General features: G+C 53.8%; 348 protein-coding genes, 15 tRNA genes, 3 other RNA genes, 9 pseudogenes and 1 riboswitch. Of the genes and pseudogenes, 153 read left to right on the plus strand and 222 right to left on the minus strand.

Annotation, left to right across the window (positions count from 1 at the left end; genetic code table 11):
* Positions 1-262: 262 nt before the first annotated feature.
* The 8 genes from RAC60_RS06130 to uvrY form a co-directional block, all read right to left on the minus strand.
* Positions 263-502: a YrhK family protein gene (locus RAC60_RS06130; RefSeq protein ID WP_237166121.1), complete on the minus strand. Its 240-nt coding sequence runs from the start codon at positions 500-502 to the stop codon at positions 263-265.
* A gap of 634 nt (positions 503-1,136) precedes the next feature.
* The gene (locus RAC60_RS06135; RefSeq protein WP_058702700.1) at positions 1,137-1,457 is read right to left on the minus strand and encodes a hypothetical protein; all 321 of its coding nucleotides are present in this window, start codon (positions 1,455-1,457) and stop codon (positions 1,137-1,139) included.
* A gap of 324 nt (positions 1,458-1,781) precedes the next feature.
* Positions 1,782-1,868 (minus strand) — tRNA-Leu (locus tag RAC60_RS06140).
* A 10-nt stretch (positions 1,869-1,878) separates the two neighbouring features.
* Positions 1,879-1,952: transfer RNA gene (locus RAC60_RS06145), tRNA-Cys, on the minus strand.
* Between the two features lie 40 nt (positions 1,953-1,992).
* Positions 1,993-2,068 (minus strand) — tRNA-Gly (locus tag RAC60_RS06150).
* Positions 2,069-2,258: 190 nt separating this feature from the next.
* Positions 2,259-2,807 (minus strand): CDP-diacylglycerol--glycerol-3-phosphate 3-phosphatidyltransferase, encoded by a 549-nt coding sequence (gene pgsA, locus RAC60_RS06155; RefSeq protein WP_006118776.1) that lies wholly within the window; start codon positions 2,805-2,807, stop codon positions 2,259-2,261.
* A 68-nt stretch (positions 2,808-2,875) separates the two neighbouring features.
* On the minus strand, positions 2,876-4,708 hold the full coding sequence (gene uvrC / locus RAC60_RS06160) for an excinuclease ABC subunit UvrC (protein ID WP_058702701.1): 1,833 nt from the start codon (positions 4,706-4,708) through the stop codon (positions 2,876-2,878).
* Positions 4,701-5,360 (minus strand): UvrY/SirA/GacA family response regulator transcription factor, encoded by a 660-nt coding sequence (gene uvrY / locus RAC60_RS06165; RefSeq protein WP_006118774.1) that lies wholly within the window; start codon positions 5,358-5,360, stop codon positions 4,701-4,703. The genes uvrC and uvrY overlap by 8 nt, the downstream gene beginning before the upstream one ends.
* 431 nt (positions 5,361-5,791) lie before the next feature.
* On the opposite strand from uvrY, the gene RAC60_RS06170 reads away from it, so the two are divergent.
* On the plus strand, positions 5,792-6,016 hold the full coding sequence (locus RAC60_RS06170) for a DUF2594 family protein (protein ID WP_006118773.1): 225 nt from the start codon (positions 5,792-5,794) through the stop codon (positions 6,014-6,016).
* A 33-nt stretch (positions 6,017-6,049) separates the two neighbouring features.
* Here the strand turns inward: RAC60_RS06170 and RAC60_RS06175 are convergent, their stop codons facing one another.
* The 3 genes from RAC60_RS06175 to RAC60_RS06185 form a co-directional block, all read right to left on the minus strand.
* On the minus strand, positions 6,050-6,661 hold the full coding sequence (locus RAC60_RS06175) for an acyl-homoserine-lactone synthase (protein WP_006118772.1): 612 nt from the start codon (positions 6,659-6,661) through the stop codon (positions 6,050-6,052).
* Between the two features lie 121 nt (positions 6,662-6,782).
* The gene (gene sdiA / locus RAC60_RS06180; protein ID WP_033737592.1) at positions 6,783-7,505 is read right to left on the minus strand and encodes a transcriptional regulator SdiA; all 723 of its coding nucleotides are present in this window, start codon (positions 7,503-7,505) and stop codon (positions 6,783-6,785) included.
* Between the two features lie 908 nt (positions 7,506-8,413).
* Positions 8,414-9,109 (minus strand): extensin family protein, encoded by a 696-nt coding sequence (locus tag RAC60_RS06185; protein ID WP_006118770.1) that lies wholly within the window; start codon positions 9,107-9,109, stop codon positions 8,414-8,416.
* Positions 9,110-9,394: 285 nt separating this feature from the next.
* Here RAC60_RS06185 and cycA point away from each other — a divergent pair, with 285 nt between their 5' ends.
* The gene (gene cycA, locus RAC60_RS06190) at positions 9,395-10,789 is read left to right on the plus strand and encodes a D-serine/D-alanine/glycine transporter (RefSeq protein WP_039341206.1); all 1,395 of its coding nucleotides are present in this window, start codon (positions 9,395-9,397) and stop codon (positions 10,787-10,789) included.
* A gap of 39 nt (positions 10,790-10,828) precedes the next feature.
* On the opposite strand, the gene RAC60_RS06195 is transcribed toward cycA, so the two are convergent.
* From RAC60_RS06195 to RAC60_RS06205, 3 genes are all read right to left on the minus strand, one after another.
* On the minus strand, positions 10,829-11,803 hold the full coding sequence (locus tag RAC60_RS06195; protein ID WP_039341209.1) for a metal-dependent hydrolase: 975 nt from the start codon (positions 11,801-11,803) through the stop codon (positions 10,829-10,831).
* A 47-nt stretch (positions 11,804-11,850) separates the two neighbouring features.
* Positions 11,851-12,486 carry an HTH-type transcriptional regulator RutR gene (gene rutR / locus RAC60_RS06200; protein WP_033737596.1) on the minus strand — a complete coding sequence of 212 codons (636 nt, stop codon included), beginning with the start codon at positions 12,484-12,486 and terminating at the stop codon, positions 11,851-11,853.
* A 134-nt stretch (positions 12,487-12,620) separates the two neighbouring features.
* Positions 12,621-13,526 carry a DMT family transporter gene (locus RAC60_RS06205; protein ID WP_058702702.1) on the minus strand — a complete coding sequence of 302 codons (906 nt, stop codon included), beginning with the start codon at positions 13,524-13,526 and terminating at the stop codon, positions 12,621-12,623.
* Between the two features lie 469 nt (positions 13,527-13,995).
* Here RAC60_RS06205 and wrbA point away from each other — a divergent pair, with 469 nt between their 5' ends.
* The 3 genes from wrbA to RAC60_RS06220 are packed head-to-tail and all read left to right on the plus strand — an operon-like array spanning position 13,996 to position 16,275.
* Complete coding sequence (wrbA, locus tag RAC60_RS06210) at positions 13,996-14,595, plus strand: NAD(P)H:quinone oxidoreductase (RefSeq protein ID WP_006118683.1); 600 nt, start codon at positions 13,996-13,998, stop codon at positions 14,593-14,595.
* 20 nt (positions 14,596-14,615) lie between these two features.
* Positions 14,616-14,846: a YccJ family protein gene (locus RAC60_RS06215; RefSeq protein ID WP_006118682.1), complete on the plus strand. Its 231-nt coding sequence runs from the start codon at positions 14,616-14,618 to the stop codon at positions 14,844-14,846.
* Between the two features lie 55 nt (positions 14,847-14,901).
* Complete coding sequence (locus tag RAC60_RS06220) at positions 14,902-16,275, plus strand: NAD-dependent succinate-semialdehyde dehydrogenase (protein ID WP_375093023.1); 1,374 nt, start codon at positions 14,902-14,904, stop codon at positions 16,273-16,275.
* Positions 16,276-16,342: 67 nt separating this feature from the next.
* Here RAC60_RS06220 and agp read toward each other — a convergent pair whose 3' ends face one another.
* From agp to RAC60_RS06235, 3 genes are all read right to left on the minus strand, one after another.
* Positions 16,343-17,950, minus strand: coding sequence for a bifunctional glucose-1-phosphatase/inositol phosphatase (gene agp, locus RAC60_RS06225; protein ID WP_375093025.1), 1,608 nt, complete (start codon positions 17,948-17,950; stop codon positions 16,343-16,345).
* A 261-nt stretch (positions 17,951-18,211) separates the two neighbouring features.
* Positions 18,212-18,299, minus strand: a tRNA-Ser gene (locus RAC60_RS06230).
* 71 nt (positions 18,300-18,370) lie between these two features.
* Positions 18,371-18,458, minus strand: a tRNA-Ser gene (locus RAC60_RS06235).
* Between the two features lie 222 nt (positions 18,459-18,680).
* On the opposite strand from RAC60_RS06235, the gene yccA reads away from it, so the two are divergent.
* Positions 18,681-19,337 carry an FtsH protease modulator YccA gene (gene yccA / locus RAC60_RS06240; RefSeq protein WP_006118679.1) on the plus strand — a complete coding sequence of 219 codons (657 nt, stop codon included), beginning with the start codon at positions 18,681-18,683 and terminating at the stop codon, positions 19,335-19,337.
* Positions 19,338-19,439: 102 nt separating this feature from the next.
* A complete protein-coding gene (gene tusE / locus RAC60_RS06245) occupies positions 19,440-19,766 on the plus strand; it encodes a sulfurtransferase TusE (RefSeq protein WP_006118678.1) in 327 nt (108 codons plus the stop codon).
* On the opposite strand, the gene yccX is transcribed toward tusE, so the two are convergent.
* Positions 19,767-20,045 carry an acylphosphatase gene (yccX, locus tag RAC60_RS06250; protein ID WP_375093027.1) on the minus strand — a complete coding sequence of 93 codons (279 nt, stop codon included), beginning with the start codon at positions 20,043-20,045 and terminating at the stop codon, positions 19,767-19,769.
* 81 nt (positions 20,046-20,126) lie between these two features.
* On the opposite strand from yccX, the gene rlmI reads away from it, so the two are divergent.
* Both rlmI and hspQ read left to right on the plus strand, forming a co-directional pair.
* Entirely contained in the window at positions 20,127-21,317 is a 1,191-nt protein-coding gene (rlmI, locus tag RAC60_RS06255) for a 23S rRNA (cytosine(1962)-C(5))-methyltransferase RlmI (RefSeq protein WP_033737601.1), read from the plus strand.
* Positions 21,318-21,377: 60 nt separating this feature from the next.
* Entirely contained in the window at positions 21,378-21,695 is a 318-nt protein-coding gene (hspQ, locus tag RAC60_RS06260; protein ID WP_006118675.1) for a heat shock protein HspQ, read from the plus strand.
* A gap of 33 nt (positions 21,696-21,728) precedes the next feature.
* On the opposite strand, the gene RAC60_RS06265 is transcribed toward hspQ, so the two are convergent.
* Entirely contained in the window at positions 21,729-22,142 is a 414-nt protein-coding gene (locus RAC60_RS06265) for a CoA-binding protein (RefSeq protein ID WP_033737602.1), read from the minus strand.
* A 167-nt stretch (positions 22,143-22,309) separates the two neighbouring features.
* Between RAC60_RS06265 and RAC60_RS06270 the strand changes: the two genes are divergently transcribed.
* Positions 22,310-22,948 (plus strand): DUF2057 family protein, encoded by a 639-nt coding sequence (locus RAC60_RS06270; RefSeq protein ID WP_006118673.1) that lies wholly within the window; start codon positions 22,310-22,312, stop codon positions 22,946-22,948.
* Between the two features lie 68 nt (positions 22,949-23,016).
* Complete coding sequence (gene mgsA / locus RAC60_RS06275; protein WP_039341234.1) at positions 23,017-23,475, plus strand: methylglyoxal synthase; 459 nt, start codon at positions 23,017-23,019, stop codon at positions 23,473-23,475.
* 1 nt (position 23,476) lies between these two features.
* Here mgsA and helD read toward each other — a convergent pair whose 3' ends face one another.
* Positions 23,477-25,531 (minus strand): DNA helicase IV, encoded by a 2,055-nt coding sequence (gene helD, locus RAC60_RS06280; RefSeq protein WP_039341237.1) that lies wholly within the window; start codon positions 25,529-25,531, stop codon positions 23,477-23,479.
* Between the two features lie 123 nt (positions 25,532-25,654).
* On the opposite strand from helD, the gene RAC60_RS06285 reads away from it, so the two are divergent.
* Both RAC60_RS06285 and yccS read left to right on the plus strand, forming a co-directional pair.
* A complete protein-coding gene (locus RAC60_RS06285; protein ID WP_033737606.1) occupies positions 25,655-26,098 on the plus strand; it encodes a YccF domain-containing protein in 444 nt (147 codons plus the stop codon).
* Positions 26,079-28,226, plus strand: a complete 2,148-nt coding sequence (gene yccS, locus RAC60_RS06290) for a YccS family putative transporter (protein WP_110267708.1) — start codon at positions 26,079-26,081, stop codon at positions 28,224-28,226. The genes RAC60_RS06285 and yccS overlap by 20 nt, the downstream gene beginning before the upstream one ends.
* Here yccS and RAC60_RS06295 read toward each other — a convergent pair.
* Positions 28,223-28,838: pseudogene (locus tag RAC60_RS06295) on the minus strand (TfoX/Sxy family DNA transformation protein). The gene yccS and the pseudogene RAC60_RS06295 overlap by 4 nt on opposite strands.
* Before the next feature lie 210 nt (positions 28,839-29,048).
* Between RAC60_RS06295 and sulA the strand changes: the two are divergent.
* Positions 29,049-29,540 carry an SOS-induced cell division inhibitor SulA gene (gene sulA, locus RAC60_RS06300; RefSeq protein WP_039341244.1) on the plus strand — a complete coding sequence of 164 codons (492 nt, stop codon included), beginning with the start codon at positions 29,049-29,051 and terminating at the stop codon, positions 29,538-29,540.
* A 351-nt stretch (positions 29,541-29,891) separates the two neighbouring features.
* Entirely contained in the window at positions 29,892-30,962 is a 1,071-nt protein-coding gene (gene ompA / locus RAC60_RS06305; protein WP_033737609.1) for a porin OmpA, read from the plus strand.
* A gap of 81 nt (positions 30,963-31,043) precedes the next feature.
* Here ompA and matP read toward each other — a convergent pair whose 3' ends face one another.
* Entirely contained in the window at positions 31,044-31,511 is a 468-nt protein-coding gene (gene matP / locus RAC60_RS06310; RefSeq protein ID WP_146212551.1) for a macrodomain Ter protein MatP, read from the minus strand.
* Positions 31,512-31,606: 95 nt separating this feature from the next.
* Here matP and RAC60_RS06315 point away from each other — a divergent pair, with 95 nt between their 5' ends.
* Both RAC60_RS06315 and fabA read left to right on the plus strand, forming a co-directional pair.
* A complete protein-coding gene (locus RAC60_RS06315) occupies positions 31,607-33,433 on the plus strand; it encodes an AAA family ATPase (protein ID WP_375093031.1) in 1,827 nt (608 codons plus the stop codon).
* A gap of 68 nt (positions 33,434-33,501) precedes the next feature.
* Positions 33,502-34,020, plus strand: coding sequence for a bifunctional 3-hydroxydecanoyl-ACP dehydratase/trans-2-decenoyl-ACP isomerase (fabA, locus tag RAC60_RS06320; RefSeq protein WP_006118663.1), 519 nt, complete (start codon positions 33,502-33,504; stop codon positions 34,018-34,020).
* Between the two features lie 69 nt (positions 34,021-34,089).
* On the opposite strand, the gene rmf is transcribed toward fabA, so the two are convergent.
* From rmf to rlmKL, 6 genes are all read right to left on the minus strand, one after another.
* Positions 34,090-34,257 (minus strand): ribosome modulation factor, encoded by a 168-nt coding sequence (gene rmf / locus RAC60_RS06325; protein WP_006118662.1) that lies wholly within the window; start codon positions 34,255-34,257, stop codon positions 34,090-34,092.
* A 258-nt stretch (positions 34,258-34,515) separates the two neighbouring features.
* Positions 34,516-35,100 (minus strand): membrane integrity-associated transporter subunit PqiC, encoded by a 585-nt coding sequence (pqiC, locus tag RAC60_RS06330; RefSeq protein ID WP_033737612.1) that lies wholly within the window; start codon positions 35,098-35,100, stop codon positions 34,516-34,518.
* Complete coding sequence (gene pqiB, locus RAC60_RS06335) at positions 35,097-36,740, minus strand: intermembrane transport protein PqiB (RefSeq protein ID WP_375093034.1); 1,644 nt, start codon at positions 36,738-36,740, stop codon at positions 35,097-35,099. Before pqiB ends, pqiC begins: the two co-directional genes overlap by 4 nt.
* The gene (gene pqiA, locus RAC60_RS06340; protein ID WP_006118659.1) at positions 36,727-37,995 is read right to left on the minus strand and encodes a membrane integrity-associated transporter subunit PqiA; all 1,269 of its coding nucleotides are present in this window, start codon (positions 37,993-37,995) and stop codon (positions 36,727-36,729) included. Before pqiA ends, pqiB begins: the two co-directional genes overlap by 14 nt.
* Positions 37,996-38,011: 16 nt before the next feature.
* The gene (locus tag RAC60_RS06345) at positions 38,012-39,937 is read right to left on the minus strand and encodes an ABC transporter ATP-binding protein (RefSeq protein ID WP_172912324.1); all 1,926 of its coding nucleotides are present in this window, start codon (positions 39,935-39,937) and stop codon (positions 38,012-38,014) included.
* Positions 39,938-39,942: 5 nt separating this feature from the next.
* Positions 39,943-42,057 carry a bifunctional 23S rRNA (guanine(2069)-N(7))-methyltransferase RlmK/23S rRNA (guanine(2445)-N(2))-methyltransferase RlmL gene (rlmKL, locus tag RAC60_RS06350; protein WP_375093036.1) on the minus strand — a complete coding sequence of 705 codons (2,115 nt, stop codon included), beginning with the start codon at positions 42,055-42,057 and terminating at the stop codon, positions 39,943-39,945.
* Positions 42,058-42,165: 108 nt separating this feature from the next.
* Between rlmKL and RAC60_RS06355 the strand changes: the two genes are divergently transcribed.
* Complete coding sequence (locus tag RAC60_RS06355; protein WP_375093037.1) at positions 42,166-43,275, plus strand: YcbX family protein; 1,110 nt, start codon at positions 42,166-42,168, stop codon at positions 43,273-43,275.
* Position 43,276: 1 nt separating this feature from the next.
* On the opposite strand, the gene RAC60_RS06360 is transcribed toward RAC60_RS06355, so the two are convergent.
* The 4 genes from RAC60_RS06360 to RAC60_RS06375 form a co-directional block, all read right to left on the minus strand.
* Positions 43,277-43,819, minus strand: a complete 543-nt coding sequence (locus RAC60_RS06360; protein ID WP_006118654.1) for a cell division protein ZapC — start codon at positions 43,817-43,819, stop codon at positions 43,277-43,279.
* Between the two features lie 142 nt (positions 43,820-43,961).
* Positions 43,962-44,972, minus strand: coding sequence for a quinone-dependent dihydroorotate dehydrogenase (gene pyrD, locus RAC60_RS06365; RefSeq protein ID WP_375093039.1), 1,011 nt, complete (start codon positions 44,970-44,972; stop codon positions 43,962-43,964).
* Between the two features lie 134 nt (positions 44,973-45,106).
* The gene (locus tag RAC60_RS06370) at positions 45,107-46,408 is read right to left on the minus strand and encodes a flippase (protein WP_039341264.1); all 1,302 of its coding nucleotides are present in this window, start codon (positions 46,406-46,408) and stop codon (positions 45,107-45,109) included.
* An 83-nt stretch (positions 46,409-46,491) separates the two neighbouring features.
* A complete protein-coding gene (locus RAC60_RS06375) occupies positions 46,492-47,472 on the minus strand; it encodes a glycosyltransferase family 2 protein (protein WP_205952852.1) in 981 nt (326 codons plus the stop codon).
* A gap of 755 nt (positions 47,473-48,227) precedes the next feature.
* Here RAC60_RS06375 and ssuE point away from each other — a divergent pair.
* From ssuE to ssuB, 5 genes are read left to right on the plus strand one after another with little or no spacing between them, the layout of a single operon-like run.
* Positions 48,228-48,779 (plus strand): NADPH-dependent FMN reductase, encoded by a 552-nt coding sequence (ssuE, locus tag RAC60_RS06380; protein ID WP_039341268.1) that lies wholly within the window; start codon positions 48,228-48,230, stop codon positions 48,777-48,779.
* 9 nt (positions 48,780-48,788) lie between these two features.
* Positions 48,789-49,742, plus strand: coding sequence for a sulfonate ABC transporter substrate-binding protein (locus RAC60_RS06385; protein WP_006118649.1), 954 nt, complete (start codon positions 48,789-48,791; stop codon positions 49,740-49,742).
* 10 nt (positions 49,743-49,752) lie between these two features.
* Positions 49,753-50,901, plus strand: coding sequence for an FMNH2-dependent alkanesulfonate monooxygenase (gene ssuD / locus RAC60_RS06390; protein ID WP_058702715.1), 1,149 nt, complete (start codon positions 49,753-49,755; stop codon positions 50,899-50,901).
* A 10-nt stretch (positions 50,902-50,911) separates the two neighbouring features.
* On the plus strand, positions 50,912-51,703 hold the full coding sequence (ssuC, locus tag RAC60_RS06395) for an aliphatic sulfonate ABC transporter permease SsuC (protein WP_033737624.1): 792 nt from the start codon (positions 50,912-50,914) through the stop codon (positions 51,701-51,703).
* Positions 51,700-52,488: an aliphatic sulfonates ABC transporter ATP-binding protein gene (gene ssuB, locus RAC60_RS06400; protein WP_033737625.1), complete on the plus strand. Its 789-nt coding sequence runs from the start codon at positions 51,700-51,702 to the stop codon at positions 52,486-52,488. The genes ssuC and ssuB overlap by 4 nt, the downstream gene beginning before the upstream one ends.
* 32 nt (positions 52,489-52,520) lie before the next feature.
* On the opposite strand, the gene pepN is transcribed toward ssuB, so the two are convergent.
* Positions 52,521-55,136 carry an aminopeptidase N gene (gene pepN, locus RAC60_RS06405; protein ID WP_039341279.1) on the minus strand — a complete coding sequence of 872 codons (2,616 nt, stop codon included), beginning with the start codon at positions 55,134-55,136 and terminating at the stop codon, positions 52,521-52,523.
* 241 nt (positions 55,137-55,377) lie between these two features.
* On the opposite strand from pepN, the gene pncB reads away from it, so the two are divergent.
* The 4 genes from pncB to RAC60_RS06425 all read left to right on the plus strand — a co-directional run bounded on the left by pncB (position 55,378) and on the right by RAC60_RS06425 (position 60,975).
* Complete coding sequence (gene pncB, locus RAC60_RS06410) at positions 55,378-56,583, plus strand: nicotinate phosphoribosyltransferase (RefSeq protein ID WP_039341282.1); 1,206 nt, start codon at positions 55,378-55,380, stop codon at positions 56,581-56,583.
* A 157-nt stretch (positions 56,584-56,740) separates the two neighbouring features.
* The gene (gene asnS, locus RAC60_RS06415; RefSeq protein ID WP_039341285.1) at positions 56,741-58,141 is read left to right on the plus strand and encodes an asparagine--tRNA ligase; all 1,401 of its coding nucleotides are present in this window, start codon (positions 56,741-56,743) and stop codon (positions 58,139-58,141) included.
* Between the two features lie 300 nt (positions 58,142-58,441).
* Positions 58,442-59,575 carry a porin OmpF gene (gene ompF / locus RAC60_RS06420; protein ID WP_058701020.1) on the plus strand — a complete coding sequence of 378 codons (1,134 nt, stop codon included), beginning with the start codon at positions 58,442-58,444 and terminating at the stop codon, positions 59,573-59,575.
* Between the two features lie 209 nt (positions 59,576-59,784).
* The gene (locus tag RAC60_RS06425) at positions 59,785-60,975 is read left to right on the plus strand and encodes an amino acid aminotransferase (RefSeq protein ID WP_375093043.1); all 1,191 of its coding nucleotides are present in this window, start codon (positions 59,785-59,787) and stop codon (positions 60,973-60,975) included.
* A 41-nt stretch (positions 60,976-61,016) separates the two neighbouring features.
* Here the strand turns inward: RAC60_RS06425 and RAC60_RS06430 are convergent, their stop codons facing one another.
* From RAC60_RS06430 to cmoM, 7 genes are all read right to left on the minus strand, one after another.
* Positions 61,017-61,646, minus strand: coding sequence for an MBL fold metallo-hydrolase (locus tag RAC60_RS06430; RefSeq protein WP_058701021.1), 630 nt, complete (start codon positions 61,644-61,646; stop codon positions 61,017-61,019).
* A 36-nt stretch (positions 61,647-61,682) separates the two neighbouring features.
* The gene (locus RAC60_RS06435; protein ID WP_033737630.1) at positions 61,683-62,234 is read right to left on the minus strand and encodes a YcbK family protein; all 552 of its coding nucleotides are present in this window, start codon (positions 62,232-62,234) and stop codon (positions 61,683-61,685) included.
* Between the two features lie 187 nt (positions 62,235-62,421).
* Entirely contained in the window at positions 62,422-64,236 is a 1,815-nt protein-coding gene (ldtD, locus tag RAC60_RS06440; RefSeq protein WP_058701022.1) for a L,D-transpeptidase, read from the minus strand.
* Between the two features lie 169 nt (positions 64,237-64,405).
* The gene (mukB, locus tag RAC60_RS06445; protein WP_375093045.1) at positions 64,406-68,872 is read right to left on the minus strand and encodes a chromosome partition protein MukB; all 4,467 of its coding nucleotides are present in this window, start codon (positions 68,870-68,872) and stop codon (positions 64,406-64,408) included.
* Positions 68,869-69,594, minus strand: a complete 726-nt coding sequence (gene mukE / locus RAC60_RS06450) for a chromosome partition protein MukE (protein ID WP_006118636.1) — start codon at positions 69,592-69,594, stop codon at positions 68,869-68,871. The genes mukB and mukE overlap by 4 nt, the downstream gene beginning before the upstream one ends.
* A complete protein-coding gene (gene mukF / locus RAC60_RS06455) occupies positions 69,575-70,897 on the minus strand; it encodes a chromosome partition protein MukF (RefSeq protein WP_033737632.1) in 1,323 nt (440 codons plus the stop codon). Before mukF ends, mukE begins: the two co-directional genes overlap by 20 nt.
* Positions 70,894-71,685: a tRNA uridine 5-oxyacetic acid(34) methyltransferase CmoM gene (gene cmoM / locus RAC60_RS06460; protein ID WP_375093048.1), complete on the minus strand. Its 792-nt coding sequence runs from the start codon at positions 71,683-71,685 to the stop codon at positions 70,894-70,896. The genes mukF and cmoM overlap by 4 nt, the downstream gene beginning before the upstream one ends.
* Positions 71,686-71,810: 125 nt before the next feature.
* On the opposite strand from cmoM, the gene elyC reads away from it, so the two are divergent.
* Positions 71,811-72,596 carry an envelope biogenesis factor ElyC gene (gene elyC / locus RAC60_RS06465; RefSeq protein WP_058701024.1) on the plus strand — a complete coding sequence of 262 codons (786 nt, stop codon included), beginning with the start codon at positions 71,811-71,813 and terminating at the stop codon, positions 72,594-72,596.
* A 99-nt stretch (positions 72,597-72,695) separates the two neighbouring features.
* Here elyC and kdsB read toward each other — a convergent pair whose 3' ends face one another.
* The 11 genes from kdsB to serC form a co-directional block, all read right to left on the minus strand.
* Positions 72,696-73,445, minus strand: a complete 750-nt coding sequence (gene kdsB / locus RAC60_RS06470; RefSeq protein ID WP_039341301.1) for a 3-deoxy-manno-octulosonate cytidylyltransferase — start codon at positions 73,443-73,445, stop codon at positions 72,696-72,698.
* On the minus strand, positions 73,442-73,624 hold the full coding sequence (locus RAC60_RS06475) for a Trm112 family protein (RefSeq protein ID WP_006118631.1): 183 nt from the start codon (positions 73,622-73,624) through the stop codon (positions 73,442-73,444). Before RAC60_RS06475 ends, kdsB begins: the two co-directional genes overlap by 4 nt.
* A gap of 84 nt (positions 73,625-73,708) precedes the next feature.
* A complete protein-coding gene (locus RAC60_RS06480) occupies positions 73,709-74,926 on the minus strand; it encodes a winged helix-turn-helix domain-containing protein (protein ID WP_033737636.1) in 1,218 nt (405 codons plus the stop codon).
* A gap of 21 nt (positions 74,927-74,947) precedes the next feature.
* On the minus strand, positions 74,948-75,949 hold the full coding sequence (gene lpxK, locus RAC60_RS06485; RefSeq protein WP_033737637.1) for a tetraacyldisaccharide 4'-kinase: 1,002 nt from the start codon (positions 75,947-75,949) through the stop codon (positions 74,948-74,950).
* The gene (gene msbA, locus RAC60_RS06490) at positions 75,946-77,694 is read right to left on the minus strand and encodes a lipid A ABC transporter ATP-binding protein/permease MsbA (protein WP_033737638.1); all 1,749 of its coding nucleotides are present in this window, start codon (positions 77,692-77,694) and stop codon (positions 75,946-75,948) included. The genes lpxK and msbA overlap by 4 nt, the downstream gene beginning before the upstream one ends.
* A gap of 34 nt (positions 77,695-77,728) precedes the next feature.
* Complete coding sequence (locus RAC60_RS06495; protein ID WP_058701025.1) at positions 77,729-79,984, minus strand: DNA internalization-related competence protein ComEC/Rec2; 2,256 nt, start codon at positions 79,982-79,984, stop codon at positions 77,729-77,731.
* Positions 79,985-80,185: 201 nt separating this feature from the next.
* Positions 80,186-80,470 (minus strand): integration host factor subunit beta, encoded by a 285-nt coding sequence (gene ihfB / locus RAC60_RS06500; protein WP_003849360.1) that lies wholly within the window; start codon positions 80,468-80,470, stop codon positions 80,186-80,188.
* Positions 80,471-80,552: 82 nt separating this feature from the next.
* Complete coding sequence (gene rpsA / locus RAC60_RS06505) at positions 80,553-82,226, minus strand: 30S ribosomal protein S1 (protein ID WP_033737767.1); 1,674 nt, start codon at positions 82,224-82,226, stop codon at positions 80,553-80,555.
* Between the two features lie 121 nt (positions 82,227-82,347).
* Complete coding sequence (gene cmk, locus RAC60_RS06510; protein ID WP_033737640.1) at positions 82,348-83,028, minus strand: (d)CMP kinase; 681 nt, start codon at positions 83,026-83,028, stop codon at positions 82,348-82,350.
* Between the two features lie 189 nt (positions 83,029-83,217).
* Complete coding sequence (gene aroA, locus RAC60_RS06515; protein WP_039341315.1) at positions 83,218-84,504, minus strand: 3-phosphoshikimate 1-carboxyvinyltransferase; 1,287 nt, start codon at positions 84,502-84,504, stop codon at positions 83,218-83,220.
* A gap of 80 nt (positions 84,505-84,584) precedes the next feature.
* On the minus strand, positions 84,585-85,670 hold the full coding sequence (serC, locus tag RAC60_RS06520) for a 3-phosphoserine/phosphohydroxythreonine transaminase (protein ID WP_006118621.1): 1,086 nt from the start codon (positions 85,668-85,670) through the stop codon (positions 84,585-84,587).
* A gap of 310 nt (positions 85,671-85,980) precedes the next feature.
* On the opposite strand from serC, the gene ycaO reads away from it, so the two are divergent.
* The 4 genes from ycaO to pflA all read left to right on the plus strand — a co-directional run bounded on the left by ycaO (position 85,981) and on the right by pflA (position 92,232).
* Entirely contained in the window at positions 85,981-87,744 is a 1,764-nt protein-coding gene (gene ycaO / locus RAC60_RS06525) for a 30S ribosomal protein S12 methylthiotransferase accessory factor YcaO (RefSeq protein WP_058701027.1), read from the plus strand.
* A 378-nt stretch (positions 87,745-88,122) separates the two neighbouring features.
* Positions 88,123-88,983, plus strand: coding sequence for a formate transporter FocA (gene focA, locus RAC60_RS06530; protein WP_033737642.1), 861 nt, complete (start codon positions 88,123-88,125; stop codon positions 88,981-88,983).
* Between the two features lie 72 nt (positions 88,984-89,055).
* Positions 89,056-91,338, plus strand: a complete 2,283-nt coding sequence (pflB, locus tag RAC60_RS06535; protein WP_006118617.1) for a formate C-acetyltransferase — start codon at positions 89,056-89,058, stop codon at positions 91,336-91,338.
* Positions 91,339-91,491: 153 nt separating this feature from the next.
* On the plus strand, positions 91,492-92,232 hold the full coding sequence (gene pflA, locus RAC60_RS06540) for a pyruvate formate lyase 1-activating protein (RefSeq protein WP_039341323.1): 741 nt from the start codon (positions 91,492-91,494) through the stop codon (positions 92,230-92,232).
* A 96-nt stretch (positions 92,233-92,328) separates the two neighbouring features.
* Here pflA and RAC60_RS06545 read toward each other — a convergent pair whose 3' ends face one another.
* From RAC60_RS06545 to lrp, 7 genes and pseudogenes are all read right to left on the minus strand, one after another.
* Positions 92,329-93,483, minus strand: coding sequence for an MFS transporter (locus RAC60_RS06545; RefSeq protein WP_006118615.1), 1,155 nt, complete (start codon positions 93,481-93,483; stop codon positions 92,329-92,331).
* Between the two features lie 316 nt (positions 93,484-93,799).
* Positions 93,800-95,092: a serine--tRNA ligase gene (serS, locus tag RAC60_RS06550; RefSeq protein ID WP_058701029.1), complete on the minus strand. Its 1,293-nt coding sequence runs from the start codon at positions 95,090-95,092 to the stop codon at positions 93,800-93,802.
* A 91-nt stretch (positions 95,093-95,183) separates the two neighbouring features.
* On the minus strand, positions 95,184-96,527 hold the full coding sequence (locus RAC60_RS06555) for a replication-associated recombination protein A (protein WP_058701171.1): 1,344 nt from the start codon (positions 96,525-96,527) through the stop codon (positions 95,184-95,186).
* 7 nt (positions 96,528-96,534) lie between these two features.
* Positions 96,535-97,146: an outer membrane lipoprotein chaperone LolA gene (lolA, locus tag RAC60_RS06560; protein ID WP_006118612.1), complete on the minus strand. Its 612-nt coding sequence runs from the start codon at positions 97,144-97,146 to the stop codon at positions 96,535-96,537.
* Positions 97,147-97,328: 182 nt separating this feature from the next.
* Positions 97,329-99,743 (minus strand): annotated as a pseudogene (locus RAC60_RS06565) (DNA translocase FtsK); the annotation flags it as partial.
* Between the two features lie 534 nt (positions 99,744-100,277).
* Positions 100,278-100,679: pseudogene (locus RAC60_RS06570) on the minus strand (DNA translocase FtsK 4TM domain-containing protein); the annotation flags it as partial.
* A gap of 229 nt (positions 100,680-100,908) precedes the next feature.
* A complete protein-coding gene (lrp, locus tag RAC60_RS06575) occupies positions 100,909-101,403 on the minus strand; it encodes a leucine-responsive transcriptional regulator Lrp (protein ID WP_006118610.1) in 495 nt (164 codons plus the stop codon).
* Between the two features lie 524 nt (positions 101,404-101,927).
* Between lrp and trxB the strand changes: the two genes are divergently transcribed.
* The 5 genes from trxB (at position 101,928) to infA (ending at position 107,817) form a co-directional block, all read left to right on the plus strand.
* Positions 101,928-102,896 (plus strand): thioredoxin-disulfide reductase, encoded by a 969-nt coding sequence (gene trxB / locus RAC60_RS06580; protein ID WP_033737645.1) that lies wholly within the window; start codon positions 101,928-101,930, stop codon positions 102,894-102,896.
* A gap of 135 nt (positions 102,897-103,031) precedes the next feature.
* Positions 103,032-104,798, plus strand: a complete 1,767-nt coding sequence (gene cydD / locus RAC60_RS06585; RefSeq protein WP_058701031.1) for a cysteine/glutathione ABC transporter permease/ATP-binding protein CydD — start codon at positions 103,032-103,034, stop codon at positions 104,796-104,798.
* Entirely contained in the window at positions 104,798-106,528 is a 1,731-nt protein-coding gene (gene cydC / locus RAC60_RS06590; RefSeq protein ID WP_375093058.1) for a cysteine/glutathione ABC transporter ATP-binding protein/permease CydC, read from the plus strand. Before cydD ends, cydC begins: the two co-directional genes overlap by 1 nt.
* Positions 106,529-106,561: 33 nt before the next feature.
* A complete protein-coding gene (aat, locus tag RAC60_RS06595; RefSeq protein ID WP_375093060.1) occupies positions 106,562-107,254 on the plus strand; it encodes a leucyl/phenylalanyl-tRNA--protein transferase in 693 nt (230 codons plus the stop codon).
* Between the two features lie 344 nt (positions 107,255-107,598).
* Complete coding sequence (gene infA / locus RAC60_RS06600) at positions 107,599-107,817, plus strand: translation initiation factor IF-1 (protein WP_002211347.1); 219 nt, start codon at positions 107,599-107,601, stop codon at positions 107,815-107,817.
* Positions 107,818-107,906: 89 nt separating this feature from the next.
* Here infA and clpA read toward each other — a convergent pair whose 3' ends face one another.
* Positions 107,907-110,183, minus strand: coding sequence for an ATP-dependent Clp protease ATP-binding subunit ClpA (clpA, locus tag RAC60_RS06605; RefSeq protein WP_006118605.1), 2,277 nt, complete (start codon positions 110,181-110,183; stop codon positions 107,907-107,909).
* Between the two features lie 53 nt (positions 110,184-110,236).
* The gene (clpS, locus tag RAC60_RS06610; RefSeq protein ID WP_006118604.1) at positions 110,237-110,557 is read right to left on the minus strand and encodes an ATP-dependent Clp protease adapter ClpS; all 321 of its coding nucleotides are present in this window, start codon (positions 110,555-110,557) and stop codon (positions 110,237-110,239) included.
* 318 nt (positions 110,558-110,875) lie between these two features.
* Here clpS and cspD point away from each other — a divergent pair, with 318 nt between their 5' ends.
* Positions 110,876-111,100 carry a cold shock-like protein CspD gene (gene cspD, locus RAC60_RS06615; protein WP_006118603.1) on the plus strand — a complete coding sequence of 75 codons (225 nt, stop codon included), beginning with the start codon at positions 110,876-110,878 and terminating at the stop codon, positions 111,098-111,100.
* A 67-nt stretch (positions 111,101-111,167) separates the two neighbouring features.
* Here cspD and RAC60_RS06620 read toward each other — a convergent pair.
* Positions 111,168-112,824: pseudogene (locus tag RAC60_RS06620) on the minus strand (DUF2813 domain-containing protein).
* 135 nt (positions 112,825-112,959) lie between these two features.
* Between RAC60_RS06620 and RAC60_RS06625 the strand changes: the two are divergent.
* The 3 genes and pseudogenes from RAC60_RS06625 to ltaE form a co-directional block, all read left to right on the plus strand.
* Positions 112,960-113,859, plus strand: coding sequence for a lysine exporter LysO family protein (locus RAC60_RS06625; RefSeq protein WP_039341349.1), 900 nt, complete (start codon positions 112,960-112,962; stop codon positions 113,857-113,859).
* 123 nt (positions 113,860-113,982) lie between these two features.
* Positions 113,983-115,704, plus strand: coding sequence for a ubiquinone-dependent pyruvate dehydrogenase (gene poxB, locus RAC60_RS06630; RefSeq protein WP_375093110.1), 1,722 nt, complete (start codon positions 113,983-113,985; stop codon positions 115,702-115,704).
* Positions 115,705-115,766: 62 nt separating this feature from the next.
* Positions 115,767-116,765, plus strand: a pseudogene (gene ltaE / locus RAC60_RS06635) (low-specificity L-threonine aldolase); the annotation flags it as partial.
* 90 nt (positions 116,766-116,855) lie between these two features.
* Here the strand turns inward: ltaE and RAC60_RS06640 are convergent.
* Both RAC60_RS06640 and RAC60_RS06645 read right to left on the minus strand, forming a co-directional pair.
* Entirely contained in the window at positions 116,856-117,656 is an 801-nt protein-coding gene (locus RAC60_RS06640; RefSeq protein WP_172912617.1) for an N-acetylmuramoyl-L-alanine amidase, read from the minus strand.
* 20 nt (positions 117,657-117,676) lie between these two features.
* Positions 117,677-117,997 (minus strand): heavy metal-binding domain-containing protein, encoded by a 321-nt coding sequence (locus RAC60_RS06645; protein ID WP_039341355.1) that lies wholly within the window; start codon positions 117,995-117,997, stop codon positions 117,677-117,679.
* 105 nt (positions 117,998-118,102) lie between these two features.
* Here RAC60_RS06645 and RAC60_RS06650 point away from each other — a divergent pair, with 105 nt between their 5' ends.
* The 6 genes from RAC60_RS06650 (at position 118,103) to RAC60_RS06675 (ending at position 122,579) form a co-directional block, all read left to right on the plus strand.
* A complete protein-coding gene (locus tag RAC60_RS06650; protein WP_289366422.1) occupies positions 118,103-118,642 on the plus strand; it encodes a lipoprotein in 540 nt (179 codons plus the stop codon).
* A 222-nt stretch (positions 118,643-118,864) separates the two neighbouring features.
* A complete protein-coding gene (gene artP / locus RAC60_RS06655) occupies positions 118,865-119,593 on the plus strand; it encodes an arginine ABC transporter ATP-binding protein ArtP (protein ID WP_110267732.1) in 729 nt (242 codons plus the stop codon).
* Between the two features lie 15 nt (positions 119,594-119,608).
* Positions 119,609-120,340: an arginine ABC transporter substrate-binding protein gene (artJ, locus tag RAC60_RS06660; protein WP_039341362.1), complete on the plus strand. Its 732-nt coding sequence runs from the start codon at positions 119,609-119,611 to the stop codon at positions 120,338-120,340.
* 6 nt (positions 120,341-120,346) lie between these two features.
* Positions 120,347-121,063, plus strand: coding sequence for an arginine ABC transporter permease ArtQ (gene artQ, locus RAC60_RS06665; RefSeq protein ID WP_033737656.1), 717 nt, complete (start codon positions 120,347-120,349; stop codon positions 121,061-121,063).
* Positions 121,063-121,731: an arginine ABC transporter permease ArtM gene (artM, locus tag RAC60_RS06670; protein ID WP_058707612.1), complete on the plus strand. Its 669-nt coding sequence runs from the start codon at positions 121,063-121,065 to the stop codon at positions 121,729-121,731. Before artQ ends, artM begins: the two co-directional genes overlap by 1 nt.
* A 116-nt stretch (positions 121,732-121,847) precedes the next feature.
* On the plus strand, positions 121,848-122,579 hold the full coding sequence (locus RAC60_RS06675; protein ID WP_082999204.1) for an arginine ABC transporter substrate-binding protein: 732 nt from the start codon (positions 121,848-121,850) through the stop codon (positions 122,577-122,579).
* Between the two features lie 60 nt (positions 122,580-122,639).
* On the opposite strand, the gene rlmC is transcribed toward RAC60_RS06675, so the two are convergent.
* The 10 genes from rlmC to RAC60_RS06725 all read right to left on the minus strand — a co-directional run bounded on the left by rlmC (position 122,640) and on the right by RAC60_RS06725 (position 131,505).
* Entirely contained in the window at positions 122,640-123,785 is a 1,146-nt protein-coding gene (gene rlmC / locus RAC60_RS06680) for a 23S rRNA (uracil(747)-C(5))-methyltransferase RlmC (RefSeq protein WP_375093114.1), read from the minus strand.
* Positions 123,786-123,833: 48 nt separating this feature from the next.
* Entirely contained in the window at positions 123,834-124,301 is a 468-nt protein-coding gene (locus RAC60_RS06685) for a YbjO family protein (RefSeq protein ID WP_033737659.1), read from the minus strand.
* A 73-nt stretch (positions 124,302-124,374) separates the two neighbouring features.
* A complete protein-coding gene (potI, locus tag RAC60_RS06690) occupies positions 124,375-125,220 on the minus strand; it encodes a putrescine ABC transporter permease PotI (protein WP_033737660.1) in 846 nt (281 codons plus the stop codon).
* Entirely contained in the window at positions 125,217-126,179 is a 963-nt protein-coding gene (gene potH / locus RAC60_RS06695) for a putrescine ABC transporter permease PotH (RefSeq protein WP_039341374.1), read from the minus strand. Before potH ends, potI begins: the two co-directional genes overlap by 4 nt.
* A gap of 9 nt (positions 126,180-126,188) precedes the next feature.
* Positions 126,189-127,322, minus strand: a complete 1,134-nt coding sequence (potG, locus tag RAC60_RS06700; RefSeq protein WP_033737661.1) for a putrescine ABC transporter ATP-binding subunit PotG — start codon at positions 127,320-127,322, stop codon at positions 126,189-126,191.
* 110 nt (positions 127,323-127,432) lie between these two features.
* Positions 127,433-128,542 (minus strand): spermidine/putrescine ABC transporter substrate-binding protein PotF, encoded by a 1,110-nt coding sequence (potF, locus tag RAC60_RS06705; protein WP_033737662.1) that lies wholly within the window; start codon positions 128,540-128,542, stop codon positions 127,433-127,435.
* A 478-nt stretch (positions 128,543-129,020) separates the two neighbouring features.
* Positions 129,021-129,500 carry a YbjN domain-containing protein gene (locus tag RAC60_RS06710; RefSeq protein WP_033737663.1) on the minus strand — a complete coding sequence of 160 codons (480 nt, stop codon included), beginning with the start codon at positions 129,498-129,500 and terminating at the stop codon, positions 129,021-129,023.
* Positions 129,501-129,586: 86 nt separating this feature from the next.
* Entirely contained in the window at positions 129,587-130,489 is a 903-nt protein-coding gene (gene rimK, locus RAC60_RS06715; RefSeq protein WP_375093117.1) for a 30S ribosomal protein S6--L-glutamate ligase, read from the minus strand.
* Between the two features lie 22 nt (positions 130,490-130,511).
* Positions 130,512-131,234, minus strand: coding sequence for an oxygen-insensitive NADPH nitroreductase (nfsA, locus tag RAC60_RS06720; RefSeq protein WP_033737665.1), 723 nt, complete (start codon positions 131,232-131,234; stop codon positions 130,512-130,514).
* 16 nt (positions 131,235-131,250) lie between these two features.
* Complete coding sequence (locus RAC60_RS06725; protein WP_205955043.1) at positions 131,251-131,505, minus strand: DUF1418 family protein; 255 nt, start codon at positions 131,503-131,505, stop codon at positions 131,251-131,253.
* A 236-nt stretch (positions 131,506-131,741) separates the two neighbouring features.
* Between RAC60_RS06725 and RAC60_RS06730 the strand changes: the two genes are divergently transcribed.
* Positions 131,742-132,005, plus strand: a complete 264-nt coding sequence (locus tag RAC60_RS06730; protein ID WP_205957398.1) for a GrxA family glutaredoxin — start codon at positions 131,742-131,744, stop codon at positions 132,003-132,005.
* 105 nt (positions 132,006-132,110) lie between these two features.
* Here the strand turns inward: RAC60_RS06730 and ybjM are convergent, their stop codons facing one another.
* On the minus strand, positions 132,111-132,476 hold the full coding sequence (ybjM, locus tag RAC60_RS06735; protein ID WP_039341385.1) for an inner membrane protein YbjM: 366 nt from the start codon (positions 132,474-132,476) through the stop codon (positions 132,111-132,113).
* Positions 132,477-132,730: 254 nt separating this feature from the next.
* Here ybjM and RAC60_RS06740 point away from each other — a divergent pair, with 254 nt between their 5' ends.
* Complete coding sequence (locus tag RAC60_RS06740; RefSeq protein ID WP_033737775.1) at positions 132,731-134,419, plus strand: aspartate:alanine antiporter; 1,689 nt, start codon at positions 132,731-132,733, stop codon at positions 134,417-134,419.
* Positions 134,420-134,786: 367 nt separating this feature from the next.
* The gene (ybjG, locus tag RAC60_RS06745) at positions 134,787-135,392 is read left to right on the plus strand and encodes an undecaprenyl-diphosphate phosphatase (RefSeq protein WP_033737669.1); all 606 of its coding nucleotides are present in this window, start codon (positions 134,787-134,789) and stop codon (positions 135,390-135,392) included.
* Positions 135,393-135,483: 91 nt separating this feature from the next.
* On the opposite strand, the gene RAC60_RS06750 is transcribed toward ybjG, so the two are convergent.
* On the minus strand, positions 135,484-136,686 hold the full coding sequence (locus RAC60_RS06750; RefSeq protein WP_058701041.1) for a serine hydrolase: 1,203 nt from the start codon (positions 136,684-136,686) through the stop codon (positions 135,484-135,486).
* A 273-nt stretch (positions 136,687-136,959) separates the two neighbouring features.
* Here RAC60_RS06750 and RAC60_RS06755 point away from each other — a divergent pair, with 273 nt between their 5' ends.
* A complete protein-coding gene (locus tag RAC60_RS06755) occupies positions 136,960-137,616 on the plus strand; it encodes an HAD family phosphatase (protein WP_039341391.1) in 657 nt (218 codons plus the stop codon).
* A gap of 1 nt (position 137,617) precedes the next feature.
* Here RAC60_RS06755 and RAC60_RS06760 read toward each other — a convergent pair whose 3' ends face one another.
* Together RAC60_RS06760 and RAC60_RS06765 are read right to left on the minus strand one after the other, a co-directional pair.
* Positions 137,618-138,754 (minus strand): PQQ-dependent sugar dehydrogenase, encoded by a 1,137-nt coding sequence (locus tag RAC60_RS06760; RefSeq protein WP_375093121.1) that lies wholly within the window; start codon positions 138,752-138,754, stop codon positions 137,618-137,620.
* A gap of 159 nt (positions 138,755-138,913) precedes the next feature.
* Entirely contained in the window at positions 138,914-139,549 is a 636-nt protein-coding gene (locus tag RAC60_RS06765) for a carbonic anhydrase (RefSeq protein WP_033737671.1), read from the minus strand.
* Between the two features lie 375 nt (positions 139,550-139,924).
* Here RAC60_RS06765 and rimO point away from each other — a divergent pair, with 375 nt between their 5' ends.
* On the plus strand, positions 139,925-141,253 hold the full coding sequence (gene rimO, locus RAC60_RS06770; protein WP_039341398.1) for a 30S ribosomal protein S12 methylthiotransferase RimO: 1,329 nt from the start codon (positions 139,925-139,927) through the stop codon (positions 141,251-141,253).
* On the opposite strand, the gene RAC60_RS06775 is transcribed toward rimO, so the two are convergent.
* The 6 genes from RAC60_RS06775 to RAC60_RS06800 form a co-directional block, all read right to left on the minus strand.
* The gene (locus tag RAC60_RS06775) at positions 141,250-141,699 is read right to left on the minus strand and encodes a DUF4385 domain-containing protein (protein ID WP_033737673.1); all 450 of its coding nucleotides are present in this window, start codon (positions 141,697-141,699) and stop codon (positions 141,250-141,252) included. The genes rimO and RAC60_RS06775 overlap by 4 nt on opposite strands.
* Positions 141,696-142,601 (minus strand): glutathione ABC transporter permease GsiD, encoded by a 906-nt coding sequence (gene gsiD, locus RAC60_RS06780; RefSeq protein ID WP_039341402.1) that lies wholly within the window; start codon positions 142,599-142,601, stop codon positions 141,696-141,698. Before gsiD ends, RAC60_RS06775 begins: the two co-directional genes overlap by 4 nt.
* On the minus strand, positions 142,601-143,527 hold the full coding sequence (gsiC, locus tag RAC60_RS06785) for a glutathione ABC transporter permease GsiC (RefSeq protein WP_058701044.1): 927 nt from the start codon (positions 143,525-143,527) through the stop codon (positions 142,601-142,603). Before gsiC ends, gsiD begins: the two co-directional genes overlap by 1 nt.
* 109 nt (positions 143,528-143,636) lie before the next feature.
* The gene (gene gsiB, locus RAC60_RS06790) at positions 143,637-145,172 is read right to left on the minus strand and encodes a glutathione ABC transporter substrate-binding protein GsiB (RefSeq protein WP_082999195.1); all 1,536 of its coding nucleotides are present in this window, start codon (positions 145,170-145,172) and stop codon (positions 143,637-143,639) included.
* 54 nt (positions 145,173-145,226) lie between these two features.
* Positions 145,227-147,116 (minus strand): dipeptide ABC transporter ATP-binding protein, encoded by a 1,890-nt coding sequence (locus tag RAC60_RS06795; protein ID WP_324028683.1) that lies wholly within the window; start codon positions 147,114-147,116, stop codon positions 145,227-145,229.
* Positions 147,079-148,038: an isoaspartyl peptidase/L-asparaginase family protein gene (locus RAC60_RS06800; RefSeq protein ID WP_033737675.1), complete on the minus strand. Its 960-nt coding sequence runs from the start codon at positions 148,036-148,038 to the stop codon at positions 147,079-147,081. Before RAC60_RS06800 ends, RAC60_RS06795 begins: the two co-directional genes overlap by 38 nt.
* Before the next feature lie 218 nt (positions 148,039-148,256).
* Between RAC60_RS06800 and moeA the strand changes: the two genes are divergently transcribed.
* Both moeA and moeB read left to right on the plus strand, forming a co-directional pair.
* Entirely contained in the window at positions 148,257-149,492 is a 1,236-nt protein-coding gene (moeA, locus tag RAC60_RS06805) for a molybdopterin molybdotransferase MoeA (RefSeq protein ID WP_375093125.1), read from the plus strand.
* Positions 149,493-150,260 carry a molybdopterin-synthase adenylyltransferase MoeB gene (gene moeB, locus RAC60_RS06810; protein ID WP_033737677.1) on the plus strand — a complete coding sequence of 256 codons (768 nt, stop codon included), beginning with the start codon at positions 149,493-149,495 and terminating at the stop codon, positions 150,258-150,260.
* Positions 150,261-150,353: 93 nt separating this feature from the next.
* On the opposite strand, the gene RAC60_RS06815 is transcribed toward moeB, so the two are convergent.
* From RAC60_RS06815 to mntR, 7 genes are all read right to left on the minus strand, one after another.
* Complete coding sequence (locus RAC60_RS06815) at positions 150,354-151,946, minus strand: ABC-F family ATPase (protein ID WP_039341417.1); 1,593 nt, start codon at positions 151,944-151,946, stop codon at positions 150,354-150,356.
* Positions 151,947-152,267: 321 nt separating this feature from the next.
* Positions 152,268-152,669 (minus strand): H-NS family nucleoid-associated regulatory protein, encoded by a 402-nt coding sequence (locus tag RAC60_RS06820; RefSeq protein ID WP_014606234.1) that lies wholly within the window; start codon positions 152,667-152,669, stop codon positions 152,268-152,270.
* A gap of 702 nt (positions 152,670-153,371) precedes the next feature.
* Positions 153,372-154,901, minus strand: coding sequence for an efflux transporter outer membrane subunit (locus RAC60_RS06825; protein ID WP_375093128.1), 1,530 nt, complete (start codon positions 154,899-154,901; stop codon positions 153,372-153,374).
* A gap of 1 nt (position 154,902) precedes the next feature.
* On the minus strand, positions 154,903-156,471 hold the full coding sequence (locus RAC60_RS06830; protein WP_033737679.1) for a DHA2 family efflux MFS transporter permease subunit: 1,569 nt from the start codon (positions 156,469-156,471) through the stop codon (positions 154,903-154,905).
* Positions 156,468-157,616 carry an HlyD family secretion protein gene (locus RAC60_RS06835; protein ID WP_324028687.1) on the minus strand — a complete coding sequence of 383 codons (1,149 nt, stop codon included), beginning with the start codon at positions 157,614-157,616 and terminating at the stop codon, positions 156,468-156,470. The genes RAC60_RS06830 and RAC60_RS06835 overlap by 4 nt, the downstream gene beginning before the upstream one ends.
* 143 nt (positions 157,617-157,759) lie before the next feature.
* Positions 157,760-158,869: an SLC13 family permease gene (locus tag RAC60_RS06840; protein WP_054634256.1), complete on the minus strand. Its 1,110-nt coding sequence runs from the start codon at positions 158,867-158,869 to the stop codon at positions 157,760-157,762.
* A gap of 24 nt (positions 158,870-158,893) precedes the next feature.
* Positions 158,894-159,352, minus strand: coding sequence for a manganese-binding transcriptional regulator MntR (mntR, locus tag RAC60_RS06845; RefSeq protein WP_033737682.1), 459 nt, complete (start codon positions 159,350-159,352; stop codon positions 158,894-158,896).
* 212 nt (positions 159,353-159,564) lie between these two features.
* Between mntR and RAC60_RS06850 the strand changes: the two genes are divergently transcribed.
* A complete protein-coding gene (locus RAC60_RS06850; protein WP_033737683.1) occupies positions 159,565-159,750 on the plus strand; it encodes a hypothetical protein in 186 nt (61 codons plus the stop codon).
* Between the two features lie 401 nt (positions 159,751-160,151).
* Here RAC60_RS06850 and ompX read toward each other — a convergent pair whose 3' ends face one another.
* Positions 160,152-160,664, minus strand: a complete 513-nt coding sequence (gene ompX, locus RAC60_RS06855) for an outer membrane protein OmpX (RefSeq protein WP_033737684.1) — start codon at positions 160,662-160,664, stop codon at positions 160,152-160,154.
* Positions 160,665-161,033: 369 nt separating this feature from the next.
* On the opposite strand from ompX, the gene rhtA reads away from it, so the two are divergent.
* The 5 genes from rhtA (at position 161,034) to glnQ (ending at position 165,306) form a co-directional block, all read left to right on the plus strand.
* Positions 161,034-161,945, plus strand: a complete 912-nt coding sequence (rhtA, locus tag RAC60_RS06860; RefSeq protein WP_205954363.1) for a threonine/homoserine exporter RhtA — start codon at positions 161,034-161,036, stop codon at positions 161,943-161,945.
* A 321-nt stretch (positions 161,946-162,266) separates the two neighbouring features.
* Positions 162,267-162,770: a DNA starvation/stationary phase protection protein Dps gene (gene dps, locus RAC60_RS06865; RefSeq protein ID WP_033737686.1), complete on the plus strand. Its 504-nt coding sequence runs from the start codon at positions 162,267-162,269 to the stop codon at positions 162,768-162,770.
* 331 nt (positions 162,771-163,101) lie between these two features.
* Positions 163,102-163,848: a glutamine ABC transporter substrate-binding protein GlnH gene (gene glnH, locus RAC60_RS06870; RefSeq protein WP_205952901.1), complete on the plus strand. Its 747-nt coding sequence runs from the start codon at positions 163,102-163,104 to the stop codon at positions 163,846-163,848.
* Positions 163,849-163,927: 79 nt separating this feature from the next.
* Positions 163,928-164,587, plus strand: a complete 660-nt coding sequence (glnP, locus tag RAC60_RS06875; RefSeq protein ID WP_375093132.1) for a glutamine ABC transporter permease GlnP — start codon at positions 163,928-163,930, stop codon at positions 164,585-164,587.
* Positions 164,584-165,306 (plus strand): glutamine ABC transporter ATP-binding protein GlnQ, encoded by a 723-nt coding sequence (glnQ, locus tag RAC60_RS06880; RefSeq protein ID WP_039341430.1) that lies wholly within the window; start codon positions 164,584-164,586, stop codon positions 165,304-165,306. The genes glnP and glnQ overlap by 4 nt, the downstream gene beginning before the upstream one ends.
* 80 nt (positions 165,307-165,386) lie before the next feature.
* Here the strand turns inward: glnQ and rlmF are convergent, their stop codons facing one another.
* Positions 165,387-166,310: a 23S rRNA (adenine(1618)-N(6))-methyltransferase RlmF gene (rlmF, locus tag RAC60_RS06885; RefSeq protein WP_324028691.1), complete on the minus strand. Its 924-nt coding sequence runs from the start codon at positions 166,308-166,310 to the stop codon at positions 165,387-165,389.
* Positions 166,311-166,516: 206 nt separating this feature from the next.
* Positions 166,517-167,623, minus strand: coding sequence for an SDR family oxidoreductase (locus tag RAC60_RS06890; protein WP_033737689.1), 1,107 nt, complete (start codon positions 167,621-167,623; stop codon positions 166,517-166,519).
* A 325-nt stretch (positions 167,624-167,948) separates the two neighbouring features.
* Here RAC60_RS06890 and RAC60_RS06895 point away from each other — a divergent pair, with 325 nt between their 5' ends.
* Complete coding sequence (locus tag RAC60_RS06895; protein WP_375093134.1) at positions 167,949-168,578, plus strand: flavin reductase family protein; 630 nt, start codon at positions 167,949-167,951, stop codon at positions 168,576-168,578.
* A 191-nt stretch (positions 168,579-168,769) separates the two neighbouring features.
* Here the strand turns inward: RAC60_RS06895 and hutG are convergent, their stop codons facing one another.
* Positions 168,770-169,558, minus strand: coding sequence for an N-formylglutamate deformylase (gene hutG / locus RAC60_RS06900; protein WP_375093136.1), 789 nt, complete (start codon positions 169,556-169,558; stop codon positions 168,770-168,772).
* Complete coding sequence (gene hutI, locus RAC60_RS06905) at positions 169,555-170,772, minus strand: imidazolonepropionase (RefSeq protein ID WP_375093137.1); 1,218 nt, start codon at positions 170,770-170,772, stop codon at positions 169,555-169,557. The genes hutG and hutI overlap by 4 nt, the downstream gene beginning before the upstream one ends.
* A gap of 84 nt (positions 170,773-170,856) precedes the next feature.
* Between hutI and RAC60_RS06910 the strand changes: the two genes are divergently transcribed.
* Both RAC60_RS06910 and RAC60_RS06915 read left to right on the plus strand, forming a co-directional pair.
* Positions 170,857-172,212: a formimidoylglutamate deiminase gene (locus RAC60_RS06910; RefSeq protein ID WP_058701054.1), complete on the plus strand. Its 1,356-nt coding sequence runs from the start codon at positions 170,857-170,859 to the stop codon at positions 172,210-172,212.
* Positions 172,209-172,754: a HutD family protein gene (locus RAC60_RS06915; RefSeq protein WP_263758833.1), complete on the plus strand. Its 546-nt coding sequence runs from the start codon at positions 172,209-172,211 to the stop codon at positions 172,752-172,754. Before RAC60_RS06910 ends, RAC60_RS06915 begins: the two co-directional genes overlap by 4 nt.
* Here the strand turns inward: RAC60_RS06915 and hutC are convergent.
* A complete protein-coding gene (gene hutC / locus RAC60_RS06920; RefSeq protein ID WP_039341448.1) occupies positions 172,738-173,493 on the minus strand; it encodes a histidine utilization repressor in 756 nt (251 codons plus the stop codon). The two genes, RAC60_RS06915 and hutC, sit on opposite strands and share 17 nt — an antisense overlap.
* Positions 173,494-173,796: 303 nt before the next feature.
* Between hutC and hutH the strand changes: the two genes are divergently transcribed.
* The 3 genes from hutH (at position 173,797) to RAC60_RS06935 (ending at position 178,620) form a co-directional block, all read left to right on the plus strand.
* A complete protein-coding gene (gene hutH / locus RAC60_RS06925; protein WP_375093140.1) occupies positions 173,797-175,449 on the plus strand; it encodes a histidine ammonia-lyase in 1,653 nt (550 codons plus the stop codon).
* Positions 175,364-177,046 carry a urocanate hydratase gene (gene hutU / locus RAC60_RS06930; RefSeq protein WP_375093142.1) on the plus strand — a complete coding sequence of 561 codons (1,683 nt, stop codon included), beginning with the start codon at positions 175,364-175,366 and terminating at the stop codon, positions 177,044-177,046. Before hutH ends, hutU begins: the two co-directional genes overlap by 86 nt.
* A gap of 410 nt (positions 177,047-177,456) precedes the next feature.
* Positions 177,457-178,620, plus strand: a complete 1,164-nt coding sequence (locus tag RAC60_RS06935) for a M20 aminoacylase family protein (protein ID WP_375093144.1) — start codon at positions 177,457-177,459, stop codon at positions 178,618-178,620.
* On the opposite strand, the gene ybiB is transcribed toward RAC60_RS06935, so the two are convergent.
* The 4 genes from ybiB to RAC60_RS06955 form a co-directional block, all read right to left on the minus strand.
* Positions 178,617-179,585: a DNA-binding protein YbiB gene (gene ybiB, locus RAC60_RS06940; protein ID WP_375093145.1), complete on the minus strand. Its 969-nt coding sequence runs from the start codon at positions 179,583-179,585 to the stop codon at positions 178,617-178,619. The genes RAC60_RS06935 and ybiB overlap by 4 nt on opposite strands.
* A 27-nt stretch (positions 179,586-179,612) precedes the next feature.
* Positions 179,613-181,775, minus strand: a complete 2,163-nt coding sequence (gene dinG / locus RAC60_RS06945) for an ATP-dependent DNA helicase DinG (protein ID WP_058707633.1) — start codon at positions 181,773-181,775, stop codon at positions 179,613-179,615.
* Between the two features lie 197 nt (positions 181,776-181,972).
* Entirely contained in the window at positions 181,973-182,491 is a 519-nt protein-coding gene (locus RAC60_RS06950) for a GNAT family N-acetyltransferase (RefSeq protein ID WP_039341460.1), read from the minus strand.
* A complete protein-coding gene (locus RAC60_RS06955; protein ID WP_058701062.1) occupies positions 182,488-183,051 on the minus strand; it encodes a helix-turn-helix domain-containing protein in 564 nt (187 codons plus the stop codon). Before RAC60_RS06955 ends, RAC60_RS06950 begins: the two co-directional genes overlap by 4 nt.
* Before the next feature lie 147 nt (positions 183,052-183,198).
* Between RAC60_RS06955 and RAC60_RS06960 the strand changes: the two genes are divergently transcribed.
* A complete protein-coding gene (locus RAC60_RS06960) occupies positions 183,199-183,933 on the plus strand; it encodes a MerR family transcriptional regulator (RefSeq protein WP_006118575.1) in 735 nt (244 codons plus the stop codon).
* Between the two features lie 172 nt (positions 183,934-184,105).
* Here the strand turns inward: RAC60_RS06960 and RAC60_RS06965 are convergent, their stop codons facing one another.
* The 8 genes from RAC60_RS06965 to bglX form a co-directional block, all read right to left on the minus strand.
* Positions 184,106-184,837 (minus strand): ABC transporter permease, encoded by a 732-nt coding sequence (locus RAC60_RS06965; protein WP_033737703.1) that lies wholly within the window; start codon positions 184,835-184,837, stop codon positions 184,106-184,108.
* Complete coding sequence (locus tag RAC60_RS06970; protein WP_375093148.1) at positions 184,825-185,772, minus strand: ABC transporter ATP-binding protein; 948 nt, start codon at positions 185,770-185,772, stop codon at positions 184,825-184,827. The genes RAC60_RS06965 and RAC60_RS06970 overlap by 13 nt, the downstream gene beginning before the upstream one ends.
* A complete protein-coding gene (locus RAC60_RS06975; protein ID WP_375093257.1) occupies positions 185,765-186,940 on the minus strand; it encodes an ABC transporter permease in 1,176 nt (391 codons plus the stop codon). The genes RAC60_RS06970 and RAC60_RS06975 overlap by 8 nt, the downstream gene beginning before the upstream one ends.
* 2 nt (positions 186,941-186,942) lie before the next feature.
* Positions 186,943-187,800: an ABC transporter substrate-binding protein gene (locus tag RAC60_RS06980; protein ID WP_050504735.1), complete on the minus strand. Its 858-nt coding sequence runs from the start codon at positions 187,798-187,800 to the stop codon at positions 186,943-186,945.
* 231 nt (positions 187,801-188,031) lie between these two features.
* Entirely contained in the window at positions 188,032-188,565 is a 534-nt protein-coding gene (gene idi / locus RAC60_RS06985; protein ID WP_006118580.1) for an isopentenyl-diphosphate Delta-isomerase, read from the minus strand.
* 147 nt (positions 188,566-188,712) lie between these two features.
* Positions 188,713-190,608: a methyl-accepting chemotaxis protein gene (locus RAC60_RS06990; protein ID WP_375093259.1), complete on the minus strand. Its 1,896-nt coding sequence runs from the start codon at positions 190,606-190,608 to the stop codon at positions 188,713-188,715.
* A gap of 177 nt (positions 190,609-190,785) precedes the next feature.
* A complete protein-coding gene (locus tag RAC60_RS06995; RefSeq protein ID WP_039341470.1) occupies positions 190,786-191,892 on the minus strand; it encodes a suppressor of fused domain protein in 1,107 nt (368 codons plus the stop codon).
* A 196-nt stretch (positions 191,893-192,088) separates the two neighbouring features.
* Complete coding sequence (bglX, locus tag RAC60_RS07000; protein WP_375093150.1) at positions 192,089-194,386, minus strand: beta-glucosidase BglX; 2,298 nt, start codon at positions 194,384-194,386, stop codon at positions 192,089-192,091.
* A gap of 151 nt (positions 194,387-194,537) precedes the next feature.
* Here bglX and dld point away from each other — a divergent pair, with 151 nt between their 5' ends.
* Positions 194,538-196,241 (plus strand): D-lactate dehydrogenase, encoded by a 1,704-nt coding sequence (gene dld / locus RAC60_RS07005; RefSeq protein WP_039341475.1) that lies wholly within the window; start codon positions 194,538-194,540, stop codon positions 196,239-196,241.
* 50 nt (positions 196,242-196,291) lie between these two features.
* On the opposite strand, the gene RAC60_RS07010 is transcribed toward dld, so the two are convergent.
* The 3 genes from RAC60_RS07010 to RAC60_RS07020 form a co-directional block, all read right to left on the minus strand.
* Positions 196,292-198,745 carry a DUF3772 domain-containing protein gene (locus tag RAC60_RS07010; RefSeq protein ID WP_375093151.1) on the minus strand — a complete coding sequence of 818 codons (2,454 nt, stop codon included), beginning with the start codon at positions 198,743-198,745 and terminating at the stop codon, positions 196,292-196,294.
* Positions 198,746-198,879: 134 nt separating this feature from the next.
* The gene (gene pbpG, locus RAC60_RS07015; RefSeq protein ID WP_263758862.1) at positions 198,880-199,827 is read right to left on the minus strand and encodes a D-alanyl-D-alanine endopeptidase; all 948 of its coding nucleotides are present in this window, start codon (positions 199,825-199,827) and stop codon (positions 198,880-198,882) included.
* A 175-nt stretch (positions 199,828-200,002) separates the two neighbouring features.
* The gene (locus RAC60_RS07020; RefSeq protein ID WP_033737713.1) at positions 200,003-200,590 is read right to left on the minus strand and encodes a Yip1 family protein; all 588 of its coding nucleotides are present in this window, start codon (positions 200,588-200,590) and stop codon (positions 200,003-200,005) included.
* A 206-nt stretch (positions 200,591-200,796) separates the two neighbouring features.
* Between RAC60_RS07020 and RAC60_RS07025 the strand changes: the two genes are divergently transcribed.
* Entirely contained in the window at positions 200,797-201,375 is a 579-nt protein-coding gene (locus RAC60_RS07025; RefSeq protein ID WP_033737714.1) for a DedA family protein, read from the plus strand.
* Here the strand turns inward: RAC60_RS07025 and RAC60_RS07030 are convergent.
* On the minus strand, positions 201,369-202,142 hold the full coding sequence (locus RAC60_RS07030) for an SDR family oxidoreductase (protein ID WP_033737715.1): 774 nt from the start codon (positions 202,140-202,142) through the stop codon (positions 201,369-201,371). The two genes, RAC60_RS07025 and RAC60_RS07030, sit on opposite strands and share 7 nt — an antisense overlap.
* Positions 202,143-202,298: 156 nt before the next feature.
* Here RAC60_RS07030 and RAC60_RS07035 point away from each other — a divergent pair, with 156 nt between their 5' ends.
* Complete coding sequence (locus tag RAC60_RS07035) at positions 202,299-204,113, plus strand: glycoside hydrolase family 15 protein (protein WP_039341485.1); 1,815 nt, start codon at positions 202,299-202,301, stop codon at positions 204,111-204,113.
* Positions 204,114-204,308: 195 nt separating this feature from the next.
* A complete protein-coding gene (locus tag RAC60_RS07040; protein ID WP_033737717.1) occupies positions 204,309-205,448 on the plus strand; it encodes a L,D-transpeptidase family protein in 1,140 nt (379 codons plus the stop codon).
* 115 nt (positions 205,449-205,563) lie between these two features.
* Here RAC60_RS07040 and RAC60_RS07045 read toward each other — a convergent pair whose 3' ends face one another.
* A complete protein-coding gene (locus tag RAC60_RS07045) occupies positions 205,564-206,586 on the minus strand; it encodes a transporter (protein WP_033737718.1) in 1,023 nt (340 codons plus the stop codon).
* 162 nt (positions 206,587-206,748) lie between these two features.
* Between RAC60_RS07045 and RAC60_RS07050 the strand changes: the two genes are divergently transcribed.
* On the plus strand, positions 206,749-208,353 hold the full coding sequence (locus RAC60_RS07050; RefSeq protein ID WP_133745095.1) for an inorganic phosphate transporter: 1,605 nt from the start codon (positions 206,749-206,751) through the stop codon (positions 208,351-208,353).
* A gap of 14 nt (positions 208,354-208,367) precedes the next feature.
* Positions 208,368-209,285 (plus strand): polyphosphate kinase 2, encoded by a 918-nt coding sequence (gene ppk2, locus RAC60_RS07055; protein ID WP_039341492.1) that lies wholly within the window; start codon positions 208,368-208,370, stop codon positions 209,283-209,285.
* Positions 209,286-209,312: 27 nt separating this feature from the next.
* Here ppk2 and dusC read toward each other — a convergent pair whose 3' ends face one another.
* The 3 genes from dusC to RAC60_RS07070 form a co-directional block, all read right to left on the minus strand.
* Entirely contained in the window at positions 209,313-210,302 is a 990-nt protein-coding gene (dusC, locus tag RAC60_RS07060; protein ID WP_006118522.1) for a tRNA dihydrouridine(16) synthase DusC, read from the minus strand.
* A gap of 2 nt (positions 210,303-210,304) precedes the next feature.
* Positions 210,305-211,654, minus strand: a complete 1,350-nt coding sequence (rhlE, locus tag RAC60_RS07065; protein WP_006118521.1) for an ATP-dependent RNA helicase RhlE — start codon at positions 211,652-211,654, stop codon at positions 210,305-210,307.
* A 224-nt stretch (positions 211,655-211,878) separates the two neighbouring features.
* Positions 211,879-212,271: a YbhQ family protein gene (locus RAC60_RS07070; RefSeq protein ID WP_033737724.1), complete on the minus strand. Its 393-nt coding sequence runs from the start codon at positions 212,269-212,271 to the stop codon at positions 211,879-211,881.
* A gap of 177 nt (positions 212,272-212,448) precedes the next feature.
* Between RAC60_RS07070 and RAC60_RS07075 the strand changes: the two genes are divergently transcribed.
* The 3 genes from RAC60_RS07075 to RAC60_RS07085 are packed head-to-tail and all read left to right on the plus strand — an operon-like array spanning position 212,449 to position 215,416.
* Entirely contained in the window at positions 212,449-213,210 is a 762-nt protein-coding gene (locus RAC60_RS07075; protein ID WP_006118519.1) for an endonuclease/exonuclease/phosphatase family protein, read from the plus strand.
* Entirely contained in the window at positions 213,207-214,451 is a 1,245-nt protein-coding gene (gene clsB / locus RAC60_RS07080) for a cardiolipin synthase ClsB (protein ID WP_033737726.1), read from the plus strand. Before RAC60_RS07075 ends, clsB begins: the two co-directional genes overlap by 4 nt.
* Positions 214,451-215,416 (plus strand): lysylphosphatidylglycerol synthase domain-containing protein, encoded by a 966-nt coding sequence (locus RAC60_RS07085; RefSeq protein ID WP_033737727.1) that lies wholly within the window; start codon positions 214,451-214,453, stop codon positions 215,414-215,416. Before clsB ends, RAC60_RS07085 begins: the two co-directional genes overlap by 1 nt.
* Positions 215,417-215,453: 37 nt before the next feature.
* Here the strand turns inward: RAC60_RS07085 and RAC60_RS07090 are convergent, their stop codons facing one another.
* The gene (locus tag RAC60_RS07090) at positions 215,454-216,161 is read right to left on the minus strand and encodes a Bax inhibitor-1/YccA family protein (RefSeq protein WP_033737729.1); all 708 of its coding nucleotides are present in this window, start codon (positions 216,159-216,161) and stop codon (positions 215,454-215,456) included.
* Between the two features lie 95 nt (positions 216,162-216,256).
* Positions 216,257-217,351, minus strand: a complete 1,095-nt coding sequence (locus RAC60_RS07095; RefSeq protein ID WP_058701073.1) for a DUF1615 domain-containing protein — start codon at positions 217,349-217,351, stop codon at positions 216,257-216,259.
* A 106-nt stretch (positions 217,352-217,457) separates the two neighbouring features.
* On the opposite strand from RAC60_RS07095, the gene RAC60_RS07100 reads away from it, so the two are divergent.
* The gene (locus RAC60_RS07100) at positions 217,458-218,243 is read left to right on the plus strand and encodes an OBAP family protein (protein WP_039341505.1); all 786 of its coding nucleotides are present in this window, start codon (positions 217,458-217,460) and stop codon (positions 218,241-218,243) included.
* Here RAC60_RS07100 and moaE read toward each other — a convergent pair.
* The 5 genes from moaE to moaA form a co-directional block, all read right to left on the minus strand.
* On the minus strand, positions 218,240-218,692 hold the full coding sequence (gene moaE, locus RAC60_RS07105) for a molybdopterin synthase catalytic subunit MoaE (protein ID WP_205955017.1): 453 nt from the start codon (positions 218,690-218,692) through the stop codon (positions 218,240-218,242). The genes RAC60_RS07100 and moaE overlap by 4 nt on opposite strands.
* On the minus strand, positions 218,693-218,938 hold the full coding sequence (gene moaD, locus RAC60_RS07110; protein ID WP_006118512.1) for a molybdopterin synthase sulfur carrier subunit: 246 nt from the start codon (positions 218,936-218,938) through the stop codon (positions 218,693-218,695).
* Entirely contained in the window at positions 218,931-219,416 is a 486-nt protein-coding gene (moaC, locus tag RAC60_RS07115) for a cyclic pyranopterin monophosphate synthase MoaC (protein WP_375093158.1), read from the minus strand. Before moaC ends, moaD begins: the two co-directional genes overlap by 8 nt.
* A 2-nt stretch (positions 219,417-219,418) precedes the next feature.
* A complete protein-coding gene (moaB, locus tag RAC60_RS07120) occupies positions 219,419-219,934 on the minus strand; it encodes a molybdenum cofactor biosynthesis protein B (protein ID WP_006118510.1) in 516 nt (171 codons plus the stop codon).
* A 14-nt stretch (positions 219,935-219,948) separates the two neighbouring features.
* Positions 219,949-220,938: a GTP 3',8-cyclase MoaA gene (moaA, locus tag RAC60_RS07125; protein ID WP_172912616.1), complete on the minus strand. Its 990-nt coding sequence runs from the start codon at positions 220,936-220,938 to the stop codon at positions 219,949-219,951.
* Positions 220,927-221,060: riboswitch (molybdenum cofactor riboswitch) on the minus strand. (Overlaps the previous gene by 12 nt.)
* Positions 221,061-221,261: 201 nt before the next feature.
* On the opposite strand from moaA, the gene yvcK reads away from it, so the two are divergent.
* Positions 221,262-222,167 (plus strand): uridine diphosphate-N-acetylglucosamine-binding protein YvcK, encoded by a 906-nt coding sequence (gene yvcK / locus RAC60_RS07130; protein ID WP_006118508.1) that lies wholly within the window; start codon positions 221,262-221,264, stop codon positions 222,165-222,167.
* Position 222,168: 1 nt separating this feature from the next.
* On the opposite strand, the gene uvrB is transcribed toward yvcK, so the two are convergent.
* The gene (uvrB, locus tag RAC60_RS07135) at positions 222,169-224,190 is read right to left on the minus strand and encodes an excinuclease ABC subunit UvrB (RefSeq protein WP_033737734.1); all 2,022 of its coding nucleotides are present in this window, start codon (positions 224,188-224,190) and stop codon (positions 222,169-222,171) included.
* 882 nt (positions 224,191-225,072) lie between these two features.
* On the opposite strand from uvrB, the gene RAC60_RS07140 reads away from it, so the two are divergent.
* A complete protein-coding gene (locus tag RAC60_RS07140) occupies positions 225,073-225,795 on the plus strand; it encodes an ABC transporter ATP-binding protein (RefSeq protein WP_033737785.1) in 723 nt (240 codons plus the stop codon).
* Here the strand turns inward: RAC60_RS07140 and bioD are convergent, their stop codons facing one another.
* The 4 genes from bioD to bioB are packed head-to-tail and all read right to left on the minus strand — an operon-like array spanning position 225,796 to position 229,385.
* Positions 225,796-226,467 (minus strand): dethiobiotin synthase, encoded by a 672-nt coding sequence (bioD, locus tag RAC60_RS07145; protein WP_325991269.1) that lies wholly within the window; start codon positions 226,465-226,467, stop codon positions 225,796-225,798.
* Complete coding sequence (bioC, locus tag RAC60_RS07150) at positions 226,464-227,219, minus strand: malonyl-ACP O-methyltransferase BioC (protein WP_058701078.1); 756 nt, start codon at positions 227,217-227,219, stop codon at positions 226,464-226,466. The genes bioD and bioC overlap by 4 nt, the downstream gene beginning before the upstream one ends.
* Positions 227,203-228,354: an 8-amino-7-oxononanoate synthase gene (gene bioF / locus RAC60_RS07155; RefSeq protein ID WP_033737737.1), complete on the minus strand. Its 1,152-nt coding sequence runs from the start codon at positions 228,352-228,354 to the stop codon at positions 227,203-227,205. The genes bioC and bioF overlap by 17 nt, the downstream gene beginning before the upstream one ends.
* Complete coding sequence (gene bioB, locus RAC60_RS07160) at positions 228,354-229,385, minus strand: biotin synthase BioB (protein WP_006118502.1); 1,032 nt, start codon at positions 229,383-229,385, stop codon at positions 228,354-228,356. Before bioB ends, bioF begins: the two co-directional genes overlap by 1 nt.
* Positions 229,386-229,470: 85 nt before the next feature.
* Between bioB and bioA the strand changes: the two genes are divergently transcribed.
* Positions 229,471-230,763 (plus strand): adenosylmethionine--8-amino-7-oxononanoate transaminase, encoded by a 1,293-nt coding sequence (gene bioA / locus RAC60_RS07165; protein WP_375093161.1) that lies wholly within the window; start codon positions 229,471-229,473, stop codon positions 230,761-230,763.
* 73 nt (positions 230,764-230,836) lie between these two features.
* Positions 230,837-231,313, plus strand: a complete 477-nt coding sequence (locus RAC60_RS07170) for a kinase inhibitor (RefSeq protein WP_033737738.1) — start codon at positions 230,837-230,839, stop codon at positions 231,311-231,313.
* Between the two features lie 49 nt (positions 231,314-231,362).
* On the opposite strand, the gene pgl is transcribed toward RAC60_RS07170, so the two are convergent.
* On the minus strand, positions 231,363-232,361 hold the full coding sequence (pgl, locus tag RAC60_RS07175; protein ID WP_006118499.1) for a 6-phosphogluconolactonase: 999 nt from the start codon (positions 232,359-232,361) through the stop codon (positions 231,363-231,365).
* 155 nt (positions 232,362-232,516) lie between these two features.
* On the opposite strand from pgl, the gene RAC60_RS07180 reads away from it, so the two are divergent.
* The gene (locus RAC60_RS07180) at positions 232,517-233,335 is read left to right on the plus strand and encodes a pyridoxal phosphatase (protein ID WP_054687981.1); all 819 of its coding nucleotides are present in this window, start codon (positions 232,517-232,519) and stop codon (positions 233,333-233,335) included.
* A 34-nt stretch (positions 233,336-233,369) separates the two neighbouring features.
* On the opposite strand, the gene modC is transcribed toward RAC60_RS07180, so the two are convergent.
* The 4 genes from modC to RAC60_RS07200 all read right to left on the minus strand — a co-directional run bounded on the left by modC (position 233,370) and on the right by RAC60_RS07200 (position 236,181).
* Entirely contained in the window at positions 233,370-234,431 is a 1,062-nt protein-coding gene (modC, locus tag RAC60_RS07185) for a molybdenum ABC transporter ATP-binding protein ModC (RefSeq protein ID WP_006118497.1), read from the minus strand.
* Positions 234,425-235,120, minus strand: coding sequence for a molybdate ABC transporter permease subunit (gene modB / locus RAC60_RS07190; RefSeq protein WP_006118496.1), 696 nt, complete (start codon positions 235,118-235,120; stop codon positions 234,425-234,427). Before modB ends, modC begins: the two co-directional genes overlap by 7 nt.
* A complete protein-coding gene (gene modA, locus RAC60_RS07195; protein ID WP_375093162.1) occupies positions 235,117-235,890 on the minus strand; it encodes a molybdate ABC transporter substrate-binding protein in 774 nt (257 codons plus the stop codon). The genes modB and modA overlap by 4 nt, the downstream gene beginning before the upstream one ends.
* A 135-nt stretch (positions 235,891-236,025) precedes the next feature.
* Complete coding sequence (locus tag RAC60_RS07200) at positions 236,026-236,181, minus strand: AcrZ family multidrug efflux pump-associated protein (RefSeq protein WP_006118494.1); 156 nt, start codon at positions 236,179-236,181, stop codon at positions 236,026-236,028.
* Between the two features lie 141 nt (positions 236,182-236,322).
* Here RAC60_RS07200 and modE point away from each other — a divergent pair, with 141 nt between their 5' ends.
* The 6 genes from modE to gpmA all read left to right on the plus strand — a co-directional run bounded on the left by modE (position 236,323) and on the right by gpmA (position 242,994).
* Positions 236,323-237,105: a molybdenum-dependent transcriptional regulator gene (modE, locus tag RAC60_RS07205; RefSeq protein ID WP_006118493.1), complete on the plus strand. Its 783-nt coding sequence runs from the start codon at positions 236,323-236,325 to the stop codon at positions 237,103-237,105.
* A gap of 76 nt (positions 237,106-237,181) precedes the next feature.
* Positions 237,182-238,654, plus strand: coding sequence for a molybdate ABC transporter ATP-binding protein ModF (modF, locus tag RAC60_RS07210; RefSeq protein WP_033737742.1), 1,473 nt, complete (start codon positions 237,182-237,184; stop codon positions 238,652-238,654).
* 219 nt (positions 238,655-238,873) lie between these two features.
* Complete coding sequence (gene galT, locus RAC60_RS07215; protein ID WP_039341534.1) at positions 238,874-239,920, plus strand: galactose-1-phosphate uridylyltransferase; 1,047 nt, start codon at positions 238,874-238,876, stop codon at positions 239,918-239,920.
* The gene (gene galK, locus RAC60_RS07220; protein ID WP_006118490.1) at positions 239,917-241,065 is read left to right on the plus strand and encodes a galactokinase; all 1,149 of its coding nucleotides are present in this window, start codon (positions 239,917-239,919) and stop codon (positions 241,063-241,065) included. Before galT ends, galK begins: the two co-directional genes overlap by 4 nt.
* Positions 241,059-242,093, plus strand: coding sequence for a galactose-1-epimerase (gene galM, locus RAC60_RS07225; RefSeq protein ID WP_054687986.1), 1,035 nt, complete (start codon positions 241,059-241,061; stop codon positions 242,091-242,093). Before galK ends, galM begins: the two co-directional genes overlap by 7 nt.
* Before the next feature lie 148 nt (positions 242,094-242,241).
* Positions 242,242-242,994 (plus strand): 2,3-diphosphoglycerate-dependent phosphoglycerate mutase, encoded by a 753-nt coding sequence (gpmA, locus tag RAC60_RS07230; protein ID WP_006118488.1) that lies wholly within the window; start codon positions 242,242-242,244, stop codon positions 242,992-242,994.
* 60 nt (positions 242,995-243,054) lie between these two features.
* Here the strand turns inward: gpmA and aroG are convergent, their stop codons facing one another.
* Positions 243,055-244,107, minus strand: coding sequence for a 3-deoxy-7-phosphoheptulonate synthase AroG (aroG, locus tag RAC60_RS07235; protein ID WP_006118487.1), 1,053 nt, complete (start codon positions 244,105-244,107; stop codon positions 243,055-243,057).
* A gap of 290 nt (positions 244,108-244,397) precedes the next feature.
* Between aroG and RAC60_RS07240 the strand changes: the two genes are divergently transcribed.
* The 4 genes from RAC60_RS07240 (at position 244,398) to zitB (ending at position 249,490) form a co-directional block, all read left to right on the plus strand.
* A complete protein-coding gene (locus RAC60_RS07240) occupies positions 244,398-244,751 on the plus strand; it encodes a YbgS-like family protein (RefSeq protein ID WP_006118479.1) in 354 nt (117 codons plus the stop codon).
* 101 nt (positions 244,752-244,852) lie between these two features.
* Positions 244,853-245,437, plus strand: a complete 585-nt coding sequence (locus RAC60_RS07245; RefSeq protein WP_006118477.1) for a response regulator transcription factor — start codon at positions 244,853-244,855, stop codon at positions 245,435-245,437.
* On the plus strand, positions 245,419-248,490 hold the full coding sequence (locus tag RAC60_RS07250; RefSeq protein ID WP_375093166.1) for an ATP-binding protein: 3,072 nt from the start codon (positions 245,419-245,421) through the stop codon (positions 248,488-248,490). Before RAC60_RS07245 ends, RAC60_RS07250 begins: the two co-directional genes overlap by 19 nt.
* Positions 248,468-249,490 carry a CDF family zinc transporter ZitB gene (gene zitB / locus RAC60_RS07255; protein WP_033737748.1) on the plus strand — a complete coding sequence of 341 codons (1,023 nt, stop codon included), beginning with the start codon at positions 248,468-248,470 and terminating at the stop codon, positions 249,488-249,490. Before RAC60_RS07250 ends, zitB begins: the two co-directional genes overlap by 23 nt.
* Here zitB and pnuC read toward each other — a convergent pair.
* The 3 genes from pnuC to RAC60_RS07270 all read right to left on the minus strand — a co-directional run bounded on the left by pnuC (position 249,484) and on the right by RAC60_RS07270 (position 251,933).
* On the minus strand, positions 249,484-250,206 hold the full coding sequence (gene pnuC, locus RAC60_RS07260) for a nicotinamide riboside transporter PnuC (protein ID WP_205955006.1): 723 nt from the start codon (positions 250,204-250,206) through the stop codon (positions 249,484-249,486). The two genes, zitB and pnuC, sit on opposite strands and share 7 nt — an antisense overlap.
* Positions 250,207-250,231: 25 nt before the next feature.
* Complete coding sequence (gene nadA / locus RAC60_RS07265) at positions 250,232-251,293, minus strand: quinolinate synthase NadA (RefSeq protein WP_375093168.1); 1,062 nt, start codon at positions 251,291-251,293, stop codon at positions 250,232-250,234.
* Between the two features lie 130 nt (positions 251,294-251,423).
* Entirely contained in the window at positions 251,424-251,933 is a 510-nt protein-coding gene (locus tag RAC60_RS07270; RefSeq protein WP_375093170.1) for a methylated-DNA--[protein]-cysteine S-methyltransferase, read from the minus strand.
* A 158-nt stretch (positions 251,934-252,091) separates the two neighbouring features.
* Here RAC60_RS07270 and RAC60_RS07275 point away from each other — a divergent pair, with 158 nt between their 5' ends.
* Together RAC60_RS07275 and RAC60_RS07280 are read left to right on the plus strand one after the other, a co-directional pair.
* Entirely contained in the window at positions 252,092-253,552 is a 1,461-nt protein-coding gene (locus tag RAC60_RS07275; RefSeq protein ID WP_110267770.1) for an AlkA N-terminal domain-containing protein, read from the plus strand.
* Between the two features lie 111 nt (positions 253,553-253,663).
* Positions 253,664-255,499 (plus strand): methyl-accepting chemotaxis protein, encoded by a 1,836-nt coding sequence (locus tag RAC60_RS07280; protein ID WP_375093172.1) that lies wholly within the window; start codon positions 253,664-253,666, stop codon positions 255,497-255,499.
* 310 nt (positions 255,500-255,809) lie between these two features.
* Here the strand turns inward: RAC60_RS07280 and RAC60_RS07285 are convergent.
* From RAC60_RS07285 to sdhC, 25 genes are all read right to left on the minus strand, one after another.
* A non-coding RNA gene (locus RAC60_RS07285) (RtT sRNA) lies at positions 255,810-255,942 on the minus strand.
* A gap of 44 nt (positions 255,943-255,986) precedes the next feature.
* Positions 255,987-256,120, minus strand: a non-coding RNA gene (locus RAC60_RS07290) — RtT sRNA.
* A 43-nt stretch (positions 256,121-256,163) separates the two neighbouring features.
* A non-coding RNA gene (locus RAC60_RS07295) (RtT sRNA) lies at positions 256,164-256,297 on the minus strand.
* A gap of 43 nt (positions 256,298-256,340) precedes the next feature.
* A tRNA-Lys gene (locus RAC60_RS07300) sits at positions 256,341-256,416 on the minus strand.
* 54 nt (positions 256,417-256,470) lie between these two features.
* Positions 256,471-256,546 (minus strand) — tRNA-Lys (locus RAC60_RS07305).
* Positions 256,547-256,606: 60 nt separating this feature from the next.
* A tRNA-Lys gene (locus RAC60_RS07310) sits at positions 256,607-256,682 on the minus strand.
* A 166-nt stretch (positions 256,683-256,848) separates the two neighbouring features.
* On the minus strand, positions 256,849-257,655 hold the full coding sequence (gene cpoB, locus RAC60_RS07315) for a cell division protein CpoB (protein ID WP_033739354.1): 807 nt from the start codon (positions 257,653-257,655) through the stop codon (positions 256,849-256,851).
* Positions 257,656-257,664: 9 nt separating this feature from the next.
* Positions 257,665-258,186 carry a peptidoglycan-associated lipoprotein Pal gene (gene pal, locus RAC60_RS07320; protein WP_006118469.1) on the minus strand — a complete coding sequence of 174 codons (522 nt, stop codon included), beginning with the start codon at positions 258,184-258,186 and terminating at the stop codon, positions 257,665-257,667.
* Positions 258,187-258,238: 52 nt separating this feature from the next.
* Positions 258,239-259,534, minus strand: a complete 1,296-nt coding sequence (gene tolB, locus RAC60_RS07325) for a Tol-Pal system beta propeller repeat protein TolB (RefSeq protein WP_375093175.1) — start codon at positions 259,532-259,534, stop codon at positions 258,239-258,241.
* Between the two features lie 115 nt (positions 259,535-259,649).
* On the minus strand, positions 259,650-260,945 hold the full coding sequence (gene tolA, locus RAC60_RS07330) for a cell envelope integrity protein TolA (protein WP_375093177.1): 1,296 nt from the start codon (positions 260,943-260,945) through the stop codon (positions 259,650-259,652).
* Positions 260,946-260,971: 26 nt separating this feature from the next.
* On the minus strand, positions 260,972-261,400 hold the full coding sequence (gene tolR, locus RAC60_RS07335; protein WP_006118466.1) for a colicin uptake protein TolR: 429 nt from the start codon (positions 261,398-261,400) through the stop codon (positions 260,972-260,974).
* Between the two features lie 13 nt (positions 261,401-261,413).
* Complete coding sequence (gene tolQ / locus RAC60_RS07340; protein ID WP_033739349.1) at positions 261,414-262,100, minus strand: Tol-Pal system protein TolQ; 687 nt, start codon at positions 262,098-262,100, stop codon at positions 261,414-261,416.
* Complete coding sequence (ybgC, locus tag RAC60_RS07345) at positions 262,097-262,501, minus strand: tol-pal system-associated acyl-CoA thioesterase (RefSeq protein ID WP_006118464.1); 405 nt, start codon at positions 262,499-262,501, stop codon at positions 262,097-262,099. The genes tolQ and ybgC overlap by 4 nt, the downstream gene beginning before the upstream one ends.
* Positions 262,502-262,682: 181 nt before the next feature.
* The gene (gene ybgE / locus RAC60_RS07350; protein WP_006118463.1) at positions 262,683-262,976 is read right to left on the minus strand and encodes a cyd operon protein YbgE; all 294 of its coding nucleotides are present in this window, start codon (positions 262,974-262,976) and stop codon (positions 262,683-262,685) included.
* Positions 262,976-263,089 (minus strand): cytochrome bd-I oxidase subunit CydX, encoded by a 114-nt coding sequence (gene cydX / locus RAC60_RS07355; protein ID WP_006118462.1) that lies wholly within the window; start codon positions 263,087-263,089, stop codon positions 262,976-262,978. The genes ybgE and cydX overlap by 1 nt, the downstream gene beginning before the upstream one ends.
* Positions 263,090-263,104: 15 nt before the next feature.
* The gene (gene cydB / locus RAC60_RS07360) at positions 263,105-264,244 is read right to left on the minus strand and encodes a cytochrome d ubiquinol oxidase subunit II (RefSeq protein WP_039337989.1); all 1,140 of its coding nucleotides are present in this window, start codon (positions 264,242-264,244) and stop codon (positions 263,105-263,107) included.
* An 11-nt stretch (positions 264,245-264,255) separates the two neighbouring features.
* A complete protein-coding gene (gene cydA / locus RAC60_RS07365; RefSeq protein ID WP_375093179.1) occupies positions 264,256-265,827 on the minus strand; it encodes a cytochrome ubiquinol oxidase subunit I in 1,572 nt (523 codons plus the stop codon).
* A gap of 743 nt (positions 265,828-266,570) precedes the next feature.
* Positions 266,571-267,446: a succinate--CoA ligase subunit alpha gene (gene sucD, locus RAC60_RS07370; protein WP_006118459.1), complete on the minus strand. Its 876-nt coding sequence runs from the start codon at positions 267,444-267,446 to the stop codon at positions 266,571-266,573.
* Positions 267,446-268,612 carry an ADP-forming succinate--CoA ligase subunit beta gene (gene sucC / locus RAC60_RS07375; RefSeq protein WP_006118458.1) on the minus strand — a complete coding sequence of 389 codons (1,167 nt, stop codon included), beginning with the start codon at positions 268,610-268,612 and terminating at the stop codon, positions 267,446-267,448. Before sucC ends, sucD begins: the two co-directional genes overlap by 1 nt.
* Before the next feature lie 68 nt (positions 268,613-268,680).
* Positions 268,681-269,904: a 2-oxoglutarate dehydrogenase complex dihydrolipoyllysine-residue succinyltransferase gene (gene odhB, locus RAC60_RS07380; protein WP_006118457.1), complete on the minus strand. Its 1,224-nt coding sequence runs from the start codon at positions 269,902-269,904 to the stop codon at positions 268,681-268,683.
* Between the two features lie 15 nt (positions 269,905-269,919).
* The gene (gene sucA / locus RAC60_RS07385; protein WP_006118456.1) at positions 269,920-272,727 is read right to left on the minus strand and encodes a 2-oxoglutarate dehydrogenase E1 component; all 2,808 of its coding nucleotides are present in this window, start codon (positions 272,725-272,727) and stop codon (positions 269,920-269,922) included.
* Positions 272,728-272,927: 200 nt separating this feature from the next.
* Entirely contained in the window at positions 272,928-273,644 is a 717-nt protein-coding gene (locus RAC60_RS07390; protein WP_058701095.1) for a succinate dehydrogenase iron-sulfur subunit, read from the minus strand.
* Positions 273,645-273,658: 14 nt separating this feature from the next.
* Entirely contained in the window at positions 273,659-275,425 is a 1,767-nt protein-coding gene (sdhA, locus tag RAC60_RS07395) for a succinate dehydrogenase flavoprotein subunit (RefSeq protein ID WP_006118454.1), read from the minus strand.
* Positions 275,426-275,773: a succinate dehydrogenase membrane anchor subunit gene (gene sdhD, locus RAC60_RS07400; RefSeq protein ID WP_375093183.1), complete on the minus strand. Its 348-nt coding sequence runs from the start codon at positions 275,771-275,773 to the stop codon at positions 275,426-275,428.
* Positions 275,767-276,156 (minus strand): succinate dehydrogenase cytochrome b556 subunit, encoded by a 390-nt coding sequence (sdhC, locus tag RAC60_RS07405; protein ID WP_033739345.1) that lies wholly within the window; start codon positions 276,154-276,156, stop codon positions 275,767-275,769. The genes sdhD and sdhC overlap by 7 nt, the downstream gene beginning before the upstream one ends.
* Before the next feature lie 625 nt (positions 276,157-276,781).
* On the opposite strand from sdhC, the gene RAC60_RS07410 reads away from it, so the two are divergent.
* The gene (locus RAC60_RS07410; protein ID WP_006118451.1) at positions 276,782-278,065 is read left to right on the plus strand and encodes a citrate synthase; all 1,284 of its coding nucleotides are present in this window, start codon (positions 276,782-276,784) and stop codon (positions 278,063-278,065) included.
* Positions 278,066-278,145: 80 nt separating this feature from the next.
* Here RAC60_RS07410 and RAC60_RS07415 read toward each other — a convergent pair whose 3' ends face one another.
* The 12 genes from RAC60_RS07415 to RAC60_RS07470 all read right to left on the minus strand — a co-directional run bounded on the left by RAC60_RS07415 (position 278,146) and on the right by RAC60_RS07470 (position 288,313).
* A complete protein-coding gene (locus RAC60_RS07415) occupies positions 278,146-278,733 on the minus strand; it encodes a GNAT family N-acetyltransferase (RefSeq protein ID WP_033739342.1) in 588 nt (195 codons plus the stop codon).
* Between the two features lie 94 nt (positions 278,734-278,827).
* Positions 278,828-279,616 (minus strand): endonuclease VIII, encoded by a 789-nt coding sequence (gene nei / locus RAC60_RS07420; RefSeq protein ID WP_039337980.1) that lies wholly within the window; start codon positions 279,614-279,616, stop codon positions 278,828-278,830.
* A gap of 11 nt (positions 279,617-279,627) precedes the next feature.
* A complete protein-coding gene (gene pcp / locus RAC60_RS07425) occupies positions 279,628-280,275 on the minus strand; it encodes a pyroglutamyl-peptidase I (protein ID WP_033739338.1) in 648 nt (215 codons plus the stop codon).
* A gap of 6 nt (positions 280,276-280,281) precedes the next feature.
* Positions 280,282-281,298 (minus strand): DUF979 domain-containing protein, encoded by a 1,017-nt coding sequence (locus RAC60_RS07430; RefSeq protein WP_375093187.1) that lies wholly within the window; start codon positions 281,296-281,298, stop codon positions 280,282-280,284.
* The gene (locus RAC60_RS07435; protein WP_133745083.1) at positions 281,295-282,026 is read right to left on the minus strand and encodes a DUF969 domain-containing protein; all 732 of its coding nucleotides are present in this window, start codon (positions 282,024-282,026) and stop codon (positions 281,295-281,297) included. The genes RAC60_RS07430 and RAC60_RS07435 overlap by 4 nt, the downstream gene beginning before the upstream one ends.
* 57 nt (positions 282,027-282,083) lie before the next feature.
* On the minus strand, positions 282,084-282,821 hold the full coding sequence (pxpA, locus tag RAC60_RS07440; protein ID WP_375093189.1) for a 5-oxoprolinase subunit PxpA: 738 nt from the start codon (positions 282,819-282,821) through the stop codon (positions 282,084-282,086).
* Positions 282,811-283,743 carry a 5-oxoprolinase subunit PxpC gene (gene pxpC / locus RAC60_RS07445; protein WP_375093191.1) on the minus strand — a complete coding sequence of 311 codons (933 nt, stop codon included), beginning with the start codon at positions 283,741-283,743 and terminating at the stop codon, positions 282,811-282,813. Before pxpC ends, pxpA begins: the two co-directional genes overlap by 11 nt.
* Positions 283,737-284,393, minus strand: coding sequence for a 5-oxoprolinase subunit PxpB (gene pxpB / locus RAC60_RS07450; protein WP_324028718.1), 657 nt, complete (start codon positions 284,391-284,393; stop codon positions 283,737-283,739). Before pxpB ends, pxpC begins: the two co-directional genes overlap by 7 nt.
* Before the next feature lie 155 nt (positions 284,394-284,548).
* The gene (locus RAC60_RS07455) at positions 284,549-285,292 is read right to left on the minus strand and encodes a type 2 GTP cyclohydrolase I (protein WP_033739329.1); all 744 of its coding nucleotides are present in this window, start codon (positions 285,290-285,292) and stop codon (positions 284,549-284,551) included.
* 17 nt (positions 285,293-285,309) lie between these two features.
* Positions 285,310-286,737 carry a deoxyribodipyrimidine photo-lyase gene (gene phrB / locus RAC60_RS07460; protein WP_375093261.1) on the minus strand — a complete coding sequence of 476 codons (1,428 nt, stop codon included), beginning with the start codon at positions 286,735-286,737 and terminating at the stop codon, positions 285,310-285,312.
* Positions 286,738-286,749: 12 nt separating this feature from the next.
* Positions 286,750-287,709 (minus strand): 2-thiouracil desulfurase family protein, encoded by a 960-nt coding sequence (locus RAC60_RS07465; protein WP_006118440.1) that lies wholly within the window; start codon positions 287,707-287,709, stop codon positions 286,750-286,752.
* A 133-nt stretch (positions 287,710-287,842) separates the two neighbouring features.
* A complete protein-coding gene (locus RAC60_RS07470) occupies positions 287,843-288,313 on the minus strand; it encodes a MarR family winged helix-turn-helix transcriptional regulator (RefSeq protein WP_375093193.1) in 471 nt (156 codons plus the stop codon).
* Positions 288,314-288,370: 57 nt separating this feature from the next.
* Between RAC60_RS07470 and RAC60_RS07475 the strand changes: the two genes are divergently transcribed.
* Positions 288,371-288,841 (plus strand): carboxymuconolactone decarboxylase family protein, encoded by a 471-nt coding sequence (locus RAC60_RS07475; RefSeq protein ID WP_277281665.1) that lies wholly within the window; start codon positions 288,371-288,373, stop codon positions 288,839-288,841.
* A gap of 370 nt (positions 288,842-289,211) precedes the next feature.
* Here RAC60_RS07475 and RAC60_RS07480 read toward each other — a convergent pair whose 3' ends face one another.
* Positions 289,212-289,412 (minus strand): YbfA family protein, encoded by a 201-nt coding sequence (locus tag RAC60_RS07480; RefSeq protein WP_054634317.1) that lies wholly within the window; start codon positions 289,410-289,412, stop codon positions 289,212-289,214.
* 256 nt (positions 289,413-289,668) lie between these two features.
* Between RAC60_RS07480 and kdpE the strand changes: the two genes are divergently transcribed.
* Positions 289,669-290,343 carry a two-component system response regulator KdpE gene (gene kdpE / locus RAC60_RS07485; RefSeq protein ID WP_006118436.1) on the plus strand — a complete coding sequence of 225 codons (675 nt, stop codon included), beginning with the start codon at positions 289,669-289,671 and terminating at the stop codon, positions 290,341-290,343.
* A gap of 39 nt (positions 290,344-290,382) precedes the next feature.
* Here kdpE and pgm read toward each other — a convergent pair whose 3' ends face one another.
* The gene (gene pgm / locus RAC60_RS07490) at positions 290,383-292,023 is read right to left on the minus strand and encodes a phosphoglucomutase (alpha-D-glucose-1,6-bisphosphate-dependent) (RefSeq protein ID WP_375093195.1); all 1,641 of its coding nucleotides are present in this window, start codon (positions 292,021-292,023) and stop codon (positions 290,383-290,385) included.
* Between the two features lie 25 nt (positions 292,024-292,048).
* The gene (seqA, locus tag RAC60_RS07495) at positions 292,049-292,600 is read right to left on the minus strand and encodes a replication initiation negative regulator SeqA (RefSeq protein ID WP_006118434.1); all 552 of its coding nucleotides are present in this window, start codon (positions 292,598-292,600) and stop codon (positions 292,049-292,051) included.
* 250 nt (positions 292,601-292,850) lie between these two features.
* Here seqA and ybfF point away from each other — a divergent pair, with 250 nt between their 5' ends.
* The 4 genes from ybfF (at position 292,851) to fur (ending at position 295,497) form a co-directional block, all read left to right on the plus strand.
* Positions 292,851-293,615, plus strand: a complete 765-nt coding sequence (gene ybfF / locus RAC60_RS07500) for an esterase (RefSeq protein WP_375093197.1) — start codon at positions 292,851-292,853, stop codon at positions 293,613-293,615.
* Positions 293,616-293,778: 163 nt separating this feature from the next.
* Complete coding sequence (ybfE, locus tag RAC60_RS07505; protein WP_006118432.1) at positions 293,779-294,054, plus strand: LexA regulated protein; 276 nt, start codon at positions 293,779-293,781, stop codon at positions 294,052-294,054.
* A 131-nt stretch (positions 294,055-294,185) separates the two neighbouring features.
* Entirely contained in the window at positions 294,186-294,716 is a 531-nt protein-coding gene (fldA, locus tag RAC60_RS07510) for a flavodoxin FldA (RefSeq protein ID WP_006118431.1), read from the plus strand.
* Positions 294,717-295,053: 337 nt separating this feature from the next.
* Complete coding sequence (fur, locus tag RAC60_RS07515) at positions 295,054-295,497, plus strand: ferric iron uptake transcriptional regulator (RefSeq protein WP_375093199.1); 444 nt, start codon at positions 295,054-295,056, stop codon at positions 295,495-295,497.
* Between the two features lie 59 nt (positions 295,498-295,556).
* Here fur and RAC60_RS07520 read toward each other — a convergent pair whose 3' ends face one another.
* The 3 genes from RAC60_RS07520 to nagE form a co-directional block, all read right to left on the minus strand.
* Positions 295,557-295,952 (minus strand): hypothetical protein, encoded by a 396-nt coding sequence (locus RAC60_RS07520; RefSeq protein WP_033739315.1) that lies wholly within the window; start codon positions 295,950-295,952, stop codon positions 295,557-295,559.
* A 232-nt stretch (positions 295,953-296,184) separates the two neighbouring features.
* Positions 296,185-297,852, minus strand: coding sequence for a glutamine--tRNA ligase (gene glnS / locus RAC60_RS07525; RefSeq protein ID WP_006118428.1), 1,668 nt, complete (start codon positions 297,850-297,852; stop codon positions 296,185-296,187).
* A 151-nt stretch (positions 297,853-298,003) separates the two neighbouring features.
* Positions 298,004-300,037, minus strand: coding sequence for an N-acetylglucosamine-specific PTS transporter subunit IIBC (gene nagE, locus RAC60_RS07530; protein ID WP_375093201.1), 2,034 nt, complete (start codon positions 300,035-300,037; stop codon positions 298,004-298,006).
* 318 nt (positions 300,038-300,355) lie between these two features.
* Here nagE and nagB point away from each other — a divergent pair, with 318 nt between their 5' ends.
* The 12 genes from nagB to RAC60_RS07590 all read left to right on the plus strand — a co-directional run bounded on the left by nagB (position 300,356) and on the right by RAC60_RS07590 (position 307,224).
* Positions 300,356-301,156, plus strand: coding sequence for a glucosamine-6-phosphate deaminase (gene nagB / locus RAC60_RS07535; RefSeq protein WP_006118426.1), 801 nt, complete (start codon positions 300,356-300,358; stop codon positions 301,154-301,156).
* Between the two features lie 60 nt (positions 301,157-301,216).
* A complete protein-coding gene (nagA, locus tag RAC60_RS07540) occupies positions 301,217-302,365 on the plus strand; it encodes an N-acetylglucosamine-6-phosphate deacetylase (RefSeq protein WP_033739310.1) in 1,149 nt (382 codons plus the stop codon).
* A gap of 7 nt (positions 302,366-302,372) precedes the next feature.
* On the plus strand, positions 302,373-303,593 hold the full coding sequence (locus tag RAC60_RS07545) for an N-acetylglucosamine repressor (RefSeq protein ID WP_033739308.1): 1,221 nt from the start codon (positions 302,373-302,375) through the stop codon (positions 303,591-303,593).
* A gap of 40 nt (positions 303,594-303,633) precedes the next feature.
* Positions 303,634-304,386, plus strand: coding sequence for an HAD-IIA family hydrolase (locus tag RAC60_RS07550; protein WP_033739305.1), 753 nt, complete (start codon positions 303,634-303,636; stop codon positions 304,384-304,386).
* A 304-nt stretch (positions 304,387-304,690) separates the two neighbouring features.
* Positions 304,691-306,358, plus strand: coding sequence for an asparagine synthase B (gene asnB, locus RAC60_RS07555; protein WP_006118422.1), 1,668 nt, complete (start codon positions 304,691-304,693; stop codon positions 306,356-306,358).
* Between the two features lie 207 nt (positions 306,359-306,565).
* Positions 306,566-306,642, plus strand: a tRNA-Met gene (locus RAC60_RS07560).
* 10 nt (positions 306,643-306,652) lie between these two features.
* A tRNA-Leu gene (locus tag RAC60_RS07565) sits at positions 306,653-306,737 on the plus strand.
* A gap of 22 nt (positions 306,738-306,759) precedes the next feature.
* Positions 306,760-306,834 (plus strand) — tRNA-Gln (locus RAC60_RS07570).
* Positions 306,835-306,868: 34 nt separating this feature from the next.
* A tRNA-Gln gene (locus RAC60_RS07575) sits at positions 306,869-306,943 on the plus strand.
* A 22-nt stretch (positions 306,944-306,965) separates the two neighbouring features.
* Positions 306,966-307,042 (plus strand) — tRNA-Met (locus RAC60_RS07580).
* Positions 307,043-307,048: 6 nt separating this feature from the next.
* Positions 307,049-307,123, plus strand: a tRNA-Gln gene (locus RAC60_RS07585).
* Positions 307,124-307,149: 26 nt separating this feature from the next.
* A tRNA-Gln gene (locus RAC60_RS07590) sits at positions 307,150-307,224 on the plus strand.
* A gap of 93 nt (positions 307,225-307,317) precedes the next feature.
* Here the strand turns inward: RAC60_RS07590 and ubiF are convergent.
* Complete coding sequence (ubiF, locus tag RAC60_RS07595; protein ID WP_162286331.1) at positions 307,318-308,490, minus strand: 3-demethoxyubiquinol 3-hydroxylase; 1,173 nt, start codon at positions 308,488-308,490, stop codon at positions 307,318-307,320.
* Positions 308,491-308,658: 168 nt separating this feature from the next.
* Between ubiF and miaB the strand changes: the two genes are divergently transcribed.
* From miaB to RAC60_RS07640, 9 genes are all read left to right on the plus strand, one after another.
* Positions 308,659-310,083: a tRNA (N6-isopentenyl adenosine(37)-C2)-methylthiotransferase MiaB gene (gene miaB / locus RAC60_RS07600; RefSeq protein ID WP_033739300.1), complete on the plus strand. Its 1,425-nt coding sequence runs from the start codon at positions 308,659-308,661 to the stop codon at positions 310,081-310,083.
* 207 nt (positions 310,084-310,290) lie between these two features.
* Positions 310,291-311,352, plus strand: a complete 1,062-nt coding sequence (locus RAC60_RS07605) for a PhoH family protein (RefSeq protein WP_033739297.1) — start codon at positions 310,291-310,293, stop codon at positions 311,350-311,352.
* Positions 311,349-311,822 (plus strand): rRNA maturation RNase YbeY, encoded by a 474-nt coding sequence (gene ybeY / locus RAC60_RS07610; protein WP_033739295.1) that lies wholly within the window; start codon positions 311,349-311,351, stop codon positions 311,820-311,822. The genes RAC60_RS07605 and ybeY overlap by 4 nt, the downstream gene beginning before the upstream one ends.
* An 81-nt stretch (positions 311,823-311,903) precedes the next feature.
* Positions 311,904-312,785, plus strand: a complete 882-nt coding sequence (gene corC, locus RAC60_RS07615) for a CNNM family magnesium/cobalt transport protein CorC (RefSeq protein WP_033739293.1) — start codon at positions 311,904-311,906, stop codon at positions 312,783-312,785.
* Between the two features lie 4 nt (positions 312,786-312,789).
* Positions 312,790-314,313 carry an apolipoprotein N-acyltransferase gene (gene lnt / locus RAC60_RS07620; RefSeq protein ID WP_375093203.1) on the plus strand — a complete coding sequence of 508 codons (1,524 nt, stop codon included), beginning with the start codon at positions 312,790-312,792 and terminating at the stop codon, positions 314,311-314,313.
* A 510-nt stretch (positions 314,314-314,823) separates the two neighbouring features.
* Positions 314,824-315,720, plus strand: coding sequence for an amino acid ABC transporter substrate-binding protein (locus RAC60_RS07625; protein WP_033739290.1), 897 nt, complete (start codon positions 314,824-314,826; stop codon positions 315,718-315,720).
* Between the two features lie 153 nt (positions 315,721-315,873).
* Entirely contained in the window at positions 315,874-316,614 is a 741-nt protein-coding gene (locus RAC60_RS07630) for an amino acid ABC transporter permease (protein ID WP_006118418.1), read from the plus strand.
* Positions 316,614-317,291 (plus strand): glutamate/aspartate ABC transporter permease GltK, encoded by a 678-nt coding sequence (gltK, locus tag RAC60_RS07635; protein WP_006118417.1) that lies wholly within the window; start codon positions 316,614-316,616, stop codon positions 317,289-317,291. Before RAC60_RS07630 ends, gltK begins: the two co-directional genes overlap by 1 nt.
* On the plus strand, positions 317,292-318,017 hold the full coding sequence (locus RAC60_RS07640) for an amino acid ABC transporter ATP-binding protein (protein ID WP_039342886.1): 726 nt from the start codon (positions 317,292-317,294) through the stop codon (positions 318,015-318,017).
* 33 nt (positions 318,018-318,050) lie between these two features.
* Here RAC60_RS07640 and RAC60_RS07645 read toward each other — a convergent pair whose 3' ends face one another.
* Positions 318,051-318,533: a zinc ribbon-containing protein gene (locus RAC60_RS07645; RefSeq protein ID WP_006118415.1), complete on the minus strand. Its 483-nt coding sequence runs from the start codon at positions 318,531-318,533 to the stop codon at positions 318,051-318,053.
* Positions 318,534-318,755: 222 nt separating this feature from the next.
* On the opposite strand from RAC60_RS07645, the gene leuS reads away from it, so the two are divergent.
* The 13 genes from leuS (at position 318,756) to lipA (ending at position 332,379) form a co-directional block, all read left to right on the plus strand.
* Positions 318,756-321,338, plus strand: a complete 2,583-nt coding sequence (gene leuS, locus RAC60_RS07650) for a leucine--tRNA ligase (RefSeq protein ID WP_039342889.1) — start codon at positions 318,756-318,758, stop codon at positions 321,336-321,338.
* A 14-nt stretch (positions 321,339-321,352) separates the two neighbouring features.
* Positions 321,353-321,952, plus strand: a complete 600-nt coding sequence (gene lptE / locus RAC60_RS07655) for an LPS assembly lipoprotein LptE (RefSeq protein WP_006118413.1) — start codon at positions 321,353-321,355, stop codon at positions 321,950-321,952.
* Positions 321,949-322,980: a DNA polymerase III subunit delta gene (holA, locus tag RAC60_RS07660; protein WP_039342893.1), complete on the plus strand. Its 1,032-nt coding sequence runs from the start codon at positions 321,949-321,951 to the stop codon at positions 322,978-322,980. Before lptE ends, holA begins: the two co-directional genes overlap by 4 nt.
* Positions 322,973-323,614 carry a nicotinate-nucleotide adenylyltransferase gene (gene nadD, locus RAC60_RS07665; protein ID WP_006118411.1) on the plus strand — a complete coding sequence of 214 codons (642 nt, stop codon included), beginning with the start codon at positions 322,973-322,975 and terminating at the stop codon, positions 323,612-323,614. Before holA ends, nadD begins: the two co-directional genes overlap by 8 nt.
* A 90-nt stretch (positions 323,615-323,704) precedes the next feature.
* Complete coding sequence (rsfS, locus tag RAC60_RS07670; RefSeq protein ID WP_006118410.1) at positions 323,705-324,022, plus strand: ribosome silencing factor; 318 nt, start codon at positions 323,705-323,707, stop codon at positions 324,020-324,022.
* Between the two features lie 3 nt (positions 324,023-324,025).
* Positions 324,026-324,496: a 23S rRNA (pseudouridine(1915)-N(3))-methyltransferase RlmH gene (gene rlmH / locus RAC60_RS07675; RefSeq protein ID WP_006118409.1), complete on the plus strand. Its 471-nt coding sequence runs from the start codon at positions 324,026-324,028 to the stop codon at positions 324,494-324,496.
* A 34-nt stretch (positions 324,497-324,530) separates the two neighbouring features.
* Positions 324,531-326,435 carry a peptidoglycan DD-transpeptidase MrdA gene (gene mrdA / locus RAC60_RS07680; protein WP_033737455.1) on the plus strand — a complete coding sequence of 635 codons (1,905 nt, stop codon included), beginning with the start codon at positions 324,531-324,533 and terminating at the stop codon, positions 326,433-326,435.
* A gap of 8 nt (positions 326,436-326,443) precedes the next feature.
* The gene (gene mrdB / locus RAC60_RS07685) at positions 326,444-327,556 is read left to right on the plus strand and encodes a peptidoglycan glycosyltransferase MrdB (RefSeq protein ID WP_006118407.1); all 1,113 of its coding nucleotides are present in this window, start codon (positions 326,444-326,446) and stop codon (positions 327,554-327,556) included.
* A gap of 10 nt (positions 327,557-327,566) precedes the next feature.
* Positions 327,567-328,703 (plus strand): endolytic peptidoglycan transglycosylase RlpA, encoded by a 1,137-nt coding sequence (rlpA, locus tag RAC60_RS07690; RefSeq protein WP_058708330.1) that lies wholly within the window; start codon positions 327,567-327,569, stop codon positions 328,701-328,703.
* A gap of 132 nt (positions 328,704-328,835) precedes the next feature.
* Positions 328,836-330,047, plus strand: coding sequence for a D-alanyl-D-alanine carboxypeptidase DacA (gene dacA, locus RAC60_RS07695; RefSeq protein WP_006118405.1), 1,212 nt, complete (start codon positions 328,836-328,838; stop codon positions 330,045-330,047).
* Between the two features lie 103 nt (positions 330,048-330,150).
* Entirely contained in the window at positions 330,151-330,414 is a 264-nt protein-coding gene (gene ybeD / locus RAC60_RS07700) for a DUF493 family protein YbeD (RefSeq protein WP_006118404.1), read from the plus strand.
* A 173-nt stretch (positions 330,415-330,587) separates the two neighbouring features.
* Complete coding sequence (lipB, locus tag RAC60_RS07705) at positions 330,588-331,244, plus strand: lipoyl(octanoyl) transferase LipB (RefSeq protein ID WP_006118403.1); 657 nt, start codon at positions 330,588-330,590, stop codon at positions 331,242-331,244.
* A 169-nt stretch (positions 331,245-331,413) separates the two neighbouring features.
* Complete coding sequence (lipA, locus tag RAC60_RS07710) at positions 331,414-332,379, plus strand: lipoyl synthase (RefSeq protein ID WP_006118402.1); 966 nt, start codon at positions 331,414-331,416, stop codon at positions 332,377-332,379.
* Positions 332,380-332,490: 111 nt separating this feature from the next.
* Here the strand turns inward: lipA and tatE are convergent, their stop codons facing one another.
* The 5 genes from tatE to pagP form a co-directional block, all read right to left on the minus strand.
* Positions 332,491-332,694, minus strand: coding sequence for a twin-arginine translocase subunit TatE (gene tatE / locus RAC60_RS07715; protein ID WP_006118401.1), 204 nt, complete (start codon positions 332,692-332,694; stop codon positions 332,491-332,493).
* A gap of 145 nt (positions 332,695-332,839) precedes the next feature.
* On the minus strand, positions 332,840-333,637 hold the full coding sequence (locus RAC60_RS07720; protein WP_375093210.1) for a deaminated glutathione amidase: 798 nt from the start codon (positions 333,635-333,637) through the stop codon (positions 332,840-332,842).
* A 39-nt stretch (positions 333,638-333,676) separates the two neighbouring features.
* Positions 333,677-334,108: a GNAT family N-acetyltransferase gene (locus RAC60_RS07725; protein ID WP_033737452.1), complete on the minus strand. Its 432-nt coding sequence runs from the start codon at positions 334,106-334,108 to the stop codon at positions 333,677-333,679.
* Positions 334,109-334,419: 311 nt separating this feature from the next.
* Positions 334,420-334,629: a transcription antiterminator/RNA stability regulator CspE gene (gene cspE, locus RAC60_RS07730; RefSeq protein WP_006118399.1), complete on the minus strand. Its 210-nt coding sequence runs from the start codon at positions 334,627-334,629 to the stop codon at positions 334,420-334,422.
* Between the two features lie 150 nt (positions 334,630-334,779).
* Positions 334,780-335,343 carry a lipid IV(A) palmitoyltransferase PagP gene (pagP, locus tag RAC60_RS07735; protein WP_033737450.1) on the minus strand — a complete coding sequence of 188 codons (564 nt, stop codon included), beginning with the start codon at positions 335,341-335,343 and terminating at the stop codon, positions 334,780-334,782.
* A gap of 841 nt (positions 335,344-336,184) precedes the next feature.
* Between pagP and RAC60_RS07740 the strand changes: the two genes are divergently transcribed.
* A complete protein-coding gene (locus RAC60_RS07740; RefSeq protein ID WP_006118397.1) occupies positions 336,185-336,430 on the plus strand; it encodes a hypothetical protein in 246 nt (81 codons plus the stop codon).
* Positions 336,431-336,482: 52 nt separating this feature from the next.
* On the opposite strand, the gene gntT is transcribed toward RAC60_RS07740, so the two are convergent.
* Complete coding sequence (gene gntT, locus RAC60_RS07745; RefSeq protein ID WP_110267785.1) at positions 336,483-337,799, minus strand: gluconate transporter; 1,317 nt, start codon at positions 337,797-337,799, stop codon at positions 336,483-336,485.
* Positions 337,800-338,089: 290 nt separating this feature from the next.
* Between gntT and RAC60_RS07750 the strand changes: the two genes are divergently transcribed.
* Complete coding sequence (locus tag RAC60_RS07750) at positions 338,090-339,238, plus strand: iron-containing alcohol dehydrogenase (protein WP_375093215.1); 1,149 nt, start codon at positions 338,090-338,092, stop codon at positions 339,236-339,238.
* A 37-nt stretch (positions 339,239-339,275) separates the two neighbouring features.
* On the opposite strand, the gene RAC60_RS07755 is transcribed toward RAC60_RS07750, so the two are convergent.
* From RAC60_RS07755 to RAC60_RS07770, 4 genes are all read right to left on the minus strand, one after another.
* Entirely contained in the window at positions 339,276-340,121 is an 846-nt protein-coding gene (locus tag RAC60_RS07755) for a Cof-type HAD-IIB family hydrolase (protein WP_039342908.1), read from the minus strand.
* A gap of 107 nt (positions 340,122-340,228) precedes the next feature.
* A complete protein-coding gene (locus RAC60_RS07760; RefSeq protein ID WP_033737446.1) occupies positions 340,229-340,660 on the minus strand; it encodes an RcnB family protein in 432 nt (143 codons plus the stop codon).
* 380 nt (positions 340,661-341,040) lie between these two features.
* Entirely contained in the window at positions 341,041-342,135 is a 1,095-nt protein-coding gene (locus RAC60_RS07765; protein WP_375093218.1) for an ABC transporter substrate-binding protein, read from the minus strand.
* A 159-nt stretch (positions 342,136-342,294) separates the two neighbouring features.
* Positions 342,295-343,578: an HAAAP family serine/threonine permease gene (locus tag RAC60_RS07770; RefSeq protein WP_054634333.1), complete on the minus strand. Its 1,284-nt coding sequence runs from the start codon at positions 343,576-343,578 to the stop codon at positions 342,295-342,297.
* A 394-nt stretch (positions 343,579-343,972) separates the two neighbouring features.
* Between RAC60_RS07770 and RAC60_RS07775 the strand changes: the two genes are divergently transcribed.
* On the plus strand, positions 343,973-345,166 hold the full coding sequence (locus RAC60_RS07775; RefSeq protein WP_054634334.1) for a zinc-dependent alcohol dehydrogenase: 1,194 nt from the start codon (positions 343,973-343,975) through the stop codon (positions 345,164-345,166).
* A 33-nt stretch (positions 345,167-345,199) separates the two neighbouring features.
* Here RAC60_RS07775 and RAC60_RS07780 read toward each other — a convergent pair whose 3' ends face one another.
* The gene (locus RAC60_RS07780) at positions 345,200-346,462 is read right to left on the minus strand and encodes a phosphatase PAP2 family protein (RefSeq protein WP_375093220.1); all 1,263 of its coding nucleotides are present in this window, start codon (positions 346,460-346,462) and stop codon (positions 345,200-345,202) included.
* A gap of 376 nt (positions 346,463-346,838) precedes the next feature.
* Between RAC60_RS07780 and RAC60_RS07785 the strand changes: the two genes are divergently transcribed.
* Positions 346,839-348,032, plus strand: coding sequence for an AI-2E family transporter (locus RAC60_RS07785; protein WP_033737441.1), 1,194 nt, complete (start codon positions 346,839-346,841; stop codon positions 348,030-348,032).
* A gap of 48 nt (positions 348,033-348,080) precedes the next feature.
* Here RAC60_RS07785 and RAC60_RS07790 read toward each other — a convergent pair whose 3' ends face one another.
* From RAC60_RS07790 to RAC60_RS07800, 3 genes are all read right to left on the minus strand, one after another.
* Entirely contained in the window at positions 348,081-348,398 is a 318-nt protein-coding gene (locus RAC60_RS07790) for a hypothetical protein (RefSeq protein WP_033737439.1), read from the minus strand.
* 140 nt (positions 348,399-348,538) lie between these two features.
* The gene (locus RAC60_RS07795) at positions 348,539-348,958 is read right to left on the minus strand and encodes a DUF4186 domain-containing protein (protein ID WP_375093223.1); all 420 of its coding nucleotides are present in this window, start codon (positions 348,956-348,958) and stop codon (positions 348,539-348,541) included.
* Positions 348,959-348,979: 21 nt separating this feature from the next.
* Positions 348,980-349,252, minus strand: coding sequence for a cupin domain-containing protein (locus tag RAC60_RS07800; RefSeq protein ID WP_033737438.1), 273 nt, complete (start codon positions 349,250-349,252; stop codon positions 348,980-348,982).
* A gap of 160 nt (positions 349,253-349,412) precedes the next feature.
* On the opposite strand from RAC60_RS07800, the gene RAC60_RS07805 reads away from it, so the two are divergent.
* Complete coding sequence (locus RAC60_RS07805) at positions 349,413-350,315, plus strand: lipid kinase (RefSeq protein ID WP_172912267.1); 903 nt, start codon at positions 349,413-349,415, stop codon at positions 350,313-350,315.
* On the opposite strand, the gene RAC60_RS07810 is transcribed toward RAC60_RS07805, so the two are convergent.
* Positions 350,312-351,037 (minus strand): YoaK family protein, encoded by a 726-nt coding sequence (locus RAC60_RS07810; protein WP_054688006.1) that lies wholly within the window; start codon positions 351,035-351,037, stop codon positions 350,312-350,314. The genes RAC60_RS07805 and RAC60_RS07810 overlap by 4 nt on opposite strands.
* Positions 351,038-351,532: 495 nt before the next feature.
* Here RAC60_RS07810 and RAC60_RS07815 point away from each other — a divergent pair, with 495 nt between their 5' ends.
* Entirely contained in the window at positions 351,533-352,042 is a 510-nt protein-coding gene (locus tag RAC60_RS07815; protein WP_050504693.1) for a hypothetical protein, read from the plus strand.
* Between the two features lie 17 nt (positions 352,043-352,059).
* Here RAC60_RS07815 and RAC60_RS07820 read toward each other — a convergent pair whose 3' ends face one another.
* Positions 352,060-353,355 (minus strand): glycoside hydrolase family 28 protein, encoded by a 1,296-nt coding sequence (locus RAC60_RS07820; RefSeq protein WP_375093264.1) that lies wholly within the window; start codon positions 353,353-353,355, stop codon positions 352,060-352,062.
* Positions 353,356-353,646: 291 nt separating this feature from the next.
* Between RAC60_RS07820 and RAC60_RS07825 the strand changes: the two genes are divergently transcribed.
* The 3 genes from RAC60_RS07825 (at position 353,647) to RAC60_RS07835 (ending at position 355,415) form a co-directional block, all read left to right on the plus strand.
* Complete coding sequence (locus tag RAC60_RS07825) at positions 353,647-354,141, plus strand: hypothetical protein (RefSeq protein ID WP_262959951.1); 495 nt, start codon at positions 353,647-353,649, stop codon at positions 354,139-354,141.
* A gap of 9 nt (positions 354,142-354,150) precedes the next feature.
* The gene (locus RAC60_RS07830; protein ID WP_033737433.1) at positions 354,151-354,597 is read left to right on the plus strand and encodes a DUF421 domain-containing protein; all 447 of its coding nucleotides are present in this window, start codon (positions 354,151-354,153) and stop codon (positions 354,595-354,597) included.
* 146 nt (positions 354,598-354,743) lie between these two features.
* On the plus strand, positions 354,744-355,415 hold the full coding sequence (locus RAC60_RS07835) for a class I SAM-dependent methyltransferase (RefSeq protein WP_375093226.1): 672 nt from the start codon (positions 354,744-354,746) through the stop codon (positions 355,413-355,415).
* 225 nt (positions 355,416-355,640) lie between these two features.
* On the opposite strand, the gene RAC60_RS07840 is transcribed toward RAC60_RS07835, so the two are convergent.
* From RAC60_RS07840 to RAC60_RS07915, 16 genes and pseudogenes are all read right to left on the minus strand, one after another.
* Positions 355,641-355,973: a DUF6694 family lipoprotein gene (locus RAC60_RS07840; protein ID WP_367143234.1), complete on the minus strand. Its 333-nt coding sequence runs from the start codon at positions 355,971-355,973 to the stop codon at positions 355,641-355,643.
* A gap of 345 nt (positions 355,974-356,318) precedes the next feature.
* Positions 356,319-356,975, minus strand: a complete 657-nt coding sequence (locus RAC60_RS07845) for an EAL domain-containing protein (RefSeq protein ID WP_033737426.1) — start codon at positions 356,973-356,975, stop codon at positions 356,319-356,321.
* Between the two features lie 45 nt (positions 356,976-357,020).
* Positions 357,021-357,365 carry a hypothetical protein gene (locus RAC60_RS07850; protein ID WP_375093228.1) on the minus strand — a complete coding sequence of 115 codons (345 nt, stop codon included), beginning with the start codon at positions 357,363-357,365 and terminating at the stop codon, positions 357,021-357,023.
* Positions 357,352-358,734: an O-antigen ligase family protein gene (locus RAC60_RS07855; RefSeq protein WP_375093229.1), complete on the minus strand. Its 1,383-nt coding sequence runs from the start codon at positions 358,732-358,734 to the stop codon at positions 357,352-357,354. The genes RAC60_RS07850 and RAC60_RS07855 overlap by 14 nt, the downstream gene beginning before the upstream one ends.
* Positions 358,735-358,782: 48 nt before the next feature.
* Positions 358,783-359,766: a hypothetical protein gene (locus RAC60_RS07860; RefSeq protein ID WP_375093231.1), complete on the minus strand. Its 984-nt coding sequence runs from the start codon at positions 359,764-359,766 to the stop codon at positions 358,783-358,785.
* Positions 359,759-360,112: a hypothetical protein gene (locus tag RAC60_RS07865; RefSeq protein ID WP_375093233.1), complete on the minus strand. Its 354-nt coding sequence runs from the start codon at positions 360,110-360,112 to the stop codon at positions 359,759-359,761. The genes RAC60_RS07860 and RAC60_RS07865 overlap by 8 nt, the downstream gene beginning before the upstream one ends.
* A 230-nt stretch (positions 360,113-360,342) precedes the next feature.
* Positions 360,343-360,972: a hypothetical protein gene (locus RAC60_RS07870; protein WP_226374642.1), complete on the minus strand. Its 630-nt coding sequence runs from the start codon at positions 360,970-360,972 to the stop codon at positions 360,343-360,345.
* Complete coding sequence (locus RAC60_RS07875; RefSeq protein ID WP_050504786.1) at positions 360,969-361,538, minus strand: fimbrial protein; 570 nt, start codon at positions 361,536-361,538, stop codon at positions 360,969-360,971. Before RAC60_RS07875 ends, RAC60_RS07870 begins: the two co-directional genes overlap by 4 nt.
* The gene (locus RAC60_RS07880) at positions 361,531-362,151 is read right to left on the minus strand and encodes a fimbrial protein (protein ID WP_375093236.1); all 621 of its coding nucleotides are present in this window, start codon (positions 362,149-362,151) and stop codon (positions 361,531-361,533) included. The genes RAC60_RS07875 and RAC60_RS07880 overlap by 8 nt, the downstream gene beginning before the upstream one ends.
* Before the next feature lie 5 nt (positions 362,152-362,156).
* Positions 362,157-362,897, minus strand: a complete 741-nt coding sequence (locus RAC60_RS07885) for a fimbria/pilus periplasmic chaperone (protein ID WP_033738770.1) — start codon at positions 362,895-362,897, stop codon at positions 362,157-362,159.
* A 90-nt stretch (positions 362,898-362,987) separates the two neighbouring features.
* Positions 362,988-365,501, minus strand: a pseudogene (locus tag RAC60_RS07890) (outer membrane usher protein).
* A 23-nt stretch (positions 365,502-365,524) separates the two neighbouring features.
* Positions 365,525-366,070 carry a fimbrial protein gene (locus RAC60_RS07895; RefSeq protein ID WP_158281340.1) on the minus strand — a complete coding sequence of 182 codons (546 nt, stop codon included), beginning with the start codon at positions 366,068-366,070 and terminating at the stop codon, positions 365,525-365,527.
* Between the two features lie 89 nt (positions 366,071-366,159).
* Positions 366,160-366,687, minus strand: coding sequence for a fimbrial protein (locus tag RAC60_RS07900; protein WP_375093239.1), 528 nt, complete (start codon positions 366,685-366,687; stop codon positions 366,160-366,162).
* Between the two features lie 687 nt (positions 366,688-367,374).
* Positions 367,375-368,793: a sugar porter family MFS transporter gene (locus RAC60_RS07905; protein WP_263756867.1), complete on the minus strand. Its 1,419-nt coding sequence runs from the start codon at positions 368,791-368,793 to the stop codon at positions 367,375-367,377.
* An 867-nt stretch (positions 368,794-369,660) separates the two neighbouring features.
* On the minus strand, positions 369,661-370,353 hold the full coding sequence (locus RAC60_RS07910; protein ID WP_375093241.1) for a hypothetical protein: 693 nt from the start codon (positions 370,351-370,353) through the stop codon (positions 369,661-369,663).
* Positions 370,354-370,471: 118 nt separating this feature from the next.
* Positions 370,472-370,606: a hypothetical protein gene (locus RAC60_RS07915; protein ID WP_255421286.1), complete on the minus strand. Its 135-nt coding sequence runs from the start codon at positions 370,604-370,606 to the stop codon at positions 370,472-370,474.
* 216 nt (positions 370,607-370,822) lie between these two features.
* Between RAC60_RS07915 and RAC60_RS07920 the strand changes: the two genes are divergently transcribed.
* On the plus strand, positions 370,823-370,993 hold the full coding sequence (locus tag RAC60_RS07920; protein ID WP_033738761.1) for a hypothetical protein: 171 nt from the start codon (positions 370,823-370,825) through the stop codon (positions 370,991-370,993).
* Between the two features lie 356 nt (positions 370,994-371,349).
* Here RAC60_RS07920 and RAC60_RS07925 read toward each other — a convergent pair whose 3' ends face one another.
* The gene (locus tag RAC60_RS07925; RefSeq protein ID WP_262959944.1) at positions 371,350-372,057 is read right to left on the minus strand and encodes a DUF1868 domain-containing protein; all 708 of its coding nucleotides are present in this window, start codon (positions 372,055-372,057) and stop codon (positions 371,350-371,352) included.
* 138 nt (positions 372,058-372,195) lie between these two features.
* Between RAC60_RS07925 and RAC60_RS07930 the strand changes: the two genes are divergently transcribed.
* Entirely contained in the window at positions 372,196-372,465 is a 270-nt protein-coding gene (locus RAC60_RS07930; RefSeq protein WP_262959943.1) for a hypothetical protein, read from the plus strand.
* A 12-nt stretch (positions 372,466-372,477) separates the two neighbouring features.
* A complete protein-coding gene (locus RAC60_RS07935) occupies positions 372,478-374,022 on the plus strand; it encodes a methyl-accepting chemotaxis protein (protein WP_033738753.1) in 1,545 nt (514 codons plus the stop codon).
* A gap of 278 nt (positions 374,023-374,300) precedes the next feature.
* Here RAC60_RS07935 and RAC60_RS07940 read toward each other — a convergent pair whose 3' ends face one another.
* Positions 374,301-375,929, minus strand: a complete 1,629-nt coding sequence (locus tag RAC60_RS07940; protein ID WP_375093244.1) for an ABC transporter substrate-binding protein — start codon at positions 375,927-375,929, stop codon at positions 374,301-374,303.
* A 282-nt stretch (positions 375,930-376,211) separates the two neighbouring features.
* On the opposite strand from RAC60_RS07940, the gene RAC60_RS07945 reads away from it, so the two are divergent.
* On the plus strand, positions 376,212-376,367 hold the full coding sequence (locus RAC60_RS07945; protein ID WP_164483040.1) for a hypothetical protein: 156 nt from the start codon (positions 376,212-376,214) through the stop codon (positions 376,365-376,367).
* Positions 376,368-376,622: 255 nt separating this feature from the next.
* Here the strand turns inward: RAC60_RS07945 and RAC60_RS07950 are convergent, their stop codons facing one another.
* Positions 376,623-376,814, minus strand: coding sequence for a hypothetical protein (locus tag RAC60_RS07950; RefSeq protein ID WP_375093246.1), 192 nt, complete (start codon positions 376,812-376,814; stop codon positions 376,623-376,625).
* Between the two features lie 946 nt (positions 376,815-377,760).
* Between RAC60_RS07950 and RAC60_RS07955 the strand changes: the two genes are divergently transcribed.
* Positions 377,761-378,204, plus strand: coding sequence for a hypothetical protein (locus tag RAC60_RS07955; protein WP_039342951.1), 444 nt, complete (start codon positions 377,761-377,763; stop codon positions 378,202-378,204).
* A gap of 30 nt (positions 378,205-378,234) precedes the next feature.
* Here RAC60_RS07955 and RAC60_RS07960 read toward each other — a convergent pair whose 3' ends face one another.
* On the minus strand, positions 378,235-379,836 hold the full coding sequence (locus RAC60_RS07960; RefSeq protein ID WP_253274989.1) for a glycosyltransferase family 39 protein: 1,602 nt from the start codon (positions 379,834-379,836) through the stop codon (positions 378,235-378,237).
* Between the two features lie 1,532 nt (positions 379,837-381,368).
* Between RAC60_RS07960 and RAC60_RS07965 the strand changes: the two genes are divergently transcribed.
* On the plus strand, positions 381,369-381,578 hold the full coding sequence (locus RAC60_RS07965; RefSeq protein WP_033738740.1) for a hypothetical protein: 210 nt from the start codon (positions 381,369-381,371) through the stop codon (positions 381,576-381,578).
* Positions 381,579-382,909: 1,331 nt separating this feature from the next.
* Here the strand turns inward: RAC60_RS07965 and RAC60_RS07970 are convergent.
* A complete protein-coding gene (locus RAC60_RS07970; protein ID WP_375093249.1) occupies positions 382,910-383,296 on the minus strand; it encodes a hypothetical protein in 387 nt (128 codons plus the stop codon).
* 233 nt (positions 383,297-383,529) lie between these two features.
* Here RAC60_RS07970 and RAC60_RS07975 point away from each other — a divergent pair.
* Positions 383,530-384,688, plus strand: a pseudogene (locus RAC60_RS07975) (IS3 family transposase).
* 23 nt (positions 384,689-384,711) lie between these two features.
* Here RAC60_RS07975 and RAC60_RS07980 read toward each other — a convergent pair.
* Positions 384,712-384,894 (minus strand): hypothetical protein, encoded by a 183-nt coding sequence (locus RAC60_RS07980; RefSeq protein WP_375093251.1) that lies wholly within the window; start codon positions 384,892-384,894, stop codon positions 384,712-384,714.
* 98 nt (positions 384,895-384,992) lie between these two features.
* Here RAC60_RS07980 and RAC60_RS07985 point away from each other — a divergent pair, with 98 nt between their 5' ends.
* Positions 384,993-385,361, plus strand: a complete 369-nt coding sequence (locus RAC60_RS07985) for a hypothetical protein (RefSeq protein WP_375093253.1) — start codon at positions 384,993-384,995, stop codon at positions 385,359-385,361.
* 82 nt (positions 385,362-385,443) lie between these two features.
* Here the strand turns inward: RAC60_RS07985 and RAC60_RS07990 are convergent, their stop codons facing one another.
* Together RAC60_RS07990 and RAC60_RS07995 are read right to left on the minus strand one after the other, a co-directional pair.
* Positions 385,444-385,938, minus strand: a complete 495-nt coding sequence (locus RAC60_RS07990; protein WP_375093254.1) for a hypothetical protein — start codon at positions 385,936-385,938, stop codon at positions 385,444-385,446.
* 98 nt (positions 385,939-386,036) lie between these two features.
* Positions 386,037-386,210: pseudogene (locus tag RAC60_RS07995) on the minus strand (Rha family transcriptional regulator); the annotation flags it as partial.
* 31 nt (positions 386,211-386,241) lie between these two features.
* Between RAC60_RS07995 and RAC60_RS08000 the strand changes: the two are divergent.
* A pseudogene (locus RAC60_RS08000) lies at positions 386,242-386,688 on the plus strand (site-specific integrase); the annotation flags it as partial.
* Between the last annotated feature and the right edge of the window lie 677 nt (positions 386,689-387,365).

Below are 387,365 nucleotides of genomic sequence, written 5' to 3' on the forward strand. Positions count from 1 at the left end.
CGGCCCCTAGTGGCAAAAGACACAGCCACACGTCCATCCCCCGCCGCGGCCTCCGCCCCACCCCCCGGGTCAGCCACTGGCCCCACCACCGGCAGGCACCGTTGCACCACCGCCGCCTGCATCCGGGCAGCAACCGCCACCACCGCCCGCCCGCACCTGGTGATCTCCTGAAATCGCCTCACCTTTCATTTAGCCTGCCTGAGTCGTTCATATATCAGGCAGGCTGAATGCGTTTATCTGTCGGTGATACAGGGGTAAAGGACTACTGAGGTTTTTGTGGATGTTGATCGATGCGCTTTACGTGTACCAGTTCTGCCAGGGTGATTGCCGGGCGAAGTAATAACTGAAGGCTCCCCACGACAAATAACCATGTTCCACCTGTCATCAGCGAGTCGAAGAAAAACAGGATGCTGCCCGTCAGGAACCATACTGCGATAAAGAGATCGTTGAGCGCGCCAAGAGCGCGGTAACGTCGAGCGATGATGATATGATCTGAACCCACAGTGATTTCTGCTTTGTTTCCCGGCACGGCTTGCCCTTCTCTGAATAATGAAATGACTGCAGACAAGATTAGTACACAGAGAAGAAAGGTAACCTGCTGGCCTCAGCCTGTCCGCCACAGTAACCTCGCCGCGCGGGAAAAAAGTCGTATCCGACCGTAAGAACATATCGTTTAACGCCTGCCAAAACATCTCCACGCCATTTTTATGTTGATTGTCAGGGAACACACTGCCATTGCTCAAACGACGGATAAGCGCTTAACGGCACCATTAAGTCTTAGGGACACCTGGTCTGAATCTGACTCTGCCGCTTCTGCCAGCACGATCAATCTTGCAAAACCGAATAGCGACATGTTGTAAAAGTCAGTCAACGGGATAAGAACAGAGCACGTTGCCCGCCTTTCGCACCGAAGGCTGTCGGCAATATGAAAGGTTTATTTTTTACGGCGGCTAAAGCCTGGCGCGGGATTGCCGATAGTTAGGAGGTAATTGTTAGAACCTTACATTAATAGCCAATTTTGCTATGCCCACATCCGAGTGGGCTTTTTTATGCCTGCAACATACACATCGTGCCTTTTACTGATCAAAAGTTATTCACTTGTATCTAAAAACCCCATTCACTGTATGCTTGCCGGGTCAGCGCATGCTGACAACTGGATTTTCCCTTGTAACGATTTCTGCCTGTGTAACGCAGGTTTTTTTAATGAACGGATTGAGCCGCTTAAAATCCGCAGCCTTCTCAATCTGCCCCTTTTCCTCGCGTTTATTTTGGCCCTGAATGTATTGGTCAAAGGTAATCCATTCCGTTTTGATTGAGAAACGGCAATGATGCGTGACAGGACCGCCCGTAGCCAAAGGCGAAAATACCAGATAATGCCGTCTGTCACCGTCATGTCTGTCAAAACGGGGATTGAGAGCATAGTCAAAACTGTTACTGGTTTTGATACTGTCACCCACATTCAGGACGAGCGTTTTCGGTAATCGATATCATGCTGCCTGTACCCGTAAAGCCTCTCTTTCTCAGTCTACCGGGCTTGTTTCCACTCATCGTGCAGACGTCATCTTGATGCCTTTGCTGGATTGCCAGACGTGGCATGTTATAAAAAACAGCGTCAGGTCAGCACAGAAGGAGACAAACGGCAAAGGGAGAAACGGGTTTAACAGGAGCCTGAGACCAGAATCAGAAATGACATAGCAGGAAGGGCTTATAAAAACAAAAAACCGCCCAAAGAGGCGGCTTAAACGACATTGCTACGACTTGATTTTATGGGTGTTTCAATATGGTGCCCGGGGCGGGACTTGAACCCGCACGACCTTACGATCGAGGGATTTTAAATCCCTTGTGTCTACCGATTTCACCACCCGGGCGAGGTATAACTGGAGGCGCGTCCCGGAGTCGAACCGAGGTACACGGATTTGCAATCCGCTGCATAGCCACTCTGCCAACGCGCCTAAAACCGATTTGCCGCCAGGATTGCCTGGCCAGCGAATTTGGAGCGGGAAACGAGACTCGAACTCGCGACCCCGACCTTGGCAAGGTCGTGCTCTACCAACTGAGCTATTCCCGCATCATCCTACCGTTCAGATAACTCGCTGCTGAAGGGTCAGACTTTACTACGCTTTATCGAACTTACTGATTTTTCTTAGCTTCTGCAGCTGTGCTGCCGTTCGATGCGATGCATTCTACTGAGATGACGCGGTGAGTCAATAAAATTATCCCCACATTGCGTCCGTTTGCTGCTTTTTGAATCGCATCGATCACGGTTCGAGCAAATCGCCTCTGGCAGCGCTTAAATACTGGAACATGGACCAGAACGTCAGCACCGCAGCAATGTACAGCGCGACCACGCCAACACCGACCACCATACTGTCCGGACGCCACAGCAGAGCAAAAAGCGAAAACATCTGCGCGGTGGTTTTCACTTTACCGATCCAGGAAACCGCAACGCTGCTCCGTTTACCTATCTCTGCCATCCACTCGCGCAGGGCTGAAATAATAATTTCACGGGCGATCATCGTGGCAGCGGGCAGCGTGATCCACCAGGCATGGAAATATTCCGCAACCAGTACCAAAGCAATGGCCACCATCACCTTATCCGCCACCGGATCGAGAAACGCACCAAAGCGGGTTGTCTGCTTCCAGCGGCGAGCCAGGAAGCCATCGAACCAGTCGGTCACGGCGGCAACAACGAAAATCAACGCGGTAACAAAGGGCGCCCAGTGGAAAGGCAGATAGAAAGCCAGCACAAAGAACGGAATAAGAACGACGCGAAACAGGGTAAGACAGGTCGGAATGTTAAATTGCATATGCTGGTAACTGTCTGGATTGGGTGGTGTTTAACGTATGTTCCTACATTGCCCCCCCTGTTTCAATGCTAGTGTTTCAACGAGTAGTAGATTTTTTCCGCCAGCGCATGCGATATACCGGGCACATTGGCGATCTCCTCGACCGACGCATTCATCAACGGTTGCAGGCCGCCCATGTACTTGAGCAACTGCTGTCGCCGTTTTGGTCCCACGCCCTCGATACTTTCCAGTGCGCTGGTGTTTTTGACTTTGGCCCGTTTTTTACGGTGCCCTGAAATTGCATGATTGTGAGCGTCATCACGAATATGCTGAATGACATGAAGCGCTGGCGCATCGGGTGACAGAGAAACGCCCTCGCCTTCTGGCTCGAAAAATAAGGTTTCCAGACCGGCTTTACGATCAGTGCCCTTTGCAACGCCCAGCAAAATGGGGCGGGATTTATCCCAGGGCACGTCCAGCTCTGCAAACACCTGTTTTGCCTGTGCCAGCTGACCTTTGCCCCCATCTATCAGGATCACATCGGGAATTTTTTCTTCCTCAATCGCTTTGCCATAACGGCGGCGTAGCACCTGATTCATGGCCGCATAGTCATCGCCAGGTGTGATGCCGGTGATGTTATAACGACGGTAGTCAGCACGAAGCGGGCCGTTTTGATCAAACACGACGCAGGAAGCGATGGTTTGTTCACCCATGGTATGACTGATGTCAAAACACTCCATGCGGCCAATCTTCTCCAGTTTGAGAAATTCGGCCAACGCGGTGAGGCGCTGATGAATCGTGGAATGCTGCGAAAGACGCGTTTTTAATGCCGAACCGGCATTGGTCCGAGCCAGCTTGAGGTAACGCGCGCGATCGCCGCGGGGTTTACTTTGAATGTTTACCCGTCGACCGGCTAATTCTGTCAATGAGTCTGCTAGCAACTCACGTTCGGGCAAAGTGAAATCGAGTAAAATCTCGCTGGGCAAGGTGCGCATTTCGCTGCCCTGCAAATAGAACTGCCCGACGAAGGTCTGGACGACTTCAGCCAGGTCCGTATCCGCGGGCACTTTGGGAAAATAGCTTCGGCTTCCCAGTACTTTCCCCTGGCGGATAAACAGGACGTGCAAACACGCCATTCCGGCGTCATAGGCAACGCCAATCACATCCAGATCGTCGCCCTGATTAGAGACAAACTGCTTCTCGGTAATGCGTCTGACGGCCTGAATCTGATCGCGCAGCCGGGCCGCGTCTTCGAAGCGCAGCGACTGACTGGCCTCTTCCATGCGCGTCACCAGCAGATTCAGCACCTGATCGTCTTTGCCCGCTAAAAACAGTCTGACGTAATCTGTCTGCTGGGCGTATTCCTCCTCACTGACCAACCCTGTCACGCAAGGGCCAAGACAGCGGCCAATCTGGTACTGCAAACAGGGGCGCGTGCGGTTGCGGTAAACGCTGTTTTCACACTGCCGTATCGGAAAGACCTTTTGCAGCAACGCCAGCGTTTCTCTTACCGCATAACCATTAGGAAACGGACCGAAATACTCCCCTTTGGCGTGCTTAGCGCCCCGGTGCATTGCCAGACGCGGGTGTGTGTCGCCACTCAGAAAAATGTAGGGGTAGGATTTATCGTCACGCAACAGAACGTTATAGCGCGGTTGATAAAGCTTGATGTAATTATGCTCAAGCAACAACGCTTCGGTTTCAGTGTGGGTTACGGTGACATCAATGTGATGGATGTTACTTACCAGCGCTTCGGTTTTTCGGCTACCCACCTGGGTGCGAAAGTAGCTTGTCAGTCGCTTTTTCAGATCTTTCGCTTTGCCGACATAGATAACCGTTCCGGACAGATCGTACATCCGGTAAACACCTGGCTCGCTGGTGACCGTACTGAGAAAATTTTTTGGATTAAAGAGGTCACTCACTACTGATTAATGGCTCCGCATTGAACAGGCCATGTCTGATGGCCAGATGCGTTAACTCTACGTCGCCACTGATATTCAGCTTACTGAACATTCTGTAGCGGTAGCTGTTAACGGTTTTAGGACTGAGATTCAGCTGCTCGGAAATTTCCGTCACCTTTTGTCCTTTGGTGATCATCAGCATAATCTGCAATTCCCTTTCCGACAAACAGCTGAAGGGAGATTCGGCTTTTTGCGGCTCAATCTGGCTTAACGCCATTTGCTGAGCAATGTCCGAGGCAATGTAGCGTTGGCCGGCCTTAACCGAACGAATCGCGTTCACCACTTCCTGCGGCGCGGCACCTTTACTCAGATAACCTGCCGCACCGGCCTGCATCACTTTGGCAGGCAGCGGGTTTTCAGTGTGAATCGTCAGCATAATAATTTTGATATCCGGGTTGTAGCGCACAATTTTGCGCGTGGCTTCCAGCCCACCGATACCCGGCATATTCATGTCCATTAAGATGACGTCAACCTGATTAGCCCGACACCACTTAACTGCATCTTCGCCACAACACGCTTCGCCAGCGATCACCAGACCTTTGATATCTTCAAGAATACGGCGGATGCCGGCACGTACCAGCTCATGGTCATCGACAAGAAGGACAGTGATCAACGCGAAGCACTCCGCAGCTAATAAAGAGGTAGCATTTAACGATTGCAAGCGGCAATCATACCTGTTTTTGCATTAAAAGCACAGATACAAAGTGGCAGGTCAGATCGCGTCAGTGTTTTATCTTCATGCAACCTGGCTCTGTTCTTGTTTACGCCTGCACGAACAGACATGACAGCCTGCATAATGTAAAAAAAAATGTTTTATCAATCAGTTACAACAATCAGACGATATTGTATTTATGAGATTTTTACCGAACTGCGACGCTCTCCTCAGCTACTATTCACATCCGTGATTAATTAATATGACTGAACTGACATAGTTAAACAGCCTGCGTTGCCCACGCTAACAGCAAGTGGTCTTTCGTGTGATATACTCACCGATTGCTGCGCGTAAAGATTGTAGAGACGATGTTAATCACCAAGGAGAAATTCATGAGCGATGAAGATTTCGCTACCTCGCAGGAAACGCAAAAATTATCTGATGAAGTGGCTTGCCTTAAGATGATGATTACTTTGATCCTGAAAGGGATGGGCCAGGCTGATGCTGGAAAAGTAATCATTAATATGGAACGTTATGTGAAAACACTGGGCGAAAAGCCGCAGGCAGACGTGTTCAGTAACACCATTAAACAAATCAAAGCGGCTTATCGCCAGTAATGGCTTGTGCTGCCCCCGCCCGGGGGCAGCGCGCTAACCGTTCGAATGCCAGTTAACGGACACGCCGAGTGAAGGCAGCACCTCTTCCGGGCTGAAACGCCGCGTACCACGGTATTTCTCTGCCAGCGCAGGTTGACTGACGGGGATACGGATGGCAAAGAGATTATCCTCTGACAGAATTAAACCCGGCGTCAGAGGTTCATAGACGACCTGATGTTCTTCAAACATTTTTTCCAGCATCGGCGTAGCCGAACTGATAATGCATTCAATGCCGTTCAGCTCCGCCAGCTGTACCGCATGCCACAGAATATTGAGCGGTAGCTCAGGATCCACTTCCAGTCGTGCAGAGAAGCGGGACATTTCCCAGACCTTTTCATGATCGAACGGCAAAACAATGCCTTCCGTTTGCTCGGGTTCCGTCCAGGGCATCAGGCGGGCGCAGCCGCTAATGCCGCTTCGCACGCTCCAGGCGATTAACCAGGTCACATCAGAGCGGTCATACCGGTCATATTCTTGCCCTGGTGTACTCAGACGCGGTGGAATCGACCAGCCTTCACCCCGCGCAAACACGCTGTAACGGTAGCTGCCAAGTTCGGCAAGCAAAGAGGATGGCATATCCTTTAACTGCGTTTGAACTATTTTCATCATGCGCCTCTGACATCCCCATGTTTGCAATGATTTCTATGCGCCTGCCAAAAGCGCACCCGCGCAGGGTAGAGAAGTCCCTTTAGGTAAGGAACTACTAAAGTTGGCAGTTGCTTTTCTTTTAAATCACACCAATTGCTGCGGCATAGCAGGCAATCTGCGTTTTATTGGAAACATTAAAACGTTTTTTCATATTTTTTTGGTAAAAATTTACGGTGTGTTCAGAAATCGACAAAATAAGTGAAATTTCCTGAGAGGTTTTTCCCTCTGCGGTCCATTTCAAAATTTCCAGCTCACGCTGGCTGAAATCATTTCCCTGAACCATCAGCGCTTCATCATTGAGGCGTTCAAGTAAGCACAAGCTTTGCTCGGCGAGGAAGTGCAACTTTACCTCCAGCTCCACTTGCCGACAGTCAGTAATAAAGGGACGATGCGAACCTATAGATAATATACCAACGGCTCGATTTGACGCCATTGCAGAACAAGAAAATCCGCTCAGCAGCCCAAAATTACCCGCTTCTTGCCACATTTCCTTCGCCGAGCAAAAGAGTTCAGGTGTCCATTCCACCCCTTTTCCAGCACGCAGGCAGCGCTGCAACACGGGGTCAATGGCATAATAATTCCGTTCCTTATAACGTTTAATCCACGCTTCGGGGTAAGTATCATGCAAATAAACTCGCGGACGCGTAAAAGGAACGCGATGCTGGATAAAAAAAGCGAAAAAATCGAAGCCCAGTGACTGGATATAATCCTGTAAAAGCCCCTTTAATTGCGGAGCTGCCGTTAATACCTGAAAGTGCTGTTCGACATTTTCGCGCCAGGAAAAATAATCTTCACCTATCATATTGCCTCAAATTCAACAACTTGCCGGGTATTTCTGATTAACACGTTATGTAATTAATTTACTCTTTGTTGCGACGTCATAAAAAGCATTATTTTCATTCTGGCGACAACGACCTGCAGAGAAAAGGATAAAAATACAGGGTAAGCAAACGCTTCGGGATAACTCAGGCGAGTGCAACAGAGGAAATAATAAGATTTTTCTTATATTTTTTCAATCATTTAACATAGCCATGATCAACAAATCTCACTCGATAAGTTGCGCCCGGCAACCTATTATGCTGAAAAAAAACGCAGATCATATCTTGTAAAACACGATGTCTTTTTCAGGCAATCACCGCCGCATGTTTTCTGCAGTCAGGCAGGGAAAGCACCCCTTTTCTGGTACGCGTTTTACCCGGATCTTTTGGTCCTACAAAAGATGGCTTATTGCTCTGCGTCGTAGGGCAGACGGCCTTACAAGGCCTGTTGAACGGCCTGCATAACGGCACTGCCCGTCTTTACAGGCAAGACGCCTGGCGGATGGCGCAGACCTGTGACCGCTGTCATTTTGGCCTGGTGCGGGCTTGTACAGATAACTTATTTAATAAATAACGCATCTGAAAAGAGAAAAATAATTATTTAACGACACTGTCATCCTCCTTTATTTATGTACAGATAACTCAAATTTATCGCCCTGTTAAAACGGCATCATTCACCCAGTCAGGTAATAATAATGCAGTATATTCTCTCAATTTGGTCATTTAGCAGGCAATGAACGGTGATAACACCGGGTGAATGATTTAAATAACACTGACGCCATGAGAAAAAATAAGCAGATGTGACACCCTTTTTAAAACAGTAAAAAAGCAGAACAGAAGAAAATAATATTAAACCCACGACACAGTTTTACGGTGAAAGTAAAGGTTAATCTCACCTGCAATAACCCGCCCCCCGCATGCCCAGATGAAAATGTGTAGCATGCGCGCGATTATAATCAGGCCCAAGCGCATTACCAAAAAAGTTACAACCCGATCGCCATAATGCATGAAGTAATAGTGATTTCTGGCCAGGTTGTTGCCAGTTTTTTCCTGGCACCAACCGCTCGCCGTTAGCAAGCTGGTAGGCGGTAATATCCCAGGCATCCGCGCTGGCATGTTCACTCAGCCGTCCGGTGGCCTGATGGTAGATGTTGCGGCAGGCATAACTTCCGACATGTTCAATTCGGGTCAGATCACTGCCAGACAGAAGTAACATTTGCTCGCGGCTGTAAGCCACGTACATTGTAGCCGCAACGGCCATTGGGCAACTGGCGAGGAAACTGCTGCTGAGCGAGACGGGCCCAAAATTTTGCAGCCTGAGGGGGCCGGACAACGGACAGGCCCCTGTCACCGCCGGCCGTTGACTGAAACGTACAACGCCGGCCTGCTGTGCACGCTGCATCACGTCAAGACAGGCGGCGGGATCAGTTTGCAGTCTTTTGAGTTTTAATCGCGTCATCCAGCCCGGCGGATCCGTTACAGAGAGTGGCGTAAAGGGATTAAATTGCGCAGGAAGGTGCTGTTTTAACCATGGCAAACTCATCCACCCCACTCCGGTCATGATGATAAGCAGAACAAGTGTGCGCATAGAACCTCTGTAGCTGAAAGAAGCTGTACGGAGGTAGTGTAGAAGCACACGGCAGGATACGCTTAAAAGATGACACAGGGTGATGAAATATTACCTAATCTGACGTAAAAATCGCCAACGTTAAGTGAAAGCGCCGTTTTAATGCCAGCGTTGTCCGATATTGTTAAAAAACAATTACCGTTTTCATTAACACTTCCACTATCTTATGCCAAATTGCTCCCGGCAATCCGGTATTCTCAACAGCCACCAGAGCTGACACAACATCAAGACAGGAAAGACACTTTCATGGTTGATCAATCTACTCAAACGCAGGCGAGCTCACAGGGCGATGACACGCTGCGACGTAATCTTCATAACCGACACATCCAGCTCATCGCTATTGGCGGTGCGATTGGCACCGGTTTGTTCATGGGCTCGGGTAAAACAATTAGTCTGGCAGGGCCTTCGATCATTTTCGTTTACATGATCATCGGCTTCATGCTGTTTTTTGTCATGCGGGCAATGGGCGAATTACTGCTGTCGAATCTTGAGTATAAATCCTTTAGCGACTTTGCGGCTGACTTACTGGGTCCCTGGGCCGGCTACTTCACCGGCTGGACATACTGGTTCTGTTGGGTTGTTACCGGCATTGCCGACGTGGTGGCTATAAGCGCCTACTTCCAGCTCTGGTTTCCCGGCTTTTCGATCTGGATGAGCGCACTGCTATGTGTTTTTGTTTTCCTGGCCTTAAACATTGCCACGGTGAAATTATTTGGCGAGATGGAGTTCTGGTTTGCCATCATCAAGATCGTGGCGATTGTCGCGCTGATCATTACCGGCATTGTGTTGGTGTCCATTCATTACCCGTCGCCGGGTGGTGGCACCGCTGCACTGAGTAATATCTGGGATCACGGGGGGCTTTTCCCGAAAGGACTGAGCGGATTTTTTGCCGGATTCCAGATCGCCGTCTTTGCGTTTGTCGGTATCGAGCTGGTGGGAACAGCGGCGGCCGAAACGCATGACCCGCACAGGGTTTTACCGCGGGCCATTAATGCCATTCCGCTGCGCGTCATTATGTTCTATGTTCTGGCGCTGCTGGTGATTATGTCCGTTACCCCGTGGACCGAAGTGATGGCCGATCGCAGTCCGTTTGTGGAAATGTTCGTGCTCATTGGCCTGCCAGCTGCGGCCAGCATTGTTAACTTCGTGGTCCTGACGTCGGCGGCATCCTCAGCCAACAGCGGTATTTTCTCCACCAGCCGCATGCTGTATGGTCTGTCGCAGCAGGGCGTTGCCAGCCGTGCTTTTGGTCGTTTATCGTCACGCGCGGTGCCCACGACCGGCTTGTTCTTTTCCTGCTTCTGCCTGCTGTGTGGTGTGGCTCTGATTTACCTGATCCCGAATGTGATGACGGTCTTTACGCTGGTGACCACCGTGTCTGCCATTCTGTTTATGTTTGTGTGGACAATTATCCTGTGCAGTTACCTTGCATATCGCAAAAAATTTCCGGAACGTCATGCCGCCTCGACATTTAAAATGCCTTTAGGCAAATTCATGTGCTGGGCATGTATGGCGTTTTTTGTCTTTATACTGGTGCTGCTAACACTGCAGGAAGACACGCGACAGGCACTCATGGTCACGCCGTTGTGGTTTATCCTGCTCGCCGCAGGCTGGCAACTGCGTCGACGCACGCGTCGTTGATATAGAGACTGAAAAAAGCCCGACGCACGTCGGGCTTTTTTATAACCGCTCAAGTATACGATTGACGCCGCGGCGCAGGGCCCGTTCACCAGACGGCAGGCGCTGTGGCTGCAAATCAGGGCTTTCCGCCGTGCCCAAACCAAACGTAAACGTGTAATGGCTCCCTTCTCCCATACGCAAATCTGCAATGGTGACCTGCCCGTCACGCTCATCCATGGCATAAAAGCCATGGCTGAACCAGGCAACACGTTCTGCCAGCCAGTTTCCTTTAAACGGGACGAATAGCTCAGGATGACGCGGCCGCCACGTTACCGTGACAGGACGAGCAGGCGACAGCAAAGACCAGTAAGCCTCGCCATAGCGGTCAGGCGTGATGATGACGCTGCGCCAGACCAGCGTATTGAATGCCGTTGGGGTGACCAACACCTTGTCAGTCGCCACCCCCTGCTGTTCGAGTGAGTGTTTAATGTGTTCATCAGCCACCTGCTGAATGACCATACTCCAGGCAAGGTAGCCGGTACTGAGTGCCAGCCCCGCGTGATTCCAGCGTAATCCCCGTCTGTTACGCCGCCACAAAGCGACACAGAGCCCGATGATAAGCGGCAACGTATAAAGCGGATCGACGATGTACATGCTGCCAATCGCATAAGGATGATCGGTGAGAGGCAGCCCAAGCTGAGTGCCATAGACTGTCATCAAATCAAGAAGGGGATGCGTGATCAGCGCCAGCCAAATAGCAGGCCACCAGGCGATCCATGTCACGCCGGATTTGAACAGCCGCGCGACCAGCGCGGCGAGCAACGGTGAACACAACGTCAGATAGAGTAAGGCATGGCTTTCAGTCCGGTGCAGCGTCATGTTGCGGATAGCATCACCGTGGTCGATAAACACATCCAGATCGGGCAATGTGCCACTGATTGCGCCTACCGCCGCGGCTTGCCAGGCAGGTACGCGCCGCCCCATCACAGCCAGCGCCACGGATGCGCCCAGAACACATTGTGAAACAGAATCCATCACGCCACTCCCTTGTCTGTTACAGGGCTGAGTTTGATCGCGTTTTATTAACGAACGCGAATGCCTTCAATAATAATGCGCTGAACGTTCTCCACTGTTTCCTCGAAGAAAACAGGATTGCTGAGCTGATTCCCCGTGATCGCTTCGACCTGGCTGGCAAAGTCAGCATAATGCTGTGTCGTCGCCCACAGCATAAAGATCAGATGCTGAGGCGCAATCGCCGCCAGCCGTCCTTCAGCTATCCAGCGCTCAATTATCGCTGTTTTGTCGTCCATCAACGTCTTCAGATCGCCGGCCAGTTCACCTTTCAGCAAGGGCGCACCCTGCAGCATTTCCAGGCAAAACAACTTTGATGCCTGTGGATAATCGCGAGAAACCTCCAGCTTAAGGCGAATATACTGACGCACGGCGCGCAACGGCTCCTGCTCGTAAGTCAGGGCACGTAGCGGTGCCAGCCAGACATCCAGGATCTCTTTTAATACGGCAATATAAAGCGCTTCTTTAGAGGGATAGTAGTACAGCAAATTGGTTTTGGAGACGCCAGCCTGCTCCGCGACTTTCTCCAGCCGCGTCCCGTGAATACCAAACTGGGAAAAACAGGTCAGGGCAGCCTGCAAAATTGCCGCACGTTTCGCTGCAACGGCGACCGCACGACGCGTTGGCCCGGGCGTAGCCTTTTTCATACGTTTCTCCTTCACGTTACCGTTACGCATCACGGCAACAGACTGTTTTCAGGCCGTACCGTGCCGACAGCTGTGATATACGGCGCAGGGAAAGGGCTACACTGACTGGGCCATAAGCACTTATTCTCGCGCCACTATTCATCGGAAGAGGCCGATGGCATGCTACGTTTCCAGCGCAACTCACTGACAATGACCCCGCAGACAATCAGGATACCGCCAAGAATGGCAGCGGCCGGCAGACGCTCGCCTGCTAAACGCCCCACCACACCCGCCCAGACCGGTTCACCGGCATAAATGACCGTGGCGCGTGTCGGTGATACGCTGCGTTGAGCCCAGTTCATTGTTACCTGTATCAGCGCACTGGCTGCGCCGAGCCCGACCGCGCTGACTAACAGCGGGGTCGATAACGCAGGCACGGATTCACCATTCGGGATCATAAAGCAGAAGGCACACAGTGAAGCGACAGTCAGTTGAATGAAGGTCACCCGACGCACATCAACCTGACCGGCAAAACGACTGATAAGAATGATTTCTCCGGCAATAGCCAGCGTGCTGAGTAACGTCGCGGCTTCCCCTTGATTCAGCGCAATTCGGCCATCCTGCGGCCCCGCGACCAGAATCAATCCGCAGAACGCCAGTGAAATACCCAACCACGCCATCAGTTTTGGCGGACGGCGCAGAAACAGCCACTGCAACAGCGGCACCACGGGAACATAAAGCGCGGTGAGAAACGCTGACTGACTGCTGGATATCGTCTGCATGCCCCAGGTTTGTAAGCCGTAGCCCCCCGCAATCGTGAGGCCGATCATCGTGCCCGCTTTGACTTCGCGCCAACAGACAGCAGCAAGATAGCGGCGGAAAAAAAACGCCAGTAACAGCGCAGCGGTAGCAAAGCGTAAACCGACAAAGAAGAACGGACCTGAATAATGCATCGCCTGATGCACGATCAGAAACGTTCCCCCCCAGATTACCGTAATAAAAATAAGGACCAGTTCCTGACGCGTAATACCGACGGTCAGTTTGCGAGTCGTATCCGACATAATTCACCTGTATCTGTTTTCAGGCGCTATTGTGATCAGTGATTCGGGCGAATGCAATTCCGTTTCCTGCCGCGTGACTGTCGCCTCGCATCAGGCGGCACCCCGTCACCTGACACGGTCTGGGCTGGAGCGATAACAGGTGAACATACCTGCACCGGTTTGCGATCTTCTGATGCATGAACGTTCAGTGCCACATCGCTTCACGTGAGGCGGCTTGATGTTCATCGAAGGACATGTGCGTGAAAGCCTGTGTGACATTCCACCTTTTAGGTCTCTGGATCGCTGAAAATTACATTTAGAAACAGACTCTACGCTAAGAATTGACTTAAAAGACGACGATTAATCCTTAAAAAAATCCATTCTCAGCATTTTCAGTGTCGTTACGCTGACTGTCTGACCGGTGATTTCTCACAGTCAGGTAAAGCTCTTCTATACTTTTCGATGTGTTGACTAACTCCCGGAGAGATCAATGGCTAAGATTCTGGTGCTTTACTATTCAATGTATGGACACGTTGAAACCATGGCGAACGCTGTCGCAGAAGGCGCACGCAAGGTGCCTGGCGCCCAGGTAGATGTGATGCGCGTCCCTGAAACCATGGATGCACAACGCTTTGCGGAAGTTGGCGGTAAAACTCAGCAATCCGCGCCTGAAGCGACGCCAGAGATACTGCCTGACTACGATGCCATCATCGTGGGCACCCCTACCCGTTTCGGCAACATGTCAGGGCAGATGCGAACATTCTGGGACCGGACAGGCGGCCTGTGGGCCTCTGGCGCGCTCTACGGCAAAATTGCCAGCGTCTTTACCTCCACCGGTACCGGAGGAGGACAGGAACAAACCATTACGTCTGTCTGGACCACCCTCGCCCACCACGGCATGGTCATCGTGCCTATCGGCTATGGCACCAAAGAGATGTTTGACATTTCTGAGGTCCGCGGCGGTACGCCTTATGGTGCCACTACGCTGGCCGGTGGTGACGGTTCACGTCAGCCAACCCAGGAAGAATTGATTATTGCCCGTTTCCAGGGCGAACACGTTGCCGGGCTGGCAGCAAAACTTAAGGACTAACCTTCCAGAAGGAGATCAGTATGTCGACGAATCAGTCAAAAGCACATCACGTAGGTGAATGGGCCAGTTTGCGTCACACCTCGCCCGAAATTGCCGAGGCCATTTTTGAAGTCGCAAACTATGACGAGCGCCTGGCGGAAGAGATCTGGCGTCAACAGGGAAGCGATGACGTATTAATCCGCGCGTTTGAAAAAACCGATCAGGACGTCCTCACGTGGGACGACAAAACGGTTGAGCGAAAGAACGTCTGACGGCATGGCGGGCCTGGCCCCGCCCTTTTTTTTATCGTTGACCACGGAGAATTCTATGTCTTCCTATCAAAGCATCAACCCGGCAAACAATCAGTTAATGAAAAGCTGGCCTTCCCATGACAGCGCGGCCGTGACGCAAGCGCTGGAAACGGCGGATCGGCTGTTCCACTCTGACTGGAGTAAAGGCGCTATTCAGCCACGACTTCAGGTATTGAAAAAACTGGCTGATCTGATTGATGACCGTGCGGAAGAACTGGCGACTATTGCCAGTAAAGAGATGGGCAAGCTGATTGGCCAAAGCCGTGGCGAAGTCAAAATCTGCGCGCAAATCGCCCGCTATTACGCTGAGCATGCAGAACGCATCCTGAAGCCACAACCTTATGAAAGTGAGTTGGGCGACGCCTGGGTTGAGTATCATCCCATTGGTGTGCTGGTTGCGGTCGAACCGTGGAACTTCCCCTACTACCAACTGATGCGCGTGCTGGCACCAAATCTGGCACTGGGTAATCCGGTACTGGCTAAACACGCCAACATCGTGCCGCATTGTGCCGATGTCTTCGAAAAGCTGGTGAAGGAAGCGGGCGCGCCTGAGGGTGCCTGGACCAACCTGTTTATCTCTACCGATCAGGTTGCGGAACTGATTGCCGATGACCGGGTACAGGGCGTGGCTCTGACAGGATCCGAACGGGCGGGAAGCGCCGTTGCTGAACAGGCCGGTAAGCATTTAAAAAAATCCACGCTGGAGTTGGGCGGCAATGACGTCTTTGTGGTCACGGAGGATGCCGATCTGGATGAAGCCGTTCGTCAGGGCGTGCAGGCGCGACTGAGCAACTGCGGTCAGGTCTGTACAGCAGCCAAGCGTTTTATTCTGAACGAGAAGATTGCGGATACCTTTATCGATAAATTCAGTGCGGCGCTTAACGCAGCGGTGTTGGGCGATCCGCTGGATGAGAAAACCACTCTGGGACCGCTTTCGTCGGCTGATGCGCGCGATCGTCTGGTTAAACAGGTTGATGAAGCCGTCGCAAACGGCGCTAAGCTGATCACAGGTGGTAAAGCGGTGGCGGGCGTAGGGTGCTATTACCAGCCCACGCTGCTTACCCATATCACCCGCGATAACCCTGCCTATTTTCAGGAGTTTTTTGGCCCGGTGGCGCAGGTTTATGTGGTCGCCAGTGATGACGAGGCGGTGGCCCTGGCCAATGATTCACACTATGGGCTGGGCGGTTCCGTGTGGACACGCGATATTGCGCGTGGCCGTAAACTGGCCTCCGCCATTGAAACGGGCATGGTGTTCATCAACTCGCAGAGCGACACCTCTGCGGAGCTGCCTTTCGGCGGTGTGAAGCGTTCTGGCTACGGACGCGAACTTTCCGATCTGGGTATCAAAGAGTTTGCGAACCAGAAACTGGTGGTTGTGGCCGGATAAGCGCAGCCTGAAGCGTAAAAAAAACCCCGTCTTAACGGGGTTTTTTGTTTTCAGTGACCGAAAGATATTAGTTGGCTGCAGCGGGCTGCTTCGCAGGACTGCTATCTGTTTTATTTTGCGCGTTGGCGGCGTTTTCCGCTTTGGCTTTGTCATCCGCCGCTTTCTGAGCAGCAGCCTTATCAGCGCTGGCCTTCTCATCCGCCGCTTTTTGCGCAGCGGCTTTATCCGCGGCGGCTTTATCAGCTTTCGCTTTCTCGTCAGCCGCTTTGTCCGCCTTTACCTTATCGTCAGCCGCTTTCTGGGCAGCAGCGCTATCAGCCGTCGCCTTATCGGCGCTGGCTTTATCGTCAGCTTTTGACGCCGCAGGATTCGCCGCGCCCGCGTTGGCACTGGCCGCTGGCTGCTCTGCCGCCGCCGGTTGCAACGCGGTCCCCTGCAGCGCGCTGTTCAGCACCTGGGTAAACTGCTCCCAGCTGCAGTAACCGTTCGCGTCAGTCGGACAACCCGCCAGTTGCAGGGTGACGCGCTTCGGTGGCGTTTTCAGACTTAACACTTGGGCATCGCGCAACTGATCGGCGGTCTGATACACGTATTCCATCTTCAGCAGGTCTTTGTTGTTTTTGGCATCATGCCAGCGTTCAAACACCACCTGTCCACCAATGGGCGTTTTCTCATAAGTCTCTGGCAGATCATAAGGTTTGACCTGTAAGGCGCTCAATAATGACGCTATGTTGGAGTCATGCCCTACCATCAGGGTCACTTTGGGTGAGTCAGCTTTATCCTGATCGATGAGCTGGCTGCGGATATAGTCCACCAGCGGAGCCGCGACGTTGCGTGCCACATCTGGTGTGGTAAACAGCGTGTCCTGATAACCGTTTTTAATCGCTGACAGTGACTGCCACTGCTCAGGGGTTTTAATTTGCCCCCAGGCAACCTGATCCAGCGGAAAGCCTTCGTAATATTGCAGCGTAAAGGCATCCATGAGGGAATTCCCCACTTTCAGCGGTCCGTTCACGCCAGGCTCTTTGCCGTTTTCAACAATAAAGGTATTTTGCCCACTGCTCAGATCGCACTGCTTTTTGTTATTACAGGCCGGAGAAGACTTGTAGTCGACAATTTTGTCCAGACGCTGATACGCTGGCTTCAGGGCCAGCTTCTCATTAGCGGCAGTCATGTCCGCCAGCGCTTTTTTGATGAATTCTTCATTGCCGTCGGTGATCACGGGATTAAATACCGGATCCATGCTGCCCATTTCATCCTGATGGGTCACCGCAATATCACAGCCCGGGAAGGCACCATTTACAAAAAACTGGGCCGTAGCTACGGTACGTTGCAGGCTGTTTGCGTAGACAAACACACTGTTGCTGTCCGGACAGGCGCCGTTCTTCACCAGGCCCTGCTGCGCAAGCCACTGGCGCGTGTAGTTACCCATATAGACTTCCAGCACGCCACCTTTGGTGGTCAGTTGCCCGCCGGGCACCTCCCACTCTGGCCAGCTTTTTTTGGTGGACTGTGCCAGTACGCTACCGTTATCCGCAAGCGGCGCACGCAGATTATGGCGGCTAAACATCAGTACCTGCTGGAGCTGCATCTCGTTATCCGCGGCGTGGGCCAGCGTCCCGATCGGTAATGCAGCGAGTACCGACAATGCGCAAAGACTCAGTTTCTTGATCATTGTGCCTATTCCATTCATTCAGTAAAAAAACACTCTGGCTATCAACCGATTAGCTCGCCATAGAGCGACGTGACGGATAGTGTAACTCAGCTTGCCCCTGAAAAGCGCCAGGTGACAGTAAAAACAATTACTGGACTATAGCAGAGATACCGGACGCGGGTAAAAACAGTCCAGTTTACTGAAAAGGCAGGGATAATAATGAAGAAATGTGTCAGGCACGTAAAACGAAACAGGCCAGCACGCTGTGCTGGCCTGTGAATGTGGCGGAGGAAGAGAGATTCGAACTCTCGGATGGTTTCCCATCGGCGGTTTTCAAGACCGCTGCCTTAAGCCGCTCGGCCATCCCTCCGGGTTGTCATACTACTGCAAAGGCAAGATGCGATAACGCTGTCTTGCCACTTCACTCTTAAAGAGGTGAAGTGGCGGAGGAGGAGAGATTCGAACTCTCGGATGGTTTCCCATCGGCGGTTTTCAAGACCGCTGCCTTAAGCCGCTCGGCCACCCCTCCGCAATGACGCGCACTATAAACATCCCCTATGGAGATGTAAAGCCTGTGATAATCCGTTCGCCTGAAAAACAGTCAAAAAAGCGTTATTCGTTGTCAAAATCGCCAGTGTGCTCAAAGAATTAGCGTTTTTTTCGCGTAAAGAAGGGTAAAACCTCTTTTCCCGCTTTATCGCGCTGCGTATTCTCAACGCATATTTGGTGTTCTGCCTTACAGGAGCGCAACATGGACAGAATAGTTTCATCATCATCGCGACAGTCATTACTGAGTACGCACAAGGTCCTGCGTAACACCTATTTTCTGCTGGGCCTGACCCTCGCCTTTTCCGCGCTGACCGCAACAGCGAGTACACTGCTGGCCCTGCCCGCCCCGGGTTTGATCCTGATGCTGGTGGGCTTCTATGGTCTGATGTTCCTGACCTACCGTCTGGCTGACAGCCCGACGGGAATTTTAGCTGCTTTCGCATTTACGGGCTTCCTGGGCTACTGTCTGGGTCCTATCCTGAGCACCTATCTGGCCGCAGGGATGGGTGACGTGATCGCCCTGGCGCTCGGCGGAACGGCACTGGTGTTTTTCTGCTGCTCTGCCTATGTGCTGACGACAGGACGGGATATGTCCTTCCTTGGCGGCATGATGATGGCGGGCTTTGTCGTGTTACTGGTCGCCGTTGTGGCGAACCTGTTCCTGCACTTGCCAGCGCTGCAACTGGCGATTAGCGCCCTGTTCATTCTGTTCTCGGCGGGGGCTATTTTGTGGGAAACCAGCAACATCATTCATGGCGGCGAAACCAACTATATTCGTGCAACGGTCAGCCTGTATGTTTCCCTCTATAACATCTTCGTGAGCCTGTTAAGCATTTTAGGTTTCTCACGCAGTAACTAACGCACTGCAGGTAAACTGAAAAACCCCGCTCAGGCGGGGTTTTTGCTTTTTCTGTGGGGCCAGTTTGGTAAACTGCAGCCCGAACGAATCTGAGGATGCACTATGAATTACAACGGTGACGAAATTGCTGTCGATGCCGAAGGTTATCTGAAAAACCATCAGGACTGGAGCGAAGGCCTGGCGCTGCAGATTGCGGCAGAAGAAGCCATCACCATGACAGATGCCCATTGGGAAGTCGTGCGCTTCGTACGCGACTTTTATCTGGAATTTAATACTTCCCCCGCCGTAAGAATGCTGGTGAAGGCGATGGCAAAAAAGTATGGCGAAGAAAAAGGAAACAGCCGTTACCTGTTTCGCCTTTTCCCCGAGGGCCCTGCTAAGCAGGCAACAAAAATTGCCGGTCTGCCAAAACCGGCAAAATGCCTGTAATCAACCCGTGGTGAAGCCGTGCGGCATGTCAGCGACATGATGCGGCTCCACCAGGACCTTTTCTACACGGGCTGTGCGCGGCCCGCCCGCTTTTAACCAGTCGAGTAATGCATTGACCTGTTCGGTATCGCCGGAGGCCAGGACTTCCACACGACCATCTTCAAGGTTCCGTGCGTAACCCTGCACGTTAAGTGTGTTTGCTTTCGCCTGGGTGCTGTAACGGAAACCCACGCCCTGCACCGTGCCCTGTACCCAGACTTTGTAACAGACCTTCGCCATGGCCTTCTCCTGCCTTTCGTTGCAATTTGCCGTTATCCACTGGACAATAGCGCCTCATTTTTTCAGGTAAGCATAGCAAATATGACCGTTCGATTGATTCTCGCGAAGGGACGTGAAAAGTCCCTGCTCCGTCGCCATCCCTGGGTTTTCTCTGGGGCCGTTGCTCGTCTGGAAGGCAAAGCGCAACAAGGTGAAACCATTGATGTCTGTGACAGTAATGGCAAATGGCTGGCTCGCGCCGCCTATTCACCGCAGTCACAGATTCGCGCCCGCGTCTGGAGCTGGCAGCAGGACGAATCCATCGATATCGCCTTTTTCGTGCGGCGTTTTCAGCACGCGCTGGTCTGGCGTGAATGGCTGGCTGAGCGCGATGGGCTGGACAGCTATCGCCTGATCGCTGGCGAGTCGGATGGTCTGCCTGGCGTGACTATTGACCGTTTCGGACGCTTTCTGGTGCTGCAGTTATTATCCGCCGGCGCAGAATACCAACGCCCGGCTATCATTTCAGCGCTGCAGCAGTGCTTTCCGGATTGTGCTATCTACGATCGATCTGATGTCGCTGTCCGTAAAAAAGAAGGGCTGGAACTGGCGCAGGGCACCGTTACCGGTGAGTATCCTCCCGCACTCTTGCCGATCACCGAACACGATATGAAACTGCTGGTGGATATTCAGGGTGGGCATAAAACAGGCTATTACCTTGACCAGCGCGACAGCCGTTATGCCACACGGCGCTATGCCAAAGATGCTCGCGTGCTTAACTGTTTCTCCTACACCGGTGGCTTTGCCGTATCAGCGCTAATCGGCGGTTGTCAGGAAGTTATCAGCGTAGATACGTCTCAGGACGCGCTGGATGTTGCACGACAAAACGTTGAGCTGAATAAGCTGGATCTCGCGCGTGCTAAATTTCAGCGCGATGATGTCTTTAAACTGCTGCGCCGCTACCGTGATGAGGGTGAAAAATTTGATCTCATCATTATGGATCCGCCTAAGTTCGTGGAGAATAAAAGCCAGCTCATGGGAGCCTGCCGTGGCTATAAAGACATTAACATGCTGGCCATTCAGTTACTGAATCCCGGTGGAATATTGATGACCTTCTCCTGTTCGGGCTTAATGGCTACCGACCTTTTCCAGAAAATCATCGCAGATGCCGCACTGGATGCCGGCCGTGACGTGCAGTTTGTTGAACAGTTCCGCCAGGCGGCCGATCATCCCGTGATTGCAACCTACCCTGAAGGACTTTACCTGAAAGGCTTCGCCTGCCGCGTCATGTGACTTGAAATGACTGTCCCTGCCCCCATATAACAGGCAGGACAGTTTTTTTCGGAGGTCATCATGATTGCCAGTAAATTTGGTATTGGTCAGCAGGTTCGTCATCGCCTCTCCGGCGTGCTGGGTGTCATTGTCGATGTCGATCCTGAATACGCGTTAGATGAGCCGCACCTGGATGAAATTGGTGCCGCCGATACCATGCGCAGTGCGCCCTGGTATCATGTGGTGATGGAAGATGAACAAGGCAGTCAGGTTCATACCTATGTGGCCGAAATTCAGTTGGCCGGTGAAACCAGCCCGGAACATCCTGAACAGCCCTCAATGGATGAACTGGCCGCCTCGGTACGTAAACAGCTTCAGGCTCCTCATCTGCGCCATTAACAGCGGGCGGCAACGGTGTTGCCGCGCCTGATATTAGTGTCCCAGCCCCAGTCTCGGGATCTCGATTTTGGGGCAACGATCCATAATCACCGTCATTCCCGCATCCTGGGCCAGCACGGCGGCCTGCTCATTGATTACCCCAATTTGTAACCAGAGCGAATCGGCTCCGGCAGCGATGGCTTCCTGAGCCACTTCCCATGCCGCCTCTGAATTGCGGAACACATCCACCATATCGATTTTTCCCGGCACCTCTGCCAGCGATCCATAGGCTGTCTGCCCTAACAGGGTTTTGCCTGCCAGCTTCGGACTCACCGGAATAACCTCATAGCCTTGATCAAGCAGATACTTCATTACGCCATAACTGGGGCGTTCCGGACGATCACTCGCCCCCACCAACGCGATGCGTTTTGTCCGGGTCAGTACGTCACGAATAGTCTGATCATTCATGTCCATCTCCTTTCACTTTAATCTTTAGTGTAGATGAGGCGTTACAGAGTTCGCACCTAGCGTAAAGACATATTGTGCCGCTTCGCTCGAATATATATGTATAATTGTAAACTTAATGCCATAATGTAAAAAATTGCTACATCCACCCACTTTTGACCGGAGTCGAAATGAAGCTGTCAATGGCTGTAACGGGGTTTATTGCCCTCCTCGTTTCGGCGTCCTGTTCTGCAATTACGTTAAAACTTGATCCGCAGATTACGCTAATGGTACTGGACGGGCGTAAGATTTCAGGCTCTCTCTTGAAAGGGGCCGACAGCCTGGAGCTTGAACGGGGTCAACATCAATTTTTATTTCGGGTAGAACAACCGGCAGATCCGCGTAAGACGGCGCTACCGGGCTACCAGTCCGTGCCCATGATCGTGGCATTCACTGCGGCGGCAAAAACCATCACGATTCGCCTGCCACCGCTGACCAGTGCGCGCGAGCGACATAACTTCGACCGAACGCTGGCCTTCAGGCTGGTGGACGAGAAGGGCAAAGAAATATTCAGCGTGCGCGATCGTCTGCCCACCAGCCCGGGCGTGGACATCGAAAAAGCCATGGTTAAGTATAATCGCATGGGCCTGGCGGCCTCTGTGCCGCAATTTGCGAATCTTACCGCGCCCTCTCCTTCTGCCCAACTGACGGCGGACCTCGCCTGGTCCGTTCAGAGCACAACGCCTTCAATTCAGCGCTGGTTTGAACGTTTTGATGAAGCAACCCGCCAGCAATTTATCAATCTGGTCAAAATGCTGCGGGCAAGTTGATAGACAGAAAGCGTACAAGGTAAACTGCGGCAACGGGCTGTTGGGCTCACTGGCATCAGGATGCTGTTATGGACTACACCGTACGAACGCTTGGTCAACAAAAACATATCGCGCTGGTCGCCCATGACCATTGCAAAGCTTCTCTGCTGGACTGGGTTACACGAAACCAATCCGCACTTGAACCCCATATTCTTTACGCAACCGGGACGACCGGTAATCTCATCAACCGTCACACCGGTCTGAACGTGAACGCGATGCTCAGTGGCCCGATGGGCGGCGATCAACAGGTCGGTGCGCTCATTGCCGAAGGCAAAATAGATGCGCTGATGTTTTTCTGGGATCCGCTTAATGCCGTGCCCCACGATCCTGATGTTAAGGCCCTGCTTCGTCTGGCGACAGTGTGGAATATTCCGGTCGCCACTAATCGGGCAACGGCCGATTTTATTATTCAGTCACCGCTTTTTTCGCAGACAGTGGACGTGCGAATCCCGGATTACGCACGCTACCTTGCCGAACGCCTGAACTGATTCAGGCTTTACGTAATACGGGTACATCCAGTGCCCGGAACGCATCGACGAAGACTGAGGGTTGTTGTTTATCGAACAGCAACCAGACCTGTTGCCGCGCGCGCGTCAGGGCAACATACGCCAGCCGGCGCTCCTCTGCATCGGGGAAGTCTTCGGGCTGCGGCAGCAGCCCCTGCTCCATAATGGACTCACGCTGCGGCGCGGGAAACCCTTCTTTGCCTTGCTGCAGACCCAGCACAATGACGTAATCGGCCTGCTGACCTTTACTGGCATGAATGGTCATAAAATCGATACGCATTTTTGGCCAGCGGGTTTTTGCCTTATCCAGCAGTTCAGGACGCAAATAGTGATAGCGAGCCAACAACAGTACGCGCTCATCCGCTTTAACATAACCGCTTAGCTTGTTAAGAAGTGCCTCAAGCTGATCGTGCGGGAGCAAAGCAATCGACTTTTTATTCCCTTTCGTCAGACTGTTTAAGGGCTTACGCAGTTGATGCGGATTTTGCTGGATAAACCGATTCGCCACTTCACCAATACGATCATTGAAACGATAGGTCGTATCCAGCACACAACGATCGCCCTCACCAAAATAGTGATGGAATGCCGTTGTCAGACTCATCTCTGCGCCGCTGAACCGGTAAATTGCCTGCCAGTCATCGCCCACCGCAAACAATGTCGTGCGTGTGTTTTGCTGCCGCAGCGCGCTGAGTAAAGCCGCGCGTTGTGGCGAGATATCCTGAAATTCGTCAACCAGAATATGCTTCCAGGGGCTGACAAAGCGGCCCTTTTCGAGGATCGCGATGGCCTGATGAATCAGCCCGGAGAAGTCGACTGCGCCCTCGTCCTTAAGCGCACTTTTCCAGGCCTTCAGAAGGGGTGCCATCAATTTAATCCGCTTACTGAATACGTCGCGCAGCGCGTCAGGTACATCCTCAATCATGGCGGCCTGTGCGCCGCCATGCATCCGCATCAGGCCAAGCCAGCGTTCAAGACGAGACGCCAGGCGCTGTGCTAAACGATCATCCTGCCAGAAAGGGCCTTCGCTGACCTCCCACTCCAGTTCATCACGCAACCATTGCCGCCAGCCATTCGCCTGAGCTTTTTTTTCATTACACTGCTGGCGCCAGTGGTCGATCAGCCATGTCCGACGCGCGTCGGCATCGCTTTCGAGTTTACTGATGACCGGCTGTTTATGACTTCCTTCCCGAATGATATGCAGGGCCAGCGCATGAAACGTACGCGCCTGGATATCCCCGGCCCCTAAGCGGCTTTGAATACGGTCATTCATCTCTTCCGCCGCATGACGACCAAATGCCAGCAACAAAATCTGATCGGCAGCGGCCAGTCTGCGCTGTAACAGCCACCCCGCGCGGGCCACTAATACTGACGTTTTGCCGCTGCCAGCGCCCGCCAGCACCAGCACAGCGTCTTCGCCGTTAACCACCGCTTCTGCCTGTGACTCGTTCAGCGGGGTGGATTCCACCGTGGCGAAAAAATCCCGGTAGCGGGTCAACATGGCGGCCGTCCAGTCACGATTGCGCTGCGTCATCGCCGTCTCGCCCTGCTGCAGCCAGTATTGGCAAAATGCCCAGTTTTCACGGCAGGAATCAAACTGCTCAATGCGGGAAAGCGGCAAAGGTAACGCGTCAAACTGTTTGCGGATCTTATCTTTGATCGCCTGAAGTTCGCTGCGCTTCAGCCAACGCTCCTGTTCGCTGAATCCCTGAATGTCGTCGCGCAGCGCCTGTAAAACCGCCGCGCATACTTCACTCATTTCCTGACTCCAGCTTTGCCACGACTGCATGAGATAGTGGAAAAAACGCTGCGTCTCCTGCCATTCCGTACCGTGCAAACGCACAACCTTGTTGTCCGCCAGTAAGAATTCCAGTTCACCCCACACCATTCCCCGTTTACAGGTGATGTCGGACAACTGATTGAAGGGGATCAAATATTCGTGTTTGTCGCCGCTGACCTCAACGCCCGCGGATAACAGGCGAACACGATGATAAGGATGCTGGGCAAGCCGTTTGCCCATGGATGTTGCTTTAAGTTCCACGCCGACACCAACGACCGAGATAGAGAGTAATCGGAGTTTACCTGTCAGACTCTTGACGCTCCAGCCTTAAAACACGCTAAACTTGGCGGCACAGATTGCGGAGTGCAAAAGGAAAAGCCTGTTATGCGTACTGTTTTAAATATTCTTAATTTTGTCCTGGGTGGATTTTTCACCACGCTGAGTTGGTTATTCGCCACGCTCATCAGTATCGTCCTGATCTTTACCCTGCCCTTAACGCGCTCCTGCTGGGAGATCACTAAGCTGTCATTTCTGCCGTTTGGCAATGAAGCGGTCCATGTTGACGTTCTGCGCCCGGAGAATAAAAGCTCTATCATGAACACCGGCGGCACGTTTCTGAACATTTTCTGGTTTATCTTTTTCGGTTGGTGGTTATGCCTGTCGCACATTTCTGTCGGCATCGTGCAGTGCATCAGCATTATTGGTATTCCGGTGGGCCTCGCCAATTTCAAGATTGCCGCCATTGCACTCTGGCCGGTAGGACGTCGGGTCGTCTCTGTGGAAGAGGCGCGTGCCGCGCGTGATGCCAATGCCCGCCGCCGCTATTAGTATGCTGTCCGGGTGGCGAAAGTATCTTTTTAACAGCACCTGGCGTTATCTGCTGCGCATTCTGTTTGCCTTATCAGGATGTGCGGCTGTGCCCTGGATACTGCAGCAAATTGAGTGGACGATTCCGTTAACCCTCGGCGTGGTTGCCGCCGCGCTGGCCGATCTGGATGACAGGCTGGCCGGGCGGCTTAAAAACCTGCTGATTACCTTACTTTGTTTTTGCATCGCTTCGGTTTCAGTAGAGCTGCTGTTCCCGCATCCGTTGGTATTTATTATCGGCCTGGCAGGTTCAACATGGGGATTCATTCTGTTAGGCGCGCTGGGACAGCGCTATGCCACCATTGCATTTGGCGCCTTACTGATTGCCGTTTACACCATGCTGGGCATTGGGTTGTTCTCACAATGGTATATGCAGCCCATGCTGCTGTTGGTTGGGGCTCTGTGGTATAACCTGCTGACGCTGCTGGGCCATTTAATGTTTCCGGTTCGTCCGGTGCAGGAACAACTGGCAGCCAGTTTTTCACAGCTGGCCCACTATCTGGATGCCAAAGCCAATCTGTTTGATCCTGACGCGGGTGAACAGGATGATGCTGCATTTGTTAAAGCCGCGATGGTAAACAGCCAGCTTGTTGCACAGCTCAATCTGACCAAGACCACCTTGCAAAGCCGTTTACGAGGTGACAGAGGCTCACGCGGTACCCGACGCAGCCTGCACTATTACTTCGTGGCTCAGGATATCCATGAGCGCGCCAGCTCTTCGCATCTGCAGTACCATCTTCTGCGTGGCGACTGGCGTTACAACGAGATCCTGTTTCGCTTTCAGCGTTTACTGAATATGCAGGCACAGGCCTGTCGCCAGCTTGCCCGGGCGATTCTGCTGCGCGAACGCTGGGAACATGATGGCCGCTTTGAGCGTGTTTTTGAACGTCTGGAAAATGCGATTCACCGGCTGGCGCAGAGCGAGCCGGATGCCGCCCATACCGGTGCACTGCTTTGGCTGCTTCGCAACCTGCAGGCCATCGATGCACAGCTGGCCTCAATCGAAACCGAGCAGGCGCAGGCAGTTGATCCGCAGCACAGCGACAACCTGCTGTCACGCGAAGAACTGAGTGGCTGGAGTGATATTAAACTGCGCCTCAGCCTTCACCTGAGTCCGGCCTCTGCCCTGTTTCGCCACGCCGTACGCATGTCGGTTGTGATGTGTGTGGGATACGGATTTATTCAGATTACCGGGCTGGAGCGCGGCTACTGGATCCTGCTGACCAGTCTGTTTGTTTGCCAGCCTAACTATAGCGCAACCCAACGCCGACTGGCGCTACGCATTGGCGGCACGCTCGCGGGCATTGCGCTTGGACTGCCCCTGCTCTGGCTGGTCCCTTCCATTGAAGGCCAACTGGTCTTGATTGTGGTCACGGGCGTCATGTTCTTTGCGTTTCGTCAGGTGCAGTATGCTCATGCAACCTTGTTCATTACTCTGCTGGTGTTGTTCTGTTTTAATTTGTTAGGCGAAGGCTTTGAGGTGGCCCTGCCCCGGGTAGTGGACACGTTACTGGGCTGTGCGCTGGCCTGGCTGGCCGTCACCTTTATCTGGCCAGACTGGCGTTTTCGCCAGCTTCCGGCGGTGGCGACGCGCACACTCAATGCCAATTGCCGTTATCTGGATGCCATTATGGAACAATACCATCAGGGCAAAGATAATCGCCTCGCTTACCGTATTGCCCGCCGCGATGCACACAATGCTGACGCGGAACTGGCCTCCGTCGTGTCGAATATGAGCAGTGAAACCCGTACCAACCCTAAGCTGCGGGAATCGGCCTTTCAGCTACTTTGCCTGAACCACTCGTTGCTCAGCTATATCTCCGCGCTGGGGGCGCACCGCGATAAAGTCACTGATCCAGCGCTGCTGGCACTTCTCGACGACACGGTGTGCTATGTCGAAGATGTGCTGCAAACCGACATCGTCAGTGACAGCCGGGCTGAGGAAATGCGTCGGGAACTGGAACAACGCCTTACCCGGTTTACCGCCGGGTCTGATTCGCCTACGCCGCTGGTACTGCAGCAACTGGGGTTACTGGTTGCCTTGCTGCCGGAAATCGCTCGCCTGCGGCGTGCTTTAGGTTCTCACTAAGGCCCTTTCTTCGCCTCTTCCACTGTTTTGAGCGCAGCCTGGTACCATTCACCCAGCTCCGCTTTAACCGTTGGCGGGAGAGCGGCTTCATGATGGCCTGAAATAGCACCCTGAAGCGCCAGCAAGGTTTTGAAACCGAGATGCTGGTTATAACGTTTTAGTTTTAACCAGCACGCCCTGGCTCCGACCTCGTGCAGGTGTTTAACGCTGCAAATGCCTATCTCATGCAACATCATTTCCAGCCGTAAGCTGACATTAGGCAGATCTTTTAAACGCACCCGGCCTTGTCGGTCATCCTGTTCCCGACGGGCGGTCTGTAGTGAAGCCGCTGAGAGCGCAACCAGATGCTCCGGGTCACACCATAAATTTTCATCAACCCTGAATGACCGGCATACCGCGTTTGCGAAAAATAAGCGGCTCCAGGGGCCGTTTAGCCACATATTCCCGCAGGGCTTCGCTGGCGCGCAGATAAAGCTGATCGTCTTTTATCAAGGCAAACACGACGCGCTCAACAGCTAAGGCGTAACCGCCAAACTGAGTACGGGATTCGACATTACCTAAAGGCGCCAGTTGTTGTTTTGATCGCAAAACGACCCGCTGTTCTTTCTTCATATCATCACCTCCTTGTAACAAAAACCTGTTAAAAACGTTACTATTCAGTCGGTTAGAAGATAAGAAAATTCAGTTGCAGGTTCAATGAATAAATCACTTTGGCGTCAACATTATGCGAATTTTGCGAGGCATTTTCAGAAATTCAGGTTGATCTTTATCCAGGATGTCATTACTGTATATCCATACAGTCAACTGCTGAGTGATTAATTTATGCGCACCCAACATCCCCGTAATGTATGCCCGACTCACCGTTACGCTTCGCCTTCTGACCCCGCTTCTCAGAGCGGCTGGATTACTGAATTGCGCTATAGCGAAAAACCGGGAATGATGCAGATGCTGCTGTTACCGTTGCTTCAGCAACTGAGCCAGCAATCCCGCTGGCAGCTTTGGTTAACACCTGCGCATAAGTTGAGTCGGGTCTGGATGCAGGAAGCAGGCTTGCCCCTGGAGAAAAGTATGCATATCGCCGACGCTGAACGTTACAACGCCGTCGAGGCCATGATTAAGGCCCTGCGTACGGGAAATTACAGTGTCGTTTTAGCCTGGATTCCCTACGATCTGGATGAAGATGAGCGTCGGGAACTAGAGCTCGCTGCGGCTGAAGGTGAAGCGTTAGGACTCATCCTGCGCTCGGGTGAGTCCTCTAAAACGCCAGTCAGACCAGAAAGTCGGCTAAAAATTCAGTCTGATTTGTTTCATTAAGTAAAAAATGAGATTTATCTCAAGAAATTTTTTCTCTCGCGTTGGGCTAAGACACTGATTCTGCTCCTGCCAGTAATGACAATGGCTTAGCCCCCATTTTGCGGGTTACCCCCATCACAGAAGTTCACCCTAAATTGTTAGAATTTATGTATAAAACACTGTTTTTTTACATAAGTGCCTCACATCACACTTGTAAGTTTCCAATCTCGTTGTAGACTTTATCTCGCCAGGGTGCTCAATAACCTCCGTTTTTTGCGGTAGAGTCATAAGCGAGCGTTTTGACCCGGCGAAGGATTAAACCAAGAGCAACCTTTATGCTCATTGCCTATTTGGATGATAACGAGGCGCAAAATGAAAAAGACAGCTATCGCAATTGCAGTGGCACTGGCTGGCTTCGCTACCGTAGCGCAGGCCGCCCCTAAAGATAACACCTGGTACACCGGTGCTAAACTGGGCTGGTCTCAGTATCACGACACTGGCTACTACGGTCACGGTTACCAAAATAACGACGGCCCAACTCACGAAAGCCAACTGGGTGCTGGCGCATTCGCCGGTTACCAGGCTAACCCATACCTGGGTTTCGAGCTGGGTTATGACTGGTTAGGCCGTATGCCTAACAAAGGCAACCAGGTTAACGGCGCTTTCAAAGCACAGGGCATCCAACTGGCTGCTAAACTGAGCTACCCAATCGCTGACGATCTCGACGTTTATACCCGCCTGGGTGGTATGGTATGGCGTGCAGATTCTACCCAGCAAGTAGTTGGCGGCAACCGCATCAGCGACCACGACACCGGTGTTTCTCCACTGGCAGCGGTTGGTGTTGAGTATGCTCTGACCAAAAACTGGGCAACCCGTCTGGATTACCAGTGGGTGAACAACATCGGTGACGCACAGACCGTTGGTGCTCGTCCAGACAACGGCATGCTGAGCCTGGGTGTTTCTTACCGTTTCGGTCAGGATGATGTTGCTGCGCCAGCTCCGGCTCCAGCACCAGCACCAGCACCAGTTGTTCAGACTAAGCGCTTTACTCTGAAATCAGACGTTCTGTTCACCTTCAACAAGTCAACTCTGAAGCCAGAAGGTCAGCAGGCTCTGGATCAGCTGTACAGCCAGCTGAGCTCAATGGATCCTAAAGACGGTTCAGTCGTTGTTCTGGGCTTCACCGATCGCATCGGTTCAGAGCAGTACAACCAGAAACTGTCTGAGAAACGTGCTCAGTCTGTAGTAGATTACCTGGTATCTAAAGGTATCCCTGCTAACAAGATCTCTGCTCGCGGCATGGGTGAATCTAACCCAGTGACTGGCAACACCTGTGACAGCGTGAAAGGCCGTAAAGCCCTGATCGACTGCCTGGCGCCAGACCGTCGTGTAGAAATCGACGTTAAAGGTATCAAAGACGTGGTAACTCAGCCTCAGGCTTAAGTTATACGTGATAAAAAACCCCGCGCATGCGGGGTTTTTTTGTCCTTTAATCCGGAGCAGGCCTGAATATTGCTCCGTAAACTACCCGTTGTCAGTATCCGACTTGCCCAGTATAGCCTGCAAATCCTGCTTCAGCGTCGACATCTGGCTGGCGTACTTTTCTTTGCGTTCGGCATCTTCAATTAGCTGCACAATCGTTTCAGACAGGGTGCAGTTGCGCCGTTGCGCCAGGCCGGCCAGCCGCTGCCAGACCAGATATTCCAGATCGATGGATTTTTTTCGTGTGTGCTGATGCTCGGCATTGAAATGCCGTTTTCGCCGCGCACGGATCGTTTGTTTAAGCCGGTTGTCCAGTTCGGGATGAATGTGTTGGCTAATCCAGTCGTTAACATCGACGGGATTATTCTCCATCATTAACAGCTTATCGACTGCCGCCTGTGCCGCGCTGAGTTCAAGGTGACGCGTGATCAGTTCACCTTCCCGATGTTTTTTCACCAGGTATTTCCACTTCCATCCACATTCAAGATTTTCGAGCTGCTGGTATTTCATCGGAATCTCATCGTGATCACGTAACGAACTAAGAATAACAGCTTTTTTACTGGATGCAGCAACGAAAAACATGTCGTCAGTGTCACAACTTCTGATTGAACTCCGCAGTGCTTAAGCACAGTGAATCCTGTATAATCTCGCTTTTCTCAAAACAGACAAATGCGATTATTTTGACCAGCACTCAACTCACGTGGCAAACCTTACAGCCGGATAGCGCGCAATATCAATCCGTTTTCTCCCGAATTGCTGATGAAGAAACCGATGCTTTAGCAACGGTGCAGCCCCGATTGCTGAATGCGCTGGCCCACTTGCACCATCAGAGTCAGGGTTTTCCTTTGCTGCTGGTTCGCAGCCAGGAAAACCGCGATTATCTCTCGCTGATCGCCAGTGCGGCACAGCGCGTAATGGGCACCGCTTCGTCCCTGGAGGGCGGGGATTATCATATCCTGGCCGACAACGTCACGTTGCAGCCGCCCACTGACAGTCAGCGTCCTTTTACCAGCCAGGGTGGTGTGCATTTTGCCGACTGGATTGAGCAGGAGCAGCTGTTTGGCTGTGTCCGGGTACATAAAGATCGTATTCAGCTGGAACCTGGTCTGATCCATCGTGCCAATGGCGGAACGCTGGTGCTTTCACTCCGTGCGCTCCTCGCTCAGCCCCTGCTCTGGCTGCGGCTGAAAAGAAGCATTGAGCAAGGCTACCTCGAATGGCTGTCGCAGGATGAGCGCCGCCCTTTGCCTGTCTCTGTCCCGCCGCTTCCGCTGAAGTTAAATCTGGTGCTCTGTGGCGAACGCGATACGCTCGCTGATTTTCAGGAGCTGGATGCCGAAGCGCATGAGATGGCGATTTACACTGAATTTGAAGAAAACCTTCAAATTGTGGATGAAGATGATGTGCTGGCATGGTGCCGCTGGACAGTAGATTTGGCCGCACAGGCAGATATCGCTGCGCCAGATGAGGACTTTTGGCCTGAGCTCATCAAAGAAGGCGTTCGCTATAGTGGCGATCAGGAAACCTATCCCCTTTGTCCACGTTGGCTGCTGCGTCAGCTGCGTGAGACCGCGTTGATGGGTGAAACACTAAACGCTGAAGCCTTGCGTGACGCGCTGGAAGCACGTCTGTGGCGCGAAAATTATCTGAATGAACGCATGCGTGATGAGATTTTGCTGCGCCAGATTTTGGTCGAAACGGAAGGCGAAGTGGTGGGCCAGATCAACGGTCTTTCCGTCGTGGAATATCCCGGTCACCCGCGGGCCTGGGGCGATCCCTGCCGTATCACCTGCGTGGTTCATCCTGGCGACGGAGAATTTACCGACGTCGAACGCAAAGCGGAGCTGGGCGGCAATATTCATGCTAAAGGCATGATGATTATGCAGGCCTATCTTATTGCGGAGCTGGAGTTAGATCAGCAACTGCCTTTTTCTGCTTCGCTGGTGTTTGAACAATCCTATTCGGAAGTTGACGGCGACAGCGCGTCGCTGGCAGAACTGTGTGCTCTGATCAGTGCCCTTGCCGATACACCGCTAAATCAGCAAATTGCGGTCACGGGCTCGGTCGATCAGTTTGGTAATGTCCAGCCGGTCGGTGGCCTGAATGAGAAAATTGAAGGCTTCTTCGACATCTGCCATCAGCGTGAGCTCACGGGTCAGCAAGGTGTGATTATTCCTGCCTGCAATGTGCGCCACCTGAGTCTGAATCAGCAGGTTGTGAGTGCGGTCGAAGCCGGTCGTTTCCATATCTGGGCAATCGATACGGCTGATGAAGCGTTGCCCTTATTGACCGGAAAAGTCTGGAACACGGAAGACGGCGAAGGCGAATGCCTGCTGCGTACGATTCAGGAGCGCATCAGTCAGATGAATCAGCCTGAGCCCACCCCTCGGGCATGGCCGTTGAGATGGCTTAACTGGTTCAACCACCGTTAATCTCATTTGCTCAGTGTACAACTGTTCGCTAATATTCGTGATTCACTAAAAGAAGGCTTAATAAGAACATGGTAGATAAACGCGAATCCTATACCAAAGAAGACCTGATCCTGTCTGGTCGCGGTGAACTGTTCGGCGAAAATGGTCCGCCACTCCCTTCCGGCAATATGCTGATGATGGACCGCGTGGTCAAAATGACCGAGGACGGCGGGAAATATGATAAAGGCTTCGTGGAAGCTGAACTGGATATCAATCCAGATCTGTGGTTCTTTGGCTGCCATTTCATTGGTGATCCGGTGATGCCTGGCTGTCTGGGCCTGGATGCGATGTGGCAACTGGTTGGCTTCTATCTCGGCTGGCTGGGTGGCGAAGGAAAAGGCCGCGCGCTGGGCGTGGGTGAAGTTAAATTCACCGGTCAGGTTCTGCCAGACGCGAAAAAAGTCACCTACCGCATTCACTTTAAACGCGTGATTAACCGTAAACTGGTTATGGGCGTGGCAGATGGTGAAGTGTTTGTTGACGGGAATTTGATCTATACAGCCAGCGATCTGAAAGTTGGCCTGTTCAAAGATACTGCTGCATTCTGACGTTTCATTCCACAGAAACGAAAACCTCCGCACAGTGCGGAGGTTATATCCCTTTTCAGTGACATCCGGCTAAGCCGCAGCCGACCTGTCCTCCATGGCTTGTCGCCAACCTCCCAACCAGTGAGACTTAGCGTCTATCATTTGATACGGACACATCTCTTTAGAGCGTCCTGTAATGCCAGCTTGATAACCACGTGAATGGGCGCGCTCAAGGCGGTCTCGTTTCTGTCTCTTCATACTCCGTGTCCCTCATGTAAGGTCTGTGGAATCTGGTGGAAAGAAAAAGGTGGCGAATTAATGTTCAGCCACCCTTTTGTTTTACTCGCTATGTATGAAAAGATCAATGCGCAATATTCACGCCAGTGTCACAAATATGACCTGCTCCAGACATATACTTTCTGTTTCACCCTATGAAACTGTGACGATATCCGTATGATTTATAAAGAAAGCCTGGAAAACGTCAGAAAAATTATATGTGCTGAAACAACACGTTAACTAAAGCCCTGTTGCGGTTGACTCTGCCGTGGTTGCACCGCGTGCAATCTGCTGTGCGATTTGCTGCCAGCCCTGTGCCAGCGTTTTAACCAGCGAATCATAGCCATCTTCCCGCTGCGGTAGCACCAGATTAAAAGCCTGCTTTGTGAAGCGCCCCTGATGTTCCAGTGTCCACTGACCGCTGATTACCGCTTTGCCATCATAACGGCCCTGGAAATCATTCACCGTTACGCTCAGCGTATCGTGCTCCTGACCGATAAGCGTCTGGGTAACCAGACGGCCGGGTAACGCTTTCGTCAGATTAGTGATCAACGTTTGTTGCAATTGCTGATCGAGCGGGCTGGCCCACAGATTATTAGCGGCAATGACATATTTTACGTCGCTGGTCTGATAGACCAGCCCATTGCCCGCCAGATAGTCGGGGACCGTAATTTGCTGCACCCATAATGTCGGCTGCGCATTCGCCTCGCTGCTTATCACCTGCATTGAGGCTGCCCCCGAGGGCAGCTGATAATAGGTAGTATTGACCGTACTGCTACAGGCACTCAGTGCGAGAGCGGCAAAAAGCATTAATCCTTTTTTCATTGTTTCGCCCTCTTTGGCTGGGGATCCTGTCCCGGTTTGGCCTCAAACACTAACGCATTACTTTTCGCATTTAACGTTTTTAACACGGGCTGAAGTTCACGCAGCACCTGATCAAGCCGTTGCATATCGCCCACCAGCTTGCTGTAAGCCGGGGAGCCTGGCTGTAACCCTTTCATGCTACGGTTCAGCTCACGAAGCGTCTGCTGCGTTTCTTCTGGCAAGGTCTTCATCGCCGGACTGCTGGTCACCACATTGATGTTATCAATAGTACGCTGCAGATCCCTGAGCGTCTTCTGGCTCTCTTTCAGTGTGCCCGTGGCTTCCGTCACCATGTTGTTCAGCGGTAAACTGTTAATCTTATCCAGCGCCGCCATCAGTTTTTGCTGGATCTGACTGAGGCCGCCGCTTACTGTTGGAATCACTTCGTATCCCGCGACTTTATCCGGACCGGTATACGGCGGTGCGTTATTATAGAAGTCGATATCCACATACAGCGCACCGGACAGCAAATTGCCCGTTTTCAACGTTGCGCGCAGGCCACGTTTCTTACCATCCTGCAAATGCTGCTCAAGATCGAAGTTTTGCCCTAAACGGTTAATAAAGCGATCGGGTTCAATACGAATCAACACCGGCACGCGATAATCATTATTTAACGCCTGAGCGGTGCCCGCATTCATGAACGGCACTTCGGCAACGGTACCCAGACGAATGCCGCGGAATTCAACCGGCGCGCCCACCTGCAAGCCACGAATCGAATCCGAGAAGAACATCAGATAGTCGATATGATTGGTATACAGCGAATCCTGAATACTGCGTTGATCGTCGAACAAATGATATTCAGCCTGATTCTGCGCCGCTTTGCCTAAATCCCACCCGTCCGGGACGTCAAAACTCACTCCGCCGCTAAACAGCGTGGTCAGGGATCCCATTTCGACACGCATCCCTGAGGCCGACATATCGACCGCGATGCCGCTGTCTTTCCAGAAGCGCACATTGGTCGTCACCAGGCGATCGTAAGGCGCGGCGATAAACAGCTGATAGGTCATCAGGCGTTTATCCGTGTCGAACGTGCTGGTTTCAACGGTGCCGACACGGAAACCGCGGAACAGAACCGGATCGCCCGGATTCAGTTGACCTGCTTTATTACTGTCGAGCGTAATCCGGATACCTTTGGCATCCGGCGGGGCAAGCGGCGGTGAATCCATCAGGGTGTACTGCTCCAGAGGCGCTTTTTTGGTGCCGGGCTGCAGCTCAATATAGGCCCCGGAAAGTAACGTGCCCAGACCGGTGATCCCTTCACGGCCCACCTGCGGTTTAACTACCCAGAAGACGCTGTCGCTGTGCAACAGTTTTTCCATACCGGCATTCAGTCGGGCTTTAATTTCCACATGATGAAGATCGTCTGTCAGCACCGCACTTTCCACCACGCCAACGTTCACGCTGCGACTTTTAATCGTGGTTTTGCCCGCTTCGATCCCTTCTGCACTCTCGGTGATCAGGATCACTTCGGGCCCCTGATGGCTGAAGTGATAAAACAGAATCCAGCCGCCTATTAATAACGTGACAATAGGGACGATCCATACCGGTGACCAGCGCTTGATCTGGTCCACTTTGGCATAACCGTGATTATTTTCCGTCAAGATGCGGCTCCTTCATGTTTTTCTCACCAGCACGATCCCAGGTTAAGCGCGGGTCAAACGTCATTGCCGCAATCATGGTCAGAATCACCACCAACGCAAACAACACCGCTCCCCATGCCGGATAAATTTTCATTAATTGCCCCATGCGCACCAGCGCAGAGAGCACGGCAATCACAAAGACGTCAATCATTGACCAGCGCCCCACAAACTCAACGACTTCATAAATCCGGTGCATTTTGTGGCTGTCGCGCTGCCCTCGCCCACTGGCATCCCAGCACAGCCAGCCAATCGCCAGCATTTTCAGAGACGGCACCATAATACTGGCGATGAAAATCACCAGCGCGACCGGATAAGAGCCATCGCCCCACAGCAAAATGACGCCAGCCATGATGTTGGACGGCATCGCGGAGCCCAGGGTTTCCGTAATCATGATGGGCAGCAGATTGGCCGGCACGTAGAGCATAACGGAGGTGATCAGCAGTGCCATGGTCCACTGCAGGCTGTGCTTACGTCGGGCATGGGCAACTACGCCACAACGGGGGCATTCCTGCTGCGCCACGGGCAAGATCGCCGTACAGCAAGGACAGGAGCGCAGCCCCTGCCTGAGTCCGCTAATGCCGGGCTGTGGCGCATGCGGCAAAGGCGGCGGTGCCTCAATTTGCAGCCAGAGCCAGCGACGGTCCAGGCACTGAAACGCCCGCAGTTGTAAAAGACAAAACAGACACCAGGGCCAGAAACTGGTTTCAAGGCTGATTTCGCCATAGGCCATGAGCTTCACAAAACTTACCAGCACACCGGCCATAAAAATTTCGGCCATGCCCCAGCTCCGCATATGAAACAGAATACGCGCCAGCCCCAGTTTCAGGCTAAGGGGCATCTTGACCTGGTTGACCAGCAGGACCAGCGTGACCATGCAAAACGCCGGAATCGCCTGAACAAACAGCAGAAACAGGGTGGCCAGGCTGGCATAGTCATCGGCCACCATGACACCAGGAATTTGCATCAGGCTAATCTGGCTGGAGAGCCCAGCCACTTTCATGGTGATAAACGGGAACAGATTGGCCAGGACTAACATAAACAGTGCCGCCAGCGCATAGCCGGTGGGACGTTTGCGTGGCTCTGACCAGTTGACTGTCAGGGACGTGTGGCAGCGCGGGCATGACGCGCGGCTGCCAACAGGGATATCCGGCAGTTTGACCATCAGGTCGCATTGTGGACAAAGCATCCACGCACTGGTTTTGTCTGCAGAACACATTCCCTGACCCTTATCGCTAGCCGCCGTTTTTCATTGATTCCAGTTCTTCCCAACGCGCAAACGCGGTTTCCAGCTGCGCTTCCACCTGAGCCAGTTCATCCAGCACCGGCTGCGTTTTATCGTGCGGCTGGCTGAAGAAATCCGGGTGGCTCATGCTTGCCTGCAGTTCGCCGATACGCGCCTCTAACTGTTCCAGTTTTTGCGGTAACTGCTCCAGCTCACGCGTCAGGTTATAGCTTAGTTTGTTCGCGCTGCGTTTGGCAGATTCATTTTTCGGTTCAGCAGACTGAGCGGCACGATTTGCCTCTTTCGCTTTCGCGGTCACCTGCGTTTTTTGCTGCTTATAGGCCGCACGCTGCTGTTGGGCATCGTGATAACCCCCGACGAAGGTGCCAATCTCACCATTGCCTTCAAAGATCCAGCACTCCGTCACGGTGTTATCCACAAACTGGCGATCGTGGCTGACCAGCAGCACGGTGCCCTGATAGCCGTCGATAAGCTCTTCCAACAGTTCCAGTGTTTCCACATCAAGGTCGTTGGTCGGTTCATCGAGAATCATCAGGTTACTTGGGCGCAGAAACAAACGCGCCAGCAGCAGGCGGTTACGTTCTCCACCGGACAGCGCTCTGACAGGTGTCATCGCCCGCTTGGGATGGAACAGGAAGTCCTGCAGATAACCCAGCACATGGCGGGGCTTACCGTTCACCAGTACTTCCTGCTTCCCTTCGGCGAGGTTATCCATCACCGTTTTGTCGGGATCGAGTTCTGCACGATGCTGATCGAAATAGGCCACTTCAAGCTTGGTGCCGGAATGCACGCGGCCATGGTCGGCCTTAAGCTGTTGCAGCATCAGGCGCAGTAAGGTGGTTTTGCCACAGCCATTTGGGCCAATCAGGGCAATCTTGTCGCCGCGCTGAACCTGCGCCGAGAAATCGTTAACCAGTTGCTTGCCGTCTACCGCGTAATCGACATTCTCCAGCTCAAAGACAATTTTGCCGGAACGGGACGCTTCGCCGACCTGCATATTGGCTTTACCCATCACCTCACGGCGCTCTGAGCGCTCGCGACGCAGGGCTTTTAACGCGCGGACGCGGCCTTCATTACGGGTACGGCGCGCCTTAATCCCCTGACGTATCCACACTTCTTCCTGTGCCAGCTTGCGATCAAACTCGGCGTTTTGCATTTCTTCAACGCGCAAGGCTTCTTCTTTGCCTTCCAGATAGGCGTCGTAGTTACCCGGCCACGAAACCAGTTTGCCACGATCCAGATCCACGATACGGGTGGCCATATTGCGAATAAACGAACGGTCATGAGAGATAAACACGATGCTGCCGCTGAAACTTTTCAGGAAGGTTTCCAGCCAGTCAATCGTTTCAATATCCAGGTGGTTCGTTGGCTCATCCAGCATCAGTACGCGTGGATTACTGACCAGCGCGCGTCCGAGCGCGGCTTTACGTAACCAGCCGCCCGATAACGACGACAGCTCCGTATCCGGCGACAGGCCAATCTGCTGCAACACGTCATTGATGCGACTTTCCAGTTGCCACAGATTGTGGTGATCCAGAATGCCCTGCAAGCGTGCCATTTCATTGAGGTTCTTGTCGCTCGGATCCTCCATGACCTGATGGGAAATCGCGTGGTAAGCTTTCAGATGCTCCGCCTGTTCCTGCACGCCTTCTGCCACAAAGTCGTAAACCGAGCCGGTAATATTTCGCGGCGGATCCTGTTGCAGACGTGCGACGACCAGATCGGTCTCATAAATGATGCGGCCATCATCCAGCGGTTGCTCGCCGTTGATGATTTTCATCAATGTGGATTTACCCGCACCGTTACGACCAACCAGACACACGCGCTCATTCTCTTCGATGTGCAGCTCGGTGTTATCTAACAGCGGCGCATCGCTGAAGGAGAGATAAGCGCCGTGGATACTAATTAATGACATGTAGCTTATTCCTTACCGGCATGTGTAATCAGCCAGCAGTTGTGAATTTGGCGATTACGCGCAAAATCCTGTGACAGGGTTTTCTGTGTGATGTCCTGCGCCTGGAGGCCTAATGCCTTAAGGCCGTCCAGATCCATTTTGAAACCACGTTTGTTATTCGAGAACATGATGGTGCCGCCTTTGCGCAGCAGACGCTTCAGATTGCGCATCAGCATCATATGGTCGCGTTGCACATCGAAACTCTCTTCCATACGTTTAGAGTTTGAGAACGTAGGCGGATCGATAAAGATCAGATCGAAATTTTCATCAGTTTCATTCAGCCAGCGCAGGCAGTCCGCATGCAATAAGCGATGCTGACGGCCTGTCAGGCCATTCAGCCGCAGGTTCCGTTCCGCCCATTCCAGATAGGTGCGCGACATATCCACTGTGGTCGTAGAACGCGCGCCGCCCAGGCCCGCATGGACGCTGGCGGTGCCGGTGTAGGCAAACAAATTCAGGAAATCTTTGCCCTGGCTCATCTGGCCCAGCATTTTGCGCGCAATACGGTGATCGAGGAACAACCCGGTGTCCAGGTAATCGGTCAGATTCACCAGGAAGCGGGCATTGAATTCCTGCACCTCGAAATAATCGCCCTTCTCGCTCAGTTTCTGATACTGCGCTTTGCCCTTTTGGCGTTCGCGGGTTTTCAGGATGAGGCGGCTGGACGGCAGCTCCAGCACGCTGAGCGTCGCGCTGATAACATCGAACAGGCGCTGACGGGCTTTATTTGCGTCGATAGTTTTCGGTGGCGCATATTCCTGTACCACTACCCAGTCCGCATAGCGATCCACCGCCACGTTGTAGTCAGGCAGATCGGCATCATAAATGCGATAGCACTCAATCCCTTCCTGGCGCGCCCATTTATCGAGCTTCTTCAGGTTTTTACGCAAGCGGTTAGCATAATCTTCGGCAATCTGGCTGGCGCGCTCACCACTGGCGGCAGATAACTGATAATTTTTCTGTACGCAGTCCAGTGGTCCGTTTTTCGCCTTGAACTGTCGATCGGCGCGCAGTTGCAGGCAACTGAGCAGCTCGGGTGAGGCGCTGAACAGCGATAAGTTCCAGCCCGCAAAATGCTGCTTCATCAGCCGCCCCAACTGACTGTGCAGGGCAATAAGCGCAGGCTCGCTTTCCAGACGCTCACCGTACGGTGGGTTACTCAGTACCGTGCCCGTTACGCCGTTCTCAAGCGGATTGTTCAGCTTCAGCAGGTCCTGTTGCCCAAAGGTGAACAACTCGAAAACGCCTGCGCGGCGGGCGTTGGCTTTCGCCCATTCCAGCACACGGCCATTATTATCGAAACCATAAAAACGTGCCTGACAGGCCGCCGTGCCCGCACGGGCCCGCGCCTGCGCATCGCGTTTAACGTCCAGCCACAGGCTTTCGTTAAAGCCGGCCCAGGCCGTAAAGCCCCACTGGCTCCGGAGTAAACCTGGCGCACGATCGCAGGCCATCAGTGCCGCTTCAATCAGCAGCGTACCGGAACCACACATCGGGTCGATGAGCGGCGTAGTCGTTTGCCAGCCTGAACGCATCACAATGGCTGCGGCCAGGTTCTCTTTCAACGGCGCCTGACCGGTTTGCTGGCGATAACCACGCTGGTGTAACGCGCTGCCGCTGAGGTCCAGTGCAATGCTGGCGCGATCGTCGTCGAGCCAGACGTTAATGCGGATATCCGCCTGTTCACGATCCACATCAGGCCGTGGCAGATTGCGGCGGGTAAAGCTGTCAACAATCGCGTCTTTGACACGCAACGCGCCAAACTGACTGTTACGGATTGCCTCGTTAGTCCCGTTAAAATGCACCACAAAGGTTTTATCGCTGCCAAAGGTAGCAGGCCAGTCAATGCCCTGCACACCAAGATAAAGATCGAGATCGCTGTACACGCCCACCTCCGTCAGCGGAAGCAGAATGCGCGACGCCAGACGGCTCCACATCAGGCTTTGATACATGACGCGATCGTCAGCTTTGAAGTGAACGCCTCCCTGTACCACTTGCAGGTCCTGCGCGCCCAGCGCGTCCAGCTCATTTTTTAACAGCTCTTCGAGCCCACGCGCCGTGCTGGCAAACAGAGAATTCATATCGTCACTTTTTACTCTTGAGAAAATTGTTGCGCATTATAGCGAATCGCAGACCTATGTCATAAAGTTAGCTTCTTTTGTCTTGCGCGCCTGCTTCAGGAGACTGTCATGATTACGCTTTCCCGCTTGTTTATTCATCCTGTTAAATCAATGCGGGGGTTGCAGGTTTCCCATGCCTGGGCTGCCAACAGCGGATTGACCTTCGATCGCATTTTTATGGTGACCGAACCCGATGGCACTTTTATTACTGCGCGCCAGTTCCCGGAAATGGTGCAGTTTATGCCCGCCGTCACCCCTGAGGGATTATTTTTACAGGCGCCCGACGGCAGTCAGTCGCTGATTCGCTTCGCCGATTTTACGCAAACGGAAGCGCCAACAGAGGTATGGGGAAACACCTTTACCGCCCGTATCGCGCCCGAGGCGATCAACCAGTGGCTGAGTGCCTTTTTCCCAAGACCGGTCCAACTGCGCTGGACTGGACCACAGCCGTCACGCCGCGTGAAGCGCTTCACCGAGGTGCCGCTGGGGTTTGCCGATGGCTATCCTTATCTGTTAGTGAATAATGCCTCTCTGCGGGATCTGCAGCAGCGCTGTCCGGCCAGCGTGCGCGTTGAGCAATTTCGTCCTAACCTGGTGGTCAGCGGTGCGCCTGCCTGGGATGAAGACAACTGGGCGGAGATTACGGTAGGTCAGGTACATTTTGCCGTCCCTAAGCCCTGCGGTCGTTGCGTGTTCACTACGGTTAGCGTTGAAAATGGCCAGAAACATCCTGACGGACAACCTCTCGCCACACTTCAGGGCTTTCGCACCGCACAGGACGGCAGTGGTGACATTGATTTTGGCCTGAACCTTATTGCGCTAAACAGCGGGATTATTCGTGTCGGTGATGACGTCAAGGTCGTCAAACGCCAGCCGCCACGCGCCTATGGTGCGGGAGAGGTTGTGGAAACCCTCAAGCCGCAGCAGCAATCCCCCAATGCGGTGACGATTTCGTATCAGGGCCAGACATTCAGCGGCGATAACCAGCAAATTTTGCTTGAGCAGCTCGAAGCCCAGGGGTTCCGCATTCCCTACTCGTGTCGGGCAGGTTTGTGTGGCAGTTGCAAAATCACCCTGGTGGCGGGAAAAGTGAAGCCCTTAAAACAGAGTGCCATCCGTGAGGATGGCACAATATTGAGTTGCAGTTGTATTCCTGCCGGGGATATTGATGTGAAGTAAGTTACACCGCGCGTGCATAACGCGTGGTTTTTTCCTGCTGATGCGGTTGAAGACGGTCGTTCATCACTTTAATCGCATCCCCTAACACCATTCCTTTGCCCGCCAGCGTTAACGCGGGCTGCGCCAGCAGGCAGAGCGCGGCGTTATCGCCATTTTCAACCACCAGCAAACGTGCCTGCTCGCCATTCTCGGCCAGCGTGACCTCAACCATCTCGCCGACCGCAGGTTGCATTGGCTGGCGATGTGCGGAGAAATGCCAGCTTTTGGGCATCAGGGGTTTTAGAAAGCGGGCGGCCACCAGCGCATTTAACACCAGTTCGGCGCGCTGATTACTGCTTAACGGGCTCTGGCGGCACTTCTCTTCAAAGGTGAAATAGAGCGCGGCGTCATCAACACAAAATCCGGATTCCGTGAAAGCATCCGGTGTCAGCATTTTGCGTGCATAGCGGGAACGAAAAAGCATACCGTCAGCCAGATCGAGCATCATCCGGTCGTGCTCGGCGTCATAATACCAACGCCAGTTGTCATCGGGTTTAATTTTCATCGTGTGCCCTGTATTTACCGCTGTGCTAAAGGCAAAATATCTGTCGAAGAATAATGAATGCTGAAAAATCGTGCAACAGGACAAAATATAAACGAGCCGGAGAGAGAAATAAACCCCCCGGCGCATTAATAGAGCGATTCTCTTAGATGTGGGTCACGATATCTTTAATTAAGCCCGGACCTTTATAAATAAAACCAGAATAAATTTGAACGAGCGTGGCGCCGGCAGCGATTTTTTCTCGTGCCGCGGTCAGCGAATCAATTCCGCCCACGCCAATAATGGGCAAACGCCCCTGCAGCTCTTGTGACAGACGCTGAATGACGGCGGTGCTGCGCGACTGAACCGGACGTCCACTTAATCCCCCGGCTTCCTCGCTATATTTCAGTCCATTCACCAGGGTACGATCCAGTGTGGTATTTGTGGCAATGACGCCATCAATTTGGTGGCGAACTAAACTGTCAGCCACCTGGATCAACTCGTCTTCAGAAAGATCCGGCGCGATCTTTACAGCGACAGGCACATATTTGAGATGCCGCTTTTCCAGTTCTTTTTGTTTTGCTTTGATGGAACTGAGCAGATCGTCAAGCGCCTCACCATATTGCAGAGAACGTAAACCTGGCGTATTCGGTGACGAAATATTGATGGCAATATAACCGGCATGGGCATAAATTTTCTCCATGCACAGCAGATAATCGTCTTTGCCCTGCTCCACTGGCGTATCTTTATTTTTGCCAATATTGATGCCCAGCACGCCCTTGAATCGGGATTTTTTGACATTTTCCACCAGATTATCCACGCCGAGATTATTGAATCCCATGCGGTTAATAATCCCTTCGGCTTCAACTAAGCGAAACATGCGCGGCTTATCGTTACCTGGCTGAGCCCGTGGCGTGACCGTTCCCACTTCAACAAAACCAAATCCCATTGCGCCAAACGCATCAATGCACTCGGCATTTTTATCCAGCCCGGCCGCAAGGCCCAGCGCATTATCAAACGTCAGCCCCATACAGGTCACGGGGCGCGAGGGTAAACGCTGGCGGATAAGGGCTTCCAGCGACGTGCCGCTCATAAAGCGTAACTGCTGAAAGGTGAGATGGTGCGCGCGCTCAGGATCGAGCCTGAATAACGCCGGTCGGACGATTGAGTAAAACATGCACTCTCCTGGAAGACGGAAGCGACGGTGGAAATCAGTGCACAGGAAATTGTGCGCCAGAATGGTAAGGTGCTCTGGCGCAAAAGTAAATCGTGGGGCGTTAAGCGAGGAAACTGTTTGACGCAGATTTGATCTTACACAACGGAATCGTTTGCCGTGCGCGAATTCATCCTGTCCGGAAACGCATAGTCACGCCAGATATTGTGGCGAACCATAATGCCAAAAATACCGATACAGACCAGCACTTCCGCCAGCACCATTGACCATGCTGCGCCGATCGCGCCAAATTTCCACGCCAGCAAACAGCAAACAGGTACGTTGACGACGCCCGCGACCATCATCACCATCATGCGCTGACGCGCCAGCCCGTGCGGAATCAGAATCTGCAGTCCGGCGGGATAGGCGATATTACCGAACAGGAAGCACAGCACAAAGACGCGGAGAACATCGGCTGACGGCAGGAAGTCTTTGCCTAACAGCAATGACACCACCTGATCGGCAAACAGCCAGGTAAAGATCACAATAGACAGACTGAGGCCAAAAGACAGCATCAGGCTTTTACGTGTGGCAGCAACCGCAGCCGCTTTATCGCGACCAAACAGATGGCTGACGCGCGGGAAAAACGCGCTGCCAATCTGCTCCGGTACAGAATTCGCGGCTTTGCGCAGCCTGTCCGCACCGTTGTAGATCCCCACCATGTAGTGGGAGGTAAAGCTGGCGAGAATCACGACGTTTACGCTGTTAAACAGGTTAGCACCGGCAATGGCGATAAACACATCTGCACTGTCGGTAATGCGCTGTTTGATCTCTTTCGGTTCGAAGCGATACGCGCCAATCACCTTCATTTCCAGCACAAACTTCAGCGTAATAATGGCGTTAATAATGGATACCGCGCCCGGTATCAGCGCCGCCAGCCAGGTATCGTCCGGTGTTTTCACCAGTAAAAACGTCAGCGGGATGGCACAAAAGTTGCCAAAGGTGGCGATCATCGCCGTTTTACCCAGCTTCTCAAAACCCTGCATCAGCCAGCCAAAGGAAAACAGTGAACCGACTAATGTGGTGCAGTTAGCCAGAATAATAAAAAACAATGAATGCCAGGACGGATTAAACCAGGTCGCCGTGAGCAATGTGCCGCTGGTCAGCAGCAGCAGCATCAGTTTGGCATTGAATGTTGACCAGAAGAGTTGCGTCACGCGCGCCTTGTCATCACGGTGGTGGGCAATGTCTTTAGTCGTAAAAACATTGAACCCCCAGTCAGAAATCGTACTGCAGTAAAGTACGCAGGCGATGGCCAACGCCAGAATCCCCATATGATCGACACCCAGCACGCGCGCCAGGTAGGGTAAGGTTGCCAGCGGAAACAGGAAAGAAGCTCCCCGGTACGCCAGCAAAGATAAGATATTGACTACTAAACTTTTATCGAGCACTTTTGCCATGTCGCAACAACCTTATACACATTGCATGCCTCACCTTCTCATTTCGCTCAGGTGCAAACAATATCACTTGCCATTTTTCGGAATTACGGAACGCGTTTGAGTTCTTTTTTCACTTTATGGCTTTGCAATAAAATGAAGGTTTCCGGACTGTTGAACAGCAGCCACTCTTTCAGACTGCTGGCTTTAACTCTGCGCCCGAAATAACGAATCGCATTAAGCACATAGTCAGGAACGGGCGTCTGGTTGTAGAGCGACAAATAAATCATCAACCGGAAGGAATGAAACAGGTAGGCTTTTTCTAAATCCTTTTTCAATTCACTTTTATGCAGTGAACGGCACAATGTGTTGAAGGTTGTAATAAATGCATTGTAGCGTTGAATAAAAAAGGTCGGGTTTTTGCTACTGTTGGTCAGTGAGCCGCCACGGATGCGCTGTTTGTAATAGGTTTGACGGCTTACCCAGACCTGATTGCATTTCATAAACACCGATAACGTAAAATTATGGTCTTCATGAACACGATCGATAAAACGTAACTGATGCTGCTGGATGACGCTTTTTTTCACGACATAATTCCAGGCGGCGGAAGTATACGAACCGTTTTGTAACAATCCCAACAGGACATCCTGCGGGCGCTGAATGCCAAACAGGCCGTGCCTGACTTTCGGCCACGTAATTTCCGGTTTGTCTTCACGGTAAGCACTGGAATTAAAACAAAACAAATCCGTATCCGGATAATGCTCAATGACCTGAGCCAGTTCGCTGACAAGGCCGTCCACCACCACATCATCAGGATCGCAGAAAAAAACAAAGTGTCCTTTAGCGGTCTCTACGCCTTTGTCGCGCGCATTGCCTGCTCCTCCATTCGGAATCGTGATCACCTTGACCTGGGGCAGGTGCGCATAATGCTGTTCAATTAACGCCACTGTCCCGTCAGTCGAACTGTCGTTAACAATGATAATTTCATTCGGCGCGCGAATTTGACTTACCAGGGAGTCAACGCATTCAACAATATATTTCTCAACGTTGTACGTTGGAATAATGACCGATAACAGGATGTCAGACATACATGATTTCTCTGCTGTTAGAAAATGAAAAATAAAATCCACCAGCCTGAGACAGGCACTGACTAAGGGCGAATAGTTATATTTAAAATAACAGGCGCTTACATTGAGCAGCGTTATTTTAATGCCTGGTGCCGCAAAATGCCTGCCTCAATATCGTGCGGAGGCAGCACAGGCAAAAACCATCGTAAGAAAAACTAAAGTTTAATCACTTACCTTTCGTCACTTTGTTGAGAAATCATTTAATAAATACATCAGTCCCCTTTTCACTTTCGCCCTGCCGCCTGTAACCAGTTGTGAAATTCCATTAAAATTTTTATAAATGCTGGCCCTGTTTATTGATACTTTTGTGGACCCTGTCTTAAACTCAGGCTTACGGCATCACAAAATCCCGTTGAAACATCGAATCTTTTTCGCTTTTTCCATTTTGATAACCCACAGTCAGAGAAGACCATTCTTTTCTTTCATGGATTTATTTCAATATTGCGATATTCAAGTAACCAAATGTACGAAATCCATCCGCCACAGAGAATTCATTCATCCTGATTAATGTATCCCGTTGCGTACCAGGCCGTTTTTAAGATTTGTCGTAGCGGTTTTCTCCTGGATTCCAGATGCCACGCCTTATCTTCCTTTTGCGGTTTTCACCTTTAGATTGTCAGAAAAATCATTTAAGCCCTGCCGTGGCCTCTGCCAGGATGAAAGCCTGAGTTCTCAACAACAGATAATCAATAACTTTCAGTTATAAGGAGTAGTGAATGCGAGTGCTTACCCTGGCAGGCAGTCCACGGTTCCCTTCACGGTCCACCTCGTTACTGGCGCTGTGCCAGCACAAACTGGAAGCGCGCGGCGTGGAAGTTATTCCGTGGAATATTCATAACTTTCAGCCGGAAGACCTTATTAACGCCCGCTTTGATTCCCCGGCGATTCTGGCGCTGAGTGAGGATTTGTCTGCCGCCGATGGTCTGGTGATTGCTACGCCCGTTTACAAGGCGTCTTTCTCGGGTGCGCTGAAAACGGTGCTGGATCTGTTGCCCGAACGCGCACTGGCCCACAAAGTCGTGCTGCCGCTTGCCAGTGGTGGCAGCGCAGGCCACATGCTGGCGCTGGATTACGCGCTCAAGCCCGTTTTAAACGCGCTGAAAGCGGAAGAAGTGCTTCATGGGGTTTATGCCGAAGATAAACAGATCACGCATTACGATCGTCAGCCAGAACTGGATCCCCTTCTGGCCACCCGCCTGGATGAGGCGGTGGATTCTTTCTCACTGGCATTGTCACGCCGTCATCAACCGGTTGCCTGGGCAGTATAAGGATTAAGCATGAAACGGATAGTAAGCGCGTGGTTACTGGCAGGGATGTTGATAACGGGAACTCAGGTTTATGCTGCTGAGCCAGCCCCCGAACAGGTGCGTATCGGCTACCAGAAAGGATCGGTCAGTATGGTGCTGGCAAAAGCTCACCGGTTACTGGAAACGCGTTTCCCTCAGACCAAAATACAGTGGGTTGAATTTCCAGCCGGGCCGCAAATGCTGGAAGCCCTGAACGTTAACAGTATTGATATTGCCAGTACCGGCGATATTCCGCCCATTTTTGCCCAGGCGGCGGGGGCAGATTTACTCTATATCGGCTCGGAGCCGCCTAAGCCCAAAGCCGAGGTGATTCTGGTCAGCCAGGACAGCCCGCTGAAATCGGTGGCCGACCTGAAGGGCAAAAAAGTGGCCTTTCAGAAAGGCTCCAGCTCGCACAACCTGTTACTGCGCGCACTGGAGGAGGCCGGCCTGTCAATCAAAGATATACAGCCGGTTTATCTTACGCCTGCCGATGCCCGCGCTGCCTTCCAGCAGGGTAACGTTGATGCCTGGGCGATATGGGATCCCTATTATTCCGCAGTGCTGCTTCAGGGGCACGTTCGCGTTTTAAAAGACGGTACCACACTCAATCAGACCGGTCCGTTCTACCTTGCGACGCGCGCATTCGCCCAGAACCATAATGACTTTGTCTTAGCAACGCTCAAAACCTTTAGCGATGCGGAAGCGCTGACGCGCAGCGAACGTGACCAGAGCATTCATCTGCTTGCCACCTCCATTGGCCTGCCTGAGGCGGTCATTGCCAGTAATCTGGATCATCGTCCCCCTAGCCCGGTCAGTCCGGTCAGCGCGCACACTGTTGCGTTACAACAGAAAACCGCCGATCTGTTTTATGCCAATCACCTGATTCCCGTGAAAGTATCAATTGCCGATCGCATCTGGCATCCCCGTAGCGTGACGCAATAAGGAGAGAAAAATGAGTGTTTCCGTATTCTGGTTCCTGCCCACCCATGGTGACGGTCACTACCTTGGCACGGCCGAAGGTGCGCGCCCGGTCGATCATGCGTATCTGCAGCAGGTCGCGCAGGCAGCCGATCGCCTGGGTTTTGGTGGCGTGCTAATCCCGACCGGCCGCTCGTGTGAAGATGCCTGGCTGGTGGCCGCCTCATTAATTCCGGTCACTCAGCGCCTGCGTTTTCTGGTTGCCCTGCGCCCTGGCGTGATTTCACCGACTCAGGCCGCCCGCCAGGCCGCGACGCTCGATCGTCTGTCTAACGGACGTGCACTGTTTAATCTGGTAACGGGCGGCGATCCCGAAGAGCTGGCAGGTGATGGCGTTTTCCTCGACCATCGTGAACGCTATGCCGAATCGGCCGAGTTCACCCGCGTCTGGCGCCGGGTGCTGGAAGGTGAAACAGTGGACTACGAGGGCAAGCATGTGCATGTGCGCGGGGCGCGCCTGATGTTTAAGCCGGTGCAGCAGCCTCGTCCACCGCTGTGGTTTGGCGGGTCATCAGAGCCCGCTCAGGATCTGGCCGCTGAACAGGTTGATGTGTACCTCACCTGGGGCGAGCCGCCTGAACTGGTAAAAGAAAAAATTGAACAGGTACGCGCTAAAGCCGCTGCTCAGGGCCGCCAGGTTCGTTTTGGTATCCGCCTGCATGTCATCGTCCGTGAAACCAATGAAGAAGCCTGGCAGGCCGCCGACAAACTGATTGCTAACGTCGATGACGCCACTATTGCCAGAGCGCAAAGCGCTTTCCAGCGTACCGATTCCGTTGGGCAGCAACGCATGGCCGCCCTGCACGGAGGTCGCCGTGACAAACTGGAGATTAGCCCCAATCTCTGGGCTGGCGTTGGGCTGGTTCGCAGCGGTGCCGGTACCGCGCTGGTGGGCGATGCCCCAACCGTAGCGGCGCGAATGAAAGAGTACGAAGCGCTGGGCATTGAAACCTTTATTCTTTCCGGCTATCCGCACCTGGAAGAAGCCTATCGCGTGGGCGAGCTGCTGTTTTCCCATCTGGATCTGAAGATACCTGAAGTGCCTCAACCTCGGGTCGTTCAGGCGCACGGTGAAGCAGTTGCGAACGATTTTACCCCCGAGAAAAAAGCCGCACGGGCCTGAGGAGATCGCCATGATCCGATTACGTCAATCCTTCTCAGCGGCGCTTGTGCCCTGGCTGTTACCGGTGTTACTGGTCGTGGTCTGGCAGATTGCGTCGCAGACCGGCTGGCTCTCCAGCCGTATCCTGCCGGCACCGGAGAAGATCGTCACCACCTTCTGGCAACTGGCCGCCAGCGGCGAGCTGTGGCGGAATCTGGCTATCAGCAGCTGGCGCGCGCTGCTGGGCTTTAGCATCGGCGGTTCGATCGGGTTAGTGCTGGGATTGATTACCGGCACCTCACGTCTGGGCGAGCGCCTGCTGGATACCTCGGTACAAATGTTACGTAACGTGCCTCATCTGGCGCTTATCCCGCTGGTCATCCTGTGGTTTGGTATCGATGAAACCGCCAAAATTTTTCTGGTGGCGCTGGGCACACTGTTCCCGATTTATCTGAATACGTATCACGGCATTCGCAACGTGGATCGGGGGCTGGTTGAAATGGCACGCAGCTATGGCTTATCGGGCTGGAGCCTGTTTGTGCAGGTGATATTGCCGGGTGCGTTACCGAGCATCATGGTCGGCGTGCGTTTTGGTCTGGGATTAATGTGGCTCACGCTGATTGTGGCTGAAACCATTTCCGCTAACGCCGGGATTGGCTACCTGGCCATGAATGCCCGTGAATTTCTACAAACCGATGTGGTGATGGTCGCCATTATTCTTTATGCCCTGCTGGGGAAACTGGCCGATGTCAGTGCGCTACTGCTGGAACGTGTCTGGTTACGCTGGCATCCGGCTTATCAACATAAGGAGGAAGCAGCATGATTAACTCCGCTATCCCGGCGCGTCTGACGGCCGGTACGCCGGTTGGTGTAAAGGGCGTCAGCAAAAAATATGGCGAGCGTACGATTCTTAATAACATTGACCTGCACATACCGTCTGGACAATTTGTGGCCGTCGTGGGCCGCAGCGGCTGCGGCAAAAGTACCCTGCTGCGTTTGCTGGCCGGGCTGGAAAACAGCACTGAGGGTCAGCTACTGGCCGGCACTGCGCCATTGCACACGGCGCGCGACGAAACCCGTCTGATGTTCCAGGATGCGCGACTGCTGCCCTGGAAAAAAGTGATTGATAACGTGGCACTTGGTCTGCGGGGCAATGCCTGGCGGGAAGCCGCACACGAGGCGCTGGCGGCCGTTGGGCTGGCCGATCGCGCCAGTGACTGGCCTGCCGCCCTGTCTGGCGGTCAGAAACAGCGCGTGGCACTGGCTCGCGCCCTGATTCATCGCCCCGGTCTGCTCCTTCTGGATGAGCCACTCGGCGCGCTCGATGCGTTAACCCGAATTGAGATGCAGGAGCTGATTGAATCACTGTGGCAGCAACACAATTTTACGGTGCTGTTGGTCACTCATGATGTCAGTGAGGCGGTTGCAATGGCGGATCGGGTTCTGCTGATTGAGGAAGGTCGGATTGGGCTGGATTTGCAGGTTGATTTGCCGCGTCCCCGGCGGCGGGGTTCCGCCCGTCTGGCCGAGCTGGAAGCGGAGGTGCTGGATCGGGTGATGCGTCGCAGTGCGGCAGATAAACCGCCGCGCTATGCGCAACAGCGCTGATGAAACGGCGGGCCATGGCCCGCCGTTTTTTATCAGGCGTTAAGCGCCTTGGTAATTTTCTCGTACAGATCGCCCGACAGTTTCTCCAGACCCTGTAGCTGCTCCAGCGCCTGGCGCATCAGCGCCTGACGGCGAGTATCGTAACGTTTCAGACGAATCAATGGCTCAATCATGCGCGACGCAACCTGCGGATTTCGGGTATTTAAATCCGTCAACATCTCGACCAGGAAGCGATAGCCGCTGCCATCTTCGGCATGGAAGGCCGAGGGGTTCCCCGATGCGAAGGCACCGATCAATGAACGAATACGGTTGGGGTTCCCCATGCTGAACGAACGGTGCGACAGCAACCGGCGCACGTTAAGTAACGCATTCTGCGCCGGGCTGGTGGCCTGCAACATAAACCATTTGTCCATCACCAGGCCATCGCGATGCCAGCGATCGTCATAGTCAGCCAGTAAAGCGTCACGGCACGGCAACTGCGCCGCCACGGCGGCCGAGAGTGCCGCCAGGGAATCGGTCATATTATTCGCGCGCTGATACTGTGCCTGAACCAGTTTATCGGCCAGATCCATGTCACCAAACGCCAGATAGTACAGGCAGATGTTTTTCAGTGACCGTTTGCCTGTTTCCGCATGATCAACGTGATAGTCCGCCTGCTGATTGGCGTTATACACGGCAAAGAATTCATCCGCCAGTTCACGCGCCAGCGTACGGACCAACGCTTCGCGCACCAGCGCAATGGCCTGCGGATCGATAATCTCAAACAGCTCGGCAATTTCGTTCTCACTCGGCAACGTCAAAATCAGCGCCGTCAATGCCGGGTCGCTGTCTGCGTCAAGCAGCACGGTGCGGAAAGCATCGGCAACGTGCAGCGGCAGTGACAAATGCTGCCCCTGCTGATGACGCGCAACATTGAGACGTAAATAGGTTGCCAGCAGACTTTGCGCCGCATCCCAGCGGGAAAAATCGTTACTGGCATGGCGCATCAGGAAGGTGAGCTGGGCATCGCTCCACTTATAATCAAGTTTCACAGGTGCGGAGAATTCACGCAGCAGTGACGGCACCGGCTGGAAATAGACGTTATCAAACGTAAACGTCTGGAACTCTTCCGTCACGTTCAGGACGTGATGCACAGGATGGCCATCGCGCTGCAACGGAATCACCTTGCCCTGGCCGTCATACAGTTCGATATCCAGCGGGATGTGTAGCGGCAGCTTTTCTTTCTGATCGGCTGTCGGTGGCGTGTGTTGCGTAACGTGCAACGTGTACTGCTCCAGTTCCGGATTGTAGTCGTCGCGTACCGTGACGGTTGGTGTACCTGACTGGCTGTACCAGCGGCGGAACTGAGACAGATCAACGCCAGACGCGTCTTCCATCGCCTGAACAAAATCATCGCAGGTGGCGGCGCTGCCGTCATGCCGTTTGAAGTACAGTTGCATCCCTTTCTGAAAGTTCTCCTCTCCCAGCAAGGTATGCATCATGCGGATCACTTCCGATCCTTTTTCATACACGGTTAAGGTGTAGAAATTATTCATTTCGATCACCTGATCCGGCCGGATCGGGTGCGCCATCGGACTGGCATCCTCAGCAAACTGCGCGCCGCGCATGATACGGACATTATCGATACGATTAACGGCGCGCGATCCCAGGTCTGAACTGAACTCCTGATCGCGGAAGACGGTCAGGCCCTCTTTGAGGCTCAACTGGAACCAGTCACGACAGGTGACGCGGTTGCCGGTCCAGTTGTGGAAATATTCATGGCCTATCACGGCCTCAATCCCCAGGTAATCCTTATCGGTTGCGGTTTCGGCTTTTGCCAGCACATATTTGGAGTTAAAGATGTTAAGCCCTTTATTCTCCATCGCGCCCATATTAAAGAAGTCCACCGCGACAATCATAAAGATGTCGAGGTCATACTCCAGGCCAAAGCGCTCTTCATCCCACTTCATGCTGTTTTTCAGCGAGGTCATTGCCCAGTCGGCGCGGTCCAGATTGCCTCTGTCAACAAAGATCTCCAGTGCGACATCACGCCCCGAACGCGTGGTAAAGCTGTCGCGCAGCACGTCAAAATCACCTGCCACCAGCGCAAACAGATAGCAGGGCTTCGGGAACGGATCCTGCCATTTAACCCAGTGACGTCCCTGCTCGTCATGACCACTGTCGATACGGTTGCCGTTCGACAACAGGAAAGGATAGCGGTTGCCATCGGCAATGATGGTGGTCGTGAAACGCGCCAGCACATCCGGCCGATCCAGATACCAGGTAATATGGCGGAAGCCTTCGGCTTCACATTGCGTACAAAGTGCCTCACCGGACTTGTACAATCCTTCAAGCGCGCTGTTGCGGTCAGGATGGATGTCATTCACGATTTTCAGCGTGAAACTGTCTGGCAACTGGCTGAGTACCAGTGCGCCTTCTTCCTCTTTATAAGCCGTCCAGGCCTGGCCATTAACTTCCAGCGAGATCAGGGTCAGATCTTCACCGTCCAGACGCAATTCAGCCCCGTTATCACCCTGGCGTTTAACCTGACTGATGGCCGTGACGCGCGTGGTCGACTCATCCAGTTCAAAGGTTAAATCAATATCGGTGATGGTATAATCGGGAGCCCGGTAATCGTGGCGATATTTTATTTTTGGCTGCTGCGTCATATTTCGTCTCGCAATGAATAGTTTACCCGTCAAAGTCTAAGCCTGATGCGTTAAGCTTGCCATGCGTAATGCATGTCGTGGGCAAAATGGCTACACTTTCTTAACAATGACACAATTCGGCCTCGACTCGCTATCCTGAAATATGCTGTGATCGCCGTCTGTTAGTGATTTATACTTTTGCGTCTTTGTGACGTTTAATACACCGGGCTCTGCGCCACCGAACAGGATGCCGAAACGCGCCATGACAGGACATGCTTCCCCGATACTGACTTCGCTGCTGGATACTGACGCGTATAAGCTTCATATGCAGCAAGCCGTCTTCCACCGCTACTATGATGTTACGGTAGCGGCGGAGTTTCGCTGCCGCAGCGATGAGTTACTGGGTTTTTATGCTGACGAAATCCGTGCAGCGATCAGTGCCATGCAGACGCTGGCGCTGACCGACGCCGAATATGCCTGGTTATCTGACCTCCCCTTCTTTGCTGACGACTACCTTAACTGGCTGCGCAATTTTCGCTATGACCCCCAGCAGGTCGACGTGCAAAATCACAACGGCAAGCTGGCCATCCGAATTCAGGGGCCCTGGCGTGAGGTCATCATGTGGGAAGTTCCCCTGTTGGCTTTGATCAGCGAAGTGGTGCATCGCCATCGTACACCACACACCGGCAGTCAGCAGGCCGTGGACTTTCTGCACCAGAAACTGGCGACGTTTAAAACGCAAATTGCGGATACCGATATGTCACGTTTTCGGTTGATGGATTTTGGTACCCGTCGCCGCTATTCCCGGTCGGTGCAGGAAGCCATTGTCAGTACGCTGAAGCAGGACTTTCCCTGGCTGATGGGCACCAGCAACTATGATCTGGCCCGCCGTCTTGAACTGACGCCTGTCGGCACGCAGGCGCACGAATGGTTTCAGGCTTTTCAGCAAATCAGTCCGGTGCTGGCGAACAGCCAGCGGGCCGCGTTACAGGCCTGGCTGGATGAATATGATGACAAACTGGGTATTGCGTTAACGGACTGCATCGCTATGGACGCCTTCCTGCGCGACTTCGGCCCGGTCTTCGCCCGCCGTTACCAGGGTTTACGCCATGATTCGGGCGATCCGGTTGAATGGGGTGAAAAAGCCCTGGCGCATTATCAGCAACTGGGCATAGATCCACAGAGTAAAACCCTGGTGTTCTCCGACAACCTGAATCTGGATAAAGCGCTGGCGCTCTATCGCCACTTTGGTCAGCGTACTCACGTGGTGTTTGGCATTGGCACCCGACTGACCTGCGATATTCCCGGCGTGACGCCACTCAATATTGTCATTAAGCTGGTGCAGTGTAACGGGAAGCCGGTTGCCAAGCTGTCAGACAGTCCGGGCAAAACCATTTGTCAGGATAAAGCCTTCGTCAGAGCCTTGAGAAAAGCCTTTGACCTGCCGCTGGTAAAAAAAGCCAGCTAAGCGCTATGTGACTGGGGCGCTCTGCGCCCCGCTTTCCTGGCAATAAATCTGCCCTTCCCCCTGAATTTTGCTTGTTTCCTGTTGACTCGCAAGTAACATAGCAACACCCCAGTCTGGGGAATTCATTCACACACTTCTTCTATATAGAGAGATATTTATGAGCGTAGTGCCTGTAGCGGATGTACTGCACGGTCGCGTCGCGGTTGACAGTGAAGTCACCGTACGTGGTTGGGTACGTACCCGAAGAGATTCAAAAGCCGGTCTGTCCTTTATCGCCGTGTATGACGGCTCCTGCTTTAATCCCGTTCAGGCCGTCGTCAATAATTCTCTGAATAATTACCAGGACGAAGTGCTGCGCCTGACTACCGGCTGCTCCGTCATTGTCACCGGTACCGTTGTGGCATCTCCGGGGCAGGGGCAGGCGTTTGAAATCCAGGCGACAAAGCTGGAGGTGGTAGGCTGGGTGGAAGATCCCGACAGCTATCCTATGGCGGCCAAACGTCACAGCATTGAGTATTTGCGTGAAGTCGCCCACCTGCGTCCACGCACGAACCTGATTGGTGCCGTAGCCCGTGTTCGTCACACGCTGGCGCAGGCGCTGCACCGTTTCTTCCATGAGAACGGCTATTTCTGGGTTTCTACGCCGCTGATTACCGCTTCCGATACCGAAGGTGCGGGTGAAATGTTCCGCGTATCAACGCTGGATCTGGAAAACCTGCCGCGTGACGATCAGGGCAAAGTCGACTTTTCAGAAGACTTCTTTGGTAAGGAAGCTTTCCTTACGGTATCCGGCCAGCTCAACGGCGAAACCTACGCCAGTGCGCTGTCAAAAATTTATACCTTTGGCCCCACCTTCCGGGCCGAAAACTCCAACACCAGCCGTCATCTCGCCGAATTCTGGATGCTGGAGCCGGAAATAGCCTTCGCCTCCCTGGATGATGCGGCCGATCTGGCGGAAGCCATGCTGAAGTATGTATTTAAAGCCGTCCTGGAAGAACGTGCAGACGACATGGCGTTCTTTGCCGAGCGCGTTGATAACGACGCCATCGCTCGTCTGGAGCGCTTTGTTACCACAGACTTTGCGCAGGTCGACTATACCGATGCCGTCGAGATTCTGATGAACTGCGGCCAGACGTTTGAGAACCCTGTCTCCTGGGGCATTGATTTGTCTTCTGAGCATGAGCGTTACCTGGCGGAGAAACACTTTAAAGCGCCTGTCGTTGTGAAAAACTACCCGAAAGACATCAAAGCGTTCTACATGCGCCTTAACGAAGACGGTAAAACCGTGGCCGCGATGGATGTGTTAGCGCCTGGCATTGGTGAAATTATCGGCGGTTCACAGCGTGAAGAGCGTCTGGATGTACTGGATGCGCGTCTGGAAGAGATGGGGCTGAAAAAAGAGGATTACTGGTGGTATCGTGATCTGCGTCGCTATGGCACCGTTCCCCATTCCGGATTCGGATTAGGTTTCGAACGTTTAATCGCCTATGTCACAGGCGTACAAAATGTAAGAGATGTTATTCCATTCCCACGTACGCCACGTAATGCGAGCTTCTGATTTTCAGCATTTAATATAAGAAATTCATATATATAAAGAGGTCGGCTTCGCCGGCCTTTTTTTATTTTTGTAAATTTTGATATGACTCACAAAGTTCCGTTATTTTTACATTTAGAAATACATTTTTTATCTTTGAAACAAGATTACGACTTTTGTAGCATTTTCGCAGTAGAATTACCCGATGGGGGATGGAAAGATGCGTGCAGACACAGGAGACACCAAACTTCTTTCAAGGTTCATGTAAAGATTTCTTGACGGCAGTGGCAGGTGTCCAAATAACTCCAATGAGGGTAATAAATAATGATGAAGCGCAACATTCTGGCAGTGGTTATCCCTGCTCTGCTCGCCGCTGGCGCAGCCAATGCAGCAGAAGTTTATAACAAAGACGGCAATAAGCTGGACCTGTACGGTAAAGTGGATGCACGTCACCAGTTCTCTGATAACTCAGGTGATGACGGCGATCAGACTTATATTCGCTTCGGCTTCAAAGGCGAAACCAAGATCAATGACCAGATGACTGGTTACGGTCAGTGGGAATACAACATCCAGGGTAATAACTCTGAAGGTTCTGACGCGCAGAGCGGTAACAAAACCCGTCTGGGCTTTGCGGGTCTGAAATTCGGCGATGCCGGCTCAATCGACTACGGCCGTAATTACGGTGTGGTTTATGATGCAATCGGCTGGACCGATATGCTGCCAGTATTTGGTGGCGACTCAGGCTACACAGATAATTTCATGAACGGTCGTAACGGCGGTCTGCTGACCTACCGCAACACCAATTTCTTTGGTCTGGTAGATGGCTGGAATTTTGCGCTTCAGTATCAAGGCAAAAACGATCGTACCGATCCTCGTCGTGCTAATGGCGACGGCTACGGTATTTCAACCTCGTACACCTCTCCGATCGGCGTGGGTATCGTAGGTGCCTATAGCAGCAGCGATCGTACCAATACCCAGTCTGACGGTTCCGTAAGTAACAACAACGCAGTAACCGCTCGTGGCGCTGGCGTTGGTGCTGGTAAGCATGCAGAAAACTGGGCAACTGCGCTGAAATATGACGCTAACAATGTATACCTGGCAGCGATGTACGGTGAAACCCGCAACTCTACACCAATCAGCGGTGTGTTCAACGTAAACGGCCAGACATTTAGCGGTGATGCATTCGCTAACAAAACTCAAGAAATCGAGCTGGTTGCACAGTACCAGTTTGACTTCGGTCTGCGTCCTTCACTGGCTTACGTTCAGTCTAAAGGCAAAGACATTGAAGGTATCGGCGATGCGGATATCTACAAATACTTCGATGTGGGCGCAACCTACTACTTCAACAAAAACATGGCCACCTACGTTGATTATAAAATCAACCAGCTGGACAAAAACAACCCACTGGGCATTCCTAACGACGACGTAGTCGGCCTGGGTGTGGTTTACCAGTTCTAAGTTTGTTGATGCAGTACAAAAAACGGAGCTTCGGCTCCGTTTTTTATTGCCTTTATTCAGCGCAGCCGATACGTGGCCCCCTTCTCCCTATAAGTACCGGTAATTCTGCCGACCGGACAATGAATTTTATCGCAAACGGTTGGCATTTCGCCGTGCTGACGTTAACCTGATGCTTCATTTGCTAAAGTTCACGCTACTGGACCCGACTCATGTTTGAATCGATCTCTGCTGCACCTGCCGATCCTATCCTTGGCCTGGCCGATCTGTTTCGTGCCGATGACCGCCCGAATAAAATTAATCTCGGTATTGGCGTTTATAAAGATGAAACCGGGAAAACCCCGGTGCTCACCAGCGTTAAAAAAGCAGAGCAATATCTGCTGGAAAACGAGACCAGCAAAAATTACCTGAGCATTGACGGTCTGCCGGATTTCGCACACTGCACTCAGGAATTGTTATTTGGTAAAGGCAACGCCCTGATTTCGGCGGGCCGCGTACGTTCCGCGCAGACGCCAGGCGGGACAGGTGCACTGCGTGTCGCTGCGGATTTTCTGGCCACGCAGACGTCGGTGAAGCGCGTATGGGTCAGCAACCCGAGCTGGCCGAACCATAAAAACGTGTTTAACGCCGCGGGTCTCGAGGTGTGTGAATACTCGTATTATGATGCGGTCAACCATACGCTGGACTTTGACAGCATGCTGGCCTCGCTGAAAGAGGTTAAAGCCGGTGATGTGGTGCTGTTCCACGGCTGCTGCCATAACCCAACCGGTATCGATCCGACAGCAGAGCAGTGGCAACAGCTGGCTGCGCTTTCCAAAGCCAATGACTGGTTGCCGCTGTTTGACTTCGCCTATCAGGGCTTTGCCCGTGGGCTGGAAGAAGATGCAGCAGGTCTGCGCCTGTTTGCGGCCAGCCATCAGGAGCTGATTGTGGCCAGTTCCTATTCCAAAAACTTTGGTCTGTATAATGAACGCGTGGGTGCGATTACGCTGGTGGCGAGCGATGCAGCCACGGCCGATACCGCCTTCAGTCAGGTGAAGTACACGATTCGCGCGAACTACTCTAACCCACCGTCACACGGTGCGGCAGTGGTGGCAACCATCCTGGGAAATGACGCGCTCCGTACCATCTGGCAGCAGGAGTTGTCCGATATGCGTCAGCGTATCCAGCGCATGCGTCAGCTGTTTGTGAATACGCTGGCGGAAAAAGGGGCGCAGCAGGATTTCAGCTTTATCATTAAGCAGAACGGTATGTTCTCGTTCAGCGGGCTGACCAAAGATCAGGTCATTCGTCTGCGTGAAGAGTTTGGCGTATATGCGGTGAACTCAGGCCGGGTGAACGTGGCCGGGATGACGCCCGATAATATGTCTGCCCTGTGTGAAGCGATTGTCGCCGTGCTGTAATCCTGTCCTTATGAAAAAAATGGGCCTGACTGGCCCATTTTTTATTGCAGAAAAGGATTCGTCAGACGTTCACGACCTAAAGTGGATAGCGGACCGTGACCGGGCAAAAACGTCACATCATCTCCCAGCGGCAACACTTTGTTTTTGATGGCATCAATCAGATGCTGATGGTTACCCTGCGGAAAGTCGGTGCGTCCTACACCACCGTTAAAGATCACATCACCGGAAACCAGTAAACGCCCCTGTCGGTCAAAAAACACGATATGACCTGGCGTATGACCAGGACAGTGCAGAACCTCAAGATTAACCTGACCAACCTGAACAGTGTCCCCCTCTTCCAGCCAGCGATCGGGCGTAAGCGGCGCGCAGTACTCAAGTCCAAACATCTGGCTCTGCGTGGGCAATGCCTCAAGCCAGAACGCATCCTGTTTGTGCGGGCCTACCAGTGGTATGTTCCAGCAGGCCGCCAGTTCCGCCGCGGCCCCGACATGATCAAGATGACCATGCGTCAGCAGGATCTGGCCAGGCGTTAAATCAAGCTGTTTCAGCGTTTGCCTGATTGTATCGGCGTCACCACCCGGATCCACTATCGCAGATTCACGTGTGGTGTCGCACCAGATAACCGAACAGTTCTGCGCGAAGGCGGTAACGGGGATAATGTGATAATTCATAACGCTCCATGGTCGGCACCCGCAGCGTTGCCGACGTTACGACCAGTGCCTGACCGGACCGGTATCAATATGTACAAAGTTGCTGCTGGGGTAATATCCTACACCACCCGCCCGCATTTTTAACGCGGCTTTCCGGACATTCGCCAGACTAATCCCCTCAATATGGAAATCCATCGCCTGACCTTTGGTGTGGTAGCTGTGTTTTGCGACACCAGGACCAGATTCGCGCAGCATATTATTGGTGGCCAGAGTGCGGTAGCCCGAGATCAGCTGAACGGGCTTACGCGTTTCCAGCAGCGCCTGGAGGCGGTAGAGCTGATCGAAAAGGTGGGGATCGATACTTTTGATTTTATTGGCGCGGTAGTCACGGAAAAAATGGTTAAGACGCGATAACTCGCTCTTGTCGTAACTTTTACCGTTGAAGAATTCTGTTTTGAGGGTTTCACCCGTGTGAAGGTTATTCAGCGTTAAGACGCGCGGTCGTGACGTAGAGAGTGAAGCCATCGCTGACGTCGGCAACAAAGCCAGTCCCGCAGCGGCACTTCCGCAAAACAACAGTTTGCGACGGACAGAATCAATTGTAGACATGAAGCGTTTTACCTGAGAACAGAGCCAATGACACGTGCAAAAAACGCACTGGCGGAACCATAACTTTCTCGCGGTAGCACGTCAACCCATGTCTGGCAAGTTTGGAAGACGGCGCCTCATCGGAGACACCGCCTTTCTCAGGTCATCTTCCCGTGCGCAATGCGCACTTACGGTTAAAAATCAACCGTTAGAGGAGCAACTGCTGCGCGCGACTCAGCACCAGACTCCCGGAACGGGCAGTATTATCATAATTGTAAATATCTGTACGAAACTGCGTTTTACCATCATCCGCGACCCAGGCGGTTAAATAATACAGGTTAACCGGTATCCGATGGCGAATAGGCACATAGCGCGTATCACCCTGTTTTAACGTCCCTGAGATACGGGCATCATTCCAGCCTACATCCTGCAGCAGAATGCCCGCCAGTTCTGACGCTTTGTTGACCCGCACGCAGCCCGAGCTGAGTGCGCGAATATCACGCTGGAACAGATTATGATTGGGCGTGTCGTGCAAATAGATAGCATCTGAACTGGGCATATTAAATTTGAAACGGCCCAGTGAATTGGTCTGCCCCGGCGCCTGACGAATTCGGTACGGGAACGACGAGGCAGACACCATGCTCCAGTCGATCATGGTGGGATCGATCACCTCCGCATCCGCACTCCAGCCCGACAGCAGGGTATATCCGTGCTTATACAGGTACGTCGGGTCCTGTTTCACTTTTGGAATGATGTCCTGGCGCACCAGCGTGGTAGGCACATTCCAGGGCGGATTCAGCACCACGTTGTTGAGCGCGCTGCGCATCAGTGGCGTTTTACGGTCTGGCCGGCCCACAATCACCCGCGATGTCAGCACCCGGGTGCCGTTGTTGTAATAATTCAACGAGTAATTGGGAATGTTGACCATAATGCCGTTGTGCATATCATCCGGCAGCAAACGCAGGCGTTGAATGTTCAGCGCCAGCAGGGCGGCACGTTGCTGAGGTGACACATTCAGCCATTCACGTGTACGCGGACCAATGGCTCCATCCGCGTCCAGCCCCTGCCACTGTTGAAAGCGTTTTACCGCTGCGACCAGATTATCGTCATAGACATTGACGCCACTTGTCGCCGTAGGTGCCACTTGTACGTTGTCCGGCGCGCCTGGCGGTGGCGGCGGAATAGCGTTCACGGCAACGGCAGACGGGCTGACCGCGACAGGTTCACTGTGGCTGACCGTAACTGGCGCCGTAGGAACCGCATCGTCATTCGGTGCAGGTGCCGTCGTCTGTGCACTTAACATACCGCTGCGCCGCAGGATTTCCCGCAGTGCCGGTACATCATCACTGACCTGACCGGGCCTTACCGTGTCGCGATTTTTGATTTGCGGCCACGGCTGTTTATCGTTAAGCAGGTTTATTAACGCTTTGTGCATTAAGGGATACTGCGGATGTTGCGGTTCCAGCGAATTCACAAAGGCCGCTGCCCGCCCCGCATTCACGGCGTTTTGCCAGGCATTAATGACGGACACCGACGGCACCGCCAACTTATAGGGCACCGTACTGTAGAGCCACGTTTCCCCCTGGGCGGGAACCGATGAGACAAACTGCAGATAACCCAGCATGGCATCGGACAGTGTCACATCGCGGGCGAATCCGGTAATGGATGGATCGGTCAAACGCTCCACCCACCGGGTAAATTGTGGCTGGACGCCGGATAACGCTACCTCAGCCAGCTGCTGCTGAAACTTCTGCACGGCGTCATGATCCTGCCAGATCGGTTGCATATTTCGCGCGGCATACAGGGCGGCCAGTGAAGCACCGTAAAAAGGCTGACTGTCACTGGCAAACGCCTGGCGAATTTTTTGCTGACTGGCAGAAACAGAGGTGCTGGCCTGGGTCGAATGGACACCGGGCATGGCCGCGATGATAGCCGCCTGGGACGACACGCACGGACTCAGGGCAAGTGCCAGCACCAGCCATGAACTAACCTGATGAATTGTTAAGCCTTTATTCAGTAACATCCCTGCCCCCTTCATTAATCTACCGCGCAGCCTGAGAGGAAAAAGCTGCAATCGGGCTGTTACTCATATGACTGAGTATACAAACAAAAACGGCATTTGCCTCCTGCGACAAATGCCGTTACCAGATTAACCAATGGCGCTGTTTTTGACTATCTTTGCCGCACGAATATTATGTCGTCGTTTCACTGGCCGAATCGGCTTCACTGCCGCGTTTGGCAGGCAGCGGATCGGCGGCGAAACCCCGTAATCCCACGACATGAACGTGTTCCGTGTTGTTAAACACCTTACGCATCAGTTTGTAGGTCGTGCCCTTCTCAGGACTGATGTTCTCAGGTGCAGCGATGACCAGTTGCATCTCCAGGCGCTCACAGAGTTCAAACAGCGTGGCGATTGAACGCGCATCCAGACGGGCGGCTTCATCCAGGAACAGCAAGCGGCAGGGTGAGATATCTTTCCCACGCAGACGGCGTGATTCCTCTTCCCAGCTCTGCACGACCATGACCAGGATTGACATACCGGTACCAATCGCTTCACCGGTAGAGAGCGCACCACTTTCTGCACGCAGCCAGCCATCGGAGCCACGATTCACCTCGACTTCCATCTCCAGGTAGTTACGGTAATCCAGCAGTTCTTCACCAATTGTCTGCGGCGTGCGCTGTCCCATATCGATCTGTGGATTGAGGCGTTGATACAGTTTTGCCAGCGCTTCCGAGAAGGTCAGTCGGTTGCTGTTAAACAGATCCTGATGCTGTTCATGCTCCTCGGACAAGGTATCGAGCAGCATCGCGTGTGTTTCCCGCACGTTCACGTTGAGCCGCACGCTGCGCACCTGTCCAAAGCTGACGGTCTGTAACCCCTGGTTCAGCTGGCGAATACGGTTCTGTTCACGCTGAATCGTTTTGCGAATAATGTTCGCCACGCTGCGTGAACTGATGGCCAGCGTTTGCTCGCGGGCAGTCAGCTCTTCCGTCAGACGGTTCAGCTCGATTTCCATCTGTTCGATGGCTTCAACCGGATCGTCGGTACGGATAATGTCCTGACGGATACGTTCGCGCAGATGCTGATACACGGCGATAAAGAACTGAATTTTACGCTCTGGCCGTTTGGGATCTTCCGACAGGCGCAGCACATCGCGCAGGTGTTCGTTATCCGCCACCGCCAGGCGCAGCGCACCGAGTGCCTTATCCGACATTGAACGCAGCTCATCCGCGCTCAGGTAAGCCAGCTCCCGACGATGCAGACGCCGCTCCACGCCATTGTCCTTCACCAGACGCAGCACCATGCACCAGCCTGCTTTGGCACTGACCACCTGTTCGCGGATCTGATGATAGTTGCGCTCAAGCTGGCGCAGCTTCTTCTGCAGATTGTCCATTTCGGCTTCGCAGAAGGTGAGCTGTTTCTCCAGCTGGTTACGACGGGCACGATTGTGACTAAGCGCGGTATAAAGCTCGTCACGGCGGATACGGGCGCGTTCTTCCGCGCTGGCATCGGCCTGCACACCGATATCCTGCATCTCCTGCTGCAACTCTTTCAGCATGTCGCGTTTGGCGTCATAAGCGCTTTTCAGCGATGCCAGCACCTGAGAATACTGGGTCAGCTGCGACTGATGGGCGCGCAGGCGCTCACGGCAGCGGCTGCGCTCCGCTTCCGCCTGCTCCAGACGCTGGCGCAGCTTATCACTCAGATCGGTGTTGCCACCGAGCATACTGGCCGAGTCGTCATAGCTGAAGTGGGCGCGACGCTGTACCACCTCGGTCAGCGCAAAAGCCTGCTGACGCGCGCGCTGCTGCTGCTGCTGTGCATGCTGGTAATCTGCCTGCAACTGATCGTGCTGTTCCGGATCGCTCTGCAGCACCGCCAGCATCGGTTCAAGTTTGGCCAGCTTTGCCCCATGCTGATGGAGGAAGCGTGCGGCTTCCTGCGCGTCTTCCACCTGCTCACGGATCTCTTCACAACGGTCTGCCAGCGTGTCGTCCAGTAACAGATTCACGCGCGGCAACAGGCGGTTAAGCTGCGCAACGCCCTCTTTGGCCAGGTCAAACTGCTGACGTTGCTGCTGATTGTTGCTTTCATGTTGGTTGAGCGCACGTTCCAGCTCACCCCGACGGGCGCCAAGCTGACGAATCTGCGCTTCGGGATCGTCATCAAAGGCGACCGCCAGATGGCTACCGATAAAACGGCTGAATGACTGATGAAGCCGCTGCGTCTTTTGAACGTCAAACGACAGGGTGGCATACCGTTCCGCCAGACGATCGCGTTCGTTATTGAGCAACTCCAGCTGGTTTTCGCGTGCCGCCCGGCCGAAAAGCGGGATTTTAGGGAAGCGGGAATAGCGCCACTGGCGCTCGGCCACCTTGACCACGACGGCATTTTGTAACTCGTCGACGCTGAACACGCTGTCATCAAAAGATTGCGGATCGCCCTCGATCAAATAGAGATCTTCCGGGCACTCTTCCAGGCCATCCAGTTGCTCACGCACCAGCGAAAGATCGGGCACCACAATGGCGTGACGTGACGGGCCGTACAGGGCGGAGAAGTAAGGCGCATCGTCGAGCGTGACATCGTCATAAATTTCAGACAGCAGCACACCGCCAAAGCGTTCGGCCAGCTGGTTCAGTCGCGGATCTTCCGCACCGCCCGGCTGGCTCAAGCGCTCAATCTTCTGCTCAATTTCACGTTTCCTTGCGGCCACTTCATCACGTTCAACAGTGGTTTCACGTTCCCGCTCCAGCAGCTGCTGCATGTATTCCGTAACGTCCTGGCTGCTGGTCAACGCCTGACCGGTTTGCTCGCTGAGCTGCGTCAGGATTTCTTGCGCAGCCAGCCAGTGCGGCGCACGCGCGGTCAACGTCGCGATGCGCTGACGGAGCTGTTCCAGCTCCTGACGCATCAACATACGCTGTTCGCCCGCATCGGCAACGCTGCTGTTCAGCTGCTCGATTTGGGCTTCCAGTTCACGCTGCAATCCTTCCAGCGCATCAGGCTCATATTGCTGCCCCTGACGCTTGCAGAATTCCGCCAGCAGACGTTCTGCCTCCTGCTGCTCGCGCAGGCGCTGTTCAAGTTCGCTCAGACGCAGGCGCAGTGAAGCAAGCTGATCGGCGTGGTGACGCTGATTGCTAGCATCACGCAGGAGATCGCGCCCGACTTGCCAGGCCTCTTTACGGCTGACCTCACCGGCAATGCTGGTCACCAGCGATAAGGCCTGTTCAAACTGACTGTGCGCCGCTTCGGCCACACTCAGTTTCTGCTCCAGGCGCAACAACTGCCCGGTTGCTTCTTCTTCTTTGGCCTGGAAGCTGGCCTGCCATTCCGCCGCGTTGTCAATGTTCAGCTCAGGCAATTCACACAGCGAACGCGCACGTTCCAGAGCCTGTAACGCCTGCTGATACTGAATGGCACGGGTTTGCTGCACGTCCAGCGCCTGCTGAAAATCGGCCAGCTGACTTTTCAGCTCATCCACTTCCAGTTCGGCCGCTTCAGCACGGGCTTCATTTTCTTCCTGGATTTCACGCGCTTCGGCCACGACTTCACTCTGTTCTTCCAGGCGAAGTGTCAGATCCTCGATATCACTGTCATAACGGGTAATTTTTTCCTGCTGGCGCATTGCCGTCTGCACCAGATTCAGGTGATCGCTGGCCGCCTGATAATCGATTTCAAGATCGTTCTCTGCCCCGCTGTGTTCAGCCAGCTCTCGTGCCATTTCCACGTGGCGATACTGCTCCGACGCCAGCTGCTTGCGGCTGGTGAACAGTTCATTGCGCAGCTGTAGTGCGCTATCCAGGTGGATGCGTCGTTCATTGGCATGACGCATATAGTCGGCCGATACATAGCTGGTGGCTTCAGAAATCAGGTGCTTAAACAGATCGCGATCAGACTGGGTTACGCGGATCGCTTCCAGCGTCATACGGTTCTCGCGCAGCGCAGCTTCCATGTCCTGGAACGCTTTACGCACGCCACTGTTTTCAGGCAACAGATAATCGCGCAGAGAACGGGTGATGGCGCTGGAGATACCGCCGTACAGAGAGGCTTCAATCAGGCGATAAAACTTACTGCGGTCGCTGGCGGTACGCAGACGACGCGGCACAATCCCCAGATCAAACATCATCGCGTGATAGTCCGTTACCGAGCTGTACTGCCGATACTGGACACCTTCCAGCGCCTCGACGCGTTCTTTGACCTCATTAAGCGGTAACACGCGCGCCTGACGGCTGTTCAGAATTTCCGTGAGCATGTCTGTGGGCAGCGTATCCGTGGGCAGGCCATGGATACTAAAGGGCTTGATATCAACCTTTTTGTCACGTCCTGCCACCTGCTGTAACCGGACCCCGACCACCACACGTTGATGGCGTGAGTTCACTACGTCCAGCATCGCGTAGCAGACGCCTGCCCGCAGTTTACCGTGCAGGCCTTTATCGCGTGAGCCTGAGGTTGCGCCCGCTTCGGTGGTGTTACGGAAATGCAGCAGGGTTAAGTCAGGAATCAGCGCCGTGACAAAGGCTGCCATTGTGGTGGACTTACCTGCCCCGTTCCCGCCCGACAGCGTGGTGACCAGTTCATCCAGATCAAAGGTTCGGGCAAAAAACCCGTTCCAGTTGATCAGGGTTAGCGAACGAAATTTGCCGCGTTCAATCATGCCTGCTCTTCCTCCGCGATATCACCCGCATCGCTGTCATTCTCTTCACTGTCATCAGCCTCTGTGGCTGCCGTCGTGTTGTCCAGCAACATCGCTTCGCCATCGCGGATCAGGCGCAGTTGCGCTTCACGCGCATCATCACCGCTACGGACATCGGCACCAAAGCGGAAGACAGACTCGGTAATACGAAACTTGCTGCTGTCGTTGCCAAAAAACCACACCATGCCCAGACGGCGCAGGCGGCTTAAGGACGCACGCATTTTTTCCTGTAACTTAGCCCGATCGAGATCCGACCCGGTTGAACGCTGGTTAACCAGCTTCAGCAGCTTGCTTTCGTCCGCCAGGGACAGCAGTTCATCATAGAGTTCCTGTTGCGTGAAAATGCCTTCATTCGCCAGGCGTTCCGGGCTGAGATACAGATAGCAGAGGATTTTCCCGACCATCATGTCCAGTTCGGAAAGCACGGAACGGGGAATCAGCGTGGTTGAGCGTGGACGCAGATAGAAAAAGCCCTCTGGAGCACGAATCAGCTCAACGTTGTAGCGCGTGTAAAACTCTTCCAGATACTGCTGGTAATCCATCAGAAAAGCGTGGTTATCCAGCTCTTCAATGCCAATATGGCGACCGGCACGTAACTGGCTGTCCAGCGCCGGAAAAATCGGATTTGCCAGTGCCTGTGCCAGCTTAACCGGCATCACTTGTTCAATATTTGTCGATGACATGTGCCTGCACCTTGGCTCCGTAATCATTAATGGCTTGCCATTCCACAGGCAAACCGGCTAAATCGGCTTCCGCTACACCTAATCGCACCGCCTGGTCCACGACAATGCGCGCAAGGTCGAAGTGACGCGCGCGCGGGTACTGGGCCAGATAGTCGCGCATGACGGCGGCGAGGTTAAGCGGTTTTTGCTGCGTTTTATAAATCGTTAAGGCTTCTTCGATCATGGCCGCCAGCTGCTCGCGAATTTCATTAAATTCTTCGAACTCCAGTTCAGCAGGTAATTCGCCCATCACTTCGTCATTACGCAGCGTCAGCTCATCGTCACGCATATCGTAAAGACGTTCGGCATTGGCATAAGTCAGCGCCCAGGGTGAGTCAAAATAGTTCTGTACGGATACGCGCAGGCGCTGGGCAAAAACACGGTTTTTGTCCATGTCGATAGCGGTGCGGATAAATTTATGCACGTGGCGGTCATAACCAATCCACAGGTCAATGGCCTGCTGTCCCCAACTGGTGATGCGGTCGAGTTTACTTTGCAGATCGAACACCAGTTTATCGACGAAGCCCAAATCCGGGCTGTCCAGCGTCGCATCCTGAATACGCAGCAGATTTTCCTGGAGTTTGTCACCAGCCGCTTCCAGCGTATCCTGCAATTCACGCAGCGTACCGGAAGTTTCCGACAGTAACATTTCACAGCTTGAAATCGCGGCGCGCCAGTCTTTATTCAGTAGCTCCGCAATATCCGCTTTCACCGCCTGCTGCTGCTCATCCATCAGGCGTTGCGTCATATCAATGCTGTCGAAGATTTCGGCTACGGAGTATTTCAGCGGCGCGAATACGTTACGATGCCAGTGAAATTCATCGCCATTCTCCTGCGCCGCGTCGGCGGCACGCTTAAGTTCAGCGGCAACGATGGAAAGCTGCATGGAAAGCCGCAGCGTGGAGAACTCGCGCTGGCGGATATAGTAATCCGTGATGCCGATGGCCAGCGGCGTCAGACGATAAATTGCATTGCCTTCAGTTAATTCACTGGTGAAACGGTTCAACAGGCGCTGACGCACCATATCATTGATGGCGTTGTTGGCCCGCACCAGTACGGTTTCGCTGGTTTGTTCAAACGCTTTGCTGACATGACGAAACGCATCGACCAGGTCACCTTCACTCATTTCTCCGTCCATGCGCTCGCCATTCAGCGTGGCGATGGCCAGCAAAAAAGCCAGACGTTCAACGGGCAGCGCAAGGGAGAAGTCGTTCTTGCGCGCCCAGGATACCAGCTCCGGTACCGTCTGGGAAAATTCACTCATAATTCGTCCTTCTGCCCGGGTTTGCGCGCGGTCACGTGGATGTAACGCCCTAAGCTTAAAAAGGGTTCCTGACGGCAAAAACGCCGCTCCATCTCAATGATTTCGTCGTCGCTTTTTGGCTCGCCTTTAGGCGGCTTCATATAGTCGCTGAACACCCGAATCCCGGCACGCTGTTCAATCTGGAAACCGCAGGCCTGTAACCAGCGTGACACATCGTCAGGATCGCGCGGAAAGTCCGGTGACAGCGTGCGCTTCTTACGCTTGGTTAAGTTGGTACGAAGGTAACCCAAATTGCCCAGCGTCAGGGTGCGTAATGTTAACCCATGCAGGTTATAAAACATCAATGACAGCACGCCTCCCGGCCGCAATGTATCAAACAGGGCTTTCAGCACGGTTTCCGGTTCAGCGACCCATTCAAGCACAGCGTGAAACAATACCAGATCCACCGGCTTATCCAAATGTTCACCGACCTGCTGCGCGCTAATTTGTTTGAATTGCATGTTATGGCTCACACCCAGCGCATCCGCATTTTCCTGGGCACGCCGCAACATTTCACCTGAGAGGTCGCACAGCAGAATCTGATGGCCCCGCGCGGCCAGTCCACTGGAAATTTGCCCAATGCCACCGCCCGCATCCAGCACGTTCAGTGAGGGAGACGAGGACGTCAGGCTGGGAAGCAAGGCTTCAAGCTCATCCCAGACGATTGCCTGACGCACCCGGCCTTTGGTGGTGCCGTAAATATTTTGCGAAAATTTATCCGCGAGATCGTCAAAGTTACGATCCTGCATGGCATGGACTCCGGTATGCTGCGGTAAAACGTATGCTATTTTGTCACAGGTGCCGTAAGAATGAAGCTTTCATGCTCTTCTTCTGCTCTGGCTGCTGTTTTTTCGGACAACAAGAGGGATTTTACATGTTTTTTATGCTGAAAAAGGCATTTGGCAACCTGTTACTGCCCCTGCCTTTTCTGCTTCTTTTGATGGCTGTCGGCATTTTGCTGCTTTGGTTCAGCCGCTGGCAGAAAAGCGGTAAAATCTTTATCTCAGTGAGTTGGCTGATGTTATTACTGATAAGCCTACAGCCGGTCGCCGATCGCTTACTGTTGCCCGTCGAATCGCATTACCCGACGTGGAATGGGACTGAAAAAGTCGATTACATCGTGGTGTTAGGGGGCGGCTATACCTATAACCCGGCCTGGGCGCCCAGCTCGAACCTGCTGAACAACAGTTTGCCTCGCGTGACAGAAGGTGTGCGTCAGTGGCAGCGCCATCCGGATGCTACCCTGGTCTTTACCGGTGCTGCGGCAGGGCAAAATCCCAAAAGTAATGCCTGGGTCGCCGCACAGGTTGCCGAAAGCCTGGGCGTACCTTCATCGCACATTCGTCTGCTGGATCAGCCAAAAGATACCGCACAGGAGGCGCAGGCTGTCAGCACGCTCATCGGGCACCACCCTTTCCTGCTGATTACCTCAGCTAATCATATGCCGCGCGCGATGCGGTTTTTCACTCAGGCAGGACTCAAGCCGATTGCAGCGCCCGCCAATCAACTGGCGATTACTTCACCACTTAACTGGTGGGAGCGTTTTTATCCTTCCCCGCTGTGGATGAGTCACAGCGAACGCGCGATCTACGAAACGCTGGGGAGCGCATTGCAACGCTTCTCATCCGCCTCACCCTCTGCCGCACGATCTGATGGATAGACGCAAAGGCGCACATCCGTCATGGCGCAGGCTGAGTGGACCGGAACCCGGCGCCTCAGCCGCGTGCGCAGACGGTCATCTCACAAGAAGCGGAACAGGTCAGCGAAGCATCGCGGCGCGGACCCGGGTGAGATCCTCTGGCGTATCCACGCCAACGCCCGGAATCGTTTTTGCCACCGCAACGTGGATCTTTTCGCCATACCACAGCACGCGCAACTGCTCCAGCAGTTCGATCTGCTCAAGCGGACAGGGTTCCCAGCTGATATAGCGACGAATAAACCCGGCACGATAAGCATAAATGCCGATATGGCGCAGCAGCGTGTCACCGATCTGTTCCCGGGACTGCGCATAACGTTCACGATCCCAGGGAATCGTCGCGCGTGAAAAATACAACGCGTAGCCTCTGGCATCCATGACCACCTTGACGGCGTTGGGATTGAACGCCTCTTCCGCATCCGTAATCGGCACCGCCAGCGTCGCCATGCCGGCGTCAGCCTGAGCCAGATTGGTCGCCACCTGATGGACGATATCAGCGGGGATCATGGGTTCGTCGCCCTGAACATTGACGATGATCTGGTCATCCGCGAACTGATATTTTTCAATCACTTCTGCAAGGCGTTCCGTACCGGAATGATGGTCGGCGCGTGTCATACACACCTCGCCACCGGCAGCCTCGACAGCGCGGGCCACCTCAGGATGATCGGTCGCGACAATCACACGGCTGGCACCCGATTCCCGGGCGCGCTCCATCACATGCACCACCATTGGCTTGCCATGAATATCAACCAGGGGTTTACCCGGTAAACGGGTGGAAGCATAACGCGCAGGAATGATGGCAATAAAACTCATGGATGGATCTCTTCAACCGATAACGTACGGGCTTCGTTTTCCAGCAGTACCGGAATACCGTCACGCACAGGGAAAGCCAGCGCGTCGGGCTTGCAGATCAGCTCTTGCTGTTCTTTGTTAAAGTACAATTTGCCATTACAAACCGGGCAGGCAACGATTTCGAGTAAACGGTGATCCATATGTCCTCCATCTCGGACCGAGAGCGTAAGGACTAAAGCATATCACAGCGCTGATGAGAGCGGGTAAATCACACCCGCGCTGCATCAGGAATTGTTAAGCTGCCAGCGCGTTGGCCAGTGTGTCAGTAACGCCGAAGGCGCATTCTTTAGCAAGACCGTTTCGGCCCCCTGCCAACGGGCGAAGCGTTCAATAGCACGTTGCACGTCATTGAGAAAGGAAACGGTTACCGCGACGTCAGGTTCAAGCCAGATGTTGTTAATTTCCAGCAAGGCTGTTGAGCGCACCATCCGTGCATCCAGGCGGGCTTTGAGTTGGCCCCGATGCAGCACCGGTAAGACAAAATAGCCATATTTACGTTTGGCCGCAGGCGTGTAACATTCAATGCGGTAGTCAAAGTCAAACAACGCAAGCGCACGTTTCCTGTCCCATACCAGCGGATCGAAAGGGGATAACAGCGTGGTATGTGTTGCGATCAACGGCGTGGCTAATGCGGCCTGAGCGTCCCGATGCAGCCACATCTCTCCCATGCCGTCGACCTCAACCGGCATGATTTCGCCGGCCGCCTGTGCCCATAAGATAAAGTCTTTAATGGGCGCGCGCTTTAGCCGGTAATAGTCTGCCAGCCACTCACGGCGAAAAATGCCCAGACTGCGTGCGCTGTTCACTAACATCAGGCGGACAGCGTCATCCTCACTGATAGCATGCAGCGCATCCTGCCAGTCAGGCATGACACGTGAGCGTAAATCATAGACGCGCTGAAAATTATGGCGCGCTGACACCATTAACTCCCCTGAACTGAACAGGTTTTCGAGATGCCGCTTGTGGGGTTTCCATGCCCACCATCCTGGCTTATGATTTTTTCCACTGGCGAAATCAGCCGATCTGACGGGCCCGTTGTCGCGTATATAGGTAAGTAGATCAGCGATTTCCTGCTGATGTTCCGTTGCCCAGTCTGCACTGTACTTCCAGCCCAGGCGCTCTGGCGACAGCATGCGGTGCCGCAGTAACCGGTAATCTGCGCGGGGAATAAAACAGGCTTCATGCGCCCAGTATTCGAAAATCTCCCCCTGCGCCAGCGACTCGTCCAGCCAGACGGGCGGATAGTCGCCTAAGCGACTGAATAAGACAAGATACGGACTGCGGGCCACCACATTGATGGTGTCGATTTGCAACAGCGACATGCGGCTAATGCAGGCTGAAATATCCTGAAAACGTGCCCGACGTTTCACCGGACGCAATAACCCCTGCGCCGCGAGCTGAATATTACGTGCCTGCTGTCGTGAAAGTGAATGCGTGCCCATTCTCTTCCTTCTCAGTGGAAATTAGTGCGGCTCTCGTGGTGAATACATGCCACACAGGCGTTGTATATCGTCTAAGAGTAGCGTCGCTGCCTCAGCCTGCAGATGGGCATCGACGGGAAGATACCACCATGAGGATTGCGCGAATGCGCGGCATTTAACGGCATCTTTCTCCGTCATCAACAGCGTTTGGCCGGGCGTGACCAGACGCGACAGTTCCTCTTCGCTGTAAGCATGATGATCGGCAAAGGCGATCTCCGCAACGGGCGTCAGACCGTGCTGTTTTAAGGTATGAAAAAAGCGCGGCGGATGACCAATGCCGGCCATGGCGACGACATCGTGCAACGTGTTGAGCGGTCGTTGTTCACCGCTGAGCAGATGGGTTGCCATCCCCGCCTGCAGTTGCATGGCAATTTCGCCCTGCTGCGCTTCACCACCGTTAACGATCACCGCGTCTACCGTCTTAATGCGGGATGCCCGTTCCCGCATGGGTCCGGCAGGTAACCACCAGCCGTTGCCAAAACGTCGCACGCCATCCACCACCACAATTTCCCGATCGCGCTGGAGCGCATAATGTTGCAGGCCATCATCAGTCACGATGAGATCCAGTGAATGATGTTGCAGAAGGGCTTCAATCGCCTCACGGCGTCGCGGTGCCACTGCAACGGGTGCAGCTGTGCGCTGCGCAATCAGCACCGGCTCGTCACCCGCCTGATCGGTGGCGGTTTCCGCAGTGACACGCAGCGGATAGCGGTCTGCTTTCCCCCCGTAGCCGCGGGAAATCACACCTACCCGTAATCCTCGCTGCTGCAGGGCGTCAACCAGCCAGATGACCACGGGTGTTTTACCATTCCCGCCCGCGGTCAGATTCCCCACCACGACAACAGGCAAGGGCGCACGCCAGCTTTTACGCCAGCCACGCCGGAAACTGAGGCGGATCAGCGCCGTAATGGCGCCATAAAGCACACTGAGTGGCCACAGGACTAACCATAATGGCGATCGGCCACTCCAGATGCGCTCAATCATTGGCCGAACTGCATTTTATGGAGTTGGGCATAAGCACCTTTTTCCGCCAGCAGGTCGGCGTGCGTACCGCGTTCGATGATATTGCCCTCTTCCACCACCACAATTTCATCCGCTTTTTCAATAGTAGAAAGGCGATGCGCAATCACCAGTGAGGTGCGGTTTTTCTGCAGCTCATCCAGGGCAGACTGGATAGCACGCTCGGACTCGGTGTCCAGCGCAGAGGTGGCTTCATCGAGAATCAGGATAGGACAGTCACGCAGCAGAGCGCGGGCGATGGCGATACGCTGGCGTTGACCGCCTGATAGCAGCACACCATTTTCCCCGATGACGGTATCCAGCCCCTTGTCCATTTTATTAATAAAGTCCATCGCGTGTGCCATCGTCGCCGCCTTTTCGATTTCCTCGCGGCTGTACTGTTCACTGCGCGCATAGGCAATGTTATTGGCAACAGTATCGTTGAACAGATGCACATTTTGCGACACAAGTGCGACCTGATTACGCAACGACGCTAAGGTGTATTCACGCAGGTCATGGCCATCCAGTAAAATCTCGCCCTGCTGAATATCATAAAAACGCGTCAGCAAACTGGCGATAGTCGATTTACCTGAGCCGGAGCGCCCGACTAAGGCAACGGTTTTTCCGGCAGGCAGCATCAGGTTAATGTTTTTCAACGCAGGTGTTTCACGGCCGGGATAGGTGAAGGTCACACCTCGGAATTCGACATCACCTTTTGCGCGCGTGATTTCACGCGTACCGGTGTCGTTCTCCTGCTCACTGTCGAGAATGGAGAACAGCGTCTGACAGGCCGCCATACCACGCTGAAACTGCGCATTCACGTTTGTCAGCGATTTCAGCGGGCGCATCAGAGCGATCATAGATGAGAAGACCACCGTAATGGTCCCCGCAGTCAGCGTATCCATCACGCTGGGGAAACTGGCGGCGTACAGAACGAATGCCAGAGCCAGAGAAGCAATGAGCTGAATAACCGGATCGGAGATTGAAGAGGCTGAAACGAGCTTCATCCCCTGCTGACGCATGCGGTTACTGACCTTGGCAAAACGCTCGGATTCAATGTCCTGGCCACCAAAAATCAGCACTTCTTTGTGCCCTTTCAGCATCTGCTCGGCACTGGTCGTCACCTGTCCCATGGTGTTTTGCATCGATTTGCTGATGTTGCGGAAGCGCTTTGATACGGTACGAATCGCGAAGGATACGATTGGAGCCAGAACAATCAGAATCAACGACAGCTGCCAGCTGTAATAAAACATCATGATAAACAGGCCAATTATCGAAGCGCCCTCACGCACCACGGTGACCAACGCCCCCGATGACGACGAGGCGACCTGTTCCGAATCATAGGTGATGCGAGAGAGTAACGTACCCGTGGATTGCTGATCGAAGAACGCAACCGGCATGCCCATCATATGGCTGAACAGACGACGGCGCATATTCATCACCACATTGCCTGACACCCATGAGATGCAGTAGCTGGAGATATAGCTGCTTACGCCACGAACCAGCATCAAGCCGATGACTGCCAACGGCATCCACAGCATCACGGATCTGTCCGCTTTACCAAAGCCGTCATCCAGCAAAGGCTTCAACAGGGAGAGCATTAACGTATCGCCTGCGGCATTAATAATCAGGGCAGTAGCCGCCACAATTAAGCCAGCTTTGTTGGGTGCGATCATCGGCCAGAGTCGACGGAATGTCTGCCACGTTGAGAGATCTTTATCTTGATGCATTATTTATTCACGTTGTTGGAAATAGCCGGTCATTCTACCTGGATTCGCGTTTGACGCCAAACCACTGATGATACCAACGGGGCACTAATTGTTCTCTGAAGGAAAAAACCTGCACGGTGTTTGCCTCTATTTTGATACTAATTTGTCCGGACTGACCGGTATCACGCCAGTCATAAGCGTGTTCACGGTAATTTCGCAGCACGGACTTCGCGGGCATTCGCCACGCATTATAGCGTGCTACAGAGGTGATGGCGGTATGGCCGGCGATGCTGCGCAGCAGTAAGCGCGATGAGGATGTCCGGCTGCCATGATGAGGTACCTGCAGAATATCCGCCTTTAACTGCTGCTTTTCCAGCCGCACTAACTGCCGCTCCGCCTCGGTTTCCAGATCGCCCGTGAGTAACAAACGGACGCTTCCATCATCCACACTCACCACGCATGAATCGTTGTTTTTCCCCTGGTTGGGAGACGTTGCTGGCCAGAGCACCCGGAAATGTAGCCGTTTCCAGCGCCATGTGGTACCGCGTACACAGGGTAAATGCCCGCTTTCTGTAAGTCCGCTGCGCAACCGTACAGTAGGGACATGTTGCAGAATAGCCGACAGCCCGCCGGTATGGTCAAGATGCCGGTGGCTGAGAATAACCTCCCGCAGTCTGAGTCCTTTACGTTCAAGCCAGGGCAGAATAACGCGGCTCCCTGCATCGCTGTATTTCCAGCGTGGACCGGTATCGTAGAGCACCGCTTCATCGCCCTGGCTGATGACGACGCTCAATCCATGCCCCACGTCCAGCATATCAATGCGCCATAGCGCTTCCGGCTTAGCATGGCGGGAAAACAGGATTGCCAGTGCGACAGCGCTACAACTGAACGGCATGGAGAACAGTACGCCGGAACGCCACAGGAGTAGCCCTCCCCATATGACTATTATCAGGAAAGGTGCGCCTTGCAGCGGCCACCAGCCTGCCGGTAGCAGGGCAAGGCCGGAGAACAGAAACCGCAGGGACAGATCGGCCGCCTGCCACCCCCACACTGATAATGCCGGGAAAGGTAGCAACAGGGTGATGAGTATCAATGGCACCGTAATAAACGACACGACAGGAATCGCAAACAGATTAGCGAACAGCGCGGTCAGGCTGATGCCATTAAATAATGCGGCCTGAAGCGGCACCATCAGGATCATCATCCCCAGTTGCAGATGAAGGAGTTGCAGTAAAAACCAGCGCCGCCTGTCACGAAAGCGCTCGGCCAGAGGAAACCAGCGATACCAGGTCAGCAACATCCCCACCGCCAGCACCGACAGCCAGAAGCTGTCCGAGAGGACGGTAAGCGGATCCAGTGCCAGCAACAACCCTACGCAGAGCGTCCAGATTTGCCAGGGGCTGAGCTGTATACCTGTTATACGTGTTATTGCCCATAGCGTCAGTGCCAGTAATGCCCGCTGCGCTGGCGCCTGGGCCCCTGAAAGCCACGTATAGAGTGCGGCACAGAGCCAACTGACAATGAGCGGATACAGATAGCTAATGCAGCGTGCCGGTAACAAAAACTGGCTGCCCCGCGCCAGTAGCCATCCGGTGCCCGCGGCCAGGCCAATGTGCATACCTGAAATGGCCATAAGATGCGCCGTTCCGGTATCACGTAACAGCTGACGGGTTGCCTCACTCAGATTGTCGCGAATGCCAAAAGCCAGTGCCTCCAGCGTAGCCGAAGCGGGTAAATGTTCGTAATGTTGCCTGTGGCCACGAATATGCTGCCAACGCCAGCTGCATTCAGACTGCACAGGATGTTGCTTGATAATGCGCCCCTGCACCGGGGTATGATTCGCCATGGCAAAGCGTTGTGCGTCGAATTCTCCCTCATTGAGTCTGGCATGAACAGCGCGTAACCTGAGCCGCATTTGCCAGCGCTGCCCCGGACAATAGGCTGTAGCGTTATCCTGCAGTGACAGCCAGGCAAAACGGGGAGGAAAGAAAATCCGGTTTCCCGCTTTCAACATTCTGACCCGAATACGTGACGCGTCTTGTTTTACCTCTTCAATTTGCACGACAAACCAGGCGGGTCGGGTACTCATCCATTCCGTGTCGTTGACCAGGGATTGCGCATTAACCAGCCCCCAGGCGGCCAGCAAAAGCGTATAGCCTGCGATGCGGACATAACGTACGGACATCCCTACCAGACAAGTGCCACACAGCAGCATCACGACAATAAACGTTCGCGAAGGGAGCTGAGGCACGATCAGTAAGGGTAACGCGGTCAGCGAGGCCAGTCTCGCCAGTCCAATCCATGTCAACATACCGTATCCCGCTGATGAACTGGCGTAAGTATGTCCTTCAGACTTTCAGGGTAAAGCGCGTAAAGAGTGAATTAAGAAAGGGTTTCCAGAGAGGATAATTCGTTGCAGCGCAGACGCATTTTTTTGCGGGAGAGCGAACATAATCACGCGGGCAAAAAAAAACGACATCCGGAGATGTCGTTTAGGCGTTTCGGTATCGGCTTAGCCGTAGATGTTAGCACGGTCACGCAGTTCTTTGCCCGGCTTGAAGTGGGGAACGTATTTACCTTCCAGATCCACTTTGTCACCCGTTTTCGGGTTACGGCCAGTGCGCGGTGCGCGATAGTGCAACGAAAAGCTGCCGAATCCCCGGATTTCAATGCGTTCGCCCTGTGCCAGCGTTGTGGCCATGTGCTCAAGCATCTCTTTGACTGCATCCTCAACGACTTTCGCCGGTATATGAGTATGCTGTCCCGCCAGCCTTTCAATCAATTCTGACTTGGTCATGTAACCTCCGGTTAATCCCTACAGGAATGTATGACAGCCTTTACCGAAACCGGGCGGATGAATCCGCCCGGTGCAAGGTCGATTACTCGCCTTTAGCCGCTTTGAACGCTTCAGCCATTGCGCTTGAGAAGTTGCCTTCTTCCTGTTTGGTGTTAACAGTGTTGATAGCTTCTTTCTCGTCAGCCTGGTCTTTAGCACGAACAGACAGGCTCACTACGCGGTTTTTACGGTCAACGCCAGTAAATTTAGCTTCAACGTCGTCACCGACGTTCAGAACCAGTGTAGCGTCTTCGATACGGTCCATTGAAGCTTCAGAAGCGCGCAGGTAACCCTCAACGCCGTCTGCCAATTCAACTGTAGCACCTTTCGCATCAACTGCAGTCACTTTACCGGTGACGATAGCACCTTTCTTGTTCAAAGTGATGTAGTTGTTGAACGGATCTTCTGCCAGCTGTTTCACGCCCAGAGAGATACGCTCGCGCTCTGCATCAACCTGCAGTACAACGGCAGCGATTTCGTCGCCTTTTTTGTACTCACGAACGGCTTCTTCGCCAGTCGCGTTCCAGGAGATGTCAGACAGGTGAACCAGACCGTCGATGCCACCGTCCAGGCCGATGAAGATACCGAAGTCAGTGATTGACTTGATTTTACCTTCAACGCGATCGCCTTTGTTGTGGGTCTCAGCGAACTGCTGCCATGGGTTAGATTTGCACTGCTTCAGACCCAGGGAGATACGACGACGCTCTTCATCGATGTCCAGAACCATCACTTCAACCACATCGCCTACGTTTACGACTTTAGACGGATGGATGTTTTTGTTGGTCCAGTCCATTTCTGAAACGTGTACCAGGCCTTCAACGCCTTCTTCGATTTCAACGAAGCAGCCGTAGTCAGTCAGGTTGGTTACACGACCAGTCAGCTTGGTGCCTTCTGGATAGCGCTTAGCGATAGCCACCCATGGATCTTCGCCCAGCTGCTTCAGACCCAGAGATACACGGGTACGCTCGCGGTCGAATTTCAGGACTTTAACGTTGATTTCATCGCCAACATTCACGATTTCGCTTGGATGCTTAACGCGCTTCCAGGCCATGTCAGTGATGTGCAGCAGGCCGTCAACACCGCCCAGATCAACGAATGCGCCGTAGTCAGTGAGGTTCTTAACGATACCTTTAACTTCCATGCCTTCCTGCAGGTTTTCCAGCAGCTGATCGCGCTCTGCGCTGTTCTCAGATTCGATAACCGCACGACGTGAAACCACGACGTTGTTGCGTTTCTGATCAAGCTTGATCACTTTGAATTCAAGCTCTTTGCCTTCCAGGTGCAGTGTGTCGCGTACTGGACGCACATCAACCAGTGAACCTGGCAGGAACGCACGGATACCGTTCAGCTCAACTGTGAAGCCACCTTTGACTTTGCCGTTGATAATACCGGTAACAGTTTCAGCTTCTTCGTAAGCTTTTTCCAGCGTGATCCAAGCTTCGTGACGCTTAGCTTTCTCACGTGACAGCAGAGTTTCACCGAAGCCATCTTCCACTGCGTCCAGAGCAACGTCAACTTCGTCACCAACCTGGATTTCCAGTTCGCCGGCTGCGTTTTTGAACTGCTCTGCAGGGATTGCAGATTCAGATTTCAGGCCCGCATCAACCAGAACAACGTCTTTGTCGATAGAGACAACAACGCCACGAACGATGGAACCCGGGCGGGTTTCGATTTCTTTCAGGGATTCTTCAAATAGTTGAGCAAAAGATTCAGTCATATTGATAATCTTAGGATTCTTCAATTTAACGTCCATCTGACATCATGTCGGATGGGGTTGTTTCACATGCCCTGCACCGGATCCGTGGCACAGGGTTAATACATTCGTTTAAGCCGGAAGATTACATACCAAGCGTTTTGCGGGCATAATTTAACGCGTTATCAATAACCTGCTCGATGGACATCTGGGTTGAATCCAACACCAAAGCATCAGCGGCAGGGACTAACGGTGCGATAGCGCGGTTGCGATCGCGGTCGTCGCGTTCTTTTATCTCGGCTAAAAGGCGATCAAAGTTAACATTAAAGCCATTCTCCTGCAACTGTAGCATACGTCGCTGAGCACGTTCTTCCGGGCTGGCATCAAGGAAAATCTTTACAGGCGCATCGGGGAAAACGACGGTGCCCATATCCCGTCCGTCTGCAATCAAACCGGGTTCCTCGCGAAACGCGCGTTGACGACGTAACAGCGCTTCCCGAACGCGAGGGAAAGCCGCGACGCGTGAGGCGGTATTACTGACTTCCTGGGTACGAATTTCGCTGGTGACGTCTTCCCCTTCCAGGATGACCTGCATTTCGCCATGATGAGAAAGGAAACGCACATCCAGATGGGCGGCGATAGGCACTAACGCCTCTTCAGACTCAATATCGACCTGATGATGTAATGCGGCTAAGGCCAGTACACGATAAATTGCGCCGGAATCCAGTAAATGCCACTGTAATGCTTCCGCCATCGCCTTGCACAGGGTGCCCTTTCCCGCGCCACTTGGCCCATCAATTGTTATGACCGGGGCAGTTGCTGTCATCATTCCCTCCTGTTGCTGCGCGCATTTTGGCCGGTTGGCCGTCACAAATGTCGGGCATTATACGCTGCCCGGCGACGCTTAGTTACCTTTTGAGAAGAGGCAATGAGAAATTTAGCCAGGAAAAAGGCCTCTGGCGTGGAAAAGCGTCCTGAAGATGATGAGCCCGATGCACGACATCGGGCGAGGGGATTAGGCGTTTTCGCTAATTTTTTGCAGCTGTTCAAAATAATCAGGGAAGGTTTTTGCCGTACAGCCAGGATCAAGAATGGTAACGGGCGTATCGGACAGCGCAACCAGCGAGAAACACATCGCCATACGGTGATCGTTATACGTGCCGATGTCGGCATGCTTCAACGTCTCAGGCGGCGTGATGCGAATAAAATCGTGCCCTTCTTCCACCTCGGCACCGACTTTACGCAACTCGGTTGCCATAGCCGTCAGACGATCCGTTTCTTTAACTCGCCAGTTATAAATATTGCGCAGTTGCGTCGTACCTTCTGCAAACAATGCCGCAGTGGCAATGGTCATGGCAGCATCAGGAATATGGTTCATATCCATATCAATAGCGCGTAATGTCCCGGCCGTGCAGGCAATATAGTCATCGCCCCACTCAATTGATGCACCCATCTTTTCGAGTACATCCGCAAAGCGAATATCGCCTTGCACGCTGTTGCGACCAATGCCGGTGACACGCACGGTACCGCCTTTGATTGCGGCTGCGGCAAGAAAATAGGAGGCAGAAGACGCATCCCCCTCCACCAGATATTCACCTGGTGACTGGTAGTGCTGTTTACCCTTAATCAGGAAGTGTTGATACTGCTGATTCTCAACCTCGACACCAAAGCAGCGCATCAGGTGCAGAGTAATGTCGATGTAAGGTTTGGAAACCAGCTCACCTTTAATGCTGATACGGGTAGGATTTTCAGCTAACGGAGCCATCATCAGAAGCGCGGTCAAAAACTGGCTGGATACGCTGCCATCTACTGTAACGTCGCCGCCAGTAAACCCACCCCGCAGGCGGACTGGGGGATAATCTGTATTTTCGAGATAGTCTATAGTAGCCCCACCTTGCCGTAGTGCATCGACCAGGTGCCCGATAGGGCGTTCTTTCATGCGTGGTTCGCCCGTCAGGACGACATCCTGCACACCCAGGCAAAGCGCTGCCGCAAGCGGCCGCATGGCAGTGCCGGCGTTGCCCAGAAACAGCTCTGTGGGCTGTGATGCATGCAGCGGCCCACCCTTTCCTGTCACCTCGCACACCGTACGATCGCTGGAAAGCGTGAACTCAACACCCAGTGCATCAAGCGCATTAAGCATGTGCTTAACATCGTCGCTGTCCAGCAGATTAGTTAATCGGGTTTTACCTTTCGCCAGTGCAGCAAGCAGAAGCGCACGGTTTGACACGCTTTTGGAACCGGGCAAATTAACCGTACCATTAACGCGAGCGATGGGCTGAAGGGTCAGGGAATCTTGCATGTGAAACGTAATCCTTAAAAAACGATGACTCCGCCAGAGGGCGGAGTCGGGTGTCAGTCATTCCACTGACAGTGAAAGACTTAGCCGTGGCGGCGTTCGAAATCAATCATGAAATCGGTCAGCGCTTTAACGCCTTCCAATGGCATCGCATTGTAGATTGAGGCACGCATGCCGCCCACAACACGGTGACCTTTTAATGCGTGCAGACCTGCCTTAAATGACTCTTCCAGGAAGAGGCTGTCCAGCGAGGCATCAGCCAGTTGGAAAGGAATGTTCATTCGGGAACGGTTTTGCAGTGCCACATCGTTACGGTAAAAATCGCTGTTATCGATGAGACCATAGAGTAATCCGGCTTTTGCCTGATTAATTTTTTCCATCTCAGCGACACCACCCTTCTGCTTCAGCCACTTAAAGACCAGGCCACTCAGATACCAGGCAAACGTAGGTGGCGTGTTAAACATGGAATCATTTTCAGCCAGAACGGTGTAGTCAAGGATGGAAGGCACGCTTTGATGCGCGTTGCCGAGAAGATCGTCCCGTACGATAACCAGGGTAAGGCCAGCCGGACCAATATTTTTCTGCGCACCTGCGTAAATCACACCATAGCGCTTGATATCAATTGGGCGTGACAGAATGGTGGAGGAAAGATCGGCGACCACAACCTTGTCACCAAAGTCAGGCTCTTCGTCAATAGCCAGACCGTCAATGGTTTCATTTGGGCAAAAATGCAAATAGGCGGCCGTGTCGCTGACATCCCATTCGCGCATCGGCAGGATGGCGCGCTTACCTTCTTGGGTCGTTTTGACATCCAGCGTCCGCGGTGAGCAATATTTTTCCGCTTCTTTAATGGCACTGTGAGCCCAGTAGCCTCCATCTGCATAGTCCGCACTGGTCGCACTGCCGAGTAAATTGCCCGGTACAGCAGCAAACTGCGCACGTGCGCCGCCATGACAGAATAATACTTTGTAATTGGAAGGAATTTTCAGCAGATCGCGGAAGTCCGCTTCAGCCTCTTCTGCCACCTGAATAAATTCTTTACTGCGGTGGCTGATCTCCATTACTGAAGTTCCCAGACCATGCCAGTTTGTCAGTTCTTGTTCTGCACGGCGGAGTACTTCGCTCGGCAGCATCGCTGGCCCAGAGCTAAAATTATAAATTTGCGTCATTTCCCTCACCACTGTCATATCGAACGGTTATGAATAACGATTCGGTTTTATCACTGCCTTCTGGTGGCTGCAATCATAAATCGAACTGCGGTCACATTTTTTCGGCATGACGCACCGAAGGTTATATTACCAATGTAATCCGGCACGAAATATTGTGAGGCGGCTTCCTTTCATGCAGTCCCGGCTTTGGCTCAGATGACAAAGCATGAGAAAAACGACGGTAAAATTGCGGCGTCTTGATAGCGAACAGACGGTAAAAAACGTATCATTGCGCGCTTTATGTCTCCCCATTTACAGAGAGAGCGGCACCATGACGCAAACTTTTATCCCGGGCAAAGATGCCGCCCTGGAAGACTCCATTTCACGCTTCCAGACCAAATTACAGGATCTGGGTTTTAATATTGAAGAAGCCTCCTGGCTGAATCCTGTGCCACACGTCTGGTCTGTCCACATTCGTGATCGCGACTGCCCCCTCTGCTTCACCAATGGTAAGGGCGCCAGCAAAAAAGCCGCTCTGGCCTCGGCGCTGGGAGAATATTTTGAACGCCTGTCCACGAATTACTTTTTTGCTGATTTCTGGCTTGGCAACAGTATCGCCCAGGGGGATTTTGTTCACTATCCCAATGAAAAATGGTTTGCTCTGCTTGAAGACGACAGCCTGCCTGAAGGCATCCTGGATGCGCGCCTGCGCGCCTTTTACGATCCTGAAAACGCCCTCTCCGCTTCAGATTTAATCGATCTCCAGTCGGGTAACAGCGCACGCGGCATCTGCGCCCTGCCCTTTACCCGTCAGTCCGATCAGCAGACCGTTTATATTCCGATGAATATTATCGGTAACCTGTATGTGTCGAACGGCATGTCCGCCGGCAACACGGCCAACGAGGCACGGGTACAGGGGCTGTCAGAAGTTTTCGAGCGCTATATTAAAAATCGTATCATCGCCGAGTCCATCAGCCTGCCTGCCATTCCTGAATCCGTGATGGCGCGTTACCCCGATGTGGTTGAGGCCATCGCCCGTCTGGAAGCCGAAGGGTTCCCGATTTTTGCCTATGACGCGTCACTGGGTGGGAAATATCCGGTTATCTGCGTTGTGCTGTTTAATCCTGCCAACGGCACCTGTTTCGCCTCTTTTGGCGCGCACCCTGATTTTGGTGTCGCGCTGGAGCGTACCGTTACCGAACTGCTTCAGGGCCGCAGCCTGAAAGATCTGGATGTGTTCACGCCGCCCACGTTTGATGATGAAGAAGTGGCAGAGCACGCCAACCTGGAAACCCACTTTATCGATTCAAGCGGCCTGATCTCCTGGGATCTGTTTAAAGAAACAGCGGATTATCCCTTCGTTGACTGGAAATTTGATGGCACCACCGAGCAGGAATTCAGTACGCTCATGGCGATTTTCAAAGCCGAAGGTCAGGACGTTTACATCGCTGATTATGAGCACCTCGGTGTGTATGCCTGCCGCATTATTGTGCCCGGTATGTCAGATATTTATCCGGCTGAAGACTTGTTGCTGGCGAATAACAGCATGGGTGCAGGTATTCGTGAAACGCTTCTGGCCCTGCCCGGCAGCAACTGGAATCCGGAAGAGTACCTGGATTTAATTTCTCAGCTGGACGAAGAAGGTTTTGATGACTTCACGCGTGTCCGCGAGTTGCTGGGACTGGCGACAGGCAAAGATAACGGCTGGTACACGCTGCGCATTGGTGAACTCAAAGCCATGCTGGCCCTGGCTGGCGGTGATCTCGATCAGGCGCTGATCTGGACGGAATGGACAATGGAATTTAATGGCTCCGTATTCAGCCCGGAGCGTGCAAATTATTACCGCTGTCTGCAAACTCTGCTGCTGCTGGCGATGGAAGATGAGCGGAATCCGCTTGAGTATCACGCAGCCTTTGTGCGTATGTATGGTGCTGACGCTGTCGACGCCGCCTCGGCGGCAATCAGCGGTGAGGCGGCCTTCAATGGCCTCCAGCCGGTAGACAGCGATCTTAAGGCTTTCCCTGCTCATCAGGCTTTGCTTGCTGCCTATGAAAAGCTGCAAAAGGCGAAACGTCTTTACTGGAAAAACGCCTAATCTTTCGCGGCTCTGTTTCAGGATAAAGCGATAATAATCTCACAGGCACCTTATTTAATGGGTGCCTTTCTTTTTTTTGAGAATAAGTATTTAAGGGATGTATTGTTCAGCGTTTTTATCATCATTATTTAAAGCAACATAACAGATGCATTTCGTTAACTCTGCAGAGATCGTCTTGACGGCACACCGCCATCTCTTAAACAAAAATTGCATAATTTAAAATATTTTTAATCATTATATTTCAATAAATTAACCCCAAAAATCCCGTCTTTCAGTCAAACACGCACCGTCCTTGCATGGCTGATCATGATCCAAATCAACTTCTGTAACTGTTGCCTTTGTTATCATTTTTTCAGACAACTTTTGGAGTGAGTTAGTGTGAAAGCTGACAATCCTTTTAATCTGTTATTACCCGCCGCGATGGCGAAAGTGGCTGAAGATGCTGGCGTTTATAAAGCCACTAAACATCCCCTCACCACGACCTTTCTGGCCTTTACTGCGGGCATGTTCATCTCGATTGCTTTCGTGTTTTACATCACGGCTACCACGGGCAGCGGTGCTGTGCCTTATGGCCTGGCAAAACTGATCGGCGGCATCTGTTTTTCACTGGGACTCATACTGGTCGTGGTATGCGGTGCCGATCTGTTCACATCTACCGTCCTCATTGTGGTCGCCAAAGCCAGTGGACGCATCACCTGGGGGCAACTGGCACGAAACTGGATAACCGTTTATATCGGTAACCTGGCTGGCGCGTTATTTTTCGTCACGCTCATGTGGTTCTCCGGTGAACAGATGGTGGCAAACGGCGCGTGGGGATTAAACGTCCTGCAAACAGCCGACCATAAAATGCATCATACTTTTATCGAAGCCGTTTGCCTCGGCACATTGGCCAATTTGATGGTCTGCCTGGCGGTCTGGATGAGCTATTCAGGACGGACATTGACCGATAAAAGCCTGATTATGATTTTGCCGGTGGCCATGTTTGTCGCCTGTGGTTTTGAACACAGTATCGCCAATATGTTTTTGATTCCTTTCGCGATCGTGATACGCGACTTTTCCGGGCCTGAGTTTTGGCAGGCCGCAGGGGCCACAGCAGCACAGTTCCCGGCCCTCACCGTTAAAAACTTTATTTTCGACAATCTGATTCCGGTCACGCTCGGTAACATCATTGGCGGCGGCCTGCTAGTCGGATTGACCTACTGGGTAATTTACTTACGCGGTGGTAAAGAAACGCACTAATCCTGTCTCAACGGCATATCGCAGCCTGGTACGCCCGAGAGCAAAAGTCTCCTTAAATAAGGCAGGTATATTATGACCGAACGTAATGCAAAACTCGCTTCAGCCTGGCAGGGATTTACTGAAGGCGAATGGCAGAACAGCGTCAACGTACGCGACTTTATTCAGAAAAACTATACGCCTTATGAAGGCGACGAGTCCTTTCTGGCCGGTGCCACCGAGGCCACCACAACACTGTGGGAGAGCGTGCTGGAAGGCATCAAAATTGAAAACCGCACCCATGCACCAGTCGATTTTGATACCGATCTTGCCTCAACCATCACTTCCCACGATGCCGGTTACATCAATAAATCACTGGAAAAAATTGTTGGCCTGCAAACCGAAGCCCCGTTGAAACGCGCCATTATTCCTTTTGGCGGTATTAAAATGGTTGAAGGCTCATGCAAGGTCTATGGTCGTGAACTCGACGCGTCTCTGAAAAAGATTTTCACGGAATACCGCAAAACGCATAACCAGGGTGTTTTTGATGTTTATACACCTGACATTTTACGCTGCCGTAAATCCGGCGTATTGACCGGCCTGCCTGATGCTTATGGTCGTGGACGCATCATCGGTGATTATCGTCGTGTTGCCCTATACGGCATTGATTATCTGATGGCGGATAAGTTTGCTCAGTTCACCTCACTGCAAAACGATCTTGAAAACGGCGTAAACCTGGAAGCCACGATTCGCCTGCGCGAAGAAATTGCTGATCAGCATCGGGCGCTTGAACAAATTAAAGCGATGGCAGCCAAATACGGTCATGATATTTCTGGCCCGGCCACCAACGCGGCTGAAGCCGTTCAGTGGACCTATTATGGCTATCTGGCTGCAGTTAAATCACAGAACGGCGCGGCCATGTCTTTTGGCCGGGTGTCGACTTTCCTCGATATCTACATCGAACGCGACCTCCAGGCAGGAAAACTGAACGAAGAGCAGGCACAAGAACTGATTGACCATCTGGTCATGAAACTGCGCATGGTCCGCTTCCTGCGTACACCAGAATACGATGAGCTGTTTTCTGGCGACCCTATCTGGGCCACCGAATCGCTGGCGGGGATGGGCGTTGATGGTCGCACGCTGGTCAGTAAAACCACGTTCCGTTTCCTGAACACGCTTTACACCATGGGCCCCTCCCCTGAACCAAACATGACCATTCTGTGGTCTGAAAAACTGCCCGTTAACTTCAAAAAATATGCGGCTAAAGTTTCAATCGACACCTCGTCACTGCAGTATGAAAATGACGACCTGATGCGTCCTGACTTTAACAACGATGATTACGCCATTGCCTGCTGTGTCAGCCCTATGATCGTCGGCAAGCAAATGCAGTTCTTTGGTGCCCGCGCCAACCTGGCAAAAACCTTGCTGTACGCGATCAACGGCGGCATGGACGAAAAACTGAAAATGCAGGTGGGGCCGAAAGAAGCCAAAATCATGGATGAAGTGCTCGATTTCGACGTCGTGATGGCCCGTCTGGATCACTTCATGGACTGGCTGGCAAAACAGTATGTCACCGCACTGAACATCATCCACTTCATGCATGATAAATACAGCTATGAAGCGTCACTCATGGCGCTGCACGATCGTGATGTTTACCGCACCATGGCCTGCGGTATCGCCGGACTGTCTGTGGCTGCGGATTCACTCTCAGCCATTAAATATGCCAAAGTGAAACCCGTGCGTGATGAAGATGGCCTGGCAATTGATTTCGACATCGAAGGCGACTATCCCCAGTTCGGTAACAACGATCCGCGCGTGGACGACCTGGCATGCGACCTGGTTGAACGGTTTATGAAGAAAATTCAGAAACTGGAAACATATCGCAACGCGGTGCCAACGCAGTCCGTTCTGACCATTACCTCTAACGTCGTTTATGGCAAGAAAACCGGTAATACGCCAGACGGCCGCCGTGCAGGCGCCCCCTTTGGCCCTGGCGCTAACCCCATGCACGGTCGCGACCAGAAAGGAGCGGTAGCATCGCTGACCTCGGTAGCGAAATTACCCTTTGCGTACGCTAAAGACGGTATCTCTTATACTTTCTCCATCGTGCCTAATGCGCTTGGCAAAGATGATAATGTACGTAAAACCAATCTGGCAGGACTAATGGATGGTTACTTCCATCATGAGGCCAGTATTGAAGGCGGCCAGCACCTGAATGTTAACGTGATGAACCGGGAAATGTTGATGGACGCGATGGATAACCCTGAGAAATATCCTCAGTTAACCATCCGCGTTTCGGGCTATGCCGTTCGCTTTAACTCGCTCACTAAAGAGCAGCAGCAGGACGTGATTACCCGTACCTTTACCCAGTCACTCTAGTTCGCCCTTGAGGCTCCTTCATGGAGCCTCTTCTTTCGAGTCAGGTTTGGTCGCTGTCTGTATGACGGATAACCACCAAAATTGATTTCCCGTTCAGAGCGCACCGGAGAGTGCGCCACCTGCTTCGCAGGCTCATCAGGAGAATACATCGCAATGTCTGCCATTGGTCGCATCCACTCATTTGAATCATGCGGAACCGTAGACGGTCCCGGCATCCGTTTTATCACCTTTTTTCAGGGCTGCCTGATGCGCTGCCTGTACTGCCACAACCGTGATACATGGGACACGCATTGCGGCAAAGAAATTACCGTCGACGCGCTCATGGCGGACGTTCTGTCTTATCGCCATTTCATGAATGCGTCCGGTGGCGGGGTGACGGCTTCAGGCGGTGAGGCCATTTTGCAGGCGGAGTTTGTGCGCGACTGGTTTCGCGCATGTCAAGCTGAGGGCATTCATACCTGCCTTGACACCAACGGCTTTGTCCGCCGCTACGATCCCGTTATTGATGAATTACTGGATGCAACAGATTTGGTGATGCTTGACCTCAAGCAGATGAACGATGACATCCACCAGATTCTTGTCGGTGTGTCGAATCATCGCACACTCGATTTTGCGCGCTATCTTCAGAAGAAAGGAAAACGGACGTGGATTCGTTTCGTCGTCGTGCCCGGCTATTCTGATGATGATGACAGTGTCCATCGCTTAGGTGCATTTACGCAGGATATGGCAAATGTGGAGAAGATTGAGCTTCTGCCTTATCACGAGCTGGGTAAGCATAAATGGATTGCGATGGGTGAAGAGTACAAGCTCGACGGTGTAAAACCGCCCAGTAAAGCGACCATGGAACGGGTCAAGCATATTCTTGCCAGCTACGGACATGAAGTGATGTATTGACAGGCCACGTCACCGCAGTCAGTAAACGATAACCGTCTGACAGTCAGCGCAGCCAGACGGCGAAGGTTAAGTGTCACCGCCTGGTTATCGTTATGATCAGGCATGTGCCACTGGCGTGGCATGGTGATCGGCTTTACGCAGTAACATGACTAGGTAAACCAGCGCTACCGCCGCGATCATAACGAACAGCAGACGGTCGGAATAACTTTGCATCAGCATGGCCGTCATGCTTGGTCCGGCCAGGCTGCCCACGGTGTAGCTCAGTAACAGCGCCTGATTCATTGCCACCAGTTCATGGTGCGCCACGGTTTCGCAGGCCCATGACATAGCGACCGGATAAAGCGTAAAACCTGCCAGCCCCAGCACAAACAGGGCCGGGGCCATCGCGGCATTTGTCAGCATCGCAATCGCGCCGAGGATCACCACAAATACCTGCACTCGCAGTACCATCATGCGGCCAAAGCGGTCAGCAAGCCGACCAATCGGCCACTGCCCGACAATGCCGGCACTCACCAGCAAGGCCATCCAGTAACCCACGTTGGCATCACTCATACCCTGATGAGAAAGATAGAGCGGCATCAAGCCGTACAGCGATCCCAGAACAATGCCAGAAATAATACAGCCGTTAATACCGAGACGAGAACTGCGACGACGCAGCATAGGTAAAATTCGTCCGCCTGGCGTAGCTTCTACGGTATCGCTGTTGGCAGAAACCTGCGTGAAGATTAACGGTAAGATGGCGCTGATGACCGTGGCGGTTACCCAGGGAATCACACTCAGTAATTCGGTAGACAGTTTGCTCACCAGCAGTTGTCCGGCAACCGTACCCAGGTAATAGACGATCATATAGGCAGCGAGCAACTGCCCACGGTTACGTACTGTTCCACTGCATAACAATGCGCTTTCCACCACGACCCAGACTAACGCGCAGCCGATACCGGCCGTGAAGCGCAGCAATGTCCATGCCCAGAATCCTTCCAGCGCCAGCATGCACAGTGTCGACAGCGCAAAAAGGCCGGTCGCCAGATAATAGCTTCGGTTAAAACCGTATCGCTTGATCAGCCAGCCAGCCACTAAAGTGCCCAGCAGGTTACCGGTGTAATACGACGAACTCACCACGCCTACCTGCCATGTTGCCAGCGCATCATGCGTCAGCCAAAGGGGCACTAACGTATTCAGTACCGCAATGGAAACGGTCATTAATAACAGGCCGCAGAGCAGCAATATCACAGGACGTGACCAGGTCGACATAGGGGATAAAAACCAAAAGAAATGAAGGAAATTGCGCGCAGTTTGCCATCGCGCGTTGTAAAGTCAACGGGAGGAATGAGGGTGCAGCACATTTTGCTGCGTGACCATTTAAATTATTTATCTTCAGTAAGTTAGCCATCTGTCAGGCATCAGATAACTTTGCGCTATCTCTATGATAATCTGGATTTTTACGCTTTCTACCCGCGTCGTCATCGATAATGTTTATTTGTGATAAATTTTAAACGTGCTGAGGATGCCTCGCGGTAAAGATAAAAAAACCCAGCCTGAGCTGGGTTATTTTAGACAGGATGAACGCTTAGCCAATAAATTCCAGGCCGTTCATATAAGGACGTAATACCTCTGGCACGGCGATGCGGCCGTCCTGCTGCTGGTAATTTTCCAGCACGGCAACCAGCGTACGTCCTACGGCCAGGCCCGAGCCATTCAGGGTATGCACCAGACGCGGTTTTTTATCCTGCTTATTGCGGGTGCGCGCCTGCATACGGCGAGCCTGGAAATCCCCCATGTTTGAGCAAGAAGAGATTTCACGGTAGGTATTTTGCGCCGGTAACCATACTTCTAAATCGTAGGTTTTTGTCGCACCAAAGCCCATATCACCGCTGCACAGCAAGACCTTGCGATACGGCAGGTTCAGCAGTTGCAACACTTTTTCAGCATGGCCAACCAGCTCTTCCAGCGCATCCATAGAGGTTTCAGGCGCGACGATTTGCACCATTTCAACTTTGTCGAACTGGTGCATACGGATGAGCCCACGCGTATCACGGCCATAGGAGCCTGCTTCAGAGCGGAAGCAGGGTGTATGTGCCGTAAGCTTCAGCGGCAGGCTCTCTTCTTCAACAATTTCATCCCGCACAAGGTTAGTCAGCGGCACTTCAGCGGTCGGAATGAGCGCGTAATGGCTGCTTTCGGATTCTTCTTCCAGCGGGCGGGTATGGAACAGATCTTCACCAAACTTAGGTAACTGGCCTGTACCGTATAAGGTCGCATGGTTGACCAGGTAAGGGACGTAAGTTTCCAGATAACCATGTTGTTCCGTGTGCAGGTCAATCATGAACTGGCTGAGCGCACGGTGCAGGCGAGCAACCTGGCCTTGCATAACCACGAAGCGTGAGCCGGTGAGTTTCACTGCCGCAGCAAAGTCCAGCCCTTTAGCCGCTTCACCCAGCTCAACGTGATCTTTCACCTCAAAATCAAACTGGCGGGGTTCACCCCAGCGACTGATTTCCAGGTTTTCCGTGTCGTCTTTCCCCAGCGGCACTTCATCCGCAGGAAGATTCGGCAGCGCCAGGCTGAAATCGCGGATCTGATTTTGCAGCGCGTCCAGTTCTGCTTTAGCCGCATCCAGGCGTTCGCCCAGGCTGTTCACTTCCTGACGCAGTGGCTCGATGTCTTCCCCACGTGCTTTGGCCTGACCGATGGATTTGGAGCGGGAGTTGCGCTCAGCCTGCAGGTTTTCCGTTTCAACCTGCAAGACTTTGCGACGCTCTTCGAGCGAACGCAGCATTTCCACATCCAGTTTAAATCCTCGGCGTGCCAGTTTTTCTGCGACTGCGTCTGGCTCATTACGCAGCAGATTGGGATCGAGCATGCTTATCCTGTGTATTTATGAGTTAAAAGAAGGGGACGCACTCCCGCTGGAATGCATTGAAAACATTGACCACATTACCGCAACGTCTGTTTCAGCGGTAGCGTTTTGTCGGGCTATTTTGATCGAGTTCAGCCAGCCAGGCCAGCTTTTCGCCAATTTTGCCTTCAAGACCGCGTTGAGTGGGATGATAGTAACGCGTTTGCGCCATTTCGGGTGGGAAATAGACTTCACCCGCAGCATAGGCATTGGCTTCGTCATGCGCATAGCGATAGCTTTCGCCCAACCCCATCTCTTTCATCAGCTTCGTGGGGGCATTGCGCAAATGATCGGGAACATCAAAATCTGGATGGTCGCGTGCATCACGCATCGCCGCCTTAAACGCGTTATAGACGGCGTTACTTTTTGGCGCACAGGCGAGATAGACAATGGCCTGCGCAATCGCGCGCTCCCCTTCTGCCGGGCCAACGCGGGTGAAACAGTCCCAGGCCGCGATAGCCACCTGCATGCCTCGTGGATCGGCATTGCCGACGTCTTCAGACGCAATGGCCAGTAGCCGACGCGCGACATACAGCGGATCGCCACCGGCGGTAATAATACGGGCGTACCAGTACAGGGCGGCATCCGGCGCCGATCCCCGGACGGATTTATGCAAGGCAGAAATCAGGTCATAAAAGCGATCGCCTTTATTATCGAACCGGGCAGACCGTTCCCCCGCCACTTCGGTCAGCAACTGGGGCGTCAGCTCGCGTTTGCCTGTGCCGTTGGTTTCGGCCATATCGGCCATCATTTCCAGCGTATTCAGGGCACGACGTGCATCGCCGTTGACCAGTTCCGCAATCATACGCCGCGTATTGTCAGGTAACAGGATATCGCTGTTGCCATAACCCCGACTGGCATCCTGCATCGCCTGGTCAAGCACCTGCTCAATATCTTCTGTGGTCAGGGATTTAAGTAAATAGACACGAGCACGTGACAGCAGTGCGGAGTTCAGCTCAAAGCTGGGATTTTCTGTCGTGGCACCGATAAACGTGATAGTGCCGTCTTCCATATGGGGAAGAAACGCATCCTGCTGACTTTTGTTGAAGCGATGGACTTCATCTACAAACAGGATAGTGCGGCGGCCCGCCTGCTTGCTCAGCCTTGCGCGTTCAATGGCTTCACGAATCTCTTTGACACCAGAGGTGACCGCAGAAATACGCTCAACGTCCGCATTGCCATAGTGAGCGATAATCTCGGCCAGCGTTGTTTTTCCTGTCCCTGGCGGTCCCCAGAGAATCATGGAGTGCAGGTGCCCCGCTTCGATCGCGCGCGGCAACGGTTTACCCGCAGCCAGCAGGTGCTGCTGTCCAATGTATTGCTTCAGGGTTGCTGGCCGCATACGCGCGGCCAGCGGTTTAAAATCTTCACTGGAAAAATCCAGGGACAGGTTACCCACTACCACCTCACTGACGTTGGTCATCCACCGTGACGCCTTTTGGCGGGGTGAATGTGAATTTATCCGGGCTAATCGGGCCGTTTTTCTGGCTCTTTAGCTGGTAGTTACTGCGCTGCCCATCCTGCTCGACGGCGCTAAACTGATTAATGGTGCCATCTGGCGTCACATCAATCGTGAACTGCTTGAGGTTGCCATCGCTTTTCTTCGGCGTCAGTTCAAATTTGTCACCCTGCTGTTTTACGTTGTATTGCTGCCAGTCACTGGCCTGGTTACGGGCAATCAACATAAACGGTGTATTGCTGGTCGCATTCTTTAACAGGCTGACCGTAGCTTGTTCAACAAACGGGTTATAGAACCATAACGATTTCCCGTCAGAAATAATGATGCTCTCGTCGGGTGCGGTCATATGCCAGTTGAACAGGCTGGGGCGCTTAACCCAGAGCTCGCCTTCACCCTCCTGCACGTTGGCACCGCTTCCATCGGTCACCTTTTGAGTAAAGCTGGCGTGGAAGCTGTTAACTTTATTAAGGCGCTGTTGCAGGTCGCTCGACGCATCGGCGAGAACGTTGGCTGACCCCAAAGCGGCCAGCAGGCCTAAGGCGATTACGCGTAATTTCATCTGCTTAAATCCTTATTAAATCGTTTCCCGTTGATCACGTGACTAAGCCTGGTCGCTGTCCTGCGTTTAATACAGGAGAAAAAACCGAAACACTAATCAACTATGGGGGTTAACCGCTAAAAAACAATGAGCCAGTGGAAACTGGCTCATTGTTTTGTGTTTCAAAGCTTATCGTTCAGGCTTTACATATCATGGGGTGGTGGAGAGAGCACTTCACGGTTACCGTTGTGGCCCGGTGACGAGACGATGCCCTGTGCTTCCATCTGTTCAATGATGCGCGCAGCACGGTTATAACCGATACGGAACTGACGCTGTACGCCCGAAATCGAGGCGCGTCGCTTATCCACCACAAAGGCAACAGCCTGATCGAACAACGGATCGAGTTCTTCATCGCTGTCAATGCCGCCCCCGCCTTCACTTTCTTCGCCCGCCGTAATGCTTTCAATATATTGCGGACGCCCGCGCGCTTTCCAGTCCTGCACGACAGCATGTACTTCCTGATCGCGCACAAAGGCACCGTGAACACGCACCGGCATTGATGAGTTGGGCGGCATGTAAAGCATATCGCCCATCCCCAGTAACGATTCTGCACCGCCCTGATCAAGGATGGTTCGCGAGTCAATTTTACTTGAGACAGTAAACGCGATACGGGTAGGTATGTTGGCTTTGATGAGGCCGGTAATGACGTCAACTGACGGACGCTGGGTTGCCAGAACAAGGTGGATTCCAGCCGCGCGCGCTTTCTGTGCAAGACGTGCAATCAGTTCTTCCACTTTCTTACCGACAGCCATCATCAGATCGGCGAACTCATCCACCATCACCACGATGTAAGGCAGTTTTTCCAGCACTGGCGGCGTCATATCCATGCTGTCGCCTGGCTTCCAGAACGGATCGGGAATCGGCCGCCCCATTGCATCCGCCTGCGCCACTTTTTCGTTGTAGCCGGCCAGATTACGTACACCCAGCGCCGACATCAGCTTATAGCGACGCTCCATCTCACCGACACTCCAGCGCAGCGCGTTCGCCGCATCTTTCATATCGGTCACGACTTCGGTAAGCAGATGCGGAATGCCTTCGTAAACGGAAAGCTCGAGCATCTTGGGGTCAATCATAATAAAGCGCACATCTTCCGGCGTGGCTTTATACAGCATGCTGAGGATCATCGCATTCACGCCGACGGACTTACCGGAACCGGTTGTACCGGCTACCAGTAAGTGTGGCATTTTAGCCAGATCGGCAACGACCGGCTGGCCGGCAATATCTTTACCCAGCACCACAGACAGCGGCGAGGGGTTGTCACGGAATTTTGGACAATCCAGCACTTCACGCAGGTAAACGGTCTGGCGATGTCGGTTGGGTAATTCCAGTCCAACATAGGGTTTGCCAGGGATCACTTCAACCACACGCACTGCCGTAGTCGACAGGGAGCGGGCCAAATCGCGTGACAGGTTAGAGATACGCGCCGCTTTCACGCCCGGCGCGAGATCCAGTTCAAAACGGGTAATCACAGGTCCTGGCGAAATGCCCACCACCTCGGCCTTGACGCGGTAGTCACCCAGACGCGCTTCAACCAGTCTTGCTGTCTGCTCAAGGGCGAACATATCAACCGGTTCTTCCTCTTCCGGCGGCGCGGTCAGGAGATCGAGTGACGGTAAGGGTGTAGAAGGTTTTTCCAGTGGCTGCTCGTGACGCATCAGGAAGGGGTGAATCAGGCTGTCATGCACGGATGGCTTCGCCTCCGTGACCGGCTCCGGCTGCTGCGCAGGCGCGGCAAAGTGATCGGCCGCAAAGGTCTGGGCTGATTCTACACGCTGAGCCGCGGGCTGTTCTGGTGCCGCCTGAACGTGCTGCCAGGGCTCATGTTGTGGCGCGACCTCGCTGACGTCCGGCGATGCTGCAATGGTGAACAGCGGCTCGACAGGGCCATCGTCGACCAGGTCCTTCATTGGGGAGAAATCGAAGGCCGCTGACGTATCCAGATTGAAAACGGGTGCATTGTCTTCAGGCACCGTTTCATAGCGCTGTTGCTGTTGCTGTGCGAACTGACGCGCCAGCGAGGCCTGCTGCAATGCCAGCTCGTCGTCCTCGTGCGCGTCGTCCTGCTGCCAGCTTTCGCCATAGCGTTGCTGCTGCTCTGACTGGAACGCCTGACGCAACTCTGCCTGTTGCAGCGCATCCTGCTCCTCTGCTGACCAGTCAGTGAGTGACGCATCTTCTTTCGTAGGTTGTGATGACGGCAGTTCAGCACGTTTGGCTTTTTCTTCCGCCATACGCTGTGAAGGCAGTTTAATGCCGTACGAGGCCAGCTCACGTCGGGTAGGCAGTTTAACCGGATTAGGCCGCGGCAGCGCCGGACCAATCCCCTGTTTCACCTGTGGATTCGACACCGTTTCAGGGACAGGCTCAAACAGCGGTGAGGATGCTGACGATGCTGCGGTTGCCGCAGCACCGGCGACAGCAGCGCTGTTCAGCGAGGCTGCTGACGTGGCTTCACGCCAGTTACCCATTTTGGGTTCGTCATCCTCATAAGCGGTAAAGTGCGGGGCAGCCGCCGGTGCATCGTCCGGTAACTCAAAGCGGTAGCGCGGCGGTTCAGTGAGAGGCTTCTCCTGTGGCATCGGCTCGCGCGGTGCAGTGTGCGTCACCGGGGAAGGATGAGGCGATGCCGCAACAGGCGAAACAGGTTCAGGCGTCGCTGCAACCTGTTCAGGCTCAGGTGAAGCTGATGGCGCACTGACAGGCGTTGCCGCCATTGTTGCGGCAGCAGGCTGCGCAGGTGCTGTGGCAGTAGCCTGAGCGCTTGCCGTCGGTGTCGTGGTCGCAGATACTTCGGCTGTGGCCGCAACAGCGGCGCGGGTGGCGGTGGCGGCCCTGGCTAACAGTGGATCATGCGCATCCAGATCGGGCTGCGCCTTACGCGGCGCGGTTAGCAATACGTCATCGTCGTCGTCCGTCTGAGCATGAAGGACGGGTGCGCTCTCGTGATAATCGTCTGCTTCGTCCTCTTCATGCCAGGGTTCATCATGACGTGAGCGGTTGCTGGCGAATGTCAGCACGCCCATGACCACGCCACCGATTCTTTCCGCAATGGTTAACCATGACCAGCCCGTATATAGCGTGATCCCTGCGGCCCAGATGCAGAGCAAAGTCAGTGTGCCACCTGCCGGACTGAACCAGGGTGAAATGGCATTACTGACGAGGCTGCCAATGACGCCTCCGGAAGCGAAATACCAGATGTCGTCCGCGTTGAGCGCGGCCATCCCACAGGTGGTGACGACCAGGGCCAGGACACCGATTAAGCGTAAACCAATGGCAAAGTAGTCCACATAATCCTGGTTATCCCGCTGGCGAAACGCTATCCAGCACAGCCCCAGTATGACCGGCGGAATGGCATAGGCCATCACACCAAAGATGAAAAGCAACGTATCAGCCAGCCATGCGCCGACTGTGCCACCCATGTTATGGATAGGTTCATGCCAGGCCGTTTGCGACCAGCTCGGATCGGAAGGATTAAAGCTGACCAGGGAAACCATCAGGTAGATGGCGAACAATGCCACCAAAATAAGTAACGCTTCCAGCAGACGGCGTCCGCTGCTCAGCGACTGTAACGAAACGTCTTTATCTTCTGTGTATTCCTGGCTCAAGAGATCTCTCCAGGTGCCTGTAAAGTAAGAAACAACAGCGTCGGGCTCACCCGACGCTGGTCCTGTATGTATTCACAGGAGTGTACCGAAATTTCCCAGGCTTTGCACCTGCCACGCATCAGCGCGTTTTGATCACCAGACGATTGCTCTGTTTGACCTCTTCCATCACCACATAAGTACGCGTGTCGTTTACGCCTGGCAGGCGCAGCAAGGTTTCACCCAGCAGCTTGCGGTAAGCGGACATATCAGGCACGCGCGTTTTAAGCAGGTAGTCGAAATCACCAGAAACCAGGTGACACTCTTGAGTTTCCTCAAGTTTTTGCACAGCGGCGTTAAATTGCTCAAACACATCAGGTGCGCCACGATTCAGAGTAATCTCAACAAATACCAGTAATGAAGCATCCAGGTAGTGAGGGTTGAGTTGCGCAGTATAGCCAAGGATGAATCCCTGGCGTTCAAGACGGCGTACACGCTCAAGACAAGGTGTAGGAGATAATCCTACACGTTTGGAAAGTTCCACGTTTGAGATGCGACCGTCTTTCTGCAATTCATTGAGAATGTTTCTGTCGATCCTGTCGAGATCCTTACCGGGGCGTTTCTTATTATCTACCATTATTATTGTCTCTCTTCATTCCTTCCCTTTACCTGCCATCCCCTGAAAACGGTCATTGTTCGGGGCATTTTTGAAGTGAAATAACGGCGTCTGAGCGCATTCGTACCTATTTGTATGACGCATGCTGTCTGTCCACCGCATGCGTCATGACCAATATCAGACGATAAAATTCGTTCGGTACTCTGCCCAAAACCCGGCGGCAACACCCGTTTTGTTCAGACTAAGTTATTCGCTTCTCACACTGTTTTCGCAAATGCGCAGGCGATTGTCAAAGTAAAATGTCTAAATTCAGGACAAGATGCCAGACACTTCGCTGGGTCACTGTTTTTAAATGAGTATTTTCGTGCGATGGTGGTCTGTAAACTGAATTTTTGCCCCCTTTTGGCACAGGAAGCAGGCGAAAAAGCCATTCATCGTCTACGCCGTTTGCAGCAATCGCTAACAAAAGTGCGCAAGTGTTGTCATTGCTACGGCATATTCCCTACAATCGCAGGTTATGTCAGGTGAATAAAACTGAGGAACGCATGAGTACGGCTAAACACAGTAAGTTGCTCATTTTGGGCTCTGGTCCGGCAGGTTATACCGCGGCCGTCTATGCTGCACGCGCCAATTTGAATCCAGTACTGATTACCGGGCTGGAAAAAGGCGGTCAGCTGACCACCACGACGGAAGTGGAAAACTGGCCGGGCGACCCGCATGATCTGACAGGTCCCTCGCTGATGGAACGTATGCATGAGCATGCCGAGAAATTTAACACGGAAATTATTTTCGATCATATTCATACGGTCGATCTGCAGAACCGTCCCTTCCGTCTGACCGGTGACAGTGGCGAATATACTGCCGATGCGCTGATTATTGCCACGGGTGCATCAGCACGCTATCTGGGCTTACCGTCGGAAGACGCTTTTAAAGGCAAAGGCGTTTCGGCCTGTGCGACCTGTGATGGTTTCTTCTACCGCAACCAAAAAGTCGCCGTTATCGGTGGCGGAAATACCGCGGTTGAAGAAGCACTTTATCTGGCGAATATCGCCTCTGAAGTGCATTTAATTCACCGCCGCGACAGCTTCCGCGCAGAGAAAATCCTTATTGACCGCCTGATGGAAAAAGTCAGCAACGGCAATATCGTGTTGCATACACACAGAACGCTGGAAGAAGTGGTCGGCGATCAGATGGGCGTGACGGGGCTGACGCTACGTTCAACGCTGAATACCGAAGAGACCGAAACGCTGGACGTTGCCGGCCTGTTTGTTGCTATCGGACACAGCCCGAATACGGCGATTTTCGATGGTCAGCTGGCGCTGGAAAACGGCTACATCAAGGTACAGTCCGGCCTGCATGGTAATGCCACGCAAACCAGTATCCCTGGCGTGTTTGCCGCGGGTGACGTCATGGACCATATCTACCGTCAGGCCATTACCTCTGCCGGTACCGGTTGTATGGCTGCGTTAGATGCAGAGCGTTATCTTGACGGATTGGTTAAGAACGATAAGTAAGTTGTTAATAACCTGATCTTAATTGTTTGAGGCGACTGTTTTTCAGTCGCCTTTTTTATTATCACCATGCTAAATTCAGGCGCCGGGTGTGAGGACCAGCCTCATTTCATTTGTCTTTGCCACATTGGGTTTCGCATGAATAAATCGCGTCAGCAGCATCTTACTCGTTGGCTTCGTCAACAGTGTCATCATGCTGGCCCCTGGTTGCGCGTTACGTCGTTGCTGGGCTGCGCTGGCGCGCTTCTGATTATCATACAGGCATGGCTTTTAGCGTCGCTACTGCAGGCGCTGATTATTGACAGGCATTCTCCAGCCTCCCTTTTGTCCTCATTTTCACTTCTGATCCTGTGCTTTGTTCTGCGCGCCGCGCTGAATTATGCCCGGGAGCAGGCTGGATTTCGTGCCGGGCAGGCCATCCGTCAGGCTTTGCGTAAACAGGTGCTGGATCGTCTGGCAGCGTTGGGTCCGGCCTGGATACAGGGCAAGCCCGCCGGCAGCTGGGCAACGTTACTGCTTGAGCAAACCGAGGATATGCAGGCCTATTACGCGCGTTATTTGCCGCAGATGACGCTGGCGGCGGTCATTCCCTGTTGCATATTGCTCACCCTGTTTCCGTTAAACTGGGCGGCAGGTCTGATCTTGTTCGCGACCGCGCCGTTGATCCCGCTTTTTATGGCCCTGGTCGGCATGGGCGCGGCCGAGGCTAATCGCCGTAACTTTGTGGCGCTCGCACGCCTGAGTGGCAACTTTCTGGATCGCTTGCGTGGCCGGGAAACCCTGCGTCTGTTTCATCGGGCAGACGCCGAAAAACAGGCGATTGCTGACGCCACGACGGATTTCCGTCAACGGACGATGGAGGTTCTGCGTCTGGCCTTTCTTTCTTCGTCAGTACTGGAATTTTTTGCGTCGCTGTCCATCGCCGTTGTCGCCGTTTATTTTGGCTTTTCCTATTTGGGCGAACTGCACTTTGGTGATTATGGCCGCGGCGTGACGCTGTTTGCCGGCTTCCTGGTACTGATTCTGGCCCCGGAATTTTTTCAGCCTCTGCGCGATCTGGGCACGTTCTACCATGCTAAAGCGCAGGCAATCGGCGGTGCCGATGCGCTTGAACGCTTTATGCAGGAAACGCCAGAGGCCGAAAACACATCCGCCAGCGACGCCTTTAGCGCAACGGCGCCAGTAGAGCTGGTGGCAGAAAATCTGACGGTGCACGCGCCCAATGGCCATCGGCTCTGCGGCCCGCTCACCTTCACCCTGCGCGCAGGCACACGCGTCGCGCTGGTGGGCAAAAGCGGTGCAGGCAAAACCGCACTGTTAAATGCCCTGCTGGGCTTTTTACCCTATCAGGGATCGCTGAAAGTTAACGGCATTGAACTTCACCGTATCGCACGCCATGACTGGCATCGGCATCTTGCCTGGGTCGGCCAGAATCCCCAGCTACCCGCCGCAACGTTACGGGACAATATCATCATGGATGCGCCGCATGATCCCGCACGGCTAAGTGCTTTAACCGCATCATGTGGGATCGATGAATTTCTTTCCCGACTGCCTGCCGGACTGGATACCGAACCGGGGGATGCCAGTCATCACTTATCGGTCGGTCAGGCACAGCGCATTGCCGTAGCCCGCGCGCTGTATAAACCCGCCCAGTTATTGTTACTGGATGAGCCCGCTGCCAGCCTGGACAGTCAAAGTGAACATCATGTGATGCAGGCATTAAATCAGGCGGCCACGCGCCAGACGACACTGATGATCACCCACCAAATTGATCTGCTTCAGACATGGGATGCGATCTGGGTAATGCAGGCCGGTCAGATCGTGCAGCAGGGCGACTGGCAGACGCTGACTGCGTCCGGTCCGTTCAGTGATTTATTACAACACCGGCAACAGGAGATTTTCTGATGACGGCTCTGCGTCCCTTTCTGCGGCTATGGCTGCGTCATCCCTTCCGCCTGACGTCAGGGATCGTGCTGGCGATTGTCACGCTGTTAGCCAGTATCGGCTTGCTTACGTTGTCGGGCTGGTTTCTGGCCGCCTCTTCTGTAGCCGGTGTGGCTGGTCTGTACAGTTTCAACTATATGCTTCCCGCCGCTGGCGTGCGCGGCGCAGCGATTACCCGTACCGCCGCCCGGTATTTTGAGCGGTTAGTAAGTCACGACGCAACGTTTCGGGTTTTACAGCATCTGCGTGTCTTCACGTTTAGCCGCCTGATTGCGCTTTCTCCCGGCCAGCTCGCGCTCTTTCGTCAGGCCGATCTGCTTAATCGTTTTGTTGGTGATGTGGATACGCTGGATCATCTCTATTTGCGGGTCCTCTCGCCGCTGCTGGGCACGTTTATCGTTATCGTCGTGGTAACAGCCGGCCTCAGCCTGATTGATCTGCACCTGGCGCTGGTGCTGGGCGGCATTCTGCTTACGCTGCTCTGCCTTTTTCCCCCGCTGTTCTACCGTCTGGGCGCGCCCACCGGCATCGCGATTGCCCGGCAGCGATCGCGCTGGCGAGAGCAGTTAATGCACTGGCTGGCGGGACAGGCAGAACTGACACTGTATGATAACGCTGCCCGCTGGCGGGCCAGGCTGGACGAAGATGAGCAGCAGTGGCAGGACGCACAACGTCAGCAGGAGCGTTTACAGGCGCTGGCGCAAAGTCTGCTGCTGTTATGCAGTGGCCTCACTGTTACTGCCCTGCTCTGGCTGAGCGCAACAAGCATTGCGCAGCAGCAACTGCCCGGACCGCTCATTGCCCTGGTGGTGTTTTGTGCCCTGGCAGCTTTTGAAGCACTGGCGCCGATCGCGAGCGCCTTTTTGCCCCTGTCTCAGGTAATCACGGCAGCACAACGCGTCAATGACGTTATCGATCAGTCGCCTGCCATCCTCTTTCCATCCACAAGCACGGTTCCCGCCGGTGCGCTGCAACTCAGGATTGACGCGCTGGATTTCCGTTATCCGGGACGACCAGAAAAGGTGTTGGATCAGTTTTCACTGACGATGAAAGCCGGTGAACGTATTGCCCTTCTCGGCCCCACAGGCTGCGGCAAGTCCACCTTGCTTGGGCTGCTCACCCGCGCCTGGGAGGCGCAACAGGGCGAAATCGTATTGAACAGCGTACCGCTTGCGGACTGGGATGAAGCCCAACTTCGTCAGCGCATCAGCGTAGTCACCCAGCGCGTCCATGTGTTTAGTCAGACGCTACGGGACAATTTGTTGCTGGCCTGCCCCACCGCCAGTGATGCAATGCTTGAAAATGCACTGGTGCAAACCGGGCTTCAGGGCCTGCTGGAAAATGAAGAAGGGCTTAATGCCTGGCTGGGTGAAGGCGGCCGTCCGCTGTCGGGTGGAGAGCTACGCCGCCTGGCCATCGCCCGGGCGATGTTACACAACGGCGACTTATGGCTTCTGGACGAGCCGACTGAAGGGCTTGATGCCACCACCGAGCAGCAGATTCTCGCCCTCCTGCAACAGATCACCACGGGTAAAACGGTCATTATGGTAACGCATCGTCTGCGCGGCCTGGCGCAAATGGACCGAATTTGCCTTATGGACAGCGGTAAGATCGTCGAGCAGGGAAATCATTCTGAATTAGTCGCAAAAGGTGGACGTTACTGGCGTTTCCAGCAGCGCTTTGCGCTATAGTGCTGAGCAAACGCTGAGGGGTACATTACCGCGATGAGACTGGTTCAACTGTCACAAGAGTCGTTGCGCTTTCCGCCACCGGAAACCGCGCTGCGCGAGCCGAACGGCCTGCTGGCGATGGGCGGCGATCTCTCCCCTGCACGCCTGCTGAGTGCCTATCAGCAGGGTATTTTTCCCTGGTTCTCGCCCGGCGATCCGATTTTGTGGTGGTCACCCGATCCGCGAGCGGTGTTATTCCCGACGCAGTTCCATCTCAGTCGCAGTATGAAGCGGTTTCATCAGCAGTCACCTTATCGGGTGACGATGAATGAGGCCTTTGGCGATGTCGTTGACGGCTGTGCCCTGGGCCGCGAAGAAGGTACATGGATTACGTTTGAAGTGAAACGCGCCTGGCAGAAGCTTTATGAACTGGGCCACGCGCATTCGATTGAAGTCTGGCGCGATCAAACCCTTGCAGGTGGCATGTACGGTCTGGCGTTGGGACAAATCTTTTGCGGCGAATCGATGTTCAGCCTGCAACCCAATGCGTCAAAAACAGCCTTACTGGTATTCTGTCAGCATTTTATTAAGCACGGGGGCCAGTTAGTGGATTGTCAGATACTTAACCCCCATACCGCTTCGCTGGGAGCGGTTGAGATTGCACGCGATCATTATCTTGAGCAGGTAAAAGACCTGGCATCCCTGGCCGTTGACAGCGGCTGCTGGCGTAATCAAACCCTTTTTTAAAAGTTGCGTAGATGTTTTGCACACATAAAGTCGGTTAAGTGATATAATAGCCAGGTTTGGTATGTCGTCCGCGCTTGGTTTTCAAGCCGGAATTGCCAGGCTGGGAATCTCATCGCACTCTCGGAACTGTTTCAATCGTGCGCGTGTTACCGGTTGATTCAGATTCTTAGCCCGCTAATCCCCCGCAGACGTCACATAAACACCCGAATTTAACCGACATGCTCGCGTTGACACGCGAAGCACGGCGATGCGTTGGCTTTATTGCCGACGGTTCTTTACATAACTTGTTGAATTGGGCATTATCTTGCCGATTCAACTGAAAGGTAGTACACCCAGAGGATTCGATGGCCAAAGAAGACAATATTGAAATGCAAGGTACCGTACTGGATACGTTACCTAACACCATGTTCCGCGTAGAACTTGAGAACGGACACGTGGTTACCGCTCATATCTCCGGTAAAATGCGTAAAAACTACATCCGCATCCTGACGGGCGACAAAGTGACTGTCGAGCTGACCCCGTACGACCTGAGCAAAGGCCGCATTGTCTTCCGTAGTCGCTGAGTTGCGTTGATGCTGCTGCCTGCGTGCGCGCAGGCGGACAAAAAAAGGCCGGATTTTATCCGGCCTTTTCTCGTTCTGTGAAACGGTGCTTAGTGCACCGTCCCTTCCGTTTTGCGTTTTTGCGCGCTGAGGAAGTGATAGGTCAGTTGCCCCTTCTCTTTATCCAGCGCAACGGAAACCGATCCCCCGTCGACCAGAGAACCAAACAGCAGTTCGTTCGCCAGCGGTTTCTTCAGGCTTTCCTGCACGGTACGTGCCATTGGACGGGCACCCATCGCTTTGTCATAGCCCTTCTCTGCCAGCCAGTCACGCGCTTCGTCACTGACTTCCAGCGAAACGCCTTTCGCATCCAGCTGCGCCTGCAGTTCAACAATAAACTTGTCGACCACCTGGTGAATGACGTCCGTTGACAGGTGGCTGAACCAGATAATGTTGTCCAGACGGTTACGGAATTCAGGCGTAAAGATTTTCTTAATCTCTTCCATTGCATCCGTACTGTTGTCCTGATGAATCAGGCCAATAGATTTACGCTCAGTTTCACGCACGCCGGCGTTGGTGGTCATCACCAGCACCACGTTACGGAAGTCCGCTTTGCGACCGTTGTTATCAGTCAGCATGCCGTTGTCCATGACCTGCAACAACAGGTTGAACACGTCCGGATGCGCTTTCTCAATTTCATCCAGCAGCACAACGGCGTGAGGATGTTTGATCACCGCATCGGTCAGCAAACCGCCCTGATCGAAACCGACATAGCCGGGAGGCGCACCAATCAGACGGCTGACGGTGTGACGTTCCATATATTCGGACATGTCGAAGCGCAGCAGTTCGATGCCCAGCGCTTTAGCTAACTGGACGGTCACTTCGGTTTTACCCACACCGGTAGGACCGGCAAACAGGAACGACCCTACCGGCTTGCGATCCTGACCCAGACCTGCGCGGCTCATCTTGATGGCTTCAGTCAATGCCTCAATGGCATTATCCTGACCGAAGACCAGCATTTTCAGACGGTCGCCCAGATTTTTCAGCGTATCGCGATCGGTTGCTGACACACTTTGCTCCGGAATACGGGCAATACGCGCCACCACCGTTTCAATGTCCGCCACATTCACCGTTTTCTTACGTTTGCTGGCAGGCATCAGTCGCGCACGGGCACCGGCTTCATCAATGACATCGATAGCCTTATCCGGCAAATGACGATCGTTGATGTATTTCACCGCCAGCTCCACCGCCGCGCGCACGGCTTTCGCGGTGTAACGTACATCATGGTGCGCTTCGTATTTGGTTTTCAGACCATTAAGAATCTGCACCGTCTCTTCAACAGAGGGCTCGGTAATGTCAATTTTCTGGAAACGACGCGCCAGGGCACGATCTTTCTCAAAAATATTGCTGAATTCCTGATACGTGGTTGATCCCATTACGCGGATTTTGCCACTGGAGAGCAGCGGCTTAATCAGGTTAGCGGCATCCACCTGTCCACCCGATGCGGCGCCCGCACCGATAATAGTGTGAATTTCATCAATAAACAGGATGCTGGAGTTATCTTGCTCAAGCTGTTTCAGCAACGCTTTAAAACGTTTCTCAAAATCACCACGGTACTTGGTGCCCGCCAGCAGCGAACCAATGTCCAGCGAGTAAATGGTGCAGTCCTTCATCACCTCTGGCACGTCGCCCTGAACGATTCGCCAGGCTAATCCTTCCGCAATCGCGGTTTTACCGACGCCCGACTCACCCACCAGCAGGGGGTTATTTTTACGGCGACGACACAGAACCTGAATCGTACGTTCCAGCTCTTTGTCGCGGCCAATCAGCGGATCAATGCCGCCAACGCGAGCAAGCTGATTAAGATTGGTGGTGAAGTTTTCCATACGTTCCTCCCCGCCTGCTTGCTCTTCGTTAACCGGATTTTCAGCACCAGGTGCCTGGCCCGGTTCGTCTTTGCGCGTACCGTGAGAGATGAAGTTCACCACATCGAGGCGGCTGACTTCGTGTTTGCGCAGCAGATACGCTGCCTGGGATTCTTGTTCGCTGAAGATGGCGACCAAAACATTCGCGCCATTGACTTCGCTGCGTCCGGATGACTGAACGTGGAACACGGCGCGTTGCAACACGCGCTGGAAGCTGAGCGTCGGTTGCGTATCGCGCTCCTCTTCACTGGCGGGCAGCACAGGCGTGGTTTGTTCAATGAAGGCTTCAAGCTCCTGCCGCAGAGCCACAATGTCCACCGTACAGGCTTCCAGTGCCTCTCTTGCCGACGGGTTACTGAGCAATGCCAGTAACAAATGCTCGACGGTCATAAACTCATGACGGTGCTCACGCGCTCTGGCGAAAGCCATGTTTAAACTGAGTTCCAGTTCTTGATTGAGCATTAGGCACCTCCTCCAGTTAATCGCTCTGACCTGCTTCCTGTATGGAGAGAGGCTCAGGCTTTTTCAAGCGTACACAGCAACGGATGATGATTGTCCCGCGCGTAATTGTTCACCTGTGCCGCTTTCGTCTCAGCGACTTCTGCGGTAAATACACCACAGATGGCTTTACCGTGGTAGTGAACTTTCAGCATCAGTTGCGTTGCACGTTCAATATCATAAGAAAAGAACTTTTGCAGAACGTCAATAACAAATTCCATAGGTGTATAATCGTCATTATTCAGAATGACTTTATACATCGAAGGTGGCTTTAACTCTTCGCGTACTTTACCTTCGGCTAAGTGTTCGAAATTTAGCCAGTCTTTAGTGTTTGCCATAGTGTTCCGTTGTGAGTCAGTACGTCATCATCAAACCCGGTGTCATCTGTAGAGTTTAACACGTGTGTCAAGTGCACTGCCGCTAATGAATCGGTCAGCCAAAAATTCGTTACGCGACCTGTATCACAAAATTTCAAATAGCGTTAACTACCTCAAATTTTAATGATTTTCTCCCCACCTGGCCCGGTGGTTTGCTTGACGATCGCGGCGATTTTTCTACATTCTAGCTTCACAAGCTGATTGAGTTTTAATCAAACCCGACTCACAGCTTACGTCACCTCACCTACTTATAAAATGTCTTGCGAGGGAAGTAAAAGCATGGAGACAGGTACCGTTAAATGGTTCAATAACGCCAAAGGTTTCGGCTTTATCTGTCCAATCGGGGGCGGCGAAGATATCTTCGCACACTACTCAACAATACAGATGGATGGTTACAGGACGTTAAAAGCGGGCCAGCAGGTCCATTTTGACGTTCATCAAGGCCCGAAGGGCAACCATGCCAGTCTTATTGTACCCGTAGAAGCGCAGCAGGCCGTGGCCTGACATCCCCAACGTTGGACCGCTCCGTCAAAAATGCCAGCCTGATGCGCTGGCATTTTTACTTTATGCCTTAACCCGCCTTCCCCTGCGCCAGTTGGATGACGCGAACAAACATCTCTTGCAGACAGGTCGGAACAGACGCGGTTCCGCGTTCTGCGGCCGCCATAGCGACCGTGATGGCCAGTTCCGGTTTTGATGCGCGATGAATCGCTTTGGTAATAATACGCCTGGAATTAACAGGCACGTTTAACGGCAGATGCGCTGCCGCATGGTAAACCTCGCTAAAGCCGTTGTTGTAGAGGAACTGTTCCATATCGGCCGCCGGAAGCTGGGTCAGATGATGCTTTTCATTATCATGCGGCTGAAGCTGGCTGCGCGCCGTGGCGGCATATTTTTTCCCTGCCATGTCGCCATCCGTCAGGACATGCCAGGCGATGCCCATGCGTCGGGCAAATTTCAGCAACGGTTTCAGACCTGACTGCGCATATTCAATGACTTTTATCCCTTCTGCCGCGAAGTGATAACCGCATTGTCGTGCCATCTGATTGATAATCCAGACTTCGGTTTCACCTTCCACCAGCAACCAGCAACCAGCAACGGGCAAACAACGCTGAGGGGCGGTTAACACGAATATGAAAGCCGATGCGACGGCTGTCTTCTGCACTCAATCCTTCAGGCCCGATGCGCCACGCCGCCACGCGCGTGGGTTCGCGTACCAGTCGACACACATCCTCTACCGCCACCTGCGACAATAACTCGCCCGAGTTGGTCGTGGCAATCTTCTGCAACGGCAGCAGCGCAAGCAAGTTCCAGGCCACCGAAAGCATGATGGGGTGCAGTCGTGTTTCCGGATCTTCAATTAACAACAGCGGTCGCGCACCCGGGAGCAACGGCTCATTGCCCCTTGCCTGCATCAGTAAGCTAAACATCCGCAGCAAAATCAGCTGACGGCTGCGCACATCGGTCGCAGCAATCAGATGATTAAGCTGATCCAGCGAACGCCAGCCCTCAACGCCATCCCGTGACTGTGGATCGACGCGGAACGCCTGGCTCCCGTGATCCGGATGCTGCACCAGAAAATAGTGCTCCATCAGCTGCTGTAGCGTTTGCACGCCCTGACGCAGGACCGCATCGCTCAACTGTTGGGGATGACGGTCCAGATCGCGCGTCAGGTTATCCAGCTCCTGCGTCAGCTGATTTAATGTCGTCAGACGTTCATCCACCCGGCTGGCAACGGGACGCAGGCGGCGGCTAAAACGCGCATCGCGCAGGCGTAATACCGGATTCATACGCAGAAGAACATCGATCGCCTCAGCCGTTCCCGCTTCTGGCAACACCTGGCCCTCGCTGTCGATAAAGCGTCGCGAGGATCGAATCTGGCCAGCGTGTCGTCTGGCCTGGATGCTGTAACGCAGATAGCGTTGTCCGGGTATCGCGCCTCGCCAGAAAGGCGCAAGTGGTCCGCTGGTTTCTGCCTCATCCTCACGAAAATGAAAAACCACAGACAGGCGATGCACCTGGTCGTCCCTGTCACCTGGCGTAAAATGAAAATCGTCAGACGTAAAAACATACTCGCGCGTGTGCGGTGACAGCAGCAGACTCAGTGCATCCAGCAGACTGGATTTCCCCCAGGCATTTTCGCCGATCAACAGGTTAATGCGCGTTAACGGAAGAGAAAGCTGATTAATGCCGCGAAATCCCCGGATATCGATATGTTCCAGATTCATAGCGCTTTATCCTCTGAGCTGACCGAAGAAGGGAACGCGTTGCTCTGGCGGTCAGGTGACTTTACCGTCAGGGTTTACTCCCCTGTGCTTTTTCGTTAGCGTAGCGTCAATTTTAACATGGACGATCTTTTCATTATGTATTCAGGACTGTTACTGATTCTACTCCCGCTCTTCGCTGGCTGGCTGTTACCCGTCCGGCAGGCCAGGTTTCTTAAGGCGGTAAATCGTCTGCTGGGCTGGATGGTCTATGTCATTCTGTTTTTTATGGGCATCAGCCTGGCTTTTCTGGACAACCTTAGCAGCAATCTGATCACCGTTTTTTATACGGCATCCGTCGCTGCGGGCTGTATTTTACTGTGCAACCTGCTGGCATTGCGCTGGCTGGAACAGCGGATGCCCTGGCAACATCATCATAAACAGCAAAAACTGCCGTCACGTTTACATATGGCGCTGGAATCGCTGACGTTGTGCGGCGTCGTAGTCCTCGGCTTTGCGCTGGGCCTTACGCAATGGCCCTGGCTGCACCATGCATCCGCAGCCAGTGAATATGCCTTGATCTTCCTGCTCTTGCTGGTCGGTATTCAACTGCGCGGCAGCGGCATGACGCTGCGTCAGATTATCCTGAATCGCCGGGGGATGACGGTTGCCTGTGTCGTCCTGCTGAGTGGCTTACTGGGCGGCATTATAGCGGCGCTGATACTGGGGCTCCCCCTTAAAACCGGCCTGGCACTCGCCAGTGGCTTTGGCTGGTATTCCCTTTCCGGCATTCTGATGACAGAAGCCTTTGGGCCAGTGATCGGCAGTGCCGCGTTTTTTAATGACCTGCTGCGAGAGCTTATCGCCATTATGCTGATTCCCGCGCTGATCGCCCGCCACCGCAGCAGCGCGCTGGGCTTGTGCGGCGCGACGTCAATGGATTTTACCCTGCCCGTTTTACAACGTGCAGGCGGTACCGATATTGTGCCGGCGGCGATCGTGCATGGATTTATTATGAGCCTGGCCGCGCCCGTGCTTATTGCGCTGTTCTCAGCCTGAGCGCGAAATTCAACTTTTGATGCAATTTTTTACGGTAGAGTTGAATGACTCTCGTCTACGCTTCTTGGTAGCTGTTTAATTCTGCCCTCCCCGGGATGGCAACGAATGACCAAGGAGATGAAGATGAAACAAACCGTCGCGGCGCTGGTGGCCAAAACGCTGGAAAACGCCGGTGTAAAACGTATTTGGGGCGTCACAGGTGACTCGTTAAACGGACTCACTGACAGTCTGAACAAAATGGGCACCATTGAGTGGATGCCTACCCGCCATGAAGAAGTGGCAGCTTTTGCTGCGGGTGCGGAAGCGCATGCCAGTGGCACGCTTGCGGTCTGCGCGGGTTCCTGTGGGCCAGGTAACCTGCATCTGATTAACGGGCTGTTCGACTGCCACCGCAATCGCGTTCCGGTACTGGCCATTGCCGCCCACATCCCCTCCAGTGAGATCGGCAGCGGTTACTTCCAGGAAACGCATCCACAAGAGTTGTTTCGCGAGTGCAGTCACTATTGCGAACTGGTCTCCAATCCCGAGCAGTTGCCCCAGGTATTGGGCATTGCCATGCGCAAAGCGATTCTGAACCGTGGGGTTTCCGTGGTGGTGCTGCCGGGCGATGTGGCGCTGCAACCCGCTCCCGATGCTGCGCGTGCAGAGTGGTATCCACCGCAGCTACCCGTCGTGTTGCCGTCTGCCGATGAACTGGCGACCCTGACACAAACACTGAATGACGCCCGCAATATTACGCTGATGTGCGGCAGCGGCTGTGCCGGTGCGCATCAGGAAGTGGTGCAACTGGCGGCAACGCTGAAAGCCCCTGTTGTGCATGCGTTGCGCGGCAAAGAGCATATCGAATATGACAACCCGTACGATGTGGGCATGACCGGGCTAATCGGTTTCTCCTCGGGTTATCATGCCATGATGAATGCGGATACGCTGGTGCTGTTAGGTACTCAGTTCCCCTATCGCGCCTTCTATCCTGAGAAAGCCAACATCATTCAAATCGATATTAATCCCGGCAGTCTGGGATCGCACTGTCATGTCGACCAGGCGTACGTCGGTGATGTCAAAACGACGCTGCGCGCGTTGCTGCCGAAGCTGCAGGTGAAAACCGATCAGCATCATCTCGACAGTGCGCTGAAACACTACGCGGAAGCGCGTAAGGATTTGGATGCGCTGGCCACCGCGAACGACAGGCAGCCCATTCACCCGCAGTATCTGGCTCAGCAAATCAGTGAACTGGCTGACGAAGATGCTATTTTTACCTGCGATGTGGGCACGCCGACCGTGTGGGCGGCGCGTTATCTGAAGATGAACGGCAAACGTCGCCTGCTCGGATCGTTTAATCACGGTTCGATGGCGAACGCCATGCCACAGGCGATGGGTGCACAGTCGCTTAACCGGGAACGTCAGGTCGTGGCGCTCTGTGGCGATGGTGGATTCAGCATGCTGATGGGTGATTTTCTGACCGTCGCACAGCTGAAATTGCCTGTCAAACTGGTCATTTTTAACAACAGTTCGCTGGGGTTTGTCGCCATGGAAATGAAAGCGGGCGGCTACCTGACTGACGGGACGGATCTGCATAATCCTGACTTTGCGGCCATTGCCGGGGCCTGCGGCGTGAAAGGTATTCGGGTTGAAAAAGCGTCAGAACTCAATGGCGCACTGGAACAGGCCTTTGCCCATGACGGCCCGGTGCTGGTGGATGTCATCACCGCGAAGGAAGAGCTGGCTATGCCGCCGGAGATCAAGCTGGAACAGGCCAAAGGATTCAGCCTCTATATGCTCCGTGCCATCATCAATGGGCGGGGTGACGAAGTGCTGGAGCTGGCAAAAACCAACTGGCTACGGTAAAACAGAGTGCTCTTGCGGGCGGGTTCTCTGCCCGCCTGTTTTCCGCAGACCAGGAGCGCCCGATGATCGATTTACGCAGTGATACCGTCACCCGTCCCGGCAGCGCGATGTTACAGGCGATGATGGCCGCTGAAACCGGTGATGACGTCTATCGCGATGATCCCACCGTCAATGCACTGGAAGCCGAAGCCGCACGTCTGAGTGGTAAAGCGGCAGCGCTGTTTTTCCCTACCGGCACGCAGGCGAACCTGGTGGCCCTGCTCAGCCACTGCGAACGCGGCGAAGAGTATATTGTGGGCCAGCAGGCGCACAATTATAAATATGAAGCCGGCGGCGCGGCGGTGATGGGCAGTATCCAGCCCCAACCCATTCTCGCAGCAGCAGACGGCAGTTTGCCGCTGGATGTCGTGGCAGACGTTATTAAACCCGACGACATCCATTTTGCCCGCACCCGGCTGCTGAGCCTGGAAAATACCCATCATGGTAAAGTGTTACCCGCTGCCTACCTGGAGCAGGCCTGGCATTTTACCCGAGCACATAAACTGGCGCTGCATATCGACGGTGCTCGCATTTTCAATGCGGTCGTCGCACAGCAAACCACGCTGGAAAACATTGCCCGCTATTGCGATACCTTGACCATTTGTCTGTCGAAGGGCCTGGGCGCGCCGGTAGGCTCGCTACTTTGCGGCGAGGCAGCCTATATCGAACGTGCACGCCGCTGGCGCAAAATGGCCGGCGGAGGCATGCGCCAGGCCGGTATTCTGGCGGCGGCGGGCCTCTATGCGCTGCAACACAACGTTACGCGTTTGCAAACGGACCACGACAACGCCGCCTGGCTGGGACAGGAACTGCGAAAGATGGGGATTGACGTCGCTGAGCAGCAGACGAATATGCTGTTCGTGCGCATCCCGGTCGATCAGGTTACGGCGCTGGGCCAGTGGATGCATGCGCACAACGTCCTGATGAGTGTGGGCCCGGTAACACGGATTGTGACCCATCTGGATGCTGAGCGTCCCGCGCTTGAAACGGTGCTCGGCCACTGGCGGGCCTTCCTGGCACAGCACCGTCCTGATGCGGCATCGGATGCGGTGAACCTGCCCGCCTCGCCTTACGCAGGCCGCTGAACTCGCCACAGCGCCGTGATCGAGGGATTATTGCGCTGTGCCGTATTTCTCCAGCAGGGCCTGCGCTATCGCCAGGGTTTCGGCATCCGCGAAGCCCTGAATGTTTGCAGAACGAAAATGCATCTGAAAGGCGGCAATCAGTTTCTGTTGCTCGTCCGCGCTCATTCCTTCCGTTACCTGATAACCATAACGCTGCAAGCACTCCAGCAGGGTTACGGCTGGCACAGCGGCGTAACGATCGCGTCCGGCCAGATAAAACGCCACGCGTTGTGGATCGGGCCACGCGCCAATGCCCTCAGCGGCCAGTTGCTGCCAGGGAAACAGCGGGCCGGGATCCTGCTTACGCTGCGGCGCGATATCGCTGTGGCCCACAATATTTTCCGGTGCGATGCCATAGCGCTGCGTTATATCGCGTACCAGCGCCGCCAGGGTGCGAATCTGCGCAGGGGGAAACGGTTGCCACGTCACTCCGGCCGGCGTCCGGCGATAGCCGTTGTTCACCAGTTCGATGCCCACCGAGGTGTCGTTAATACGGGTTGCGCCGCGCCAGAAGCTGGCGCCGGCATGCCAGGCCAGATCCTGCTCCGGTACCAGTTGCCAGATAATGCCTTTACCGTTGCGCTGCGGTGGCTGGCGGGGAATAAGATAATGCACGCTGACGTCACGGTCAGTCAGCGTAGCCAGCGAGGAGGAGAAATCCTCAGCGGTATAGTGAATCACCACCACCTTCACGCGCGGACGCGCGCCCTGTGCGGGATGGCGCAAATCAACCCAGTAGCCCGATCGTGATTCAATGCCTGAGTGGCAACCCGCCAGCAGCAGCGCCATCAGACAGCACAGGAGGCGTTTCAACGAATAACAACCGCCGTGCCGCTGACGCTAACCATCAGCATGCTGCTGTCTTTCCCTACGGTTTCATAGTCAATATCAATGCCCACCACCGCGTTCGCCCCTAGCGCTCTGGCCTGCTCTTCCAGCTCTTTAAACGCGATCTCGCGCGCTTTACGCAGTTCTTTCTCATAAGCGCCCGAGCGGCCGCCCACAATATCGCGAATCCCGGCGAAAAAATCGCGGAATATATTGGCCCCCAGAATCGCTTCACCGGTGACTACGCCGCAGTATTCCGTGATGCTGTGTCCTTCCAGCGTCGGGGTTGTTGACAATTTCATCGTACTCTCCTGTTACCGAAACGGGTCAAAGGCTCTTTCACCTAAAAGCAGGGCTATACTCTATGTTAAAAAAGCACCTTGCCAGAGAACAATAAGGAAATCGAGATGAGAAACAAAGGTTTTGCGCTTTTGCTCCCGGCTGCGCTGCTGCTGAGTGCCTGTACGACGGTCGAGCCGGTAATAAAGGATAATGGCCCGCGCATGGCCCCCTGCGTGGAAGGTAGCCCGGACACCGTCGCCCAGCGTTTTTACGACATGCGTATCGAGCATCCTTCATCCGGCCTGCCTGATACCGCGACGCTGGCACAGTATCGCCCTTACCTGAGCGATGAACTTTATCAGGCGCTGCTGCAAGCCAGCCAACGTCCGGATGCGGCGACGTGGCGCAACGGCGATCTCTTCTCCAGCCTGGCTCAGGGGCCGACCGGGGTTGACGTTGCCGATGCTTCCACGATTCCTAACCGGGATGCCCGTAACATTCCCCTGCGCGTGAAAATGAGCCGCGGTGACAAACAGTGGCAGGACGAAGTGCTGATGATTCATCAGGGCAGTTGCTGGGTCGTCGATGATGTCCGCTATGTGGCAGATGTCCCGCATCCTGGCGGAGGATCGCTTAGCCAGCTGCTTGAAAAAACAAAGAAATAAACGCTTTTTGACATCAGCAGATAAAAACGCCGGCGGCCAGGCCGTGCGTTTTTATCCCGCGCCACCTCCGGTTCCCCGTCTTCTCACCGCCTTGTCTCGCGATATCTTGTGCTAATCTTTTGTGTGTTTACCGCTTATTCGTAAATTTTAAGCCACCTTAATTGCATAACTATTTTGGTGACGTTAAAATCCGCAAAACTAATAGCTATTCAAAATTGGCGCATGAGTATTCAACTAAACGCGATTAATTGTTTCTACGGTGCTCACCAGGCGCTGTTTGACATTAACCTGGAATGTCCGCAGGGCGAAACGCTGGTGCTGCTTGGCCCAAGCGGCGCAGGAAAAAGTTCGCTGTTGCGCGTGCTGAATCTGCTTGAGCGCCCACGCTCAGGCCAGTTGCACATTGCAGGTAATGATTTCGACTTCAGCAAAACCCCTTCAGAGGCCGCGATACGCGAGCTTCGTCAAAATGTCGGAATGGTCTTCCAGCAATATAATCTCTGGCCGCACCTGACGGTGCTGCAAAACCTGATGGAAGCCCCCTGCCGTGTACTGGGCCTGAGCAAGGCCGACGCACGCGCCAGAGCCGACAAGCTCCTCGATCGTCTGCGCCTGACCAGCTATAGCGACCGTTTCCCCCTGCACCTTTCTGGCGGGCAACAGCAACGCGTAGCCATTGCCCGTGCGCTGATGATGGAGCCGCAGGTGCTGTTATTTGATGAACCCACTGCCGCGCTCGACCCTGAAATCACCGCCCAGATCGTCAGTATTATCCGCGAGCTGGCTCAGACGCAGATTACACAGGTTATCGTGACGCACGAAGTGGACGTGGCCCGTAAAACGGCCAGCCGTGTAGTTTATATGGAAAACGGGCATATCGTGGAACAGGGTGATGCCAGCCGCTTTACACAGCCGCAAACCGAGGCGTTTGCACATTATCTTTCGCACTAAGTCAGGATGCTAAAAATGAAAAAAGTCGTACTTGCTGCACTGCTTGCCGGATTGAGTTTAAGCGCCTCCGCCGCTGAAACTATTCGTATTGCCACTGAGGCCTCCTATCCTCCGTTTGAATTTGTCGATGCCAACAATAAAATTCAGGGCTTCGACGTCGATCTGGCGAATGCGCTGTGTAAAGAGATGGATGCAACCTGCACCTTTACCAACCAGTCTTTTGACAGCCTGATCCCAAGCCTGAAATTCCGCCGTTTCGACGCCGTTATGGCCGGTATGGACATTACGCCTGAGCGCGAAAAGCAGGTGCTGTTCAGCAAGCCTTACTACGATAACTCCGCAATTTTCGTGGCGCAGAAAGGCAAAGTGGCCAGTGTTGATGCGCTGAAAGGTAAACGTGTAGGCGTGCAAAACGGCACCACACATCAGAAATACCTGGCCGACAAACACAGTGACATCACCGTTGTCCCTTATGACAGCTATCAGAATGCCGTGCTTGACCTGAAAAATGGCCGTATTGATGCGGTCTTTGGCGACAGCGCCGTGGTAAACGAGTGGCTGAAACAAAACGCGAATCTGGCCCCGGTGGGTGAGAAAGTCACGGATAAAGCCTACTTTGGCACCGGCCTGGGCATCGCCGTTCGTCAGGGCAATACCGAGCTGCAAAGCAAGTTCAACACCGCGCTTGATAAAATCAAGGCCAATGGTACTTACAAAACCATCTACAACAAATGGTTTCAGCAGTAATCTCTGATGAATGAAATAATTCCGCTTGCAAGCGCCGCCGGCATGACCGTCGGCCTTGCTGTTTGTGCCCTCATCGCTGGCCTTGTGCTGGCGATGATTTTTGCTGGCTGGGAGTCAATGCGGCTGCGTCCGCTCGCCTGGGCAGGCACCGCACTGGTCACCCTGATTCGCGGCCTGCCAGAGATTCTGGTGGTGCTGTTTATCTACTTTGGTGCCTCGCAACTGCTCCTGACGCTGTCTGACGGTTTTACGCTACATTTCGGTCTGTTCAGCGTACCGGTTAAGATGCAGATCGAAAATTTTGATGTCAGCCCGTTCCTGTGTGGCGTGATTGCACTGGCTATGCTTTACGCCGCCTATGCGTCACAAACGCTGCGTGGTGCGTTAAAAGCCGTGCCGGTCGGTCAATGGGAATCGGGCCAGGCGCTGGGCATGAGGAGGTCGGCGATCTTTTTCCGCCTCATCATGCCGCAGATGTGGCGTCATGCGCTGCCCGGTCTGGGTAACCAGTGGCTGGTCTTGCTGAAGGACACTGCGCTGGTGTCGCTTATCAGCGTTAACGACCTGATGTTGCAAACCAAAAGCATCGCTACGCGTACGCAGGAACCCTTTACCTGGTTCCTGATTGCGGCGGCCATTTACCTGGTGATTACGCTGTTTAGCCAGGCAGTGCTGCGTCGTATTGAACACCGTACGACCCGTTTTGAACGGGGGAACAGCTGATGCTGCAATATTTACCCGAACTGTTGAAAGGGCTTCATACCAGCCTGACACTGACTGCGGCATCGCTGGTGGTCGCGCTGTGTCTGTCGCTGATGTTTACCATCGCACTGACCCTGAAAACACCGCTGTTTTCGCCCCTGATTAAAGGATTTATCACCCTGTTTACGGGCACCCCGCTGCTGGTGCAGATTTTCCTGATCTACTACGGGCCCGGTCAGTTTCCCAGCCTGCAAAAACTGCCGTGGCTGTGGCATCTGCTGTCACAACCCTGGTTGTGTGCCATGCTGGCGTTGTCGCTGAACAGTGCTGCCTATACCACGCAGCTGTTTTACGGTGCGGTGCGGGCAATACCTGCCGGTCAGTGGCAGTCCTGCGAGGCGCTGGGCATGACGCCCAGACAAAGCCTGCGCATTTTGCTGCCTTATGCATTTAAGCGTGCACTCTCCTCTTACTCCAATGAAGTCGTGTTGGTCTTTAAGGGCACCTCGCTGGCGTTTACGATTACGCTGATGGAAGTCATGGGACACGGTCAGTTACTGTATGGCCGGACCTACGATGTCACGGTTTATGCGGCTGCGGGATTGATTTACCTGTGCGTTAACGGCCTGCTTACCCTTCTGATGCGCCTGATCGAAAAACGCGCTCTGGCCTTTGAGCGTCGCGACTAATCTTCAGGCAGGGAAACCTGCCTGAGTAATTTCCAGTCACATTTATTGCATAAAAATTCATTATCTGGCATCTTACTGCCCTGTATGTTATGTGACTGATGGCCAGGGAGCCTGTAATGAAAAAATGGATGATTGCTGCAGTACTGGTAAGCCTGGCGGTAAGCGCGCAGGCCGCTGAGAAAATTCGTTTCGCCACCTCTGCTACCTATCCCCCTTTTGAATCGCTGAACAGCGACAACCAGATTGTCGGCTTTGATATTGATCTGGCAAAGGCCCTTTGCCAGCAGATGAAAGCGGAATGCTCGTTTACCAATACGGCATTTGACAGCCTGATCCCCTCGCTGAAGTTTCGCCGATATGATGCCGTCATTGCCGGCATGGACATCACGGCCGAGCGCAGCAAACAGGTCGATTTCACCCAGCCTTATTATGCCAACTCGGCGATTGTGATTGCCCCGAAAGGCACATTCAGCGCGATAAGTGACCTGAACGGTAAACGTGTAGGCGTCGAAAACGGCACCACGCACCAGAAATACCTACAGGACAAACATCCGGACATCAAAGTGGTGGCTTATGACAGCTATCAGAATGCCATTCTGGATATGAAAAGCGGCCGTCTTGACGGCGTGTTTGGCGACAGCGCGGTGGTCAATCAGTGGTTAAAAACCAACAGCGATCTGGCCAGTGTGGGTGAGCATGTGACGGACGCCGATTATTTTGGGACCGGCTTAGGCATTGCGGTACGCAAAGGTAACGACGGCCTGCGTGAGAAACTTAATCAGGCACTGGCGGCACTTAAAGCCAACGGCACCTGGCAGAAAATCAACCAGCAATGGTTTCCTGAATAAGGTTTATGGGCCAGCCGCGTACTCTGCTGACCGGTTCTGCACTGTCCTCAGTTCAGCAGCTTACCTGGCTGGCCCGCCCTGACGTTGATGCGTCAACAGCGTCAGCACCTCATAATGCGCGGTGTGCGGGAACATATCAAACAGCTGGACCTGCGTTACCCTGTAGTCACTGAGCCGGGCGATATCCTGCGCCATGGTCTGTGCATTACAGCTTGAATAAAGTACATAATCCGGTGCCATCGCACGGAGATACTCACACAACTCACGGCCAATCCCCCGACGCGGTGGATTGACCAGCACCAGCTGCGGCACCGCTTCGCGTCCCAATGCAAACGCGGTGGAATCCAGCGCGGCAAAACTGACATTATCCAGGCCCAGCATATCGGCAGAGCGTTCTGCACAGCGAATCGCTTCGGCGCTGATTTCAATCCCGGTAAGCTGCAGGGACGGCGACGCGCAATGCAGGCCAAATCCGCCCACCCCGCAGAACAGATCCCACATGCTGGTTACCGGGAGCGCACGGACCCAGTCGCGCGCCGTGGCATACAGCGCACTGGCGACCTGAGGATTGGTCTGGAAAAAACTCTGAGGGCGGATCCACAAGGGCACCCCATTGAACGTTTCTGCCAGCGACTGGGTCGGCGTTAACGGAATCTCCTCCTCCCCTTCCAGAATGGCCATATGAACCGGCTGGATATTAGCGGAGATCACCGTCAGTTGCGGCAGCTGTTGCTGAAGCCAGGGCAGCGCAGCTCGCAGTTGTGTCAGCTTCGTGTGCGAGCGCAGAACAAAGCGCAGCATCATGCCGCCCTGCGTGCTTTCCGTCAGCAGCAAATACTTCAGCTCACCGCGCTGGCGTTCAATGTTGTACGGCGTTAACCCCGCGCGCGCGATAAACGGTTTTAAGGTTGCCAGCACTGGTGAAAAACGGTCAGGGTAAAGCGGACAGTCCGACAGATCGACGGCCTCGCCGTTGCGCTGCACGATGCCAAAAACAGGCCGCTCTACACTTCCACTGACCACCATCTTCGCTTTATTACGAAACCCTTCCTGGGCCGAGGCGACCGGCGGCAGCCAGGTTGCAACCGGAACATCAGCCAGCAGTTGGGCCAGCAGAGACTGTTTTTCATCAAGCTGCTGTGAATAGGGTTTTTCGAGCCACTGGCATGAGCGGCAGCGGTTAGCGTCATAGAGCGCGCATTGCATGGTAAAGCCTGTATTGCCTGTCGGGAGGGTGAGCGGAGCGCGATTGTATCACCGCTTACGAAAAAATGCGCGGCTACTGGCGGGCAGAAACAACAGCAGGAATACCGCCAGGTCGGGCAGTTTTTGCTGCAAGGTGTGGTGAATGATCTGCAGATTACTTTCGCCGTCAATACTGAAAATTTCCGGATAGATCCCGCCCGTGGAGGCCATCAGCATGTAGCACAACACCACAATCTGCACCACGACAAATCCCCAGCGCCCGCGATTGCTCCCGCGCATCAGGGTAAAGGCACAGCGCAGCTCAAATAAAAAAATGATCTGACTGGCAATGAAAATCAACGTGGAATCCCAAGACTGCGCACTGCGATGGAGAAAGTTGATGATTTCGGTATAGCCCAGCGCGTTCACCAGCATCAGCACGCTGAGGCAGCGCGTGGCAATAATGGCGATGCCGGCCACCGTAACGGGCACCGGCGCATCCGGTAAAACAGAACTGTGCTTCAGGGTTTCCGACATGTCCTCGACTCCGCCACGCGATAAAAAGGCTGGATAAACCAGCCTTTATCTATATTGGCAAACGTCAGGCATTTCAGCCACGTTTAGCTTTCTGAATATCGCTTAAACGCTGTTTTTCTTCATGCGCCATCACGCGCCAGGCGATAAAACCGACAATGCCCACGACAAACAGGATGAGTGACGCCAGGGCGTTAATCTCCGGATTGACCCCACGACGCACCGTGGCAAAAATCGCCATCGGCAACGTTGTCGCGCCCGGCCCGGTGACAAAGCTGGCAATCACCAGATCGTCCAGCGATAAGGTAAAGGCCAGCAGCCAGCCGGTGACGATAGCGGGTGCAATCATCGGCACCGTAATCACGAAAAACACCTTCAACGGCGTTGCGCCCAGATCCATCGCCGCCTCTTCAATGGAACGGTCCAGCTCACGCAGGCGCGAGTTAATCACCACCGCCACGTAGGCTGTACAGAAGGTCACGTGCGCCAGCCAGATGGTCAGCGTGCCGCGTTCGGTTGGCCAGCCCAGCGCATTACCGAGCCCCACAAAGAGCAGTAACAGCGACAGACCGGTAATCACATCCGGCATCACCAGCGGTGCGGTCAGCATAAAGGCAAAGCCGTTATGCCCACGAAAACGCCCAAAGCGCACGATAATTACCGCCGCCATCGTGCCCAGCACCACCGCCATGGTGGCAGAAAGCGCGGCGATGGTCAGGCTCAGCACCACCGCATCGATCATGGCATCGTCCTGGAACAACACCTTATACCAGTGGAAGGAGAAACCTTCCCACACCGTCACCAGCTGCGAGCTGTTGAAGGAGTAAACCACCAGCAGCAGCATCGGCGCGTAGAGAAATAAAAAGCAGCAGGCCAGGATGACTGTGCGCCAGGGAGAGCGGATCGTTGGCAGATTGTTCATCCCTTCTCTCCCATTTCGCGGTTTTGGTGTTTGTGGAACCAGATAATCGGCAAAATCAAAATCAGTAAGATGATCACCGCCAGTGCCGACGCCACCGGCCAGTCACGGTTGTTAAAGAACTCCTGCCACAGAATGCGGCCAATCATGATACTGTCCGGGCCGCCCAGCAGCTCAGGGATCACGTACTCGCCGACCGCCGGAATAAACACCAGCATGGATCCGGCAATGATGCCGCCTTTGGTCAGCGGCACAATCACGCTAAAGAAGGTTTTCAGCGGACGCGCGCCCAGGTCCAGCGAAGCTTCCACCAGCGAATAATCAATGCGCGTCAGCGCGGTATAGATCGGCAGCACCATAAACGGCAGATAGCAGTAGACGATGCCAATGTACACCGCCGTGTTGGTATACAGGATGATCAGCGGATGATCGATCACCCCCAGCCACAGCAGGAAACGATTAAGAATACCGTTATTGTTCAGCAGCCCCATCCACGCATAAACCCGCACCAGAAACGATGTCCATGAGGGCAGAATCACCAGCAGCAGCAGGATGGATCGCATTGAAGGCTTACTGTGCGCGACCGCCCACGCCAGCGGATAACCTATCAGCAGGCAAATCACCGTCGAGATAGCGGCCACTTTTAATGACTGCAGATAGGCGTCAATGTAGAGCGGATCGTCGCTGAGCGTGACGTAGTTGCCCAGATTGAGCACCAGGCTCAGCTGATCGTCAGCCCAGTTAACCAGTTCGGTATAGGGCGGAATGGCGCGCGCAATGTCGGCAAAACTGATCTTAAGTACGATCAGGAAAGGCAGCAGAAAGAACAGCGTCAGCCATATGTAAGGTAAGGCAATGACCAGCTTGCGTCCGTGCTGCATTTTGACGCGCGTTGCCCAGCGCTGCAGCGGCGTGCCCAGCAGTTTGGCAGGGGCTTTAGTGCGTTGAAAAATCTGGCTCATCCCGCCTCCTTAAACCGTCAACACCACGCAGCTGTCGCTGTCCCAGCACAGGCGGACTTCATCGCCCCATGTCGGTAGCCCTTTGCGGTAGCGATGTTCATTTTGCAACTGGGCGCTCAGCATCTGACCGCTGTGCAGGCGCACGTGATAAATGGACAGATCGCCCAGGTAGGCAATATGGACCACTTCACCGACGGCAAAGTTACAGCCATCCGCCGGCACCGTTTCGCACAGCATCACTTTTTCCGGGCGCAGCGCAACATGTACCGGCACGTTATCGACCACCGACACGTCCGAATCGACTTTAAGCGGATGTTTCAGGCCCGGGCTGTCAATCACCAGGCCATCTGCCTGACGCTCACGCAGCAGACCTTCAAACACATTGACCGAACCGATAAATTCCGCGCTGTAGCGGCTGGTCGGATGCTCATAAATCTCCTCCGGCTCGCCGATCTGCACAAATTTGCCCCGGTTCATGATAGCGATGCGCCCCGCCATCGTCATGGCTTCTTCCTGATCATGCGTCACCATCACGCAGGTTGCCCCCACCCGTTCCAGGATATCCACCACTTCCAGCTGCATCCGATCGCGCAGTTTTTTATCGAGCGCGCCCATTGGCTCATCCAGCAGCAGCAGTTTTGGCCGTTTTGCCAGGCTGCGCGCCAGCGCCACGCGCTGACGCTGACCGCCCGAAAGTTGATGGGGTTTGCGCTTAGCAAACTCCTGCATATGTACCAGCGATAACATTTCTTCGACACGGCTGGTAATTTCGCCTTTAGCCAGCTTGTCCTGTTTCAGCCCGAACGCAATGTTCTGCTCCACCGTCATGTGGGGAAACAGCGCGTAACTCTGAAACATCATATTAATAGGACGCTGATAGGGCGCGACATGCGACAGATCGTGTCCATCCAGCACAATCTGCCCGCTGGTGGGCTGTTCAAAGCCTGCCAGCATGCGGAGTAAGGTCGATTTACCACAGCCGGATGCGCCGAGCAGGGCAAAAATTTCGCCTTTATAAATAGTCAGGCTGACATCGTCCACGGCATGCTGGCCGTCAAAGGATTTTGTCAGATTACGAATTTCCAGTAACGGCGTTAACGCTTTTGCCGTTTTAGTCTGCGGGCGTGGGATGGCATCGTTCACTCATATCTCTCCGGAGCCAGGCGGAACAACGCGGCAAACAGTGCCGCTAAAAATGGCACAACAGAGGCCGGGACTGCGCCTCTGTTGCTGTAGCAGGACATGCCGTTTAGTTACTTACCGCTTTTAACCTTAGTCCATGCACGCGTGCGCACACGATCCAGTTTCGGATCCTGTACCTTCAGTACAAACAATTTGGCCATGGCATCCGGCGTAGGGTAAATGCCCGGATTGTTGCGGATATCGGCATTAATCAGCGGCAGAGACGCTTTATTGCCGTTGGCATAATTCATTTTGTTGGACACGTCAGCAATAACTTTCGGATCCATGATGTAGTTCAGCCAGGTGTAAGCCGCGTCCACATCTTTGGCATCTTTAGGAATCGCCATCATATCAAAGAACGCCAGTGCGCCCTCTTTCGGTACGCTGTAGCCAATGTTGACGCCGTTCTTCGCTTTTTCCGCGCGATTTTTTGCCTGAAGAATATCGCCGGACCAGCCGATCGCCACACAGATGTTGCCGTTGGCCAGATCGTTAATGTATTGCGACGAGTGGAAGTAACGAATATTTGGACGCAGCTTAAGCAGCAGATCGGTCGCGGCACCGGAATAATCCTTAGGATCGCTGCTGTTCGGATCTTTGCCGAGGTAGTTCAGCACGGTCGCGAAAATTTCTTCAGGTGCATCCAGGAACGAGACGCCACAGCTTTTCAGTTTTTCCAGGTTCTCAGGTTTCAGCACCAGATCCCAGCTGTTGACCGGCGCATCCGCACCCAGTGCGGCTTTGACTTTTTCAACGTTGTAGCCAATGCCGGTGGTGCCCCACAAATACGGAATGGCATATTTATTACCCGGATCGTGCTGGGCAACCTTCTCCATCAACGCCGGATCAAGATTTTTATAGTTGGGCAGTTTGCTTTTATCCAGCGGCTGGAACACGCCAGACTGCAGCTGACGCGCCAGGAAGCTGGACGAAGGCACCACCACATCGTAGCCGGTGCTGCCGGCCATCAGTTTGCCTTCCAGCACTTCGTTGGAATCAAACACGTCATAAACCACTTTAATGCCGGTCTGCTTTTCAAAGTTCGGCACGGTATCGGGCGAAATATAATCCGACCAGTTATAAACGTGCAGCGTTTTATCTTCCGCCATGGTACTGGCTGAAGCAGCCATCAGCACCCCAGCAACCACACCTGACAACCATTTTTTACGTTGGTTGAACATGTTTTTAATCCTCCTGAGCGGGTTATAACAACGCTGCACATCAGTGATCCGACATTGCGTTTTTATGATTTAAAAATCAGTGACACAATGAATCATTATTCAGTGGACGTTTAATAGTAAAAACCTATACCAGCACGGTATTCCTGCGGTTAGTGCCGCACCGCAAGCATAGCCGCCCCGTTCGGGGTTAACCATACCTCAGCGTAAAAAACGCCTGAACGTAATATTTTATGCATGTTTAAGCTATGAGGTTCGGCTTTTACGGCATAAAGAACGTCATAAATCTGGCAATTAAGGGCTTAATGCAGAATAAAACATTACGGTTACAAAATAATCTACCTCCTTCACAATTGATAACATTGAGAATATTTGATGCTGAAGGGAAAAAACGCTTATGACGCGTGCGGCAGGAAAGCCTGTGCCAGGGACAGGCATAAAAAAGCCGTCCTGGCAGACGGCTTAATCACGGCGGTGAGGATCAGTGAAGAACGGAATGCATGCTGCTGGTGGCAACATGCTCTTCATCTTCACCCATCATCAGCAGGTTGTTGGCGAAGGCTTCCATGATGACCATGGAAATTTCTTCTTCGCTCTGCTTCATGAAATGCGAAAACTGGCCGAAGGTTAATCCGGCTGTGATCATCATCGACTGGCACACAATCAGCTTCGGCAGATTGTCATCCTGAATATCGATAAACGCTTTCACCGTTAACGAACTGGCGTTAATTTGCGACAGGTCACCCACCAGCGGAATTAACGCCGTCGGCTTCACTTCCGCCAGTGCTGAAAACAGAATGACGTTGTCTACCAGGTCGATTTTAGCGTCAAACACCCCGTCGAAGTTTTGCATATGCGGCAAATGCAGCGCCTGACAAGCATCACATTCAAACCAAGTGATATTTTGCTGATCCAGCCAACGACGCAGCAGGTCGATATCCGGAACGACAAGAGAATCCATTGTAAAATCCCATGGGGTGATAAATAAGCGACTTAGCTTACGGAAAAATGTGGTGAGTTTCCACGAAAACCACTGAAAAGCGCGGGTCAACCTGCGGTTTTAGGACGGTGCCCGGGGATAGCGTACCGCTCAATATGATCGATCATCATACCTGCAATGTTAAGACCACTTGTAGTTTCAATACCTTCCAGACCGGGTGAGGCATTCACTTCCATCACCAGTGGACCGCGATTTGAACGCAGAATATCTACACCCGCGACATCCAGCCCCAACACCGCCGCCGCTTTAACGGCCATCAGACGTTCCTGCTCACTGATGTCAACGATGCGGGCTTTACCGCCCCGGTGCAAATTCGAACGAAAATCGCCCTCTTTTGCCTGACGCTCAATCGCCGCCACGACCCGGTCGCCAATCACCAGACAGCGTACATCGCATCCGCGCGCTTCCTGAATAAACTCCTGCACCAAAATATGCGCATTCAGTCCACGAAACGCATCGATGACACTTTCAGCCGCCTGGCGGGTTTCCGCCAGAACCACGCCGATGCCCTGCGTGCCCTCGACGAGCTTTACCACCAGCGGCGCACCGCCCACCATGGCGATCAGGTCCTGTGTATCATCGGGCGACGAGGCGAATCCGGTCACCGGCATGTCGATGCCATCACGGGCGAGCAGTTGCAGGGAACGCAGTTTGTCCCGGGCACGCGTGACCGCAGCGGACTCATTGAGTGGATAGCTGCCGCACATCTCAAACTGGCGCAGCACCGCCGTGCCATAGAAGGTGATTCCGGTACCGATACGGGGAATCACGGCATCGAAGTGACCCAGCAACTCGCCACGGTAATGGATACCGGGCGAGGCAGAATTGATGTTCATGTAGCAGGAAAGAGGATCAATGATTTGTACAAAATGACCACGCTGTTCGGCGACTTCACGTAAACGGCGGCAGGAATAGAGCGATCCATCGCGTGACAGAATAGCCATTTTCATCAATTAAAATCCTTGGGTTGTATTAGCGTGTTGCCCAGCCCTGCTGATGCAGGTAGTCCAGCATAAACGGGCGCGTTTCTTTAATAATCAGGCGCTGAATCAACTGACTCCAGGTTTCGCTGCGCTGGTTGCTGTCGCGTTGTTCGTAATAGATCGCCGTCCGGTTATCGTAATCAGCCAGCACGGCCGGATCCACTGGTTGATAGCGATTTTCATGCACTAACATGGCCTGGGGAATACGCGGCTTCACATCCGGCACCGATTCGGGATAGCCCAGACAAAAACCAAACAGCGGCAGGACAAATTTTGGCAGCCCCAGCAGTTCTGTTACCTGAGCGATATTGTTACGGATGCCACCAATAAAAACGCCGCCCAGCCCCAGCGACTCTGCTGCAACCATGGCATTTTGCGCCATCAGCGCCGTATCGACACAGCCCAGCAGCAGTTGTTCTGCGCGGCCCAGCTGCGCATCAGGACAAATTTGCAGATGACGATTAAAGTCAGCACAAAATACCCAAAACTCAGCGGCTTCCCCTACCCATGTCTGTCCGCCTGTTAATGTCACCAGCTGCTCACGCATGGCCGGATCGGTGATACGGATGATGGATGAGCACTGCAAAAAGCTGGACGTGGACGCCGATTGCGCCGCAGCAATAATCGCTTCGCGCTGTTCAGCGCTTACCGGCTGGTCAGTGAACGCGCGAATTGAACGGTGGCTGCACAGTAAATCGATTGTCGGTGTCATAAAGTCTCCAGCTGATTTATCTTTTTTTGTCGGAAAGGTTGAACAACTGCGGCGCAAGCGCTTTCGCACTGCGCCACAACAGGAGCCAGGCGGCAGGCAACATTAGCAGAATGCCGATGATAAACAGCGCGGTAGCCAGCCCGGGTGTAGCCAGGCGGCCCGGCAGGCCAGGGAACCAGTGATTCACAACCAGCAATGCACTGGCAATCAGTAACCCACCCAGCGCTTCCATCACCAGCAGTGCTTTCGGCAATTTAGCGACGTTTTGCATGCGTTTCTCCTGCCTCAAGGCCAATCGCCCCCCAATTATGGTTAACATCCGCAAATTTGCACATCAGAGGTGTCGGGATTGTTCCGCTCTGCCGACGTGCGACGGATTCATCGGGGACGGGCATTAGACTAACAGGTAATTCCTGCTTTCTTTAAGCGCAACGAGCGGGCATCATAGGCCGCTTTTCTGACGTGATTCCGTGTCACTCACACGACGTCCCTTGCAAGGAGTTTTCGATGATTGCTGTTATTTTTGGTCGTCCCGGCTGCCCGTACTGCGTTCGCGCAAAAGAACTGGCTGATAAACTGCAAGCTGAGCGTGATGATTTCAACTATCAATACGTAGATATTCAGGCGGAAGGCATTACTAAAGCGGATTTAGAGGCCAGTGCGGGGAAACCGGTCAGCACCGTGCCGCAAATTTTCCTGGATGAGCAGCATATTGGTGGTTATACCGAGTTTGCCGCATGGACGAAAGAGAATCTGGACTTCGTGGCCTGATTTCGCTCACCCGGTCAGCGCGCTGACCTCACGGGTGAGTTCTTCGTTGCCTGCATCAGATACCGTTCGCAGAGTGCCGGGTCTCTGATGCAGGCCGTTCCGGCCTTACTGTCTGATTGCCACAATCAGCTTCATCAGTCTGACCAGCAATGCGCCGCATCCTGCCCAGAACATCCCGCTCAGGCTCCAGACCATAATATAGTCCCAGCGTGCCGGCACAGCGAAAATACCGTGCAGCAACAGCGCCGCCAGCAAGGTGCCAACAGAAGCCATGATCAACGTACTTTTCAGCGGTGCCGAGTGCTGCATAAACGCCATCAATCCACCCGGCAGTAAAAAAAGCAACAATGCAGGCTGACTGTGCAACGCATGTTTATCCAGGGCACAAAAATCCTGGGCAAAAATAAACACCAGACAATAAAGCAGACCTCCTGACAGACAGGTCGCCCAAAAATAATAACGCTGCGGCATAACTCCCCACTCATTTAAAACACGCCAAAACATCGCTTTTGACCTTGATGAGCCTGGTGGAAATAAAAATAAACAGTCGTTTTGCGTACGAATGAAAGTCGCCAATGGCTGAGAAAGTATTTTCTGATTAGAATATTACCCGCGTTATCCGCGCAGTCATTATGGATGACGTAACGGCACGCTTACGGTCTGGACAAGATAGCGAAAAACAGACCACTCTTCAATACGTTACACGTAAACAAGAAGTTAAAATGTTGAATGTTAACATCGCAGAATTGTTAAGAAGTAATGACATTTTGTTATTATTTTTCGTACTGGCGTTGGGACTTTGCTTAGGAAAATTACGTTTTGGCTCTGTCCAGCTCGGAAATTCCATTGGCGTATTAGTCGTTTCGTTATTATTAGGCCAGCAACACTTCTCGATGAATACCGATGCCCTGAGCCTGGGCTTTATGCTGTTTATTTTTTGTGTCGGCATTGAAGCCGGCCCTAACTTTTTCTCTATTTTCTTTCGGGACGGGAAAAATTATTTCATGCTGGCCATTGTCATGGTCGCCAGTGCTCTGCTGCTGGCGCTGGGCTTTGGCAAGCTTTTCGGCTGGGACATCGGCCTCACCGCCGGTGTTCTGGCGGGTTCGATGACGTCGACGCCAGTCCTGGTGGGCGCGGGCGATACGCTGCGTCAGAGCATTAGCGACCCCAGGCAGTTAGGCATCATGCAGGATCAACTCAGTCTGGGCTATGCGGTTACCTATCTGGTGGGGCTGGTCAGCCTGATTTTCGGTGCACGTTACCTGCCACGTCTGCAGCATCAGGATCTGTCCACCTGTGCTCAACAGATTGCGCGTGAGCGCGGTCTTGATGCCGACAGTCAGCGTAAGGTTTTTCTGCCCGTTATCCGCGCCTATCGCGTGGGCCCGGAGCTGGTGGAATGGAGCGGCGGTAAGAATCTGCGCGAGCTGGGCATCTATCGCCAGACGGGCTGCTATATCGAACGTATCCGACGCAACGGTATTCTCGCCAGCCCCGATGGCGATGCTGTGCTCCAGCTGGGCGATGACATTTCGCTGGTGGGCTACCCGGATGCGCACGCGCGCCTGGATCCCAGTTTCCGCAACGGGAAAGAAGTCTTTGATCGCGATTTGCTCGACATGCGAATCGTGACCGAGGAGATTGTGGTGAAAAATCACAATGCCGTGAACAAGCGGCTGAGCAAACTTAACCTGACCGATCACGGCTGCTTTTTAAACCGCGTCATTCGCAGTCAGATAGAAATGCCTATCGACGACAATATTATGCTGAACAAAGGCGATGTGTTGCAGGTCAGCGGGGAAGCCCGCCGGGTGAAAAGCGTCGCCGATCGCATCGGCTTTATTGCTATTCACAGCCAGATGACCGACTTACTGGCTTTCTGCGCCTTTTTTATCATCGGCCTGATGACAGGACTGATCACGTTCCAGTTCAGCAACTTCAGTTTTGGCATCGGTAACGCGGCCGGGCTGTTATTTGCCGGTATCATGCTGGGCTTCCTGCGGGCTAACCATCCTACCTTTGGCTATATTCCGCAGGGTGCGCTGACGATGGTCAAAGAGTTTGGTCTGATGGTGTTTATGGCAGGGGTTGGCCTGAGTGCTGGCAGTGGAATCGATCACGGTATTTCCAGTAACGGGGCGCTGATGCTGTTGTGCGGCCTGCTGGTCAGCCTGCTGCCGGTGGTGATTTGCTACCTGTTTGGTGCCTATATACTGCGCATGAACCGGGCACTGCTGTTTGGGGCGATTATGGGTGCCCGCACCTGCGCGCCAGCCATGGAAATTATCAGTGATACCGCGCGCAGCAATATTCCGGCTTTAGGCTATGCCGGCACCTACGCTATTGCCAACGTCCTGCTGACGCTGGCCGGCACGCTAATCGTCATTATCTGGCCGTTATTGCCCTTATAAAATTTTTTTACTGACGTCCAGAACTTTTTATTTTGATCACAGTCTGAATAAGTGCCACTGCTTTTCTTTGAAATCCCCAAATTGTGGAGCCCGCTGGTCTTTTTCCCGGCGGGTTTTTTTATGCCTGCTTTTCTCCCGTCCTATTTAACACAAAAAAGTCATAAAAGTTAAACCGCGTTGCAACCTCTGTGCAGATTAAGAACCTTGTGATGGACTCGCCGGGCATCTGGATTCAGGATAGCTGACTTAATTTGTTAGCAATGTGTGCTGGCAGATGCGACAGACTCCATCCGGTTTGACCTGCTTGTCAGGCTTTTTTTGGATTGAGAAAATCTGAACATCAGTAAAACGAGGAACCGTTCACGTAATGGAAGAATTAAACCGTACCCTGTTCACGGCGATTAACGCGACGCCCGACTCACCTCACTGGTTACTGCAGCTTGCCACGTTTATTGCCAGAGACGTCATTGCCATCGTGCCACTTTTGATTGTGGCGTTGTGGTTATGGGGCCCGCGCGATCAGGTTGCGTCACAGCGTGTGCTGGTGCTGAAAACCGGCATCGCGCTGCTTTACGCACTGGCGATATCCTGGTGCGTTGGTCAACTGTTACCGCATCCGCGGCCTTTCGCCATTGGTTTCGGTTATCAGTTTCTTCATCACGCACCTGACGACTCGTATCCGAGCGATCATGGCACCACCATTTTTACTTTTGCGCTGGCCTTTCTCTTCTGGCACCGCCTCTGGTCAGGCGTCATCCTGATGGTCGTAGGTACCGCAATCGCCTGGTCACGTATTTATTTGGGCGTGCACTGGCCAATGGATATGCTGGGCGGCTTGCTGGTAGGTATGCTGGGTTGTCTGGCGTCGCATCTTGCCTGGCAGCTTTATGGTGAACGCCTGTTGAATGTTCTTAACCCCGCTTACCGACTGCTGTTTGCGCTACCGATTCGTAAAGGCTGGACGCAGAGTTAATCTTTTGCTGATGTCGGCGCAAACGTACGTGGATTTCAGGGCCGAACGGGCCGCCTGCCGTAAAAAAGGGACGCCATCGCGTCCCTGATTATTAGCTGAACCACTTCCCGAACCAGCCGTTGAACTTCATCATCACAAAATCGATCATCCGGCTGAAGAAGCCGCCCTCCGGCACATCCTGCAGCACGACCAGTGGCCGCTGTTCAATGGTTTTGCCATCCAATTGGAAATTAATGGTGCCGACGACCTGATTCTTCTTCAGCGGCGCTTCTAACTGGGGCGATGACAGCGTATAGCTGGCTTTCAGGTTTTTCATCTGACCTTTTGGAATGGTCAGCGCGGCATCCTTCGCCACGCCCAGACTGACCTGACTCTGATCACCAAACCAGACGCGCTGCTGGGCGAACGGGGCATCCGCTTTTACTGGCGTAACCGTTTCAAAGAAGCGGAAACCCCAGGTCAGTAGCTTTTCGCTTTCGCGGAAGCGAATGGCATCGCTGGCGGTGCCCAGCACCACCGAAATCAGTCGCATATCGCCCTCGGTTGCCGAAGCGACCAGATTATTACCTGCGCCTGACGTATGGCCCGTCTTGATGCCGTCAACGTGAAGGTTGGTGCTCCAGAGCAGACGGTTGCGGTTCATCTGGCGAATATGATTGAAGGTGAACTCTTTCTCTTTATTCAGTGCGTACTCTTCCGGCACGTCGCGGATCAACGCCTGACCAAGCAGCGCCATATCCCGTGCGGTACTGTACTGCCCTTCCGCATCCAGACCGTGTACCGTCATGAAATGTGTATTGGTCAGCCCCAGCGCTTTAACGTAGTTATTCATCAGCCCGATAAACGCGTCCTGACTGCCTGCCACATAGTCGGCCAGCGCGATACAGGCATCATTGCCTGACTGGATCACAATGCCTTTATTCAGCTCATGCACCGGAATACGATCGCCCGGTTTAAGAAACATCAGCGACGATCCGCGCAGTTTGGGGTTGCCGGTCGCCCAGGCATCCTGTCCTACGGTCACCATGTCATCTGGCTTAATTTTGCCGGCTTTAATTGCCTGCCCAACCACATAGCTGGTCATCATTTTGGTCAGGCTGGCTGGATCAAGCCGCTGGTCCGCATTGGACTCGGTCAGGACCTTGCCGCTGGCATAGTCGATTAAGATCCAGGCTTTGGCATCAATTTGAGGAGCATCCGGTGCCTGTACTGCCAATACAGTCATCGGTGCAATCAGTAGCAAAGAGGTGGCAGCGACGCGCCGCAGGTGAGATGAGAAGCTAGTTTTTGTCATGAGCTTGACCGGATTGTCCTTGTTAAAACGGAAAGTCAAAGGCGTGAAACCCTCTGTCAGAACGCTACCCGCTGGCGTGACTGAAAAAAACCGCTTAATCGTAAAGTTTTATAGATTTTAGTAGATTAACCCTGGCATGACCGCCGCCCGCGTGCCATTTTCCGGCAACAGTGTCGTCCATAAAAATGCGTTAAATTCCGAAATTTTCATCAGAAAGTTAAGGCCGTCACAAAACTGGGTTAACCTGACGCTATTCACTCGAGGAGAACCCGTATGGACCTGGCACTGTTTGATCTGGATGAAACGCTGATTAGTGAAGACAGCACCGGCCTGTGGCTGCGCTGGCTGGTTTCACAAGGCTTTGCGTCCAGTGAGCTGATTGAGGAAGAGCAGGCGCTTATGCGTCAGTATTACGCCGGGACGCTGTCCATTGAAGACTATATGCATAAAACGCTGTCCCCGTTAAGCGGCATGGCGACCCTGACGGTTGAGGGCTGGATCCGCCGCTTTATTCATCGCGACATTATGCCGCGCGTCTATCCTGAAGCCCGGGAACGTCTCAAATGGCATCAGTCACGTGGCGACAGAATCATTGTTATCTCCGCCAGCGGTGAACATCTGGTGACGCCGATTGCCCGCCAGTTAGGGGCCTGCGGTGCCCTCGCCATCGGTGTGGAAGTGGTGGATGAGCGCTACAGCGGCAACACCTACGGAACGATGACCTTTCAGCAGGGCAAAGTGACGCGGGTGGAAGAATGGAAAGCCCAGCGGCCGGATGAACACTACTCACATACCTGGGCTTACAGTGATTCTCTGAACGACCTGCCGATGCTGGTGCAGGCCGATTATGCTCACGTGATTAACCCTGCGGAACCGTTACGCCAGGAAGCCGAAAAACGCGGCTGGCCGGTTTACCACTGGGCGCGTTAAGTTAACCGCGGGAGGCGCTGGCGTCCTGCGCCAGCCCTACCTTCAGGAGCTTGCCGTTAGCTTCATCCGTCAACACATACAGATACCCATCCGGCCCCTGGCGAACATCACGAATACGTTCGTTTCGCTCACCCAGCAGGCGTTGCGCCTCAACGACTTTTTCACCGTTGACACGCAGTCGAATCAGTTGCTTCTCTTTCAGCGCCCCGATAAAGAGTGAATTTTTCCATTGGGGGAAACGGGCACTGTTATAAAAGGCCATGCCGCTTAGCGCTGGTGAAACTTTCCAGTAAAATACCGGCTGTTCCGTGCCCGCCACGTGCGTGCCTTTCGATTCAGGAACCTTGCTGCCGTTGTAATCAATGCCGTAGGTCGCCAGCGGCCAACCATAATTTTTCCCTTTTTCGATCACGTTGACCTCATCGCCACCGCGTGGGCCGTGCTCGCTTTCCCACATGACCTGTGTCCAGGGATTAAGCGCCAGGCCTTGTGGGTTACGTAAACCGTAGGCCCAGATTTCAGGCCGGGCACCCTGTCTGCCCACGAAAGGATTATCCCTGGGAACGCTACCGTCGCCGTTCAGGCGCAGCAGTTTTCCCTGCAGCTTGTCGAGATCCTGGGCGGCGCTGCTGACAAAATTATCCCCGAAGACAATCCACACAAACCCCTGACGGTCAAAGGCCAGCCGGGTGCCAATATTGTTGCCGCTTGAGAGCCGGGGCGTTTGGCTGATGACTTCATGAAAATCGGTCAGTTGGCGACGATCGTCGCTGAGTGTGCCATAACCCACGACGGCCCCCGCCTTGCCGTCGCTGTCCGCTTTGGTATAGCTGAGCCACACCCGACGGCTCTGGGCAAAATCCGGGGCCAGCACCACATCCAGCAGGCCGCTCTGTCGCTGCGCCCACACCGCGGGCACGCCCTTAATCGGCTCAGATAAACCGGTATCAGGTCGCCAGCTACGCAACTGGCCGGCGCGTTCAGTGATGAGTAACGTCTGGTTATCCGGTAAAAAGGCCACCGACCAGGGATGGTCCAGCTTATCCTGAAGCACCTTCACCGTCAGATCATCCGCCCATAACGGGCTGGAAACGAGTAACGTGCCATTCAGTAACAGTAGGGTGGAAACACGGGTCATAGCATTCTCCAGACAGAGGCAGTGTGTTTAAGCGTAGTCAGCCTGTCCGGCATGATGTTGAGGATTTACAAAAGATTAAACAGCGTGGGCGTGATAAAGACGGGATGAAAAAACAGGCGGTAAGGGGCCCGCGACCTGAACGGCGCGGGCAAACGGAACTTACTCGAAAAAGGTCTCGGGATTATCCGCCAGTGAGATGAACTCTTTACCGCCCGGCGTGAGCGCCAGAATGGTGCCCGACTCAATGTCGTAAACCCAGCCATGCAGACGCAGCTTGCCCTGACGTAACCCTACCGACACCGAAGGATGGGTTTTCATGTTGTTTAGCTGCGCAATCACGTTCTCCTGCACCATAGCGTTGAGCTTTTTCTCGGGTGATTCATAGTCACGCTGCTCCACCACCGCTTTGGCCGCATCGGCAAAGCGCAGCCAGTGCTCGACGGCTGGCATGCTGTCCATGCAGGCACAGGACGAAATCGCGTTCATCGCACCGCAGTTAGAGTGACCACAGATGATGATGTCAGAAACGCCCAGCACCATCACCGCATACTCAATGGTGGCTGACACGCCACCCGGCTCCGGCCCAAAAGACGGCACAATGTTGCCCGCATTACGGATAACGAATAGCTGCCCGGGTTCCTGCTGCGTGACCAGCTCCGGCACCAGACGGCTGTCTGAGCAAGAGATAAACAGGGCTTTCGGGTTCTGATTTGAGGCCAGACTTTTAAACAGCGCCTCTCTTTCAGGAAAGACAGTCTGCTGAAAACTCAGAAACCCGTTAATGATCTCTTTCATTATTTTGCTCTCACATTATCCACGTCATTGTCTGAAAGTCCAGGCTCTCAGCACTTGTTAAGCGAATCATTATTAATGAAAACAAGCAAATATCAACCAACAATATGACCGTCAAATGGCGTTATCACCTGCGTTGATAAGAAAATTAACGAATTAATTTTTAGCTATTTATTAGAAATCCTTTTGCAAAACGGCGGGTTACTGCGGTTTTCTTCCTTTCCGATCATCGGCTTAAACGCCTGTCACTCTCGGGAACCCTTTACGGTTTTTTGCGTGACTTTACACTGTTATGCCTGAGGTCAGATAACGCTACAATTTTCATCGCAACACAGGTAAAATCGCGCGCCATTGCTGTGCTGAACCGGAAACCACCTTATGTCCACTACTACTACACTGCCGCCGCGCGTGGGATTTGTCTCGCTTGGCTGCCCCAAAAACCTTGTCGACTCTGAGCGCATTCTGACGGAACTGCGCACCGAGGGCTATGAGGTGGTCCCACGCTATGACGATGCGGAAATCGTTATCGTCAACACCTGCGGATTCATCGACAGCGCCGTCCAGGAATCGCTGGAAGCGATCGGTGAAGCCCTGAACGAAAACGGCAAGGTGATTGTGACCGGCTGCCTGGGAGCGAAAGTCGACCAGATTCGCGAAGTGCACCCGAAGGTACTGGAAATCACCGGTCCGCACAGCTATGAACAAGTGCTGTCGCACGTGCACCGCTACGTGCCGAAGCCCCAACATAATCCGTTCCTGAGCCTGGTGCCGCAACAGGGCGTGAAGCTGACGCCGCGTCATTACGCTTACCTGAAAATTTCTGAAGGCTGCAACCATCGCTGCACCTTCTGTATCATCCCGTCTATGCGCGGCGATCTCGACAGTCGTGCCATTGGCGAAGTGCTGGACGAAGCAAAACGGCTGGTTGAAGCGGGCGTGAAAGAGTTGCTGGTCATTTCGCAGGATACCTCGGCTTACGGCGTGGACGTGAAACACCGCACAGGGTTCTGGAACGGCGCGCCGGTGAAAACCAGCATGGTGAGCCTGTGCGAGCAGTTAGCGAAACTCGGCGTGTGGGTTCGCCTGCATTATGTTTATCCTTATCCTCACGTGGACGACGTGATTCCACTGATGGCAGAAGGCAAGATTCTGCCGTATCTGGATATCCCGCTTCAGCACGCCAGCCCACGCATTCTGAAGCTGATGAAGCGTCCGGGTGCCGTGGAACGCACGCTGGAGCGCATTAAGCGCTGGCGTGAGATCTGCCCGACGCTGACGCTGCGCTCAACGTTTATTGTAGGCTTCCCCGGCGAAACCGAAGAAGACTTCCAGATGCTGCTCGACTTTATTAAAGAAGCGCGTCTGGATCGTGTGGGTTGCTTCCAGTACAGCCCGGTTGAAGGCGCAACGGCAAACCAGTTACCCGATCCGGTCGATGACGCAGTGAAACAGGAACGTTATGACCGCTTTATGCAGTTGCAGCAGCAGATCTCTGCCGAGCGCCTGCAGGAAAAAATCGGCCGTGAAATTATGGTCATCATCGATGAAGTCGATGAAGAAGGCGCGATTGGTCGCAGCATGGCTGACGCGCCAGAGATCGATGGTGCCGTCTATCTGAATGGCGAGAGCAACGTTAAGCCGGGCGATGTTCTGCGTGTCAAAGTGGAACATGCTGACGAATACGATTTGTGGGCGAGCCGCGTCTAACCATACTTCTGCTGGTGCGCTTTTTTGCGCGCCAGATAGTCGTCATCTGCCCGTAGCTTATCCCAGTACGCTTTGAAAATGGCCGCCGCAGCGGCCTTTTCTTCGTCCCTGCCCCGGGGCAACTCCTTGCCCTCCGCATCGTATTTTCGTCCGCCCTTATGGTTGCTGTAGCGGCGCGCGCGGGTGTAGCCCATTTGAATAAATTTGCGCGCCATGTCCATGCCCACAAAGTCATCCTGCTGGCGATAGGCTTCGAACAGCCGCATGATTTCTTCTGCCGAGGCTTTCGCAACCTCAACGGTACGAAAACGCCAGTGCGGCAGGATTTCGCCTTTATAGGGCTGGACCATCAGCACGCCCTGCTCACCGCGCCCGACCTGATAACGTTCAGGATGTTTGCGGAAGTCGATAGTGCTGAAGTCTTGTTCATAGTCAAAAGGTTTCATGTCTTCAGTTTAGGATCAAGTGCGTCACGTAGCCCGTCGCCAAGCAAATTAAAGGCTAAAACCGTGAAAAAAATAGCCAGTGCCGGAAAAATCGCCACGTGCGGCGCGATAACCATATCCGCGCGCGCTTCGTTGAGCATCGCGCCCCACTCTGGCGTCGGTGGCTGCGCGCCCAGCCCCAGAAATGACAGGCTTGCGGCGGTGATAATCGAGGTCCCGATGCGCATGGTGAAGTACACCACAATAGAGGATACCGTGCCGGGCAGCAGGTGACGTATCATGATCGTCCAGTCTGACGCTCCGATACTGCGGGCTGACTCGATGTAGGTTTGCCGTTTCAGTACCAGCGTATTGCCGCGCACCAGGCGGGCAAAGGCAGGAATACTGAATATCGCCACGGCGATAATGACGTTACTGATGCCACTGCCCATGATGGCCACGACGGCAATGGCCAGCAAAATGCCGGGAAACGCAAACAGCACGTCGCAGATGCGCATGGTGATCCTGTCCCACCAGCCTTCATAGTAGCCCGCCAGCAGTCCTGCCAGCGTCCCCACTATCGCCCCTATCGCGACGGAAACGAAGCCGGCGAGAAGCGAAATTCGGGTTCCCACCAGCACGCGGCTAAAGATATCGCGTCCCAGTGAATCCACGCCAAACCAGTGCACCAGTGAGGGGCCGTCGTTGAGTCGGTCGTAATCAAAGTAATTTTCTGCATCGAATGGCGCAACATACGGTGCCGTAAACGCCAGTACGATCAGCACCAGGACAAACAGGCCCGCCAGCAGAGCGACCGGCTGACGACGAAAGCGTCGCCAGAATTCCCGCCAGGGCGTTCTTACCCGGTTGCTGTCCAGCAGTGGCATGTGTTTGAGTGCCGCTTCCCGTCGCCAGTTTTTCATCAGGTGTCCTTAAAGCGAATCGCCGGGTTAATGACGGCATACAGCATATCGACAATCAGATTGATCAAAATAAACTCCAGCGAAAACAGCAATACCTCTGCCTGAATCACCGGATAGTCACGCATCTGTACCGAATCCACCAGCAGGCGTCCCAGCCCCGGCCAGTTGAACACGACCTCAACCACAATCGAGCCACCCAGCAGGAAACCAAACTGCAGGCCCATCATGGTGACCACCGGTATCATGGCATTCCGCAGACCGTGCTTAATCACCACGCGGTACTCACTGACGCCTTTGGCACGCGCGGTGCGCATGTAATCTTCCTGCATCACCTCCACAAAGGATGCCCGGGTGAAACGGGCCATCACAGCCGCTACCGCCGCGCCCAGCGTGAGAGAGGGCAAAATATAGTGCTGCCAGCTGTCTGCGCCCACCGTAGGCAACCAGCCCAACTGGACGGAAAACACGTCCATCAGTAACATGCCCAGGGCAAAAGCCGGAAAAGAGATACCCGAAACCGCGAGCGTCATGCCGAGGCGATCCGGCCAGCGATTGCGCCATACGGCCGAAACAATGCCGATCGCCATGCCCAGGATCACCGCCCACACCATGCTGGTGAGCGTCAGCCACAGGGTTGGCATAAAACGCGTAGCGATTTCCGCCGAAACCGGACGCCGGGAAACCAGCGACTGACCAAAATCCCCCTGCAGCGCATTGACGATAAAGTGCACGAACTGCACCGGCAGCGGTTTATCCAGGCCCAGCTCCTGACGGACCAATGCCACCACAGACGCATCGGCTTCCTGTCCGGCAATCAGCCGCGCCGGATCGCCCGGCAGCAGATGGACAAACAGAAACACCAGCACTGCCACGATAAACAGCGTGGGAATCAGGCCCAGCAGGCGTTTAAGAAAATAGTTAACCATGTGACATCCCACACAACAGTCAGCAGCGCAGCTGACCTGCCCGGTGCCTCATTGCTGACGAGGCACCGGGCATCACACATCCTGTTCAGGACAGAACAGGTCCGGCGACTTACTTCATCTCGGCGTCATCAAAACTGAATGACGTGTCCGGCATCATGTAAAAACCGCTCAGGTTTTTGCTGTGTGCGGACACCAGTTGCTCCACCACCAGCGGGATCCACGGATGATCGTTCCAGATGGTGTCCTGCGCATCTTTATACAGTTTGGCTTTTTCCGCCTGATCGGTCGTTTTCAGCGCGTCGGCCAGGTCTTTATCCACCTTCGGATTGCTGTAAAACGCCGTGTTGAAGATCGCCGGTGGCCAGGCTGCGGTTGCGAACAGCGGCGTCAGCGCCCAGTCGGCTTCCCCCGTTGAGGCTGACCAGCCAGTGTAGAACATGCGCACGCCGCTCTCTTTCTGGCCCTTGCCTTCCACTTCCGCTGCGCGCTGTCCCGCATCCATCGCGGTCACTTTCACCTTCACGCCGACCTGTGCCAGTTGCTGCTGAACAAACTGCAACACTTTCTGTGCCGTGCTGTGGTTATGCGACGACCAGAGCGTGGTGTCGAAACCGTTCGGATAACCCGCTTCTTTCAGCAACGCTTTTGCTTTAGCGGGATCGTAAGGAATGGGCGGATACGTTTGCGCATAGGCAATAGAGGGAGGCACTATGCCGGTGGCAGGTGTGGCATAACCGGCGAACGCAACTTTAACCAGTGCCTGGCGGTTGATCGCGTACTCCAGCGCCTCACGCACTTTCGGATTATCAAACGGTTTTTGTGTCACATTCAGGCTGATGTAGCGCTGCATGATGGAGGGCGATACCACCACGTCCAGCTTGCTGTCCTTCTCCAGCAATTTGGCCTGCTCATAAGGCACCGGGAAGGCAAAGTTCGCTTCACCGGTCTGCAGCATGGCCGCACGCGTATTGTTATCCACGACCGGGCGCCACGTAATGCTGTCGAGTTTGGGATAGCCTTTTTTCCAGTAGCCGTCCCATTTCTTCACCTTCACAAAATCGGTCTGATTCCAGGTCACAAATTCGAACGGCCCGGTGCCCACCGGATGAAAACCGATGTCCTTACCGTATTTTTTCAGGGCGGCAGGGGAAATCATCACCGCCGCAGGGTGCGCCAGAATATTAATAAAGGCCGAGAACGGCTGCTTCAGCGTAATTTTCACCGTCGTGGGATCGACCGCTTCCGTGCTGGCGATGTATTTAAACAGGTTATAACGTTTGAGATGGTTGTCGGGATTACTGGCCCGATCCAGGTTGACCTTGACCGCCTCGGCATTAAAGTCGGTGCCATCCTGAAACTTCACGCCTGAGTGCAGCTTGATGGTATAGGTCAGGCCATCGCCGCTCACCGTGTAACTGTCCGCCAGCACATTGGTCAGTTTCATATCTTTATCAAAGCCAAACAGCCCCTGATAAAATGATTTCGCGACCGCCTGGGACAAGGTGTCGTTAGCGTCATAGGGATCAAGCGTGGTGAAATTAGAGGCGACGGCGATCACCGCATCACCCGCGGCCCAGGCGGGCAGCGTCATGACGCTACTTAATATCCCTGCTGCCAGTAAGCTTCTACGCATCGTTATCTGCATTGTTTTCTCCTGTAATCCCTGTCTGATTTATCGCCGTGGCGATAGCGTATTATTTCAGATCGCGCTGGTGGCAGAGCGAGCCACAAAATGACCGGGGGCCACTTCCATCAGCGAAACCCGTTCGGGTTCATCGCCCAGTGCACGAATCGGGCTGGGGATCTCATCGACCAGCAGACTGCGCTCGCGTTGCCGACGTGTCGGGTCGGCAACCGGCACGGCGGCCATTAATTTTTGGGTATACGGATGATGTGGCTGCCCGAATACCGACTGACGTGGGCCGATTTCCACAATCTGTCCAAGATACATCACCGCTACGCGGTGGCTGATGCGCTCAACCACCGCCATATCATGGGAAATAAACAAAAAGGCGATACCAAATTCACGCTGAAGGTCGAGCATCAGGTTGATGATTTGTGCCTGAATGGAGACATCAAGCGCGGACACCGACTCATCGGCAATCACCACTTTGGGGTTCAGCGCCAGTGCCCGCGCGATGCAGATACGCTGACGCTGGCCACCCGAAAACTCATGCGGATAACGCTTTGCGTGTTCCGGCAGTAAGCCAACCTTTTCCAGTAACCAGGCCACGCGCTGTTCCGCTTCGCGTCGTGGCATCACCTTGTGAACCAGCAGCGGCTCCATAATCGAAAATCCCACCGTCAGGCGCGGATCGAGCGATGCATAAGGGTCCTGGAAGATAAACTGAATATCGCGCCGCAGATGCGCCAGCGCCGCTCCCGAAAGATCGTTAATACGCTGCCCGTCAAAGGTAATGCTGCCTCCCTGACTGGCGACTAGTTTCAGCAGTGAACGTCCGGTGGTCGATTTACCGCACCCGGACTCCCCTACCAGCGCCAGCGTTTCGCCTGCATACAGATCAAAGCTGATGTTCTCGACCGCATGCACCCGGCTCGTTACGCGATTCAGTAATCCTGAGCGAATATCGAAGCGCGTGACCAGATTGCGCACCTGCAGGATGGGCGGGCGATCGTGACGTACGGTGTTTTGCGGTACGTCGGGTGCCGCATCGTTGAGCAGGAGAGGAAATTTCGCGGGCAGCGGCTGGTCCTGCATCGCACCCAGGGTCGGGACAACGGCCAGCAACGCCCGGGTGTAAGGCTGCTGCGGTGCGCTGAACAGCTCGGCGGTAGGGGCGTTTTCCAGCACCTCACCGCGATACATCACCTGGACGCGGTCCGCCATTTCCGCCACCACGCCCATATCGTGAGTGATAAAAATCACGCCCATCTGCATCTCTTTCTGCAGCTCGCGGATCAGTTGCAGGATCTGGGCCTGAATCGTCACGTCCAGAGCAGTGGTCGGCTCGTCGGCAATCAGCAGCGCAGGCTTACACGACAGGGCCATCGCAATCATCACGCGCTGCCGCATACCGCCGGAAAGCTGGTGAGGATAACGGCGCAGCATACTTTGTGCGTCAGGAATGCGTACCCGATCCAGCATACGACGCGCTTCCGTCAGGGCTTCGGACTGGCTTTTACCCTGATGCAGTCGAATGGATTCTGCGATCTGATCGCCTACCGTAAACACCGGATTCAGCGAGGTCATCGGTTCCTGGAAAATCATGGCCATATCCGCGCCGCGCACCCTGCGCATCTGACCGCGCGGCATCCGCATCAGATCCAGTGCCTCACCACTGCGTCGACGCAGCCGTATCTCGCCACTGACCTCTGCGCTGTCCTGCGCCAACAGGCGCATGATCGCCAGTGAGGTGACGGATTTGCCCGAGCCGGACTCGCCCACTAAAGCCAGCGTTTCGCCGCGAAACACATCAAGTGAAAGATGACGCACGGCTTCGGTCACCTGGCCGTCATGGTGAAAACGTACGTTCAGGTCGCGCACCGCCAACACCTGTTCGGGAGACAGAGGGAGCCTGTCAGGCTGGCTGTTAGCTTTCACGGTAAATTGCGACCTCTGCGACGTCATCCACCCGGGCAACAGCCCGGTACATGCCTTCGCTGTTGAACGGCAGTGCCACATTGCCCTCCCGATCAACCGCAATCAGCCCACCGCTGCCGCCCAGCTCCAGCACGCTGTCATGAATCACATTGACGCTGGCCTGTTGTAATGTCCGCCCGGCGTAACGCATTTGTGCCGCCACATCGTAGGCCGCCAGGGTGCGGATAAACACTTCGCCAGTGCCGGTGCAGGACACCGCCGCGCTGTCGTTACTGGCATAGCAGCCTGCGCCAGGCAACGGTGAGTCGCCTACGCGCCCCTGCTGTTTATTGGTCATGCCGCCGGTCGATGTCGCCGCCGCCAGGTTTCCCGCCAAATCCAGCGCCACGGCACCGACCGTGCCAAACTTACGATCCGGGTCAAGAGGATCGCCGCCCTGGGCGGCGCCATCGTGGTCAAGCACAGCGGCATCGCTGCGCAGCGCCCGTTGCAGTTGCTCCAGGCGTTCAGGCGTGGAAAAGAAATCCGGTTCAACCTGCTCAAGCCCCTGCGCAAACGCAAAGGCTTCGGCCCCTTCCCCGATCAACAGGACATGCGGGCTGTGGTCTAACAGCGCACGCGCTGCCAGTACCGGGTTGCGCAGCCGGGAGACGCCCGCCACTGCCCCAGCCTGCAGCGTTCTGCCATCCATGATGCTGGCATCCAGCTCATGTGTGCCCTGATGGGTAAACACAGCCCCTTTACCCGCATTAAACAGCGGGCACTCTTCCAGCCTGCGCACCGCTTCAGTCACCACATCCAGCGCGGATGCGCCCTGCGCCAGCAGGGTTTGGCCATGTGTCACAATATCGTGAAGCGCCTGACGATAAGCCTGTTCTTTCTCTGCGCTCATGGCAGCACGCGTAATTGCGCCTGCGCCGCCATGAATGGCGATCACTGCTTTAGCCATACTGCGTTACCCTGTGGTTGCATCAGAAGGAAAAACACTGATTTTGAATGGTTTTACGTCTTGTTAGCGTATTTTTGAATATAGAAAGCCCGCCATAGCTTGTAAAGCGGAAACTGGTCCCGCGCTAATAACCTTTCGTTGTGGCTTATACCGATGTGACTCTGAGGATAAAAGCCACCATAATAGTCAGCAATTGCAACAGACAGACTGAGACAATAATGGAAAGCTTTACTGCCGGACTGATTTCCCTTGAAGACGCGCAACAGAAGATGCTGGCGCAACTGACGCCCATCACCGAATCCCTGGATGTGCCCCTGACCGACGCGGCCGGGCGCATCACCGCCTGCAGCGTGACCTCCCCCATTGATGTACCGCCTTTTAACAACTCAGCCATGGACGGTTATGCCGTCAGGCTTGCTGATGTGCAAGAGAGTCAGCCCTTAACGGTTGCCGGTAAAGCCTTTGCCGGTGCGCCGTTTTCGGGTGACTGGCCTGCGGGCAGTGTTATCAGAATCATGACGGGCGCGCCGGTACCGGACGGCTGCGATGCCGTCGTCATGCAGGAGCAAACCCACCTGCAGGGCGAACAGATTGTTATTGATGCGCCCGTAAAAGCCGGACAAAACATCCGCCTGATCGGCGATGATATCCGGGCAGGCCATCAGGTCCTTGCGCCTGGCGTGCGCCTGGGCGCTGCGGAACTGCCGTTGCTGGCCTCATTAGGCATCGCCACGGTGAAGGTGCTGCGCAAACTGCGCGTGGCAATTTTCTCCACCGGGGATGAGCTGCAACCCGTGGGCCAGCCGCTGTCTGACGGGCAAATCTATGACACCAACCGGTTTTCCATCTCCCTCATGCTGCATAAGCTGGGCTGCGAGGTAATCGATCTTGGCATTGTTCGCGACGATCCGGTCGCCCTGCGGGCTGCCTTTATGGACGCCGATCGCCAGGCCGATGTGGTCATCAGCACCGGCGGTGTCTCTGTTGGTGAAGCCGACTTTACTAAGGCGATGCTGGAGGAACTGGGCAGTATTCGCTTCTGGAAGCTGGCCATTAAACCGGGCAAACCTTTCGCCTTTGGCCGCCTGGCAAACAGCTGGTTCTGCGGCCTGCCCGGCAATCCGGTCTCGGCCGTCGTGACCTTTTATCAACTGGTGCAGCCCCTGCTGGCCCGTCTGACCGGACAGTCAGCTTCGGCTTTACCGCCACGTCAGCGCGTGCGTACAGCAAGCGCACTGAAAAAATCGCCAGGCCGTCTGGATTTTCAGCGCGGTGTGCTACGGCGAAATGCTGAGGGTGAAACAGAAGTCATCAGCACGGGTGCCCAGGGTTCGCATGTGTACAGCTCGTTTTCACAGGCTAACTGCTTTATCGTACTGGAGCGTGAGCGCGGCTATGTCGAGGCGGGAGAATGGGTAGATGTTGAGCCCTTCAACGCCCTGCTGGAGGGATAAATGCTACCCGAACTCAGCCACGAGGAAATGCTGCGCTATAACCGGCAAATTGTCCTGCGGGGGTTTGACTTTGACGGACAGGAAGCCCTGAAGGCCAGCCATGTGTTGGTCGTGGGCCTGGGCGGTTTAGGCTGTGCAGCCGCACCTTATCTGGCGGCAGCAGGCGTCGGTCACCTGTCTCTGCTGGATTTTGATACGGTTTCGCTCTCAAACCTGCAGCGACAGATTCTGCATCATGATGCGGATATTGGTCGGGCCAAGGTCGAATCCGCCCGGGCACGCCTGGCGGAGATCAATCCCCACTGTCAGTTATATCCTGTCCACGGCCAGTTGGACGATAACGCGTTGCGGGCGCTCATCGCCAGGCAGCAGGTTGTGGTCGACTGCACGGATAATGTCAGCGTGCGTGAACAGCTTAACCGGCTTTGTTATGAACTGAAGGTGCCTCTGGTTTCGGGCGCGGCGATTCGCATGGAAGGTCAGTTGAGTGTGTTTGACTGGCAGCCTGGTGCGCCCTGCTACCGCTGTATCAGCCGTTTGTTTGGCGCTCAGGTGCTCAGCTGCGTGGAAGCCGGTGTAATGGCGCCGCTGGTGGGCGTTGTCGGTGCCATGCAGGCGATGGAAGCAATAAAGCTGCTGACCCGGTTTGGCACGCCCGCGCGCTCACGTTTGCTCATGTATGATGCCATGCGCGCAGAGTTTCGCACGATGCATGTCGCACAGGATCCGAATTGTGAAGTCTGTGGCCATTCTGAGTGCACAGGCTAAAGGCCGGTCTGATTGAACGCTGAGCGTGAGCGATTACAAAAGGCGGGTCAATGCACGAAAGAAAACGGGGTAGTCAGCGCTACCCCGCAGGTCTTAAACGATGCCCTGACTGCGCAGGTAGTCTTCGTAATTCCCGGTGAAATCGACGATGCGATCCGCCTTGATTTCCATAACACGCGTCGCCAGTGAGCTGACGAATTCACGGTCATGGGAAACGAAAATCAGCGTGCCTTCATACATTTCCAGCGCCATGTTTAATGACTCGATGGATTCCATATCCAGGTGGTTGGTGGGTTCATCCATAATCAGAATGTTAGGCTTCTGCATCATCAGCTTGCCGAACAGCATGCGCCCTTTCTCACCACCCGACAGCACCTTGGCGGGCTTTTTAATGTCGTCCTGAGAAAACAACAGGCGGCCAAGAATACCGCGTACGGCCTGCTCATCATCGCCCGGCTGCTTCCACTGACTCATCCAGTCAAAAACCGTCAGATCGTCAGCAAAATCGTCTGCGTGGTCCTGCGCGTAATAGCCAATTTTGGCATTCTCGGACCATTTAACGCTGCCGCTTTCTGGCGTCAGTTCGCCGACCAGGGTTTTTAACAGCGTGGATTTACCGATACCGTTAGCCCCTAATATCGCCAGTTTTTCACCGACTTCCAGCAGCAGATTAAGATTTTTGAACAGAGGACCGTTATCAAAGCCTTTCGTCAGGCCTTCCACTTCCAGCGCATTACGGAACAGTTTCTTATCCTGTTCAAAACGGATATATGGATTCTGACGGCTGGAGGCTTTCACTTCTTCCAGTTTTATTTTATCCATTTGTTTAGCGCGCGAGGTGGCCTGACGCGATTTAGAAGCGTTGGCACTAAAGCGGCTGACAAACGACTGCAGATCGGCAATTTGCGCTTTTTTCTTGGCGTTATCCGCTAACAGACGTTCACGCGCCTGGGTGGCCGCGGTCATATATTCATCATAATTACCGGAATAAACGCGCAGCTCGCCATAGTCCAGATCGGCCATGTGCGTGCAGACCATATTGAGGAAGTGACGGTCGTGCGAAATGATAATCATGGTGCTGTCGCGTTCGTTTAACACCTGCTCCAGCCAACGGATGGTGTCGATATCCAGGTTGTTGGTCGGTTCGTCCAGCAGCAAAATATCCGGATTAGAAAACAAGGCCTGGGCTAAAAGAACGCGTAATTTAAAGCCTGGCGCAATTTCGCTCATCGGCCCGTAATGCTGTTCAACCGGGATGCCCACGCCAAGTAATAATTCACCGGCGCGCGATTCCGCGCTGTAACCATCCATTTCGCCATACTGTACTTCCAGGTCTGCGACTTTGTAGCCTTCCTCTTCGCTCATTTCGGGCAGGGAATAAATACGGTCACGTTCCTGTTTCACTTCCCATAATTCATGGTGCCCCATGATTACCGTATCAATCACACTATATTGTTCAAAAGCGAACTGGTCCTGGCGTAATTTACCAATACGTTCATTGGGATCGTAGGAAACATTGCCGCCCGACGGCACCAAATCGCCACCCAAAATCTTCATGAAGGTGGATTTTCCGCTGCCGTTCGCACCGATTAAACCGTACCGATTACCGCCGCCAAATTTAACGGAGATATTTTCGAACAGTGGCTTGCTGCCAAACTGCATGGTGATATTGCTGCTAACTAACACGGCATTGACCTTAGTGAAGAGAGTGGATGGAAAACGGCGGCTATTATGCCAGATGTGACGTAGCGCACGCCAGTCTCCGGCTACCCTTGCATGAGTGTCTGTTGAAAACGCATGACTTTTTATTTTCACTGCCCGTACGTTTGCCGCTTAACCCAGCCGCTGGCTAAACGTACCGGACGCTGCGCAGAGGGGAAGCCCTACCTGCGCACGCCACACCGGGTGCATGACAGCGAGAGTAATAAAGCAAAGAGCAGGGTTTTTTAAATAAAAAAAGCCGGCGACATAAATGTCGCCGGCTACCACTTACAAGGATTGTGTCGATTAATCGATCAGGAAGCTGTCCAGGCTTTTACCTTCGTCCAGCGCTTTTTTAATTGCTGCTGGCGTGCGGCCCTGGCCGGTCCATGATTTTTTCTCGCCATTTTCGTCGGTGTAAGAATATTTAGCCGGACGTGGCGCACGCTTAGTGCGTTTTTTACCCTGCTCCAGCGCACCTAATAATTCATTAGGATCGATGCCATCAGCCAACAGCATTTCGCGATATTTCGATAACTTCTCTTCTTTTTCACGATTCTGTTGTTCTTCAGCGTGCGCTTCTTCACGACGTTCCGTTACTACAACGGTCAATTTCTCAAGAATTTCTTCCAGATCGCTCAGTGGCAGTTCACGAGCCTGGGCACGTAATGTGCGAATGTTGTTTAGAACTTTAAATGCGTCACTCATCACAATATCCTTGATTAAGGGGTTTAATTAAACTGTAGCGTCAAGATTACCTAATTCAAATAAAAAAATAAATTAATTTATTACTACAGATAATTCCGATAGGTTTTTTAAATGTCAGTGAAGTATTCAGAATGCTTATGTGGAGAGATAATTAACCTCAAATTAACACTAAATGCCTGCTATCCTTGCACAATGTAAACGATTTCATTGATTACACTTACTGTATGAATTCGCTATGCGCTTTTAAATTTTAACGCTGAATATTTTTTAACACCGGTGAAGAATTTGGATTAATTTGCCTGTCCTGACTCAGACGTTCTCCGCCCGGAACACGCGGTCTGTGAACAAAATAGCTGACGTCGGGTACGAGGTTTATCGCGCTTTGCCACAATAATATCGGCTTTATGGCGAATAAAATGTGGGGATATTGCCTTTGTCCCCCTTCACTCCCCGACAAAAATGCTGCATCGGCACAGGCAAGGCGACGGCGTTTCATAGCCGTTATAAGGTTGAATACATTTACAGACAATTTATGCTTCACAGTAAGTGCGCCGGCTAAATAGCCAGCAACCCTTTTAAACCACCAGCTTTAAGGGTGATTAAATGAGTTTACTGAACGATATAACAGATAAATAATAAAGCGCAGGTATTACACTGTCTGATAACAGGCCGTGGTCTGCCGAAAGGCCACGGCCTGAAGGATTAATTTACCTGGGTCGCAGGTCCAAACACGTCATACTGAGGGAGCTGAACGTTTTGATAGGTTTCCCAGCCGCCGCCCAGCGCTTTGTAGAGCGCCACCAGATCCAGCCCGCTTTGCATGCGCGCCTGTGTTGCCTGCTCCTCGGCCTGGGCGAGCTGGCGCTGCGCATCAAGCACCTCAAGGAAGGTCGATAATCCCTGGCGATAGCTGTCGCTCGCCAAATCAAAGGTCCGTTGCAGTGCACCGGTCGTTTCGTCCAGCGCCGTGACGCGCTGCTGATCGGCCCGGTAACTCACAAGGGCGTTTTCGACATCCTGCAAAGCCGTCAGCACCGTCTGGCGATAATCCAGCGCCGCGCTGGCCTGCTGAGCACGTGCAAGCTTCACGCTGGAAACCAGCCGGCCTCCCTGAAAAAGGGGAATCGACAGCGAAGGCCCCACGCTATAGAAGTGGCTGCTCCAGTCGTCCAGATAACTGGCATCGGTATTGCGCACGCCCAACTGTCCGGTAAGAGAGAGGCTGGGGAACAGCTGTGCGACAGAAACGCCGATCCCGGCGGTTTGCGCATGGAGTTTCGCCTCTGCCTGGCGAATATCCGGGCGTCGACGCGCTAAGGTTGAGGGAATGCCGACCGCGACCGCATTCGGCAAGGCTGGCAGCGCTTTCGGCGTCTGCAGTTCTGCATCCAGCGCACCGGGGGTTTTACCGATAAGCACAGCCAGACCGTTCATCGCCTGACGCGTTTGCGCCTGATACTGCGGTAGCTGCGCCCGTAAACTGCTCAACTGCGCCCGGGCATTTTCCACATCGGTTAAGGGTGCCAGGCCATTGCGCTGCTGGCTTTGTGTCAGTTGCCAGGTCTGATCCGCCACCGCGATTTGCTGTTGCAGCGTGTTGACGGTTGCCTGCGCCCCACGCAGTTGTAACCAGGCACGGACAACTTCCGCTTCCAGCGACACCAGCGCATCGTTACGTTGCTCAATGGCCGCCTGTTGCTGTGCATTGGCTGATTCGATCTGACGTCGTACCTTGCCCCACAGATCCAGTTCCCAACTGGCATCGAAGCTGCCCTGATATAAGGTGACGGGCTGCGTCAGCCCGTTCAACTGGCTGGCGACAGTGCTGTCCACCTGGTCATTGACCCCATTCGCTTTCAGCAAACCTTCCAGCCCCAGTTGCTGACGCGTGACTTTTGCCGAACCGTTCAGGCTGGGAAACAAGCCGCCCTGCGCCTGAGATAACTGCTCGCGCGCGCCCGCAATGCGCAGGACGGTCTGCTGTAACGACAGATTACCCGCGATTGCGCGGGCAATCAGGCTGTCCAGTTGGGGATCGTTGAAGTTACGCCACCAGCGCGTATCCACTGCCGACGTCTGCGGTTTCGAGCGCTCCTGAGAATCCAGCGCGTGGTAGCTGCCCGGCAGCTGAGGTTTTGGCGCCTGGTAGTCCGGGCCCACGCTGCAACCTGCCAGCGATAACGTCAGCAACAAGGTAAAGGGATTCAGGCGATACGTAGTCATAACCTTCATATCAGTGTGCTCCTGCACTGCCTTCGCTTTTGACGGGCGACAGCAGCCAACAAAATGGAATCAAAATCAGGGCGACAATACTTAAGCCTGAAAAGACGTCGATATAAGCCAGAATGCGTGACTGGACAATCATCTCTTTATAGAGCTGGCCGGTTGCCAGCGTCACGGGATCGCCCACCGCCGACGTAAAGTCGCGAATCGCCTGCGCCCAGTGCTGAACGGTAATGTTAAATTGTTCATTTAACGGCGTCATGTTGTGCACCATGTGGGCCGAACGCGCCTGCTCCCGCTCCGTAATTGCCGCCGTGGATAACGAGATGCCAATCGAACCCGCAACGTTACGGAACATCGTAAATAATGCTGATGCATCCGCGTTCAGGCGTTGTGGGATGGTAATGAAGGCAATGGTGGTCAGCGGCACAAACAGGAAGCCCAGGCCAATAGACTGCGCACTGCGCATCATGACCAGCGTGGAGAAATCGACATTGGGCGTTAACGTGGACGAGTAGAAAAACGCCAGGGCCAGGCAGCTAAAACCAAATGCGATGATATAGCGGGTTTGCACGACCGGCATCAGCTTAAGCACCAGCGGAATCGTCAGCACAATCAGCACGGCTCCGGGTGAAAGCACCAGCCCTGACCAGGTCGCCGTATAACCCAGATCCTGCTGGGCCAGTTGAGGCAGCACGACGGAACTACCATACAGAATCATCGCCATCCCGGCCATGAGCAGGCCCGCAACCCAGAAGTTACGGTCTTTCATTACCAGAATGTCGACTACCGGTTTGCGGGCATACATTAGCCAGTAGACGGCTCCGACAATGCCGACCAGCGCCAGTACCGCGAATAACACAATAAAGTGCGACGCAAACCAGTCCTCATCTTCACCCCGATCCAGCATCACCTGCAGGCAGCCCAGGCCCAGCGTAATTAAACCGATACCGATGTAGTCAATTTTCAGTTTGCCCTTGGCCCACTTGCGCTCCCATGGCGGATCTTCCAGCAGCGGCAAAATGGCCATGATCGTCAGGATACCGACCGGGATATTGATAAAGAACACCCAGCGCCAGCTGTAGTTATCCGTAATCCAGCCGCCCAGCGTCGGGCCGATAACAGGCGCCACGATAATCGCAATCGAGGAAAGGCCAAACGCTTTGCCCCGATCCTCAGGTTTAAAGTAGTCGAGCAGCACCGACTGCTGCACAGGCTGCAGGCCGCCGCCGAAAAACCCTTGCAGGACGCGGAACAGAATGATCTGCCAGAGTTCGGTGGCAATACCACACAGGAATGAGCAGATCGTGAACATGACGATACAGATTAAGAAAAACTGTTTACGGCCAAATAAACGACTGAAGAAGGCAGAGATGGGCAGCACAATGCCGTTCGCCACGAGGTACGAGGTCAGCACCCAGGTGGATTCATCGTAACTGGATGAGAGCGAACCGGCGATATGTGGCAGGGCCACGTTCACGATGGTGGTATCCAGGATTTCCATAAATACCGCCAGCGTTACCGTAATGGCCACGAGCCACGGATTACTGGCGGGTTTCCAGCTCTGCGATTCACTCATTCCACGGTTACCTTCGGTTCAACCGATAAGCCCAGTGGCAGTGGACGGTTAGGATCCAGTCCTTTATCAATCACAATTTTGACCGGCACGCGCTGAACGATTTTCACGTAGTTGCCCGTGGCATTCTCCGCCGGGAAGGTCGAAAAGCGCGAACCGGTGCCCATCTGGATACTGTCGACGTGGCCTTCAAGTTTCATGTCAGGCCAGGCATCCACGCTGATGGTTACCTTGTCGCCGGGATTCATTCGCTCCAGCTGTGACTCTTTAAAGTTGGCGGTGATCCAGATATCCGGGGAAACCAGTGAGAACAAGGCGCTGCCCGCCTGAACCAACGTTCCCAACTGGACATTTCGCTTAGTCACAAACCCGTCGTAAGGAGCACGAACCTGGGTGTAAGACAGATTCAGCTCGGCCACATTCAGTTGGGCTTTTGCCTGCTCGACCTGTTCCTGACGCGCTTCAACATTGGTTTCCTGCTGACGGATTTGCAGGGCCACCTGCGAGGCGACTTCCAACTGAGCTTTGGCGCTTTGCAGTTGTGCCTGCGCGGAGCGTAACTGCGCCGAGGCTGAATCAATATTGCGTTGACTGGTGGCGCGGGGATCGACGCCGCGCTGACGACGGTAATCCGCCTGCGCATTCAGGTAGTTGGCCTCGGCTTTGGCCTGATCGGCCAGCGCCTGGTCGCGTTGCGCCGGGTACTGAACGCGCGACAGTGCCAGTTGCGCCTGAGCCTGGTGCAACTGTGCCATGGCCAGGCCAAGCTGTGCTTTTGCCTGCGCGCGCTGGGCTTCGTTATCGCTGGGATCGATTTCCACCAGCAGATCGCCCTTCTTCACGCGCTGGTTGTCTTTCACCAGCAATTTTACGACGTAACCCGAGGCTTTCGCTGCGATAGTCACTGCGTTGCCTTCGGTAAACGCATCGTCAGTCGTTTCTTCATTACGGGTGGTAAACCAGAAAAAGAACGCCACGATCAACATCACCACGACGACGACCGCCAAAATAATTAACGGCTTTTTGCCGGGACGCTTACGCGGTTTCTCGTCGTTATCGCTTTGGCTATCGTGTTCTGGGCTGTTTTTATCGGGCGCGTTTTCTGTATCTTTCTGGTGTGGGTCACGGTTGTTGTTGTTCTCGCTCATAGTGTCCGTCGCTGGCTAAGGCCCTCAGTCCTGGGCGTAGAAAGTCAACTAAACATTAGATCGAAAACTGACAAAATCCAGTACAACTTTACTTAACTTGAGAAAGTCCGCACGTCCTGCCACGAGGGCAGGACAGGTTCGCGTCAGGCAACCAGTTTGAGCAACAGCCAGCCGGTCAGCATTGACCATGCGAGTAAGGGAACGGAGAACAGATGGAAGCGCCACCAGATGGCACGATCTTTCGCCATGCGCAGCGCAATCAGGTTGGCAAGCGAACCCGGTAGCAGGCCAAACCCACCGATATTGACCGCCCAGGCAAGGACGTCTGAAGGCGGCACTTTCTGCAAAAGCAGGATCGTGGCAGGCACATTACTGATTACCTGTGACAAGCCAATCGCCAACAGGTAAAGCTCCCCTTTGGCAAGATGGGCAATCGCATCAAAATGGGCCTGCACAACAGGCAAGCGTGTCAGCAAGAACACGTCCAGGAACATGACGATGAAGACCACCAGCAGGCTCCAGTCGATATTCAGCAATACCTGGCGCGCCATAATAAAAAAGCAGACAAGAATCAGCAGTAGCGCCCAGCCGGTCAGGTGCCACTCCAGCGCGGCGATAAACAAGACGTAAAGCGCCAGACTGACGGCAAACAGTGGCTTCTGCCAGCTGTGCTGTTCTGCGTTCTCATGTTTTTCAATCGCGCGTTTGGCAAAACTAAACCAAGTGACGACCAGCAGGCTTAACAGCAGCCAGACGGCCAGCGGCGTCATTTGCCAGATAAAACCGACTACACTCAGCGAGCCGTGGCTCCACAGCAAAATATTCTGCGGATTGCCCACCGGCGTCAGCAACGAACCGGCATTTACGGCCAGCGCTTCGAAGATGATTAAGCGGGAAATCGGTAAATGGGAAAACTTGCGCAATGTCAGCGTCAGCGGCACCAGAATAAACAGGGCCACATCGTTGGTTAAGAAGGTCGAGAGCACCGCCGCCGCCAGCACCATAAACAGGGCCAGCGTGCGCTCATGCTTAAACCCCGCAATTAACCGACCGCCCAGAACATCAAAATACCCACTGGTTTCTAACCCCTTGGTGAGGATAAGCAGTCCACTCAGGGTGATGATGGTGTGCCAGTCCACTGCGGCAGGCAGATCCGCCCAGTGGTAATGAGCAAGAAACAGCAGAACAACCCCAACAACGACTAACAAGTGCAATATATGGTCATGCAGAAATGAGCGAAGCACAATGGGCATGATGTCCGGCGCCTTAACTGAGGATTAATTGTTTTGGTAAAATTTCTGGAATACGGCCAGGGTTTCATCACTGACGTGATGTTCGATGCCTTCAGAATCACGGCGTGCCGTTTCCGGACTAATGCCAAGCGCTAACAGGAAGGTTTCAACGATGTGATGGCGGGCGCGGCTCTCTTCAGCCAGCTTTTCCCCTTCACGCGTCAAAAAGACGCCGCGATAAGGCACCTGCTCGACCAGGCCGGCAGTTCCTAACCGCTTTAACATTTTGGCGACGGTCGGTTGCGAAACCCCCAAACGCGCGGCCATGTCGACCTGGCGCGCCTCGCCAAACTCACCAATCAAATCAGAGATTAGCTCAACATAGTCATCAATCAGTTCACGACGATGCGCTTCGCGCACCTGCCGAAAACCTTCGACATGCTCTTCAATATCTTTTAGTGGTCCTTGCGGGGCAGAAACCACGCTTTTGGCACGACGACTCATTCAGCTTCCTCTTTATTTTTTCCACACCAGCCCTTCCGTGTGGATTTAGCTGCGCTCATTGTAAACCAGGCGCAAATAAGCTCAAATTTTTCGTCGTTAGCCTTGGCTAAACGGTATAGCCAGTGCTATATTTGTCGATAATGTAAACAGAGTGATGCATTAAAGCACGATCTCTGCTTACCGTTGCGTTAAATTTTATGGGAGGTGATGCTATGAGCACTCTGAAAAGCTGTATCGACTGCAGCAAATGCTTCCAGGCCGAAAAAACAACATCAGGAAAATCCTGGTGGTGCCTGCTGACGCGCTCCCCTTTTACGCTGCGCCTCATGCTTATTGAGCGTCTGCTGGGCCAGCAGCCGGAAACGCGCTACTGCCAAAAACTGATCTGGCGCGGCTGAATCCGTTTTCACATTCAGATTCATTACCCACGCGCGGCCTGTTTTCCTTTCCTCGCCGCGCGCCTGCATTGATCCACGCTTCTGTGCCCTGCGCTTAGCGCTGTTCCTGTAAAGGTAAGCGTCAAAATACAGCCGCTGTGTAAGGCGCCCTTCTTTTGTTCTGTGCGGGCCTGGAAAAAAGGCTTCCTGCCAGGGAAGTCCGGGGCGCGGGTTAATGTCAGAACGTAATGCGGCGCGGAGAAGACAGATACAGGGACAGTCGCGGTGGCAAAGACAAAGACAAAGACAAAGACAAAGACAAAGACAAAGACAAAGACAAAGGCAGGTTATTAGCGCGGGTTTTTGTTACCAATAAAAACGGCCCTGAAGAGGGCCGTTTTTTTAATCTCGACTAAGCTCGCTTAGAAGCTGTAGCCTACGCCAGCAATCCAGGTGCCAACGTCAACGCTACGGATGCGGCTCTGCTCATAGCCAACGTCCAGTGCAACGTTTTCCATTGGGTTGAACTGCATACCTGCGCCGTAAGAGAAACCGTAGTCGCTGGTGTCAGCTTTGTCGCGTGAAGTGGTGTCGTTAGCCTGGTATTTGCCGTAGCCAACACCAACCACACCATAGATGCTTGCCCAGTCATTCAGACGGAATGCTGGACCACCGGTGATACCGTAGTACTGGCCTTTATTGTAAATGCCGTCTTCGGTACGATCTTTCTCGGTGTAAGTGAATGAGCCGATCCAACCCAGTGGGTTAGAACCGTCTTCATAGCGATATTTCAGGTTGAAGCCGTTTGCTTTGTTAGCAACGCCCTGGTAGTCGCTCTGTGCGTAGCCACCGGTTACGGTGCTCTGTGCCATGGCGGAACCTGTTGCGACTGCTAACACACAGGCTAATGCTGAAAGACATGCAATTTTTTTCATAACCACCTCAAATGTGAAAGTACTTCTCTCCTGACAACGCTAAAAATATAACAAAAAATAGCGAGAAACTCTGCCCGCATTTTGTTGTCTAACACAGTGTTTGGTGTAACAGAAAGTTAATGGAGTTTCCTATGTCATTCATTTTTCTTATAAAAACCGTCATACCCTTGCAATAATGACCCCAAACAAATTTTCATTCTTTAAGTAAATTCCTAAAAAAACCTGACATTAATTTACTTTCCAGCCGGAAAAACTGCTTAAAAAGCAGGCAAACAGACAAAATTAAAATCAGTTTACGTCCCCTTTTTAACCAACATTTCCTTTACACTGGTCATCTTGTTAGCTCATTGATTGGGAAGTATCAACAGGATGTCAGTTTCGCCACTCAAATCGCTCACGCCAGCTTTACTCCCTGTCGTCGTGTTACTTATCTCGATGTTGTCGCTTCAGGGCGGCGCCTCACTGGCAAAAACACTTTTTCCCACCGTGGGTGCCACCGGCATCACCGCATTGCGCCTGGGCTTTGGCACCGTCATCCTTTGCCTTATCTTCAAGCCCTGGCGACTGCGTTTTCGTCCTGAACAGCGCATGCCGCTGATTATTTATGGCTTAGCATTGGGTACAATGAACTTTTTATTTTACCTGTCTATTCGGACGGTACCGCTTGGCATCGCGGTCGGGCTGGAGTTTGTTGGCCCGCTTACGCTTGCGCTGCTCGGCTCACGTCGGCCACTCGATTTTCTTTGGGTCATACTGGCGGTCATTGGGCTGTGGTTTTTACTGCCGTTCAGTACCGGTATTACCTCCGTCGATCCGATAGGTGCACTATTTGCGCTCGGTGCCGGTGTCTGTTGGGCAGTCTATATTCTGTCAGGGCAGCGCGCGGGCGCAGAGCACGGCGCGGCAACGGTCGCCATCGGCTCCCTGATCGCTTCGCTGATTTTTGTTCCCGTAGGGCTGACGTTTGCCGCAAGCGGCATCTGGCAATGGAGCATCGTGCCGGTTGCCATTTTAGTGGCCTTTCTTTCAACGGCGCTTCCCTATTCACTGGAAATGATGGCACTGACCCGTTTACCTGCGCGCATTTTTGGTACGCTGATGAGCCTTGAGCCTGCGGTGGCGGCACTGTCTGGCATGCTTTATCTGAATGAGAGCCTTTCTGGCGTACAGTGTCTGGCGCTGCTGGCGATTATCCTGGCCTCGTCCGGCGCTACTCTGACCATGCGTCCCAGAAAGCGCCAGTTAAATGCAATAGAATTATCTGATAATAAAAAGAAATAACAGGTTTCCGCCTGCTGAAAGGCAGGCTAAATAACAATAACTCTCATGCTGATAATTATTTCAGTTAATGTGTAATAGAAAGTTAATATTTAATACAGGTAAAAATCATTCGATTGAATTTTTATTTAACCTTATGTATTTAAAGTGCTTTATGAAATTTTAATTTTAACAATTTATTAACTATTTCACCCGCGCACCCACGCACGCTAAGGTGAATGCTATTTCATCCATTGATTAAGCCAATCCTGCAAGGCGACAAATCGCTGCTATACTTAGTTTCGTACTTGATTAGGACAACCATTGAAAGAGAGGACTGAAACAATGAGTACCGCTAAACTGGTTAAAACAAAATCTTCTGATCTACTTTATACCCGTAATGACGTGGCAGATGACGAAAAGCGCGCCACCATTGAGGTGCTCAATCGTCTGGTCGTGGAGTTCATCGATCTGTCCCTGATCACTAAGCAAGCGCACTGGAACATGCGCGGCGCGAACTTCATCGGTGTGCACGAAATGCTGGACGGTTTCCGTACCACCATCACCGATCATCAGGACACTATCGCGGAACGCGTGGTGCAACTGGGTGGTGTAGCACTGGGTACCACTCAGGTCGTCAACGATAAAACGCCACTGAAAAGCTATCCGCTTAATATCCACAGCGTACAGGATCATCTGAAAGCGCTGGCCGACCGTTATGCTGTGGTGGCTAACGATACGCGCAAAGCGATTTCTGAAGTGAAAGATGAAGATACCGCCGATATCTTTACCGCGGCTTCTCGTGACCTGGATAAATTCCTGTGGTTCATTGAGTCTAATATCGAATAACGGTCTTACAGGCTATTACCAGGCGGGGAAACCCGCCTTTTTTACGTCTGCGTTACTATAATTTATGACTTTGTTAACATTTCTGACGCTGCGCCCTTCCCGTTTTCGCCTTCTGATGCACACTACTCCTGCACCACTTTAGCGCTTCGCACTATGATGGATCACCATAATAGTGCATCGGCGCGACAGGTTGCAGAATCGTGTCAGCGATGATCTCCTGATCATTATATTTTTTACATTTTGAAAAGTTGGCATACTTTTTTCATATGATAGCCCGCAAATGATAGCTCGCAAACCCGGGCCCTGTGCCTGGTCGCAATAAGGAAAAATGATGAAATCGCTATTTAACATCTCTGTGGCCGCGTTGGCGCTGGCCTTCTCTCTCTCCACTACCGCAGCAGAAAAGAAACTGATCGTCGCCACCGATACGGCTTTTGTCCCGTTTGAATTCAAACAAGGTGACAAATATGTCGGCTTTGACGTGGATTTATGGGATGCCATTGCGAAGGAACTGAAACTGGATTACACCCTGAAGCCGATGGACTTCAGCGGCATCATCCCTGCCCTTCAGACGCACAACGTCGATGTGGCACTGGCTGGCATTACCATTACTGACGAGCGCAAGAAAGCCATTGAGTTCTCTGATGGCTACTACAAAAGCGGTCTGCTGGTCATGGTGCGTAACAACGAGAAAGACATCAAAGGCATTGACGATCTGAACGGCAAAGTGGTGGCGGTGAAGAGCGGCACAGGTTCCGTAGATTATGCGAAGACGCACATCAAAACGAAAGATCTGCGTCAGTTCCCGAATATCGATAACGCTTACATGGAACTGGGCACCAACCGCGCTGACGCAGTGCTGCACGATACGCCCAATATCCTCTATTTCATCAACACCGCAGGTAAAGGCCGTTTCAAAGCTGTAGGTGATTCTATTGAAGCCCAGCAGTACGGCATTGCGTTCCCGAAAGGCAGTGATGAACTGCGTGAAAAAGTGAACGGGGCGCTGAAAACGCTTAAAGAGAACGGTACCTACAATCAACTCTATAAAAAGTGGTTCGGAACTGAACCGAAATAATCACTGAGCCCGTTTTTTTATTTTTCAGCAGGGACCCTGTCCCTGCTTTTTTCCATCGCAACAACAGCGGAGTTTCACCATGGATTTTGACTGGAGCGTCATCTGGCCAGCCATGCCCGCGCTACTCGAAGGCGCAAAACTGACCTTAATTATTTCCATTATTGGCCTGGTCGGTGGATTGATCATCGGCCTGGTCGCGGGTTTTGCCCGCGCATGCGGTGGCTGGCTGAGCAATAATATCGCCCTGGTTTTTATTGAAATCATTCGCGGTACGCCCATCGTCGTGCAGGTTATGTTCATCTATTTTGCCCTGCCTATGGCGTTCCCGGATTTACGCATCGATCCGTTCACCGCCGCGGTGGTAACCATTATGATTAACTCGGGTGCCTATATTGCGGAAATTACCCGCGGTGCGGTCCTGTCCATTAACAAAGGCTTTCGCGAGGCCGGGCTGGCTTTGGGCCTGTCAGGCCGCGAAACCCTGCGCTACGTCATCATGCCGCTGGCGCTGCGTCGTATGCTGCCCCCGCTGGGCAATCAGTGGATTGTCAGCATTAAGGACACCTCGCTGTTTATTGTGATCGGTGTGGCCGAACTGACCCGCCAGGGACAGGAAATTATTGCCGGTAACTTCCGCGCGCTGGAAATCTGGAGCGCAGTGGCCGTTATTTATCTTGTGATTACGTTGGTGTTGAGCTTTGTGCTGCGCCGTATTGAGAAAAGGGTGAAAATCCTGTGATTGAATTTAAAAACGTCTCAAAGCATTTTGGCCAAACCCAGGTGCTGCACAATATCGACCTGAAGATTAATCAGGGTGAAGTCGTCGTGATTATCGGCCCCTCCGGTTCGGGTAAATCGACGCTGCTGCGTTGCATCAACAAGCTGGAAGAGATCACCAGCGGCGAACTGATCGTCGATGGCCTGAACGTTAACGATCCCAAAGTAGACGATCGCCTTATTCGTCAGGAAGCCGGCATGGTGTTTCAGCAGTTCCACCTTTTCCCGCAGATGAGTGCGCTGGATAACGTGGCTTTTGGCCCGATTCGCGTTCGCGGTGCCAGCAAAGAAGACGCACGAAAACTGGCCCATAGCCTGCTGGCGAAAGTGGGCCTGGCCGAGCGCGCCAACCATTTCCCTTCTGAGCTTTCGGGTGGGCAGCAACAGCGCGTGGCGATTGCCCGGGCACTGGCGGTGAAACCCAAAATGATGCTGTTTGATGAGCCCACCTCCGCGCTGGACCCAGAACTGCGTCACGAAGTGCTGAAAGTCATGCAGGATCTGGCTGAAGAAGGTATGACAATGGTTATCGTCACACACGAAGTGGGTTTTGCCCGGAAAGTGGCGTCGCGCCTGATCTTTATTGATAAAGGCCGTATTGCCGAAGACGGCGATCCGGACCGTCTGATCAGTGATCCGCCCAGCGAGCGTCTGCGCGAATTTTTACAGCACGTTTCCTGAGTGCGAACGGGCCGTCAGGCGGCCCGTTTTTCTCTGGCGACGCCACACGATGATGCGGCGAACTGACGTAAGCGCCTGCGTTAGCGGGACAATCGCTGCGCGCGTTGGGCGGCGGACATAAAGCTCCATGCCAGGAACCGGCTCTGCTTCTGCCCCTGCGCCATATTGACCACACGTACCACCTGGGTATCCAGCGCCTTCAGCTGTTTCTCCAGCGCGGGTAAATGCTCTTTGCGCGATACCAGCGATGTAAACCAGACGACCTGCTGAGCCAGACTGGCGCTTTCAGCGATCATTTTCCCGACAAAGCCCTTTTCTCCCCCTTCGCACCACAATTCATTGTGCTGGCCGCCAAAGTTCAGCGGTGCAGCCGGTGCCAGTCCCAGGTTGCGCGTTTTGCGCTGTGAACCGGCCGCCGCCTCTGCCGCAGAAGCGTGAAAAGGCGGATTGCAGATGACCGCATGGAAGTTTTCATTCTTGTTCACCACGCCATTCAGCACCACGGCGGGATTTTTTTGCCGACGCAGGCGGATCAGGCGTTGCATGCCCGGGTTCGCCGCGACAATTTTTGTCGCCGTTTTTAGTGCCTCGTCATCAATATCCGTGCCGGTAAAACGCCAGCCATATTCCGCCGCGCCGATCAGGGGATAAATACAGTTCGCCCCGCAGCCAATATCCAGGATGTCCGCCGGCGGGATCCTGCCCTGGTTGTCCAGTGCCAGTAAATCGGCCAGGTAGTGAAGATAGTCAGCGCGCCCCGGCACGGGCGGGCACAACGAACCAGGCGCCAGTTGCCAGTCAAGGCCGTAGAACCGTTTAAGCAGCGCCTGATTCAACAGCATGACCGCTTCAGGATCGGCAAAGTCCACCGACATGACGCCATAGCCGTTGGGCCGGACTTTTTCTGCCAGCGGCGGGTGCGCTGCCGTCAGCGCGGCAAAATCATATTCACCCTGGTGGCGGTTACGGGCATGGAAAGGGGACGGGCTGGCAGACTTTTTCATACGTTCTCTCATATTTTCAGGCGCGCGTACAATACGCTGTGGCGGGCAGAAAATAAACCGCATTCTCGGACAGAGCGGCCAGCAGGCCGACGTTGCGGACGTGCGAAATCGCGAGGGTACGGCGTCGTTGCAGGAAAGCGAGGTGAGCAAAAAAGCAAAATGCGCCCCGCCAGCAACAATGCTGGCGGGGCGTTAAGTCTGCGGGATTATTTAAAATCGACGCGCATTAAATCCTGAATCGGCATGCCCCGGGTGGTTTCAACACAGCGGTCAATATAGCTGGTGAATCCTGGCGGTGAGCTCATGCCCAGACGCAGTAATTTGTCGTTAGAGAACACTACATTCAGACGGGCGAACTCGCCGTAAAGACGCATTGCGCGCAACATCAGACGTTCGTTGCAGGGTCCGTAGATCTTTTTAAAGTTCTTACGCTCTTTAACGATTTCGCTGAAATCAACCTGCAGATAATTCGGTGCCAACGGGGCACTTTTTTCTGCACTGGCAAAAGCCGAATCAATTTCAGAGAAGGTATTACTGCTGCGCTCGCCAGCAGAGATGTGATAAACCATCTCCTCGGTGCAGCCATGATCCATCAGGAACACCAGCGATTTGGCACAGTAGTCTACCGGGATGACATCAACACGGTCATCGAGTGAGCAGAGGAATTTCTCCAGCTTCATGACCATTTTAAACACCCAGAAGATGCTGCCTGACGGCGTGCACCCTTCCTGAGAGTGGCCCACCACAATGGACGGACGCGCGATGACCAGTGGCAGATGCGGCAATTCCTGTTTGATCTTATTTTCGATATACGACTTGGAATAGGTGTAATCGACAATGTGATCTTCGCGTGAAGACAGCACCAGATCTTCTTTTACAATCTCACCGTGATCCGGGGCAGACGACATCGCCGTGCCGACGTGGACGAATTTAACAAACTCAGGCAAGGCTGCCATTCTGGCGGCCAGTTTAAACGTCCCTTCCACGTTGACGCGCCAGATATCGTTATTCTCACCAAATGACGCAATCGCTGCGCAGTTGATAACGTGGCTGATCTGATCGATGCGCGCATCATCCAGGAAAAGCTCCGGGGCCAGCAAATCGCCGACCAGAATCTGATCTGCTGTCAGGCGCGCAATCGCCTGCGCCGAACATGAAAACTTGGTTAAATTATCTTTAACCCTCTCCAGTCCCTGGTTAGCATCGCTGGCTCTGACGAGCAGCAATAACTCAACATCCTGGCGCATCAGCAATTCTGCCACGACTGCACCACCAACGAATCCAGAAGATCCTGTAACAAGAATTTTTTTCATATTCGACCACGAGAACAATTGATGAGATTGCATAATGCCTCAGTTTCGTTAAACAAATACGAAACTTTCATTAGCACAAAATGTATAAAATGATTCCGTTTAACTTTCGTTTACTTTTTAAACACACCTTTTCGCGGATTGCTCATCAAATAAATAATTAAGCTTTTGATATTTATCGTTATTAATGCTGTAGTACAGAACATTCCCTCCTGTCGCTGAACCAGACTAATCTGGTTAACAATGCGCAAAAAAGCGGTGCGGCTCTGACGGTTTAACGCATGGCGGACAGGCCAGGCTAGACTCTGTTTTTATCCAGGAGATGACGATGCATAAACGCTATTCCTATCAGCCCCGCGCCGGACACGGTTTGCCTCACGATCCACTGAATGCCATCATTGGCCCACGTCCAATAGGCTGGATCAGCAGCACCAGCGCAAAAGGCGTGCGCAACCTTGCGCCCTACAGTTTTTTTAACTGTTTCAATTACCAGCCGCCCATTATTGGCTTCGCCAGCAGCGGCTGGAAAGACAGTGTGCAAAACATCGCTGAAACAAAAGAATTTGTCTGGAATCTGGCGACCCGACCGCTGGCGGAGGCCATGAATGAAAGCTCAATTTCTGCCCCAGCCGATCAGGACGAGTTTGCCCTGGCAGGCTTGACCCCTCTGGCCGCCTCGCAGGTCAAGGCCTGTCTGGTACAGGAAAGTCCGGTGAATTTTGAATGCAGGCTGACACAACTGATTCAGTTACAGGATGCCGGCGGGCGCGCCATCGACAGCTGGCTGGTGCTGGGCGAAGCCGTTGCCATCCATATTGACGAAAGCCTGCTGGAAAACGGTATTTATCAGACGGCGAAAGCGGAACCGATTTTACGCGCCGGTGGACCCAGCGCGTATTACGGCATTAGTGAAGCACAGCGCTTTGACCTGGTGCGGCCCGATGCGCGCCGCAGCTAAGTCAGAGCAGTTCTGCCGAATGCGTTCGTAACGTTTTGACCGCACGGGCGATCTCAGGTGCCAGCCAGCGATCGTCCTGCCAGCGGGTAACGACTTCGCGCCGTTGCCGCCAGGCGCGTCGCGGACCAGTGCGCTTTACTGTGACATTCCTGCGTCTGACAGGCGGGCGCTACGCATCACGAACGTCGCCGTCAGCCCTTGCCCTGCGCCACAAAGCTGTGTAACAGCGGCTTCAGGACTTTTTTCAGTTCTGCCGCGCGGGCTTCATGCCAGGTAAAGGGCGGTGTCTCGTCCATATAATTGATTTGCGACAGCTCCAGTTGCACCGCCTGGATCTGCCGATCGGGTTGACCGTAAGCGCGCGTAATGTAGCCGCCTTTGAAACGGCCATTGACGACCCAGCTATAGCGATCCTGCGCGCTGCATATCGATGTCAGCCCGTCGATGACGCGTTTGCTGCAACTGGCCCCGTCATTGGTACCAATATTGAGATCCGGCAGGCGACCGTCAAACAGTCGTGGAATTTCACTGGCAATCGAATGAGCGTCAAACAGCAGCGCATAGCCAAATTCCGCTTTCATCTGCGCCAGCGTCTGCTGGATCTGCTGATGATAAGGCTGCCAGATTGTCTGAATATATCCCTGTCGCTGTGCATCCGTGGGGGCTTTGCCCGCAACAAACGTCGGCGTGCCGTCAAACAGGGTTTCCGGAAACAGGCCGGTGGTGGCGGTCGTATAAAGCGGTTGATTGTCTGAGGGACGATTGAGATCGACAACAAAGCGTGAGTAGCGGCCAATGACCAGACTGGCTCCCATATCACGCACAAAATCATAAAGTTGTGGAATGTGCCAGTCCGTATCCGGTAAGTCACGGGCGGCATCGCTGAGCCCGGCTTCAACTTCCGGTGTTAACATCGTGCCGGCATGGGGAATACTGACCAGCAGCGGGATAGTCCCTTGGGTAAAATGAAAAGGTGTCATTGTACTTCTCCGCGGTAGATAACGGTACAGGGCAGTTCACCGCCCAGCCAGTAAACCAGCTCCGCCGGGCGGGCCAGCGGCCAGTGAACAAAACTGGCCACTTTTCCCGCCTCCAGCGAACCGTGACTTGCCTCCAGCCCCAACGCCTTTGCCCCCCACAGGGTCACGCCTGCCAGCGCTTCTTCCGGTGTCATGCCGAACAGGGTGCAGCCCATATTCAGCATCAGGCGCAGCGACAGCGCGGGCGATGTGCCGGGGTTGGCATCACTCGCCAGTGCCATGGGCACACCATAGCGTCGGAACAACGCTACCGGCGGGCGCTGCGTTTCCCGCAGCAGATAAAACGCGCCGGGCAATAACACGGCTACCGTACCCTGTTCTGCCATTGCCTGAACATCCGTTTCCGTTGCATATTCCAGATGATCGGCGGACAGCGCGCCATAACGGGCGGCCAGCGCCGCACCGCCCAAAGAGGAAAGCTGCTCGGCATGCAGTTTCACCGGCATGCCCAGCGCCGTTGCCCGGTCAAATACCCGGGCGACCTGCTGCGGGGTAAACGCCAGATGTTCGCAAAATGCATCCACCGCATCCGCCAGGCCTTCGGCGCTGATCTGAGGTAACAGGCGGTCACAGATGATCGTGATCCAGCCATCGGGATCCTGTTTAAATTCGGGCGGAACCGCATGAGCGGCCAGGCAGGTGGCCTGCACATCCGCAGCCACCTCCTGACTGAGCTGTCGAATTGCACGCAGCATACGTAATTCACTTTCTTCATCCAGACCGTAACCGGATTTAATCTCGACGGTGGTCACGCCCTCGGCCAGCAAGCGATTCAACCGCCAGCGGGCTGTCTCCACTAACGTTTGTTCACTGGCGTCACGGGTGGCCCGAACGGTAGAAAGGATGCCGCCGCCCTGGGCCGCAATATCGGCATAGCTCACGCCGTTGAGGCGCTGCTCAAACTCCTGACTGCGATTGCCACCAAAAACCAGATGCGTGTGGCAGTCCACTAAACCCGGCGTGATGATCCCGCCCGGCAGACGATGATGTTCACGCGCCTCAAAAGCCGGCATCGCGGCGGCGGGCCCAACCCATACCAGCCTGCCCGCCTTTACTGCCAGCGCACCCTGTTCGATAAGATGATAGTGGCCGCTTTGCATGGTTACCACATCTGCCCCGCTCCACACGCTGTCTACCTGGAGTTTTTCTGCCATTCCCGCCTCACAATGCGCTTGCCGTTTACAGCAAACTTTAAAGTATGTATATGTATATACAACCACATCCCTTGAGGATCAACCATGGCAACTTTTTTTGCGCCACGCGCATGGCTGGCCGGAGGCTGGCATAAACAGGTGCGTATCAGCGTCAACGCGGCGGGCATGATTGATGCGATTACGCCCGACGGTGATGACAGGGAAGCGACACGTTTAGCCGGTAACGTGATTCCCGCTATTGCGAATTTGCATTCACATGCTTTTCAACGTGCCATGGCCGGTCTGGCTGAAGTGGCGGGCGATCCGCAGGACAGCTTCTGGACCTGGCGCGATCGGATGTATCGCATGGTGCAGCGTCTGACGCCCGGGCAGGTAGGTGATATCGCCGCCCTGCTGTATATCGATATGCTAAAAGGCGGCTATTGCCAGGTCGCAGAATTTCATTATCTGCATCACGATATTGACGGTAAACCTTATGCGGACGATGCCATGCTGCGCCAGCTTATTGCGGCGGCAGAGACGGCAGGCATAGGTCAGACGTTGCTACCGGTGCTTTACAGCTACAGCGGTTTTGGCGCTCAGCCGCCGGTGCCGGGACAAAAGCGCTTTATTCAGCAGACCGACAGCTATCTGCAACAGCAGGTACGTCTTCAGACATGGATAAAAGATAAACCCCTGCACAACGCAGGCCTCTGCTTTCACTCACTGCGCGCAGTCAGTGAAGCGCAAATGCATGCCGTGCTCAGCGCCAGCGAGACCACGTTACCCATCCATATTCACATCGCCGAGCAGGAGAAGGAAGTCAATGACAGTCTGGCCTGGAGCGGCGAGCGTCCGGTGAGCTGGCTGATGACGCGTTTCGATGTCGATGCACGCTGGTGCCTGATTCATGCAACGCATCTTGATGACAGCGAAGTGACGCGCCTTGCCGCCAGCGGTGCGGTTGCCGGGCTCTGCCCGACCACGGAAGCCAACCTCGGTGACGGTATTTTTCCCGCCGTGGACTATATCGCCCAGGGCGGACGCTGGGGCATTGGCTCTGACAGTCATGTCTCGCTCAGTGTTCAGGAGGAGTTGCGCTGGCTTGAATATGCCCAACGCCTGCGCGACCGTCGTCGCAATCGCATCACGCTGCCCGACCAGCCCTCAGTCGGCGATCTGCTGTGGCAACAGGCCGCGGCGGGCGGTGCCCAGGCCTGCGGAATAAAGAGTGGGGCGCTGGCCGTCGGGCAACGCGCCGACTGGCTGGTATTACGCGATGACGCCTGGCTGGGCAGTGTGGATGAGTCTGCCCTGCTCAATCGCTGGCTGTTTGCTGGCCAGCGCGAGCAGATTCGCGACGTGTATGTGGCGGGTAACCGGGTGATCAGCGATGGCCATCATGCAGAAGAAGAAGCCTGTGCAGCCCGTTTCGCGCAGGCAATGGCAGCGTTGCGATGAGAAGCGTTTTTTCTCTAGACAGCTTACCCGTCAGTCGCTGGCGCAACGGCGGTGGCGAAACACGTGAAATTATCGGCTATCCGCCCGGGGCAAGCGACTTCGCCTGGCGCGCCAGTATTGCCACCATCGCCAGCGACGGGCCCTTCTCGGCGTTTACCGGTGTCGATCGCATTATCACTCTGCTAAACGGCAGCCCTGTTCTGCTGCGTGGCGAGAACGTCGCGCATCGCCTGTTGCCGGAAAAGCCCTGGGCTTTTGCGGGGGAGCAGGCACTTGAGGCTCAGTTGCAGGGTAAAGCGCCCAGTCAGGATTTTAACATCATGACACGACGAGGCGAATGGCGGGCACAGGCTGACGTCGTCACCGACGCCGTCAGCAGCGAGCACGGTGTGGCCTGGGTGCTGGCAGGAGAATGGCGCATCGTGAACGATGCACCGTTAGCGGAGCAGCACGGCGTCTGGTGGGTCGATCATCCGACCCGGCTGCAGCCGGACAGCCAGGATGCGAGGTTACTGTTTATTCGTCTTACCCGTGCCCTTTAAAGCGCCCCAGCAGCTTGTAACGCGAGCCGGGATAGAGTAAACGCGCATAGGTCACAATCTTGTTATCGCTCCAGGTCTGGCGACGGATGAGCAGACAAGGCTCGTGCTCATCAATCGCCAGATATTTACGCTGTCGCGCATCCGGCATCACCGCCTCAACGATATGTTCACCCGCCGTCAACGGTGCCGCGCGCATCAGGTACGTATAAGGCGTGAGCGTGTGGTAATCCTGGGCCAGGTAATCCGGGGCCAGTTGTGGATTCACCAGCCGATCTTCCAGCTGCACCGGCATGTCATTTTCATAATGCACAATCAGAGAATGAAACAGCGTTTGTCCGGTTGTCAGGCCCAGAACGGAAGCCTGCTCCGGATCGGCTTTATTCTGACCAATGGTGAGAATTTTGCAACTGTGCTGATGACCCCGCTGCGCAATTTCATCCGCGATGTTGTGCACCTCAAGCATGGCTGTGTAGCCTTTCATCTCCGCGACAAACGTACCAACGCCTTGCATACGTACCAGAAATCCTTCGCTGGTTAATTCCCGCAATGCCCGGTTAATCGTCATACGACTTACGCCAAGCTCATTCACCAGCTCGCTTTCTGAAGGCACCCGTTGGTTAGCTTTCCAGTGGCCTTCACGGATCTGGCTGATGATCGCCTGTTTAACCCGTTGATAGATGGGTGCGGGTTCGTCACTCATGGCCGCTGCCAGTTGTGCAATTGCCGTGTGCTCGGCCATATCGTATTCCTTAAGCTGATAATGCCCAAAGTTTACTGCCTGACGGGCTGGATGTATATACATTCCAGCCTGAGATCGGCACGTAAACCGTGCACCTGTTGCCTTACAGCGGTGCAGGAAACCCGCCTGCTGCCCACGTTAGCCCTCTGTTAATGCCTGATCAATTTTGTGATCGGTCTGGCATGCCGATTGCAGCTTGTATAGACAAGAATAGACAGTTATGTTTCACTCGCGTTATTCCGCTATTCGGGTCAACAGAACGGCCAGCGAATAAGCCAACCCTTGTATAGACAGGAGCAAAGTATGTCAGGTTCGTCTCAGGGATTACGTCTGGTGCCAGGCAAGGTCGATCTCGCGATGTTGCGCGCAATATATCAAGGTAACGTCACACTCAGCCTTGATGACGGCGCTCGCCGCGCCATCACTGAAGCGCAACAAACCGTTGAAGCGATTGTGGCCTCCGGTAGCGTGGTGTACGGCATCAATACCGGTTTCGGTAAACTTGCGCAGACTCAAATCCCCGCCAGCCGTCTTGCCGATCTGCAGCGAAACCTGGTGCTGTCTCACAGCGTCGGCCTGGGGGAACTTCTGCCCGATAACGTGACGCGCCTGGTGGTCGCCAGCAAAATCATCAGCCTTTCCCGTGGTCATTCTGGCGTGCGGATTGAACTGGTGGAGGCGTTGCTGGCCCTGTTCAATGCGGGCGTGATGCCGTGCATTCCCGCCAAAGGATCGGTGGGGGCCTCTGGCGATCTGGCCCCACTGGCGCACATGTCGCTGATGCTGCTGGGTGAAGGTGAAGTACGGGTCAACGGTGAACGCATTCCGGCGACGGAAGGTCTGGCAAAAGTGGGCCTGACGCCGTTTGTGCTGGGTCCCAAAGAAGGGCTGGCCTTACTCAACGGTACCCAGGTATCGACTGCGCTGGCACTGCGCGGCCTGTTCGAAGCGGAAAATCTGTTTGCCGCAGGCTTAATGGCGGGCGCGCTGTCGCTGGAAGCGATTAAAGGCTCATTAAAACCGTTCGACGCGCGTATTCATCAGGCGCGTGGCCAGCATGGCCAGATTGCCGTGGCGGCCGCCGTCACCGCCCTGATTGAAGGCAGCGAGATCCTGGGTTCTCATACCCATTGTGGGCGCGTGCAGGACCCCTACTCTGTCCGCTGCGTCCCCCAGGTCATGGGAGCGTGTCTGGATAACCTCAGCCATGCCGCCCGCATCCTGCAGATTGAAGCCAACGCCGCGTCCGATAACCCGCTGGTGTTCACCGAAACCGGTGATGTGATCTCCGGTGGCAACTTCCATGCTGAACCTGTGGCTTTTGCCGCAGACATTATTGCCCTGGCCGTCGCCGAAGTGGGCGCCATCTCTGAACGTCGACTGGCCCTGCTGCTGGATACCGGTTTGTCCGGTCTGCCCCCTTTCCTGGTCCGCGACGGCGGCGTGAACTCCGGTTTTATGATTGCTCAGGTCACCGCGGCGGCGCTCGCCTCCGAAAATAAATCGCTGGCGCATCCCGGCAGCGTCGACAGTTTGCCTACCTCGGCTAACCAGGAAGATCACGTGTCGATGGCCACCTATGCCGCCCGCCGACTGGGCGACATGTGCTTTAACAGCGCGGCGGTAGTCGGCATTGAAGCCATGGCAGCGGCCCAGGGCATTGAGTTTCATCGTCCCCTGCAAAGTTCTGCACTGATAGAACAGGCCATTGGCACGATCCGCGAACGCGTCGCCTTCCTTGAGGAAGACCGCCTGCTGGCACCGGACATCGAAGCGATGCGCCAGTGGGCAAGCCGCTGCGACTGGCCGCAGGCACTCACCGCATTGTTACCCAGCATGGGCACCCATTCAGTTGAAAAAGGAATCCGTCATGAGCGAAACCCTGGCAAAAGTGGTAGCACGCGAGATTCGTGCGCCGCGTGGAAATACACTGCACTGCGCAAACTGGTTGATTGAAGCGGCATACCGCATGATTCAGAACAACCTCGATCCCGATGTGGCAGAGCGCCCGGAGGATCTGGTGGTCTATGGCGGGATTGGTAAAGCCGCGCGTAACTGGGCATGCTTTGAGCAAATTTTACGTTCGCTACAGGTGCTGCAACCCGACGAAACCCTGCTGATCCAGTCGGGCAAGCCGGTTGGCGTGTTTCGCACCCATGCGGATGCGCCACGCGTACTGCTGGCTAATTCCAATCTGGTGCCGCACTGGGCCAACTGGGATCACTTCCATGAACTCGATAAGGCCGGGCTGATGATGTACGGCCAGATGACCGCCGGTTCCTGGATTTACATCGGTGCGCAGGGGATTGTACAGGGCACCTACGAGACGTTTGTCGAGGCCGGACGTCAGCATTACAACAATGATTTAAGTGGACGCTGGATCCTGACGGCCGGATTAGGCGGCATGGGCGGTGCCCAACCGCTGGCCGGCGTGCTGGCCGGGGCCTGCGTGCTGGCCATTGAATGTCAGGAATCGCGTATCGATTTCCGTTTACGCACCCGCTATGTCGATCACAAAGCCACCTCGCTGGATGAAGCCCTGACGTTAATCCACGCGGCCACGCAGGCGAAAAAGGCAATCTCCGTGGGTCTGTTAGGCAACGCGGCAGAAATCCTGCCGGAGCTGGTGAAACGCGCCAAAGCCGGTGGGCCGAAGCCGGACATCGTGACCGATCAAACCTCGGCGCACGATCCCGTCAACGGCTATCTGCCGATTGACTGGGATGTGTCGCGCTGGGAGCAGGAACGTAAGGCGAATCCTAAAGCCGTAGAAAAAGCCGCCCGCGCCTCCATGGCGGTGCATGTGCAGGCGATGCTCGACTTTTGTCACATGGGCATCCCTACTGTGGATTATGGCAACAATATCCGCCAGGTCGCGCTGGATGAAGGTGTCAGCAACGCGTTTGATTTCCCCGGTTTTGTGCCCGCCTATATCCGTCCCCTGTTTTGCGAGGGCAAAGGACCGTTTCGCTGGGTGGCCCTGTCTGGCGATCCGGAGGATATCTATAAAACGGACGCTAAACTCAAAGCGCTCTTCCCTGAACATAAAACGCTGCATCGCTGGCTGGATATGGCGCAGGAACGCATCGCTTTCCAGGGGTTACCGGCACGTATCTGCTGGCTGGGGCTGGGCGAACGCCATCTTGCGGCGCTGGCCTTTAATGACATGGTGCGCACCGGCGAGTTGAAAGCGCCGATAGTCATTGGCCGCGATCATCTCGACTGCGGTTCCGTCGCTTCGCCCAACCGTGAAACCGAAGCGATGAAAGACGGTTCGGACGCGGTCTCTGACTGGCCATTACTGAACGCCCTGCTTAACACGGCGGGCGGTGCGACCTGGGTCAGTCTGCACCACGGCGGCGGTGTGGGCATGGGCTTCTCTCAGCACGCCGGCATGGTGATTGTGTGTGACGGCAGTGAAGCGGCAGATGCGCGTCTGGGCCGCGTGCTGTGGAACGATCCCGCCACCGGCGTGATGCGCCATGCCGATGCCGGCTATGAACTGGCGCAGACCTGTGCCCAAAAGCACGGACTGAACTTACCGATGCAATAACGGTATCAAAACGCGCGGTTCCGGCGAGCACCATGCCGGAACCGCACAGCCCCAGCCTGCTGTCACATCGAGCCACGTCAGACGGTAATGAACCTAGGACAATCCGGATGATACGCCCATAAACCGTGTTGAACCCAAGGCGTCATCGAATGCCAGAGTACGATGGATCTTACCGGGAGCCTGTGCCGTGCCCCTGCTGGCCGATCCGTCCTGCTAAGACAGCCTTATCGGTATTGGCTTTCTGTGCGTGAAACGAGAACCGGCATAAACGACTGCATTTTTGTACACTTGCTTATTACTTATTCCATTTTGATTTAGCCTGTCATCCCATTTCGCCTTTTCGGTAATAGACGTACCGCTGTCAGATCTCTAAAGTGAAGCTTCCTGAATGATATGGAGCGCGATACTGCATGACTCTTTCCCCTGCCCTGCTTGACGAAGCGCTGCGCTGGCGCCATCAGTTTCATCGCGAACCTGAACTGGGTTATCAGGAACATCAGACCAGCGATAAGGTCGCTCAGGAGCTGGAACTTGCAGGCCTGCAGGTGTTTCACGGTCTGGCTGGCACCGGCGTGGTGGGCACGCTGGAAAATGGCGCCGGACCGGTTATCGGCCTGCGCGCGGATATGGATGCGCTGCCGATCAACGAGAAAGGTGATGCGGCCTGGCGCTCTGCCACGCCCGGCGTGATGCATGCCTGCGGCCATGATGGTCACACGGCAATTTTGCTGGCGGCAGCAAAACATCTGGCGGCTACGCGTCGCTTCAGCGGCACTGTGCATTTCATTTTTCAGCCGGCGGAAGAGAATCTGGGTGGTGCACGCAAAATGGTTGAAGAGGGCTTATTTACGCGCTTCCCGATGGATGCCGTTTACGCGATGCATAACTGGCCGGGCTTACCGCTGGGATCGCTGGCCGTCAATCCAGGCGCAATGATGGCCTCGCTGGACGCCTTTGAAATCACCCTGAGCGGTAAGAGCTGCCATGCGGCCATGCCGGAGAGCGGTGCCGATCCGATGGTGGTCGCCGCCGAACTGATCCTGGCGCTGCAAACTATTCCCTCACGTCGCCTGTCGCCGCTGTCATCTGCGGTTGTCAGCGTCACCCAGATTCAGGGCGGTGAGGCGATTAACGTGATTCCGGAGCAGATTGTTCTGCGCGGAACGGTGCGCTGTCTGCAGGACGACGTGCGCAAACGGGTTCATGCCCTTATTGATGATTTTGTGACGACGCTGCCGAAACCTTTTGGCGTGGGTGGGGCCATTCACTGGCTGCCCGGCTATCCGGTAACGGCGAATCATGCTGGCCCGGCTCAGCAGGTGCATGACGTTGCCGTTAGTACCTTCGGCGAAGGCCAGGTGCGCTGGCAGGTGAATCCGTCCATGGCCTCGGAAGACTTTGCCTGTATGCTGGAAGCCTGCCCGGGCGCCTACTTCTGGCTGGGTGCCGATGGCGCAACGCCCTCCGCACCGCTGCACAATGCCCATTATGACTTCAACGATGCGCTGATTCCGACCGGAATCCAGTTCTGGCAGAACCTGGTGGAACAGGCTCTGCCACAGACGCGCGCTTAAAAACCCGCTGCCGCGAGCCTGTCCAGACCGGCCTGCAGCGTCGCCGCCTCACCGCTGGCACGCAGGCAGCAGGCAATCTGCAGACGCAGCGAGGCGGGCAGTGGACGTTGCTGATTCAGCACCTCCTGCGTCCAGCGCGCGGTCTCCTCTGCCGATTTGTCCGCGGGCAGCGCTACACTGATTTCCGGCTGCCTCTCCACCCAGACCTCGGCCTGCTGTCCAGCACCGCCCACGTAGCTGATGGACGGGCAGCGCTGCGGATTGGCGTAAACCTCGCCCTCTGTGCCATTCAGCAAAATAGCCGGGGCATCGATATCATTAAAAAACGTTGCCACCCGCGGCACGTATTCGGGATGCGAGACGCTCGACAGGCGTAGCGCCTCGCGTTCGCCAAACGGGGTGGCCAGTTTTGCCAGCGTATGGGCGCTGTTGCGGACGCCCATGCGCCAGCGCAGCGACAGCTGTTTTGCCATTGGCGGACAGAGGTGATCGATGGTGATAAACACCAGTTTGCCCTTGTCGAGCAACGTCTGCGCCTGCTCTGCAGTGGTGACCGGCATGATGCCCAGCGCCGCAAACACCGCTTCGCTGGTGATGCGCGTCGCATCGTCGCTGACGCCGTGAACCAGCACTGGCAAACCCAGCCGGTTCAGCACCAGCGCCAACAGGGGCGTCAGATTGCCCTGACGACGCGCACCGTTATAGCTGGGAATGACCACGGGCATCGGACGGCCTGCGGGTGCCTGCAGGCGCAGCATACGCGCCTGCATCGCCTGATAAAATCCGCGCATCTCCGCCTCGCCCTCGCCCTTGATACGCAGGGCAATTAAAATACTGCCCATTTCAAGATCCGGTACGCTGCCGTCCAGCATAGCGCCGTAAAGTGCAACGGCACTGTCGAAATCAATATCACGTGCATGGTTCTTACCACGCCCGACTTCTTTGATAATTTTATTCAGTTCCATCACTCGTTTCCGTTCAGTGGTACCGACTTAACGCCGCGTCGCACGCGGTTTGCGCGCGCCAGGTTTGGATCGGGCCTTCAGGGCTTCAGGCTCAGGCGTCACCGGTTGTTCAATGGCGAACACGGGCAACGCGGCTAACAGCCGGGCACCGTAAGCTTTGCTCAGCAGACGGCGATCGTAAATCACGATTTCGCCATAGCACTGGTGGCTGCGAATTAAGCGCCCGACCTGCTGAATTAACGTAAAGGAGGCGCTGGGCAGGCTTTGCACTTCAAACGGATAGCGTTTGAGACTTTTTAGCCACTCTCCCTCGGTTAAAATTACCGGACTGTCTATGGGCGGGAAAGCGATTTTATGAATGTGCACCTGGCTGAGCAGCTCGCCTTTTAAATCCAGCCCCTCGGCAAAGGACTGTAAACCAATCAGAATGCTGGTTTCGCCCTGTTCTATCCGCTTACGGTGCAGGGCGATCAGCCGGCTACGCGGTTGATCGCCCTGCACCAGCATCATCAGGCGCAACTCGGGCAACGCCTCGACAAATTGCTGCATGGCCCGACCGCTGGCAAAGAGGACCAGAATGCCTTTGTGTTTATCGGTCTGCATTTGCTGGCGAAAAAAGGCCGCCATCTCGGCGATATGGGCTGCTTCATTCGCCATCAGCGGCTCGTAGCGCATCTGCGGGATAACGAGCTTACCCTGGTCGACGTGGCTGAACGGCGAGTCCAGCGCCACGAAGCGGTCCCCGGCCTTTTCATTCAGCCCGGACATCTCCTGCAGGCGGGTAAAACTGTTTAATGAGCGCAGTGTCGCAGAGGTCACCACCACATGCGGGATTTTCCGCCACAGCATTTTTTCCAGTTGATCGCAGACGCGAATGCCTGCGCAGTGAAACAAGAGATGTGCCTGTCCCTCACGCAGCTCGCGGGTAATCCATTTGGAGACGGGTGCGCCAGAGGCTTTCTCCATCGCGGCCAGCCGCCACAGTTTGCTGACCGATTCAAACCAGCCAAAGTGGCGGTTAAGCTGCAATAAATTACGATGCAGACGGACCAGATCAACGCTACCGGTTTGTTCACTCAGCGCGTTGATCAGTCCCTCTGCCAGCCCGCGCAGCGCATCGCTCAGCTTAAACAGACGCGCGCACAGCGCCAGCACATCCTCAGGCAACGCGCCCAATACAAAGCGAAACTCGCCGGGCTGATTATGCGCGGGTAACAGCGGGCTCAATGCATCGCTTATCACGGTCAGTAACTCGCGCAGTTCATCACAGTGCGCTTTCAGGCGTTCAGAACTGGCCAGCGGAGGCGGCGATTTGGGCCGCATCTGGCTCATTATCGCCTCGACCAGTTTGACAAACAGATCGAGCTGCAGGCTGGTCCAGCCCGGCGTGATATCCGCGCTCATCTCCAGCGCATCCCGCGCCACGTCGGGCAGATGGTGGCCTTCATCCACCACCAGCATCAGGTTTTTGGCGGGCGGCAATACCGATTCATTTTCCATTGCCGCCATCACCAGCGCGTGGTTGGCGACCACCACATCGACCTGCTCGATTTCACGTCGCGCGATAAAAAACGGACACTCCCGATACCAGCGACAATGCACGCCCAGACAACTGGCTTTATCCGTCGACAGGCGCTGCCACAGGCTGTCGCTGACGTTTTCATCGCTGTGATCGCGCAGGCCATCCCACTGATGGCGATCGAGTGACTTTTGCAGCCGTCCGCACAGGATCTGCTCGTCTTTGGTGCTGCTGACCGCGTCATCATCCAGGTAGAACAGCAAATCAGCCTGCTGATGATCATCCGCCACCAGCGCAGCCAGGTTACGCGGGCAGACGTAACGTCCCCGCCCAAAGGCCGCTGTAAAGGTTAAATCCGGAATGATTTTTTTCAGCAACGGCAAGTCTTTGCTGAAGATTTGATCCTGCAAGGCCACGTTGGCCGTGCTGATCACCAGCCGTTTCTCTTCGGCACGGCTGACGGCGATACCGGGGATCAGATAAGAAAGGGTTTTGCCCACGCCCGTAGGCGCTTCCACGGCCAGGTGACGACCGTCATCACCCGACAGGCATTTTGCCACCTCAGCAATCATCTGACGCTGGGCCGGGCGAGGAATAAAATCGGGCACCTGTTGCTGCAGCGCTTTGTACCACTGTGCTATCTGGCTTTTTATTGCTGCTGTCAGGGCCATGTTCAGATTACCGTGTTACTCATTGGCCTGTATTTTTACACAGTATTGCGGTGTCGTCAGCTTTCAGGTCTGTTTTTTCGTGCCCGCTTCAGAAACGGGCGGCAAGGCGAGCGGGCTGAGCACCGGACAAACCGCGCGGCGCAGTGCATGTTTGATTGCCGATCCCGTTGACCCGGCGCACTCTCGCAGCACATCCGCTACGTCAGCAGCTTAAACATCACCGTGGTCGCGTCCATCTCACCGTGAATGGATTCCGCATAGAGAGGAATAAATCCGGCCACCTGCCAGTTCAGCGCCAGGTAAAGCTCGCTGGCAACATCGCCACGCCGCGTGTCCAGCACCAGTAAGCGTTTCCCCTGCTGGCGTGCCCGCTGCTCTGCCTGCTGCATTAACTGGCGTGCAATGCCCTGCCGCCGCGCGCGGGGATGCACTAATAATTTACTGATCTCGGCCCGGTGTCGGCCATTCGGCATTGCGCTCGCGTTCAGCATAACCGTCGCGACAACCGTGCCATGCTGACGGGCGACCAGCAGCTCACTTTGGCCCTGTTCCAGTCCGGCAAGCTGACGTTGCCAGAACTGATGAATGGCCGCCCGGTCATCGGGATCGATAAACCCGACGCTGGCCCCGTCGGCGACACAGGCCTGTAAAACCTCGACCAGCTCGCTTAACGCCTGGTGCGCCGCACCGGCGCTGAGTGATTCATAGAGTGTCATGGTTTACATACCACCAGCAGGTAACGCGCACCCTCAGTCAGATGCGCCTGAAAGCCGGATGCGCCCGTAAGATGGAAACGCAGGCTGTCGCCCGCACCGAGTGTCCAGCTCTGCGCGCCCATCGTTACCGTCAGTTGCCCTTGTCGCAGCCAGATATGCTGCTCCATGCCCTGCACGGGCGGCGCATTATAATCAATACGGGCACCCGGTCGCAGCGTTCCCTCAATAAGCTCACATCGGAAGGTGGCCGCAGGCGGCGATACGTTACGGCGAATAAAACCGCTGGCTTCGTCCTGCCAGACCGGTTGGCGATCGCGCGGAATCAGCAGATCGTTACCTTCTTCAACTTCGCTCAACAGGCGTGACATTGTTAAACTGTAAGCGACGCATAAGCGGTTCAGGAGAGCAGCCGTTGGACTGGTTTCAGCGCGCTCAATACGCGATAATGTTGCCCGGCTAATGCCTGTTGCGGTGGATAACTCATCCAGTGACCAGCCCTGTTTTATGCGCAGTTCTGCCAGGCGAGCCGCGAGGCGTTGTTCAGTATTATCAGCAGCCATTTTTATCTCTATTATGAAATTTAATTCTCACAATTGAGATAGGACACCATTTAAGCGCAGCCGTCAAGTTGTACATTTAAAAATTGGTTGTACAACTTAACAGGCTTCGCTATGGTGGTTTCATTCAGGTCAGTGAAAGAGGTAAATATGACCTTATACAGTATCGGCGACGTCGCCGAGCGCTGTGGCATAAATCCGGTTACCTTACGCGCCTGGCAACGACGTTATGGATTATTGAAACCACAACGTACTGAAGGCGGTCATCGACAGTTCGATGAAGAAGATGTTCAGCGCATCCAGGAAATTATGCGCTGGATTGAGAGTGGAGTCCCGGTAGGCAAGGTAAAAGCCCTACTGGAAGGCGGCGATGTTGATACGCATGATGGCTGGACGGCTATGCAGGACGAGCTTATCAGCATACTGCGCCATGTCAGACCGGCAAAGCTACGCAATAAAATCGCCTTAATTGGCCGCGAATATGCAGTCGATTCGTTGATCGATCATGTTTTTATGCCCGTAAGGCAAAAACTCAGCCTTGATCAGAATACGGCCCGCACGATGTGCAGCCTGCTGGACGGCATTCTGATCGACTATGTGGCGTTCTGTCTTGCCAGTAATCGCAAAAAGGCAGGCAAGGAAGCGCTGATCATTGGCTGGGGCATTGAGGATCGAACCCGCATCTGGCTGGAAGGCTGGCGGTTATCCCAGCACGGCTGGCGGATTGATGTGCTGTCAGAACCGCTGGATGTTCCGCGACCGGAGCTGTTTCCCGGGCTGAATATGTTTGTTTTTACGGGGAAAAAACTGACGCGTCGTCAGCAGGAACAACTGTCGCACTGGCAGGAGCAGGGATTCTCTGTTCTTTTGCATGAGGCTCACTGACACAAAAACGCACGCTCGGCACTATGACGGCTGCCTTGCGCGCGCTATCATCCCCGCCTTCACATCAACACCTTCAGGTTATTTATGAACTGGAAAAAAACCTTTTTCGCCACGCTGTTTGCTATTCTGGCGCTTGGCGGAACCAGTGGGCTGATGCTGGTTGGCTATTCGCTCATCGTCCATTCACGCTAAATCTGCGCTGTAGCCGTTCAAACAGGCGATCGCAGACAATCGCCAACAGTGCGACCAGTAAAGCGCCCTGCAGCACATAGGCGGTATTAAAGCCGCTTAATCCAATAATGATGGGCGATCCCAGGCTTTTTGCCCCTACGGTAGAGGCGATGGCTGCCGTACCGATATTGATAATCACCGACGTGCGCATTCCCGCAATAATCACTGGCGCGGCCAGGGCGAGCTCCACCTGCCATAAGCGCTGCCAACGGCTCATTCCCACCCCTACGGCAATCTCCCGGCTGCTGGCAGGCACGTTGTCCAGCCCTGCTAAGGTGCCCTGAAGGATAGGCAGCAAACCATAGAGCAGTAATGCCACGATCGCGGGCCAGGCGCCAAATCCCATCACCGGTATCGCAATGGCCAGTACGGCCACAGGCGGGATGGTCTGACCGGCTGCCGCAATGGTTTCCAGCAGAGGGCGGAAAGCGCGACCACTGCGACGCGTCGCCAGCACGCCACAGCCGACGCCAATAACGGTTGCCAGCAGACTGGCTACGACCACTAAAAACAGGTGCGCCAGGGTGAGTTGCCAGAAACTGTCCTGCTGGTAGAGTGGGCGCGCAAGTTCAGGGAACCAGGCGGCAAACAGCGGCCCACTGTAGGGCATCGCCCAGAGCAGTCCCAGATAGAGCAGCACCAGCCACAGTAGCGGATCGGCTAACCGTCGCATCGGCCCGTCTCCGCATGATGCAGCAGGTCAGCGAAGTGAAGCACACCAAGCGGGCGGTGATCGCCATCGACTACCGGCAATTTATCGGTGCCGCGACTGATAAACTGCGACAGCGCCTCACGTAACGTCAGATCTGCCCTGAGCGGTTCTGCTTCCAGCCATTCGCCATGACGCACCACGCTGCCGACCTGTCCGAGCGCCAGTAGCCGCAGTCCTCTTTCACTGCGGCCAAAAAAATCCCGGACAAAATCGTTGCCTGGCCGGGTCAGTAACGTCAGCGGTTTCCCCTGCTGAACGATCTCACCGTCATGGAGCAGCACGATGTTGTCGGCCAGCGTCAGGGCTTCATCAATATCATGCGTCACCAACACAATCATGCAGCCGGAGACCTGATGGATACGTAACATTTCCTGTTGTAGCGCGCTGCGCGTTACCGGATCCAGTGCACCAAACGGTTCATCCATCAGTAACACCTGGGGATCGGCTGCCAGCGCCCGGGCAACCCCGACGCGCTGCTGCTGCCCGCCGGAAAGCTGATGCGGATAGCGACGCAATAAGGCCGGATCCAGATTCAGTAGCGTGATGAGTTCCGCAATTCGTGCCTGGCGGCGTGCATTCGGCCAGCCAAGCAAGGCGGGCACCGTGGCAATATTCTTTTCGATCGTCCAGTGGGGAAATAACCCCGTCGACTGAATCGCATAGCCCATTTGTCGGCGCAGGGCCTGCGCATCCAGCTGACGAATCGACGTCCCCCGAAAGCGAATATCGCCCTGATCGTACTCCACCAGGCGGTTAATCATTTTCAGCGTGGTCGACTTGCCGGAACCCGACGTACCCAACAGAACGCTAAAGCTTCCCTCGGCAAGCGTCAGAGAAAGATTTTTCACCGCCGCCTGGCCCGCAAAGTATTTTGTGACGCGCTCAAACTCAATCATCGCTTCGCTCCAGCAGGGCTATCACTACCCGAAATAACGCATCCAGCATGACCGCCAGCGCAATGACCGGGATCACGCCTAACAGCACCAGATCCAGCGCATTGCTCAGCAATCCCTGGAAAATAATGGCGCCGAATCCGCCTGCGCCAATCAGCGCCGCGATCACCGCCATGCCCAGCGTCTGCACCACCACCACACGTAATCCTGCCAGCCACACTGGCAACGCCAGGGGGACGTCAACGGCAAGGAACTGCTGGCGGCGACTCAGTCCCATGCCGCGCGCAGTTTCGCGCACGTCCGGAGGCACCTGTTGCAGACCGGTCACCACATTGCGCACAAGCGGCAACAGCGCATAGAGCACCAGGGCGATGATCGCGGGCGCCATCCCAATGCCGCTGATGCCCCATTCACCTGCCAGGGGAACACGTTTTGCCAGCGCCGCCAGCGGGGCAATCAGTAAACCAAACAACGCCACTGAGGGCACTGTCTGAACGACATTCAGTACGCCAAACACACTGCTTTGCCAGCCAGGCCGTCGGTAGAGCGCTATGCCAAGCGGCAACGCGATGAGTAAGGCAGGCAGAACGGTGCCGACTAATAACGTCAGATGGCGCAGTAAAGCGGCATCGAACACCGCCTCACGACTGGCATATTCTTTAAGCAGAGACAGCTGTGAAAGTTGACCGCTGAACAGCAGAAACAGAGGGATGATCCAGACCGACAGATTCAGCACGAGCTGCCAGCGCTTATGTTTGGTTAACTGACGCACCGTATCCGTGATGAGCAATAGCGTAATGGCACTTGCACACCACATGCCGCTGGCAAACCGGGTACGCGCGAGCCGGCTACCCTGCTCCGCCACCCATGTTGCCTGATCGCCGCACACGCCAGTCAGCGCCGCCAACAGCAGGGCGGCGGTGAGGAATTGCAGGGCGCTGCGCAGGGAAGACGATCGTATCCATAACAGTGCCACCAGCATCAGCCACAGCGGGAGCACCAGGCTGCCGTGTGCGGTTTGCCAGAGCATCAGGGACTGGCCGCTGACCAGCCGGTTGGCCGCCACAATGACAAACGGCAGCCCGCCCAGCACCAGACTCAGGAGCAAAACAAGGACCAGAGCCACAGGCTGTCGCCAGGGCCAGCTGATGACCGACCGCGTAAGCGACACCGTTACAGCAGCTTTTGCTGTTGCAGCCACGCTTTTGCCACACTGCTGGCATCCTGCCCTTCCACAGCAATTTTGGCGTTGAGCTGTTGCAATGTCTTTTCGTCAAGTGCACTGAACGCCGGTTTTAGCCAGGCATCCATTTGCGGATAGGCTTTGAGCACCGCTTCACGTACAACGGGTGTGGGCGCATAGATGGGCTGCACGCCTTTGGGATCGCTCAGGGTTTTCAGGCCCAGCGCGGCAACCGGGCCATCCGTGCCGTAGGCCATGGCCGCATTTACCCCGGAGGTTTGCTGGGCGGCCGCACCGATAGTCACCGCCGTATCGCCGCCTGCCAGCGATAACAGTTGATCCTGCTTAAGCGTAAAGTCATAGGCTTTTTCAAAGGCCGGCAATGCATCGCTGCGTTCAATAAATTCCGCCGAGGCAGCCAGCTTAAACGTACCGCCTTTTTTGAGATAAGCGCTCAGGTCCTGTAGTGAATTAAGCTGATTTTTTTCGGCCACATCATTGCGCACCGCAATGGTCCAGGTGTTATTGGCGGGCGCGGGCGTCAGCCAGATCAGGTGATTTTTCTCTGCATCCAGCTTTTTGACCTTCTCATAACCCTGACGGGCATTCTTCCAGGCACTGTCTTTTTCGTCGTTAAAAAAGAACGCGCCATTACCGGTGTATTCCGGGTAGATATCCAGTTCCCCCGCCGTAATGGCACCGCGTACCACCTGGGTGGCGCCCAACTGGATTTTATTCACGGTTTTGACACCATGCTTTTCCAGCACCAGCAGAATCACATTTCCCAACAGTGAGCCTTCGGTATCAATCTTGGAACCGACACGAACCGGTTCGGCCGCATGCGCCATCCCGAGACTAAACACTACTGCACCGATGCCCGCCCAACCGCGAATAGTTGCCATGTTGCTTTCCTTATCACGTTATTCACCTGGAGTCGCCGTTGGTTGTCAGCACTGCGAAACGCGCACGGGCACCCCACCGTTTTTATTCATTGCAATAAAAGCGTAGCCTGGCAACAGCGTTGCGCGATGGGTTTTGTGACGAAACCGGCCCTGACCGCATCAGCCAGGGCGAGATCGTTATGCCGGGAAAGTGAAATGCTCAAGGTAGGCAGGAATACGCGGGAACGTATGAAGAAACCAGGGCGTAAACTGCTGCGGCTGCTGCTGCATTTGCCGGGCGATATCCTGCATCGAACGGTAGTCGAAAGCGTCGGCCTCCTGCGGATTGAGCTGAGGCAGCTCATCGCTGACCGCAAAAAACACATGGCCGTATTCATGCTCTGTCAGACCATTACTCAGGGGCAGGTTGTAGCTCAGTTCGAAGATCGGCGTCAGCGACAAGGTCATGCCCATTTCTTCACGTAACCGACGTTCAGCCGCGTCTTTAGTCGACTCATGAGGATAAGGATGGCCGCAGCAGGTATTACTCCAGAGGCCGCCGCAATGGTATTTATCGCTGGCGCGACGCTGAAGCAGCAATTCCTGACGGGCGTTAAAAACATACACCGTCACGGCACGGTGCAGTAATCCTTTTTCATGTACTTCCAGCTTTTCCATTTTGCCAGTGGGGCGATCAAGATGGTCGACGAGGATGACTTCAATAGCAGACATGAGGATTCCTTGAATGTGTTCCTCATCATTCTGGCACAAGATCGGCGAGGTTGAGGGGATAAAATTGTGCTGTTTATGCACAAATCTGTCAGACGGTGAAGCCGATCGGCAAAAATATCGGGCCAGCGGAGGCTGGCCCGATGGGCGTTACAGTTTAAAGCTTTTCACAACCTGTTCCAGTTGCAGACTTTGCGCTTCCATCGCCTGGGCGGCTGAAGAGACTTCTTCAACCAGCACGGCGTTTTGCTGCGTGGTGCTGTCTAGCTGGTTGATGGCCACGTTGACCTGCTCAATGCCCATGCTCTGTTCACGGCTGGCCGCCATAATCTCGCTCATCAGGGTGGTCACGCTGCTGACGCCCTGCACCAGTTCGTCCATCGTCTGCCCGGCCTGCTCGACCAACTGGCTACCCGCATCGATATTGGCTACGGACTCTTCGATGAGTTTTTTGATCTCACGGGCGGAGTTAGCGGAACGTTGCGCCAGGTTACGGACTTCTGATGCCACCACGGCAAAGCCCCGGCCCTGTTCTCCGGCACGCGCCGCTTCAACAGCGGCGTTCAGCGCCAGGATATTGGTCTGGAAGGCAATGCTGTCGATCACGCTAATGATATCCACGACTTTACGTGAAGAGTGATGGATTTCACCCATGGTGCTGACGACCTGCCGAACCACCTCTGTGCCACGTGCCGCCACCTGTGACGCCTCACCGGCCAGCTGGTTCGCATGTGTGGCGTTATCGGCGTTCTGACGCACGGTGCCGGTCAGCTGTTCCATTGAGGCCGCGGTCTCAACAATCGAGCTGGCCTGATCTTCCGTCCGTGACGACAGATTCGTATTACCGCTGGCAATTTCACGTGATGCGGCTGAAATGGCCAGTGCGCTGCTGCCAACCTGCTGCATTAACCCTTGCAGGTAGCTGATAAAATTATTGAAGCTCTGTGCCACCGCGTTGAATTCCGGGCTGTTGCTGGCCGGCAGGCGCTGGGTCAAATCCGCACCGCCTGTCGACAAGGCTTCAATATTTTGATTCAGCATTCTCAGGCGCTTCATCATCGCGCGGACAAAGCCTAACAGCACCAGTAACAGAATAACTGCCAGCGGGATCTGTACCAGGCCCAGACGCATCAGCATGTTGTGGGACTGTGCTTTCAGGAGGCTGCTCGGAACGCTACTGGCCAGATACCACGGGCTGCCCGGAATAGCCTGTAAAAACAGCGTCTGTTCACCGTCATGATTATTGTAAGTGGTTTCTGTCGGCTGGGTGCCTGCATGAGCCAGCAGGGTTTTCAATGGCCCAGCCATTGGATTCTGCAGATCGCTCAGGTTCTCAAGTTTCGGCGTACCGTTCGCCAGCGCTGCGTTGCCGACCACTTTGCCGCCAGACTCAACGATCAGTACGTCTCCATGAATCGCCTCGCCCATTTTTTTAGCCAGTTGGTTGAAAAAACCCAACGTAACGTCGATGGTTGAGACGCCCCAGATGGAACCGTCGCGGTAGATGGCCATCGCACAGTTGGTACGCGGCTGTGGGCTGGCGGCATCCTGATAAGCCTTAGCCCAGGCGCACTGCCCTTTTGGTGCAGCCATCCCGTCTTTGTACCAGGGCTGCTCCCAGTATTTGTCAGCCGCCTCAGAGTTCCAGTAGGTATTCACCTGCAGCTTATTGCTGGCATCGCGCGCGAAAAAGCTGCTGTCTTTCTCTTTTCCGGCTTCGCGACGATTAGGTAAGGGCCAGATACCGCCGCCAAAGACGTTGCTGTCCTGATACTGGTTGACCAGCGCCGGTAATAAGGTGTCGATCGCCGCGCTGTCGATGACGGCCGCAGCCTCGGTGATGGCGCGTTGCTGTGCCTGCACACGGTTCATTTGCTCAACAATGCCGGTAGCCAGTGAATCCACCTGATAACGAATCAGGCGGCTTTCATTTTCCACCAGTTGAGGCGCAACAAACTGATTAATTACCCAGATAGTGACCAACATTAACGCAACAAAGAAGCCGATAAGTGTTGCGGTGAAGCGGGATTGCGTGGTCTTTAACATCATTGTTCCCCTGACCTTTTGTGGCGCCATTGCCTGATCCGGGTTAACGGCACAGCAAAGGGGAACTTGAGTAGACTAGATCACAAATTTAACAAGTCATTTAACAACAAAGATATTTAATTGCGCCAGGTGCGTAACTTCCTTACCCCTGGCGGCAGGCGCACCCGATTGCGCGGCTTATCCCGCCTCGACGACCTGCTCGCGTGGTCGGAAAATATGGGTATTTCCGCCAGCGGAAAGGCGTTCACGCAGTTGTTGCCCGCCCTGGGGTTCAGCCTGTGCAAACTGACGCTCCGCTTCGGTTACCGGCGTGGCCCACAGTAACGTTGGCCTGTCGCCATCGCGCCTCGGCAGGACAAACTGCGCGCTTTCCGGTGCCAGCTCGTTGGCTAACAGATAGCTTTCAAATCCCACAGGAGCCACTTCCGAAGCCAGCGTATGGCCTTCGCCGAGCCAGGTGAGGCGCGCCCATGGTAAATGCACAAATTCTGCCAGCGCGCTGGCCATTTGCACCGCATTGCTCTCCGTCATCACCTCGCCATCAACAGCCATTCCCAGCTCTGCCCGGCGATAGTGCGGTGCCAGTTCATCAAACAGAAAATCTACCTGCGGCATGGGACGAATACTCATCCCCAGCGTCAGAAAATACCAGATGCCGTTGTGATAATGCTGCGACAGCGCCATTGGCGGCCAGTTGCCTTGATCGATCGCGTAGTATTTTACCGACTCGCCAAACTGCGCCTGATAACAGGTCATCAGATCCTGCTGTACCTTGTCCCATTCGCTGCCGTCATGCCATTCACGCCAGAACTGCCGTTGCTGTTCGGCCAGGGCGTAATAATGGTTAGTGGACGCCGAACCCAGGGGTGCGGTTAGCCGGTTCTTTTTAATACAGCCTGCAGAAAAACTGACCTGCTTATCCTGATAAAGACTCCAGCCCGGGATCACGGCAAGAAGCTGACCGTAGTACCAGAGTGCTGCGCCCGCGTCGCCCGGTTCCCAGAGTATTTGCAGCCCGGCCGGATCCAGCGGCGGCTCCGCTTCCAGGTTACGACAGTATTCGGCACTTAACAGGGGGGCAATGCCCTGCGCCATCGCCTGGTGATCGTCCTCAACCGGCGCGGGCAGGAGGTTACGTAACCAGCAGCCCCGCACCGCAAACTGGCTACGAAACAGGTCAGTGGGCCAGATATAGAAATAAGCAGTACGCGCATCCTGTTCGACAATGGCCGTCAGGGTGCGCTGCTGATTGTGGGCTTCGGCAATCAGTGTTTGGTACGTCATAGCGCCTCATTCGTGCTTGAGGAATCCATTTTCCCCGAGGATAGAGCAGGATCATGCCTGTCGCCATGTCAGACAAGGGTAAAAATCTCAAAGTGGGGAGGTCCGGGCAGGATGGCGGAAGCAGAAACGGGATGCGCTTCCCCGGAACGGGGAAGCGTTAATCAGCACGAACCGGACGCGCGGTTCGTGCCGGGGCTTACTGATAGGTAAACTGGGCGTTCTGGGTGCGTACTGAGTCCAGACCAATCATGACGTTAAATTTGCCCGGTTCAGCAACGTGTTTCATCTGCTGATTCCAGAATTTCAGTGCATCAACGTCAATCCTGAAGGTCATTTTCTGCGACTCCCCGGCTTTAAGCATGATCCGTTTGAACCCGTGCAGTTCTTTTACCGGCCGGCTCATGCTGGCTACCGGATCGTTCAGGTACAGCTGGACGACTGTGGCCCCGTCAACTTTACCGCTGTTTGTTACGGTCACGCTGGCTTCAACACTGCCGTTGTGCGGCATGGTTTCAGCGGACAGCGTCACCGGCGACACGGTAAACGTGGTATAGCTCAGGCCGTATCCAAACGGATAGAGTGGGCCATTTTCCGCATCGTAATAGTGGGACGTGTACTTGTTTGGCTTGGCAAAGTTATAAGGCCGGCCGGTCGGCAGATGGTTGTAATAGATGGGAATTTGTCCCACGGAACGCGGGAAGGACATCGGCAGCTTGCCGGACGGGTTGTAATCGCCAAACAGCACATCCGCAATGGCATTGCCCCCTTCTGTCCCGCTGAACCAGGTTTCCAGCATGGCATCGGCCATACGATCTTCGTTGACCAGCGCCAATGGACGACCGTTCATCAGTACGATGACCAGCGGCTTGCCTGTTGCCTTCAGCGCAGCCAGTAATTTTTGCTGCGCAGGTGGAATCATCAGATCGCTACGGCTGGACGCTTCGTGCGCCATGCCCTGCGCTTCCCCCACGGCGGCCACGACGACATCTGCCTGTTTTGCCTTCTCTACCGCCTCATCGATCATGGCCTGTGCGGAGCGCGGATCGACGACGATGGCAGGTTCATACATATTCAGGAAGTCCTGAATACCTTTGTTGTCTGACACATTGGATCCTTTGGCATACAGCAGCGTCGCTTTACCCTGCGTCGCATTTTGCATCCCCTGCAACAGCGAAACAGACTGTTTCGCGACACCTGCCGCTGACCAGCTGCCCATGATATCGCGCTGGCTGTCTGCCAGCGGCCCGATCAAGGCAATGGTGCCGGATTTTTTCAGCGGTAACGTATTCAGGCGGTTTTTCAGCAGCACCATACTTTTGCGTGCCACATCCCGGGCTTCGGGACGATGCAGGCGGCTTTCCGCATTGGTGTCCTGGGGATCGCTCTCTTTCGGCCCCAGATGACTATAGGGATCGTTAAACAGCCCCATGTCGTATTTCACGTTAAGCACGTGGCGCGCCGCATCGTCGATTTCCGCCCGACTGACAATGCCGCGTTTCACCAGGTCCGGTAAGTATTTGCTGTAATATTCATCGCTCATACTCATATCGACACCGGATTTGAGGGCAATACGCACCGCATCCTGAGGATCGCTCGCCACGCCATGTTTAATCAACTCTTTGATCGCACCGTGGTCGCTGATGGTGATCCCTTTAAATTTCCAGTCACGACGCAGCAGATCTTTCAGCAGCCAGCTGTCGGCCGTGGCGGGCACACCATTAATGGAGTTGAGCGCCACCATGACGCCGCCGCTGCCGGCATCCAGAGAGGCTTTATACGGCGGCAGATAGTCCTGGAACATGCGTTGCGGACTCATGTCCACGGTGTTGTAATCCCGTCCGCCTTCAACCGCGCCGTACAGCGCAAAGTGCTTAACGCTGGTCATAATGTTATAGCGGTCTGCCGGGCTTTTGCCCTGCATCGCTTTCACCATGGTGCGTCCCATTTCGGACGTTAAATAGGTGTCCTCGCCGAAGCCTTCGGACACGCGTCCCCAGCGCGGCTCCCGGCTGACGTCAACCATCGGCGCCCAGGTCATATTTAACCCATCGTCTGCCGCTTCATAAGCTGAAATGCGCCCAACCTCTTTAACGGCATCCAGATCCCAGCTGGAGGCTAACGCCAGCGGAATCGGGAAAATCGTCCGCTGACCGTGCACGACGTCATAGGCGAAAAACAGCGGAATTTTCAGCCGGCTGAGCTGCATCACCTGATCCTGCATCGCCCGGATATCCGGGCGCGTAACCGTATTAAAAATCGCGCCCACCTGCCCCTTGTGGATCATCTCACGCACGGCTTCTTTTGGCGTATCCGGTCCCACGCTAATTAAACGCAACTGGCCAATTTTCTCATCCAGCGTCATTTTTTTAAGCAGATTATTGACGTAGGCATCACGCGCCTTTTCGGTCATCGGATACTGAACGGTGGGCTCCCCGGCCAGTGCAGGTTGCAGCGCAAGGGAAACAGCGAGGCTAACAGCGCAAATCCATTTCATCGGGTTGGGTTCTCTTAAGTAACTGCGCAATATCGACTAAATGCAGGATGGCATCATCAGAGCATAGCATGTCGCCTGCGGCTATCACACTGCGCCCGACGCAACTGACGTGCTACAGTAAGGACGCATGCATACGACAAGGGAATTGCCCATGATGACATCGTCTGTCCTGATTGCCGATCTGCGCCGTCTGGTTGGCACAAGTAACGTTCTGACTGAGGCCGCGCACACGGCTCGCTATCGTAAAGGCTTTCGTTCTGGTGAAGGCGAGGCGCTGGCCGTGGTGTTTCCGGCTACGCTGCTGGAGCTGTGGCGCGTACTGCAAACGCTGGTCGCTGCGGATGCGATCATTTTGATGCAGGCGGCCAATACCGGCCTGACCGAAGGCTCGACGCCGCAGGGCGACGACTACGATCGTCCGTTGGTGATTATCAGCACACTGAAGCTGGATAAGCTACAGCTCATCGATAAGGGCCGACAGGTCCTGGCCTTTCCGGGCAGTACCCTGTATCAACTGGAAAAGATCCTGAAGCCGCTGGGCCGTGAGCCGCACTCGGTGATTGGATCTTCCTGTATTGGTGCGTCGGTGCTGGGTGGCATCTGTAATAACTCTGGCGGCTCGCTGATCAAACGCGGCCCGGCCTACAGTGAAATGGCGCTGTTTGCTCAGATTGATGCCCAGGGGCGACTGAAGCTGGTCAATCATCTGGGCATTGACCTGGGCACCTCGCCGGAAGAGATTCTGGGACGCCTGGATGACGATCGCTGGCAGCCGGACGATGTCCTGCATGATGGCCGTCACGCGTCCGATCATGATTATGCTGACCGCGTGCGCGATGTGAATGCCGATACGCCCGCCCGTTTTAACGCGGATGCCCGTCGTCTGTTTGAAGCGTCCGGCTGCGCAGGCAAGCTGGCGGTTTTCGCGGTACGCCTGGACACATTTGAGCAGGAACCGCAGCAGCAGGTGTTCTATATCGGCACTAACGATGCCGCCGTGCTCAGCGACCTGCGCTGCCATATGCTGGCCCATTTTAAAAATCTGCCCGTTGCCGCGGAATATATGCACCGGGATATCTACGATATCGCCGAAGTGTACGGCAAAGATACGTTCCTGATGATTGACAAGCTGGGCACCGACAAGATGCCCCTGTTTTTTACGCTTAAAGGTCGGGTTGACGGCTGGCTTAATAAACTGTCTTTCATAAAACCGCATCTGACTGACCGGCTGCTGCAACGGCTGAGTCGCCTGTTTCCGGCGCATCTGCCGAAACGCATGAAGCAGTATCGCGATAAATACCAGCATCATTTAATGCTAAAAATGTCGGGTGACGGCGTCGAAGAGGCGCGCAACTACCTGCGGGAGTTTTTCCGTGAAGGTGGCGGAGAGTTTTTTGAGTGCGAAGGCAAAGAAGGCGCGCACGCTTTCCTGCACCGCTTTGCCGCTGCCGGTGCGGCAGTGCGTTATCACGCCGTTCACGCCACAGAGGTGGAAGATATTCTGGCGCTGGATATTGCGCTGCGCCGCAATGACAGAGACTGGTTCGAAACCCTGCCTGCCGGGATAACGCAGTCACTCAGTCATCAGCTGTATTACGGCCATTTTTTCTGCCATGTCTTCCATCAGGACTACATCGTTAAAAAAGGGGTGGATGTCCATGCCCTGAAAGCGCAAATGCTGGCGATTCTGAAGACGCGCGGCGCGGAGTATCCGGCAGAGCATAACGTCGGCCATCTCTATCAGGCCCAGCCGCAGTTGGCCGCGTTCTATCGTCAGCTCGATCCGACCAACAGCTTTAACCCGGGTATTGGCAAAACCAGTAAGCTGAAAGGCTGGGCGGTCAGGCAGCCCTGACGCCTCAAAAGGCCATGAAAAAACAGGCAGCCATAGGGCTGCCTGTTTCATTAACGCGGTTGCTCTGTGACCGTTACGTCATCGCTGACATCCGAGGCCAGCAGCTGACGACGTTCGATAATCATGGTCTGCGGCGTCGACAGGACGATCCCTTCTTTACGTAATCGCGTCAGAATATCAAACAGCAGATCGCTTTTTGCGCCTGCAATCTGGCGCTGGCTGGCCACGTTACCGGTTACGCTGAGTACTATGCCCTGCGCGGTAAGATCTTTAAACGACACTGACGGTTCCGGCGTCTCCAGAATGCGCTCATTCTCTTCATACACCTTAAGCAGAATTTCACGTACCTGCACGGGGTCAATATTGAGCGGGAACGTCAGGGTAATCGTCACCACGCCCTGCGCGTTACCCATGGTCGCGTTACGGACGTTCTGAGAAATAAACTGCGAGTTAGGCACGATCACCGTAGATTTATCGCCCAGCTGAATTTCCGTCGCACGCACGTTGATACGACGAATGTCCCCTTCCACGCCGCTGATCGTTACCAGATCGCCCACTTTCACCGGGCGCTCAGTCAGCAGAATCAGACCCGAAATAAAGTTCTTAACGATCTCCTGTAAGCCGAAACCGATACCGACGGATAATGCACTGACGATCCAGGCCAGCTTGTTCCATTGCAGCCCCATAATCGACAGGGTCAGCAGGATAATCAGCACATAGCCCACATTACTGAACAACGTCACCAGGGACACCCGCATCCCGCTGTCCATGGTGGTTTTGGGCAGGAAGTCGTTGTCCAGCCAGCGCCGCACTGAACGCAAGACGTAAATCCCGACAATCAGGCACAGCAATGCATTAACCAGGTGCGCCGGAACGATATTCAGCGACTCCAGGCCTTTACCGCCCCAGAATTCGATGGCTTTCTGCAACAACTCAATCGGCGTGGACGAGGCAAAGGTGCCGTTGAGCAGCGCCAGCGCCACAAACAGCACCAGGAACGTTTTACCTATCGCCGCCAGAATGGTCGCCACCTGCTGCAGATGACGTTCATCAATGTTCAGTGAACTCTGGATGCGTTTACCTGTCGTGTTACTGATTGAGAACAGACTCTCACAGCCGTCGTTGACCAGATGACTGAGAATATAAAATGAGCCAAACAAAATGCCGCACCACACCAGCTCATAGCTGAGAAAACGCGCCAGCGTGACGTAGCCGATCACCAGTGAGGCCAGGATGGTCAGCGCGGTGATCGTCAGCGCCATCTGAATCAATCCAACCAGGGTAGAACGCGCTTCCGGCGGCGTACCCGACTGCGCCAGGCGACGACGAACGCGCTTGGTGCGCATGCTGATCGCCAGTGCCGTAGTGCCGATAAGTAATGCCGTCAGGCCGTTGGCAAAAATACTGGTATTCAGGCTGGTGCCGACGGTGTAGTTAAAGGACTCGACCATCTGAAAGATAAACACCAGCAGGGCCGTAATCGGCGGGAACGGTTTAAGCGCGATGGCGACTTCGTTCGAAATCGTCGGCAGACGCCAACTGGGGCGACGCGTGGATAAAAAGGCACGACCCAGCCCGGCAATCAGGCCACAGTAGACGCTGAGTTCGACCAGACGGTAAATAAAGTCCTGCACATCGCTGGAGACTTCATCGCGGCGCGTAAAGGCCTGCGAAATAAAGACGAAGGTCAGGACAACGGCCGCCAGGCTGGTCAGCGCCACGGCAGTCGCCAGAAAACTACGGCGTAAACGCCCTTCAGGCAATTTATTGATACTGACCCAGGCCAGGAACTCTTCACCATAGCGACGACCGAGCGTCATCACCAGCACCGCGGCCAGCAACCAGCCAACCGTGCCAATGCGCCAGCCCGGCTCCCAGGAGAGTGCGGCCGTGTCTTTCAGCTCATTGAGAAAATCGCCAATTTTTTCCGCATCCAGATCCTGACTACTTAACACGGGCGCCCAGAAGCGCGGCCCCAGAATACTGCCTGAATTCAGGGCGAGTTTATTTTTTAGCTGGTCGCGGCGCAGATTGACGATTTGTGAGGAGAGCATCAGTGCACTGTTTTTAATGCCTTCCGCCTGCTTGATTTGATCGTCAAGCTTGCTCTTCTGACTTTCCAGCGCACTGCGTTTGCGCGTCACGTCCGGTGTCTCTTTGACGCCGCTTTCCGGTTTGGGTGCCGGACCGAGCACGGCCAGCTGCGCTTCCAGTTGTTGACGATCGGGCTGTAACGCCTGCGCAAGCGTATCCGTATTGCCTGATAACTCCAGCGCCATCTCATTCAGACGACTGAGCTTATTTTCGTCGCTTTCAACGGAGACCTGGCTTTTAATTTTATCGAGGATCTTCTGCATTTTCGGCAGCTCGACAGAGGCATCCACCTTGGGTTTGTCGTCGGTTTGCTGCGTGGCTTGCGTCGCATCGTCGGCAAAACTCAGCGTGGGTGCGAGCGTCATCAACGCGAAAAAAATCAGAACACTAAATGAACGTAACTTGAGCATATCAATGAGATTCCGGCACAGTAATCAGGCGAATCACCCTCGCCATTTGCGGGTAGTTTAGATTTTCGTCTGCCATGAAACTATAGGAATACAGGTCAATCTCAGCCGGGGAACCGTAGCGCCCCGGCAGAGGATTACTCTACAGCGGCCCCACTGGCTGCGTTGCTGGCAACCTCATCCGCTTTTTGTTTTTTATAGGCCAGTGCAGCCGCCGGAACCGGCGCAGCCTTGCCGGTTTCCAGCCAGTCGCGCAGACGATTCGCATCGGCGAAATGGGTATATTTGCCAAACGCATCGAGTACCACCAGCGCGACCGGGCGGTTCTTAATCATCGTCCGCATGACCAGACAGTGCCCCGCCTGATCGGTGTAACCCGTTTTCGTTAACTGGATATGCCAGCCATTTTTATACACCAGGTGATTGGTATTGCGGAACGGCAGCGCATAACTCGGATGGGCAAACACGGCGGTTTCTTCTTTGGTCGTGCTGAGCTCACCCAGAAGCGGATATTCACGCGTCGCTTTCAGCAGCTTCACCAGATCCTGGGCGCTGGACACGTTTTTGATAGAGAGGCCCGTGGGTTCAACGTAATGCGTGTGCATCATGCCGAGCGCGCGCGCCTTGGCATTCATTGCCCGGATAAAAGCATCGTACCCGCCCGGATAAGCGTGAGCCAGACTGGCTGCCGCGCGGTTTTCCGAGGACATCAGCGCCAGCATCAGCATACTGCGGCGACTAATTTCGCTGTTCAGTTTGACGCGCGAAAACACACCACGCATTTCGGGGGTCTGGCTGATATCGACCTTCACCATCTCGTTCATCGGCTGGTGCGCATCCAGTACCACCATGGCCGTCATTAACTTCGTGATGGACGCGATGGGGCGCACCCGATCCGGGTGACTGGAGAACAGGACTTTACCATTGGTCAGATCGACAATCAGGGCGCTCCCTGAGGCGATTTGCGGCTGAGCAATCGGGGCCATCTGCGACAACGTGGTGGTCGCCTGTGCTGAAAGGGTAAAAACCTGCCCGGAAACGAGCAGCGCCAGCGACAACAGTGAAAAGCGAATTTTTGCAGGCATCGTGGAAAAAAGACCCGGTTAAGATTGTGCGCTGTGTAAACACAGGCCGCCAACGCCTGAACAGGCAGAGCGCGGGCTGGCCGCAGCATCATACGCTGAAGTCAGGGAATTTTCCTGGTGAGATTGTTTCTGAGCGTTAAAAAAAGGTTGCCGCCCTGTAGGCGGCAGCGGCAGGTTAAAACAGACGCGGGCCATAGCCCCATAACACCACGGTCAGAGCCAGTAGCACTTCGAAGACCAGCACACCAATAGCGAGTGTTGAACTGGAAAAACGCAGACTTTCGTCACGGTCGATATTCAGAAACAGCGGAATGCCGACATACAGCAGATACCCGGTATACAGGAGCGCCAGCGCTGCCGCCAGCACACATAGCCAGACCAGCGGATAAAGCGCGACAAGGCCGCTCAAAAACAGGGGCGTAGCGACATAGCCCGCAAATACGGTGCAGCGCCCCATGCTGGGACGATGGGGATAGTCACGCGCCATCCAGTGAATCACCCGCCCCATAACGGCGACGCCGCCCAGGATCACCAGATAGAACAGAATCCCCAGGCCCAACGCCGTCAGCAAATTAAGCTGCACATATTGCCCTTCTCCCAGGTTCCAGCCTGACTGAGTGGTGCCAATCATGGCGCAGATCACCGGCACAGCGGCCATCAGCAGCACATGGTGAGTGTAATGGTGCGAAACCGTTTCGTTCTCTTGCTTGATAGTGCGCATTTCCTGGTTCGGATGCGCTAACAAACCCCAGACATGGTTCATACGCTTACTCCTCTGACCGATTGGGCCACCCGATCTGTTAACATTTCCACAAGGGGGCAGCAGTCATTTGAGTATAATCGGCAGGATAATTTCTGGGGCCTCTGCGCAAAAAAACGGCGAAAAAGATCGCTTACGGGGTCTTAATCCGCTGTCCTGGCAAATCGGGTATAGACTGAAAGAAAAATCTTCACACAGGGAGTTCAGCCTTGCATTTGGATATCAATGGGTTAATTACGCAGTACGGCTATCTTGCGCTGTTTATTGGCTGTATTGCCGAGGGCGAAACGTTTTTGCTGCTGGGCGGGGTTGCCGCTCACGAAGGGCTACTGCACTACAGTGGCGTCGTACTGGCGGCGATGGCGGGCGGCGTGGTGGGCGATCAGATGCTCTACTGGATTGGCCGGCGTTTTGGTACCCGCATTTTGCGACGCTTTAAAAAACATCAGGATAAAGTGGTGAAGGCGAACCGCCTGATTAAGCGTCGTCCCAGCCTGTTCGTGATTGGCGCACGTTTTATGTATGGCTTTCGTATTATTGGGCCGATCATTATTGGCGCAAGCCGCCTGAAGCCGCTGAAGTTTTTTCTCCTCAACGTCACCGGGGCGGCTGTCTGGGCACTGCTGTTTGTTACGCTCGGCTATTTTGCAGGCGGCATTATCGCCCCCTGGCTGCACAAACTCGACCAACACTTTAAACACCTGCTATGGCTGGGCGCGGCGGTGGTCTTTGCGTTTGTGCTGCGCTGGGCGATTCGCCGCTGGAATCATCACCGGGCCGATCAGTAGCCTTTAAACTGCGGGTTGGCCAGCATAAAGCCGCCGTCGATAATAAACGACTGACCGGTGGTATAGGTCGCCCACTCGGAACTCAGCCAGGCTACCATACTGGCAATTTCGTGCGTATCGCCAGGGCGGCCGGCAGGAATTTCCGGCATTTTTACGTTATGCGCATCCGCGTCGGACATCTTGTTCATCGGCGTCGCAATCGCCCCCGGGGCGACCGCATTGACCAGAATATTGTGGGGCAGCAGACTCAGCGCCATCGATTTGGTCAGGCCGCCTGCCGCATGTTTTGCCGCGGTGTAGGCCACTGAGCCCGGCAGGGGCGTATGCTCGTGCACAGAGGTGATGTTGATGATGCGTCCGCCCTGCCCTTGTTTGATCATGTTACGTGCCGCCACCTGCCCACAGATAAAGACGCCATCGACATCCACGCTGAAGGTTTTACGCCAGTCTTCCCAGGTCACGTCCATAAAGTCGGCTTTAAAATTTGCCCCGGCATTGTTGACCAGCACATCGATACGGCCCAGTTTGTCGATCAACTGCTGCAACACCTTGCCGCCTTCTGGCGGATCGGCCAGATCGAGCTGAATCGTCTCTGCCCGTTGTCCGGTCTCTTCTACCCGACGGGCGGTCCGCTGTGCGCCTTCCTCGTCTGAACGCCAGGTGATGCCAATATCAAAGCCCTGTTCGGCTAACATCTCAGCACAACGGCTGCCGATGCCCGAATCCGATGCGGTCACAATGGCCACTTTTCGTTGGGGTGCTGTCATAACGGTCTCCTCTGGAAGTGTATGAAAAGTATATACCGGGCTGAAAATTGTGCCGGACGCGGACAACGGGCTCGCCAGGTTAACGATCTGTGCCCGAACGAAGCGGTATGCAGGTACCTGGCTATAGTTAAGTCAGACACTGACAGGGAGAACGCGATGAGTAAGGTTAAACGCAAGATTGACGATCATGGTGTCATAGGTGATCTCCGCACCTGTGCACTGGTCGCAAACGATGGCACGATCGACTATCTCTGCTGGCCGGAGCTGGACAGCCCGTCGGTGTTTTCGGCCTTACTGGACAGTGACGAAGCGGGCCTGTTTTCAATCGCACCCGAGTGGCAAAACGCCCGTCGGCAACAAATTTACCTGCCGGATACCAATATTCTGCAAACGCGCTGGCTGGCCGAAGAAGGCGTGGCCGAAATTACTGACTACATGCCCATCTGCGACCGTCAGGACAAACTGCCACGCATTATCCGCCGGGTGAAAATGGTGCGGGGCCAGGCCCGGTTTAACATGGTCTGTTCGCCTCGCCATGATTACGCCCGCGCGGAAACCCGCGCCGAGATTCAGCGCGGTTGTATCGATTTTCATGCGAAGGATCAGCCCTCGCTTCGGCTGGCCGCCACGGTCGTGATGACCCTGGAAGGTAATAACGCCACCGCCAGTTTCGAGTTAAAAGCGGGCGAACACGCCGAATTTGAATTCGGCAGCGTAAATGACGCACACGTTGAAAAACTGGCGACCGCGAACTGTTTCGAAGAGACGCTGAGCTACTGGCGTGAGTGGAGTTGCCACAGTACCTATCGTGGCCGCTGGCAGGAAATGGTCCAGCGCTCAGCCTTGGTGCTGAAGCTGCTGACCTCCTGGCAGCACGGCTCCATTGCCGCCGCCGCAACCTTTGGCCTGCCGGAGGAGCTGGGGGGCGAACGTAACTGGGATTACCGTGCCTCCTGGATACGCGATGCGTCCTTCAGCATGTACGCGCTGATGCGCCTGGGCTACGTGGATGAGGCCAAGCACTTCACCGAATGGGTCGGTCGCTGTGTGGAAAACAGCCATCATGACGAGATGCGTTTACAGGTGATGTATCGCCTGGACAGCAGCACGGAACTGCAGGAAATGTCGCTGCTCAACCTGTCCGGCTATGCCGATTCCTGCCCGGTCAGGATAGGCAACGATGCCTGGCAACAGAAACAACTGGATATCTATGGCGAACTGATGGACGCCATTTACCTTGCCAATAAATATGGTGAAGCCATCTCTCAACGGGGCTGGAACCATGTCTCAGAGATGCTGGACTGGCTCTGTGATAACTGGCATCAGCCGGATGCGGGCATCTGGGAAATGCGCGGTGAACCGGAGCACTTCCTGCATTCCCGTTTGATGTGCTGGGTGGCCATGGATCGCGGGCTGCGTCTTGGCATGAAACGTTCCCTGCCGATGCCTTATGAGCGGTGGGACCGTACCCGGCGCGAGATTCGCGACGATATCTGGAAAAACTTCTGGAACAGCGAACGCGGCCATTTTGTTTCGACCCGCCATGGCGATTACCTGGATGCCTCCATGCTGCTGATGCCGCTGGTGCGTTTTGTCGGCGCAACCGATCCTGACTGGATTGCCACGCTGGATGCCATCAAGGCGAATCTGGTCAGCGATGGGATGGTGCGTCGCTATAACATCCATGAAACCCCGGCGGACGGGCTCACCGGCGGAGAAGGTTCATTTGGTGCCTGCTCGTTCTGGTACGTCGAATGTCTGGCACGTGCCGGACGCGTACGCGAAGCCCATTTTGAGTTCGAGAAATTACTGAGCTACGCTAATCCGTTGGGGTTATATGCCGAAGAGTTCGACAGCCACGGCCAGGCACTAGGCAATATGCCGCAGGCGCTGACGCATCTCGCCCTGATTAGCGCCGCCTTTTTCCTGAACCGCAAGCTAAACGGAGATGTCACGTTATGGCAGCCGTAGAGGGCGGTTTTCGCCCAAAATGTTAATGAACAAAGGCGGATAACGCAGGTAAGTCAGGTAAAGTATTTCGATGCGGTAAAAATCCTGATTCACAACATCAGTTTAATGAACATATAATGCGCAGCAGGTCATAGTGACCAGCATGGGTTCGATACATTGACAAGCCTGAAACATGGCGATAAAGACTTGTAAAATATGAAAAAAAGCATTCGCGCGTTCGCTTCACTTGCATTGGCTTTGGCGGCATTCAGTCAGTCAGCCCTTGCGGTTGTTTATCCCTTACCGCCGGCGAACAGCCGTCTGACCGGGCAAAACATTGAGATTACGATTCCTCAGGACAGTAAACTGCCTCTGGAAGCTTTTGCAGCACAGTTCCAGATGGGCCTCAGCAATATGCTGGAAGCCAATCCGGGTGTTGACGTTTATCTGCCTAAGCCTGGCAGCAAACTGATTATCCCTCAGCAGTTACTCCTGCCTGACGCCCCGCGTGAAGGCATCGTGATTAACAGTGCTGAAATGCGTCTTTATTACTACCCGAAAGGCACGAAAACCGTGGTCGTTCTGCCTATCGGTATTGGTGAGCTGGGTAAAGATACGCCGCTGAACTGGACGACAACCGTTCAACGTAAAAAAGATGGCCCGACCTGGACGCCTACCAAAGCGATGCACGCTGAATATGCCTCACGTGGCGAAAATCTGCCGGCTGTGTTCCCGGCAGGCCCGGATAACCCAATGGGGCTGTATGCGCTCTACATTGGGCGTCTGTACGCCATTCACGGCACCAACGCCAACTTTGGTATCGGCCTGCGCGTCAGCCACGGCTGTGTCCGCCTGCGTGCCGATGATATCAAATGGCTGTTCGATCACGTGCCAGTTGGCACGCGCGTGCAGTTTATCAACCAGCCGGTGAAAGCGTCTGTTGAGCCAGACGGTTCACGCTGGATGGAAGTGCATAATCCGCTGTCGACCACGGAAGAGCAGTTTAACTCTCGTGAACTGGTGCCGATTACGCTGACTCAGGCGGTTGGCAAAGTACTGGTAGACGGTAGCGTGAATCAGTCTCAGGTTGATAAGGCCATCCAGAACCGCTCTGGTATGCCTGTACAGGTTAATGCGCCAGAAAACAGCGTGGCCCCTGCGCCTGTTCCCTTCAACGAAGGTGAAGATGCTGAGCCGAAAGAAGAGCCCATGACGCCAGTGATGTCGCAGCCTGCTAACCCGGTCGCGGTCCAGTCAGAGCCCGCGCCGCAACAGGCTCAACCTGTGCAGCCTTCGCAGCCGCAGCCAGAGCAACCACAGCAGTCGCAACCTGCCCAGCCACAGCCGGCGCAGTAACATTCGCCTGTTACGGGCCAGCCATTCAGGCCCGGTCGTCAGGTCAGTGAAAAGCCAGCGTTGGCGATAGCCACGCTGGCTTTTTTATTGGTCACGGGCTCCACTGTCAACACCACTATCTGGATGGGCGGCGAAAACTCAGCCAGCCGGCCAGCAGCGTGAAGGCCAGAACGATCAGAACCAGCAGTAAAAACCCGTGCGGATTCGACGCCAGCGGAATGCCGCCCACGTTCATACCAAAAAATCCCGCCACAATGTTAATCGGCAGTGCAAGCACCGTAATCACGGTCAGCAGATAAAGTGTCCGGTTACTCTGCTCCATCAACCGTGCTGCAATTTCCTCCTGCAGCAGACGGATGCGCTCCATCAGGCTGGCCAGGTCGTTCAGCACCACGCTAAATTCTTCCGTGAACGCCCGCAGCTCGCGGAGCGTGTCGCGGTTGAGCCAGGCGGGTGGGCGGTTAAGCAACCGGAACAGCGCCGCCGGTTCGGGTGCCAGCAGGCGCTGAATGCGCAGCAGCATGCGCCGGTAATGCCCCAGCTCACTGCGGTTGGCCTTGATTGCCGGACTTAATAAACGCTCTTCAATGTTATCGACTACCTGGCTGATGCGACGCACCACCAGTTCCAGCTGCAACTCCTGTTCACCGAGCAGGTAAAGTAACAGGGCCTCCGCACTGGGAAAATTATGCTTCGCCAGCCCCTGCTGCATCTTTTCGATCATCACTGACGAGCGATAACGTGCGCTCACGACCAGATTATGACGGCACCAGATCCACAGGGTCGCATTTTGCGTACTGCGATTTTCCTGGCTCAGCGTGACGTCGTTCAGTACCGCCAGCAGGGCATTGCTTTGTTCCGCTAACCGGGTGCGCGGTGAGGCGGAATGAATCTCGTCAAAAAAATCATCATCAACCTGAAAGTGGCCCTGCACCCAGTGCTGTGCCCGCGCGTGATTCAGATTGATATGTAACCAGAGAAAGCCTTCTTCAGGAGGGTGTTCACCGAGTTTTACCGCTTCACGGGCATTCAGGCGTTGAGGGAGGGCATCAGGAGAAAAGCGATAACCATGGATGAGTCCGGCCACATCATCATCAAAATCACGTTTTTGTGGGGTGAGAACAACGTCTGTCGCCATGGCAATCCTGTCAGCATCATCAATTAAGATCCACAGCCTGCTGAAGTTTTGTTACAGCAAAATGACCTGTGCCGCCTGGATCATTTTTTTGTCATAAAAAGCGGGTATCACACAGCGTTAACCAGATGTAACTCCGCATCTGCATCCGCTAAGAGGTACGGCATGAGCGAAAACAGTTTATCCTCTTCAGGCACGACGCAGGGACGTCCCGATTTCAACGGCAAAGGCAGCCGCGCAACCAAAACGGCTTTTTATGTCCTGTTAATAGCCGGTCTGGCCTTTGCCGGATTTAATCTGTTTCACGATGTGGAAAAAACTAACACGCCCGTCACCAGTTATGTGCCTTTCTTTCTGCTCGGCCTGGCGCTGCTGATTGCGCTGGGCTTTGAATTCGTTAACGGGTTTCACGATACCGCCAACGCGGTCGCTACGGTGATCTACACGCATTCGCTGACGCCCGGTGCGGCCGTCGTCTGGTCAGGGCTGTGCAACTTTCTTGGCGTGATGCTTTCCAGCGGCGTGGTCGCGTTTGGCATTATTTCGCTTCTGCCCGTCGAACTCATCCTGCAGGCCAGCAGCGGCAACGGCTTTGCCATGATTTACGCCCTGCTGTTCTCGGCGATTATCTGGAATCTGGGCACCTGGTACTTTGGCCTGCCCTCGTCGTCGTCACATACTTTAATTGGCTCGATTATTGGCGTGGGTGTGGCGAATGCGATGTTGCATGGTCGCAGTGGCCTGAGTGGCGTTGACTGGGATCAGGCGCTGAAGGTCGGCTATGCCTTACTGCTCTCGCCCGTCGTGGGCTTCGTCTGCGCCGCCCTGCTGCTGTGGGCCATGAAGCTGTTGATTCGTAACCGCCAGTTGTACGAAGCCCCGCACAGCAACGAGCCGCCGCCGGTCTGGATTCGTGGCCTGCTGATTCTGACCTGCACCGGCGTCTCCTTTGCTCACGGGTCGAATGACGGGCAGAAAGGGATGGGACTCATCATGCTGATCCTGGTCGGCACCATGCCCATCGCCTATGCACTGAACCGTTCACTTCCGCCCGAGCAAATCCCGCGCGTTGCCGCACTGAGTGACGTGACGGCGCGCCAGTTACTGCATATTCAACCGGCCGCCACGCCCACCCCGGATTCACGCAATGTGTTGACGGCCTTTGTCAGCACTGACACGGTCAATCCGAACGTCTTGCCCGCGCTTGGCATGACGTTACGGGATATCAGCGACCAGATTCGCCGCTACGGCTCGATGGACAATATTCCGGCCCAGTCCGTAACCAATACCCGCAATCAAATGTACCTGGCCGCAGAATCGATCAAGCACCTGCAAACCGCCCATGTCTCGCTCCCCGATGAGACGGCACGTAACCTGAAGGCGGTGAAAACAGAGCTGGACAGCGCCACACGCTTTATTCCGATGTGGGTGAAGGTGGTGGTGGCAATCGCGTTGGGGCTGGGCACCATGGTGGGCTGGCGACGTATTGTGGTCACCGTGGGTGAGCGCATCGGCAAAACCCATCTGACCTATGCGCAAGGGGCCAGCGCCGAACTGGTGGCGATGGCGACCATCGGCGCGGCCGATGCCTTTGGTCTGCCGGTCTCCACGACGCATGTGCTCTCATCAGGCGTGGCGGGCACCATGGCGGCGAACCGCTCTGGCCTGCAGATGTCCACCCTGCGCAATCTTGCCGTCGCCTGGATATTGACGCTGCCGGTCTCGATTTTACTTTCTGCCCTGCTCTACGGGCTGTTCATTCATATCTGACCAGGTGAATTGTCATGGCAACACACGACAACAGTTTCAATCGCGACGCTTTTAATCAGCGTTTAATGCAGGAGTTCTATGACAGCTACGACGAAGAGCTGGAGCTGGAGCTGGACGATCTGCGCTTTAGCGAGGCCGCGCCCACGGGCAGCGATGAAAAAGCCTGGCGCCGTCGTTATTTTCGCGAGCTGCTGCAGTTGCAGGGCGAGCTGGTGAAGCTACAGGACTGGGTAATGCGCACCGGCCATCGGCTTGTCATTCTGTTTGAGGGTCGCGATGCGGCCGGTAAAGGAGGCGTGATTAAGCGCATTACGCAACGCCTTAATCCGCGCACCTGCCGGGTGGCTGCGCTGCCCGCGCCCAACGATCGTGAAAAAACCCAGTGGTACTTTCAGCGTTATATCGCGCATCTGCCCGCCGCGGGCGAGATGGTGCTGTTCGACCGCAGCTGGTACAACCGGGCAGGCGTGGAGCGCGTCATGGGATTTTGCAGTGATGCCGACGTGGCGGAGTTTTATCGCAGCGTGCCCGAGTTTGAAAAAATGCTGACCCGCAGCGGGATTCAAATCATTAAGTACTGGTTTTCGATCACGGACGAGGAGCAGGAGCTGCGCTTCATGAGCCGTATCCACGATCCCCTCAAGCAGTGGAAGCTCAGCCCAATGGATCTGGAAAGCCGCCGCCGTTGGGAAGATTACACGGAAGCAAAAGAAGAGATGCTGAGCCGCACCCATATTCAGGAAGCCCCCTGGTGGGTTGTTCAGGGCGTAGACAAGAAACGGGCGCGCCTTAACTGCATCAGCCACCTTTTGCAGCAGGTGCCTTATGAAGCCGCCCCACACGACGAAATCATTCTGCCGCCGCGTGAACGCTCACAAGACTACCACCGCAACGAGGTGCCGGAAAATATGATCGTGCCAGAAAAGTATTGATCGCGTGCGCGGCTAAGCGCCGCGCTGTCACGCTCTCACTTCCGGTGAGGCTGAAGAGAACTGACAGGTCTGCCGCTGTAATGCCGCATAGCGGTCAATCGCCGTAGCAATATCGGCTGAGGTTTTTAAGGCGCGAATCTCAGCGAACAGCTCACCCGCTTCGACGTAGGCTTTACGCAAATAGCCCAGCCACTGTTTGATACGTGCGACATGGTACATGCCCGTATCACCCTGTTTTTCAAGCCGGGTATATTGTTGCAGGAGTACCACTACCTCCGGCCAGGCCATGGGCGCATCATTGTATTTGACGACCCGGCTCAGGTTAGGCACGTTAAGCGCACCACGCCCAATCATCACCGCATCACAGCCTGTGATTCGCAGACAATCCTGGGCGCTTTGCCAGTCCCAGATTTCGCCATTCGCGATAACCGGAATAGACAATCGCCGACGAATCTCGCCAATCGCCTGCCAGTTAATAGCCTCAGCACGGTAGCCGTCTTCTTTGGTACGGCCGTGGACGACCAGTTCGCTGGCACCTGCCTGCGCTACCGCATCCGCAATTTCCATGCTGCGGGCGCTGGAATCCCAGCCCAGGCGCACCTTAACCGTAACGGGCAAGGAGTCAGGTACAGCTGCCCGCATGGCTTTGGCCGCGCGGTAGATTAAGTCGGGATCTTTTAACAGCGTCGCCCCGCCGCCGCTGCCGTTGACCAGCTTCGACGGGCAACCGCAGTTCAGATCCACGCCCCACGAGCCCAGCTCAACCGCGCGGGCCGCGTTTTCCGCCAGCCACTCGGGATGCTGCCCCAGCAGTTGCAGACGAACCAGCGTACCCGACGGCGTCCGGCTGGCATGATGCAGTTCGGGACAAAGGCGATAGAAGGATTTTACCGGCAGCAGTTGGTCGACGACGCGCAAAAATTCCGTGATGCACAAATCGTAGTCGTTGACGTCCGTCAACAGCTGGCGCACCAGAGAATCCAGTACGCCCTCCATGGGTGCCAGTAAAACCCGCATGATCAGACGTTTCCGCTGCGTTTAGGCGCGGGCCGACGTGGACGAGACGCAGGCTTATCAGACTGGCCCGCTGCGGGTCCCTGACGACGCGGCTGCGCACGCTTGTCCCCTTGAGGACGCGCCGCGCCGGCACCTTGTCCGCCCTGCCCCCGACCGCGGCCGCGTGAAGACGGTGACTGGCGGCCGTTCACAATCGGTTCCGCTTTGATGCTGGGATCCGGCTCATAGCCCGGCACAGCCAGTCGTGGAATTTCACGCTTCAGCAAGCGCTCAATATCACGCAACAGTTTGTGTTCGTCGACGCAAACCAGCGACAGCGCCGCACCCGTTGCGGCGGCACGACCGGTACGCCCAATGCGGTGTACGTAGTCTTCAGGCACGTTTGGCAATTCATAGTTCACGACGTGCGGCAGTTCTTCAATATCCAGACCGCGGGCCGCGATATCCGTCGCAACCAGCACACGAATCGCGCCGGATTTGAAGTCGGCCAGTGCACGGGTACGTGCGCCCTGACTCTTGTTACCGTGGATGGCGGCGGCCGTAATGCCGTCTTTGCCCAGTTGTTCGGCAAGGTGATTGGCACCGTGCTTGGTGCGGGTAAAGACCAGCACCTGCTGCCAGTTACCTTCGCCAATCAGCTGAGACAGCAGTTCCCGCTTGCGCTTTTTGTCAACAAAATGCACCTGCTGAGAAACCTGCTCAGACGCGGTATTGCGGCGCGCGACTTCAACCTGCTCCGGGTTGTGCAGCAGTTTTTCTGCCAGGGTTTTGATCTCATCTGAGAACGTCGCCGAGAACAGCAGGTTCTGACGTTTAGCTGGCAGTTTGGCCAGTACGCGGCGGATATCGTGGATAAAGCCCATATCGAGCATGCGATCCGCTTCATCCAGTACCAGCACTTCAACCTGAGACAGGTCAACGGCGTTTTGATGAGCCAGATCCAGTAGACGGCCCGGCGTGGCCACCAGAATATCGACGCCGCCGCGCAGCTTCATCATCTGCGGGTTGATGCTGACGCCGCCAAACACCACCAGCGAACGCAGCGGAAGATATTTGCTGTAGTCGCTGACGTTTTCACCGACCTGAGCGGCCAGTTCACGGGTCGGTGTCAGAATCAGCGCGCGCACCGGACGACGGCCGCGCACTGTTCCGGTATTCGCGGACAGTTTCTGTAATAAAGGTAAGGTAAACCCGGCGGTTTTGCCGGTGCCGGTCTGCGCGCTTGCCAGCAGATCGCGGCCGGACAGCACAACAGGAATCGCCTGGCGCTGAACAGGCGTCGGTTCGCTGTAGCCCTGCTCAGCTACCGCACGCAGAATATCGGCACTCAGGCCGAGAGAGTCAAAAGACATGACGAGTATTACTCCGGTCCACTCTGACCGCGTTTGGCGGTGTAGTTTTCAGAGGGATAGTGACGCCAGCTGAGGCTGACGCGTGAAAAGGGTGCAAACTACGATGCATAAGCGGCGGAGTGTAACAGCTTTACCGCCCCTGTGCGAGATAGCTCACAATTGATTACATATCTCCCAACGACAAAAGCCACCTTGCGGTGGCTTTTTTAGCGCGACAGCCTGATTCAGCTGCGTTTTTTCTCAATGCGTCCTGCCGGCTCTTTCGCCAGCAACGACACCAGCGCGGGCCCCAACAACATCACCACGCCAAGGCTGGCTAACAGTAAGTTGTTGTGGAAAATGCGCGACACCAGGAACAGCGTCATCATCGCGGCACCGAAATAGTACGTGGTGGTCGCTTCTTCCAGGTAATCACCCAGGGTACGTAAACGGGCACTACGCTGCGTGATCAGCATGGCGATAAACACCGCTGCATAAGCCACCACCAGGGTACTGCACACTTCGACCAGTGCTTTATGTTTCCAGCCCCAGACCAGTGCGGCAATCACCAGCAGGTGCATCGCGATGTGGGCCCAGGTTTGACCGGTAATAATTTGAAAGCGATTCGACAATTTCATTTCTCTCTCCTGCAGACCTGGCACGTTGCACATATGCAACCGTAACCGGCCAGGGACGGTTTCTCAATGTAAAGCAAATTTCAGATAACGCCCTAATTATTCCTCTTCTTCACCCTCCATTTGTGACAAAGACTACACTTTGTTGTTGATGAAGATGAAAAGGAGCGCGTCGCGAGTATGCCACAAATCAAGCAAGGATTTTCATTTAAAGTCCTGACGATTAATACCCATAAAGGTTTTGCCCCGTTTAACCGACGCTTCATCTTGCCCGAATTGCGTGAAGCAGTGCGCGCAACGTCAGCAGATATCGTTTTTTTGCAAGAGGTGATGGGAACCCATGACATTCACCCTCTGCAACATGAAAACTGGCCTGATACCTCCCACTACGAGTTTCTGGCCGACACGATGTGGAACGATTTTGCCTATGGGCGCAATGCGGTTTACCCGGAAGGACATCATGGCAACGCCGTGCTGTCGCGTTTTCCCATTGCTGAGTACGACAATCGCGATGTTTCAATTGCCGGGAGCGAAAATCGCGGCATGTTGCATTGCCAGCTTACCCTGCCCGATGGCCGGGGCACGCTGCATGTCATCTGTGTGCACCTGGGGCTGAAAGAGGCGCACCGTCGTGCCCAGTTGGCGATGTTAAACGACATGGTGATGGCGTTACCCGCTGACGCACCTGTCGTCGTCGCCGGTGACTTTAACGACTGGCAGGGGCGAGCCAACAACATACTGCAAAAAGGGGCGGGACTAAAAGAGGTCTTTAGCCTGAAAAGCGGACGACCTGCGCGGACGTTTCCGGCACGCTTTCCCCTTCTGCGACTGGATCGTATTTACGTGCGCAATGCGACGATCAGTCAACCCTGGGCATTGCCGCGTAAACCCTGGTCACACCTTTCCGATCACGCGCCGCTGGCGGTGGAGATCCATCTATGAATTTTGAGTGGCAAGACGGCAACAAACTGCGCCTGCTGGAAAACGGGGACGCATTTTTCCCCCGGGTGTTTGGCGCGATTGCACGTGCCGAACACAGCGTACTGCTGGAAACCTTTATCCTGTTCGAAGACGATGTGGGCAACGCCCTGCACAAGGTGCTGCTGGCGGCGGCGCAGCGCGGCGTCAAGGTCGAAATGATGGTCGATGGCTACGGCTCCTCCGAGCTGTCCCAGAGTTATGTCAACAGTCTGACGCAGGCGGGCGTGCGCTTTATCTATTACGATCCGCGTCCGCTGATCATGGGCATGCGAACTAACGTCTTTCGCCGTCTGCACCGTAAAACTGTGGTCGTGGACGGCGTTATCGCCTTTGTCGGCGGCATCAACTTTTCCGCCGAGCACTACACGGATTTTGGCCCGGAAGCCAAACAGGATTATACCGTGGAGGTCAAAGGTCCGGTGGTCGCCGACATTACCCGCTACCTGCAAGAGGCGATTGGCAGTCAGGCCACCACTCGCCGCTGGTGGGGACAGCGTTCACATCGTCCGGCCAAAAACACCCTGCCCGGCGACGCGCAGGTCCTGTTTGTCTATCGCGACAACGATCAGCACCGGGATGATATTGAGCAGCATTATCTGGACATGCTGCGCACCGCCAAACAGGACGTCATTATCGCCAACGCCTACTTTTTCCCTGGCTACCGTTTGCTTAAGGAGATGCGCAATGCGGCACAGCGCGGCGTACGCGTGCGACTGATTGTGCAGGGTGAGCCGGATATGCCGATTGTGAAAGTGGGCGCTGAGCTGCTTTATAACTATCTGGTGGATGCGGGCGTGGAAGTCTATGAATATTGCCGCCGACCGCTGCATGGCAAAGTGGCGGTGAAAGATCAGCAGTGGGCTACCGTTGGCTCAAGCAATCTCGATCCCTTGAGTTTGTCCCTCAATCTTGAAGCCAACCTGATCATTCACGATCGCAACTTTAACCAGACATTACGCGATAATCTTGAGCATTTACTGGCTGAAGACTGTCAGCGCGTCGAAGAGGATAAGTTGCCACCACGCACCTGGTGGCAGCTGACGAAAGGCGTTGTCGTGTTCCACTTTCTGCGTCACTTCCCGGCTATCGCCGGCTGGTTACCGGCGCATACGCCAAAGCTGGCTCAGGTGGATCCGCCGGTTCAGCCCGAAATGGAGACGCAAGATCGCGTCGAAGCCAACAATGAAGGAGCCAATTCCTGATGGCAAACACGCACCCACGCTGGAAACTGGCAAAAAAAATCCTGACCGGGCTCTTCTTCGTCGCCGTCATTGTGCTGCTGGTGATCTATGCACGCAAAGTGAACTGGGATGACGTCTATAAGGTCATTGTTAACTACAACCGCTTTGTGGTGCTGACCGCGGCGGCACTGGTTATCGTCAGTTATCTGGTTTACGGCTGCTACGACCTGATTGGTCGGGCCTACTGTGGTCATAAGCTGGCCAAACGTCAGGTGATGCTGGTGTCATTTATCTGCTACGCCTTTAATCTGACGCTGAGTACCTGGGTTGGCGGTGTCGCTATGCGCTACCGGCTCTATTCGCGGCTCGGCCTGGACAGTGCGACGATTACGCGCATTTTCTCCCTCAGCATCGCCACTAACTGGCTGGGCTACATCCTGCTGGCGGGCGTGATCTTCAGCGCAGGCCTGGTTCCGATTCCCGGCGGCTGGTTTATCGGCGAAACCACACTACGGCTTATTGGTGCCGCGCTGCTGGTGCTCGTCGCGTTTTATCTCTGGGCGTGCGCGTTTTCTAAACGTCGTCGCTGGAAAGTGAAAGGGCAAACCCTGCAGTTGCCTTCCCTGCGCATGGCGCTGTTTCAGTTTGCCGTCTCCTGCGCCAACTGGCTGGTTATGGGCACGATTATCTGGCTGCTGCTGGGCCGGGATGCCGGTTATCCCATGGTGCTGGGCGTACTGTTAATCAGTAGTATCGCAGGCGTAATTATTCATATTCCGGCGGGGATTGGGGTGCTTGAAGCGGTATTCGTGGCGCTGCTGGGCGGCGAGAACCTTTCACACGGGACCATCATCGCCGCGCTGCTGGCTTACCGCGTGCTGTACTTTATTTTGCCGTTGCTCCTGGCACTGGTGCTGTATCTGGGGCTGGAGAGCCGCGCGAAACATATGCGCCATAAGAACGAGCAGAAGCTACAAAAATCGTAGTAAACGGCTGCTCTGGTTCACCAGAGCAGCCTGTTTTTTAACGGCGGTTGCCAAAAATACGCAGCAGCATCAGGAACAGGTTGATGAAATCAAGATAGAGCGTCAGCGCGCCCATAATTGAGTAGCGGCGCAGGTTTTCCGTGTCACGCGCATCAATCTGCTCACCGATATTTTTCAGTTTCTGCGTGTCATACGCGGTCAGACCGACAAACACCACCACACCGATGTAGGTAATGGCCCACATCAATGCCGGGCTTTTCAGCCAGAAGTTCACCAGCGAGGCCAGCAGAATACCAATCAGCGCCATAAACAGCAGACTGCCCAGGCGGCTTAAATCACGTTTTGTGGTGTAGCCGTAGAACGTCATGGCACCAAACATCCCGGCCGTGACGAAGAACGTGCTGGCAATGGACGAATAAGTGTACACCAGAAAGATACTGGCCATGGTCAGCCCGGTCAGGGCCGAATAGAGCATGAATAACCCCGTCGCCACGGCCCCGCTCAGGCGATGCACCATACCTGAGAGGAAGAACACCAGCGCCAGTTGCACAATGATCAGGCCGAAGAAGGTGATGCGATTTGCAAACACCAGCTCCATCACCGCCGGTGTGCGCGCGGCAAACCAGGAGACGAAGGCAGTGAGTAACAAACCACAGGTCATCCAGCCATAAACCTGTGCCATATAAGCCTGCAACCCACGAGATGCAGGCTGAACTATTGAATCATTCTGTGGATATCGGTCCATGATGCACCTCTTGTTAAACAAATGTGTTGTGCCCCAAAACGGGCTGTCTGAGTAAGTGTGGCACAGCTCTGTTCAACTGTGCCACAACGCCGTACTTATCGACGTGACAGGCACTGCTGATAACGACTGTCGACGCGTTGAGCAAACCACGCCGTGGTTAAATTGCGGGTAATTTTAGGACTTTCAAGTCTGATGCCCGGCAACATTTCCCGTGGCAAAGGCTTTCCGGCCATCTTGTCTGCCAGCGTAAAAACCTGCTTCCACAGATCGCTGTCGCTGAAGTCCGCCTTTTCGCCCCGCTCCAGATCGTGGCGGATTTCGCGGTTGCTCATATCAATGCGTTTCGCCAGCGTCCGCACCGCCAGCTCCGTCGATCCTGGCGTGTCCGAACCATACTGAATCAGATCGCCATCCAGCGCCAGCTTCATCCCTGTCGCGCGGGCTACCGCCGCCTGGAACGCCGCATTGCGGCTGGCGTACCAGCCCGCATTGTAGTCCGCGAACCGGTAAAGCGGCTTGCTGTAGTCAGCCGGATAGCCCAGCAGGTGCATTGTGCCGAAATAGACACCGCCATGACGCGTGAAAACTTCACGGCGAATGGAACCCTCAACCGGCCATGGATAGCCTTTGGCATGGGCTTCTGCAAACGCAATACTCACCTGCATCGGTCCGCCGGTATGAACAGGGTTGAGGTTGCCAAACAGCTTCTGCCCCATGGGCACCATCTCAATAAAGTCGTCGAAAATGGCGCTCAGATCTTTTTCACTTTTCGCCTTATCCAGCCGCGCAGCGTAGCTTTCGCCATTACTGGACTTGATTAACAGCGCGGTGCGCACTAAAAACGCCGGAACATGCACCTTCGCCGCCCGGCGGTCGATCTCCTCCCAGGCGATTTTTGCCATACCGGGTACGGTGCCGTTGGCGTCAAATCCTGACTCCTGACCCGCCACCGCAATAACCGCGCACAAATTACTGTCGCTGGCGGCCAGACCCTGGGTACGGAACGACGTATAGATATCGTCAGCCCAGCCTGATTTATCGCTGACACCGGCGGGCAGCAGGCGCTGAATCTGCGCTTTGACATCCTCAGGTTGCCTGGCGGGCGCTTCTGGTGTTTTTTTGCTGCTACAGCCCGCCAGTATCAGGATAGCGAGCAACGTCAGGCGTTTGGGGAATGAAATGAATGACATACCTGTCCTCTGAGGCAAAAAGAGTAGCTTAACACTGCGCCGCTTCGCAGGGCAGATGCGATTATATGAACTAAGGTTATCTCTTTTCACGAAAAAGGGATGTTTTATGTCAAAACGCTGGACACTTATCGCACTGAGCCTGCTGCTGGCCGGCTGCGGCGGCAATAACACACCGGCTCAGGTCAGTTCGCCGGGCGCCCCCACTTCACCGACGCTAAAAGCGCTGGACAGCGGCGCGGCCGTGCTGCAGTCCCGCCCGCCCATTGATGCGATCAATGCCTATCTGGATGGTTTTCATTTCTATAACGGCGACAAGAATGGCCAGATGGAAGCCCATCACTATGTGACGGTCCTGAATGATGATGTGATGCAGGCGGTGATTTATGACGGTAATACGCGCGATGCGCGCCTGATGGGCGTGGAATATATTATCAGTGAGCGCCTGTACCGCAACCTGCCCGCCGAAGAGAAAAAACTGTGGCACAGTCATCAGTACGAGGTGAAATCCGGTTCACTGGTCGCGCCAGGCCTGCCGGCCGTCGCAGAAAAAGCGCTGATGACGCGTATCGTCAACACGTACGGGAAAACCTGGCATACCTGGCACACCGACCGCGACAAGCAACTGCCCATTGGCATTCCGGCGCTGATGATGGGCTTTACCGCCGACGGGCAAATGGATGCGCGCTTGCTGGCCGATCGCGACCGCCGTTTTGACATCGACAGTCAAAAAATTCGTGCTGAACGGGCGGATATCGTCGCACATCCCGTGGTGCCCGGCGCCAATGCCTGGCAGGACGGTGACGTTATTCAGCTTCGGCGAGGACAAGGCGGCGGTGAACACGCGCACGGCAACACGCAGTTTGCTCCCGCCGAACAGCGTGGTACGCCTTAATCCCAGCGCTGCGCAGCCTCGTGATCGCTGCTGCGTGCATCGACCCAGCGATCGCCCTGCCCGGTGGTTTCCCGTTTCCAGAACGGGGCGCGGGTTTTCAGGTAATCCATGATGAATTCCGCAGCGGCAAAGGCGCTGCTGCGGTGCGCACTGGTGACGCCGACAAAGACAATCTCATCGCCGGGAAACAGTTCACCAATGCGGTGGATGACAGAGACGCGCTGAAGCGGCCAGCGCTGGCGCGCCTCGTCAGTAATTTCCTGCAGCGCCTTCTCGGTCATACCGGGATAATGTTCCAGCGTCAGGGCCGCAACATCATCGCCCAGGTTGTGATTGCGCACTTTGCCCGTGAACGTGACAACCGCGCCGTCTTCGTTGCACCCTGCCAGCCACTGGTATTCCTGCGCCATCGCAAAGGGCGCGGGACCGACCCGAATTTGCGTGTCCATTTATCCTCCGGTAACGGGTGGGAAAAAGGCGACTTCATCGCCGTCCTGTAAAGGGTGCGTCATGGGGCGTAGCGTCTGGTTAACCGCCGCCAGTAATCGTTCGCTGTCGAGCGCCAGCGCCCAGCGTTCGCCCTGCTGAGACAACGCTGTCCGCAGCGCCGCGACGTCGGGATAGTCGGCGGCCAGCGTCAGCGAGTCCGTGCCCACCAGTTCCCGCACCTGCGCAAAAAACAGCACCTTAATCATGGGCTGCCGCCTGAAAAACGCCGCTTTTGCCGCCGCTTTTATGCAGCAGGCGCAGCTGATCAATCACGATATCTTTCTGGACGGCTTTGCACATGTCATAGATGGTCAGCGCCGCCACGGAAGCCGCCGTCAGGGCTTCCATTTCTACCCCGGTTTTCCCCGTCAGCCGACACAGAGAGGTGATGCGAACCCGGTTCAATTCGGGTTCCGCGACCAGGTTGATCTCCACTTTGCTCAGCATAAGCGGATGACAGAGTGGGATCAGTTCCCAGGTGCGTTTTGCCGCCTGAATACCGGCAATGCGCGCTGTGGCGAACACATCACCCTTATGGTGACGGCCTTCCATGATCATCTGTAACGTTTCTGGCTTCATCAGTACCAGCACGTCGGCCTGCGCTTCGCGTACCGTATCGTCTTTGGTGGAAACATCCACCATGTGGGCTTCGCCCGCGGCGTTGATGTGGGTAAGTTGTGACATGCTTAAAGCTTCTTTAAATGAGTGACAAAATTGCAGGGACGCGTACGCGCATCCAGTTGGTCAGCGATGATGCGTTCCCACGCGGTGGTACAGGCTGACGTTGAGCCCGGGACCGCAAAGATCAACGTCTGGTTAGCCAGACCAGCCACCGCACGGGACTGCAATGTCGAGCCGCCAATGTCTTCGTAAGACACCATGCGGAACAGCTCGCCAAAGCCGTCAATCTCCCGATCGAACAACGGCAGCAGCGCCTCAGGCGTGCTGTTTTTCGCATTGAAGCCGGTGCCGCCATTAATAATGACCACCTGGACATCTTCACTGGCGATCCAGCGCGACACAATCGCGCGAATACGGTAAACATTGTCGGGAACAATAGCGTGATCGATCACGCTGTGGCCCGCCTCGGCTGCCGCTTCACGCAGATAATCGCCGGAGGTATCGCTGCTGGCATCACGGCTGTCAGAGACCGTCAGCATAGCGAGCTGTAACGGTTGAAACGTGCTGGCTGATTTGCCCATGTCTGCTCCTGCAGTTAACCGCCAATATAAGAAAGATTTTGTGTAATACCGGTATTTCCCTGTAACAGGAAATGCGTCTGCTTCTTCTGGCCCAGGCTGCTGGCAATGCGTGCCTGAAGTTCATCTTGCTGGTCGTCAGAGGCCAGCAGATCGCGTAAAGGAATCCCGCCATCGCCAAACAGGCAGAGATGCAAATTTCCCTGTGCGGAAACCCGCAGACGGTTGCAGCTGGCGCAGAAATCTTTGGAATACGGCATGATCAGCCCGATTTCACCCACGTAATCCGGATGATAAAACACCTGGGCCGGGCCATCACTGCGGCCGCTGATACGACGCTGCCAGCCCTGAGCAATCAGCTGATCGCGGATAACTTCGCCCGAGACATGCTGCTGGCGAAACAGCGCACCGCCCTCGCCGGTTTCCATCAGTTCGATAAAACGCAGCTGGATGGGACGCGTACGGATCCAGTCAAGAAAGGTCGCCAGATGGTGGCTGTTGACATCGCGCATCAGCACGCTGTTGACTTTGACCTGGCTAAAACCCGCCTCAAAAGCCGCGTCAATCCCGGCCATCACCTGGTGGAACTTGTCCTGACCGGTAATCGCATGAAACTGACGTGCATCGAGACTGTCTACGCTGACGTTCAGCGCGGTCAGTCCCGCGTCGCGCCACTGCTTAACATCGCGCGCCAGTCGGTAGCCGTTGGTGGTGACCGCAATCTGGCGAATCGCAGCATTTTCGTTAACCGCGGCGATAATGTCGGTGAAATCACGACGTAAAGAGGGCTCACCGCCGGTCAGACGCACTTTTTCAGTGCCCGCCGCCGCAAAGGCGCGCGTGACACGGCGAATTTCATCCAGTGAGAGAAAGCTTTTATTGCGGATACCGTTTGGCTGATAACCCTCAGGCAGGCAATAGGTACAACGGAAATTACAGACATCCGTGACCGAGAGGCGCAAGTAATAAAACTTACGCGCAAATGCATCAGTAAATTGTGACACCAGAGAACACCTTTCCAGTTCGGGAGATGCAGTCATTTCTTCCTGCACCCTGGCAGCGCGTAGGCTACGGCCTGAATCCCCTATCCGCAGACGTAGGCATTCAGGCTTGAGTGTACGTTAACCGGCTGATTAACGCGGTATACAGATGGTAGCGCGATTAGGGTAAATGCGCCATCCACGGCTTTTACTCTGTGTGCGCAGTAACGTTAACTTTCACCGTATTTCGCGCCCGGGATACGGTAAACTGCCGGTCATAAACTGACACACATCATCCTCGTCTGCACCCTGCGCGTTTCACGCCTCTGCAGACGCGAAAAAGGAGAAATATGAATCGAACACTGGCGGACCTGGATCGCGTCGTGGCACTGGGCGGCGGACATGGATTAGGTCGCGTGATGTCGGCCTTGTCACCACTGGGTTCGCGCCTGACCGGCATCGTTACCACCACTGATAACGGTGGCTCCACCGGTCGCATCCGTCGGGCTGAAGGCGGTATCGCCTGGGGCGATTTGCGCAACTGCATTAACCAGTTGATTACCGAGCCCAGCGTCGCGTCCGCGATGTTCGAATACCGCTTTACCGGCAATGGCGAACTGGCCGGGCACAATCTGGGCAATTTAATACTGAAAGCGCTGGATCATCTGAGCGTGCGTCCGCTGGAAGTGGTCAATATCATCCGAAATCTGCTAAAAGTTGACGCGTTTTTAATCCCGATGTCCGAACATCCGGTGGATTTGATGGCAACAGATGACGAAGGCAATGCCGTTTATGGTGAAACCGCCATTGATGAGATGCGCGCACCACCACAGGCGTTAATGCTGCATCCTGTGGTGCAACCGACGCGCGAAGCGCTCGATGCCGTTGCAGAAGCCGATTTGATTCTGATTGGGCCAGGCAGTTTCTACACCAGCCTGATGCCCATTCTGTTAATGAAAGAGATGGCGCAGGCGCTGCGCCGCACGCCCGCGAACATGGTGTTTATCGGCAACCTGGGCCGTGAACTCAGTCCGGCGGCAGCGGCGCTGACCGTGGCGGATAAGCTGCGAATAATGGAAGAGGCGATTGGTAAACGGGTCATCGACGCCGTGGTTGTCGGACCGGCCACGGACGTCAGTCTGATCGACAACCGCCTGATCATCCAGGAGCCGCTGGAGGCCGCAGATATTAAATATCGTCACGACCGCCAGCTGCTGCGCGGCGCGCTGGAGCACGCCATCCAGCGGTTTAACTGACTCAGGACACCGCGATAAACAAGGTGCGCAGTTCCTGGAGCTGATCGCGCAGGCCAGCAGCCTGTTCGAACTCCAGGTTTTGCGCATGCTGCTGCATCTGCCCTTCCAGTTCGTGAATCTTTTTCTGCAACGCCTGCGGTGACAACGCCAGGTAATCCGTCTCTGTCTCGGCGGCGTTGCGCTTGCCGGGTTTGGCTTTACCCCGCGTTTTCACCACGTTATTGCCCAGTTCCAGAATATCGGTGATTTTCTTATTCAGGCCCTGCGGTACGATGCCATTCTCTTCGTTGTAGCGCTGCTGCTTCTCACGACGGCGCTCAGTTTCTTCAATGGCGCGCGCCATGGAAGGCGTGATCTTATCGCCGTAGAGGATCGCTTTACCATTGATGTTACGTGCAGCGCGCCCGATGGTCTGGATCAGGGAGCGCTCGGAACGCAGGAAGCCCTCTTTATCGGCATCCAGAATGGCCACCAGCGAGACTTCAGGCATATCCAGCCCTTCACGCAGCAGGTTGATGCCCACCAGCACATCAAATTTGCCCAGGCGCAGGTCGCGAATAATTTCCATGCGCTCGACGGTATCGATGTCAGAGTGCAGATAGCGCACCTTTTCACCGTGTTCTTCCAGGTACTCCGTCAGGTCTTCGGCCATACGTTTGGTGAGCACCGTAACCAGTACGCGTTCATTGACGTTAACGCGCTGGCGGATCTCTGACAGCAAATCGTCCACCTGAGTCGCCACGGGCCGCACCTCAAGGATTGGATCCAGCAGCCCCGTCGGACGCACCACCTGATCGATCACCTCATCGCCCGATTTTTCCAGCTCGTATTTGCCTGGCGTGGCGGAGACATAAATGGTCTGAGGGGCCAGCGCCTCGAACTCTTCAAACTTCATGGGGCGGTTGTCCAGCGCCGAAGGCAGGCGGAAGCCATATTCGACTAACGTCTCTTTACGCGCCCTGTCCCCGCGGTACATGCCGCCAATCTGCGGAATGGTTACGTGCGACTCATCGACGACCAGCAGGCCATCCGCCGGCAGATAGTCAAATAAGGTCGGCGGCGCTTCCCCCGGTCCGCGGCCAGACAGATAGCGGGAGTAGTTTTCGATACCAGAGCAGTATCCCAGCTCCCCCATCATTTCAAGGTCAAACTGCGTCCGTTGGGTAATACGCTGCTCTTCCAGCAGTTTGTTGTTTTCCAGCAGGATCTTGCGCCGTTCGGCCAGTTCAACCTTGATGTCTTCCATGGCCTGCAGGATACGCTCACGTGGCGTAACGTAGTGCGTTTTAGGGTAAATGGTAAAGCGCGGCACCACCGATTCGACCTGACCGGTAAGCGGGTCAAACAGGGACAGCCGCTCCACCTCTTCATCGAATAATTCAACCCGCAGGGCCATATCGTCAGATTCGGCCGGGAAGATATCAATGACTTCGCCCCGGACCCGGAACGTCCCGCGCTGAAACGCCTGATCGTTACGCGTGTACTGCAACTCCGACAGGCGACGCAGGATGCTGCGCTGATCGATAATCATGCCGCGCGTTAAGTGCAGCATCATTTTCAGATACAGATCGGGATCGCCCAGGCCGTAGATGGCAGACACAGAGGCCACGACAATCACATCGCGCCGTTCCAGCAACGCTTTCGTCGCGGAGAGGCGCATTTGCTCGATATGTTCGTTAACCGACGCATCCTTTTCAATAAAGGTATCCGAACTGGGCACGTAAGCTTCGGGCTGGTAGTAGTCATAGTACGAGACAAAAAACTCTACGGCGTTTTCGGGAAAGAACTCCTTCATCTCGCCATACAGTTGCGCCGCCAGCGTCTTATTAGGAGCCAGCACCATGGTAGGACGATTCAGGTCGGCAATAACGTTAGCAACGGTAAAGGTTTTACCCGATCCGGTTACGCCTAACAGCGTCTGGTGCGCCAGGCCGTCTTCCAGTCCGGCTTCCAGACGGCGGATCGCTTCCGGCTGATCGCCAGAAGGCTTGAAAGCGGAGTTCAGTTTAAAATCTTTACTCATGAATGCGGTTCCTGCAGAAGAAAGACGGCGGGCAGCCCATTATTTTACTCTGCTATGGCAATTTTGCCAGAAAAAAATACTGGATATAATACCAGTAATGATGCACAGTATTGTCGCCAGGTTTTACTTGACTCTGGCACTTTTGCCCAGGCAAACACCCGTTTTTGTTGCGCAAGGTTATCCCCAAGCGACGTATTGATTTAACATTTGTCAAGCCTGTGTCATAAAATTGCAGTTTGATGAATCGCGTCCAATCCGGCAGGCTTGTTTTTTACTAACACACTGATTTTTAATAGTAAGTAAAAAAAGCCCAGATTGTCATCATTACGTGACCAGGCCGCGTATTTCCTCGCTTCTAACCTGTTTTCATTATCTAATGCACAAGGTTATCCACAGGAATAGTGGATAACTGATGAGAGGCCTTGGAATATCGGCTGTGCATAATTTTTTCTGCCGCCGCGTTTTGATGAAAAAAAATTTTTTTTAGCGAAATTTTTAACGCCAATAGCGTTGTTTTAGCGCGATGCATGGCGCGCATTCAACGTTGATCGTCTGGCTTTTCAGGTTGCTGTTTTTTACAGCAGACTGCCTGCGCCATTTATGGGCAACTGCACCTGACGCTCATTTTTCCTGCACCCTCATCGCGCTGCGCAGTCGTCCCGCCCGTCAATTGTTCACTTTTACTTATATTTAAACCGTCAAAATTCCGCATGTTAAGCGCGCAAACTTCGTTCACTCCGACTCTGGCCCGGTAATTGCATGCTCTGTGATCAGGATGTCATGCGCCACAGCAGCAGTCATAGCCCTGCTATTCTGGTAGTGCGATTTACCCGTTATGAGCAGCAAAACATTCAGGTTAATTATCTGGAAGGAGCGCGTCAGATGCTAAGTTTACGGTCGGTGAATCAGTTTTACGGAAAAAATCATATTCTCTGGAATGTGGACCTTGACCTGCCCCCCGGCACCTGTACCGGCATACTGGGACGTCCCGGCATGGGAAAAACCACGCTGGTGAACTGCATCATGGGTAAGCTTCCCATCAACAGCGGCACGATTAGCTGGCAGCAGGATGGCTCGCCGCCAGAGGACCTGCTGTCGCAGCCTGCCGATCAACGTGCACGCCAGGGCATTGGCTACGTGCCACAGGGACGACATATTTTCACGCAGATGAGCGTAGAAGATAACTTACTGATTGCCCTGCTGGCAGGCGCTGAATCGCGCGAAAATCACCGGCCTATCCCGGAAATGATTTTTGATCTTCTGCCGGCTCTCTATTCACTGCGTCAACAGCGCAGCGGGGATTTGCCGGTTTACCAGCAGCAGCAACTGGCCCTTGCCCGCGCGCTGGTATTACAGCCACGCCTGCTGATTCTGGATGAGCCCGCCGATGGCATGGCGCCCTGGCTGGAAGAAGAGATGGGTAACCTGATTCGGCGTCTTAACCGGGATTACGGCCTGACGATTCTGCTGCTGGAGCAGCGGGTTTCCCTGATTCGGCGCGTCGCTGACAGCTTTTTGCTGTTGCATCGCGGGCGTAATGTGGCGCAGGGTAACGTCACCCTGCTGGATGACGGTACGCTCGATAAATGGCTGACGATGGCGTGATTAATCCGGTAGCGTCAGATAGTGACCACAGTCCGCCTGCTGGCTGTCATCCGCTAACCAGGGAATGACACCCAGACAAGGCGCGGGCAGGCGCTCCTTCAGGGCCGTGAGGTATGCCTGATAGCGCTGGCCGGGCGGCTGAACCGTGTTGGCAATCCAGCCAGCCAGTCGCAGTCCACGCGCCCTTACCGCCTCGGCGGTCAGCATGGCATGATTAATACAGCCCAGTTTTACACCCACCACCAAAATCACCGGTAGCCGTTCAGCCTCAACCCAGTCGGCATAGGTTTGCGTCTCAGACAGCGGCGTATACCAGCCGCCCGCGCCTTCAATCAGAATCCAGTCAGCCAGCGGCTCCAGCTCGCGAAGCCCTGCCGATAGCGTTGAAAAGGTAATTGGCCTGCCTTCCTCTGCGCTGACGATATGCGGCGATGTCGGCTCCATAAAGGCCAGCGGATTCACCTGCTCATAGCAGAGCGGCACATTGCTGTAACGTTGCAGCGCCAGCGCATCGCTGTTACGGATGCCTTCTGCGGTTAACGTACAGCCCGAGGCCACCGGTTTGTAGCCCGCACAGCGGTAGCCTGCTGCGCTCGCCGCCTGCAGCAGGGCGCTACTGGCAACGGTTTTACCGACTTCTGTATCGGTACCGGTGATAAACCAGCGTGTCATGATTCACTTACTCCATACATCAAATGATAACTGAGGCGGAAACCCTGTTCGTCCCGTGGCCAGTGAGCTTCAAGCTGTGCCAGACGGCGACGCGTCAGCACATAATCGGCCCGTCCGACATGCAGATGCGTTGCGCCAATGCCCTTCAGAGAGCGCATGGCGCTGAGCGCATCGGGAAAATGCAGGGTGACGGTTTGCGCGTGACAGCGCAGCCGTTGTGTAGCACAGGCCGCGGCGATCGCCTGCGCCGGCAGAAAGCGGTTGGCGTGCACATGCGCGTCAAGATGCGACCAGGCCTCGTGAACCTCATGCAGCGATCCCGCGCTCAGCGTTGAAAACAGCATACAGCCGCCGGGTTTTAGTACCCGCGTAAACTGTCTGAGCGCGGCCGGCAAATCGTCGCTCCATTGCACCACCAGATTGCTCCATAACAGGTCAATGCTCTGATCGGCTAACGGCAGTGCGTCGATGTCGCCCGCCAGATAATGATGCGCCACCGCGTTTTGCCGGGCCTGATGCAACATCTGCGGCGACAGATCCAGCGCCATGACCTGTTTCCCCCGGTCGCGCCATAGCCGGCTGTACCAGCCGGTGCCACAGCCCGCATCCAGCACCTGTGGACCGGTTTGAGCAGGCACCCATGCCAGCAGCGCATCCCCGCTGATCCGTTGCAGTTCGGCATGCCTGTCGTAACACGACGCCGCGCGCCCAAAGGCTCTGGCTACGGCACGTTTATCAATGTGCAGCGTCATGAAGTGCCTCCAGCAGGACATCAATATCGTCTGGCTGATGCGCGGCGGTCAGCGTGATGCGCAAACGTGCCGTGCCCGGCGGTACGGTAGGCGGACGAATCGCGCTGACCCAGCAACCGGCTTCGGCTAAACGGGCCGACAAGGCCATCGCCTGGGCGTTATCGCCAACAAGTAACGGTTGGATGGCGCTGGATGACGGCATAAGCGACCAGGGCAAGGAGGAGGCGCCCCGGCGGAAATGGGCAATGTTGCGGCTCAGGCGCTGGCGCAGTCCATCGCCTGCCTGCACCTGTTTCAGGGCGGCCAGTAACGCGCTGGCCTGTGCTGGCGGCATGGCGGTTGAGTAGATGAGGTGGCGCGAAAACTGCACAAAATAGTCGGCCGTCGCGTCATCACACAGCAATGCCGCGCCGCTGACGCCAAAGGCTTTACCGAAGGTGACCACCAGCAGTTCGGGCTTAATGCCCTGTTGCCAACAGCTGCCGCGCCCCTGCTCACCTGTGACGCCAATGCCGTGCGCATCGTCAACCAGTAACCAGGCCCCTGCCTCACGCGACTGCGCCGCCAGCGTCTGTAACGGCGCGCTGTCACCATCCATGCTGAAGATCCCTTCCGTGACCACCAGCGTTTGCCCTTCACAGGGCGCACTCAGTCGCACAGCCAGACTGTCCGGATCGTTATGGGCGAAACGACGCAGTTGCGCAGGGCTGTGACTTGCAGCATCCAGCAACGAGGCATGGCTCAGCTTGTCAGCAAGAATGCGATCGTTTTTCCCGGCGAGCAGGTGAATGACCGCCTGGTTGGCGGCAAAGCCGGAAATAAACAGTAATGCCCGGGGATAACCCAGCCACCCGGCCAGTTGCGCTTCCAGGGTGGCATGAAGAGCCTGGAAACCGGTGACATGGCTGGATGCGCCTGCCCCCGCCCCGGCCAGTGCCGCGCCCTGTTGCCATCCGGCAATCACCGCCGGATGCTGGCTTAACCCAAGATAATCATTACTGGAAAAGTGACGATAATCCCGGCCTGCATAGCGGATCAGGCGCGTCTGACTGGCGTCAACTACGCGCCGTTCGCGCCAGCCCTCTTCAGCACGGCGCTGCGCGAGCGCCTGCTGTATGCGTTGCGGCCAGCCCATTACAGCGCCGCGTTATAGAATTTTTCTGTGTCGGCATTGAGCAGTTGCTCACTGAGCTGCTGCTGTTGCGCATTATCGCCATGGGCGGTCTGGGTATGTTCCGGATTCAGTCCGAGCTTGCGGAACAGCAGCATATCTTTGTCTTCTTCCGGGTTTGGCGTGGTCAGCAGCTTGCAGCCGTAAAAAATCGAGTTAGCCCCGGCCATAAAACACATCGCCTGGGTTTGTTCATTCATCTGTTCGCGGCCCGCCGACAGACGCACGTGCGAGGCAGGCATCATGATGCGGGCGACGGCTATCGTGCGGATAAAATCGAAAGGTTCGACATCGTCATTGTCTGCCAACGGGGTGCCTTTCACCTTGACCAGCATGTTGATCGGCACGCTTTCCGGCGGCGTCGGTAAGTTGGCCAGTTGCACCAGCAACCCTGCGCGATCATTAACCGTTTCGCCCAGGCCAACAATCCCGCCCGAGCAGACCTTGATACCGGCCTCGCGCACCTTGCCCAGCGTATCCAGTCGCTCCTGATAGCTGCGCGTGGTAATGATGTTGCCGTAAAACTCCGGCGAGGTATCCAGATTGTGGTTATAAAAGTCCAGCCCGGCGCGACCTAAACGCTGGGCCTGGCTGTCGCTCAGCGTTCCCAGCGTCATGCAGGTTTCCATGCCCATTGCTTTCACGCCTTCAACCATTTTTTCCAGATAAGGCATATCGCGATCGCTGGGGTTTTTCCACGCCGCGCCCATGCAGAAGCGGCTGGATCCGGCCGCTTTCGCTTTTTGCGCCGAACGCAGGACCTCATCCACCTCCATCAGGCGCTCTGATTCCAGCCCGGTCTTGTAGCGGGCACTTTGCGGACAGTATTTGCAGTCTTCCGGGCAGGCACCCGTTTTAATCGACAGCAGCGTGCTGACCTGAACCTGACGCGGATCGAAGTGCTGCCGATGTACCTGCTGTGCTTCAAACATCAGTTCAAGAAACGGGCGTTCAAACAGGGCCTGTGCCTGGGCTAGCGTCCAACGTTGTGACATTACGTACTCCAAAAAAGGTGTCATCCCGACAGTTAACGTGGTTATACTTGTAAACTAAATCTTTTTATTTTGGTTTACAACTACGATGTTTACGCTTCAGGACGCCGAATTCGATCGCCAGCATATCTGGCATCCTTACACCTCCATGCAGCAACCGTTGCCCTGTTACCCGGTCGTGGCGGCACAGGGTTACACGCTGCAGCTGGCGGATGGGCGCACACTGGTAGACGGGATGTCCTCCTGGTGGGCGGCGATTCATGGTTACAACCATCCACGCCTGAACCAGGCCCTGCAGCAGCAGATGGCCCAGATGTCCCACGTGATGTTCGGCGGGATTACGCATCCCGCCGCGGTGGCGCTGTGTCGTCAGTTAGTGGCGATGACACCTGACGCGCTGGCGTGCGTATTCCTTGCAGACTCCGGCTCCGTTGCCGTCGAAGTGGCAATGAAGATGGCGTTGCAATACTGGCTGGGTCGGGGAGAAACGCGTCAGCAGTTTTTAACCCTTAAGCGTGGCTATCACGGTGATACATTTGCGGCGATGTCGGTGTGCGATCCGGATAATTCCATGCACAGCCTGTGGCGCGGCTATCTGCCCGAGCACCACTTTGCCGAGGCGCCGCAATGTGGTTTTGACGCGGCCTGGAATGAAGAAGATTTTCAGGATTTCGCCCGGCTGATCGAACAGCATCAGCATCAGTTGGCCGCGGTGATTCTGGAGCCCATCGTACAGGGCGCGGGCGGCATGCGTTTTTACCATCCGCGCTACCTGCAGAAGGTGCGCGAGTGGTGTGATCGTTACGGCATCCTGCTGATCGCTGATGAAATCGCCACGGGCTTTGGCCGCACCGGCATGCTGTTTGCCTGCGAACATGCGGCGATCACACCGGACATCCTGTGCGTTGGAAAAGCCCTGACCGGCGGCACGATGAGCCTGGCCGCCACGCTGACCACACGTGATGTCGCCGATACCATCAGCCGCAGTCCGGCGGGCTGCTTTATGCATGGCCCAACCTTTATGGGCAATCCGCTGGCGTGCGCCGTGGCGGCGGAGAGCCTGAAAATGGTACAGGAAGGCCACTGGCGCGGGCAGGTCAGCGCTATCGAGCGTCAGCTTCAGGCGGGACTGACGCCACTGCGCCAGTCGCCAGCGGTAGCCGATGTTCGTGTGCTGGGCGCGATTGGCGTGGTAGAAACTCACCGTCCAGTGAATATGGCCGCCCTGCAGCAGTTTTTCGTCAGTCAGGGCGTCTGGATTCGGCCCTTTGGTCGTCTGATCTACCTGATGCCGCCCTATATCATCGCGCCTGAAGCACTGGATACGCTGATCCAGGCCATGGCCGCAGCCCTGGCGCACCCCGGTCATTTTCTGCGTTGAGCCCTGAAGGCTGGACGTCCAGGCGGTTTTGGTTAAGATGAAGACGCAGTCACCATAAACCCAAGGAGATGTGATGCGAGTTTATAGTCAGGATTTACACGACGGCGACAAAATGCCGGAAAAGCATGTTTTCAACGGGATGGGCTATCAGGGCGAAAATGTGTCACCGCATCTTGCCTGGGAAGACGCGCCGGAAGGCACAAAAAGTTTTGTCGTGACCTGTTTCGATCCTGATGCCCCGACCGGCTCAGGCTGGTGGCACTGGGTGGTTGCCAATCTTCCGGCCGATACCACATCGCTGCCGCAGGGTGCGGGTTCCGGTAAAGCCGCCTTACCTGCAGGTGCCGTGCAAACCCGCACAGATTTCGGCCAGGCCGGGTACGGCGGGGCCGCGCCACCGGCGGGTGAAACGCACCGCTACATTTTTAGCGTCCATGCGCTGGATGTGGAGAGCATTGAGGTCGATGCAGGTGCCAGCGGCGCGATGGTGGGCTTCAACGTGCATTTTCACGTGTTAGCCAGCGCGTCATTGACCGTTCATTACGTCTGATTGCGCTTGCTCTTCTGCCGCTCCCGCCCGGGAGCGGCAACGCTGAACGTTAAGCCAGCTGATGTACCACAACCCACATTGGACCCTGTCCAACGGCATAACGGCCGACAGGTTCAAGTTGCCCTTGCGGCTGAGTAATGCGGTATACCTCAATGTGATGCGACTTCTGTCCTGCCGCCACCAGATACTGGCCCGTGTGGTCGATATTGAAGCCCCGCGGCTGCGTTTCGGTCGGCTGGAACCCCTCCACCGTCAGTAGCGCGCCATCTTCACTCACGCTGAACACCGTAATGGTGCTGCTGGTGCGATCGCAGGCGTACAGGAAACGTCCGTCCGGCGTCAGGTGAATATCGGCGGCCCAGCGCGTACCGGTAAAATCAGGCGGCATCATATCGAGCGTTTGCACCGATTCCATTTTGCCGTGTGCATTCTTCAGTGACCAGACTTCGACCGTGCTGTTAAGTTCATTAACGCTGTAGGCGTACTGGCCGTTGGCATGAAACGCCATATGACGCGGGCCCGCGCCCTCTGCCGTAGTGACCTGTTGCTGGGAATGCGGCGTTAACTGACCGTCCGCCCCGAGGTTAAACAGGCAGATGCGATCCTGTTTGAGCGCGGGCACATATAACGTGCTGTCGGCATTATCGATGTTCGCCGAGTGACAACCTGCCAGACCGTCGATCACCTGGCTCGGAGCCTGGGGCACACCGTCAGCGCCGATGGGGCTGATGCTGACGCAGGCATCATTGTAGGAGCCACAAAACAGGAAACGGCCAGCGTGATCGGTGGAGATGTGGGTGGGGCTGCCCGGCAACGGCGCCTGACCCGCTTCCGTTAAGGTGCCATCCTGCGCAATACGAAAGGCCAGCACGCGGAAATCCGGACGCACGCCCACATACAAGAAATCTTTTTTCGGACTGACCACCATAGGCTGAACCTGACCGGCGATATCCGTTACCTGCAGTAGCGTCAAGGTGCCCTCATCGTTCAACTGCCAGACATGGATTTGTTGACTCTCGGGACTGGCGGTGTAGACAACCTGCTTCATGTATTCTCCTTTTTCGCTGACTCATGTTGTTCTGCAGGTCACTGTAGCGCGTTTTTTTCTGTCTCGCTGGAATGATTTGTGCCCTGATTTTTGTTTCCGGGCCACAGTCAGGTGTAGACTTGCTGTTTCGCTAACCTATCCAGATGAGAGGATTAATGAGCTATCGTGTAATCGCCCTCGACCTTGACGGCACGCTGTTGACCCCGACGAAAACCATTCTGCCCCAATCCACAGAAGCGATTACCCAGGCGCGCAAAGCGGGCATCAAGGTGATTATCGTGACCGGACGCCATCACTGTGCCATTCATCCTTTCTACCAGACGCTCAATCTGGATACGCCCGCCATCTGCTGTAACGGGACCTACCTGTACGATTATCCGGCGAAAAAAGTCCTGGCTGCCGATCCGCTGGATACCGACGTTGCGGTACGTGTGATCGAGATGCTGGATGAACATCATATTCACGGTCTGCTGTATGTGGACGATGCGATGCTCTATCAAACGCCGACCGGCCATGTGATTCGTACGCTGAAATGGAGTGAGTCATTACCTCCACATCAGCGTCCGGTGTTCAAACAGGTGGACAGCCTGGCGCAGGCCGCCAGAGAGGCGCAGTCGATCTGGAAGTTTGCCCTGTCTCACGACAACACAGCAGCGTTGCAGCAGTTTGCGCAGCGTGCGCAAGACGAGCTGGGTCTGGCCTGCGAATGGTCCTGGCACGATCAGGTCGACGTTGCCCGCGGCGGTAACAGTAAAGGCAAGCGCCTGGCGCAGTGGGTAGAATCCATCGGGCTGACAATGCAGGACGTCATTGCCTTTGGCGACAACTACAACGATCTGAGCATGCTGGAAACGGTGGGGCTGGGCGTGGCCATGGGCAATGCGGATGACGCCATTAAAGCCCGGGCGAAGAGGGTCATCGGTACGAATCTGGAAACCGGCATTGCCGAGACGCTTTATCAGCTCGTTCTGTAAGTTTCACTGACCCGATGAGCACGGTTTCAGCGGGTCATTCCGGTGTGACAGAGACGCTTTTAATCTGCGCGTACAGCCACTGCTCCGGGCGAATGTTAAGTTCGTCCCGGGCCCAGGGAGAGATGCGCGCCCAGAGTTCGCTGATACCGATGCGCAGCTTAACCTCCACCTGATCGCCCACCTCAATTAACTCCACCACCTGTGCCGGCAGCACATTGCGAACAGAGCTGTGTTTTGCCGGTTGCAGCGTCAGCGAAACATCGGCCGACGCAATCCGTATCCGTAACGGCGTTTTGACCGGCTGATTTACCCGACTGACCCAGATATGCTGATCGCCCAACGATAACGCCGTCATCGGGTAATCTGGATGATGCTCTAGCACCTGAACGCGCAGTACGCTGGTCAGGTCGCTGACCGGCAGCCAGGGGCGCATCGCACTGCTGCTCCAGACCCGCTCCAGCGGGCCAAAGGCCTTCACCTTGCCGTGATCCAGAACCAGCACCGTCTCGGCCAGTTGCAGAATTTCGTCGAGGCTGTGAGAAACGTACAGCACCGGGATATCCACCTGCTTTGCCAGTTTTTGCAGATATGGCATCAGCTCACGCTTGCGCGGCAAATCCAGCGAGGCCAGGGGTTCATCCATTAACAGGATATCAGGGGCGCTGAGCAACGCCCGCCCGATGGCCACCCGCTGCTTTTCGCCGCCCGAGAGCGAGAGCGGAAAACGGTCCAGTAAGGGTTCGAGTCCCAGTAAGTCCACCAGCGTGTCAAACTGCCCTTTCATACTGGCTGCCAGGCCATAGCGTAAGTTACCCCGGACACGATAGTGCGGAAACAGTCGCGCCTCCTGGAAAACGTAACCCACGTTGCGCTTTTCAGGCGGCAAGGCAATCTGCTGTTCGGCGTCAAACAGCACACGGTCATGCAGCTGAATGCGCCCGCGCTGCGGCCGGGTCAGCCCGCCAATCGCGTTGATTAACGAGGTTTTACCCGCACCCGACACGCCAAATATTGCCGTGATGCCGTTGGCGGGAACCGTCACGTTGATTTCCAGCTCGTGTTCGCCCAGCCGTTGTGTGAAATCGAGCGTCAGCATCCGGCCCCCATCCGTTTCCGGCCCCATTGCGCCAGCCATTCAGACACCAGCAAGGAGGCCAGTGCCAGCACCACCGCGATAACGCACAGACGCGCAGCGGCCCCTTCTGCCCCGGGCGTTTCAATCAGCGTATACATCGCCAGCGGCAGCGTGCGCGTTTCACCAGGAATATTGGAAACAAATGTAATAGTGGCACCGAATTCCCCCAGCGAGCGGGCAAAGGCCAGCACCGTACCGACGATAATACCGGGCAGCGTTAACGGCAGCGTAATGGTAAAAAAGACCCGCCAGCGGCCCGCGCCCAGCGTCCGGGCCGCCTGTTCCAGCCGGATATCCACGGCGTCCAGCGCCAGGCGAATGGCCCGCACCATGAGCGGAAAGGCAATCACCGCCGACGCCAGTGCCGCACCGCGCCAGCTAAACGCGAAGCTAAAGCCGAACCATTCATACAGCTTTTCACCAATAAAGCCGCGTCGGCCCAAGCCAATCAGTAACAGATAACCGACCACCACAGGCGGCAGCACCAGCGGCAGGTGAATCACACCGTCCAGAAGCGCTTTACCCGGAAACTGGCAGCGGACCAGAACCCATGCCATAAGGATGCCGAAGGGCAGACTGCACAGGACGGCAATGCCGGAGACCTGCAGGCTGAGCATCACGGCCTGCCATTCAACATCACTGAGTATCATTTTTTAGGCGTGAATCCGTATTGGGTAAACACTGCGGCCGCTTCCGGCCCTTTCAGGTAGTTATAAAAAGCCTTAACGGCCGCGTTGTCGTGATCTTTAACAATCGCGACAGGATATTCGACCGGTTTATGGCTGTCTTCCGGAAAGGTGCCGACCACCTGGACTTTTTGGCTGGCGACCGCATCAGAGCCGTACACAATGCCGTAAGGCGTTTCATTACGTTCCACCAGCGCCAGGGCGGCACGCACATTGTTGGCGCGCGCCAGCACAGGTGACAGTGAAGACCAGGCACCCAGCTTCTCAAGTGCCTCTTTGGCATAGATGCCCGCCGGCACATGATCGGGATCGCCGACCGCCAGACGTTCGCCTTTCAACAGACGTTTCCAGTCGGTTTTATCGTTAATCGTTACCGGCCTGGCGTTCTCACTGCGTGGCGCTATCAGAACCAGATCGTTGCCCAACAGGGTATAGCGGGTTGTGTCGATCATGCTTTTTTTCGCGACCGCATCATCCATCCACTGCTGATCGGCTGAGATAAACAGATCGGCGGGCGCGCCCTGCTCAATCTGACGGGCCAGGACTGACGACGAGGCAAATGACGACACCACCTCTGTCCCATGTGTTTTCTTATAGTGTGCCGCAATCTCGTTAAGCGCATTGGTCAGTGAGGCCGCCGCAAAGACGGTGATTTTATCGGCTGCCAGCGCCGGAACGGCCAGTGACAGGGCAATTACGGCGGCAGTTGCGGAATGTAGTAAGGTTAAACGCATGATTTTTCTCCAGTGATCGTTATATATAAAATAATACAGCGAACGGCCTGACAGCCAGACAAAATGATTAAAAGAGGAAGAAAAGCGTGGACGTAAAACAGCAACGTCCGTGCTGAGACGGACGTTGCAGGAGGATTAATGCTGAGAGCGGGCGTTAGTGTTGTCGCGGCGACCCGTTTTAGAAATGAGGTTAAACACTTCACCCAGACCGTAAATCAGGCCTAACATAATCGCCATAACCACAGGTACCATAATCACTGCCACGGCGAGGCTTTTAATGAGTTCCAGCATGGAAAGTCCCACTTTGCGGATAAAAAAGAGATTGTAACGGCTCAGTAAAAATTTGCGCAGACCTTTTCGTGCTTTTACTTTGAGGCGCAAAGCTCGTTATCATCAGCCCGATCACGCGACTTACCCTTTGCAGGAGCCACCATGCAAGCCGACCTCACCCTTCATATTCGCCTGCAGCAGAAACTGTTTGCCGATCCCCGCCGCATTGCCTTGCTGCAACGCGTGCAGCAAACCGGCTCCATCAGTCAGGGCGCTAAACTGGCGGGCATCAGTTACAAAAGCGCCTGGGATGCCATCAGCGACATGAACCACCTGGCCGGGCAGGAAGTCGTGGCACGCGCGACCGGGGGCAAAGGCGGTGGCGGCGCGCAGTTAACCCGCTACGGTGAACGACTGGTACAGCTGTTTGGCCTGATGGAAAAGATTCAGCAACATGCCTTCGATGCGCTGCAGCAGGATACCCTGCCGCTCGACAGCTTACTCGCGGCTATCGCCCGCTCCTCCCTGCAAACCAGTGCACGTAATCAACTGTTTGGTACCGTCGTGCACAATGATGCTCAGCAGGTGATACAGCATCTGACGATTCTGCTTGCCGATGGCGTGACGCGGCTCAACATTGCCCTGACCGAGCGCAGCGCAGAACGGCTGAATTTGCACGCCGGAAAAGAGGTGCTGGTATTAATCAAGGCCCCGTGGGTCAGTGTGCATACCGCGCCCACTGATGCCGAGAATCAGCTTGCCGCAACGCTGACCGCTATCGAAAAAGGCCAGCAGGTGAGTGAAGTGCTGATGACCTTACCCAGTGGCGAAACGTTGTGTGCCACGCTGGATAACCGTGAAACGGAACAGCGTCAGCTTCACATCGGCATGAATGTTATCGCCAGCTTCAGCGCCAGTCATGCGATTGTTGCCTCACTGCGGTGATTTTCACCGGCCGGTTTGACATCCCTGTTTGCAGTCGCTAAAACGTCAGTTAACGCTGCATAAAATGGAACAAATCATGGCTTCATTGCAAATTTCGCAAGGCATATTTCACCTCAATGATACCCGGGTGCTGTCCCTGGCCGATGTGCATCTTCGCCGGGGTGAGCGCTGGGCGTTTGTTGGCGCAAACGGCAGCGGCAAGTCCTCGCTGGCACGCGCGCTTTCTGGCGAGCTTCCCCCGTTATCGGGTAAGGTGACGCACGATTTTCAGCGCCCGTGGCGCCTGTCGCTGGAGCAGCTACAGAAGCTGGTCGCCGAGGAATGGCAACGTAACAATACCGATTTACTCAGCGAAGGTGAGGACGACAGCGGCCGCACCACGGCGGAAATTATTCAGGATGCGGTGAAAGATGCCGCACGCTGTGAACGTCTGGCGGCGCAGTTTGGCATCAGTAGTCTGCTCAGTCGCCGCTTTAAATACCTGTCGACAGGCGAGACGCGAAAAACGCTGCTGTGCCAGGCGCTGATGGCACAGCCTGATCTGCTGATTCTGGATGAACCTTTTGACGGCCTGGATGTGGATTCCCGCGCGAATCTGACGGCCACCTTAGCAACGCTGCATGAGGCTGACGTCACGCTGGTGCTGGTGCTGAACCGCTTTGACGATATTCCGGATTATGTCGATCAGGTGGGCGTTCTGGCCGAATGCAGCCTGACGCAGGTCGGGCCACGCGAGACCATTCTGGCCCAGACCCTGGTCGCCCAGCTGGCTCGCAGTGAACAGCTGGACGGTATGGCGTTGCCGGAGGCCGATGTGCCCGATCAGTTGCCCGCGTTGGCGGATGATGCGCCGCGCGTGATCCTGCGCAACGCGGTGGTGTCCTATAACGATCAGCCCGTGATCAACGGCCTGAACTGGCAGGTGAATCCCGGTGAGCACTGGCACATCATTGGCCCCAATGGCGCGGGTAAATCCACCTTACTGAGCCTGGTGACGGGCGATCATCCGCAGGGTTACAGCAATGATTTGACCCTGTTCGGCATTCGCCGCGGCAGCGGCGAGACCATCTGGGACATCAAGCAGCATATCGGCTATGTCAGCAGCAGCCTGCATCTGGACTACCGGGTCAGCGTGAATGTGCGCACCGTGATTTTATCGGGCTTTTTCGATTCGATTGGTCTCTATCAGGCTGTATCTGACCGCCAGATGGCGCTGGCGCAACAGTGGCTGGCGCTGACAGGGATGGATAATGCGATGGCGAATGCGCCGTTCCACAGTTTGTCCTGGGGGCAACAACGGCTGGTCTTAATCGCCCGCGCGCTGGTTAAGCATCCCACGTTATTGATCCTTGACGAGCCCTTGCAGGGGCTGGATCCGCTTAACCGGCAACTGGTGCGCCGCTTTGTGGATATTCTGATTGGGGAAGGCCGGACCCAGCTGCTGTTTGTTTCGCATCATGCCGAAGATGCCCCGCACTGTATTACGCATCGCCTGCATTTTCTCCCTGATGGCACAGGCGGCTACCGTTATCAGCAAGATGTGATCTGACACAACCCTGCCGTGCAAACGGCGGGGATATTACCTGCAATGTAAACGTTACCATTTAAAACCCCATTTCATGACCATAATGTGCCTTTTCGCCTTTAAATAAGAATAGTCATCTTGTGTAAACGATACCATTTATTCAGACTCGATCACGCTTTCATGCCGTTTGATGTGCTATTTTTTAGCGATGATTTTTTATTTTGACGCTGACCAGGATGCGACATGCAAAAATTTAACCCGGCCGATCATCCCCATCGCCGTTACAATCCCCTGACTGACCAATGGATTCTGGTTTCACCTCACCGGGCCAAACGTCCCTGGCAGGGTGCGCAGGAAACGCCCGCGGTAAATGCCCTGCCGTCACACGATCCAGACTGTTTTCTGTGTGCAGGAAATACGCGCATTACCGGCGATGTGAACCCGGATTACAAAGGTACGTACGTTTTCACCAATGACTTTGCTGCGCTGATGACGGATACGCCGGATGCGCCCGAAAGCGATGATCTCCTGATGCGTTGCGAAAGCGCGCGCGGCACCAGCCGCGTGATTTGCTTTTCGCCCGATCACAGTAAAACGTTGCCTGAAATGTCCCTGAGCGCGCTGGAAGAGGTCGTGCGCACCTGGCAGGAACAGACCGCAGAGCTGGGCCAGCATTATCCGTGGGTGCAGGTGTTTGAGAACAAAGGCGCCGCCATGGGCTGTTCGAATCCGCATCCGCATGGCCAGGTCTGGGCCAACAGCTTCCTGCCTAACGAGGCCCAGCGCGAAGATGACCATCAACGTCAGTATTTTGCAAAAACCGGCTCGCCGCTGCTGGTGGATTACTGTGCGCGTGAACAGCAAGACGGCAGCCGCACCGTAGTGGAAACCGAGCACTGGATCGCCGTGGTGCCGTGGTGGGCCGCCTGGCCCTTTGAAACCCTGCTACTGCCCAAAGCGCACGTGAAACGCATGACCGATTTGAGCGAGGCGCAACGCAACGATCTGGCGAAAGCCCTTAAGCTGCTGACCAGCCGCTATGACAACCTGTTCCAGTGCGCCTTCCCTTACTCCATGGGCTGGCACGGTGCGCCGTTTAACGGCGAGGAAAACGCCCACTGGCAACTTCATGCCCATTTTTATCCGCCGCTGCTGCGTTCAGCCACGGTGCGCAAATTTATGGTCGGCTACGAGATGCTGGCTGAAACCCAACGCGATTTAACCGCGGAGCAGGCAGCAGAACGTCTGCGCGCCGTGAGTGACATTCATTTCCGTGAGGCACAACAATGAGCTTAAAAACCATCACGCAGCAGGTCTTTACCGACACCTTTGGCTATGCGCCCACTCACACGATTCAGGCACCCGGCCGCGTCAACCTGATTGGCGAGCATACGGATTATAACGATGGTTTCGTTTTGCCTTGTGCCATTGACTACCAAACCGTTATCGCCTGTGCCAGACGCGACGATCGTCAGGTACGCGTTGTGGCCGTGGATTACGATCAGGCTCAGGACAGCTTCTCACTGGACGATCCCATTACCAGCGTGAGCGAGCCGATGTGGGCAAACTATGTGCGCGGCGTGGTGAAGCATTTACAGAAGCGCGCGCCTGATTTTAACGGCGTGGATATGGTGATTAGCGGTAACGTGCCTCAGGGCGCGGGCCTCAGCTCCTCTGCCTCGCTGGAAGTGGCCGTCGGGACCGTTTTTCAGCAGTTGTTCAACCTGCCGCTGGATGGCGCCGCCATTGCGGTAAACGGTCAGGAGGCGGAGAACCAGTTCGTGGGCTGTAACTGCGGCATTATGGATCAGCTGATTTCCGCGCTGGGGCAAAAAGATCATGCCATGCTGCTGGATTGCCGCTCACTCGGCACCAAACCGGTTTCCCTGCCGGAAGACGTGGCCGTGGTGATCATTAACTCTAATTTCCGCCGAAACCTGGTGGGCAGCGAATACAATACCCGCCGCCAGCAGTGTGAAACCGGTGCGCGCTTCTTTAATAAGAAAGCACTACGCGATGTCGGCCTGGCGGAATTTGAGGCGGCGGTCGCGCAGTTAGATCCTGACGTCGCGAAGCGCGTGCGCCATGTCATTACCGAAAATGCCCGTACGCTGGAAGCCGCAGAGGTGCTTTCGCGTGGCGATTTAACGCGCATGGGGGAACTGATGGCGGAATCGCATGCCTCAATGCGTGATGACTTTGAAATCACCGTGCCGCCTGTCGACACGCTGGTTGAAATTGTTAAAGCCGAGATCGGCAATCGTGGTGGTGTCCGTATGACCGGTGGCGGCTTCGGGGGCTGTATCGTTGCGCTGATGCCGCTTGAGCTGGTTGATCAGGTGCAGGCCGCCGTCGCCAGCCAGTACGAAGCTAAAACGGGCATCAAGGAGACCTTCTACGTGTGTAAAGCTTCAGAAGGAGCAGGTCAATGTTAAGCGATGTCAATTCCCATGCGCCGGATGGTCAACCATGGCGCATCACCGTGCTGCGTAATGCGCACGGAATGGTGGCCACCTTTATGGACTGGGGAGCAACCTGGCTGTCGGCGCGCGTGCCACTTCAGGACGGCAGCGTGCGCGAGGCTCTCTTAGGCTGTGCCACGCCGTCCGATTATCTGCATCAGGATGCCTATCTGGGGGCGACCGTTGGCCGTTACGCTAACCGTATCGCCGGGGCAAAACTCAATACCCTCAACCGACAACTGCTCGCCAACCAGGGTGAGCATCAGTTACACGGTGGTCCGGACGGGTTCGATAAACGCCGCTGGCAGATTATCAGCCAGTCAGAAAGCGAAGTGCATTATCGTCTGGATTCGCCTGACGGCGATCAGGGCTATCCGGGAAATCTGATCGCGGATTTGCGCTATGTGCTGGATGACGATAACTGCCTGTCCATCCACTATGAAGCCCGGTGCGATCAACCCTGTCCGGTGAATCTCACTAACCATGCTTACTTTAATCTTGATGCGCATCATGGCGATGCGCGCCAGCATCGCTTACAACTGCACGCCGATCGTTATCTGCCCGTCGATAGCGAGGGTATTCCCAACGGCCCGCTGAAAGCCGTGGACGGCACCAGCTTTGACTTCCGTCAGGCCAAAAGCCTGGCGCAGGATTTCCTTGCCGATGCCGATCAACAGGCGGTTAAAGGCTACGATCATGCCTTTCTACTTAACAGCGCGGGCGATGCGAGCCAGCCCGCAGCAGCGTTATGGTCGCAGGACGGCAAGCTGCAGTTAAGTGTAACGACGTCGGCCCCTGCCCTGCAGCTGTACAGCGGCAACTATCTGGCTGGCACGCGCGCCCGGGAGCAGGAAAGCTATACTGCTTACCAGGGGATTGCGCTGGAGAGTGAGTTTTTACCGGATTCGCCCAATCATCCCGAGTGGCCACAGGATGATTGCTGGCTGCAGCCGGGGGATCGTTGGGAATCCGTTACGCGCTATCGTTTTACCTCACACTGAGCCGCCGGGTGAAAAACGCGCAGTGCGTCACAGACAGACTTACGCAGTGCGCTGTTTTCCGCTATGGTAGAGCGCAATGGTCGGCCAGCGGGCTGGCGACAACAGGTTTCCATTATCTCAGAAACATCAAGTATTAAGGAGTTAAGCTATGGCTGTAACTAAGCTGGTTCTGGTGCGACACGGCGAAAGCCAGTGGAACAACGAAAACCGCTTCACCGGATGGTATGATGTAGACCTTTCTGACAAAGGCCGTACCGAAGCTAAAGCAGCCGGACAGCTGCTGAAGAAAGAAGGTTTCGTGTTCGATTTCGCCTACACCTCCGTGCTGAAACGCGCCATCCATACCCTGTGGAATATTCTGGATGAGCTGGATCAGGCCTGGCTGCCCGTTGAAAAATCCTGGCGTCTGAACGAGCGTCACTATGGTGCGTTACAAGGGCTGGATAAAGCTGAAACCGCCGCTAAATATGGTGACGAGCAGGTCAAACAGTGGCGTCGTGGCTTCGCCGTGACCCCGCCGGAGCTGGATCGCAGTGATGAGCGTTTCCCGGGACACGATCCGCGTTATGCGTCATTGTCCCCTGAGCAACTGCCCACCACGGAAAGTCTGGCACTGACCATCGATCGCGTTATTCCTTACTGGAACGAAAGCATCCTGCCACGTATTAAAAGTGGTGAGAAAGTGATTATCGCCGCACACGGCAACTCACTGCGCGCGCTGGTGAAATACCTGGATAACATGAGCGAAGACGAGATTCTTGAGCTGAATATCCCAACCGGCGTTCCGCTGGTTTACGAATTCGACGAGAACTTCAAGCCCGTCAAACACTACTACCTGGGTGACGCCGATGAGATCGCAGCGAAAGCGGCGGCCGTGGCAAACCAGGGTAAAGCGAAGTAATGTACTGACCTGTAAAAAGGGCCAGACTGCGATGTCTGGCCCTTTTTTATGGCCTCACGGTTAACCGCGACGCTGTTTGACCGCATCGGCCAGCTGACGTAATACCTTTTCGGTATCTTCCCAGCCGATACAGGCATCGGTCACGCTCTTACCGTAAACCAGCGGTTCACCGCTTTCCAGGCTCTGATTGCCTTCCACCAGATGGCTTTCAATCATCACGCCAATGATGCCGCGCTCGCCATTGATCATCTGCTGTGCCACATCATCAGCCACCTGCATCTGCTTCTGGAACTGCTTGCTGCTGTTTGCGTGACTGAAATCGATCATCACCTGCTGCGGTAAGCCAGCCTTCTCCAGTCCGGCCTTCACGGCACTGACATGGCTGGCGCTGTAGTTAGGTTCTTTTCCGCCGCGCAGGATGATGTGACAGTCGCTGTTGCCGCGCGTTTCCACAATTGCAGAGTGGCCATATTTGGTCACGGACAAGAAACAGTGCGGTGAACCGGCTGCGTTGATCGCATCAATCGCCACTTTAATGGTGCCATCGGTCCCGTTTTTAAAACCGACCGGGCAGGAAAGACCGGAAGCCAGTTCACGGTGCACCTGCGACTCTGTCGTCCTGGCACCAATAGCGCCCCAGCTCATCAGGTCAGCGACATACTGCGGCGTAATCATGTCCAGGAACTCACCCGCCGCAGGCAGGCCAGAATCGTTAATCTCCAGCAGCAGCTTACGCGCCAGGCGCAGGCCATCATTTAACTGGAAGGTGCCATCCATATAGGGATCGTTGATCAGCCCTTTCCAGCCAACGGTGGTACGCGGTTTTTCAAAGTAAACGCGCATTACCACTTCCAGCTCGCCCTTCAGCTGCTCACGCAGGTTTAACAGACGTGCGGCATACTCTTTTGCGGCCTCGGTATCGTGGATAGAGCAGGGTCCAATTACCACCAGCAGCCGATCATCGGCCCCGTTCAGGATCTGGTGAATGGCCTGACGCGCCTGAGAAACGGTTTGCGCGGCACGTTCGGTTGCAGGAAATTTTTCCAGCAGGGCAACGGGGGGCAACAGCTCTTTTATCTCTTTAATGCGTAAATCATCATTCTGGTAATTCATACTGATTCCATATAATTTCTGGCCCGGCGCGCGCCGGGCTCAACCCAGCCAATGTAGCCGGAAGCGCACAGGGTGTAAATTCTGAATCCATGTAAAATGCATGTGTAAAATTTGCATAAATGGGTTATGCGTCTAGACTTTTAAGGGTAACTACTGAGGATCGGTGGCTTACGTTTATTAATACCTGTCTTTAAGCTAACCAGCGGAATTTTATTTCGCTCAGGTCGCTTTTTGTCTGAAACCTGACAGCGGGTTAGAGACAGCAAATATCATTGATTAACGGGAGCATAATGATGAATAAGTTTGCACTAATTTTTCTGACGGCAGCGATGACTCTGGGCAGCGGCGCAGCAATGGCTGCCAACGGAAACTCTAACCAGGCTGCAGCAGCAGGTGCCGTTGCGGGCGGGGCGAATGAGAACCTGCCACCGAATAAAGTCGATAACAGCAAAATTAACAATACCGGTACTGAGATGTCGTCTCCAACCCGAGACAGCACCTCCAGCAGCAAGCATATGACCGCGAACGAAATTGATCAGAACAGCCAGTGTAAAGATGGCAAATGTCCTGATATCAACAAAAAAGTACACACCAAAAAAGGTGGCGGCCACGTCAATACCAAAACTGACGGCACGACGCAGTAAAGTATACTGTGTGCATTATGAGGAGAGCCGCGGCTCTCCTTTATTTTATCCCGCTGCGACTTCCGCTATGCTGAGCCTGGGAAATTTACAGGGAAATGTTCATGGCCTCACTGCTTCTGATTGACGATCATCCACTGGTTGAAGTGGCGCTGGACGCGGCACTCTCGCAATCGCCTGTCCCCATTCAGCTTATTTCGGCCAGCAGCGAGCACGCCGCTCGCCCTTATCTCCAGCTTCCTCCGGATATCATTGTGCTGGATATCGGCCTGCCCGATGGCGACGGACTGGAGATTCTGCGTCGCCTGAAAGTGCACTTACCCGATTGTCCTGTACTGATCTATTCTGCCCAGCAAAGCAGCCACTATATCCGGCGTGCGCAGGCGCTGGGGGCGGCGGGTTATGTGGTGAAAAGCCAGCGGATGGCGCATTTACTCAGTGCCATTCTTGCCGTACTGGGCGGCCAGTCAGCCTTTCCTGAAGGCCACAGCAGCGAACCCGAATTACCGTTAACCAGTAAAGAGCGCCAGGTGCTGGCGTTGCTGGCCAGCGGCCTGTCCAACCTGCAAATTGCCGAACAGTTGCATATCAGTAATAAAACCGTCAGTACGCATAAAAAGAATATTCTGGAAAAAACCGGTGCGCGTTCTGTTGTCGAGCTGGCCGATCTGTGGAAAGCACAGCAGTGATACGCTGGTTACTTCTCCTGCTCCTGCTGGCGCCGTTGGCCCAGGCCGACGTGCGTCCGGTCAGCAGTATCAATCTGCCTATGATGATGCCGGTAAAAGGTGCAGAGCTGATGCAGGGCAAAGTGGTGCGTGTGGGCCTGCTGGATGAGAATACGGCGCCCTGGGCCATGCATGTGGGCAACGATCTGTACGGGATTGACGCCGATTATCTGGCGGCGCTGCACCAGTTAACCGGGGCGCAGTTCTCCCTTCACCTCTATGCCACCCAGCCGGCTCTGCTGAGCGCCCTGCAGGCGGGGCAGATTGATTTTGCGTTAGGCATGCTGGCCCCGCCCTTTCCCGCGGGCGCCGTTGCCAGCGACAGCTGGTTTAGCAGCCCGTTACGTATTTACCGTAATCAGCAGAACCAGCGTGCCGTCATGTTTAACAGTGATAATGCACAACTGGCGATCAGCGAGCAAACCCTGGCACAGCTTCCGCCTGCACTGGCTGCCCGCCATCACTGGCGCACCTACGGCAGCGATCTTCAGGCGCTCTACACGCTGCTCAATCAGCAAAACGACTATGTGGTCGCCGATGAAACCAGCGCGGGATTTTTGCTGAGTCAGCTACAGCAGGGACAAATTTACCAAATCGCGTCGGGGATTGATGCCGGGCAACTGACTCTGCGCGCGGTTTCACGCGATCCCGCGCTGATTGCGTGGCTGAATCAGAGCCTGCGCCAGTTACCCGCAGAGTTGATGAGCACATTACAGGCGCGCTGGAGCAGCAGCCTGCCGCGGTATCAGGACACACAAACGCTGATGCTGAGCGCCAGCGAGCGGCAATGGATAGCAGCCCATCCCCAGGTTACCTACGCCGCTGAAGCCGATAACTATCCCTGGAGCTATCGCGACAGCAACGGCACGCCCCGCGGTTACGGTATCGATCTGCTCAATGCGGTCGCACAGAGCACCGGTTTACGTTTTACGCCGCACTGGGTCAGTAATCCGCAACAGGCGGCCACGCTGCTGGCACAGCATCAGGTGATGTTACAGCTGATGCAACCGCTTAACGGTGAAACCCAAAGCACCAGCCTGCCCGTCTGGCGGGCACTCTGGGGTATTTACAGCCGCCAGCCCGCAGCCGGCTCCCACTGGAGCGATCTGGCAGGCAAACGTATTGGTATCCTGCAGGATGATCTGGCCCAGCGCCTCGTTCCTGACACCATCCCGGTTCAACGCTTTGCGGATCGCAACAGCCTGTACGACGCGCTGGCTACCGGTCAGATTGACGCGCTGGTCGATAACGTCCTGTCTGCGCGCTGGCGCATTGCCAGCCGTAACGATCCCCACATTCATCTGGCTTTCGCGGCCAGCGATATCGCCTGGCCTGTGGCCATCGGAGTGGCACCTGATGAGCCTGTTCTGCGTGGGCTGCTGGATCGCGCGTTACAGCAGATTCCCGTCGATACGCAAAACCAGATGCGCGATCGCTGGTCAATGCCGCCCCAGCCCGGCAGCGTGGGCGCGATGCGCGTGCTGCCCGTCGCGGTGTTGGCGGCGGCAGGTGTTGCCATTGTCGTGTTACTGCTGTTACTGGCCCGGCGTTACTGGCAGCAACGGCGGGATCGCCAACAGCGCGAACAGGCGGAACACGCGAATGCCATGAAGAGCCAGTTTTTAGCGACGGTCAGCCATGAGCTGCGAACGCCGATGCAGGCGATCCTGGGGCTACTGGAGCTGGAAAAACAGCAAAGCAGCCGTGAAAACCTGCAGCTTCTGTACCAGAGCGCGCAGTCCCTGATGACGTTGCTGAATGATTTGCAGGATCACGCGCGCATTGAAAACAACAGTTTCACCCTGTCGCCCCGCCCGCTGGCACTGGCACCCTGGCTGGCGCAGCAGCGCCATTTCTATCATCCGCTGATGCGGCCGGATGGCCCGCATTTACAGGTAGAGGCCCTGACGCCGCTGCCTGACGCGGTGATGCTGGATGCGGACCGCCTGCAGCAGATCGTCAACAACTTAGTGACCAATGCCTTTAAATTCACCCGGCACGGCCTGATCCGCCTGACGCTGTCGGCTACAGACAAATTGCAGTTAACCGTCAGCGACAACGGCAGCGGGATTCCCCCTGAAGAACAGCCCAGACTGTTCGATCCCTGGTACCAGGCCCCGTCGGGCAAAGCGCTTTCCGTTCAGGGCAGTGGCCTGGGGCTGTTTATTTGTCGGGAAATGGTGCAGCGCATGGGCGGTGAGATTCACCTGCATTCTCAGCCCGGCAAAGGTACCGAGGTCACACTTATCCTGCCGCTGATTCCCTGCGATAGCGTCCCTGAGGGCGATCCGGCCACGCTGCCAGGTTTTCCGCAACTGCGCGTGGCCGTAGTGGATGATCATCCGACAAACCTGATCGTGATGCAGCAGCAGCTGGCGCGCTTTGCGATTCAGGCGGACTGTTTTGAGCAGGGCCGCGACCTGTTGCTGGCCGATGCCCGGCGCCCTTACGACCTGCTGTTTATCGATCAGATGATGCCGCGCCCGGACGGTATGCTCCTGCTGCGCGTGTTGCGTCGTCGCCAGCGTCAGCGAGGCGGAAGGCCGTTGCGGGTGCTGTGCTCTGCTGATGCGCAGTTACTGAATGTACAGACTGAGCCGCATGAACGGGTGCTGATTAAACCGGTACAGCTACAGGATATCAGCGACCTGCTGACCGCCTTCCATGACGATCCGCTGGCCGCGCTGGATAACAACCTGTGGACACTGGCGCAGCAAAACGAGAACTATCTTAGCCGACTGGGCAAAACCTTACGTGATACCGTGGAGAAAGACATGGCACAACTGCGCGCGGCCATTGCCAGCGGTGACGAAAGACAGTTAGCCGAGTCCACGCATCGCCTGAAAGGAAGCTGGCTGCTGATTGGCATTGATGAGGGCGTAGCGCTTTGTCAGCAGTTGACCGATCGCGCCAGACAGCATCACAACATCTCAGCAGAGTGGCAATTGCTGATATCATTGACCGAAAGATTACTACATAAACTGGACACGTATGGCACACACCCACTCTCATAGCGGTCAGGACACTAACCGTACGCGGCTGATGGCCGCGTTTGCCGTGACGGCACTCTTTATGGTGGCAGAAGTGATTGGCGGCTGGCTGTCGGGCTCGCTGGCGCTGCTGGCCGATGCCGGTCACATGCTGACCGATACCGCCGCCCTGTTAATGGCCTTACTGGCGGTTCAGTTTGCCAAACGCAAACCCAATGAACGCCATACCTTTGGCCTGCTACGTCTGACTACGCTGGCCGCGTTTGTAAACGCCCTCGCCTTAATCGGCATCACCATTTTGATTGTCTGGGAAGCGGTGGAACGGTTTACCCATCCGCAACCTGTCACAGGCGGCCTGATGCTCGGCATTGCGATTGCCGGCTTGCTGGCGAATATCCTGTCTTTCTGGTTGCTGCATCACGGCAGTGAAGAAAAGAACCTGAATGTGCGGGCGGCTGCGCTGCACGTCATGGGGGATTTGCTTGGCTCGGTGGGCGCGATTGTCGCCGCGGTGATTATTCTGTTTACCAACTGGACGCCCATTGACCCCATCTTATCCATCGTCGTGTCGATGCTGGTGCTGCGTAGCGCCTGGTCGCTGCTGCGGGAAAGTTTACATGAGTTGCTGGAAGGCGCGCCTGCGTCGCTGGATGTGAAGAAACTGCGGCGCGATCTGAAGCGGAACATTCCCGAGGTGCGCGATGTCCATCATGTACATGTCTGGCAGGTGGGCGAGCAACCGATCTTAACGCTGCACGTCCAGGTCATTCCACCGCGCGATCATGATGGCCTGCTGCGCCGCATCCACACGTACCTGCATGACCATTATCAGATTGAGCATGCTACGGTACAAATGGAGTTTCAGCCCTGCGTGGGACCTGACTGTGAGCTGAACGGACAGGTCATTGAAGAGGGCCATCATCATGGCGGGCATTCGGATCATGCTGCTGAAACGTCCCATCAGCACAGTGATCATTCACCTCACCACAGTGACCACGTTCATCATCACAGCCATCATCACTGAGCCGAGAGCGCACGCGAACCCTGTTTCCGTGCGCTGATGATCCACATGCGTGAGCCGTTCAGCGCAATTAACGTCAGAATGGCGTACTCCAGCGACATTGCATACACCCCCTGACGGGCAAACACCATCACACTGATCACGTTGATGGCCACCCACAACAGCCAGTTTTCAACATACTTCCGCGTCATCAGCACCATTGCCACAATCGACAGCACCATCAGGCAGGCATCCCAGAAAGGGAAGGCGTCCGGCTGCAACGCCGGCATCGCCACCGCAAAACCCAGCGCATTCATCAGGGCCACCGCGGTACGGGTGAGAAAGGCAAACACCGGATCGATGTAGATCGTCATCAGCCCCACCGCTATAACGCAAACTGCCGCCCAGCCAATGGCCCTGGGCAGCGGGAGCCAGCGAATCGTTAACGCCGCCTGGTTATCAGTTGTTTGTCGGCTCCAGGCGTACCAGCCATAAACGTTAGCCGCAAAAAAGAACAGCTGTAACAGCAGGCTGGCATAGAGCTGAATCTGAAAAAATATCACCGCAAACAGCGTCACGTTTATCAGGCCGAACGCGTAGTTAGCGATTTTCTCCAGGCTGGCCAGCCAGATACATAACAGGCCCGCCAGGGTGCCAACGGCTTCAATCCAGGACAGATCGTACCCGGTCGCGCCCAACGGGATGTGAACTAAAATGTTTTGCGTGCTAAAAAAATCCATATCAGGCACCTGTCAACGACGCGGATTACGCGTTTCCTTTCACGTTATGTTTGAGGTCTGCTGCAAAGGATAGCATACGGTTTAGCGGCACCAGCGCGGCCTCGCGCAGCGCCGCGTCTACGTGGATCTCATGAGCCCGCCCACCCGACGTCAGCGCCTCGGCAATGGCCTGCAGTCCGTTCATCGCCATCCAGGGACAGTGCGCACAGCTTCGGCAGGTTGCGCCCTCACCGGCGGTAGGCGCTTCCAGCAATATTTTGTCAGGAACCGCCTGCTGCATCTTGTAAAAGATGCCGCGATCGGTGGCAACGATCATCTGCGGATGTGGCAAGGTTTTTGCCGCCTGAATCAGCTGGCTGGTTGAGCCTACCGCATCGGCCAGATCCACAATCGCCTGCGGCGATTCGGGATGAACCAGCACTGCCGCATCCGGATACAGCGCTTTCATCCGCTGCAGCGCCTGAGTTTTGAATTCGTCGTGGACGATGCAGGCGCCCTGCCAGCATAACACGTCGGCCCCGCTTTTTTGCGTAACATACCGCCCGAGATGCCGATCCGGTGCCCAGATGATTTTTTCCCCCAGGCTGTCCAGATGTTCAATCAGTTCGACGGCAATGCTGGAGGTGACAACCCAGTCGGCGCGCGCTTTTATCGCCGCAGAAGTATTGGCGTATACCACCACCGTCCGGTCAGGATGCGCATCACAGAAGGCCGTAAACGCCTCAATCGGGCAGCCCAGATCCAGCGAGCATTCGGCCTCCAGCGTCGGCATCAACACGGTTTTCTCCGGGCTGAGAATTTTGGCGGTTTCGCCCATAAAGCGCACGCCGGCCACCAGCAGCGTAGTGGCGGGATGCTGGCTGCCAAAACGCGCCATTTCGAGCGAGTCAGAGACGCAACCGCCGGTTTCTTCGGCTAAGGCCTGGATGTCCGGATCCGTGTAATAGTGCGCCACCATCACGGCGTTACGGGCTTTCAGCAGGGCTTTAATTTTTTCCCGGTAAAGCGTTTTTTGCTCGTCACTCAGCCGGGCGGGCTTAGGAGGAAAAGGATACACCGCATGTTCAGGATCAAAGATTGCGCTCATGACACCGCTCTCGTTCTGTAAAATTAACGAAAATAGCCGTTTCTGGCTTAACAGGACGTAAATACCGCCACCATGTTTTATATGCTAAACACGATAGCGAAAAAGCAGCAGCCTGTCGCGTTTTATTTGGTCATGACGATGCAGAAAGCCCCACCAGGCCGGGCTGAGGGGCTTCCAGTTGAAGCAAAAAGGCTTTGACCGTCAGGCCACCGGCAAATCCCGTCAGTTTTCCATTGGCCCCAATGACCCGATGACACGGTGCCACAATGGACAACGGATTTCTGCCGTTAGCAGCACCGACGGCACGTACCGCTGCCGGATGCCCAATCTGCTCGGCGATCTGGCGGTAACTGCGGGTTTCGCCAAACGGAATAGAAAGTAGCGCCTGCCAGACTTTTTTCTGAAATGCTGTGCCGTCCATATCCAGCGGTAAGTCAAAAACGTGCCGAGTGCCGGCAAAGTACTCACGTAACTGCGTTTCGGTTTCGCGTAAAACAGGATGATTATCGTCGCGCTCACGCGGCGACAACCGGGGATGTCTGCGCACTTCGTCCTGCCATAAAATGGCCGCCAGACCGCGATCGCTGGCGATCAGGGTCAGTTCGCCCACCGGCGTTATCACAGGTTTGCAGTAATACATGCTGTTCCCTCCATCACATTGCTGTCTGGCATTATCGCATTTTCGCCACGCGAAACTGGCTGTTTTCGGTCATTACAATAAACTGTTGTGCTGTCCGAAAACAGCCAGTCAATATCCAATGCCCGCGCTACGCTGTCGCTCTTTGCCGGAGAAAAACCATGTTTGATTCAGATACCGCTTACCAGGCACTGACCTCGCGTGATACGCGCTTCGATGGCGTGTTTTTTGTCGGCGTGACCTCAACCGGCATTTACTGTCGCCCGATTTGCCCGGTGAAAGCGCCAATGCAGAAAAACTGTCTGTTCTTCAACAGCGCTGAGGCGGCAGAGAAAGCGCATTTTCGCCCTTGTCTGCGCTGTCGTCCGGAGCTGGCACCCGGCAACGCCCCCGTGGACAACGCCCACCGCGTGGCCGACCGACTGGTGCAGCGCATTGAAGAGGGCTTGCTGGAAGCCCACAGCGGCCTGGATGCGATTGCTGCAGAGTTTGGCATCAGCGCCCGTCAGCTGCGGCGCATTGTGCAGCAGGAGCTGGGCGTCACGCCACTGGAGCTTAAACAGACACGTCGTATGCTGCTGGCTAAGCAGCTTCTGACCGAAACCACGCTGCCGGTAACCGAGATCGCCTACGCCAGTGGATTTGGCAGCTTACGGCGCTTCAATGACGTGTTTCAGGCGCGCTATCGCATGACGCCGGGCGCACTGCGCAAAAGCGGCAACCTGTCGCCGCAACCTGCAACGGACACAATGCGGTTACGCCTCAGCTATCGTCCGCCTTACGACTGGCAGGCGATGCTGGACTTTTTACGCCTGCGGTTAATGAACGACATTGAAGCCGTTGATGGTGAAACCTACCGCCGGACGGTGGCGCTGGGCGAATACCGGGGTTGGGTCAGCATTTCGCATCTTCCGGCAAAGCAGGCGCTCCAGGTGGAATTCACCCGCTCTCTCACGCCTGTGCTGCCTGCCCTGCTGCGTCGGCTGCGTGACCTGTTTGACCTGAATGCACAGCCGCAGCGAATTGCCGAACACCTGCAACAGGATCCCCTGCTGGCGCAAAGTATTCAGGATTACCCCGGCCTGCGTGTCCCCGGAGCATTTGACAGTGTCGAAATGGGCGTACGCGCCATCCTGGGCCAGCAGGTCACCGTTAAAGCCGCCACGACGCTCAGCAGCCGCTTTGCTCAGGCATTTGGTGAACCCTGCACCACGCCGTTCCCTGATCTGTCGCGCTATTCTGCGCAACCCCAGCGCATTGCCCAGGCTACGGTCGATGAGATTGCCCGCCTGGGCATTGTCAGTGCGCGCGCCAGAGCGATTCTTGCCTTTGCGACCGCCTGTAACGAGGGCAGCCTGCGTTTCAATGCGACGCTTTCGCCTGACGACATCATGGCGCGCCTGGTGGCCTTACCGGGCATTGGCCCCTGGACCGCCCACTACATTGCCATGCGGGCGCTGCGCTGGCCAGACGCCTTCCCGAAAGAGGATATCGCCGTGCGCAATAATCTGGGGGGATTAACACCCAAAGCGGCAGACGCGCGCTCACAGGTATGGCGTCCCTGGCGCAGCTACGCCGTGATGCATATCTGGAAAAGCCTGTCACCGGCCAGTGCGAAGTAAGCAGCCCGTTGTCCTGAAAAGAAATATCACGCCTCGCCTCTAAACTCCTGGCCTGCTCAACCGATAACCAATTTGGCTTAACATCGTTGACATGGGCAGGAGGCAGAGGTCATGGGGTTGCGGTTAGAAAATACAAAAATTTCGCACAAACTCAGTTTAGGATTTGGACTCGTTTTGCTGTTGGTGGTGGGATCGGGCGCGGTAAGCATCGCGCGTTTTAAAACTATCCATGACGTTTATGAACAGAGCAACCTGATTTATGACATTAATATTGACGTGTTTCAGGCTAAGGTTAACCGGCTGAAACTGCTGTATGGCGATGAGAAAGCGGGGAAAGTGATGGCGGATTATATCGCCCATGCCGCTCAGCTGACGCATGATGCCCAACAGTACCGATGGCTGCCCGAGGAGGAAACACAGCTCCAGGATATCGCCAGCCAGCTCAGCCACTTTCAGGCCAGCATCAGCGCAATGACCCAGGCCATGCAGTCTCTGGCAGAAACGGGTAAGCAGCTCGATCAGCGCAACATGCAGAGCCAGTCAACGCTGTACGAAGCGTTGATTAAAACCCAGATGACCGATGCCAGTGCACTGTTTCAGCAACTGCTTGCAATCAGCCAGTTGCGCGATCAGCTTCAGTTACTCCGTTATGATCCCGCTCATGCCAGCGCGATTCAGTCGCAGCTCACACCGCAGGTCAACGCCATCCAGACCGCCCTCACCACCCTGCTACCGCAATTACCTCCCGATGCTCAGGCGCAGCTCAACGCGCTGTGGAATGCAACCCTTGAGGTTAAGCAACTCAGTGAACGTTACGCAGCAGGCTTTCTGGCCCTCAGTCAGGCGGAGAACGCGGTGAAGGTCGATGGCGATAAGAGCAGTGCTATCCTCAAAACGCTTCTGCAGCAGATGAAGGTAGAAAACAGCGACCTGACCAGGAGTTCTGTTAACCTGACGCTGTTGACGGTTGGCCTTGCTGTGCTGCTGGGCATGTTGATTGCCTGGCTGATTGGCCGACAGATTACTCATCCCGTCAGAAAGAATTTATGGCTGGCGGAGCGCATTGCTAAGGGCGATTTAAGCGCCGATATCAAACCGGCGGGCCGTGATGAGCTGGGCAAACTGGCTGGCGCGATGGGCGCGATGAATCAGCGTCTGCGGACAATGATTCTGGAGGTCCGCGACAGCGTGCTCACGCTTTCGCAGGCGGCGAGCAGTATTAACAGCGACAACCACACGCTCTCGTCCCGCACAGAACAGCAGTCCGCCGCCGTGGTGCAGACGGCTGCCAGCATGGAACAGTTAACCGTTACGGTGAAGCACAACGCAGATAACGCGCGCCACGCCAGCCAGATTGCTGCTGAAGCGTCTAAAACGGCGGAGCAAGGCGGTGCCGCCGTCACGGAAGTCGTGCAAACCATGGGCGATATTTCTGCCAGCTCGAAGAAAATCGCCGAGATCACGGCCGTTATCGACAGTATTGCTTTCCAGACCAATATCCTGGCTCTGAATGCCGCCGTGGAAGCGGCACGCGCTGGCGAGCATGGCCGGGGGTTTGCGGTCGTCGCCAGCGAAGTACGTAGCCTTTCGCAGCGCAGTGCGCAGGCGGCGAAGGATATCGATCAACTGATCAGCGCATCGGTCAGCCAAATCGCGGAAGGCAATAACCGCGTTGCGCGCGCGGGCGAGAGAATGGGACAGGTGGTTCAGGCGATTTCCCGTGTGAATGACATCGTGGGTGAGATCTCTTCCGCCTCGGATGAGCAAAGCCGTGGCATTGAGCAGATTGCGCGTGCGGTCTCAGAACTGGACAGCACCACCCAGCAAAACGCCTCGCTGGTCTCTGCCTCTGCCCTTTCAGCCACCGCGCTGGAAGATCAGGCGCGCCGACTTGAAACGCTGGTCAAACAGTTTAGCCTGGAACCCGGTCAGACAGCCGCACGCTAATCCGGCTGACGTATTACGCCCTATAAGCGCCTGTCGGGCGCTTTTTTATGGCAGATGATTAGATCCGCCTGCGTGACGCCCGCTCGACGGCACGCTGCCGGACAGGAACAGTGCGGACGCAGGGTGTTGGGCCCTGACGGGAGTACGACAGATTTTGCGGGCCCGTAGGCCTCGCCCTGCGGGTGGATGCTGACGCATCAGCCTGAATCGCAACGCGATTCAGTCGAACCTGCTGCAGGTTCTCATCATACACGTTTGACTGTAATGCCCCATAAACGAAAAGCGCGCCCGTGGGCGCGCTTTTCTGTATTGGTGGGTCGTGCAGGATGGCCTTCGGCCCCGTGGGCCTCGCCCTGCGGGTGATGCTGACGCATCAGCCTGAATCGCACCGCGATTCAGTCGAACCTGCTGCAGGTTCTCATCATGCACGCTTGACTGTACTGCCCCATAAACGAAAAGCGCGCCCGTTGGGCGCGCTTTTCTGTATTGGTGGGTCGTGCAGGATGGCCTTCGGCCCCGTGGGCCTCGCCCTGCGGGTGGATGCTGACGCATCAGCCTGAATCGCACCGCGATTCAGTCGAACCTGCTGCAGGTTCTCATCATGCACGTTTGACTGTACTGCTCCATAAACGAAAAGCGCGCCCGTGGGCGCGCTTTTCTGTATTGGTGGGTCGTGCAGGATGGCCTTCGGCCCCGTGGGCCTCGCCCTGCGGGTGGATGCTGACGCATCAGCCTGAATCGCAACGCGATTCAGTCGAACCTGCTGCAGGTTCTCATCATGCACGTTTGACTGTAATGCCCCATAAACGAAAAGCGCGCCCGTGGGCGCGCTTTTCTGTATTGGTGGGTCGTGCAGGATTCGAACCTGCGACCAATTGATTAAAAGTCAACTGCTCTACCAACTGAGCTAACGACCCGCTCGGGGCTTACAACCGCTCAAACACATGTATGCATGCTGCCTGAGAATAAGATGGTGGGTCGTGCAGGATTCGAACCTGCGACCAATTGATTAAAAGTCAACTGCTCTACCAACTGAGCTAACGACCCAACTTAATGGTTGTGAAGCAATACTGAAGGTTCTCTTGGGGAACAGCGTCCTGCGGGAGATGGTGGGTCGTGCAGGATTCGAACCTGCGACCAATTGATTAAAAGTCAACTGCTCTACCAACTGAGCTAACGACCCATCTTCAGGCTTGCCAGACACATTTGCAATGTGTCCCGGCAACGGCGGCATATATTACTGATTTACCGAGGTAGCGCAACCCTTATTTTCTGTTAAGGGGTTCAATTGCCTACCTTTCATGCGGCAAGACCAGAAATCCATCGATATCCGGTCAAACCTGCACAAATTACATACCAGACAAGCGTTTTTGTGCCTGCTTAGCTGATTCGGTGTTCGGGTAAAGTTTGATCACCTGCTGATAAACGGCTTTGGCTTTTGCCGTGTCGTTTTTCTCTTGCATGATCACGCCAACCTTAAACAACGCTTCAGCCGCCTTGGGGGATTTTGGATACTGCTTCACCACCGTGGCGTAATAATACGCTGCGTCGTCTTTTTTACCTTTGTTATAAAACAGCTGCCCCAGCCAGTAATTGGCATTCGGCTGATACGTCGAGTCCGGGTAACGCTTCACCCACGCCTGCAGCGCAGTGATGGCCTGATCGTACTGTTTTTTCTCCAGAATGAGCGCAACAGCAGCATTGTAATCGCTGTTAGCATCGCCACTCTGAACAGGCGCACTGCTGCCGGCTGCGGCCGCACCTGCATCGTTGCCCGCTGTCGCAGCGCCCGCAGCCGCATTGTCACCGGCACCCGCGGCAGGCTGACTGGCATTGCTGCTGTTATTGCTGCTCAGACTGTCGATCTGTTGATAGATCTGCTTCTGGCGCTCAATAACCTGATTCAGCTGATAGGTATTTTGCTGGATTTCCCCACGCAATGAGTCGATATCCCGCTGGTTATCACTCATCTGCTGCTGCAGTTGCTGCATCAGCTGTGCCTGGGCATTGGAGATTCTTTCGAGACTGGTGACACGGTCTTCGACCGAGCCGGAGCCAACGCTACTGATTGACGCTTGGGCATGAGCGGCCCAGGGGGCCGCTACGCCAATCAGTAACGACAGACTCAACAGGTGATGTCTGAAGTTACTAACCATGTGATTCTCTTAGTAGACCAGTACGGCACGACGGTTTTTAGCGTAAGCCGCTTCGTCGTGGCCCAGAACAGCTGGTTTCTCTTTACCGTAAGATACGATAGACATCTGATCCGCAGACACGCCTTTACCTTGCAGGTACATCTTAACGGCGTTAGCACGACGCTCGCCCAGGGCGATGTTGTACTCTGGCGTACCGCGCTCATCCGCATGACCTTCAATGGTCACTTTGTAAGACGGGTTGCTACGCAGGAAGTTAGCGTGCTGATCCAGCATCTGAGCGTAGTCAGGCTGAACATCGTATTTGTCCAGACCGAAGTAAACGATGTTGTTCTGTTGCAGCTGTTGCATCTGCAGACGCGCCTGCTCATCAGAAGACATGTTGCCGTTGTTCATACCAGAGTTAGCACCGTAAGCGCCGTCAGCACCTGCGCCAGACTGGTCGTTGTTGTTATTTTTGTGTGAGCTACACGCCGCAACTGCCATGATTGGCAGAGCCAGCATTAAACCCTTCAGTACTTTGTTCAGTTGCATTTGAAAATTCCCATTATTGTTTATTTTTTTGTAATGTCAGAAAGCTCAGACATTACAGGTACGGCGACCAGGCAGGAAATTTGACCTGTCCATCAGTTGCCGGAAGACGCGCTTTGAAACGACCGTCGGTTGAAACCAACTGCAACACAGAACCCATGCCCTGAGTCGAGCTGTAGATTACCATGGTGCCGTTTGGAGCCAGGCTCGGCGTTTCATCCAGGAACGTGTCCGTTAACGTTTGAACGGCTCCCGTTACCAGATCCTGTTTGGCGACGTGTTGAGCACCGCCACTGGTGCTAATCATCACCATTGATTTTCCATCACTGGCTACATCCGCATCCTGGTTCTGAGCGCCTTCCCAGGTAATGCGCTGTGATGCACCACCATTGATGCTGATTTTGTAGATCTGCGGCGCACCGGCCTGGTCAGAGGTATACGCCAGCGTCTGGCTGTCCGGGAACCAGGTTGGTTCAGTGCTGTTATAACGACCATCTGTAATCTGACGAATCTGCCCGGAGGCCAGGTCCATAACATAGAGATTCAGACTACCGGTTTTAGACAGGGCGAAGGCCAGCTTGGTGCCGTCCGGTGAGAAAGCTGGCGCACCATTGTGACGCGGGAATGAAGCGACCTGACGGACAGAGCCGTTAGACAAGGTCTGAATCACCAGCGCTGACTTGCCGCTTTCAAAGGTTACATACGCCAGTTTGCTGCCATCGGGCGACCAGGCAGGCGACATCAGCGGTTGCGGTGAACGGTGCACGACAAACTGGTTGTAACCGTCGTAATCGGCAACGCGCAGTTCATACGGGAACTGACCGCCGTTGGTCTGTACCACATAGGCGATACGGGTACGGAACGCCCCTTTAATGCCGGTCAGTTTCTGGAACGCCTCATCACTGACGGTGTGCGCCGCATAGCGCAGCCACTGTTTCGTAATTTTATAGGAGTTTTGCACCAGCACGGTGCCTGGTGCACCTGCGGTATCCACCAGCTGATAGGACACCTGATAGCTGCCATCAGCATTCGGCTGAATCTGTCCAACAACCACGGCATCAATACCCAGTGCGCTCCATGCAGCAGGCTGCACTTCCTGAGCACTGGTCGGCTGCTGCGGCAGACGTGAACGATCAAGCGGGTTAAATTTCCCGCTGTTACGCAGGTCAGCTGCGACGATACCACCGATATCTTCCGGTGCCGCGCCTGGGCCAGACCATTTAAACGGAACCACACCGATAGGGCGCGCGCTGTTGACGCCCTGGGTGATTTCAATGCGAACCTCTGCATGCAGCACCGCTGCCCACAGCAGGATAAAAAAGCCTAACGTTACGCGAAGAGCTTGCTTCATTTTATCTCCCTTATCTGAACCTGAGTCCGCGATAATTGGCACTGTTCCTGAAAACCACGAGTACAACTAGAGTACGGCAAGCTAACCATAGATCAACCTGCCGCAGGTTACTGCATTATTGCGGTCTGAAACGCATCGGGGCGTTTTTAAACACTTCGTACACCGCTTGTGAAGGCGGTTTCGGAATATGTGCCTGCTTCGCCGCCGCGATAGCGGCCTGGCACAGCGCCGGATCGCCGCCTTCTGATTTAACATCAATCAGCATGCCATCAGGAGCAAGTTTAATACGTAAGTCACAGCTTTTGCCGCTATACAGGTCCGCATCGTAGAAACGGCTCTGAATTGCGCTGGTGATCTGCCCAAGATACGCATTCACATCTGCGCCAGAAGCACCCGCCTTCTTCTGATTACCCTGCCCTGCTGCTCCACCCGACGCGCCGCTTTTCGGTGCATTCTTACCGGACGCTAAGCCGCCCAGCAGGTCATCGACGTCGCTGTCATTGGCGGCATCAGCGACCGCTTTCGCTTTCGCCTCGGCTTTTGCCTTCGCATCCGCTTTTGCTTTGGCAGCAGCCTCCGCTTTCGCTTTGGCGGCGGCATCCGCTTTTTCTTTGGCGGCCTTTTCTTTCGCTGCGGCGGCTGCTTTCTCTTTCGCTTCCTGGGCGGCTGCGGCTTTCGCTTCCGCTGCGGCTTTGGCTTCAGCCGCTTTCGCTTCTTTCGCGGCTTCCGCTTTAGCCTGTTTCGCCGCTTCGGCCTTAGCTTGTTTTGCGGCTTCGGCAGCCTCAGCTTTCGCCTGCTGCTCGGCCTGCTTCTTCGCTTCTGCGGCTGCGGCTTTCGCCTCTTGCTCAGCCTGCTTCTTCGCCTCTGCTGCGGCCTTCTTCGCCTCTTCCTGCGCCTTCATCTTTGCGTCTGCCGCGGCTTTCGCCTGTGCATCCGCTTCCGCTTTCGCATCGGCTTTGGCTTTCGCCGCGGCCGCTTCGGCGGCTTTCTGTTGCGCCTCGGCCTGTTTCGCTGCGGCTTCGGCGGCCTTCTGCTGTTCAGCCTGCGCTTTCGCCTGCTGTTTCGCGTCTTCCTGTGCCTGCAGTCGCTCTTTTTCCAGCTCTTTCAGCCGCTGCTGTTCAGCCGCTTGTTTCTGCTGAAGCTCTTCGGCCTGCTGCTGGGCCTGTTTCTGGCGCTGCTGCTCCGCACGCTGACTGTCGCTTTGCTGATTCTGCTGACGGTTATACTGTTCAACCACCGCACCGGGATCGACCATGACCGCTTCTATATCGCTACCGCCACCGCCGCCGCTGGCCTCAATGTGCTCATTAAACGAGCTCCATATCAGCAGGGCGATCAGCACGATATGCAGAATCACCGAAATGATTATCGCGCGCTTTAACTTTTCGTTTTGCTCGGTTGCCTTCGACACACTCGGTTCCCAAAAACGGTTCGACTTTAAATCGGCTGCGTCATCAAACCGACAGATTTAACCCCTGCCTGATGCAGCAGGTTCAGCGCCTTGATGATTTCATCATAAGGTACCTCTTTGGCACCACCGATCAAAAAGACGGTTTTCGGATTGGCTTCCAGACGACGTTGCGCTTCGCTAATCACCTGTTCTGGCGGCAACTGCGGCAAACGATCGTGATCGACGACCATGCTGTATTGTCCCACGCCGGACACTTCAACAATCACGGGTGGGTTATCATCACTGGAAACCGTCTTAGAATCTGTTGCATCGGGCAAATCCACTTCCACGCTTTGCGTGATGATGGGGGCCGTTGCCATAAAGATCAGCAGCAGCACCAGCAAAACGTCCAGCAGTGGAACGATGTTAATTTCCGACTTTAGCTCGCGGCGACCGCGACCACGCACTCGGGCCATCATTTACCTCTGTTTACTTAGCGCTGTCGCTGGAGAAAGCCTGACGATGCAGGATAGCCGTAAACTCTTCCATAAAGTTGTCGTAGCCCTGCTCCAGTTTATTGACGCGCTGGTTCAGTCGGTTGTACGCCATTACGGCAGGAATCGCAGCAAACAGACCGATCGCGGTGGCGATCAATGCTTCTGCAATCCCCGGTGCCACCATCTGCAGGGTGGCCTGTTTGACCGCCCCCAGGGCAATAAACGCATGCATAATCCCCCAGACCGTACCAAACAGACCGATATAAGGACTGATTGAGCCAACCGTGCCCAGGAAAGGAATGTGGGTTTCCAGCGCTTCGAGTTCGCGATTCATGGAAATGCGCATGGCCCTGCTCGCGCCTTCAACAGCCGCTTCAGGCGCATGATTATTCGCGCGATGTAAACGGGCAAACTCTTTGAAGCCGGCGTAGAAGATTTGCTCGGCACCCGCCAGCTCTTCACGACGTCCCTGACTTTCCTGATAGAGGCGAGACAGTTCAACGCCGGACCAGAATTTGTCTTCAAAGGCTTCAGCTTCCCTTCCCGCCGCATTCAGAATTCGCGTGCGCTGGATGATGATTGCCCAGGAGGCAATCGAAAAGCCGATCAAAATCAACATGATAAGTTTGACCAGAAGGCTCGCCTTCAGGAACAAATCAAGAACGTTCATGTCAGTCACTGCTTGAACTCCGCGACAATAGACTTGGGAAGCGCAATCGGCTTCATTAGGTGTGGGTTGATGCAGGCAATCAGGACCTCTGCCTCATTGAGCACTTTGCCTTCTGCGTTCACGATACGCTGGGAGAATGTCATCGTCGCCCGCGTCATTGATGTCACTTCGCTCTGGATCTCCAGAAGGTCATCAAGACGTGCCGCCGAAAGATAGTCCACCGTCATGCGCCGTACCACAAAAGCAACCTGCTGTTCTAACAGCGCCTGCTGATTGAAATGGTGCTGACGCAGCATTTCGGTACGTGCTCGTTCATAAAAAGCGATATAGCTGGCGTGATAAACCACACCACCGGCATCGGTATCTTCATAGTAGACCCGAACCGGCCAGCGAAACAGCGTTGTACTCACTCTACATCCCGGCCTCGTTTTAAACGTTGCTACTATACGCAAGACAATTAGGGTTGGGAATGGGCTGTCAGAGCCAGGAGAAAATAATTATCAGTTGGTTACAACCGGACGTCATTAATGGAGGTTTCTTGACCAGACGCTGAAGTAAACTCACGCGCCTGGGGTGAAGGGTGACAGGTCGTCAGCGATAAAAGTGACTCAGCGCCCAGAAGAGTACCAGTAAGGCGGGCAATGGCGCAAAGAACGCACGCCAGCGTAAACGGCGCGGACGGAATCCGCTGCCGTGAATAACCCCCGTGCAGACCGCCCAAATCAGTACGATGCCCTGCCATAGCAGGATGCCTTCCGGGCGGGTTGCATAGCGCGCGGGGTCCCATAACAGGCAGCCGGCCAGCCATAAGGCGAGTATCAGAGAAAGGGCCCGGAGCGGGCCCTTATCCATCAGGCGATAACCTGTCTGGATGCCTGTGCGCATTACGACTGGCGTTCCGCGTCGGCGCTGTCTTCGATATGTTCTATCGCCAGCGCGGTGATGATGCCAAAGGCACAGGCCAGCAGGGTGCCGAGAATCCAGGCAAAATACCACATATGTCGTCTCCTTTATTAATAAAGTGCGTTACTGTTGCGCTCAACATGTTCTTTAGTGATACGACCAAACATCTTCCAGTAACACCAACTGGTATAGAGCAGAATAACCGGCACAAAAATTATCGCCGCGAAGGTCATAATTTCCAGCGTCAGCAAACTGGAGGTGGCATCCCACATGGTCAGGCTGGTGCCGGGAACGGTACTGGACGGCATAATGAACGGAAACATCGCGATGCCGGCGGTCATGATGACGCAGGCCAGCGTCAGCGATGAGCAGAGAAACGCCCAGCCGCCCTTTTCTCCGCGCGAACACATTACGGTCAGTAAGGGCAACACCACGCCCAGAAGCGGGAATAACCACAACACAGGATGCTGCTGGAAATTCACCATCCAGGCCCCCGCTTCGCGCACCACGGTTTTCCCCAGGGGATTAGAAGCAGCGAAGTGATCAAGCGTGCTGGTCACCACATAGCCGTCAATACCGTACCTTACCCAGACGCCAGCCAGCGCGAAACACGCCATCATCACCAGCGCGGCAATCTGCGCCGTGATGCGTGAACGCAGGTGCAGTTCGCCCGTGGTGCGCATTTGCAGATAGGTCGCACCCTGCGTCAGTATCATGGCAACGCTCACCACACCGGCCAGCAGTGCAAAGGGGTTCAGCAGCTGGAAAAAGTTTCCGGTGTAATACAGCCGCATGTACTCGTCGGCATGAAAAGGCACGCCCTGCAGCAGATTGCCAAAGGCGACGCCGATCACCAGCGGCGGGACAAAGCTGCCGATAAAAATGCCCCAGTCCCAGGCACCGCGCCAGCGTGCATCTTCGATTTTTGAGCGATAGTCAAAGCCTACCGGACGGAAGTACAACGAGGCCAGCACCAGAATCATCGCCACGTAGAAGCCGGAAAACGCGGCGGCGTACACCATCGGCCAGGCGGCAAACAGTGCGCCACCGGCGGTGATCAACCAGACCTGATTGCCGTCCCAGTGCGGCGCGATAGAATTGATCATCACACGACGCTCGGTATCGGTCCGGCCTAATACGCGCGTCAGCATCCCGACGCCCATATCGAAACCATCGGTGACGGCAAAGCCCACCAGCAGAATGCCGATTAGCAGCCACCAGACAAAGCGCAGAACTTCATAATCAAACATGGGGCTTCTCCTTATCCACGCACCGGCTGAGCGTTTTTAACGATCTGTTCATGGTGATAGCGCCCTGTTTTCAGGCTGCTGGGCCCCAGACGCGCGAACTTAAACATCAGGTACATCTCGGCCACCAGAAACAGGGTATACAGTCCGCAAATCAGTATCATTGAGAACAGGACATCGCCCACGGTCAGCGTGGAGTTCGCAATCGCAGTGGGCAGGACTTCCCCAATCGCCCAGGGCTGACGACCGTACTCCGCCACAAACCAGCCCGCTTCTACCGCAATCCACGGCAGCGGAATGCCGTACAGTGCGGCTTTGAGTAACCAGCGCTGTTGACCAATGCGATTTCGAATCACACTCCAGAATGACAGCGCAATGACGCCGAGCAGCAGCACGCCGCAAAGCACCATGATACGGAACGCAAAGTAGAGCGGTGCGACGCGAGGAATCGAATCCTGCGTGGCCTGTTTAATCTGCGCTTCACTGGCATCCGACACGTTCGCGGTATAGCGTTTTAACAGCAGACCATAACCCAGGTCTTTTTTGCTGTGGTTAAAGGCATCGCGGACGGCCGGATCGGTATTGCCCTGTCGCAGTTCATCCAGCAGCGCGTAAGCCTTCATACCGTTACGAATTCGCACTTCGTGTTGCGCCAGCAGTTCTTTTAGTCCGGTCACCGGCGTATCGGTCGACCGCGTGGCGATGAGCCCTAGGAGATAAGGGATCTGGATCGCATACTTGTTGTGCTGCGCTGACTGATCGGGCACGCCAAAGAGCGTAAAGGCGGCCGGTGCCGGTTGGGTTTCCCATTCCGCTTCAATAGCGGCCAGCTTGGTTTTCTGTACGTCGCCCATCTCGTAACCGGATTCGTCACCCAGCACAATCACCGACAGCACCGCCGCCATGCCGAAACTGGCCGCGATGGCAAAAGAGCGTTTTGCAAACGCCATGTCACGGCCTTTCAGTACATACCAGGCGCTGATGCCTAAAATAAACATGGCTCCTGTGGTATAGCCTGCCGCCACGGTATGCACGAATTTCACCTGCGCAACCGGGTTTAATACCAGCTCAGAGAAGCTCACCATCTCCATGCGCATGGTTTCAAAGTTAAACTCAGAGGCGATGGGGTTTTGCATCCAGCCATTCGCTACCAGAATCCACAGTGCCGACATATTCGAACCGATTGCGACCAGCCAGGTCACCGCCAGATGCTGCACTTTACCCAGGCGATCCCAGCCGAAAAAGAACAGGCCCACAAAGGTGGATTCCAGGAAGAAAGCCATTAAGCCTTCAATCGCGAGCGGCGCACCAAAAATATCGCCAACATAATGAGAATAATAAGACCAGTTGGTGCCGAACTGAAATTCCATTGTCAGTCCGGTGGCCACGCCCAGGGCAAAGTTAATACCAAACAACTTGCCCCAGAACTTGGTCATATCTTTATAGATTTGTTTACCACTCAGGACGTATACCGTTTCCATGATGGCCAGTAAAAACGCCATACCGAGCGTTAATGGCACAAACAGGAAATGGTACATCGCCGTTAAGGCAAACTGTAAACGCGACAGTTCGACGATATCTAGCATAAAAACTCCTTGCTCCTCGCATGAACGCCTGAGCCGTGTGGGCCGAATAAGCGTCAGGAACGACTGATTATTGATTCCAGTTTTATCATCGGCAGGTCATAACGCTGTGCGGCCTGAGATGAGGGAGTAGCGGTTAATCTAACCTGGTTAAACATCAACGCAGCGGCGTGGTTCAAACGCTTAACGGGGGATAAATAAAAATTGATGCTTTCCCGTATTTGAACAAACGTTTGTTTATTTTTTTAAAAGGCTGGATTGATGCAGCGCAATTTAAGCGCTTAACGGTAGGCTTTGCTAGCGGTAAAGTTTGTTATATATAAGGGGAAGTTGATCTGGAATAATGAAGCAAAGATAGAAATATGTTCTTAAGCGTTCTTTGTTAAAAAATTGTCTCTTATTAATTTTTAATTATAAAGAAATTTAACTTTGATCCCTGTTTAATAACTTAACGATCCGCGACGACGATGCGGTGGGCTGAATTCATCATAGCAAATAAACGGGGCAATACTTAAATTAATTTAATGGTTATTTCACGTTCTTATTCAATATCTAAAAAACGGGCCTGAGGGCAGCGTATTTTTTAAGTGAGTGACAGGCAATCATCCTGCCTGCAATCCGCCCTGCCCGTCCGGCCAGCGCCCTTTTTTCACTACCCACGTTCGTGACCGGCCTTGTGGCTGTGCGGCAATGTTTTGCCAGCCATAAAAAAAGCCACCCGAAGGTGGCTTTTTCAGTGGATGCGATTACTTCGCTGGCAGAACGGCTTTAACAGCATCACCGATGTCAGCCAGGCTGCGTACGGTTTTCACGCCCGCCGCTTCCAGTGCAGCAAACTTCTCGTCTGCCGTACCTTTACCGCCGGCGATGATGGCGCCTGCATGGCCCATACGTTTGCCTTTCGGCGCGGTCACGCCTGCGATGTAGCCCACAACCGGCTTGGTCACGTGATCTTTGATAAAGGCAGCCGCTTCTTCTTCCGCGCTGCCCCCGATTTCACCGATCATAACGATCGCTTCAGTCTGTGGATCGTCCTGGAACATTTTCAGGATGTCGATGAAGTTAGAACCCGGGATCGGGTCACCACCAATACCGACACAGGTAGACTGGCCGTAACCGATATCGGTAGTCTGCTTAACGGCTTCATACGTCAGCGTACCTGAACGCGATACGATACCGACGCGGCCTGGCTGATGAATGTGGCCCGGCATGATACCGATCTTACATTCGCCTGGGGTGATCACACCCGGGCAGTTTGGCCCGATCATGCGAACGCCCGCTTCATCCAGCTTCATTTTCACGGTCAGCATATCCAGCGTCGGGATGCCTTCGGTGATGGTGATGATCAGCTTGATGCCGGCATCGATCGCTTCCAGGATACCGTCTTTACAGAACGGAGCCGGAACGTAGATGACGGTAGCCGTTGCGCCAGTGGCTTCAACCGCTTCACGCACGGTGTTAAACACCGGCAGGCCCAGATGAGTGGTGCCGCCTTTGCCTGGCGTCACACCGCCGACCAGCTGCGTGCCGTAAGCCAGCGCCTGCTCAGAGTGGAACGTCCCTTGTCCGCCGGTGAAACCCTGGCAAATGACTTTGGTGTTTTTGTCGATCAAAATGGACATTATTTACCCTCCGCAGCAGCAACAACACGCTGTGCCGCGTCTGTCAGACTGGTTGCTGCAATGATGTTCAGACCACTGTCCGCCAGTTTCTTAGCGCCCAGCTCAGCGTTGTTACCTTCCAGACGTACCACAACCGGTACGTTCACACCCACTTCTGCCACTGCACCGATGATGCCGTCTGCGATCAGGTCGCAACGCACGATGCCGCCGAAGATGTTAACGAAAACCGCTTTCACGGCATCGTCAGACAGGATGATTTTGAAGGCTTCCGTTACGCGCTCTTTGGTCGCGCCGCCGCCGACATCCAGGAAGTTTGCTGGCTGACCGCCGTGGTGCTTAACGATGTCCATGGTGCCCATCGCCAGGCCTGCGCCGTTAACCATACAACCGATGTTGCCTTCCAGCGCAACATAGTTCAGTTCCCACTGCGTTGCGTGTGCTTCACGTGGGTCTTCCTGGCTTGGATCGCGCATTTCACGCAGCTCTGGCTGACGGAACAGGGCATTGCCATCGGCACCCAGTTTGCCATCCAGACAGATCAGGTCGCCCTGTTTGGTGATGACCAGCGGGTTGATCTCAACCATCGCCAGGTCACGTTCCAGGAACATGGTCGCCAGGCCCATGAAAATTTTGGTGAACTGGCTGACTTGCTTGCCGGTCAGGCCCAGTTTGAACGCCAACTCACGGCCCTGATAAGGCTGAGGACCGGTCAGCGGATCAAGCGCCATTTTGTGGATCAGGTGCGGGGTTTCTTCCGCCACTTTCTCGATTTCCACGCCACCTTCGGTTGACGCCATGAAGATCACGCGACGCGTTGCACGGTCGACCACGGCACCCAGATACAGCTCCTGATCGATGTCGGTCGCCGCTTCAACCAGAATCTGGTTTACCGGCTGGCCATTGGCGTCAGTTTGGTAGGTCACCAGACGTTTACCCAGCCAGTTTTCAGCGAAAGCACGGATGTCTTCTTTACTGTTAACTACCTTCACACCGCCCGCTTTACCGCGGCCACCGGCATGAACCTGACATTTAACTACCCACGGGCCTGCACCGATTTTCGATGCCGCTTCTTCTGCTTCACGTGGTGTAGTACAGGCGTAGCCGGTCGGTGCTGGCATGCCATACCGTGCAAACAGCTGTTTAGCCTGGTATTCGTGTAAGTTCATGATGTTCTATCCATTCAGATCTGAAAAGAGTATTGAGGTTGGGCACGCAGCGCGTGCCCAGTGATGAATCAGACATCCAGCAGCAGACGCGCCGGATCTTCCAGCATCTCTTTCACTGCGACCAGATAGCCGACAGATTCACGACCATCGATCAAACGGTGATCATAAGAGAGCGCCAGGTACATCATTGGCAGGATCACAACCTGACCATTCACCGCCATAGGACGATCTTTAATGGCGTGCATGCCCAGGATTGCGCTCTGTGGCGGGTTGATGATTGGCGTTGACATCAGTGAACCAAACACACCACCGTTGGTGATGGTGAAGTTACCGCCCGTCAGGTCGTCAACCGTCAGCTTGCCGTCACGGCCTTTTACTGCCAGTTCTTTAATTTTCTTCTCGATGTCAGCCATGCTCAGCGCATCCACATCACGCAGAACAGGGGTCACCAGGCCGCGTGGGGTAGAAACGGCGATGCTGACATCAAAGTAGTTGTGGTAAACCACGTCTTCGCCATCAATTGAGGCGTTGACTTCAGGGTAACGCTTCAGCGCTTCCACCACGGCTTTAATGTAGAACGACATAAAGCCCAGACGCACACCGTGACGCTTCTCGAACGCTTCGCCGTACTGCTTACGCAGATCCATAATCGGCTTCATGTTGATTTCGTTGAAGGTTGTCAACATGGCGGTGCTGTTCTTGGCTTCCAGCAGACGTTCCGCCACGCGCTTACGCAGGCGCGTCATTGGCACACGTTTTTCGCTGCGGTTAGCCACAGGCTGCTGGGCAGGCTGCGCGTCAGATGCCGGTGCCGCGGCTTTGTCTGCCTGCGGTTTGTTCGCCAGATGTTTTTCAACATCTTCGCGCGTTAAACGTCCACCCACGCCGGTGCCTTTGATCTGTGAGGCATCAAGGTTGTGTTCGGCAATCAGACGACGAATCGCCGGGCTCAGCGCATCGTTGCTCTCTTCTTCCAGAGAAGCGGTCTGACGCTGGGCTGGTGTGGATTCGTTGCTGTCGACTTTCGCACTGCTTTCTTTGCCAGCGCTGTTGCCTTCTTTCAGGCGGCCGAGAATCTGACGAGAGGTAACGGTTGCCCCTTCCTCTTCCAGTACGGCTTCCAGCACGCCGTCCGCAGACGCCGGCACTTCCAGAACCACTTTGTCGGTTTCAATTTCGACGATGACTTCATCGCGACTGACTGCATCGCCTGGTTTCTTGTGCCAGGTTGCTACTGTGGCATCTGCAACCGATTCAGGCAGGTCGGGAACGAGAATATCTACGCTACTCATTATCTTTCCTTTTAATTAATTGACGTTCAGTGCGTCATTAACCAGGTCTTGCTGCTGTTGTTGATGTACGGACATATAACCCACGGCCGGTGAAGCCGATGCCGGGCGACCTGCATAACGCAGCGTTGCACCAAACGGTACCACATCACGGAAATGGTGCTGGCTACAGTACCAGGCACCCTGGTTCAGTGGCTCTTCCTGACACCAGACAAAATCCTGTACGTGGGAATACGCTTTTAACGCTTCCTGTACCGCCTGATGCGGGAACGGGTAAAGTTGTTCGATACGCACGATAGCGACATCGGTTTTTTCGTCTTTACGGCGCTGTTCCAGCAGATCGTAGTAGACCTTACCGGAGCACAACACGACGCGCTTGATGCCTTGCGGATCCAGATCGTCAATTTCGCCAATCGCTGGCTGGAAGCTGCCGTTTGCCAGTTCATCCAGCGAGGAAATCGCCAGAGGATGACGCAACAGCGACTTCGGTGACATCACCACCAGCGGACGGCGCATACCGCGCAGCGCCTGACGACGCAGCATGTGGTAAACCTGAGCCGGTGTTGAGGGTACGCAGACCTGCATGTTCTGCTCAGCGCAGAGCTGCAGATAACGTTCCAGACGGGCGGAGGAGTGCTCAGGGCCCTGACCTTCATAGCCGTGTGGCAGCAGCATCACCAGGCCACACATACGGCCCCATTTTTGCTCGCCGGAGCTGATGAACTGGTCAATCACCACCTGCGCACCGTTAGCAAAATCGCCGAACTGCGCTTCCCAAATGGTCAGCACGCGCGGCTCTGCGGTGGCATAACCGTATTCAAAGGCCAGCACGGCTTCTTCAGACAGGACAGAGTCCCAGACTTTGAATTCACCCTGACTGTTATGAATATGGTGCAGTGGCGTGTAGGTTGAACCGTTGGTCTGATTGTGGATTACGGCATGACGGTGGAAGAAGGTGCCACGGCCGGAGTCTTCACCCGACAAACGTACCGGAATGCCTTCATCGACCAGCGTGGCGTACGCCAGATTTTCAGCCCCGCCCCAGTCAAACGCTTTCTCGCCTTCGGCCATCAGCTTACGATCGTTATAGATCTTGGCGACGCGAGACTGGACTTCAATCTCTTCAGGGATCTGGCTGATACGCAGCGCCAGCTCCTTCAGACGCTTCATGTCCACCTGAGCCGGATAGGGTTCATCCCACTCGTGATTCAGATACGGTGACCACGTGAAGGAGTGCAGGCTCATCGGACGCCATTCTGGCACCACGCATTCGCCGGCATCCAGCGCATCACGGTACAGATTGACCATTTCGGTGGCATCTTCCTGCGACGCGACACCTTCGCTTTCCAGACGATCGGCGTAGATTTTACGCGGTGTGGGATGCTTTTTGATTTTCTGGTACATCAACGGCTGCGTGGCGCTTGGCTCATCCGCTTCGTTGTGACCATGGCGGCGATAGCACACCAAATCGATAAACACATCGCGTTTAAAGGTGTTGCGATAGTCCAGCGCCAGTCGGGTTACAAAGGCCACCGCTTCCGGATCGTCCGCATTGACGTGGAAAATCGGTGCCAGCACCATTTTACCAATGTCAGTACAGTACGGTGTAGAACGCGCGTCTTTCGGATTCGAGGTGGTGAAACCCACCTGGTTGTTGATCACGATACGCACGGTGCCACCGACTTCATAGCCGCGGGCCTGAGACATGTTCAGGGTTTCCTGCACCACGCCCTGACCAATGACCGCCGCATCACCGTGAATAGTGATGGGCAGCACTTTGTTGCTGACCGGCTCAGCCAGACGATCCAGACGGGCACGCACCGACCCCATGACCACCGGGCTGACAATTTCCAGGTGAGACGGGTTAAAGGCCAGCGCCAGGTGTACCAGACCGCCTTCGGTTTCGATATCCGATGAGAAGCCCATGTGATATTTCACATCACCGGTGCCCAGGTGTTCTTTATGTTTGCCTGAGAACTCGTCGAACAGATCCTGTGGCTTTTTACCCAGCACGTTAATCAGGACGTTGAGACGGCCACGGTGCGCCATCCCCAGCACCACTTCGCGGGTGCCGCTTTTACCTGCATGACGAATCATCTCACGCAGCATAGGCACCAGTGCATCACCGCCTTCCAGCGAGAAGCGTTTGGCACCCGGGAATTTTGCGCCCAGATATTTTTCAAGGCCTTCTGCCGCAGTCAGCTCTTTCAGGAAACCTTTTTTCTCTTCACCGCTGAACGAACAGTGGCCAGCACCGGATTCGAGACGCTGCTGAATCCAGCGTTTCTCTTCGGTGTTGTTGATGTGCATGTACTCTGCACCAATCGAACCACAGTAAGTCTGCTTCAGCGCCTCGAACAGATCGGCCAGCTTCATGGTTTCTTTGCCAATAGCAAAAGAACCTACGTTAAAGCTTTCCTGAAAATCGGCGTCGGTCAGATCGTGAAAAGCAGGGTCGAGATCGGCAACACGGTCCTGTTTCCACAGGCCAAGCGGATCCAGGTTTGCTTCCTGATGGCCGCGAAAACGAAACGCGTTGATCAGTTGCAGCACTTTCACTTGCTTGGAGTTGGTTGCCGGATCGGTGACTGAGGAGGTGTAACGAGATGCGTCTTTCGCCAGGCGACGGAAATATTCGCGGGTCGCGGAGTGGAACTGCTCGGGTTTCACTCCCGTGCCTGGTAACTGTTGGAACATCGAGCGCCACACTGCATCCACAGAGTCAGGATCGGTCAGGAAATCCTCATAGAGTTGCTCTATGTAAGACTGATTCGCGCCGGCCAGCCAGGAGGAGTCCAGCCAGGGCTTCATCGCGCTGTTCTGCATTGTGATCCCTTAAGCAATGTTATGCTTTATTGAGGTTTCATTTGTTGCCGCTTTCGCGGTTTGCCGTAGTGAGTTCAGCGATACGAGCACTGTGCGCAGCGCGCGCCCGGCCCGTAAGGGAACCTTTGTAAACGTGGTCGGAACCGCGTTTAAAGAGGCTTCCGTAAAACACCGGGAACCTGAGGTTCCCGGCTGTATCACTATGCCCCGCGTTGCAGCAGCATCGACTTGATATGGCCGATGGCGCGCGTGGGGTTAAGACCTTTAGGACACACGCTGACACAGTTCATGATGCTGTGGCAGCGGAACACGCTGAATGCATCGCTCAGATTATCCAGACGCGCATCGGTTTCGGTGTCGCGACTGTCAATAATGAAGCGGTATGCCGCCAGCAGACCCGCAGGCCCGATGAACTTATCGGGATTCCACCAGAACGACGGGCATGAGGTTGAGCAACAGGCGCAGAGAATACACTCATACAGGCCGTCCAGATGCTCACGCTCGCCTGGCGTCTGCAGATGCTCACGCGCAGGTGGGTTTTCACCGTTGTTTAACAAGTAAGGCTTAATTTTCTCATACTGAGTATAAAACTGGCTCATGTCTACCACGAGGTCGCGCACCACAGGCAGGCCAGGCAGAGGACGAATCACAATCTTCTGCTTACCGTTGCCTAAAGCGGAAACCGGCGTAATGCAGGCCAGGCCGTTTTTACCGTTCATGTTCAGGCCATCTGATCCGCACACGCCTTCACGGCACGAGCGACGGAAAGCCAGCGTAGGATCCTTTTCTTTTAAACGGATCAACGCGTCCAGCAGCATCATGTCACGGCCATCTTCCGCTTCCAGGCTGTAATCCTGCATGCGCGGTTTATCATCGACGTCCGGGTTATAACGATAGATCGAAAATTCTAGTCTCATGATGATCTCCGCAATTAATAGGTACGCGCTTTTGGCGGGAAGGCCGCACGCAGTTTCGGTTGCATGTTCACCTCACGGCGCGTCATGCTTTCCGTTTGCGGAACATAGAGGCTATGGCACAGCCAGTTCGCATCATCACGTTCCGGATAGTCGAAGCGGCTGTGTGCACCACGGCTTTCTGTACGGAAGTTAGCCGCAACCGCTGTGGCATAGGCGGTTTCCATCAGGTTATCCAGCTCAAGGCACTCGATACGCTGTGTATTGAAGTCGGGTGAACGGTCATCCAGACGCGCAGACTTCAGGCGCTCACGAATCACTTTCAGCTCTTCAAGACCTTCACGCATGGCATCACCTTCGCGGAAGACCGAGAAGTTGTTCTGCATGCAGCGTTGCAACGCTTTACGGATTTCAACCGGATCTTCACCCGTGGTGTTGTTCTCCCAGCGATTGAAGCGCGCCATGGCAGCATCGATGTTTTCCTGACTGGCTTCGCGCAGTTCACCCTGCTCTTCCAGACATTCAAGCAGATGAACACCCGCCGCGCGACCAAAGACCACCAGGTCCAGCAGTGAGTTTCCGCCCAGACGGTTCGCGCCGTGAACAGATACGCAGGCGATTTCACCCACAGCGAACAGGCCCGGAATCACTTCATCTTCGCCCTGCGCATTCACGCGCAGCGCCTGGCCGGTCACTTTGGTCGGCACGCCGCCCATCATGTAGTGACAGGTTGGGATAACAGGAATCGGCTCTTTAATCGGGTCAACGTGCGCAAAGGTACGGGACAGTTCCAGGATTCCCGGCAGACGTGACTCCAGCACTTCGGCACCCAGATGGTCAAGTTTCAACTTGATGTGCGGGCCCCATGGACCATCACAGCCCCGGCCTTCACGAATTTCCACCATCATAGAACGGGCCACCACGTCACGACCTGCCAGGTCTTTGGCGTTTGGCGCATAGCGCTCCATGAAGCGTTCACCGTGTTTGTTCAGCAGATAGCCGCCTTCACCGCGGCAGCCCTCGGTGACCAGCACACCCGCACCTGCGATACCGGTTGGGTGGAACTGCCACATTTCCATGTCCTGCACCGGTACACCTGCGCGCAGCGCCATGCCAACACCGTCGCCAGTGTTAATGTGGGCATTGGTCGTCGACTGATAGATACGTCCTGCACCACCGGTCGCCAGAATGGTCGCCTTGGCTTTGAAGTAGACGGTTTCACCGGTTTCCATGCAGATAGCGGTACAACCCACAATCGCATCGTCGTCATTCTTGACCAGATCCAGTGCATACCATTCGGAGAAGATGGTGGTTTTGTTTTTCAGGTTCTGCTGATACAGCGTATGCAGCAGGGCGTGGCCAGTACGGTCAGCTGCCGCGGCAGTACGCGCCGCCTGCTCACCACCGAAGTTTTTTGACTGACCACCAAACGGACGCTGATAAACGCGGCCGTCATCAAGACGGGAGAAAGGTAAGCCCATGTGTTCCAGTTCCAGAATCGCTTCCGGACCGACGTGGCACATGTATTCAATCGCGTCCTGGTCGCCGATATAGTCGGAGCCTTTGACGGTGTCATACATATGCCATTCCCAGTTATCGTCATGGGTATTGCCCAGCGCAACGGTAATACCGCCCTGCGCGGATACCGTATGAGAACGGGTTGGGAACACTTTGGACAGCAGGGCGCACGTCTGGCCCGACTGGGAGATTTGCAGTGCCGCGCGCATACCCGCGCCACCTGCGCCGATCACCACGGCATCAAATTCTCTGACTGGTAACTTCATTTACACACCCCACACCACAACAAACCCATAAATTGCATATGACAACAGTGCCACCACGATAACCAGCTGTAACAGCATACGCGCCGCCAGCGATTTCACGTAGTCCGTTAAGACCTGCCACATACCAATCCAGCCGTGGATCAGGATGGAAAACAGCGTCAGGAGCGTGAAGACTTTTGTAAATGCTGAGGCAAAGAAGCCACGCCAGATGTCATACGTCAGCGTGTCTGTCATCACCACGAAACCGAGCATGTAGATGATGTAAAGCGTAATAAGGATTGCCGACGCGCGCAGCAACAGCCAGTCCTGAATGCCATTGCGACCCAACGCGGATGCATTGCTTACCATACGAGGACTCCTGCTAAGATTGAAAGCACGACAGTAATACCAAATGTCACCTGCGCAGAACGCTTACCTGCTTCGAGCGTTTCCGCCAGATAACCAAAATCCATTAACATATGACGTATCCCGCCCACCGTATGATAGGCCAACGCGGTCAGAATGCCCCACATGATAAACTTCACAAAGAAGCCGCTCATGATAGATGCCGCGTGCTGAAAACCTTCAGGAGAGGAGAGAGAAAGACCGAGAAGCCACAACAGGATGCCGAGAGCAACCAGAGTGATGACGCCGGAGACACGGTGGAGAATGGACGATATTGCAGTAACGGGAAACCGGATCGTCGAGAGATCCAAGTTGACAGGTCTTTGTTTTTTCACGGTTTTGCCCACACAGCTCTTTTTTATTTTGCTTCCTCCGGAAGACAGGCCCAAACCCGAAAAAAAGGTTCAGTCTTAATCCGTCACCAAAATAGCAACATCCAGTGTTAAATGACGTGGTACAAACGCTGGGTGGCTCCTGGTGTCAGGGTGTTCCGGAGACCTGGCCGGAAGTATAGGACGATCACATTCTGATTACAATTCCCCTACAAACTCTTTGGAGAATTTTCGATGGAACAGTGATCCCACTCACATTTTTCACAATTCATACAAATTTAATTATCTGATTTGACAATAGTTCAACAATTCAGTTACAAACTAGTCCGATAAAATCCTATGATGCACAAAAGTTATGGGGATACACTTTCTCCTAAGCTGAAGTTATGTAACATTGTCGGTAACCGCTTTAAATACCATCAGGTTATTGGTTACAAAGAAGTTATGTCCTGACCGGATCTTTAACAACCGCGATATGCACATGTCACGGCTTTACATTTCCAGTGGAACGCGCCTCTCACTCTGTACCCTTCACTGCTTATAATGCAGAGTGACACCGTGAAGTACTGCCAAATTGCAACATGCACGCGTTTCAGGTGTCGAAAGATCCTTACCTGCCTAAGGCGCTATGGAGACGAAAATGACAGATAAAAAAGTGACGCTAACCCTATCAGATGAAACGTCCATTGAACTGGGTGTACTGCAAGGCACGCTGGGCCAGGATGTCGTCGATGTCCGTCAACTGGGTTCCAACGGCCTGTTTACCTTCGATCCTGGTTTCACGTCTACAGCGTCCTGCGAATCAAAAATCACCTTTATCGATGGTGATGAAGGCATTCTGCTTCACCGCGGCTTCCCTATTGACCAACTGGCTACCCACTCTAACTACCTGGAAGTGTGCTACATCCTGTTAAATGGTGAAGCCCCCACGAAAGCCCAGTTTGAAGAGTTTAAACAAACGGTTACGCGCCACACGATGATTCATGAGCAGATTACCCGTCTGTTCCACGGTTTCCGTCGTGATTCACACCCGATGGCGGTGATGTGCGGCGTGACCGGCGCACTGGCTGCGTTTTATCACGATTCGCTGGATGTAAACATCGAGCGCCACCGTGAAATCGCCGCTTTCCGTCTGCTGTCGAAAATGCCTACCATGGCAGCGATGTGTTACAAGTATTCAATCGGTCAGCCGTTCGTCTATCCCCGTAACGACCTCTCCTATGCCGGTAACTTCCTGCACATGATGTTTGCAACACCGTGTGAAGAATACAAGGTTAACCCTGTGCTTGAACGCGCCATGGATCGCATTCTGATTCTGCACGCCGATCATGAACAGAACGCCTCGACCTCTACCGTACGTACCGCTGGCTCGTCAGGCGCTAACCCGTTTGCCTGTATCGCGGCCGGTATTGCCTCCCTGTGGGGACCCGCACACGGCGGCGCGAACGAAGCCTGTCTGCGTATGCTGGAAGAGATCAGCACCGTCGAGCACATTCCTGAGTTTGTGCGCCGTGCTAAAGACAAAAATGACTCTTTCCGCCTGATGGGCTTTGGTCACCGTGTTTATAAAAACTATGACCCGCGCGCGACCGTTATGCGTGAAACCTGCCATGAAGTGCTGAACGAACTGGGCATGAAAGACGATCTGCTGGAAGTGGCGCTGGAACTGGAACACATTGCGCTGAACGACCCGTACTTCATCGAGCGCAAACTCTATCCAAACGTGGATTTCTACTCCGGTATCATCCTGAAAGCCATGGGCATCCCTTCGTCCATGTTTACCGTGATTTTCGCCATGGCGCGTACCGTTGGCTGGATCGCGCACTGGAAAGAAATGCACGACGAAGGCATGAAAATTGCCCGTCCGCGTCAGCTGTATACCGGTTACACCGAACGCGAGTTCAGCTCGAAGCTGGATAAATAAGCTGTCCGGCAACGGGCGGTAAGGCGAAAAGCGGTGGTGTCCTTACGGGCACCGCCGCTTTTTTTTACTGACGCCGCCGGTCAGCGTGAGCGAATCTTAGTGAGAGGATGAACGGCGGACGTTTGAGATGCCCGAAAGGCCTGCCATTCTTCTCGCGTCACTTCCCATAATTGCGAGTCATGTGTGCCTGAAACGTACTGTTTTTTCTCTGTGCGGATACAGCGCATACCACTGTTGACAGAAATGTTCACAGATCGCTGATTCAGTGCCGCTTTTGGCGTTCTCAGCAGCGGTTTTTTCAGATCGGTAAACCAGTAATCCGTCACGGCCAGGCAGGCTTCTGTCATATAGCCCTGCCCCTGCCACTCCGGTACCAACCAGAAGCCCCGGTTATTATCCGGCGTCTCCATCAGGCAAATAACGCCAATCAGTTGCTGTTCCGCCGCTTTAGGCCGCAATGTCCAGTACCAGCCCGTCCCGGCCGCGACCGCCGGTAAGGCGACATTGGCAATATAGTCTCGTGCCCCGCCCTCGGGATAAGGCCAGGGCACCGAATCGATCAGGTAGCGTACAATTTCCCAGCGCGGAAACGCGATCTGCATGGCATCGGCATCCTCCAGCGACAGGGGTTTTAAGCGCAGCCTTTCCGTCACAATCTCAGGTGTCATGATGATTCCTTATGCTGTGAAGAAAACCGGGTGACGATATCCTTCGCTGACGAGTGACATTGCCCGCGTGCAACGGCGGGACAGGCCAGCGTTTTTATCTCTGACAGCCAGGGCACCAGTAAAACGGTCGGGCGGACAGGACGCCCTTTTCGATCACTTCGCCGCAGCGGCGACATGTCTTGCCCTGGCGGTGGAACACTTCAAACCGAAATGCCGCTTCGCTGTGGTATTTTTTCATGGTGCCGCGCATGCGATAGGCATGACGCGGCACGGACAACAGCGCTTCGCAGAAAGCCGTCAGTTGCGCCTCACTCAGCGACTGTGCGTTATGCCGGGGAAGCAACTGGGCCAGCCAGAGGATCTCAGCACGTAAATAGTTGCCCAGTCCGGCCAGAAAAGCCTGATCCAGTAACAGTCCGCTGAACCGGCGGCGACAGAAACGCGGCGAGCACAGCCGTTCCCTGACCGCCTCTACGGTCAACTCCGCATTCAGTACATCCGGCCCGATGCGGTTGAGAAACGGATGACGGGCAAGCGTTTCCGCATTCAGGAGTTCAATATCCGACGCGCTGTAAAGCAATATCGCCTGATTGGCCGTCGCGAGACGCACACGTAACTGCCGTTTTGTCTCGGGCTGCATGTCTGGCGGGACGATGCGCCAGACGCCGTACAGCTGATTGTGCGAATACAGCGTCAGGCCGTTACTGAAATGGGTCAGCAACGCTTTACCGCGCGTTTCTATCGACGCCACCTGTTCTCCCAGCAATGCGGGCTCATAGGTTTTTAATTCGGGAAACGCAAACCAGACGTCGGTCAGGGGCTGGCCGACGATGGCCACTTCAAGCTGATCCGCCACGCGGCGAATCTCCGGTCCTTCAGGCATCACTCGTCCTCTTAATGCGTTGCGCCACCCACTTCCTTCACATCCTGAGCGGTGGTCAGGGTCGTTTGTACGGCAATTTTCAGCGCCTCAATAACGGTTGCGGCGGGCATACTGGGTGCACCCGGGTGATGCACCGCCTGTTCAGGCAGGTAGGGAATATGAATGAAACCGCCCCGTGCCGGGCTGCCGTTGCTTTCAAGCCAGTGCAACAGACCATACATCACCCGGTTACAGGTAAAGGTTCCTGCGGTTTGCGACACCGATGCCGGAATGCCCGCTTCCCGCACCGCGGCCACAATGGCTTTGATCGGCAGGCGTGAAAAATATCCGGCCGGGCCATCCTGAACGATGGGTTCGTCCACGGGTTGCCTGCCCGCATTATCCGGGATGCGCGCATCATCCACATTAATACCAATTCGCTCTACCGTGATATCGCTGCGACCGCCTGCCTGCCCGACAGCGATAACGGCATCGGGCCTGATCGTTTCCAGCGCCTGATACAGCACGTCCAGCACCTCGCTGAATACGACGGGCAACTGGCGCGTCACGATGCGTGCGCCGGCAATAGTCTGGCCTTCAAGGGCACTGACCGCCTGCCAGGAGGGATTAATGGATTCGCCGCCAAAGGGCTCAAATGCCGTCATTAATACCGTTTTCATGCTGCCTCACAAAAACATCAGGAAGTAGAGTAAGAAAATGTTAACAATTAACAGTAGCACACCGGTTGGCACCTGAGCTTTGATGACCGCGTTGCGATCCGGTAACTCCAGCAAGGCAGCAGGCACAATGTTGAAGTTTGCTGCCATCGGCGTCATTAACGTACCGCAGTAGCCGGAAAACATCCCGATTGCCGCCATGACCGCCGGGTTGCCGCCATGCTGTAACACCAGAATGGGAATGCCGATGCCCGCGGTAATAATCGGGAACGCCGCGAACGCATTCCCCATCACCATGGTGAGCAGTGCCATCCCTGCCGCGTAAACCGTGACCGCAATGAAACGGTTATCCACGGCAAGATAATGTTCGGTGAGATGGGAGATCGCACCACCGACGCCCGCGGCCGTAAACAGTAGCCCCAGGGTTGCCAGGATTTGCGGCAGGAGAAACGCCCAGCCGATGCAGTCCAGCAAACGTCGGGTTTCCTGCATCGACTGCATTGGGGTTTCACGCGTCATTTTCATGGCGATCAGCCAGCCCAGCAGACAGCCTGTGGCCATGGAAAACAGCGTAATCAGGGTGGAATGGTTGCCCGCGCCGAACACCCACGTTTGCAGACCGGGAAGGTTATTAAACGCTAACACACCGATCACTGTCACGACGGGGATCGCCAGGGCTGGCAGGAAAAGTTTGTTGCCCAGACGCTGGGCACTGGCCTGTTTTTCCGCCTCACTGCGCTGGTGATAGCGGCCCATTTTTACCCCACCACAACCGGCAAGGATCCCCATGATAACCACCGCTACGCCCACGCTAATTTGCAACATACGTGTGCCGCTTTCGACAGAGCCCATCAGTTGGGTCATCAGGGCGGTTGTCCAGTCACCCACCAGAAAAATCAGGCCATAGAGTCCCCAAAATAAGCCAGTGGTGAAACGGCGCGGATTTGCGCTGTCGCGCCAGGATAAAACCGCGACAACCAGCAGAATCAGGCCAGCCAGCCACATCAGATACTGTTGCTGAATCATGACGGCTCTCCTTTGGCTTTCATGGCCTCGCTGTTGATGACGCGCAGTTCTCGTGCCAGCTGGCGGTCCAGCCTGATCAGGCGGGCGGAATGAATCAGAAAGGCTGAGAGCGCCGTGGGAATGCCCCACAGGGCAATATGCAGTGGCTCAGTCTGGATACCGGCGGACTCCTGCATAAAATTATGCATAAAAATAATGGCGCCAAAGGCGACAAAGATATCCTCACCAAAGAACAGCCCAACGTTGTCGGTGGCAGCGGACATGGCACGCAGGCGATGACGGACCTCGGGCGGTAGGGCCCCGTAGCGGTTTTCGCTGGCCCCCTCGGCCATCGGCGCAAGTAGCGGGCGCACCATTTGCGGATGACCGCCGAGACTGGTCAGCCCGAGGGCCGCAGTCACCTCACGCACAAACAGATAGACAATGAGCAACCGTCCCGCCGTCGCCGTTTTGATCCGGGCAATCCACGCCTGCGCGCGCTGTTTCAGACCATGGCGTTCCAGTAAGCCAATAACCGCCAGCGGCAGCAGCAGGATCAACGGCAGGTTGCGGGTATTCAGAAATCCCTCACCCAGCTTTTGTAAAATATCGCCCAGCGGCATCAGGGCAGCGATCCCGGTGACGAAGCCTGAAACAATGACCACCAGCACCGGATTAAAACGCAAAACGAAGCCAACGACGATGGCAGCAATGCCCAGCAGCGGCCAGAGATTTACTACGCTGTCCATACTTTTCCCCTCGTGAAATAGTAAGCCCGAGACGTTCAGGCTGGTTATGCCGTTTTTTTATTGACTGGTGACGGTGATAGCATGGCTGGCAAAGCTGGCACGCAGATGTTGCGCAAACGTCAGTGCATGCGCCCCGTCACCATGCAGGCAGACGGTTTCTGCGTTCACCTGAACCGCCTCACCGGTCACACTGATGACCTGCCCCTGTCGCACCATCATCAGGGTTTGCTGAATCGCCTGGTCTTCCTCTTCAATCAATGCGCCGGGCTGGCCACGGGGCACCAGCGCGCCGCTGCTGAGATAGCCGCGATCGGCAAACACCTCCTCCCGGGTTTTCAGGCCGTGATGGGCCGCCGCGCGAATCAACTCACTGTTAGCCAGCCCCACCATGATCAGCCGGGCATCGACGGCTTTGACGGCTCGCGCAATCGCCTCGGCCAGCGTGGCATCCGCCGCCGCCTGGTTATACAACATACCGTGAGGTTTAACGTGAACAAGCGACTGCCCTTCGCTCTCCGCCAGGCTTTTGAGTGCACCAACCTGATAGATGATTTGCGCATAGACGGTTTCCGGCGGCAGTTGCATCGCACTGCGGCCAAAGTTTTCACGATCGGGAAAGCTGGGATGCGCGCCAATCGCCACGCCAAATTCGCTGGCCCAGCGAATGGCCTGCAACATCATCTGCGCGTCGCCTGCGTGAAAGCCGCAGGCGATGTTGGCGGAACTCACCAGCTGCAACAGCGCACGATCGCTGCTGCTCCCCTCGCCCAGATCGGCGTTTAAATCAATTTTCATTTGCCAGTCCCCAGGCCATTTGCCCCAATACATGCTGCTGCTGTCGCGTTGCCGCCAGCGCCTCTTCGGGCGTACAGGGCATAAAATGAATCGGCTCGCCCAGACGAATCTGCGCCAGATGATAAAGATCGCATTCAATGACGCAGGCTATACGTGGATAGCCGCCGGTGGTCTGTGCATCCGCCAGCAGGACGATCGGCTGACCGTTTCCAGGCACCTGAATGACGCCGGGCACCAGACCATGCGATAATAACTCGCGCGGCACGTCGCGTTGCAAAGCAGGGCCCTGCAAACGGTAGCCCATGCGATTACTTTGAGGGTTCAGCTTCCAGGCTGCTCGCCAGAACGCCTGTTGTGACGCTTCGCTGAATTCATGGTATTCCGGTCCGGGTAACGCCCGAATACGGTTACCCCAGAGCAACTGGCGCACGCCTTTTTTGCTCGTGAAGTGCTGTTGCGGTTTGCCCAGCGGAATGACGTCGCCGTCCTGCAGCGTCCGCCCCTCAAAGCCGCCAAAACCGGCCTTGATGTCGGTGCTGCATGAGCCCAGCACTGGCGGAATAGCGAATCCACCGTGCACAGCCAGGTAGCTGCGCATGCCGTGAATCGGTTTCTTCAACACCAGGACCTGCCCTTTTTTTACCGGTAAACGCCAGCCTGTCCAGACAGGCTTGCCATCCAGTTCGGCCTGACAACCCGCTCCCGTTAGTGCAAACCACCCATCCCGACGGAATTCCGCTTTAAACTGTCCGAGGACAATCTCCAGCACGGCGCTGCCCGGCGGATTGCCTGCCAGCAGATTGGCTGTGATCATGGCGGGTTGATCCAGAACACCACTGACGCCGATGCCATACTGTCGCCAGTGATAGCGTCCGAAATCGTGAATGCTGGTTGCCAGACCCGCGCGAAGAATGTTTAACATATCCCTTCCTTTTGCGGCACAAACCGGACATTGTCACCCGGACGAAGTAAGGTTGGCGACTGCTGGCTGGGTGTGAAAAGCGCGACCTGCGTCCTGCCAATCAACTGCCAGCCGCCTGGTGAGACCAGCGGATAAACACCGGTCTGGCTGCCGCCGATGCCCACCGATCCAGCCGGAACCGCAACGCGCGGTTCGGCGCGGCGCGGCATATGCAGGCGCGCATCCAGGCCGGCCAGGTAAGGAAAGCCGGGCTGAAAACCAATAAAGAAAACCGCGTAATCCGTGCTGCTGTGTAACGCGACGACCTGCTTTTCCGTCATGCCGGCGTGGTCGGCCACCTGACGCAAGTCCGGCCCCGCCTCGCCCCCATAGATGACCGGAATGGTCACAAGGCGCGACTCTGTGTCCTGCGCCTCACTTTCCTGCCACCACTGTTCAAGTTGCGCCGTCGCCTGTCGGGTATCTCTGGGCGGCTCCCGTAACAGCAGCGTCAGGTTGTTCATGCCGGGAATCACTTCCCGGGTCGCGTCGTGTGACTGCAAACGCTGGCACAGATGCCAGATTCGCTGCTGACTGGCCAGCGAAACGGGCGGAGACAACTCCAGTACCACCGCGCGCTCGCCCAGCATATAGCATCGTGTTTTTTGCAACACGTACCTCCTGGTAAACAGCTTTGCGGTGCTCAGACAGGATTCTGGCGCGCAAAAGCCAAATGTATTTTACAACCCAGGAAGGTAGTTATGCGAAAGTGACGGTAATGTGTCAACAGGTTTGGGTTCTGCGCAGATGGCAGAACCCAGGGGGATCAGGCGGGATTGGGAATATCAATAAACGTGACATCCAGGCCATGATGCTCCGCCAGCCATTCACCCAACGCCCGAATACCCGCGCGTTCGGTGGCATGGTGGCCTGCGGCGAAAAAGTGCAGGCCTTGTTCACGGGCGCTGTGAATGGTTTGCTCAGAGACCTCGCCCGTAATAAAGGCATCTACGCCAAAGGCGGCCGCATTATCAATAAATCCCTGACCGCCGCCACTGCACCAGGCAACACGACGGATCGCTGCTGGCGCATTATCACCACAGTGAAGCGGCTCCCGTCCCAGCACCTCAGTAATACGCTGTGCCAACGCATGGCCGCTCACAGGCTGAGTCAGTTCGCCCCAGGGCACCAGCGGCATAATCTCGCCCATCACATTAATACCCAGCAGCTTAGCCAACTGCGCGTTATTGCCCAGCTCAGGGTGCGCATCCAGCGGCAGGTGCCAGCCGTAGAGGTTAATATCGTTTGCCAGTAGCGTGCGCAGACGCTGGCGTTTCATGCCTTTAATCACCGCCGGTTCACTTTTCCAGAAATAACCGTGATGTACCAGCACTGCATCGGCTTTGCGCGCCACCGCTTCATCCAGCAGCGCCTGGCAGGCGGTCACGCCGGTAACGATCGTTTTCACTTCAGGTCGGCCTTCGACCTGTAGCCCGTTTGGCGCATAATCGCTGAAGGTATGGGTTGCCAGCTGATCGTTAACGATTTTTTCTAACGCATAGTGATTCATTTCTGCTCCTTGCCACCTCAGGCCGCATTTTTTGCGCGCTCGAAGGCGTCGAGTGTCTTTTTACGTGCGTCCTTATGTTCCACGATCGGTGTTGGATAATCGAGTGTCTTGTTGTTTTTCCGCGCCCATTCGTGCGGCTGATGAATCGCACTGTCCGGCACGTCTTTCAGTTCGGGCAGGTAGTGACGAATAAAATCACCCTGTTCATCGAAACGCTCACTTTGCGTCGTAGGGTTAAAAATGCGGAAATACGGTGCGGCATCGGTCCCCGTGGACGCCGCCCACTGCCAGCCGCCGTTATTGGCGGCCAGGTCGCCATCGATAAGCTGCTGCATGAAATAGCGCTCGCCTTGGCGCCAGTCGATTAACAGATCCTTTACCAGAAAACTGGCCGTGATCATGCGAAGCCGGTTATGCATCCAGCCGGTCTGCAGCATCTGTCGCATGGCCGCATCGACGATGGGATAACCGGTTTTCCCGGCTTTCCAGGCGTCAAAATGCGCCTCGTTTCTTTGCCACGCGACATGACGCGTCCAGTGGACAAAAGGCTGATGCTTACACAGTCGGGGAAACGCAACGATGAGATGGCGATAGAACTCACGCCAGATGAGTTCATTGATCCAGACAGCCGCCGGGCTGCCTTCCAGCGCCCCGGGATGTTCATGCAACACCCGATGCAGACACTGGCGCGGTGAAAGCACGCCGATGGTCAGGTAAGCCGATAACCGGCTGGTGCTGTCGCGCGCAGGCAGGTCACGCTGCTTTGGGTAATCCAGCACGGCATGTTGCGCAAACGCACGTAGCCGCTTAATCGCCGCCTGTTCACCGGCCGGAAACAGCGCATCATCAACCTCAGCATGGTCGTAATCAAATGGCGAAATCGCTTTTGGTGTGTTCAGGGGCGCGCCATCCCGGGCTTTAGGCGCCGGGACACACTCAGGCAACCCCTGCTGCAGGCGACGAATAAAGGCTTTGCTGAACGGGGTAAACACTTTGTACATCTCACCATCGCCGGTCTGGATACTGCCGGGCGACAAAAGTACGCTGTCATCAAACCCCTGACAGATCACGTCCGCTTCATCTAACCGCTTTTCCGCCTGCGCATCGCGCTGACGTTCGTTAAATTCGTACTGGTAGTTATAAAACAGTTGATCAACGTTTTGCTGTTCACAAAACGTGACGAGAAAATCCACGCTGGCAGCGAAATCATCACACTGATGAACATGCAGCGGGATGCCTTTTTCGGCCAGTGATGCCTGCAGGCTGCAGAGATTCTGGTGAATAAACGCGACCTGCCGGGGGGCCATATCGTGTTGCTGCCACTGTCCCGGCGTGGCAATAAACAGTGCTATGACACGGGCATCTGACTTGCTGCAGGCGGCATGCAGCGCAAGGTTATCATTGATGCGCAGGTCATTACGGAACCAGACAAGATGGGTCGTCATCATGCTCCCGACTCATTGTCCGTAGCGCAGGCGCAGCGCTTCCGGGTAAGGATCGAAGTAGCGCTGCTGCGTCAGCCACGGATGAGGATATTCAGCCATGTAGTGCTTAAGAATCGTAATCGGTGCCAGTAACGGTTGCGTGCCCTGACGGTAACAATCAATCAGTGACGTCAGTTCTCTACGTTGCGGCGAACTCAGTTGACTGCGGAAATAACCCTGAACATGCATCAACACATTGGTGTGGTTAGTGCGTGAGGCCGGTTGTGACATCAGATCCATAAGGCGGTTGCGGTACTCGAAGGCAAACGCCTCCAGTGACTCCCACTGGTTCATCGAGGCAACAAAGGGGCCCAGTTCACGGTATTTTTTTTGCGAATGCGCCAGCAGTAACAATTTATACTGGCTGTGGAAGGCAATCAGGCCATGACGGGTCAGCCCCTTTTTCCACATTTCATGAAACTCGTGCAGCGCGCAAATCCGGCCGATAAAGTTTTCACGTAATGTCGGATCGTTCAGACGCCCGTCTTCTTCGAGCGGTAACCAGGGCATTTCACGTTGCAGAAAACGGGTAAATATACCGGTTCCCGCTTTACGGTTATTATTGGTAGCGGGCTCGTAGATACGCACGCGCTCCATCCCGCAACTGGGTGATTTTGCACACAGTATGTAGCCGCACAGGTGATGCAGCGATTTCACGCGTTTTTCGGACCAGTCGCGCATCTTATCGGTGATGTCATCGCCGCCCTCTTTGCTGAAGCAAAGGTGCAGTTCATCGTCGTCGCTCTGCTTAACTAAGCGCAGCGCCGGGCGCGGCGTGGGCAGCCCAATCGCCATTTCAGGGCAAACGGGTTCGAAACGAACAAAAGGCGTCAGTTGCTCAGTGGCGAACGCGAGCCGCTTGTGGCCGCCATCAAATCTGACGCTCTCACCAAGCAGGCAAGCGCTGATCCCAACGGGAATTTTTTCGCTCATACTTGTACAACCTCCGAAAACTTGTAGAGGTTTAAGTGTAGCGTAAAACGACCGGGATGGTACAGATTCTGTGTAGCAAAAGTGAACGCCGCGAAGCCTTTCAGATGACCAGCCCGTGGTCTTTTTTAACGGTTTATTCTCCCACTGCCACGCTGACCAGCCAGCGCCGAATCACCTTTTCATCCTCAGGCGTGACCCCCGAAAGCAGGCTGGCCTCAACCGACTGAACCGCTACTTTGCACTGCGTGAGAACGTCACGCCCGGCGTCAGCAATCTCAATCACCTGAATTCTGCCGTGCACCGCGTGCGGACGACGACGAATCATTCCGGCCCGCTCCAGATTCGCCACAATGACGCTCATCGTCTGTGGCGTCAGCAGCGACAGACGCGCAAGGTCGGCACCCGATGCGCCGGGATAGGCCGCAAGCATGGTCAGCACCGAAAATTGCGGCAACGTGACGCCTTTATCCTTCAGCGCATTTTCCATTCTGATTTTATGAGCCGCATGGGCCTGCCGCAGCAGATAACCAATATGGCCTGACTCACCGCGTTTTCCTTCACCGGGTTCAGGGATGGTGGTGCTCTGCAGATCTGACTTGCGCATAATATAAGAGTTCGTATATTGTTGTTCGAATTCTTATATTAGCAGATGAGGTATATCGTGACATCACTTAATCACCGTCGCAGCGACTGGTCTTCGTTCGAACATACCGCACCCGATGTGGTGGCAGCCTTAGCGATGCTGGGCAAAGCCGTTGACGATTCCGGGCTGGAAAAATCGCTCACTGAGCTGATCAAACTGCGCGCTTCACAGCTGAATGCGTGCGCTTTTTGCCTCCAGTACCATCTCAATCTGGCGCGTAAGACCGATTTGAGCCCGGTAAAAATGGATCTGGTCGCCGTATGGCGCGAAACCGGTATCTATTCGGAGCGGGAATGTGCGGCGCTGGCCTGGACAGAGGCCCTGACCTTAATGGCTCAGCAGCCGGTTTCTGATGCGGTGTACGCTGAGGTCAGCCGCGTCTTCGATAAACAGGAAATCGCGTTTCTTACCTCGGCTGTTGCCGCGATCAATGCCTGGAACCGTATCGCAGGCGCGCTGCAGTTTGCCCCGCCGGTGCCTAAACGCTAGCGGTCTGCCGTCAGTGCTTCTGCCTGTGGGCGATATTGCAGCGGGTTCTGAAGCGCGTAAAGTGCTGTGCCCGTCGGGGCCGCCGGTCAGATAATAAGGAAGGGTTGCCCGTGAACGGGCACTGGCGGACGGGGCGGCTTGCCCGGACACTGAGAAGGTTTCCTGCGTCACTGGCGCAAAGCTAAGGCGCAACTAAGCTGCGTGACGGAACGAACAGGGAAAAAAGAGGCGCTGTGTCGCCCTTAACACCGTGCCACAGCACACTGCAGGTGAAAAACAGATAAGCACGTCTGAGAAAACGCTGGCAATCCCCGCTGTAGGGATGTGTCCCCAGGCCTGCGCGGCGTAAAATCAACCGCACAGCAGGGACTTACCAGAAAATACCCGCCGCTGCTTCAGACTGCGCCAGCCAGACCGGTTTGGCGCTGGTTTTGCACCACATCCGATGCAGGTAGCTGTAGAAGCGCGCCCGATCCTGACGAAACAGCATAACCGGCAGAGCGAGCAGACCTGAGAGGATGACCAGCGTTCGGCGCAAAATAATTTTGTGAAGTGGATAGGTGCGGTACATAGCAGCCTCCTGAGTAAAAAAACGTCATAAATGTGATCTGTGTCTAATATTACGCCGGGTTGGATGATTTTACTACTCATCTGACCACTAAATTTGCGTCTTTTTTGTTCTGCACGGGTAAGTTTACCTGGCCGTTATACCCGGGTTAATTATGAGTTACAGAGGTGATCCTTCAACGGATTTCATGGCAACACGGACGAACGCCAGAAAAGTTGATACAGTGTGTTTTCCCTTTTCAGGCAATGGCAGGATTGGTGTGACCACGGTTTTAATCATTGAAGATGAGAAAGAAATTCGCCGCTTCGTGCGCCTCGCGCTGGAAAGTGAAGGCCTGAAGGTTTTCGATGCTGAGACGCTGCAACGTGGGCTGATCGAAGCCGCCACGCGAAAGCCCGATTTAGTCATCCTTGATCTGGGTTTACCTGATGGCGACGGCAAGACGTTTATTGGTGAACTCCGCCAGTGGAGCACGCTGCCGGTTATTGTTCTCTCTGCCCGTACTGACGAGCAGGACAAAATTGACGCACTGGATGCTGGTGCCGATGATTACCTGACTAAACCTTTTGGGATTGGTGAACTGCTGGCGCGTGTTCGGGTCGCCCTGCGGCGTCATGCCGGGAAGCACCCCGATCCGAAGGTCAGCTTCGCCGACGTGGTCGTCGATATTGCCGCACGGCGTGTGCTGCGCGCGGGCGAAGAAGTTCACCTTACGCCCATCGAGTTTCGTTTGCTGACCACATTACTGAATAACGCGGGGAAAGTTCTGACGCAGCGTCAGCTGCTGAATCAGGTCTGGGGACCCAATGCTGTCGAACACAGCCATTACCTGCGCATTTATATGGGCCATCTGCGTCAAAAGCTTGAAGCCAATCCGACCCAACCCGTTCACCTGCTGACGGAAACCGGTATCGGCTACCGGTTCATGCCATAAAAAAAGCGCCAGCGGCGCTTTTTTTATTTAACAGATTTATCAGGCGTTTTTCAGCACTTCACTGACAATCTCGACGGCTTCTTTCTCGATCTGCGCACGGTGCTCTACGCCCAGGAAGCTTTCACAGTAGATCTTATACGCGTCTTCGGTGCCCGATGGACGCGCGGCGAACCAGCCGTTTTCCGTCATGACTTTCAGTCCACCGATAGACGCGCCGTTACCGGGAGCGGCCGTTAAGCGCGCGGTAATCGGATCGCCCGCCAGCGTATCTACACTGACCATTTCAGGTGACAGCTTCGACAATGCGGCTTTCTGCGCTGATGTTGCCGGTGCCTGCAGACGGTTGTAGCTTGGCGCACCGAAGCGTGCAGCCAGTTCATCATAGTGCTGCTGCGGGTTCTTGCCCGTTACGGCCGTAATTTCTGCCGCCAGCAGACACAGGATGATCCCGTCTTTATCGGTTGACCAAGGTGTGCCGTCGAAGCGCAGGAATGACGCGCCCGCACTTTCTTCGCCGCCAAAACCAAAGCTGCCATCAAACAGGCCATCCACGAACCATTTAAAGCCCACCGGGACTTCTACCAGTTTGCGGCCAATATCGTCCACGACCCGGTCAATCATCGCACTGGACACGAGGGTTTTACCCACGGCAACGTCCTGACCCCACTGCGGACGGTGCTGGAACAAATAGTTGATCGCAACGGCCAGATAATGGTTTGGATTCATGAGCCCGGCAGGGGTAACAATGCCGTGACGGTCATAATCCGGATCGTTTCCGAAGGCCAGATCGAATTTGTCTTTGTAGGCCAGCAGCCCCGCCATGGCGCATTCGGACGAACAGTCCATGCGCACCACACCATCTTTATCAAGGTGCATAAAGCGGAAAGTCTGGTCGACAGCGTCATTCACCAGCGTCAGATCCAGCTTGTAGTGCTCAGCGATACGCTGCCAGTAAGCGATCCCGGAACCGCCAAGCGGATCGACACCAATCTTCAGGCCCGCTTTCTGAATCGCAGGAATGTCGATGATCTGTGACAGACCTTCCACGTAAGGCTGAATCAGATCTTTTTCATGGATGTGGCCGCTGGCCCAGGCCTGATCCAGTGACAGACGTTTAACGTCTTTAAGGCCGTCTTTCAACAACTGATTCGCGCGGTCTTCCACCACTTTGGTAACGTTGGTATCTGCCGGACCACCGTTTGGCGGATTGTATTTAATGCCGCCATCTTCCGGGGGATTGTGCGACGGCGTAATCACAATGCCATCTGCCAGTGGGCCGCCGGATTTGTTGTGTTCAAGGATAGCGTTCGAAATCGCAGGCGTTGGCGTATAACCGTTATCCTGCTGAACAATCACATCAACCCCGTTTGCGGTCAGCACGGACAGCACGGACAGCAGCGCGGGCTCAGACAGCGCGTGCGTATCTTTACCCACATAGCACGGGCCGGTAATACCGTTCTTTTTACGCTCTTCCGCAATCGCCTGCGCAATCGCCAGAATGTGCTTTTCGTTAAAGCTGTGACGTCCTGCGCTACCGCGATGGCCTGATGTGCCAAATTTCACCGCATGTTCTGGATTCGCCACATCGGGCTGCAGGACATAATATTGTGAAGTTAATTGTGCAACGTTAATCAAATCGCTCTGCTGGGCAGGCTGCCCGGCACGGGGGTGATTGGCCATTGGCGCTTCTCCCTGACGCTTCAGTTTAAATGGTGCCGCAAACTTTCTCAGCCAGTTCCGATGGGAACTGCATCGACAGCATAATGTGTTCGATCATGCTGCGTTTACGACCGGTATTGGTATTCGTAATGACCCAGTACGGCGTGCCGGGCACATGCTTCGGCTTGGTATGGGTGCCGCTTTGCAGCAGCGTGTGCTCATCGCCTGCAAAATAGATGCGCGTACGGCCCTGCATGGAGGTGGTCGCCTCAGCAAACGCGGCCGTATCCAGACGATAGAGCGTTGACAAGATTAGCATAAAGCGATTTACCGCCCGCTTCTGCTCTGCATATTCATCAGAAAGCAGCAACTCGCGCACCGCACGAACACGATCCTGAGGGCGTGACTCATTCCCTGCCGACTGTGCCGTTTTAGACGGCTGCGAGGCGGCAACAGGCTGTGTTTCGGTCGCGGTGGCTGTCTGACCCGCAGTAAACTTCAGCATACGGCGCAGAATATCGGATGCGCTTTCGCCAATATGTTGCGTGTGGCTGGCAATATAACGGTAGAGCTCTTCGTCAACTTCGATCGTTTTCATCTTATTCCGTACGGTTTTGACTCACGACAGAACCCGCGATTTTCTGAAAATCCAGAGGTAAACACCGGGGTTTCAGGCCGTGTGCAGGTTCTAACATGAAGATTATAAAGTTAAATTCAGACAGGCTGATAGCATTCAAACGGTTTAGGGGCAAAAGTCAGAATATGTCCTAATGCCACCGGAAGCAGCGCACCTGAAAAGGTGAAACCATGATAACCTAAGCGCAGGTCTCACACTTAAGAACTTTGCTATGATTTTGAATGCCCGTCTGCAAACTGAACAATCTTCTGCTGATTCCACACCCGTTCTGCTCATTCACGGTTTGTTTGGCAGTCTTGATAACCTCGGCGTTCTGGCGCGCGGTCTGAAAGATGACCATCCGCTTATCCAGGTTGATGTGCGTAATCATGGCTTATCTCCGCGCGCTGACGAGATGACCTATCAGGTTATGGCCCAGGATATGCTGGACACGCTTGATGCGCAGGGCATTGAGCGCCTTTCCGTCATTGGTCACTCCATGGGCGGTAAAATTGCCATGACGATGAGCGCCCTGGCCCCTGAGCGGATAGAACAGATGGTGATGATCGACATTGCGCCCGTCGACTATCAGACGCGCCGCCACGACGAAATTTTTGCCGCGATCCGAGCCGTCACCGACGCGGGCGTGACGATGCGCAGTGAGGCGGCCGAAATTATGCGTCAGCATCTTAATGAAGAAGGTGTGATTCAGTTCATCCTGAAATCGTTCAGTAGCGGTGAATGGCGCTTTAACGTTCCAGCGCTCTGGGACAACTATGCGCATATCACCGGCTGGGAAACGGTGCCCGCGTGGCCGCACCCGGCGTTGTTCATTCGCGGTGGTGACTCCCCTTATCTGGACAATCAGTACCGTGACGCGATACTGCAACAGTTTCCCGCCGCGCAGGCGCACGTGATTGGCGGTGCAGGTCACTGGGTCCACGCCGAAAAACCTGATGCTGTTTTACGCAGCATTCGCCGGTTTTTTGCACGATAAACCCGCTTAACTGGCTGTAAAAGTTTAGGATTGGCGTCCATGGTTAGCCTGGAGTATGATGGCGCGCTAAATTTTTGCCGTGGGCGCGTATCCACGGTAAAAGCCAGTAATTTAATCTGCGCAGCGGCACGATCCGTTTGCGCCCATTCAGTTGTACTAAGCCATGGCAAAAGAAAACACTGACCGCACGACGCTCGATCTGTTCGCTAACGAGCGTCGCCCTGGTCGCCCTAAAACCAGTCCGCTTACGCGTGATGAACAACTGCGTATCAATAAACGCAATCAACTGAAACGTGACAAAGGGCGCGGGCTTCGCCGTGTCGAACTCAAAATGAACAGCCAGGCGGTAGAAGCGCTTAATACGCTGGCTGAACAGCGTAATCTCAGCCGCAGTGAATTAATTGAACAAATGCTGCTGGCGCAACTCAAACTGGACTAACGCACGCAAACCGCACACAGAAACAAATGTCGCGGCTTTACAAGTTCCGCCCTTTTGCGTGGTCTGCTATCATTTGCTGAATATGCTCAGGCATTCATTCTATCATCAGGATTTAAGAGGTTATTTTACCCATGGCAATCGTAGGCATCTTCTTTGGCAGCGATACCGGTAACACCGAAAACATTGCAAAAATGATCCAGAAACAACTGGGCAAAGACGTTGCAGAGGTTCACGACATCGCGAAAAGCACTAAAGAAGATCTGGAAGCCTTTGACATCCTGCTGCTGGGTATTCCGACCTGGTACTATGGTGAAGCACAGTGCGACTGGGATGACTTTTTCCCGACGCTGGAAGAGATCGACTTCAACGGTAAGCTGGTGGCGCTGTTCGGTTGTGGCGATCAGGAAGACTACGCCGAGTACTTCTGTGACGCGATGGGCACCATTCGTGACATCATCGAACCTAACGGTGCCATTATCGTGGGCCACTGGCCAACCGAGGGTTACCACTTCGAGGCCTCAAAAGGTCTGGCAGACGATAACCACTTCCTGGGCCTGGCGATTGATGAAGATCGCCAGCCAGAACTGACGAATGAACGCGTCGACAAGTGGGTTAAGCAGATCTTCGATGAACTGCAACTCAAAGAAATTATCGAAGCCTGATAGCCCTGAGCGCAGTGTGGGCGCTGGTCCACACTGCATCAATGGCTTTTCCTATAAAAATAATAGCTACATTTTTGTAACTTTCCGCATTTAGTCTGTAGAATACCCGCATCGATCATCTGCTTATTTCCCTGGAATTGAGATGACACAACGCGAAATGGTAGCCAGCCCGCCCTCCATGCTTTGTACCGCGAACATCGCCACGGTTTCATCGCAGGCAGCATCGGTTTTCATTTCAGCGCATCAGTTCTATAATGAGACGCAAATGAGAATGGCGGTCGATCGACATACAGGCTACATGCCACAAGAGTGACCAAAGTAACAGGACAATATCCGCATGACTGACAACAACACCGCATTAAAGAAGGCTGGCCTGAAAGTCACCCTGCCCAGACTCAAAATTCTGGAAGTGCTTCAGGAACCTGCATGCCATCACGTCAGCGCGGAAGATCTGTATAAACGCCTGATTGATATGGGCGAAGAGATTGGACTGGCCACGGTTTACCGTGTACTGAACCAGTTCGACGATGCCGGCATTGTGACCCGCCACAACTTTGAAGGCGGTAAATCGGTGTTTGAGCTGACGCAGCAGCACCATCACGATCACCTGATCTGTCTGGATTGCGGTAAAGTCATTGAATTTAGTGATGAGTCTATTGAAACGCGTCAGCGTGATATCGCGACCCGTCACGGTATTAAGCTCACCAACCACAGCCTGTACCTGTATGGTCACTGTGCCATGGGCGATTGCCGCGAAGACGAAACACTGCACGACAAGTAACGTTTGTCAGAGGGTAAAGAAAAAGCCGATGCCTGCATCGGCTTTTTTGTGCCTGTCAGTCACGCTACCAGCGTTTCCTGCAGGTAGCGCCAGCGGGGCACCGAGGTGGAGCAGTCCAGAATCGCAACGGAAATGCGGCTTTTATTTTCCCCATTCATCATCTGCACTTCCCGATACTGAATGGTAACCTCGTTAGCGTGCTCTGACAGGATCACATGTTCGCTGGTCGCGATGCGCATCCCTTCCCGTGCGCCCTGTAAGCGGCGAAAGAGTTCTTCAACCTCATTGAGGTTCAGCATCTTGCCCTGTGGCGTGACCATCTGGAAGTCAGGATGAAAATGAGAAAGCAGCAGATGAAAGCTGTCACCACTGTCACGGCTGTGGTTAAAAATATGTTCAATGAGTTGATGTAAGACGACAACGCTGTGTTTGGCTTCCTGTGCGAAAACTGTCATTTTTTTCCTTTTTAACCCGCAAACAAAGACTACAGAGGGTTAGCGTACCTGAAAAAAAATAATTCACACCGGGAAAGTTATTAAAAAAATTAAACTGAGAGCGATTCCACAGAAGTAAAATTAATCGAATTAAACGGGTTCAGGACAAATGTCGGCGCTAAAAAAAATCCACCCAATAAAAAAGGGCGATTGCTCGCCCTTTACCGATCATCTGATGACCATGCGGCGTAAATTATTCGCCGTTTTTCGCCCAGGTATCGCGCAGACCAACAGTACGGTTAAACACTAACTGCGACGGTGTTGAATACACACTGTCAGCGCAGAAATAGCCTTCACGTTCGAACTGATAAGGCGCACTGGCTTCTGCGTCACGCAGACCGGGTTCAACGAAGCCGTGTTTAATCGCCAGCGAATCCGGATTGATTGTCGTCAGAAAATCATCCGCCGCACCCGGATTCGGGACGCTGAACAGACGGTCATACAGACGGAATTCTGCCGGTAGTGCATGTTCAGCTGAGACCCAGTGGATAACCCCTTTGACTTTACGGCCATCAGCAGGATCTTTGCTCAGCGTATCGACGTCACAGGTGCAGTAGATGCAGGTGATATTGCCTTCTTCATCTTTCGCGGTCCGTTCCGCACGGATGACATAGGCATTACGCAGACGCACTTCTTTACCCAGCACCAGGCGCTTATATTGCTTATTCGCCTCTTCGCGGAAGTCGGCACGATCGATCCAGATCTCGCGGCTAAAGGGAACATCGCGTGTGCCCATTTCCGGTTTGTTAGGATGATTTGGCATGCTGAGCACTTCATTGTGCCCGGCAGGCAGGTTTTCCAGCACAATTTTCACCGGATCCAGCACCGCCATCGCCCGCGGCGCATTTTCGTTGAGATCGTCGCGGATACAGGATTCCAGCGAAGCCATTTCAACGATGTTGTCCTGCTTCGTGATACCAATGCGGCGGCAGAACTCACGAATGGAGGCCGCGGTGTAACCACGACGACGCAAACCCGACACGGTTAACATGCGCGGATCGTCCCAGCCTTCAACATGCTTCTCGCTGACCAACTGCGTCAGTTTGCGTTTTGACATCACCGCATACTCCAAATTCAGGCGCGAAAACTCATACTGACGCGGATGAACAGGAATAGTAATGTTATCCAGCACCCAGTCATACAGGCGGCGGTTGTCCTGGAATTCCAGCGTGCAAAGGGAGTGCGTAATGCCTTCCAGCGCATCCGAAATGCAGTGGGTGAAATCGTACATCGGGTAGATGCACCACTTATTGCCGGTTTGATGATGCTCGGCAAACTTGATGCGGTACAGCACCGGATCGCGCATGACGATAAAGCTGGAAGCCATGTCGATTTTCGCGCGCAGACAGGCTTTGCCCTCTGCGAACTCGCCATTGCGCATTTTTTCAAACAGCGCGAGGTTCTCTTCCACACTGCGGTCGCGGTAAGGGCTGTTTTTACCCGGTGCCGTTAAGGTACCGCGGTATTCACGAATTTCGTCTGGCGTCAGTTCATCAACGTAGGCCAGGCCTTTGTTGATCAGTTCAACGGCATAGTGATAAAGCTGGTCGAAATAGTCAGATGAATAACGAACCTCGCCGCTCCAGGTAAAACCCAGCCACTGCACGTCACGCTTAATGGATTCGACGAACTCCATATCTTCTTTGACCGGATTGGTATCGTCAAAACGCAGATTGCACTCGCCCTGATAATCTTGTGCAATACCGAAATTCAGGCAGATTGATTTAGCATGGCCGATATGCAGATAACCATTTGGCTCTGGCGGAAAACGGGTATGCACACTGCTGTGCTTACCGCTGGCCAAATCCTCGTCAATAATCTGACGAATAAAGTTCGTTGGGCGGGCTTCAGCCTCACTCATCTCAAAATCCTCAACGCATAGAATGGGTGGTTTATACCACGTAATATCCGGGTATGATCCACAAAGCGTTGCAGAGAAACAACCGTTTGTTGGGCGATTAAAATAAAAAAGGCAGGAATCGCTTCCTGCCTTTTGTTGAGGATACAGGGAATTAGCCTTTTACTTCATACAGCGGGGTTTCACCGGCGATGACCTGGCCCTGCGTCAGCAGCGTTAAACCGGCGAAGTCTTCAATATTGCTCACCACCACCGGACTGATCATTGAGCGGGCATGGGCGTTAAGATAGTCCAGATCCATCTCCAGCACCGGCTGGCCTGCTGTGACCTGTGCACCCTCTTCCACTAAACGGGTAAAGCCCTGACCGTCCAGCGCCACGGTATCCAGCCCCATGTGCACGACGATCTCTACCCCGTTTTCACTTTCCAGACAGAAAGCATGGTTCGTGTTGAAAATTTTCACCACCGTACCGGCAACAGGCGCAACGACGCGCTTGTCGCTCGGCTTAATCGCCACGCCATCACCCACGGCTTTACTGGCGAAAGCCTCATCCGGCACCGCATCCAGTGCGATAACCTCACCGCTCACCGGGGCCACCAGCGTTGCGATAACGCGTTTTTCACTGTTCAGGACGGCCTGGGGTTTGGCCTCGTTAGCGGGGGCTGGCGCACTGCCACTGCTGGCTGCGCCAGCAACCGGGCCTTTCACCAGCACTTTTTTCATGGCCGTGGCGATACTTTCCGCCTGGGTACCCACGATAATCTGGACACTTTGCTTGTTGAGGCGAATCACACCCGACGCACCCAGCCGTTTTGCCACACCTTCGTTAACCTGGCCCGCATCTTTCACGTTCAGACGTAAACGGGTAATACAGGCATCAATGGCGGTAAGGTTGTCTGAACCGCCCACCGCGCCGATGTAGCGGCGTGCCAGTGATTCCGTGGCGCTTTCACCATTATCAGTGGTATCAACGTTCACGTCATAACCGTCCGCTTCATCCCCCGCTACCGCCAGTTCACGACCTGGGGTCATCAGGTTGAATTTTTTGATGGTAAAGCGGAAGACCAGATAATAAATCACGAAGAACACCAGGCCCTGCGGAATCAGCATGTACCATTGCGTCGCCAGGGGATTACGGGTAGAGAGCACCATATCCACTAATCCCGCACTGAAGCCAAAGCCGGCAATCCAGTGCATGCTGGCAGCGATAAAGACCGAGATGCCGGTCAGTACAGCATGGATGACATACAGTACCGGTGCCACGAACATAAAGGAGAATTCCAGCGGTTCGGTGATACCGGTAAAGAATGCTGCGAAAGCGGCCGCCAGCATGATACCGCCCACTTTTGCCCGGTTTTCAGGGCGAGCGCAATGGTAAATTGCCAGCGCCGCGCCCGGCAAACCGAACATCATAATTGGGAAGAAACCCGCCTGATAGCGGCCAGTGATGCCCGGGATAGCAGTGCCCTTTGCCAGTGACTGCGCACCGCCGAGGAATTTAGGGATATCGTTAATGCCTGCTACGTCGAACCAGAAAACGGAGTTCAGCGCATGATGTAAGCCAACCGGAATAAGCAAACGGTTAAAGAAGGCGTAAACACCCGCACCAACCGATCCCAGTTTTTGTATATGCTCACCGAAGCTCACCAGACCATTAAAGATGACAGGCCAAATGTACATCAGGATAAATGCCACCAGAATCATCAGGAAGGACACCAGAATAGGCACCAGCCGACGCCCGCTAAAGAATGAGAACGCTTTGGGCAGTTCTACATGGCTAAAACGGTTATAGACTTCTGCGGACAGCACGCCTACCAGAATACCGACAAACTGGTTGCTGATTTTTCCAAACGCCGCCGGCACGTCCGCCACCGGGATTTTCTGGATCATGGCTACAGCAGCCGGTGAACACAGCGTAGTGACGACCAGGAAGCCCACAAAGCCGGTCAGTGCAGCCGCACCGTCTTTATCTTTTGACATGCCGTATGCAACGCCAATGGCGAACAGCACCGACATATTTTCGATGATCGCGCCACCGGATTTAATTAACAACGCGGCAAAGGCATTGCCTGCACCCCAGCTGTCAGGATCGATCCAGTACCCTATTCCCATTAAAATTGCTGCTGCGGGCAGCGTAGCGACCGGCACCATCAGGGCCCGCCCCACACGTTGTAAGTAACTTAACATTGACCTTTTCCCCCATTGAAACTGACTTATTGCATGGCTGCCGCTTAATGTTGTTATGTCAGCAGCCCGCTTCTGACGGCATTACACTCAGTGCTGAGGAGTGTAATAACAAATTAATTCGCTCTACAAATTAATAGCAGCCATTTGTGACAAAAATCACCAAAAATTGATTTTTAACGTCGACATGACTGGCTATGAACGCCCACTTATTTTATGATGCGAAATATCAAGACGCGCGTTTCCTTCCCATTCGCCTGTCCTCACCGGCAACATGGCTTTGCTGCGCGTCGAATCCTTCACTCACATTTGAGGTGCAACATGAGACTGATTCCTTTATCTACTCCCACTCAGGTCGGCAAATGGGCAGCGCGCCATATTGTGAACCGTATTAATGCGTTTAATCCCAGCGCTGACAAGCCCTTTATTCTGGGACTGCCTACGGGCGGTACGCCTCTGGAAGCGTACAAGCACCTGATCGATATGCACAAAGCGGGCCAGGTTAGCTTCAGACATGTCATTACCTTCAACATGGATGAATATGTCGGGCTGCCGAAAGAGCATCCGGAAAGCTACCACAGCTTTATGCATCGTAATTTCTTTGACCACGTTGATATTCAACCCGAAAACATCAATTTGCTGAATGGTAATGCGCCCGATATTGACGCAGAATGTCGCCGTTATGAAGATAAAATTCGGTCTCTGGGCAAAATCCACCTGTTCATGGGCGGCGTCGGTAATGATGGCCATATCGCCTTTAACGAACCCGCGTCGTCATTATCTTCACGCACTCGTATCAAAACGCTGACTCACGACACACGTGTGGCAAATTCACGCTTTTTTAACGGTGATGTTGATCAGGTGCCGAAATATGCCCTGACCGTTGGCGTGGGCACGCTGCTGGACGCTGAAGAAGTGATGATTCTGGTTACTGGTCACGTTAAAGCACAGGCGTTGCAGGCTGCCGTGGAAGGAAACGTGAACCACATGTGGACAATCAGTTGCCTGCAACTCCATCCTAAATCCGTGGTGGTCTGCGACGAGCCCGCGACCATGGAGTTGAAAGTTAAAACGGTGAAGTACTTCCGTGAAATGGAAGCGGAAAATATGCAGGGCGTTTAATACCGTTATTACGTCACCTGCTGTCAGATGCACGAGCGGCAGGTAAGCCGGGAGAAGAAGATGTACGCATTAGTCAATGGCCGAATCTACAGCGGCTACGAAATTCTGGATCACCATGCCGTGGTGATCGCTGACGGACGCATTGAACGGGTTTGCCCTGTTACTGCCTTGCCGTCAGGCATTGAACAGCAGGACGTAAGCGGCGCCATTATCGCGCCCGGCTTTATCGACCTGCAGCTTAACGGCTGTGGCGGCGTCCAGTTTAATGACGATATAGACGCCATCAGCGTGGAAACGCTGGAAACCATGCATCGCGCCAATGTGAAATCGGGCTGTACCAGCTTTCTGCCTACGCTGATTACCAGCAGTGACGCACTGATGGTGCGCGCGGTGGAAACAATGCGCGCCTTTTTGCAGAAGTATCCTCACGTTATGCTGGGCTTACATCTGGAAGGCCCCTGGCTGAGTGTGGCGAAAAAGGGCACACATAACCCTGCCCTGATCCGTGAGCCCGATGCGCAGATGGTGCAATTCCTTTGCGACAACGCAGACGTGATCAGCAAAGTTACGCTGGCACCCGAAGTGGTGGGCAGCGCGGTGATTCGCCAACTGAGCGAAGCGGGTATCGTGGTCTCAGCCGGGCATTCCAGTGCCACTTATGAAGAGGCAAAAGCGGGGTTTGCGGCGGGCATTACGTTCGCCACGCACCTCTATAATGCGATGCCTGCCTTTGCCGGACGTGAGCCCGGCCTCATCGGTGCGCTGTTTGATGCGCCTGATGTATACTGCGGCATTATTGCAGATGGTTTACATGTCCATTACGCTAACGTCCGCAATGCTAAACGCATCAAAGGTGACAAACTGGTGTTGGTCACCGACGCGACAGCACCGGCGGGCGCTGCTATCGATAAGTTTATTTTTGCTGGTAAAACAATCTATTATCGTAACGGGCTGTGCGTGGATGAGCAGGGCACGCTAAGCGGTTCAGCACTGACAATGATTGAAGCCGTACAAAACTGCGTTGAGCATGCGGGCATTGCGTTGGATGAAGCCCTGCGCATGGCATCACTTTATCCCGCACAGGCAATGGGCGTTGAAAAACAGTCAGGTACGATTCAGGCAGGGAAACTCGCCAACCTGACGGTTTTTACACGCGACTTTAAAATTATTAAGACGTTAGTCAATGGAGATAACGTCCTGAGCGAGTAAGCACTGAATGACCACTGGCGGCCAGACTCAAATTGGAAATGTCGATCTTGTCAAACAACTGAATAGTGCGGCCGTCTACCGGTTAATCGACCAGCAAGGGCCGATTTCACGTATTCAGATTGCGGATTTAAGCCAACTTGCCCCCGCCAGTGTCACCAAAATTACACGTCAGCTTATTGAGCGCGGTTTGATTAAAGAAGTGGACCAGCAGGCGTCCACCGGCGGTCGCCGCGCCATTTCTATCGTGACGGAAACCCGCCACTTTCACACCATCGGTGTGCGTCTTGGCCGCAATGATGCCACGCTAACCCTGTTCGATTTAAGCGGTAAATCCCTGGCTCAGCAGGATTATCCCCTGCCCCAGCGCACGCAGGAAGCACTCGAACAGGCGTTGTTCGATGCCATTGCGCATTTTATCCAGCAGAGTGAAGCGAAAATTCGCGAGCTAATCGCGATTTCCGTGATTTTGCCCGGCCTCGTTGATCCGCTTAATGGCGTAATCCGCTACATGCCGCATATTCATGTGAATCAGTGGCCGCTGGTTGCTAATCTAAAGCACCGGTTTAACGTCACCAGTTTTGTGGGCCATGATATTCGCAGCCTGGCGCTGGCTGAGCACTATTTTGGCGCAACGCGCGATTGTGCCGACTCGATATTAGTGCGCCTGCATCGGGGAACCGGCGCAGGCATTATCGCCAACGGGCAGATTTTTTTGGGCAGTAATGGCAATGTCGGTGAAATCGGTCATATTCAGGTCGATCCCCTGGGGGAACGCTGCCACTGTGGCAACTTTGGCTGTCTTGAAACCATTGCGGCAAACAGCGCCATTGAACATCGTGTAAGCGAGCTACTGAATAAAGGCTACCCGAGCATCCTGACTCAGGCGGCGTGCCAGATGCAGCATATCTGCCAGGCCGCCAATCAGGGCGATGCGTTAGCCTGCGAAGTTGTCGAGCATGTGGGGCGTTATCTGGGTAAGGCGATTGCGATTGCGATAAACCTGTTTAACCCGCAAAAAATCGTGCTGGCAGGCGAGATCACCGAAGCAGAACGTGTCTTGCTACCCGCGATTGAAAGTTGCATTAATACGCAGACACTGGCGGCCTTTCGTAAAAATCTGCCTGTGGTGCGTTCACAACTCGATCATCGCTCGGCGATCGGCGCCTTTGCGCTGGCGAAACGAGCGATGTTAAACGGCATCCTGCTGCAACATCTTTTGGAAGACTAAGCGCAGCCTGTTTTCTGACAGCGCGCATCGGAACACATTTATGACGATTAAAAATGTAATTTGTGACATTGATGGCGTGCTGATGCACGACAATACCGCGGTGCCCGGTGCAAAAGAGTTTTTGCAGCGCATTCTGGCTAAAGATATGCCATTAGTGGTGCTGACCAACTACCCTTCCCAGACGGCGCGGGACTTAGCCAATCGCTTCTCCTCCGCGGGCATCGACATACCGGATTCGGTGTTTTACACCTCAGCCATGGCGACCGCTGACTTTCTGCGTCGTCAGGAAGGCAAAAAGGCCTATGTCATTGGTGAGGGTGCGCTGGTGCACGAACTCTACAAAGCGGGCTTTACCATCACTGACGTTAACCCAGACTTTGTCATCGTGGGCGAAACCCGGTCGTTTAACTGGGACATGATGCATAAGGCGGCTTTCTTTGTGGCAAACGGGGCGCGTTTCATTGCCACCAACCCCGACACGCACGCCAGGGGATTCGTGCCCGCCTGCGGTGCCTTGTGTGCCGGTATTGAAAAGATCTCCGGTCGCAGGCCGTTTTATGTCGGCAAACCCAGCCCGTATATCATGCGTGCCGCGCTGAATAAAATGCAGGCGCACTCAGAGGACACGGTGATCGTGGGTGACAACCTTCGCACCGATATTCTGGCCGGTTTTCAGGCCGGACTGGAAACCATTCTTGTCCTGTCTGGGGTGTCAACCCTGAGCGATATTGACGCGATGCCTTTCCGTCCTGACTGGATTTTCCCTTCCGTGGCCGATATCGATCTCTTCTAAAGGTTCAGCTTATGACGCACTGCCGCCTCAGGCAGTGCATCCCCCTTCGTTGCCCCTCTCTGCTGGCTTGAGATCGTTCAAAAAACACCCCAAAATCACTTTTCACTGCCGATTCATCAATAAAAAGACACTTTCATTAGATAAAATTCAATATCCAGGGTTATTCAACAACCTTTTTATCAGTGAAACACGATTCCTCTTGCATTGTGTACCTGAAATAACGCATTTTCTTATACATCACGCAGCGAACGGCTGCCGGACAAACGTAAAATTACATCGCCGCAGGTGAGTTCAGGAGTCAGATATGTGTTCTATTTTTGGTGTGCTGGATCTGAAAAGCGATCCCGTTGAGTTACGTAAAAAAGCATTGGAAAGCTCACGCTTAATGCGTCACCGTGGGCCGGACTGGTCAGGTGTGTATGCTGACGACCACGCGATCCTTGCTCACGAACGTCTCTCAATTGTCGACGTCAACAACGGTGCACAGCCACTGTATAACGCCGATCACACTCACGTTCTGGCCGTCAACGGTGAAATCTACAACCATCAGGCCCTGCGCGCAGAGTTAAGCGATCGTTATAGTTTCCAGACCGGTTCGGACTGCGAAGTCATTCTGGCGCTGTATCAGGAAAAAGGCGTCGATTTCCTGGACGAGTTGCAGGGCATGTTTGCCTTTATCCTGTACGACACCGTGAAGCAAACGTATCTGATTGGTCGCGACCATATCGGTATCATTCCGCTGTATATGGGCAACGATGAGCACGGCAACCTGTTTGTGGCGTCTGAAATGAAGGCGCTGGTGCCGGTTTGCCGCACCATTAAAGAATTCCCACCGGGAAGCTACCTTTCCAGTACTGACGGTGAAATTCGTCGTTACTGGCAGCGTGACTGGATGGAATACAAAAACGTTGAAAACAACGTGACTGACGCGGCTGGCCTGAAACATGCGCTGGAAGAGTCGGTAAAAAGTCATCTGATGTCAGACGTTCCTTATGGCGTGCTGCTGTCTGGCGGTCTGGATTCTTCTATTATCTCAGCCGTGACTAAGCGTTTTGCCGCTAAGCGCGTTGAAGATCAGGACAAAAGCGATGCCTGGTGGCCACAGCTGCACTCTTTTGCCGTCGGTCTGGAAGGCTCACCGGATCTGAAAGCAGCCAAACTGGTTGCCGAGCACCTGGGTACGGTTCACCATGAAATCCACTTCACGGTGCAGGAAGGTCTGGATGCTATTCGTGACGTGATCTACCACATTGAGACCTACGATGTGACCACCATACGTGCCTCCACGCCGATGTACCTGATGTCGCGTAAGATCAAAGCGATGGGCATTAAAATGGTGCTGTCAGGCGAAGGCGCAGATGAAGTCTTCGGTGGCTACCTCTATTTCCATAAAGCGCCTGATGCCAAAGAATTCCATGAAGAGAACGTGCGTAAGCTGCTGGCTCTGCACATGTTTGACTGTGCTCGCGCCAACAAAGCGATGTCCGCCTGGGGCGTAGAAGCGCGCGTGCCGTTCCTGGATAAGAAATTCCTGGATGTCGCCATGCGTATCAACCCACAGGACAAGATGTGCGGCAGCAACGGTAAAATGGAAAAACACATTCTGCGCGAATGTTTCTCTTCCTATCTGCCTGAAAGCGTTGCCTGGCGTCAGAAAGAGCAGTTCTCTGACGGCGTAGGTTACAGCTGGATTGACACGCTGAAAGAAGTGGCGGCTAAGCAGATTAGCGATCAGCAACTGGCGACGGCGCATTTCCGCTTCCCGTATAACACGCCGGGTTCGAAAGAAGCGTATCTCTATCGCGAAATTTTCGAAGAACTGTTCCCGCTGCCAAGTGCTGCCGAGTGCGTGCCGGGCGGGCCGTCTGTTGCCTGTTCGTCGGCAAAAGCGATTGAGTGGGATGAAGCCTTCAAAAACATGGACGATCCTTCAGGACGTGCCGTGGGCGTGCACCAGTCCGCTTACAAATAAGTGCTATACTGAGTGAACAGATGGGCCAGTAATGGCCCATTTTTTGTGGAGTTGCCGTTGTATTCACTGAAAAATTGCCGAATAAAGCACCACCCTGGTTATAAGCCAGACAAACAGGCGTTTGAAGGCAAAAAATTTGTTGACGCTGTGTAGTCAACTCCGCATAATGCGCCCCGCAACGCCGATGAAGGTTGCGCGAAAAAAGATGGCTACGTAGCTCAGCTGGTTAGAGCACAGCACTCATAATGCTGGGGTCACAGGTTCGATTCCCGTCGTAGCCACCATCTTTTTTTTGCGGGAGTGGCGAAATTGGTAGACGCACCAGATTTAGGTTCTGGCGCCGCAAGGTGTGCGAGTTCAAGTCTCGCCTCCCGCACCATTTCACGAGTCGGCAGCATGGATGGGGTATCGCCAAGCGGTAAGGCACCGGTTTTTGATACCGGCATTCCCTGGTTCGAATCCAGGTACCCCAGCCAATTTCGATGTATCTCGCGGCTGCGAGTGGACGAATGGGATATCGCCAAGCGGTAAGGCACCGGTTTTTGATACCGGCATTCCCTGGTTCGAATCCAGGTATCCCAGCCATCATCGAAAGGCAATACAATTTGGCTACGTAGCTCAGCTGGTTAGAGCACAGCACTCATAATGCTGGGGTCACAGGTTCGATTCCCGTCGTAGCCACCATTTTCTTGGGGTGTCGCCAAGCGGTAAGGCACTGGTTTCTGATACCAGCATTCCGGGGTTCGAATCCCTGCACCCCAGCCATTTTAGACAATTTGATTTGACACCATTGGGGTGTCGCCAAGCGGTAAGGCACTGGTTTCTGATACCAGCATTCCGGGGTTCGAATCCCTGCACCCCAGCCAAATTAAGCAAAAAAGCCCGCAATAGCGGGCTTTTTTGTTTCTGGCTTCCGGCTCATGACCACGCGTCACATCCGTGCGACGCGTGGCTGAGGCTTACAAGCCTAACGCATAGCGCAAGACCTGACGTTTCAGCACGCCGGAATGCTCAGCGGCGATCAATCCCAGATTGCGTACCAGCTTTAACGGGCCGACGCGGTTGCTAAACGTAAAATAGAACAGATCCATCCCGCTCTGCATCAGCAGATTATCGTGGCGGCGCTGGCGCTGGTAACGTAACAGCACCCGTTCCGACGACCAGGTTTCAGCGTTGTCACGCGCAGCAATTAATACATCCATTAACGCATCGATGTCACGATATCCCAGATTCACGCCCTGCCCTGCCAGAGGATTAATGGTGTGCGCCGCATCGCCGACCAGCGCCAGCCCCGGCAGGACATAACGCGCGGCATGACGACGCACCAGGGGAAAGCCACCGGCTGCATGCACATGAAAACGGCCCAGTCGGGCCGGAAAGTGATGGGCGATCTCTTTCTCCAGCTGCGCGACAGGCATGGCCTGTAACTGTCGGATACGGGCGGCGGCGTCATACCATACCAGCGAGGCATGATGACCGAACAGCGGCAGGAAAGCGCGTGGACCGTCGGGCGTAAAGTGCTGCCAGGTCGCATCGCCAGCCGGATGCTCGCAGGTGACGCTGATCAGTAAGCAGGACTGTGCGTAACTCCAGCCGTGAATCCCAATACCCGCCATCTGTCGCACCTGTGAACTTGCGCCGTCTGCCCCCACCACTAATTTTGCGGTTACGGTCGTGCCATTGCTTAATGACAGCGTCCAGCCCGCATTACAGGGCTGAAGATCCTCCATCGTCGCCGGGCACAGCAAGGTGATCCCTCGCTGCGTCATCTCTTCCCACAGCGCACGTTGCAGCACCGTGTTCTCCACCATATAACCCAGTTCAGGCAAACCCAGCGATTCCGCATCGAAACTGACCTGCGCCGTCTGCCACTCCCAGGTTTCCAGTTTGCGGTAAGGCGCACAGCGCATCGCCTCCACGCGTTGCCAGACGTTCAGTTGTTTCAGGAGCGCCACCGACGAGGCGCCGACAGCGGAAATGCGCACGTCCGGCAGGCTGTCGGGATCGAAAGGTGGCGGGGTTGCCCGCTCAATCACCGCCACCCGGAAGCGGTGCTGCGCTAAACCACAGGCCAGCGCCGCTCCGACCATGCCGCCGCCGACAATCACCACATCAAACTGGTTATCCTGCATCACTTGTATCCCTCTCTTAGGCCGCCACTTTTCAGCGCGGTGGTATTCCTGCAAAGTGTACCGGAAAAATGAGGCACGATCAGAAAAGCCCTCAGGCTGGTCACATCCGCAGCAAAGCATTACAATACGCGCCCAGCACTTCACTGCACTGATTTAATGGCTAGCTCGATGACAAAAAAACTGCATATCAAAACCTGGGGATGTCAGATGAATGAGTACGATTCATCTAAGATGTCTGACCTGCTGAACAGCACGCACGGCTATACCCTGACAGAGGAAGCCGAAGAGGCGGATATTCTGCTGCTCAACACCTGCTCAATCCGCGAGAAAGCGCAGGAGAAGGTTTTCCACCAGTTGGGGCGCTGGAAAAAACTCAAAGAGCGCAACCCGGATTTGATCATCGGTGTTGGCGGCTGCGTCGCGTCGCAGGAAGGGGATCATATTCGCCAGCGTGCGCCTTGCGTGGACATTGTCTTTGGTCCGCAAACCCTGCATCGCCTGCCTGAAATGATTAATACCGTGCGCGGCAGCAAAAGTCCGGTTGTGGACATCAGCTTCCCGGAAATTGAAAAATTCGACCGCCTGCCAGAACCGCGGGCCGAAGGCCCCACCGCGTTTGTCTCCATCATGGAAGGCTGCAACAAATATTGTACGTTCTGCGTGGTGCCTTATACGCGCGGTGAAGAAGTCAGCCGTCCGTCAGACGATATTCTGCTGGAGATCGCGCAGTTAGCTGCGCAGGGCGTACGCGAAGTGAACCTGTTAGGGCAGAACGTGAACGCTTATCGCGGCGAAACCTTTGACGGCGACGTGTGCACCTTTGCTGAACTGCTGCGTCTGGTGGCGGCGATTGACGGCATTGACCGTATTCGCTTCACCACCAGCCATCCGATTGAGTTCACCGATGACATCATTGATGTCTATCGCGATACGCCAGAGCTGGTAAGCTTCCTCCACCTGCCTGTGCAGAGCGGCGCCGACCGAATTCTGACACTGATGAAGCGTGCGCACACTGCGCTGGAGTACAAGGCTATCATTCGCAAACTGCGCGCTGCACGCCCTGACATTGAGATCAGTTCTGACTTTATCGTAGGTTTCCCGGGTGAAACACAGCAGGACTTTGAGCAAACGATGAAGCTGATTGGTGATATTAACTTTGATATGAGCTACAGCTTTATCTACTCAGCGCGGCCGGGCACACCTGCGGCAGACTTGCCTGACGACGTCAGCGACGAAGAGAAAAAACAGCGTCTGTATATTCTGCAGGATCGCATCAACCAGCAGGCCATGGCGATCAGCCGCCGTATGCTGGGCAGCGTGCAGCGGATTCTGGTAGAAGGCATTTCACGTAAAAACGTGATGGAGCTGACCGGCCGGACCGAAAACAACCGAGTGGTAAATTTCGAAGGTCCGGTAGAGATGATTGGTAAGTTTGTCGACGTCGAAATTGTCGATGTGTATACCAACTCCTTGCGCGGCAAGCTGGTGCGGACTGAAGAGGAAATGGGCTTACGTGTGGTTGAAAGCCCGGCCTCCGTTATCGCCCGTACCCGCAAAGAAAATGATATCGGCGTTGGCGTCTTCCAGCCCTGATCTTCCGTTATGTGCGGCAGCTCACCGTCGGCTGCCGCACATTCTGCTGTTTTGCACTTGGTTTCTGCCGGTGCCGCCCAAATATCACCTCGTAAGCTTGCGCCCCGGCGTGACCGCATAAATAATTTCGTTATGATGCATCCGCTTAACACATCTGATGCACCCGCAATCCCTTTCAACTGGCCCTGAGTGACCCAAAGGATTCGTTTGAATATTGAAACCCGTGAAATCGCCCTTGAACCGGCTGATAACCGCCGTCTGATGAGCCTGTGCGGTCCATTTGATGACAATGTAAAACAGCTGGAGCGTCGTCTTGGCATTGAGATAAACCGCCGGGACAATCAGTTTAAACTGGTTGGTCGGGTGCTGTGCGTGAATGCCGCGGTCGAGATCCTGAAAACACTTTATGTCGATACCGCGCCCGTGCGCGGCGAAATTCCGGATATCGAACCCGAGCAGATTCATCTGGCGATCAAAGAAAGCCGGGTGCTGGAACAAACGGCAGAAAGCGTGCCCGACTACGGTAAAGCGGTCAATATTAAGACCAAGCGTGGCGTCATCAAGCCGCGCACCCCAAATCAGGCACAGTATATTGCCAATATCCTCGACCACGACATCACCTTTGGCGTGGGCCCGGCGGGTACCGGTAAAACCTACCTGGCTGTCGCTGCCGCGGTCGATGCGCTCGAACGCCAGGAGATTCGTCGCATCCTGCTCACGCGCCCCGCCGTCGAGGCCGGTGAAAAACTGGGCTTCCTGCCGGGCGATTTGAGCCAGAAAGTGGACCCCTACCTGCGTCCGCTTTACGACGCCCTGTTTGAGATGCTGGGCTTTGAAAAAGTCGAGAAGCTGATGGAACGCAACGTTATCGAAGTCGCGCCGCTGGCCTATATGCGCGGCCGTACGCTGAATGACGCGTTTATCATTCTTGATGAAAGCCAGAACACCACTATCGAGCAGATGAAGATGTTTCTGACCCGTATCGGCTTTAACTCGAAAGCGGTCATCACCGGCGACGTCACGCAGATCGACCTGCCCCGCCACACAAAATCGGGTTTACGTCACGCGATTGAGGTCCTGTCTGAAGTGGAAGAAATCAGCTTTAACTTCTTTCACAGTGAAGACGTTGTGCGTCATCCGGTCGTGGCACGCATCGTGACCGCTTATGAAGCCTGGGAAGAAGCCGATCAGAAACGTCGCGATCAGCAGGCTGAAGAGCGTAAGCGTGAAGCCCTTGCCGCCCAACATAGCGTTCAGGAGAAACCATGAGCGACGTGATTCTCGACCTGCAACTGGCCTGTGAACAAACAGAAAATCTCCCCACGGAAAGCCAGTTTCAGCGCTGGCTGGAAGCTGCGGTGACGCCGTTTCAGCCGGAGAGCGAAGTGACTATTCGTCTGGTGGATGAACAGGAAAGCCATGAGCTTAACCTGACCTACCGTGGTAAAGATAAACCCACCAATGTGTTGTCATTTCCTTTTGAAGCGCCACCCGGTATTGAATTGCCCCTGCTGGGCGATTTGATCATCTGTCGTCAGGTCGTGGAACAGGAAGCGCAGGAACAAGGGAAAAGCGTTGAAGCCCACTGGGCGCACATGGTGGTTCACGGTACGCTGCATCTGTTGGGTTATGATCACATTGAAGACAGCGAAGCCGAAGAGATGGAAGGTCTGGAGACCGAGATAATGCTTGCTCTTGGTTATCCTGATCCGTACATTTCGGAGAAAGAAAACGCCTGAGTTGTGGACTCAGGCCATCCTGCTGCCGGTAACCCGACCGGCAGCATCACTTACTGACCAGAGAGATCTTTAAAAACCGCCATGAGCGACGACCATTCTCAAAACAGCGATGCACCCAGTAGTAAAAAGGGATTTTTTTCCCTACTGCTCAACCAACTGTTTCACGGTGAACCCAAAAACCGTGACGAGCTCCTGAGCCTTATCCGTGATTCCAATCAAAAGGACCTGATTGATCAGGATACCCGCGACATGCTGGAAGGCGTGCTGGATATTGCAGAACAGCGCGTACGCGACATCATGATTCCGCGCTCTCAGATGATCACCCTGAAACGCAACCAGAACCTCGAAGAGTGCCTGGATGTAATCATTGACTCCGCGCACTCCCGCTTTCCGGTGATCAGCGAAGACAAGGACCATGTTGAAGGCATCCTGATGGCGAAAGATCTGCTGCCGTTTATGAGCAGCGAATCAGAAGCCTTCAGCGTCGAAAAAGTGCTGCGTCCTGCGGTGGTTGTGCCTGAGAGCAAGCGCGTTGACCGTATGCTGAAAGAGTTTCGTTCCCAGCGCTATCATATGGCGATTGTGATCGATGAGTTTGGTGGCGTGTCCGGACTGGTCACGATTGAAGATATTCTCGAACTGATTGTTGGCGAAATTGAAGACGAATATGACGATGAGGAAGATCGGGATATCCGCCAGCTCAACCGCCAGACCTACACGGTGCGTGCGTTAACCCCCATTGAGGATTTCAATGAGGTGTTCGGCACCCAGTTCAGCGATGACGAAGTGGATACCATTGGTGGACTGGTAATGCAGGGCTTTGGTCATCTGCCGGCGCGCGGTGAAAGCATCGACATTGATGGTTACCAGTTCAAAGTTGCCATGGCCGACAGCCGCCGTATCATTCAGGTCCACGTAAAAATCCCGGAAAATTCGGCGCTACCTCAACTGGATGACGAATAACGCTATGGCATTAGCCTCCTTTTACCAGCAGCAGCGGGTCCGTCTGCTGCTGGCTTTACTGAGCGGCGCCTGTGGCACGCTCGCCTTTTCCCCTTATGATTTCTGGCCTGCCGCCCTGCTTTCGCTGTTCGGCCTGCAACTTCTGACGTTTAACCGCACCAGTCCTCAGGCCAGCGCCATTGGTTTCAGTTGGGGGTTTGGCCTGTTTGGCAGCGGTATTAACTGGGTTTATGTCAGCATTGCCACTTTTGGCGGCATGCCTGGCCCGGTGAACGTTTTTCTGGTGGTCCTGCTGGCGGCTTACCTCGCGATTTATCCGGCACTGTTTGCCGGCATCCTGAACCGGATTTGGCCACGTCCCACACTGTGGCGACTGGCGCTGGCCGCTCCCGCGTTATGGCAGGTGACGGAGTTTTTGCGCGGCTGGATTTTAACCGGCTTTCCGTGGTTGCAGTTTGGCTACAGTCAGATTGATGGCCCGCTAAAGGGGATTGCGCCGCTGGCTGGGGTGGAAAGTATTACCTTCCTGCTGATGGTCATTGCGGGTTTGCTGGTTTATGCGCAGCAGCGACGTCAGGTGAAAAGCCTGGTGGGCGCGCTCGCGTTACTGGCAATATGCTGGCCGTTGCGTTATCTGCACTGGTATCAGCCTTTACCCCAGCAGGCGGTCGATGTCGCGCTGGTGCAGGGCGATATTCCCCAGTCGATGAAGTGGGACCCGCAGCAGTTGCTGAACACGCTGCGCATTTATAACGATTTAAGCCAGCCGCTGATGGGAAAAGCCCCCATTATTATCTGGCCGGAGTCGGCAATTACCGATCTGGAAAGTAACCAGCAACCGTTCCTGCGTTCGCTGGATGCCGAACTCCGCGCGCGCGGTAGCGCACTGGTGACCGGTATCGTGGATTCACGCCTGGAGCAGAATCGTTATCATGATTACAACACGGTTATCGTGCTGGGCGGGCCGAAGCCCTACAACTACTTCAGCACTAACCGCTATCAGAAAAACCATCTGGTGCCGTTTGGTGAGTTTGTTCCCATGGCGGATTTGCTGCGCCCGCTAGCCCCCTTCTTCGATTTGCCGATGTCTGCCTTCAGCCGCGGTGCCTATTTGCAGCCTCAGCTCAATGTGGCGAATTATCACCTTACGACGGCGATTTGCTACGAGATCGTGTTGGGTGAGCAGGTGCGGGCGAACTTCCGTCCGGACACCGACTTTCTGCTGACCGTCTCTAATGATGCCTGGTTTGGTCACTCGATTGGTCCCTGGCAACACTTCCAGATGGCGCGTATGCGCGCACTTGAGCTGGGCAGACCGCTGCTGCGCGGCACCAATAATGGCGTAACCGCCGTGGTGAATGCCAATGGCGATGTGGAAAAGGTTCTGCCGCAGTTCACGCGCGGCGTACTCGTGGATAAGGTAACGCCTACCCGCGGCGAAACGCCATACTCGAAAGCCGGGATCTGGCCGGTATGGATAGCGACAGTGCTGGCCGGGTTACTGGCCTTCATCCGACGTCAGCGCTGACACGCTGTGGTGAAGCGCTGCTTCGCCACAGCCTTTCGCGGTGTCTTAATCCGCACGCTGTTTCCCTTCCCCCTTTTACTGTTTCTGCTTCTGCTTCTGCTTCTGCTTCTGCTTCTGCTTCTGCTTCTGCTTCTGCTTCTGCTTCTGCTTCTTCAGTCAAACCGCCCGTTCACCCCACTGTCATTTTATTCTGGCACGATGATTGCTAAATGTTTCTGTATTCCTGCAATGCGGGGCTTGTTACCCACGATGGCATGGGCGTAATGCACCATTAACGCTCAATCTGCGCACCTTCCGCGTGCATGGACGCGCGATTGCCTTTTTTTGGTGCGAATGCCATCGCAAAAAAGAAACTTTTTTGTTTCATTAGGTTAACAATCCGCTATGTTAGTGAATATTCTTAAGCGCAGACGCGCGAGGGAATAATAAGAAAAGCAGTGCAAAATACACACAACATCACACTCAGTACAGGGTTGATCCTGTGCAATTTCCACACGAAGGAGTTGGAACATGCAATTACGCAAAGTGGCATTATCTCTTTTGCTGTTGAGCGCAGCAGCGGGAGCGGCCCAGGCGGAAGATCTCAGCGGTACCCTGAAAAAAATTAATGACAGTGGCGTCATTGTTATCGGGCATCGCGAATCGTCAGTTCCCTTTTCATATTACGACAACCAACAGAAAGTCGTTGGCTATTCACAGGCTTATTCAAACGCGATTGCTGATGCCATTAAAGCGAAGCTGAATAAACCTGATCTGCAGATCAAAATGATCCCGATTACTTCACAGAACCGTATTCCGCTGCTGCAAAACGGCACCTATGACTACGAATGTGGCTCAACGACCAACAACCTTGAGCGCCAGAAACAGGCGGCCTTTTCCGACACCATTTTTGTTATCGGTACCCGCTTGCTGGTTAAAAAAGGCAGCCCAATTAAGGATTTTGACGATCTGAAAGGCAAGACTGTCGTGGTGACCTCAGGTACGACGTCAGAAGTGCTGCTGCATAAACTGAACGACGAGAAAAAGATGGATATGCGCATCATCAGCGCCAAAGACCATGGTGATTCGTTCCGTACGCTGGAAACCGGTCGTGCCGTGGCCTTTATGATGGATGACGCCCTGCTGGCTGGCGAACGCGCTAAAGCGAAAAAACCGGATGACTGGGTCATTATCGGTACGCCACAGTCTAAAGAAGCTTATGGCTGTATGCTGCGCAAAGACGATCCGCAGTTCAAAAAGCTGGTTGATGACACCATTGCAAAAGCCCAGACCTCCGGCCAGGCAGAAAAATGGTTCGACACCTGGTTTAAACAGCCTATTCCTCCTAAAAACCTGAACATGAACTTTGAATTGTCTGATGACATGAAAGCCCTGTTCAAAACGCCGAATGATAAAGCGCTGAATTAACAACGATAACAAGGGCGGCGCTGTCGCCCTCTCGATTGCTGAAACCGCGGCGTGGACAGACCGCCTGATCGGGTCGTTCCCCTGACTCAGGCGCATTAAGCCGTTCATCAATCTTCAGGGTAGCTCTGCTACCCTTTTTTACCGGAGTTCGTTATGGGTATCGATTGGAACTGGGGCATTTTTCTCGAACAGGCCCCGTTCGGAAATACCACCTATCTCGGCTGGTTGTGGTCCGGTTTTCAGGTGACAATTGCTGTCTCCTGCTGTGCCTGGATTATCGCTTTCTGCGTAGGTTCATTCTTTGGCATTCTGCGTACCGTGCCTAATCGGCTGCTGGCAACGATTGGCACCTGCTATGTGGAATTGTTTCGTAACATCCCCCTGATCGTGCAGTTCTTCTTCTGGTATCTGGTGGCGCCAGAGCTGGTTGGTCAGAAGCTTGGCATGTGGTTTAAGTCGGAGTTGGATCCCAACCTGCAGTTCTTTATCTCGTCGGTGATCTGTCTGGGCCTGTTTACCGCCGCACGCGTCTGCGAGCAGGTGCGCGCGGCGATTCAGTCTTTGCCGCGGGGACAAAAGAATGCCGGGCTGGCAATGGGCCTGACGCTGCCGCAAACCTATCGCTATGTGTTGCTTCCTAATGCTTACCGCGTGATTGTGCCGCCAATGACGTCAGAAATGCTTAACCTGGTTAAAAACTCGGCGATTGCGTCGACGATCGGCCTGGTGGACATGGCTGCGCAGGCGGGCAAGCTGCTGGACTATTCCGCACACGCCTATGAATCGTTTACGGCCATTACGCTGGCCTACATTGCCATCAACCTGGTGATTATGTTTTTGATGAGCCTGGTTGAGCGCAAAGTGCGTCTGCCCGGCAATATGGGAGGCAAGTGATGTACGCGTTTGACTGGAGTTCCATTCCTCCCAGCCTGCCTTACCTGCTTAATGGTCTGGTCATTACCTTTAAAATCACGCTTACGGCGGTGGTCTTCGGCATCCTGTGGGGCACGCTGCTGGCGGTGATGCGTTTGTCGACCTTCAGGCCCATCAGCTGGTTTGCCAAACTGTACGTTAACCTGTTCCGTTCGGTACCGCTGGTTATGGTGCTGCTGTGGTTTTATCTGGTGGTGCCGAGTTTCCTGCAGCAGGTGCTGGGTATTTCCCCTAAAACCGACATTCGTTTGATTTCGGCAATGGTCGCCTTTTCGCTGTTCGAAGCGGCGTATTATTCGGAAATCATTCGCGCCGGCATCATCAGTATTGCGCGTGGGCAATCCAGCGCGGCGCTGGCGCTGGGCATGACGCAGTGGCAGTCCATGCGCCTGGTGATTCTGCCTCAGGCGTTTCGTGCCATGGTTCCGCTGTTACTGACCCAGGGCATCGTCCTGTTCCAGGATACCTCGTTAGTGTATGTGCTGAGCCTGGCGGACTTCTTCCGCACCGCCTCCACCATCGGTGAGCGTGACGGTACCCAGGTTGAGATGGTGTTGTTTGCCGGTCTGGTCTACTTCGTGATCAGCCTGAGCGCGTCACTGTTGGTCAGCTATCTAAAAAGAAAAAGGACGGTTTAAATGATTAGCCTGAAAAACGTTTCTAAGTGGTATGGTCAATTTCAGGTGCTGACCGACTGCTCTACCGAAGTCAAGACCGGTGAAGTGGTTGTGGTATGCGGGCCGTCAGGCTCGGGCAAATCGACCCTGATCAAAACCGTGAATGGCCTGGAACCTGTGCAACAGGGCAGCATTACGGTAAACGGTACTGAAGTGAACAATAAAAAAACCAATCTGGCCAAACTGCGCAGTAAGGTCGGCATGGTGTTTCAGCACTTCGAACTGTTCCCTCACCTGAGCATTATTGATAACCTGGTGCTGGCGCAGGTCAAAGTCTTAAAGCGCGACAAAACCGCCGCCCGCGAGAAAGGCCTCAAATTGCTGACTCGCGTGGGCCTGTCAGCGCATGCAGATAAATTTCCCGGCCAGCTCTCGGGCGGTCAGCAGCAGCGCGTCGCGATTGCGCGGGCACTCTGTATGGATCCGATTGCCATGCTGTTTGATGAGCCGACCTCCGCACTCGATCCCGAAATGATCAATGAAGTACTGGACGTTATGGTCGAACTGGCCCAGGAAGGCATGACCATGATGGTCGTGACACATGAAATGGGCTTCGCCCGGAAGGTGGCCAATCGGGTGATCTTTATGGATGAAGGAAAAATTATCGAAGACACCCATAAAGATGACTTCTTTAATAATCCACAGTCTGAGCGGGCAAAGGATTTCCTGGCAAAAATTCTGCACTAAACGTCAGGCGGGCACAAAGCCCGCCTGCTTCTTCTACGGCTCAAAAGGCTGACGATAAAACTGATCGTGATTGCATTCGGGGCAACGTGACAGCGTTTCCGGCGTATAAATGGCGCGAGTGAAGTGGCATTTTTCGCAGACCAGATTGCCCAGGCCCACCACCTCACCACTTTGGTACACACCATGATGTTGCAAATCCTGAAAAACCTCACGCCACTCTAACTGGCTTTTATCCGTAATATCTGCCAGCTCCTTCCAGATGCTTTCCCGAATCACGCGCATAAAAACGGAGTCGGCGACCGGCTCTTCCGCCTCTGCATAGTTACGGCCAAACTCTGCCAGATCGCGACGCACCGACGTCAGCGCCCGATCGATTTCGTCCGGCGTCAGATCGGAGTGCGCTTGTAAATGACGGCGCCGATCGTCGACTAACGTATCCAGATCGCGATCGCCGTGGCGAAGACGTTCGGTTAATACCGCCAGTGAGGCGTGATATTCCTGGGCCACTTTATTCATTTTATTCTCCTTTTTGCGCTCAGTACCTGTACTAAGTTTAGCTACTTTGTCACATTTGCCCGGCTCGCTGGGTAAGGAAGCGTAAAAGAGTGAAAGCAGGGATGCGTTGACGATAAATCGCCCCCGTAAAAGTGGGAAGTGTTGTTGATGTGCGGCCTTATGGGTATGCTATGCGGATCGTAAAGTCAGCAAAGTGTCATCTATTAAGGACCACAGGCAGCCATGCAAGAGCAATACCGCCCGGAAGAGATTGAATCCCGCGTTCAGCAGCAGTGGGATGAAAACGAAACGTTTAAAGTGACTGAGCAGGAAGGCAAAGAGAAGTACTACTGCCTGTCTATGCTGCCCTATCCTTCTGGCCGCCTGCACATGGGCCACGTTCGTAACTACACCATCGGCGACGTCATTGCGCGTTATCAGCGCATGCTCGGCAAAAACGTGCTGCAGCCAATTGGCTGGGACGCCTTCGGTCTGCCTGCGGAAGGCGCGGCGGTCAAAAACAATACCGCGCCGGCGCCCTGGACTTATGACAACATCGCGTACATGAAAAACCAGCTTAAGCTGCTGGGGTTTGGCTATGACTGGAGCCGCGAGCTGGCGACCTGTCAACCGGAGTATTACCGCTGGGAACAGTGGTTCTTCACCAAACTGTATGAAAAAGGCCTGGTGTACAAAAAAACCTCGGCGGTGAACTGGTGCCCGAACGATCAGACCGTACTGGCTAACGAGCAGGTTATCGATGGCTGCTGCTGGCGCTGTGACACCAAAGTCGAGCGCAAAGAGATCCCACAGTGGTTCATTAAAATCACTGATTACGCCGAAGAGCTGTTAAACGATCTGGATACGCTGGAAGAGTGGCCTGAGCAGGTCAAAACCATGCAGCGTAACTGGATCGGCCGTTCTGAAGGGGTGGAAATCACCTTTGACGTGGCAGACAGCAGCGAAAAAGTGACGGTTTATACCACGCGTCCGGACACCTTCTACGGCGCGACCTATGTCGCTGTCGCCGCCGGTCATCCGCTGGCGGCACAGGCGGCGGCCAGCAACCCTGCTCTGGCTGATTTTATCGCAGAATGCCGCAATACCAAGGTAGCCGAAGCCGATATGGCCACCATGGAAAAGAAAGGCATGGCGACAGGCCTGTCTGTCGTGCATCCGTTAACGGGTGAACGTCTTCCTGTGTGGGTCGCGAACTTCGTCCTGATGGAATACGGTACGGGTGCGGTCATGGCCGTGCCGGCGCATGACCAGCGCGACTGGGAATTTGCGACCAAATACGATCTGCCGATCAAACCGGTTATCCTCAATCTGGACGGCAGCGAGCCTGACGTCAGCGCCGCCGCGATGACCGACAAAGGTACGCTGTTTAACTCTGCCGAGTGCAGCGGCCTGGATCACAGTGCCGGTTTTAACGCCATTGCAGATGCGCTGGCGGCAAAAGGCGTTGGCGAGCGTAAAGTCAACTATCGCCTGCGCGACTGGGGCGTTTCTCGTCAGCGTTACTGGGGCGCGCCGATTCCGATGGTAACCCTGGAAGATGGCACCGTCATGCCGACACCAGAAGACCAGTTACCGGTGATTCTGCCAGAAGACGTGGTCATGGACGGCATTACCAGTCCGATTAAAGCCGATCCGGACTGGGCAAAAACCACCGTGAACGGTCAGCCTGCGCTGCGCGAAACCGATACCTTTGACACCTTTATGGAATCGTCGTGGTACTACGCGCGTTATACCTGTGCAGACTACAAGGACGGTATGCTGGACCCGGCTGCAGCAAACTACTGGCTGCCGGTAGATCAGTATGTCGGCGGCATCGAACACGCCATCATGCACCTGATGTATTTCCGCTTCTTCCATAAACTGCTGCGTGATGCAGGCCTGGTGAATTCGAATGAGCCAGCCAAACGTCTGCTGTGCCAGGGCATGGTGTTAGCGGATGCGTTCTATTATCTGGGCGTTAACGGCGAACGTAACTGGGTTTCGCCGGTTGACGTGACCGTCGAGCGCGATGAGAAAGGCCGCATTGTTAAAGCCGTAGATACTCAAGGCCGCGAGGTGATTTACGCGGGCATGAGCAAAATGTCCAAGTCAAAAAACAACGGCATCGATCCCCAGCTGATGGTTGAGCGCTATGGTGCCGATACCGTCCGTCTGTTCATGATGTTTGCCTCGCCTGCGGATATGACGCTGGAGTGGCAGGAATCCGGTGTGGAAGGGGCAAACCGCTTCCTGAAACGTGTCTGGAAACTGGTCTACGATCATTCACAGAAAGGTGCAACGGTTGCCCTGGACGTCGCCAGCCTGAATGACGATCAGAAAGCGTTGCGCCGCGACCTGCACAAAACCATTGCCAAAGTGTCGGATGATATTGGTCGTCGCCAGACCTTTAACACCGCGATTGCGGCGGTCATGGAGCTGATGAACAAGCTGGCGCGTGCGCCGCAGGACAGCGAGCAGGATCGTGCGTTGATGCAGGAGGCCTTACTGGCCGTGACGCGTTTGCTGTATCCGTTCACCCCGCATGCCAGCTACGTGCTGTGGCAGACGCTGGGCGGCGAAGGCACTATCGACAATGCGGAATGGCCAGTGGCAGATGACGCCGCAATGGTCGAAGATTCTCTGCTGGTCGTGGTGCAGGTCAACGGTAAAGTGCGGGGTAAAATTACTGTGGCAGCCGAGGCTACACAGGAGCAGGTTCAGGCGCGCGCTGCTGAGGAGCCCCTGGTGGCGAAATACCTTGATGGTGTGAGCATTCGTAAAGTCATTTATGTACCGGGCAAACTGCTTAACCTGGTTGTGGGTTAAGTTCAGGAGGAACTGTGCGACATCCGATTATCAGGTTGTTTGTCATGCTGGCGGCGGTGATCACCGCTGGCTGTGGTTTTCACCCGCGCGGCACCACTCAGGTGCCGACGGAACTGCGAACGCTGGTCTTAGAAACGGGCGATCCTTACGGGCCGCTGACGCGCGTGGTGCGTCAGCAGTTGCGAATCAACAACGTTAACATCGTTGAAGCGACGCAGAAAAACAGCATGGTCGTACCGACCCTGCGTCTGGGCGGGGAATCTCAGGGTCGAAGCACCGCATCCGTCTTCATCAGCGGCACCACCGCTGAATATCAGATGGCGATGGTGGTTACGGCTCAGGTCTTGATTCCCAACAAAGGGATCTACCCTATCAGCACGACCGTTTATCGCTCGTTCTTTGATAACCCGAACGCGGCCCTGGCGAAAGATGCGGAACAGGACATGATCACCCAGGAGATGCGTCAACGTGCAGCCGAACAACTGGTTCGTAAGCTGTTGGCGGTACATGCGGCCCAGATGGACAGCCCGCAGACATCCTCTTCGTCAACGGTGGCAAAACCGGTTCACTCTGCTGCGGGAACGGCCTCTTCCGCGGCACCCCTGACGCAATGATCAGGATTTATCCGGAACAACTCAGCGCGCAGCTCCGTGAGGGGCTGCGCGCCTGTTATTTATTAACCGGCAATGAACCTCTGTTGTTGCAGGAAAGTGCGGATGCCATTCGCGCCAGCGCCGTGGCGCAGGGCTTTGAAGAACATGTGAGTTTCACCCTGGATGCACAAACAGACTGGGACAGCCTGTTTGTCAGTTGCCAGTCAATGAGCCTGTTTACTCAGCGACAGACGCTTACATTGCAGTTTCCTGAAAATGGTCCCAATGCCGCCATCGCCGAACATCTGATCACGCTCGCCTCGCTGCTTCATGAGGATATTTTGCTGATTTGCCGGATGGCGAAACTCAGCAAAGCGCAGGAAAACAGCGCCTGGTTTAAAGCGCTGTCAGCCCATGCGGTGCTGGTCCCCTGCCAGACGCCGGAGCAGGCTCAACTGCCGCGCTGGGTCACCAGCCGGGCCAAAGCGATGAGGCTCGCGATCGACGATGCGGCGGTCCAGCTACTCTGTTACTGCTACGAAGGTAACCTGCTGGCGCTGGCGCAGGCACTTGAACGTCTGTCTCTTCAGTGGCCCGATGGCAAGCTCACGCTACCGCGCGTTGAAGCCGCAGTCAGTGATGCCGCGCACTTTACGCCTTATCACTGGGTCGACGCGCTACTGGCAGGCAAGAGCCGTCGCGCACTGCATATCCTGCAACAGCTGGAAAGTGAAGACAGCGAAGTGACGATATTGCTGCGGACGCTGCAGCGCGATCTGATGACTCTGCTGCACCTGCAACGTCATCAGACACAGCAACCTCTGCGTACACTGATGGATCAACAGCGCATCTGGCAAAATCGCCGTCCTCTCTTTACTGAGGCGTTGCAGCGCCTTGATGCAGCGCGCTTACAACAGGCAATCCATCTGTTGACGCAAATCGAAATTACGCTGAAACAGGATTATGGACAATCGGTCTGGCCACAGTTGCAAACGCTGTCGATGCTGATTGCCAACCGTGCTTTTCCCGCGAGTTTTGCCCATGTCTGATTTACACGCCCTGTTTGGCGGCACCTTCGACCCGATCCATTTTGGCCATTTACGCCCGGCAGAAGCGCTGGCGCAGCAAACTGGCCTGGCCCGGGTTACCCTGTTGCCCAACAATGTGCCGCCGCACCGGCCGCAGCCGGAAGCCAGTCCGCAACAGCGCCTGGCGATGCTGCGGTGCGCTATTCGCGATCTGCCGCTTTTTGATATCGATACGCGCGAACTGCAACGGGACACGCCCTCATGGACTGTCGATACGTTAGAAGCCATACGGGCTGAACGTGGCGATCAGCCGTTAGGGTTTATTATCGGTCAGGACTCATTACTGACGCTTGCAAAATGGCATCGCTGGCAGGATTTACTGAGCCTGTGTCATCTGCTGGTGTGCCAGCGACCAGGCTATCCGACTGAGATGGCGACGCCGGACATGCAGGACTGGCTGGACAGACACGTGATCCACGATCCTCAGGAACTGCAGCAGCGTCCGGCCGGCGGCATCTGGCTGGCAGAAACCCCGCGCTATGCCATTTCAGCTACCGAAATTCGCAAGCGTCGTCATCAGCATCTCGCCTGTGACGATTTACTGCCCGCCTCGGTAATCGACTATATCGACCGCGCCGGCTTATATCGCGACTGATATGGGCGTGATATACTACGCCGCTAAATTTTTCGGCTGTATCCCGGGCGTCAGCCAGCCCGCTCTCACCAGTTTTTAAAGGGGAACCTTTTGCAAGGTAAAGCACTCCAAGAGTTCGTTGTTGATAAGATTGATGATTTGAAAGGTCAGAACATCGTCACCCTCGACGTTCAGGGTAAATCAAGCATTACTGATTTCATGATCATCTGCACCGGCACCTCGACGCGCCACGTTACCTCAATCGCTGAACACGTTGAGCAGGAATCCCGCGCCGCCGGCCTGATGCCGCTTGGCGTTGAAGGCAAGACGGCCGCTGACTGGGTTGTGGTCGACCTCGGTGAAGTCATCGTGCATGTGATGCAGGAAGAGAGCCGTCAGTTATATGAACTGGAAAAGCTCTGGGGTTAAGCGGTGAAATTGCAGCTTGTTGCCGTCGGCACCAAAATGCCTGACTGGGTGCAGACCGGTTTTATGGAATACCTGCGTCGTTTTCCCAAAGACATGCCGTTTGAACTGACGGAAGTTCCGGCGGGCAAACGGGGTAAAAATGCCGACATCAAACGCATCCTGGAAAAGGAAGGTGAAGCGATGCTGGCCGCCACAGGTAAAGGCAACCGGATTGTCACGCTGGATATTCCCGGACAGCCCTGGGAAACCCCACAGTTGGCCCAACAGCTGGAACGCTGGAAACAGGATGGCCGCGATGTCAGCCTGCTGATTGGCGGCCCGGAAGGGTTAGCGCCAGCCTGCAAAGCGGCGGCGGAACAGAGCTGGTCGCTTTCGGCCTTAACGTTGCCTCATCCGCTGGTGCGCGTGCTGGTTGCCGAAAGCCTCTATCGCGCATGGAGCATTACGACAAATCATCCTTATCATCGTGAATAACCGATAAGCTCACTCCAGACATTACAAGTAGCGGATGAAATTACAAAGCAACGCCTTTCGCGATTACAGCGCCGAACAAAAAGTCTTTGTCCGCAGGGCTTTTATTGCTTTTGTCGGCGTCTTACTGCTCTCCTCCGTGCTGGTGGTTAATCTCTATCACCTGCAGATTTTACGTTTCGACGATTACAGTACCCGCTCCAACGAAAACCGAATCAAACTGGTGCCGGTCGCGCCCAGCCGCGGCATCATCTATGACCGCACGGGTACGCCGCTGGCCCTGAACCGGACCATTTACCAGGCAGAACTGGTGCCGGAAAAGGTCGATGACCTGAAACAAACCCTGCAAAATTTGCGTCCGGTCCTCGAACTCACCGATGAGGATATCGAGGCGTTTGAAAAAGAGCGTAAACGTTCACGCCGCTTCACGTCGATTCCGGTTAAAACTGGGTTGAATGAGGTGCAGGTGGCGCGCTTTGCGGTAAATCAGTATCGCTTTCCTGGCGTAGAAGTGAAAGGCTACCAGCGCCGCTACTATCCCTATGGCCAGACACTGACTCATGTTGTGGGCTATGTGTCGAAAATTAACGACCGCGACGTAGCCCGTCTGGATAAAGAGGGAAAATGGCCCAACTATGCGGCGACGCATGATATCGGCAAACTCGGTATCGAAGCCTATTACGAAGACCTGCTGCATGGCAAAACCGGCTATGAAGAGGTCGAAGTTAACAACCGTGGCCGGGTCATACGGCAGTTGCACGAGCAGTCGCCCCAGGCCGGTCGTGATATTTATCTGACTATCGATCTCAAACTGCAGCAGTATATCGAGACGCTGCTGGCCGGTAGTCGTGCAGCGGTCGTGGTCAGCGATCCGCGCACCGGTGAGATTCTGGCGATGGTGTCGACCCCCAGCTACGATCCCAACCTGTTCGTTGACGGCATTTCCAGCAAAGACTATCGCGGCTTGCTGAACGATGAAAATCGCCCACTCTATAACCGCGCGATTCAGGCCGCTTATCCGCCTGCTTCTACCGTTAAACCCTATGTTGCCGTCTCCGCCCTGAGTGCGGGGGTGATTAACCGCAATACCAGCCTGTTCGATCCTGGCTGGTGGCAACTCCCCGGCTCCGAGAAACGCTACCGTGACTGGAAAAAATGGGGACATGGTCGCCTGAATGTCACCAAATCGCTGGAAGAGTCCGCTGATACCTTCTTTTATCAGGTTGCCTATGACATGGGCATCGATCGCCTGTCGGAGTGGATGACGAAATTTGGCTATGGCATGCGCACCGGCGTTGACCTGCCTCAGGAAAGCGCTGGCAACATGCCGACGCGTGACTGGAAAATGCGTCGCTTTAAAAAGCCCTGGTATCAAGGCGATACCATTCCAGTCGGCATCGGTCAGGGTTACTGGACAGCGACACCGTTGCAGATGAACAAAGCGATGATGATTCTTATCAACGACGGCATCATCAAAGTGCCGCATTTGCTGCGCGCGACCCGTGAAGGCCGTACGCTGGTGCCTTATCGTCAGCCGCCTTCCCAGCCGATTGGCGATATCCACTCTGGCTACTGGGAAATTGCCAAAGACGGCATGTACGGCGTCGCCAACCGGCCAAACGGCACGGCCCACAAAAGCTTTGCCGATGCGCCTTACAAAATTGCCGCGAAGTCCGGTACCGCACAGGTCTTCGGTCTGAAAGAGAACGAAACGTATAATGCGCATAAAATCGCTGAACGCTTACGTGACCATAAGCTGATGACCGCTTTCGCGCCTTACGATAAACCACGCGTTGCCGTCACCATGATTCTGGAAAACGGCGGGGCCGGTCCGGCAGTGGGCACGGTCATGCGCCAGATTCTGGATCACATTATGTTAGGCGATAACAATACTGTCCTGCCGGATGCTGCGCCTACACCACCTGGCTATGAAGGTGAATAATCATGTCGATGAATGACAGCCCGCAGAAGCGGACGATCTGGATGCGCATGCACATTGATCCGCTGTTTATGCTGATCATCCTTGCGCTACTGACCTACAGCGCCATTGTTATCTGGAGTGCCAGCGGCCAGGATCCCGGCATGATGGAACGTAAACTGGGCCAGATCGCCATGGGATTAGTGGTGATGCTGGTGCTGGCGCAGGTCCCGCCGCGAGTGTATGAAGGCTGGGCACCTTATCTGTATATTATCTGCGTCATTCTGCTGATCGCGGTGGATGCTTTTGGGCAAATCAGTAAAGGCGCACAGCGCTGGCTGGATTTGGGGTTTGTCCGCTTTCAGCCTTCCGAGATCGCCAAAATTGCGGTGCCGTTAATGGTGGCGCGTTTTATTAACCGCGATGTCTGTCCACCTACCCTGAAGAATACCGCAATTGCGCTGGTGCTGATTTTTCTTCCCACACTGCTGGTGGCCGCACAGCCTGACCTCGGCACCTCGATTCTCATCGCCGCGTCCGGGCTGTTTGTGCTGTTTCTGTCGGGCATGAGCTGGAAACTGATTGGCATTGCCGTCCTGCTGGTCGCAGCCTTTATTCCTATCCTGTGGTTCTTCCTGATGCATGATTATCAGCGAGACCGCGTGATGATGCTGCTTGATCCGGAAAGCGACCCATTGGGCGCGGGCTATCACATCATTCAGTCAAAAATCGCCATTGGCTCCGGCGGCTTGCGCGGTAAAGGCTGGCTGCACGGTACTCAGTCACAGCTGGAATTCTTGCCGGAACGTCATACGGACTTTATTTTTGCCGTGCTGGCCGAAGAGCTGGGTCTGGTCGGCGTGTTGTTACTGCTGGTGCTCTACCTGCTGTTAATCATGCGCGGCCTGATCGTCGCCGCCCGGGCACAGACCACCTTTGGGCGCGTCATGGCGGGCGGATTAATGTTGATTTTATTCGTCTATGTTTTCGTTAACATTGGCATGGTTAGTGGTATCTTACCGGTGGTTGGCGTTCCGCTGCCGCTGGTCAGCTATGGCGGCTCGGCGCTTATTGTGCTTATGGCGGGATTTGGCATCGTAATGTCGATCCACACACACCGAAAAATGTTATCTAAAAGTGTTTAAGAGGTCGCAGATGCGTAAGGACTGGCTTGGCGTTGTATTGGCTTCAATGGTGTTGGCTGCATGTTCTACCCAGGAACCGCAACAGCAGAGTGCTCCACCCCAGCCCGCCTACAATGGCCCGGTGGTGGAAATTCCTGGCGTTGAGCCGCGTTATGAGCCGGTCAATCCGTCGACCAGTCAGGACTACAGCGTCAATGGCAAGACTTATCACATCATCAAAAATCCGGCTAACTACAGTGAAGTCGGATTAGCAGCCTGGTATGGCGATGAAGCCCAGGGCAGCCGTACCGCCATCGGCGAGCCTTTTGATCCGGATGCCCTGACCGCCGCGCATCCGACACTGCCGCTGCCAAGTTATGTGCGCGTCACGAATCTGGCCAACGGACGTCAGATTGTCGTGCGCGTTAACGATCGTGGCCCTTACACGCCAGGACGCATTATCGATCTGTCACGTGCGGCCGGTGATCGTCTGAACATCTCCAATAACACCCGCGTCCGCGTGGATTACATCAGCGTCGCGCCAGATGGCACGCTCTCGGGTCCGGGTACTATCGGCACTGTTGTGGCAAAACAGAGTTACGCCCTGCCCGCGCGTCCCGATCTGAACGGCCCCGTCATGAGTTCGCCCTCCGTCATGAACGGCGGCGGTCAGACGCAAACGGCACCAGCAATGGAAACGGCACCTGCCGCACAGGACGTGTCGCCTATCAGTAATGCGACTCTGAAAACGGACAATGCCATGGGCGCGCCCGTTCAGAGCAGTGGTTTCCTGGGGGCCCCTCAGCCCTTACCGAGCGGTGTTCTGGAAGGCAGTGAGCCAGAGGCGGCCCCCGCCACTGCCGCTGCCGCACCGGTGGTTGCCAGCGCCGCCGCGCCTCATGCTGCTTCATCCAGCCAGAGCAGCAGCGCTTCGCTGTCCGGCTATGTCGTCCAGGTCAGCGCTATCAATGATGCAGCACGTGCGCGCCAGCTGCTCAGCAGCCTGCGCCAGCGCTTCGGCGTACCCGGCGCAGTGGAAAACGCGGGGAACAACGTCTATCGCGTACAGCTCGGCGGTTACAAAACCCGTGCCGAAGCTGTGGCGCTACAGCAGCGCCTGAGCCGTGAGGGCCAGAGCGCGGCTTTTGTTACCACCGCAGGTCGTTAAACAACAGCTTTACTCATGACTGGTAACGTCTGTTAACAACCCAGTTATCAAGCCGGATGCCTGTTAATCAGGCATTTGTTATGATGAATGACTTTTTTTAACCCTAAACCCATGGATGTTGTCGTCCCACACATGAACACGCTGAAACCTTCTCGTTTGTTAAAACGCCTGACAGTGGGATCACTGATCGCTTTCTCTCTCAGCCATGCCGCCATTGCTGATGATGTCAATCTTAAGACCATGATTCCGGGCGTTCCGGATATTGATGCGGAAGCCTACGTTCTTATCGACTACAACTCAGGTAAAGTGCTGGCTGAAAAGAACGCCGATGCACGCCGCGATCCTGCCAGTCTGACGAAGATGATGACCAGCTACGTGATCGGTCAGGCAGTGAAAGCCGGGAAAATTCATCAGGACGACATGGTGACTGTTGGTCAGGATGCCTGGGCAACGGGCAATCCGGTCTTTAAAGGATCATCACTGATGTTCCTGAAACCCGGCGATCGCGTACCGGTTTCTCAGTTAACGCGCGGTATCGTCCTGCAGTCTGGTAATGATGCCTGCGTCGCGATGGCGGACTATGTTGCCGGCAGCCAGGATGCATTCGTAGGGCTGATGAACAACTACGTGAAAGCGCTGGGTCTGCAGAACACGCACTTCCAGACCGTCCATGGCCTGGACGCCGAAGGCCAATACAGCTCCGCCCGTGATATGGCGTTGATTGGTCAGGCGCTTATCCGTGATGTGCCGGAAGAGTATGCGGTTTACAAAGAAAAAGAGTTTACCTTCAACAACATTCGCCAGATGAACCGTAATGGTCTGCTGTGGGATACCAGTCTGTCGGTCGACGGGATCAAAACCGGCCACACCGCAGCGGCGGGCTATAACCTGGTTGCCTCTGCGACAGAAGGTCAGATGCGCCTGATTTCCGCCGTAATGGGTGGACATACCTTTAAGGGCCGTGAAACCGAAAGCAAAAAGCTGCTGACCTGGGGCTTCCGCTTCTTTGAAACGGTTGCACCGTTGAAAGCCGGCAAAGAGTTTGCCTCTGAGCCCGTGTGGTTTGGTAACAGCGATCGCGTACAGCTGGGCGTGGAAAAAGATGCGTATCTGACCATTCCTCGTGGCCGTATGAAAGACCTGAAAGCCAGCTATGTGCTGAGCAATACTGAACTGCATGCGCCGTTGAAGAAAAATCAGGTTGTGGGCAGCATCAACTTCCAGTTAGATGGCAAAACCATCGATCAACGCCCTCTGGTGGTGCTGAACGAAGTCTCTGAAGGCGGCTTCTTTAGCCGTATCGTTGACTACATCAAACTGATGTTCCATCACTGGTTTGGTTAAAGGTGCATGGCGGCGGTTGAAAAACCGCCACCTCGCCCCCATTACAGGTTAATATGATGCTCCCGCTTCGGCGGGAGCCTGTTTTTTAAGTACCGGAGTGATTATGAAAACCAAACTGAATGAACTGCTCGAATTCCCGACCCCGTTTACCTATAAAGTGATGGGGCTGGCACAACCGGAGCTGGTTGATTTGGTGCTTGAAGTGGTGCAGCGCCATGCTCCCGGCGATTACAGCCCTGAGGTGAAACCGAGCAGCAAGGGTAACTATCACTCGGTCAACGTCACCATTAATGCGACACATATCGAACAGGTTGAAACCCTGTATGAAGAACTGGGCAAAATTGAAATCGTGCGCATGGTGTTGTAACACTGTCAGTCATACTGCCAACGGGCCATGTCGGTGCTACCTGCTGGCTCGTTTTTGTTTGCTGACCGCGCCGGTGCGGCGGAAAACGCCTCAGCCTTCCTTTTACGCTCATCATTTCACTTCCGCGCGGCCGGCGTTATACTCAGCCTCTGCCCTCTTAACGGATATTCGTTTTGTCAGCTGAAACGCTCCTTATTCGCCAGCCTGGTTTATGTGACTGGCAGTTAACCTCAGACGCGATGCATCGCTACACCGACCAGCGCGACGCCGAAAGCCGTGATGAAGTCTGGCTGGTTGAACACCCGCCGGTCTTTACCCAGGGCCAGGCAGGCAAAGCCGAGCACCTGTTGATGCCCGGCTCGATTCCGGTGGTACAGAGCGATCGCGGCGGCCAGGTGACCTATCACGGTCCGGGCCAGCAGATCATGTATGTGCTGATCGATGTTAAACGTCGCAAAACCGGCGTGCGTCAGCTTGTCACCGCGTTAGAAGAAACGGTGATCGCCGTACTGGACAGCTTTGGTGTGGCGGCTCGGGCGCGCGCCGATGCACCCGGCGTTTATGTCGGAGAAGAAAAAATCTGCTCGCTGGGCCTGCGCATTCGCAAAGGGTGCTCGTTTCATGGGCTGGCTCTCAATGTCGATATGGATCTCAGCCCGTTTTTGCGTATCAACCCCTGCGGTTACGCGGGCATGCACATGACGCAGTTAAAACATTTTTGCCCGGAGGTCACGCTGGCGGATGTCCGCCCACGGCTTGCCGAGACCTTCGCCCGCCAGTTAGGTTATCAGCAGGTGGAATGGCATGAGGCGGAACCGGCCTTACCTTGACGGTGCGTGCGTATTTACAAATATGTAACTTATCACGCACGTCTGTGGCTGCTTCCTGGCCGCTGAGATGATATAATTTTTGCACTTTTTTCAAATAAAGTTGAAAGCCGCCTTCTCGGGTTGAGTGAGACAGCTTTCAAATCGCAATCCGACCGGAACCTGCTGATTTATGAGTAAACCAATTCAGATGGAACGCGGCGTCAAATACCGTGACGCAGACAAAATGGCGCTGATCCCGGTGAAAACCGTGGCCGTTGACCGGCAAGAAATCTTACGCAAGCCGGAGTGGATGAAAATCAAACTGCCTGCGGACTCCAGTCGTATTCAGGGCATTAAAGCGGCGATGCGTAAAAACGGTCTGCACTCTGTTTGTGAAGAAGCCTCCTGCCCTAACCTTGCCGAATGCTTTAACCACGGTACCGCCACCTTTATGATTCTGGGTGCAATTTGTACCCGCCGTTGCCCGTTCTGCGATGTGGCACACGGTCGCCCCAACGCGCCCGACGCGAATGAACCCGGTAAGCTGGCACAGACCATTGCCGACATGGCATTGCGCTATGTGGTAATCACCTCCGTGGACCGCGACGATCTGCGCGACGGCGGTGCTCAGCACTTTGCGGACTGTATTACCGCCATCCGCGAAAAAAGCCCTAATATCAAGATCGAAACGCTGGTACCCGACTTCCGTGGCCGCATGGATCGTGCGCTCGAGATTCTGACTGCCACCCCACCGGATGTGTTTAACCACAACCTTGAGAACGTGCCGCGTGTATACCGTCAGGTGCGTCCGGGTGCCAACTATGAATGGTCGCTGAAGCTGCTGGAGCGTTTTAAAGAGGCGCATCCTGATGTACCGACGAAATCCGGTTTAATGGTTGGTCTGGGTGAAACCAATGCTGAAATCATTGAGGTCATGCGCGATCTGCGTCGTCACGGTGTGACAATGCTTACTCTGGGACAGTACTTGCAGCCCAGCCGTCACCATTTACCTGTTCAGCGTTATGTCAGCCCGGCGGAGTTCGATGAAATGAAAGAAGAAGCGCTGGCGATGGGCTTTACCCACGCGGCCTGTGGACCCTTTGTGCGTTCTTCTTATCACGCGGATATGCAGGCAAAAGGGCTGGAAGTGAAATAAGCATTTGCCGTTGTGTCAGGTGCAGAAAAAACAAAAACCAGATTGTCCGCAATCTGGTTTTTTTCTGCAGTCAGAAATAAAAAGTAACACTTCTGTCATTCTGACGCGGTCTTACTCTTTATGAGAAACGCGTTCTGCAGGGGTTTCTTCCGCTGAGGTACGTGCTGCACTGGAATCTTCGTCTTTCATAGCCTTTTTAAAGCCTTTGATTGCGGAGCCCAGATCGCCACCCAGAGAGCGTAACTTGTTGGTGCCAAAAAGCAGTACGATAAGCGCACCGATAATCAGCAGCTTGGCAATACTGATACCTTCCATATTTAACCTTATAATCTGACGAATAACGGTAATGACTATTTAGGCGCAGTTTAGGGGCAACCTCAAGCGGAATCTGTAACAGAGTAAGAAAACGCCCGACGCATTTTATGCGCTACGCTTTGCCCGTTCCCCTGCGCCTCGGGGATCAACGCGCCGGATCCAGCTCTGGCCGGGCAAAGCGACGGTTCTCCAGCACCGGCAGCAGAGCCCGCGCCGCCGCAATGCGCTGTGGGTCCAGATCGGCAACGATCAAAGCAGGCGACTCCGCGGCGCGACTTATGGGTACGCCCAGCGGATCGATCACCATACTGTTGCCAATATTACGTACGCCGCACTCGCCCACCGCCAATACATAACAGGTATTTTCCAGCGCTCGCGTTCGGGTGAGTAAATCCCAGTGCATCTCTTTTAGCGGTCCTCTGACCCACGCTGATGGCACGACCAGCACGTCAGCACCATCCAGCACCAGACGTCGTGCCATTTCCGGAAACCGCACGTCATAGCAGGTCATCAGCCCAACGTTCATGCCCGCCACGGGCACCAACGGCGGCACGTCCTGACCGGCCTCAACCCGCGCCGATTCCTGCATTGAAAAGGCGTCGTACAGATGCAGCTTGCGGTATTCCGCCAGAATCTTGCCGTCGCGAATGACTACCAGAACGTTAAAGACTTTATGGCTGTCGCCCGGCACATGCATCCCGAACACGGTCGTCAGCGCCTGCCCCTGGCTGGCGGTCAGTAACTGGGTCAGAAACGGGCCGTTCAGCGGTTGGGCCGCTTCCCGTATCCAGTCAGGGTTGGTCATATCTGTGGCCAGCACGGCCTCCGGTAGCACCAGCAGCTCGGCGCTGGCTTCCCGGGCTTGTGCCATCATGTTTATACAGGCTTGCGCATTCTCCTGCCATTCCCGTTTAACGACAAACTGACCCAGCGCGACTTTCATTCGTCATCCTCCCTGCCGACAGCAGCCCTGCTGTGGCGCTTATAATGGCTGTAAGGCTTTCACATGGTAGCGTGGTGATTCAACATACCCTTCGCGGCCATAAAACTGGTTGGCTTTAAGGCGTGACGCATGACAATGTACTTCCATGCGATCACAGCCATGTTGCGCCGCCAGCGCTTCAGCCTGCTTAAGCAGCGTCTGGCCCACGCCTTTGCTGCGCTCACCATCGGCAATACAAAAATAGCTGATACGGGCAAAATCACCGGCCAGGGCCAGTTGTGGGATGAAGTGCATAGAGAGAAAACCCAGCACCTGATTACCGTGTTCCGCCACCAGCAGCGTTTCACTGGGATCGGTTATCAACTGGGCAAGGCGCTGTTCAATAAACGACTCTGTGCCGCCATAACCTAATTCACTTAACAGCGCGCTCAACACGAAACTGTCCCTGGCCTGGGCGGGGCGAATATTCATCCTGTCACCTCTTCCTCTGCGATGTAGAAAGGTAGTTATAACCCGATCAGCCCGAAAATGCTGCCTCGGGAGGTTGTTATAATTATGTTACAGGAGCTATCTGTGACTGGTAGCGCAATTTATGCGCTGAAATACCGTCCTGACGGCGGATAAGCGGCTGGCTGGATTAAGAAAGGCAGCAGGAAAGCAGCAGTTCGTGAGGTTAAAGTGAGCAACACCGCAAGCAGGGTTCTCGCCGCAGCAAAAATCAGATTAACGCAGGCATAAAAAAACCCGCCAGAAGGCGGGTTTTTAGAATTCTGACTGTTAACTTACAGACTGATAACGTTAGCAGCAGATGGGCCTTTTGCGCCGTCAGTGATTTCAAACTCTACACGCTGACCTTCAGCCAGAGTTTTGAAGCCATTGCTCTGGATCGCAGAGAAGTGTACGAATACATCTTTGCTGCCATCTTCAGGAGTAATGAAACCGAATCCTTTAGATTCATTAAACCACTTAACGTTACCTTTAATCTTAGACATCTATATTACCTTTACATGAAAAATGGACACTAAACTGTGTCGTCATCTAGTACAGCAATTGCTGAAGGTTTTGTCCAGCCTGATTTGATGAAAAAGTGATAAATATCCATTTTATTTACCCTTCGGTGACTTATTCACTGGCGCGGACAGTTAAAACTGCCAGCGCACCCAGGCAAAATACACGTTCCCGTTGTTATAAGTCCCTGGAATATAAGTCATTTGAAAGTTCACCGGGCCGTAACCTACTGATGCCAGAGGTAATATAGCCGGGATGGGATAATATCCCCAGTTATCCCTTGCCGTTACCCCAACCGTATAGCCCAGTCCATAATGAAATGCCTGATTAGTGAGCGGGCGCCAGGTCGCTTCCCAGCCATAGCCTGTAAAGGGTTCCCAATGATTAAAGGAGTCTTTGAACGCCATCGCATAAAGACCATGCCAGTTCCCTTTTTCGTCGTAACGGGAAACGCCACCGCCCGCTCCCCAGGGACGTTCGTTGTAGCGATCAATATGCTCTCTGTCATAGGTCCAACGGTTGTGCCAGGTGATGGCAGGCACATAAAGATCGATGCTCTGCGGTTGTTCCCAGGTTTGCTGAACATTATCGCTAAAGGTGTTCCAGCCGGATTTGATTTGCTGGGTAAATGTGGCGGCCTGGAGGGAAAAAGAGACAAACAGAGCCAAAAAAGGGCCTGAAAAAAGAGATTTATTCACGTCATGCTACCTGTATCGTTTCGATTAAATTCAGTATTCCACACTGAAACTCAGTAACGGAAAAACGCCTCGATCCCGGATACATGTCCCTCTCCGGGTATTTTCAGCATGTAATTATCATTCATGTTACGGAAAAGTGGGGAAATTTTAACGTAAAAAATCTGAACACATCCCAAACGGCAAGGGCAAAGAGCCGCTTACCTGCCCTTCAGCCAGCGAAACAGCAACTTACAGGCAACCGGGCTTACTGAGAAACCCGCTAAAATATGGTCTGCCCCTGTTACACTCCTCTATGAAACCGGGCGAAACCGGGCGCTGATCCTGCTTATGCGGGCTACGAGGGCCTTGATGAGAAGAACAGCGATTGCGGCCACAACATACCTGGGGATGGCACAGCCGGTCGGGATGACGCAGAGATGCAGGCTGAAATACGAAGGGGAAAGAAACAACACACAGGAAAATTTTAGGCATCGGGCACCCGTCTGGATGCCCGTAAAAACACGATCAGAAGATGAGCTTAAACACGCCTGTCAGCGTCAGCAGTCCGACGATAAAAATGATGGCGATGATCCACAAAATTATTTTCATTTCATATCCCTTACCTAATAAAACAATCCCCTGACAGTATAGGCGAGATTTTGCCGTTTGCTTTTTGCCAGCCGTGATCGCATACCGGAAGGCAATAATCGGTTTTAGCGGTTTCTTTCTGTGAGAAGTATCGCATCGCGTGGCTTTAGTGCGGCCTGCCGTTTCGTTTTGCAGATTATTCCTGGCTAAAATTTATGCCGACAGGAAAGCCCGAGAATGTTGACAGTCCAAATGCAGAGCAGGGAGAGACCTTATGAGCAGTATTAATACCAGTATGGGCCGCTACAGCCTTAAGGCAAAGTACAGCGGCGACAAAATCAAAGGTTTTTTCGCCATCAATGATGAAGGCGGCACGCAACTGACCCGACAAGAGTTTGCGGAGCATTACCTTGATGATGTGGTCAACAATGTGATTTATCCGGTTACGGGCGGTAACCGTGAGATTGCCCGCGCACTGCGAGAAGAAATGGTGAAAGCGGGTTTTGAAGATGCAGATTAACCTTTTGGGCCGCCCGTTCTGTGCGGCCCTTTTGTTTTCTACGCTCTGATTTCTATACCACGTAAGAGAGCAACAAACAGCCCACCAGCCCACACACCGAAATAATGGTTTCCAGCGCAGACCAGGAGCGAAGCGTCTCGCCTATCGTCAGGTTAAAATACTCTTTAAATAACCAGAACCCCGGATCGTTAACGTGTGAAAAAATCACACTGCCCGAGCCCACCGCAATGACCATCAGTTCAGGGCTGGCACCGCTGGTCGCAATCAGTGGTGCCACAATGCCGCCTGCCGTAATGGCCGCAACGGTAGCGGATCCGAGTGCAATACGTAACACAGCAGCGATTGACCATGCCATGAAGAGAGGCGACAGACTGGTTGCATGCATCATACCGGCGATGTATTTATCCACGCCGCTGTCCACCAGGACCTGTTTAAAGGCACCGCCGCCGCCAATGATGAGCAGCATCATGGCGATGATCTTGATGGAGTCGCTCAGGGTATCCATGACCTGTTCCATACTGCGACCACGATTCAGACCGAAGGTGAAGATAGCAATCAGCACAGCAATCAGTGTCGCCATGATGGGATCGCCAAAGAACTCAGCATAAGGGAGCAAGGCATGCCCTTTAGGCAGAACCATTTCGGCCACCGCGCGCAGCGCCATCAGTATTACAGGCACAAGCGATGTCCAGACGCTGACCCCAAAGCCCGGCATTTCCGCTTCCGTGAAAGTTTTGGGGTTGTACAGGCCTTCCGGAATCGGTTTATCAATGCCTTTCAGGAAACGGGCATAAACCGGCCCCGCAAGAATCACCGTTGGAATGCCCAGTAAGGTGCCAAACAGCAGCGTTTTCCCCATATCTGCGTTGAACAGCGTCGCAATGGCGGTCGGGCCCGGATGGGGAGGCAGAAAACCGTGGGTTACGGACAGTGCCGCGGCCATCGGCACGCCCACAAACAGCAGCGGGACACGTGCTGATGCGGCGACGCTAAACACCAGCGGCAGCATTAAGACAAAACCGACCTCATAAAACAGCGCAAACCCCACGATGAAGCCGGTCAGCACGAGCGCCCACTGAATATGCCGCGTGCCAAACTTCGCAATCAACGTGGTGGCAATACGCTGCGCGCCGCCGCAGTCGGCCAGCAGTTTACCGAGCATCGCGCCAAAACCCATAATCAGCGCCAGACCGCCCAGCGTGCCGCCCACGCCATTTTTAATTGAAATAATCACTTTGTTGACCGGCATGCCCTGCATCACGCCCACCGCCAGCGCAACCAGAATCAACGCGATAAAACCATTAAGTTTAAAGCGAATCATCAGCAGTAACAGTAATGCCACGCCAATCGCCACATAGAGTAATGGCATAATTTTTCTCCACCTGATGCCCTGAATGATGTCAGTGCCGCTTGGTTATCGTGGTCCCGGAGGACGCTTAAAATCAGGGAAATGTCGTGACATTTATGTTTTGACACACCCTGTTACCGATAACATGTTAAGGGTAACATCCCGACTCGCGCATCACCCCGCCGTGGATGAATTTACGTTTTGCGAAGATGATCAACTTTTTAACCGACCGCTATCAGAAAGTTTCTTGAGGCCTGACGTTGGGTTTTCGTTACACTCAAAGCTTAGCGAAGAGACAAAAGGATGCGCGGGTGAGTGACAATCTGAGTGAGCTGTACAGCAATCAACATACCCTTTTTGGCCGGGGAAGCCTCAGCAAGCTGATTCCTCTGCTGGCTGCCCAACCCCAGGCCACTCTGCTCTTTTGCGGCCGGTCATTTTTGCAGGGGGAAGCTTATGCACGTATCAAAACCACCCTGAACGATCATATTGTGGGTTATGAAATTGTCAGCCATGAGGCTTCCCCGGCGGATATTGATGGCTGGGTCACCCGCTGGCGAGGGCATGTTGTTCGGGTCGTCGCGATAGGCGGCGGAAGCGTACTGGATGCGGCTAAAGCCTTTAGCGCCATGATTCAGCATCCACTCTCCACGGCACGTTATCTGGAAAAAGTCGGCGATACGGCGGTCAACCCGGTTACCCTTCCCCTCATCGCCGTTCCGACCACGGCGGGCACCGGCAGCGAAGTTACCCAAAACGCGGTGGTGACCGACCAGCAGGATATCCAGATCAAAGCGTCGCTGCGTCATCCGGTATTTGTGCCGCAGGTCGCCATCCTGGATCCCGACTTACTCAAAGGCGCCCCCGATACTGTGCTGGCGACCTGCGGGATCGATGCCTTCACACATCTGTTTGAAGCCTACCTGTCTGGCAAGGGCAACCACTTTACCCGTCAGATGGCCTTGAGCGGGCTGCGTCAGTTTATCCAGGCCTGGCCGGCCTTGAACCAGTTGGATGAAACAGGCGATCGGGCGCGTGAGGCGATGATGATGGCTTCCTGGCTGGGCGGTGTCAGCCTGAGCACTGCCGGTCTGGGCGTGATTCACGGTATTGCGGGCGAGTTGGGGGCGATAAAGCCTTTCCATCATGGCGAAGTCTGCGGCAGGCTGTTATTCACATTTCTGGACCATCTGGCCGTGAGCCAGCATCCTGAACAACGTCAGTTGATGGCCGACATGCATCAGCAGCTGTTTGGCACGCACACGGACTCTCCGGCACGTGACCTGAAAGCCTGGCTGCAACGTACCGCGATTACCGCATTCTGGCTGGATGGCCCGACGCTGAGCGAAGCGGACGTGGCCTGGATTCTGGCCCGCGCGAACAGTAAAAACAGTCTGATCAGCTACAGTAAAGATGAGATGCACGACATGCTTGTTCGTGCCTGGACCGTCACCGCGTAGCCCACGGGCGGGCGTTTTGCCCGCCCGCATCAGGCCACTACCTCTGCTGCGCTGCCGCTGTATTGAACGGCGCTTCCCCTGCCAGCATCTGTTCAATCACCTGCAGGACACCTTCCTCATTGTTTCCGGGAGCCAAAAAACGCGCCGTTTGCTTTACCCGTTGCGGCGCATTGCGCATGGCGAAGCTGTACCCGGACTGCTGGAGCATTTCCAGATCGTTACCGCCATCACCAAAGGCCAGCACCTGATCGTGGGAAATGTCCCAGCGCTGTGCCAGCAGGTTCAGGCCATTGGCTTTATGCTGACCGGGCACGATTAAATCTACCGAGCCGTGACCGCTGGATGTGGCTGCTGCCGATCCTGCGTGCAGGCGACCAATATCCGCCATTAAAGGCTCAACGTAATCGTCTGACAGATTCAGCGCAAATTTCAGTATCCGATCGTCAGCCACCTCATCAAGCGTACGTATTGGCTTAAGCCGGTGACAGTAGTGACGCATCTTCACCAGCCACGTTTCATCCATTCCCTCAAAATAATAGGCGCTGTTTCGTCCACAAAGCAGATAACGCAGGTCGGGATAGTGTCCGTTTTTCAACGTATCGAGCACGGCATCAATGTCGCTGCGTGAGAACGCGCCACAGAACAGCTCTTCATCCCTGTCGATAATCAATGCGCCATTTTCAGCGACGAACGCGATCTCGCTGGCGATCTCAGGAAAAAACGACCGCAGTTGGTGGTATTGATTGCCACTGGCGACCACAAACCTGATGTTTCGCTGGCTGAGCTGGTGGTAACAGGCAAGAAAACGGGCGCGGTTGTACTGCTTTTTGTCATCCAGAAAGGTGCCGTCCATATCAACGGCAACCATTTTTACCGTGGTCATCAGAACTCCTTAGCAGGGAAACGTTCAGGATTCACTGTCAGAATAGCCTGATAATGCAGCGCATGTGGCATAAAAAAGGGATGGCATCTGCCATCCCTGTATGGTGATCAATGAAACGCGTTGTTGAGGATGAGTGAGGTGATAATGCCGGTGGCCGCTGCAATCAGCACATAGTTACCATCGATATCCGCCCAGTGCTGCCCTTCCGGTGGCTCTCTCAACCCGCGCTCACGCCAGTCATCGATCCGGTATCTGTCGCCGCAATATTCCCGTGGAACGGGTCGGCCGCGCCGGAATTCATGCCCTTCCCACGCAAACCGATCGTGGTCGTAGTCACGACGCGCATCAGGCGGTGGCGGTCCACCCGGTCCCGGCGGTCCTTCGCGTCGCAGGCCCGGCGGGCCGAAACCATCAGGACCGCGTCCCGGATGATGCCATGGGCCACCAGGACCACCGGGGCCATCCGCCAGTCCCGGCAGGCTGTACAGGGTGCTGTATGCTAAAAGGACACTCACTAAAACTGATTTTATTTTTTTCATGGTACTGCCTCCAGTGTAACGGCGACGACGCGCCGTTATGACTACTATCGGCATGAGGCGTCACAATGAGTATCGCCAAAACTCTTAAAAGTCAGCAGATGAAAGCGCCGTGTCTCAGGACGCGCTGAACGACGCCGCAGGTGGAAGAACAACAGGGGGACAGCAGAGACTCACGCGTAATCAGGCGAGCAGGGTCAGCCCGACCATGATGTTAAACGGCACGAAAGCGCGTCAGCCAGAGGCGCGCGGTCATCGGCAACGTAACGGAATCCTTTCCGATAAGCGGATCAGCCTCAACCGCAGCGCGTTATGCAGGCTGACTCAACACATAATTCAGCCTGCACGCGGCGGTCAACAGGTTCGCGCCTCAGGGAAAGGTATCAGGGGTAACTCAGCATGACGGGCGCATCCGGTAATTTAGTAAACTGGCGGATAATGTTGTGGTAATCCGCGGTAGGATCCAGGTCACTAAACTGCTTTGGATAAAGATCTTTTGCCAGAATTTCCATACCAATAATGTTGTAGGGATGGTTATAAAAGTGGTGATAAATCCCGTAGGTCTTTCCCTGTTTCACCGGCTCAATCTGCGCCAGCCCTGTGCGTTTTAGTAATGTGGTAAAAGTGGTGGCGACATCCTGTTTATTCGCCCCGTAGCCCAGCGGCAACACGTTGCTGTTGGACCGTTTCGAGCCGGTCATGATGTAAACGTCCGGCTTCATGGCGATGATCTTCTCCAGCGACACAAAACCGGCATTACCGGGCAGCAGTGACGAGCCAATATTTTTGCCGCCGACCGCCTCAACCAGCCCGCCCCAGCCGCTGTGAGCGTGGGTAAAACAGCAGCTGTCGCTGTTACCGGCGATAGGTTCAATAAAGACGGTAGGCTTGTTTTTGACCTGATCGATTTTCGTTTGCAGCGCATGCCAGCGCTGTTGATAAAAATCTGTATAGGCTTTCGCCTCCGCTTCACGGTTCAGCACGCTGCCCAGCAACGTTATCCCTGGCACCGTGTTTTGCTTAGGATGCAGTTCGTCATCGACAAACACGACCGGGATATTCAGGCTTTTCAACGTGGTCAGTACCCCAGATTGCATCAGCGCCGGTTTGGCACGCAGTTGCGCAATCATCAGATCCGGCTTCTGCGCCAGCACGCTTTCAAGGTTTACCTGTCCCTGATCGTTGAATCCCATATCCACAATACTGGCAGCCTGCGGCCAGGTTTTCTCCAGTAGCGCCCACGTTTGCGTGTCCTGCTTTTTGGGCAGATTGTTCCAGGCCACGATGCGTTTGAACGGATTATCACGATCCAGCAACGCCAGCGCCATAATGTCGCGCCCGTCCTGCAAAATGATGTGCCGGGGCTCTTTCTGCAGCGTGATACGCTGGCCATCCATGTCGGTGACGGTGACAGGATACGTCGTTGCCGAACAGACGGTTGAGGCCAACAATGTTGCTGCAAAAATACCGAATTTCATGTTTAGTAACCCTGTTAAGGAATAAGAATTATTCTCGTTAACTTTAACATGCAAATTCGTAAAAAATTTAAAACTTTTTTTAACGAATACGTCTGAAGCCGTGAACAGAGGATCGCTGTCCGGCAGAAACACAGGGCGGCGTTGCCAGCCGCCCGTCAGTCACGCCTGCAAAAGCGAATAGAAAATAGCGGAAATGGCAATCAGCCCACTGGCCACCACAAAGACATTACTGAGCTTGCCGCTGTATTGACGCATGGCAGGAACACGATGAATAGCGTACATCGGCATTAAAAACAGAATGACCGCAATCACCGGGCCGCCCAGGGTTTCAATCATGCTCAGAATATTAGGATCGAGCGTCGCCACCAGCCAGGTCGTCAGCAGCATAAAGCCTGCCGTCAGGCGATTCAGCCGCTGAGGCGCAATCGTCTTGCCCCGGCTACGCAGCGCTTTGTTAACGATGCCGTTAAACCCTTCGCGTGCCCCTAAGTAGTGCCCGAGAAAGGATTTAGCGATTGCGACCATGGCGATTACCGGCCCCGTCCAGGCGATCAGCGGCGCATTAAAATGGTTCGCCAGATAGGACAATATCGTAATGTTCTGAGCTTTCGCTGACCGCAGGTCATCAGGGGACAGGCTCAGCACACAGCTGAACACAAAGAACATGACGGTCAGCACCATTAACAGGTGCGCGCAGGCCAGAATCCGTGAGCATTTTTGCTCAGCCTGCGCGCCGTATTCCTGACGTTTGGCCACCGCAAATGATGAGATAATCGGCGAGTGATTAAAAGAAAAGACCATCACCGGCAGGGCCAGCCACAAGGTGCTCCACAGGTTGCCGCCGCCGCTGTGCAACGTTTGCAGTGCAGCGCCGTGCCAGTGAGGAATCAGGCAGACGGCCATCAACATCAGCACCGCGACGAAGGGATAAACCAGCACGCTCATCGCCTTGACAATCATGGTCTGGCCGAAGCGCACCACCGTCATCATGCCCACAATTAACAGCAGCGCCAGTAAGGCGCGCGGGGGCGCAGTCAACCCAAGTTGATTGACCATCAGGCTTTCGACCGTATTCGTCATCGCCACGCTGTACATCAGCAAAATGGGGTAGATAGCAAAGAAATAGAGCAGCGTGATTAACCTGCCTGCGCCAGCTCCAAAATGCTCCTCCACCACATCCGTGATGTCGCCCGCCGGATGACTGCCTGACAGCACGAAACGCGTTAAGGCGCGATGGGCAAAAAATGTCAGCGGAAAAGCCAGCAGCGCCATAATTATCAGCGGCAACAGACCGCCCATCCCCGCATTGATGGGCAGAAACAGGACGCCTGCGCCGATTGCGGTGCCGTACAGCCCCAGCATCCAGACGGTATCCGTTTTACGCCAGCCCGTTTCTTCTGTAATGCGGGCAGATTCCAGGGGGCGGGTGTGCGAGGTTTTCATTAGCTTTTCCAGAGTATGCATCAGCCGCAAAGGCGGCCAGTTGCGGGTAAAAGTGTGGCCGTTCTCAGAGGGAACAGGTAAACGCGGGCGACAGGAATGCCTCAGGCTGCCGCTGCGTAATCGATTGCGCGTGCGTTTTTTTACACTATCTGACGACCTGAGTTCAAGTAATGCGTCATATCGTGCAGATTCCGGGCGGGTTATGCGCATCATCCCCTACAGGAAAGGCTTTACAGGCCGTGGTTGTTTCCTGGTTTCACCCCACCGCTCTGCTTACCCGTTTTTCCCTCACTACACTTCAAGCACCCTTACAAATTTTGGCGACGACTGTTGTCGGGCTGGTATCGCCGACCGCGCCGTTGCTGTCCTTCACCGGTTTACAGGAGTCAACTACATGAAAGCCTTAACCTGGCATGGTCCGCATAAAGTCAGCGTTGATAATGTTGCCGATCCCGGTCTGGAAGCGGCCGATGATATTATTCTTCGCGTTACCGCCACGGCTATTTGTGGCTCAGATCTGCACCTGTACCGGGGAAAAATCCCGGGTACGGATCATGGCGACATTTTTGGCCACGAGTTCATGGGCGAAGTGGTGGAAGCAGGTCGCGCAGTGACCGCCGTGGCAAAAGGTGATCGGGTGGTGATTCCGTTTGTGATTGCCTGCGGCGACTGCTTTTTTTGTCATCTGCATCAGTACGCCGCGTGCGAAAACACCAACAGCGGAAGAGGCGCGATCTTAAACCGCAAAAAAATTACGCCACCTGCGGCCCTGTTTGGCTACAGCAAACTGTACGGCGGTATCCCCGGCGGTCAGGCGGAATATGTCCGAGTTCCCAAAGCGAATACCGGTCCGTTTAAAGTGCCTGCAACGCTCCCGGACGAGAAAGTGCTGTTTCTGTCTGATATCCTGCCGACCGCCTGGCAGGCGGTCAAAAACGCTGAAATCAAGCCGGGTTCAAGCGTCGCGATCTTTGGTGCTGGCCCCGTCGGCTTACTCAGCGCCGCCTGCGCCCGCCTGGAGGGCGCAGAACAGATCTATATGATCGATCATAATGACTACCGGCTGGACTTTGCCAGGGAACGTTATGGTGTGATCCCGATTAATTTCGATAAAACTGACGATCCCGCCGCCTGGATCATTGAGCACAGTGCGGGCCATCGCGGCGTGGATGCGGTCATTGACGCCGTTGGTTTTGAAGCCAAGGGCAGCCTGACAGAAACGGTATTAACTAACCTGAAACTGGAAGGCAGCAGCGGGAAAGCGTTACGTCAGTGTATTGCGGCCGTTCGCCGGGGCGGGATTGTCAGCGTGCCCGGTGTGTACGCCGGCTTTATTCACGGCTTCCTGTTCGGCGATGCGTTTGACAAGGGCCTGACCTTCAAAATGGGCCAGACGCATGTTCATGCTTATCTGCCCGACCTGCTCAGCCTCATCGAAAAAGGGCATTTAACCCCGGAAGAGATTGTGACGCACCATATGCCGCTGGAGGATGCGGCACGGGGCTATGCCATCTTTGAAAAACGGGAAGAAGCGTGCCGAAAAGTAATTCTGGTGCCGGGCATGACGCCAACCCAGGCGACGCTGTAGCAAACACGGGCGGGGTTTCCCGCCCGTTACAGGTTAACGGTGCTTCGCCTGGGCGTAGGCCGCATCTAAATCCAGCCGCTGCCAGAATGCCTGATCCGCGCCCGGCCCACCCAGTGGGTAACCGGCGGGTAACGCGCTTTTCACCATCAGCGCACGGCGCTGCTTCGCCGACAGTTGAGGCAAGGCGGTTTCCAGCAACACCTCTACGCCATCGGGAACCGTTAACCTGGCCTTATTGCCTGCCACCTTCGGCAGGTTATAGCTCATGGTGAAACGGTAAAACGGCTTCATGCTGCCAGTGCCATAGGGATCATCCTGTCCCGCGGGTTTTGCGCACACCGCTAATGTGGTACCACACTCTTTTTCCAGCGCACTGCGCAGTTGCTGGCGAGCCTCTGCGAATAACGTCCGGTAAGCAGCATCATTCAGATAATGTGCGACGTTATATTGGGCCACCATGCGCGATCCCATCACGTCCAGCGGATAATGTACGCCCAGAACCAGACGCGAATACCCGTAACGCGCGCCCCGTTGCAGCAACGCATCAAAACGTTCCGGGATCATCTCAGCCAGCAATAACGCATCGGTGTAGCCGGTATTGGTATGTCCGCTGGGAAAAGCCCCCCCATCGGCCGTATAAGGCTGGTTATCTTTGATCACCGTGTCATCCGGCACCAGATGAATCGTATTGCCTTTGTGCAGGAAAGGACGTGGATAGTCGAAGTGTTTTTTTGCCGCGCTGGTGCTGACTTCACTGGCTTTTATCAGCGCGGCAGCTTTACTCAGCTCGCCTTTTTCATAGGCCGCAAGAAAAGCTTTACCTAAGCGCGGTCCCAGGGCATCGGCAAGGAAATACAGATAGCTAATCCCTTCGGCGTCCGCCAGCGCCTGACGGCGTTCGCCCTGCGTGGCATTAAGATTAATTGATGTCACTGTGGCCCGGTTAGCGTTCATCACGTTATCCGGCAGCGTACTGAATCCCGATAACAGCGCAATGCCCGCCTGTTGCAGGGGTTGGGTCTGGAAATTGTAGCCACTGGCTTTCAGCCAGCGATAGTCGGCGAGTTTGTCACTTTGTTTCGCCTGTTTTAGCTGGTCACGGCTGAGCGTAGGTGCACCGTTCTGGATGGCCGTGCGCTCTGCCGCCAGCGCCTGCAGTTCAAGCGCATTGAATACCGGACTGGATGAGCCCTGAGACGTTTTGTTCGCCAGCGCACTGGCTTCAGACAACGGGATTGCCTGCGCCTGTTGCGTCACGAACAGCGCCGCCGCAATCAGGGTAATGTGCATTTTCATTATTATTCCTTTTTTCTCTGACCTTGCCGGTTGTCACGCTAGCATTGCTGTATGACAGTTTTATTTCGCAAGCCTGGGCCGCGCGTCAGCCGTCAGTGGCAGGCTTATCTCAGAAATCTGTCGCGCTGCGCCAGCAAAACCGCCCGAACCCGCTACGCTAAGGTAGGCATCGTTCGCGGCCGCGGCCGGGGGCGCGACATGGCCTGTCTCTCGTCGGTTGTCTGCGACTGAAGAATGCGCTGGCGAACGCAGCGTGAAGAGAAAATAAAAACAGAATTGATCGTTGATTCCCGATGCCACATTCATACACTTTCGGGTGGCCAATGCCCGCATCGGCATACGTGCTTATCAAGGGATGTTTACATGAGGTTATCCTATGCGCTTTAAAGGACTTACTATCGGGTTTTTCCTGCTGATACTGGCCATCGCGACGGTGGCTTTTTTCGAGGTATTAGCGCCTTACTTCTCGCCGATTCTCTGGGCTGCCGTGCTGGCCGTGATCTTCCATCCGCTGAAAACGTATTTGCGAGGCAAGCTGGGCGATCGTAACGGGCTTGCCGCCCTGCTGACGCTGTTGTGCATCTGTCTGATCGTCTTTACGCCTTTAGCGATTATTGCGTCATCGCTGGTGGTCGAAGTGAATACGGTTTACCACAAGCTGCAAACCAACTCGGCCCAGTTCCCGGTCGTTTTCGCCGATCTGCTGCAACATCTGCCAGGCTGGGCCAAACATTACCTTGCAGAAAACAACCTGGACAATGCTACGCAGATTCAGCAAAAGCTGTCGGCCTTTGCCCTCAAAGGCGGCCAGTACCTGGCCGGTAGCGCCTTTATCATCGGTAAGGGGACATTCAGCTTCACCGTCGGCTTCGGCATCATGCTCTATCTGCTGTTCTTCCTGTTGAAAGATGGGTCGTACCTGGTCCATCTGATTCTGGAAGCGCTGCCGCTGTCTACCTATGTAAAACACCATCTGTTTAAGAAGTTTGCCGCCGTGTCGCGCGCGACGGTAAAAGGCACGGTCGTGGTCGGTGTGGTACAGGGAATTTTAGGTGGGCTCGCCTTCTGGATTACCGATATTGATGGCAGCCTGCTCTGGGGGGCCTTGATGGGTTTCCTGTCGCTTATTCCTGCCGTCGGCTCCGCTATTATCTGGGTGCCCGCTGCGATTTTCTTCTTCGCAACCGGGGCGTTGTGGAAAGGGCTGTTTCTTGTGGGCTTCTTTGTGGTCATCGTCGGGCTGGTGGATAACATCCTGCGCCCACTGCTGGTCGGCAAAGACACCAAAATGCCTGATTACCTGATCCTGATCGCCACCCTGGGCGGAATGGAAATCTACGGCATCAACGGTTTCGTCATCGGCCCGGTGATTGCTGCCCTGTTCATTGCCTGCTGGAATTTACTGTCCGGACGCGATAACCGCGAAAACATCGAAGAAATCGATGAAGAGTTTATCGAAGAGGGGAAAAAACAGTCTGATACGGCGCAGCAGGATGCCGCAGAAGCAGAGGCGGCAAAGGCCGAAGCCTTACAGGCTAAGACCGTTCCGGCCGACCCCGAACAGAAATAGGGAATAAAAAAACCCACCAGCGGTGAGTTTTTTCTACACAAAAGCGGCTTAGTTGGTCGCTTTGTTTTTCAGGTCTTCGGCACCCTGCTTGGTTTTATCCCAGCCTTTCTCGGTGCCTTCTTTGGTTTTGTGCCAGCCTTTCTGCGCACCTTCAGAGATTTTGCTTGAGGTGGCGTTGCTCTTACCTTCCGCTGCATGCTCAGACTTCAGCTTCAGCTCCTGGCCTTTATGCTGCGTCTGATGCAGTTTTTCTTTAGCGGTATCTGCGCCTTTATGCGCTTCAGCGACAGTTTCATCCGTTGTGGTAGCAGCGAAAACTGGCGAGGCCAGTAAAACAGCAGACAGTGCAATAATTGCTTTCTTCATCGTAATTCCCTCTTGTGTGAAATTTGTCGTCTTGCGTAATTATCCTGGCACAGGAGACCAAAGAACGATTTAAGAATAGACCTGAAATGAAATATAGCGAACCTGACTGGTTAAAAGGACACCAGAGGTATAATCGTTGCCTATAACAAATCGAGTTGCTGAGGCGACGGGTCCGGTGCCGCAGGCTTGCGAACGCGACGTGGAGGAGGGGGTTGCTGCATAGCCTGGTGAATCCAGTCCATGATCACTGCTACCATATAAGCCTGCTGGTTATCAGTCAGCGTCTGATGTTGCGCAATACCGTGCCACTTTGCCAGGCATCCGCGACAGCAGGTCGCCGTCGCATGCTGAGCAATAAAGACCGGATGACCGCGCATCGGCGTTTGCTTGCCGTCATTCACCGGATGGGCGGCGGACAGACGCTGGTGGATAAACCCGGCGGCGTGCTGTTGCACCCCGGCCTGCCCTTTCGCAAGACAGTAATCGTATTCTTTACGACCCAGACGAAAACGCTGGCGAAAAGGCGAGCGCGACAGGCGCGCAAACAGGTCCTCAAACATTGTTCTTCTCTGTCTCAACGATCACGACAACTTTCTTCCTGCCAGATAACGTACGCCCTGCGCGCCAAACGTCTCGCGGTGCGGTTGCCCGGCCTGTAAATGAAAAATGTCGCCTACCTGGTAGGTACGGACACCGTCTTCGGTAAACAGGGTGATATCCCCTTCAAGAATCAGCGCCATCGCCTCAAAAGGATGATCGTGCTGGTCCAGTTCACTGTGGGCTTCACGTTCAACAATGACCGGTTCTGCAAAGCCTTTCTCAGCCAGCAGCGTTCTGAATTGATGTTCTGTCATCGGCATCCTCGTCTGTCATTGGGTTTACTGGCAGTGTAGTCACTCGCGTGCTTTTTTGCCGTTACGTAAAGTAGCGCAAGCAAGGTTGTAACAGAGAATCCCGCATGTGTACTTTCTGCTAATCGTCTCGTTAACACGTCATCTCTTAAACGGATTAAGCATGCCGCACAGGGTAAAGACTGCGCTGTTATTGATCAATCAACGTTCACGCAAGGGCCGCATTGATGCCGCCCGCGCCACAGAACTGCTGCAGCAGGCGGGCATTGATCTAATCCTGCCCGCCCCGGGCGATCAACGTAGTTACCCCGATCTTATTTCTGCTTACGCCGGCCAAATCGATTGGGTGATTGTGGGCGGCGGCGACGGCACGCTCAATGCGGCAGCGCCGGGACTGATGCGCACCGGGCTGCCGCTGGGGATTCTTCCGCTGGGCACCGCCAATGATTTTGCGCGAACACTGGGGATTCCAACACAACTGGAACAGGCGGTCAGTGTCATTTGCCAGGGCCATACGCGCTCTGTGGATCTCGGTGAGGTCAATGGTCACCTGTTTCTCAACGTCTCCAGTATTGGTTTCTCGGCTGAGCTGGCTCGTAATCTTACGGCACAGGCGAAAAAGCGCTGGGGCGTGCTGGGTTATGCCTTTGCCGCGTTGCGCATTCTGCGGCAAAGTCGGCCTTTCCGCGCCACGCTGATTCATGGCGGCAAGGCAACCGCCATTAAAACCGTGCAGGTGTCGGTTGGCAATGGGCGCTTTTATGGTGGCGGAATGACCGTACAGCAAAGCGCCGCGCCTGACGATGGCTTGCTGGACGTCTACAGCCTCGAAATCAAACGCAGCTGGCAACTGCTGTTGCTGTTTCCTTCGCTGCGACGCGGCACTCATGGCCGCTGGCGCAATGTCCGCACGTTCAGCACTACCGCTCTGACACTGCAAACGCGTCGGCCACACTTTATTAATGCAGATGGTGAGATCATCGGGCAAACGCCAGCCCATTTCCGCCTGCTTAATGATGCGTTGAGGGTGCTGGCTCCCGCCCCCTCCGGCAGGGAAAAGCCTTAAGAGCTTACAGGTAGTGCGGGGCGCTTGCGCATAGCGCTCAGCGCCAGGATGACCAGCCCCAGCCCAATCAGCACAAGGAAGTAGTAATTGAGTAAATGCCAGAGCCCGATGCCGGCGATCCCGCCCGCCAGGAAAGAGAGGATCGTGTAGGTATGCAGCCGCAGGCGCTCAACATAGAGCGGCGCGTCTTTTGGCGACGCCTTACGTCGAAGCACATCAAACAGCATCGCCAGCTCAATTCCAATGTCGGTGGAGGTCCCGGAGACATGTGTCGTTCTGACGCGCGCATTGGAGATGCGGGTCACCACCGCATTTTGCAGGCCCATCAAAAAACTCAGGCTCAGAATCAACAGCGCGCCGGACGACGCCAGCGTGTAATGGGCTTCGGTTATGCCCAGCGCCACCAGCGCCGCACCTTCCAGCAGAATATTCACAGCGTAGATTGTGCGAATCTGCCGTCGGCGTCCGGCATTAATAATCAGCGTCGATACCATCGCGCCAAAAATAAACATGCAGACAATCAGCAGGAAAAAGATGCCCTGATGCACATTGGCTTTGGCCAGATAATCCGACAGTGAGGATACGTTGCCTGTCATATTGGCCGAGAAGAAACCGACTATCTCAAAGGCAGCCGTGTTTAACGCGCCGGCGACAGCGGCAAGCGTGCAGGCAAGACGGCTGTCCGCGATATGCGTCCGTTCGGTTTCCGTGCTGATCAACATAATGTTCACTCAGATACGATGCGATTGGCTCTATCATTCGCTGAGTTCGTTAAGGAAACAAGCGCTAATTCAGCGACGTAGACCTCCGTCTGCCTGACTCTGTTTCACGAGAGGGTAGAAGCTATTACTGTGTCATTCGGCGCGAAGCCGGATGGCCTTTTCGGCTGGCGTGGCCTGTCTCCCTCTGTTCTGCTACTTACCGCCATAGAGAGACTGTTTCGACAACAATGCCGCACCTTATCAGGCTGTGTTCGCGTCTGTTGTGTTGGCCTCTGCTGCCCCGCTTCACGCTGTTCATAGCAACAGCATCCGAGCACATCGTCAGGAGAGCATATTTTATCTCGTCAGATCCGAACGCCGCGATAAAACCCCTCGCTAAAACAGTAATCGCCTCACTTTTCAGCCCGTTGCACCCTACTCTGTGGCAGATCAAGGTACCACGCTGCGCAACGCTTCATGCTTTGCGCTTTGTCCACCGACTCATTTATTAAGAGTATGAAACCGATTTCTAAAGCATTACTGACGTTAACAGCGACAGGATGGCTGGCTGGCAATGTGCTCGCTCAGCCGTTACGCGCACCGCTGCTGGGAAATTTGCAGGCCAGCGCACACCAGCGCTGTGGACAGGACATCACACTGCAACTGCTGAAAACGACCGATAACATCATGCTTATGGGCCTGAAAAACCGGGAAAGTGGCGAAACCGATCTGTTCATGTCCAGCAGCCCGTTTACTGCAGACAATAGCTATTCCCGCTTCGTGCCCGTGAAGTTCGATCAGTTGTCGAAGCACTTTATCGAAACGCATAACGCTGTGCTGGAGGTGATCTGGGGCGCAGCAAAAGACGATAAGAACGTGCTGCGCTATACACTGGCGTTAGGCAGTTACACCTATTCCTGCGGTGCCATTGAGTCCTGGCCGAATGATACGGCAAACCAGTTGTACGGTGAGCCGGATAGCAGCGATGCTGGCACTGCGGCAGAGAAAAAAGCGCTCAGGGAATAGCGCAACCCTCGACCTGTTTAACGGCACGCAGTCTGAGGCGCCCGCGTAAATTGACCATGAATAATGGCAAAGCGTTGTACTACCGTGGCCTGCTCAGCGATAGAGACATTTTTTATCGTCATCTCAAGCGGAAACGTCTCGCTGTACCCGTCCAGCGTAATTTTTCCGTTGCCTGTCCTGACGTTGTCGAAGGTGATATCCCGGTAATCGGGGATCATCGTGCCGCTGGCGTGCGGATCATAATGCGTATCAATGACCACGGGATTGTCCACATCCTTCATACAAATGTTTTGGTAGCGAACCGCCCGCACCTGCCCACCGCGCGAGCGGTCGCTTTTGATGCGCAGGCCATTGGTCGTGCCGGTTAACGTCAGCCCGTTCACCAGCACATCGCTGACGCCTCGGTTTATTTCACTGCCAATCGACATACCATGACCAGAGCCAAACTGGTTATTCACGATGGAAATATGCGAGGCCGGTGCGTTTCCGGCTTTAATCGCCACATTGTCATCACCGGTACTGATCCGACTGTTGATTAACGTAACATCGCTGGACCCCATGGGATCCACCCCGTCGGTGTTTCGTGCCGTCGCGGGCGTGTCGATGGTGATGCCCCATAGCGTAATGCCCTCACTGTCACTGACAGCCACGTGAAAGTTTGGCGCATTCTTCAGGGTGATCTGATACAGCGTGATATCCCGGGCGTGATCAACCTGGATCAGCCGCGGCGCATTTTGCTTTGCGTCATCACTCTTGGCGCTGGCCGCCAGTTGCCACCAGGTTTGCGTCTTACCGGTGACAGAGGCTCCGCCCTGCCCGTCGATCATGCCCTGCCCGTATATTCCGCTACCGCGGACATGACTGAGTGTAATAAACGCCCTGCAACCGTTGCCCTGCGAATCCAGCGTGCCACAGCTTCCGCGCCCGTTATCATACAATCGTGGATCCGGAAGCGCGCGCAACACCGCTCCCTTATCAATGCCCAGACTGACACCCGAAGGCAAAGACAGTGGCCCGCTATAAAATACCTTCGCACGGGTTGAGGGTACTAACAGCACCATTTTGCCGGGCGGGCAGCTATCCAGCGCCTGTTGAATAGTCTGACTGACATTATATTGATCCAGGGCCGGAATACGCTGGCAGACCGGCGGATAAACCGGTTGTGTTACCGTTCGTCGATCGCCCATTTGTGCCTGAGCGGTAAAACTGATCGCCAGGCCAACAATCATGGCTAACAGAACAAAGGGAGAGCGATACATCGTCACAATCAGGTCAGTCATAGTGAAAGGGGCGACAGAGGGACAGGCCTTCACAATACGCAAGTCCTTCCTGGCAGGTAAAGCAGAAAAATGAGCCCGTCGCCGGAAGTGGTCAAAATGTTAAATTGATGCGCAGGGGTCAGCGAAATAAAAGCGGGATGGCTTCGTTTTCCCCTTTGAAATACCGCCGTCCACAGCCTGGATACAGAGGATTTTGACCTTTATTCGCCCAAGGGATGAGTTTGACAGCACCAGGGCCAGTGCTACGCTTCTTGTCATATAACCGACTGATTTTTGGCAGCCTTCGCGAGGCCGGGCGGCCATTAAACGCTGAGGTATTGATGCATGATGCTCAGAAAACCCCGTATTAAGGAAAATATAAAAAACCTTAATTTTGAATATCAGTTTAGTCGTGCAGGGTTTATTTTACTGACAAGTGTTGTTGTGGCGGCAGTGCTGGGATTATTTTCCAACGGCCTGTTTAGCGAGCAGCACCTGCAGAATAAAACGCACACCTTACGTCTCGATTACGATCGGTTTGGCCGCCTGACCAGCGAAAACGAAATCAAAGTCTCCATCAAAGAGCTCAACGCACCGGACTATATTCTCAGCTTTGGAAAAACGTTTCTGGACGAATTTCAGATTGGCAGCATTAAACCTCAGCCTGACCGGATGTACAGCGAAAAGGATTATGTCTACCTGGTCTATAACCACGCCGACAAACAGCCGACCTTCTCAGTCTGGCTGGCCCTTACCCCAAGGAAGCCGGGCGCTTTTAGTAATACCCTGCAGGTCAATAATGAACCCGAAATCCATTTCAGCCAGTTTATTTATCCGTAGGTAACCTTTATGGAAATGGTCCTCAGAGCCGCTGCGATATACCTGATCCTCCTCCTTGTGTTCAAAATAGCCGGGCGAAGAGCCCTGCTTCAGATGACCAGTTTTGATCTGATCCTGCTCCTCATCATCAGTGAGGCAACCCAACAGGCGCTGCTGGGAAGCGATTTCTCCGTCACCGGCGCAATGATCACCATTATCACACTGATAGTGATGGATATGCTGTTTGGTTACATCAAGAGGAAACATAAAGGGTTTGAACAACTGATTGATGGCAGCCCGGCCATCCTGGTTGAAAACGGCCAGCCTTTTCCCGATAAGATGAAAAAAGTGAACGTCAGCGAGGATGATATTTTGCTGGTCGCGCGACAAAATCATGGGCTGTGCGAACTCGATGAAATTCGCTATGCCATTCTGGAAAGTAACGGGCAGATTTCGATTATTCCTGCTGAGAAATGAAACCCGTTTAATCCGCACCTGGCCATGGCGGCATTTCATCATGTGAGAAACGACACAAGGACCGAAAAGTCAGATACGGATCACGCATAGCCTGCATAAAATGCGTCAGAAGAGGATTCAGTGACGGCAGGAGGAGATGGGCGGTCGTGGAAAGCTATGACGATATCTATCGGCGCCTCAAAAATGAGGGCTATGAAGCCTGGACAGGAAGCGGCTTTTCGCGAGCCCGTCAGCGGCTCAGCGAGGTGCTTTATGAGCTTGAAGAAGCAGCATGGCTTCCTGACAAAGGGACTGTTCTTGAACTCGGATGTGGCAATGGTGCCATGGCATCACATTATTTTGCCCGACAATCATTCATCGTTTACGGGGTCGATATCTCAGACGTGGCGATTTGCTGGGCCCGGGAACGCTTCAGGGAAGCAGGTCTGGTCGGTCATTTTAACCAAGGCAACGTATGCGACCTTTCTCTCTATAACGATGCTCAGTTCGATGTCATCGTTGACGGCAGCTGCTTTCATTGTCTGGTGGGAACACAACGTACACATTGCCTTAAAGCCGTGCGCCGTGTACTGGCCTGTGACGGCGCGTTAATTATCAGCAGCATGTGTGGTTCGCCTAAACAAATAAGCGAATCTCTGCGTTATGACCCTGGACAGCACCTGTTACTGAAAGACGGCATTCCCTGGCGCACGCTGAAACCGCTGGACGACCTGACCGCAGAAATCACAGCAGCCGGTTTTAACATCCGTTATTTTTCAGTTAATCAGAATTCGTGGTGGGATCATGCAACGCTTGTGTGCCACAAGGCTTCCAGTTAGTGCAGCCCGTCATCGTATTGGTGCGGATTGCCCTTACCCAAATACTTACCGCTTTTTGCCCGACGCGGTTGACAGTTCAATGCCAACAAAACGCCTGTAGACCGTCGGCCTTAAAATACCTTTAAAGATGGCGTAAAAAAAGAGGCATAAAAAGCATGCCTCATAGTGTAGTAACAGGTTAATCAGACCGTAAATAAGCCGGGCTGAGAAGCAAACATGCTGAGATTAGTTGGCTGCGCGCTCTTTTTTAATCTTATCTGCGTACTCAATAACTTCTTCGCCGGTCTTACCGGCCAGTGCGCCTTTGATCTTTTTATCAATCAGCGCGCGTCCACCTTCATCACCGCTGCCCGCCTGCATCAGCTCTTTCATGCTGACCTGGCTGAAGGCGACAACCTGAATAGCATCGTTAAACGCGGCGCGCTTATCCTCTGCAAGTGACTCCCGAACTTTTTGAAGCGATGTCTGAAAAGCCTCTTCGGAAGAACCATCGATCTTAGGCTCTCCACATCCAGTGAGGGCGAATGCTAACAAAACGACTGCGATTGCTTTTTTCATATGGGTTTTATCCTAAAAAAATTCTTATCAATCGTAAGTTTTTGTAGCATTTTAATAAAGCTTTTTTTATTAACACTTACTGACTGATTACTACCTAAACGCCGCTACACGTTTGTTACGTTGAGTTTTCAGATAAACGACAAAAGAGGGTAACGTGTAGATTCGTCGATGGATAAAAGGGGGAGATGCCAGGTCCACCGGCTGCCAGTCAAAACTGTTCATGCAAGTTTACTGAGTATTAAACATGTCTGAAGACAGCTTAAGGCCTGCCCGAAGTATGCCAGACATTGCAATACATGAATGAAAACAGTTAACGAAGTCATCGGCACATTTTCTGATTTTGAATTAATACATTTTTTTGGGCGCATTGAGTAATACCTTTCTTTCCGGCCACAGGAAACCTTGCCCGTACTGCGCATGTGTAAGCAGAATACGTTGTCTTTCTTGCTGCGTTTCAATACCTTCAACCAGAATCTGTGGGTAAATTACAGAAGCTTTTGAGATGAGGGCAACGATTCTGCCTGAATCTTTAATTTCATTTCGGTCAATTTTTATCCCATTTACTTGTAAAGGCATCCTGCTGATTAAAGGGATAAGCGTAGAAGTGACATCATCCAACCAGATACGCCATCCTGCCTGTCTGAGAACATCAACGCCTTTTTTAAAAGCGGTAAGCTCATCCCAGGAAAGGTGGGGCAGGTTTTCGGGGTCCTGGACCTCCAAAATAATACGATTATCATGATTTATGTTTACAAGTTGCTTAATCTTATGGGTATTACAAAATATCTTCACGGGTAAATTAAGCCAGTACTCACCAGGAAATTTTGCTAAATATTCCATCTGCCATAGAAATAAAGAAAAAACCTTACCAGAAGACAGTTGGGAGAACCATTTTTCAGGGTTACTGTTTTTGATGCTTGACAATACTTCACAAGCAATAATCTCTCCAGTTTTGAGAGCAACAAGAGGTTGGAATCTGATTCCCTCAACATCACTAAGCATTTAAGGCCCATAGTTTTTGATAAATTAATTATGAAAGAGATTTTTTCATTTCCCACCCGAATGATCACAAATAAATCTTTTATCTTTCGGCCAGCGTCCATGAGCCTCATTACAGAGATAACGGTACTGCGAAGGCTGCTGAAGAAGCGCTATTCTAATCATGCTGTTATAAATATTTGGATCATTATGAGTTTTTAAGAAATCGTCTGCCCATTTTTGAAAAGCATACAGCAGTGTGAGATCGCGATCTTTATTAAATCTTAAAAGCAGAGCCACATGATAATCAAAATCAACGCGTGCTCGCTGGCTATAGCGATTTGGAAAGGCCGACATCGTTTTTTCGGGCTCTACCACAAATGCCTGCAGGCCATTTTTTTCAATTTGTGTCAACTTTTGCTGCGTTATCAAACCGGTGAACGAAAAATAAATCATAAAAAAGGGACAATGATCCCCAAAAAATTCTTGCCCGTAAAAATCTCGGTTTTATTTGCACTCCATTCTTCATTATTTCTTCTTTAACAGGTGATGCAGCCACGCCAGCAGCGAGCAGTAATAGCACTATTACCAGAGCATAAGCTGCCGACTGATAAAGAGGATATTCCAGATTCATATGTACTGCTACAGGCAATAAAAACGCCACACCATACCACTTTAGTGCCCCTCGTTCCCATAGTTGCCTGATGACACCAGCAACGATTAGCACTCCCCCACACAGAGCGATGACTCCACCTTCTACCCAGGCAAAAAGTAATTCGTTGTGAGGATGCGTTACCGTAGCGGCTTCAAGACCGGGCCAGACAGTCGAGGCCAGTTGACCAAAAACCGCCTCAAAGCTGCCATAACCCTGCCCTGTAATAGGTGACTGCATGATTAATTCTGTTGTCAACCGCATCATATAAAAACGGGCGCTATTCGATGAGGTTTTAACGATAACGGGCAGAAGCGGGCCAGGGAAAAAAATGGGTAAAACATACAGGATGAAAAGCCCGCATCCAGTGCCTGTCAGCAACAGTATAAGAGCAGTATAAGATCTGGTACGTTTTTCTGTGAACCCCTTCCACAGAACAATACCTGCACCGCCAATGACACCAATAAAAGCGGCTCGGGATTGAAGCACGACGATTATGCCCGCCAGTAATGCGATACTAAAACCATAATAATAACGTAATATCGTTTTCTGTTCTGTTTTATTCCTGTTAAAAACGAATAACAGACATACCAGACCTGTTGCCAAAAAAGAAGAAAGCACATTAACTTGCTGAAAACTTCCGTAAGGCCTTTCACCCGGCGAAAAAATCAATTGTAGAATGACGTAACCAGCCTGGAGTAAACACGCATTCACAATGACATGCAAAAATAAGTAACGAGATTTTAATCGGTAGGATAACGTGTGATTAAGGGTTAAATAGAGAAAAATTAATACAATCAGAGCAACAACTCGTGACAAAGCATTTTGAAACCAATCAAGATCTCGGGTAAGAAAAAGGGGGAAACACCATAAAATCACGCCCAATAAAATCACTCTCTCTCCGCCTGAAAGCGAGGATATTTTGACCCCTTCAAATTGTTTAGAAAAAGCACAAAACAATAAAACAAGAGCGATAACAAGCCATGTCAATAAATTTTGCGGCAGTGAAAGTCCTGAACCGCCGCTATTAGGCAAAACATATAAGAATCCACCACACAACCAACACATGATAACACCTGATATATACATATGTATTTTAGGCATCATCTTTTTATTAGTTAAAACTTTCATAGTATTTATCGCAGGATGCGTTCTTATAAGAAAAATAAATTTATAAAATCAATCTTCTGACATAACAACCACAGAACTGGCACTAAAAGCACCTAATCGAATATCCTTGACCTTTACGTCTGGATTGCGGAAAAGATAAAACCTCACGGTTTTTTCATGAATACCATTTTGATAAACAGTGCTTATGCTCTGTGCGTCCTCCTGCGCAAAGTGTCCATCAATATAAGGAACAATTTCGACGCCGCTGGAGGATGTATAGATAGTACGATATTTCCCTACCATTGAATTATGCAGAACCTCCATTTTTAAAGAGATACCCGCGTCACGCGTACAGGTAACAGGGATATTAATCTCTTTATAAATTGCGGCAGGATCTTCTGGGCTGGTAGTTAGATCTGTTCTTGTAACATTCCCGAAACGAACATGAATATCTCTGCCCCGGTTAATGTAACAGGTCGCTGCTTCGACCGGTAGTGGTACACCGTCACTGCATGAATAAGATTCATTGGGATCGACATAATAAGCATTATCCGTGCCATCCATATTTTGCAACGCAACACAAAATGATGCTGATGGCTGATTTTGTAATGCACTGGCAGTCCCACCAAAGTTAGGCTTCGATTTGGATATCGTTTTAGTTGTATTGAGAGTGTTAGTTGTCCGTGTATGCAATTGAAAATTAGCTGTTGAAATTGTACATTTTACTGCCTTTTTGCTCTGACAAAAAAACAACACTGCATTATAGTTTCCACTATACTGTGGATAAACTTTGTAGCCGTCTAATTCAGTGACATGGTTAGTCCCTGTGGGCATAGACCATCCTTCACCTATCAAAAATCCGGATTCAAGCCCTTCCTGAGTTGGATGGCAGTCGCCAAAACCCAGCAAACCATCCGTCATATGTTTTGATCCCTTAGGACAACTTTTGGGTAAAGGAATGCCTTTAACATTCGCCAGGGAAGTAACAGGAAGCCCAATGAGTAAAAGAAAAATTATTCCTGAAAGGTATTTTAAATAGTAATGCTTAATCATATACCACCGTCATGCTGGCAGAACCGGAAAAGTCATCGCCTTCCAGTGTTTTGGTTAACTGTTTAACTAATATTACTTCGAGTTGAGGCGGTGAAGCCAAATTAACCCTTTTTTTCTCATGAATCGTCATTGGTGCACCGTCCATCAGAATTTGCATTCCTAAGCCATTAATGCTGGTTTCAATCGTTTTTTCATCATCGAATCCGGCAGCTTTATTACCTTCTAATTTAAAAAAAACGTTATAGCCCGGCGTAGCATCCGAGCAAATAAATTCATACCGCAACGATTTTTTATATTTCCCGGATGAGATTTTATTGGGATCTACCGCATCAAATACAATATCCATAGATTCGTTGTTATTAATGATGCACCAGGGAGAAGTATCGAGTCTGGTCTGCATTAATACAAATGCGGAAAAACCACAAGATCCCGTTACTTCACCATTATCATCTACCTCGCTCTGACAACCATCATTACTACCGTCGTAAAAGGCTAACGCAAAATGAGAGGATATGCATACTATGAGTATGGCAATTGAAAAGAATATCCTGTTTTTTTTTCATATTATTGAACACATTAATTAGGTTGGACAATCACATTGACGACGGCAAATAATGACATATTATCCTCTAAGTCAGCACCATACGGATCCAACTGAATTAACTGAAACGCCATACCTGTATTTTTTCCTACACGCATCCAATGAGGCCGCTGAGTGGTCACAGGATTTCCATTAAACAAAAGTTGTAAACCTAAAGATTTTACATACTTGAATAGAGGGAGAGACAGTAGACTCATTACACTGTTTTTTTGTCCCTTGACGGTACCGTAGACAGGATACACCTGAACCAGCATGTAACTTTCCAGTGCCAGTTCGCCAGTGCAGGTAAATTCGACGTTGAAATTTTTACGATATTTTCTGTCTAATATATAGCGGCCATTGTATGATCTAAATACCACTTCACCAAAATTATAATTATAGACGTTATCATTTTCGATAAGACCGCTTAGTGCATCACCAGGTCCGGGATTAAGTCCTTCAACGTTAAAATAACACATGCCGGGATCGGTAACGATATTGCCATCAAAATAAATATTAGTTTTAAACGTTTCACCAGCATTAGCATCAAAAGCATAAAAAAAGACACATAACGCAGCCATCATCAAAGTCGAATTCATTTTCTTTAGAGAGGTGTTTAACATCATTCATACCTCAAAGTGAAGTTTGCTGTTGCTGTGAAATCACCAAGCATTACAGTTTTATTTTTTACCGCCTGAGGTTCACCTTGTATATAAGCACCCAATACGAAAAAAACATCATCATTATTGACAGAGCCCCGAACAGGCGAATGACTGTTAATTAAAACGGGGGAACCATTAACACCCCCGGACTTTAAACCTATTGCAATGCCTTCGGCCTGCCCGGATATATGAAGAAAACCAGGAAGTGTTTCACTTTCTACTCCACTGAAATCTATGGTCAATTCATTCCCCGGCTGGCAATTTTTCGCAGTGATAGTAAATTCTTTTGCTAAATCAGGCGAGTATGAATAAATGTCTTTTACGTTCACCTCTGAAAAATCAACCAGATGATCTTCACTAGCATCAATAACTTCACAGGTCGATATAACAAGTTTTCCTGAAACATTGATATTATCAATGTCAACAAATTCATCACTTGCAGAAGTCTTTACAGATAATAAAAAACCCGCAGTAAAAAGAATGATAATTGCAATAATTTTTAAGTGACGATAAATAAACATGTTATTCATAATCGACCTTGAAATTGGCTACCGCCCAAAAATCACCAAATAAAACTTGTGATTTCGTTTTAACGACCGATACAAAAAAAACAAACCGCTCTGTTTTATGAGAGATAAAGTACTTACCGCCCCGCTGATTTAATGAGATCATATTCATATCTTTGTCGCTTATTTTTAACGCAATCCCTTTGGCCCCCTGTACTTTCAGCAACGAAGTGAAGTCGTCATCAGCTAATCCTGAAAATGTAATCGTGGCTAATGGTTCTATATATGAAAACAGATTTTTTTTCCCAGGCATCTCTGATTGATCTTTAAATGAACGATAACAATCAGTCAGCCGGATACTAAACCTTACTGGTGTCGTCTCACTTCCTGGCTCTTCAAGCTCAGCCACATTTAATACACCTAAATCAATTTGTTGTAAAACCGAATTAAGATCCAGACGGCACGCGCCTTCGCTTAGTAAACCGTTCACAACAATTTGGCCATGCTCTCCCTCCACCTGCCAGGTATCATCTACTTTCGATGTGGCACTTACAAAAAATGAAGAAAGAATAAGACAACCAGCATAACACCCGGGTACTAGTCTACTTTTTAGATGTCTCAGGAGAACGTTGAACAAAATATTTAACCTGCTTTCTGCTCGGTGACCTTACAAGCATTACCTGAGCAACTAAAAATTAATTTTGGTCTTCCCCCCCAGTCGTTTATGTAAGTCAATACGGGTTGGGCTCCTAATTTTGCCGCACTCATTTCAACTATTTCGCTACTTTTCGGTGCAATCATTACCGATTTAAAATCATTGTTACTGGCAGCGTTATTAGCACTCATGTTGACTATCGTAATATAGTATCCCGTTGGATTGATAATACGGTAACGGTCGCCTTCACGACGCAATGTTAATGCTGTCTGAGGTACATCTCCACTTGCTAACTTAAGTGCCTCTGGTCGGTAAAACATTTTTATACGTGTTTGCAATGCAATCTGCAGCGTATTCGGTTTTTTGCTTTTAGGAGGGATTTCCCGGACATTAAAATAGTAAAGTGACTCTCTGTCTTGAGGATGTGAACTTCCCGCCATGGTCTGTACTTTGATTTGACCTTTTGAATTGGGTTCAATACGTTGCAAAGGGGGGAGCGCAATAAACTCGTTTTCAAGTTTTTTGCCCGAATCATCTTCAACCCATGACTGTGCCAGATAAGGGGCTTCTTTATTGTGATTAGTAATCGTTAATGTCTCAGATTTTTTATCGCCGTTAATAATCAGACGCGTGCGATCGAGTCCTACAGCAGCATTTGCTGCAGGAATAGTCATCACCATGATTGACGTTATAAAACGCAATAGAAACTTTCTGTTGTTCGTAAGCATATAAACCTCTAATTTAGCAATTCACAGGAAGTAATGTTTAAAGGCGTTTAAAAATAGTGGTTTTGCGTTAACGCAAGCCAATAATAAACATTACTCATTAATACAAGGCAGTAATAAGCTAGCAGTCTTTTCGTCTAGTTTTTCAGGAAGAATAAAGATACATCGTTCTTTGCCGTTCCAGCTTACATCCATTTTTCCACCCGGTTTCATACCAGATAGCCAGACTCTTCCGTTTTCAGCAATGATACCCGTCTGGATTTTATCTTCATTTTTTACCATCGCACCAAAAGGCGGAACAGAACCATCTTCGAGTTTGACGATAGCCATTCCTTTTTGTCCGGCTAAAATACCAAATTTGCGATAGCCGATAGCGCCCTTAGTCAGGGTATCTTCAACAACAGAACGCGTCGCTTCAACATCATCTGGTAATTCATCCAGATCGATATTAACGTTGCTGCGATAGTAACTATTTATGTCTGTTACCACGGCCTTACCAAAGTAATTGGTTTTGACATCGTTTCCGCCCCCGGAGACAGCAACATCACTGATCCCTGCCGTATCTACCATCAGTCGGGTGCCATCAACACCGGATGAGCGGTGGAGTGCTGCGCCTTGTGCTGTTGCTGTCATTCCCCCTTCTACAGACAGACCCAGTGTACGATATCCATTATTTTCAAATCCGGCGGAGGCAGTCATTTCAGCTATACTGCCCGTGTAGTCGAGATAGCCATTAATCGAATGTTCACCATCCGAAGACGTGCCAATATCGACGTTGTAATCACTGTTATCGCCAAGGTTGTCACGCCAACCCACGTTTTGGCTTTGCGTCCCGCCTGAAGTTTGACCACTGTAGGACAAGGTACCTTCGCCAAAAGGCAGAGACAGACTTAAATAAACACCATCGTCATTAGTGTGATCATATTGTGTTCGATAGCCGGTGAGACTCAGACTGGCATTTTTGAAGCGACCCATATCAAAATTGCTGGAAAGTGAAAGATTCCATGTATCACTCGCAGCACGCTCCCAATAAGTTTGGTGGTTATAACTCAGGTATATTCCTGCATTAAGCTTTCTGAGTTGTTTTGCAATGGTAATGGTATATAACTCTTTACCCTTTCCCGGATTACTGTAAGCCGACGTTCTTGAGCTTAAAAACTGTGACATCGTCATATAGTTGCGGTCAGAAAACCGATAGCCTGCAAAGGTAATTTGACTATCATAATCATCAAACCGTTTGGAATAACTTAAACGGTAAGAGTTTCCTTTTCGGGTAACATGTTCATTTAATTTAGCCCGCGCTGAGGTGACATCCAGAGAAAGGGCGCCTAATGCTAATAAGTCTCGTCCCATACCTGCCGCAACGGTCAGGTAATCATTGGCAAAAAGCCCACCACCATAGACTGACCAGCCATTTGAGATCCCCCACGACAGTTCACCCGTAGCAAAATGAATATTTTGTGTGTGGTGTTCGTAATCCGATGGCTTACCTATTGCCAGTTTATAACGCACACTCCCTGGCCTGGTCAGGTAGGGAATCGTCGCAGTATCGACCTGAAATGTACGTCTGGTGCCATCCTGTTCCTGAATAGTGACATCCAGTTTGCCCATTACCGCATTATTGAGATCCTGAATGCGGAATGGCCCGGATGCTACTGTCGTTTCATAAATAACGCTGCCCTGCTGACTTACTGTTACTTTAGCGTTGCTTTTGGCCACGCCCACAACTTCTGGCGCATAGCCCCGTCAGTTTGGAGCAAGTTGCGCATCATCCGACGTTAAACTGGCACCTGTAAAACGAAATGAGTCAAATATCGTTGAGGGTAAATAAGATTCCCCTACTGTCAGTTCAGACTTGAGCGATTTGATGGCGCGAAAAATATAAAACCGGTCCCATTTGAAATTTTTCCTTAAAGTACCATCTTTACCAGATTCACGTTCATAATCGCCCTGCCAGTTTGCGCGTAAGCGCCAGGGGCCTATGTTAAATCCTGCCACCCCATTACCGCTTAATGACTGTGCATCCGAACTAGATTTCGACTGAGTGTGTCTCGCATTCAAGTAGTAATCCAGAATAAATCCCGGTATGCCGTCATCCCAGCGAGAAGGTGGCTCCCAGTTTTCAGAAGTATATTCCAGCAGAGACTGCGGTATATTAATTTTTAATATACCCGACCCCAAATCAGGCGTGACTGTCATGCCCGGCAATGAATTTACATCCAGACACTGGCCATCCTGCCACCAGCCTGCTTTTCTTATTTCATTTTCTTTAAAACCAAAGCGGCTGACTAAATCAGGAGAAAGGCACGCTAAAGAATCATCAGGTTTATCTTGAGGGGATAAGTAGCTAACTTTTTCCTCTGGAAATTCAGATTTATTAACAACAACATTGAATAGATATTCACCCGGCATCAAATAACCCGCGCGTGAGAATCGATTAATATCGACTTCATTACGTTCTTTAACGTCGAGCACGTCAATATTAAATTCCACCTCATCGCTGGCCGCGATAACACTTTCAGACATAAAACATGCGATGAATACGGCAAAGGCGACAGGACAAATGGATAACGTGAGATTGCGATTTTTATAATTCTGATTTCTCATAATATTTTATGTCAGGGAAAAAATTAGTAATAATCAACTTTGAAACGCACAACAGCACGGAATTTCCCCGAATGCATATGGTGCGCATCTCCAACAATCCTCATTTGATAATCGAGTGTTTGTCTGCCTTGCGTGAGCTGACCAAATGGCATCGGTTTACCTGGAAAAGCATAATTACCAGCCATGTCTTTAATTTCGATGCCTATACCGCTGGCACCACTGACACCAAATAATTTTCCATCGGGGATTCCATCAAAAGTCACCTGGAAGTGGGTTTTATCTCCGCCAGTGGTATTGGAATCAAAAAGCGAGCAATGAATAAGATGAATAGAAAAATTTCTGGTGAAGCCTGCGCCATCATGAATGAGTTCACCTGTCGTTAACGCTGGTATGTCAATAAGCTGCTCTCTGTCATTGACTTCTATGGCACAGGGAGCATCAAGAATGCTGCCTTGCATACCGACAACACCCTGTCCATGTTCCTGCGAGTGGCAAATTCCAGATTCAGGCACGCATAATGTCAGTATGAAAGGCAGCATCCATAAAAATTTTTTCAATATTATTTCCATAAAAGATGCCTTTCCTGAAAAGGCATGAGCAGATCACGCTGCTCATGCAATCGAAGGCTAATGTATAATATTAACGTTCGCTTTCTGTCTTATTTATAAGCCAGAGTAAAGTTTGCTACAGAGGTGAAATCACCTGGGACAATAGTTGCGGAAGCACCGTCGCCCTGCAGGTATGCAGAAAATGCCAGGGTGTTAGTCCCATCCTGAATATCATGTGCAGGTGAAGCCTCACCCAGTTTGATGATCTGACCGGCACCATTGGTGAGAGCAATTGATGCACCACTGGCCGTACCTGTAATACCTAACAGATCTTTATTACCTGCAGAAGCTGCACCGGTAAATGTTGCCGTTACGCTGTTAGAGGTTGCTGTATCGCACTGTTCAAGCTTGATGCTAAATGCTTTAGGTGCTGATTTTCCGCCATTTTTCAGCGCAGCATTGGTCACTTCACCTAAATCCACAGTCTGATTTGCAGACTCTGCAGTGATCGAACAAGGTGCATCAACAATTGAACCTTTGAAGTTGATTTCGCCATGACCCTGGTCAGCTGCAGTAGCGCCAAATGCAACCATCATTGCACACAGTCCGATTGATTTAACCGCTTTATTCAATTCCATTACAACAATCCCTTAAACTTAGATTTTTTATAATGCGAAATACGCATTCATCGCTCATACGCTTAATGAAAAGCATGGTTGCAGAAGAGAACCTATGTGCTTCTGAACGGAATAAATAATAATACCGACCTGAATTAATCAGCCAGAAAAAATCATGCAAACTATAACAACGAGATATTTACTCATCTTGCTCCACACCCAAATTAAACATAAAGATAATAAAACCAAACAAAAGCATATAAGAAGTACAAAATATCGCACATGGTTACATTAATAGCGTTTTATTAAGTTAAAAACCTTTTAAAATAGCTCAAAAAACCAATCAAAAGACAATCGCGGCATAGTTATCGACTTATTTATTAGTGAAAAAAATACAAAAGAGACGGAACCCACTTTTTCTTTAAAACTTACACAAACTCCCGGCAAAGGGTAATTTCATGCACCCATTAATTTATTATTAAAATAATACCTTATGCAACTGCATCTCAACACTTAAGCACGCTATAAAAACTTTAATGTTATTGCGAGAGGTAATATCAATGCCATTGATGAGATAAATAATAGTTATTAATAACAGTAATAAAACACAGGATTGTTAATTACGGTAAAAGACAGGAAAAAAAGCCAGCGTTAGCCTGTAACGCTGGCTTTTTTGATGCTGAGGATAAATCGTCAATTACACAAGTGCTAGCGCCCCAAATCCCGCAACTTCTCACCCGCCATCAAATTCTTCTCAATCCGCTCCAGCGTGACATTCTTGGTTTCCGGCACCAGATAAACCGTTATTACGATAAACACCAGATTAAAGCCGGTATAAAGCCAGAACGTGCCCGCCGCGCCAATGCTGCCCAGCAGGGACAGGAAGGTGGCACCGATAATCATGTTTGCCACCCAGTTAGTGGTCGTCGAACAGGTGATACCAAAGTCGCGGCATTTAAGCGGCTGAATCTCAGAGCACAGGATCCAGACGACAGGCGCTGCGCTCATCGCATATCCACCGATACACAACATGGTCATGCCCACAGAAACCCAGGATAACCCATGGCTGATCTCTCCCTGTCCCGCTTTCATCAGGCAATAGCCCAGCACCAGCGTAGCAAACGCCATGACTGAGAAACCAATTTTCAGAATCGGTTTTCTGCCCGCTTTATCTACGGTAAAAACAGCAATAAAAGTGGCAAACATAAAGGTCAGGCCAACAATGACCGTGGCGATCATCTGCTCCTGTGTGCTTTTAAAACCCGCCATTTTAAAAATCTGCGGCGCGTAATACATAATGATGTTCATCCCGGTAAACTGCTGCATGCCCTGTAATAACATGCCCAGAAAGACCGCACGCCTGACGTTCCTGTTACTTTTAAACAGCGAAAAACCCCCCTGCTTCATGCGCAGACTTTCCCGAATCTCGTTCAGTTCCTGACGGGCTTTTTCAGACGTATCGCGCAGCATCCGCAAGACATCTTCTGCTTCAACATGCATACCTTTTGCTGCCAGCCAGCGCGGGCTGTTCGGCAAGAAAATAACCATGACAAACAGTACGACGGCGGGGATAGCCAGGACGCCCAGCATGGCTCGCCAGTTACCGCTGTAGCTAAAAGCCGTATCCGATACAAAAGCCAGTACAATGCCCAATGTAATCATCAGTTGATACAGACTGATCATTTTGCCACGGACGTTTTCGGTTGCCATTTCAGACAGATAAAGCGGTGCGGTATAGGAGGCTACGCCCACAGCCAGGCCCAGCAGGAGGCGAAAGATCAAGAGCATTTCAATGCTGGTTGCACCGGCTGAACCCAGCGATCCAATAGCAAACAGCACTGCGCCCGCCATCAGACTGTATTTGCGGCCAAGACGATGTGATACCCAGCCATTACATACTGCCCCTATTGCGGCACCCAGCATCATGATGCTCACCACCCATTCCTGCTCATGGCTGCTCAGATTAAAGTGATGGGTGAGAAACGGCAGTGCCCCTGAAATCACGCCAATATCCAGTCCAAACAGCAGTCCTGCTAACGCAGCGGAAACAGAGATAAACAGGTTCATACGGCGAACTTTTTGCTTATGTTCGCTTTGAAGATTGAAAGTATTTACATGAGACATCATTAAGCTCCGCTCACACAACATGTAGTGTCCATGCAGCATATAAAGCAGAGACAGCGGGCGATGAGGGCAAATAAGGTCTGGATATGGACGATTTTACTGATCTCACTCTAAGTGTGATGGAGATCTCATCGACAGAGTGAGCGTCTGTTTTTCGTTTTATGACGTAATATTGCTACACGTCTTTTCTGGCGATAATGTGTAAAACAATCCATTGATGGGCCGCTTAATGCGGCGGACTGTTCAGGTCCGGCAGACACTCTGCAATACTTCACCACTGACGCAGTATATGAATTAAAGCGCTGTCAACATCGCTAAAAATCTGCCCTGGCCGCAACCGGTCTGACGATATGATGTATCGCCCAGACACCCTTCATAACAGAATCCCCCTTTATAATGAAAGCCAGCCACGACTCGCCCGCTTGAATCTCGTTCCAGGCTTATTTCGTTGTCGAGGGTTTATTCGCCGCACTACGGAAATACAATACTGCTCAGCAAAATGCATAACGTTTATCAGGATAGGACAGGACGAAGGAAATGGTGTGCGCCGTTTTGGTTCAACCTGTTTTAATGACTGTCCTGTTTGAGCTCTGAGCATAACCTGATCTACTGAATGATCGTTTAAACCGTTTCCAGAACAGGCTGCCGTGAATACGTGCTTCAGTTGCGGAGAAAAGTGAACACAGGAAATTAGTCATGACCGGCATCATTTTATTATTACTGCTCATTCTCATCTTGCTTCTGATTCAGGAAGTGCTTGATGAGCGTTATTCACCTCATTATGAAAGTGAGGATTACGATTAAATTTTCGTATTTCTGTCATGGCTTTCAACCTGAACGCTTATAATCGTTCATGACCACCCGACCTGTTTACACCGTTATCGTTTCTGGATCAGCCCAGTTATAAACCGCAAAGACCAGCCGGATATCGCCAGCTACGCTCCCATACCTACAGTGCATATTGTCAATAAAATACGATTTAAGCGAGTCGGGCAAGCTGGCAGCGCGATAGCGAAGTATTGTCGTATGCCAGAATTCAGGCGGGGTCGTTTTTCCACTGTGCCTTTCGAGCAGTAAATCCCGCCACGTCGCTGATGACATCAACGCATTCCAGAACGCAGCTCTCTGCGCGACTGCGCTGCCGTCAGGAAAACCTGCCAGCAACAGCTGATCGGGAAGCGCGAGCAAACGCAATCCCTCCACCCTGAGTGATGAATCCGTTACGCACTGGCGGAAGGTGCCAGTCACTTCGCTTATCATCGGGATTTGCTGGCGCTCGTGATAACGGGCTGGCGTGAGCGGCAGGAAGGTGACATGAAAGTTTTTTGCCTGCATAACATCTGCAAGTGGGTCATCGCGGGTTAAACGGCGGATGTCGTCAAGAAGAGCAAGGATGTCGGGATTCAGATCAGGCAAAATGCCACAGCTCAGCGCTTTAAGCCCGTCTGGGTAAAAGAATTTTTCAGGATGGTGATGCGCTTGCCTGTTTTCCTGTTGCCACAGCCGCAGGGTTTTACTGTTTCGGTCTGCATAGAGAGCGTCAAAATAAGCCGCCTTTTTCACCTTCTCTCCTGAATGTCCCTGAACGATGTGTCCACAGCATAGCCAGACGAGCAAGGAAATACAGCACTTTCTACAGCGGATATATTCCGGCCCACTTCACGCAGGTGGGCCGGCAGACTTAATCTGGCTGTTTATCGCCGGATTCTGGCGCGTGGGTTACATCATCTTCCGCGCCGTCGGTGCCGCCTTGTGACGGGCTTTTTTTCCCCGGTTGATAATCCGGATGATCACCCTCTACTGGTCTTTCTGTCATACAGGCCTCTCTGGTTAGCAAACCGAACACTAAGTCTGGTTCACAAAAAGCGGGTAAGCACAGCGGCTTCCCCTCGTGGGATGGCGCTGCACGTATCCGCTTTCACAAAAGCATTGATATCACGCACTTTTTTTTCGCTACATTGACTTAGCGAAAATACCGACCAGACTTATCAGGCGAGCTGTTTTTTAAGTGTGTTAATCACGAGGGAAAGAGATGAAAAGCATTTTGAGCGGTCTGTTAATTGTTTCCAGCCTTTTAATGATGTCGGGTTGTCAGCAGGACAGCAGCGCCGTCGGCAACGATGGTCGCCCGCATGCGCCAAGCGGTCAGTCAGTGCCTGGCGGTCCACTGGGTAAAGGGCCGGTTGGCCAGCCGCAGGCATAAAAAATCCGGCCATGTGCCGGTTTTTTTATGCCTGCGCAGAAGCCCACCTGTGGCTTGAACTTTATGTACGTAACCATCATCCGCGACATTACTCCTGCGTAGTATTTAACGGCAATGGTCATATTGCTGCGTGCTGTAACAATTGCACAATGTGGGTTCACACCGCGTTTAAAGGTATCGTCACACCAGATACGGGATATAATCCCCGTCATATCTGTGGCCCACGATAACGAAAGCATTTTCAGGCAATATAAGACCTGGCGCGAACACGGTATCTCAATACATGGTTATTTCAGTAACGCGCAACGGACTGACAACGCCCATGGCAGTCCGCTTTAACGTCAACCTCTCCTGCCCTACTGAATGGACGACGAAAGCCGGAAAACCGGTCTGTATTCCGCCATATCCTTAAACACGCAAAACGCCGGTGCATTCAGTTCAATGATCGGAGAAACCCGCATAAGCTTTTCCAGATAAACCGCTCTTAACCTCTGAAGGAGGCGGCACTCCTCGGCGACCGGCGGGTTAATCAGATATGACACACTGATATGAAACTCGTAAACATCATGATTATGTCGTCTGCAGCGCAGGACATGACTGAGACGATCTCTCAGCCCGCGAATTTTTGTTTCTTCCGCCTGATTCATTGGTGCCAACGAGAGCGAGACGCCGCGCTTTAATACAACAGCCCCAATCCGCATTTTTACGGGAAATTCAGTTACGCTAAAGTCGGTCAGCTTTTGGGCAAATAACCGATCGCACGCCGACATGGGCGCATCGAGGCTCAGGTCTGCGGGCCAGGCCGGCAAATAACGCGCCCTGTCATTCGCACCATTAAAGACGGTCATGTGGTAGCTCGCCGACGGCAGAAAGGTATAACACCGTGCCAGTCCTTCCGCCTTCATGGCCTCCACCATCTCAGAGATCACGCTAACGATTTCGCTTCCCTGATCCAACTGGCAAATGAGCGTGTTACCTCTGAAAGGCAAATATGCACCATCAGCCGCAAATTTTTCACCGATAGCATTCTCTTTCCAGCCGTCGTACTCAAGCACTTCTGACATAGCTTCTGCCCTAATCAATGGATAAATACCTGCGTTTAAGGCGCGCGTGCTTCGCACAACAAAAGACAGCGCCGTACAACATGATCGGCCACGCCTGAAAAGCGTGGCCCCACGGGCTTATGACAATAATGCCGAAACATGACCGTTTTTATTGCGCTGCACGAAGCAGGCAACGAACGCCATCGTGCAAGGCGGCTGCATATCAGCAGCGGAAAGGGGCGCGCAAAGACTGTTAAAATTTTATGTCTCTTTACCCTGCTGCGCCGGACAGACGTTGTATTCCTGTGCTGGCTACCCACGTCGCACGCGCGTGCGATGAAGTTTCATTCTGCAACAAATTTCACGCCATTTACCGCTTATGCCCGGAAGGCTTTTGCCGAAAACATCATGGGCCATATAAAATCTTAACTGGGGTGAAAAATGAAAGTATCGACGCGATTATCTGCTGGATTTGCTTTTTTAATGTTGTTTTTCGTCATTAGCTCTGGGGTTGCACTGAATCATCTGCTTGAAGCCCGAAAAAATATCAACGAAATCGTCAACACTAATCTGAAAAAAGTCACGCTGGCGAATGATGCGGGAACGGCTCTGCGAAATATGCTGGTCGAAGTCAGGAACATGGCCCTGTTTTCTGATCCCAAAGCCATTGAGAATGAATGGGGCCGTTTCGAGGGCCAGAAGGCCGTTTATACACAAAAACGCGCTGAACTGGCCTCGCTGATTGAAATCAACAAAAACCCCGAAGAGCTCGGCCTGCTTAAAAAAGTGCAGGAAAATGAAAACGCCGCGCTTACCACCCTGGCGACAGCGGCCACAATGGGCAGACAGCGGCAACTGACCGGACTGGCGGACTATCTGACCAATGTTGTCCGCCCGCCCCAGCAAATCCTTATTGGCAGCCTTAATGAACTGACCGAGATGCAGCGGGCCTTTGCAGAGCAAACGGCAGAGAAGAGCAATGACTCTGTCAGCCGCATCATTAAGATCTTTATTTTTCTGGTTCTGGCGTCCCTGATTTCTGGCGCCGTGATCTGTGTATTAATGAGCAGGAAACTGATGGCGCAGTTGGGTGGAGAGCCGGCTCAGGCCCAGCAGCTGGCCGCCGCGATTGCGGCGGGTGATCTGACTACGTCCGTTACGTTACGCCGCCACGACAGGAGCAGTCTGCTCGCTTCTCTGGATACCATGCAGGCAAATCTGCGCGGCCTGGTGTCGCAGATTAAACATGCCTCTACTACTGTTGCTCAGGCCGCCGATGAAATTTCCCAGGGCAATACCGAACTGTCCTCACGCACCGAGCAGCAGGCCGCCGCGCTGCAGGAAACTGCCGCCAGCATGGAGCAACTCACGGCCACGGTGAAAAGCAACAGCGCTGGTGCGCAGCAGACGGCTGAATCCGCGCGCGAAACCGCCCGACTTGCCCGTTCCGGCGAAACGGATATGAATCGCATGTCGGATACCATGAACGCGATTGCCATCAGCGCGACCAAAGTGCGGGACATCACCGCGGTAATCGAAAGCATCGCTTTTCAGACCAATATTCTGGCGCTCAACGCGGCAGTGGAAGCGGCACGCGCCGGAGAAGGCGGACGCGGTTTTGCCGTGGTGGCGGGCGAAGTCCGAACGCTGGCGCAGCGCAGCGCTACCGCAGCCCGCGATATCAAAACGTTAATTGAACAGGCCGTAAGCCAGGTTGAAAGCGGTGTTGCAGTGGCGTCAGGCACGGGCGAAAGCATCATGAAGATTGTCGGCATGGTCGGAGAGCTTGCCAGCGCAATGGACAACCTGTCGCTGGCCTCTTCAGAACAAATGCAGGGTATTTCTCAGGTCAGCGTCGCGGTCAGCCAGATGGACAGCGTGACGCAGAATAACGCAGCACTGGTAGAAGAGTCTTCTTCCGCGTCACAGTCACTGTCAGTTCAGGCCCATGCGCTTCGGGGCATGGTGGAAACCTTCCGGGTCTGATTATCATGGCGCGGCGAGACGGTTACTCAACGTTTTTCGCCTGAGGGCAGCAATCCGCCCTCTTTATCGTATCACCACCAGCCCGGATGCCGGGCTTTTTTCATTTGTATAAAAATCGCACTGACCAACAGTGAATATCGGACATGCTGTTATGGTTTTCAGTATGTGCGGGACCGGGCTGCCACCTTCGCTATCTTCATGTCGCTTACATTCGCCGGGGTCGATGAGCGACCCCGGACATTTTCGTCGTGCTGAGAACATCAGACGCAAAGACTACGTTACTTAACCAGATACAGGTCTTTGGTATAGTAGAAACGCAGATGCGACGGCGCGTAGCCGCCTACTTTTGGACTGACCATCTGATTCAGAGCGCCGTAAAAGACCGGAATGACTGGCGTATCATTAGCAATAATATCGCTGGCTTTTTGATAATCCCGGGTCACGGCATCCAGGCTGATATCCATGCCTGCGGCTTTTACAGCGGCATCAAAGGCCGGGCTGGCATAACCCGCCGTATTTTGACTGTCGCCGGTACGATAGGTGTTAAGGAAGGTGGACGGTTCGCTGTAATCGGCGACCCAGGTATAGCGCACCAGATCAAACTGCCCCTGATGCATATTATCCACCATGGTTTTCCACTCCTGGTTTTGCAGGGTGACCCGGGCGCCCAGCACTTTCCCCCACATCGACGCGGCAGCGATCGCGATACGTTGATTATCCTGATTGGTGTTGTAGAGCAGAGTAAAAGTTAAAGGATGGCTGGCGGAATAACCGGCTTCACTGAGCAGCGATTGGGCTTTTTTCACCCGTTGTTCCTGCGTCCAGCCCGCCCATGCTGGTGCCTTGAGCGTCACCTCCCCCATAGATAAGGGCAGCATAGCCCAGGCCGGTTGCTGGCCCATACCGATGACTTTATCAGCGATAATGGTTTTATCCAGCGCCAGGTTGAGCGCCTGCCGCACACGCACATCCGTAAAGGGCGGCTTGCGGTTATTAATTTGAAAATAGAACACGCTGTATATCGGTGTGCTGCGCACGTCTTTTGGCCGCTCTTTTTTCATACGAGGAAAGTCAACGGCAGGGATGTTATCCGTGATGGTAATGCCGCCCGCAAGATAGCGATTAAGCTCTGCGGATACATCGTTGATCGGTAAAAAAGTGACCTTGTTAATTACCGTATGTGCGTTATCCCAATAGCGATCGTTACGGACGAGCGTAATTTTTTCATTTACCACCCACTGGTCCAGCTTAAACGCTCCGCTGCTGACCATATTGCCGGGCCGTGTCCAGGTTTCTCCAAACTTTTTGACATTATTTTCGCTAATCGGGAACAGGGAAGGATGAGCGACAAACTGCAAAAAATACGATACCGGCTGATCGAGCGTGACCTGAACAGTATGGTCGTCCAGTGCCTTAACCCCCAAACTGTCAGTCGGGCTTTTTCCGCTCGTCACCGCATCCGCATTGAGGATGTGGGCATAGCTGGCAAAAGAGGCATAAGGCGAAGCCGTTTTGGGATCGGTGAGACGACGCCAGCTAAATACGACGTCCTGTGCGGTCAGCGGCGAACCATCGGACCAGGTCAGATCCGGGCGAAGGTGAAAGGTCCAGACTTTGTTATCCGCCGTTTCCCATGAGGCTGCCAGCCCGGGCACCACCTTACCGTCGGGCATAGTCTGCACCAGTCCTTCAAACAGGTCATAAAGGATCGCAAAGGCGTCATTCGTTTCCGCTTTTTCAACATCCAGAGTGGGAGGTTCGTCACCGTTACCGCGCACGATTTCCTGTAAGGGAGCCAGCGTCACCCCGGCTGGCACGTTTGCCCCTATGGCGGGAAAGGAAGATAGCAGCCCTGTAAAAATAACCGGCCCACATAAACGGATAGCATATGAACGGCTTACTGGCATTCGTCTGACTCCTGTTGGATAAATTATTATGTGACTTCGCGCCAGCAATGTTGCAATTTATGGGCCAGAGGCGAGGCGCTGTACTGCGCCAGTCTGCCAAAGGTCAGGTGGTAAAAAGCGTTATCACTGCACAGTTTTGATGCAAAATGACAAACGGGCTGTGCCGTCTGCCCCGTTGCGATTAACAGAACTTTTACGCTATGCCAGCAACCCTTTTTCACCCGCTTCACACCTCGACACAGCCAAATTGATAGAGTAATGGGATATCAATCTGGAGCCTGTATGAAAAAAGTCATCCTGTTAGTGATTGCGTTAGCCAGCGTCTCGGCGCTGTCAGGCTGTGTCTGGCCGTTCTGGGGACCGGGCGGTGGCGGCCCAGGGCATATGGGACCGGGCGGCGGACCCGGTGGTGGTCCGGGCGGTGGCCCGCACGGCTAAAGAACCCAGGACGGTTTCTTCATGAAGCCGTCCTGCTTCCCTAATCAAAATCATTCTGGCATTCACACCTGTGTTGCCAGATGCGCGCGACAACTGCGAAATACTGCACTGGAACTTAAATTGACAACTCAGCGTATGACACGATCCGCTGGCAGACGAAGTGCGCCGGCCGATAACACGCTGGGCTTACTGATCATCCTGACCGATCGCCTTGGCCGTACGCGGCGCGGACATTTTAATACGCGCGCTAATCTGCTATGACGGGATCCACCCGGCAACCTCATTCACCTTACCCTGCCAGGAGAACAGCAGCTCACGTGGCTGCATCATAGCTCCCGCCACGTCAACACCATTCGCTTTAATCAGTAACTGGTCAGTGAATTTACCCGTTATCGCCTGCCTCGGGAAATCTGCCACAGTCAGGAAGTGCGTGAGAATGTACGGCATGACGACCGCCCGGGCAGACGCACCTTACATCACGGTGAGCCTGAATTGGGTTGTTTTTTTGCTCCTCAGAGAAATCCATCTGTATTTCTGTGAAGAGTAATAAAGCATGATAATCTTGATTTTTATTGCAAATAAAATTTCCTGAAAATTGAAATTATATATTCTACAGATGAAAGGTGTGATTAAAAAACAAAGCCAGCCACCAGGCTGGGTTTGCTATTTTTAAAAGTATAAATAAAATGCCTGAATTTTTTAGCAGGTAAGCTGAAGCCTGCAGAGTAATCGTTTACTTCATCATACCATCCGTTACTGATATCCATTTCAATTAAAGTTATCAATTAAAAAAAGATAAAACCAGCACTAATTAAAATAACCCCCCTCACTAATAAAACAACCGCATTACAAAATAAAAGTTAATATCACACCCGGGACAAAAAACACGTGCCGAAATCAGTAAAATAGATGATTAACAATAAATCATTAAGCTGTTAAGAATGAAATCAACTCCCTCTCAATGCCATTTTCTATGTCTTTTTTTACAGTATATACTTATTTTCCCACCAGACTTATGATTGTAAGGTGCCATGTGGACACGGTGGAGGTCGATATGAGAAATTTCGGTTTCGTCGTAATAGGTCTGGTTGGTTTTGCTGCATTCAGCGTTGCTTTTTGTGCCCTTTGCCTGACGACATCCGGTGTCATCCATTAGCTGCGCGGGAAATCCACGATATGGCCATTCGTGGCCATTTTGATCAATATCATAACGCCCTCTACCGGCTCTGCCTTATCTCTTCGTTGCAGAGTCACAGCGCTAAGCGGTATCTGAACGTGCAACGACCTGAAAATTTTAACGGAAGGCCTGCGATGTTCAGGTCAGCGATCTTTGCCCTGCGTCTGACTTCTGCTAACTTTGTTATGAAAACGTTAACTTCAGACAAGGCAAGCTATGAATCAGTATGACAACCTCTGGAATGCTATCGAAACGCGCGTTAAGCAGAACAATGATGCCTCAACGCTGGATATGAGCCATTCCGATAATCTGATGGTTAACCAGGTGAAACAACGCACCGCGCAGATATTTATTCTTGAAATCATTTTGGATAAACATCGTAAACAATTTGGCACGCGTTATTTCCCGCTATCCGGCGAAGAAGCGCTTTATCATTTGATCTTTACGCGCACGAATTGGTTACCGGCACAAATCAGAACCCTTTCACTTTCTGATGCACTTTTTGTTATCGCAGAACTGTTTCGCGATGGCAATCTACAGGAAGGCGTCAGAAACTTTCTGGGCACGCAGGGACTGCGAAATGTCTCTTATCCCCTTGATGAGTTTTCAGACAGAGACTGGGCACCTAAGGAAAACGAGGTACATCTGTCCCTTCCCTGAGACAAACGTAACAGGATGCCGTAGGTGATATCACTGTGCCTGTGAGACTATCCCAGGCACAGTTGGCGCTAAAGAAAAAATGTCCTGGCCATCAAGCCGATAAAGTTGATAACTTTCTTCTTTATCTGCTGGTCTTTCTCCCTGCCAGACAAGCGTGCCATCCACAAATTCCTGCGGATGCTTTTTATCGTGCTGTACCAGAAGCCAGTGACAGCGAAAGGCACCTCTGTGCTTTCCTTCCCTTAGCGTGACTAAGCCGTCGTAATACTCCAGTAACGCGCGCTGTGGCTCGCCAAGGTGCCGACTGGCTACGCACTCATCTTTAGGCAGCCAGGCTCGCATCGGGATAAAGACGTCTGAATAACGCTTCGTATAATCCAGATAAGGCATGCCGAGCGTCATGGCCAACACCCAGCACAGGGTTATACAACTAGTGAAGATATATAAGGGGCTTTGTCGCGCTGCCCGATGGAAAAACACGATGCTACTCATCATCAGGGTAACCAGCAGTGCCACGCTAAACATAAGCGGATGGAACTCAGGCATAAATCCAGGTGCGCCTGGCACCACCCACTTATTCCATAACGGGACAGGCCAACCGGTTATCAGTATGATCCCCGCGCCCCACATCACCGCAGGAAGCAGACAAAACAGGCCCAGAGACCAGGGCCGCAATTTTTCAGCCCACTCCGCTTTTCGTTGACACGCCCCCGCCGCTAATATTGCCAGTGGCAGCAACAACGGCATGGCATAGAGTTCGCGTGCATCTGCGGCGGCAGACAATGTAGCAAACCCCGCCACAAAAAACGTCAACAGGACTTTGACTGCCGGGCTAATGCCGTTTGCCCCGCAGCGCCATAACCACCATACCGCCATAGGAAGCGCTGGAAATGCATACCACGGAAGCAATTTAAGATAAAAGAACGGCTTCGCTTTCGGACCCAGTCTGGCGGTACCGTCAAATCGGCCAAAGTTATTCACCATAAGCCAGGTTGAAAACAGTTTTTCTGAACGCATCCAGAGCGCGTAAAGCCAGGGCGCGACCAGCGGGCAAAAAACCAAAAAAGCAATGGCACAAAAGATGACGTAGCGCCTGTTGCGAAATTCAGTATTGAGCAACGGTAACCCCATTGCCGTTACTCCCAGAATCCCGGGACCCAGTAGCCCCTTTGAGAGAAACATAACGGCAGCGCCCACGCCCAGTACAATTCCGCCAGCAACATGGCGTCGAATCCCCAACACGAAACCATAAATGCCGATGGCGCCTCCCGCCAGTAAGGCCGTATCGGTAATCATCTGGTGCGCCCGAATGGGAAAGCCGACGCAGGCAAAGAGAATAAGAACAGCCCAGCGTCCGGCGCCCTTACCCAGTAACTCTCTGGCAGATAGTGCAATAGCGTAACAGGCGATCAGGATGAAGAAGCCTGTAGTCAGACGCGCTGCATCCGGCTCGCCTAATAACGGACTGAACAGCCGAAGGAAAAACGACGCCGCTACAAAATAGAGCGGCGGCTTTTCCATGAAAGGCTCACCTGCCAGCGTAGGCACTACCCAGTCACCGGTCTGCGCGATGTGGCGAATTAACCCAAAGGTATAAGCTTCGTCAGGCTTCCAGGGTTCATGTCCTACCAATCCTGGTAATAACCAGCAGCTAAAAATAATAAAGCATAAAAATAAGGGAATTTGCTGCGCAAGAGGAAAGAGAGTCGTAATACGCTGCGTGCGAGTATCGCTGCTGTCTGTGGATGTCAGAGGTATAAATGCATCCGGGGCAGCGGCCCGTGTTGCAGGAAAAATAACCTGAAAATGTTTTGTGTTCACGCGTTACTCGCTTGTCTTACCGACTTTTAGAGTAAAAATACGGTGTATAAGCTCTATGTCTGTTCGCAAAAATCTTTACAGAAACGGCCCAATAAAGATGCAAAATGTGCTTCTTAAGCAAAATGCTGAATCCCTTTATCCGCTCAGCACTTTTTGAAGTTTATAAGCGCTTATTAGTGCGAGGATTTGAACATCCGGAGCTCCGGGCTTACAAAAAATTCACTGTTAATAAGATAAAGAAGCGGAAGTAAACGAGAAATAAACATTCTGCGCTTTGAGTTTAAACGCTTAGCCCAGACTAACATTGAGGATAAGAACTGATGAGGAGCCACCACCAAATCTAAAAAGATGAATGTAAAGAACGGAATAATGACTTATGGGTCCGGTTCAATTACGGGATCTGATCATGATAGATGTGTTAAACGCGTCACTAAAGCAGAAGCATCTGGCATAGTGTTTCCGTTTAAAGAAAGCACGAAATGCACGAAATGTTCCCGTCAATAAGTCAGCTGAGGCACCATTAAATCACCTATTATTCGGACCTAAAGACGAACGTCTCTAAGTGCCCTGTGCCGCAATACGATCACAGGATCTAACGCCTTTCTGAAAAGGTGCAGATATGAGCCAGAGCGAGGCAAGTCGCCCATTGACTAAGAAGCATTATGAGACGCTTAAACGAAAAAAAGCCCTGTAACGAGCAGGGCTGATAACCATTCAAAAAAATTTATCTATTTCTTATAAAAAGTGTATGATGAGCGCGGAGTATTCCCTGGTGTTGGCTGTGTTAGCCACCCTCACATCAACCCTTGAGGTTTCCGAGGCCACTGGTGGTGTGGGGGTTTCTTTTTTAAATCATAAATTATATTGAACCTTAACCCGCTTCATAACAACTAGACTTTAGATCAAAAAAAACTATACTAAAGGATAGCAAAGTGAGCTTTATCACTTTGTAATCAGATGCATAAGCGAGAACCCTCTCAAGCTAACTTCGGATTGCGCTTGAGTTTTTTGTTCATCACCTTTAATTAACCACACAAACACCTGAGCAGCATTATGCTCTGCAAGCACGTCGTTTCCAAACGCCTTCAGACTGACTCCCTGCCCCCGGAAAGAATAAAACCATCAGAAAAATTGATACTAACCGAGTATGCTGCGCTGCAAGCTGAGCCGATCTGCCCTTCCACGTACAGCACCTGGTGCCAGTTCAGCCCTTCTCCTGGTTTCACTGAATTCTCTTCCGCCGGACCCACGTATGTTTTACATCGTCGTATAATTGTCATCATCCTGTGATAGGTTCTCTGAGGGGTTATACACGCTCTTCTTAAACGCACTGGAGTTGTTACATGAAAACGACAAAAGCCCACTCTTTAGAACAGGCTAATGAATTACTGTCCAAAGGACTGGCTAAGAATGTTGAGTTGTGTTTTGAATTGACCACGGATGAGTTTTTCAGATTCACCGATCACTGGTGTGATAAAGGGGCAAAAATTCTAAAAAAAGAACACTTTGTCGTTAAACTGAAGCCTTCCGCTTCGGTCTCCGACCCAGAGTAATTCTGTTCTTTGCCTGCTGACTGCGGTCTTAACGATCGAGACGCTAACCGCGTTTTTATACACGCAACGACAGTCAGTAGGTGTTTTTTCACGGCTTGCTTTTTGAATAACGCTGGAAATCCCTCCAGTAAAACCGGGTATAGTGCTGCCTGACCCGTCAAAATCCTTATACATCTCAGTTCAGCGTGCCGGTACAGCCCGTAAGCAGTAGCAGAACGACACAAAGCACCACGTTTATCACTCGCGGAGACATTCTGATTGAAGCGAGTAAATTACGGTCTTTTGATACGTGCTTATTGTGACCCGTTTTAGCGAAACGCTGAGACAGCATTAAAATGTCGAATGGCAGTAACAGCATTGCGGGGGTCAGCTTTGGCCGGTTCTCACTCTTTAATGGCTGCATTACGTTTTTCTCCATACCTAAGGCCTGGCACCGTTGAAATACGTTCGGCGATGAAAGACCTGATGCCAAAAGTCGCTCTATCTCTGCCCCACAGAAACCGCATAACCGAACGGTCAGAAAGACACATCCATTTTCGAAATCTTTCAGGTGAACTGCGCCCAGAAACAGTACATATTTTTTTACCCTTACCTTCAGTCATTAGCTAAAAGCACTGGTCCTTAGTACTGACCCTACGATAGTAATTGTAGGTGATAAAAACTTTCCGCATCGACTACGGATAATAACGATGTGACAATCGTTAAAACCTGATAACGGGTTTATACTTATGAGCAGAAAAATTACCTGTCCGCCTGTTCATTTCTCAACATTTTTTGCTAAGACCAGCATCGAACAGTTCATCATGAGCAGCATGCAACTATGTGCACTGCCGTAGCATTATGATGTTCCCTGTACGGATGAGTATGAGCATGGCCATATGACAATACGATGGCGATAACAGCACTAACAGGGTAAATCGCACTAACGGCACCATAATGTTATTTAACTCCTGTCACAAATCTGATTCATTCAAAGTGAGGTGAATCTTGATAGTGGCGCATTCTCCGTGCTCATCAGCCTGAGTGGATTATCCTTAGCACATCAACAGACGGAAAACCCGGCATAAATTTATCAATCCATTAATTGTATAAGAGTTAGGTTAAATTATTAATTTCCATTTAAAGATAAGCATGGTCCGCTTTAATGTAACATCCTGCTATTAATGACCTGTTTTAGTGGTAATCTTTGGTAGACCAGGTCGCGATCTTCATAATTCACTTTTATAACCACATGAAATATTTATAATTTAACCAAAGCGATGTAAAAGACGACAAATAAATTAGCGCTCTGGATACAGAGCGCCTGATGCTATTTACGCTTCAGAGCAACGTTAATTTTGCCACTTTTCGATAATTACGCTTACAGAGCCAGAATTATCTGCACGTTGCCAGTCCTGTAGATACAAATCAAATCCACCACCTTGTGGAAAAGCATGCATAAGCGATGAAGCCTCAAGCCCATCATCATTCAAGCCATAAAAACTTACAGCGGCTGATTTATCAGAAGTAGTAGTGCGATCGTAGATCATTAAAGCAGCAGATTTAGAACGTGTGTTTCCTGCCTGCCCCGTTGCGTAATCGACGCCGGCTGATTCCGGATCAATACGAAAACGATACACTCCAGAAGCCACATTAGTTTCATTGTAAAAATTCCCACCGGGAATGGTATTGTTATATCCATCCAAAGTGACGGTTTTATAAGGTTGCCAGCCCGCCATGGCGGAAAATGATGTGACAACAGAAAATGCAACGACTGAGGCTTTTATGAAATTAAATATATATAAATTTCCTTAACAGAGTTAATCAGCGTCTTATATATATCGATGTCTAATTCATTCGTTAAGCTGATAAATTTTACTCATTAAAGGCTAAACAAGATCATCGCTGTGAATCGCCACAGGTTTAACAGACTCCTGAAAGTCATTTAAGATGACTTAAAAGAGAGGTACCCATGAGCGGTAAACGTTATCCCGACGAGTTCAAAATTGAAGCGGTTAAACAGGTCGATGAACGTGGTCACTCCATCGCAAGCGTCGCCAGCAGACTTGATATCACCACACACAGTCTCTATGCCTGGTTAAAAAAGTACGGTCCTGATTCTTCCATTAATAATGAACAGACAGATGCTCAGGCCGAGATCCGCCGTCTTCAGAAAGAATTGAAGCGGGTTACAGACGAACGCAAATTATAAAAAAAAAGCCGCGGCGTACTTCGAAAACTGTCTGACTGAGCTACGCCTTTATCCGCGACAACAGCCGTTGCTGGCCTGTTCGTTTGCTCTGTCGGGTTCTGGACGTCCATCCGAGTGGATTTTATTTCTGGCTTTAGCAGCCACATTCACAGCGTCACCAGGCAGACCAGATGATAACCGGGCAGATCAAACAGTTCTGGTTTGAGTCTGGGTGCGTGTATGGTTATCGCAAGATCCATCTCGATCTGCGTGATACCGGGCAGCAGTATGGAGTGAACCGGGTCTGGCGGCTGATGAATCGTGCCGGAATAAAACTCAGGTTGGGTACCGTAGCCTAAGGGCATGTAAAGGCGAAGCCAGTGTCGTGGTACCCAACAGGCTCCAGCGGCAGGTTAATCCGGGCTCACCGGATGAGCGTTGGATGGCGGACATAACCTACATCCGAACCCACGAAGGCTGGCTTTATCTGGCCGTGGTGGTTGACGTTTCCGTAAAGTTATCGGCTGGTCAATGCAACGCCGCATGACAAAAGAGATTGTCCTGAACGCATTACTTATGGCAGTGCGGAGGCGTAATCCTCAAAAACAGATACTGGTTCACTCTGATCTGGGCAGTCAATACACGAGCCATGGCAATCTTTCCTGAAATCACACAGTCTGGAAGGCAGCACGAGTCGTCGCGGTAACTGCCATGACAACGCGGTTGCGGAAAGTTTTTCCAGCTACTGAAACGCGAACGGGTTAAGAAAAAGATCTACGGAACACGGGAAGATGCCCGCAGCGATATTTTTGATTACATCGAAATGTTTTATAACTGTGGGCGTCGGCATGGTTCGAGCAATCAGATACCACCGGCAGAATACAAAAACCAATATTATCAACGGCTCGGAAGTGTCTGGATTATCCGTGGCGATTCATGATGTCCTTTCTTTAGTCTAGACAACTATTTTGGTTCAGGCTTAAAATCCATCTTGAGTACGTCATCCGGCGCGAGGTACACCCAAGCGCCACCTTCCTGAGCAATGCCGATGAAGCCGTTAACTATCTCCGGCTGTGATCGGTTCATCAGGCCAACATGCGTCTCACCAGATGTCGTCGTGACGGTGATGCGGTAGGTGTAGGACATTGAGAGCCTCTCTATCCCCCGAATATATTGCCATCAAAATTAGAGAGCCAGTGGTGATGGCAATAATATGTTATCTTTGGGACAACCAAGGAGGCGGTATGTTTTCTTTTCTCACCACATTCAAGCGACTAATCACTGACCAGCAAAAACAACAAGACTCTAAGCCAGAATATTTAACAGAAGAGCTTCTTCAATGGGCAACAGGCTGTATGCTCGATGGCCTACCTGATAATTTTTTTCAGGCCAGGCTTTTGTGTCTCAGGGAGCCCAATCCTACCAATCCAGATGGTTGGATAGTCAGCGTGAATCACGATGTGATGCTTAGTGCTGAATCAGGGTATGAACGGTTTGAACCTGCTGATGACCTTTATCCTACGCAGTGCGTAGAAATGCTGCTTGATGGCAAGGAATGGCATAGAGCCAGTATTGTGTTCAATCAAGAAAAAACATCATTCCTATGGGAGTGAATATTTCCGGATCCAATTTGTGATAGCGATAAAACCGCGCGTAGGCGGTTTAATACAATTTTTTGATAAAGTTTATGCGGCGTTAAATCTTGATTTCACAAGCTTCAGCAAATTCATTCACAGCCTTAGTTGAACCCACAACATCGGCACTAAAGCTCATTTTTTTATTCACAGCTTGAACGTTCAAGCCAATAAGCATTTTTGACTTTGCCTGCTTCAATTGAGTTAGAACTTGAATAATACCAGCTTGATTGGTTGTGCCCTGCATGTACTCATCGTTACGTTTTTTGAAGTTGCCTTCTAACCTTTGAGGGTCATTGCCATCCACTTTCACAATTATCGTTACAGGAATCGGCTCTTTAGCATTAAATGGCCCCTTTTCAACATAAGATAATGAAAGCTCATCTTTTGTGCAGTCAAAAATAATCCCATTCATTGGTGAAATGGTGCCGTACATCATGGCTTGCTTGCCGCCTGAGAAAAGGTCATCTTCGACCTTAGTTACCCATTCAGCATTAGTGCTAAAGCTTACTAGTGAGGCGCATCCAATTATTGCCGCTATCAATGAGTTTTTCATAATGACCTTCCGATTGAGATTTGCATTTGTTAATCGGCAATCGGTAAAAAATCTTTATGTAAATTGTCAGGCGTCCTCGCAAATGCGCCTTGTGATGATCACTTTGACAGTCCAGGGATGGTGATTTGCCCGTGCTGGTCGATTCGCTCTATTCGTGCCAGCAACTGTGGTTTCTTTACCCTTCCCCAACGGTTCAGCAATCGGCCTGACATGCTCGCCACATCTTTCTCTTTCATAAACTCAAGCATGGCTGCGTTTCGCTCCGCCTCAAGGTTGGCGACGCCCTGCCGGATCATGTCGGTGAACGCCAAAGCGGGCAAGGCTATTGGCGTAGCGCTGAATGATACCGCATGCCGGGTACTGAAGGAGCAAATAGGAAAGCATTCACGATGGGTTTTCGTTCACACCAAAGAGGCAACCAGACCAGACGGCACCAAGACGCCATCAGTCAGAAAAATGCGCTGTGATGATAACACGGCGTGGCGGATAGGACTCAAGCGGGCAGGTATTGAGGATTTCCGTTTTCACGACTTACGGCATACCTGGGCAAGCTGGCTGATTCAGGCAGGCGTTCCACTTTCTGCATTGCAGGAAATGGGAGGATGGGAAAGCATCGAAATGGTACGCAGGTATGCACACCTGGCACCTAACCACCTGACCGAACATGCGCGCAAAATTGACTCACTTTTGGGTGACAACGACACAAATACGACACAAGGAGGAAATCAGGTAGGCTTAAAACTTGCTTAAGTCATTGAAAGATAGTGGCCCCTACAGGATTCAAACCTTCTAGTTAGTCATCTGTTCTATATATAATTTTTTTCATTTCAATTTGTTACCTGCCCCCAGATATGCCCCCATAACAAAGTGCTCACCACCATGACTGTGGTTTATCAATGAGTACATGTATGAGCTACGATGACTCTTAGCATAGAAAATGTTAAGAAAATTCTTAACCAACCAAATAAACTGAAAATGTATAATACTTAGTCATTTGACTGATAGGGATTGATGCTGAATGAAGGGAATCGACAAAAAACTAACCATTTTCACCGCAAAAAAAAGATTCAATGACAGAAACGCCGATGACATGCAAAGTGGCGACTTCTTTGAATAGTATTCATCTTGTATATTTTTTTAAAATTTTAGGTGCTATTTATCAAAATTAAAATACTGGAAGTTAATCTTTACATATAAGATTTCGACATATAAAGCCAATGATAACTCATGAATAAAAACTTAAAAATTAGAGTTAAAAAATAACAATCAAAATGTAATATAACACACTATAAAATGCAATCCATGAAAGTAAGAATGATATTATCTTTACACTTCCGCCTCCTAATACAAATTGTGTTATCCCCTTAGAAATAAATATAAGAGAAAAACTTATGACACAATTATATTCATAACCTTGGCTTTTAATC

The organism is Pantoea sp. BR_17, from assembly GCF_041955125.1.
Taxonomy (GTDB): domain Bacteria; phylum Pseudomonadota; class Gammaproteobacteria; order Enterobacterales; family Enterobacteriaceae; genus Pantoea; species Pantoea stewartii.

Bases quoted from the DNA above. Each gene is read 5' to 3' on its own strand.
- serS (WP_058701029.1), bottom strand. From the start codon at position 95,092: ATGCTCGATCCCAATCTGCTGCGTAATGAGCCAGACGCAGTCGCAGAA.
- dinG (WP_058707633.1), bottom strand. From the start codon at position 181,775: ATGGCCCTGACAGCAGCAATAAAAAGCCAGATAGCACAGTGGTACAAA.
- RAC60_RS07455 (WP_033739329.1), bottom strand. From the start codon at position 285,292: ATGAATCACTATGCGTTAGAAAAAATCGTTAACGATCAGCTGGCAACC.
- bglX (WP_375093150.1), bottom strand. From the start codon at position 194,386: ATGAAATGGATTTGCGCTGTTAGCCTCGCTGTTTCCCTTGCGCTGCAA.
- artJ (WP_039341362.1), top strand. From the start codon at position 119,609: ATGAAAAAAGTCGTACTTGCTGCACTGCTTGCCGGATTGAGTTTAAGC.
- RAC60_RS06830 (WP_033737679.1), bottom strand. From the start codon at position 156,471: ATGAGTGAATCGCAGAGCTGGAAACCCGCCAGTAATCCGTGGCTCGTG.
- corC (WP_033739293.1), top strand. From the start codon at position 311,904: ATGAGCGACGACCATTCTCAAAACAGCGATGCACCCAGTAGTAAAAAG.
- RAC60_RS06955 (WP_058701062.1), bottom strand. From the start codon at position 183,051: ATGGCTGCTGATAATACTGAACAACGCCTCGCGGCTCGCCTGGCAGAA.
- RAC60_RS06820 (WP_014606234.1), bottom strand. From the start codon at position 152,669: ATGAGTGACGCATTTAAAGTTCTAAACAACATTCGCACATTACGTGCC.
- RAC60_RS06170 (WP_006118773.1), top strand. From the start codon at position 5,792: ATGAGCGATGAAGATTTCGCTACCTCGCAGGAAACGCAAAAATTATCT.
- RAC60_RS07805 (WP_172912267.1), top strand. From the start codon at position 349,413: ATGCCGCACAGGGTAAAGACTGCGCTGTTATTGATCAATCAACGTTCA.
- moaE (WP_205955017.1), bottom strand. From the start codon at position 218,692: ATGGACACGCAAATTCGGGTCGGTCCCGCGCCCTTTGCGATGGCGCAG.
- RAC60_RS06850 (WP_033737683.1), top strand. From the start codon at position 159,565: ATGAGCACTCTGAAAAGCTGTATCGACTGCAGCAAATGCTTCCAGGCC.
- RAC60_RS07095 (WP_058701073.1), bottom strand. From the start codon at position 217,351: ATGTCATTCATTTCATTCCCCAAACGCCTGACGTTGCTCGCTATCCTG.
- rutR (WP_033737596.1), bottom strand. From the start codon at position 12,486: ATGAAAAAGGCTACGCCCGGGCCAACGCGTCGTGCGGTCGCCGTTGCA.
- RAC60_RS07945 (WP_164483040.1), top strand. From the start codon at position 376,212: ATGAAAAAAGTCATCCTGTTAGTGATTGCGTTAGCCAGCGTCTCGGCG.
- wrbA (WP_006118683.1), top strand. From the start codon at position 13,996: ATGGCTAAGATTCTGGTGCTTTACTATTCAATGTATGGACACGTTGAA.
- rimK (WP_375093117.1), bottom strand. From the start codon at position 130,489: ATGAAAATGGCTATTCTGTCACGCGATGGATCGCTCTATTCCTGCCGC.
- aroG (WP_006118487.1), bottom strand. From the start codon at position 244,107: ATGAATTACCAGAATGATGATTTACGCATTAAAGAGATAAAAGAGCTG.
- RAC60_RS07630 (WP_006118418.1), top strand. From the start codon at position 315,874: ATGGGTATCGATTGGAACTGGGGCATTTTTCTCGAACAGGCCCCGTTC.
- pnuC (WP_205955006.1), bottom strand. From the start codon at position 250,206: ATGGATTTTTTTAGCACGCAAAACATTTTAGTTCACATCCCGTTGGGC.
- clpA (WP_006118605.1), bottom strand. From the start codon at position 110,183: ATGCTCAATCAAGAACTGGAACTCAGTTTAAACATGGCTTTCGCCAGA.
- fur (WP_375093199.1), top strand. From the start codon at position 295,054: ATGACTGACAACAACACCGCATTAAAGAAGGCTGGCCTGAAAGTCACC.
- pgl (WP_006118499.1), bottom strand. From the start codon at position 232,361: ATGAAGCAGGTTGTCTACACCGCCAGTCCCGAGAGTCAACAAATCCAT.
- RAC60_RS06915 (WP_263758833.1), top strand. From the start codon at position 172,209: ATGAGAAGCGTTTTTTCTCTAGACAGCTTACCCGTCAGTCGCTGGCGC.
- elyC (WP_058701024.1), top strand. From the start codon at position 71,811: ATGTTTTTTATGCTGAAAAAGGCATTTGGCAACCTGTTACTGCCCCTG.
- poxB (WP_375093110.1), top strand. From the start codon at position 113,983: ATGAAACAAACCGTCGCGGCGCTGGTGGCCAAAACGCTGGAAAACGCC.
- mntR (WP_033737682.1), bottom strand. From the start codon at position 159,352: ATGAGTCGTCGTGCCAAAAGCGTGGTTTCTGCCCCGCAAGGACCACTA.
- tusE (WP_006118678.1), top strand. From the start codon at position 19,440: ATGAATTACAACGGTGACGAAATTGCTGTCGATGCCGAAGGTTATCTG.
- RAC60_RS07435 (WP_133745083.1), bottom strand. From the start codon at position 282,026: ATGGACAGCGTAGTAAATCTCTGGCCGCTGCTGGGCATTGCTGCCATC.
- rlpA (WP_058708330.1), top strand. From the start codon at position 327,567: ATGCGTAAGGACTGGCTTGGCGTTGTATTGGCTTCAATGGTGTTGGCT.
- RAC60_RS06825 (WP_375093128.1), bottom strand. From the start codon at position 154,901: ATGAAGGTTATGACTACGTATCGCCTGAATCCCTTTACCTTGTTGCTG.
- artQ (WP_033737656.1), top strand. From the start codon at position 120,347: ATGAATGAAATAATTCCGCTTGCAAGCGCCGCCGGCATGACCGTCGGC.
- RAC60_RS07390 (WP_058701095.1), bottom strand. From the start codon at position 273,644: ATGAGACTAGAATTTTCGATCTATCGTTATAACCCGGACGTCGATGAT.
- RAC60_RS06835 (WP_324028687.1), bottom strand. From the start codon at position 157,616: ATGAGCGAGAACAACAACAACCGTGACCCACACCAGAAAGATACAGAA.
- mukF (WP_033737632.1), bottom strand. From the start codon at position 70,897: ATGAGTGAATTTTCCCAGACGGTACCGGAGCTGGTATCCTGGGCGCGC.
- RAC60_RS07140 (WP_033737785.1), top strand. From the start codon at position 225,073: ATGCTAAGTTTACGGTCGGTGAATCAGTTTTACGGAAAAAATCATATT.
- phrB (WP_375093261.1), bottom strand. From the start codon at position 286,737: ATGACGACCCATCTTGTCTGGTTCCGTAATGACCTGCGCATCAATGAT.
- rlmC (WP_375093114.1), bottom strand. From the start codon at position 123,785: ATGCAATGCGCGCTCTATGACGCTAACCGCTGCCGCTCATGCCAGTGG.
- rlmKL (WP_375093036.1), bottom strand. From the start codon at position 42,057: ATGAATTCTCTGTTTGCCAGCACGGCGCGTGGGCTCGAAGAGCTGTTA.
- RAC60_RS07815 (WP_050504693.1), top strand. From the start codon at position 351,533: ATGAAACCGATTTCTAAAGCATTACTGACGTTAACAGCGACAGGATGG.
- RAC60_RS07905 (WP_263756867.1), bottom strand. From the start codon at position 368,793: ATGATGTCTCATGTAAATACTTTCAATCTTCAAAGCGAACATAAGCAA.
- RAC60_RS06360 (WP_006118654.1), bottom strand. From the start codon at position 43,819: ATGAAAATTAAACCCGATGACAACTGGCGTTGGTATTATGACGCCGAG.
- kdsB (WP_039341301.1), bottom strand. From the start codon at position 73,445: ATGAGTTTTATTGCCATCATTCCTGCGCGTTATGCTTCCACCCGTTTA.
- lipA (WP_006118402.1), top strand. From the start codon at position 331,414: ATGAGTAAACCAATTCAGATGGAACGCGGCGTCAAATACCGTGACGCA.
- infA (WP_002211347.1), top strand. From the start codon at position 107,599: ATGGCCAAAGAAGACAATATTGAAATGCAAGGTACCGTACTGGATACG.
- RAC60_RS06970 (WP_375093148.1), bottom strand. From the start codon at position 185,772: ATGATTGAGTTTGAGCGCGTCACAAAATACTTTGCGGGCCAGGCGGCG.
- mukE (WP_006118636.1), bottom strand. From the start codon at position 69,594: ATGTCATCGACAAATATTGAACAAGTGATGCCGGTTAAGCTGGCACAG.
- RAC60_RS07845 (WP_033737426.1), bottom strand. From the start codon at position 356,975: ATGCTTAGTGATGTTGAGGGAATCAGATTCCAACCTCTTGTTGCTCTC.
- RAC60_RS07885 (WP_033738770.1), bottom strand. From the start codon at position 362,897: ATGCTTACGAACAACAGAAAGTTTCTATTGCGTTTTATAACGTCAATC.
- ssuC (WP_033737624.1), top strand. From the start codon at position 50,912: ATGATCCGATTACGTCAATCCTTCTCAGCGGCGCTTGTGCCCTGGCTG.
- nadD (WP_006118411.1), top strand. From the start codon at position 322,973: ATGTCTGATTTACACGCCCTGTTTGGCGGCACCTTCGACCCGATCCAT.
- pxpA (WP_375093189.1), bottom strand. From the start codon at position 282,821: ATGAAAATTGATTTAAACGCCGATCTGGGCGAGGGGAGCAGCAGCGAT.
- RAC60_RS07935 (WP_033738753.1), top strand. From the start codon at position 372,478: ATGAAAGTATCGACGCGATTATCTGCTGGATTTGCTTTTTTAATGTTG.
- rlmI (WP_033737601.1), top strand. From the start codon at position 20,127: ATGACCGTTCGATTGATTCTCGCGAAGGGACGTGAAAAGTCCCTGCTC.
- sulA (WP_039341244.1), top strand. From the start codon at position 29,049: ATGCGCACCCAACATCCCCGTAATGTATGCCCGACTCACCGTTACGCT.
- leuS (WP_039342889.1), top strand. From the start codon at position 318,756: ATGCAAGAGCAATACCGCCCGGAAGAGATTGAATCCCGCGTTCAGCAG.
- RAC60_RS07870 (WP_226374642.1), bottom strand. From the start codon at position 360,972: ATGATGTTAAACACCTCTCTAAAGAAAATGAATTCGACTTTGATGATG.
- lnt (WP_375093203.1), top strand. From the start codon at position 312,790: ATGGCATTAGCCTCCTTTTACCAGCAGCAGCGGGTCCGTCTGCTGCTG.
- holA (WP_039342893.1), top strand. From the start codon at position 321,949: ATGATCAGGATTTATCCGGAACAACTCAGCGCGCAGCTCCGTGAGGGG.
- moaB (WP_006118510.1), bottom strand. From the start codon at position 219,934: ATGGGCAAATCAGCCAGCACGTTTCAACCGTTACAGCTCGCTATGCTG.
- ssuB (WP_033737625.1), top strand. From the start codon at position 51,700: ATGATTAACTCCGCTATCCCGGCGCGTCTGACGGCCGGTACGCCGGTT.
- RAC60_RS07875 (WP_050504786.1), bottom strand. From the start codon at position 361,538: ATGAATAACATGTTTATTTATCGTCACTTAAAAATTATTGCAATTATC.
- gsiC (WP_058701044.1), bottom strand. From the start codon at position 143,527: ATGGTTAACTATTTTCTTAAACGCCTGCTGGGCCTGATTCCCACGCTG.
- rmf (WP_006118662.1), bottom strand. From the start codon at position 34,257: ATGAAGAGACAGAAACGAGACCGCCTTGAGCGCGCCCATTCACGTGGT.
- RAC60_RS07245 (WP_006118477.1), top strand. From the start codon at position 244,853: ATGGCCTCACTGCTTCTGATTGACGATCATCCACTGGTTGAAGTGGCG.
- RAC60_RS07720 (WP_375093210.1), bottom strand. From the start codon at position 333,637: ATGAAAGTCGCGCTGGGTCAGTTTGTCGTTAAACGGGAATGGCAGGAG.
- ybfE (WP_006118432.1), top strand. From the start codon at position 293,779: ATGGCAAAAGAAAACACTGACCGCACGACGCTCGATCTGTTCGCTAAC.
- RAC60_RS07100 (WP_039341505.1), top strand. From the start codon at position 217,458: ATGTCAAAACGCTGGACACTTATCGCACTGAGCCTGCTGCTGGCCGGC.
- RAC60_RS07770 (WP_054634333.1), bottom strand. From the start codon at position 343,578: ATGAAAACCTCGCACACCCGCCCCCTGGAATCTGCCCGCATTACAGAA.
- RAC60_RS06765 (WP_033737671.1), bottom strand. From the start codon at position 139,549: ATGAAAGAGATCATTAACGGGTTTCTGAGTTTTCAGCAGACTGTCTTT.
- cydA (WP_375093179.1), bottom strand. From the start codon at position 265,827: ATGCTAGATATCGTCGAACTGTCGCGTTTACAGTTTGCCTTAACGGCG.
- RAC60_RS06960 (WP_006118575.1), top strand. From the start codon at position 183,199: ATGACCTTATACAGTATCGGCGACGTCGCCGAGCGCTGTGGCATAAAT.
- modE (WP_006118493.1), top strand. From the start codon at position 236,323: ATGCAAGCCGACCTCACCCTTCATATTCGCCTGCAGCAGAAACTGTTT.
- bioF (WP_033737737.1), bottom strand. From the start codon at position 228,354: ATGGGCTGGCCGCAACGCATACAGCAGGCGCTCGCGCAGCGCCGTGCT.
- RAC60_RS07970 (WP_375093249.1), bottom strand. From the start codon at position 383,296: ATGGCGGGCTGGCAACCTTATAAAACCGTCACTTTGGATGGATATAAC.
- rhlE (WP_006118521.1), bottom strand. From the start codon at position 211,654: ATGTCTTTTGACTCTCTCGGCCTGAGTGCCGATATTCTGCGTGCGGTA.
- ybfF (WP_375093197.1), top strand. From the start codon at position 292,851: ATGATTTTGAATGCCCGTCTGCAAACTGAACAATCTTCTGCTGATTCC.
- RAC60_RS07020 (WP_033737713.1), bottom strand. From the start codon at position 200,590: ATGAACCATGTCTGGGGTTTGTTAGCGCATCCGAACCAGGAAATGCGC.
- pbpG (WP_263758862.1), bottom strand. From the start codon at position 199,827: ATGCCTGCAAAAATTCGCTTTTCACTGTTGTCGCTGGCGCTGCTCGTT.
- sdiA (WP_033737592.1), bottom strand. From the start codon at position 7,505: ATGATAGGTGAAGATTATTTTTCCTGGCGCGAAAATGTCGAACAGCAC.
- RAC60_RS06995 (WP_039341470.1), bottom strand. From the start codon at position 191,892: ATGACGTACCAAACACTGATTGCCGAAGCCCACAATCAGCAGCGCACC.
- RAC60_RS06935 (WP_375093144.1), top strand. From the start codon at position 177,457: ATGACTCTTTCCCCTGCCCTGCTTGACGAAGCGCTGCGCTGGCGCCAT.
- zitB (WP_033737748.1), top strand. From the start codon at position 248,468: ATGGCACACACCCACTCTCATAGCGGTCAGGACACTAACCGTACGCGG.
- lpxK (WP_033737637.1), bottom strand. From the start codon at position 75,949: ATGATTGAGCGCATCTGGAGTGGCCGATCGCCATTATGGTTAGTCCTG.
- RAC60_RS07930 (WP_262959943.1), top strand. From the start codon at position 372,196: ATGACCGTTTTTATTGCGCTGCACGAAGCAGGCAACGAACGCCATCGT.
- msbA (WP_033737638.1), bottom strand. From the start codon at position 77,694: ATGCATCAAGATAAAGATCTCTCAACGTGGCAGACATTCCGTCGACTC.
- yvcK (WP_006118508.1), top strand. From the start codon at position 221,262: ATGAATCGAACACTGGCGGACCTGGATCGCGTCGTGGCACTGGGCGGC.
- cmk (WP_033737640.1), bottom strand. From the start codon at position 83,028: ATGACAGCAACTGCCCCGGTCATAACAATTGATGGGCCAAGTGGCGCG.
- RAC60_RS07010 (WP_375093151.1), bottom strand. From the start codon at position 198,745: ATGCTCAAGTTACGTTCATTTAGTGTTCTGATTTTTTTCGCGTTGATG.
- matP (WP_146212551.1), bottom strand. From the start codon at position 31,511: ATGAAATACCAGCAGCTCGAAAATCTTGAATGTGGATGGAAGTGGAAA.
- RAC60_RS06730 (WP_205957398.1), top strand. From the start codon at position 131,742: ATGATTGCTGTTATTTTTGGTCGTCCCGGCTGCCCGTACTGCGTTCGC.
- RAC60_RS07920 (WP_033738761.1), top strand. From the start codon at position 370,823: ATGAAAAGCATTTTGAGCGGTCTGTTAATTGTTTCCAGCCTTTTAATG.
- RAC60_RS07950 (WP_375093246.1), bottom strand. From the start codon at position 376,814: ATGCCGTACATTCTCACGCACTTCCTGACTGTGGCAGATTTCCCGAGG.
- ubiF (WP_162286331.1), bottom strand. From the start codon at position 308,490: ATGCAGGATAACCAGTTTGATGTGGTGATTGTCGGCGGCGGCATGGTC.
- RAC60_RS07800 (WP_033737438.1), bottom strand. From the start codon at position 349,252: ATGACAGAACATCAATTCAGAACGCTGCTGGCTGAGAAAGGCTTTGCA.
- lolA (WP_006118612.1), bottom strand. From the start codon at position 97,146: ATGAAATTACGCGTAATCGCCTTAGGCCTGCTGGCCGCTTTGGGGTCA.
- mrdA (WP_033737455.1), top strand. From the start codon at position 324,531: ATGAAATTACAAAGCAACGCCTTTCGCGATTACAGCGCCGAACAAAAA.
- RAC60_RS06285 (WP_033737606.1), top strand. From the start codon at position 25,655: ATGCGTACTGTTTTAAATATTCTTAATTTTGTCCTGGGTGGATTTTTC.
- RAC60_RS06950 (WP_039341460.1), bottom strand. From the start codon at position 182,491: ATGACACTCTATGAATCACTCAGCGCCGGTGCGGCGCACCAGGCGTTA.
- RAC60_RS06675 (WP_082999204.1), top strand. From the start codon at position 121,848: ATGAAAAAATGGATGATTGCTGCAGTACTGGTAAGCCTGGCGGTAAGC.
- RAC60_RS06205 (WP_058702702.1), bottom strand. From the start codon at position 13,526: ATGTCGGATACGACTCGCAAACTGACCGTCGGTATTACGCGTCAGGAA.
- RAC60_RS07090 (WP_033737729.1), bottom strand. From the start codon at position 216,161: ATGGACCGATATCCACAGAATGATTCAATAGTTCAGCCTGCATCTCGT.
- cydX (WP_006118462.1), bottom strand. From the start codon at position 263,089: ATGTGGTATTTTGCCTGGATTCTCGGCACCCTGCTGGCCTGTGCCTTT.
- RAC60_RS06475 (WP_006118631.1), bottom strand. From the start codon at position 73,624: ATGGATCACCGTTTACTCGAAATCGTTGCCTGCCCGGTTTGTAATGGC.
- pxpC (WP_375093191.1), bottom strand. From the start codon at position 283,743: ATGTTAAACATTCTTCGCGCGGGTCTGGCAACCAGCATTCACGATTTC.
- nadA (WP_375093168.1), bottom strand. From the start codon at position 251,293: ATGAGCGCAATCTTTGATCCTGAACATGCGGTGTATCCTTTTCCTCCT.
- idi (WP_006118580.1), bottom strand. From the start codon at position 188,565: ATGTCTGCTATTGAAGTCATCCTCGTCGACCATCTTGATCGCCCCACT.
- artM (WP_058707612.1), top strand. From the start codon at position 121,063: ATGCTGCAATATTTACCCGAACTGTTGAAAGGGCTTCATACCAGCCTG.
- ycaO (WP_058701027.1), top strand. From the start codon at position 85,981: ATGACGCAAACTTTTATCCCGGGCAAAGATGCCGCCCTGGAAGACTCC.
- bioB (WP_006118502.1), bottom strand. From the start codon at position 229,385: ATGTCACAACGTTGGACGCTAGCCCAGGCACAGGCCCTGTTTGAACGC.
- RAC60_RS06890 (WP_033737689.1), bottom strand. From the start codon at position 167,623: ATGAAAAAAATTCTTGTTACAGGATCTTCTGGATTCGTTGGTGGTGCA.
- pal (WP_006118469.1), bottom strand. From the start codon at position 258,186: ATGCAACTGAACAAAGTACTGAAGGGTTTAATGCTGGCTCTGCCAATC.
- RAC60_RS06480 (WP_033737636.1), bottom strand. From the start codon at position 74,926: ATGGGCACGCATTCACTTTCACGACAGCAGGCACGTAATATTCAGCTC.
- ybjG (WP_033737669.1), top strand. From the start codon at position 134,787: ATGGAAGAATTAAACCGTACCCTGTTCACGGCGATTAACGCGACGCCC.
- sdhA (WP_006118454.1), bottom strand. From the start codon at position 275,425: ATGAAGTTACCAGTCAGAGAATTTGATGCCGTGGTGATCGGCGCAGGT.
- RAC60_RS07740 (WP_006118397.1), top strand. From the start codon at position 336,185: ATGAGCAGTATTAATACCAGTATGGGCCGCTACAGCCTTAAGGCAAAG.
- RAC60_RS06385 (WP_006118649.1), top strand. From the start codon at position 48,789: ATGAAACGGATAGTAAGCGCGTGGTTACTGGCAGGGATGTTGATAACG.
- RAC60_RS06840 (WP_054634256.1), bottom strand. From the start codon at position 158,869: ATGCCCATTGTGCTTCGCTCATTTCTGCATGACCATATATTGCACTTG.
- sucA (WP_006118456.1), bottom strand. From the start codon at position 272,727: ATGCAGAACAGCGCGATGAAGCCCTGGCTGGACTCCTCCTGGCTGGCC.
- asnB (WP_006118422.1), top strand. From the start codon at position 304,691: ATGTGTTCTATTTTTGGTGTGCTGGATCTGAAAAGCGATCCCGTTGAG.
- ompF (WP_058701020.1), top strand. From the start codon at position 58,442: ATGATGAAGCGCAACATTCTGGCAGTGGTTATCCCTGCTCTGCTCGCC.
- cydC (WP_375093058.1), top strand. From the start codon at position 104,798: ATGACGGCTCTGCGTCCCTTTCTGCGGCTATGGCTGCGTCATCCCTTC.
- lrp (WP_006118610.1), bottom strand. From the start codon at position 101,403: ATGGTAGATAATAAGAAACGCCCCGGTAAGGATCTCGACAGGATCGAC.
- bioD (WP_325991269.1), bottom strand. From the start codon at position 226,467: ATGACACGCTGGTTTATCACCGGTACCGATACAGAAGTCGGTAAAACC.
- RAC60_RS06710 (WP_033737663.1), bottom strand. From the start codon at position 129,500: ATGGATTCTCTTGTCGTTCCGGATATCGACCTGCTGCGTCGTTGGCTG.
- gltK (WP_006118417.1), top strand. From the start codon at position 316,614: ATGTACGCGTTTGACTGGAGTTCCATTCCTCCCAGCCTGCCTTACCTG.
- RAC60_RS07085 (WP_033737727.1), top strand. From the start codon at position 214,451: ATGGCAAACACGCACCCACGCTGGAAACTGGCAAAAAAAATCCTGACC.
- potI (WP_033737660.1), bottom strand. From the start codon at position 125,220: ATGAACAATCTGCCAACGATCCGCTCTCCCTGGCGCACAGTCATCCTG.
- RAC60_RS06685 (WP_033737659.1), bottom strand. From the start codon at position 124,301: ATGTCGGAAACCCTGAAGCACAGTTCTGTTTTACCGGATGCGCCGGTG.
- RAC60_RS07780 (WP_375093220.1), bottom strand. From the start codon at position 346,462: ATGAAAATGCACATTACCCTGATTGCGGCGGCGCTGTTCGTGACGCAA.
- RAC60_RS07895 (WP_158281340.1), bottom strand. From the start codon at position 366,070: ATGGAAATAATATTGAAAAAATTTTTATGGATGCTGCCTTTCATACTG.
- RAC60_RS06645 (WP_039341355.1), bottom strand. From the start codon at position 117,997: ATGAAATTGTCAACAACCCCGACGCTGGAAGGACACAGCATCACGGAA.
- galT (WP_039341534.1), top strand. From the start codon at position 238,874: ATGCAAAAATTTAACCCGGCCGATCATCCCCATCGCCGTTACAATCCC.
- RAC60_RS06650 (WP_289366422.1), top strand. From the start codon at position 118,103: ATGAGAAACAAAGGTTTTGCGCTTTTGCTCCCGGCTGCGCTGCTGCTG.
- RAC60_RS07915 (WP_255421286.1), bottom strand. From the start codon at position 370,606: ATGACAGAAAGACCAGTAGAGGGTGATCATCCGGATTATCAACCGGGG.
- pqiA (WP_006118659.1), bottom strand. From the start codon at position 37,995: ATGTGTTCTGCAGACAAAACCAGTGCGTGGATGCTTTGTCCACAATGC.
- RAC60_RS07775 (WP_054634334.1), top strand. From the start codon at position 343,973: ATGAAAGCCTTAACCTGGCATGGTCCGCATAAAGTCAGCGTTGATAAT.
- cspD (WP_006118603.1), top strand. From the start codon at position 110,876: ATGGAGACAGGTACCGTTAAATGGTTCAATAACGCCAAAGGTTTCGGC.
- hutG (WP_375093136.1), bottom strand. From the start codon at position 169,558: ATGACACCTTTTCATTTTACCCAAGGGACTATCCCGCTGCTGGTCAGT.
- cmoM (WP_375093048.1), bottom strand. From the start codon at position 71,685: ATGCAGGATCGTAACTTTGACGATCTCGCGGATAAATTTTCGCAAAAT.
- RAC60_RS07520 (WP_033739315.1), bottom strand. From the start codon at position 295,952: ATGACAGTTTTCGCACAGGAAGCCAAACACAGCGTTGTCGTCTTACAT.
- RAC60_RS07045 (WP_033737718.1), bottom strand. From the start codon at position 206,586: ATGGCGACAGACGTTGTTCTCACCCCACAAAAACGTGATTTTGATGAT.
- rlmF (WP_324028691.1), bottom strand. From the start codon at position 166,310: ATGAAAAAGTCTGCCAGCCCGTCCCCTTTCCATGCCCGTAACCGCCAC.
- RAC60_RS06425 (WP_375093043.1), top strand. From the start codon at position 59,785: ATGTTTGAATCGATCTCTGCTGCACCTGCCGATCCTATCCTTGGCCTG.
- clsB (WP_033737726.1), top strand. From the start codon at position 213,207: ATGAATTTTGAGTGGCAAGACGGCAACAAACTGCGCCTGCTGGAAAAC.
- RAC60_RS07625 (WP_033739290.1), top strand. From the start codon at position 314,824: ATGCAATTACGCAAAGTGGCATTATCTCTTTTGCTGTTGAGCGCAGCA.
- RAC60_RS06625 (WP_039341349.1), top strand. From the start codon at position 112,960: ATGTATTCAGGACTGTTACTGATTCTACTCCCGCTCTTCGCTGGCTGG.
- sucD (WP_006118459.1), bottom strand. From the start codon at position 267,446: ATGTCCATTTTGATCGACAAAAACACCAAAGTCATTTGCCAGGGTTTC.
- fabA (WP_006118663.1), top strand. From the start codon at position 33,502: ATGGTAGATAAACGCGAATCCTATACCAAAGAAGACCTGATCCTGTCT.
- mrdB (WP_006118407.1), top strand. From the start codon at position 326,444: ATGAATGACAGCCCGCAGAAGCGGACGATCTGGATGCGCATGCACATT.
- RAC60_RS07840 (WP_367143234.1), bottom strand. From the start codon at position 355,973: ATGAAAAAAGCAATCGCAGTCGTTTTGTTAGCATTCGCCCTCACTGGA.
- rimO (WP_039341398.1), top strand. From the start codon at position 139,925: ATGTCCACTACTACTACACTGCCGCCGCGCGTGGGATTTGTCTCGCTT.
- bioC (WP_058701078.1), bottom strand. From the start codon at position 227,219: ATGACGCTGCACATTGATAAACGTGCCGTAGCCAGAGCCTTTGGGCGC.
- RAC60_RS07830 (WP_033737433.1), top strand. From the start codon at position 354,151: ATGGAAATGGTCCTCAGAGCCGCTGCGATATACCTGATCCTCCTCCTT.
- RAC60_RS07965 (WP_033738740.1), top strand. From the start codon at position 381,369: ATGAAAACGACAAAAGCCCACTCTTTAGAACAGGCTAATGAATTACTG.
- RAC60_RS06895 (WP_375093134.1), top strand. From the start codon at position 167,949: ATGCATAAACGCTATTCCTATCAGCCCCGCGCCGGACACGGTTTGCCT.
- RAC60_RS07860 (WP_375093231.1), bottom strand. From the start codon at position 359,766: ATGATTAAGCATTACTATTTAAAATACCTTTCAGGAATAATTTTTCTT.
- gpmA (WP_006118488.1), top strand. From the start codon at position 242,242: ATGGCTGTAACTAAGCTGGTTCTGGTGCGACACGGCGAAAGCCAGTGG.
- RAC60_RS07725 (WP_033737452.1), bottom strand. From the start codon at position 334,108: ATGAATATTCGCCCCGCCCAGGCCAGGGACAGTTTCGTGTTGAGCGCG.
- RAC60_RS06795 (WP_324028683.1), bottom strand. From the start codon at position 147,116: ATGACGTCGCAGAGGTCGCAATTTACCGTGAAAGCTAACAGCCAGCCT.
- mukB (WP_375093045.1), bottom strand. From the start codon at position 68,872: ATGATTGAACGCGGCAAATTTCGTTCGCTAACCCTGATCAACTGGAAC.
- dusC (WP_006118522.1), bottom strand. From the start codon at position 210,302: ATGCGGGTTTTACTGGCACCCATGGAGGGCGTACTGGATTCTCTGGTG.
- clpS (WP_006118604.1), bottom strand. From the start codon at position 110,557: ATGGCAAACACTAAAGACTGGCTAAATTTCGAACACTTAGCCGAAGGT.
- trxB (WP_033737645.1), top strand. From the start codon at position 101,928: ATGAGTACGGCTAAACACAGTAAGTTGCTCATTTTGGGCTCTGGTCCG.
- glnS (WP_006118428.1), bottom strand. From the start codon at position 297,852: ATGAGTGAGGCTGAAGCCCGCCCAACGAACTTTATTCGTCAGATTATT.
- mgsA (WP_039341234.1), top strand. From the start codon at position 23,017: ATGGACTACACCGTACGAACGCTTGGTCAACAAAAACATATCGCGCTG.
- nei (WP_039337980.1), bottom strand. From the start codon at position 279,616: ATGCCTGAAGGACCGGAGATTCGCCGCGTGGCGGATCAGCTTGAAGTG.
- RAC60_RS07275 (WP_110267770.1), top strand. From the start codon at position 252,092: ATGTTTGATTCAGATACCGCTTACCAGGCACTGACCTCGCGTGATACG.
- RAC60_RS07765 (WP_375093218.1), bottom strand. From the start codon at position 342,135: ATGAAATTCGGTATTTTTGCAGCAACATTGTTGGCCTCAACCGTCTGT.
- nagA (WP_033739310.1), top strand. From the start codon at position 301,217: ATGTACGCATTAGTCAATGGCCGAATCTACAGCGGCTACGAAATTCTG.
- ompA (WP_033737609.1), top strand. From the start codon at position 29,892: ATGAAAAAGACAGCTATCGCAATTGCAGTGGCACTGGCTGGCTTCGCT.
- RAC60_RS07410 (WP_006118451.1), top strand. From the start codon at position 276,782: ATGACAGATAAAAAAGTGACGCTAACCCTATCAGATGAAACGTCCATT.
- RAC60_RS06755 (WP_039341391.1), top strand. From the start codon at position 136,960: ATGGACCTGGCACTGTTTGATCTGGATGAAACGCTGATTAGTGAAGAC.
- ssuE (WP_039341268.1), top strand. From the start codon at position 48,228: ATGCGAGTGCTTACCCTGGCAGGCAGTCCACGGTTCCCTTCACGGTCC.
- RAC60_RS06270 (WP_006118673.1), top strand. From the start codon at position 22,310: ATGAAGCTGTCAATGGCTGTAACGGGGTTTATTGCCCTCCTCGTTTCG.
- aat (WP_375093060.1), top strand. From the start codon at position 106,562: ATGAGACTGGTTCAACTGTCACAAGAGTCGTTGCGCTTTCCGCCACCG.
- RAC60_RS07480 (WP_054634317.1), bottom strand. From the start codon at position 289,412: ATGTACCGCACCTATCCACTTCACAAAATTATTTTGCGCCGAACGCTG.
- tolB (WP_375093175.1), bottom strand. From the start codon at position 259,534: ATGAAGCAAGCTCTTCGCGTAACGTTAGGCTTTTTTATCCTGCTGTGG.
- pyrD (WP_375093039.1), bottom strand. From the start codon at position 44,972: ATGTTTTACTCAATCGTCCGACCGGCGTTATTCAGGCTCGATCCTGAG.
- RAC60_RS07990 (WP_375093254.1), bottom strand. From the start codon at position 385,938: ATGAAAAACTCATTGATAGCGGCAATAATTGGATGCGCCTCACTAGTA.
- pflB (WP_006118617.1), top strand. From the start codon at position 89,056: ATGACCGAACGTAATGCAAAACTCGCTTCAGCCTGGCAGGGATTTACT.
- moaD (WP_006118512.1), bottom strand. From the start codon at position 218,938: ATGATTAAGGTGCTGTTTTTTGCGCAGGTGCGGGAACTGGTGGGCACG.
- RAC60_RS07785 (WP_033737441.1), top strand. From the start codon at position 346,839: ATGCGCTTTAAAGGACTTACTATCGGGTTTTTCCTGCTGATACTGGCC.
- RAC60_RS06215 (WP_006118682.1), top strand. From the start codon at position 14,616: ATGTCGACGAATCAGTCAAAAGCACATCACGTAGGTGAATGGGCCAGT.
- RAC60_RS07550 (WP_033739305.1), top strand. From the start codon at position 303,634: ATGACGATTAAAAATGTAATTTGTGACATTGATGGCGTGCTGATGCAC.
- RAC60_RS07430 (WP_375093187.1), bottom strand. From the start codon at position 281,298: ATGATTCAGCAACAGTATCTGATGTGGCTGGCTGGCCTGATTCTGCTG.
- galK (WP_006118490.1), top strand. From the start codon at position 239,917: ATGAGCTTAAAAACCATCACGCAGCAGGTCTTTACCGACACCTTTGGC.
- RAC60_RS07940 (WP_375093244.1), bottom strand. From the start codon at position 375,929: ATGCCAGTAAGCCGTTCATATGCTATCCGTTTATGTGGGCCGGTTATT.
- RAC60_RS07240 (WP_006118479.1), top strand. From the start codon at position 244,398: ATGATGAATAAGTTTGCACTAATTTTTCTGACGGCAGCGATGACTCTG.
- RAC60_RS07465 (WP_006118440.1), bottom strand. From the start codon at position 287,709: ATGAGCGAAAAAATTCCCGTTGGGATCAGCGCTTGCCTGCTTGGTGAG.
- RAC60_RS07955 (WP_039342951.1), top strand. From the start codon at position 377,761: ATGAATCAGTATGACAACCTCTGGAATGCTATCGAAACGCGCGTTAAG.
- RAC60_RS07200 (WP_006118494.1), bottom strand. From the start codon at position 236,181: ATGCTGGAACTCATTAAAAGCCTCGCCGTGGCAGTGATTATGGTACCT.
- yccA (WP_006118679.1), top strand. From the start codon at position 18,681: ATGGACAGAATAGTTTCATCATCATCGCGACAGTCATTACTGAGTACG.
- nfsA (WP_033737665.1), bottom strand. From the start codon at position 131,234: ATGACACCGACAATCGATTTACTGTGCAGCCACCGTTCAATTCGCGCG.
- modC (WP_006118497.1), bottom strand. From the start codon at position 234,431: ATGCTGACGCTCGATTTCACACAACGGCTGGGCGAACACGAGCTGGAA.
- RAC60_RS07040 (WP_033737717.1), top strand. From the start codon at position 204,309: ATGAAAAAAAGCATTCGCGCGTTCGCTTCACTTGCATTGGCTTTGGCG.
- potF (WP_033737662.1), bottom strand. From the start codon at position 128,542: ATGTTCAACCAACGTAAAAAATGGTTGTCAGGTGTGGTTGCTGGGGTG.
- glnP (WP_375093132.1), top strand. From the start codon at position 163,928: ATGGATTTTGACTGGAGCGTCATCTGGCCAGCCATGCCCGCGCTACTC.
- RAC60_RS06430 (WP_058701021.1), bottom strand. From the start codon at position 61,646: ATGAATTATCACATTATCCCCGTTACCGCCTTCGCGCAGAACTGTTCG.
- RAC60_RS07280 (WP_375093172.1), top strand. From the start codon at position 253,664: ATGGGGTTGCGGTTAGAAAATACAAAAATTTCGCACAAACTCAGTTTA.
- moeB (WP_033737677.1), top strand. From the start codon at position 149,493: ATGCTACCCGAACTCAGCCACGAGGAAATGCTGCGCTATAACCGGCAA.
- hutC (WP_039341448.1), bottom strand. From the start codon at position 173,493: ATGGCCGAGCACACGGCAATTGCACAACTGGCAGCGGCCATGAGTGAC.
- RAC60_RS06640 (WP_172912617.1), bottom strand. From the start codon at position 117,656: ATGGCGCTGCTGCTGGCGGGTTGCCACTCAGGCATTGAATCACGATCG.
- ihfB (WP_003849360.1), bottom strand. From the start codon at position 80,470: ATGACCAAGTCAGAATTGATTGAAAGGCTGGCGGGACAGCATACTCAT.
- rhtA (WP_205954363.1), top strand. From the start codon at position 161,034: ATGTCAGTTTCGCCACTCAAATCGCTCACGCCAGCTTTACTCCCTGTC.
- agp (WP_375093025.1), bottom strand. From the start codon at position 17,950: ATGATCAAGAAACTGAGTCTTTGCGCATTGTCGGTACTCGCTGCATTA.
- RAC60_RS06980 (WP_050504735.1), bottom strand. From the start codon at position 187,800: ATGGCGCATGCGGCCGAACCGGTTCGTGTCGGTTCCAAGATTGATACC.
- pqiC (WP_033737612.1), bottom strand. From the start codon at position 35,100: ATGAAAAAAGGATTAATGCTTTTTGCCGCTCTCGCACTGAGTGCCTGT.
- RAC60_RS07415 (WP_033739342.1), bottom strand. From the start codon at position 278,733: ATGACACCTGAGATTGTGACGGAAAGGCTGCGCTTAAAACCCCTGTCG.
- pepN (WP_039341279.1), bottom strand. From the start codon at position 55,136: ATGACGCAGCAGCCAAAAATAAAATATCGCCACGATTACCGGGCTCCC.
- RAC60_RS07825 (WP_262959951.1), top strand. From the start codon at position 353,647: ATGATGCTCAGAAAACCCCGTATTAAGGAAAATATAAAAAACCTTAAT.
- artP (WP_110267732.1), top strand. From the start codon at position 118,865: ATGAGTATTCAACTAAACGCGATTAATTGTTTCTACGGTGCTCACCAG.
- sdhD (WP_375093183.1), bottom strand. From the start codon at position 275,773: ATGGTAAGCAATGCATCCGCGTTGGGTCGCAATGGCATTCAGGACTGG.
- aroA (WP_039341315.1), bottom strand. From the start codon at position 84,504: ATGCAAGATTCCCTGACCCTTCAGCCCATCGCTCGCGTTAATGGTACG.
- RAC60_RS07795 (WP_375093223.1), bottom strand. From the start codon at position 348,958: ATGTTTGAGGACCTGTTTGCGCGCCTGTCGCGCTCGCCTTTTCGCCAG.
- moaC (WP_375093158.1), bottom strand. From the start codon at position 219,416: ATGTCACAACTTACCCACATCAACGCCGCGGGCGAAGCCCACATGGTG.
- sucC (WP_006118458.1), bottom strand. From the start codon at position 268,612: ATGAACTTACACGAATACCAGGCTAAACAGCTGTTTGCACGGTATGGC.
- yccX (WP_375093027.1), bottom strand. From the start codon at position 20,045: ATGGCGAAGGTCTGTTACAAAGTCTGGGTACAGGGCACGGTGCAGGGC.
- RAC60_RS06265 (WP_033737602.1), bottom strand. From the start codon at position 22,142: ATGAATGATCAGACTATTCGTGACGTACTGACCCGGACAAAACGCATC.
- moeA (WP_375093125.1), top strand. From the start codon at position 148,257: ATGGAAAGCTTTACTGCCGGACTGATTTCCCTTGAAGACGCGCAACAG.
- RAC60_RS06495 (WP_058701025.1), bottom strand. From the start codon at position 79,984: ATGTTGACATGGATTGGACTGGCGAGACTGGCCTCGCTGACCGCGTTA.
- ppk2 (WP_039341492.1), top strand. From the start codon at position 208,368: ATGGCAACACACGACAACAGTTTCAATCGCGACGCTTTTAATCAGCGT.
- pgsA (WP_006118776.1), bottom strand. From the start codon at position 2,807: ATGCAATTTAACATTCCGACCTGTCTTACCCTGTTTCGCGTCGTTCTT.
- cpoB (WP_033739354.1), bottom strand. From the start codon at position 257,655: ATGGTTAGTAACTTCAGACATCACCTGTTGAGTCTGTCGTTACTGATT.
- gntT (WP_110267785.1), bottom strand. From the start codon at position 337,799: ATGCCATTACTCTATGTGGCGATTGGCGTGGCATTACTGTTACTGCTG.
- uvrB (WP_033737734.1), bottom strand. From the start codon at position 224,190: ATGAGTAAAGATTTTAAACTGAACTCCGCTTTCAAGCCTTCTGGCGAT.
- bioA (WP_375093161.1), top strand. From the start codon at position 229,471: ATGTTTACGCTTCAGGACGCCGAATTCGATCGCCAGCATATCTGGCAT.
- ybeD (WP_006118404.1), top strand. From the start codon at position 330,151: ATGAAAACCAAACTGAATGAACTGCTCGAATTCCCGACCCCGTTTACC.
- RAC60_RS07035 (WP_039341485.1), top strand. From the start codon at position 202,299: ATGAGTAAGGTTAAACGCAAGATTGACGATCATGGTGTCATAGGTGAT.
- gsiD (WP_039341402.1), bottom strand. From the start codon at position 142,601: ATGAAAAACTGGCGACGGGAAGCGGCACTCAAACACATGCCACTGCTG.
- RAC60_RS07855 (WP_375093229.1), bottom strand. From the start codon at position 358,734: ATGAAAGTTTTAACTAATAAAAAGATGATGCCTAAAATACATATGTAT.
- RAC60_RS06375 (WP_205952852.1), bottom strand. From the start codon at position 47,472: ATGTCTGACATCCTGTTATCGGTCATTATTCCAACGTACAACGTTGAG.
- RAC60_RS07180 (WP_054687981.1), top strand. From the start codon at position 232,517: ATGAGCTATCGTGTAATCGCCCTCGACCTTGACGGCACGCTGTTGACC.
- cydB (WP_039337989.1), bottom strand. From the start codon at position 264,244: ATGTTTGATTATGAAGTTCTGCGCTTTGTCTGGTGGCTGCTAATCGGC.
- RAC60_RS07470 (WP_375093193.1), bottom strand. From the start codon at position 288,313: ATGCGCAAGTCAGATCTGCAGAGCACCACCATCCCTGAACCCGGTGAA.
- serC (WP_006118621.1), bottom strand. From the start codon at position 85,670: ATGACGCAAATTTATAATTTTAGCTCTGGGCCAGCGATGCTGCCGAGC.
- RAC60_RS06435 (WP_033737630.1), bottom strand. From the start codon at position 62,234: ATGTCTACAATTGATTCTGTCCGTCGCAAACTGTTGTTTTGCGGAAGT.
- potH (WP_039341374.1), bottom strand. From the start codon at position 126,179: ATGAGCCAGATTTTTCAACGCACTAAAGCCCCTGCCAAACTGCTGGGC.
- tatE (WP_006118401.1), bottom strand. From the start codon at position 332,694: ATGGAAGGTATCAGTATTGCCAAGCTGCTGATTATCGGTGCGCTTATC.
- RAC60_RS07985 (WP_375093253.1), top strand. From the start codon at position 384,993: ATGTTTTCTTTTCTCACCACATTCAAGCGACTAATCACTGACCAGCAA.
- RAC60_RS06345 (WP_172912324.1), bottom strand. From the start codon at position 39,937: ATGTCATTAATTAGTATCCACGGCGCTTATCTCTCCTTCAGCGATGCG.
- RAC60_RS07270 (WP_375093170.1), bottom strand. From the start codon at position 251,933: ATGTATTACTGCAAACCTGTGATAACGCCGGTGGGCGAACTGACCCTG.
- RAC60_RS07030 (WP_033737715.1), bottom strand. From the start codon at position 202,142: ATGACAGCACCCCAACGAAAAGTGGCCATTGTGACCGCATCGGATTCG.
- RAC60_RS06990 (WP_375093259.1), bottom strand. From the start codon at position 190,608: ATGTTAAAGACCACGCAATCCCGCTTCACCGCAACACTTATCGGCTTC.
- RAC60_RS06370 (WP_039341264.1), bottom strand. From the start codon at position 46,408: ATGGCAAAAGTGCTCGATAAAAGTTTAGTAGTCAATATCTTATCTTTG.
- hutI (WP_375093137.1), bottom strand. From the start codon at position 170,772: ATGGCAGAAAAACTCCAGGTAGACAGCGTGTGGAGCGGGGCAGATGTG.
- RAC60_RS07900 (WP_375093239.1), bottom strand. From the start codon at position 366,687: ATGGAATTGAATAAAGCGGTTAAATCAATCGGACTGTGTGCAATGATG.
- RAC60_RS06185 (WP_006118770.1), bottom strand. From the start codon at position 9,109: ATGCGCACACTTGTTCTGCTTATCATCATGACCGGAGTGGGGTGGATG.
- pcp (WP_033739338.1), bottom strand. From the start codon at position 280,275: ATGAAAACGGTATTAATGACGGCATTTGAGCCCTTTGGCGGCGAATCC.
- rpsA (WP_033737767.1), bottom strand. From the start codon at position 82,226: ATGACTGAATCTTTTGCTCAACTATTTGAAGAATCCCTGAAAGAAATC.
- RAC60_RS06175 (WP_006118772.1), bottom strand. From the start codon at position 6,661: ATGAAAATAGTTCAAACGCAGTTAAAGGATATGCCATCCTCTTTGCTT.
- glnH (WP_205952901.1), top strand. From the start codon at position 163,102: ATGAAATCGCTATTTAACATCTCTGTGGCCGCGTTGGCGCTGGCCTTC.
- yccS (WP_110267708.1), top strand. From the start codon at position 26,079: ATGCCCGCCGCCGCTATTAGTATGCTGTCCGGGTGGCGAAAGTATCTT.
- RAC60_RS07760 (WP_033737446.1), bottom strand. From the start codon at position 340,660: ATGAAAAAAATAAAATCAGTTTTAGTGAGTGTCCTTTTAGCATACAGC.
- RAC60_RS06910 (WP_058701054.1), top strand. From the start codon at position 170,857: ATGGCAACTTTTTTTGCGCCACGCGCATGGCTGGCCGGAGGCTGGCAT.
- RAC60_RS06725 (WP_205955043.1), bottom strand. From the start codon at position 131,505: ATGCAAAACGTCGCTAAATTGCCGAAAGCACTGCTGGTGATGGAAGCG.
- dacA (WP_006118405.1), top strand. From the start codon at position 328,836: ATGAACACGCTGAAACCTTCTCGTTTGTTAAAACGCCTGACAGTGGGA.
- ybeY (WP_033739295.1), top strand. From the start codon at position 311,349: ATGAGCGACGTGATTCTCGACCTGCAACTGGCCTGTGAACAAACAGAA.
- asnS (WP_039341285.1), top strand. From the start codon at position 56,741: ATGAGCGTAGTGCCTGTAGCGGATGTACTGCACGGTCGCGTCGCGGTT.
- RAC60_RS07925 (WP_262959944.1), bottom strand. From the start codon at position 372,057: ATGTCAGAAGTGCTTGAGTACGACGGCTGGAAAGAGAATGCTATCGGT.
- tolR (WP_006118466.1), bottom strand. From the start codon at position 261,400: ATGGCCCGAGTGCGTGGTCGCGGTCGCCGCGAGCTAAAGTCGGAAATT.
- RAC60_RS06355 (WP_375093037.1), top strand. From the start codon at position 42,166: ATGATTACGCTTTCCCGCTTGTTTATTCATCCTGTTAAATCAATGCGG.
- RAC60_RS06760 (WP_375093121.1), bottom strand. From the start codon at position 138,754: ATGACCCGTGTTTCCACCCTACTGTTACTGAATGGCACGTTACTCGTT.
- ybiB (WP_375093145.1), bottom strand. From the start codon at position 179,585: ATGGAACTGAATAAAATTATCAAAGAAGTCGGGCGTGGTAAGAACCAT.
- fldA (WP_006118431.1), top strand. From the start codon at position 294,186: ATGGCAATCGTAGGCATCTTCTTTGGCAGCGATACCGGTAACACCGAA.
- RAC60_RS07170 (WP_033737738.1), top strand. From the start codon at position 230,837: ATGCGAGTTTATAGTCAGGATTTACACGACGGCGACAAAATGCCGGAA.
- hutH (WP_375093140.1), top strand. From the start codon at position 173,797: ATGTCAGGTTCGTCTCAGGGATTACGTCTGGTGCCAGGCAAGGTCGAT.
- miaB (WP_033739300.1), top strand. From the start codon at position 308,659: ATGACAAAAAAACTGCATATCAAAACCTGGGGATGTCAGATGAATGAG.
- hutU (WP_375093142.1), top strand. From the start codon at position 175,364: ATGAGCGAAACCCTGGCAAAAGTGGTAGCACGCGAGATTCGTGCGCCG.
- odhB (WP_006118457.1), bottom strand. From the start codon at position 269,904: ATGAGTAGCGTAGATATTCTCGTTCCCGACCTGCCTGAATCGGTTGCA.
- RAC60_RS06750 (WP_058701041.1), bottom strand. From the start codon at position 136,686: ATGACAAAAACTAGCTTCTCATCTCACCTGCGGCGCGTCGCTGCCACC.
- RAC60_RS07545 (WP_033739308.1), top strand. From the start codon at position 302,373: ATGACCACTGGCGGCCAGACTCAAATTGGAAATGTCGATCTTGTCAAA.
- ssuD (WP_058702715.1), top strand. From the start codon at position 49,753: ATGAGTGTTTCCGTATTCTGGTTCCTGCCCACCCATGGTGACGGTCAC.
- gsiB (WP_082999195.1), bottom strand. From the start codon at position 145,172: ATGCAGATAACGATGCGTAGAAGCTTACTGGCAGCAGGGATATTAAGT.
- ybjM (WP_039341385.1), bottom strand. From the start codon at position 132,476: ATGCCGCAGCGTTATTATTTTTGGGCGACCTGTCTGTCAGGAGGTCTG.
- ompX (WP_033737684.1), bottom strand. From the start codon at position 160,664: ATGAAAAAAATTGCATGTCTTTCAGCATTAGCCTGTGTGTTAGCAGTC.
- ldtD (WP_058701022.1), bottom strand. From the start codon at position 64,236: ATGTTACTGAATAAAGGCTTAACAATTCATCAGGTTAGTTCATGGCTG.
- dld (WP_039341475.1), top strand. From the start codon at position 194,538: ATGATGACATCGTCTGTCCTGATTGCCGATCTGCGCCGTCTGGTTGGC.
- pflA (WP_039341323.1), top strand. From the start codon at position 91,492: ATGTCTGCCATTGGTCGCATCCACTCATTTGAATCATGCGGAACCGTA.
- RAC60_RS06965 (WP_033737703.1), bottom strand. From the start codon at position 184,837: ATGCGACGGTTAGCCGATCCGCTACTGTGGCTGGTGCTGCTCTATCTG.
- RAC60_RS07865 (WP_375093233.1), bottom strand. From the start codon at position 360,112: ATGGATATTGTATTTGATGCGGTAGATCCCAATAAAATCTCATCCGGG.
- modA (WP_375093162.1), bottom strand. From the start codon at position 235,890: ATGCGTTTAACCTTACTACATTCCGCAACTGCCGCCGTAATTGCCCTG.
- nagB (WP_006118426.1), top strand. From the start codon at position 300,356: ATGAGACTGATTCCTTTATCTACTCCCACTCAGGTCGGCAAATGGGCA.
- nagE (WP_375093201.1), bottom strand. From the start codon at position 300,037: ATGTTAAGTTACTTACAACGTGTGGGGCGGGCCCTGATGGTGCCGGTC.
- pgm (WP_375093195.1), bottom strand. From the start codon at position 292,023: ATGGCCAATCACCCCCGTGCCGGGCAGCCTGCCCAGCAGAGCGATTTG.
- hspQ (WP_006118675.1), top strand. From the start codon at position 21,378: ATGATTGCCAGTAAATTTGGTATTGGTCAGCAGGTTCGTCATCGCCTC.
- dps (WP_033737686.1), top strand. From the start codon at position 162,267: ATGAGTACCGCTAAACTGGTTAAAACAAAATCTTCTGATCTACTTTAT.
- RAC60_RS07755 (WP_039342908.1), bottom strand. From the start codon at position 340,121: ATGACCACGGTAAAAATGGTTGCCGTTGATATGGACGGCACCTTTCTG.
- RAC60_RS07645 (WP_006118415.1), bottom strand. From the start codon at position 318,533: ATGAATAAAGTGGCCCAGGAATATCACGCCTCACTGGCGGTATTAACC.
- RAC60_RS07810 (WP_054688006.1), bottom strand. From the start codon at position 351,037: ATGTTGATCAGCACGGAAACCGAACGGACGCATATCGCGGACAGCCGT.
- modB (WP_006118496.1), bottom strand. From the start codon at position 235,120: ATGATACTCAGTGATGTTGAATGGCAGGCCGTGATGCTCAGCCTGCAG.
- modF (WP_033737742.1), top strand. From the start codon at position 237,182: ATGGCTTCATTGCAAATTTCGCAAGGCATATTTCACCTCAATGATACC.
- RAC60_RS06775 (WP_033737673.1), bottom strand. From the start codon at position 141,699: ATGAAACCTTTTGACTATGAACAAGACTTCAGCACTATCGACTTCCGC.
- cspE (WP_006118399.1), bottom strand. From the start codon at position 334,629: ATGTCTAAGATTAAAGGTAACGTTAAGTGGTTTAATGAATCTAAAGGA.
- galM (WP_054687986.1), top strand. From the start codon at position 241,059: ATGTTAAGCGATGTCAATTCCCATGCGCCGGATGGTCAACCATGGCGC.
- RAC60_RS07980 (WP_375093251.1), bottom strand. From the start codon at position 384,894: ATGTCCTACACCTACCGCATCACCGTCACGACGACATCTGGTGAGACG.
- RAC60_RS06220 (WP_375093023.1), top strand. From the start codon at position 14,902: ATGTCTTCCTATCAAAGCATCAACCCGGCAAACAATCAGTTAATGAAA.
- RAC60_RS07050 (WP_133745095.1), top strand. From the start codon at position 206,749: ATGAGCGAAAACAGTTTATCCTCTTCAGGCACGACGCAGGGACGTCCC.
- ybgE (WP_006118463.1), bottom strand. From the start codon at position 262,976: ATGCGCACAGGCATCCAGACAGGTTATCGCCTGATGGATAAGGGCCCG.
- RAC60_RS07790 (WP_033737439.1), bottom strand. From the start codon at position 348,398: ATGAAGAAAGCAATTATTGCACTGTCTGCTGTTTTACTGGCCTCGCCA.
- cydD (WP_058701031.1), top strand. From the start codon at position 103,032: ATGAATAAATCGCGTCAGCAGCATCTTACTCGTTGGCTTCGTCAACAG.
- RAC60_RS06545 (WP_006118615.1), bottom strand. From the start codon at position 93,483: ATGTCGACCTGGTCACGTCCTGTGATATTGCTGCTCTGCGGCCTGTTA.
- RAC60_RS06195 (WP_039341209.1), bottom strand. From the start codon at position 11,803: ATGGATTCTGTTTCACAATGTGTTCTGGGCGCATCCGTGGCGCTGGCT.
- RAC60_RS06800 (WP_033737675.1), bottom strand. From the start codon at position 148,038: ATGGCTAAAGCAGTGATCGCCATTCATGGCGGCGCAGGCGCAATTACG.
- RAC60_RS07070 (WP_033737724.1), bottom strand. From the start codon at position 212,271: ATGAAATTGTCGAATCGCTTTCAAATTATTACCGGTCAAACCTGGGCC.
- RAC60_RS07640 (WP_039342886.1), top strand. From the start codon at position 317,292: ATGATTAGCCTGAAAAACGTTTCTAAGTGGTATGGTCAATTTCAGGTG.
- RAC60_RS07075 (WP_006118519.1), top strand. From the start codon at position 212,449: ATGCCACAAATCAAGCAAGGATTTTCATTTAAAGTCCTGACGATTAAT.
- cycA (WP_039341206.1), top strand. From the start codon at position 9,395: ATGGTTGATCAATCTACTCAAACGCAGGCGAGCTCACAGGGCGATGAC.
- pncB (WP_039341282.1), top strand. From the start codon at position 55,378: ATGACAGGACATGCTTCCCCGATACTGACTTCGCTGCTGGATACTGAC.
- seqA (WP_006118434.1), bottom strand. From the start codon at position 292,600: ATGAAAACGATCGAAGTTGACGAAGAGCTCTACCGTTATATTGCCAGC.